This is a genomic window from Amycolatopsis sp. FBCC-B4732, assembly GCF_023008405.1.
Taxonomy (GTDB): Bacteria; Actinomycetota; Actinomycetes; order Mycobacteriales; family Pseudonocardiaceae; genus Amycolatopsis; species Amycolatopsis pretoriensis_A.
Window position 1 is genome coordinate 520,001 of sequence record NZ_CP095376.1, and the last position, 461,373, is coordinate 981,373.

At 71.7% G+C, this 461,373-nt stretch carries 317 protein-coding genes, 3 tRNA genes, 2 rRNA genes, 5 pseudogenes and 1 riboswitch (2 of these 328 only partly in view); of the genes and pseudogenes, 203 read left to right on the top strand and 124 right to left on the bottom strand.

The features are described from left to right. Positions 1-3,050: ribosomal RNA gene (locus MUY14_RS02035) — 23S ribosomal RNA — on the top strand (it extends 70 nt beyond the left edge of the window). A gap of 70 nt (positions 3,051-3,120) precedes the next feature. Continuing rightward, positions 3,121-3,237 (top strand): 5S ribosomal RNA (gene rrf, locus MUY14_RS02040). A 55-nt stretch (positions 3,238-3,292) separates the two neighbouring features. On the opposite strand, the gene cobF is transcribed toward rrf, so the two are convergent. Beyond that, positions 3,293-4,060, bottom strand: a complete 768-nt coding sequence (cobF, locus tag MUY14_RS02045) for a precorrin-6A synthase (deacetylating) (protein WP_247020199.1) — start codon at positions 4,058-4,060, stop codon at positions 3,293-3,295. 78 nt (positions 4,061-4,138) lie between these two features. On the opposite strand from cobF, the gene MUY14_RS02050 reads away from it, so the two are divergent. From MUY14_RS02050 to MUY14_RS02060, 3 genes are read left to right on the top strand one after another with little or no spacing between them, the layout of a single operon-like run. Continuing rightward, a complete protein-coding gene (locus MUY14_RS02050; RefSeq protein ID WP_247020201.1) occupies positions 4,139-4,345 on the top strand; it encodes a heavy-metal-associated domain-containing protein in 207 nt (68 codons plus the stop codon). After that, the gene (locus MUY14_RS02055; RefSeq protein WP_247020204.1) at positions 4,345-6,465 is read left to right on the top strand and encodes a cation-translocating P-type ATPase; all 2,121 of its coding nucleotides are present in this window, start codon (positions 4,345-4,347) and stop codon (positions 6,463-6,465) included. Before MUY14_RS02050 ends, MUY14_RS02055 begins: the two co-directional genes overlap by 1 nt. 55 nt (positions 6,466-6,520) lie before the next feature. Next, positions 6,521-6,802: a metal-sensitive transcriptional regulator gene (locus MUY14_RS02060; RefSeq protein ID WP_125314973.1), complete on the top strand. Its 282-nt coding sequence runs from the start codon at positions 6,521-6,523 to the stop codon at positions 6,800-6,802. Between the two features lies 1 nt (position 6,803). Here MUY14_RS02060 and MUY14_RS02065 read toward each other — a convergent pair whose 3' ends face one another. From MUY14_RS02065 to MUY14_RS02075, 3 genes are all read right to left on the bottom strand, one after another. Beyond that, entirely contained in the window at positions 6,804-7,511 is a 708-nt protein-coding gene (locus MUY14_RS02065) for a CPBP family intramembrane glutamic endopeptidase (protein ID WP_247020206.1), read from the bottom strand. Positions 7,512-8,100: 589 nt separating this feature from the next. Beyond that, positions 8,101-8,943: a M protein gene (locus MUY14_RS02070; RefSeq protein WP_396126691.1), complete on the bottom strand. Its 843-nt coding sequence runs from the start codon at positions 8,941-8,943 to the stop codon at positions 8,101-8,103. 120 nt (positions 8,944-9,063) lie between these two features. Then, positions 9,064-9,783 carry an MgtC/SapB family protein gene (locus MUY14_RS02075; RefSeq protein WP_247025032.1) on the bottom strand — a complete coding sequence of 240 codons (720 nt, stop codon included), beginning with the start codon at positions 9,781-9,783 and terminating at the stop codon, positions 9,064-9,066. Positions 9,784-9,892: 109 nt separating this feature from the next. Between MUY14_RS02075 and MUY14_RS02080 the strand changes: the two genes are divergently transcribed. Beyond that, the gene (locus MUY14_RS02080; RefSeq protein ID WP_247020210.1) at positions 9,893-10,564 is read left to right on the top strand and encodes a maleylpyruvate isomerase family mycothiol-dependent enzyme; all 672 of its coding nucleotides are present in this window, start codon (positions 9,893-9,895) and stop codon (positions 10,562-10,564) included. 62 nt (positions 10,565-10,626) lie between these two features. Here MUY14_RS02080 and MUY14_RS02085 read toward each other — a convergent pair whose 3' ends face one another. From MUY14_RS02085 to MUY14_RS02095, 3 genes are all read right to left on the bottom strand, one after another. After that, positions 10,627-11,949 (bottom strand): copper resistance CopC/CopD family protein, encoded by a 1,323-nt coding sequence (locus MUY14_RS02085; RefSeq protein ID WP_247020212.1) that lies wholly within the window; start codon positions 11,947-11,949, stop codon positions 10,627-10,629. Continuing rightward, positions 11,946-12,521 carry a hypothetical protein gene (locus MUY14_RS02090; protein WP_247020214.1) on the bottom strand — a complete coding sequence of 192 codons (576 nt, stop codon included), beginning with the start codon at positions 12,519-12,521 and terminating at the stop codon, positions 11,946-11,948. The genes MUY14_RS02085 and MUY14_RS02090 overlap by 4 nt, the downstream gene beginning before the upstream one ends. Before the next feature lie 151 nt (positions 12,522-12,672). Further along, complete coding sequence (locus tag MUY14_RS02095) at positions 12,673-13,365, bottom strand: winged helix-turn-helix transcriptional regulator (RefSeq protein WP_247020216.1); 693 nt, start codon at positions 13,363-13,365, stop codon at positions 12,673-12,675. A 302-nt stretch (positions 13,366-13,667) separates the two neighbouring features. Between MUY14_RS02095 and MUY14_RS02100 the strand changes: the two genes are divergently transcribed. The 3 genes from MUY14_RS02100 to MUY14_RS02110 all read left to right on the top strand — a co-directional run bounded on the left by MUY14_RS02100 (position 13,668) and on the right by MUY14_RS02110 (position 18,731). Beyond that, complete coding sequence (locus MUY14_RS02100; protein ID WP_247020218.1) at positions 13,668-15,974, top strand: TOMM precursor leader peptide-binding protein; 2,307 nt, start codon at positions 13,668-13,670, stop codon at positions 15,972-15,974. A gap of 49 nt (positions 15,975-16,023) precedes the next feature. Then, positions 16,024-17,469 carry a SagB/ThcOx family dehydrogenase gene (locus MUY14_RS02105; RefSeq protein WP_247020220.1) on the top strand — a complete coding sequence of 482 codons (1,446 nt, stop codon included), beginning with the start codon at positions 16,024-16,026 and terminating at the stop codon, positions 17,467-17,469. Positions 17,470-17,537: 68 nt separating this feature from the next. Then, positions 17,538-18,731, top strand: a complete 1,194-nt coding sequence (locus MUY14_RS02110; RefSeq protein ID WP_247020222.1) for a sensor histidine kinase — start codon at positions 17,538-17,540, stop codon at positions 18,729-18,731. A 232-nt stretch (positions 18,732-18,963) separates the two neighbouring features. On the opposite strand, the gene MUY14_RS02115 is transcribed toward MUY14_RS02110, so the two are convergent. Both MUY14_RS02115 and MUY14_RS02120 read right to left on the bottom strand, forming a co-directional pair. Then, positions 18,964-19,569, bottom strand: coding sequence for a DNA-binding response regulator (locus MUY14_RS02115; protein WP_086860973.1), 606 nt, complete (start codon positions 19,567-19,569; stop codon positions 18,964-18,966). Positions 19,570-19,842: 273 nt separating this feature from the next. Further along, positions 19,843-20,595: a helix-turn-helix domain-containing protein gene (locus MUY14_RS02120; protein WP_247020224.1), complete on the bottom strand. Its 753-nt coding sequence runs from the start codon at positions 20,593-20,595 to the stop codon at positions 19,843-19,845. A gap of 453 nt (positions 20,596-21,048) precedes the next feature. Between MUY14_RS02120 and MUY14_RS02125 the strand changes: the two genes are divergently transcribed. Then, a complete protein-coding gene (locus MUY14_RS02125) occupies positions 21,049-21,225 on the top strand; it encodes a hypothetical protein (protein ID WP_247020226.1) in 177 nt (58 codons plus the stop codon). Positions 21,226-21,540: 315 nt separating this feature from the next. Continuing rightward, positions 21,541-22,146 (top strand): DNA-binding response regulator, encoded by a 606-nt coding sequence (locus tag MUY14_RS02130; protein WP_247020228.1) that lies wholly within the window; start codon positions 21,541-21,543, stop codon positions 22,144-22,146. A 52-nt stretch (positions 22,147-22,198) separates the two neighbouring features. Here MUY14_RS02130 and MUY14_RS02135 read toward each other — a convergent pair whose 3' ends face one another. Both MUY14_RS02135 and MUY14_RS02140 read right to left on the bottom strand, forming a co-directional pair. Next, positions 22,199-24,604 (bottom strand): sensor histidine kinase, encoded by a 2,406-nt coding sequence (locus MUY14_RS02135; protein WP_247020230.1) that lies wholly within the window; start codon positions 24,602-24,604, stop codon positions 22,199-22,201. A gap of 181 nt (positions 24,605-24,785) precedes the next feature. Next, positions 24,786-25,301 carry a DUF899 family protein gene (locus MUY14_RS02140; RefSeq protein WP_247020232.1) on the bottom strand — a complete coding sequence of 172 codons (516 nt, stop codon included), beginning with the start codon at positions 25,299-25,301 and terminating at the stop codon, positions 24,786-24,788. 162 nt (positions 25,302-25,463) lie between these two features. Between MUY14_RS02140 and MUY14_RS02145 the strand changes: the two genes are divergently transcribed. Beyond that, on the top strand, positions 25,464-26,084 hold the full coding sequence (locus MUY14_RS02145; RefSeq protein WP_247020234.1) for an L-threonylcarbamoyladenylate synthase: 621 nt from the start codon (positions 25,464-25,466) through the stop codon (positions 26,082-26,084). Between the two features lie 37 nt (positions 26,085-26,121). On the opposite strand, the gene MUY14_RS02150 is transcribed toward MUY14_RS02145, so the two are convergent. After that, the gene (locus MUY14_RS02150; RefSeq protein WP_247020236.1) at positions 26,122-26,787 is read right to left on the bottom strand and encodes a maleylpyruvate isomerase family mycothiol-dependent enzyme; all 666 of its coding nucleotides are present in this window, start codon (positions 26,785-26,787) and stop codon (positions 26,122-26,124) included. 127 nt (positions 26,788-26,914) lie between these two features. On the opposite strand from MUY14_RS02150, the gene MUY14_RS02155 reads away from it, so the two are divergent. Together MUY14_RS02155 and MUY14_RS02160 are read left to right on the top strand one after the other, a co-directional pair. Then, positions 26,915-27,298: a YciI family protein gene (locus MUY14_RS02155; protein ID WP_247020238.1), complete on the top strand. Its 384-nt coding sequence runs from the start codon at positions 26,915-26,917 to the stop codon at positions 27,296-27,298. Continuing rightward, positions 27,295-28,521 (top strand): RNA polymerase sigma factor, encoded by a 1,227-nt coding sequence (locus MUY14_RS02160; protein ID WP_247020240.1) that lies wholly within the window; start codon positions 27,295-27,297, stop codon positions 28,519-28,521. The genes MUY14_RS02155 and MUY14_RS02160 overlap by 4 nt, the downstream gene beginning before the upstream one ends. Positions 28,522-28,587: 66 nt before the next feature. Here MUY14_RS02160 and MUY14_RS02165 read toward each other — a convergent pair whose 3' ends face one another. Continuing rightward, complete coding sequence (locus tag MUY14_RS02165; RefSeq protein WP_247020242.1) at positions 28,588-29,286, bottom strand: winged helix-turn-helix transcriptional regulator; 699 nt, start codon at positions 29,284-29,286, stop codon at positions 28,588-28,590. A 67-nt stretch (positions 29,287-29,353) separates the two neighbouring features. Then, positions 29,354-30,160, bottom strand: a complete 807-nt coding sequence (locus MUY14_RS02170) for an AfsR/SARP family transcriptional regulator (protein ID WP_247020244.1) — start codon at positions 30,158-30,160, stop codon at positions 29,354-29,356. Positions 30,161-30,658: 498 nt separating this feature from the next. Here MUY14_RS02170 and MUY14_RS02175 point away from each other — a divergent pair, with 498 nt between their 5' ends. The 17 genes from MUY14_RS02175 (at position 30,659) to MUY14_RS02255 (ending at position 52,694) form a co-directional block, all read left to right on the top strand. After that, on the top strand, positions 30,659-31,564 hold the full coding sequence (locus tag MUY14_RS02175) for a helix-turn-helix transcriptional regulator (RefSeq protein WP_247020246.1): 906 nt from the start codon (positions 30,659-30,661) through the stop codon (positions 31,562-31,564). A 31-nt stretch (positions 31,565-31,595) separates the two neighbouring features. Next, on the top strand, positions 31,596-32,591 hold the full coding sequence (locus MUY14_RS02180; protein ID WP_247020249.1) for a DUF1702 family protein: 996 nt from the start codon (positions 31,596-31,598) through the stop codon (positions 32,589-32,591). Between the two features lie 133 nt (positions 32,592-32,724). Beyond that, a complete protein-coding gene (locus tag MUY14_RS02185) occupies positions 32,725-33,708 on the top strand; it encodes a DUF1702 family protein (RefSeq protein ID WP_281506242.1) in 984 nt (327 codons plus the stop codon). Continuing rightward, positions 33,705-35,678, top strand: coding sequence for a CRTAC1 family protein (locus MUY14_RS02190; RefSeq protein ID WP_247020250.1), 1,974 nt, complete (start codon positions 33,705-33,707; stop codon positions 35,676-35,678). Before MUY14_RS02185 ends, MUY14_RS02190 begins: the two co-directional genes overlap by 4 nt. Position 35,679: 1 nt before the next feature. Next, positions 35,680-36,684, top strand: a complete 1,005-nt coding sequence (locus MUY14_RS02195; RefSeq protein ID WP_247020252.1) for an enediyne biosynthesis protein — start codon at positions 35,680-35,682, stop codon at positions 36,682-36,684. Continuing rightward, complete coding sequence (locus tag MUY14_RS02200; protein ID WP_247020254.1) at positions 36,681-38,057, top strand: cytochrome P450; 1,377 nt, start codon at positions 36,681-36,683, stop codon at positions 38,055-38,057. Before MUY14_RS02195 ends, MUY14_RS02200 begins: the two co-directional genes overlap by 4 nt. A 74-nt stretch (positions 38,058-38,131) precedes the next feature. Next, the gene (locus MUY14_RS02205) at positions 38,132-38,662 is read left to right on the top strand and encodes a DUF5987 family protein (protein WP_247025034.1); all 531 of its coding nucleotides are present in this window, start codon (positions 38,132-38,134) and stop codon (positions 38,660-38,662) included. Next, a complete protein-coding gene (locus tag MUY14_RS02210; protein WP_247020256.1) occupies positions 38,659-40,311 on the top strand; it encodes a GMC family oxidoreductase in 1,653 nt (550 codons plus the stop codon). The genes MUY14_RS02205 and MUY14_RS02210 overlap by 4 nt, the downstream gene beginning before the upstream one ends. A gap of 76 nt (positions 40,312-40,387) precedes the next feature. Then, positions 40,388-41,449 carry a carboxymuconolactone decarboxylase family protein gene (locus tag MUY14_RS02215; RefSeq protein ID WP_247020257.1) on the top strand — a complete coding sequence of 354 codons (1,062 nt, stop codon included), beginning with the start codon at positions 40,388-40,390 and terminating at the stop codon, positions 41,447-41,449. Positions 41,450-41,643: 194 nt separating this feature from the next. Continuing rightward, positions 41,644-42,438: a TIGR03084 family metal-binding protein gene (locus MUY14_RS02220; protein ID WP_247020260.1), complete on the top strand. Its 795-nt coding sequence runs from the start codon at positions 41,644-41,646 to the stop codon at positions 42,436-42,438. A gap of 251 nt (positions 42,439-42,689) precedes the next feature. Then, positions 42,690-48,515: a type I polyketide synthase gene (locus MUY14_RS02225; RefSeq protein WP_247020262.1), complete on the top strand. Its 5,826-nt coding sequence runs from the start codon at positions 42,690-42,692 to the stop codon at positions 48,513-48,515. 2 nt (positions 48,516-48,517) lie between these two features. After that, positions 48,518-48,970, top strand: coding sequence for a thioesterase family protein (locus tag MUY14_RS02230; protein WP_247020264.1), 453 nt, complete (start codon positions 48,518-48,520; stop codon positions 48,968-48,970). Position 48,971: 1 nt separating this feature from the next. Beyond that, the gene (locus tag MUY14_RS02235; RefSeq protein ID WP_247020267.1) at positions 48,972-49,547 is read left to right on the top strand and encodes a flavin reductase family protein; all 576 of its coding nucleotides are present in this window, start codon (positions 48,972-48,974) and stop codon (positions 49,545-49,547) included. Positions 49,548-49,561: 14 nt separating this feature from the next. Next, positions 49,562-50,605 (top strand): NAD-dependent epimerase/dehydratase family protein, encoded by a 1,044-nt coding sequence (locus tag MUY14_RS02240; RefSeq protein ID WP_247020269.1) that lies wholly within the window; start codon positions 49,562-49,564, stop codon positions 50,603-50,605. Continuing rightward, positions 50,602-50,781: a DUF6222 family protein gene (locus tag MUY14_RS02245; protein ID WP_247020271.1), complete on the top strand. Its 180-nt coding sequence runs from the start codon at positions 50,602-50,604 to the stop codon at positions 50,779-50,781. Before MUY14_RS02240 ends, MUY14_RS02245 begins: the two co-directional genes overlap by 4 nt. Continuing rightward, a complete protein-coding gene (locus MUY14_RS02250; protein ID WP_247020273.1) occupies positions 50,778-52,493 on the top strand; it encodes an acyl-CoA carboxylase subunit beta in 1,716 nt (571 codons plus the stop codon). Before MUY14_RS02245 ends, MUY14_RS02250 begins: the two co-directional genes overlap by 4 nt. Before the next feature lie 9 nt (positions 52,494-52,502). Then, positions 52,503-52,694, top strand: coding sequence for an acyl-CoA carboxylase epsilon subunit (locus MUY14_RS02255; RefSeq protein WP_247020275.1), 192 nt, complete (start codon positions 52,503-52,505; stop codon positions 52,692-52,694). Between the two features lie 982 nt (positions 52,695-53,676). On the opposite strand, the gene MUY14_RS02260 is transcribed toward MUY14_RS02255, so the two are convergent. Then, complete coding sequence (locus MUY14_RS02260) at positions 53,677-53,925, bottom strand: hypothetical protein (RefSeq protein WP_247020277.1); 249 nt, start codon at positions 53,923-53,925, stop codon at positions 53,677-53,679. Positions 53,926-54,094: 169 nt separating this feature from the next. Here MUY14_RS02260 and MUY14_RS02265 point away from each other — a divergent pair, with 169 nt between their 5' ends. The 7 genes from MUY14_RS02265 (at position 54,095) to MUY14_RS02295 (ending at position 58,776) form a co-directional block, all read left to right on the top strand. Continuing rightward, a complete protein-coding gene (locus MUY14_RS02265) occupies positions 54,095-54,235 on the top strand; it encodes a hypothetical protein (protein WP_247020279.1) in 141 nt (46 codons plus the stop codon). A gap of 154 nt (positions 54,236-54,389) precedes the next feature. Then, the gene (locus MUY14_RS02270) at positions 54,390-54,701 is read left to right on the top strand and encodes a DUF6235 family protein (protein ID WP_247020281.1); all 312 of its coding nucleotides are present in this window, start codon (positions 54,390-54,392) and stop codon (positions 54,699-54,701) included. 255 nt (positions 54,702-54,956) lie between these two features. Beyond that, positions 54,957-55,433: a DUF6423 family protein gene (locus tag MUY14_RS02275; RefSeq protein WP_315863277.1), complete on the top strand. Its 477-nt coding sequence runs from the start codon at positions 54,957-54,959 to the stop codon at positions 55,431-55,433. A gap of 34 nt (positions 55,434-55,467) precedes the next feature. Further along, entirely contained in the window at positions 55,468-56,796 is a 1,329-nt protein-coding gene (locus MUY14_RS02280; RefSeq protein WP_247020285.1) for an FAD-dependent oxidoreductase, read from the top strand. Between the two features lie 11 nt (positions 56,797-56,807). Further along, the gene (locus MUY14_RS02285) at positions 56,808-57,260 is read left to right on the top strand and encodes a DUF6187 family protein (protein ID WP_247020287.1); all 453 of its coding nucleotides are present in this window, start codon (positions 56,808-56,810) and stop codon (positions 57,258-57,260) included. Then, positions 57,232-57,780, top strand: coding sequence for a carboxymuconolactone decarboxylase family protein (locus MUY14_RS02290; RefSeq protein WP_247020289.1), 549 nt, complete (start codon positions 57,232-57,234; stop codon positions 57,778-57,780). The genes MUY14_RS02285 and MUY14_RS02290 overlap by 29 nt, the downstream gene beginning before the upstream one ends. A 66-nt stretch (positions 57,781-57,846) precedes the next feature. Beyond that, on the top strand, positions 57,847-58,776 hold the full coding sequence (locus tag MUY14_RS02295; protein ID WP_247020292.1) for a hypothetical protein: 930 nt from the start codon (positions 57,847-57,849) through the stop codon (positions 58,774-58,776). Between the two features lie 51 nt (positions 58,777-58,827). Here MUY14_RS02295 and MUY14_RS02300 read toward each other — a convergent pair whose 3' ends face one another. From MUY14_RS02300 to MUY14_RS02310, 3 genes are all read right to left on the bottom strand, one after another. After that, the gene (locus tag MUY14_RS02300; protein WP_247020294.1) at positions 58,828-59,940 is read right to left on the bottom strand and encodes an epoxide hydrolase family protein; all 1,113 of its coding nucleotides are present in this window, start codon (positions 59,938-59,940) and stop codon (positions 58,828-58,830) included. A gap of 58 nt (positions 59,941-59,998) precedes the next feature. Beyond that, the gene (locus tag MUY14_RS02305; protein WP_247020296.1) at positions 59,999-60,793 is read right to left on the bottom strand and encodes an SAM-dependent methyltransferase; all 795 of its coding nucleotides are present in this window, start codon (positions 60,791-60,793) and stop codon (positions 59,999-60,001) included. Between the two features lie 79 nt (positions 60,794-60,872). Then, entirely contained in the window at positions 60,873-61,535 is a 663-nt protein-coding gene (locus tag MUY14_RS02310) for a DUF899 domain-containing protein (RefSeq protein ID WP_247020298.1), read from the bottom strand. A gap of 465 nt (positions 61,536-62,000) precedes the next feature. Between MUY14_RS02310 and tpx the strand changes: the two genes are divergently transcribed. From tpx to MUY14_RS02330, 4 genes are all read left to right on the top strand, one after another. Then, on the top strand, positions 62,001-62,540 hold the full coding sequence (tpx, locus tag MUY14_RS02315; RefSeq protein ID WP_247020300.1) for a thiol peroxidase: 540 nt from the start codon (positions 62,001-62,003) through the stop codon (positions 62,538-62,540). 108 nt (positions 62,541-62,648) lie between these two features. Continuing rightward, complete coding sequence (locus MUY14_RS02320) at positions 62,649-63,107, top strand: SgcJ/EcaC family oxidoreductase (RefSeq protein ID WP_160697723.1); 459 nt, start codon at positions 62,649-62,651, stop codon at positions 63,105-63,107. A 23-nt stretch (positions 63,108-63,130) separates the two neighbouring features. Further along, positions 63,131-63,586: an SgcJ/EcaC family oxidoreductase gene (locus tag MUY14_RS02325; RefSeq protein ID WP_247020302.1), complete on the top strand. Its 456-nt coding sequence runs from the start codon at positions 63,131-63,133 to the stop codon at positions 63,584-63,586. A gap of 145 nt (positions 63,587-63,731) precedes the next feature. Then, positions 63,732-64,757, top strand: a complete 1,026-nt coding sequence (locus MUY14_RS02330) for a methyltransferase (protein WP_247020304.1) — start codon at positions 63,732-63,734, stop codon at positions 64,755-64,757. Between the two features lie 372 nt (positions 64,758-65,129). Here the strand turns inward: MUY14_RS02330 and MUY14_RS02335 are convergent, their stop codons facing one another. Beyond that, positions 65,130-66,656, bottom strand: a complete 1,527-nt coding sequence (locus tag MUY14_RS02335; RefSeq protein WP_247020305.1) for a hypothetical protein — start codon at positions 66,654-66,656, stop codon at positions 65,130-65,132. Positions 66,657-66,828: 172 nt separating this feature from the next. Here MUY14_RS02335 and MUY14_RS02340 point away from each other — a divergent pair, with 172 nt between their 5' ends. The 9 genes from MUY14_RS02340 (at position 66,829) to MUY14_RS02380 (ending at position 77,503) form a co-directional block, all read left to right on the top strand. After that, entirely contained in the window at positions 66,829-67,302 is a 474-nt protein-coding gene (locus tag MUY14_RS02340; RefSeq protein WP_247020308.1) for a hypothetical protein, read from the top strand. 87 nt (positions 67,303-67,389) lie between these two features. Next, entirely contained in the window at positions 67,390-67,857 is a 468-nt protein-coding gene (locus MUY14_RS02345) for an SgcJ/EcaC family oxidoreductase (RefSeq protein ID WP_247020310.1), read from the top strand. A 29-nt stretch (positions 67,858-67,886) separates the two neighbouring features. Continuing rightward, complete coding sequence (locus MUY14_RS02350; protein ID WP_247020312.1) at positions 67,887-68,348, top strand: SgcJ/EcaC family oxidoreductase; 462 nt, start codon at positions 67,887-67,889, stop codon at positions 68,346-68,348. Positions 68,349-68,454: 106 nt separating this feature from the next. Further along, positions 68,455-69,642, top strand: a complete 1,188-nt coding sequence (locus MUY14_RS02355) for an acyl-CoA dehydrogenase family protein (RefSeq protein WP_247020314.1) — start codon at positions 68,455-68,457, stop codon at positions 69,640-69,642. 129 nt (positions 69,643-69,771) lie between these two features. Further along, on the top strand, positions 69,772-71,151 hold the full coding sequence (locus MUY14_RS02360) for an aspartate aminotransferase family protein (protein ID WP_247020316.1): 1,380 nt from the start codon (positions 69,772-69,774) through the stop codon (positions 71,149-71,151). 94 nt (positions 71,152-71,245) lie between these two features. After that, positions 71,246-72,793, top strand: a complete 1,548-nt coding sequence (locus MUY14_RS02365; protein WP_247020318.1) for a GMC family oxidoreductase — start codon at positions 71,246-71,248, stop codon at positions 72,791-72,793. Continuing rightward, the gene (locus MUY14_RS02370; protein ID WP_247020320.1) at positions 72,793-74,361 is read left to right on the top strand and encodes a GMC family oxidoreductase; all 1,569 of its coding nucleotides are present in this window, start codon (positions 72,793-72,795) and stop codon (positions 74,359-74,361) included. The genes MUY14_RS02365 and MUY14_RS02370 overlap by 1 nt, the downstream gene beginning before the upstream one ends. 176 nt (positions 74,362-74,537) lie before the next feature. Then, entirely contained in the window at positions 74,538-76,046 is a 1,509-nt protein-coding gene (locus MUY14_RS02375) for an APC family permease (RefSeq protein ID WP_247020322.1), read from the top strand. A gap of 101 nt (positions 76,047-76,147) precedes the next feature. Further along, entirely contained in the window at positions 76,148-77,503 is a 1,356-nt protein-coding gene (locus tag MUY14_RS02380; RefSeq protein WP_247020324.1) for a nucleotide disphospho-sugar-binding domain-containing protein, read from the top strand. Positions 77,504-77,576: 73 nt separating this feature from the next. Here MUY14_RS02380 and MUY14_RS02385 read toward each other — a convergent pair whose 3' ends face one another. Continuing rightward, complete coding sequence (locus MUY14_RS02385; RefSeq protein ID WP_247020325.1) at positions 77,577-78,713, bottom strand: nucleotide disphospho-sugar-binding domain-containing protein; 1,137 nt, start codon at positions 78,711-78,713, stop codon at positions 77,577-77,579. A 226-nt stretch (positions 78,714-78,939) separates the two neighbouring features. On the opposite strand from MUY14_RS02385, the gene MUY14_RS02390 reads away from it, so the two are divergent. Beyond that, positions 78,940-80,526 (top strand): MFS transporter, encoded by a 1,587-nt coding sequence (locus MUY14_RS02390; protein WP_247020327.1) that lies wholly within the window; start codon positions 78,940-78,942, stop codon positions 80,524-80,526. A gap of 4 nt (positions 80,527-80,530) precedes the next feature. Here MUY14_RS02390 and MUY14_RS02395 read toward each other — a convergent pair whose 3' ends face one another. The 3 genes and pseudogenes from MUY14_RS02395 to MUY14_RS02400 form a co-directional block, all read right to left on the bottom strand. Continuing rightward, positions 80,531-81,553, bottom strand: coding sequence for a class I SAM-dependent methyltransferase (locus MUY14_RS02395; RefSeq protein WP_315863278.1), 1,023 nt, complete (start codon positions 81,551-81,553; stop codon positions 80,531-80,533). Further along, a pseudogene (locus MUY14_RS46740) lies at positions 81,536-81,685 on the bottom strand (hypothetical protein); the annotation flags it as partial. The pseudogene MUY14_RS46740 and the gene MUY14_RS02395, both read right to left, overlap by 18 nt. Before the next feature lie 23 nt (positions 81,686-81,708). Beyond that, positions 81,709-82,962 (bottom strand): cytochrome P450, encoded by a 1,254-nt coding sequence (locus tag MUY14_RS02400; RefSeq protein WP_247020331.1) that lies wholly within the window; start codon positions 82,960-82,962, stop codon positions 81,709-81,711. A 188-nt stretch (positions 82,963-83,150) separates the two neighbouring features. Between MUY14_RS02400 and MUY14_RS02405 the strand changes: the two genes are divergently transcribed. Continuing rightward, complete coding sequence (locus MUY14_RS02405) at positions 83,151-84,326, top strand: acyltransferase (protein ID WP_247020333.1); 1,176 nt, start codon at positions 83,151-83,153, stop codon at positions 84,324-84,326. A gap of 152 nt (positions 84,327-84,478) precedes the next feature. Here the strand turns inward: MUY14_RS02405 and MUY14_RS02410 are convergent, their stop codons facing one another. The 3 genes from MUY14_RS02410 to MUY14_RS02420 form a co-directional block, all read right to left on the bottom strand. Then, positions 84,479-85,699 (bottom strand): class I SAM-dependent methyltransferase, encoded by a 1,221-nt coding sequence (locus MUY14_RS02410; protein WP_247020335.1) that lies wholly within the window; start codon positions 85,697-85,699, stop codon positions 84,479-84,481. Positions 85,700-85,786: 87 nt separating this feature from the next. Continuing rightward, positions 85,787-86,782 carry a dTDP-glucose 4,6-dehydratase gene (gene rfbB / locus MUY14_RS02415; RefSeq protein WP_247020337.1) on the bottom strand — a complete coding sequence of 332 codons (996 nt, stop codon included), beginning with the start codon at positions 86,780-86,782 and terminating at the stop codon, positions 85,787-85,789. A gap of 51 nt (positions 86,783-86,833) precedes the next feature. Next, positions 86,834-87,481, bottom strand: coding sequence for a sigma-70 family RNA polymerase sigma factor (locus MUY14_RS02420; RefSeq protein ID WP_247020339.1), 648 nt, complete (start codon positions 87,479-87,481; stop codon positions 86,834-86,836). Positions 87,482-87,957: 476 nt separating this feature from the next. Between MUY14_RS02420 and MUY14_RS02425 the strand changes: the two genes are divergently transcribed. From MUY14_RS02425 to MUY14_RS02445, 5 genes are all read left to right on the top strand, one after another. Further along, positions 87,958-89,259, top strand: a complete 1,302-nt coding sequence (locus MUY14_RS02425) for an MFS transporter (RefSeq protein WP_247020342.1) — start codon at positions 87,958-87,960, stop codon at positions 89,257-89,259. A gap of 21 nt (positions 89,260-89,280) precedes the next feature. Further along, positions 89,281-90,633, top strand: a complete 1,353-nt coding sequence (locus MUY14_RS02430) for an FAD-binding oxidoreductase (protein WP_247020344.1) — start codon at positions 89,281-89,283, stop codon at positions 90,631-90,633. A gap of 26 nt (positions 90,634-90,659) precedes the next feature. Then, positions 90,660-91,109 carry an NUDIX domain-containing protein gene (locus tag MUY14_RS02435; RefSeq protein WP_247020345.1) on the top strand — a complete coding sequence of 150 codons (450 nt, stop codon included), beginning with the start codon at positions 90,660-90,662 and terminating at the stop codon, positions 91,107-91,109. A 173-nt stretch (positions 91,110-91,282) separates the two neighbouring features. Next, a complete protein-coding gene (locus MUY14_RS02440) occupies positions 91,283-92,503 on the top strand; it encodes a MalY/PatB family protein (protein WP_247020347.1) in 1,221 nt (406 codons plus the stop codon). Further along, positions 92,500-93,693, top strand: a complete 1,194-nt coding sequence (locus MUY14_RS02445) for an amidohydrolase family protein (RefSeq protein ID WP_247020350.1) — start codon at positions 92,500-92,502, stop codon at positions 93,691-93,693. Before MUY14_RS02440 ends, MUY14_RS02445 begins: the two co-directional genes overlap by 4 nt. A 60-nt stretch (positions 93,694-93,753) precedes the next feature. On the opposite strand, the gene MUY14_RS02450 is transcribed toward MUY14_RS02445, so the two are convergent. The 9 genes from MUY14_RS02450 to aroB are packed head-to-tail and all read right to left on the bottom strand — an operon-like array spanning position 93,754 to position 101,876. Continuing rightward, on the bottom strand, positions 93,754-94,374 hold the full coding sequence (locus MUY14_RS02450; protein ID WP_247020352.1) for a DsbA family protein: 621 nt from the start codon (positions 94,372-94,374) through the stop codon (positions 93,754-93,756). Positions 94,375-94,376: 2 nt separating this feature from the next. Continuing rightward, positions 94,377-95,210, bottom strand: a complete 834-nt coding sequence (mca, locus tag MUY14_RS02455; protein ID WP_247020353.1) for a mycothiol conjugate amidase Mca — start codon at positions 95,208-95,210, stop codon at positions 94,377-94,379. Further along, complete coding sequence (locus MUY14_RS02460) at positions 95,207-95,932, bottom strand: SDR family NAD(P)-dependent oxidoreductase (RefSeq protein ID WP_247020355.1); 726 nt, start codon at positions 95,930-95,932, stop codon at positions 95,207-95,209. Before MUY14_RS02460 ends, mca begins: the two co-directional genes overlap by 4 nt. Next, positions 95,929-97,203, bottom strand: a complete 1,275-nt coding sequence (locus MUY14_RS02465) for a glycosyltransferase (RefSeq protein WP_247020357.1) — start codon at positions 97,201-97,203, stop codon at positions 95,929-95,931. Before MUY14_RS02465 ends, MUY14_RS02460 begins: the two co-directional genes overlap by 4 nt. Next, complete coding sequence (locus MUY14_RS02470; RefSeq protein ID WP_247020358.1) at positions 97,197-98,153, bottom strand: sugar phosphate isomerase/epimerase; 957 nt, start codon at positions 98,151-98,153, stop codon at positions 97,197-97,199. Before MUY14_RS02470 ends, MUY14_RS02465 begins: the two co-directional genes overlap by 7 nt. After that, positions 98,119-99,126: a BadF/BadG/BcrA/BcrD ATPase family protein gene (locus tag MUY14_RS02475; protein WP_247020360.1), complete on the bottom strand. Its 1,008-nt coding sequence runs from the start codon at positions 99,124-99,126 to the stop codon at positions 98,119-98,121. Before MUY14_RS02475 ends, MUY14_RS02470 begins: the two co-directional genes overlap by 35 nt. Continuing rightward, positions 99,126-100,025, bottom strand: a complete 900-nt coding sequence (locus MUY14_RS02480; RefSeq protein WP_247020362.1) for a sugar nucleotide-binding protein — start codon at positions 100,023-100,025, stop codon at positions 99,126-99,128. The genes MUY14_RS02475 and MUY14_RS02480 overlap by 1 nt, the downstream gene beginning before the upstream one ends. Beyond that, a complete protein-coding gene (locus MUY14_RS02485) occupies positions 100,018-100,689 on the bottom strand; it encodes an HAD-IA family hydrolase (protein WP_247020364.1) in 672 nt (223 codons plus the stop codon). Before MUY14_RS02485 ends, MUY14_RS02480 begins: the two co-directional genes overlap by 8 nt. Further along, entirely contained in the window at positions 100,686-101,876 is a 1,191-nt protein-coding gene (gene aroB / locus MUY14_RS02490) for a 3-dehydroquinate synthase (protein ID WP_247020366.1), read from the bottom strand. Before aroB ends, MUY14_RS02485 begins: the two co-directional genes overlap by 4 nt. A 241-nt stretch (positions 101,877-102,117) precedes the next feature. Here aroB and MUY14_RS02495 point away from each other — a divergent pair, with 241 nt between their 5' ends. Further along, on the top strand, positions 102,118-103,050 hold the full coding sequence (locus MUY14_RS02495; RefSeq protein ID WP_247020368.1) for an LLM class F420-dependent oxidoreductase: 933 nt from the start codon (positions 102,118-102,120) through the stop codon (positions 103,048-103,050). Between the two features lie 298 nt (positions 103,051-103,348). Beyond that, positions 103,349-104,887, top strand: a complete 1,539-nt coding sequence (locus MUY14_RS02500) for an FAD-binding oxidoreductase (protein ID WP_247020370.1) — start codon at positions 103,349-103,351, stop codon at positions 104,885-104,887. A 54-nt stretch (positions 104,888-104,941) separates the two neighbouring features. Here MUY14_RS02500 and MUY14_RS02505 read toward each other — a convergent pair whose 3' ends face one another. Next, positions 104,942-105,544: a sugar O-acetyltransferase gene (locus MUY14_RS02505; RefSeq protein WP_247020372.1), complete on the bottom strand. Its 603-nt coding sequence runs from the start codon at positions 105,542-105,544 to the stop codon at positions 104,942-104,944. A 178-nt stretch (positions 105,545-105,722) separates the two neighbouring features. Here MUY14_RS02505 and MUY14_RS02510 point away from each other — a divergent pair, with 178 nt between their 5' ends. Beyond that, positions 105,723-106,676: an NAD(P)-dependent oxidoreductase gene (locus MUY14_RS02510; protein WP_247020374.1), complete on the top strand. Its 954-nt coding sequence runs from the start codon at positions 105,723-105,725 to the stop codon at positions 106,674-106,676. Positions 106,677-107,675: 999 nt separating this feature from the next. Here MUY14_RS02510 and MUY14_RS02515 read toward each other — a convergent pair. The 7 genes from MUY14_RS02515 to MUY14_RS02545 form a co-directional block, all read right to left on the bottom strand. Next, positions 107,676-109,214 (bottom strand): alpha-amylase family glycosyl hydrolase, encoded by a 1,539-nt coding sequence (locus tag MUY14_RS02515; RefSeq protein WP_247020376.1) that lies wholly within the window; start codon positions 109,212-109,214, stop codon positions 107,676-107,678. Positions 109,215-109,387: 173 nt separating this feature from the next. Further along, positions 109,388-109,981, bottom strand: coding sequence for a dihydrofolate reductase family protein (locus tag MUY14_RS02520; RefSeq protein WP_247020378.1), 594 nt, complete (start codon positions 109,979-109,981; stop codon positions 109,388-109,390). Positions 109,982-110,068: 87 nt separating this feature from the next. After that, positions 110,069-110,536, bottom strand: coding sequence for a VOC family protein (locus tag MUY14_RS02525; RefSeq protein ID WP_247020380.1), 468 nt, complete (start codon positions 110,534-110,536; stop codon positions 110,069-110,071). A gap of 46 nt (positions 110,537-110,582) precedes the next feature. Next, a complete protein-coding gene (locus MUY14_RS02530) occupies positions 110,583-111,200 on the bottom strand; it encodes a TIGR03086 family metal-binding protein (RefSeq protein ID WP_247020382.1) in 618 nt (205 codons plus the stop codon). Positions 111,201-111,354: 154 nt separating this feature from the next. Beyond that, on the bottom strand, positions 111,355-111,936 hold the full coding sequence (locus MUY14_RS02535; protein ID WP_247020384.1) for a hypothetical protein: 582 nt from the start codon (positions 111,934-111,936) through the stop codon (positions 111,355-111,357). A 46-nt stretch (positions 111,937-111,982) separates the two neighbouring features. Beyond that, a tRNA-Arg gene (locus MUY14_RS02540) sits at positions 111,983-112,059 on the bottom strand. Positions 112,060-112,427: 368 nt separating this feature from the next. Continuing rightward, positions 112,428-112,811 (bottom strand): peptidase inhibitor family I36 protein, encoded by a 384-nt coding sequence (locus MUY14_RS02545; protein ID WP_247020386.1) that lies wholly within the window; start codon positions 112,809-112,811, stop codon positions 112,428-112,430. A gap of 216 nt (positions 112,812-113,027) precedes the next feature. Here MUY14_RS02545 and MUY14_RS02550 point away from each other — a divergent pair, with 216 nt between their 5' ends. Further along, a complete protein-coding gene (locus MUY14_RS02550; protein ID WP_247020388.1) occupies positions 113,028-114,230 on the top strand; it encodes an MFS transporter in 1,203 nt (400 codons plus the stop codon). Here the strand turns inward: MUY14_RS02550 and MUY14_RS02555 are convergent. Genes MUY14_RS02555 through MUY14_RS02565 form a run of 3 tightly spaced genes read right to left on the bottom strand, consistent with a single transcriptional unit; the run spans position 114,202 to position 116,926 of the window. Then, on the bottom strand, positions 114,202-115,563 hold the full coding sequence (locus MUY14_RS02555; RefSeq protein WP_247020390.1) for a YcaO-like family protein: 1,362 nt from the start codon (positions 115,561-115,563) through the stop codon (positions 114,202-114,204). The two genes, MUY14_RS02550 and MUY14_RS02555, sit on opposite strands and share 29 nt — an antisense overlap. Then, positions 115,563-115,709 carry a hypothetical protein gene (locus tag MUY14_RS02560; RefSeq protein WP_158104371.1) on the bottom strand — a complete coding sequence of 49 codons (147 nt, stop codon included), beginning with the start codon at positions 115,707-115,709 and terminating at the stop codon, positions 115,563-115,565. The genes MUY14_RS02555 and MUY14_RS02560 overlap by 1 nt, the downstream gene beginning before the upstream one ends. Next, positions 115,706-116,926, bottom strand: coding sequence for an MFS transporter (locus MUY14_RS02565; RefSeq protein ID WP_247020392.1), 1,221 nt, complete (start codon positions 116,924-116,926; stop codon positions 115,706-115,708). The genes MUY14_RS02560 and MUY14_RS02565 overlap by 4 nt, the downstream gene beginning before the upstream one ends. A gap of 425 nt (positions 116,927-117,351) precedes the next feature. Here MUY14_RS02565 and MUY14_RS02570 point away from each other — a divergent pair, with 425 nt between their 5' ends. Then, positions 117,352-118,515, top strand: a complete 1,164-nt coding sequence (locus MUY14_RS02570) for a sensor histidine kinase (RefSeq protein WP_396126833.1) — start codon at positions 117,352-117,354, stop codon at positions 118,513-118,515. On the opposite strand, the gene MUY14_RS02575 is transcribed toward MUY14_RS02570, so the two are convergent. Beyond that, positions 118,489-119,127 (bottom strand): phosphoglycerate mutase family protein, encoded by a 639-nt coding sequence (locus MUY14_RS02575; protein ID WP_247020396.1) that lies wholly within the window; start codon positions 119,125-119,127, stop codon positions 118,489-118,491. The genes MUY14_RS02570 and MUY14_RS02575 overlap by 27 nt on opposite strands. Positions 119,128-119,184: 57 nt before the next feature. Between MUY14_RS02575 and MUY14_RS02580 the strand changes: the two genes are divergently transcribed. The 7 genes from MUY14_RS02580 (at position 119,185) to MUY14_RS02610 (ending at position 132,546) form a co-directional block, all read left to right on the top strand. Continuing rightward, on the top strand, positions 119,185-121,212 hold the full coding sequence (locus tag MUY14_RS02580; RefSeq protein WP_247020398.1) for a cytochrome c oxidase assembly protein: 2,028 nt from the start codon (positions 119,185-119,187) through the stop codon (positions 121,210-121,212). Positions 121,213-121,330: 118 nt separating this feature from the next. Continuing rightward, the gene (gene ettA, locus MUY14_RS02585; protein WP_247020400.1) at positions 121,331-123,007 is read left to right on the top strand and encodes an energy-dependent translational throttle protein EttA; all 1,677 of its coding nucleotides are present in this window, start codon (positions 121,331-121,333) and stop codon (positions 123,005-123,007) included. Positions 123,008-123,023: 16 nt separating this feature from the next. Then, positions 123,024-125,687 carry a hypothetical protein gene (locus tag MUY14_RS02590; protein ID WP_247020402.1) on the top strand — a complete coding sequence of 888 codons (2,664 nt, stop codon included), beginning with the start codon at positions 123,024-123,026 and terminating at the stop codon, positions 125,685-125,687. 527 nt (positions 125,688-126,214) lie between these two features. Further along, positions 126,215-131,200 carry an NAD-glutamate dehydrogenase gene (locus tag MUY14_RS02595; RefSeq protein WP_247020404.1) on the top strand — a complete coding sequence of 1,662 codons (4,986 nt, stop codon included), beginning with the start codon at positions 126,215-126,217 and terminating at the stop codon, positions 131,198-131,200. Next, positions 131,197-131,616 (top strand): thioesterase family protein, encoded by a 420-nt coding sequence (locus MUY14_RS02600; RefSeq protein WP_247020406.1) that lies wholly within the window; start codon positions 131,197-131,199, stop codon positions 131,614-131,616. Before MUY14_RS02595 ends, MUY14_RS02600 begins: the two co-directional genes overlap by 4 nt. Next, positions 131,609-132,244, top strand: coding sequence for a hypothetical protein (locus MUY14_RS02605; RefSeq protein WP_247020408.1), 636 nt, complete (start codon positions 131,609-131,611; stop codon positions 132,242-132,244). The genes MUY14_RS02600 and MUY14_RS02605 overlap by 8 nt, the downstream gene beginning before the upstream one ends. A gap of 53 nt (positions 132,245-132,297) precedes the next feature. Then, positions 132,298-132,546, top strand: coding sequence for a hypothetical protein (locus tag MUY14_RS02610; protein ID WP_247020410.1), 249 nt, complete (start codon positions 132,298-132,300; stop codon positions 132,544-132,546). Between the two features lie 6 nt (positions 132,547-132,552). Here MUY14_RS02610 and MUY14_RS02615 read toward each other — a convergent pair whose 3' ends face one another. The 4 genes from MUY14_RS02615 to MUY14_RS02630 all read right to left on the bottom strand — a co-directional run bounded on the left by MUY14_RS02615 (position 132,553) and on the right by MUY14_RS02630 (position 136,110). Beyond that, complete coding sequence (locus tag MUY14_RS02615) at positions 132,553-133,116, bottom strand: dihydrofolate reductase family protein (protein ID WP_247020412.1); 564 nt, start codon at positions 133,114-133,116, stop codon at positions 132,553-132,555. A 10-nt stretch (positions 133,117-133,126) separates the two neighbouring features. Then, positions 133,127-134,680, bottom strand: a complete 1,554-nt coding sequence (locus MUY14_RS02620; RefSeq protein WP_247020414.1) for a glycoside hydrolase family 13 protein — start codon at positions 134,678-134,680, stop codon at positions 133,127-133,129. Beyond that, entirely contained in the window at positions 134,677-135,060 is a 384-nt protein-coding gene (locus tag MUY14_RS02625; protein ID WP_247025035.1) for a globin, read from the bottom strand. Before MUY14_RS02625 ends, MUY14_RS02620 begins: the two co-directional genes overlap by 4 nt. 99 nt (positions 135,061-135,159) lie before the next feature. Beyond that, complete coding sequence (locus MUY14_RS02630) at positions 135,160-136,110, bottom strand: mechanosensitive ion channel family protein (protein ID WP_247020416.1); 951 nt, start codon at positions 136,108-136,110, stop codon at positions 135,160-135,162. Between the two features lie 394 nt (positions 136,111-136,504). On the opposite strand from MUY14_RS02630, the gene MUY14_RS02635 reads away from it, so the two are divergent. Continuing rightward, positions 136,505-137,002 (top strand): HNH endonuclease, encoded by a 498-nt coding sequence (locus tag MUY14_RS02635; RefSeq protein WP_315863255.1) that lies wholly within the window; start codon positions 136,505-136,507, stop codon positions 137,000-137,002. Between the two features lie 100 nt (positions 137,003-137,102). Here MUY14_RS02635 and MUY14_RS47200 read toward each other — a convergent pair whose 3' ends face one another. Continuing rightward, positions 137,103-137,240: a hypothetical protein gene (locus MUY14_RS47200; RefSeq protein ID WP_247020420.1), complete on the bottom strand. Its 138-nt coding sequence runs from the start codon at positions 137,238-137,240 to the stop codon at positions 137,103-137,105. A 566-nt stretch (positions 137,241-137,806) separates the two neighbouring features. Between MUY14_RS47200 and MUY14_RS02645 the strand changes: the two genes are divergently transcribed. Further along, on the top strand, positions 137,807-138,061 hold the full coding sequence (locus tag MUY14_RS02645; RefSeq protein ID WP_247020422.1) for a hypothetical protein: 255 nt from the start codon (positions 137,807-137,809) through the stop codon (positions 138,059-138,061). Then, the gene (locus tag MUY14_RS02650) at positions 138,048-138,536 is read left to right on the top strand and encodes a DUF5130 family protein (RefSeq protein WP_247020423.1); all 489 of its coding nucleotides are present in this window, start codon (positions 138,048-138,050) and stop codon (positions 138,534-138,536) included. The genes MUY14_RS02645 and MUY14_RS02650 overlap by 14 nt, the downstream gene beginning before the upstream one ends. A 114-nt stretch (positions 138,537-138,650) precedes the next feature. Here MUY14_RS02650 and pepN read toward each other — a convergent pair whose 3' ends face one another. Beyond that, positions 138,651-141,218: an aminopeptidase N gene (gene pepN, locus MUY14_RS02655; protein ID WP_247025036.1), complete on the bottom strand. Its 2,568-nt coding sequence runs from the start codon at positions 141,216-141,218 to the stop codon at positions 138,651-138,653. 153 nt (positions 141,219-141,371) lie between these two features. On the opposite strand from pepN, the gene MUY14_RS02660 reads away from it, so the two are divergent. Then, a complete protein-coding gene (locus MUY14_RS02660; protein WP_247020425.1) occupies positions 141,372-141,992 on the top strand; it encodes a DsbA family protein in 621 nt (206 codons plus the stop codon). 59 nt (positions 141,993-142,051) lie between these two features. Here MUY14_RS02660 and MUY14_RS02665 read toward each other — a convergent pair whose 3' ends face one another. Both MUY14_RS02665 and MUY14_RS02670 read right to left on the bottom strand, forming a co-directional pair. Then, positions 142,052-142,861: an MBL fold metallo-hydrolase gene (locus tag MUY14_RS02665; protein ID WP_247020427.1), complete on the bottom strand. Its 810-nt coding sequence runs from the start codon at positions 142,859-142,861 to the stop codon at positions 142,052-142,054. Then, entirely contained in the window at positions 142,858-143,580 is a 723-nt protein-coding gene (locus MUY14_RS02670; protein ID WP_247020429.1) for a 2-phosphosulfolactate phosphatase, read from the bottom strand. The genes MUY14_RS02665 and MUY14_RS02670 overlap by 4 nt, the downstream gene beginning before the upstream one ends. Before the next feature lie 45 nt (positions 143,581-143,625). On the opposite strand from MUY14_RS02670, the gene MUY14_RS02675 reads away from it, so the two are divergent. Both MUY14_RS02675 and MUY14_RS02680 read left to right on the top strand, forming a co-directional pair. Next, positions 143,626-144,099, top strand: a complete 474-nt coding sequence (locus MUY14_RS02675) for a ribose-5-phosphate isomerase (protein ID WP_247020431.1) — start codon at positions 143,626-143,628, stop codon at positions 144,097-144,099. Continuing rightward, a complete protein-coding gene (locus tag MUY14_RS02680) occupies positions 144,099-144,908 on the top strand; it encodes an Fpg/Nei family DNA glycosylase (protein WP_247020433.1) in 810 nt (269 codons plus the stop codon). Before MUY14_RS02675 ends, MUY14_RS02680 begins: the two co-directional genes overlap by 1 nt. 55 nt (positions 144,909-144,963) lie before the next feature. Here the strand turns inward: MUY14_RS02680 and MUY14_RS02685 are convergent, their stop codons facing one another. Then, a complete protein-coding gene (locus tag MUY14_RS02685) occupies positions 144,964-145,773 on the bottom strand; it encodes a hypothetical protein (RefSeq protein ID WP_247020435.1) in 810 nt (269 codons plus the stop codon). 147 nt (positions 145,774-145,920) lie between these two features. On the opposite strand from MUY14_RS02685, the gene MUY14_RS02690 reads away from it, so the two are divergent. From MUY14_RS02690 to MUY14_RS02725, 8 genes are all read left to right on the top strand, one after another. After that, on the top strand, positions 145,921-146,796 hold the full coding sequence (locus MUY14_RS02690) for a TIGR03619 family F420-dependent LLM class oxidoreductase (protein WP_247020437.1): 876 nt from the start codon (positions 145,921-145,923) through the stop codon (positions 146,794-146,796). A 5-nt stretch (positions 146,797-146,801) separates the two neighbouring features. Continuing rightward, on the top strand, positions 146,802-147,248 hold the full coding sequence (locus MUY14_RS02695) for a nuclear transport factor 2 family protein (RefSeq protein WP_247020439.1): 447 nt from the start codon (positions 146,802-146,804) through the stop codon (positions 147,246-147,248). 180 nt (positions 147,249-147,428) lie between these two features. Further along, positions 147,429-148,031 (top strand): TetR/AcrR family transcriptional regulator, encoded by a 603-nt coding sequence (locus MUY14_RS02700; RefSeq protein ID WP_247020442.1) that lies wholly within the window; start codon positions 147,429-147,431, stop codon positions 148,029-148,031. A 12-nt stretch (positions 148,032-148,043) separates the two neighbouring features. After that, positions 148,044-148,532, top strand: a complete 489-nt coding sequence (locus MUY14_RS02705) for a hypothetical protein (protein WP_247020444.1) — start codon at positions 148,044-148,046, stop codon at positions 148,530-148,532. Between the two features lie 723 nt (positions 148,533-149,255). Continuing rightward, the gene (locus tag MUY14_RS02710) at positions 149,256-152,105 is read left to right on the top strand and encodes a LuxR family transcriptional regulator (RefSeq protein WP_247020446.1); all 2,850 of its coding nucleotides are present in this window, start codon (positions 149,256-149,258) and stop codon (positions 152,103-152,105) included. Between the two features lie 321 nt (positions 152,106-152,426). Further along, positions 152,427-153,458 carry a GDP-mannose 4,6-dehydratase gene (locus MUY14_RS02715; protein ID WP_086863349.1) on the top strand — a complete coding sequence of 344 codons (1,032 nt, stop codon included), beginning with the start codon at positions 152,427-152,429 and terminating at the stop codon, positions 153,456-153,458. 4 nt (positions 153,459-153,462) lie between these two features. Then, positions 153,463-154,815 (top strand): glycosyltransferase, encoded by a 1,353-nt coding sequence (locus MUY14_RS02720; RefSeq protein WP_247020448.1) that lies wholly within the window; start codon positions 153,463-153,465, stop codon positions 154,813-154,815. A 29-nt stretch (positions 154,816-154,844) separates the two neighbouring features. Beyond that, positions 154,845-155,900 carry a DegT/DnrJ/EryC1/StrS aminotransferase family protein gene (locus MUY14_RS02725; protein WP_247020450.1) on the top strand — a complete coding sequence of 352 codons (1,056 nt, stop codon included), beginning with the start codon at positions 154,845-154,847 and terminating at the stop codon, positions 155,898-155,900. Between the two features lie 54 nt (positions 155,901-155,954). Here MUY14_RS02725 and MUY14_RS02730 read toward each other — a convergent pair whose 3' ends face one another. From MUY14_RS02730 to MUY14_RS02750, 5 genes are all read right to left on the bottom strand, one after another. After that, positions 155,955-156,614: a response regulator transcription factor gene (locus MUY14_RS02730; protein WP_281506243.1), complete on the bottom strand. Its 660-nt coding sequence runs from the start codon at positions 156,612-156,614 to the stop codon at positions 155,955-155,957. An 86-nt stretch (positions 156,615-156,700) separates the two neighbouring features. Beyond that, positions 156,701-157,537, bottom strand: a complete 837-nt coding sequence (locus tag MUY14_RS02735) for an ABC transporter permease (RefSeq protein ID WP_247020452.1) — start codon at positions 157,535-157,537, stop codon at positions 156,701-156,703. Then, the gene (locus MUY14_RS02740; protein WP_247020454.1) at positions 157,534-158,520 is read right to left on the bottom strand and encodes an ABC transporter ATP-binding protein; all 987 of its coding nucleotides are present in this window, start codon (positions 158,518-158,520) and stop codon (positions 157,534-157,536) included. Before MUY14_RS02740 ends, MUY14_RS02735 begins: the two co-directional genes overlap by 4 nt. Positions 158,521-158,701: 181 nt before the next feature. Further along, positions 158,702-159,895, bottom strand: a complete 1,194-nt coding sequence (locus tag MUY14_RS02745; RefSeq protein WP_247020456.1) for a macrolide family glycosyltransferase — start codon at positions 159,893-159,895, stop codon at positions 158,702-158,704. Between the two features lie 39 nt (positions 159,896-159,934). Next, positions 159,935-160,606, bottom strand: a complete 672-nt coding sequence (locus tag MUY14_RS02750) for a VC0807 family protein (protein WP_086863354.1) — start codon at positions 160,604-160,606, stop codon at positions 159,935-159,937. Positions 160,607-160,907: 301 nt separating this feature from the next. Between MUY14_RS02750 and MUY14_RS02755 the strand changes: the two genes are divergently transcribed. The 4 genes from MUY14_RS02755 (at position 160,908) to MUY14_RS02770 (ending at position 166,546) form a co-directional block, all read left to right on the top strand. After that, positions 160,908-162,236 carry a histidine kinase gene (locus MUY14_RS02755; RefSeq protein ID WP_247020458.1) on the top strand — a complete coding sequence of 443 codons (1,329 nt, stop codon included), beginning with the start codon at positions 160,908-160,910 and terminating at the stop codon, positions 162,234-162,236. A 20-nt stretch (positions 162,237-162,256) separates the two neighbouring features. Continuing rightward, positions 162,257-162,565 carry a hypothetical protein gene (locus MUY14_RS02760; RefSeq protein ID WP_247020460.1) on the top strand — a complete coding sequence of 103 codons (309 nt, stop codon included), beginning with the start codon at positions 162,257-162,259 and terminating at the stop codon, positions 162,563-162,565. A gap of 179 nt (positions 162,566-162,744) precedes the next feature. Continuing rightward, positions 162,745-165,129, top strand: a complete 2,385-nt coding sequence (locus tag MUY14_RS02765) for a beta-glucosidase (protein WP_247020462.1) — start codon at positions 162,745-162,747, stop codon at positions 165,127-165,129. A gap of 193 nt (positions 165,130-165,322) precedes the next feature. Continuing rightward, entirely contained in the window at positions 165,323-166,546 is a 1,224-nt protein-coding gene (locus MUY14_RS02770; protein ID WP_247020464.1) for an HNH endonuclease signature motif containing protein, read from the top strand. 531 nt (positions 166,547-167,077) lie between these two features. On the opposite strand, the gene MUY14_RS02775 is transcribed toward MUY14_RS02770, so the two are convergent. From MUY14_RS02775 to MUY14_RS02795, 5 genes are read right to left on the bottom strand one after another with little or no spacing between them, the layout of a single operon-like run. Next, complete coding sequence (locus tag MUY14_RS02775; protein ID WP_247020466.1) at positions 167,078-168,307, bottom strand: cytochrome P450; 1,230 nt, start codon at positions 168,305-168,307, stop codon at positions 167,078-167,080. Positions 168,308-168,317: 10 nt separating this feature from the next. Further along, positions 168,318-170,093 (bottom strand): non-ribosomal peptide synthetase, encoded by a 1,776-nt coding sequence (locus MUY14_RS02780; protein WP_247020469.1) that lies wholly within the window; start codon positions 170,091-170,093, stop codon positions 168,318-168,320. Next, the gene (locus MUY14_RS02785; RefSeq protein ID WP_247020471.1) at positions 170,090-172,960 is read right to left on the bottom strand and encodes a condensation domain-containing protein; all 2,871 of its coding nucleotides are present in this window, start codon (positions 172,958-172,960) and stop codon (positions 170,090-170,092) included. The genes MUY14_RS02780 and MUY14_RS02785 overlap by 4 nt, the downstream gene beginning before the upstream one ends. After that, a complete protein-coding gene (locus tag MUY14_RS02790) occupies positions 172,947-174,374 on the bottom strand; it encodes a class I SAM-dependent methyltransferase (RefSeq protein ID WP_247020473.1) in 1,428 nt (475 codons plus the stop codon). The genes MUY14_RS02785 and MUY14_RS02790 overlap by 14 nt, the downstream gene beginning before the upstream one ends. A gap of 36 nt (positions 174,375-174,410) precedes the next feature. After that, positions 174,411-175,202, bottom strand: a complete 792-nt coding sequence (locus tag MUY14_RS02795; RefSeq protein ID WP_247020474.1) for a hypothetical protein — start codon at positions 175,200-175,202, stop codon at positions 174,411-174,413. Positions 175,203-175,415: 213 nt separating this feature from the next. Here MUY14_RS02795 and MUY14_RS02800 point away from each other — a divergent pair, with 213 nt between their 5' ends. The 13 genes and pseudogenes from MUY14_RS02800 (at position 175,416) to MUY14_RS02860 (ending at position 287,912) form a co-directional block, all read left to right on the top strand. Next, positions 175,416-176,906 (top strand): FAD-binding protein, encoded by a 1,491-nt coding sequence (locus MUY14_RS02800; protein WP_247020476.1) that lies wholly within the window; start codon positions 175,416-175,418, stop codon positions 176,904-176,906. A gap of 31 nt (positions 176,907-176,937) precedes the next feature. Then, positions 176,938-179,703 (top strand): acyltransferase domain-containing protein, encoded by a 2,766-nt coding sequence (locus MUY14_RS02805; protein ID WP_247020478.1) that lies wholly within the window; start codon positions 176,938-176,940, stop codon positions 179,701-179,703. 58 nt (positions 179,704-179,761) lie between these two features. Then, positions 179,762-199,195, top strand: coding sequence for a type I polyketide synthase (locus MUY14_RS02810; protein ID WP_247020480.1), 19,434 nt, complete (start codon positions 179,762-179,764; stop codon positions 199,193-199,195). Between the two features lie 21 nt (positions 199,196-199,216). Continuing rightward, positions 199,217-214,258: a type I polyketide synthase gene (locus MUY14_RS02815; RefSeq protein ID WP_247020482.1), complete on the top strand. Its 15,042-nt coding sequence runs from the start codon at positions 199,217-199,219 to the stop codon at positions 214,256-214,258. A gap of 17 nt (positions 214,259-214,275) precedes the next feature. After that, positions 214,276-223,119: a type I polyketide synthase gene (locus MUY14_RS02820; RefSeq protein WP_247020484.1), complete on the top strand. Its 8,844-nt coding sequence runs from the start codon at positions 214,276-214,278 to the stop codon at positions 223,117-223,119. Positions 223,120-223,333: 214 nt separating this feature from the next. Continuing rightward, positions 223,334-237,730, top strand: coding sequence for a type I polyketide synthase (locus tag MUY14_RS02825; protein ID WP_247020486.1), 14,397 nt, complete (start codon positions 223,334-223,336; stop codon positions 237,728-237,730). Further along, positions 237,731-242,107: pseudogene (locus MUY14_RS47205) on the top strand (type I polyketide synthase); the annotation flags it as partial. 129 nt (positions 242,108-242,236) lie between these two features. Continuing rightward, complete coding sequence (locus tag MUY14_RS02830) at positions 242,237-252,844, top strand: SDR family NAD(P)-dependent oxidoreductase (protein WP_396126834.1); 10,608 nt, start codon at positions 242,237-242,239, stop codon at positions 252,842-252,844. A gap of 71 nt (positions 252,845-252,915) precedes the next feature. Beyond that, on the top strand, positions 252,916-262,095 hold the full coding sequence (locus MUY14_RS02840; protein ID WP_396126835.1) for a type I polyketide synthase: 9,180 nt from the start codon (positions 252,916-252,918) through the stop codon (positions 262,093-262,095). Positions 262,096-262,121: 26 nt separating this feature from the next. Further along, complete coding sequence (locus tag MUY14_RS02845) at positions 262,122-277,055, top strand: type I polyketide synthase (protein WP_396126836.1); 14,934 nt, start codon at positions 262,122-262,124, stop codon at positions 277,053-277,055. Between the two features lie 33 nt (positions 277,056-277,088). After that, complete coding sequence (locus MUY14_RS02850) at positions 277,089-285,635, top strand: type I polyketide synthase (protein WP_247020492.1); 8,547 nt, start codon at positions 277,089-277,091, stop codon at positions 285,633-285,635. A 110-nt stretch (positions 285,636-285,745) separates the two neighbouring features. Further along, a complete protein-coding gene (locus tag MUY14_RS02855) occupies positions 285,746-287,308 on the top strand; it encodes a carbohydrate-binding protein (RefSeq protein ID WP_247020494.1) in 1,563 nt (520 codons plus the stop codon). 25 nt (positions 287,309-287,333) lie between these two features. Next, positions 287,334-287,912 (top strand): hypothetical protein, encoded by a 579-nt coding sequence (locus MUY14_RS02860; protein ID WP_247020496.1) that lies wholly within the window; start codon positions 287,334-287,336, stop codon positions 287,910-287,912. On the opposite strand, the gene MUY14_RS02865 is transcribed toward MUY14_RS02860, so the two are convergent. Beyond that, entirely contained in the window at positions 287,885-288,250 is a 366-nt protein-coding gene (locus MUY14_RS02865) for a helix-turn-helix domain-containing protein (RefSeq protein WP_247020498.1), read from the bottom strand. The genes MUY14_RS02860 and MUY14_RS02865 overlap by 28 nt on opposite strands. Positions 288,251-288,317: 67 nt before the next feature. Between MUY14_RS02865 and MUY14_RS02870 the strand changes: the two genes are divergently transcribed. Continuing rightward, positions 288,318-289,109: an NAD(P)H-binding protein gene (locus MUY14_RS02870; protein ID WP_247020500.1), complete on the top strand. Its 792-nt coding sequence runs from the start codon at positions 288,318-288,320 to the stop codon at positions 289,107-289,109. Next, positions 289,106-289,876: an alpha/beta fold hydrolase gene (locus MUY14_RS02875; RefSeq protein WP_247020502.1), complete on the top strand. Its 771-nt coding sequence runs from the start codon at positions 289,106-289,108 to the stop codon at positions 289,874-289,876. The genes MUY14_RS02870 and MUY14_RS02875 overlap by 4 nt, the downstream gene beginning before the upstream one ends. A gap of 193 nt (positions 289,877-290,069) precedes the next feature. On the opposite strand, the gene MUY14_RS02880 is transcribed toward MUY14_RS02875, so the two are convergent. After that, positions 290,070-290,143, bottom strand: a tRNA-Pro gene (locus MUY14_RS02880). Positions 290,144-290,221: 78 nt separating this feature from the next. Between MUY14_RS02880 and MUY14_RS02885 the strand changes: the two genes are divergently transcribed. Beyond that, a tRNA-Gly gene (locus MUY14_RS02885) sits at positions 290,222-290,295 on the top strand. Here the strand turns inward: MUY14_RS02885 and MUY14_RS02890 are convergent. Further along, a complete protein-coding gene (locus tag MUY14_RS02890) occupies positions 290,247-294,932 on the bottom strand; it encodes a HAMP domain-containing protein (RefSeq protein WP_247025039.1) in 4,686 nt (1,561 codons plus the stop codon). The genes MUY14_RS02885 and MUY14_RS02890 overlap by 49 nt on opposite strands. A 138-nt stretch (positions 294,933-295,070) precedes the next feature. On the opposite strand from MUY14_RS02890, the gene MUY14_RS02895 reads away from it, so the two are divergent. The 3 genes from MUY14_RS02895 (at position 295,071) to MUY14_RS02905 (ending at position 297,537) form a co-directional block, all read left to right on the top strand. Then, the gene (locus tag MUY14_RS02895) at positions 295,071-296,624 is read left to right on the top strand and encodes a SpoIIE family protein phosphatase (protein ID WP_247020504.1); all 1,554 of its coding nucleotides are present in this window, start codon (positions 295,071-295,073) and stop codon (positions 296,622-296,624) included. An 81-nt stretch (positions 296,625-296,705) separates the two neighbouring features. Then, positions 296,706-297,248, top strand: a complete 543-nt coding sequence (locus tag MUY14_RS02900; protein WP_247020506.1) for a type 1 glutamine amidotransferase domain-containing protein — start codon at positions 296,706-296,708, stop codon at positions 297,246-297,248. An 88-nt stretch (positions 297,249-297,336) separates the two neighbouring features. Then, entirely contained in the window at positions 297,337-297,537 is a 201-nt protein-coding gene (locus MUY14_RS02905; RefSeq protein ID WP_247020508.1) for a hypothetical protein, read from the top strand. A 58-nt stretch (positions 297,538-297,595) separates the two neighbouring features. Here MUY14_RS02905 and MUY14_RS02910 read toward each other — a convergent pair whose 3' ends face one another. After that, positions 297,596-298,006 carry a hypothetical protein gene (locus MUY14_RS02910; RefSeq protein ID WP_247020510.1) on the bottom strand — a complete coding sequence of 137 codons (411 nt, stop codon included), beginning with the start codon at positions 298,004-298,006 and terminating at the stop codon, positions 297,596-297,598. Between the two features lie 152 nt (positions 298,007-298,158). Here MUY14_RS02910 and MUY14_RS02915 point away from each other — a divergent pair, with 152 nt between their 5' ends. The 3 genes from MUY14_RS02915 to MUY14_RS02925 all read left to right on the top strand — a co-directional run bounded on the left by MUY14_RS02915 (position 298,159) and on the right by MUY14_RS02925 (position 300,744). Continuing rightward, entirely contained in the window at positions 298,159-298,587 is a 429-nt protein-coding gene (locus tag MUY14_RS02915) for a helix-turn-helix domain-containing protein (protein WP_247020512.1), read from the top strand. Between the two features lie 79 nt (positions 298,588-298,666). Continuing rightward, a complete protein-coding gene (locus MUY14_RS02920; RefSeq protein ID WP_247020514.1) occupies positions 298,667-299,764 on the top strand; it encodes a hypothetical protein in 1,098 nt (365 codons plus the stop codon). A gap of 140 nt (positions 299,765-299,904) precedes the next feature. After that, complete coding sequence (locus tag MUY14_RS02925) at positions 299,905-300,744, top strand: SAM-dependent methyltransferase (RefSeq protein WP_247020516.1); 840 nt, start codon at positions 299,905-299,907, stop codon at positions 300,742-300,744. Between the two features lie 69 nt (positions 300,745-300,813). Here MUY14_RS02925 and MUY14_RS02930 read toward each other — a convergent pair whose 3' ends face one another. Both MUY14_RS02930 and MUY14_RS02935 read right to left on the bottom strand, forming a co-directional pair. After that, entirely contained in the window at positions 300,814-301,647 is an 834-nt protein-coding gene (locus MUY14_RS02930) for an aldo/keto reductase (protein WP_281506246.1), read from the bottom strand. Between the two features lie 23 nt (positions 301,648-301,670). Next, positions 301,671-302,855 carry an MFS transporter gene (locus tag MUY14_RS02935; protein WP_247020520.1) on the bottom strand — a complete coding sequence of 395 codons (1,185 nt, stop codon included), beginning with the start codon at positions 302,853-302,855 and terminating at the stop codon, positions 301,671-301,673. Positions 302,856-302,994: 139 nt separating this feature from the next. Between MUY14_RS02935 and MUY14_RS02940 the strand changes: the two genes are divergently transcribed. From MUY14_RS02940 to MUY14_RS02985, 11 genes are all read left to right on the top strand, one after another. Continuing rightward, the gene (locus MUY14_RS02940) at positions 302,995-303,456 is read left to right on the top strand and encodes a MarR family winged helix-turn-helix transcriptional regulator (protein WP_247020522.1); all 462 of its coding nucleotides are present in this window, start codon (positions 302,995-302,997) and stop codon (positions 303,454-303,456) included. 244 nt (positions 303,457-303,700) lie between these two features. Continuing rightward, positions 303,701-304,972, top strand: a complete 1,272-nt coding sequence (locus MUY14_RS02945; RefSeq protein WP_247020525.1) for an ROK family transcriptional regulator — start codon at positions 303,701-303,703, stop codon at positions 304,970-304,972. 126 nt (positions 304,973-305,098) lie between these two features. Further along, a complete protein-coding gene (locus tag MUY14_RS02950) occupies positions 305,099-306,208 on the top strand; it encodes an inositol-3-phosphate synthase (protein ID WP_247020527.1) in 1,110 nt (369 codons plus the stop codon). Next, complete coding sequence (locus MUY14_RS02955; protein ID WP_247020529.1) at positions 306,205-307,032, top strand: SCO3242 family prenyltransferase; 828 nt, start codon at positions 306,205-306,207, stop codon at positions 307,030-307,032. Before MUY14_RS02950 ends, MUY14_RS02955 begins: the two co-directional genes overlap by 4 nt. Then, on the top strand, positions 307,029-307,850 hold the full coding sequence (locus MUY14_RS47075) for a sugar phosphate isomerase/epimerase family protein (RefSeq protein ID WP_315863257.1): 822 nt from the start codon (positions 307,029-307,031) through the stop codon (positions 307,848-307,850). Before MUY14_RS02955 ends, MUY14_RS47075 begins: the two co-directional genes overlap by 4 nt. Next, positions 307,847-308,392: an EboA domain-containing protein gene (locus MUY14_RS47080; protein WP_315863258.1), complete on the top strand. Its 546-nt coding sequence runs from the start codon at positions 307,847-307,849 to the stop codon at positions 308,390-308,392. Before MUY14_RS47075 ends, MUY14_RS47080 begins: the two co-directional genes overlap by 4 nt. After that, complete coding sequence (locus tag MUY14_RS02965; protein WP_247020531.1) at positions 308,392-309,243, top strand: TatD family hydrolase; 852 nt, start codon at positions 308,392-308,394, stop codon at positions 309,241-309,243. The genes MUY14_RS47080 and MUY14_RS02965 overlap by 1 nt, the downstream gene beginning before the upstream one ends. Further along, positions 309,240-310,367: a metabolite traffic protein EboE gene (gene eboE / locus MUY14_RS02970; RefSeq protein WP_247020533.1), complete on the top strand. Its 1,128-nt coding sequence runs from the start codon at positions 309,240-309,242 to the stop codon at positions 310,365-310,367. The genes MUY14_RS02965 and eboE overlap by 4 nt, the downstream gene beginning before the upstream one ends. Next, the gene (locus tag MUY14_RS02975) at positions 310,364-311,731 is read left to right on the top strand and encodes an alkaline phosphatase family protein (protein WP_247020535.1); all 1,368 of its coding nucleotides are present in this window, start codon (positions 310,364-310,366) and stop codon (positions 311,729-311,731) included. Before eboE ends, MUY14_RS02975 begins: the two co-directional genes overlap by 4 nt. Positions 311,732-311,751: 20 nt before the next feature. Continuing rightward, positions 311,752-312,753, top strand: a complete 1,002-nt coding sequence (locus tag MUY14_RS02980) for a sugar phosphate isomerase/epimerase (protein WP_247020537.1) — start codon at positions 311,752-311,754, stop codon at positions 312,751-312,753. Positions 312,754-312,856: 103 nt separating this feature from the next. Then, a complete protein-coding gene (locus MUY14_RS02985) occupies positions 312,857-316,729 on the top strand; it encodes a carbohydrate-binding protein (protein ID WP_315863259.1) in 3,873 nt (1,290 codons plus the stop codon). A 49-nt stretch (positions 316,730-316,778) separates the two neighbouring features. Here the strand turns inward: MUY14_RS02985 and MUY14_RS03000 are convergent, their stop codons facing one another. Together MUY14_RS03000 and xylA are read right to left on the bottom strand one after the other, a co-directional pair. Continuing rightward, a complete protein-coding gene (locus tag MUY14_RS03000) occupies positions 316,779-317,150 on the bottom strand; it encodes a hypothetical protein (RefSeq protein WP_247020539.1) in 372 nt (123 codons plus the stop codon). Positions 317,151-317,218: 68 nt separating this feature from the next. Continuing rightward, a complete protein-coding gene (gene xylA / locus MUY14_RS03005; protein WP_247020541.1) occupies positions 317,219-318,367 on the bottom strand; it encodes a xylose isomerase in 1,149 nt (382 codons plus the stop codon). A gap of 99 nt (positions 318,368-318,466) precedes the next feature. Here xylA and MUY14_RS03010 point away from each other — a divergent pair, with 99 nt between their 5' ends. Further along, positions 318,467-319,627, top strand: a complete 1,161-nt coding sequence (locus MUY14_RS03010) for an ROK family transcriptional regulator (RefSeq protein WP_247020543.1) — start codon at positions 318,467-318,469, stop codon at positions 319,625-319,627. Here the strand turns inward: MUY14_RS03010 and MUY14_RS03015 are convergent. Next, positions 319,615-321,006 (bottom strand): discoidin domain-containing protein, encoded by a 1,392-nt coding sequence (locus MUY14_RS03015; RefSeq protein WP_247020545.1) that lies wholly within the window; start codon positions 321,004-321,006, stop codon positions 319,615-319,617. The two genes, MUY14_RS03010 and MUY14_RS03015, sit on opposite strands and share 13 nt — an antisense overlap. Before the next feature lie 157 nt (positions 321,007-321,163). Next, positions 321,164-324,397, bottom strand: coding sequence for a S8 family serine peptidase (locus MUY14_RS03020; RefSeq protein WP_247020547.1), 3,234 nt, complete (start codon positions 324,395-324,397; stop codon positions 321,164-321,166). Between the two features lie 236 nt (positions 324,398-324,633). Here MUY14_RS03020 and MUY14_RS03025 point away from each other — a divergent pair, with 236 nt between their 5' ends. The 7 genes from MUY14_RS03025 to MUY14_RS03055 all read left to right on the top strand — a co-directional run bounded on the left by MUY14_RS03025 (position 324,634) and on the right by MUY14_RS03055 (position 333,270). Further along, entirely contained in the window at positions 324,634-325,248 is a 615-nt protein-coding gene (locus tag MUY14_RS03025; protein ID WP_247020549.1) for a TetR/AcrR family transcriptional regulator, read from the top strand. A 2-nt stretch (positions 325,249-325,250) separates the two neighbouring features. Beyond that, the gene (locus tag MUY14_RS03030; RefSeq protein WP_247020551.1) at positions 325,251-326,150 is read left to right on the top strand and encodes an ABC transporter ATP-binding protein; all 900 of its coding nucleotides are present in this window, start codon (positions 325,251-325,253) and stop codon (positions 326,148-326,150) included. Then, the gene (locus MUY14_RS03035; RefSeq protein ID WP_247020553.1) at positions 326,147-327,709 is read left to right on the top strand and encodes an ABC transporter permease; all 1,563 of its coding nucleotides are present in this window, start codon (positions 326,147-326,149) and stop codon (positions 327,707-327,709) included. Before MUY14_RS03030 ends, MUY14_RS03035 begins: the two co-directional genes overlap by 4 nt. A gap of 204 nt (positions 327,710-327,913) precedes the next feature. Then, positions 327,914-329,362 carry an amidohydrolase gene (locus tag MUY14_RS03040; protein ID WP_247020555.1) on the top strand — a complete coding sequence of 483 codons (1,449 nt, stop codon included), beginning with the start codon at positions 327,914-327,916 and terminating at the stop codon, positions 329,360-329,362. A gap of 209 nt (positions 329,363-329,571) precedes the next feature. Then, on the top strand, positions 329,572-330,330 hold the full coding sequence (locus tag MUY14_RS03045; RefSeq protein WP_247020556.1) for a hypothetical protein: 759 nt from the start codon (positions 329,572-329,574) through the stop codon (positions 330,328-330,330). A gap of 64 nt (positions 330,331-330,394) precedes the next feature. Next, positions 330,395-332,743 (top strand): GH92 family glycosyl hydrolase, encoded by a 2,349-nt coding sequence (locus MUY14_RS03050; RefSeq protein ID WP_247020558.1) that lies wholly within the window; start codon positions 330,395-330,397, stop codon positions 332,741-332,743. 47 nt (positions 332,744-332,790) lie between these two features. Then, entirely contained in the window at positions 332,791-333,270 is a 480-nt protein-coding gene (locus MUY14_RS03055) for a DUF2127 domain-containing protein (RefSeq protein ID WP_247020560.1), read from the top strand. Positions 333,271-333,272: 2 nt separating this feature from the next. On the opposite strand, the gene MUY14_RS03060 is transcribed toward MUY14_RS03055, so the two are convergent. Further along, positions 333,273-333,983: a PP2C family serine/threonine-protein phosphatase gene (locus MUY14_RS03060; protein ID WP_247020562.1), complete on the bottom strand. Its 711-nt coding sequence runs from the start codon at positions 333,981-333,983 to the stop codon at positions 333,273-333,275. 114 nt (positions 333,984-334,097) lie between these two features. Here MUY14_RS03060 and MUY14_RS46745 point away from each other — a divergent pair. Together MUY14_RS46745 and MUY14_RS46750 are read left to right on the top strand one after the other, a co-directional pair. After that, positions 334,098-334,451 (top strand): annotated as a pseudogene (locus tag MUY14_RS46745) (winged helix-turn-helix domain-containing protein); the annotation flags it as partial. A 131-nt stretch (positions 334,452-334,582) separates the two neighbouring features. Further along, positions 334,583-334,894, top strand: a complete 312-nt coding sequence (locus tag MUY14_RS46750) for an AfsR/SARP family transcriptional regulator (RefSeq protein WP_281506248.1) — start codon at positions 334,583-334,585, stop codon at positions 334,892-334,894. On the opposite strand, the gene MUY14_RS03070 is transcribed toward MUY14_RS46750, so the two are convergent. Further along, on the bottom strand, positions 334,882-335,616 hold the full coding sequence (locus tag MUY14_RS03070) for a hypothetical protein (RefSeq protein WP_247020564.1): 735 nt from the start codon (positions 335,614-335,616) through the stop codon (positions 334,882-334,884). The genes MUY14_RS46750 and MUY14_RS03070 overlap by 13 nt on opposite strands. Before the next feature lie 89 nt (positions 335,617-335,705). Between MUY14_RS03070 and MUY14_RS03075 the strand changes: the two genes are divergently transcribed. Then, positions 335,706-336,131 carry a nuclear transport factor 2 family protein gene (locus MUY14_RS03075; RefSeq protein ID WP_247020566.1) on the top strand — a complete coding sequence of 142 codons (426 nt, stop codon included), beginning with the start codon at positions 335,706-335,708 and terminating at the stop codon, positions 336,129-336,131. Positions 336,132-336,282: 151 nt separating this feature from the next. Next, positions 336,283-337,062 carry a hypothetical protein gene (locus MUY14_RS03080; protein WP_247020568.1) on the top strand — a complete coding sequence of 260 codons (780 nt, stop codon included), beginning with the start codon at positions 336,283-336,285 and terminating at the stop codon, positions 337,060-337,062. Between the two features lie 49 nt (positions 337,063-337,111). On the opposite strand, the gene MUY14_RS03085 is transcribed toward MUY14_RS03080, so the two are convergent. From MUY14_RS03085 to MUY14_RS03100, 4 genes are all read right to left on the bottom strand, one after another. Next, positions 337,112-338,941, bottom strand: a complete 1,830-nt coding sequence (locus MUY14_RS03085; protein WP_247020570.1) for a glycosyltransferase family 39 protein — start codon at positions 338,939-338,941, stop codon at positions 337,112-337,114. Continuing rightward, positions 338,941-340,197 (bottom strand): bifunctional glycosyltransferase family 2/GtrA family protein, encoded by a 1,257-nt coding sequence (locus MUY14_RS03090; protein ID WP_247020572.1) that lies wholly within the window; start codon positions 340,195-340,197, stop codon positions 338,941-338,943. Before MUY14_RS03090 ends, MUY14_RS03085 begins: the two co-directional genes overlap by 1 nt. A 103-nt stretch (positions 340,198-340,300) precedes the next feature. Next, a complete protein-coding gene (locus MUY14_RS03095) occupies positions 340,301-340,921 on the bottom strand; it encodes a hypothetical protein (RefSeq protein WP_247020573.1) in 621 nt (206 codons plus the stop codon). Next, positions 340,918-341,187 (bottom strand): hypothetical protein, encoded by a 270-nt coding sequence (locus MUY14_RS03100; RefSeq protein ID WP_247020574.1) that lies wholly within the window; start codon positions 341,185-341,187, stop codon positions 340,918-340,920. The genes MUY14_RS03095 and MUY14_RS03100 overlap by 4 nt, the downstream gene beginning before the upstream one ends. 490 nt (positions 341,188-341,677) lie before the next feature. Between MUY14_RS03100 and MUY14_RS03105 the strand changes: the two genes are divergently transcribed. The 6 genes from MUY14_RS03105 (at position 341,678) to MUY14_RS03130 (ending at position 347,353) form a co-directional block, all read left to right on the top strand. Beyond that, on the top strand, positions 341,678-342,892 hold the full coding sequence (locus MUY14_RS03105; RefSeq protein ID WP_247025041.1) for a helix-turn-helix transcriptional regulator: 1,215 nt from the start codon (positions 341,678-341,680) through the stop codon (positions 342,890-342,892). Positions 342,893-342,906: 14 nt separating this feature from the next. Next, positions 342,907-343,668, top strand: a complete 762-nt coding sequence (locus MUY14_RS03110; protein WP_247020576.1) for a hypothetical protein — start codon at positions 342,907-342,909, stop codon at positions 343,666-343,668. After that, on the top strand, positions 343,665-344,294 hold the full coding sequence (gene dcd / locus MUY14_RS03115) for a dCTP deaminase (RefSeq protein WP_247020578.1): 630 nt from the start codon (positions 343,665-343,667) through the stop codon (positions 344,292-344,294). The genes MUY14_RS03110 and dcd overlap by 4 nt, the downstream gene beginning before the upstream one ends. Beyond that, positions 344,278-345,324, top strand: a complete 1,047-nt coding sequence (locus MUY14_RS03120) for a thiamine-monophosphate kinase (protein WP_247020580.1) — start codon at positions 344,278-344,280, stop codon at positions 345,322-345,324. Before dcd ends, MUY14_RS03120 begins: the two co-directional genes overlap by 17 nt. A 152-nt stretch (positions 345,325-345,476) precedes the next feature. Continuing rightward, on the top strand, positions 345,477-346,190 hold the full coding sequence (locus MUY14_RS03125) for a hypothetical protein (protein WP_247020582.1): 714 nt from the start codon (positions 345,477-345,479) through the stop codon (positions 346,188-346,190). Next, positions 346,187-347,353, top strand: coding sequence for a hypothetical protein (locus MUY14_RS03130; RefSeq protein ID WP_247020584.1), 1,167 nt, complete (start codon positions 346,187-346,189; stop codon positions 347,351-347,353). The genes MUY14_RS03125 and MUY14_RS03130 overlap by 4 nt, the downstream gene beginning before the upstream one ends. Here MUY14_RS03130 and MUY14_RS03135 read toward each other — a convergent pair. Genes MUY14_RS03135 through MUY14_RS03145 form a run of 3 tightly spaced genes read right to left on the bottom strand, consistent with a single transcriptional unit; the run spans position 347,307 to position 351,359 of the window. Next, a complete protein-coding gene (locus MUY14_RS03135; protein ID WP_247020586.1) occupies positions 347,307-347,855 on the bottom strand; it encodes a GNAT family N-acetyltransferase in 549 nt (182 codons plus the stop codon). The two genes, MUY14_RS03130 and MUY14_RS03135, sit on opposite strands and share 47 nt — an antisense overlap. Before the next feature lie 44 nt (positions 347,856-347,899). Continuing rightward, on the bottom strand, positions 347,900-349,819 hold the full coding sequence (locus tag MUY14_RS03140) for an ArnT family glycosyltransferase (protein ID WP_396126700.1): 1,920 nt from the start codon (positions 349,817-349,819) through the stop codon (positions 347,900-347,902). Between the two features lie 4 nt (positions 349,820-349,823). Then, entirely contained in the window at positions 349,824-351,359 is a 1,536-nt protein-coding gene (locus MUY14_RS03145) for a cell wall metabolism sensor histidine kinase WalK (RefSeq protein ID WP_247020590.1), read from the bottom strand. Positions 351,360-351,536: 177 nt separating this feature from the next. Here MUY14_RS03145 and MUY14_RS03150 point away from each other — a divergent pair, with 177 nt between their 5' ends. After that, the gene (locus MUY14_RS03150) at positions 351,537-352,079 is read left to right on the top strand and encodes a hypothetical protein (RefSeq protein ID WP_247020592.1); all 543 of its coding nucleotides are present in this window, start codon (positions 351,537-351,539) and stop codon (positions 352,077-352,079) included. Between the two features lie 21 nt (positions 352,080-352,100). On the opposite strand, the gene MUY14_RS03155 is transcribed toward MUY14_RS03150, so the two are convergent. Beyond that, a complete protein-coding gene (locus MUY14_RS03155) occupies positions 352,101-354,197 on the bottom strand; it encodes a fatty acid desaturase (RefSeq protein WP_247020594.1) in 2,097 nt (698 codons plus the stop codon). Positions 354,198-354,335: 138 nt separating this feature from the next. Here MUY14_RS03155 and MUY14_RS03160 point away from each other — a divergent pair, with 138 nt between their 5' ends. The 7 genes from MUY14_RS03160 (at position 354,336) to MUY14_RS03190 (ending at position 360,835) form a co-directional block, all read left to right on the top strand. After that, positions 354,336-354,926, top strand: a complete 591-nt coding sequence (locus MUY14_RS03160) for a TetR family transcriptional regulator (protein ID WP_247020596.1) — start codon at positions 354,336-354,338, stop codon at positions 354,924-354,926. Between the two features lie 128 nt (positions 354,927-355,054). Then, entirely contained in the window at positions 355,055-356,446 is a 1,392-nt protein-coding gene (tig, locus tag MUY14_RS03165) for a trigger factor (RefSeq protein WP_247020598.1), read from the top strand. A 138-nt stretch (positions 356,447-356,584) separates the two neighbouring features. Beyond that, positions 356,585-357,190, top strand: coding sequence for a ClpP family protease (locus MUY14_RS03170; protein WP_247020600.1), 606 nt, complete (start codon positions 356,585-356,587; stop codon positions 357,188-357,190). A 28-nt stretch (positions 357,191-357,218) separates the two neighbouring features. Then, positions 357,219-357,872, top strand: a complete 654-nt coding sequence (locus tag MUY14_RS03175; protein WP_247020602.1) for an ATP-dependent Clp protease proteolytic subunit — start codon at positions 357,219-357,221, stop codon at positions 357,870-357,872. Between the two features lie 227 nt (positions 357,873-358,099). After that, positions 358,100-359,395 carry an ATP-dependent Clp protease ATP-binding subunit ClpX gene (gene clpX / locus MUY14_RS03180; protein ID WP_004562779.1) on the top strand — a complete coding sequence of 432 codons (1,296 nt, stop codon included), beginning with the start codon at positions 358,100-358,102 and terminating at the stop codon, positions 359,393-359,395. Positions 359,396-359,447: 52 nt separating this feature from the next. Beyond that, the gene (locus MUY14_RS03185) at positions 359,448-359,858 is read left to right on the top strand and encodes a hypothetical protein (RefSeq protein WP_247020604.1); all 411 of its coding nucleotides are present in this window, start codon (positions 359,448-359,450) and stop codon (positions 359,856-359,858) included. A gap of 53 nt (positions 359,859-359,911) precedes the next feature. Beyond that, a complete protein-coding gene (locus tag MUY14_RS03190) occupies positions 359,912-360,835 on the top strand; it encodes a sensor histidine kinase (protein ID WP_247020606.1) in 924 nt (307 codons plus the stop codon). Between the two features lie 27 nt (positions 360,836-360,862). Here MUY14_RS03190 and MUY14_RS03195 read toward each other — a convergent pair whose 3' ends face one another. Both MUY14_RS03195 and MUY14_RS03200 read right to left on the bottom strand, forming a co-directional pair. Next, on the bottom strand, positions 360,863-361,744 hold the full coding sequence (locus tag MUY14_RS03195; RefSeq protein WP_247025042.1) for an alpha/beta hydrolase family protein: 882 nt from the start codon (positions 361,742-361,744) through the stop codon (positions 360,863-360,865). A gap of 179 nt (positions 361,745-361,923) precedes the next feature. After that, positions 361,924-362,631: a TetR/AcrR family transcriptional regulator gene (locus MUY14_RS03200; protein WP_247020608.1), complete on the bottom strand. Its 708-nt coding sequence runs from the start codon at positions 362,629-362,631 to the stop codon at positions 361,924-361,926. 74 nt (positions 362,632-362,705) lie between these two features. Here MUY14_RS03200 and MUY14_RS03205 point away from each other — a divergent pair, with 74 nt between their 5' ends. Then, the gene (locus MUY14_RS03205) at positions 362,706-364,142 is read left to right on the top strand and encodes a carotenoid oxygenase family protein (RefSeq protein ID WP_247020610.1); all 1,437 of its coding nucleotides are present in this window, start codon (positions 362,706-362,708) and stop codon (positions 364,140-364,142) included. 191 nt (positions 364,143-364,333) lie between these two features. On the opposite strand, the gene fdhD is transcribed toward MUY14_RS03205, so the two are convergent. Next, complete coding sequence (gene fdhD, locus MUY14_RS03210) at positions 364,334-365,158, bottom strand: formate dehydrogenase accessory sulfurtransferase FdhD (protein WP_247020612.1); 825 nt, start codon at positions 365,156-365,158, stop codon at positions 364,334-364,336. Positions 365,159-365,262: 104 nt separating this feature from the next. On the opposite strand from fdhD, the gene MUY14_RS03215 reads away from it, so the two are divergent. The 6 genes from MUY14_RS03215 (at position 365,263) to MUY14_RS03235 (ending at position 371,143) form a co-directional block, all read left to right on the top strand. Beyond that, a complete protein-coding gene (locus MUY14_RS03215; RefSeq protein ID WP_247020614.1) occupies positions 365,263-366,612 on the top strand; it encodes an OFA family MFS transporter in 1,350 nt (449 codons plus the stop codon). Further along, positions 366,612-366,740, top strand: a complete 129-nt coding sequence (locus MUY14_RS46755) for a hypothetical protein (RefSeq protein WP_264086341.1) — start codon at positions 366,612-366,614, stop codon at positions 366,738-366,740. The genes MUY14_RS03215 and MUY14_RS46755 overlap by 1 nt, the downstream gene beginning before the upstream one ends. After that, positions 366,737-367,489 (top strand): SDR family NAD(P)-dependent oxidoreductase, encoded by a 753-nt coding sequence (locus tag MUY14_RS03220; RefSeq protein ID WP_247020616.1) that lies wholly within the window; start codon positions 366,737-366,739, stop codon positions 367,487-367,489. Before MUY14_RS46755 ends, MUY14_RS03220 begins: the two co-directional genes overlap by 4 nt. A 49-nt stretch (positions 367,490-367,538) precedes the next feature. Further along, complete coding sequence (locus MUY14_RS03225; RefSeq protein ID WP_247020618.1) at positions 367,539-368,951, top strand: LCP family protein; 1,413 nt, start codon at positions 367,539-367,541, stop codon at positions 368,949-368,951. Between the two features lie 296 nt (positions 368,952-369,247). After that, positions 369,248-369,805, top strand: a complete 558-nt coding sequence (locus MUY14_RS03230) for a hypothetical protein (protein ID WP_247020620.1) — start codon at positions 369,248-369,250, stop codon at positions 369,803-369,805. A 78-nt stretch (positions 369,806-369,883) separates the two neighbouring features. Continuing rightward, positions 369,884-371,143 carry an MFS transporter gene (locus MUY14_RS03235; RefSeq protein WP_247020622.1) on the top strand — a complete coding sequence of 420 codons (1,260 nt, stop codon included), beginning with the start codon at positions 369,884-369,886 and terminating at the stop codon, positions 371,141-371,143. On the opposite strand, the gene MUY14_RS03240 is transcribed toward MUY14_RS03235, so the two are convergent. The 3 genes from MUY14_RS03240 to MUY14_RS03250 all read right to left on the bottom strand — a co-directional run bounded on the left by MUY14_RS03240 (position 371,134) and on the right by MUY14_RS03250 (position 375,300). After that, on the bottom strand, positions 371,134-373,440 hold the full coding sequence (locus MUY14_RS03240; RefSeq protein ID WP_247020624.1) for an FdhF/YdeP family oxidoreductase: 2,307 nt from the start codon (positions 373,438-373,440) through the stop codon (positions 371,134-371,136). The genes MUY14_RS03235 and MUY14_RS03240 overlap by 10 nt on opposite strands. Positions 373,441-373,472: 32 nt before the next feature. Beyond that, positions 373,473-374,774: an MFS transporter gene (locus MUY14_RS03245; RefSeq protein WP_247020626.1), complete on the bottom strand. Its 1,302-nt coding sequence runs from the start codon at positions 374,772-374,774 to the stop codon at positions 373,473-373,475. Between the two features lie 88 nt (positions 374,775-374,862). Beyond that, the gene (locus MUY14_RS03250) at positions 374,863-375,300 is read right to left on the bottom strand and encodes a MarR family winged helix-turn-helix transcriptional regulator (RefSeq protein ID WP_247020628.1); all 438 of its coding nucleotides are present in this window, start codon (positions 375,298-375,300) and stop codon (positions 374,863-374,865) included. 355 nt (positions 375,301-375,655) lie between these two features. Here MUY14_RS03250 and MUY14_RS47210 point away from each other — a divergent pair, with 355 nt between their 5' ends. Further along, complete coding sequence (locus MUY14_RS47210) at positions 375,656-375,880, top strand: transposase (RefSeq protein WP_396126837.1); 225 nt, start codon at positions 375,656-375,658, stop codon at positions 375,878-375,880. Here MUY14_RS47210 and MUY14_RS03255 read toward each other — a convergent pair. Continuing rightward, the gene (locus MUY14_RS03255; protein WP_247020630.1) at positions 375,877-376,185 is read right to left on the bottom strand and encodes a hypothetical protein; all 309 of its coding nucleotides are present in this window, start codon (positions 376,183-376,185) and stop codon (positions 375,877-375,879) included. The two genes, MUY14_RS47210 and MUY14_RS03255, sit on opposite strands and share 4 nt — an antisense overlap. Positions 376,186-376,241: 56 nt before the next feature. Between MUY14_RS03255 and MUY14_RS03260 the strand changes: the two genes are divergently transcribed. Continuing rightward, positions 376,242-378,863 (top strand): valine--tRNA ligase, encoded by a 2,622-nt coding sequence (locus MUY14_RS03260; RefSeq protein ID WP_247020633.1) that lies wholly within the window; start codon positions 376,242-376,244, stop codon positions 378,861-378,863. Between the two features lie 82 nt (positions 378,864-378,945). On the opposite strand, the gene MUY14_RS03265 is transcribed toward MUY14_RS03260, so the two are convergent. Then, positions 378,946-379,839, bottom strand: coding sequence for a LysR family transcriptional regulator (locus MUY14_RS03265; RefSeq protein WP_247020635.1), 894 nt, complete (start codon positions 379,837-379,839; stop codon positions 378,946-378,948). A 74-nt stretch (positions 379,840-379,913) separates the two neighbouring features. Between MUY14_RS03265 and MUY14_RS03270 the strand changes: the two genes are divergently transcribed. Continuing rightward, positions 379,914-380,669, top strand: coding sequence for an alpha/beta fold hydrolase (locus MUY14_RS03270; RefSeq protein ID WP_247020637.1), 756 nt, complete (start codon positions 379,914-379,916; stop codon positions 380,667-380,669). A 13-nt stretch (positions 380,670-380,682) separates the two neighbouring features. After that, positions 380,683-381,522 (top strand): alpha/beta fold hydrolase, encoded by an 840-nt coding sequence (locus MUY14_RS03275; RefSeq protein ID WP_247020639.1) that lies wholly within the window; start codon positions 380,683-380,685, stop codon positions 381,520-381,522. Here MUY14_RS03275 and MUY14_RS03280 read toward each other — a convergent pair. Then, positions 381,506-382,363, bottom strand: coding sequence for an SGNH/GDSL hydrolase family protein (locus tag MUY14_RS03280; RefSeq protein ID WP_247020641.1), 858 nt, complete (start codon positions 382,361-382,363; stop codon positions 381,506-381,508). The genes MUY14_RS03275 and MUY14_RS03280 overlap by 17 nt on opposite strands. 72 nt (positions 382,364-382,435) lie before the next feature. Next, positions 382,436-383,071 (bottom strand): bifunctional 2-polyprenyl-6-hydroxyphenol methylase/3-demethylubiquinol 3-O-methyltransferase UbiG, encoded by a 636-nt coding sequence (locus MUY14_RS03285; protein ID WP_247020643.1) that lies wholly within the window; start codon positions 383,069-383,071, stop codon positions 382,436-382,438. A 74-nt stretch (positions 383,072-383,145) separates the two neighbouring features. On the opposite strand from MUY14_RS03285, the gene MUY14_RS03290 reads away from it, so the two are divergent. After that, the gene (locus MUY14_RS03290; protein WP_247020645.1) at positions 383,146-384,801 is read left to right on the top strand and encodes a folylpolyglutamate synthase/dihydrofolate synthase family protein; all 1,656 of its coding nucleotides are present in this window, start codon (positions 383,146-383,148) and stop codon (positions 384,799-384,801) included. 35 nt (positions 384,802-384,836) lie between these two features. Beyond that, positions 384,837-385,196, top strand: a complete 360-nt coding sequence (locus MUY14_RS03295) for a DUF4233 domain-containing protein (RefSeq protein WP_396126838.1) — start codon at positions 384,837-384,839, stop codon at positions 385,194-385,196. Positions 385,197-385,200: 4 nt separating this feature from the next. Here MUY14_RS03295 and MUY14_RS03300 read toward each other — a convergent pair whose 3' ends face one another. Beyond that, positions 385,201-386,094, bottom strand: coding sequence for an SDR family oxidoreductase (locus tag MUY14_RS03300; protein ID WP_247020648.1), 894 nt, complete (start codon positions 386,092-386,094; stop codon positions 385,201-385,203). 89 nt (positions 386,095-386,183) lie between these two features. Here MUY14_RS03300 and MUY14_RS03305 point away from each other — a divergent pair, with 89 nt between their 5' ends. Next, positions 386,184-386,753, top strand: a complete 570-nt coding sequence (locus tag MUY14_RS03305) for a TetR family transcriptional regulator (RefSeq protein ID WP_247020650.1) — start codon at positions 386,184-386,186, stop codon at positions 386,751-386,753. Positions 386,754-386,774: 21 nt separating this feature from the next. Here the strand turns inward: MUY14_RS03305 and MUY14_RS03310 are convergent, their stop codons facing one another. Continuing rightward, on the bottom strand, positions 386,775-389,138 hold the full coding sequence (locus MUY14_RS03310) for a penicillin acylase family protein (RefSeq protein ID WP_247020652.1): 2,364 nt from the start codon (positions 389,136-389,138) through the stop codon (positions 386,775-386,777). A 123-nt stretch (positions 389,139-389,261) separates the two neighbouring features. Between MUY14_RS03310 and MUY14_RS03315 the strand changes: the two are divergent. Together MUY14_RS03315 and MUY14_RS03320 are read left to right on the top strand one after the other, a co-directional pair. Beyond that, positions 389,262-390,023, top strand: a pseudogene (locus MUY14_RS03315) (alkaline phosphatase D family protein); the annotation flags it as partial. A 97-nt stretch (positions 390,024-390,120) separates the two neighbouring features. Next, the gene (locus MUY14_RS03320) at positions 390,121-390,633 is read left to right on the top strand and encodes a hypothetical protein (protein WP_247020654.1); all 513 of its coding nucleotides are present in this window, start codon (positions 390,121-390,123) and stop codon (positions 390,631-390,633) included. Positions 390,634-392,068: 1,435 nt separating this feature from the next. On the opposite strand, the pseudogene MUY14_RS03325 reads toward MUY14_RS03320, so the two are convergent. Then, positions 392,069-392,566, bottom strand: a pseudogene (locus MUY14_RS03325) (Scr1 family TA system antitoxin-like transcriptional regulator); the annotation flags it as partial. 1,229 nt (positions 392,567-393,795) lie between these two features. Next, positions 393,796-394,206 carry an Imm1 family immunity protein gene (locus MUY14_RS03330; protein WP_247020658.1) on the bottom strand — a complete coding sequence of 137 codons (411 nt, stop codon included), beginning with the start codon at positions 394,204-394,206 and terminating at the stop codon, positions 393,796-393,798. A gap of 279 nt (positions 394,207-394,485) precedes the next feature. Here MUY14_RS03330 and MUY14_RS03335 point away from each other — a divergent pair, with 279 nt between their 5' ends. From MUY14_RS03335 to MUY14_RS03375, 9 genes are all read left to right on the top strand, one after another. Continuing rightward, on the top strand, positions 394,486-395,982 hold the full coding sequence (locus MUY14_RS03335; protein ID WP_247020660.1) for a helix-turn-helix transcriptional regulator: 1,497 nt from the start codon (positions 394,486-394,488) through the stop codon (positions 395,980-395,982). Between the two features lie 398 nt (positions 395,983-396,380). After that, positions 396,381-396,713 (top strand): WhiB family transcriptional regulator, encoded by a 333-nt coding sequence (locus MUY14_RS03340; protein ID WP_247020661.1) that lies wholly within the window; start codon positions 396,381-396,383, stop codon positions 396,711-396,713. Next, a complete protein-coding gene (locus MUY14_RS03345; RefSeq protein ID WP_247020663.1) occupies positions 396,710-397,045 on the top strand; it encodes a hypothetical protein in 336 nt (111 codons plus the stop codon). The genes MUY14_RS03340 and MUY14_RS03345 overlap by 4 nt, the downstream gene beginning before the upstream one ends. Continuing rightward, positions 397,042-397,932, top strand: a complete 891-nt coding sequence (locus tag MUY14_RS03350; protein ID WP_247020665.1) for a hypothetical protein — start codon at positions 397,042-397,044, stop codon at positions 397,930-397,932. The genes MUY14_RS03345 and MUY14_RS03350 overlap by 4 nt, the downstream gene beginning before the upstream one ends. Beyond that, entirely contained in the window at positions 397,922-399,724 is a 1,803-nt protein-coding gene (locus MUY14_RS03355) for an FtsK/SpoIIIE domain-containing protein (RefSeq protein ID WP_247020667.1), read from the top strand. The genes MUY14_RS03350 and MUY14_RS03355 overlap by 11 nt, the downstream gene beginning before the upstream one ends. Before the next feature lie 576 nt (positions 399,725-400,300). Continuing rightward, a complete protein-coding gene (locus MUY14_RS03360) occupies positions 400,301-400,702 on the top strand; it encodes a hypothetical protein (protein ID WP_247020669.1) in 402 nt (133 codons plus the stop codon). Between the two features lie 372 nt (positions 400,703-401,074). Beyond that, on the top strand, positions 401,075-401,704 hold the full coding sequence (locus MUY14_RS03365; RefSeq protein WP_281506249.1) for a DUF5343 domain-containing protein: 630 nt from the start codon (positions 401,075-401,077) through the stop codon (positions 401,702-401,704). Then, a complete protein-coding gene (locus MUY14_RS03370) occupies positions 401,701-402,273 on the top strand; it encodes a Swt1 family HEPN domain-containing protein (protein WP_247020673.1) in 573 nt (190 codons plus the stop codon). The genes MUY14_RS03365 and MUY14_RS03370 overlap by 4 nt, the downstream gene beginning before the upstream one ends. 248 nt (positions 402,274-402,521) lie before the next feature. Further along, a complete protein-coding gene (locus MUY14_RS03375; RefSeq protein ID WP_247020675.1) occupies positions 402,522-402,866 on the top strand; it encodes a hypothetical protein in 345 nt (114 codons plus the stop codon). 795 nt (positions 402,867-403,661) lie between these two features. Here MUY14_RS03375 and MUY14_RS03380 read toward each other — a convergent pair. Then, positions 403,662-405,275: a recombinase family protein gene (locus MUY14_RS03380; RefSeq protein WP_247020677.1), complete on the bottom strand. Its 1,614-nt coding sequence runs from the start codon at positions 405,273-405,275 to the stop codon at positions 403,662-403,664. Between the two features lie 42 nt (positions 405,276-405,317). On the opposite strand from MUY14_RS03380, the gene MUY14_RS03385 reads away from it, so the two are divergent. From MUY14_RS03385 to MUY14_RS03415, 7 genes are all read left to right on the top strand, one after another. Then, positions 405,318-406,130 carry an alkaline phosphatase gene (locus MUY14_RS03385; protein ID WP_281506250.1) on the top strand — a complete coding sequence of 271 codons (813 nt, stop codon included), beginning with the start codon at positions 405,318-405,320 and terminating at the stop codon, positions 406,128-406,130. Positions 406,131-406,324: 194 nt separating this feature from the next. Next, on the top strand, positions 406,325-406,735 hold the full coding sequence (ndk, locus tag MUY14_RS03390; protein ID WP_247020679.1) for a nucleoside-diphosphate kinase: 411 nt from the start codon (positions 406,325-406,327) through the stop codon (positions 406,733-406,735). Between the two features lie 52 nt (positions 406,736-406,787). Then, on the top strand, positions 406,788-407,492 hold the full coding sequence (locus MUY14_RS03395; RefSeq protein ID WP_247020681.1) for a maleylpyruvate isomerase family mycothiol-dependent enzyme: 705 nt from the start codon (positions 406,788-406,790) through the stop codon (positions 407,490-407,492). A gap of 186 nt (positions 407,493-407,678) precedes the next feature. Next, positions 407,679-410,960, top strand: coding sequence for a phosphodiester glycosidase family protein (locus MUY14_RS03400; protein ID WP_247020683.1), 3,282 nt, complete (start codon positions 407,679-407,681; stop codon positions 410,958-410,960). Between the two features lie 41 nt (positions 410,961-411,001). Beyond that, positions 411,002-411,946, top strand: a complete 945-nt coding sequence (locus tag MUY14_RS03405; RefSeq protein ID WP_247020685.1) for an ABC transporter ATP-binding protein — start codon at positions 411,002-411,004, stop codon at positions 411,944-411,946. Positions 411,947-412,196: 250 nt separating this feature from the next. Continuing rightward, positions 412,197-413,003: an ABC transporter permease gene (locus MUY14_RS03410; RefSeq protein ID WP_247020687.1), complete on the top strand. Its 807-nt coding sequence runs from the start codon at positions 412,197-412,199 to the stop codon at positions 413,001-413,003. Continuing rightward, positions 413,003-413,833, top strand: a complete 831-nt coding sequence (locus MUY14_RS03415; RefSeq protein ID WP_247020689.1) for an ABC transporter permease — start codon at positions 413,003-413,005, stop codon at positions 413,831-413,833. The genes MUY14_RS03410 and MUY14_RS03415 overlap by 1 nt, the downstream gene beginning before the upstream one ends. Positions 413,834-413,853: 20 nt before the next feature. Here MUY14_RS03415 and MUY14_RS03420 read toward each other — a convergent pair whose 3' ends face one another. Continuing rightward, positions 413,854-415,281 carry a S8 family serine peptidase gene (locus MUY14_RS03420; protein ID WP_247020691.1) on the bottom strand — a complete coding sequence of 476 codons (1,428 nt, stop codon included), beginning with the start codon at positions 415,279-415,281 and terminating at the stop codon, positions 413,854-413,856. 537 nt (positions 415,282-415,818) lie between these two features. On the opposite strand from MUY14_RS03420, the gene MUY14_RS03425 reads away from it, so the two are divergent. From MUY14_RS03425 to proB, 5 genes are all read left to right on the top strand, one after another. After that, a complete protein-coding gene (locus MUY14_RS03425) occupies positions 415,819-419,004 on the top strand; it encodes an Rne/Rng family ribonuclease (protein ID WP_247020693.1) in 3,186 nt (1,061 codons plus the stop codon). A 163-nt stretch (positions 419,005-419,167) separates the two neighbouring features. Beyond that, the gene (gene rplU / locus MUY14_RS03430; protein WP_003067132.1) at positions 419,168-419,482 is read left to right on the top strand and encodes a 50S ribosomal protein L21; all 315 of its coding nucleotides are present in this window, start codon (positions 419,168-419,170) and stop codon (positions 419,480-419,482) included. Positions 419,483-419,523: 41 nt separating this feature from the next. After that, positions 419,524-419,784 carry a 50S ribosomal protein L27 gene (rpmA, locus tag MUY14_RS03435; protein WP_247020695.1) on the top strand — a complete coding sequence of 87 codons (261 nt, stop codon included), beginning with the start codon at positions 419,524-419,526 and terminating at the stop codon, positions 419,782-419,784. A gap of 106 nt (positions 419,785-419,890) precedes the next feature. Beyond that, complete coding sequence (gene obgE / locus MUY14_RS03440) at positions 419,891-421,345, top strand: GTPase ObgE (protein WP_247020697.1); 1,455 nt, start codon at positions 419,891-419,893, stop codon at positions 421,343-421,345. Beyond that, positions 421,342-422,451, top strand: a complete 1,110-nt coding sequence (gene proB, locus MUY14_RS03445; protein WP_247020699.1) for a glutamate 5-kinase — start codon at positions 421,342-421,344, stop codon at positions 422,449-422,451. Before obgE ends, proB begins: the two co-directional genes overlap by 4 nt. A 423-nt stretch (positions 422,452-422,874) precedes the next feature. Here the strand turns inward: proB and MUY14_RS03450 are convergent, their stop codons facing one another. From MUY14_RS03450 to MUY14_RS03470, 5 genes are all read right to left on the bottom strand, one after another. After that, positions 422,875-423,159, bottom strand: coding sequence for a putative quinol monooxygenase (locus tag MUY14_RS03450; protein WP_247020701.1), 285 nt, complete (start codon positions 423,157-423,159; stop codon positions 422,875-422,877). Further along, complete coding sequence (locus MUY14_RS03455) at positions 423,156-423,545, bottom strand: PPOX class F420-dependent oxidoreductase (protein WP_247020703.1); 390 nt, start codon at positions 423,543-423,545, stop codon at positions 423,156-423,158. Before MUY14_RS03455 ends, MUY14_RS03450 begins: the two co-directional genes overlap by 4 nt. Before the next feature lie 11 nt (positions 423,546-423,556). After that, positions 423,557-425,278 (bottom strand): arginine--tRNA ligase, encoded by a 1,722-nt coding sequence (gene argS, locus MUY14_RS03460; RefSeq protein WP_247020705.1) that lies wholly within the window; start codon positions 425,276-425,278, stop codon positions 423,557-423,559. 70 nt (positions 425,279-425,348) lie between these two features. Further along, entirely contained in the window at positions 425,349-426,632 is a 1,284-nt protein-coding gene (locus MUY14_RS03465; RefSeq protein WP_247020707.1) for an MFS transporter, read from the bottom strand. Between the two features lie 97 nt (positions 426,633-426,729). Next, on the bottom strand, positions 426,730-428,841 hold the full coding sequence (locus MUY14_RS03470; protein ID WP_247020709.1) for a RecQ family ATP-dependent DNA helicase: 2,112 nt from the start codon (positions 428,839-428,841) through the stop codon (positions 426,730-426,732). Between the two features lie 197 nt (positions 428,842-429,038). Between MUY14_RS03470 and nadD the strand changes: the two genes are divergently transcribed. From nadD to MUY14_RS03505, 7 genes are all read left to right on the top strand, one after another. Then, positions 429,039-429,608, top strand: a complete 570-nt coding sequence (gene nadD / locus MUY14_RS03475) for a nicotinate-nucleotide adenylyltransferase (RefSeq protein ID WP_247025043.1) — start codon at positions 429,039-429,041, stop codon at positions 429,606-429,608. 59 nt (positions 429,609-429,667) lie between these two features. Next, a complete protein-coding gene (rsfS, locus tag MUY14_RS03480) occupies positions 429,668-430,063 on the top strand; it encodes a ribosome silencing factor (protein WP_247020711.1) in 396 nt (131 codons plus the stop codon). Next, positions 430,060-430,674 carry a histidine phosphatase family protein gene (locus MUY14_RS03485; protein ID WP_247020713.1) on the top strand — a complete coding sequence of 205 codons (615 nt, stop codon included), beginning with the start codon at positions 430,060-430,062 and terminating at the stop codon, positions 430,672-430,674. Before rsfS ends, MUY14_RS03485 begins: the two co-directional genes overlap by 4 nt. Before the next feature lie 3 nt (positions 430,675-430,677). Continuing rightward, positions 430,678-431,406, top strand: coding sequence for a diglucosylglycerate octanoyltransferase (octT, locus tag MUY14_RS03490; RefSeq protein WP_247020715.1), 729 nt, complete (start codon positions 430,678-430,680; stop codon positions 431,404-431,406). Positions 431,407-431,410: 4 nt separating this feature from the next. Further along, positions 431,411-432,268, top strand: coding sequence for a DegV family protein (locus MUY14_RS03495; protein WP_247020717.1), 858 nt, complete (start codon positions 431,411-431,413; stop codon positions 432,266-432,268). 147 nt (positions 432,269-432,415) lie between these two features. Then, positions 432,416-433,129 (top strand): ComEA family DNA-binding protein, encoded by a 714-nt coding sequence (locus MUY14_RS03500; protein WP_247020719.1) that lies wholly within the window; start codon positions 432,416-432,418, stop codon positions 433,127-433,129. Next, positions 433,126-435,504 (top strand): DNA internalization-related competence protein ComEC/Rec2, encoded by a 2,379-nt coding sequence (locus tag MUY14_RS03505; RefSeq protein WP_247020721.1) that lies wholly within the window; start codon positions 433,126-433,128, stop codon positions 435,502-435,504. The genes MUY14_RS03500 and MUY14_RS03505 overlap by 4 nt, the downstream gene beginning before the upstream one ends. A 42-nt stretch (positions 435,505-435,546) precedes the next feature. Here MUY14_RS03505 and thrC read toward each other — a convergent pair whose 3' ends face one another. Beyond that, positions 435,547-436,812 carry a threonine synthase gene (thrC, locus tag MUY14_RS03510; protein WP_247020723.1) on the bottom strand — a complete coding sequence of 422 codons (1,266 nt, stop codon included), beginning with the start codon at positions 436,810-436,812 and terminating at the stop codon, positions 435,547-435,549. 12 nt (positions 436,813-436,824) lie between these two features. Then, a riboswitch (SAM riboswitch) is annotated at positions 436,825-436,958 on the bottom strand. Between the two features lie 148 nt (positions 436,959-437,106). On the opposite strand from thrC, the gene holA reads away from it, so the two are divergent. Next, the gene (gene holA, locus MUY14_RS03515; RefSeq protein ID WP_247020725.1) at positions 437,107-438,087 is read left to right on the top strand and encodes a DNA polymerase III subunit delta; all 981 of its coding nucleotides are present in this window, start codon (positions 437,107-437,109) and stop codon (positions 438,085-438,087) included. A 57-nt stretch (positions 438,088-438,144) separates the two neighbouring features. Here the strand turns inward: holA and rpsT are convergent, their stop codons facing one another. Next, entirely contained in the window at positions 438,145-438,405 is a 261-nt protein-coding gene (gene rpsT, locus MUY14_RS03520; RefSeq protein WP_247020727.1) for a 30S ribosomal protein S20, read from the bottom strand. Between the two features lie 344 nt (positions 438,406-438,749). Between rpsT and MUY14_RS03525 the strand changes: the two genes are divergently transcribed. Then, complete coding sequence (locus MUY14_RS03525) at positions 438,750-439,613, top strand: DMT family transporter (protein WP_247020729.1); 864 nt, start codon at positions 438,750-438,752, stop codon at positions 439,611-439,613. A 23-nt stretch (positions 439,614-439,636) separates the two neighbouring features. After that, the gene (locus MUY14_RS03530; RefSeq protein WP_247020732.1) at positions 439,637-440,011 is read left to right on the top strand and encodes a VOC family protein; all 375 of its coding nucleotides are present in this window, start codon (positions 439,637-439,639) and stop codon (positions 440,009-440,011) included. Here the strand turns inward: MUY14_RS03530 and MUY14_RS03535 are convergent. After that, positions 440,008-440,628, bottom strand: coding sequence for a class I SAM-dependent methyltransferase (locus MUY14_RS03535; protein ID WP_247020734.1), 621 nt, complete (start codon positions 440,626-440,628; stop codon positions 440,008-440,010). The two genes, MUY14_RS03530 and MUY14_RS03535, sit on opposite strands and share 4 nt — an antisense overlap. A gap of 115 nt (positions 440,629-440,743) precedes the next feature. On the opposite strand from MUY14_RS03535, the gene lepA reads away from it, so the two are divergent. Both lepA and MUY14_RS03545 read left to right on the top strand, forming a co-directional pair. Further along, the gene (gene lepA / locus MUY14_RS03540; RefSeq protein ID WP_247020736.1) at positions 440,744-442,585 is read left to right on the top strand and encodes a translation elongation factor 4; all 1,842 of its coding nucleotides are present in this window, start codon (positions 440,744-440,746) and stop codon (positions 442,583-442,585) included. Positions 442,586-442,715: 130 nt separating this feature from the next. Continuing rightward, positions 442,716-443,285, top strand: coding sequence for a Uma2 family endonuclease (locus MUY14_RS03545; RefSeq protein ID WP_247020738.1), 570 nt, complete (start codon positions 442,716-442,718; stop codon positions 443,283-443,285). Positions 443,286-443,297: 12 nt separating this feature from the next. On the opposite strand, the gene MUY14_RS03550 is transcribed toward MUY14_RS03545, so the two are convergent. Next, positions 443,298-443,879 carry a hypothetical protein gene (locus MUY14_RS03550; protein WP_247020740.1) on the bottom strand — a complete coding sequence of 194 codons (582 nt, stop codon included), beginning with the start codon at positions 443,877-443,879 and terminating at the stop codon, positions 443,298-443,300. A gap of 25 nt (positions 443,880-443,904) precedes the next feature. Next, entirely contained in the window at positions 443,905-444,351 is a 447-nt protein-coding gene (locus MUY14_RS03555) for a pyridoxamine 5'-phosphate oxidase family protein (protein WP_247020743.1), read from the bottom strand. A 653-nt stretch (positions 444,352-445,004) separates the two neighbouring features. Here MUY14_RS03555 and MUY14_RS03560 point away from each other — a divergent pair. Next, a complete protein-coding gene (locus MUY14_RS03560; protein WP_247020746.1) occupies positions 445,005-446,237 on the top strand; it encodes a CHAP domain-containing protein in 1,233 nt (410 codons plus the stop codon). A 52-nt stretch (positions 446,238-446,289) separates the two neighbouring features. Here the strand turns inward: MUY14_RS03560 and MUY14_RS03565 are convergent, their stop codons facing one another. Beyond that, positions 446,290-448,062 carry a family 20 glycosylhydrolase gene (locus MUY14_RS03565; RefSeq protein ID WP_247020748.1) on the bottom strand — a complete coding sequence of 591 codons (1,773 nt, stop codon included), beginning with the start codon at positions 448,060-448,062 and terminating at the stop codon, positions 446,290-446,292. A gap of 108 nt (positions 448,063-448,170) precedes the next feature. Between MUY14_RS03565 and MUY14_RS03570 the strand changes: the two genes are divergently transcribed. From MUY14_RS03570 to MUY14_RS03580, 3 genes are read left to right on the top strand one after another with little or no spacing between them, the layout of a single operon-like run. Further along, entirely contained in the window at positions 448,171-448,680 is a 510-nt protein-coding gene (locus tag MUY14_RS03570) for a MarR family winged helix-turn-helix transcriptional regulator (RefSeq protein WP_247020750.1), read from the top strand. A gap of 48 nt (positions 448,681-448,728) precedes the next feature. Further along, a complete protein-coding gene (locus tag MUY14_RS03575; RefSeq protein ID WP_247020752.1) occupies positions 448,729-449,085 on the top strand; it encodes a nuclear transport factor 2 family protein in 357 nt (118 codons plus the stop codon). Between the two features lie 17 nt (positions 449,086-449,102). Beyond that, positions 449,103-450,152, top strand: coding sequence for a nitronate monooxygenase family protein (locus MUY14_RS03580; RefSeq protein WP_247020755.1), 1,050 nt, complete (start codon positions 449,103-449,105; stop codon positions 450,150-450,152). Here MUY14_RS03580 and MUY14_RS03585 read toward each other — a convergent pair. The 3 genes from MUY14_RS03585 to MUY14_RS03595 form a co-directional block, all read right to left on the bottom strand. Beyond that, positions 450,149-451,612: an APC family permease gene (locus tag MUY14_RS03585; RefSeq protein ID WP_247020757.1), complete on the bottom strand. Its 1,464-nt coding sequence runs from the start codon at positions 451,610-451,612 to the stop codon at positions 450,149-450,151. The two genes, MUY14_RS03580 and MUY14_RS03585, sit on opposite strands and share 4 nt — an antisense overlap. A gap of 91 nt (positions 451,613-451,703) precedes the next feature. Then, positions 451,704-452,747, bottom strand: coding sequence for an alpha/beta fold hydrolase (locus tag MUY14_RS03590; protein ID WP_247020759.1), 1,044 nt, complete (start codon positions 452,745-452,747; stop codon positions 451,704-451,706). A gap of 149 nt (positions 452,748-452,896) precedes the next feature. Beyond that, positions 452,897-453,862 (bottom strand): zinc-binding dehydrogenase, encoded by a 966-nt coding sequence (locus tag MUY14_RS03595; protein WP_247020761.1) that lies wholly within the window; start codon positions 453,860-453,862, stop codon positions 452,897-452,899. Between the two features lie 59 nt (positions 453,863-453,921). On the opposite strand from MUY14_RS03595, the gene MUY14_RS03600 reads away from it, so the two are divergent. From MUY14_RS03600 to MUY14_RS03610, 3 genes are read left to right on the top strand one after another with little or no spacing between them, the layout of a single operon-like run. Beyond that, entirely contained in the window at positions 453,922-454,125 is a 204-nt protein-coding gene (locus MUY14_RS03600; protein WP_247020762.1) for a hypothetical protein, read from the top strand. 11 nt (positions 454,126-454,136) lie between these two features. Further along, the gene (locus tag MUY14_RS03605; RefSeq protein ID WP_247020764.1) at positions 454,137-454,604 is read left to right on the top strand and encodes a ribonuclease domain-containing protein; all 468 of its coding nucleotides are present in this window, start codon (positions 454,137-454,139) and stop codon (positions 454,602-454,604) included. After that, positions 454,601-454,969 carry a barstar family protein gene (locus tag MUY14_RS03610; protein ID WP_247020766.1) on the top strand — a complete coding sequence of 123 codons (369 nt, stop codon included), beginning with the start codon at positions 454,601-454,603 and terminating at the stop codon, positions 454,967-454,969. Before MUY14_RS03605 ends, MUY14_RS03610 begins: the two co-directional genes overlap by 4 nt. On the opposite strand, the gene MUY14_RS03615 is transcribed toward MUY14_RS03610, so the two are convergent. From MUY14_RS03615 to MUY14_RS03650, 8 genes are all read right to left on the bottom strand, one after another. Beyond that, positions 454,944-455,213 carry an Lrp/AsnC ligand binding domain-containing protein gene (locus MUY14_RS03615; protein ID WP_247020768.1) on the bottom strand — a complete coding sequence of 90 codons (270 nt, stop codon included), beginning with the start codon at positions 455,211-455,213 and terminating at the stop codon, positions 454,944-454,946. The two genes, MUY14_RS03610 and MUY14_RS03615, sit on opposite strands and share 26 nt — an antisense overlap. Before the next feature lie 522 nt (positions 455,214-455,735). Beyond that, positions 455,736-456,503 (bottom strand): enoyl-CoA hydratase family protein, encoded by a 768-nt coding sequence (locus MUY14_RS03620; RefSeq protein ID WP_247020770.1) that lies wholly within the window; start codon positions 456,501-456,503, stop codon positions 455,736-455,738. A gap of 38 nt (positions 456,504-456,541) precedes the next feature. Beyond that, positions 456,542-457,045, bottom strand: a complete 504-nt coding sequence (locus tag MUY14_RS03625) for a DUF3291 domain-containing protein (protein WP_247020772.1) — start codon at positions 457,043-457,045, stop codon at positions 456,542-456,544. 42 nt (positions 457,046-457,087) lie between these two features. After that, positions 457,088-457,717: a cyclase gene (locus MUY14_RS03630; protein ID WP_247020774.1), complete on the bottom strand. Its 630-nt coding sequence runs from the start codon at positions 457,715-457,717 to the stop codon at positions 457,088-457,090. Between the two features lie 163 nt (positions 457,718-457,880). Continuing rightward, the gene (locus MUY14_RS03635) at positions 457,881-458,618 is read right to left on the bottom strand and encodes a sirohydrochlorin chelatase (RefSeq protein ID WP_247020776.1); all 738 of its coding nucleotides are present in this window, start codon (positions 458,616-458,618) and stop codon (positions 457,881-457,883) included. Beyond that, a complete protein-coding gene (locus tag MUY14_RS03640) occupies positions 458,615-459,877 on the bottom strand; it encodes a sulfate adenylyltransferase subunit 1 (protein WP_247020778.1) in 1,263 nt (420 codons plus the stop codon). Before MUY14_RS03640 ends, MUY14_RS03635 begins: the two co-directional genes overlap by 4 nt. Beyond that, on the bottom strand, positions 459,877-460,797 hold the full coding sequence (cysD, locus tag MUY14_RS03645) for a sulfate adenylyltransferase subunit CysD (protein ID WP_247020780.1): 921 nt from the start codon (positions 460,795-460,797) through the stop codon (positions 459,877-459,879). Before cysD ends, MUY14_RS03640 begins: the two co-directional genes overlap by 1 nt. Before the next feature lie 11 nt (positions 460,798-460,808). Beyond that, positions 460,809-461,373, bottom strand: the 3' portion of a protein-coding gene (locus MUY14_RS03650; RefSeq protein WP_247020782.1) for a phosphoadenylyl-sulfate reductase. Its footprint extends 131 nt past the window's final position; only the last 565 of its 696 coding nucleotides appear in the window; the start codon falls outside the window, past its right edge; its stop codon occupies positions 460,809-460,811.

The following is a 461,373-nucleotide window of genomic DNA, read 5'->3' on the forward strand; positions in this document are numbered from 1 at the left end:
ATAAGCCTCGGGGAGCTGTCAACCGAGCTGTGATCCGAGGATTTCCGAATGGGGAAACCCAGCACCAGTGATGTGGTGTTACCCGCACCTGAATATATAGGGTGTGTGGAGGGAACGCGGGGAAGTGAAACATCTCAGTACCCGTAGGAAGAGAAAACAACCGTGATTCCGTGAGTAGTGGCGAGCGAAAGCGGAAGAGGCTAAACCGTGCATATGTCAAGCTGTCAGGCGTTGTATGTGCGGTGTTGTGGGACCCAGCGTCGAGGATCTGACAGTCCTCGGAATGATCGCGCGTGTTAGTGGAACGCCTTGGGATGGGCGGCCGGAGTGGGTGAGAGCCCCGTACGCGAAAACATGTCGTTGATTGTTTGTTTGGTGTTCCCGAGTAGCAGCGAGCTCGTGGAATTTGCTGTGAATCTGCCGGGACCACCCGGTAAGCCTAAATACTTCCTGAAGACCGATAGCGGACGAGTACCGTGAGGGAAAGATGAAAAGTACCCCGGGAGGGGAGTGAAAGAGTACCTGAAACCGTGTGCCTACAAGCCGTCAGAGCCTTTGGGTGATGGCGTGCCTTTTGAAGAATGAGCCTGCGAGTTAGTGCTGCGTGGCGAGGTTAACCCGTGTGGGGTAGCCGTAGCGAAAGCGAGTCTGAATAGGGCGATTGAGTCGCGTGGTCTAGACCCGAAGCGGAGTGATCTACCCATGGCCAGGGTGAAGCGACGGTAAGACGTCGTGGAGGCCCGAACCCACTTAGGTTGAAAACTGAGGGGATGAGCTGTGGGTAGGGGTGAAAGGCCAATCAAACTCCGTGATAGCTGGTTCTCCCCGAAATGCATTTAGGTGCAGCGTCACGTGTTTCTCTGCGGGGGTAGAGCTACTGGATGGTCTAGGGGCCTTACCGGGTTACCGAAATCAACCAAACTCCGAATACCGTAGTGTGAGAGCGTGGCAGTGAGACGGCGGGGGATAAGCTTCGTCGTCGAGAGGGAAACAGCCCAGAACACCAGCTAAGGCCCCTAAGTGTGTGCTCAGTGGGAAAGGATGTGGGATTGCCCAGACAACCAGGAGGTTGGCTTAGAAGCAGCCACCCTTGAAAGAGTGCGTAATAGCTCACTGGTCAAGTGGTCCTGCGCCGACAATGTAGCGGGGCTTAAGCACACCGCCGAAGCTGTGTCATTCATGCAATACATCGGCTTCACTCCTTGAGGGTGTTGTCTAGTGGTGTGGATGGGTAGGGGAGCGTCCTGCATCCAGGGAAGCGGCGGCGGAAGCCAGTCGTGGAGGGTGTGGGAGTGAGAATGCAGGCATGAGTAGCGAATGCAGAGTGAGAAACTCTGCCGCCGGATGACCAAGGGTTCCTGGGCCAGGCTAATCCGCCCAGGGTAAGTCGGGACCTAAGGCGAGGCCGACAGGCGTAGTCGATGGACAACGGGTTGATATTCCCGTACCCGAGCATGTGCGCCCATGACGAGGCGTTTGATACTAACCACCCAAAGCCATTGCTTGAAGCCTTCGGGTGGATGGTGGTGTGTGGAGCGTGGGACCTGATTTCGTAGTAGTCAAGCGATGGGGTGACGCAGGAAGGTAGCTCCGCCAGGCGATGGTTGTCCTGGTGTAAGCGTGTAGGAGAAAGCATAGGCAAATCCGTGCTTTATATACTCTGAGACGTGATGCGTAGCCGTTTGAGGCGAAGTAGAGTGATCCTATGCTGCCGAGAAAAGCCTCTAGTGAGTGCATGCACGGCCCGTACCCCAAACCAACACAGGTGGTCAGGTAGAGAATACCAAGGCGATCGGGTGAACTGTGGTTAAGGAACTCGGCAAAATGCCCCCGTAACTTCGGGAGAAGGGGGGCCAAACATCCTGAAGCTTCTTGCAGGCTAGGGGTGGGTGGCCGCAGAGACCAGCGGAAAGCGACTGTTTACTAAAAACACAGGTCCATGCGAAGTCGCAAGACGATGTATATGGACTGACGCCTGCCCGGTGCTGGAACGTTAAGAGGACCGGTTAGCCAGTAATGGCGAAGCTGAGAATTTAAGCGCCAGTAAACGGCGGTGGTAACTATAACCATCCTAAGGTAGCGAAATTCCTTGTCGGGTAAGTTCCGACCTGCACGAATGGCGTAACGACTTTCCGGCTGTCTCAACCACAGGCCCGGCGAAATTGCACTACGAGTAAAGATGCTCGTTACGCGCGGCAGGACGGAAAGACCCCGGGACCTTTACTATAGTTTGGTATTGGTTTTCGGTTCGGCTTGTGTAGGATAGGTGGGAGACTGTGAAGCGGTGACGCTAGTTACTGTGGAGTCGTTGTTGAAATACCACTCTGGTCGAATTGGGAATCTGAACCTCGGGCCATGATCTGGTTCAGGGACAGTGCCTGATGGGTAGTTTAACTGGGGCGGTTGCCTCCTAAAGAGTAACGGAGGCGCCCAAAGGTTCCCTCAGCCTGGTTGGCAATCAGGTGTTGAGTGCAAGTGCACAAGGGAGCTTGACTGTGAGACAGACATGTCGAGCAGGGACGAAAGTCGGGACTAGTGATCCGGCACCTCCTGGTGGAAGGGGTGTCGCTCAACGGATAAAAGGTACCCCGGGGATAACAGGCTGATCTTGCCCAAGAGTCCATATCGACGGCATGGTTTGGCACCTCGATGTCGGCTCGTCGCATCCTGGGGCCGGAGTAGGTCCCAAGGGTTGGGCTGTTCGCCCATTAAAGCGGCACGCGAGCTGGGTTTAGAACGTCGTGAGACAGTTCGGTCCCTATCCGCCGCGCGCGTAGGATACTTGAGGAAGGCTGTCCCTAGTACGAGAGGACCGGGACGGACGAACCTCTGGTGTGCCAGTTGTTCTGCCAAGGGCATGGCTGGTTGGCCACGTTCGGAAGGGATAACCGCTGAAGGCATCTAAGCGGGAAGCCTGTTCCAAGATGAGGTATCCCACCCCTTTTGTGGGTTAAGGCTCCCAAGAGACCATTGGGTTGATAGGCCAGAAATGGAAGCACAGTAATGTGTTGTCGAGTTGACTGGTACTAATAGGCCGAGGACTTGTCTACGAAGATGTTGCGCATCCACTCTACGGTTCTGAAACACCACGCCAGTATGGTGTGTGTTGTTTCGGAGTGTTTCGGTGGTTTTAGCGTCAGGGAAACGCCCGGTCCCATTCCGAACCCGGAAGCTAAGCTTGACAGCGCCGATGGTACTGCAACCGAAGGGTTGTGGGAGAGTAGGACACCGCCGAACATAACCAAATGAAAGGCCCCGGTCGAGAACCTCACGGTTCTCCCGGGGCCTTTCGCTATTTCCGGACCGGCCGGCGCAGCAGGTAGGTGTCCATGATCCAGCCGTGCCGCTCCCGAGCCTCGGCCCGTACGCGCCGGATCTCCGCCGCCAGGCCGTCCGTGAGCGGGCCCGAAAGCAGGATCTCGTCCGGAGTCCCGACGTAGGCGCCCCAGAAGATCTGCAAATCCTCGTCGGTGAAGCGGTCGAAGGTCGTGTGGGCGTCCAGGAGCACGAAGACGTCGTCGACCCCGTCCGGCCAGCCTTCGGCCAGCCGCCGGCCGGTCGTGAGCTGGACCGCGCGGCCGATCTGGTTCATCGTCGTCCGGTGCCGGGCCACCAGCGCCGAGATGCTGCTGACCCCCGGCACGACCTCGTAGTCGAACGAGACGTTCCCTCGCGCGAGCACCGCCTCGATCAGGGCGATCGTGCTGTCGTACAGCGACGGGTCGCCCCAGACCAGGAACGCCCCCGTGCCGTCGGGGCCCAGCTCCGAGCGGATCAGCCGCTCGTAGACCTCCGCGCGCGCCGCGTGCCAGTCGGCGACCGCGGCCCGGTAGTCCGCCGGCGTCCGGTCGCGGGGCGGGTCCTCCGCCAGCACGACGCGGTAGCCCGGCCGCGTGACGAACCGGTCGAGGATCTCCTGCCGCAGCCGCACCAGGTCGGCCTTCTCCGAGCCCTTGTCGAGCACGAAGAAGACGTCGACGCGGTTGAGGCGGTCGATCGCCTGCACCGTGAGGTGCTCCGGGTCGCCGGCACCGATGCCGATCGCGTAGAGCTTGCGCATGGGTCGAGTCTGTCGGGCCCGATGGTGAACCCCTACCCCCGATGGGTATAAATGAGGGGAGAGCGAAAGGACCCTCAGATGACCGAAGCGAGCTACACCGTCGAGGGCATGACCTGCGGACACTGCGCCACGTCGGTCCGCGAAGAGGTCTCCGAACTCACCGGGGTCCGGCAGGTGGACGTCGACGTCGAGAGCGGGCGCGTGATCGTGACCAGTGACACCCCGCTGGCCGCCGAAGCCGTCGCCGCCGCCGTCACCGAGGCCGGTTACCGCCTGGTGGCGTGATGGCGGCCGAAGCGACCGCCGCGGAACGCGTCGAACTCGCCATCGGCGGGATGACGTGCGCGTCCTGCGCGGCCCGCGTCGAGCGCAAGCTCAACAAGGTCGACGGCGTCACCGCGACGGTGAACTACGCCACCGAGAAAGCCCAGGTCAGCTACCCGAGCGCGCTGTCGGTCGAAGACCTGACGGCCGTGGTCGAAGCCGCGGGCTACTCCGCGCGGCTCCCCGAGCCGGACGCCCCGGACGAACTGGCGGCCCTGCGCAAGCGCTTGCTCCTCGCGGTCGTCCTGACCGTCCCGCTGATGGCCCTCGCGATGGTCCCGGACTGGCAGATGGGCCTGTGGCAGTGGCGCTCGCTCGCCCTCGCCGTGCCGGTCGTCACCTGGTGCGCGTGGCCGTTCCACCGGGCCGCCGCGGTCAACCTCCGCCACGGCACCGCGACGATGGACACGCTCATCTCGCTCGGCGTCATCGCCGCGACGGCGTGGTCGCTCTACGCGCTGCTGTTCGGCACCGCGGGCGAACCCGGCATGCGCCACGAGTTCGAGTTCACCAGCTCCGGCCGGACCGGCGGCACGCTGTACTTCGAGGTGGCCGCCGCCGTCACGACGTTCGTCCTGGCCGGGCGCTACTTCGAGACGCGGTCGAAGCGCCGCGCCGGCGCCGCCCTGCGCGCGCTCATGGACCTCGGCGCGAAGGACGTCACCGTCCTGCGCGAGGGCGAAGAACACCTGGTCCCGGTCACCGAGCTGCACCCCGGCGACGTCTTCGTGGCGCGGCCCGGCGAGAAGATCGCCACCGACGGCGTCGTCACCGAAGGCGGTTCCGCGGTCGACACCAGCATGCTGACCGGGGAGTCCGTGCCGGTCGAGGTCGGGCCGGGCGACGCGGTCACCGGCGCCACCGTGAACGTCGGCGGGCGGCTGCTCGTGCGCGCCACCCGCGTCGGCGCCGACACCCGGCTGGCGCAGATGGCGCGGCTCGTCGAAGCGGCGCAGAACGGCAAGGCCGACGTCCAGCGGCTGGCCGACCGCGTCTCGGCGGTGTTCGTGCCGGCGGTCGTCTTAGCGGCGCTGGCGACGCTGGTCGTCTGGCTGGCGACCGGCGGCGCGACGGAGGCGGCGTTCACCGCGGCCGTCGCCGTGCTGATCATCGCCTGCCCGTGCGCGCTGGGCCTCGCGACGCCGACCGCCCTGCTGGTCGGCACCGGCCGCGGCGCGCAGCTGGGCATCCTCATCAAGGGGCCGGAGGTGCTCGAGTCCACCCGGCGCGTCGACACCGTGGTCCTGGACAAGACCGGCACCGTCACCACCGGGCGGATGACGCTCGTCGAGGGCGACGGCGAGGTGCTGCGGCTGGCGGGCGCCGTCGAGGCCGCGTCCGAGCACCCGATCGGCCGCGCGATCGCCGAGGCCGCCCGCGAGCGGTTCGGCGCGCTGCCCGCGGTCACGGAGTTCCGCAGCACGCCGGGCGTGGGCGTGACCGGGGTGGTCGAAGGACGCACGGTCAGCGTCGGGCGTGCGAAGGGTGCCGCCGCGACCACGGTGGGCGTGACCTGGGACGGCGAGGTCCGCGGCACCCTGGTCGTCGCCGACACGATCAAGCCGACGTCCGCCCGGGCCGTCGCCGAGCTGCGGGAACTCGGCCTGACGCCGGTGCTGCTGACCGGCGACGACGAGGGCGTGGCCCGGGCGATCGCGGCCGAAGCGGGCATCGACGAGGTCGTCGCCGAGGTGCTGCCCGAGGGCAAGGTCGACGTCGTCAAGCGGCTGCAGGCCGAGGGGCGCGTGGTGGCGATGGCCGGTGACGGCGTCAACGACGCGGCCGCGCTCGCCCAGGCCGACCTGGGCCTGGCGATGGGCACGGGCACCGACGCGGCGATCGAGGCGAGCGACCTGACCCTGGTCCGCGGCGACCTGCGCGTGGCGGCCGACGCGATCCGGCTGGCCCGGCGCACGCTCGCGACGATCAAGGGGAACCTGTTCTGGGCGTTCGCGTACAACGTGGCGGCCCTGCCGCTGGCGGCGCTCGGCCTGCTGAACCCGATGATCGCAGGCGCGGCGATGGCGTGCTCGTCGGCGTTCGTGGTGAGCAACAGCCTTCGCTTGCGCCGCTTCCGCTGAACCCCCGGAGGGTATAGTCGGTGGTCAGGGACGCGGACGAGGGGACAGGTGGGCGATGACGGGTTACGGCACCGAACGAGAGGCCTATCTCAAGCGCTTGCGCCGGATCGAGGGGCAGATCCGCGGGCTGCAGCGCATGGTCGAGCAGGACAAGTACTGCATCGACATCCTGACCCAGGTCTCGGCGGCGACGAAGGCACTGCAGTCGTTCTCGCTGGAACTGCTCGACGAGCACTTGGCGACGTGCGTCGTCCAGGCGGCGGCGTCGGGTGGCGAGGAAGCGGACCTGAAGGTGCGGGAAGCGTCGGACGCGATCGCCCGGCTGGTCCGTTCGTAAGTTATCTGACCAGTACGGCGATGATGAGGCCGCCGGCGTTGGTGGCGAAGTGCACGATGACGGAGGCGAGCACGCCCCGGCCGGCGTGCCGCCACCAGTGCAGGAAGATCCCGGCGACACCGGCCGCGGCCATGGCGAGGATCTGCAGGACGACCACGGGAGTCGACCCGAACACGGCGTGCACGGCGGCGTTGCGGCCGATGGCCAGTGCGGGGAGGACGTGCCAGAGCCCGAAGAGCGCGGCCGAGCAGAGGATGGGCGGCCAGCGCCAGCGGTCGTCGGTCGCGCCGAAGAGGCCGGGGAGGACTCCGCGGAAAGCGATTTCTTCGACGAGGACGGTCCCGAAGAGGATGCGTCCGCAGGTCAGCCAGAGGAGCTGGGTGAGGTCGGGGTCGCCTACGCGGCCGTCTTGGTAGACGGTGCGGAGGCTGGGGATCGCCAGCGCGATCCCGAAGATGACGGCGATGAGTGCGGCACCGGCCAGGCCGACGAGCGCCGGGCGGCGGAGGGCGCTGAGGCCGAGGTCGGCCCAGCTGCAGCCGGCGGCTCTTCCGAGGGTGATGAGGATGAGGGCGGCGATCAGGCCGCAGAGGGGGTAGGCCCAGCCGGGCAGGACGCGGTTGGCGAGGGTGGTGGCCGCCGCGAGGACGAGGACGGCGGTGACCAGGGCGAACACGCGGCGAGGCGTGAAGGGGACGGCCTCGCTCAAGGTCGGATGCCCACGGTTGCGACGGGCCTGACTGGGGTCGGCGGGTTCGCCGCTGGAGTGCCGCGCGGGCTGGTGGTGCCGGGGCGGCGAGGTCGCGAATGACCCATTGGGGGCGCCGCAGTCGGCTGGTGGCCGCTGGGTCCGGTGACCTGGGCTGGTCGGGGTGGCAGTGGTCGGGAGTGGGGCATTGGCGGCATCGCCGCAGCTGGCTGGTGGCCGCTGGGTCCGGTGACCTGGGCTGGTCGGGGTGGCAGTGGTCGGGAGTGGGGGATTGGCGGCATCGCCGCAGCTGGCTGGTGGCCGCTGGGTCCGGTGACCTGGGCTGGTCGGGGTGGCAGTGGTCGGGAGTGGGGGATTGGCGGCATCGCCGCACTCGGTGGGCAGCCTCGGCCGCCGAGGGCTCCGGCCAGCCGGGCCGATAGAGGTCGCGAATCGGTCATTGGCGGCGGCAGCGGTCCCGAATGGGGCATTCGCGGCACCCTCGGCCGGCTGCCGCAGGGCCGGGCGTCGGCCAGCCGAGACGGCAAAGGTCCCGAATGAGTCATTCGCGACACCACCGCCGGCCGCCCGCCACCTGCACCCACCAAGGTCAGCTGACCGGGTCGGCCAGGTTGTCCGCTGGTGAGCGGCGCTGGACCGGCACTCTCTTCGACATCGGCATCGGCAACGTCGCTTCCGGGTCGAACGGCGCCGGGCGGTCGTCCAGGGCCACCGCTGCCTCGCTCAGCAATGTCCGGCAGCCCGTCAAGCTCGCGTGCAGCTTGTCGCGGACCTCGTTCAACGCCGTGACCTCGCGCTCGGCCGCGCCGACCAGGGCCTCGCCGCGGGTGGTGGCCTCCGCTACCAGCCGGTCCGCCTTCGTCCTGGCGGCCGCTTCCTGCTCTGCCAGCTCGCGCATCGCCTCCGCGCGGCGGACCGTCATCGCGCGCTTGTGGTCCTCTTCCAGCTCCGCTCGGCGGTGGGCCGCCGCTTCGTCGAGTTCGCGGCGGCGCTGCTCGGAGGCGCGCATCAGCTCTTCGTGCTCGGTGCGGTGGCGGTCGCGCTCCGCTTCCGCCTCGGCCACCAGGCGGCGCTCCTCCGCGGTCAGGCGGACGGCCTCCGCCTTCGCTTCTTCGCGGATGCGGGCCGCGGTTTCCGTTGCGCGGCCGGTGATTTCGGCCGCCTCTTCGCGGGTGAGCTCGATCATCCGGCGCGAGCGCTCCTGGAGGGCGTCCGGGGCGATCGGGGTGCGGCTGATCCGGTCGATCTTCACGCGGAGCTCACCGTTCCGCTCCGCGAGCTCGGCTCCGCGGCGGCGCGCCGCGTCGCGTTCGGTCGTGAGCCTGCGGATCTCGGACTCGGCCCACTCGACGTATTCCTTGACCTGGACGCGATTGAAGCCGCGCCACGCCAGGTCGAATCGGGTCACGTCCTCGCCACCGCCGGGGGCCATGCCTCACCTCCGAATTGGATGGTTTTTCCTCGGCCGCACCTTTTCCTTGCGGTACCGGGGAATCCGGTGTGCACCCCAGTGTGCCGCAAACCCGCCGCCGCGCGCTGCCCGGGCGGGTGATCATTCGTCGAGCGGTTCCCCGGCGCCGGTGGACGTGCTCCGCACGCCGGGCAGTTCGGCGAGTTCGGCGGCGAGGTCGTAGAGATCACCGCGGCCGTCGAGGCGCAGCGTGACGACCGCGATCCGTTGCCCCTCCTCGGAAAGGGACTCGTGGTCGACGTCGACGTGCTGCACCGACCAGCCCCGTCCGGTGCACGTGGCCAGTGCCGCGCGCAGCACGCCGTGGCCGTCGAGGTAGCTCAGCTGCAGGAGCGGCGGTTCCCGGCGGTGCCGCGCGACGAACCGCTGCAGCGGCGGGAACCCGCGGGTCACCACGAAGTGCGCGATCGTCGCGCCGACGGCGAGCACCGGGAGGCCCGCACCGCACGCCGTGCCGATCGCGGCGGTGACCCAGATCGTCGCCGCCGTGGTCAGGCCGCGGACCGCGTCGCGGCGGACGAAGATCAGGCCGCCGCCGATGAAGCCGATGCCGGACACGATCTGCGCCGCGATCCGCGACGGGTCGAGCGACACGTGGTCGAGGCCGAGCAGGTCGGCGAAACCGTACTTCGACACCAGCATGAACACGGCCGACCCGACCCCGACCAGGCTGTGCGTCCGCAGCCCGGCGGCCTTCATGCCGGCTTCGCGTTCGAGCCCGATGGCGACGCTCAGCACGAGCGCGAGCAGCACCGGCGGCAGCAGTTCCCACTGCGCCGACGTGGACCACAGAGTGGGCAAGGTCACGACCTCCTGTCGCTTCGTCCGACGGCACGCGAAGAGAACCGCGAGCCCGTCACCAGGGGATACTGGGTCAAGACCCCCGATCGTGCCAGGGTGAGGTGAGCTCGTGACAGCGACCCGGCCGGTCCCGGCCCCGGACTTCGTCGGCTACCCGGAAGTGCGGCGCCACGTCCGCGCGCTGCTCGACGGGCGGCCCGGCACGCACCGGCGCCCGGTCCCGGCGTGTCCGAAGTGGACCGTCACGGACCTGCTCGACCACGTCCTCGAGAAGGCCGAGGGCGTCCTCGAGCGCCACGGCGGCACGCTGCCGCCCGCGGTGCCGCGCGAGGTCCCCGAGCTGCTCGACCGCTGGGACGAGATCGGCGACGAACTCGACCGGCGCTTCGCGGACGCGGGCGGGCGCAGCGGCGAAGTGCTGGTGATGGACGCCTACACCCACGAACTCGACCTGCGCGCGGCCCTCGGCGTCCCGCCGCCGGTGGAGCACCTGGCCTGGGCGCCGAGCTTCGACGTGCTGGTCCGCGGCTTTTCGGGCTCGATCGCCGGCCGCGGCCTGCCGTCGGTCGGGATCCGCACGACGGGCGGCTCGGCCTGGACGGCGGGCGCGGGACGGCCCGGCGTGACGGTGACCGCCCCGGCCCACGAGCTCTACCGGGCGCTGGCCGGACGCCGGTCGTTGACCCAGCTCACGGCACTGGACTGGAGCGCGCCGCCGGCGCGGTGGCTCCCCGCGTTCACCTGGGGACCGTTCCAGCCCCCGCCCCGACCCGGGATCTGAGCGCGCCGGACGTCGTGAACGACTCTTTCATGCCATCAGATGAAATGAAAGAGTCGTTCATGTCAGCCGCCGGGGGGTGTGACTGTCAGGAGCGCTGCCAGCGCCAGCACCACCACGCTGAGCAGGACCTCCACCGCGACCGCTCCGCGCAGGCGGCGGAGCGTGACCGTTTTCGTGGTGCCTTCGGCCGGTTCGGCCACGCTCCGCCGGACCGCCGCGCGCGAGCGGCTCGCCACCGCCAGCAGCGCCGCCAGGCCGGCGATCTTCAGCAGCACCAGCAGGCCGAACTCGGTCGTCCACAGCGTGGACAGCGCCGGCATGATCCGCAGCGCCAGGATCGCGCCGCTGATCGCGACCGCCGTCACCGAGCCCGCCGCGATGCGGGAAAACCGCGTCGCGACTCCGACCAGGTCTTCGTCCGGGGCCGGGCGGTACAGGCACAGGGCCAGCTGGACCAGGCCGCCCGCCCAGACCGCGATCGCACCGAAGTGGACCAGGTCCGCCGTCACCGAGACGAACATGACCGGGTCCGTCACCGGGTGGCCGGTGGCCGAGAACGTCAGCAGGACGACGAAGCCCGTCACCATGGTCAGGTTCTCGTAGCGGGCCCGCAGCCGGTCCGGCTGCCCGGGCCGCAGCAGCCTGGGCAGCAGCACGAGCAGCACGGCCACCGCGACCAGCCGGAGCAGCAGCAGCTTCCCGTAGGCGACGCGCAGCGTGTCCGCCAGCAGCCCGAAGTCGGACACCGCGCCGATGCCCCGCCCGGCCGCGTAGGGGCCTTGCAGCACGAACGCCGCCACGGTGGCCGCCGCGACCAGGCCCGCGCCGGTGTTCAAGAGCCGGCGGGCCCGGCGGTCGGTACGGCCCGCCGGGCGGCACAGGACCAGGAACGCCGCGCCGCCGAGGAGGACGACGCCGAGGTAGGCCAGCCAGCGCACCGACGTCGAGGCCGCGTCGACGACGCCGTCGGTGCCGGTGGCCGCGGACACCGCGCCCGCCGACGTCACCAGCGGGCCGGTGCCGACGACGAACGCGAACGTGCCGCGCACCGGGTGGGAGTCGGCCGAGACGAACGCGTACTCGACCAGGTAGCTGCCGTCGGAGATGCCCGGCTGCAGCTTCACGGCGAGCTGTTCGGCGTCCTCGCCGGGCTGGAACACCGGACCGGAGTCCACCTGCTTGCCCGTCAGGTCGACGACCTTGATCGACCCGGGCTGGATCCCGACGTTCTCCGACAGCGTGACCGACACCAGGGACGGCGCCGCGCTCAGGCGGGCGCCGTCCCCGGGGGTCGACGAGACGACTTCGACGTGCGCCGAAGCGGGTGTGGCGCCGAGCAGCAACCAGCCGGCCAGGAAGGCCAGCAGGGCCAGCGCACGTTTCACGACGCGGAGAGCGCGGGCTGCCTCGGCACACCGCACGAGCAGCCGGTGATCTCGCGCTCGGCGGCCGAAGCACGCCGGTGCAGCACGACCGCGACGATCATCGGGATGGTGACGATCGTGTTGTAGAACAGGTGCAGTTCCACCCGGGGAACCAGCAGCTGGATGATGCTGGTGGGCACCTTCTGCCCGGCCAGCCGCCAGCCGCTCTGCGCCTGGATGAACAGCAGCAGGTGCTCGATGTGGTGCCAGAACTGGATGCCCAGCGCGAGGTTCCACCACTGCCGCGAGCGGCCCGCGAACCCGTGCCGCAGCACCCACAGGAACACCAGCATCACCAGTGCGTAGCCGTAGTGCAGCCACTCCTGCGAGATCAGCCACGGGAAGGGCATGCCGAGCACGCCGCGGGCTCGCGAAGTCGGCCAGCCCAGCGCGTAGATCTGCACGGCCTGCACGATGTGCTCGCCCCAGTGGGCGAGGACGATCAGCATGAACACCGCGAGCGCGCGGTTGTGGTACCGGCTGTTGAGACTGCCCAGGAACCCGGCAGGGCGAGTGATTTCGGACGTCGACATGCGAACCCCAGGTCTCCCGAAGTCGAAAGGTGTGCGTAGACGATAGCCGTCCGCGAGCGGTGATCCGTTACTCCGGATTGCGCATTCCACCAGGGAAACTGCGGTACTCGGCCGATTGCGCGCCGCGGGGTGGCCCCGCGGCGCGGATCGGTCAGTGCGCGACGAGACCGGTCGGGCGGTCCGGGGCCGGCGGGACGCGGAACAGGCGGGTGAACAGGTCCAGGTGCGCCGGGTCGCCCTCGACGCGGACCTTGCCGCTGGCGATCGCGTCCGGCGCGGACAGGTTGCCGTTGAGCAGGTCCAGCAGCGCCGGTCCCTGCGGCTCGATCACCAGGTCGGCGGCGGGCAGCGCGCCCGCGGACGCCTTGAGCGCGCCGTCGTCGACCATGGCGTGCACGACCATGTCGCCGGGGTGGTGCAGCTCGTAGTTGACGTGCACGCCCGTGGCGGCCTCCTCCTGGAAGGTCGTGTAGAGCGAGATGATCGCGGTGTCGAGGGTGAAGACCTCGTCCGGCTTCGGGTAGGTCAGCGACCGCGAGCCCCACAGGCCCAGGTCGAGGACGATGTGGTCGAGCTCGGTGCCGTACTCGGTCAGCTCGTAGACGATGCCGCCGTCCAGCTGCGACAGCACGCGCCGCCGGACCACGCCCGACTCTTCGAGCTCGTTGAGCCGGGAGGTCAGGATGCTCACCGGGATGCGTGGCAGGGTGCGCTGCAGGTCGGTGAACCGCTTCGGGCCGAGCATGAGGTCCCGGACGACGAGCAGCGACCAGCGCTCGCCGACGATCTCGAGCGCCCGGGCCAGGCCGCAGAACTGTCCGTAGGTGCGAGCAGAGGTAGGCATACTCGGGTCCTCACTATGTCTCGGGGTGCCAGACCGGGCACCACCCCCCGAATCGCGCAGGGCCGCGAGGTCGGTTACGGTGCCCCGTGACGCACCAATCCGGCGCGGGCGTCGCTGTCTACGGTGACGGTTCAGCGCGGTGCACGGCCAGTGAGTCCCGCATCGCCGTGCCATGTGTTTCACACCCCAAACCATGCGTTTTGCATGACTTCTCCGTGTTTGCCGCACTGGTTGAGTAGACCTCGTGTGGAGCAGGATTCAGATTCTCGTCCCGCCCCACCCGGCTACCGGCAGGAGAGCCCATGCGCACGACGGCTGTCAACGCACGGGTCCCGGAAGACGGCGGCGCGGTGCCGACGCGGGCCCCCGCCTTCCGCCGGCACCTCCGCGCCGAGGTCAGGGCGGGCAAAGGGGCGTACCTGTTCTCCGAGCAGGGCGTGATCGCGATGCGCGGGGCGAAGATCGAGTCGCTCGCGGCGCTGCTGGACGGGACCCACGACCTCGACGGGCTGCTGCGCGACCGGCCCGGCGGGATGGCCCCGGAAGAGGTTGCCGCGCTGCTGGCGCAGCTGGTCGACGCCGGTCTGGTGACGTTGCGCAGCCAGGGAGAAGACGACCGGGCCGGCGACGAACGCGCGCTGGCCTACTGGGACGCGTGCGGCGTGGACGCCGACCTCGTCGCCGCACGGCAGGGCACCGTGCGGCTGACGGCGGTCGGGGACAGCGCCGACGGCGTCGACCCCGGCGCGGTCGAGCGGGCGCTCGCCGGTGCCGGGCTCGGGGTGGTGCGCGCCGACGCCGGGGCCGCCGACCTGTCGGTCGTGCTGTGCGCCGACTACCTCGACCCGCGGCTGGCCGAAGTCGACGCCGAACACCGGCGGGCCGGGCGGCCGTGGCTGCTGGCGCGCCCGTTCGGCGCCCAGGTGTGGATCGGCCCGGTGCTGCAGCCGGAAGGCGCCTGCTGGCACTGCCTGACCCACCGGCTGTGGGGTCACCGGCACGCCGAAGCGTGCGTGCAGGAGGAGCTGGGCCACGCCGGCCCGGCGCGCCGCCCGATGCCGGCGTTGCCGCCGCTCACCTCGGCCGCGGCGCACCTCGTGGCGCTGGAAGCGGCCAAGTGGGTGGCCGGCTACCGCTACCACGGCCAGCAGTGCGTGTGGACGCTCGACACCCTCGACCTGCAGGGCCGCCTGCACGAGCTGCGCCGCCGCCCGCAGTGCCCGGGTTGCGGCGACCCGTGGCAGGTGGCGTGGCGCTCGGTCCGGCCGGTGACGCTGCAGCCGGCGAAGAAGGCGACCACCGGCGGCGGCGGGCACCGCACGGCGACGCCGTCACAGATGCTCGAGCGGCACCGGCACCTGATCAGCCCGATCACCGGGATCATCAAGGAGATCCAGCCGGACCCGGCCGCGCCGCCGTTCGCCAACGCCTACCGCTCCGGGCCCAACGTCGCCCGCGGCATCACCGGGATGGCCGCGCTGCGCGCCGGGCTGCGCTGCGAAAACGGCGGCAAGGGCGTCAGCCCGCTCGACGCGGAGGTCAGCGCGCTCTGCGAGGCGGCGGAACGCTTCTCCGGCAACTTCCAGGGCGACGAGCTGCGCATTCGCGGCTCCTACGACGAGCTGGAGGACGAAGCCGTCCACCCCAACGCCTGCATGCTCTTCGCCGGGCGGCAGTACGCCGACCGCGAGGCGTGGAACCGCGCGCACGCCGACTTCCAGCACGTCCCCGAGCCGTTCGACACGTCGGCCCGCACCGACTGGACGCCGGTGTGGTCGCCGTCCGGGCGCCGCCGCCTGCTGCCGACGTCCTACCTCTACTACGGGACCCCGCGGGTGAGCGCGGCGCGCGGGGTGCGCGCCGATTCGAACGGCGCGGCGGCGGGCAGCAGCCTGGAGGACGCGATCCTGCAGGGCGCGCTCGAGCTCGTCGAACGCGACGCCGTGGCGCTGTGGTGGTACAACCGCACGCCGGTGCCGGGCGTAGACCTCGCCTCGTTCGCCGACGCGTGGCTCGAGGAGATGGCGGGCAACTACGTGGCGATCGGCCGCGAGCTGTGGGTCCTCGACGTGACCTCCGACCTGGGGATCCCGGTGGCCGTCGCGCTTTCGCGGCGGACCGACGGGCCGCACGAGGACATCATGATGGGCTTCGGCGCGCACCTCGACCCGCGGATCGCGGTGCGCCGCGCGGTGACCGAGCTGAACCAGATGCTGCCGGTCGTGCGGGAAGGCGGCCGCGGCCTCGACGACCCGGACGCGCGGCGCTGGCTCGCCTACGCGACCGTCGCGAACCAGCCGTACCTGCGACCGGCGGCCGGGCAGCGGATGCGGACCGCGGCGGACTTCCCGTTCGTCAACCGGCCCGACGTCCGCGACGACGTCGAGGCGCTGGGCAAGGTGTTCGACCGCGCGGGCCTGGAGCTGCTGGTGCTCGACCAGACCCGCCCGGACGTCGGGATCCCCGTGGTCAAGGTGCTCGTGCCCGGCCTGCGCCCGTTCTGGGCCCGGTTCGCGCCCGGCCGCCTCTTCGACGTCCCGGTCGCGCTGGGCAGGCTCGAGGCGCCGACTCCGTACGAGCGGCTCAACCCGTTCCCGATGTTCCTCTGAGCGTCCCGTGGGAAGCTCGGTTTTCGCAGTTCGCTTGAGGAGTTCCGCCTTGCCTGCACACCGCCAGGAGGGGATCCCGGAGACCGTCCGGCTCTGGTCCCTCACCGAAGACACCCTGCTGGAGGCGGGGGACGACGACACGATCGTCGCCATCACCTGGTGGGGTGAGTACGAGCTGGCGGACATCCCCGGTCCGGTCCGTGAGTCGCTCGGCCGGATGGTGCTCGGCCCGGTCTCGATGGGCAACCTCGCCTCGTCGGCCAGCGGTGGCACCGAAGCCTGGGCGGGGGCGCTGCGCAAGGCGCTGAACCGGTTGTCCGGCTCGGTCGTGCACTCGCTGGCGCTCAACGACGGCCGCGGGCCCCTGCTTTCGGCGATCCCGGTGACGCAGTTCCCGGTCTTCCCGAGCGATCCGGTGCAACCGGGCCGGCTCATCAAGCTTTCGCGGTTCTCGGCCATGCGCCCGGACGGTGGCGGGCTGCTGCTCGAATCGCCCCGCGCCCGGTACCGCGTCGCGCTGCTGCGCCCGGCGGCGGTGACCGTCGCGTCGTCGCTCGCCCGGCCGGTCACCGTCGCCCAGGTCGCCGAGACGACCGGGCTGACCGAAGCGGTGGTGGCCGACATCGCGGCGTTCCTGGTGTCCGCCGGCGTGGTGCTCGCGGCCGACGACTGGGCGGAGTTCGCCGAGGACGGCGACGACGACCTCGCCGCCTGGTCGCCCGACGACCTGATGTTCCACGCGCGCAGCCGGACGTGGCAGAAGGGCGGGTCCTCGGAACCGGGGCCGCGCCGCACCGGCGCCGAGCCGCCGGTGGTCAAGCCGATCACGGCGGGCCCGACCTTCCCGTTGCACCGCCCCGACCCGGCGGTGCTCAAGGCGGCCGACCCGACGCTGAGCTCGCTGCTCGAAGAAGACCACCTGTGCCCCGAGGTCACCGAGCGCGCGTTGTCGGCCGAGCAGATCGGCGAGTTCCTCTTCCGCGCCGCGCGGGTGCGCTCGATCGGGCCGACGTACCTGCCCGGCGGGCCCGGCCACGAGGCGTCCCAGCGGCCGTACTTCAGCGTCGCCTGCCTGTACGAGCTCGAAATCTACGTCGCCGTCAACCGGTGCGCGGGCCTCGGGCGCGGGATCTACCACTACGACCCGCTGTGGCACACGCTGACGCTCATCAACGACGACGCGGTGGCGCTGGACGGCATGCTGGACCTGGCGATGATCGGCGCCGGCAGCCACCGCAGGCCGTCGGTGCTGCTGACGATGACCGCGCGGATGTCGCGGATCGCGTGGGTGCTCGGCAGCGCCGCATACGCGACGACCCTGCTGCACGTCGGCGCGCTCCAGCAAGTCCTGTACCTCACGGCGAAGGCGATGGGCCTCGCCGCGCACGCCGTGCCGGTCGACGCCGGCGACCGCGTCGACCGCTCGCTGAAGCTGGAGTGGCCCGCCGAAGTGAGCGTCGGCGAGTGCGTCCTCGACTTCCCCGGGGTCGGTTGACCCCTGAATCCGGCGGGCCGCCCTGTTACCTTGGAGTCACTGGGGTGCGGGGTGACGCGGGAGGGGCCGTGGTTTATCCGGTGCGGGTGCGCGGTGCACGGCTTCGGAGGCGGACCGCGCCGCTCGCGGGCGAGCGGCAGGAATCCCGCGCGCTCGTGCTCGGCGCGCAGGCCGTGGCCGCCGTCGGGGTGGCCGTGCTGGCCGCACTGCCGGTGCTGACCGGTGCCCAGCCCTGGTTCCTCAAGCCGATCGCGCTGGTGTGCGCCGCGGGGCTGGTGGCCGGGCACCTCGCCTGGTTCGCCCGTGGCCGCGTCCGGCGTCCGTGGCTGGCCCTGACCGTGCAGGCCGTGCTGGGATTCGGGCCGTTGCTGGCGCTCGGGGAGCCGTGGAGCACGGCGGGCGGCTTCTTCGCCGGCGGGCTGCTGCTGGTGTCCCCGCCGGCCAGAGCGGTGCCGTGGGCGCTGCTCGCGTGCGTCGTGGCCGGGGTCGTTTCGGCGCTGCCGGGCTGGCCGGCCGGGTTGCTCGACGCGGGGGTGGGGAGCGCGGTGTCGGCCGGGGTGGCGGCGCTGTCCCTATTCGGGCTCGCGACGGCCGCGCGGGTGGTCGCCGGGCGGGCGGAGGAGGTGTGCGAGCTGAAGCGCCGGACCATCGCCGAGGAACGCATGCGCTTCTCCCGAGACCTCCACGACCTGCTGGGATTGAGCCTTTCGGCCATCACCCTCAAGGGTGAACTCGTCGACCGCATGGTGCCCGGCAAGCCGGAGCTGGCCAAGGCGGAACTGGCGGAGCTGCTGGTGATGTCCCGGCGCGCGCTGGCCGACGTCCGCACGATCGCGGCGGGCTACCGCGAACTGTCCCTGGAAGAGGAGTGCCGCGCGGCGGCGGACGTGCTGAGCGCGGCGGGCACCCGCGTGACGGTCGCCCGCTCCGGCATCGGCGAGCTGCCGCCGCCGGTGGCCACGACGCTGGGGACGGTGCTGCGCGAAGGGGTGACGAACGTGGTGCGCCACAGCACGGCGAGCTGGTGCGCGTTCTCGGTGAGCACCGAGGACGGCACGGCCTGGCTGGAGATCGTCAACGACGGCGCGGGCGGCGCCGGCGGCGGTGGTGCGGGTTCGGGCGCGGGACTGCGGAACCTGGGCGACCGCGTGGCGGCGATGAACGGGACGTTGACGACGGAAGTGGGCCAGGACGGCACCCACCGCCTGCTGGTGGCGATCCCGGTCGGGTCGGTGCGCAGGGAACGCCCGAAGGCGAGCTGAGGCCGGCGGCCCGGCCTGCGCGGTGCCGGGCGGCTCGGTGGTCGCCGGGCTCGCTCACGCGCCCCCGATGTGGCGTTCGGTGCGTTGGACGCAACCAACGCCACATTGGGGCGCTCGCGGCTGGGCGCGGAGCGGGTGCGGGCGGGTGCGGGCGCAGCGGAGCGGGCGGGTGCGGGCGCAGCTGGGCCAGGCGGAGCGGGGTGGGCGAAAGCGCTTTCCGGGACCGGTGCGGTCAGAGCCACTCGGCTTCGGTGGCGATGCGGATCGCGTGGACCCGGTTGCGGGCGTTCAGCTTCGTCACCACCGCGGCCAGGTAGTTGCGGACCGTGCCCGCCGACAGGAACAGCTCGGACGCGATGTCGGCCACCGTCCGGCCGCGCGCTGCCAGTGACAGGATCTCGATCTCGCGCGGGGTCAGCGGGCAGTCGTCGGTTTCCCAAGCGGCCAGTGCCAGTTCGCTGTCGATGACCCGGCGTCCGATCGCGACCGAGCGGACCGCGTTCGCCAGCTTGTCCGACGGCGCGTCCTTGAGCAGGAAGCCGTTCACCTTGGCGTCCAGCGCGCGGCGCACCGTGCCCGGGCGGCCGAGGCTGGTCAGGATCAGCGTGTGGACGTCGGGCAGGCTCTCGTGGATCTCGATGGCGGCGGACAGGCCGTCCTTGCCCGGCAGGTCGATGTCGATGATCGCGACGTCGGGCTGTGCCGCCTTCGCGGCGGGCAGGATCTGGTCCCCCGTGGACACCTCGGCCACGACCTCGATGTCGGATTCGAGGTTCAGCAAGGCGACGAGCGCGCCGCGGACCATGTGCATGTCCTCGGCCAGCAACACCTTGATCACGACGGTACCTCGCACCCCAGTCCGACGACTCCGAACAGTAATTGTACGCCATTGCCCCGCACCGCCGGAGTTTCGCGGAAGTGAAACCCCGATCGCGCACCGGAGGAGAATGCCCCCTCAATTCCCGCGCGCTTACCCGAGATAGGCACTTACCCGCAATCCCGCGGCCGATGACGGCACGTTGGGCCGAACGGCCGCGGGTGCTCCCCAGTACCCCACGCCGCCCGCACCCCGGCGGGCGGCGGCTTCCCCAGTGACTCCCCAGTGCGTGCTTCAGCTCGCCAGCGAACGCGAAACGGCGGCCTGGCGCAGGTCCGGGAGGGCCAGCAGGACCGGCGGGTCGAAGCCGTGGCGCGGGCGCAGCCGGACGTCGGCCAGGCTCGCCGTGACGCCGCGCTGGATGGTCACCGGGCCGGTGAGGCCGGTGAACGGCCGCAGCCCCTGGTTGCCGTCCAGCGGGCAGCTGCCGAACGCGTGGGTCAGCACGTACCACGACCCCAGCGGAACGTCTGCCAGCGCGTACGGCCCGGGACCGGGCACGACGACGTGCCGGGCGGGGGTACCCTCGGCGATCCGGGCGCTGAAGAGCCCGATGAACACCGGCCCGACGTCGGCCGGCGAGGAAAGGCGCAGCTGCCCGCGCACCGTGGCACCCGAGCCCGGCTCGGCCTGCCGGTCGGCGATCCGCGGCGCCATGCCGTGCAGCTGGCGGTAACCGGACGGCGAGACGCCGACGCTGCCGCTGAACCGCGCGCTGAAGGTGCCGACGCTGTTGTACCCGACCTGGTGGCTGATGTCGGCCACCGAGATGACGGTGGTCGCGAGCAGGCGTTTCGCCTCCGCCAGCCGCAGCGCCGAGAGGAACCGGCCGGGCGAGAGCCCGGTGACCCGCAGGAACACGCGGGTGAAGTGGAACTTGCTGAACATGGCCGCGCGGGCGAGGTCGTCGATCGTGAGCCGCTCGCCCAGGTTGTCTCGCATGGTCACGATCGCTCGCGCCACAGCTTGCCGGACGATCTCATCCATGGTGGGCCGTCCTTCCGGTCGAGGATGCCGCCCGATCGCCCGCCGAAGCAGGCACCCGGTGCGGGAATTGATTTCGACTAAAACTGTAGATCCGCCGCCGTCTACTTCTTAAGTGCTCTGTGCACCGGTCGACGTGGATTTCACCGGTGGTCGACATGCGTTTTGCACATGCCCTGTTTGTGGGGGTTCGGGGCGGGTAGCCGACGTGCACCGGACGTGTGTCACCCGTGACGGTGATAGCAAAGCGCAGCCGGATGACCGCGCTTCGTCACGAAATCGGTGTGCTCAGCTCCCGATTCGACTTCTTGTTAGGCCGTTCGGAGTCCGCTCCGGAACCGCACGGACCATGTGTAAGCCACAGCGCCCCGATGATGCGGGCACTGGCTGTCGTTGCGTCCGTCGGCGACGATTTATGGCACGTGAAGCATTCATCTTCGCCACTGGGAGCAAAAAATGTCCGCACAGGTTTCTGCTGACGTCCGCGCACTTTTCGCCGATATGGGTATCGAGTTCGAGAAGGCCGCGACCGATCTGGCCATCGACCGCTTCGAGCAGTGGAGCAACCGCGGCGCCGACCTCCGTCCCGTCATGGGCACCATCTGCAACATGGACCTCCTCGAAGCCGCCTGAGGTCTGTTTGCGCAGTTCCTGACGGTGCCGAGCCGGTCTCGACGGATGCCTCCCGTGTCCGCTGCGACCGGCTCGTCGCATGTGGAGGGCCCGAGTGTCCACACTCGCCGGCCGGTGACTTTCCCACCGGACCGCCGGTACGCTCGTCACGGCCGGTAGCCGTCCGGTCGCGAGCTGGTATTTTTAACCTGGTACTTACCTGGTGCGGAGTATTCCCGCCGCGGTGACGGCAAAGTGGTGCCCGAATGGTGCAACCGATTCGTCAAGCAGAATGTTTAACTGAGCTTCTGGGGAATCGTGAGTGCGGAGGCACCCGTGATCAGAGTGCTGGTTGCCGAGGACATGCACATCGTGCGGGGCGCACTGGTCGCCCTGCTGCGGCTGGAGCCCGACATCGAGGTCGTCGCGGAGGTCGCGTCCGGGCTGGAGATCCTGCCCACCGCCAGGGCCAAGCAGGCGCAGGTGGCGGTCATCGACATCGACCTGCCGGGCAAGGACGGGCTCACGGCGGCCGGTGAGCTGCACGAACAGCTGCCGGAGTGCCGGACGCTCATCCTGACCAGCCTGGGCAGACCGGGGACGCTCCGGCGCGCGCTGGACGCCAAGGTGGGCGGGTTCCTGCTGAAGGACGCACCGCCCGACAAGCTGGCCAACGCCGTCCGCGGGGTCCTCGCGGGCCGCCGCATGGTCGACGGGGACCTGGCGCTGGCGGCCTGGGACACGGTGGACTGCCCGCTCACCGGCCGCGAGCTGGACGTGCTGCGGATGACCGCGCAGGGCTACGGGACCGTCGAAGTCGCCGCGCGCCTGTACCTGTCCGCCGGCACGGTCCGCAACTACCTGACGACCGTCGTCGCGAAGCTCAACGCCCGCAACCGGGTCGACGCCATCCGCATCGCCGAGGAGTCCGGCTGGCTCTGAGCCGCGGCATACTGGTCTGGACCATAAAGGTACAGACCAGTATGCCCGTGGTTCAGACCGGTACGACCGCGCGCAACCGGAAGCGGCCGTCCGGCTCGACCCCGGCGGTGAGTTCGCCGCCGAGATCGGCCACCCGGTGCGACAGGTTGCCGATCCCGCTGCCCGGCGAGGTGTCCCGCGACGCGACGACGACGTCCGGGCGCCGCGGTGCGGGCACCACCGGCTCTTCCCCGGCCGCGTCCGGCGCTTGAGGACGGTCGGGGCGGGTGCCGTTCCCGGTGCGCTCGACGCCGTCGTTGACGATGTCGAGGCAGATCCCGTTGTCCGTGCGGCGCATGGCGATCTCGCAGCTCTCGACCCGGCTGTGCCGCAGCACGTTCGTGACGCCTTCGCGCAGTACGACGGCGAGCACCGTCCGCACCGGCATCGGCAGGTCGTCCTCGAGCATCTCCATCCGCACCCGGACGTCGGCGGCCGCCAGCACGGACTTCGCGGTGCGTGACTCGCTGTCGAGGGACAGCTCGCGGTAGCCGCTGGCGACCGACCGGACGTCGGAAAGGGCTTGCCGCGTCAGGCCGAGCACTTCGGTCAGCTCCTCGGCGGCGCGGTCGCGGTCCAGCGGCAGCACCCGCGCGGTCAGCTCGCTCTTCAGCGCGATCGCCGACAGGCTCATGCCGAGCAGGTCGTGCAGGTCGCGGGCGAACCGGAGCCGTTCCTCGGCCAGCGCCATCTCGGCCAGCCGGCGCCGGGTGCTGTCGAGCTCGGCGACCAGCCGCACCAGCCACAGCAGCCCGAACACGGCCAGCCCGGTCATCACGGTCGCGGCGGTGTAGTAGACCGTCGAGATGACGTCCGCGCCGGAGAACCGCTGGATCTCGGCGTAGACGGCGATGTTCACCGCGAAGAACGCCCAGCCCGCCACCGGCGGCAGGACCAGCAGCCCGCTGCCGATCAGCAGCCCGGGCACGCTGACCCAGTTCGCGCCCAGCGGCAGCAGCGGCAGGTAGGTCAGGCAGATCTGGACGAAGAGCATGCCGTAGCTCTGCCCCGACCGCAGTTGCGTCGACGGCCGGTTGAAGTACGAGAACTGCAGGGCCAGCAGCGCCAGCACGCAGCCGACCACCAGCGTCACCTGCCACGCCTGGGTGGTCAGCTGGAGCACGTGCACGGTCGCGCCGCACCCCATGATGGCCATGCACGCCGGCAGCAGCCAGCGGATCCGCTTCGACTCGCTCGTGCCCTGCCGCTCGGTCTCGCGATCGGCGGAGCCCATCGTCCGGTCGGCCACCGGGAGGTCGACGCGCAGCCGGAAGCGGCCGTCCGCGCCGGCCTTCACGGTCGCGGTGCCGCCGAGCGCGGCGACCTCGTCGGGCAGGGCGGTCAGCTTGCTGTCCGGGGCGAGCGCGGCGTCGTCCGCCGTCACCCCGTCGTTGACGATCTCGAGGGTGACCTTGCCGTCGTGGTGCCGGACGTCGATCTCGCAGTGCTCGACTTCGCTGTAGCGCAGGACGTTCGTGACGCCTTCGCGCAGCACCCGCGCGAGCAGCGTGCGGGCCTGCACGGGCAGGTCGCCCTGGTCCAGGTGGATCTGCACGGCGATGTCGGAGGCCGACAGCAGCGTCTCGGCCGTCCGGGACTCCTTCTCCAGCGACAGCTCCCGGTAACCGTGGGAGACGGCCCGGACGTCGGAGAGGGTGCGCTGCGCGGTGGCGGTGATCTCGGCGAGCTCGGCCTTGGCGCGCTCGGTGGACTTGCGCATCAGCCGGTGCACCAGCTCGCCCCGGAGCGCGATCGCGGACAGGCTCAGCCCGAGCAGGTCGTGCAGGTCGCGGGCGAAGGCCAGCCGCTGCTCGGCGACCGCGCGCTGGGCCAGTTCGGTGCGGGCCTGGTGCAGTTCGTTGACCAGCCGGACGAGCCGGGCAAGCAGGTAGAACAGGAAGCAGTAGAAGGCGGCCGCGAGCCCGTTGTAGATGGCGGACAGCGGCTCGGCGTCGAAGATCCAGTAGACGAAGACGACGCTGAGGCAGACCGTCACGAGCGTGGGCCACGCCCACCGGGGCGGCAGCACGAGCAGCGCCGCGCCGCCGACGAAGTCCGGCATGTCCGCCCAGTAGACGCCGAAGGTCAGGATGGGGAGGTAGGCCAGGACGACGACGACGGCGAGCAGGACCCGGCTGGTCGCCGAGTCGAGCTGGGCGCTCGGCCGGCTGAACCACAGCAGCTGGATCGCGAGCAGCCCGGCGACGGCGGCGATCGCGTACACGGCGTGCAAGCCGTCGACCGACGTCGGCAGCAGGTTCACCACGCCGACCACACCAAACCCGGCGACCACGACGACGACGATCGCCGCCGCCAGGTAGGTGGCCAGCCGTGGCCGCCGGTCCGCCGCGGTCGTGCCGCGGGGCTCGGCGGTCGCTGAGCGCCCGGTGGGCGGCTCGAGTGCGGCGACCGGAGACATCAGTGCGGACCCCCCGGAGTCTGCGCGGCGGCCGGTCCGCTCGGGAGGCCGGAACCTGGACGCGGTGTGCATGGCGTGCGGTAGATCCTAACTCACGGGAGCGCGCCGAAAACGGTGCGAAAGCGCGCGGAACGGGCCCGGTGGCCCCTTCGGACACCGGGAATCGGAGGTGGCGGCCTGGTCAGCGGCCGTCCGGTGCGGGCGGGAACCCGAACGCGTGGGCGAGCAGGCCGAGGAAGTCGAGGCGGGGCACGGCGACCGACCCGGTGTGCAGCACCGAACCCTGCGCCAGCCGGAAGAAGCTCAGCCCGGACTCGTCGTCGTCCCACGAGTCGCTGCCCGCCGCACCGGGGATGTGGCGGGTCGCCGGGAAGTCGTCGGTGAACCGGGTGCCCGCGGCCGAGAACGCGGCGACGTCCCAGCCGAGGTGCCGCCGGTACTGCTCGACCTTGGCGTAGGGCGCGCGGGAGACCAGCACCAGCCGCAGGCCCGGGTCGTCCAGCGCCGCCGCGACGTCGGCGGCGGGCAGCAGGTCGGCGGGTCCGCTGTGGTCGGCCATCGGGTGGTGCACGGCCAGGCGCTGGTGACCGCCGAACAGCCCGGCCAGCGAAACGCGGCCCCGCGAACCTTCGAACAGGTACTCGGCCCCGGCGACTACGCGGGGGCGGTCCAGCTCCGGCACGGTCAGCTCCGTCATGACTCGTCCTCCCTGGCTTGGTCCCACAGCGGATTGTGAGCCGGTGCCGGGGCACGAGCCCAGCGTTCGGCCCGTGAACCGCAACCTAGGAGACGCGGGCGGCGTGTCGCTGCCGGTGGGGCCCGACGTGCCGGTCCGGGCGGGCGACCCTAGGCTCGGCCCATGGCACGCTATTTCGACCTGCACCCGGAGAACCCGCAGAAGCGGTCGCTGGGCCAGGTCGTCGAGATCCTCCGCGGCGACGGGCTGATCGCCTACCCGACCGACTCGTGCTTCGCGCTCGGCTGCCGGCCGGGCAACCGGGACGGGCTCGACCGGATCCGCAGCATCCGCAAGCTGGACCACCGGCACCACTTCACGCTGGTCTGCCAGGACTTCGCCCAGCTGGGCCAGTTCGTCATCGTCGACAACGCGGTGTTCCGCGCGATCAAGGCGGCGACGCCGGGCAGCTACACGTTCATCCTGCCCGCCACCAAGGAGGTGCCGCGGCGGCTGATGCACGAGAAGAAGAAGACGGTCGGCGTGCGCATCCCCGACCACCGCGTTACCCAGGCGCTGCTGGCCGAGCTCGGCGAACCGCTGCTGTCGAGCACGCTGCTGCTGCCCGGCGAGGGCGAGCCGATGACGCAGGGCTGGGAGATCAAGGAAGAGCTGGACAACGTCCTGGAAGCGGTCCTGGACTCGGGCGACTGCGGCGTGGAGCCGACGACGGTCGTGGACTTCTCCTCGGGGGAGGCGGAGATCCTGCGCGTCGGCGCGGGCGACCCGGCCCCCTTCGAGTGACGCCCGGTTGAGCACTCCGCGGCCGGCGGCGGTGGCGTCAGCTCTCCAGCAGCTCCAGCCATTCGGCCGTGTGCCGTCCGGTGAACGCCAGGTCCAGGTCCTCGGCGAAGCGGCGGCCGGTCACCAGCAGGCAGAAGTCCTCCGCCGGGCCGCTCACGCGGTCGGTCGCGTTCTCCGGGCCGAAGTCCCAGCGCGCTCCCGACGGGGCCACCAGCTCGAAGCGGAACGGCTTCGCCGGTGGCGTCTCCTGGTGGCGCCGGTAGGCGCGGTCCCTGGTCCGGACGCCGTAGTAGGCGACGTGGCCGATGGAGTCGTCGCGCTGGGGCTGGACGCCGAACAGGTCGGCGATGTCCTGGCCGCCGGCGAAGACCTCGGTCAGCACGGCCGCGGCGAGGACCGACGGGCGCAGCGGGCCGTCGCTCCACGGCAGCTCCGGCTCCGGTGGTGCCGAAGCCAGCAGGGCGTTGGCCTTCCGCTGCTCGATCAGCCAGACCAGGATCGCCTCGTCGAGCGAGTCGTAGGAGATCTGCGGCGTGACGCCGAACGCGCCGGGGTTCTCCACGCTGAGCCGGACCAGCCGGGCGGTCGACGTCAGCCGGGCGAAGTGCCCGGTGATGTTCGGCCCGGGACCGTACCCGTGGCGTTCGGCCAGTTCGGCCAGCGCCTCCGTCTCGGTCTGCAGGTCCGTGAACACGTCGGCCATCGGTGCCACCCTCCTGGGTCCGGGACTGCCCGGGTCCAGGCTGGCAGCCGGGCGCGCGGGGGCTCCACTCCGCGGTTGCGACGTCGGCCTCGGCTATGTTCGAGGCGCACGGACGAAGGGAGCGGGCGTGAAGTACCTGCTGGCGATGTACCTGAACCCCGACGTGATGGCGGGCCTGTCCGAGGCCGAGATGGACACCATCATGACCGGGCACCAGGATTTCATCCGCACGATCAGGGAATCCGGCGAGATGATCAGCACGCAGGCGCTCGGCGCGGTCGCCGACAGCTCCGTCGTGCGGGTGCGCTCGGGCCTGCCGGCGGTCACGGACGGGCCGTTCGTGGAGTCCAAGGAGTTCCTGGCCGGGTACTACCTCGTGGAGTGCGCGAGCAAAGACCGCGCGGTCGAGCTCGCGGCGATGATCCCGGACGCCGCGATCGAGGGCCTCGGCATCGAGGTGCGCGAAGTCGTCTTCTTCGCCGACGCCGAAACCGAAGTCCCCATGGCGTGACCGGCGTCGCCGAGGTCCTGCGGCCGCTGGTGCCGCAGGTGCTGGGCGTGCTCGTCCGCCGCTACGGCCAGTTCGACGCCTGCGAGGACGCCGTCCAGGAGGCCCTGCTCGCGGCGAGCGAGCAGTGGCCGGCCGAGGGGGTGCCGGACAACCCGCGCAGCTGGCTCGTCACGGTCGCGACCCGGCGGCTCACCGATCTCTGGCGCAGCGAAAGCGCCCGGCGGCGCCGGGAAGAGACGGTCGCCGTGCGCGAGCCCGCCGCGGTCGTCGCCGGCCCCGGCGAAGAGCGGCCCGCCGACTCCGACGACACGCTGACGCTGCTGTTCCTCTGCTGCCACCCCGCGGTTTCGGCGCCTTCGCAAGTGGCCCTGACGCTGCGTGCGGTCGGTGGCTTGACGACGGCGCAGATCGCGAGCGCGTTCCTGGTGCCCGACGCGACCATGACGCGCCGCATCACCCGCGCGAAGGAGAGCATCGCGGCGGCCGGCTCGACGTTCGGCGAACCTTCGCCCGCCGACTTCCCGGAGCGGCTTCGCGTGGTGCTCCAGGTGCTGTACCTGATCTTCAACGAGGGCTACACGGCGACGTCGGGGGAGAACCTGCTGCGCGTCGAGCTGGCGGCGGAGGCGATCCGGCTGACGCGCGCGGTGCGCGAGCTGGTCCCGGGCGAGGGCGAAGTGGCCGGGCTGCTGGCGCTGATGCTGCTGACGGACGCGCGGCGAGCGGCGCGCACCGGCCCGGACGGCGAGCTGGTCCCGCTGCCGGAGCAGGACCGCACCCGCTGGGACGCGGCGATGATCGCCGAAGGCGTCGAGCTGGTGCGTGCCGTGCTCGGCCGCGGCCCGATCGGGCCGTACCAGGTGCAGGCGGCGATCGCGGCGCTGCACGACGAAGCGCCGAGCACCGGAACGACGGACTGGCCGCAGATCGTCGAGCTGTACGGCGTGCTGGGCGAGCTCATGCCGGGCCCGGTGGTGGCGGTGAACCGGGCGGTCGCCGTCGCGCAGGTTTCGGGCCCGGAGGCGGGCTTGGCGCTGCTGGACGGGGTCGACGTCGCCCACCGGTCCGACGCGGTGCGCGCGCACCTGCTGGAAGAAGCGGGCCGCGCGGCGGAAGCGCGGGAGTGCTACCTCAGGGCGGCGAACCGGACCGGGAGCGGCCCGGAACGCCGTTATCTGCAAGCGAAAGCGGACCGGCTCGGCGGGGGCTCGCCGACGTCATGAAAGAGTCGTTCATGTCGTCTGGTGACATGAACGACTCTTTCATGACGTTCCCGGGTGGGGCGGACCTCAGCGGACCACGATGCCGGACGCCGGCTCCGGGGCCGCCGGGACGTGGAACAGCTGGGCGAACAGCTCGAGGTCCGACAGCTCGCCCTCGATCGCGATCTTGCCCGAGCGCAGCGCGGTGGGCGCGGTGAGCTGGCCGCTCATCAGGTCCAGCAGCGCCGCGCCGTGCACGGCCTTGATGACCAGGTCGGCACCGGCGAACCGGCCCTCGCCGACCTTGACCGCGCCGTCCTCGACGAGGGCGTGCACGATCATGCGGTCGTCGTAGCGGATCTCGAAGTTGATCTGGACGCCCTCCGCGCACTCGGCGCGGAACGTGGTGTACAGCGACAGGATCGCCGCGTCCAAGGTGAACACGTCGTCGGCGCCGGGGGCGTGCAGCGAGCGGGCGCCCCACAGGCCGAGGTCGAGCAGGATGTGGTCGAGCTCGCTGCCGTACTGGGTCAGCTCGTAGACCAGGCCCGCCTCCAGCTCGGCGCGGACGCGGCGGCGGATCACGCCGGTCGCCTCCAGCTCGTTCAGCCGGGCCGACAGGATGGACGGCGGGATCTTCGGCAGGCCGGCCTGCAGCTCGTCGTAGCGCTTCGCGCCGAGCACCAGATCGCGGATGATCAGCAGCGACCAGCGCTCGCCGATGAGTTCGAGCGCGCGGGCGACGCCGCAGAACTGGCCGTAGGCACGGGTGGGTGCAGTGGGCATCGAACGTTCCTCACTTCTTTCTCGGGCGATCCGACGGTTCGGCGGGTGCCGGGGAAGTCTGGGCGGATCAGCGGTGGTCGCCTTCGGAGATCAGCTCCCGGTGCAGCGTCTGCAGGTCGTCGCACGGTTCGACGCCCAGCTCCCCGGCCAGCCGGGACCGGAGTCTGCGGTAGACGGACATCGCGTCGGACCGCCGTCCGCTGCGCCCGAGCGCGCGCATCAGCTGCCCGTGCAGGGCTTCGTCGAGCGGGCTGCCCGTGGTCAGCGAACGCAGTTCGCCGATCAGCTCGCGGTGCCGCCCGCCGATGATCTCGGCTTCGATCCTCAGGTGCAGCACGCTGCGTCGCTGCTCCAGCAGTTCGGTCCGGTACGCGGACAACACCGGTCCACAGTGGACGTTCGCGAACGGCGTGCCGGACCACAGGTCCAGCGCCGCGCGGTAGGCGTCCGCGGCGGCCGAGTGATCGCCGGCGTCCTGGTGCTCGTGACCGATCTGCTGCAGCCGGGTGAAGTCGTACGTGTCCACCTGGGCCGGGTCGATGTGGAACGTGTAACCGGATTGTTTGGTGGTCAACATCTTTTCGCCGTCCCCCGCGAGCTTGTTCTGGTCGATGCACCGGCGGAGGTGGTAGACGTAGGTGTGCAGGGTGGTCCGGACCGTCCGCGGCGGGTTGTCCGACCAAAGCTCCCGGATCAGGGTGTCGATGTGTACCATCTTCCCCGGTCGCATCACGAGCACGGCCAGCAGCGCCAGCACCTTCGGCGTCGTCGGGGCGTAGTCGGTTCCCTCACGCAGCACTTCCAGCGGCCCCAGCACGGTGAAGCGGACGCCACCGGGGTCCGGCTCGTCGGTTCGCCGCTGTTCGGAGTACATGGCAGGCCTCCAGCATCATCAAAGCGTCCTCGTGCTCCCCAGGTCGTGCCGCGCGGCTCGGTGGACGGCCGAATTCCGGGCTTCTATCCGAATGTGACAGAGCCGGGCCGCCGCGGCCAGTGAGCCGCCCACCAGACTCCTCGTGCGTTAACCCCGCCCCCGCATGCGTTTCGCACGGTCCGGGTGTGCGTTGCGCATCCTCGGCCATCTGGCCGAACCAGGGGCCCGGCCCGTCCAGGGGGTCCCCGGAACGGACCAGACGGGACTCCCGCCGGACCGCGGACGATCAAGACGGCGGGTGTTGCGCACGCCCGGCCCGGGTGTTGCGCACGCCACACCCGGGTGGAATCCCCGCACCCGGGTGGGTGTCACGCGTCCGGGTTGGACGGACATCGGGATTCCTCAATCGCTCGTCGATCGATCTGCGAGATGTGGCGTCTTCCCTGGCTACAAGAGAACCAGGAGAACTGCCATCAGGGGAATTCGAGGTTTGGACTGATGATGTTGCGCTCTATAGCTGCTGTCGGGAACGACGGCGAGTTCGGTGAACCGCGCCGCGAGCCGGCGCTCGAGCGAGTGGAAAAGTCGGTCCGGCCCGCCGTCCTGCAAGCCATCTCTTCGATCCAGGAACGGTACTTCGAGCCGATCACGCTCGCGGAGCTGGCGTCGGAGGTGTTCGTCAGCCGGTTCCACTTCTCGCGGATGTTCGCCGAGGCCACCGGCGTCACACCCGGCCGGTTCCTCACCGCCGTGCGCCTGTTCGAGGCGAAGCGGCTGCTGCTGACGACGTCGCTGAACGTCTCGGACATCGTGTGCAGCGTCGGCTACAGCAGCGTCGGCACGTTCACCAGCCGGTTCTCGCGGGCGGTCGGGATGACCCCGACGCAGTACCGCGAGCCGCAGGTGGCCGAGCTGCTCGTCGCGATCTCGTCGACGTTCCAGCGGCTCCCGCCGCTGCGGACGCTGCGCGCGGCCGGCCGCAGCTGCGCCTCGCTGCAGACCGGCTCCGGCGTGCTGTCGCTGCAGCTGGACATGCCGCGCGGCTCGGCGCCGGCGGACACGCTGGTCGGGCTGTTCGCCGACCCGGTGCCCCAGTGCGGCCCGGTCGCCTTCGGCGGCATGGCCAACATGACCTCCGGCGACCTGACCATCCACGGCGTCCCGGCCGGGCGGTGGACGGCGATCGCGGTCGCCCAGCACCAGCCGGGCAACGCCGGGCCGCGGTTCTCGATCGGCTACTCGCCGGTGCAGGTGGCCCCGCACGGCCAGTCGACCGGCCGGGTCGGGCTGCGCGCTCCCGCGTCGACCGACGCGCCGATCGCGATCACGCTGGCGTCGAAGCAGTCGCCGTTCACCCAGCGGATGCTCGCCGCCCAGCGGCCGCACCTGCGCGCTGTCGCCTGATCCCCTTCGAACCGTAAGGACGACTACGACGATGTCCACTGTCATCGGAGTGCTCCGCAAGCGGGTGCTCGCTCCTTCGCTCGCCTCGGTCGGGTTCGCCGACCGCGGCTTCCCGGTCACCCACACCGACGCGACGGCCCGGCTGGAGGCGGTGCCGCAGGCGGTGGTGTGCGGGTTCGAGTGGGCCATCGAAGGGGCTTCGCTGTGGGAGATCGAGCGGCGCCTCGCGCTGATCGAGCCCGAGCAGCGCGGCTTCGCCTACGAAGGCGCCACGATGGGCTACACGATCCTCGACGCGATGCCCGGCGGCGGCCGCAACCGCACGCGCGAGCTGCTCGAAGGACCGGGCCGCCCGCACATCTTCCTGACCTACATCGGGATCGGCTTCGCGATGGCGCGGCTGCCGCGTCCACTGTGGAAGAACATCCTGCCCGAGCTGAGCGGGGTGGCCTACCACCCGGTGATGAGCTGGCTCGCCGTCGACGGCTTCGGCTTCGACCGCGCCTACTTCGACACCGAAAAGTGGGTCGGCGAGCAGGCCGAGCCACAGCCCTACCCGTGGGCGGGGCGCCCGGAGTACTTCGCGCGCGCCTTCGACCAGGGCGTCGGCCGGGCGCTGTGGTTCATCAACGGCGGCAACCCCGAAGCCGCGGCCGCCGCGGTCGGGCGGTTCGCCGAGGGGCGGCGGGCGGACCTGTGGAGCGGGGTCGGGCTCGCCGCGACCTTCGCCGGCGGGGCCGACCAGGCCGGGCTCGGCAAGCTGCGGCGGCTGGCCGGGGAGCACTACGACGAGCTCGCGCTCGGCGTGGTGTTCGCCGTCAAGGCCCGCACGTACTCCGGCTACGTCCCGGCCCACACGCACCTCGCGGCCGGCGTGCTCACCGACCTGTCGGTGCAGGGCGCGCAGAACCTCGCGGACCGCACCGAGCGGGCCGACGGCGAGGACGGGCCGGAACCCGCGTACGAGCTGTGGCGGCAGCGGATCCGCGACGAATTCGACGTCGCCGCGAAGCGTCGCGCGAGCTGAGGCGGATTCCGCACTCGCGGAGAGGCCAGGCCCGCCCACGCAAATGTGGAGTAGAGCGCTGACCAGCGAATCTGTGACCGTAGAAGGCGAAGAAGCGACACCTTCCTATTCGACCCGTAAGGGGGAGAGTGCGTTGGGCAATGGTTGGCGCGCGCTCAGACGGCGCATCCTGACACCGAATGTCTCGGAGACCTCGCTGGAGAAGCGGGGTTTCCACCGGAAGAGCCCAGCCGCTCAAGAACGGCTCGAGACGGTCGGGGAGAAGTTCCTCCTCGGTTACGCACACGCGGTCGAAGCCCGGTCGGTCGAGCAGGCCGAAGAATGGCTCGAGCAGATCCCGACGCAGTTCCGCGGGTTCGCCTACGAGGGCGCGGGAATGGGGTACGGCGTTCTCGACGGGCTGCCCTTCGGCAAGAGCACCAACATCGCCGAGTTCCTGGCCGGCCCGGGTGAGAAGCACGACTACATCATCTACGTCGGGGTCGGCTGGGCGATGTGCCGGCTCCCGCGGTTCGCGTGGCCGAAGGCGTCGGCCTTCGACCCGCTGCTGCGGTGGCTGGTGCTCGACGGCTACGGCTTCCACCAGGCGTACTTCAAGACCGAGAAGTACATCCGGCAGCAGCACCAGGACCAGGGCTTCTCCTGGCCGGACCGGCGCTACGACGGCTACGCGCTGCGGGCCATCGACCAAGGCATCGGCCGGGCGCTGTGGTTCATCTGCGGCACCGACGTCGAGCTGGTGACCAAGACGATCGAGGAGTTCCCCGAGTCGCGCCACGGCGACCTCTACGCCGGGGTCGGGCTGGCCTCGACCTACGCGTGCGGCGTCACCGCCGACGAGCTGGCGGAACTGGTCGACCGGGCCGGGATCCACCACGGGCCGCTCGCCCAGGGCAGCGCGTTCGCCGCCGAGTGCCGGGTGCGCGCGGGCCTGATGATCCCGGAGACCGAAATGGCGGCCCAGGCCATCTGCGGGATGTCCGCCGAACGCGCCGCGGCCATCACGCAAGAGGTCCGGCCGGCCGTGGTCGTCGACGGCGACGACGTCCCGGCGTTCGAAACCTGGCGGCAGCGGATCGCCGAAGAAGTGCTGACCCACGGAGGGAAGAACAAATGACCGCGACCTTCGGCTGGCTGCGCAAGCAGCTGGCGGGCATCGTGGCGCTGGTGCTGGTCCTCGGCCTGTTCCTGGTCGCACGGCTGCCCAGCGTTTCCGCCGCCGAACAGGACAAGCTGGCGGACCAGTTCCACTTCACGCCGATGACGATCGCGCTGCCCGCGGCCACGAAGTCGCAGTCGATCCGCACGGTGAACAAGGAGTACGAGCACATCGCCGCGTGGATCTCCTCGGTCGGCGCCGCGATCGCCATCAACGACATCAGCGGCAGCGGCAAGGCGAACGACCTCTGCCTGGTCGACCCGCGCAGCGACCAGGTCGTCATCACGCCGGCGCCGGACTCCGGCCCGCGGTACGCGCCGTTCGCGCTCGACCCCGCCCCGGCGCTGCCGACGTGGGACTACATGGCGCCGATGGGCTGCGTGCCCGGTGACTACAACGAGGACGGCCGCACCGACATCCTGGCCTACTACTGGGGCCGGACCCCGGTGCTGTTCCTGCAGAAGGCGAACGCGACCAAGTTCGACGCGTCCGCGTTCCAGCCGACCGAACTGGTGCCGGGCAACCACCGCGGAGCCGACGGCAAGTACAACGGTCCACTGTGGAACACCGACTCCGTCACCATCGGCGACTTCGACGGCGACGGCCACGTCGACATCTTCGTCGGGAACTACTTCCCGGACAGCAAGGTGCTCGACCCGAACGCCGACGGCGGCATCACGCTGAACCAGTCGATGTCGCACGCCACGAACTCCGGCGGCAAGTTCATCTACCGGTGGACGGGCGCCAAGTCCGGGGCGAACCCGTCGGCGAGCTTCGTCGACGCGTCCCAGGGGATCCCGGAGAGCGCGCGCCTCGGCTGGACGCTGGCTTCCAGCGCCACCGACGTCGACGGGGACAACCTGCCCGAGCTCTACATCGCCAACGACTTCGGGCACGACCACTTCCTGTACAACAAGTCCACGCCGGGCCACGTCGAGTTCGGCGAGGTCAACGGGGTCCGCGGGATCGCCGACCCGAAGTCGAAGGTGCTGGGCCACGACTCCTTCAAGGGGATGGGCGTCGACTTCGGCGACCTGAACCACGACGGCCTCTACGACCTGTTCGTCAGCAACATCACGACGTCGTGGGGCATCGAAGAGTCGAACTTCCAGTTCATGAACCGGGCCAAGGACAACGCGGACCTCACCGCGCAGCTGAAGGACGGGGTCGCGCCCTTCCACGACGACAGCGGCTCGGCGGGCACGGCGTGGTCCGGCTGGGGCTGGGACGTCAAGATCCAGGACTTCAACAACAGCGGCGAGAACCAGATCGCCCAGGCGACCGGGTTCGTCAAGGGCCAGGTCAACCGCTGGCCGAACCTGCAGGAGATCGCGACCGCGCACGACGGCCTGCTGTCCAACCCCTTCTGGTGGCCGAACGCCCGCGCCGGTGACGACATCGGTGGCGACCAGACCCTGCACTTCTTCGTGAAGAGCGCCGACGGCCGGTACGTCGACCTCGCGCCGAAGCTGGGCCTGGCGGTGCCGGTCCCGACCCGCGGCATCGCCGTCGGCGACACCGACGGGGACGGCCTGCCCGAGTTCGCGGTGGCGCGGCAGTGGGAGCAGCCGATCTTCTACCACAACGACAGCCCGAACCCCGGCAAGTTCCTGCAGCTGAAGCTGACCACCGACGCCCCGGTGGCGCCCGGCCCGCTGCCCGCGGCCGGCCCGCCCGCGATCGGCGCCCAGGTCACCGTGACGACCTCGGACGGCAAGAAGTACCTCGGCCGGGTCGACGGCAGCAGCGGTGAAGCCGGCCGGCGCAGCTTCGACATCCAGATCGGTCTCGGCCAGAACGTCAGCGGCCCGCTCGACGTGCACCTGCAGTGGCGGGACCGGACCGGGCAGCTGCGGACGCAGGACCTGAAGCTCGAACCCGGTTGCCACATGTACCAGCTGGGCTCCACGGCGAAGGAAGCGATGTGACATGGCCACCCCGACTCTGACCAAGGTGGAGAGCGCGCCACCGAAGCGGACCAACAAGGTCATCACCGCACTGCGGCGCTTCGCGATCTCGATCACGATCTTCAACATCGTCGGCTACACGTTCCTCGGCTTCGAGCAGCCGTACCTGTACCCGTTCGTCGCGCTGGCGACCGCGTACACCACGGAGATCGTGCTCGAGATCATCAACTCCCGCGTGACCAAGCGCGACGTCCGGTTCCGCGGCAACGGGTTCAAGGGGCTCGTCGAGTTCCTCCTCCCGGCGCACATCACCGGTCTCGCGCTGAACATGCTGACCTACGTCAACGACCGGATCTTCGTGATGATCTTCGGGGTCGTCGTCGCCGTCGGTGCGAAGTGGGTGCTGCAGGCTCCGGTGTACGGCCGGATGCGGCACTACATGAACCCGTCGAACTTCGGCATCACGATCATCCTGCTGGTGTTCCCGTGGGCGAGCATCGCGCCGCCGTACCACTTCACCGAGCAGATCCCCACCTGGGGCGGCTGGCTGATCGTCGGCATCATCCTGGTGTCGGGCACGGTGCTCAACGCGTTGCTGACCAACCGCATGTGGCTGATCCTGGGCTGGCTGAGCTTCTTCGTGGTCCAGGCCTTCGTCCGCGGCTGGATCTTCGGCACGTCGATCCCCGGCGCGCTGGCGATGGGGACCGGCGTCGCGTTCGTGCTCTACACCAACTACATGGTGACCGACCCGGGCACGTCGCCGTCGAAGCCGTTCTCGCAGTTCGCCTTCGGTTCCGGCGTGGCGCTGGCGTACGGCTTCTTCACCGCCGTGCACGTGGCCTACGGCCTGTTCCTGGCCACCGCGACCGTCTGCCTGATCCGCGGGATGTTCCTGTGGGGCCTGCACTTCTCGAACAAGGCCCGCATCAAGTTCGAAGCCGACCAGGCCGCGCAGAAGGCGAAGCTCGAACTCGCCGCGGCCCCGCCGGCCGAGGACGAGAAGCCGGGAGCCGTCGCGGCATGACGGGTCCCACGGACGACACCCGGGCGGCGCGCACCGCGCCGCCCGGGCCGCCGCGCCGAGCGACGCTCCGGTTGCTGAAGCAGCTCTTCACCGACCGGCTCGCGCTCATGGGCGACAACGCCGAGGCCTACGGCGACGTCGTCCGCATCGCCATCGGACCGAAGGCGATGTACCTGGTGAACCACCCGGACCTGGCGAAGCACGTGCTCGCGGACAACGCGGCGAACTACCACAAGGGCATCGGCCTGCAGGAGGCCCGCCGGGCCCTCGGCGACGGCCTGCTCACCAGCGACGGGGAGACCTGGCGCAAGCAGCGCCGGACGATCCAGCCGGTGTTCCAGCCCAAGCGGATCTCGCGGCAGGCGGGCATCGTCGCCACGCAGGTCGAGGCGCTGATCGAGCGGCTCGCCGCGCACGACGGGCCGGTCGAGATCCTGCACGAGATGACCGGGCTGACCCTCGGCGTGCTCGGCAGGACGCTGCTCGACGCCGAGCTGGGCGGGTACGAAACGCTCGGCCACTCGTTCGAGGCCGTGCAGGACCAGGCCATGTTCGAGGCGGTCACGCTGAGCATGGTCCCGCAGTGGGTGCCGCTCAAGAAGCAGCTGCACTTCCGGACCGCGCGGGAGGACCTGCGCCGAATCGCGGACGAGCTGGTCGACGAACGACTCGCGAACCCGGTCGAGAACGGCGAGGACGTGCTGTCCCGGCTCATCGCGTCGGGTTCGGGCGACGGCGCGTCGCGCGAACGCATGCGCGACGAGCTGATCACCCTGCTGCTCGCCGGCCACGAGACCACCGCGAGCACGCTGGGCTGGGCGTTCCACCTGATCGACGAGCACCCGGAGGTCGGCGAGCGGCTGCACGCCGAAGCCGTCGAGGTGCTCGGCGACCGGCTGCCCGAGCACGAAGACCTGCGGCGGCTCACGTTCACCGTCGCGGTGGTCGAAGAGGTCATGCGGCTCTACCCGCCGGTGTGGCTGCTGCCGCGGATCGCCCAGGCCGACGACGAGATCGGCGGGTACCACGTGCCGGCCGGCTCCGACGTCGTCGTGGTGCCCTACACGCTGCACCGGCACCCCGAGTTCTGGACCGACGCCGAACGCTTCGACCCGGACCGGTTCACCGGCGCGGAGCGGCCGCCGCGGTACGCCTACCTGCCCTTCGGGGCCGGGCCGAGGTTCTGCATCGGCAACAGCCTCGGCGTGATGGAGGCGGTGTTCGTGCTGGCGATGGCGGCGCGGGACCTGCAGCTGCGGAAGGTGCCGGGCAAGGTCGTCGACCCCGAAGCGATGCTCTCGCTGCGGGTGCGCGGCGGGCTGCCGATGACCGTGCACCGCCGGGAGCGGACGCGGCGCGCCGAAGCCGCCTGAACTCTACTGTGGACATTCGATGAGGAGGTAGGCCGGTGCAACCCGAGGCCACCGAAGAAGAACGCGTCATGAACATGACTCTCGAGGCCTACGCGGACACGATCGTGCCCGGGGAGAAGCGGTACCCCGAAGACCGCGCGATCGCCGGGGCCGCGCCCGGGCCCGGTTCGGTCGCCGCGGGCGCGCTCGAGCTGCTGAACTTCGACGCGACCGGCGTCACGGCCGGCCTGCCCTACCTCGCGCAGTCGCTCAACGACCACGCGAAGGCGTACGCGGGGGAGGTGGAGCTGGAGCTCGACCACGACGTCGCGCCGTTCGTCGCGCTGCCCTACGAGCACCGCCGCGAGCTGGTGCACCGGCTGACCACGCCGGGGCACCCGGAGAAGGACGGCTGGGTCAGCCTCGCGCTGTTCTGCAACATGGCCTTCGACAGCGCCGCGCACAAGCACACCGCCGAGGCCATCCGCGAGGGCCACCCCGGCCTGCTGGCGCTGGGCTACACCGCGCCGGACGCGGACGGGTTCTGGCGGTTCCCGAAGTACGGCTACGGCCGCAAGCTGGCCGAGCTCCACCCCGACACCACGCCCTCCGGGAGCCCCGCATGAGCGCCATCGAGAAGACCGACGTCGTCATCGTCGGCAGCGGTTTCGGCGGTTCGATCCCGGCCTACCACCTCGCCGCCGGCGGGGCTAAGGTGACCGTGCTGGAGCGCGGGCCGTGGCTGGCCGCGGCCGACTTCGAGCACGACTACCTGCTCGGCTCGTCCTACACCCGCGCGTTCGACTTCGTCGTCGGCGACGGGATGAGCGTGCTGGGCGGCAACTGCGTCGGCGGCGGCAGCGTGGTGTACTTCGCCGCGATGCCGCGCGCGCCGCGGTTCGTCTTCGAGCGCCACGGCAGCATCGGGCGCCGGATGTGGCCGTCGGTCATCTCCCGCGACAGCCTGGAGCCGTGGTACGACCGCGTCGACGAGTCGATCCCGGTGTCCAAACAGGACTGGAGCGACGTCTCCTACGCCGGTGGCCTGTGGGCGGCGGCCTGCAACCACTCGGGCCGCACGGCCAACCCGGCGCCGGTCGCGGTGGACAACGACACCTGCGTCAACTGCAACTTCATGATGGCGGGCTGCAAGTTCGACGCCAAGCGGTCGATGCTGACGAACTACCTGCCCGCGGCCCTGTCCCACGGCGCCGAGATCCGGCCGCTGCACGAGGTCGAACGGCTCGAGCGCACCGAGGACGGCAGCTACCGCGTCCACTTCGACATCGTGGACGAAGAGGACTACCGGGTGCACACCGGCACCGGCGTGATCGAGGCGAAGGTCGTCATCATCGCCGCCGGTGCCGGCGCGACCCCGGTCATCCTGCAGCGGTCGGAGGCGGCGCTGGGCGAGATGCCGCACGGCGTCGGCCGCTACTTCTCCGGCAACGGCGAGCGGCTCAACACCGCGATCATCGACGAGGACCGCGTCCGCGAGGTGCTCGGACTGTCCCGTGAGGACGGTCCGGTCTACTCGGCCAACCACATCGGCAAGGGCCCGACGGTCGCGAACTGGGACAAGCTCGACGGATCGCTGCCGGAGTACGAGCGGTACTCGCTGGAGCAGCTGTACTTCCCGCCGGGCCTGGGCACCATCCTCGCGCAGGTGCCCGGCGGCGAGGAGCCGCGCTGGTACGGGGCGGAGAAGAAGGAAATCCTGAAGCAGTGGGCCAACTGGCTCACGATCTTCTTGATGACCGAGGACGACAACGAAGGCGTCTTCGGCACGCCGCCGCCGACCGGCAACGCGTACCGGATCTCCCAGCAGATGCTCGGCCGCGGCCCGCTGCGCTACGACCCGACGGAGAACACCCGCCGGGGCTGGGCACTGGCCGACGCCGACTGCAAGGCGATCATCGAGAAGGACGGCCTGGCCAAGGTTTCGCCGTGGACCAACGACGTCGTCGGGGCGTACACGGTGCACCCGCTGGCGTCCTGCCGGATCGGCGACGACGCGGCGACGTCCGCGCTGCACCCGAACCACGAGCTGCGCAACCACCCGGGCATCTTCGTGACCGACAGCGCGTCGGTGCCGGGTGCGCTGACGGTCAACCCGGCGATGACCATCGCGGCACTGGCCGAGCGCTCGATCCCGGGCATCGTGCGGGAGCTGCAGTCGCGCGGGGTCGACGTGAAGTACGGCGCGCCGTCCCCGGACGGCTCGATCACCGGGCGGCGCGCGGTGTCCAAACTGGACCTGGTCGCGGGCAACTGAGGCACGGCACCACCGTTCGCGGACTCGCGCACTCGACCTGGGGTGCGCGAGTTCGCCGTTTTCAGGAGGAGGGGTCATGGCTCCGGGTTTGGTCAGGATCGCGCTGCGGCGGACGCTGCGGGACGTGAAGTACGTCGAGGTCGTGCGCCCGGGGCGGGCGCGGGGGCTCGTCAAGGACGTGTACCGGCAGGTCGAGCGGGACTTCGGGATGCTCGCGCCGCCGATGGCGCTGCACTCGCCTTCGCCGGAGGTGCTCGCCGCGGCCTGGGTCGTGCTGCGGGAGTCGCTCGTGGCCGGCGGGACCGCGAGCCGCGCCGGCAAGGAAGTCGTCGCGGCCGCCGTTTCCGCGGCCAACGACTGCCCCTACTGCGTCGAGGTGCACGGGATGGCGCTCGGGTCGCTGGGGGATCCCGCGGCCGCGGCGGCCATCGAGGCCGGGGACGTCGGGGCCATCCCGGACCGCGACACGCGGGCGCTGGCGGCCTGGGCGCGGGGCGAGGGTCCGCTGCCCGCGGACGTCCCCGACGGCGCCGCCGCCGAGTTCACCGCGGTCGCCGTCGCCTTCCACTACCTCAACCGGGTGGTGAGCGTGTTCCTCGGCCCTTCGCCGCTGCCGGAGAGCGTTCCGCCGCAGGCGCGCGCGAAAGCCAAGGCGGTACTGGGCTTCCTGCTCAAGCCGGGTGCGCCGCCGCCGGCCGGGCGGGCGCTGGAACTGCTGCCCGCCGCGGCCGGGGACGGGCCGGGCTGGGCACTTCCGGGGGACACGCTGCCGGACGCCTTCGCGCGCGCCGAGGCGGCCGTGGCGGCCGCCGGTGAGCGCTCGGTGCCGTTCCGGGTGCGGGAGCTCGTCCGGCGGGAAGTCAAGGCGTGGGACGGGAAACCGCCGGGGCTGAGCCGGGCCTGGGGCGAGCCGGTGCTCGCCGAGCTGCCTGCCGGAGAACGGGCTGCCGGACGGCTGGCGCTGCTCACCGCCAAGGCCGCGTACCAGGTCGGGGCCGACGACGTCGCCGCCGTCGGCGCGTCCGATCGCGGCCTGGTGGAGCTGGTGTCGTGGGCCGCTTTCACCGCGGCCGTGGCGGCCGGCGAGCGCCTGCCGGTCCGCCCGCCAAGAGAAGACCCTGCAGGTCGGCGCGGGTGATGATCGGAAGGTCGGATCGCCCGCCGGGGCGCGCAGCACCGGGACACACAGAAACTCCGGGACCGCGTCGCCGCCCCGAGCGGCAGCCGATCTGCTCAGGCCGGCGGTCGCCGCACGGTGGCGCCCTTACCCCCGCCCCGCGCGGCGGCCGCCGGCTCACGAGAAAGACGTCGCATCGGTGAAAGGACTGACAGGTGACTGACACCACGGGCGTGATCGCCGACCTGACCGCCGAGGCCGCCGAGGTGGACGCGCTCGTCGCCGGCCTTTCCGAAGCGGAGTGGGACACCCCCACGCCCGCGCCCGGCTGGCCGGTCCGGCACCAGATCGGGCACCTCGCCTTCATCTTCCGCATCGCCGGCCTCTCGGCCGCGCAGCCGGAAGCCTTCGTCGCCATGACGAAGTCGCTCAAGGGCGGCTTCGAGGCCGCGGTGAACGCCGCGCTGGAGGACTACGTCCACGACCCGGCCGAGGTCCTGCTGACCCGCTGGCGCGCCGAGCGGGACGCCGGCATCAAGGCCCTCGCGGCCGTGCCCGGTGACCAGCTGGTGCCGTGGCTGGTCAACCCGCTGCCGCCGTACGTGCTGGCGTGCGCCGGGATGATGGAGGCCTTCGGCCACGGCCAGGACATCGCCGACGCGCTCGGCGTGCGCCGCGAGCGGACCGACCGGATCAAGCACCTGGTCGGGTTCGCCGTGCGCGTGCGGGACTTCGGTTACGAGGCGCGGAACCTGAAGCCGCCGGCCGAGGAGTTCCGGTTCGAGCTCACCGCGCCCTCGGGCGCGCTCTGGACGTTCGGGCCCGAGGACGCGACCCAGCGGGTCAGCGGCAGCGCGGCGGACTTCTGCCTGCTGGTGACCCGGCGGCGGCACCGCTACGACCTCGACGTGCGGGCGCAGGGCACGCTGGCGGACCAGTGGCTCGACATCGCCCAGGCTTACCGCGGGCCGGCCGGCCAGGGCCGCAAGCCCGGCCAGTTCGACGCCTGAAAATCCATTGTAGACGGTGCGGGTCCCTTGTCCCAGCGTGCTGACGTGCGCGCCGCGGGCAGGGAGAGAGAAGACCGCCCGCACCGGCCGGGAGATGCTGGACTTCAACGGCCCGGCGGACGGGCACTCCGGGCGGCGCGGCCGCCCGAGGAGACAGACCGGCGGTGGGGCTCGAGCCCCGCACCGGAGGACAGCGGGGACCTGATGGTCCCGGTGATACGGGGCTCGAGAGCCAGTGGGAGTGCGGTGGCATGAGCGTAGAGCGGATTTCGATCGTCGGTATCGGTCTCCGGTACCCCGACGCGAGTTCTCCGGAGGAGCTCTGGGAAAACGTGCTGGCCGGGCGCCGGGCGTTCCGCAGGCTGCCGGACGAGCGGATGAACCGGGCGGACTACTACTCACCGGACCCGAAGGCGCCGGACCGCTTTTACGCGCAGAAAGCGGCGGTGCTGCGGGACTACGAATTCGACCGGGTGGCGCACAAGGTCGCCGGCAGTACCTTCCGGGCGACGGACACGACGCACTGGCTCGCCCTCGAGGTCGCCGCGCAGGCGCTCGCGGACGCCGGGTTCACCGAAGGTGACGGCGCCCCGCGGCAGAGCACCGGCGTCGTCATCGGCAACAGCCTGACCGGGGAGTTCTCCCGCGCCAACATCATGCGGCTGCGCTGGCCGTACGTGCGGCGCACGGTCGCGGCGGCGCTGAGCTCCCGCGGCTGGGAGGACGAGGAGACCGCGAGCTTCCTCCGGGAACTGGAAGTCCAGTACAAGGAGCCGTTCCCCGAGATCAACGAGGACACCCTCGCCGGTGGCCTGGCGAACACCATCGCCGGCCGCGTCTGCAACCACTTCGACTTCGCCGGCGGCGGCTACACCGTCGACGGCGCCTGCTCGTCTTCGCTGCTTTCGGTGGTCACCGCGGCCAACGCGCTCGTCCAGGGCGACCTGGACCTCGCCGTCGCCGGCGGTGTCGACCTGTCGATCGACCCGTTCGAGGTCATCGGCTTCGCCAAGACCGGCGCGCTGGCCAAGCGCGAGATGAAGGTCTACGACGCCGACTCCAACGGCTTCTGGCCGGGCGAGGGCTCGGGCATGCTCGTCCTGATGCGCGAAAGCGACGCGCTGGAGCAGGGCAAGCGGATCTACGCGTCGATCGGCGGCTGGGGCGTCTCCTCCGACGGCAAGGGCGGCATCACCCGGCCCGAGGCCGCCGGGCACCGGCTGGCCATCAAGCGGGCCTACGACCGCGCGGGCTACGGCGTCGAGACCGTTTCCTACTTCGAGGGCCACGGCACCGGCACCGCGCTGGGCGACGCCACCGAGATCGAGGCGCTGTCCACCGCCCGCCGCGACGCCGACCCGCTGGCCAAGCAGGCCGCGCTGTCGACCATCAAGGGCAACATCGGCCACACCAAGGCCGCGGCGGGGGTCGCCGGCCTGATCAAGGCGACGCTGGCGGTGTACCACCAGGTCATCCCGCCGGCCACCGGGCACCACGACCCGCACGAGTCGCTCACCGGCTCCTCGGCGCGGATGTACGTCCCGCGCGAGGCGTCGCTGTGGCCGGAGGACCAGCCGGTCCGCGCGGGTGTCTCCGCGATGGGCTTCGGCGGGATCAACTCCCACATCACCGTCACCGAGGCGCCGACCGCGCCGCGGCGCCGCGAGCTCGACGAGCGGGCCCGCGCGCTGGTCGCCGGCCGCCAGGACGCCGAACTGCTGCTCTTCGACGCCGACGACCTCGCGACCCTGCGCGGGAACGTGGCCGCGGTGCTGGAAACCGTGCCGAAGCTGTCGTTCGCCGAGCTGACCGACCTCGCCGCTTCGCTGGCGAAGGACCTTTCGGGCAAGGCGGTGCGCGCGGCGGTCGTCGCGGCCAACCCGGAGCACGCCGAGCGGAAGCTGACCAAGCTCCTGGAGCAGCTCGACTCGGGTGACGCGGTCTTCGACAGCGCCGACGGCATCTTCGCGAGCAGCCGCGGCAGCGCGCCGAAGATCGGCTACCTGTTCCCCGGCCAGGGCTCCGGCCGCGGCGGCGAAAGCGCGCTGCGCCGCCGGTTCACCGCGGCCGAGGAGATCTACCGCGCCGCCGGGCTGCCGGCCACCGGCGACCAGGTCGCCACCGAGGTGGCGCAGCCCCGGATCGTCACCGGTTCGCTGGCCGCGCTGCGGGTGCTGCGGTCGTTCGGCATCGAGGCTTCCACGGCCACCGGGCACAGCCTCGGCGAGCTGACCGCCCTGCACTGGGGCGGTGCGCTCGACGAGCGCGGGCTGCTGGCGCTGGCGAAAGTCCGCGGCAAGGTCATGGCCTCGACGACCGGCGACGGCACCGGCGCCATGGCCGGCATCGCCGCTTCGCCGAGCCGCGTCGAGGAACTGGGTCTCGGCTCGGACGTCGTCATCGCGGGCTACAACGCGCCGGAGCAGACCGTGATCTCCGGGCCCGCCCCGGCGATCGACAAGATCGTCGCCCGGGCCAAGGCCCAGGGCGTCGGCGCGACCCGGATCAAGGTCTCGCACGCCTTCCACTCGCCGGCGGTCGAACCCGCCGCGAACGCGATGACCGAGAAGCTGGGCGAATTCTCCTTCTCCCGCCTCGAGCGGCCGGTCGTCTCCACCGTGAGCGGCGACGTCCTGCACGCCGCGGAGAACCTGTCGGAGCTGCTGCGCGACCAGATCGTGCTGCCGGTCCGCTTCCGCGAAGCCGCCGCCAAGGTGGCCGAGCGCAGCGACCTGGTGGTCGAGGTCGGGCCGGGCCGGGTGCTGACCGGGCTGTTCGAGGAGATCGCGCCGGAGACCCCGGTGCTCGCGATCGACACGGACAACGCGTCGCTGCAGGCGCTGCTGCGGGTCGTCGGCGCGGCGTTCGCGCTCGGCGCCGACCTGGCGGTGGACGCGCTGTTCGAGGGCCGCGTCGTGCGCGCCCTGCCCGCGGACGGCGTCTTCAACTTCCTGGCCAGCCCGTGCGAGGCGGCGCCGTCGATCGACAGCGAGCTGGCCGCCGAGCTGGCCGCGGAGAAGGCGCAGGCCGCCGACGCCGACGCCGGCAACGCCGACAGCGAGTCCGGCTCGACGCTGGACCTGCTGCGCAAGCTCGCCGCCGAGCGCGTCGAGCTGCCGCTGGAAGCCGTCACCGCCGACACCCACCCGCTCGACGACCTGCACCTTTCGTCGATCACGGTCGGGCAGCTGGTCAACGACGTCACCCGGGCGCTGGGGCGCCCCGCGCTGGAAGGCATGCCGAACTTCGCGACGGTGTGCCTCGGTGAGCTCGCCGAGATGATCGACGAGCTGGCGCAGACGGCGAAGCCGACCGACCAAGGCGCCGGCGAGGCTCCCGGTGTCGGCCCGTGGGTCCGGCCGTTCGCGGTCGAGTACGTGCCCGCGCCGCGGCCCACCGCGGACCTCACGCCGGGCGCCGGGCACGCCGAGTGGCAGGTCTTCGCGACCCCGCGCCACCCGCTGGCCGAACCGGTGAAGGCGGCGCTGGCGAAGGCGGGCGTCGGCGACGGCGTCCTGCTCGTCCTGCCGGCGGACTGCGACTCGAGCCACGTCGGCCTGTTCCTCGACGCCGGCCGCGCGGTCATGGCGGCTCCCAACGGCACGCGCTTCGTGGTCGTGCACCACGGCTACGGTGCCGCCGGCCTGGCCCGCACCCTGCGGCTCGAGGACCCCTCGGCGAAGACGACGATCATCGACTTCGCGGACCCGGCACCGTCGGGCGAGGACGCGATCGCGTCGGCCGTGACCACCGTGGTGGCCGAGGTCGCCGCGACCACGGACTTCACCGAAGCGCGCTACGGCGCCGACGGCGGGCGCACCGTGCCGCGGCTGTCCGCGCTGGCCGCGCCGAAGCCCGGCCCGATCCAGGACTCGCTGGACGCCACCGACGTCCTGCTCGTCACCGGTGGCGGCAAGGGCATCACGGCGGAGAGCGCGCTCGCGCTGGCCAAGGACTCCGGAGCGCGGCTGGCCCTGCTCGGGCGCAGCGACCCCGAGTCCGACACCGAGCTGGCGGAGAACCTCGACCGCATGGAAGCGGCGGGCATCCGCTACCGCTACGAGCGCGCCGACGTCACCAGCGCCCCGCAGGTCGCCGAGGTGGTCGCGCGGATCCAGGCCGACCTCGGCCCGGTCACCGCGGTGCTGCACGGCGCGGGCCGCAACGAGCCGGCCGCGCTGTTCTCCCTCACGGAGGACAGCTTCCGCAAGACGCTCGCCCCGAAGATCGGCGGCCTCAACGCGGTGCTGAACGCGGTCGACCAGGACAAGATCAAGCTCCTGGTCACCTTCGGCAGCATCATCGGCCGGGCGGGCCTGCGCGGGGAAGCGCACTACGCCACGGCGAACGACTGGATGACCGAGCTGACCCTGCGCTTCGGCCAGGAACACCCGCAGGCGCGGGCGATCGCGCTGGAGTGGTCGGTCTGGTCGGGCACCGGCATGGGCGAGAAGCTCGGCGTGGTCAGCGCCCTGATGCGCGACGGCATCACGCCGATCCCCACGGAGGAGGGCATCACCATCCTCCGCCAGGTGCTGGCCGACCCGGCCGCGCCGCCGGTGCTGGTGGTCTGCGGCCGCACGTCGGGCCTGGCCACGCTGCCGATCCAGAAGCGGGAGCTGCCGCTGACCCGGTTCGTCGACCGCGCGGTCGTGCACTACCCCGGCGTCGAGCTGATCACCGAGGCGGACCTGTCCGACGGGTCGGACCCGTACCTGACCGACCACCTGCTCGACGGGCAGCTGCTGTTCCCGGCGGTGCTCGGCATGGAGGCCATGACGCAGGCCGCGGCGGCGACGCTCGACCGCACCGGCACCCCGGTGCTCTCGGACGTCGAGTTCCTCCGGCCGATCATCGTCTCGCCGGGCGGGTCGACCACGGTCCGGCTGGCCACGCTGGCCCGCGACGCCGACACCGTCGACGTCGTGATCCGCAGTGACGAGACGGGCTTCAGCGCCGACCACTTCCGGGCGCGGCTGAGCTTCGCGCGGCCGGCGGAACTGGGCGAGCAGGTGCCCCGCGACGTCGCGCTGCCGCCGGTTCCGGTGGAGCCGATCAGCGAGCTCTACGGCTCGGTCCTGTTCCAGGGCAAGCGGTTCCAGCGGGTGCTGGGCTACCAGCGGGCGAGCGCCCGGCACGCGGTCGCCGAGATCGCGACCAGCGCGGACCACTACTGGTTCGCCCCGTTCCTCCCGCAGGAGCGGCTGCTGGCCGACCCCGGCACGCGGGACGCGATGATGCACGCGATCCAGTGCTGCGTCCCGGACGCGACGCTGCTGCCGCAGGGCATCGAGAAGCTGTACCTGGCCGAGCCGGGTGCCCAGCACGACGAGTACGTGCTGCTCGACGCCAGGGAACGGTCCCAGGACGGCGACAGCTACGTCTACGACCTCGACGTCCGGAACCCGGACGGCACCCTGGTCGAGCGCTGGGAAGGGCTGAAGCTGCGCGCGGTCCGCAAGCGCGACGGCGCCGGCCCCTGGGTCCCGTCGATGCTCGGGTCCTACGTGGAGCGTGCCTGTGAACGGCTGCTCGGCGGGACGCGGTCGGTGGTGCTCGAGCCGGACCCGGCCGGGCGCCCGGCGGAGGGCATCGCCGAGCGGAGGGCGCAGACCGCGCTCGCCGCGGGCCGCGCGCTCGACCGGCCGGTCGAGGTCCGCTACCGCCCCGACGGCAAGCCCGAGTTCGACGCGGGCAACGTCGGCGCTTCGCACACCTCTCAGCTGACCCTCGTGGTCGCCGGCGCCGACCAGGTCGCCTGCGACATCGAGACGGCGATCGAACGCACCGAAGAGGACTGGGCCGGCCTGCTCGGCGAGGAGCTGCTCGGTCTCGGCCGGCTGCTGGCCGCCGACACCGGCGAGGCGATCAGCGTGGCGAACACCCGGGTCTGGAGCGCGCTGGAGTGCGTGCGCAAGACCGGGCTGATGACCCAGGCGCTGACCGTCCGCCAGGTCGACGCCGACGGGTGGGCGCTGCTCGCCTCCGGCAACGCCCGGATCGCCACCTGGTCGACCACCGTCAACGACCGGACCGACCCGATCGTGTTCGCCGTGCTCCACGCAGAGGGGAACTGAAGATGACCGACTACTACGAGATCCGCCACACGGTCGGCTTCGAAGAGACCAACCTGGTGGGCAACGTCTACTACGTGAACTACGTGCGCTGGCAGGGCCGGTGCCGCGAGATGTTCCTGAAGGAGAAGGCGCCGGCGGTGCTCGAAGAGGTCCGCCACGACCTCAAGCTGTTCACCCTCAAGGTGGAGTGCGAGTTCTTCGCCGAGATCACCGCGTTCGACGAGCTGTCCATCCGGCTGCGCCTGGAGGAGCTCACCTCCACGCAGATCCAGTTCGCGTTCGACTACGTGCACCTCACCGAGGACGGCGAGGAGCGCCTGGTGGCCCGGGGACGGCAGCGCATCGCCTGCATGCGCGGCCCCAACACGGCCACCGTGCCGTCGCGGGTCCCCGAGCAGCTGCGCGAGGCGCTGGTTCCCTACTCGACGGCCGCGGTCAACGGCAAGGGAGTCTGACGTGGGCTACGAAACCGAGCCTTCCGAGAGGACTCACGTCCTCAAGCGGCTACGGACCTCGCCGGCCCGCCGCGGGCTGTCGGCCCAGCCGGGGCTGCGCCAGGTGATGGCGCAGTTCGCGACCGGGGTGACGGTGCTGACGGCGGGCGGGGAGGACGCGCACGGCATGACCGCCAACGCGTTCTCGTCGGTGTCGCTCGAACCGCCGATGGTGCTGTGCTGCGTTTCGAAGGCGGCCCGGATGCACGCCGCGATCGTCACCGCCGGCTCGTTCGGCGTGAACATCCTTTCGGCCGACCAGCAGGAGCTGTCGAAGTACTTCGCCGACTGGCGCCGTCCCGACGGCATCGCCCAGTTCGAAGCGGTCGGCTACACCGCGGGCGGCAAGACCGGCTCGCCGCTGCTCAAGGGCGCGCTGGCGTGGCTGGAGTGCGAGCTGGCCCAGGTGATCGAGGGCGGTGACCACTCGATCTTCCTCGGCCGGGTGGTCGAGACCAGCCGCGGCGAGGGCGAGCACGCGCTCGTCTTCTACGGCGGCGGCTACCACCAGATCGACGGGCGGGCCCGCGCGGCCTGAAGGGGGCGGAAAGCATGTTGATCGCGGTCACGGGCGGGACGGGGTTCCTCGGCGGGCACACGGTCGCGGCGCTGCTGCGGCGGGGCCACCGGGTGCGGCTGCTCGCCCGTGACGCCGGTCGCGCTCCGTCCACTGTGGACGTCGTGGACGGCGACGTCACGGATCCCGGTGCGGCGGCCCGGCTCGTCGACGGGGCGGACGCGCTGCTGCACGCGGCGGGTGTCTACACCTTCGACAGCAGGCGCCGGGCCGAGGTGCGGCGGGTCAACGTCGGCGGCACGGCGAACGTGCTCGACGCCGCCCGCCGAGCGGGTACCGGGCGGATCGTGCACGTCTCCACCGTCGGGGCGCTGTACCCGGCCCGGGAGCCGTCGATCGGCCCGGCCAGCCCGGTCGGCCGGCCGCGGGAGACCTACCTCGCGGCCAAGGCCGAGGCCGAGCTGATCGCCCGCGCGCACCGGGACGCCGGCGCGCCGGTCACCATCACCTACCCGCCCGCGCTGCTCGGTCCGGCCGACCCGCACCTGGGCGACCAGAACGCGCGGCTGCGGGACCTGCTGCGCGGGCTGATGCCGATGTGGCCCTCCGGCGGGCTGCCGATCGGCGACGTCCGCGATTCGGCGGAGCTGCACGCGCGGCTGTTCGAGCCGGCGGCGCCGGGCCCCGCGTACTTCGGGCCCGGGCACTTCCTGCGCACCCGCGACTACCTCGCCGCCGTCCGGGCCGCGACCGGACGGCGGCTGCCCGCGGTGTTCCTGCCCGCCCGCGCGATGTTCCCGGTCGGCCACGCCGCCGGCCTGCTGCAGCGCGCCTGGCCGTGGCACATCCCGGCGGAGTACGGCGCGCTCTACGTGTGCGCCACCGCCGTCCCCGTCGACGCGGCCGCGCCGCACGCCGGCGTCCCCGCGCGGCCGGTGGCCCAGACCGTGCGCGACACGGTGGCGTGGCTGCACGCCAGCGGGCGGCTGACCCGCCGTCAGGCGGGGACCGTTCTTCTGCCCAGAGTGTCCACTGTGGACGCCGGAGTCGGCGCCCCGACCGAGGAGGTCCTGCCATGACCGCCAGCGATGCCACCGAACCCGCCCGGTCGGCCGCGGCCCCGCCCGCCGTGCCGGACGTGCCCGCCGAGTGGCCGGTCCGCCCGATGCCCCGGCTCGGCCGCGGCATCGTGTGGTCCGACATCGTCGCCGAGATCGAGCACGACCAGCAGCTACGGATGAGGGATGCCGCGTGAGCGGAGGCCACGAGTCCGGGGCCCAGCGAGCCGACGACGCGGAGGTGGTGCCGGTCCCGGAGGGGACCCGGCCCGCCCGTCGCCGGCTCGCGCGGGCGGGGGAGACCGGCGACGCCCAGGTCATCGAGCTGGCCAGGGCGACCGACCAGGTGCGCGCGGAGCCCGCGGACATGCCGCTGCTGCGGCGCCGCCGCGACGAGCTCCGCGCGCACATCCACGAGGGCAAGCTCGACGCCGTGCGGCGCCAGCACTCGCTGGGCAAGCTCACCGCGCGCGAGCGGCTGGCCCTGCTGCTCGACGAGGACTCGTTCACCGAGATCGAGCCCTACCGGCGCCACCAGGCGAGCGGGCCGGGGCTGGCGGGCAACCGCCCGTACACCGACGGCGTCGTCGCGGGGTCCGGCACCATCGACGGGCGCCGCGTCTTCGTGTACGCCCAGGACTTCACGCTGTTCGGCGGTTCGCTCGGCGAGGCGCACGCGGCCAAGATCCACAAGGTCCTCGACCTCGCGGTGGCCAACGGCGCCCCGGTGATCGGCCTCAACGACAGCGGCGGCGCCCGCATCCAGGAGGGCGTGCTCGCGCTCAACGGCTACGGCGGCATCTTCCGCCGCCAGGTCGAGGCGTCCGGGGTGATCCCGCAGATCAGCGTGATCCTCGGCCCGTGCGCGGGCGGCGCGGCGTACTCGCCGGCGCTGGCGGACTTCACGTTCATGGTGCGCGACACGGCCCGGATGTACCTGACCGGCCCGGACGTCGTGGAGGCGGTCACCGGCCGGCGGGTGACCCACGAGGAACTCGGCGGCGCCGACGTCCACGGCACCCATTCGGGCGTGGCGACGGTCGTGCACGACGACGAGGAGAGCTGCCTCGCCGACGTCCGCTACCTGGTTTCCCTGCTGCCGGCGAACTACCTGGAGCCGCTGCCGGACGCGAGCTCGTCCAGCGCGAAGGACGACTACCGCCCGCGCCTGGCGGAGCTGGTCCCGGTGGAGCCCAACCAGCCGTACGACATGCACGACGTCTTTTCGGAGATCGCCGACGACGGCGAGTTCTTCGAGCTGCACGAAGGCTGGGCCCGCAACGTGCTGTGCGCGCTGGCCCGCATCGACGGCCGCGTGGTCGGCCTGGTCGGCAACCAGCCGGTGGTCTTCGCCGGCGTCCTGGACGGCCCGGCCTCCCAGAAGGCGGCGCGGTTCGTGCGGTTCTGCGACGCGTTCGGCATCCCGCTGGTGAGCCTGGTCGACGTCCCGGGGTTCCTGCCCGGCGTGGAGCAGGAGCGCAGCGGCATCATCCGCCAGGGCGCGCAGCTGCTGCACGCGTACTGCGAGGCGACGGTGCCGCGGATCCAGGTGATCCTGCGCAAGGCGTACGGCGGCGCGTACATCGTGATGGACTCGCGGTCCATCGGGTGCGACCTGTCACTGGCGTGGCCGACGAACCAGATCGCGGTGATGGGCGCGGAGGGCGCGGTGAACGTGTTGCACCGCCGCGAACTCGCGGCGGCTCCCGATCCGGCCGCGTTGCGGGCGAAGCTCGTCGCGGAGTACACGGAGGAGTACCTGAACCCCCAGTACGCGGCCGAGCGGGGTCTGGTGGACGACATCATCGACCCGGCCGAGACCCGCGCGGCCCTGGCCCGCGGGCTGGCGATGTTGCGCGACAAGCGGAAGCCGGGCCCGGCGCGCAAGCACGGCAACCTTCCGATCTAGGGGGCGGAGATGGTGTTGCGGGTGGTCCGGGGCGCTCCGGACGACGTCGAGCTGGCTGCTTTGGTGACGGCGCTGGCTTTGCTGGGGACGGAGTCCCCGGCGGAGCCGGTCGCCGAAGCGGTGGGGTGGCGGGCTCGGGGTGAAATGGCGGGTTCGTTCCGGCGGCCGGGAGCTTGGCGGTTGTCGGGGTTGCCGCGCTGAGGTTTTGCCGGTGGGGGCGGTCCTTTGTGGGGGCCGTCCCCTTTGGCGTGCCCCGGGGATTGCCGGGCCTCGGAACCGCCACCGGCCGTCATTGCCTGGGCCGACGCTCACGTGCTGGCTGGGCTGTGCCGGCCCGGGGTTCCCTCGCGGGCCCGCGCGCTGCGCCGGCCCGCCTCCGCGGCTCGGCTGGGCTTTCCGCGGCCCGGAACCGCAGCCGGCCTTCGCTGCCCGGGCAGGGATGCGCCGCCGGTTCGCCTCACGGGCCGTCTGGGTTGTGCCGGCCCGGGGCTGCTTCCGCCGCATGGGTTGGGTGGTCCCGCCCGGAACTGCAACCGGCCTTCGCGGGTCGGGCAGGGTTGTGCAGATCCGGGCAGGCATCACTGGGCCGGCTGGGTTGAGTCGCTTCCGCTGCCTGGGTGGCCGGTCCGGAAGTGCAGCCGGCCTTCGCTGCCTGGGCACGGTTGTGCCGGGGGTCGGCCTCGCGGGCCGGCTGGGCTGTCGGCTTCCGCGGCCTGGGGTGGCCGGCCCGGAAGTGCGACCGGCCTTCGCTGCCCGGGCAGGGTTGTGCAGATCCGGGCAGGCTTCACGGGGCTGGCTGGGCTGAGTCGGCCTCCGCGGCCTGGGGTGGCCGGTCCGGCACTGCCGCTGACCTTCGGCGCTTGGGCAGGGTTGTGCCGGTGGGGTCGGCCTCGCGGGCCGGCTGACCTGGGGCGGGTTCCGCGGCCTGGGGTGGCCGGTTCGGCACTGCCGCCGATCTTCGCCGCTTGGGCAGGGTTGTGCCGCGGATTGCTTCCGCGGCCCGGGGTGGGATGGCCAGTCCAGCACTGCAGCCGCCCTTCGCCGCCTGGGCAGGGATGCGCCGGCCGGGTCGGCCTCACGGGCCGGCTGGCCCGGGGCCGCTTCCGCCGCCCGAGTAGCCAGGCCAGAACCCCCAGCCACCCGCCGCAGGCCCGGGCCGGGGTTCGACCCGGGCCCCGCCCGATCAAGCAGCCTGGTCGCCGAGCTCCTCGCCCTCCTGGCGGCCGCTCGCGAACTCCCTCAGCCGGGCCGCCACCTCGCCCTCGCGGGCCGGGGAGTACGTGCTGTGCCCAGGGTGGACCGCCACATAGCGGACCATCCCGTCGAGGAGGACCTCGACCTCCGTGTGCTCGCCCGGGACGAACGCGCCGCCGCAGGCTGCGCAGGTGCGCTGGCGCTCCGCGGCGCCCCGGTGGGTCTCGTGATCGGTCATGAGGCACCTCGCTCGACGGTCCAGGAAAATCTCTGTTCCTCCAGTGCACTCCGGTGCGATCCCCGGCCGCCACTCGTGCGGTGCGCATCCACCCGGACCTGATTCGCGCACATCCGATCCGCGACCGGGGCGGCGCATCGTGGAGATCACCTACCGGAAGGAGAAAGCCATGACAGCAGCAGCGGTTCCGGCCGAACCCCAGCCGCCCGCCGAGCCGGTCGAGCGGACCTGGGAACGGCACCTGATCGCCGTGCCCGATCCCGAGCCGGAGGCGGACGAGCGCGGGCACATCGTGCTCGGCTACAACTGACTCGCACTTTCGGAGATGACCACGTCCCGGCCGCCACGGGAAACTGGAGGTCGGCCGGGGCGTCACGGGGTTCCCGGCGGGGCGAGCCTGTGGTCGGTCCGCGACGCACGCCCGCGTCGGCCACCGGCGGACGTTCGGTTGGGAGGCCGGCGAAATGGCAGTGCGCCTCCAGCTCACCGCTGGCTTCGAGATCCTCGAGGAGTGGGCTGAATCCGCGACCCAGGCCCAGCGCAACGCGCTTTACGAAGCGCTGTTCGCGGTCGGCGACGGTTCCGCATTCCTTGTTTACGACATTTTCGGCGACGCGGAAAACCCGCGCAATTTCGTCATCGTCGTGAAAGCGAATCTCGTCCTCAAAATCATGGTCCAACGCGCGGAATCGTCATTCGAAATCCGCTTCGTCGGCGCGCTCGAAGACGACGTCGACGTCGCCCCGGCCCAGTCGAGCCAGGTCAACCCGGAGTAACCGGCGGAGTTCCTGGGCCGAACGGCGCAATGCGTCCTCGCGAGCGGCGGTACGAGGACACGTGATCGGCCCACTATCGCCTGCCCCTGTCATGTGTTTCACACCTTGACTATGGCCCTCCCGGTATGAAACTCTTCATATGTTCGCTGGTCAGAACGTTATTTTTGGGGCGAATAACGAGGAGGCAGCACAATGTCGTCACCTGAACTGCCGGGTCTTGACGTTTCCAGCCGGGTCCGGGCGCGGGACATCCAGATGACCGGGACTGCCGATCTCGGCCGCCGGGTCCTGATGATCACCGGTGCGGTGGACACCACCGACCACGACGTCTCGGTCAGCGTCAACCTGCCCGAGCCGGGCCGGTGGCACGTGATCAAGGCGGAAACCAACCTCACCGACCAGACCTGGGTCGCCATGCAGGCGGTGATGGACGAGGACTCGACGTTCGTCGACGACGACCTGCTCATGTCGCCGCAGTTCTCGAAGAGCTTCATGACCCCGGACCAGCGCCGCCTGACGTTCTACGACGGCGAGGTGCGCCCGGGCGAAACCGTGCTCAAGGCCTATTCGATGGAGACGGGCGGGCGCAAGCCGGCGTACTTCTACTCCCGGTACAGCCCCATCCCCACCGACAGCGCCGAGCAGTCGCAGCAGACGCTGGACGAGCTGGTCGCGCACGGCATGAACCAGCGACCCGTGATCGAGCTGATCGTCCCGGTGACCGTCATCTGACGACCCACCGGGTCCCGATCGAGCTGGGGAGCACATGATCACGTTCGTGCCCGAGCCGCACCTGCTGGACTCGCCCCGTGGACGTGACTGGCCCCGGCCCCCGGTGCCGGCCCCGGTCCGCGGCACGGCGCCCGCCGCTTCGGCGGACGTCGTGGTCGTCGGCGCCGGCCCGGCCGGCGTCGCGGTGGCCTCCGCGCTGTGGCACCACGGCGTCCGCGACGTCGTCATCGCCGACCGGACCGGCCGCCCGTGCGGCCGGTTCTTCGGCCGGATCGACCGGCTGGGCCAGCGCGTCCTCCGGTCGCCGTACGAGCACCACCCCGGGGTCGAGGGCTACCGCGACTGCGAGCTGCTCGACTTCGCGCGCCTGCACTGGGGACGCCTGACCCCCACCGAGCGGCGCGAGATCCGGATGGCGCAGTCGGGCCACCGCTCGGTGGTGCCGGTGGACGTCTTCGACGCCTACTGCGACCACCTGATCGCCAGCCACCACATCGGCCGCAAGACCTGGCAGGCGCGCGTCCGCGAGATCGTGCCCGAGGGTGACGCGGTCACCGTGCGGGCCGACCGGTTCTCGGTCACCGCCCGGCACGTCGTGCTGTGCCTCGGCGAAGAACGCCGTGACGCGCCGGATTCCTGGTGGGGCGGCGGGGCCGCGCCGGCCGGGGTGTCCTATTGGGACGAATCGGTGCCGGTCGGCGGCCGCTGCCTGGCGGTGGTGGGCGCCGGGCTCACCGCGGCCCACCTGATCGCCGGCGCGCTCGCGGAAGACCGCGAGGTGCACTGGGTGGTGCGCGAAACCGGCGAGCGCTACCAGTGCGCCGACGTGAACTCCTCGTTCTTCCGCCCCGAAGGCCGGTTGCGCTTCAACCGCGTCGGCTGGCCGGAGCGCCTCGAGCTGATGGACCGGTTCCGGCGGGCGTCGATCATGTTCGAGTTCCGCCCGCTGCTCGAACGCGCGCAAGCCGAGGGCAGGCTGGTCGTCCACCGCGGCGCGGCGGTCAAGAGCATCGGCCCCGGCGTCGGCGGGACGACCGTCGTGCGCCTGTCCGGCGGCGGGCGGATCGCCGCCGACCACGTCCAGCTCGCGCTGGGCACGACCCCGTCGATCGGCGAAGGCCTGCTGCCCGATGAAGCGCTTTCCGTCCGCGACGGCTGGCCGGAGCTGGACGAACGGACCCTGGCCCACGTCCGCGCCCCGCGGGTGTCGGTGGTCGGCGCCGCGGCCGCGATGGTCCTCGGCCCGGCCGCCCGCAACATCGACGGCCACCGGGTGGCGACCACCCGCGCGGCGGCGGCGATCGCCCAGGTCCTGCAGGGTGGCGAGCTCCCGGCGCCGGCGAAGACCGCGGTCGGGGTCTGAGGAGGAACGTGATGGACGCCGGCGAAGACACCCGGTTCGCGCTGCCCGAGGTCGACGCGCCCGCGGCCACCGAGGTCGGGGTGATCCTGCTCGGCCTCGAGGCCGACCGGCTGCTCGCCGGGCTCGGCCTCGCGCGGCTCGCGGATGACCCGGCGCTGGTCACGCAGGTCGTCGACCAGGCGCGGCACGGCGTCCCGGACGCCGGCCTGCCCGGTCTCCTGGAGACGGGCAAACAGCAGTGGCGGGGCCTGCGTGCGGCGCTCGGCGAACCGCCGTCGACGTCGACGCCGGGGTCGCTGCGGCGGGAGTGGGACCGGGCGTCCGCCCGGGTCGCCGCGGCCGTTCCCGGGGCGGGCGCCGCGTCACTGGCCTACCTGACGGCGTGCGTGCTCCGCCGCGCCGACGTCGACCGGATCGCGGATCGAAAGGACACCGATGTCGTACTTGAAGTCCCTGCCGGCTGAGACCACGCTGCTGCAGGTCTTCCAAGCCAACCCCGAACCCGCCCGGCACCTGCTGGCCTTCCACGAGGTGCTGCTGCGCGGCGATTCGCCGTTCACGCCGGGGGAGCGGGAGCTGATCGCCGCCTACGTCTCCGGCATCAACGAATGCGGGTACTGCCACGGCATCCACACCGTGACGGCCGAAGCCTTCGGCGTCGCTCCGGGCGTCCTGATCGCGGCGCTCGCCGACCTGGACACCGCGCCGGTCGAGGACCGCATGAAGCCGGTGCTCGCCTACGTCGGGAAGCTGACGCGGTCGCCGTCCCGGATGACCGACGCCGACGCCGAAGCGGTGTTCGCCGCGGGCTGGGACGAGCGCGCGCTGCACGACGCCGTGCTGGTCTGCGCGCTGTTCAACTTCATGAACCGCATGGTCGACGGCCTCGGCATCCACGCCGACGACGAGTACAAGTCGCTTTCGGGCGAGCGCCTCAAGCACAGCGGCTACGCGGGCCTGGCGAAGTTCCTGCCCGAAACCTGATCCCGGCCGGGCCGCCCGGAATTGTGCTTAGCTGTACTGGACAGCACTTTTCCCGGGGGGTTTCCGATGAGAGTTCGTCATGGCTTCACCGCGCTCGTGGCCGTCGGGGTGGTGGTGTTCGGCGCGGTACCGGCCCAGGCGAGTACCGCGCTCGCCGAGCCGACCGTGACTTCGGCCGAGTACCCCGACGACGGCGCCTGGCACCCCGGCGCCGGCCTGCCGGGCTCGTTCACCTTCGACGCCGGCGGCGACGCCGCGGTCGTCGGGTTCTCCTACGGGACCGCCGATCCGGCGGGCACCTTCGTGCCGGCGGACCACCCCGGCGGGACGGCGACGGTCTCCTACACGCCGCAGGCGTCCGGCCCCGACGCCCTCTACGTCGCGAGCGTCGACAGCGCGGGCAACCGGTCGCCTCAGCACGTCCACCACTTCTACGTGGCGTCGACCGAACCCGGGGTCGCCCTGCCCCGGGAAACCGGTGTCGGCATCCCCGCGGAGGTCCGCTTCTCACCCGGCATCGCCGATGTCGTCTCCTACACCTACCTGATCGACAACGGGCCCGAGACCACCGTCGCGGCCTCGGCCGACGGAACGGCGACCACGAACATCGTCACGGCGAATCCGGGCTCGCACCGGCTCAAGGTGTGGAGCACCACCGGCACGGGCCTGACGTCCGGCACCGCGAGCAGGCCCTACACGGCCAGTGAAGCGCCCCTGGTGGCGAGCGCCGACTACCCGGACTTCGTGGGCAGCGGCGGCCCCGGCGTCGCCGGCGTCTTCACCTTGACGCCCCGGACGCCGGGCGTCGTCGAGTACGTCTACTACTTCTACGAGGATTGGGACAACCCGACCGTGGTCCCGGCGGGTCCCGACGGCCGGGCGAGCTTCACCTTCACCCCGGCCGCTTCCGGGTTCTACCCCATGCAGGTCTACAGCCGGACGGCCGACGGCAAGCAGTCGAACGTCGGTCGCGACTACTCCATCGTCGTGAACTGAACCGGGGACGCCTTCGGCGCGCAGCGAGCGCGCCGAAGGCGTCCTCCCGGCTCAAGCCAGTTCGGCGAAGAACTCCGTGATGTCGCGTCCCAGTGACTCCGGCGCCTCGATGGCCGGGTAGTGCCCGCCGCGCTCCATCACCGTGTAGCGGCGCAGGTCGAACCGGCTCTCCACCCACTTCCGCGGCACCGCCGCGGGTTCGCGCGGGTAGGCCGCGACGGCGGTCGGCACGTTGAACAGCGGCTGCGCGTCGCTCTTCGGCGTCCACGGCTTCTGGAAGCTCTCCGCGTACAGCCGCGCGGTGCTGCCCATCGAATTCGTGAACCAGAACAGCGAAAGCGTCGTGAGCACGCGCTCGCGCGGGTACCCGGTTTCGAAGTCGCCGTCGTGGTCGGTCCAGTCGTGCAGCTTCTCGACCAGCCACGCCGCGGTCGCCGCCGGCGAGTCGCCGATGTAGGCGATGCTCTGCGGCCGGGTCGTGTGCAGCACGAAGTAGCCGTTGCTGTAGCGCGCCCACGCCGTGTTCGCCGCGCGCCGCGCCTTCTCGTCGGCCGCCCAGAGCTCCTCGGGGATCGGGCCCTCGAGGCTGAACGGCATCGTCGTGTGCAGCCCGACGACCGACTCCGGGTGGTGGTGGGCCAGGTGCTGGCCGATGATCGCGCCCCAGTCGGAGCCGTAGATGCCGTAGCGCTCGTGACCCAGCACCTCGGTCATCAGCCGGTGGTACATGGCGGCGGTTTCGGCGTACCCGATGCCCGGCCGGGCCAGCGGCGTCGAAAAGCCGTAGCCCGGCAGGTCCGCCACCACGACCTCGTGGCCGGCCAGGTGCGGCAGCACGTCCTTGAAGTCCCAGAACGTCCACGGCCAGCCGCCGATCAGCAGCAGCGGCACCTTCCCGTCGCCGGGGACGTGCAGGTAGTGCACCGGCTGACCGTCCAGCTCGACGCGGTAGTGCGCGTGGGCGTTCATCTCCGCCTCGTGCGCGCGCCAGTCGTAGGTGTCCCGCCAGTCGGTCAGCAGCCCGGCCAGGTAGTCCTGGTTGGTCCCGTACTCCCAGCCGTCGTTGGCCAGGTCGCCGGGCAGGCGCGTGCGCGCGAGGCGCTCGCGCAGGTCCTGGATGTCCTCGTCGGGCACGGCGATGCGGAACGGTTCCGGTTTCGGCAAGGGATTCGTCCTTCGTTCGTGGTGACCACGGCCGCGGACCCGGCCGCGGGGGCGGTGGTCAGCCCAGCCGGCCGAGGCCGCCGTACATCCGGCGGGTGGTGTCGCCTTCGCGGCGCCAGTGCCCGGTCGGCACCAGGCCGGGCGCCTGCAGCGTGAAGCCGCTGAACAGCGCTTCGATTTCGGCGCGGGTCCGGAACACCATCGGCGACGTCGCGTTGCGGTAGATCGCGCGCATGGTGTCCTGCTCGTCGTCCGGCGACTCGTCGGCGTTGAGGTGCGAGAGCGCGAGGAACGACCCCGGCGCCAGCCGCTCCCGGAACGTGCGGACGATGCCGTGCGGGTCGTCTTCGTCGGTGATGAAGTGGAAGACGGCGACGCACAGCAGCGCGACCGGCTGCGTGAAGTCGATGAGGTCCGCCAGCTCCGGGTTGTCCACAATGGACAACGGGTCGCGCAGGTCCGCGGTCAGCAGCCGGGTGATCTTCTGCTCCTCTTCGGTGAGCAGGGTCTTCCCGTGGGTGGCGACCACCGGGTCCAGGTCCACGTAGGCGACCCGGGCGTCCGGGATGGACCGGCGGGCGATCTGGTGGGTGTTCTCCATGCTGGGCAGCCCGGCCCCGACGTCGATGAACTGGCGCACGCCGTGCTCGGCGGCGAGGTGGTGCACCACCCGGCCGAGGAAGCGGCGGTTCTCCCAGACGACGTCCTTGGTGAGCACCTCACCGACCTGGTCGATGACGGCGTCCCCGGCTTCCCGGTCGACCGGGAAGTTGTTGTCCCCGTGGAGGAAGTAGTCGTACATCCGCGCCGGCGACGGCTTCTCCGCCGCCACGGCGTCTTCTGCTCCCGGCATCACTGGCCTCCCGCACGTCGGTCCCGGCCGCGAGCCTAAGCCGCGCCGGGACCGCGGTCGCCTTCGTGCGTGCGCTGGTTCAGCGCTGCGGGTACTCGTCGCGCAGCCGGAGCCAGCCCATGGTGGAGGTCTGTGGCCAGCCCTCCGGCGAGTCCTCCCAGACCTCCTGGCGCCCGTACGGGGTGAGGTCGAGCAGGTTGAAGTCGAGGCGGAGGCGGTCGGTGCCGCGCCCGTTGGTGAACCAGGTCCGGAAGACCTCGTCGCCGTCGCGCAGCAGCACGCTCACGCCGAAGCTGCCGCCGGTGCCCATGTCTTCGTTGAACGTGCTGCCGTAGCTCGAGTACCACGGGATCTGCCAGCCGAACCGCTGCCGCAGCGGCTCGAGTTCTTCCTGCGGCGCCACGGACTCGAGGATCAGCCGCACCCCGCGGGGAGCCAGGTGCGCCCACGGCGAGAGGTTGTCGGTCAGCGACGCGCAGCCGACGCAGAGGTGGTCGCTGCCCGGCTGCTTCATGTAGTGGTAGATGATCAGCTGGTTGTGGCCGTCAAACAGCGAAACGAGATCACCGGTTTCGCCGTCGGGGCCGGTGAAGACGTAGCCGTCCTTCAGGCGGACCATCGGCAGCCGCCGCCGCTGCGCGGCGAGGTCGTCCAGCGCGTGGGTGAGCTCCTTTTCCTTGACGAGGAGCTTGTCGCGCTCGGCCTGCCATTCCTCCGCCGAGACGACGGGCGGGCGATTCATGGGGTGGTCCTTTCCTTCGGCGGTGGGGAAACCGACCGTAGCAGCGGTTTCGGACGGGGGACATCGGTTGCCGGTGGGAGCGCACGGGAGAAGACGCCGGTCGCTCTTGTGGGTGACAAACTGGAGTTTTTCCTTTCGGAGGCGGGTGTCCGAGCGTCGCGAATGACTCATTCGGGACGCTGGAGGTCGCGAATGAGTCATTCGCGACCTTCGTGCGGACCCGCCGGTCAGGCCGGCCGTAGTCGGCGGCGGAGTGTCGTGGTCGTTCGCGTGGCGTGGTGCGGGTGGACAGCGATGCTGTGAACGACTCTTTCATGTCGCCGGACGACGTGAACGACTCTTTCATGACGTCCGGGGCCGGCGCGCGAAGCCCGAGCGGAATCCGGCAGCCGAGGAGAGGCGCGCGGGCCGGCGGAGCCGGAAACTGGGGCCTCGACCCGTACCCAGCCGAAAGTGGTCATGTCCATGAACGCGATTCCCGAACGCACCGGCGTCACGACCTTCCGCGGCCGTCCGGTCACCCTGCTCGGGCCGGCCGTCGGCGTCGGCGACCAGGCTCCGGACTTCACCCTCGCGGCGCCGGACATGTCGCCGCTCGCGTCCGCCTCCCTCGCCGGGCGGGTGCGGATCGTCTCGGTCGTGCCGTCGCTCGAGACGCCCGTCTGCGACCTGCAGACCCGCCGGTTCACCGAAGAGGTCACCGGGCTCGGCGACGTCTCCGTGCTCACCGTTTCCGTCGACCTGCCCTTCGCGCAGGCGCGCTGGTGCGGGGCCGCCGGGATCGAGGGCGCGCTGGTCGGCTCCGACCACCGCGACCTCTCCTTCGGCACCGCCTACGGCGTCGTGATCAAGGAATTCCGGCTGCTCGCGCGCGCCGTTTTCGTGATCGACGCGAACGACACCGTCGTGCACGCCGAATACGTGCCGGAAATCGGGGAGCACCCCGACTACGACGCCGTCATCGCCGCCGCCAAGGCCGCCGAATCCGCGCGGCTCGCCGCGTAGGGACGACAAGCACGAATGAAGGCGCCCGCGCGGAACCGGGTGCCCACCATGGTAACCGGGGTTTGCTGTGCCGAACCCGGCAGAGATCCGTGACGACAAGGGGCCGGAATGACGACCACCGAACAATCCCGTTTGGACGCGTACTACGGAGAGTTCACCAGCGACAAGGAGAAGGAGGTGCTCCAGGTTCCGCTGCGGCTGGTGGCGGCGTGGGCGAAGAACGACGCCGACGGTGTCGCCGACGTCTTCCTGGAGGACGGCCTCCTGCTGCTGCCCGGTGACGTGTACAAGGAAGGCCGCGAAGAGATCCGCATCTTCATGAAGGCCGCCTACGCCGGGCCGTTCAAGAACAGCGGGGTCACCGGGCAGCCGGTCGACCTGCGCTTCGTGACCGACGACGTCGCGCTGATCCGCACGCACGGCGGCATCCTGGCCGAGGGCGAGACCGAGATCGCGCCCGAGCTGGCCGTCCGCTCGACCTGGATCACCGTCAAGCGCGACGGGACCTGGTACCTCGCCGGCTACCAGAACAGCCCGCGCGGCGAAGGCGCCACCCTCCGCTGGTAACCCCCATCTTCGAGGAGACACCGATGACTTCCAAGGCTTCCGACCTGGTCGCCAAGGCCAAGCAGTGGGCCGGCTACTACGGCGACTTCCCGAACGGCGAGGAGGGCGCGATCTTCACCGTTCCGCTGCGCCTGCGCGCCGCCTGGGACGCCGGTGACGCCGACGCGCTCGCCGACCTGTTCACCGTCGACGGCAGCATGCTGATCGGTGACGAGCAGCTGCGCGGCCGCGAGGCGATCCGCGCCTACCTGACCGAGCAGTTCGCGGGCGCGTACCGCGGCAGCCGCGTCGCCGACGAGCCGGTGCAGGTCAAGTTCCTGGCCGACGGCGTCGCGCTCGCCATCACCAAGGGCGGCTTCATCAACCAGGGCGAGACCGAGATCGCGCCGGAGAACGAGAACCGGGCCACCTGGGTCGTGCGCAAGGAGGGTGGCGACTACAAGCTCGTCTCCCACCAGACCAGCCCGATCCGCGGCTGAGCCCGTCGCGGTGCGAAGGCCACCCCCGCGCGGGGTGGCCTTCGCGCGTGCACCGTCCACAGTGGTCGGGCACGGGAGAAGTCGACGCCGGGCGCGGGACGCCGCCACGATGGGTGGCCACAGGCGACGAGCGGAAGGTGATCCCGTGGACAGCAAACCCGCAAGACTCTCCGATCAGGAACAGGCCGGTATCCGCCTGTTCGAGGAGACGCTGGGCTACGTCTATTCCGCGGCGTTGCGCGCCGCGGCCGCCGTGGGCGTCGCCGACCACCTGGCCGACGGCCCGAAGTCGGTCGTCGAGCTGGCGCAGGCCACCGGGGCCCACGCGGACAACCTGAACCGCGTCCTGCGGGCGCTCGCCATGCGCGGGGTTTTCCACGAGGACGAGCAGGGGCGCTTCGAGCTGACCCCCGAGGCCGAGCTGCTGCGCTCGGACGTGCCGGGCTCGCTGCGGTCCGCGGTGCTGACGTTCACCGACAAGACGTTCTGGAACTCGCACGGCGAGCTGGCCCACAGCGTCGAGCACGGCGACGCGTCCTTCGACAAGGTGTTCGGCACGACGTTCTTCGACTACTTCCGGGACGTCGAGTCGCCGGAGACGTTCTACTCGGGCATGCAGTCGAAGTCCGACTCGGAAAACGCTTCCATCATCCGCAACCTGAAGTTCCCGGCCGGCGCGACCGTCGTCGACGTCGGCGGCGGGTACGGCGGGCTGCTGCTCGAAGCGCTGCGCGCGGACGACAGCCTCTACGGCCTCCTGATGGACCTGGGCGACCACGTCGTGTCCGGCCACCGCCTCGGCGAGCTGGGCGACGACGAACGCTGGGAGCTCGTCACCGGCGACTTCTTCGAGGAGTGCCCGCCGGCCGACGTGTACCTGCTCAAGCACATCATCCACGACTGGAACGACGAGCAGTGCGTCCGCATCCTGCGCAACTGCCGCCGCGCGATGCGCCCGGGCGGCCGCATCGTGGTGCTGGACACGGTGATCCCGCCGCGCAACGAACCGCACCTGGGCAAGCTGTTCGACATCATGGTCATGTCGATCCTGCCGGGTCGCGAGCGGACCGAGGAGGAGTTCCGGGCGCTGTTCGCGAAGGCTGAGCTGGAGTTGACCCGGGTGCTGGACACGGGGTTCGCGGTGTCGGTGGTGGAGGCTGTCGCTCGTTGAGTGCTTGGGGTGGAGGGCCTCGCTCGCGGTTGGCGGGCGGGGCCTTTTCTTTGTGCGGCCTGGTCTTCGGAGAGACTTAGCAGCTGCTCGGGCGCGGCCTTGAGGCGCAGGGGTTCCGGGCACCCTTCGCGAAGGCTGGGCTGGAGCTGACCCGCGTCCTGGACACCGGGTTCGCGGTGTCGGTGGTGGAGGCCGTGGCTCGTTGAGTGCTTGGGGTGGAGGGCCTCGCTCGCGGTTGGCGGGCGGGGCCTTTTCTTTATGCGGGCTGGTCTTCGAGGAGCTAGCAGCTGCTTGAGCGCGGGGTGGCGGGGGTCGTTTGCGAAGGCTGAGTTGAAGAGGGCCCCACCCGCGCTAGGCGACCGGGGCCCTTTTTTATGCAGCCCGCTCTTCCGAAATCTCCAGCAGCTGCCCGAGCGCGGCACCCTCCCGGTGCAGCCGGCGGCAGATCTCGTTGATCCGCTCCGGCAGCCCGAGCACCTGCCCGGCCGTGAGCAGCCCGTGGGCCAGGAACCAGCCCGCCTGCGCCTCGACCTCCTCGAGGCAGTGCAGCTCGTACAGGTCCGACGGCAGCTCGCCGGAGAGGACTTCCGCCGTCACGCGGGCGGAGTGGGCCGCGGTGAAGCGCAGGGCCAGTTCGGACCGCGCGTTCCAGCCGGCGAACGTCCCGTCCAGCCCGGTCGTCAGTTCCTCGTGCAGCAGCCGCTCCCGGTGCCCGAAGAGCGTCACCCACTTGTCGGCGCCCGGGGCGGCCGCGGGCGGGGTGTAGTCCTGGCCCGCCGCCATCGTCCAGGCCGCGTCCAGCCGGATCAGCCGGTTGTCGCCGCCGGCGGACTGGAATGCCAGCGTCAGGCCCTGGTAGCCGATGAGGCGGTGCTCGGAGAAGAAGCCGGCCGTGCCGCTCGCCGAACGGGCGCGGTTGACGGCGTCGTCGGCCAGCGACGTGACCGCGACCTTCGTCAGCCCCAGCTCGCGGTGCACGCCGGGTGGTGCGCCGAAGGACCAGTAGCGGCCGGTTTCGCGCCGGGCGAGCGTCGTCGCCGCCAGTGCCGACGCCAGCGCGCCGAACAGCAGGCGCTGCTGGTTGAGGTGCTCGATCGCCGGGATCTCGCCGGCCAGCCGGTCGAGCGTGCCGCGGTGGCTCGCGCGTTCGAGGGCGAGGGACACGCTCGCGCGCGCGACCGCGGCCAGGCCGACGGTGATCGCGCCCCAGCCGAAGCGGCCCATGCTCATCGTGCGCCGGCCGCGGGCACCGGTGTCGGCCAGCGGGTCGTGGAACTCGCCCGCGGAGGTGATCGACGCGCCGTCCCGCAGCCAGCGCCGGTAGGGCACCCGGACGCCGTCGAAGCGGACCGTCGCGTAGTCCAGGGGCAGCAACGCGGTCGGCGGGCACGGCTCGATCGTGACGCCCGGGCACGGCCCACGCTCGTCGCGCACCGGCACCAGGAACAGCGCGGTGCCGTGCTCCGTGCCACCGGTGATCAGCCGGGCGCTGACGACGGCGAGCGTCGCGAACCCGGCCGGGCCGAAGGTGGCGGGGTACTTCGCCGCGCCGGGTACCGGGCTCGACAGCACGAACTCCCGCGTCGCCGGGTCGAAGACGGCCTCGGTGTGCGTGCGGGAGTTGCTGTTGGCGTGGCCCAGTTCGGCGAGCAGCGCGGCGCCGGTCCAGCGTCCGGAGACGAGGCCGGCCACGTCCTCTTCGGCCGCACCCTGGTCGAGCGCGGCGCCGGTGGCCATGCAGTGGTGCAGGAACAGCAGGAAGAACCGGCCCGGGTCGGCCACCGCGGCCGACTCCAGCAGCGACCGCAGGCGCGGGTGGTCGTGCAGCAGGGGCCGGTCGGCGGCGAGCGCGGCCCGCAGGCGCGCGTCCGGCGGCTCCTCGGTTCGCAGGGGAATCATGTCCGCCCTTTCCGCGGGCCGGGTCCACTCCACTGTCGCACGGTAGTCAGGGCTCGCACAGCGCTCTACTCCGAGGGTGCCCTCTGGGTTTCGGGCTTCGCCGGAAAGTGGCAACGCCTGCCGGGCGGTGCCATTCTCGGTCGTTCCACACCTACTCTCCACAGGAGTGACCGTGAATTCGGAAACCACGCTGACCAGAGAACTGTACGACGGGTTGCAACTCGTCGAGTTCGACCGCTGGGACGCCATCATCGCCGACGACGTGCTGATCAACAGCCCGGCCCAGTTCGGGCAGATCGGCCTGGGGGCGCTGAAGGAATGGGCGAAGTGGTTCGTGCGCCTCGGCAAGCGCATAGACCTCGTCGACGAGCACCTCGCACTGGACGACCAGGGGAACGGGCGGGGATTCATCGTCTTCAACCTGCACTGGAAACACGACGAGCCGTTCTTCCACATCGGGCCGACCGGCCGGGAGGGAACGTCCGTGGAAACAATTGTGCTGAAGATCGAGAATCACCGCATTTCGCAGATCGACGTCGCGAGCAACACCGTCGACCTCGTCCTCTACCTGACGCAGCGCGGCTGGCCCTACCCGCACAACGTGCGCCCGGAGCCGCTCGTCGCCGGGCTCGACCGGAGCGCGTGACTTAGCGGCAATGCAGAAGGCGCCGGGTCACGGGGTGGCCGCCGATGATGGACGGGACCCGTCCGCTGAGGCTAAGAGGAGGACCCGGTGTCCGCTGAAGTCGACGCGTCGTCCGCGTTGGACGACTACTACGGCCCGTTCACGAGCGAGCGGGAAAAGGAAGTGCTGGGCGTCCCGCTGCGGCTCGTCGAAGCCTGGGCGCGCAACGACGTCGACGCGGTCGTCGACGTCTTCACCAAGGACGGCACCCTGATCCTGCCGGGTGACGTCTACAAGGTCGGCCGCGACGAGATCCGCCCGTTCCTGGCGGCCGCGTTCGCCGGCCCGTTCAAGGACTCGCGCATCACCGGCAAGCCGGTGGACCTGCGGCTGGTCAACGACTCCGTCGCGCTGATCCGCACCCACGGCGGCATCCTGGCGCCGGGGGAGACCGAGATCTCGCCGGAGCTGGCCGTCCGCTCGACCTGGACGGTCAAGAAGGAAGAAGACGGCGTGTGGTACCTCGCCGGCTACCAGAACAGCCCGCGCGGCACCGGCGCGACCCTCCGCTGGTGACCACCCCGAACACCGACGAAGGAGCCGCAATGCCCGCCACCGCAACGGAGATCCTCGCCTCGTACGGGGTCGAGGAGGACACGGACTTCTACCGGGAGTTCACCGACCCCCGGGACCGCGCCGCGCTGACCGTGCCGCTGCGCATCACGCACGCGTGGAAGACCAACGACGCCGACGAGTTCGCCGGGGTCTTCACCGAGAACGGCAGCCTGCTCATGCAGGACCAGCAGCTGACGAGCCGGGAGCAGATCCGCGCCTACATGCAGGCGGGCTTCGACGGCCCGCTGGCCGGCGCGCACGTCAAGGGCTGGCCGCTGCAGGTGACGTTCCTGGCCGAGGACACCGCCATGGTGATCACCCAGGGCGGCATCATCCTCGACGGCGAGACCGAAACCGCGCCGGAGCGCCAGATCCGCGCCACCTGGATCGTGGTGGAGCGGGACGGCGAGTGGTCGCTCCTGTCGCACCAGAGCAGCCCGGTCCGGGGCTGAGCACCGTCGCCCGGCGGCGTGCTCCGCAATCGCGGAGGTGCGCCGCCGGAGCGGGTAAGCGGATTCTCGATCCGAAGCCGCACGTGGAAACCCGGAAGGACCACCGATGACGACGAACGTCCCCGTCCCTTCGCGCGAGGAACTGGTCCGCCGGGCCCAGGGCCTGGTGCCCCTCCTGCAGAAGAACGCCGTGTGGCACGAGGAGAACCGCCGCCTGCACGACGACACCCTCGAGGCGCTGGGCGACGCCGGGTTCTTCAAGCTGCGCGTGCCGAAGCGGTACGGCGGGTTCGAGGTCGACACCTCGACCCTGAACGCCGTGCTCGTCGAACTGGCCCGCGGTGACGGCGCCGTCGGCTGGACGACGTCGGTGTGGAACATCCCCGGCTGGATGGTCGGCATGTTCCCGGACGCCGTCCAGGACGAGGTCTACTCGACGCCGGACGTCCGCGTCTGCGGGACGCTCAGCCCGGGCGGGCAGGCCGTGCCCACCGACGGCGGCTACGTCGTCAACGGCCGCTGGGGCTTCATCAGCGGCGCGCTGCACAGCCACTGGCAGGAGATCATCGCGATCGCCCCGACGCCGGACGGCCAGGGCATGTGGCCGGTCGCCGCGCTGGTGCCGCTGAGCGACCTGCAGGTCATCGACGACTGGTACACGATGGGCATGGCCGGCTCCGGCAGTGTCACGACCGTCGCCAACGACCTGTTCGTGCCCGCCGAGCGCGTCATCCCGCTGGTCTCGATCCTGCAGGGGCAGAGCCACTCGCCCGCGAGCGCCGAGCTGCCGATCTACCGGAACCCGTTGCTGGGCGTGGCGAACGCGTCGTCGGCGGGCACGCCGATCGGGCTGGCCGAGGCCGCGATGGAGAACTTCCTCGAGCGCGTCGGCACCCGCAAGATCACCTACACCGACTACGCGCACCAGGCCGAAGCACCCGTCACGCACCTCAAGGTCGCCGAGGCCCGGCTGCAGATCGACCAGGCCGCCTTCCACGCGGACCGGATCACCCGGACCGCGGACGAGAAGGCCGCGACCGGCGCGGAGTGGTCGCTCCTCGAGCGCGCCCGCACCCGCGCGGACATCGGCGCGATCTGCAAGCTCACCAAGTCCGCGGTGGACGCGCTGAGCCTCGCCAGCGGCGGTTCGTCGGCCTACACCAGCGTGCCGATCCAGCGGATCGCGCGCGACATCCACGTGGTGAACCTGCACGCGCTGATGGCGCCGGACACGAACAACGAGCTCTACGGCCGGGTCCTGCTCGGCCTGGAACCGAACACGCAGTACATCTGAGGCGCCCCGCACCGGCGGAGAAGTCGACGACCGACCGCCGGGTACGGTGAATTCGGTTTCGGAAAGTGTTGTGTGCCAACGTTCCTGGGGCGAATTACGTCGTCTCCTCTCATGATTGGACTGAAAGCCGTGACCACACCTGGGATCCCGCCGTTGTCCGCCCCGGCCGCGGAGCTCGAAGACCTCGACCGCAAGCACCTGGTCCGCTCGATGCACCGCGGTGACATCACCGACCGCCTGGTCATCGTCAAGGGGCAGGGCAGCACGGTCTGGGACGCGCGCGGCAACGAACTCCTCGACGCCGCCGGCGGCGGCGTCTGGCACTCGCCGGTCGGTCACGGCCGCGCCGACCTCGCCGAGGTCGCCGCGAAGCAGATCAAGGAGATCGAGTTCTTCACGAGCCTCCTCGAGTTCACCAACGAGAAGGCGATCCGGCTGGCCGAGCGGCTCGCGCAGCTCGCGCCGGCCGGCATCAACCGGGTCGCCTTCTCCAGCGGTGGCTCGGAAGCGGTGGAGACGGCGATCAAGGCCGCCCGGCTCTACCACACCCGCAAGGGATCGCCGGACCGGACGTGGATCCTCGCCCGGCACTACTCGTTCCACGGCGCGACCTACGGCAGCGGCACCGCGACCGGCTTCCCGCCCATGCAGGCGGGGGTCGGCCCGAACCTGCCGCACGTCGAGAAGCTGTCCCCGCCCTACCCGTACCGGGCGAAGCAGCTCTACGGCGACGTCGACCCGACCGACTTCCTGGTCAAGGAGCTCGAGGACACCATCGAGCGGATCGGCGCGGGCAACATCGCGGCCATGATCGGCGAGCCGATCATGGCGGGCGGCGGCGTGCTTGCCCCGCCGCCGGGGTACTGGAAGCGCGTGCGCGAGGTCCTCAGCAAAAACGGGATCCTGCTCATCGCGGACGAGGTCGTCACGGCGTTCGGCCGGATCGGCTCGTGGTTCGAGTCGGCGAACCAGGGCATGGACGCGGACATCATCACCGCGGCCAAGGGCATCGCCGGTGGCTACGCGCCGCTCGGTGCCACGCTGATGACCGACGACATCGCCGACACCCTCATCGGCGACGGCGGCTTCTTCCACGGCTACACGTTCCAGGGGCACCCGGTCGCCTGCGCGCTCGGCCTGGCCACGCTCGACATCATCGAGCGCGAAGGCCTGCTGGAGAACGCGCGGCGCATCCAGGGCTGGTTCGAGGAGGGGCTGGCGCCGGCGCGCGAGCTGCCGAACGTCGGGGACGTCCGCATCGAGGGCACGCTCGCCGCCCTCGAACTGGTCGCCGACAAGGAAACGACGATCCCGCTGGACTGGTCGCAGGTCGAGGCGGTCGCGTTCGAGACGCGCAAGGCCCACGGCGTGATCGCCCGGCCGTACGGGCACAACTTCGTGCTCGCGCCGCCGCTGGTGTTCACCGAGGCGGAGGCGCGCCGGGCCACCGCGGCGGTCGTCGAGGTCGTGTCCCGGCTGCGTCCGGACGGCACGCTCGCGCCGCGCTGACCCCGTGGGACGGCGGGTGCGAGCCCGCCGTCCCGCCCGCCGAGCTCCGGCAGCGAGCTCGACCCCGATCCACCTTCTGGAGCTTGGAGAACAGATGTACGACTACGTGATCGTCGGCGCGGGTTCGACGGGGTGCGTGCTGGCGGCCCGGCTGTCGGAGGATCCCGACGTCAAGGTGTGCCTGCTGGAGGCGGGGCCGCCGGACGACGCCGAGGAGATCCACATCCCGGCGGCGTTCAGCCAGCTGTTCCGCACCCGCTACGACTGGGACTACGACACCGCGGAGGAGCCGCACCTCGGCGGGCGCCGGCTCTACCTCCCGCGCGGCAAGGTGCTGGGCGGCACCAGCTCCACCAACGCGATGCTGTACGTCCGCGGCACGAAGCTCGACTACGACGGCTGGAACCAGCCGGGCTGGTCGTTCGACGAGGTGCTCCCGTACTTCAAGAAGTCCGAGGACAACGAGCGCGGCGCTTCGCCCTACCACGGCGAAGGCGGCCCCCTGTCCGTTTCGGACAACCGCTCGCACAACCCGAGCTCGGTCGCGCTCGTCGAGGCCGCCGTGCAGGCCGGGTACAAGGCCACCGACGACTTCAACGGCGCCGAGCTGGACGGCTTCGGCGAGTTCCAGCTGACCCAGCGCGACGGCAAGCGGTGGAGCACCGCGGCGGCGTTCCTGCGCCCGGCGCTCGGCCGGCCGAACCTCACCGTGCTGACGGAGTTCCGCGCGCACAAGGTGATCATCGAGAACGGCCGCGCGGTCGGCGTCACCGGCCAGCAGCGCGAGGACGCCCCGGTCGACATCCGCGCCGAGCGCGAGGTCATCCTCTCCGCCGGTGCGTACAACTCGCCGCAGCTGCTGCAGCTGTCCGGCATCGGCCCGTCGTGCCTGCTTTCGGCGTTCGGCATCCCGGTCGTCGCCGACAGCCCGCAGGTCGGCCAGAACCTCTCCGACCACGCGCTCGTGCCGCTGGTTTCGGTGCACTCGCAGCCGATCAGCATGACCGCCGCGGCCACCCCGGAGAACTTCCGGCTGTTCATGGAAGAGCAGCGCGGCCCGCTGACCGGCAACGGCCCGGAGGCCGGCGGCTACTTCCGCACCCTGCCGGACCTGCCCGCCCCGGACGCGGCGATCTTCGCGGCGCCGGTGATGTTCGTGGAGAGCGGGCTCGCGTTCCCCTACGAGCACGCGATCTCCCTCGGCCCGGTGCTCATCACGCCGGAGAGCCGCGGCAACATCACCCTGCAGTCGACCAACCCGACGGCGAAGCCGCGCATCCTCAACAACTTCTTCGCCGAGGAGTCCGACCTGGAGACGGGTGTGCGGGCGCTGCGGGTCTCGATGGACATCGCCAAGCAGGAAGCCCTGCGGCCGTTCCACGAGTCGTTCTACCAGCTGCCGGCGTCGGACTCGGACGAGGACCTCAAGGCCTACCTCCGCCGCTACACCCACTCGATCTTCCACCCGGCGGGCACCTGCGCGATCGGCGAGGTCGTCGACGCGGAGCTGCGCGTCCAGGGCGTCGACGGCCTGCGCGTCGCCGACTGCTCGGTGATGCCGGTCGTCGGCCGGGGCAACCCGAACGCGTCCGCCATCATGATCGGCGAGAAGGCCGCCGACCTCATCAAGGAGGCCAGCTGATGTACGACTACATCGTGGTCGGCGCCGGCTCCGCGGGCTGCGTGCTCGCGGCCCGGCTGTCCGAAGACCCCGACGTCAAGGTCGCCCTGGTCGAGGCGGGCGGCAACGACGACGTCGAGAACATCCACATCCCGGCCGTCTTCGGCGACCTGTTCCGCACCCGGGTCGACTGGGACTACGACTCCCACGAAGAAGAGCAGCTGAACCGGCGGCGGATCTTCCACCCCCGCGGCAAGGTGCTCGGCGGCACCAGCTCGATCAACGCGATGCTGTACCTGCGCAACAACCGCATCGACTACGACGGCTGGAACCAGCCCGGCTGGAGCTACGACGACCTGCTCCCGCTGTTCAAGCGCTCGGAGGACAACGAGCGCGGCGCGTCGGAGTACCACGGTGCCGGCGGCCCGCTGTCCGTTTCGGACGGTCGCTCGCTGAACCCGGCGACGACGGCGCTCGTCGAGGCGGCGCTGCAGGCCGGGCACCCGGCCAACGACGACTTCAACGGCCCCACCCAGGACGGCTTCGGCCGCTTCCAGGTGACCCAGCGCAACGGGCGCCGGTGGAGCACCGCGCAGGCGTTCCTGCACCCGGCGCTCGAGCGGCCGAACCTGACGCTGATCAAGAACTACCAGGTCTACCGCGTGCTGATCGAGAACGGCCGCGCGATCGGCGTCACCGGCCGTCAGGTCGACGAGGAGCTCACCCTGCACGCCGAGCGCGAGGTCATCCTCTCGGCGGGGGCGTACAACTCGCCGCAGCTGCTGCTGCTCTCCGGCGTCGGCCCGGCCGACCAGCTGCGCGGGCTGGGCATGGAGGTCGTGCTCGACCACGCCGAGGTCGGCAAGAACCTGCAGGACCACCCGCTGGTCCCGCTGATCTACGAACACTCGCAGCCGAACAGCCTGCTGAGCGCGTTCGAGCCGGAGAGCATCCGGGCGTTCCAGGAAGAGGGCCGCGGCCCGCTGACGTCGAACGGCCCCGAGGCCGGCGGTTACGTGCGCACCCAGCCGGGGCTGCCCGGGCCGGACGTCGTGTACTTCGCCGGGCCGATGGAGTTCGTCGACAGCGGCCTGACGGTGCCGACCCGGCACGCGATCACCTTCGGCCCGGTGCTGCTGACGCAGCGCAGCCGCGGGCAGATCACGCTGGTGGCGGAGGACCCGACGGCCAAGCCGAAGATCGAGCACCGGTACTTCACCGCGGAGGGCGACATCGACGTCGCGGTGGCCGGCGTCCGGATCGCCATGGACATCGCGCGCCAGCCGGCGTTCGCGAAGTTCAACGAGCGCCTGCTCAACGCCCCGGCGACGGACTCCGACGACGACCTGCGCGAGTACGTTCGGCGCTACACGAACTCGATCTTCCACGGCAGCGGCGCCTGCGGGATGGGCCGGGTCGTCGACCACGAGCTCAAGGTGTACGGCGTCGAAGGCCTCCGGGTCGCCGACGTCTCGGTGATGCCGACCGTCGGGCGCGGCGCGCCGAACGCGACGGCGATCGTCATCGGGGAGAAGGCGGCGGACCTGGTCCGCGGCGCGCAGTCGACGCACTTGGCCAAGGCGTCCTGACGCGGCTCCCCGCGCGGAGAAAGGGACGGCCGGCACCCGCCGGCCGTCCCTTTCGCGTCCCCGGCTCCACTCCGCTCCGCCCGGTCGAAGTGCGCAGCGGGGGAGACGAGGGCGGGCCGCTCGCAAGCGAAAACTTGGTCGCGAACCCCATCGCGAGCGAGTGAGAGGAAGAACCCGTGAGCGCAGCATCCGACCGCGGCTCCGGGGACGCGCGACCGGCGTCCCTCCGCCGCACCCTCGGCACTCCCAAGATCGTCTTCCTGGTCGTGGCCGCCGCGGCTCCGCTCGCCGCCATGGTCGGGACCGTTCCGCTGGCCTTCGCCATCGGCAACGGGGCCGCCGTGCCCGCGATGTTCGTCTTCGCCGGGCTCACGCTCCTCTGCTTCTCCGTCGGGTACGCCGCGATGAGCCGCCGGATCGTCACCTCCGGCGGGTTCTACGGCTACCTGTCCGCCGGGCTCGGCCGGCCGGCCGCGGTCGGGGGTGGCTGGGCCGCCGTGCTCGCCTACAACACCGCCACCGTCGGCATGACCGGCGCCTTCGCCTACTTCGCGCAGCTCGTCGCCTCCTCCTACGGCCTCGACTGGCCGTGGCCGGTGTGGGCGGCGATCGGCCTCGCGCTGATGGGCGTGCTGGGCTACCGCAAGATCGACTTCAGCGCCCGCGTGCTGGCCGTCCTGATGATCGCCGAGGTCGCCATCCTGGTCCTGCTCGACGTCGCGGTGCTAATCCGGCACGGCGGCGGCGCGCTCCCCGCGGCCTCGTTCGACCCGGCGACCATCGTCGGCGCCGGGCTCGGCGTCTCCCTGATGTTCGCGCTCATCTCCTTCATCGGTTTCGAATCCGCCGCGCTGTACGGCGAAGAGTCGCGCAACCCGCGCCGCAGCGTGCCGCTCGCCACCTACTGGTCGGTGATCCTCATCGCGGTCTTCTACGCGCTGACGAGCTGGGTCGCGGTCGGCGCCGTCGGGCCGGGGCAGCTGCGGGACGTCGCCGGGCAGCAGCTCGGCAACCTCTTCGGCAGCCTCACCGACGACTACCTGGGCTCCGCGGTCACCACCGGGATGCAGATCCTGTTGTGCACCAGCCTGTTCGCCGGGATGCTGGCCATGCACGGCGCCTCGAACCGGTACCTGTACGCCCTCGGCCGCGACCGCGTGCTGCCCGCCGGGCTCGGCGCGGTGCACCGCAAGCACGGCTCGCCGCACCGCGCGAGCCTGACGCAGACCGTCTTCACCGTCGCCGTGACCGCGATCTTCGCCATCGCCGGCGCGGACCCGTACGTCAACCTCGCCACGACCATGACCGGGCTGGGCACGCTCGGCATCGTCGGGCTGCAGGCGGCAGCGTCCCTTTCGGTCATCGCGTTCTTCCGCCGCCGGCCGGACCGGCACTGGTGGCGCACCGGGGTCGCGCCCGTCCTCGGCCTGCTCGGGCTGGTGGCGTCCGCGGTGCTGGTGATCCAGAACTTCGACCTGCTGACCGGCACCACCAGCACGCTGGTGAACTCGCTGCCGTGGGCGTTCGTGGTCGTCGTGGCGGCCGGCGCGGGCTTCGCGCTGTGGCTGCGTGCCCGCCGTCCCGAGCGTTATGCGGCGCTTTCCCGAATTGCGTCGGAACGCGGCGGGCTGGCGGCGGTCCCGGACCCGGAAGAGCCCGGTGACCGGCGGGCCGAGGCAGCCTGAGCGGCACTCGGGGAGATGTCCGCCCCGCTTCGCGCCCATACGATTTTTCCTTGGCGGCTGAAGAAAGTCTCCCGCCGACACGTCCTGGAGGAGCCGAAACAATGCGTGTGCAATTCGCCATCTGGCCGGCCCCGGCGCACACCTACCCGCTGGCGCCGCTGGCCTGGGCGCTGAAGTCCGCGGGGCACGAAGTCGTGATCGCCACGCACCCGGGCGGGGTGGAGACGATCGCGTCGATGGGCATCACCCCGGTCCCGGTCTGCGACATCGACAGCATGCCGATCCCGATGGGCCCCGGCCGCGCCTACGAGAAGGAGCGGGCGGACCTGGCCGAGATCACCGAGGCCCTCGAAGCGCTGGGCTTCGACGCCGACGACCCGGACCGCGAGCACTGGGACGTCTACAGCCAGTACTACCTGCCCGCGCAGTGGGACTTCGCGCCGTGGAAGGGTGACCCGAACGAGCCGCTGCCGTTCCTCGACGGCCTCGTCGAGTTCACCAAGGCCTGGAAGCCGGACTTGGTGATCTGGGACGCCTGCCTGCCCGCCGCCGCGGTCGCGGCCAAGGTCGCCGGCGCGGCGCACGCCCGCTGGTGGACCGCGCCCGACGTCTTCTGCCGCAGCATCGACAAGTTCAAGGAGCTCACCGGCAAGCCCGGTGCGCCGGAGCTGCCGAACCCGGCGGTCGAGACGGTCCGCGCGGCGGCCGAGCGCTACGGCGTCGAGATCGACGACGAGCTGCTGTGGGGCCAGTGGACGATCAACTCGCAGCCGCAGGAAATCGGCCCCGAGGTGTCCGCGAACGTCGTCCCGATGCGGTGGGTGTCGTACTCGAGCCAGCAGCCGATGCCCGACTGGCTGTACCCGGTGCCGGAGCGCCCCCGCGTCGCGGTGTCGCTGGGCCTGTCCGAGCGCGCGTTCATGGAGGGCGGCTGGGACCACATCCCGGTGCTGCTCGAAGCACTGTCCGAATTGGACGTCGAGGTCGTCGCGACGCTCGACGACCAGCAGCTGGCCAAGGTCGAGCAGATCCCGGAGAACGTCCGCGTCCTCCCGTTCGTCCCGCTGGACCAGCTGGTCCCGACGTGCTCGCTGCTCATCCACCACGGCGGCGTCGGCACGGTCATGCCGGCGATCCTGAACAGCGTCCCGCAGCTGCTGGTCGACTTCGTCGGCCACAGCATCCGGGCGAACCCGTCCGGCGCGGCCCGCCTGGCCCGCTCGCGCTACAGCCTCGGCCCGGCGCTGGCCCGCTTCACCCTGGCGAAGGGCGCGGGCCTGGTGCTGAACGTGGCCGAGCCGGACGCCTCGGTGATGCGCGAGCAGATCCGCCGGGTCCTGGAGGAGAAGTCCTTCAAGGAGAACGCCCAGCGGCTGCAGAAGGAGATCAACTCGGTCCCCGGCCCGGCCGAGTACGTGAAGATCCTGGAGCAGCTCACGCTCGACCACCAGGGCTGAGCCGGGGGCTGGGAGCAAAGGCCGCGGGCCGGGGGAGCGATCACCCGGCCCGCGGCCTTTTCGTACGAGCGGTTCAGCCGGCGCGGCGGAGTTTCGGCTGCAGCGCCAAGGGCATCAGCGTCCGCACGACTTCGGCGGGTGACGGCTGGGCGGCGTTCTCCGCGGCGACCCCGGCCGCCACTTCGGCGAACCGCGAGTCGTCCAGCAGCTCCCGGCACGCCGCCGCGACAGCTTCGGGGGTGATCTCCCCGGGCGCCAGCCGCAGCCCGGCGCCCGAACGGACCACGGCTTCCGCGTTCCCGATCTGGTCGTCGAAGTGCGGCAGCACCAGCTGCGGGACGCCCGCTTCGATCGCCGCCAGCGACGTCCCGTTGCCGCCGTGGTGGACCACCGCGTCGCACGTCCGCAGCACCTGCGCCAGCGGGAGCCGTCCCGCGTGGAGCACCGCGGACGGCAGCGTGCCCCACTCCGCCGCCGTCTCGTCGGCCACCGCCACCACCAGCTCGATGTCCAATGTGGACAACTCCTCGAGCAGGGCCAGGAACAGCCCGGCCGTGCCCAGCCCGGGGAGCACGGTGCCGAGCGTCAGGCACACCCGCGGCCGGCGCGGCGGGACCGCCAGCCAGCCCGGCAGCCGGGCGTCGCCGTTGTAGGGCACGTGCCGCATGCTCGCGTGCTCGGCCGCGTGCAGGTGGCGCAGGCTCGGTGGCCAGGTGCCGACGACGTGGTCCGCGCGCGGCAGTTCCGGCAGCCCCAGCGCGGACAGCTCGCCGGCGAGCACCTCGTTCGCCGCGGCCCGGTACTCGCGCAGCGCCGGCACGCCCCACTGCAGCTCGACGCCGGGGACGCCGTGCACCGCCGCCGTGATCGCGCCGGCCGCGGCCGCGCGTTCGAACACCACCAGGTCCGGCTGCCAGCTCTCGGCGAGCCGGAGCGTGCCGACCAGGTTGGCGGCGGAGATGCGGGCGAACACCCGGCCGTGGGCGAGCAGGTGCTCGCCGGCGTCGTCGAAGCCGTCCCCGGCGAGGCCGGTGAAGTCCGCCGCGGGCCCGGCCGGGGTCGCCGGGAGGCCCGCGCGCAGCACCGTCGGCAGGTAGTCCGCCGACGTGGTCACCACGACCTCGGCGCCGGCGGCCCGGTAGGCCCACGCGAGCGGCACGAGGGGGAAGAAGTGTCCCGAGAGGGGCACCGTGGCGAAGAGGATCCGCATGATCGTGTGCTCCCAGCGTCGGCGAACGCCCAGGTGGGCGACGGTCCTTGCCTTCGAGGTTCCCAGCCGCCCGGCGCCACCTGCGTCTCGTCGATTGCTTGCGGAGTTCGTGACGCAGAGCAATCAGAAAGATGCGGTCGTCATCGAGAGTGACCGACGATCAGTGTTGGACGAGTCACGCCCGGTGACTCTTGAAACGATTCAGACAAATCATCCAAAGGGGATCATGACCACCAACAGCTCGACGCCCCCAGGCGAGCGGGCGGGCAAGAAGGAGTGGATCGGCCTCGCCGTCCTCATCCTCCCGACCCTCCTGCTGTCGCTCGACCTGAGCGTCCTCATCCTGGCGATCCCGCACGTCACCGCGGACCTGCACCCCAGCAGCGCGCAGATGCTGTGGATCGTCGACATCTACGGCTTCACCATCGCCGGACTCCTCGTCACCATGGGCAACCTCGGTGACCGCATCGGGCACCGCAAACTGCTGATGATCGGCGCCGCGCTGTTCAGCGTCGCCTCGGCGGTGGCGGCCTGGTCGTCCAGCGCGGAGATGCTGATCGCCGCCCGCGCGGGGCTCGGCATCGCCGGCTCCACGCTGATGCCCACGATGCTGGGCCTGATCTCCACGATGTTCCGCAACGCGAAGCAGCGGGCGGTCGCGATCAGCGTCCAGACGAGCTTCTTCATGGTCGGCATGGCGATCGGCCCGCTGGTCGGCGGCGTCATGCTGTCGGCGTTCTGGTGGGGTTCGGTGTTCCTGCTCGGCCTGCCGGTGATGGGGCTGCTGCTGGTCGTCGCCCCGATCCTGCTGCCCGAGCACCGGGCCGCCGGCGCCGGCGGCTTCAAGCTCGACCTGGTCAGCATCGTGCTGTCGATGGCCACCATCCTGCCGGTCGTCTACGGCCTCAAGGAACTGGCGCGCGGCAGCTCGGTCGTGGTGTCGCTGGTGGTCCTCGCGGCGGGCCTGCTCTTCGGGGTGGCGTTCGTCCGGCGGCAGCGCCGGCTCGCCGACCCGCTCCTGGACGTGCGGCTGCTCGGCCGCCCGGCCTTCAGTGGCGCGCTGGGCATGATGCTGCTCGGCGGCTCCACGATCAGCGGCATCATCCTGCTGTTCAACCAGTACCTGCAGCTGGTGCTCGGCCTGTCGCCGCTGAACTCCGGCCTGTGGCTGATCCCGTACACCGTCGGCATGGTGGCGGGGTACATGGTCTCGCCGGGCCTGGCCCAGCGGTTCCGCCCCGCCGTCGTCATCGCCGGCGGGATGCTGGTGTCCCTGGTCGGGTTCGTGCTCCTCACGCAGGTGCCGGCGAGCGGCGGGCTGGTCATCACGGTGCTCGGCACGGTCCTCGCGACCGCCGGCCTCTCGCCGATGCTCGTGCTGGGCATCGGCCTGGTGATGGGTTCTGCGCCGCCGGAGAAGGCCGGGGCGGCGGGCGCGATTTCGCAGACGAGCAACGAGCTCGGGGTCGCCCTCGGGATCGCCGTGTTCGGGTCCATCGCCACGGCCGTCTACCGCGGCGTGGCCGAGGTCCCGGCCGGGGTGCCGTCGGACGTCGCCGCGGCCGCCCGCGAGGGCATCGCCGAAGGCACAGCCGCGGCCGGCACGCTGCCCGGTGACCTCGCCGGGCAGCTGCTGACCGCCATCCGCGAGGCCTTCACCAGCGGGTTCGCCGGGGCGGCCGTGGCGTGCGCGGTGCTCATGGTGGTGCTCGCGACGGTGGCCCTGCTGCTGTTCCGGCACGTGCCGAAGAGCGGCCAGGAACCCGCCCCGGCTCCCGAGGAGGAGAAGGTCCCGGCCGCCGAAACCGTGTAGTCCTTCAGCCGTCGACGACGCGAGGTTCCGGGAGCGGGACGATGAACCGCCCCCGGAACCCGTCGGCGCGCAGCAGGGAAATCAGCTCGTCGGCGATGTGCCACGACAGCAGCAGCGCGTACTCCGGCTGATCGGGGCCGCACAAGCGATCCTGCGCCACCACGGGGAGGTGCGCACCGGGGGAGAACCGGCCGATCTTGCGCGGGTTGACCTCTGAAACGAACTCGAGGTCGGCCGGGCCGAGCCCGCAGTAGGTCAGCAACGTCGTCGCCCGCGCCGGAGACGTCGCGGCCGCGACGCGCGAACCGTCCCGCGTCACCTCGGCCAGCAGGCCGCGCAGGCGTTCACGGTGGTCGGCCACGCGCGCGGCGAACTTCCGGTAGACCGCTTCTTCTTGCAGCCGCAGGGGTTTCTCGAACTCCCGCAACGCGGCCACCGAGCTGTCCACTGCGTACTTGCCCGCTAAGCCGGCGTGGACGCGGAGCGATCCGCCGCGCGTGGGAACCCGCTCGACGCGGAAGACCTCGAGCCCGTGCGGGGCGAACGCCGCTTCGAGCGCCGTCAGCGAGTAGTACCGCGGGTGCTCGTGGTAGAAGAAGTCGTACTGCAGCGTCTCGAGGAGATCCGGCAGGTAGTGCGACTCCGAGACGAACAGTCCGTCCTCGCGCAGGATCGCGCGCACCCCGCTCAGGAAGTCGGCCGGGTCCCCGACGTAGGCCAGCGTGTTCACCGCGGCGACGATGTCCACAGGGGGCAGTCGCCGGGCGGTCTCGGCGCCGAAGAACTCCCGGATGACCGGAGCCGTGCCGAAGCCGTTCGGGTCGACGCCGAGCACGTCGAGCCCGCGGGCGGCCAGTTCGGCGAGCAGCACCCCGTGGTTGCTGCCGATCTCGACGACCGAAGCGCGCGGGTACGCGGTGGCGAGGTCCGCCGCCAGGTCGCGCAGGTGCCGCCGGTAGCTGCCGGTCACCCCGTCGAGGTGGTGGTAGTCGCCGGAGAACAGCACGCGTTCGCTCACCGGCGTCACGATCTGGACCAGGCCGCAGCGCGGGCAGAACGCGAGGTCGAGCGGCCACGACGGCTCGGCTGCCGCGTCGGCGGGGAACAAGCAGGCCGGCTGCGGCCCGAGCGAGAGGAACTCACGGACCGCCACGCCCGGGCACGTCCGGCAGGTGCCGACGGCTACCGCGCACCGCCGGGGGTGAAGGCCACCGGCAGGCGCTTGATGCCGTTGATCATCGGCGACGTCAGCCGGGCCGGCTCGCCCGTCGAGTGCAGGTCCGGGAGCCGGGTCAGCAGCTCGCGGAACATCACGCCGATCTCCAGCCGGGCCAGGTGCGCGCCGAGGCAGAAGTGCGGGCCCGGGCCGCCGTAGCCGATCTGCGGGTTCGGGTCGCGGCGCACGTCGAAGCCCGCGGGGTCGGTGAAGTACTTCGGGTCCCGGTTGGCGGCCCAGTAGTACATCATCACCTTGTCGCCGGGGACGAGCAGCTGACCGGAGAGCTCGACCGGCTCGGCGTCCTCGGCGATCGTGCGCCGCTGCGCGATGACCGGCGTCGTCCAGCGGACGATCTCCTCCACCGCGGTCGGCGTCACGCCGTCGAGGTCGGCCAGCCAGGCTTCGCGCTGCTCGGGGTGCTGCGTCAGCAGGTGGATGCCCCAGGTGATCGCGTTGCGGGTGGTCTCGGTGCCGGCGCCGGTGAGCAGGATGAAGAACTGGGCCAGCTCGTTCGGCGTCAGTGACTCGCCGTTGACCTCGGCGGTCATCAGCTGCGAAATCATGTCGTCGGTGGGGTTTTCGGCGCGCTTGGCGGCCAGCTCGTGCAGCAGGTTGGTCAGCTCCTGCACGGCCTTGAACAGCGCCTCGAACGCGTCTTCGCCCTCGGGGACGTACTCCGGGTCCTGGACGCCCATCATCTTGTTCGTCTGGTCGAAGACGAACTGCTGGTTGGCCTCCGGCACGCCCATCATGTCGCAGATGATGCGCAGCGGGAGCTTCGCGGCGATGTCCTCGACCGCGTCGCACTCGCCGCGGTCGATCACCTCGTCGACGATCTGCTTGGCCACCTGGGCCACGTTGTCGTGCAGCGACTTGATCTTCTTGTTGGTGAAGCCGCGCGAAACGATGCGGCGCAACCGGGCGTGCCGGGGGTCGTCCATCGAGATCATCGACTGGTCGAGGAACTCCGCCGGCATGTCGACCGGGGTGGCGTTGCCCTTGCCGGAGATGAACGTGCCCGGGTTGCGGCTGGCGAAGAGGATGTCGTCCATCTTGGTCACCGCGTAGTAGCCGCGGCCGCGCGCCAGCGAGCCGAACTCCGGCTCTTCGAAGAACGGCAGCCCCGGCCGGGCCCGCAGCTCGTCGAACGCGGCGTGCCGGAAATCGAGGGGCTTGGCCCAGAAGCCTTCGAAATCGGAAAGGTCGATCGTGGTCATGTTTCCGGCCTCCACGCCCAAAGTACGGTGTAGGACCGACTATCGCAGAGACCGGTGCTCGAGCGCGCCTTCGAGGTTGCGCGCGAGGGCGGCACGCCGGGAGACGCCGCCACCGCACGGCGAGTTGAAGAGTGAGACCGGAATATCAGCTTCGGCTGCCTCGAGCGATCCCAAGAGCAGGAGCCGGCATGGCGCAAACTGTGGAAGTACCCCTCGAGCCCCACCACCTGGGGGCGCCGAGGAAACTCGATTCGTTGACCGGCTTGCGGTTCTACGCCGCGTTCGTCGTGTTCCTCTTCCACACGGGGATCATGATGAACCCGGCGCTGCCGACCGGGCCGATCAACCCGTTCGCCGACGTGGACGTCGCGAAGTGGTACGGCGCGATCTTCGGGACCGGCGGCTTCGTCGGCGTGTCCTTCTTCTTCGTGCTCAGCGGGTTCGTGCTGTCCTGGTCGGTGAAGCCCGGCGAGCGCGCGCGGGCGTTCATCCGCCGCCGTCTGGTGAAGGTGTTCCCGAACCACCTGGCGATGTGGGTCGCGGCGATGGTGCTGTTCGCGGCCGCGTACACGAGCTGGAAGGCGTGGCTGCCCAACCTGTTCCTGGTGCACCCGTGGTTCCCGGACTTCAGCATTGCGATGAGCGTCGACACCCCGTCGTGGTCGCTCGGCGGCGAGCTGCTGTTCTACATGCTGTTCCCGCTGATCATCCGCCCGATCCTGCGGATGGGCACCCGCCGCCTGTGGCTGTGGGCGGGGATCATGGTCGCCGGGCTGTTCGCCTACCAGCTGATCGCGACCTTCGTCGTGCCGAGCGACGGCGCCAACCCGAACATCCCGATTTCGCCGCTGCAGTACTGGTTCGGCTACTTCCTGCCGGTCGGCAGGCTGTTCGAGTTCGTGCTGGGCGCCGTGCTGGCCCGGATCGTGCTCGCCGGCAAGTGGATCGGCATCAAGCCGGCCGTGTCGGTCGTGTTCATGGTCGTCGGGTACGTCGCTTCGATGTTCGTGCCGTTCCAGTTCTCGCTGAACTTCGCGACGCTGATCCCGATCGCGGTGATGGTGGCGTCGTTCGCCAACGCGGACCTGCACGGCACGCGCACGCGGCTGCGCGGCCCGATCGCCGTCTGGCTCGGCAACGTGTCCTTCGGGTTCTACCTGTCCCAGGGCGTGACGATCTTCTACCTGCGGTCCTTGATGGGCAACGCCGTGCTGAGCACGCCGCTCGCGATCCTCACGCTGATCGGCCTGTTCGTCGTGACGCTGTTCGTCGGCTGGCTGCTCTACCGGTTCGTGGAGACGCCGATGATGCGCCGGTTCAGCCGGGCCCGTCCGGCGCGGATCCCCGCACCCCGCGCGAGCTAGCGCTTTCCCGAGCGGCCCCGTCACCCCCGTGGTGGCGGGGCCGCTTTCGTGCCGCCGTCCCCGCCGCTGTCCGTGCGGACGCGGGAAAGCCACCGGCCCCGCCCCTCCGGAGAGGGACGGGGCCGGTGGCTGCCCGTACGGCGGGTGCGGCCTCAGCGCTCGAGGATCCGCGGCTCCGGCAGCGGCTCGATGAGCGTGCCCCGGAAGCCTTCGTTGCGCAGGTTGGTGATGACCTCGTCGGCGATGTGCCACGACATCAGCAGCGCGTACTCCGGCTGGTTGTCCCCGGCCAGCTCCTGCTGGCTGATGATGGGGATGTGCGTGCCGGGGAACAGCTTGCCGATCTTGCGCGGGCTGATCTCGGAGACGACGTCGATGTCGTCCGGGCCGAGGCCGCAGTAGTTCAGCATCGTGACCGCGCGGCCTGGCGCGGACGCCGCCGCGACGCGCGCGCCGGTGTTCTTCAGGAACCGGACCAGCTCGTTGAGCTTCTCGCGGTGCTGTTCGACGCGCTCGGCGAACTGCGTGTAGATCATCGAGTCGCGCAGCTTGAGGGAGTCCTCGAGCTCGCGCAGTTCGACGACCGACTGGTCGACCTCGTGCTCGCCGACGAAGCCGGCGTAGACCCGGATCGACCCGCCGTGGGTCGGGATCCGCTCGATCTTGACCGTCTCCAGGCCGTGCCGGCGGAACGCCTCGTCCAGCGCGGTCACCGAGTAGTACCGGGAGTGCTCGTGGTAGGCGAAGTCGTACTGGAGGGTCTCCAGCAGGTCCACGAGGTAGTGCGACTCGGTGACGAACAGACCGTCGTCCTTGAGGAGCGCGGTCACGCCGTCCAGCACGTCGTGCAGGTTGGTGACGTGCGCGAACACGTTGAGCGCGACGACGAGGTCGGTCTTGCCGCGGGTGGCGGCGAGGTCGGCCCCGACGGTCGAGCTGAAGTAGTCCTTGACCACCTGGGAACCGGCGGCGGTCACCTGGCCGACCGGGTCGACGCCGAGGACGTCGAACGAGCGCGCGGCCAGCTTGTCCAGCAGGCTGCCGTCGTTGCTGCCGAACTCGACGACGGACCGGCCGTCGGTCGAGTCGAACAGGCCCGCGAGCGTGTCGGCGAGCCCCTGCAGGTGCTCGTGGTAGCCGGCGGTGAGGCCGGCGAGGTGGTGGTAGTCGCCCGAGAACAGGATGCGCTCGCTGACCGACTCCAAGACCTGCACCAGGCTGCACTGTTCGCAGAAACCCAGTTCGAGTGGCCAGAGGCGTTCGTTCTCCGCTTCTTCCCGGTTCGCCGGGAAATGGAACGAAGGCTGCTGGCCGAGTGAGAGGAACTTGCGGACCTCCACGTCCCCACACGTCTGGCAGAGCGTTTTACTCACGACCTACTCCTTCGGGCTAGCCGTACGGTGCTCCGGTGGACAAACGTACGGCGGCCGCTTCCGCGCAGGCGTCTCCGCGATTGCGCGCTAGCGCCCGAGAATGCCGTACCGCGCCTCGGTGTCCGTTTTCTGCGGTTTCCACCACCATTCGTTTTCGCGGTACCAATCGAGGGTCGCGGCCAGTCCGGCGCGGAAATCCGCGTACCGCGGCCGCCACCCGAGTTCGGTGCGCACCTTGGTGGAATCGTTGGAATAGCGCAGGTCGTGGCCGGGCCGGTCCTCGACGTGGTCGTAGGCGTCCGTGGGCAGCCCGGAAAGCTCGAGGATCAGTTCCACGATTTCCTTGTTGCTGCGCTCGTCCCCGGAACCGATGAGGTAGGTGTGGCCGGTGCGGCCGCCGTCGATGATCCGGTGCACGGCGTCGTTGTGGTCGGCGACGTGCGTCCATTCCCGGACGTTGGCACCGGCGCCGTACAGCTTCGGGCGGGCGCCGGTGAGCAAGTTGGTCACCTGGCGCGGGATCAGCTTCTCGACGTGCTGGTACGGGCCGTAGTTGTTGGCGCAGTTGGAAAGCGTCGCCTCGACGCCGTAGGAGCGGACCCACGCGCGGACGAGCATGTCCGAGCTGGCCTTGCTCGCCGAGTACGGGCTCGACGGGTCGTAGGCGGTTTCCTCGGTGAACTGCTCGACCGCGTCGAGCGCCAGGTCGCCGAACACCTCGTCGGTGGAGATGTGGTGCAGCCGCCGCCCGTGCTTGCGGACCGCTTCCAGAATGGTGAACGTGCCCATGATGTTCGTCCGGACGAACGGCGACGGATCGTGCAGGGAATTGTCCACATGGGATTCGGCGGCGAAGTGGACGACGGTGTCGGACCCGGCGACCAGCCGGTCGACGAGCCCCGCGTCGCAGATGTCGCCGTGCACGAACCGGATCCGGTCGGCGACCGGCCCGAGGCTGTCGCGGTTGCCCGCGTAGGTGAGCGCGTCCAGCACGGTCACTTCCGCGTCCGGCCGCCGTTCGATCGTGTCCTGCACGAAGTTCGCGCCGATGAACCCCGCTCCGCCCGTGACCAGCATCCGCATGCGGGCACGGTGCCACGGCGCGGACCGCCGGCGCGTCTCTTCCCTTGCGCGTCAGGCCGCCGGCCGGTCGCGGTCGAGCAGTTCCATCACGACGTCCACTTCGGACCGGTCGAGCGCGCTCATGTACCGGCGGAGCAGCACCCGCTCCTCGCCGGACGCTCCTTCGCCGCCCGCGTCGGGCAGGTGCCGTTTCATCGTCGACCGCGCCCGCTGCAGCGCGCTGTTGGCCGATGGGACGCTGATCGCGAGCACGTCCGCGCACTCCTTGGCCGACCACCCGAGCACGTCGCGAAGCACGAGCACCGCGCGCTGCTTGGGCGGCAGGTGCTGCAGGGCGGTGAGGAACGCCAGCTCGAGCACTTCCCTGGCGAGCACGGCGGCGTCCGCACCCGGCGTGCTCGGCTCGGGGCCGCCGGCGTCGAGCTCGCCGGCGGCCGGCTGCCGGGCGAGGTGGTCGAGGCAGCAGTTGGTGGCGATCCGGTACAGCCAGGCCCGGAAGGTCGAGCGGCCGGCGTACTGCTCGCGCTTGTGCCACGCGCGGAGGAAGGTCTCCTGCACCATGTCCTCGGCCTCGTCGTAGGACCCGAGCAACCGGTGGCAGTGGACGCGCAGCTCGTGCCGGTGCCGTTCGAGCAGCCTCCCGAACGCCCGCTCGTCGCTCACGGCGACGGCGCTGGTCCGGCCCGGTCTGTCGTCCACTCGTCGTACTCCCCTCACATCCCCGGTCCAGGCTCGCAGCGCGGCGGACGCCGCCCTACTCCTCGGTTGCGGTCCGCGATCGGGTGACCCGGGCGGCCCGCGCTCGCGCACGGGCGGTGACAAGGGGCGTGTGCCCGGTGTCCGGCGTGCGGAGGGGGCTTTTCCGAGCGCCGGCCGAGCGGAGGGCAGGCGCTCCTTCTCCCGCGGTGCGGTCCCGCCCAGCCGGCGCCCCGGGCGGCCCGCGCTCGCGCACGCGTTTCTCCCAGGTTGCGGTCCCCGGCCCCGGTGGTCGCGGTCAGTCCGCGACCGGACACGTCTGGTGAACGTCCTTCCGGCCCGTTGATCAGTGGCGGGTGCCCCTCGGCCCGCCGGCACGTCTCCCGTAGTGCCCTTCGCCGCTCGGCAACGCGGGAGATGTGCCGGTCGATCAGCTCCCGCACGATGAGGTGGTTGACGCCGATGGCCGGGAGGAAGTCGTGTCACCAGGATTGGGAGCCGCCGCCGGGACGCCGCCGGCCGACACGGCGAGCCGGGCCGAGCTGTCCGCGCGGCGGCGTGGGATGTTGGCGTTGTTCACCACCGCCACCCTGATGAACGCCGCCATGGCCGCCGTCGCGCCGACGAGCACCATCTGGGCCGAACCGTACGTCGGTGTCATGTGGAGCGCGTTCCCGCAGACGCTGACCATCCTCGGCACCGGTCTCGGGGCACTGCTGCTCGTGCGGGCCACGTCGTGGCTGGGCTGGCGGGCGAGCCTGATGGTCGCCTTCGCCGTCGGGACGCTCGGGGGCCTGATCTGCTTCACCGCGACGCTGATCGAGAGCATTCCCCTGCTGGACGCGGGGATGTTCGTGCTCGGCCTCGGCGTCGGCGGTTCGATCGTCTCGCGGTACGCGGCCGCTGAGCTCTACCCGAAGCACCGCAGCGGGTACGCGCTCGGGCTGGTCGTCGCCGCCGGTGCGGTGGGCTCGGTCGGCGGCCCGCTGCTGCTGGCCCCGATGAGCTCGCTGATGGGGAAGTTCGGCCTGCCGGAGCTGTCCGGACCGTTCCTGCTCGCCGCGGTGGTCAGCGCGGTGGCCGGGCTCGGCGGCATCACGCTGCCGCGGCACAAGGCCCCGCGCGGGGAAGGCTCGCAGCTGGCCGTGCTCGGCTCGGTGTTCCGCTCGAGCTCGGCGCGGATGCTGCTGCTGGTCATGATCGTCAGCCAGCTCATCATGGTCGGGATCATGACCGCGGCCCCGATGGACATCATCCTGAAGGACGGCACGCTGGTCGTCGTGGGCGCCGCGCTCGCCGCGCACGCCGGCGGCATGTTCGTCTTCGCCCCGCTCACCGGCTGGATGATCGACCGGGTCGGCGCGCGCAAGGTGATGTTCGCCGGCCTGGCGGTGCTCGTGCTCGCCGCCGCGATCGGCGCGGGCTCCACGATGTCGCACACGGTGCTCGGCTCGATCTCGCTGTTCCTGCTCGGCTACGGCTGGAACCTCGGGTTCATGGCGGGCAGCCGCACGCTCGCGACGACGCTGTCCTCGAACGGCCAGGGCCAGGTCGTCGGCGCGGTCGACGCCGTCGTCTGGTGCGTCTCGGCGACCGGCACCATCGGCGGCACCGCCTTGCTCGGCGCCGGCGGGTACTCGATCATGGCCGAGATCATGGGGATCCTGCCGATCGTCGCCTTCCTGCTGCTGCTCCGCAGCCGCCCGGTCGCGGCGGTCTCGCCGGCCGCCGCCCCCACGGGCGAGGCCGGGACCCCCGAACGCGCCGACGAAGCTGCCTGACCGCGAGGAAGGACGACCCTGGTGCGCTGGAACGCGCTGGAGCGGCGGCTGGCGGGTGAGCTCCTCACCCCGGCTTCGGCCGGTTACGACGAGGCCCGCCGCTCCGAAATGGCCCGGTACGACAGCGTCCGCCCGGCCGTGGTGGTCCGCTGCACCACCGACGCCGACGTGGCGGTGGTACTGGCCGCGGCCCGCGAAACCGGGCTGCCGCTGGCCATCCGCGGCGGCGGCCACGACTTCGCCGGGCATTCGTCCACCGCGGGGATCCTGCTGGACACCCGCCCGATGGCGACGGCGTCGGTCGAAGACGGCCGGCTCGTCGTCGGTGCGGGCGCCCGGCTCGCCGACGCCTACGACGCCCTGGCGCCGCACGGCCGGACGATCCCGGCCGGCTGCGGCCCGACGGTCGGCCTCGCCGGGCACGCGCTCGCCGGCGGCATGGGCATCCTCGGCCGCCGGCACGGGTTCGCGGCCGACCGCCTGCGCGCGGCCACCGTGGTCCTCGCGGACGGCCGGGTCGTGGCCTGTTCCGAGCAGCGGGAGCCGGACCTGTTCTGGGCGCTGCGCGGGGCGGGCACCGGCAACTTCGGCGTCGTGACGCGGCTGGTCTTCGACCCCGTGCCCGCGCCGGAGGCCACCAGCTTCCACCTCACGTGGGGCCGCGAGCACGCCCCGGCGCTGGTGCTCGCCTGGCAGGAGTGGCTCGCCGGCGCGCCGCGCGAAGTGGCCCCGAGCCTGATGGTGACGGCGTCGGCGAACCCGGCCGACGAGCCCGTCACGCACCTGTTCGGCACGCTGACCGGCGGTGCGGAATCGGTGGCGGAGTTCGTGCGCTCACTGCCCCCGCCGGTCACCGACACCCGCGTCACGCTGCCCTACCGCGAAACCAAGGCCTACCTCGCGGAGAACGGCCCGGGCGACGACCACCCGGGCGCGCACCTCTACAGCCGGGCGGAGTTCATCGGCACGCCGCTGCCCGCCGACGTCGTCGAAGCGCTGCTGGCCGAGTTCGACGACGGGCGCAAGGCGGGGGAGGGCCGCTCCCTGGAGCTGCTGCCTTCGGGCGGCGCGTACAACGACGTCGACCCCGCCGCGACGGCCTTCCCGCACCGGGACGCGCAGTACCTGCTCAAGCACGCCGCCGACATCGACGCCGACCTCGAGCCGGCCGACACGCGCAAGTGGCTGAACCGCTCGTGGGACCTGACGCGCCCGTGGGGCACCGGCGGCGCCTACCCGGGCTTCCCGGACCCCGACCTCGAGGACGCCCCCTCGGCCTACTACGGCGCCAACCTCGCCCGGCTGCGGGCGGTCAAGGCGCACTACGACCCGGACGGACTGTTCCGGTTCGCCCAGTCCGTGCCGCTCGCGTAGCGGGACGGCCAGGAAGGAGAGGAACCATGACCGAGCCCACGCCCGCGCCGCACGTCTGCGCGGGGACGCTGTTCACCCGCGGCGACACGGTGCTGCTGCTCCACCGCTCGATCTACGAGAATGGCTGGGACATCCCGGGCGCGCTGGTGGGGCACGGCGAATCGCCGGCCGCGGCCGCGCGGCGCCAGCTGGGCGAGGACCTCGGCCTGGACCGGGAGCCGCGGGGCCTGGTCGTCGTCGACTGGGTGCCCGGCGACGACGGCGACGAGTTCCTCTACGTCTTCGACGGCGGCGAACTCGCCGACGACGACATCCGGCTCACGCTCGGCCGCAACGGCCTGGACCGCTCGGAGTGGGTCCCGGTGGACCGGCTCGCCGAGTACCTGCCGCCGGAGCTGGCGGCGCGGTTCACCGTCGCGCACGGCACGACGAAAACGCTCTCCCTGGAGCGCGGGAAGCCGGCCGGCAACGGCTGAAAGTCCGCTCACCAGAAGAAGAGCCCGGCCGCGGCCGGGCTCTTCCCATGCCCTGACCAGGAAAGTCGCGATCGGCAGGGGATTTTTCGCCTGGCACCGATGAGTTCTGCACCCGCCGGCCGTCACATAGGCAGGCAACAACCACTGGGTGGAGACGAAAACGAGGTGCGGTCATGACGATCGAGCAGGCGAGCGCGACGCTGGTGCCGGCGGCGCGATCGCGGCTGCATCAGGCGTTCTCGGCGCTGTCGGAGCCTGAACTGCGGTCGCGGCCAGGGGCCAAGTGGCAGGTCGTGCGCCCGGACGTGGTGCCGGCGTGGGTGGCGGACATGGACTTCCCGGTCGCGGAGCCGATCCGGGAGTCCCTCCACGACCTGATTTCGGCGGGCGACTTCGGCTACCCGGACTGGCCGACGGGCGCGCGGACCGTGCGCGAAGCCTTCGTCGACCGGATGGCCGACCGCTACGGCTGGTTCGTGAACCCGGGTGACGTGCGCGAGTTCACGAACGTCGCGCAGGCCGTGCGCGTGGTGCTCGAAGCGTCGACGCGGCCCGGTGACGGGATTGCCATCCACACCCCGGCCTTCGGCCCGCTCACGAAGATGATCACCAGCCTGGGCCGCCGGGTCGTGCCGATCCCGATGGAGGACACCGAAGCCGGCTGGCGGTTCGACGCCGGGCAGCTGGACGCGGTGCTGGCCGGGGCCAAGCTGCTCCTGCTGGTGAGCCCGCACAACCCGACCGGGCGCGTGTTCACCCGCGCGGAACTGACCGCGCTCGCCGCCGCCGTCGAGCGGAACGACCTGCTGGTCCTCTCCGACGAGCTGCACGCCGACCTGACGTTCGCACCGCACCGGCACATCCCGTTCGCTTCGCTGAGCACGGAAATGGGCGCGCGCACGGTGACCGTGTACGGCGCGAGCAAGGCGTTCAACCTGGCCGGACTGCGCTGCGCGGTGGCACACCTCGGGCCCAAGTGGATGCACGCGGTGGTGGACGTCCAGCAGGGCCTGCTCGGCTCGGTCAACATCTTCGGCGCGGCCGCGACGGTGGCCGCGTGGACCCGGGGCGACGAGTGGCTCGACGCGACCGTCTCCTACCTCGACCGCAGCCGCTACATGGTCGCCGAGACGATGCGGACCGAGCTGCCGATGGTCCGCTACCACCTGCCGGAGGCGACTTACCTGGCGTGGCTCGACTTCCGGGCGTTCGGCTGGTCGGACCCGACGTCGGTGGTGCGCGAGACCGCCGGCATCGAGCTGAGCCCCGGCGAGTCGTTCGGCCGCGGCGGGCAGGGGTTCGCACGGCTGAACTTCGCGACTTCTTGGCCGTTGCTCTGCGACCTGAAAGGCCGGGTGGCGGCCAGCGTTCCGTTGCTATCGTCCGTGGCATGAGTGCTCCGGAGCCGCTGCTGATCGAGGTGAGCAGGCTCCTGCGCGGCCCGCTCGGCGAATGCGTCCCGGACGCCGCCGTCCTGGTGGTGGCCGGGAAGATCGCCGCGGCGGGCCCGCGCGGGTCCGTGGTGGCGCCGGACTCCGCGCGGCGCCTGGCGTTCCCGGGCGCCACGCTGGTGCCCGGCCTGATCGACGGGCACGTGCACCTGGCGATGGACGGGGGTAGCGACCCGGTGGCGGCGCTGCTCGCCGCGGGCCCCGGCGAAGTCGAAGCCGGGATGGCGGAGCGGGCGGCGCGGCTCGTCGCGTCCGGCGTCACGACGGTCCGCGACCTCGGCGACCGGCCGCCGCGGATCACCGGGCTCCGGCGGGAGATCGACGCCGGCACCCGGCCGGGCCCCCGCATCCTGGCCGCGCTGGCGCCGCTGACCCCGCCGGGCGGGCACTGCTGGTTCTTCGGCGGCGAGGTCACCGGTGAGGCGGCGATGCGGGACCTGGTCCGCGCCAACGCCGAAGCGGGCGCGGACGTCATCAAGGTGATGGCCAGCGGCGGCAGCCTCACGCCCGGCGGCGCGGCGATGTGGGAGTCCCAGTTCACCCCGGCCGAGATGAAGGCGGTCGTCGCGGAGGCGCACGCACTCGGCCTGCCGGTGGCGGCGCACGCGCACGGCACCGAGTCCATCGAGTTCGCGGTCGACGCGGGCGCGGACACGATCGAACACTGCTACTGGCTGGCCGGCGACGCGCAGTGGCACCGCCGCGAGGACATCGCGCGCCGGATGGCTTCCGCCGGCATCGCGGCGTGCTGCACGGCCGGCCCGCGAGACTGGCTGGTGCAGCGGGAAAAGCTCGGCGAGGCGGCGGCCCGGCCGCTGTTCGACCGGATCGCGTGGCTCGACGCGCTGGGCGTGCCGATCCTGCCCGGCTCCGACGGCGGCGTGCGGAACGCGGTGTTCGGCGAGTACGCCGGGCTGCTGGGGATGTACGAGTGGCTGGGGTTCAGCCCGGAGCGGGTCCTGGAGCTGGCCACGTCCGGCGCGGCGGACATCCTCGGGCTGAGTTCGGTGACCGGCCGGGTTTCGCCGGGGTTGAGCGCGGATCTCCTGGTGGTCGCCGGTGATCCCCGCACCTCGACGTCGGTGCTGGCCGATGTGCGCTTGGTGGTCGCCCGCGGCCGCGTGATGTCCTGAACGACTCGTTCATGTCGTCGGACGACATGAACGAGTCGTTCAGGACATTCGGACCGGCGCTCAGGAGAAGTCGGGCTCCGAAATCCGGGCCCGCTTGATCTCCGAAACGTGCTCGAAGCCCGCCAGCGTCGCCAGCGCGTCGAACAGCCGTCCCGCGTCTTCGCCGCGCGCGATCTTCGAGACCACCGGGCCGAAGAACGCCGCCCCGTCGATCCGGATGATCGGCGTGCCGATCTCGATGCCGACCGCGTCCATCGCCTCGCGCGTGCTCGCGCGGACCTGGTCGTCGGCGGCATCCGTCGTGGCGACCTCGTTCAGCTCCGCCGGCAGGCCCAGCTCGTCCAGCGCCGCCGAGATCACCGCCGGGAAGTCCTTGTTGCCCTCTTCGTGGATCCGCTTGCCCAGCGCGGTGTAGAGGTCGCGCAGGACCTTCGGGCCGAGCTGGTCGGCGGCCGCCGTCGCCACGCGGACCGGGCCCCAGGCCGCCTGCATCCGCTTGAGGTACGCCTGCGGGTCGTCGAGGTACTGCTCCGGGATCTCGCGGTCGGCGTTGACCACCGAAACGCTCATCACCCGGAACCGCAGGTCGATCTCCCGGACCTGCTCGACCTCCAGCAGCCACCGCGACACGACCCAGGACCACGGGTCCATCGGGTCGAACCACTGTTCCACGGTGTTCATCCTTACCCCTTCCGCACTTCGATGCCGGCGAACAGGTCGTCCTCCGGCCCAGAGCCGCCCACCCGGGAACGGGCGAGCTCGAAATCTTCGGTCGGCCACAGCTGCCGCTGGAGCTCCAGCGGGACGGCGAACCAGTGGCTGTCCGGGTCGATCTGGGTGGCGTGCGCGAGCAGCGCCGCGTCCCGCCGCGGGAAGTGGTCCGCGCACGGCACCCTGGTCGTGATCCGGGCGTAGACGTCCGGCTTGGTGTCCCACTCCTTCAGCCACTCGTGGTACGGCGACTCCAGGCCCGCTTCGAGCAGCGCCTCGTGGAACATCGCCATCTTCTTGCCGCACCACTCGTGGACGTAGTAGAGCTTCAGCGGCTGCCAGTCCGGGTCGTCGCCGGCCGCCTCGAACGCCGCGACCGCGACCTCGTGCGCCCGGATGTGGTCCGGGTGCGGGTAGCCGCCGTTCTCGTCGTAGGTGATCACGACGTGCGGCCGGAACTCCCGCATCTCGACGAGCAGCCGTTCGGCGCACGTTTCCAGCGGCAGGCTGGCGAACCGGCCCGGCGGGACCGGGGTGCCGTCCGGCCAGCCGGAGTCGGCGAAGCCGAGCCACCGCTGCTCGACGCCGAGCACCTCGATCGCGCGGGCGATCTCGCCGCGGCGGACCGCGGTCAGGTCGGCGCGCACTTCCGGGGTGTCCATGGCCGGGTTGAGGATGCTGCCCTCTTCGCCGCCGGTGCAGGTGACGACCAGGACTTCGTGGCCCTCGTCGACGTACCGCGCGAGCGTCGCCGCGGCCTTGCTCGATTCGTCGTCCGGGTGCGCGTGCACCGCCATCAGCCTCATCGTGCCCTCCGCACCAGGGTCGCCCCGCCGTCGACGTCCAGGCCCTGCCCCGTGATGTGCTTCGCGGCGGGCGAGCAGAGGAACGCCACGACGTCGGCGACGTCCTCGGCGGTCTGTTCCCGGCCGAGCGGGACGCGGTCGGCGACGACCTCGTCGAACTCGGCGCGGCTGACGTCCTGCCACTGCTTGCTCCAGACGAACCCGGGCCGGACGGTGTTCACCCGCACCCCGGCCGGCGCCAGCGCGACGGCGAGCGAGGTGCTCCAGTGTTCGAGCGCGGCCTTCGCCGCGCCGTACGCGGGCGAGACGACCCACGGCATGTTCGCCGCGATCGAGCTGACGTTGCAGATCGCCGAGCCGCGGCCGAAGCGCTCGCGCAGGGCGCGCGTCACGCGGTAGGCCGTGGTGAGGTTGAGCGAGAAGATGTCGTCGAACACCGCTTCCGGCGGCCACGTCGGGTCGTCGACGGGTTCCAGGTGCGGCCGCCGTTCGCCGCCGAGGACGTTGACGAGCACGGTGAGCTCGCCGGGCAGCGCCGCCGCCAGTCTGTCCACTTCGGACGCTTCACGCAGGTCGCAGACGAAGCCCTTGGCACCGGCGGGAACCACCGGTTCGACCACGTCGACCGCCACGACTTCGTCGACCACGCCGGCGTCGAGCAACCGCTCGGCCACGGCCGACCCGATCCGCCCGCCCGCCGCGGTGACCACTCCGGTCCTCATCGAGACGCCCCTTCCGGGATTCGTGCCGCCACCGCGCGGTAGTCCGCGACCAGGCGGTCCATCGGGTAGGTGGCGGCTGCCGCGGCCGCCGCGGCAGCGCCCATGCGCTCGCGGTCCCGCAGGCAGGAAAGCAGCCCGCACACGGCAGCCGCGACGGCCGCGGTGTCCACCGGATCGACCAGCAGCCCGGTCCGGCCGTGCTCGATCTGCGCGCACAGCCCGCCGACGCGCCCCGCGACGACCGGCCGTCCCTTGGCCATCGCCTCGGTGACGGTGAGCCCGAACCCTTCCGCGAGGCTCTTCTGCACGACGACGTCCGCCCGCCGTTGCAGGGCATTGATCAGCAGCGCGGCCCGCTCGGCGTCCCGCTGCGAAGTGCGTACGAGGTGCACCCGGCGCCGCAGCGACGCGGGCAGCTCGGCCCGCAGCCGCCGCACCTCGGCGAGCACGGCGAGGCCTTCGGGATCGTCGGGGATCTCTTCGGGGTCGTTGCCCGCCAGCACGAGGTGGACGTCGCCGGGCAGGCCGGGCAGCAACCGCAGCACCCCGGGCATGTCCTTGAGCGGGTCCCAGCGCGAAACCTGCAGCACCATCCGGGCGCCGACCGGCATGGGTGCATCCTGCTCGACGGCGGCGAGTTCGCTCGCGGTCCCGGCCGTCAGCCCGGCCTCCGCCAGCAGTTCGCCCGTCTCCACCCCGCACATCGGCCGGTTCTTCGCCGCCTTCGGGTCGAAAGCGGGCGCGCACACCGCGACCGGCCGTCCCGGCGGCGCGTACTCCGCCAGCGCCGTCACCACGACGTCCACAGAGGACAGTTCAGCCGAGAAAGCCCGCCACACCACTTCGGGTCCGGCCGCACCCGCGGCGTCGGTCCCGATGTGGCAGTGCCACACCACCCGCGCGCCCGCGCCCGCCAGCGCCGGGGCCAGGCCCAGCACCTGCGGGTCGTGCAGCACCACGGTGTCGCCCGGCCCCACCCGCGCGGCCAGCCACTGCGCCTGCGGTGCCAGCACCTCGCGGTAGTGGTCCAGGTCGGCGGTCGAGATGCGCGGCGCACCGCGGTCGTGCAGCAGGTGGTGCAGGGACTTGGTGAACGCGAAGAACCCGTCGTCCCCGGCGATCACCGCCCACCCCGCATCGATGCCGGCCGCGAGCTGCGCCGGCACCAGCCCGTGCAGCAGCTCGGCGACGCCGCCGCCGGTCGCGGTCGCGTTGACGTGCACCAGCCGCGGCCCCGGGCCCGGCTCCCGCACCCACGCGGGCTTCACCACGTCCGCCCTTCGGCCACCGCGTCCGGCACCATCGACCGGAGCACGCCGAGGCCGCGTTCGATGCTGCGTTCGCGGGGGAGCAGCGTGTCCTCGTGCTCGAGGTACAGCACGCCGTCGAAGCCTTCGTCCTGCAGCGTCGCCACGATCTCCGCCCACGGCAGCTCGCCGAGGCCGAGCGCGCGGAACCGGATCGGCGGCTGCGGGCCGTAGCGGCCCCAGCCGGGGCCGGCCGGCAGGCCACGCCCGGACCAGCGCTGCAGGTCCTTCGCGTGCACCGAGCCCATCCGCGTTTCCCAGCCGCGCACCGCGTCGACCGGGTCGTGGCCGGTCGCGGCGAGGTTCGCCGGGTCGACGCACAGGCCGAGCACGTCGGCCCAGTCCTCGGTCATCGAGAACAGCAGGTCCGCGCTCGCGCGGTCGTAGACGACCTGCTTCGGGTGCGGCTCCACCAGCAGCCGGACGCCGGCCTCGCGCGCCGCCCGGACCAGCGGCTCGGCGGCGGTGCGGAACGCGGCGATGTTGTCCGCCCAGCTCACGTCGCTGTGCCACCACGACAGCCAGCGCCCGAAGTCGGGGCAGCCGGGCAGCAGCCGGACGTCCGGCGCGCCGAGCCGTTCGGCCAGCCGGATCGCGCCGAGGGCGCAGGTGAGCGCGTGGGCGCGCTTGGCCGCCGCGTCGCCGCGGTGCACCGGGTCGGTGTGCCGGTCGTGCGGGCCGAGCAGCAGCTGCGCGTCACGGCTGTTGCTGACGCAGCCGATCTGCTGCCCGCGCAGCACCTCCGCCACCTCGTCGCGGTAGGTCGCGTCGTCCGCGCACCGGACCGCGTCGATCAGCCCGAACGTCGTGTCCGTCGGCACGTCCAGCCACAGCGGGCCGAACTTCTCCGCGTGCCGCAGCGCGGTGGCCAGGTCGAGGTCACCGAACGCCGCCAAGCACAGTCCCAGCTTCATGTCGCCTCCTCGGGGGGAGCGCCGCGGCGTAGGCGTCGAGCCCGCCGGGCAGCGCGGGTTCGCCGGAGCCGGCGAACCGGTCGAGCGCGGTCAGGACGACCGAGGCCGTGTCGGTCACGAGGTCGGCGCTGCCGGCGCCGACCGGTCCGGTCAGGTGGTGGGCGAACTGCTCGTACAGCTCGGGGCAGCCGGTGAACACCCCGCCCGCCGCGGCGACGGCGAACCCGTCCGGCAGACCGAGCGCGTCGCGGACCGCGTACACGCCTTCCGCCAGATCGCCGACGGCCTGGTCGATCACGCCGAGCGCGACGTCGTCGCCGGCCAGCCAGGTCTCGCAGATCACCGGCGCGAGCGCGGCCAGGCCCTGCTTCGGGAACGGCTGCGCGGCCAGCCGGCGCGCGAGGCCGGCGACGGTCGTCCCGGCGTACTCGCTCAGCGCGTCGACGAGCTTCGTCTCCGGGCCGCGGCCGTCGGTGGCGCGGACGGCCGCCCGCAGCCCGCGCAGGCCGATGTCGACGGCGCCGCCCTCGTCGCTGCCGAGGTATTCGCAGCCGCCCGCGTTGGCCACGCGCTTCCCGTCGGTGCCGAAGAAGCCGGAGCCGGTGCCGCACACGGCGACCACGCCGACGCCGGAGAGCGCCGGGACGCCCCACAGTAGGGGCAGCACGTCGTTGGAGACGACCAGCCCGGCGTCCAGTCCCACCGCGTCGGCGGCGGCCCGGGCCCGCTCGAGCTCCGGGCCGATCCCGCCGGGCCCGGCCGCGGCGCTGGCCAGCCAGCCGACCGACGGCCCGGTCCCGAGCACGGCGCCGATCTCGGCGAACGCCTCGCGCAGGGTGCGGCCGGCGGCGTCGCCGGTGGCGTGCGGGTTGATCGACGGCAGCTCGAACGTCCGCCGCGGGCCGCCGTCCCCGGGCACCACCAGAGCCCGGGTCCGGCTGCCGCCGGCGTCGATCGCGAACCGGCCGACCATCAGACCGCGACCACGGGGCCGGTCCGCAGCATCTGCCGCAGCCCGTCCGCCGGCGTCATCGGCGTCCAGCCGGCCAGCCCGGGCAGGTGCCCGAAGTCGTCGCAGGCCAGCGAGGAGTGCCGCGGGCGCGAGGCCCACAGGGTGTCGCGGCGCAGGACCGGCCGCACCAGCGCCGGGTCGGTCCCGGTGAGGCGGTAGGCCTCCGTCGCGAAGTCGAACCGGCTCAGCTCGGCCGGCCCGGCCAGGTGCGCGATGCCGGCCGGCAGCTCCGGCACGTGGCAGAGCGCGGCCAGCACCGCCGAGACGTCGTCGATGTGCACCGGCGTGAACGACTGGTCGGTCGGCGCCTCCAGCTCCTCGCCGGCCGCGGCGGCCTGCAGGCAGCGCTGGCCGTAGGTGGCGCGGTGCGCCGGGCCGGTCCAGCCGTAGACGAGGCTGACGCGCAGCGCGAGGTTCGGGCCGGTCAGCAGTTCCTGCTCCGCCAGCGCCTTCACCCGCCCGTAGACGTTGTGCGGGCTGATCGGGTCGGCCGGGCGGTGGCCGCCGCGCGAACCGTCGAAGACGTTGTCGGTGGAGACCAGCACGGTCGGCACCCCGGACCCGGCGAGCAGCTTGGCCACGCCGTGGTGGACGGCCTCCGCGCGCTGCTCGTTCGCTTCGATCCACGTGACGTCGCTGGGCCCGTGGGTCAGGATGACCCGCGCCGGGCGCAGGGTGTCGACGTGGGTGCGCAGGCGTTCGCGGCCCGCCGGGTCGTCGAGATCGACGGACAGGTGCCCGGCGTGGGCGAGCGGCGTGGTCGACACGGTCGCCACGTCGTGGCCGTCCGCGCGCAGCCGGTCGGCCACCGAAGCGCCGATCAGCCCGCGGCCGACGACCAGAACCGTGTGGTCAGACATGGGTTTCGCTCCTCCTCGTCAGCGCGATCGAGCCGGTGCCCACCGTGGCCGCCAGTGCGGCGAGGTCCGGCACCAGGATGTCCACATCGGACGGATCACCGAGCAGGGGCCCGTCGATGCCGATGACGCGGCAGCCGGCGGCCCGCGCGGCGAGCACGCCGGGCCGGGCGTCCTCGACGACGACGCACGACTCCGGCGCGAAGCCGAGCCGCGCGGCGGCGGCGAGGTAGCCGTCGGGGGCCGGCTTGCCGCGCGGGACCTCGCCCGCGGCGATCAAGACGGCCGGGACCGGCAGCAGCACGCTGGTGAGCCGGGCGGTCGCGAGCGGCCGCGTCCCGGACGTCACCACGGCGTGCCGGGTGCCGGGCAGCGCGGCGAGGATCTCCGCGGCCCCGGGGCACGCCACGAGCTCGCTGGTGTCCGCCGCCTGGAGCAGTTCCAGCGCGGCGGCTTCACCGGCGGCGTCGAGGTGCGGCGCGACGGCCGCGATCGTCTCGGCCGACGGGCGTCCGTGGCAGGCGGCGACCACGGCGTCCGGGTCCAGCCCGTGGTCCACCGCCCAGGCGCGCCACGACCGCTCCACGGTGCTGCCGGATTCCACCAGCACGCCGTCGAGGTCGAACAGCACCGCCGCGCACGACAGCGCATCGGCCGGGGTGCTCATGCCGCCCTCGCCCCCTCGCGGGTTTCGGCCAGCGCGGTGGCGCGGGTCGCGGCCATCGCCATGGCGACCTCGTCGTCGGTGACGTCGTCGGCGATGACCGTGCAGCCGTACTCGATGGGCAGCACGAACCGGATCTTCGAGTCGCGGATCTTCCGGATCTGGCCGAGCGCCGCCGTGACGGCACCCGCCTGGACCGAGCTCGGAAGGTCCAAAGTGGACGTCGGCAGCCCGCAGCGGTTCAGCAGGCCGACCAGCCGCGCGCGGTCCTTCTCGGCGAGCATCCCGCGCCGCACCGCGATTTCGGCGGCGATCGTCATGCCGTAGGCAACGGCCTCGCCGTGCAGCACCGGGCCGTAGCCGGTCACCGTCTCGACCGCGTGGCCGACGGTGTGGCCGAAGTTCAGCGGGCGCCGCAAGTCCACTTCGTACGGGTCCAGCTGGATCAGCTCGGACTTCACGACGCTCGCCGCGCGCACGATCTGCTCCAGCGCGGGCAGGTCGCGGTTCAGCGCCAGATCGGCGTTGTCCTCGATGAGGTCGAACAGCGGCGGCGAGCCGATCATGCCCTTCTTGATGGCCTCGGCCAGCCCGGCCGCGATCTGCCTGCGGTCCAAAGTGGACAGGTAGGCGACGTTCGAGACGACCGCCTTCGGCTGGTAGAACGCGCCGATGAGGTTCTTCGCGCTCGGGTGGTCGACGGCGACCTTGCCGCCGAGCGCCGCGTCCACCTGGCCCAGCAGCGTGGTGGGGACGTTGATGTACGGGATGCCGCGCATGTAGGCGCTGGCGACCCAGCCGATGGTGTCGATGACCACGCCGCCGCCGACCGACAGGATGATGTCGCGCCGGGCGATGGACGTGCCGGCCAGCCAGTCGAGCATGCGGACCGCGGTGTCGATCGACTTGTTGGCCTCCCCGGGTGCGAACGACGTCATCGAGACGTCGATTCCCTTGTCCCGCAACGAGGTCGCGAGGCGCTCGGCGTGCAGCGCGGAAACCGTGTCGTCGGTGATGAGCGCGACCCGGCGCCCGTCGATCTGGTTGAGGAGGAATTTCTCCGCGCAGGGTTCGGCCTTGCAGACGAACACCGAATAGGTGTCGTCCCGGCTGGCGGAGGCGGTGAACGGCTCGGTATCGTCCGCGGCGGGAATCGGTACCAGATGCGGACAACGCACGTGCTCGAGCATGGTTTGACTCCCCTTGAAGTCCTCTTGATCGCGCAACCGCACCTTGCGGACCCGCTCGGTGTCCAAATCGTGGAACCCCGTGCTCCGGCTGGTACTTTGGTAGTCACCGGGAATGGCCGGGTGGCGAGCACCGCGGGCTGCGCCGTCGCTTATCGAACTCTCGCACCGGTCCTTGTCGTGCTCATCTCCGAGCGTGCCGCCTCGCTTAGCGCGTCCGCCTTGCCGGGATAGGCTTTTCGCCATGGAGCTGAGGATCTTCACCGAACCGCAGGAAGGTGCCGCCCACGGCGATCTGCTGCGCGTGGCCCGGCACGCCGAAGCGACGGGGTTCCCCGCGTTCTTCCGGTCCGACCACTACATGCGCACCGGAACCGCGGCGGCGCACCCGGGCCCGTCGGACGCGTGGGTCACGCTCGGCGCGCTGGCGCGGGAGACCAGCCGCATCCGGCTGGGGGTGCTGCTGAGCCCGGTGACGTTCCGGTACCCCGGCGCGCTGGCCGTCACGATCGCCCAGGTCGACGAAATGTCGGGTGGGCGCGTCGAATTCGGCATCGGCTCGGGCTGGTTCGCCGGCGAGCACGAGGCGATCGGCGCGCCGTTCCCGACCAAGGGCGAGCGCGTGGACCGGCTGGGGGAGCAGCTCGAGATCCTCACCGGACTCTGGGGGACCCCGGTCGGCGACACGTATTCCTTCGAGGGCAAGCACTACCGCATCGTCGACTCGCCGGCCCTGCCGAAGCCGGTGCAGCAGCCCCACCCGCCGATCATCATGGGCGGCAAGGGGCCCCGGCGCCTGCCCCGGCTGGTGGCGCGCTACGCGAACGAGTTCAACAACTCCCTGTGGGACGAGGAGAACACGGCCGCGCAGTTCGACCGCGTCCGCGCGGCGTGCGCGGAGATCGGCCGCGACCCGGCGGAGATCACGTTCTCGGTGGCCCAGACCATCTGCGTCGGCGCGGACGAAGCCGCGCTCGCCGCACGTGCGGAGAAGATCGGCCGCACGGTGGAAGACCTGCGGGAGAAAGCGCTCGCCGGCTCGCCCGCGGAGGTCGTCGACAAGCTCGGCCGGTGGCGTGAGCGCACCGGGCTCTCCCGCGTGTACCTCCAGGTCCTCGACCTGGCCGACCTGGACCACCTGGACCTGATCGCCGCGGAGGTCGTCCCGCAGGTCTAGGGGTCCGCCGCGGTGTCGAAGGGGGTTTCCTCAGCAGGGGGAAGTCCCCTTCCTTTGTGTGGTCACGGGGAGTGTCAAAGTGAATCTTTTTTGTTAAAGGCACGACGCAAGATGCTGGTCAATCACCTGATCGGTTAATTTTTTCCTCTCAATTCTTGACTCGGCACTCAGTCGCGATCGCAGAGGAACGGCAGAAATGCTCAATGAGCGGCAGGTCACTGGTCGGAGAAAATTCCTCACTGGCGCAGTTCTCGGAGTCGGCGGGACGGCGCTCCTCGACAACGGGCTCCTCACCGGCGTGGCGGGAGCCGCCGAATCCACCGCGGCGGGCGCCGATTGCCCCGCCTCGATCGTCAACCCCGCGGACCAGCAGTACCCGGACCTGGTGCGTGCCCTCAACGCCCGGTTCGTGGCGCACCCCGAGCGGGTCGCCGTCATCGACTCGCCGTCGCAGGTCGCGCCGCTGGTGACCGCGGCCGTCAGCGCGGGCAAGCGGATCAGCGTCCGCAGCGGTGGCCACTGCTACGAAGACTTCGTCTACAGCGACGAAACCCAGGTCATCCTCGACCTGAGCAGCATGAACCGCATCTACTACGACCAGCAGCGCAACGCGATCGCGGTCGAGTCCGGGGCGATCCTGCTGGACGTCTACGAGAAGCTGTACAAGACCTGGGGCGTCGTCATCCCCGGCGGCGTCTGCTATTCCGTCGGCGTCGGCGGGCACGTCGCCGGCGGCGGCTGGGGCTGGCTGGTGCGCCGCAACGGCCTGGTCGTGGACCACCTGTACGCCGTCGAGGTCGTCACCGTGAACGCCGCGGGCCGGGCCCAGACGGTCGTGGCCACCCGCGAGCCCGGCGACCCCCACCGCGAGCTCTGGTGGGCGCACACCGGCGGTGGCGGCGGCAACTTCGGCATCGTGACGCGGTACTTCTTCCGCTCGCCGGGCGCGACCGGCACCGACCCGCGCAAGCTGCTGCCGAAGCCGCCCGCGCGGACGAACTTCACCGTCGCCGGCTGGAACCTGAACAACCTGACGGAGGCGCAGTTCTCCCGCCTGGTGCGGAACTACTCGCAGTGGCACATCGACAACAAGTCGCCGAACAGCCCGGCCCGCGACCTCACCGCTGCGCTGTCGGTGAACCACAAGTCGAGCGGGGCGGTCACCGCGCTGGCGCAGCTGGACGTGTCGGTGCCGAACGCGCAGGCCATCATGGACGGCTACGTCGCCTACCTCGCCGACGGCGTGGCGCCCCCCGACTTCGTCGCCCCGCAGACGCTGCCGTGGCTGCAGTTCGTCGAGCTGACCGGGACGACCAACTCGGTCGCGAACGACCCGACGTCGCGCGCGAAGTACAAGGCCGCCTTCATGAAGGGCTTGTTCACCCGGGCGCAGACCGCGGCGATGTACAAGCACCTCACCCGCGACGACATCAGCAACCCGAACATCAACATCATCTTCCAGCCCTACGGCGGCCAGGTTTCCGCGGTGCCGCAGGCGAACACGGCCATCCAGCACCGCGACGCCGCCTACCAGGTGCAGTGGTCGTCGGTGTGGAGCGGCGCCGCCGGCGACGCCGCCAACATCGCCTGGGCGCGCGAGGTCTACTCCGAGGTCTACGCGGCCACCGGCGGCGTCCCGGTGCCCAACGACGTCTCGGACGGCTCGTACGTCAACCACTGCGACGCCGACCTGAGCGACCCGGCGTTCAACAAATCGTCTTCGCCGTGGTCCGCGTTGTACTACAAGGGTGCGTACCCGCGCCTGCAGGCCGTGAAGAAGAAGTACGACCCGCGCAACGTGTTCCGGCACCGCCAGTCGGTCGAACTCCCGTCCTGACCCGCGTACGAAAGGCCCCGGACCGCTCAGCGATCCGGGGCCTTTTCGTTTCGGTCAGCTCGCGATGTCGATGGGCCGGTCTTCGCCCGGCTCGATGGTCCGGATGACGCGGGCCGGCGCACCGACGGCGACGACGTTCGCCGGGATGTCCTTCATCACCACGGAATTCGCGCCGATCACGGCGTTTTCGCCAATCGTGACACCCGGGCCGACGATGCTGCCGGCACCCAGCCAGACGTTGTCCCCGATGGTGATGGGCTTGCCGTAGCCCCACTTCGCGCGGCGCGACTCGGGCTCGATCGTGTGCCCGGCGGCCAGCAGCTGCGAGTACGACCCGAGCAGGACGTCCTCGCCGATGGTGATCTGCCCGACGTCGAGGAAGATGACGCCGAAGTTCGCGAAGCTGCGGGCCCCGATCTTGGTCTGGTACCCGTAGTTGCAGTAGAACGGCGGGCGCAGGTAGGCACCCTCGCCGAATTCGCCGAAGAGCTCTTCGCAGATCTCGCGGCGCCGTTCGCCTTCCAGCACGGAACTGCGGTTGTACTCCTCCAGCAGTACCTGCGCGCGCCGGACCTCCTCGCTCAGGAGTTCCCCGTTCGCGAGGTGGTACTCGCCGGCCAGCATCAATTCCTTCATCGCGTGGTCATCAAGCTGCATGGCGACGCTCCCTGGGGTCCTGGTTCACCGTTTCACGGTGCCCGCGCGCCCCGGACCAGGACATCTCCCAGCGTGCCGATCCCCTTCCACCCCGGCGAAAAATGCGCTGAGGTAGGGCAGGATGACTGTCGGCAAAGACGAGCGCGATCATTCGTCGGCGAAGCGCGAAAGGATGAAAATGATACTCGTTACCGGCGGCCTGGGTTCCATCGGGTCGCACACCGCACGGGGTTTGCTCGACCAGGGCGAGTCCGTCGTGCTCACCGCGCACCGGTCGACCGAACTGCCGGAATACCTCGCGAACGAGGCCGAGGGCCGGGTCGTCGTCGAGCCGCTGGACACCACGGACGAGCAGGCGTTCCTCGACCTGGGCAAGCGCCACGAGATCACCGGCATCGTCCACCTCGCGGCGAGCTACTTCGCCACCCCCGACCCGGTCGAGTACCTCCGCGTCGAAACCCTCGGCCTCCTGAACGCCCTCAAGGCGGCGTCGGTCTGGGGCGTCCGCCGCTTCTCGGTCGCCAGCTCGATCGGCGTGTACGTCGGCGTCGACGACTCCGCCCCGTGGCGCGAGGACGCGGCCCTCCCGGTGCTGCCCCTGCCCCAGATCCTCCAGTTCAAGAAGACGGCAGAGCTGTTCTCGATCGCAGCCGCGGCCGCCGGCGGCTTCGAGCTGGTCAACCTGCGCATCGGCACGATCTGGGGTCCGCTGAGCCTGCCGGACTCGCCGTTCTTCGCCCTGCCCCGACTCCTCAGCTCGGCGGTACTGGGCGAGGACGCGGACCTGACCCCGCCCCGCCCGGACGCCTACGCCGAGGACGCAACGGACCTCTGCTACGTCAAGGACTGCGGCCGCGCGATCGCCCTGTTGATGACGGCGAAGCACCTGAACCACAACACGTACAACGTCTCGAGCGGCCGCCTGGTGCCTTACGCCGAGATCGTCGACGAGATCAACAAGGCGGTCCCGGGCGCGAACATCACCCTCCCCCCGGGCCGCAGCCCGGAGCGCCCCTCGCCGAACTACCTGGACATCACCCGCCTGCGCGAGGACACGGGCTTCGAGCCCGAGTACGACTCGGCGCGGACGGTGCAGGACTACGTCGCTTGGCTGAAGACGCACGAGCGGTAGGTCGGATTCGGGAGGGCCCCAGGCAGCGCCAAGCGCCGCCTGGGGCCCTTTCGCGTGGCGGGGGACTCGCGCGGGGGCCGGGCCTCCGCGCGAGTCCTCCGCTCGGGGCAGTGCGGATCGTCGGCTGGGGTGTTTTCGTGCTTCGGGTAGTGCGGATCGCTGGCTGGGGTGTTTTCGTGCTTCGGGTAGTGCGGATCGCTGGCTGGGGTGTTTTCGTGCTTCGGGTAGTGCGGATCGCTGGCTGGGGTGTTTTCGTGCTTCGGGTAGTGCGGATCGCTGGCTGGGGTGTTTTCGTGCTTCGGGTAGTGCGGATCGCTGGCTGGGGTGTTTTCGTGCTTCGGGTAGTGCGGATCGCTGGCTGGGGTGTTTTCGTGCTTCGGGTAGTGCGGATCGCTGGCTGGGGTGTTTTCGTGCTTCGGGTAGCGCGGATCGCTGGCTGGGGTGTTTTCGTGCTTCGGGTAGTGCGGATCGCTGGCTGGGGTGTTTTCGTGCTTCGGGTAGTGCGGATCGCTGGCTGGGGTGTTTTCGTGCTTCGGGTAGTGCGGATCGCTGGCTGGGGTGTTTTCGTGCTTCGGGTAGTGCGGATCGCTGGCTGGGGTGTTTTCGTGCTTCGGGTAGCGCGGATCGTCGGCTGGGGTCTTTTCGTGCTTCAGCAGCGTGGATCGCCGCCTGGGGGTTCTTCACGCGGCGCGGACTTGCGCGGGGCGAGGCTTTCCGCGCCCGGCGGTGCGAGCCGCCGCCCGGCGGCCTTTTCGCGGGGTTGCGGACTCGCGCGGGCTTTCGCGCGTTGCGGACCCGCGCCTTCCTCGCGTTGGGACCCGCGTGGGCCGGGCTCGCCGCGTGGGGCCCGTCCTGCGCCCGGCGCGGTGCGCAAGTTCGCCCCGTCTGCACCCGGTCGTGCGCCCCGCCCCGGTGGCGGCGGTGCTGCCTGCCGCCGACGAAAGATCCCGGCCGGGTTGTGGTGACCGGGCCGGGATCCGTTCGTTGCGTCGAAGCGCGTCAGTCTGCGGCGGCCCGGTAAATGCCGTAGCCGTAGCCCGAGACGTGCAGGCCCGCCGCGTCGTAGCTCGTGCCCTGGCCGAGGATCAGCTCGCCGGGGTCCGGGACGGTCAGCGTCGCCGGGCGCAGGGCCGGGTTGACCACCACGGTGAATTCGCCGCGGCGGTAGACGAACGGGTAGCCGGCCCGCACGATCGAAACCTCGCCCCGGGCGCCGAGCGCCGGGTTCGCCTTGCGCAGGGCGATCAGCTCGCGGACGAGGTTCAGGTTCGAGTCCGGGTCGGCCTGCTGGGAGGCCACGTCCGGCCGGGTCGGGGACGGGTTCGGCGGCAGGTACGTGACCTCCGGATCCGCCGCGTCCCACTGCATCGGCGTGCGCGAACCCGCGCGGTTGAAGCCGTCTTCGAAGACCTGCAGCAGGCTGCCCTCGTGGTCGGGCAGGCCGGGCTGGTACTGCGTGCCGATCTCGTCGCCGTAGTAGATCGCCGGCAGCGTCGGCCACGTCAGCAGGAACACCAGCGCGCTGCGCGCGTGCCGGGCCGAGCGGGAACCCGCCACCAGGCGCGGCCAGTCGTGGTTCGCCGTGGGCAGGATGACGTGGCCGCGGTCGCCGATCGACGCCGTCGTCGTCGCCCATTCGGCGAGGAACACGTCGATCGAGCCCTGGCCCGCCGCGTCGAAGTAGGCCGGTCGCGGGTCTTCCCACGTCATGTCGTAGACGGCGCGGTTGTGGAACAGCGAACGGAACGCGCGGCTTTCCCCGTAGTGCATGAAGAAGTCCGCGTCGAACCCGGCCGGGACAGCGACCTTCGGGTCGTTCCACTCCGACAGCAGCACCGTGCCGGGGTGCGCGCGGTCGATCCACTCGCGCACGTCGCGCCACAGCTTCGACGTCTCGACGAGGCCGGGGTCGTCCTTGATCAGGAACGGCGCCATGTCGACGCGGAACCCGGCGATGCCGTAGCCCATCCAGAAGTCCATGATGTCGCGCAGGGCCTGCCGGTTTTCCCGCGGCCCTTCGGCGTCCACCGGCTGGCGCCACGGCTCGGCCTCGTTCGGCCGCCCGTAGCCGAAGTTCAGCGCGGGCTGCACGGGGAAGTAGTTCGGCAGGTAGAAACCCTCGCGGCTGCCGGGCGACGGCTGGAAGTTCGGGCCCCGCTCCGCCGCCCAGATGTACCGGTGGTCGTCCGGGTCGTTCGCCGAGTGCACGAACCACGGGTGCTCGTTGGAGGTGTGCCCCGGCACGAGGTCGAGCAGTACGCGGATCCCGTGCCTGCCCGCCGAATCGACCAGCTTGAGCAGGTCGTCGTTGCTGCCGTACCGCGGGTCGACGCGGTAGTAGTCCGCGACGTCGTACCCCGCGTCGAACATGGGGGAGGCGAAGCACGGGTTCAGCCAGACCGTGTTGACACCCAGCCACGCCAGGTAGTCCAATTTGGACTCGACGCCCCCGAGATCGCCGATCCCGTCCCCGTTCGAGTCCGCGAAGCTCTGCGGATAGATCTGGTATAGGACCGCATCCGCCAACCAGTCAGCCATGCTTGCCAAGCTACAAGAACCGCCGGTCGGCGGGCGTATCCGAACGTGCGGGAAGGCCCGCGCGCGCGACTGCGCCGAGGCACGCAGATCGCCGAGAGCGGCCGTGCTCCCGGCGATCTGGTAAACGTTTTCCCTGACGGCCGGACGCGTTCACCGGCCGGGCGCCGGACCGGTCAGCGCTTGACGTTGTAGTGCAGGTGCAGCACGCGGTCGCCCTGGATGACGACGTCCGGGTCTTCGAGCTGGACGGTGCCGGCGTGGCTGCCGAAGTACCGCTTGCCCTCGCCGAAGACGACCGGCGCGACGTCCAGCGCGACCTCGTCGACGAGCCCGGCCGAGAACGCCTGCCCGGCGACGTCACCGGCGGCCACGCAGACCAGCCCGTCACCGGCGAGCTTCTTGGCCAGGTTGATGCCGTTCTCGATCGAGTCGGCCGTGTGGAAGGGCGCGTCCGGGAACCGGGCCAGCCACTCGTCCGGCAGCGGCCGGTGGGTGACGACGACGAGCTCGTCGGCGGACGCGGGCTTTCCGCCCCAGCCGTCGAACGTGTCGAACAGGTGCCGGCCGATCACCGTGACCTTGATGGCGTCCCAGAAGGGCTGCACGTAGTCCGCGGACGCCTGGCTGACGTTGAACGACCACTCGTCGTTGGCGCGGATCGTGACGTCGCCGTTCGAGTACCAGTCGAACAGCGGCCCGACCGAGTCGTCCGGGTAGGCGATGTAGCCGTCCAGCGAGACCACGGCGTGTACGACAACTCGGGCCATTGCATCCGCTCCTTGATTTCATCGGCGGCGCAGGACATTCCTGCGCCCGTTGGCGATGCTATCGGCGAGGCCGCGGCGCGCATCTCCCTAATTGCTCTCCTCGGCGAGTTCGACGATGAGACCTTCGGGACCGCGGACGTAGCACATCCGGAAGATGTTTTCGTAATTGACGATCTCGCCGATGGTGTCCAGTCCTTTTGCCCGAATTCGCTCGATCGTGCTGTCCAGATTCTCGACGATGTACGCGATGTGCCGGAACCCCAACCGGTTCACCGCCGGTGCCTGCGCGTCCGCTGAATCCGTCGCCGGGTCGACCGGGTGGTGGAACTTGGTCAGCTCCAGTTTTCCGCTCCCGTCCGGCGCGTTGACCATCACCATTTCCAGCCGCACGCCCTCGAGTCCGAGGATCCGCTCGACCCACTCGTCTTCGATCCGCATCGGCGCGGCGACTTCGAAGCCGAGGTCGGCGAAGAAAGCCGTCACCGCTTCGAGGTCGTCGACGATCACACCGACGTGCTCGAACCGCCGCACGCCACCCCCGGCCGCACCGCTCATGGTGAATTCCCCTCGCTCGTCGGACGATTCAGGTTCGTCGCGAAACCTACGCGGCCGCCTGCGCCCCCGGCCACGGCGACCGGCGCCCCACGTGACCCAGGTGCGCGGTCAGCAGGTCGGCGTCCGCCCCGACTTCCACGGGCGGCCCGAACATCCCGAGCGCCCGCGCTTCGGGCCCGACGAGCACGGCAGCGAACTTCTGTGCCGCGGCGACGACCTCGGCGTCGGGCGCGTAGGCGATCCCGCCGCCGCTCGCCAGGTCCCAGCCGTGGGTGAGCACCTCGTTGAGGCACATCAAGGCGTGCACCGAACCGGGCGTGTCCGCGCCGCCCTTGCCCGGGGTGACCCGGTCGAGGATCCCCGGCTCGGAAAAGGCGGTGACGCATCGGTCCCCGAGCGCGCGAACGGTGGCCGCGGGGTCCGCGCCGAGCCGTTCGGTGTGCGCCAGGTGCTCCAGCCGGTCCGGCTGCGAGTCCGCGGGGTCCAGCGCCGGCCCGGTCGCCGCCTGCGTCGCCAACCCGACCATGCCGAGCATGTGGTTGCCGACCTGGCGGACCGACCACCGTTGGCACGGGCTCGGCCCGTTCCAGGCCGCCGGTTCGATGGCGGCCACCACGTCCGCCGTCGTCCGGAAAGCGCGCTCGAGCAGTGTGGGCAGGTCCATGTCCGTCCTCTCGTCGCCGGCTTTCCTCCAATCTGGAACATGATCAAGCAAACGATCATCTCGCTGCGTGCGAGGTTCGCCTTTGCGGTGGTCAGCGGCTCGGAGGCAAGTGCTTGGCGTACCGGGGAACGGGCCGGGTGCCCACAAGTGACGGTCAGGCAGCCCGGTTGGCAGCGGCCTGGTCCGGCACCGGATCGTTCGCCGTCCGAAGGGTGTCTCCGCACGGTGCCGCGAGCCCGCCCGTCGTCGGATCCGAACTGGACAGTGCGGTGCCGCCCGCGACCGGTGGTGCGGTGCCGGAATGCTCCGCGGCCGCCCGGAAGGTCAAGTGGTGCAGCTTCCTCAGGTGCCGCTGCACCAGACCGGCCCGCCGCGCTTCGGCGAAGATGGCCCGTGCGGCGCCGTTCTCGCGGCGACGGCGGTGGCGCGGGGTGGATCCGTGGTCCGCCACGATCGTGTCCTCCAGTGGGTGTGCCGGATCGGTCCGGCGTGTCGGGTTGACGGGTTTCATTGCTCGGTGTGACCGTTCGGTCGCGCGCGAGACACGACGGCCGGGTTCGCCGCCTGGGTAACAAGGTTGTCTCGACTGGAACTCGGCCCGGTCAGGTTGGGCCACCTGGCCGCTCGCACGGTGGGTCGTCCGGACCTTCGCGCGCTGCGGGGGAATGCGGGCCGCCACCGTCCACTGTGGGAGCACACCGAGCAGGAGAAGCTGTTCCGGTGTGGGGCCGATCACGTGGCCAGGGCACGTCGTGCGCAGCCGCGCACGACGTCTTCCCTGGTGGCGCCCCCGGCAGGACTCGAACCTGCGACCTAGAGATTAGAAGGCTCTTGCTCTATCCAGCTGAGCTACGAGGGCCCGCGCCGACGGCTGCAGCCGATCGGTACCGGTCGCCCGGCACCGGCAGCTTAGTCGTCGCCATCCTCTCGATCGTTCGACACCGGCGAATCGTTTCAGGTCTCGTTCGACGTAATTCGGGAGTCCGGTGGCGACACCGTCACGGCCCGCGATCCGACCCGGTCGGGGGAGGTGCGCGGTCCGGCGGTGATCGGAAGGCGCTGTCCGCCGGGTGAGCTGCCGCCGGGGCCCGTGGGCGCGCCACGCCGCAGAGGCGCGCCCACGGGGTGGGGCCGCTGTCGGGGGAGCGGCCCCGGTCGGGCCCGGCCGCCGCCGCGAGCCGGCTCCCCACCCTGGGAGCGGCGGCGGGCACGGACCCGGGTCGGGGGTCATTCCCAGATCTGGACCGCGCGGACGAGGAACGGCGCGTTCGGCACGAACGTGCCGCCACCCGGGTAGGTGATGAAATCGCCCTCGGTCGAGCATTCCTCGTCCTGGTACACCGTGACGTCACGGCTCATCAGATTCGCGAACGAGGATCCCGCGAATCCTTCGGGCAGCGGAATGCATTCCCCGGGATTCGCGGTGCGCAGGTCGAACCGCTGGGACTCGCCGCCGTAGGCGTCTGCCGACCAGAGGCAGAATTCGCCCTTCTGACAGGCGGGATCCGGCGGCGGCGAAGCGGCCTGGGCCACTCCGGTGCTGGTCAGCAACCCCAGCACGGCCAGGACCAGCAACTGCGGCAGCCGGGAACGGAGACGGCTCGAAGACATGTGGATTCCCCTCTGGAGTTCGCGGCCCGGTGGCCGCGGTGAACGTGTGATTCCAGATTGGCGCGCCGGGGAAGGGTTGTCAGCCCGCGATTTCCATTCTGTGGACAACTCGGGGAACCGGCCGCGGTTGTCCACAAGGCCGCGAACGGGGCTTGCGAACGGGCCGTTCCGGTGTTACGCGCGCCGTGTCAAGCTGAGGCCGCGGAAGGGGGAGCCATGCGGGATCGGGTCGCGGTGTTCACCGTGTTCGCCCTCAACGGCCTGGCGATCGGCTCGTGGGCGACGCGCACGCCCGCGCTGGCCGCCCAGGTGCACGCCTCGCCCGGCGTGTTCGGGCTCGCGCTGCTCGGCGCCAGCGTCGGCCTGCTCTCGGCCGCCTCGGTGGCCGGAAGGGTCGTCGAACGCCTCGGGGCCAGGGCGGTCGTGGCCGGGACCACGGTCCTGGCGGCCGTCGCCCTGGTGCTGATCGGCTACGCGCCGGGCGTCCCGCTGCTGGCCGGCGCGCTGTTCGTGGTCGGGGCGAGCGTCGGGATGCTCGACGTCGCGATGAACGTCGCCGCGGTGGCCGTCGAACGCCGGGCCCGGCGGCCGGTCATGCCGGTCTTCCACGCCGGGTTCAGCGTGGGCGCGCTCGCCGGTTCGCTGGCCGCGGGGCTCGCCGCGGGACACGGCTGGTCACCGGCGCGCCACCTGACCACCGCGGCCGTCGTCGCGGTCGTGGTGCTGCTGGTGGTGGTCCGCGCGGTCCCGGGCAGCCGTCCGGAGCACGCCGCCGCGGTCACCGGCCGCCGGGCGCCGATCCGCCGTCCGGTGCTGTGGCTGCTCGCCGCGGTGGCGCTGTGCTCGGCGGTCGCCGAGGGCGCGGCGGCGGACTGGTCGGCGCTGCTGATGACCGCCGAACGCGGCGTGGGCCAGGGGGCGGCGGCGCTGGCGTTCGCCGGGTTCCAGCTGGTCATGGCACTGGCACGGCTGGCGGGACCGTGGGCGCAACGGCGGTTCGGGCCGACCCGCTGCCTGGTCGCGGGCGCGGCGCTGGCGACGGCCGGCTTCCTCGCGACGGCCACGGTGCCGGCCGCTGTCGTCGCCTACGCCGGCTTCGCGCTGGCCGGTGCGGGGCTCGCGGCTTCGTTCCCCCTCGCGCTGAGCCTCGCCGGTGACGCGGGGAAACGCGGTGACGGGGCCGGTGGGGAGCGCGAGATCGGGTTCGTGTCGGCCGTCGCCTACGCCGGGTTCCTCGCCGGGCCGCCGATCATCGGGGGGATCGCGCAGGCGGTCGGGTTCGGGGCCGCGTTCGGGTTCGTCGCGCTGGTCGCGGCGCTGATCCTGCCCGCGGCGGTGGCGGCCCGGCGGTCGCGGCGCCGGGAGGCAGCCGGGCAGCCCGCGCCGGAGGTCACCCGTGGGGCATCGGATCCCGGTTGAGCTGCTCCTCGTCCAGCGGCTCCGGGTGCCACCCCAGCCGCACCCCCAGGTCCTGGACGCGCCGCAGGCCCAGTGGCGGGTAGGCGGCCGGCGCCGTTCCCACCGTGCCCGGCACCAGGACGCGCACCACCCGCACGCCGTCCGCCGCCGCTTCCGGCGTTGTCAGGTCGACGTACAGGACCTCGTGCCCCGCCGCCGCGACGCACGCCAGCAGGGCGTCGAGCGAGTCGTCCGCCGGCCGTGGGATCGCCGCCCAGTCGAGGGGCGGCCCGCCCGTCGCCCAGGCCAGTGCCGCCGCGCCGGCTCGCGGGTCGAGGTGGAACTGCTGGTGGCACAGCAGCTCCACGAGGTCCGCCGGGCCGTAGTGGTCGGCGTAGTCCCGCTCCGCCCGCCACGGGCGCAACGGGCCCGGGCGGCCGCCGTAGCCCGCGATGATCGCCGAGAGCGCGTCGCGGTCGTCGAGCGTGCGGCACGTGATCTGCAGTGTGTACGCCTCCGCCAGCGCCTTCAGGGCCGCCTGCTCGGGGTCGGGCCGCGTCGCCGTGCCGACCGTCAGCCAGCCCTCGGGCGACCGGACCGCCGCGGCGAGCACCGGCACGCCGAACGCGTTCGCGATCGACCAGAACCGGACCTCGTCGGCACCGGCCAGTGAGGCCAGGCGCGGGGTCGGGGCCAGGGTGGGCTGGGGCGCGCCGTTGAGCCACCAGACCGCCGAGGCGTCGTGTTCGACGATTTCCTGCAAGCCGGACCGGATCGCGGCTTCGAGGGTCTCGCCCGCCGCCGTGCCGCCGATCGCCGGGAACGCGTGGAGGGGCTCCTCGGACGCCTTCGGGACGTGGGGCCAGCCGGTGTGGACCAGGAAGGCGGGCACGTGGACGTCGCCGCCGCCGAGCGAGGTGGCGCGGACCCAGTGCACGGGCGAAGAGGGGAGGAACGGCGTGAACGGGAACCCGGGGGTGGCGTACTGGCGCGGCGAATACAGCGCGAGCCGGCCGGGGGACAGCGCGGTCAGCCCGCGCGCGACCAGGTCGTCGTGGCTGCCGTGGACGACGTCGCGGGGCGGCCGGGTCGCGCAGTACCGCTCCACCGCCTCGCCCCGGGCGGACACGCGTGCGTGCGCCGGGTCGTCCCACGATGTGCCGAAGCCCTGCAGGTCGCCCTGCCACGGCAGTTCGGCCCGGACGTCGCGGATGTCGGCCACCGCGAGGTGCAGGGCCGCCGGAGTGCCTGCCAGGCCGGCGAAGGACCGCAACCGGGTGACGATCGGGCCGGAGCCCGGCGCGGAACGGCGTTCACCGCTCCGGCCGGGCAGCCCTTCGTGCAGAGCGGTCATCAGCGCTCCGGGAGGTACGCCGCGACGCACGTGTTGACCGTGAGGCTCGCCGCCACGCACGTGTTCACGACGAGGCTCGCCGCGACGCAGGTGTTGACGACCAGGGCTTCCGGGGCGGTCTCGACGGAGAACTGCTCCTGCTTCATGGCGCTACCCTTTCCATCGACGGCCCACCACCGGTTCCGGTGGCGGGATCCGGGGAGTGCTCCCCGTTCCGCGCGTCCGAGGCGGCCACCTCGCGCGGAAGCTTGGTACCGACCGCGAACCCCGCGGCGGCCAGCGCGCCGAGCGCGGCGCAGGCCAGCCACACGGCCGCGGGGCCACCGCGGTCCAGCAGCCAGCCGCCGCCGGCCGGCCCGAGCAGGGCCGCGGCCGACCACGCGCCGGTGTAGAGGGCCGCGTACCGGCCGCGCTGCGTGCTGGGTGCCCGGTCGGCCGCCACGGAGCTGCCGACGGGCATCTGCAGCATTTCCCCGACCGTCCAGACCAGGGCGATGACGGCGTAGCCGAGCAGCCCCTCGGCGAAGAAGTTGAGCCCGAAGCCCCAGCCGATCAGCAGCGCGCTCGCCACCAGCAGCGGTCGTCGCCGGTGCCGGCGCGCCCACCGGGTCAGCGGGAGCTGCAGGAACGCGATGAGCAGCCCGTTCAAGGCCTGTACGAGGCCGAACGCGCCCGCGGTGAGCCCGGCGCCGACCATGACGACCGGCAGCGTCGTCGCGCTCTGTTCGTAGACGGAGCCGATCGCGAGGGTGGCGAGCAGGAAGACGGCGAACCGCAGGTCGAACCGCAAGGGCGGCCGGGCGACGCGGGCCCGTGGGGTGAACGGCGGCCGGGTTTCGGGCACCTTCAGCAGCACGACGAGCGCGCACAACGCGGTCGCGGCGGCGTCGGCGATGAACACGACGGGGTAGCCGAAGCCCACCATCACGCCGGTGAGCGCGGCGGAGACGGCGACGCCGACGTTGACCGCCCAGTAGTTGAGCGAGAAGGCGCGCGGCCGGTCGGCGGGCGGCACGACGTCGGCGAGCGCGGCGTTCATCGCCGGCCGGGCCGCCACGGAACCGACGCCGACGGCGAAGGCCGCCGCTTCGAGCTGCCAGCGCCCGCTCGCCGCGCCGAGCGCGACCATCGCCACCGCGGTGACGACGTGCGCCAGCACGAGGGTCGGCCGCCGGCCCAGCCGGTCGGCGAGGACGCCGCCGGCCACGGTGCCGAGCACGCCACCCAGCCCGATCAGGGCGATGACGAACCCGGCGTAGGACACCGGGTACCCGTGCCCGGCCGTCAGCGACAGCGCGAGCACGGGCCGGGTGAAGGCGCCGGCCCAGTTGACCAGGAGGCTGATCCAGATCCACCAGAACACCGGCGGGAGGGTCCGGGGGCTCCGACGGGACGTCATCGTGTGCGTCACCCGTCGGCCCCCTTCCCCGTTCCACTGGTTTCTCGTCCCGAGCCGGGTGCCGTGGCCGTCTGGATCACAGCGACGCGGGCGTTCCCGGGGCTCCTCGCAGGAGAGCCAGTTGTGCGGTTCTCCCATCGAGCCGGGTGCCTTCCGCTGGGTCTCAGCTGGGAGGCGCACCCCCGGACTCATGGGTAAATCATGGCTCCCGGCATGGAGATCGCTCGTCTCCTCGATTGCCCGCCGTCTGGGCCGAACCCGTTGACAGTGCCGAACCGGTGGGGGCAAGCTGACCCTGTCGGTAAACTGAGATGAATGCGGCGACGCTTCCATTTCAGGTCGGCTGATCAGGGTAGGGGCCTTGATCCGGGGAGGACGTCGTGAGGGTTGTGCTGCTCGGCGGAGCGGGGGCGCTCGCCGGCGGGAGCGGTCGGTGGGGTGCGCTTTCGCTGGTGCAGGGCGCCGTACCGAGGCTCGTGCTGGTGCCGGTCGTGTTCCGGCTGGTGCTGTTCCTCCAGGCGCTGTGGGCCGCGGGCGGGCGCACGGCGCCGGTGCTCTGGCTCGCCGTGGCGTTCTTCCTCGTGCCGAACCTCCTCGAGGTCGCCTGGGTCTTCCGCCGCGCCACCGGCATCCGCCCGGTGCTGGTCGCCGACACCGCGTACACGCTCGTCACCAGCCTGGCCGCGGCGGCGTTCGCGCCCGGCCTGCTGGGGCTGACCTGGCCGAACATCATGGGCACGGTCATGGTCTGGACCCTGCTGCGCGGCGCGCCCGCCGGCGCGGCGGCCATCGCCGGAGCCGTGCTCCTGCGCTACGGCACGGCCGCGGTCTCGGGCACGTCCGCGCCGGCGACGTGGATCCTGCCGGCCCTGCTCGCGGCCGCGGCGACGGCGCTGGCGATCGTGCTGCTGGTCGCCGGCTCGATGCGGTTCGCGCACCGGCTGGGCGAGCAGCGCGGCCGAGCCGCCGAACGCGAGCGGCACCGCCGGGACGTCCACGACACCGTGCTGCAGGTGATGGAGTCCCTCGCCCTGCCCGCCCCCGACGACGCGCTCGACCCCGTCGGCAGGCTCGACCAGGTCCGGCGCACCGCCCGGGCGCACGCGCTGCGCCTGCGGCTGAGCCTCGACGGCGACGCGCCCGCCGAGCCGGGTGGGCTCGAACACCGCCTCGGCGCGTTGGCGGTCGAGATGACAGCGGACGGCCTGCGCGTCGACCTCGTCGTGCTCGCGAAGCCTTCGGACGTACCCGAAGCCGTCGTCAACGCATTGCACGACGCGGCCCGCGAAGCGCTGCGAAACACCCTTAAGCACGCGAAGACCGCCAGAGCGGTGGTCTGCCTCGAAGAGCGCGAAGGCGTCATCACGGTGTCCGTGCGCGACCACGGGACCGGCTTCGACCCCGGCGCCCGCCGCGCCGGGTTCGGCATCGACAACTCCATCCACGCGCGGCTGGCCGAGGTCGGCGGTGCCGCGCGCATCGATTCGGCGCCGGGGCAGGGCACCCGCGTCGTGCTGACGGCCCCGCTAGAGCTGCGTTTCCCCGTCGGGTGAGTCCCGCCACTGGGCGAACGGGCGGTCCAGTGTCCACTTGCCGTCCTGCTCCTCGAGGACGCGGTACTCGCAGGTCCCCGGGTTGGACAGCGACTCGAACAGCTCGATGCTCCAGCCGAAGAGGCGGCGGCACAGCAACCGCAGCGTGAGTCCGTGGGAGACGATCAGGACCGTCTCCGGGTGACGTTCGTCGCGCAGGCGCAGGTCCGAAAGGAACGCCGCGACGCGGTCGTCGACGTCCGCGCCCGACTCGCCGAACGGGAGCCGGTAGAAGAAGTGCCCGAACTCGTTGCGCCGCGCCTTCTGGACCTCCTGGTCGGCCGGGTCCTGCAGGTTGCCCCAGTCCTGCTCGCGCAGCCGCGGCTCCTGCAGCAGCCGATCGCACGACGCCTCGATGTCCAGCAGCCGCAACGTTTCCCGCGTCCGCAGGTACGGGCTCACGTAGACGGCGGGCCGCTCGCCGTCGAGCAGCCGGGCGATCTCCGGGCCGGCCGCGAGCGCTTCCCGCTCGCCCTTCTCCGTCAGCGGCAGCGCGTGGTCGGGGATCCGCGTGTAGGCGAGCTCGTCGACGTTGCCGAGCGACTCGGCGTGCCGCAGCAGGATCATCTTCACGGCTCCCATCCTGCCCGTCACACGGGCCTGACCGGGGCTGGGCATACCCTCAGGGGCGTGTCCGAGCAGTCCGTCACGAAATCCGACGTCCCCACGCAGCGGCGGGCCAGCGTGCTGCCCCTGCTCTCGGTCGGCGTGCTGCTGGCCGCCGTCGTCGCGGTCGGGCTGATCGCCCTCACCGGCGGGGCGGGCTACGTCATCGCCGGCCTCCCCGATCCGGGCCTGGTCACGCAGTACGGCGTCACCGTCGTGCGCGTGCTGTCCGAAGCCGCGTCGGTGATCTGCGTCGGGTCGCTGTTGCTGGCCGCGTTCCTGGTGCCGCCGCAGAAGTCGGGCACGCTCGGCCCCGAGGGCTACGGCGCACTGCGCGCCGCCGGGATCGCCGCCTGGGTGTGGTTCGCCGCCGCCCTGCTGTCGGTCGCCTTCACCGCCGCGGACACCGCCGGGAAGCCGTTCGGCGACATCCTCGACCCGCAGACGCTGCTCGACCTCGTCGGCGCCATCGAGCAGCCGAAGGCCTGGCTGTGGACGGCGCTGATCGCGGTGCTCGTCGCGCTCGGCTGCCGGCTCGCGCTCACCTGGGGCTGGACGGCGGTGCTGTTCGGGTTCGCCGTCGTCGGCCTGGTCCCGGTCGCGGTCACCGGCCACTCCGCCAGCGGCGGCTCGCACGACGTCGCCACCAACAGCCTGCTGTTCCACCTGGTCGCCGCGGCGCTGTGGGTCGGCGGGCTGATCGCGGTGCTGGCGCTGGGTTACCGGCGCGGGAGCCACCTGAGCCTGGCCGCGCAGCGGTTCTCGCGGCTGGCGCTGGTGTGCTGGGTCGTGATGCTGCTCTCCGGCGTGGTCAACGCGCTGGTCCGGATCGGCCTGAACGACCTCTTCACCACCGACTACGGCCTGCTGGTCGTGGCCAAGACGGTCGCGCTGCTGCTGCTCGGGGTGTTCGGCCACCAGCAGCGCCAGAAGGGCGTCGCCGACCTCGTGGACGGCAAGGGCGGCGGGCAGCTGCTGCGGCTGGCCGCGGTCGAGATCGTGATCATGTTCGTCACGATCGGGATCGCGTCGGGGCTCGCGCGGACGCCGCCACCGGCGGACGCGGTCACCCAGCCGTCCACCACCGAACTGCTGATCGGCTACAACCTCGACGGCCCGCCGACGCTGTGGCGGCTGCTCTTCGACACCCGCTTCGACCTCGTCTACGGCGTCCTCGCGCTCGTCATGGGCGGGCTGTACCTGGCGGGGGTCCGGCGGTTGCTGCGCCGCGGCGACCCGTGGCCGGTCGGCCGCACGGTCGCCTGGATCAGCGGCTGCGTGGTACTGCTGATCGCGACGTCGTCCGGCATCGGCCGGTACGCGCCCGCGATGTTCAGCGTCCACATGGGCAACCACATGCTGCTGTCGATGGTGGCGCCGGTGCTGTTCGTGCTCGGCGGGCCGGTGACGCTCGCCCTGCGCGCGCTGCCCGCGGCGGGCAAGGAGAACCCGCCGGGGCCGCGCGAGTGGCTCGTCGCCTTCGTGCACTCCCCGGTGTCGCGGTTCCTGACCCACCCGGTGGTCGCGCTGCTGCTGTTCGTCGGGTCGTTCTACGCGCTGTACTTCTCCGGCCTGTTCGACAACGCGCTGAACTACCACTGGGCGCACCTGATCATGAACGGGCACTTCCTGCTCGCCGGGTACGTCTTCTACTGGCCGGTGATCGGCGTCGACCCGGCGCCGCGGCGGATCCCGTACCTCGGCCGGCTCGGGATGATGTTCGCCGCGATGCCGTTCCACGCGTTCTTCGGCGTGATCCTGATGAGCAAGCAGGCCGTCATCGGGCAGGCGTTCTACGGCCAGCTGCACCTGCCGTGGGTGACCGACCTGCTCGCCGACCAGCGGCTCGGCGGCGGCATCGCCTGGGCGGCCGGCGAGATCCCGGTGCTGCTGGTGCTGATCGCGCTGCTGGTGCAGTGGTCGCGTCAGGACGAGCGCGAGGCGAAGCGGCGTGACCGGCGCGAAGCGGTCACCGGCGACGAAGAATTGAACGCCTACAACGCGATGCTCAAGAACCTCGCCGAGGGCAAGCGACCCTCGGGTTCCAGTTGAGGTTGAGGGCTCGTCCGGGCGCCCGAAAACCACGCTCGCGGTGACCCCGGCCTGACAATCGGTAGTCCGGTGGTGACCGGCGTCGAGACGCGATCAGGCGCGCTCTACGATCGTGGGTATGGCCGAGTTCATCTACACCATGAAGAAGGTGCGCAAGACCGTCGGGGACAAGGTCATCCTCGACGACGTCAGCACCGCGTTCTACCCCGGCGCCAAGATCGGCGTGGTCGGGCCGAACGGTGCCGGTAAGTCCACCGTTCTCAAGATCATGGCGGGGATCGAGCAGGCCAGCAACGGCGAAGCGTTCCTCCAGCCCGGCGCGAGCGTCGGCATCCTCATGCAGGAGCCGGAGCTCAACGAGGAGAAGACGGTCCGGGAGAACGTCGAAGAGGGCCTGGGCGAGATCAAGGTCAAGCTCGACCGGTACAACGAGGTCCTCAAGCTCATGGAGACCGAGTACACCGAAGAGCTGATGGAAGAGATGGGACAGCTCCAGGAGGAGCTGGACCACGCCGACGCCTGGGAGATCGACTCGACGGTCGAGCAGGCCATGGACGCGCTGCGCTGCCCGCCGCCGGACGAAGGCGTCTCCCACCTCTCCGGTGGTGAGCGCCGCCGCGTCGCGCTGTGCAAGCTGCTGCTGTCGGCGCCGGACCTGCTGCTGCTCGACGAGCCCACCAACCACCTGGACGCCGAAAGTGTCCTGTGGCTGGAGCAGTTCCTCTCCCGCTACGCCGGCGCCGTCCTCGCCGTCACCCACGACCGGTACTTCCTGGACAACGTGGCCCAGTGGATCATGGAGATCGACCGCGGCCGCGTCGTCGGCTACGAGGGCAACTACTCGACGTACCTGGAGAAGAAGCGCGAGCGCCTCGAGGTCCAGGGCAAGAAGGACCAGAAGCTCGCGAAGCGCCTGAAGACCGAGCTCGAGTGGGTGCGGTCGAACGCCAAGGCGCGCCAGACCAAGTCCCGCTCGCGCCTCGACCGCTACGAGGAGATGGCGGCCGAGGCGGACAAGCACCGCAAGCTCGACTTCGAAGAGATCCAGATCCCGCCGGGCCCGCGGCTGGGCAACGTCGTGGTCGAGGTCGAGAAGCTCAAGAAGGGCTTCGACGAGCGCGTCCTCATCGACGGCCTGTCGTTCGACCTGCCGCGCAACGGCATCGTCGGCGTGATCGGCCCGAACGGTGTCGGCAAGACGACGCTGTTCAAGACGATCGTCGGGCTCGAGGAGCCGGACAACGGCGTCGTCAAGATCGGCGAGACGGTCAAGCTGTCCTATGTGGACCAGAACCGCGGCGGCATCGACCCGAAGAAGACCGTGTGGCAGGTCGTTTCCGACGAGCTGGACTACATCCACGTCGGCCAGACCGAAATGCCGTCGCGCGCGTACGTCAGCGCGTTCGGCTTCAAGGGCCCGGACCAGCAGAAGCCGGCGGGCGTGCTCTCCGGTGGTGAGCGCAACCGGCTCAACCTGGCGCTGACGCTCAAGCAGGGCGGGAACCTGATCCTGCTCGACGAGCCGACGAACGACCTGGACGTCGAGACGCTGGGCTCGCTGGAGAACGCGCTGGAGCAGTTCCCCGGCTGCGCCGTCGTGATTTCGCACGACCGGTGGTTCCTCGACCGGGTCGCGACGCACATCCTGGCCTGGGAAGGTACGGACGAAGACCCGGCCAAGTGGTTCTGGTTCGAGGGCAACTTCGAAGGGTACGAGAAGAACAAGGTGGAGCGGATGGGCGCCGAGGCCGCCCGCCCGCACCGTGTCACCCACCGCAAGCTGACCCGCGACTGAGGGGGCGGGTTTCCCCGTGGAAGCCAGCAAAGCGCACCGGACGGGCCCGCTCTCCCGCGTGGAGAGCGGGCGCTCCGCCAATGCCGGGGGAACCCTCTCCGCAGTCGGCAGGCTGATCGAACGCGCGGACGCGCTGCACCTGCGCGCGCCCGAGCTCGCACTGGTCCTCGGCGAACGCGCGGCGGCGCTGTCGGAGGCCGCCGGCGCCGACGAGCAGTGGATCCGGGCCGAGAGCCTGGTCGTGTCCTCGCGCGTCCGGCTCGGGATGCGCCCGGCCACGGTCGGCCGGGCCGTCGCGGCCCTGCGCGCGGCCGAGCACGCCGGTTACGGCGACATCGCCGCGCGGCTGCGCATCGACCTCGCCGTGTGCGCCCGGAGCCTGGGCGTGCCGTTGACCGGTCTCGCCGCGTTGCGGCCGGTGCTGACCGACCCCGTGGTCTCGCCGGTGCACCGCGCCGCCGCGTTGTGCCACCTGGCCGGCTGCCTGGGTCTGCTGGGGCGCAAGGCGGAGCTGGACCGGGTGCTCGTCGAGGCGGACAAGCTCGTCCTCGGCGACGAGTCGCTGGGCGCGGACACCCAGTTGCTGGTCCGCGCGCTGCTGCGCGTCGGCACGGCTTCGCACCGGCGTCGCCACGGCGACCTGACGGCGGCGGCCGACGCGGCCCGCACCGGGCTCGGTTTCCTGGAGAAGCTCGACAACCCGGCCGACGACGGCGGCCTCGTCCGCATCCGGCTGGTGTTGCTGCTGGTGAGCACCCTGCTCGACCGCGGCGACGCGGAAATGGCGTACGAGATCGCGGAGCCCGTGCTGGCGGAGCCGGTCCGTGCGGCCGGGGTCGCCCCGATGGGCTGGCTGCGGCTGGCCGTGGCGACCCGCATCCACCTGCCCGCGGGTTCGGGCGAGGCGGCGATCGAGCTGGTCCACGAGGCCGTGGCGAGCACTGATCGGCACGGGCTTCCGGCGGTCACGGCCCGGCTGTGGCTGGAGCTGGCGCAGCTGGAGGAGCGGTTCGGGCGGGCCGAGGAGGCCATCGCTTGCCTGTACCGCTCACGGGCGGCGGAGCAGCTGCACGCGCGGGCCCGGCGGCAGGCGTGCAGTGTGCTGGCCGGCGAGTTCGGGACCGGCGAGCCGGCTTCGGTGGATCTGGACGAGGTGTTGAAGGCGGTGCCGTCGCGGCCGGTTCCGGTGGTTGCCGAGCCGTCGCCTCCGTCGCCCGCTTGGTCGTTCGGCCGTGAGCCGGCGCCGGGCTGGTCGTTCGAGCGGCCGCGGGCGACCGCTGACGCGGCCGAGACGACGGTGATGCCGGCGATCCGTGACGAGCCGGCGCCCCGGCGCGCGGAGCCGGTCGTGGTGGAGCGGCGGCCGGTGGGTCGTCCTGAGCCTCGGGTGGTGCCGAAGGCGGAGCCCGTGCGGGCTGAAGTTGAGCGCGGGCGGCAACCGGAGTTCCGGGCTGAGCCGCGGCTCGATCCCATCGAGGTGCACTCGGCGGGGGAGCGCGGACGTCAGGCGGCGCCTGGCGAGGTGCCGTCTGAACGTCGGAGCGGCGCGGAGCCCGTTGGGGCTGGGCGCGGGCGCGACGCTGAGCCCGTCGAAGTGCGGTCTGGGCGTGAGGCGAGGCCCGACGAGATGCGGTCGGAGCGCGGCCGCGACGGCGGGCCCGTTGAGGTGCGGTCTGGGCGTGACGCGGGGCCCGTGGACGTGCCGTCGGAGCGCGGGCGGGAGGCGGGCCACCGGTCCGAGCCCGTTCGTGAGCGGCAGCCGGGGCAGCGAGCCGAGGCCGAGCGTGGCCGTGAAGCCGAGCCGGTCGAAGTCCGGTCCGGGGGGAAGCGCAGGCGGGATCCGGAGCCGGTGGAGGCGCCGTCCGAGCCGGACTTCCGGTCCGAGCCCGTCGAGGTGCGGGCCGAACGGCAGCCGGACTTCCGGTCCGAGCCGGTGGAGGCCCGGTCCGCCCGTGCGCCGGGACCGGAGCCTGCTGAGGCCGAACCGGCGAGCGGGAAGACGAAGTTCTCGTGGGCCGCGCTGGCCGAAGCCCGGCTGAAGGAAACCGCGGCCGAACGGGAATCGGCGCCCACGCGCATCACTCCCGCCTTGCCGCTCGCTCCCGAGCCCGCGGCCGAGCGTGAACCCGAGCCGCGGCCGCGACAGGAGCCGCAGCCCTCGACCCGGCACGACGCTGAGCACGGGTCCGTCGCCGCGCGGTCGGTGCTGGATCGCCTCGGTATTTCGTCTTCCTCCGGGGGTGCCGGGGGCCGTCGACGGGCGGAGGACGCCGAGACCCCCCGCGCCGAGGAACGGCCCGAGCCGGAACTCGCGCCGCCGCCGCGGCCGGAGGACCAGCCGCCGTCCGCGCCGGACTACCGCGACGAGGCCGAGCCCTGGCTGCCGCGGCTGCGGATGCCGCCGACGCTCGAGCCGATGGAGGACTTCGGGCACTGGACGCCGGCTACGGCACCGTTCCCGGAGAGCTACGCCCGTGCGATCGCGGAGGACGAGCCACCCCCGGACGCCGGCCTCGCCGACCTCCTCGCCCGCGCACTGGCGGAGCACCAGGCAGGCACGGCCAGCGCGGCCGCCCTGGTGAAACAGCTGGGCTCCCAGGACACGGGCCACCGCAACGGCCACGCCCGCAACGGCCACGGAGCCGACGTCGACTCCCGCCGCCACGGCTACGGCGACTGACCCCCTGGGGACCGCACCGCCGCGGGAGCGGCCGGCCGGGAGCCCCGGACCCGTCACGGCCGCGGCGGTGCAGTGAACGACCCTTTCATGTCGTCGGACGACATGAACGACCCTTTCATGTCGTTTTCAGGGCCGGGAGCGTTCGCCCGGCCGGCCTCCCGTCGGTGAGACACCCCGTTTCGTCGCCGACCTGCCCGTGCCTCCGCCGCCCCCGGGTCCCGGGCACCACGGGGTCGCCGACCGGCCGACAACGTTCGCCGAGCGGTGTCAGGAGACGAAAGCTGAACCGATCACGTTGGACACGTGGCGTCCCGCGTGGCTGGTCAGCGCCGCGCGACCAGCGCCAACACAACCGGCCGGTAGCTTTACCGATCCGGCAAATTCCCTGGCCCAAAAGGGTTTTTCGGCCCCGACCAACGTCTGGGTCTTCGTGTGGACCCGCGGCCCGGCGCATTAGTGTGGGGTGAGTCCGGCTCAACGACGAGCCGGCGCGGTGCCACCTCACGCAAACTGGAGAGTTGTCTCAAATGAGCTCGACCGGAGTCTCGTCCCCATCCGGAACCGGCGCGGAAACCGAACCCGAGTTCGGCCAGCGCGCCCCGGCCAGCCCGGAGCAGATCAGGGACGACCTGATCGACGCGGCCGCGGGGCTGGCGCCGGAGATCGGTGAGCTCATCCGGCTGTACTACCGGCACATCCCGGCCGAAGAGATCGTCGGCGACGAGGCCGTGAACCTCGTCGGGGCGGTGCGGTCGCACCTGCAGCTGGCCAAGCACCGGATGCCCGGCCGCCCGGCGGTGCGGCTGCTGAACCCGACCGTCGCCGAAGACGGGTGGGCTCGCGAGGCCACCGTCGTGCAGGTCGTCACCGACGACATGCCCTACCTCGTCGACTCGATCGCCGCGGAGTTCGCGCGCGACGGGGTGCAGGTGCAGCGGATCGTCCACCCGATCGTCGTCGTCACCCGCGACCTGACCGGTGAGCTGCAGGAAGTCCACCCCGACGCCGACCCGGGCGAGCCGCCCGTGAACTCGGCGGCCGAGTCGTGGATGTACATCGAGATCGACTTCGTCACCGACCGCAACCGCGCCCGCGAGCTCGACAACCGGCTCTCCAGCGTGCTCGGGGACGTCCGCGAGGTCGTCGAGGACGCCGAGAAGATGGCCCAGACGGCCTGCCAGCTGGCGAGCGAGCTCGAGACCGACCCGCCGAAGCTGCCCCAAGCCGAGGTCGCCGAGGGCGCGCGGCTGCTGCGCTGGCTGGCCGACGGCCACTTCACCTTCCTCGGCTACCGCCGCTACGAGCTGATCGACAACCCGCACCCGGACTCCGACGACCCGGCCCTGCGCGCGGTCCTGGCTTCCGGCCTCGGCGTGCTGCGCCAGGACAGCCTCGCCGCGCGCGGCCTCACCGCCGGGCCGGACACCGCCGCCACCGCGCTCGCGCCGTCGCTGCTGGTGCTGACCCAGGCGAGCGCGCCCTCGACCGTGCACCGGCCGGTCTACCCGTACTACGTCGGCGTGAAGACGTTCGACGCCGACGGCACCGTCACCGGCGAGCACCGCTTCCTCGGCATGTTCACCACCACCGCGCTGCACGAGAATGTCCTCGACATCCCGGTGGTGTGCAAGCGGGTCCGCGAGGTCATCCACCGCGCCGGCTTCCCGATGGAGTCCTTCTCCGGCCAGCGGATGCTCGAAGTCCTGCAGAACTGGCCGCGCGCCGACCTGTTCTCCGCCGACACCGACTCGCTGTACGCGACGACGACCGGCGCGATCACGCTGTCCGACCGGCGGCGGCTGCGGCTGTTCCTGCGGCGCGACCCGTACGGCCGCTTCTACTCCTGCCTCGTCTACCTCCCGCAGGACCGCTACACGACGCGGTCGCGGCTGGCGATGCAGGAAGTCCTGCTCGAAGAGCTCGAAGGCACCCAGCTCGAGTACAGCGCCCGGATCGGGGAAACCGTGCTGGCGCAGGTGCACTTCATGGTGCACACCGACCCGGCGCGCCGCCTGGAGCCGGACACGCAGCGGATCCAGGAGCGGCTCAACACCGCGGTCCGCAGCTGGGACGACCGGATGGTCGAGGCGGTGCTCGACGAGCGCCGCGAGCGCTCGGACGGCGGCGTCGCGGTCGGGATCGTCGGCGAGGAGTCGGCGACCGAGCAGGGCCAGCGCTACGCGGGCGTGTTCCCCGAGGGCTACAAGGAGGACTTCACCGCCGAAGAGGCGCTGGGCGACCTCCGCGCCCTCGATTCGCTGACCGACGAGGGCGACCTCGCGCTGTCGTTCTACCTGCCGGCCGACGCCGAGCCCGGTGAGCGGCGCTTCAAGCTCTACCTGCGCGGCGAGGGCGTGACGCTGTCCAAGGTGCTGCCGGTGCTGCAGGCCATGGGCGTCGAGGTCGTCGACGAGCGGCCGTACGAGCTGCACCGCGAGGACGGCGGCGCGTGCTGGATCTACGACTTCGGCCTGCGCATCGACCAGCAGGTCATCGCCAAGACCGGCGCCGAGGCGATCACCGAGCTGCGCGACCGCTTCCAGGACGCCTTCGAGGCCGCCTGGCGCGGCGACGCCGAGGTCGACGGCCTCAACGGGCTCGTCCTGCGGGCGGGCCTCACCTGGCGCCAGGTCGCCGTGCTGCGCGCGTACTCGCGGTACCTGCGCCAGGCCGGCAGCGCGTTCTCCCAGGACTACATCCAGAACACGCTGCTGAACCACACGCAGGTCGCGACGAAGCTGCTGCGGCTGTTCGAGGCCCGCTTCGACCCGAAGCTGAACGACACCGACCGCGAAGCCGCCACCGAAGCGCTGGCGAGCGAGCTCGGCTCGATGATCGACGAGGTCACCAGCCTCGACGAGGACCGGATCCTGCGCCGCCTGATGGCCGTCATCCAGGCCACCCTGCGGACGAACTACCACGTCACCGACGCCGCCGGGGCCAACCGCACGTACCTGGCGATCAAGCTCGACCCGGCCGGCGTGCCCGAGCTGCCCGAGCCGCGGCCGAAGTTCGAGATCTTCGTGTACTCGCCGCGCGTCGAGGGCGTGCACCTGCGCTTCGGCGAGGTCGCGCGCGGCGGCCTGCGCTGGTCGGACCGGCGCGAGGACTTCCGCACCGAGATCCTCGGCCTGGTCAAGGCGCAGGCGGTGAAGAACGCGGTGATCGTGCCGGTCGGCGCGAAGGGCGGCTTCGTCGTGAAGCGCCCGCCGGCCGCGACCGGTGACGCGAGCATCGACCGCGACGCCCAGCTCACCGAGGGCATCGCCTGCTACCGCATGTTCATCTCCGGCCTGCTCGACCTGACCGACAACCGGATCGAGGGCAAGACCGTGCCCGCGCCGGGCGTCGTCCGGCACGACGCCGACGACTCCTACCTGGTCGTCGCGGCGGACAAGGGCACCGCGAAGTTCTCCGACATCGCCAACGAGGTCTCCGGCCAGTACGGCTTCTGGCTGGGCGACGCGTTCGCCTCCGGCGGCTCGGTCGGCTACGACCACAAGGCCATGGGCATCACGGCGAAGGGTGCCTGGGAGAGCGTCAAGCGGCACTTCCGCGAGCTGGGCAAGGACACCCAGACCGAGGACTTCACCGTCGTCGGCATCGGCGACATGATGGGCGACGTCTTCGGCAACGGCATGCTGCTGTCCGAGCACATCCGGCTGGTCGCGGCGTTCAACCACATGCACGTCTTCCTCGACCCGAACCCGGAGGCGGCCGTAACATTTGCCGAGCGGCGCCGGCTGTTCGACCTCCCGCGCAGCTCGTGGGACGACTACGACCGCTCGCTGATCAGCGAGGGCGGCGGGATCTACCCGCGCACGGCGAAGTCGATCCCGATCAGCCCGCAGGTGCGCGAGGCCCTCGGCCTCGAGGAGGGCGTCACCGCGCTGGCTCCGATGGACCTCATCCAGGCGATCCTGCTGGCGCCCGTCGAACTCCTGTGGAACGGCGGCATCGGCACCTACGTCAAGGCGGAGACCGAGACCCACGCCGCCGCCGGCGACAAGGCCAACGACGCCATCCGCGTCGACGGCAAGCAGCTGCGCGTGAAGGTGTTCGGCGAGGGCGGCAACCTCGGCCTCACGCAGCTGGGCCGGATCGAGTTCGCCCGCAACGGCGGCAAGATCAACACCGACGCGCTCGACAACTCGGCCGGCGTCGACTGCTCCGACCACGAGGTCAACATCAAGATCCTGCTCGACCACCTGGTGCAGACCGGGAAGCTCGAGGAGGCCCAGCGCAACGAGCTCCTGGCCGAGATGACCGACGAGGTCGGCGCGCTGGTGCTGGCGGACAACTACCGGCAGAACGCCGTCCTCGGCGTCAGCCGGGCGCACGCCGCGCCGATGCTTTCGGTGCACCAGCGGCAGGTCCAGGCGCTGGTCTCCGCGGGCGCGTTCGACCGCAAGCTCGAAGCGCTGCCGAGCAACTCGGAGTTCCGTGAGCTGGAGAAGGCGGGCAAGGGCCTCACGTCGCCGGAGCTGGCGACGCTGCTCGCCCACGTCAAGCTGGAGCTGAAGGACGAGCTGCTGGCCAGCGACCTGCCCGACTCGCAGGTGTTCGCCGGCCGGCTGCCCGAGTACTTCCCGGTGCCGCTGCGCGAGCGGTTCGCCTCCGCGATCGGCGAGCACCCGCTGCGCCGCCAGATCATCACCACGCTCATCGCCAACGAAGTGGTCGACGGCGGCGGCATCTCCTTCGTCTACCGGCTGATGGAGGAGATGAACGCGACCGCGACCGACGCGGTGCGCGCGTACGCGGTGGTGACGCGGGTGTTCGACCTGCCCGCGCTGTGGGCGGAGATCGACGCGCTCGACAACGTCGTGTCCACCGACGTCGCGGACAGCATGGTGCTGGAGACGCGGCGGCTGCTCGACCGGGCCGCGCGCTGGTTCCTCACCAACCGGCCGCAGCCGCTGGCCCCGCTGGCGGAGATCAACCGGTTCAGCCGGGTGCTCGGCAAGCTCGTCCCGAAGATCGGCGACCTCCTGCGCGGCCGCGAGGCGGAGTCGGTGCAGAAGCACGTGGACGAGCTGATCGAAGCGAAGGTGCCCGAGGGCCTGGCCCGCCGGGTGTCGCTGCTGCTGCACACCTTCGGCCTGCTCGACGTCACCGACGTGGCCGAGCTCGCCGAACAGCAGATCGGCGTGGACGCGACGCACAGCCCGGCCGAGACGGCGGAGCTGTACTACGCGCTCTCGGACCACCTGGACGTCGACAAGATGCTCACCGAGATCAGCGCGCTGGAACGCGGCAACCGCTGGCACGCCCTCGCACGGCTTTCGCTGCGCGACGACGTCTACGGCTCGCTGCGGGCGATCACGCTGGACGCGTTGCGGCACAGCGATCCCGGCTCGTCCGCGGACGCCAAGATCGCGCAGTGGGAGAAGACGAATTCCTCGCGGCTGCAGCGGGCTCGCGTCGCGCTGGACGAGATCCACAAGTCCGGCCGGCTCGACCTCGCGACGCTTTCGGTGGCGGCCCGGCAGATCCGGAGCACGGTGCGGTGACCTACGTTGCGCACGTCCGTCCGCGCTGGACGGACATGGACGTCTACGGCCACATCAACCACGCGAAGATGGTGACGCTGCTCGAAGAGGCGCGCATCCCGCTGCTGTTCAAGGGCGCCGTCGAGGCGGGGCTCGACCAGCTGCCGAAAGGCATCGTCGTGGTCAAGCTGGAGGTGGCCTACAAGGCGCCGATAGTGGTGTCCGGGCAGGAACTGCGGGTCGGCATCGACCTGACGGAGCTGCGCGCGGCGAGCTTCACGCTCGCCTACCGCGTCCACACCGGGCCCGCCGGAACCGACCCGGTCGCGGTCACCGCGGAGACGGTGCTGGCGCCGTACGACACGGTCGCGTTGCGGCCGCGTAGGCTCAGCCCGCCCGAGTCGGATTTTCTGAAGCAGGGGTTCGCGGATGCCTGAGTTGTTCGTGCCGGACGCGGCGGACCGGGAGACCCTCGGTGCGTTCGTCGCCCGCGCGGTCCGGCTGGACGGCCAGACGGCCGTCCGGCTGCGCCAGCGTGGCGACGGCGTGGTGGAAGCCTGGACGGCGACGCCGTTCGAGTGCTTCGCGACGCGCGCGGTGGCCGGGGACGTCACGCCCGGCGACGTCACGGTGTCCGGCAACGAGCTGCTCGCCGCGCTGACCGTGGCGGGCGGGCCGAAGATGGACCCGGGCCCGGCCCGCGACCTGCTGTGGCACGGCGAGCTGCCGCCGTCCGGCCGCTGGCCGCTGATCGACGAGCTGCCGGCGCGGGTCGTCGCGGAGCTGGCCGACCGCGGCGTGACGCTGGCCAGGGACAACGCCGGCCCGCACGGCAACCCGCCGTCGTCGCTGATGGACCAGGCGGTGCTGACCGTGTCCGGTGAAGCGACCGAGGTCAAGGTCCAGATGCGCTGCCTGTTCGCGATGTCGGGCATGGGTTTCGTGGACTCGGACCTGGCGGAGGACGTCGTCCGCGTGTCGGCGACGGACTCGTGGCTGCGCCTGGACGCGCGCTACGGCGCGATCGTGCGGCGCCGCCACGCGCTGCTGCCGCTGTTGTTCTGACGGATTCCTTACGGGGTGCCACCGGTGCGCGCCACCGGTGGCACCCTGGAGCCATGAAGCCGGACGACGACCCGACCGCGGACTTCCTCGACGCCGTACGCGCCGAGGACACGCCGTGGCGGCGGGACCGTCCGGTGGGTGAGCCGGCGCCGGAGCGCGCCGAAAGACCTGAGAGGTGGGGCCGCACGCGTGCGGCGGGCCGGGCGGCTGCCCAGGCGGCGCCCTACCTCCAGGCCGCGGCGCTGGTGGCGTGGCTGGCGAGCGGCGCCTTCGACGACGGCTCGGGCGACCAGAGCGGGTAGGGGCGGTCAGCGCCGCTCGTACCGGGTCAGGACGACCCCACCGGGGAACGTCCGCGTCTCCACCAGGTTCAGGGGCACCCGGCTGTCGAGCGCGGTGAAGAACGGCGTGCCGCCGCCCACCAGGACCGGGTGGGTGACGATCTCGTACTCGTCGACCAGCCCGGCCCGCAGGGCCGCCGCGGCCAGCTTCGGCCCGCCGACCCGCATCCGCCCGCCGTCCCCGGCCTTGAGCCGGGTGATCTCGGCGAGCGGGTCGCCGGTCACCACGCGGGTGTTCCAGCCGGGCTCGTCCATCTCCGCCGAGGTGAACAGCACCTTGGGCGTGTCCCGCCAGTTCCGCGCGAACGCGATCTCCGCCGGGGTGGCGCCCGGCAGCTCGTCGGCGGTCGGCCAGTGGGAGCCCATCGTCTCCCACAGCTTGCGCCCGTACAGGAACAGATCGACCGCCTGCTCCTGCTCGAGCCACCACTCGAACAGCTCGTCACTCGGCTCGCTCCAGCCGAGGTCGCCACCGGGCGCGGTGGTGTAGCCGTCCAGGCTCAGGTTCATCCCGTAGACCAGTTTCCGCACGCCAACCCCCTCAAACCAGCCAGGCGGCCGAATCCGCCGGCAGCTTCCCGTCGACCAGCGGGCTGCTGGAGAGCAGCACTTCACCGGGCGGCAGCGCGATCGGGCTCGCCGACGTGTTCAGCGCGCACACCAGCCCGCCGCCGCGGCGCCGGAACGCGAAGCAGCCCGCGGGCGCGCCGTACCACTCCAGTTCCTCGCCGCCGAACGCCGGATGCGTCTTCCGCAGCTCGATCGCCTGGCGGTACAGGGAGAGCGTCGAGTCCGCGTCCTCGATCTGCTTCTCCACCGTCAGCCCGGCCCAGCCGGCCGGCATCGGCAGCCACGTGCGCGGGTTGCGCGAGAACCCGAACGGCGGGAGGTCGCCCTCCCACGGCAGCGGGACGCGGGAGACGTCGCGGCCGAACTCGGCGCCGCTCGTCTTCGCGCGCGGGTCGGCCATCTCCGCGGCCGGGATGTCGACGTTGGCCAGGCCGAGCTCTTCGCCGTTGTAGAGGTAGACGGTGCCGGGCAGGGCCAGCTCCACCAGCGCCATCGCCCGGGCGCGCCGGACGCCGGCCGCGCCGCCGCCGTAGCGGCTGACCTGGCGCCAGACGTCGTGGTTGCCCAGCGTCCAGGTCGCGGGCGCGCCGACCTTCGCCGGGACGGTCAGGGAGCGCTCGATGGCCGTGCGCATCGCGTCGGCGTCGAAGTGGGTCAGCACCAGCCGGAAGTTGAACGCCAGGTGCAGCTCGTCGGGCCGCAGGTAGCGCGAGAGGCGCTCTTCGTCGGTCACCCAGATCTCGCCGACCGCCATGGCCTCCGGGAACTCGTCGAGCACCTTGCGGATCATCTGGTGGATCTCGTGGACGCCGTCGTGGTCCCAGCGCGGGTCGTAGTAGTGGCTCGGCCCGAGCGCGTCCGCGCGCGGGTCCATGTCCGGCAGACCGGGCGGCTTCGCCATGCCGTGCGCGACGTCGATGCGGAAGCCGTCGACGCCGCGTTCGAGCCAGAAGCGCAGGGTGCGTTCGAGGTCGGCGGCGACCTCGGGGTTGGTCCAGTTCAGGTCCGGCTGCTGCGGGGCGAACAGGTGCAGGTACCACTGGCCGTCCGGCACCCGGGTCCAGGCCGGGCCGCCGAACGCGCTCACCCAGTTGTTGGGCGGGTCCTCGCCCTTCGGCCCGACGCCGTCGCGGAAGATGTACCGGTCGCGCTCCGGGCTGCCCGGCTTCGCCGCCATCGCGGACTTGAACCAGGCGTGCTGGTTGCTGGTGTGGTTCGGCACCACGTCCACGGTGACCTTGATGTTCCGCTTGTGCGCCTCGGTCAGCAGGACGTCGAAGTCGCCGAGGGTGCCGAACATCGGGTCGACGTCCCGCGGGTCCGCGATGTCGTAGCCGTGGTCGGCCATCGGGGAGCGGTAGAACGGCGTCAGCCACAGCGCGTCGACGCCCAGCAGCTCCAGGTAACCGAGCCGGGAGTGGATGCCTTCCAGGTCTCCGACGCCGTCACCGTCCGAATCGGCGAACGAGCGCACGTAGACCTGGTAGAAGACGGCATCCCGCCACCAGTCCGGCCCGGGTCTCATACGAAGCTGTTCATCATGCTGTGCGCGGCCATCTCCAGGTACGCCCAGAGCTGACCGCGGTACGGCTCTTCCAGGTTCTCCTCGTCGACGGCGATCCGGATGCAGCGCAGCCACGCGTCCCGCTCGATCGGCCCGATCTTGAACGGCGCGTGCCGCATCCGCAGCCGCGGGTGCCCGCGCTGGTCGGAGTAGGTGTGCGGGCCGCCCCAGTACTGCATGAGGAACAGCCGGAAGCGCTCCTCGGCCGGGCCGAGGTCCTCCTCGGGGTAGAGCGGGCGGAGGATCTCGTCACGCGCGACCTCTTCGTAGAACCGCCCGACGATGCGGCGGAACGTCGGTTCGCCGCCGACCGCTTCGTAGAGGTTCGCCGGTTCGCTCACTGCAGACACGCCTTCCATTTTGCCCTCCTGGGTGCGGGTTCCCGACGCCGGTCCCGCTCCTTCCGGATGGTCGCGAACCCGCTTCCCAGCGTAACGGCGCTACTTTTCGACGGCCGGGACCACGCCCGGGAACAGCCGGCCGAGCGGCGGTTCGAACCCGGCCTCCTCCAGGGCCGCGAGCAGCTGCGCTCGCAAGGCGCGCTGCACGGCCCACTGCTTGCCCGGGCGGACCTTCACCGTCAGGCGCAGCTGGAGGCCTTCCGGTGTGACGCTTTCCACACCCAGCATCTCCGGCGGCTCGAGGACGTTGTCCTTCAGCGCCTCGCTCTCGGTGGCCTTGGCCGCGGCGCCCAGGAGCACGGTGGTCGCGCGCTCGACGTCGGCCGTGTAGCCGAGCGGGACGTCGACGACCGCGACCGCGAAGCCCTGGCTGGAGTTGCCGACGCGCAGCACCTCGCCGTTGCGGACGTACCAGACGGTGCCCTTGAGGTCGCGCAGCGTGGTGATCCGCAGGCCGACGGCCTCGACGGTGCCGGTCGCCTCTCCGATGTCGACGACGTCGCCGACGCCGTACTGGTCTTCGACCATCATGAAGATGCCGGACAGGAAGTCCTTCACGAGGTTCTGCGCGCCGAACCCGATCGCGACGCCGATGATGCCGGCCGAGGCGATGATCGGCCCGAGGTCCAGGCCGAGCTCGCCCAGCACGAGGATGAACGCGAGGCCGTAGACGAGGAACGTGGCCATCGACTTCAGCACGGAGCCGATGGTCTGGGCGCGCTGGCGCCGCCGTTCGATCACGGCGGAGCCGAGCACTTCGGGGGCGCGCTCGCGCAGGGGGCGCAGCAGGGCCGGGAGCTTGCCGCCGGAGCGCGGGAACGTCGTGACCCGGTTGATCATGCGTCTGATCAGCAGGCGGATCACGAACGCGAGCACGAGGATCATCAGGATCTTCAGCGGCTTCGTGAGCAGCCAGTTCGCCGAGCCGGCCAGCCACTCGTTGTTCGTGGCTTTCCACACCTGGTAGCAGAAGGTGCTGGGGTCCTTCACGCAAGGAGGCGGGTCGGCGGTGAGCAAGGGGGACACGGGAGTTCGATCATCCTTCCGATCAGGTCGGTCTGCCCAACTTCAAGTGGATGTCGGGTCGCGCGGATGTGACACGTCTTGTAACACACGTGCGCTGGGGGCCTGTTTTGTGGTCGACTATGCCTACGCCCCTGGAGGTGGTCGAGTGCCAGACCGACAACCCAGCCCCCGCGGCGCCTCCGGCCAAGCCACGGCCGACGAGACGCCAGAGGTGGTCCTGCGCGCCTACCCGGGGGGATCCGCATCCGGCGGAACCGTCCCGGCCGGGCCGGGGAACCGCCCAGGGGGAGTTACCCGCCCGCCCGGACAGCGTAGTAGAGGCCGGGATCCGGCTGCCCCGGCCTGGGGCCGGCGCCGGGTGCTCCTGCTCAACGCCACTTTCGAGCCGCTGACCGCGCTCCCGCTGCGGCGGGCCGTGGTGCTGGTGATGTGCGGCAAGGCCGAAGTGGTGCACGGCGACCCCGGCGGCATCGAGCTGCATTCGGCGAAGGTGTCGCTGCCGGTGCCCTCGGTGATCCGGCTCAGCACGTACGTGCGGGTGCCCTACCGGGCGCAGGTGCCGCTCACCCGTGCCGGGCTGATGCACCGCGACCGGTACCGCTGCGCGTACTGCGGGGGGCGGGCCGAAACGATCGACCACGTCCAGCCGCGCAGCCGCGGCGGGCCCCACAGCTGGACGAACTGCGTCGCCTGCTGCGCCAAGTGCAACCACCGCAAAGCGGACCGGCTGCTCTCGGAGATCGGCTGGCGGCTGCGCGTCGTCCCGCGGGCGCCCCACGGCCCGCACTGGCGGCTGCTGGCCCATTCCCGGGAGGCCGACCCGCTCTGGCAGCCCTACCTCGGCTCGGCCGCTTAGCTGCTCCAGACGCGCCGGCGCCCCGGCTGCCTTGCGGCGGCCGGGGCGAGCCGGGTGCTTGCGCGTGTTCAGGTAGTGCGTGCGTCCCTGGAGTACGGGGTCAGGCAGCGAGCGCGTAGTCGCTCTGGCAGGTGACGCGAGTGCCCATGGTGACGCGCGTGCCGCGGGTGACCCGCGTGCCGCGCGTGACGCGGGTGCCGCAGGTGACTCGCGTGCCGGCCGTCACACGAGTGCCCATCGTGACGCGAGTGCCCCGGGTGACTCGCGTGCCGGCCGTCACACGAGTGCCCATCGTGACGCGAGTGCCCCGGGTGACTCGCGTACCCCGCGTGACGCGCGTGCCCGCCGTCACCCGGGTGCCCATGGTGACGCGGGTTCCGGCCGTCACGCGTGTACCGCGCGTGACACGTGTACCCCGGGTAACCCTTGTGCCCGCCGTCACACGTGTTCCGGGCACGAATTCGATGTCGCTGGGTGACGAGAAGGTCTCGGTGATCGCCTGTGCGGGGGTGTGGGCGCTGTTCATGGCAAGGCCTCCTGGGACCGGTGCGTTACCTGCTGGGGCTGGAGAGCGGGGCGCAAGGCCCGTACAGGTGAAAAAGCTACGAGGATTTCAAGGCCGCGACAAGACGACAGCGGCGGGTGCGGCCGCCTGTACGTTGAGTTGCAACCTTTCGGCCCGACGGTCTTCGCCCCAACGTTCCAGTGGCCGCGAGCCAAGCGGCGGACGGCAGTCGGCTTACGACGAACGGTCGAGTGCGGCGCGCGCGGTGGCCGCGGAGGTCATCCGATACGCTCAGCGCCGTGAACGTTGTCGAGACGATCGTGGTCTTCGCCGTGATCCCGCTGGCCATCTACGGTCTCGCCGGGCTCCTGACGCTCCGGCGCAGGTCCGGCGGCGCCCCGCGGTACCGGTCCGGCCAGGCCTGGGAATACCCGGCCATGTGGTGGAGCGCCAACCCCGACGGGGTCGGCGAAGGGCACCGGCACGCCGGCGCCGAAGCAAAGGCGCCTTCGGGCGCCGCGACCGCGGCGGGAGGCGCTCGTGGCAACTGGTGAGCTGACGAAGCGCGTCGACGAGTCCGAGCTGGCCTACGGCGAGGGACTGACGTCGAGCGGCCGCGTGTCGGCGGCGAAGATGTACGAGCCGGCCGCGCCGTCGGGCCCGTTCGACACCCGCCAGCTGGCCCGCCTGGACGAGGCGCTGACGTTCGCGAGCCGGGAGACCGGCCTCGACTTCAGCCTGTACCTCGGCGAACTGGGCGAGGACAGCCGCGCGGCGGCGGAGAAGCTGCACGCGACGACGACGGACCCGGCGAACGCGGTCCTGATCGCGGTCTCGCCGGGCGAGCGCAAGATCGAGATCGTCACGGGCAAGACGGCGTACACCCGCCTCCCGGACCGCGGCGCCAAGCTGGCGGTGGCGAGCATGGTGGCCTCCTTCAAGGAGGGCGACCTCGTCCGCGGGCTGGTGAGCGGACTGGTGAACGCGCTGCGCATGCTGTCCGACCAGGCGGGCCCCGCACCCCGCTGACCTCGGAACGCAAGAGCCCCGCACCTCGGTCGAGGTGCGGGGCTCTTTTACGTCTGCTGCAGCTGGTCGTGAGTGGTTAGGGCGGTTCTAACCGCCCCAACCACTCACGACGGGTCAGGCCTGCGCGTCGAAGTCCCGGGCCGCCAGTGCGCGGACGATGCCCGCGCGGCCCTCCGACACCAGGCGGCGCAGGGCCTGCGAGTGGTCGCCCGCCAGCCACTCGTCCGAGGCCGTCACCGTCTCCGGGGCCACCGCCCACGACGGGTACAGCCCGATCGCGATCGGCTGCGCGCGCTCGCTGGACCGGCGCTGCCACACCTCGTCGATCACCTCGAAGTAGCGGGGCACGTAGGAGCCCAGCAGCGCCTTCTGGCCCGGGTGCGAGAAACCCGAGATGAGCGAGTCGCTGACTGCGTTCGGCAGCTCGTCGTCGTACACCGCGCGCTGCCACGCGTCCGACTTGGCCTCCTCCGTCGGGCGCAACGCGCGGGCGCGCTCCGCCTGGCGGCGGCCGGTGGCCGTGTTGTCGCGGGCCAGCTCGGCGTCGATCTCCGTCGCGTCGGCCTTGCCGTGCGCGACCAGCGCGTGCAGCAGGCGCCAGCGCAGGTCCGTGTCCACGGTCAGGCCTTCGAGCGGGGCCGACTCGTCGAGCCAGCCGGCCACCACCGCCAGCGTCGCGTCGTCCAGCACCGAGCCCGCCAGCGAGTTCACGAACGCCAGCTGGTGGTCCGAACCCGGCTCCGCGGCGCGGACGAGCTCCAGCAGCCGCCCGGTGAACGCCGGCCAGCCGGTCGAGGCCGCCCAGCCCTGCTCCGCGTAGGAGTTCAGCGCGGTCTGGGCCTGCAGCAGCAGGCGCTGGACGACGCCGACCTCGGTCTCGGTGTGGATGCCGCGCTGGACCAGCGTGACGAAGTCGCGGGCCTTCAGCTCGGCCTCGCGGGTCATCTCCCACGCCGCCGACCAGCACAGCGTGCGCGGCAGCGACTCGGTGATGTCGGCGACGCGGTCGATCAGCGTCGTGAGCGACGTCGGGTCGAGGCGCATCGTGCAGTAGGTCAGGTCGTCGTCGTTGACCAGGACCAGCTTGCCCGCGGGCAGGCCGACCAGGTCCGGCACCTCGGTGCGCTCGCCGTCGACGTCCAGCTCCACGCGGTGCTTCCGGACGATCTTGCCGGACGCGTCCTCGTCGTACACGCCCACGGCGACGCGGTGCGTGCGCAGCTCACCGGCGCCCGGCTTCGCGCCGGACTGCACGACGGCGAACGCCGTGAACCTGCCGTCCGCGCCGATCTCGTAGCGCGGGCTCAGCGAGTTCAGCCCGGTGGTCTCCAGCCACTGCGCGCTCCACCACGACAGGTCGCGCCCGGACGCCTCTTCCAGCGCGCCCAGCAGGTCGGCCAGGGTCGCGTTGCCCCAGGCGTGCTTGCCGAAGTACACCTTGAGGCCGTCGAGGAAGTGGTCGAGCCCGACGTAGGCGACGAGCTGCTTGAGCACGCTCGCGCCCTTGGCGTAGGTGATGCCGTCGAAGTTGACCTCGACCGCGTGCAGGTCGACGATGTCGGCCGCGATCGGGTGCGTCGAGGGCAGCTGGTCCTGCCGGTAGGCCCACGACTTCTCGATGTTCGCGAAGCTGGTCCACGCGTTCTTGTACTCGGTCGCCTCGGCCTGGGCCAGGACGCTCGCGAAGGTCGCGAACGACTCGTTCAGCCACAGGTCGTCCCACCAGCGCATGGTGACCAGGTCGCCGAACCACATGTGGGCCATCTCGTGCAGCAGCGTCTCGGCACGCCGCTCGTAGGCGTAGCGGGTGACGCGGCTGCGGAAGACGTAGTCCTCCAGGAACGTCACCGCGCCGGCGTTCTCCATCGCGCCCGCGTTGAACTCCGGCACGAACAGCTGGTCGTACTTGGAGAACGGGTAGGGCGTGCCGAACTTCTCGTGGTAGAAGCCGAAGCCCTGCTTGGTCTCGGTGAAGAGGCGGTCGGCGTCCATGTGCTCGGCCAGCGACGCGCGGCAGTAGATCCCGAGCGGGATGGTCTTGTGGGCGTCGGTGTACTCGTCGCGCCACTCGGCGTACGGGCCGGCGATCAGCGCGACCAGGTACGTCGAGAGCCGCTCGGACTCCTTGAACACCGTCCGGACGGCGCCTTCCGGCGTCTCCTCGGTGGACTCGGGCATCGTGTTCGAGACGACCTTCCAGTCCCGCGGCGCGATGACCGTGAGCCGGTAGACGGACTTCAGGTCCGGCTGGTCGAAGCAGGCGAACATCCGCTTGGCGTCGGCCGTCTCGAACTGCGTGTACAGGTAGACGCCGTCGTCGACCGGGTCGACGAACCGGTGCAGGCCTTCGCCGGTGTTCATGTACCGGCAGTCGGCGGTCACCGTCAGCTCGTTCGCCTCGGCCAGTCCGGCCAGCGCGATGCCCTTGTCCTCGACGTACGCGCTGACGTCGACGTCCGAGCCGTTCAGGGTGGCCGAGTGCACGCGGTCGGCGACGATGTCGACCCACGTGTTCTCGCCGGCCCGGGCGCTGGAGAACCGGACGGTCGTCGTCGACGCGAAGGTCTTCTCCCCGGGACCGCCGTGGCCGTCGGTCAGATCCAGCTCGATGTCGTACGCGGTGACGTCGAGCAGATCCGCGCGCAGCTTGGCTTGGTCGCGGGTCAGGTTGGGGGCGGGCACAGGCACCTCTGGTCGTTGGTATCGGTTTTCAACTCCCCGCATCCAATCATGGCGACGGGGTGCCCGGCGATAAGGGAACAACCTCGGGTGCGCCGGTGTTGGCCCGTCGTGTGGGGGTCCGCCCACATCGAGACGTAACCCAGGAGTACCCCGATGACCGCTGCCGAGCAGCCCACGAAGGTCGATTTCTACTTCGACCCGATCTGCCCGTTCGCGTGGATCACCTCCCGCTGGATCCTGGAGGTGGAGAAGCACCGCAACCTGGACCTGCGCTTCCGGATCATGAGCCTGTCGGTGCTCAACGAGGGCCGGGACGAGCTGCCCGAGCAGTACAAGGAACTGCTGTCGAAGGGCTGGGGCCCGGTGCGCGTCGCCGTCGCGCTCTCGCAGCTCAAGGGCGAAGAGATGCTGCGCGAGTACTACACCGAGTTCGGCACGCGCTACCACAACCAGGGCAACAAGGACCGCGACCAGGTCATCAAGGAGGCGCTGGCCGCGATCGGCGCGCCCGCCGAGCTCTTCGACGCCGCGGACTCCACGGAGTACGACGAGGCGCTGAAGAAGAGCCACCACGAGGGCATGGACCCGGTCGGCCAGGACGTCGGCACCCCGACGATCCACATCGACGGCGTGGCGTTCTTCGGTCCGGTCCTGAGCTCGATCCCGCGTGGCGAAGCCGCGCTGAAGGTGTTCGACGGCGCGGTCGCGCTGGCGAGCTACCCGGACTTCTTCGAGCTCAAGCGCACCCGCACCGGCGACCTGAACTTCGACTGAGCCGCACTTTCACGTGAAAGTGCGGCCCCCAGGCGCGCACTTTCACGTGAAAGTGCGCGTCAGGGGGTGGCGAGGGCGGCCAGGGTGACGTCGCCGGGGTAGCGCGAGGCTGCCACGGCGGCGGCCTCGGTCGTTTCGCCGCGGCCCATCGCCGCCTTCAGCGCGAGCAGCTCGTGCAGGCCGTGGCGGTGGTAGCGGACGAAGTCGGCGTCGACCGGGTCGCCGTGGCCGGCCACGATCACCCGCGGCTCCAGGCCGAGGATCGCGTCCAGGGTGTCCGGCCAGGCGGTCAGGTCCGACTCCGCGCTGAAGGAAAACGCGCTGAAGCCGTGTTCGGCGTTCTCCACGATGTCGCCCGCGAAGACGACGTCGGCGTCCGGGACGTGCACGACCGCGTCGTGGTCGGTGTGGGCGCGGCCGGGGTGCAGCAGCACGGCGGTGCGGCCACCGAGGTCGAGCACGGCCCGGTCGGTGAACAGGTGGTCGGGCACCACGAACGTCGTGCGCGCGATGGCGTCGGCGATCTCGGCCTTGCCCGCTTCGCGGTAGTAGTCGATCCACTTCGCGCGGGCGTTTTCGGCGTATTCGGCCAGCTCGGCGCGGCAGCCTTCGTGCGCCCAGACGGTGCAGGGCGTGAACGCCTCGGTGCCCCAGGTGTGGTCGAAGTGCGCGTGCGTGAACGCCACCGACCAGGGCAGCGGCGTGATCTCCCGCACCGCCGCGGCCAGTTCGGCGCCCTGCTCGAGGTCGCCGCGCGTGTCGACGACCAGGCAGCGCTCGGCGCCCACCACCAGCCCGACGGTCAGGTCCAGTTCCTCGTAGCGGCGCGCGTGCACGCCGTCGGCGACGTCGATCCAGCGGCCGGTCATGCCAGTACTCCTTCGTTCAGGACAGGGGCAGCCTGGCTCACGTCGAGCTGCGTGGCCAGTGCGACGTCCCCGCCGTGACCCGATTCGGTCAGTTCGCGCCCCGACACGCAACCCGCGACGGCTTCGACGTCGACGCCGCGCGCGGCGAGGGCGGCTTCGGGGGACAGTGAAGCGCCCAGCCGGGCCAGCGCGGCGGCGATCGCGCCCGCGCCCACCTGGTCTTCGACGCACGGCCGCAGCGGCCCGAAGGTCTCGCCGGCCCCGAAGATGTTCACGCCCCAACGTTCCCCGGCGGCGATGAGCCCAACCGGCCCGCCGAGCTCGAGTGACTTCGCGGCGACGGCGGAGGCGTTGCGCAGGCACCCCGCGAGGACCGCGGCCCCGGTCTCGGCGGCGGCTTCGCACAGGGTCGCGCCGTTGGGCGAGGGGAGCGCGAGCAGCGTCCCCGGCGGGATCTCCGTCACAGAAGAGGGCCGCAGGGTGAATCCGGCCTCACCCGCGATGACCGCGCCCGCCGCCTTCGCCCGTGCGACGCCGCGTTCGTCACGCCACCGCACCGGCAGCACGCGGCCGCCGCGCCCGACCACGAGATCCGTGGTGGTGCCGAAGGAAAGCACGTCGACGACCACCAGGACCGCGCATTCGCGGCCGAGCGCGGCGACGCCTTCGCCGCCCCAGTCGAGCCGCACGTCGTGCCCCGATTGCTCCCAGCTGCCCACCCCCGGAGCATGCCCGAAACCGGGCGTGGTGGCAGACTCCCAGCCGTGCGTGTCTACTTGGGATCCGACCATGCCGGTTTCGAGCTGAAGAACCACCTGGTGGCTCACCTGGAGAAGCAGGGCCACGAGGTGACCGACATCGGTCCGCACGTCTACGACGCGGCCGACGACTACCCGGCGTTCTGCGTCGAGACGGCGTTGCGCGTCGTGGCCGACGAGGGCAGCCGCGGCATCGTCGTCGGCGGCTCCGGCAACGGCGAGCAGATCGCCGCGAACAAGGTGCCCGGCGCGCGGGCCGGCCTCGCGTGGAGCGTCGAGACCGCGAAGCTGTGCCGCGAGCACAACCACGCCCAGCTGATCGGCGTCGGCGCCCGGATGCACACCGCCGACGAGGCCACCGAGATCGTCGAGGCGTTCCTCGCGACCGAGGTCTCGCCGGAAGAGCGGCACGCCCGCCGCGTGCAGCAGCTGCTCGACTACGAGCGCACCGGGACCCCGCCGGCGTTGCCGGAGGCCTGATGCCCGAGGGGCACACGCTCCACCGGCTCGCTCGGCTGCACAAGCGCCGGTACGCCGGCGCCCCCGTCGAGGTGAGCAGCCCGCAGGGCCGGTTCGCCGCCGAAGCGTCCCGTTTGGACGGTCAAGTGTTCGTCGGCGCGCAGGCGCACGGCAAGCACCTGTTCCACGACTACGGGCCGCACGGGATCGTGCACATCCACCTCGGTTTGTACGGCACGTTCGGCGAGGCCGCGCTGCCCGCGCCGGACCCGGTCGGCCAGGTCCGGCTGCGGCTGGCCGGCCGGACACATTGGACGGACCTGCGCGGGCCCACCCGCTGCGAACTGCTTTCCCCGGACCAGGCCGACGCGATCAAGGCCCGGCTGGGCCCCGACCCGCTGCGCCGCGACGCGAAACCCGAGCGGGCGTGGGAGCGCGTCTCGCGGTCGAAGACGTCGATCGCGGCGCTGCTGATGGACCAGGCGGTGCTCGCGGGGGTCGGGAACGTCTACCGCGCCGAAGTGCTGTTCCGCCACGGCGTCGCGCCGCTGACCCCGGGCCGCGCGCTCGATCGCGCGCTGTGGGACGACATGTGGGCCGACCTGGTGGCGTTGATGCGCGACGGCGTCCGCGTCGGCCGGATCGACACGGTCCGCCCGGAGCACCTGCCGGAGGCGATGGGCCGCGCCGCGCGGGTCGACCGCCACGGCGGCGAGGTCTACGTCTACCGCCGGGCGGGCGAGCCGTGCCTGGTGTGCGGGACACCGGTGGCGAGCTCGGAGCTGGTGGGCCGCAACCTCTACTGGTGCCCCACCTGCCAGCCCGCCTGACCCGGTCGTGAGCGGGAAGCAGGGTGAGAACCCTGTTTCCCCCTCACGAGGGGCGTCAGAAGTCGAAGCCGCCGCCGTCGAAGCCACCACCGTCGAACCCGCCGCCGTCGAAGCCGCCGCCCCAATCGCCGCCGCTGTCGCCGCCGCCGAAGTCGCCTCCGCCGTCGCCGCCCATGTCGCCGCCGCCCGCGTCGCCGGACTCGAGCGCGTCCTGCTGGCCCGCGTCGTAGCCCGACTCCCACGCCGAGGCGCTGGCGATGCCGCCCATGCCGGAGAACATCGCGCTGAACAGGAACATCGACCCGAGGCCCCAGGCACCGGCGACGAGCGCGGGCTTCCACCACGGCTCGCTGTACCAGCCCTGCGGGACCGGCCGCCCGGCGACGCGGCCGCCGGGGTAGTAGTACGGCGTGTCCTGGCCGGCGTCGGGCGAGGCCGCGTAGTGCTGGCCCTCGACGTCGACGTCACGGCGCTCGGTGACCTTGCCGGCGCGCTCGCGCTCGGCCTCCTCCGGCAGCTGCGGGCCGGGGTCCATGCCCATGGCGACGCGCGCGGCGCGGACGTAGTAGAGGCCTTCGACGGCGGTGTCCTTGACCAGCCGGGCCTGCTCGATGGTGCGGGCCTGCTCCAGCTGCGAGCCGGCCGCGTTGTAGCGCTCGCTCGCGTCGGCCATCGCCTGCATCGACGCGGTGTCGTTGCCGTTGAGGTTGAGTACCTGACCGCCGAGCCGCTCGACCAGGCGCCGGGCGTCGGCCTTGGCGTCGTCGAGCTCCCGCTGCCGGGCCGCGGCGCGCTGCCGCGAGAAATAGAGGCCGCCACCGACGATCACGACGACGAGCACGATCAGGAAGATCGCGGTGCCCATGGACCACTCCCAGAAGTTCGGGGCTCGGTGACCGGTAGTCACCTTTGATTCGGACAACGCGGACGCTACGCGGAGGGTTCCCGCACCGTGATCCGGCACACCTCGAGACCTGGCCGAGCAAACTAGAACACGTTATAGTTCGACACCATGAAGTTCACCCTGTCGATCGCGATGAACCCCCTCGATCAGCTGGGCGAGCTCGCCCGGGCCGCGGAAGAGGCCGGCTTCGCCTCCATCGCCCTGCCGGACTCGCTCTTCTACGCCGAAACGGTGGACACGGACTACCCGTACACCCCCGACGGCAGCCGGTTCTGGACCGGGGAAACCCCGTGGGTCGACCCGCTCGTCGCCACCGCGTCGATGGGGGCGGTCACCAGCCGGATCCACTTCTACACGTCGGTGCTCAAGCTCGGCTCGCGCAACCCGGTGCTGCTGGCGCGCCAGGTGGGTTCGGCGAGCGTGCTCACCGGCGGCCGCTTCGGGCTCGGGCTCGGCGTCGGCTGGCTGCCGCAGGAGTTCGAGTACTGCGGCGTCCCGTTCGAAAAGCGCGGCAAGCGCGTCGACGAGGCCATCGACGTGCTGCGCCTGCTCCTCGACGGCGGCATGGCCGAGTACCACGGCGACTTCTACGACTTCGACAAGATCCAGATGAGCCCGGCGCCGCCGTCGCGGGTGCCGTTCTACATCGGCGGCCACACCGAGGTGGCGCTGAAGCGCGCCGCGCGGGTCGCCGACGGCTGGTCGTCGGCGATGATGAAGCTCGAGGAGCTGCGCGAGACCATCGCCCGGCTCAAGGAGCTGCTGGCCGAGCGCGGCCGCGCCGACGACCCGTTCGAGTACCAGGCGGTCTGCATCGACCGCTTCGGCCTCGACGGCTACCGCGAGCAGGCCGAAGCCGGTGTCACCGACGTCATCACGATGCCGTGGGTGTTCGACGGCGTCGGGTTCGACGCGCCGGTCGAGCCGAAGCTGGAAGCGATCCACAAGTTCGGGGCCGAGATCATCGCGAAGTTCGAGGAGTGACTGCCGTGGGTGTGCAGGTCAGCTGGGACACAGCGGCGGAGCAGCCGCCCGCGCGGCGCGCGGCGGTCGCGTCGATGACCGCGGTGACGGCGGGGGACAAGGAGGCGTGGCTGGACCTGTTCGCCGCCGACGCCGTGGTGGAGGACCCGGTCGGCCCCTCGTTCTTCGACGAGGAGGGCAAGGGCCACCACGGCCGCGACGGCATCAGCGCGTTCTGGGACAAGACGATCGCCACCGTGGAGCGCTTCGAGTTCACGATCCGCGACTCCCACGCGGCGGGCGACGAGGTGGCCAACGTCGGCACGATCACGACGTACCTGCCGGGCGGCTACCGCGTGGACACCGACGGGGTGTTCGTCTACCGGGTGGGCGAAGACGGGCTGATCCGGTCGATGCGGGCGTTCTGGGAGACCGAGCGCGCGATGGCGACCGCCCGCAAGGTGACCGAGTAGCGCCCGGCCGAGCCGCTACCCCTCGCCGGCCGGCGGATCAGGCCCACCGAAGGCCGCTCCGGAGTTCTCCGGGGCGGCCTTTCCCATGCCCCGGGAAAAGATCGATACGTACCGCAACCGATCGATTGCGGAAAGACGGCATTCTGGCGATTGTTTGCTCGACCATGCTACCTTTTGCTCATGCAAGCAAAAACGTTCACCGAGAACGCCCGGCGGGCGCAGATCGTCCGCGCGGCGATCGAAACCATCGGTGAACTCGGGTACGCGAAGGCTTCGTTCGGGCAGATCGCGAAGCGTGCCGGGCTGAGCAGCACCGGCATGATCTCCTACCACTTCGACGGCAAAGCGGACCTGATCGCCGAAGTCGTGCGGGACGTGCTGACCACGAGCCTCGCGTACATGCGGGACCGGATCGACGCGGTGGACGGGCCGGCGGCGGAGCTGCGGGTCTACATCGAGTCGAACCTGGCGTTCATCGCCGAGCACCCCGTCGAACTCACCGCGCTGCTCGAAAGCCTGCGGCACGGCGGGGCTCCCGGCGGCGAGGCCGACGGTGGCACCGGGGAGTGGTACCACGGCGCCATCGACGTCCTGGAGACCTGCTTGCGCGAGGGTCAGCGGACCGGCGACTTCGGCCGGTTCGACCCGCGCGTCATGGCGATCACCATCCGCCAGGCCATAGACGGCTTCCACACCGAATCGATCCGCCGTCCGGGGATCGACGTCGCCGCCTACGCGGCCGAACTAGTCCGCATCGTCGAACGTGCCACCGCGCACGACTGAACTGGGGAAACCATGGCCACCTCGTCCTCGACCGGCCGCGCGCTGCGGCCGGTCATCTTCCTGCTCTACCTGAACCTGCTGCTCAGCATCGCGTTCGCGGTGCTGACGTTCCTGAACAAGGACGGCATCCTCGACTACCAGGTGCTGCACTGGGAATCGACCGGCCAGGCCAACCCGGCCGACCACGCGGAAACGCGCACGTCGCTCGAAAGCGTCCTGTGGATCCGCCCGGTGTCGGTGCTGGTCATCGCCATCGTCTACGTCCGGCTGGCCGCGCGGCTCAAGCTCGGCCGCCGGCGCACCTACGTCCGCGTGATGCTGGTGACCGTCCTCGGGCTGGCGGGTCTCGTGTACCTCGTCGTCTCGGCCGAATTCCCGAACTGGATGCGGGCCGGCCAGGTCGTGCAGGCAGTGGTGCTGCTGGTGTTGTTCCTGCTGCTCTGCAGCAAGGGAGTCCGCGGGTACTTCTCGAAGGAGGGCCGCGTTCCCGCGAAGGTCTGACGGACGGGCGCCGCGTCCCGATCCGTGGACGCGGCGCCCGCTAAAAAATGTTCACAATCTGTTTCCTTCCGGCCTTTCGGTTACGCCCGAAAAAAAGGCCTGCCCGCCGCTCACTCGAATGCCGGAACCCCCGGGCCGGGGCTTCGACTGGGAGTGGAACAAGTGGTGTGGCTCATAGCGCCCACCGACTTTCGGCCCCTTGCCCGTCGACCGGCGTTTCCCCACGGTAAACGCTGGTCGGGACGGGTATGCGGAATGTCCTGCCGAACAGGACCAAACGGACATCGTGGTCCGGGTGAAGCCCCTTCGCGGCTCGTTGCGGCACGTAGGGGCAGGTGGTAGCTTCTGGTTCGTTATCTCCTCGCGGGAGACCGGGTGATCGGGGCAGTAATCACCCAACCGGGAAACTGCGGGGATCTGGGGTCTGGGGAAAGGTTCGTCTGATGAACGGGTACCGCTGTCCTTCGTGAGGGACGCTGAATAGACACTGACGCCGGCTCATGCGCGAGCCGGTCGAGTTCGCAATCGCCGGTCGACGCCGTTGGGGAGCGGTGGGCCGTGTGATTGCTGTGAAGCAATGCGTGCGGAGGCATTCGCCTGCCCGCACACGTGCCTGTGCTGGTGATTCGCGGAAAAAACCGGAGCCGGCGGCCTGGGGGTCGTCGTGCCGGCCGTGGATCGAAGGAATCCAACACACAGAGAATTTCTGGGGGAAGTTCCGTCATGCTCATCGAACGTGACTTCGAAACGGCGACGCTGAGTCAGATGCTCGCCGACTGCCATTCCGGGGCCGGCGGTGTCGGCCTCGTCCTCGGACCGGTCGCCAGCGGGAAAACGGCCCTGCTGGAAGAGTTCGGCAGACAGGCCGCCGGTACCGGCGCGGTCGTGCTGTCCGCCTCCGGCGCCCGGTCGGAAACCGCCGTGGGGCTGGGTGTCGTTTCCCAGCTGGTGCACACCCCGGGTGTCCGCGCGGACATCGTCGACCAGGTTTCGGCGTACGTGGAGGACGCCGAAGCCGACGCGACGCTGCTCGACAGCCGGTTTCTGCACCGCCTGTCCAGCGCGGTGATCAGCTGGTCGGCCGAGACCCCGCTGGTGATCTGCGTCGACGACGCCCACTACGCCGATCCCGCGTCGCTGCAGTTCCTGCAGCACATGGCGCGGCGCATCCGGCCCGCCCGGGTGCTCGTGCTGCTCGCCGAACGCGCGGACCCCGGCGAACGGCGCCCGGTCCGCCACGTCGACCTGATGCGGCGCCCGCACTGCCGCCAGCTGCGGCTGGCCCCGCTGTCCCGCAACGGCGTCGGCGTCCTGCTGGCGGGCAAGCTGGACGAGGGCAAGGCGCACGCGCTGGCCGCGGAGTGCTTCGCGATCAGCGGCGGCAACCCGCTGCTGGCCACCGCGCTGGTGCAGGACACCAGGGCGGCGGGCGCGGGCGGGGTCGTCGCCGGGCCCGCCTACCGGCATGCGGTGCTCAGCTGCCTGCACTCCAGCGAGCCGCGGGCGCTCGAACTCGCCCGGGCGCTCGCCGTCCTCGGCGACGGCGAGCAGTCGCCGATCGCGCTGGCGGGCGGCATGGTCTCCTTCGCGCCGGCCACCGCCGAGCCGGTGCGCCGGGCGCTGGAGTCGGCCGGCGTCCTCGACGGGCACCGGTTCCGCCACGCCGAGGGCCGCGTGGCGGTGCTCGACGAGCTCGACCCCGCCGTCCGGTCCGCCCTCCACGGCCAGGCCGCGCGCCTGCTGTTCGACCAGGGCGCCCGGCCGACCGCGATCGCCGCCCACGTCGTGGCGGGGAACCTGGACGAGCCGTGGACCGAGCACCTGCTGTCCGAGGCGTCGGAGGCGGCGCTGCTCGAGGACGACGTCGAACTGGCCCGCGCCTGCATCGCGCTGGCCAGCCGCTGCTGCACCGACGACCGCGACCGCGCGATCGCCAAGGCGTCGCTGGCCGACATCGAGTGGCGGACGACCCCGGCGAAGGCGATGCGGCGGCTGCCGGAGCTGGTGCACGCGACCCGCGCCGGGCACCTGCCGGGCATCCGGGTCGTCGGCATCTTCGAGTTCCTGCTGTGGTTCGGCCGGGTCGACGAGGCCGTGGAGATCGCGAACGCCTTCGGCGACCTCGTCGACTCCACCGACCGCCGCACCCGCGGCGAGCTGCTCACGCTCGACTCGTGGCTGGCCAGCTCGGTGCCGGGGATGCGGCACCTCGTCGAGCCGATGCTCGCGACCTGCACCGGGGACGCGGCCGCGCCGCGGCTCGGGCTGGTGGTGAACTCGCAGCAGAAGGCGGTCGACGCGCTCACCAGCGCCGTCCGCGAAGGCCCGACCGAGGCGGCCGTGCTCGACGCCGAGCAGGTGCTGGAAGGCACCCGGATGACCGACACCAGCCTGCGGCACCTGGTGTTCGCCGCCACGGTGCTGATCTACGCCGAGCGCCTCGACAAGGCCGCGACCTGGGCCGAGCACCTGATGGCGCAGGCCGCCGGGCGCCCGGCCCCGACGTGGCAGGCGTCGCTGGCGGAACTGCGTGCGGAGGTCGCCCTCCGCCAGGGCGACCTGCCGCTCGCGGCCCGCAACGCGAAGATCGCGCTGACGAAGATGACGCCGGAGGCCTGGGGCATCGGGGTCGGCGCCCCGCTGGCCACGCTGCTGGCGGCGCTGACCGAGATGGGCCGGTTCGACGAGGCGGCGGAGCTGCTCAACCAGCCGGTGCCCGACGCGCTCGGCGAGACCCGGTTCGGCCTGCACTACCTGCACGCGCGGGGGCACTACTACCTCGCGACGGGCCGGCTGCCGACCGCGCTGAACGACTTCCTCGCCTGCGGGGAGCAGATGGCGCGCTGGGACCTGGACCAGCCGTCGCTGGTGCCGTGGCGTTCCAGCGCCGCGGAGGTCTACCTGAAGCTGGGTGACCGCGAGAAGGCCCGGGAACTCGCCGAGGAGCAGGCGGCGAAGCTCGGCCCGGACTGCGGGGACCGGACGCGGGGCATCACGCTGCGGACACTCGCGCTCGTGGCCGACCCGGCCCGGCGGCCGAAGCTGATGCAGGAAGCGGCCGACGCGCTCGAGAAGTCCGGTGCCAAGCTGGAACTGGCCCGGACGCTGGCCGAGCTGAGCCGGGCCGGCGGCGACCCCGCCATCGCGCGCACGGCGAGCCGGGACGCGCGGGCGCTGGCCAAGGAGTGCGGGGCGGAGCTGCTGCGGCGGTCCTTCCTCGAGGGCGGCTCCGACGACGTCGTGGTCTCCCTCCGCGGTGCGGTGGCGCCGACCGACGTCAAGCTGCTCACCGACGCCGAACAGCGGGTCGGCTGGCTGGCCGCGCGGGGCCACACCAACCGGGAGATCGCGAGCCGGCTCTACATCACCGTCAGCACCGTGGAGCAGCACCTGACGCGCGTCTACCGCAAGCTGAGCGTCACCCGGCGCCGCGACCTGGCGTCGGAACCGCAGCTGCGGGTGCCGGAGCAGCAGGAGCGGGTGCCGGGTGCGGCCCGTCAGCCCGTCGCGGTCAACCACCAGGCGGTGCCCCCGGTGCGCCGTCCGCTGCGGCCGGTACCGCCCGTGCGCTGACACCTCGGCGGTGCGAAGGAGCCGGGACCCGCCTCGCGCGGGTCCCGGCTCCTTCGCGTGTTCCTGGCCCACCCCTAGGTTTTCCGCCCCGCCCCTAGGCCACTTCGGACGGGGTAGGGGCGGCCCATTGACTTGGTGCCGATCTCCTTGACTTCGCGGCGGCCTGGCGCGAGCGTGGACGTCGTTGCCGACCACCGGACGCGGATTCGGCGGTACAGCGCGATTTTCGCGGCGGCAGGGTTCACCGAAGCTGCTCGCAAGGCGGCCGGACGACGCCACGGCGGGAGCTGCACTCGTTACGTGGCAAGGGAAGGCACATTCATGGCGAAGCGTGCGTTGATCACGGGTATCACCGGGCAGGACGGGTCGTACCTGGCCGAACACCTCCTGGCCGAGGGCTACCAGGTCTGGGGCCTGGTCCGCGGCCAGGCGAACCCGCGCAAGTCGCGGATCAGCAGGCTGGTCTCCGATCTCCACTTCGTGGAGGGCGACCTGATGGACCAGGTCAGCCTCGTGGCCGCGGTGGACCTGGTGCAGCCGGACGAGGTCTACAACCTCGCGGCCATCTCGTTCGTGCCGATGTCCTGGCAGCAGCCGGAACTCACCACCGAGGTGAACGGCATGGGCGTGCTGCGGGTGCTCGAAGCGGTCCGGATGGTGTGCGGGCTGGACAAGTCGCGGCCCACCGGCGGCGGCGGGATCCGGTTCTACCAGGCGTCGTCGTCGGAGATGTACGGCAAGGTCGCCGAGACCCCGCAGAACGAGCAGACCATCTTCCACCCGCGCAGCCCCTACGGCGTCGCGAAGACCTACGGGCACTTCATCACCAAGAACTACCGCGAATCCTTCGGCATGTTCGGGGTTTCCGGGATCCTGTTCAACCACGAGTCGCCGCGCCGCGGGGCCGAGTTCGTCACCCGCAAGATCACCATGGCGGTGGCGGAGATCAAGCTGGGCCTGCGCGACAAGCTCTACCTCGGCAACCTGGACGCGGTGCGCGACTGGGGCTTCGCCGGCGACTACGTCCGCGCGATGCACCTGATGCTGCAGCAGGACACGGCGACCGACTACGTCGTCGGCACCGGCGAGATGCACTCGGTCCGCGACGCCGTCCAGATCGCCTTCGACGCGGTCGGCCTGAACTGGCACGACTACGTCGTCATCGACCCGGCCCTGGTGCGGCCCGCGGAGGTCGAAACCCTCTGCGCCAACCCGGACAAGGCACGCGTCGAGCTCGGCTGGAAGCAGTCGGTCGACTTCGAAGAGCTGATGCGCATGATGGTCGAGGCCGACCTGCGCAAGGCGTCGAACGAGCACAAGTACAGCGAACTGATGCTCGCCGGGAGCTGGTGAAACGATGGCTCCCGTCCTGTTCGCGTCGATCGCCGACGCCGGCATGATCAACCCGCTGCTCGTCATCGCGGGCGAGCTCGCCCGCCGCGGCGTGCCGGACCTGTACTTCGCGTCCACTGAGGACCGTCGCGCCGCCGTCGAGGCGATCTCCGCCGACAACCCGGTGAAGTTCGTGTCGTTCGGGGAGCGTCTCGAGCGCCCGCCGGGCGAGTGGGACCCGGACCTCTACGCCGCCGCGACGCAGCCCGCGAAGCCCGGCAGCCTGACGGCGCGGCCGCAGAACGTGATCGCCTACCTCAGCGGTGTCACGGACGCGAGCATCATGGTGACGATGTACGAGCGCGCGCTGGCCGTCGTCGACGAGGTCAAGCCGGGGCTGATGGTCATCGACTCCTCCAGCGTCTACCCGACCGACGCGGCGATCGCGCGGGACATCCCGTACGTCTACAGCGTGCCGATCTCGGTCAGCGAGGTCTTCGCCGACCGCCTCCCGCTGAGCTACCCGAGCCCGAACACCGGGCTGCCGCGCGACCTCTCCGGGCGCCAGAAGCTCGCGAACCTCGGCTTCCGGCTGCGGCTGCTGCTCGGCATGCTGACGAAGGTGCCGGCGGTCCAGTTCACCAAGGCCCGCAAGGAAGCCGGCATCCTGAACGCGACCGCGGGCCAGTCCACCTACGCCGACCGCGCGCAGGCGATCCTGGCCTACTCGGTGTTCGGCATGGAGTACCCGTTCGAGGCGGCGCCGTCGCACCTGAAGATGGTCGGCCCGGTCGTCCCGCCGCTGCCCGAGGCGGTGGAGCCGGACCCGGCGCTGTCGGCCTGGCTCGACGAGCACGAGTCGGTCGTCTACCTGGCGTTCGGCACCCACATGCGGCTGACCGCGCCCCAGGTGACGGCGATCGCCGAAGGGGCGCGCAAGCTCGGGCCGGAGCACCACGTGCTGTGGAAGCTGCCCAAGGCCCAGCGCGCGCTGCTGCCGGCGGACCTGCCGTCGAACGTGCGGCTGGAGAACTGGGTGCCGTCGCAGTTCGACGTCCTGGCCCACCCGCACGTGCGCGTGTACTACAACCACGGCGGCGGCAACAGCGCGTACGAAGGCGTCTACTTCGGCAAGCCGGGTCTCGTGCAGCCGTTCTGGATGGACTGCCACGACCACGCGGCCCGCGTCCTCGACAGCGGCTGCGGCCTGGTCCTTTCGCACGAGGAGACGGTGTCCGCGGACGCGATCGTCGCGAAGCTGCGGAGGTTGCTGGAGGAGAAGGAGTTCACGGCGACCGCCGAGGACTGGGCGGACCGCTTCCGGTCGGCGGGCGGCGCGTCGGCCGCGGCCGACGCCGTGCAGGCCGCGGTCCGGTGATCGATTCCGTGGTCGGGGAAGGGAAGGACATGTCCGTCAAGTACCCGGTGTCGCAGCCGTACTTGGACGAAACCGAGCTGGCCAACGTGACCGAGGCCGTCACGAGCGGCTGGATCTCCTCGCAGGGCCCGTACGTGGCCCGGTTCGAGGAGGCGTTCGCGGCGTACAACGGGGTGGCGCACGGAGTGGCGTGCTCCTCCGGCACGACGGCGCTGACGCTGGCGTTGCGGGCCCTCGGAATCGGCCCCGGCGACGAGGTGATCGTCCCGGAGTTCACGATGATCGCCTCCGCGTGGGCGGTGACGTACACGGGCGCGACGCCGGTGTTCGTCGACTGCGGCGACGACCTCAACATCGACGTGTCGCTGATCGAAGCGAAGATCACCCCGCGCACCAAGGCGATCATGCCGGTGCACGTCTACGGCCGCCGGTGCGACATGACCGCGATCATGGAGCTGGCGTACGAGTACAACCTGCGCGTGGTGGAGGATTCCGCGGAGGCGCACGGCGTGCGCCCGGTCGGGGACATCGCCTGCTTTTCGCTGTTCGCCAACAAGATCATCGCTTCGGGCGAGGGCGGCATCTGCCTCACGTCGGACCCGCGGCTGGCCGAGCAGATGAAGCACCTGCGGGGCATGGCGTTCAACCGCGACCACACGTTCCTGCACAAGAAGATCGGCTACAACTTCCGGATGACCAACCTCCAGGCGGCGGTGGCCGTCGCCCAGGTGGGGAAGCTGGATTCGATCCTGGCGCTGCGGGCGTCGATCGAGGAGCGGTACGACGCCCGGCTGCGGGACGTCCCCGGCGTGACGCTGATGCCGCGCCGCGACGTGCTGTGGATGTACGACCTGCTGTGCGAGCGCCGGGAAGAGCTGCGGGAGTTCCTCGCTTCCGAGGGGGTCGAGACCCGGGTGTTCTTCAAGCCGATGAGCCGGCAGCCGATGTACCTCGACCCGGTGTGGCCATCGCTGCGCGCGAACCGGTTCGCCGAAGAGGGGCTGTACCTGCCGACGTACACGTCGTTGACGGAGGCCGATCAAGAGTACATCACCGACCGGGTGCGGAAGTTCTACGGTTGCTGATCGCGCGCTGAACGAGGAAAGGCCCGCAGCCACCCCGGCTGCGGGCCTTCTTCGTCAGGGCTTGGGCACCTTGCTGCTCAAGTACGTCAGCACCGCCAGCACCCGCCGGTTGTCGTCTTCGTGCTGGGTCAGGTCCAGCTTCGTGAAGATGCTCGCCGTGTGCTTGCCCACGGCGGCTTCGCTGATCACCATCCGCTGGGCGATCGCCGCGTTCGAGCGGCCCTCCGCCATCAGCTCCAGCACCTGGCGCTCCCGCGGCGTCAACGCGTCCAGCGGGTCCCGGCGCGAGCGGCTCGCCAGCAGCTTCGAGATGACCTCGGGGTCCATCGCCGTCCCGCCGGCCGCGACCATGCGCAGGGCGTCCACGAACTGGTCGGCGTTGAGCACCCGGTCCTTCAGCAGGTACCCGATCGCCCCCGTGCCGTCCGCCAGCAGCTCGCGGGCGTACGTCTGCTCGACGTGCTGGGAGAGCACCAGCACGGGCATCCCTGGGCGCCGCTTGCGCGCCTCCAGGGCCGCGCGGATGCCCTCGTCGCTGAACTTGGGGGGCAGCCGGACGTCCACCACCGCGATGTCCGGGGTGTGGTCCTCGATGGCCTTCAGCAGCTCTGTCGCGTTGCCGACCGCGGCCACGACGGTGAACCCCTTCGCCTCGAGCAGCCGGGTCATGCCGTCTCGAAGCAGGTAGAGATCCTCCGCGAGGACAACGCGCACGAACCGCTCCTGGGTTTCCGGGCCGGGCGGGGCCGGGGCTGGGTGGTCCAACCGTACCGTCGCCGCACCCGCCCGGTTACCCCGCGTCAGTCCAGCGCGCGCTTCAGGAACCCGCGGATCCCGAAGACCCCGAAGATCATCGTCGCCGCCACCATGACCACCAGGGAGATCCACAGCGGGATCGACTGGACCTGGGTCGGCATCACCAGCCGGCGCAGGGCCTCCGACACGTACGTCAGGGGATTCGCCGCGCAGATCACCTGGAACCACCGCAAACCGGACAGGCTGAGCCACGGGAACTGGCCGGACCCGGTGAAGATCAGCGGGACCAGCAGGATCGTGAACACCAGGTTGATGTGCCGCGGCGGGACGATCGTGCCGAGCACCATGCCCACCGCCGCGCCGGCCAGTGAACCCAGTGCCACGACCCCGGCCACGCCGGGCAGGGCCGCGACGTCCCAGCGGACGCCGTCGAGGATGAGCAGGCCGATCGGGATCATCACCAGGCCGGCGATGATGCCGCGGATCGCGCCGAACAACATCTTCTCCACCGCCACCAGGCGGATCGACAGCGGCGCCAGCAGCCTGTCCTCGATCTCCCTGGTCACCGAGAAGTCCAGCACCAGCGGGAGCGCGGTGTTCTGCAGCGCGCCGGTGAACGCGTTCATCGCGACCATGCCGGGCAGCAGGATCTGCGCGTACCCGGCGCCCGCGTACCCGATCTGCGAGAGCACCTTGCCGAAGATGAACAGCAGGAACAGCGGCTGGATCAGCATCTGCGCCAGGAAGGGCAGCAGCTCGCGCCCGGTGACGAAGAAGTCGCGGCCGAGCACGGCGAAGAACGCGCGGGCCTGGCCGGGGTTGCCGGCCTGGCCGGTCCCGGTGCCGATCCCGGGCTGCGGGGTGAGCGTCGTGGCGGTCATCGGAGGTCCCGTCCGGTGATGGAGATGAACACGTCTTCGAGGGTGGGCTTGCCGAACGAAATCCCGGTGACCTCGCACCGCTCGCGGCCCAGCACGGCCAGCACGCCGGGCAGCAGCGACGCCGGTTCCGCTTCGGTGTAGAGGCGGAACTGGACGGCGCTCTCGTCGGCCGCGGCCCGGCCGGTCGCGGCGAGCCGCTCGACCCGGACGACGGCGGGCACCAGCTCCAGCTCCTTGCCGACGGCTTCGGCGGGCGCGTCGGCCAGCGTGACGCCCACGGTGAGCGTCGTGTTGCCCGGCAGCGACCGGGTCAGCGCCTCGGTCGTGTCGAGGGCCAGCAGCTTGCCGTGGTCGACGATGCCGACCCGGTCGCACAGCTTGGCCGCCTCGTCCATGTCGTGCGTGGTGACGACGACGGTGACGCCCTCGGCCGTCAGCTCGGCGACGCGCTCGTGCACGAACAGCCGCGACTGCGGGTCCAGCCCGGTCGCCGGCTCGTCGAGGAACATCACCTTCGGCTTGTGCATCAGGGCCCGGGCGATCATCACGCGCTGGGCCTGGCCGCCGGACATCTCGTCCACCCTGGCCTTCGCCCGCGGGCCGAGGCCCATCCACTCGATCAGCTCGTCGGCCCGGCGGTGCCGCTGCGCCCGCCCCATGCCGTGGTAAGCGGCGTGGAACAGCAGGTTCTGCCGCACCGTCAGCGACTGGTCGAGGTTGTTGCGCTGGGGCACCACGGCCAGCACCTGGCGGGCCGCGGTCGCGTCCTTGACGACGTCGATCCCGGCCACCTCGGCCCGCCCGGACGTCGGCAGCGCGCGCGTGGTCAGCATGCTGACCGTCGTCGTCTTGCCCGCGCCGTTGGGACCCAGCAGGCCGAAGACCTCGCCCGCGGCGATCGTGAAGCCGAGGCCGTCGACCGCAGGCCGTTCTGCTTTCGGGTACCTCTTCACGAGGTCCCGCACCACCACAGCGTCCTGCACGCTGGTCCTCCAGGAAATCACCGGGCGCGCGGCCCGGGAGGGATCGGAAAGTGCGCATACGGGGGTGAGGAAGGGCCGTGGTGCTGGGGGACAACCTCGGCCCTTCCCCACAGGCGGCTGGTTCGAGGAACCAGCGAGCCGGAAAGCGCGCCCGGGCCGCGGGGGCCCGGGCGCGAAGTCGTCAGGAGACGCGCTTGAGGTGCCGCTCGAGCTCGTCGGCCGCGCGGACGGCGCCGCCGGCCGCGCGCACCTTCGCGCCCATCGCCGCGACCGCGGACCGGATCCGCTCGTCGCCCGCGGTGGTCTGCACCGCTTCGCGCAGCAGCTCCGGAGTGGGCTCCTGGCCGGCCAGGCTGGTGCCCAGGCCGAGCTCGGCGACGCGCTGGGCCACCGCGGCCTGCTCGACGCTCTGCGGCAGCGACACCATCGGCGTGTCGAAGTACAGCGCCTCCATCGTCCCGCCCATGCCGGAGTGGGTGATGAAGGCCGAAGCGTGCTTCAGCACCGCCAGCTGCGGCACCGCGGCGTGCGCCTCGACGTTCGGCGGCAGCTCCCCGAGCTCCGCCTGGTCGAGCGTGCCGACCGACAGCACCACGTGCCAGTCCTCGCCCGTGAACGCCGCCACGACGGCCCGGAAGAAGTCCGGGCGGTCGTTGAACGCCGTGCCGAGCGAAACCAGCAGCACGGGCTTGCCGTCCGACGGCGGCTGCCAGTCGCCCTGGAACGTCCGGTCGCCCAGGCACGGGCCGATGAACGCGAAGTGGTCGTCGAACGTTTCGCCGTGGTACTGGAACTCCTTCGCCACGAACGCGAGCGCGAACTCCTCGCGGCCGATGGCGAAGTCGGCGGGGGTGATCTCCGGGACGCCGTGCGCCGCGGTCAGTTCCGCGATCTTCTCGCGGAAGGCCACGCGGGCCGGGTGCTCCTCGCTGAAACCGTTTTCTTCCCCGAGGAACTTCGCCAGCGACCACTCGTCGTTGTAGGCGAAGGACGGGAACAGCTCCACCGCGGGCACGCCCCACTTCGCGGCGAGCACCCGCCCGGTCGCGTAGACCGTGCGGTCGTACAGGATCAGGTCCGGCACGTCGTCGGCGAAGGCCGCTTCGAACACCGGGATGGTCGCGGTGCTCTCCATGACCAGCACCAGCGGCAGCCAGGCGGCGAAGTCGGCGGGCGGGTCCTCGGTGCGCGGCTTCGGCGTCAGGGACGACTCGTAGCGCAGGACCCGTGCTCCCGTCGGTGCCACGAGGTCGGCGAACTGGTCCGTGGTGGCGAAGGTGACGCGGTGACCGCGGCGGACCAGCTCGGCGGCCACGTCCAGCGTCGGCATGACGTGCCCGTACGCGGGGATGTTCAGCAGCGCGATGTGTGCCATGGGAAAGCTCCTCGGAGTGCGGTGGTCGGCCGGGGGCCCTCAGGCACGCAGGTCGTGCTTGCGGGTGTAGTAGGCCATGAAGCCGATGAGCCCGCCGAGGACCACGATCCACTGCACGGTCGTCACCAGGTTGATGTCGTCGAGCGGCAGGGAGTAGGCGAGCACGACGCGGACGACCGCGTCGACGATCATGCCGACACCGAAGACCACCGTCAGCAGGCGCAGGCCGTGGCGCATCTTGGGCTCGGTGTCCCAGCGGCGCTCCCAGACCTCGGCGCCGGCGCCGCCCCGCTTGGTGCGGGCGATGCTGACCCCGGCGTGCAGGAAGAACGGCTTTTCGAAGAACAGCGTGATCAGCATCCAGATGCCGAACATGGCCGTGAGCCAGCCGTCCTTGGCGAAGAAGAACCGTGCGTCGCCGGAAATCAGGGAAACCGCGGTGCCGATGACCATCATCGTCACCATGAAGAGGCCGAGCCCGTCGATCTTGCGGTACCGGGCGAACACGTACACGGTGCGGACGACCGGGACGATGCCACCGATGATCGCGGCGGTCAACAGCGGAACGCCGTTCTGGCGCAGGATGTAGTAGACGGCGAGGGGGACGATCAGGTCGAATGCGGCGGAAGCGAACAGCGCCAGCCGCGGGTTCCGGGGTTCCGCGTGGGACTGCGTGCCCGCTTGGGTGCGCTGGATGCCGGCTTCGTTCATTGCTGCTCCTGGGTCATCGCGAGTTCGGTCGCGTTTCCGGTGCCATTCGCTTGCGTCGTGGCGCCGCTTGCGTTGACAACGGTAGTGTCGCGGTGCTGGTCGGCGTGAGCCTGTTAGACCGAACATAGGGGTATGGCTGGCTATACCCCTATGTGTGGCCTAAGCCGATTGTCTCCCCCCTCGGGGCGCCGCAGACTGGGACGACCTCGAGTGCGAGCGGACCCGATCGGGCCGCCCGGAGGGGATGGGGGACGCGATGAGCCGACCAGGAACACTCTCCCGTGGAGAGTATGATCTGCCGATGTCGTCGATTCCCCAGCGGAGCGTATCGGCCGTCCGGCGCGGCTTCGCCGGAATGGCACGACTGGTCGTTCTCGTGCTGTTCGCGGCCGCGCAGGTGTGCGTTCTCACGCTGCCCGCGGCGATCTGGCTGCCGGAATACGTCGCGGCCGCGGGGCTGACCGTGCTGGTCGCCATTCCCGCGTGCCGGGTGCTGCCCGTCCTTTCCCGGAAAAGCGCGCCGTCGCTCTACGGCCGCGCGATCGAATCGCCTTACCTCCCGTTGCCGGTGCTGGAACGCACCGAAAACGGGTGGTACTGGAACGGGTACGACTTCCACCGGTCCCGCTGGGTCTCCCTGGCCCAGCGCCGCGGCCGCTGGTTCTTCACCGACCCGGCCACCTGGCGCGACCTGTGCTGGCTGGTGGTCAACCCGCTGACCGGCGGGGTGGTGGCGGCCCTGCCGGTCGCGCTCGCCGCGTTCGGGGCGTTCCTGCTGGTCTCGCCGCTGACCGCGCCGCACCTGGCGACCGGCGAGTGGTACTTCCCGCTGCCCATGGACACGCCGGCCGGGGTCGCCGGGACCGCCGTCGCGGGGCTCGCGCTGCTGGTGCTGGGCCTGGTGGCCGCGCCCGGCGCGGTCAGCCTGCACGAGGCCTGGACGCGGTGGCTGCTGGCGCCCGACGAGCGCACGCTGCTGGCGCGGCGGGTGGAGCGGCTCTTCGCGACGCGGGCCGCGGCCATCGACGCGCAGGCCGCGGAGCTGCGGCGGATCGAGCGCGACCTGCACGACGGCGCCCAGGCGCGGCTGATCGCGATCGGCATGTCGCTCAGCACCGCCGAGATGCTGCTCGACACCGACCTCGACGAGGTCCGGCGGCAGCTGGCGGGCGCGCGTGACCTGTCCGCGGCCGCGCTGCGGGAGCTGCGGGGGCTGGTGCACGGCATCCAGCCGCCGATGCTCGCCGACCGCGGCCTCGGCGCCGCCCTCGAGGACCTCACGATGGACGCGCCGGTGCCCACCGACGTCGAGGTCGGCCTGATCGGCAGGCCGGACGCGGCACTGGAGTCGGCGGTCTACTTCTCCGTGGCCGAACTGCTGGCCAACGCGGCCAAGCACGCGGCCGCGAAGCGGGTGCGGGTCAGCGTCACCCACCGGCCGGGCGTCCTGCGGGTCGTCGTCGCCGACGACGGCAAGGGTGGCGCCGACTTCAGCCGCGGCAGCGGGCTCGCCGGGGTCCAGCGGCGGGTCGCGGCGTTCGACGGCGTCGTGGAAATCGACAGCCCGGCGGGCGGCCCGACCGAAATCACCATCCTCATTCCGTGCGTCCTGCCATCAGCCGAACAGTAAACTGATATCGGGGGATCGAAATGCGTCGTGGGATCGTGGTGTGCCTGTTCGCTCTCGTCACTTCTTTTTCGGTGGCCGGGTGCGACCATTTGATCGATCTGGGCTGTGCGGATCGGTCGTGCCATTTCAACCTCGTCAGCGGTGGCAAGGTCGACCTCGGCGGGCAGGAACTGGAAGTGCAGAAGGTCGACAACAATTCCGTGACCTTCCTGTCGAACGGGATCAGCGTCTCGCTGTTCCAGGGGGTCGACATCAATTTCCTCGGGTACCACCTGCACCTCGGGGAGATCCGCGGCGGCGAAGCCAGCTTGGACGTCACCCGGAATTAGCCGGGAGTTCGTCTCGCGGCCGCTCTGAACCGGTGAAGGCCCTGGTCAAGACAGGGGTTACGGTCCGTGCTGTAGTCACCTAGGTTGGTCGTCAATTGGACCAACATGCGGTGGGGGCGACCCTTTCGCGGGTTTCTGGGGTGACTATGCGTAATGATCTTCTTCGTGCGCGACCACGGTTGCGCACGGCGGCGGTCGTCCTGGCCGGCGTACTCCTGACGTCCGGTCTGGCGGCGGCCGGCGCCGCGGCCGATCCGGCCGCGAAGTTCTCGCCGAGGGTGCGGAGCCTCGTCGGCGAGCTGACGCTCGACGAGAAGCTTTCCCTGGTGCACGGCGGCACGGACCCGAACAGCGTCGGCGAAGCGGGGTACGTGCCCGGTGTGCCGCGCCTCGGCATCCCGTCGCTGCGGCTGGCGGACGGCTCCGCCGGGGTGCGCGTCGACAAGCCGTCGGTCGTCATGCCGGCGCCGGTTTCGCTCGCGTCCAGCTTCGACGAGTCGCTCGCCACCCGCTACGGCGCCGGCGTCGGCCGCGAAGCCCGGGCGCTGGGCACCGACGTGCTGCTGTCGCCGATGGTGAACACCATCCGGATCCCGTACGGCGGGCGCAACTTCGAGACTTTCAGCGAGGACCCGCTGGTGACGTCGCGGATCGCCGCGGCGGAGGTCAAGGGCATCGCGGGCCAGGGCACCATCCCGGTGGTCAAGCACCTCGCCGGCAACAACCAGGAGAACGACCGGCAGACGATCAACGTCCAGATGGACGACCAGACGCTGCACGAGGTCGAGCTGCCCGGGTTCGAGGCGGCGGTGAAGGCCGGCGCCGGCGCGGTGATGTGCTCGTACAACAACCTCAACGGGCCGTCCGCGTGCGCGAACGGCGACCTGCTGACCGGGATCCTGCGGGAGCAGCTGGCGTTCAAGGGCTGGGTGATGTCGGACTGGCGGATGTCGCTGACGCCCGACAGCCTGCCCAAGGGCCTCGACCAGGAGATGCCGGACGGCACGTACTTCGGCGACCAGCTCAAGACCGCGATCAGCGAGGGCAAGATCCCGCAGTCCGCTTTGGACACCGCGGTCGCGCGCATCCTCGGCCAGCTGGACCGGTTCCACCTGCTCGACAACCCGGCGCGCCCGGCGCGTGACCTGTCCGGCCTGACGGCGACCGCGCAGGACGTCGCCCAGGCCGGCGCGGTCCTGCTGCGCAACGAAAAGGCGGCGCTGCCGCTGAGCACCGCGAAGTCGGGCAAGGTCGCGGTGATCGGCTACAACGCGAAGACGCCGAAGCTCAACGGCGGCGGCAGCTCCCACGTGCTCCCGTCGGCCACGCCGGCCACCCCGCTGGACGTCATCAAGAAGCGCGCGGGCAGCACCACGACTTACACCACGGGCTACGACCCGGCGGGCGAGGTCGTCCCGGCGAACGCGCTGTCCCCGGCCTACACCCAGGGCGGCGGGCTGCCCGCCGGCGCGGAGGGCGTGTTCTACAACGGCACGATCACCGCGCCGGTCGAGGGCGACTACAGCATCCAGCTGCAGGCCACCGGCGGTGGCGGCTTCCTCCAGGTGGACGGCGCCGCGAGCGGCCTGTTCGGCGACTCCATCGCGACCGGCTACACCGGCATCACCGTGCACCTGACCGCGGGCCAGCACTCGCTGCTGCTCTACGGCTTCGCGGACTTCGTCAAGCCGCTGCAGGTGAACCTGCACTGGCTCACCCCCGTCGCGGCCACGGCCAAGATCGCCGAGGCGGTGGCGGCGGCCAAGCTGGCCACGACGCCGATCGTGTTCGCCTACGACGACAGCTCCGAGGGCCTCGACCGCCCGGACCTGTCGCTGCCGGGCTACCAGGACGAGCTGATCGACGCGGTCGCCACGGCCAACCCGCGCACGGTGGTCGTCCTGAACACGGCGTCCGCGGTGAAGATGCCGTGGCTGGCGAAGACGGCCGCGGTGCTGGAGATGTGGTACCCGGGCCAGAAGGGCGCGGAAGCGACGACGGCGCTGCTGTACGGCGACGCCAACCCGCAGGGCAAGCTGACCCAGACGTTCCCGGTGGACGAGGCCCACACGCTCGTCAGCGGCGAAGCCGGCCTGTACCCGGGCCAGGACGGCCAGGTGAAGTACACGGAGGGCGTCGACGTCGGCTACCGCTGGTACGCGGACAAGAAGGTGACCCCGCTCTTCCCGTTCGGCTACGGCCTTTCGTACACGTCGTTCGCCTACAGCGGCCTGACGGCCACGAACGCGTCGGACGGTGGTCTGGACGTGAAGGTGACGGTGCGGAACACGGGGACCCGGACGGGAACCGAGGTGGCCCAGGTGTTCCTCGGCCCGAGCCCGCAGGTGACGGCCCCGCAGGCCCCGACGGCGCTGGGTGGGTACGCGAAGGTGACGTTGACGGCGGGCGCGTACCGGACGTTGACCATCCACGTGGACCCGCGCCAGCTGAGCTACTGGGACTCGGCGGCGAAGGCGTGGAAGCGGGGAGGCGGGACGCGGTCGGTGAAGGCGGGTTCGTCTTCGGCGTCGCTGCCGCTGGGCACACAGGTCGCGGTGAACTGACGCTGACCGGACGGCCGGTGCTCCTTCGCGGGGCACCGGCCGGCTTCAAAGATGCGGCTTCGCCGGGGCGTGGGAAATCGGCGCCCCGGTGGTTGGCTTTTTGTGGTGATCGGCAGCGCCGATTCCCCACGCAACGATCATCGTCACCTTATCGAGTGATGAACATCTGGTCGATGGTCGGTAATCTTGTTGTGTGGAAAGAGAAGCGGTGTGGCAAGCGGACGCGGAGGCCTTGGCCGACCGCATCGTTTCGCTGCTCACCGTCGTGCGGTCTGCCGAGGCGGAAATTGGTGCGCTGCTGGTGGAAATCGAATCCCGTGGTGTCATGGAGTTGTTCGGGTATCGTTCTACTGCGCGGTTGTACGAGCACCTTGCCGATGTTCCCAAGTCTGCTGCCGAGCGTACCTTCGCCCGAGCCCAGGCTCTCCACCCCGGCCACAGTCTCGATGGCGCCGCCGCTCTGGCTCCCGCCACCGGTGTCGCCGCCCGTGACGGTTTGCTGAGCGCGCCGATGATCGACACCATCGTCGAGGCCGTGGCCCGGATTCCCGCCGAGCACCGCGATGCCGCCGAACGTGATCTGCTGGCCTTCGCCGCCGACGCCGGGCACAAGCAGGTCGCTGCCCTGGGCGCGCGGATCCTGGCCCACCTCGATCCCGATGGTGCCGAGCCCGAGGACACCGAGCCTGCCACCCCTGCCCGGGAACTCTCGTTGCGCCGTAAACGAACTGGTGTCTGGGAACTGTCCGGTCGGTTCGACGACGAGACCGGTACCCGCGCCAGTGCCCTGCTCGATGCGTTGGCCGAACGCCGGCACGCTGACGACGGCCCGGACTGGCGGTCCCCGCAGGAACGCTACGGCAACGCCTTTTCCGACGCGGTGGATCTGGCTCTCGATTCCCGGGATCTGCCGATGCAGGCGGGGGAACGTGCCCATGTCCTGGTCGCGGTGTCCCTGGCGGACCTGAAATCCGGTCTCGGGCAGGCGACCCTGGGCGACACCGGTTCGATGTCGGCGGCCGAGGCGCGGATTCATGCCTGCGACTGCAAGCTGATCCCCGCCGTGCTCGGCGCCCACAATGAACCCCTGGATCTGGGCCGGGCCCGTCGCCTGATCTCCCCGGGCCTGCGCCGGGCCCTGTTCCTGCGCGACCGTGGCTGCGCCTTCCCCGGGTGTCACCGCCCGCCCCGGCACTGCCAGGGCCACCATGTCCGTCATTGGGCCGAGGGTGGCCTGACCGACTTGGCCAACCTGGTGTTGTTGTGTGCTCACCACCATAGGTTGTTGCATCGGTCCGGTTGGCAGGTCCGCATCGCCACAGACGGGCTGCCGGAGTTCCTGCCGCCGGGGTTCCTGGACAAACGCCGAAAACCCAGGCGCAACAACCTGCATCAGCCCTTACCGTTCGCAGCCTGAACGAACTGAACACGGGAAAGGCCCGCAGCCAACCGGCTACGGGCCTACACCCACGCCCCCGCACGGCCTACTCTGGTCTGGCTCGTCACCGGTGTCCTGCGTGCGTTGACCCCTACTGGCAAGCGGTCCGCCCGAGCCTCGGACCTGCACCACGTCCTCGCCGACGGCAGGCCACGGGGACACCCACGTCATCCTGGACGGCAGCCTGCTCGCCTGTGACCGGGTCGCGGCGACCGCGGCGCCACACTGCATCTGTGGTACTCGGGCAACACCGCACATTCGGCGCGAACTCGTGGCCACCCCGGACGGCCTCCCGATGTGGGCCTCGGCGGTGCTGCCCCGCTCCCGCAACGACCTTTCCGCCGCCCGCGACCTCGACATCGCCGGCGCGCTGACCGCCGCCGACGAGGCCTATCACCCAGCCGGCCACATCCTTACCCCGATCAAGACTCACGACCCAGCCGCGGACCGAGCACGCACGGCGAACGGCCGGCACCCTGGTTCGGGTGCCGGCCGTCCGGAAAAGGATCGTCAGCCGTTCGCCACCGGTAGGTGGCGGAGGCCTCGGATGATCGCCGAGCGCCGGCGGTCGGCCGGGCCCGTCTGGCGCAGGTTCGGCAAGCGCGTTGCCAGGACCCGGAACGCCACGTCCGCCTCCAGCCGCGCCAGCGGCGCACCCAGGCAGTAGTGGGAGCCGCCCGAGAAGGACAGGTTGTCCGGGGTGGTCGGGCGGGTGATGTCGAAAACGTCGGGACGGGACCACACGGCGGGGTCGCGGTTGCAGCCCGCCGTCAGGATCACCACCGCCGTGTCGGCGGGGATCACCGTGTCCCCGACCTCGACGTCCACTGTGGACACGCGGCTGGACTGCTGGACCGGGGCCTCGAACCGCAGGGACTCCTGCGCTGCCTGCGGGGCCAGGTCCGGGTCGGCCACCAGCTTGTCCCACTGGTCCCGCTGTTCCAGCATCGTCTTGACGCCGATGCCGATCAGGTTCACCGTCGACTCCGCGCCCGCCAGCGTCAGCAGCTGGCACATCGACACCAGCTCGTGCGTCGTGAGCCGGTCCTCGGCGCGGGCCGTGAGGAGCTTGCTGACGGCGTCGTCGCCCGGGTGGGCCAGGCGCATCTCCATCAGCTCGGTGAACAGCGCGTCCAGCTCGTCCAGCGACCGCTGCACGCCCGCGATGTGCTCCGCCGACGTGATCTCGTCGAAGATCGTGCCGAACTTCGGGCCGTGCTCCAGGTAGCGGCTCAGGAACGGCTCGGGGATGTCGAAGATGGTCGCCACGACCGTGACCGGGATGAGGTCGGCGAACGTCGCCATCAGGTCGAACTCCCGGCTCGTGTCGACCCGGTCGAGCAGCTCGTGGCAGATCGCCGTCAGCTTGTCGCGGAACCCGAGGATCGCCTTGGGGCTCAGGAACGGCGTGGCCAGCTTGCGCAGCCGCGCGTGGTCGGCGCCGTCGGCCCCGAGCATCGAGTTGTCGAACGACGTGATGACCGGGCTGATCGGCTTGCCGTCGGACTTGAGCACGCCGAACCGCCGGTCGCGCAGCACCTTCGTGGCCGTCGCGTGGTCGACCGTCGTCCACGCGCCGAGCTCGCTGCGGTGCAGCGGACCCTTCGCGCGGATCTTTTCGTAGAGCGGGTAGGGATCCTCCGGGCCGCGCAGCAGCAGCGCCAGGGGATCGCCGAGTTCGCCGAGGGTCCACAGCACCCGCATCTGGGTGGTCATGTCCTCGGCCGTCCGGACGGGCATGGCTTTCCTCCTACGGCTTTCCGGCGGTGATCAGCCCGGCGACACCGCGCACGGTCGGCGCCTCGAACACCTGGGAGATCCGCAGCTTGACGCCGAGGTCCCGGCTGATCCGCGAGCACAGCTGGGCGGCGGACAGCGAGTTGCCGCCCTGCCGGAAGAACGAGACGTCGCTGGCGATCGAGGGCACGCCGATGATCTCGCGCAGGAACCCCGCCACCGCGGCTTCGGTGTCCGAAAGGGACTCGGCCACCGGGGCGGCCGAGGCGATCCGGCGGCTCGCCGCCAGCTCGGCCAGCGCCCGCCGGTCCAGCTTCCGGTCCTCCAGCACGGGCAGCCGCTCCAGGCGCTGCACCAGAGCCGGCACGAGGTAGCCGGGCAGCCGCTCGGCCAGCCGGGTGCGCAGTTCTTCCTCGCCCGGCGCATCGCCGGAACCGGCGTAGAACAGGCACAGGTCCTCGTACGCGCCGTCGGCCCCGGTCACCGGCACGACCGCGCACGCGCCGACACCCGGTACGCGCCCGGCGTTGTGCTCGACGTCGTCGAGTTCGATGCGGTGGCCGCGGATCTTGACCTGGCGGTCCGCGCGGCCTTCGAAGTGCAGCAGCCCGCCGGCGGTCCAGCGCCCGAGGTCACCGGTGCGGTAGACGCGTTCCGGGCCGGACGGCAGGGCGAGCTCGACGAACTTGCGCGCGGTCAGCGAAGAGTCCTCGAAGTACCCGAGCGCCAGCCCCTTGCCACCCAGGCAGATCTCGCCGCTCTCGCCGACGTCGCACAGCCGGTCGCCGTCGAGGATGTACGCCTGGGTGTTGGGGAACGGCAGGCCGAGCGGGACCGAATCCGGCGGGGTGCAGTCCTCGGGCCGGACGCGGTGGCAGGTGGCCGCCACGCTCGACTCGACCGGGCCGTACATGTTGTAGAGCGGGATGTCCGGGTACGCCTCGAGGAACCGGGCCGCGTGCCGGGCCGAGAGCTTCTCGCCGCCGGTGCCGACGGCCCGCAGGCCGGCGAACGCGTCGAGGTCGCTGTCGACCATGCTGTGGAACACCGCGGTGGGCGGGAAGATCGTGGTGACGCCGTGGATGGCGACCAGGTCACGCAGTTTCGTCGCCAGCTCCAGGGTGTCCTCCAGCAGCACCAGGGTGCCGCCGTTGAACAGCACGCCCCACGAATCGAGGCCGAAGGCGTCCCACGTCGCCGCGAGCGCCTGCGGCATCACCGCACCGGAGTCCAGCGGCGTGAACAGCCAGTCGTCGAAGAGCCGCACGTTGCCGCGGTGCGCGGTCACCACGCCCTTCGGCGTCCCGGTGGTCCCGGAGGTGAAGAACACGGCGCACGCGTCGTCCGCGCCGACGTCGACCGCGGCCGGGCGGGCGCCGAGGATCGGTTGGGCAGGCGGTGACCACATCGACGACCACCCGGCCCCGCGCTCGGCGGCCACCACCGGGCCGCCGAGGTGCTCGATCAGCTCCGCGAGCCGGGTCCGCGGCCAGCGCAGGTCCAGGGCCGCGTAGGCGGCACCGCACTTGAGCACGGCCAGCAGCGTCGCGAACAGCTCGGGGGAGCGGGGCAGCAGCACCGGCACGATCGAGCCGCGCCCGACCCCGCGCGCCTGCAGCTCGGCCGCGTACGCGTCGGCGGTCTCCGCCAGCTCCCGGTAGGTGATGTCGCGGCCCCGGTGGTGCAGCGCGGTGCGGGCCGGCCAGCGGTCCGCGCACCACTCGAACAGGCCGTGCATGGTCTCGGCCCGCTCGAACGGGCGGGGCGCCGGGTTGAAGGACGTCGTCATCGGGTGCTCCCGCGTTCGGTGATCAGCTCCGCCAGCGCGGCCGGCGTCGGGTGGGAGAAGGCGGCGGACAGCTTCAGCCGGACCCCGGTCTTCTTCTGGATCGACTGGACGAGCTGGGCGGCCAGCAGCGAGTGCCCGCCACTGGCGAAGAAGTTCGTGTCCTCGGTGACGTCGTTGCGCTTGAGCAGCGTCGCGAACATCGCCATGACGGCGGCCGTCGTGGCGTCCGGGACGACCTCGGCGGGCAGTTCGGCCGGCGGCCCGGCGGTGGCGGCCAGTTCGGCGACCGCCGCCCGGTCGACTTCGTGCCCGGCGGTCTCGGGCAACGCGTCGACCCGCAGGTACCAGGCCGGGCGCGCCCGCGGCGGCAGCGCCGTCTCGGCGTGCCGCGCCAGGTCGGCGGCCAGCTGCGGCTTGTCCGGCGCGTGCACCACGGCGACCAGCTCGGTCCCCTCGTCGGTGACCCGGGCGGTGACGGCCGCCGCGACGACGTCGGTGTACGCGGTCAGCGCGTCCTCCACGGTCGCCAGGTCGACGCGGGTGCCGCCGAGGAACAGCTGGCGCTCGCGCGGGCCGTGGACGTGCAGGGACCCGTCGGTGCGCCAGTGCGCGAGCACGCCGGTGGCGGTCCCGGCCAGCCGGAGCTCCCCGCGCACGCCCAGCGGCAGCCGCCGCCCGTCCGGGGCGACGACGTCGGCTTCGAGGCCCGCGACCGGCATGCCGTCGCCGAGCACCCAGCGTCCGGCGCCGGAGAACACGGTGTGGACGTCGGCTTCCAGCGCGCGCAGCGTGCGGACGAGCGGGGCGGGCGCGGGTTCGGCGCCGATCAGCGCGGTCCGGCCGCCGGCGGCTTCGCCGAGGTGCTCGACCACGCGGGACCAGACGGCCGGGGTGGCGTGCACGACGCCGGCGTCGTGGCGGGTGAGCAGATCGGCGAGCAGCCGGCCGTCGGTGCGGGCGGCGTCGGGCGCCACGACCAGCGGGGCGCCGGTGGTCAGGGCCAGCAGCAGCTCGGCGACGGCGGCACCGGTGGCCGGGGAGGTCAGCCACAGCACCGGTCGCCCTGGCGGCACGAGCGCGGCGCTGTGCCGGGCGGCCGCGGCGAGTTCGCGGTGGGTCACGCCGATCAGTGCCGCGCTGTCCGGGGACACGGCCCCGGCGTCCGGCTCGACGGCGACGGTGACCGCGTACGAGATCGGCCGCCACGGGATCGAGGCGTGCGGCGCGGTTTCCGCCGCGCCCAGCACCAGCTTCGCGCCCGACACGACCTCGAGGACGTCGGCCTGGCCCGGGTCGGCCGTGGTCACGGTGGCGCCGGCCAGCCAGCCGCCGAGCACCGCGGCCGCGAGTTCGCGCCCGCGCGGGGCGACCACGGCGACCAGGTCGCCCGGCCCGGTCCCGGCGTCGGCCAGCAGGGTCGTGACGGCCGAAGCGGCCCGCCAGAGTTCGCGGTAGGACGTGGTGCCCTCGTCGGTGACGAGAGCGGGCGCGCCGGGGGTTTCCCGCACGCCGCGGGCGATCGCGGTGAGCACGGTGTCCGGCGACGCCGGTTTCGCGGGCGCGTCCAGCACCCGGCGGTCGGTGGCGCCCCACGAGTCCAGCTCGCCCAGCGGCCGGTCCGGCGCACCCGCGGCCGCGACGAGCAGGGCGTCGTAGCGCTCCAGCAGCAGGCCGACGTCGTCGCCACCGAGCACTTCGGCGCCGTACACCGCCTTGACGCGGCTCTCGCCGGCCGAGGGCAGGATGACGAACTCGAGGTCGAACTTGCTGTGCCCCGGGTCGATTTCGGCGACTTCGGCGGGTGCGCCGCCGATGCTGGTGGCCGCCCGCCCGCCGAAGGGCAGGTAGTTGAACACGTGCCGGAACATCGTGGTGCGCCAGGAGGAGTCGGCGCGCTCGACCTCGGGCAGCAGGACGTCCATCGGCACGTCCGCGTGCGCGATCGCCTCGAAGAACAGGTCGCGCACGCGGCGGCTGAACGTCCGGAACGTCTCGGCCGGGTCGATGCGGACGCGCAGCGGGACGATGTTGACGTGGTAGCCGATCGCGCGCTGGGCCTGCTGGCTGCGGACGTTCACCGGGAACCCGACGGCGAGGTCGGGGCCGGCGCCGTGGGCGTGCAGCAGCAGGTAGTAGGCGGCCAGCAGGAGGACGACGTCGGGGGCCTTGAGGTCCTTCTGCAGCGCGGTGACGACGTCCTTCGCTTCGGGCGAGAACGCGCGGACCAGCTGCTCGCCGCGCAGGGTCGGCTGGGCGCTTTCCTGGCCGCCGCACCACAGTTCGAGGCCGCTCGCGTCGAAGTCGCGCAGGTGCTCGCGCCAGAAGGCGAGGCTCGCCGGCTTCGGCTCGGACTCCGGCCACAGCGGGACGGGCTCGCTCGCGTCGGGGAGGTCCCCGGCGAGCACGGCGTCGTACGCGGCCGCCAGCTCCTCCAGGAAGATCGACATCGAGGTGCCGTCGAAGATCAGGTGGTGCACGGCCACGCCGACGGAGTCGTGCTCGGGGCCGTGGTAGAGGCCGACGCGCAGCAGCGGCGTGCCGTCGAGCGCGAACGGCCGCGTGATCAGCTCGCGCAGCCCGGCGTCGACGTCGGTGCTGTCCTCGCCCTCCAGGCGGACCGGGAAGGACGGCAGCACCTCCTTCGTCAGCCGGGTGTCGTCGGCGTGGAAGACGGTCCGCAGCGCGTCGTACCGGCGCACCAGCCGCGTGACGGCTTCCTGCAGCACGGCCCGGTCGAGCCGGCCCGCCACCCGCAGCGCGACGCCCGGGACGTTGTTCACGCCTTCGCCGGGGACCAGCCGCTCCAGCAGCCAGAGGCCTTCTTCCTTGCGGGTCGCGGGGATCCGCGCGCCCTCAGTGGTCGGCATGTCCGGTCCCTTCGGGGAGGTCTTCGACGGTGGTGAAGGCGTGCGGGATCGCTTCGGCGGGCAGCCGCGCGGCGAGGTACGCGCGCAGCTCGGCGACGAACGAGCTCGTCTTCGCCGCGCGCGAGGGCGCGTTCGCGTAGGTGGTGAAGGGCAGTCCGGGGGTGGCGGCCGAGGCGGGCACGGTCACCGGCTCGCCGTCGCGCGTGTACACGACGTCGACCAGGCCGGGGCCTTCGGCGGACCAGGTCACCGCGGCCTGGTAGCCGCGGCGCTTGCCGATCTCGTGGAGGTCTTCGGGGTCCGGCGCGGTGACCGCGGCGGGGGTGCGGCCGGTGTCGAGCTTCGCCAGCTCGGCCAGCTCGCGCGCGACCCGGCCGTTCGGCACGCCGGTGATCCGCGCGGACGGCGGCCGGACGTCGCTGAGCAGCGTTTCCAGCGCGCCCGGGTCCCAGGCCGCGGTCAGCGCCGGCTCGACCGTCTCGGCGGGTTCCTTGCGCAGCACGGCGTCGTAGCGGTGCCGGCTGAGCTCGTTGTGGTGGTGGGCCCGCTTGAGCCGGACGTCCGCCGCCGCGATCCCGGGCAGCGTCGCGGCCAGCGCCGGGAAGAAGTCCGGGTCGACGAGCAGTTCCTTCTCCTCCAGGACGCTGTTCTCGACGATCTCGCGGGCCGACCCGGGCGCGGCGGCGAGCTCGTCGGCCAGCACCGCGGTCCGGAAGGCGCGCAGCAGCCGCAGGTTCCGCACGTCGCCGACGAACACCGCGCCGCCGGGCGCGAGCAGCGCGGCCGCCTGCCGCAGCACGTCCGCGAGGTAGCCGATGTCCGGGAAGTACTGGATGACCGAGTTGATCACGACGGTGTCGAAGTGCTGGTCCGGCAGCCCGGAGAAGTCGTTGGCTTCGCGGTTGTGCAGCGTCACGTGGGCCAGCGCGGGGTCCCCGGCGACCTGGCCGGTGAGCGTCTCGACCACGGTGGGGGAGAAGTCCGTCGCCACGTACTCCTCGCACGAAGGCGCGAGCTTGGCCATCAGCAGGCCGGTGCCGACGCCGATCTCCAGCACCCGGCGCGGCCGCAGCGACGTGATCCGCTCGACGGTCGCGTCCCGCCACTCCCGCATCTGCGCGAGCTCGATCGGCAGCCCGGTGTAGGTGCTGTGCCAGCCCACGAAGTTCTCCCCGAGCCCACCGGACTCGGGCAGTTCGCCGTAGACCCATTCGTAGATCAGCTGCCACTCGTCGACGCGCTTGCGGTCGTCGCCGTCCTCGGCGACCGGGTCCCGCGGCACGACGTGGGCGACGAGCCGCCCGGTGCCGGGTTCGCGGGTCACGCGGGCCCGCGCGATCCCGGGGTGCCCGGCGAGCGCGGCTTCGGCTTGGCTTTCCGTGCCGGTGCCCAGACCGGTCGGTGACGTCGGCATCAGCTCTCCTGCTGGATTCTCCGAAGGAAGGGGCGGTCAGACGAGCAGGCCGCGGACGGCCTGCGCGACCTCCGGCTGGCTGAGCAGGCCGGAGTGGTCGATGTCGAAGCGGACTTCGCGCGCGCCGATCTCCAGCGCGCCGGGCAGTTCGGCCGAGCGGATCACGTCGACGCCGGCCAGGTCGGCGGGGACGGTCAGCTGCGAGGCCGCCACGAGGTAGGTCATGTAGCTGCTGAACCACGAGACCAGCTCCTCGGCGCGGTCGGCTTCCAGGCCGACGCGCTCGAAGGCGGTGCCGCCGACCTCGCGGTAGATGCGCACGAACTCCTTCGTGAGCGTCTCGAGGTCGTCGTGGGTCTGCTGCGCGGCTTGGCCGGCGGCGTGCGCGTCGCTGACCTCGTCGTCGGTGAGCACGGCCGCGAGGGCGTCCACCACGCGGAAGAAGCCGTAGTGGAGCACGGTGAACCCGGTCGCGGCGGTCGGATCGAACAGCACGACCCGCGGCTTGTCCTGCCAGGTCGCGATCCGGTCGGCGATGGCCAGCGCGAACACGCTGGACGCGCAGTAGCCGAACACCGCCTTGACCTCGACGCCGCTGGCCCGCAGCTCGGTGGTCCACCGGTCGAGGTAGTCGTCGCCGTTCATGCCGGTTTCGTCGCCGACGGCAGGCGGCAGGCTCTCCCACACGCCGTAGGGCGTCTCGAGGTGGGTCGCGAGCTCGGCGAACCCCGCCTCCGGTCGCCCGGTGACCGTGAAATCAACCGTGATGATTACTTCCTTGTCGTCCGACTGCTCGTCGATCGGGTGCCATGAATGGAGTTCGGCCACGATTTCCCGCCCTGTCTTTAACTAGCGCAGTCCGGCAGAATAAAGATTTCCGCACGTTGAAGTTAGCAGCGGCCGATCGGGCCGGTAACCCCTAGCGCGCCCCTAAGCAAGAGGCTGGTGAGCAGCGGTTTCGGGGGGTTAGGGGTTGGAGCGGTCAGCGGCGTCACCGTAGTGTTCGGCGAGGTTGGATAAACTCGGGAATGAGGGCGATCGATGGGTGCGGTAACGGTTCTGCCGGACGACGCCCGGTATGCCGATCTCGTGCGCGGGGTGAACCAGCGCTGGGTCGGCAAACCCGATTACGTCTGCGTGGCGACTTCCACCGAAGAGGTCGTGGCCGCGGTCGGCACCGCCGTCCGCGAGGGCAGGCGGATCGCGGTCCGCAGCGGTGGCCACTGCGTCGAGGCGATGGTCGGCGCCCCGGACGTCCAGGTGGTCATCGACCTTTCCGAGCTCAACCGCATCGACTTCGACCCCGGGCGCGACGCCTTCGCCGTCGAGCCGGGCGCGACCGTGGGCCAGGCCTACCGGACGCTGTACAAGCGCTGGGGCGTCACCATCCCGGCCGGCTCCTGCCCGAGCGTCGGCCTCGGCGGGCACATCGCGGGCGGTGGGTACGGCCCGCTGTCGCGGAAGTTCGGCTACGTCTCCGACCACCTGTACGCGGTCGAGGTCGTCGTGGTGGACGCCGACGGCACCGCCCGCGCGGTGGTCGCGACCCGCGACCCCGACGACGAGAACCACGACCTCTGGTGGGCCCACACCGGCGGCGGTGGCGGCAACTTCGGCGTGGTCACGCGCTACTGGCTGCGGATCCCCGGCGTGACCGGCGCCCCGTCCGCGCTGCTGCCCACCCCGCCCGCGCGGCTGCTGGTGCAGCAGGACGTCTGGGTCTGGGACATGCTCGACGAAGCCGCGTTCACCCGCCTGCTGCGCAACCACGGCGACTGGTACGAGCGCAACAGCGCGCCCGGTTCGCCCTACGACGACCTCTACAGCGGCCTCTGGTGCGGCACGCGCGCTTCGCAGTTCGTCGCCATGTCGACCCAGATCGACAGCTCGCTCCCGAACGCGGCCGGCCTGCTCGACGACTACGTGGCCGCGATCCGCCGCGACCTCGGCGTCGCCCCGGCGCTGAGCAGCCGCCAGGAGCTGCCGTGGCTGCACTCGACGTCGTGGGGCGGCATCGCCGACAGCGGCGACCACACGCTGAGCTTCAAGATCAAGGCGGCCGACCTGCGCAAGCGCTGCACCGACGAGCAGGCCGGCAAGATCTACCGGCACCTGCTGCGCAAGGACTACGGCAACCACCGCGCCGGCGTGATGTTCGTCGGCTGCGGCGGGCAGATGAACGCCCTTTCGCCGGCCGACACCGCGATCGCGCAGCGCGACTCGATCCTCAAGCTCGTCTACTCGACGCACTGGGACGCCTCCGAGCAGCCCGGGGCGCACCTGGCGTGGCTGCGCGAGTTCTACGCGGACGTCTACGCGGGGACCGGCGGGGTGCCGGTGCCGGACGAGCGCACCAACGGCTCCTACGTGAACAACCCGGACTTCGACGTGCAGGACGAGCGGTGGAACCGCTCCGGGCTGGCCTGGCACGAGCTCTACCACCAGCACAACTACCCGCGGCTGCAGCGGGTCAAGGCGCGCTGGGACCCGGGCGACGTGTTCCGGAACCCGTTTTCCGTGCGTCTTCCTTGAGAGCCGGACGCCCGACCCCGGAGGTACACCAGTGGCCACCCCGACCCTGACGACCGAGCACGAGCACACCGGCAGCGGTCACGACGTCGTGCCCCTGATCGTCTCCGCCGACAGCAAGGCGGGCCTGCGGTCGAAGGCCCACCGCCTCGCGCGCTACCTCGCCGAGCACCCCGACACGCCGTTCGAGTCGTTCGCGCGCTCGGTCGCCGCCGAGGACACCGGCCGGGCGCACCGGGCCGTGCTGCTCTCCGGCGGCCGCGACGGCGGCCTGCGCGGGCTGGAGGCCCTCGCGGCCGGGCAGAACCCGCCGGACGTCGTGCGCGGCAGCGCCCGGCGCGCCGAGCGGGTCGTGTTCGTCTTCCCCGGCCAGGGTTCGCAGTGGCCGGGCATGGCGCTGGACCTGCTGGAGTGGTCGCCGGTGTTCGCCGGGGAGATCGCGCGCTGCGACGCCGCGCTCGCCGCGTTCGCCGACTGGTCCATTGTGGACGTTCTGCACGGGCGTCCCGGCGCGCCCACGCTGGACGACGGCGCCGACGTCGTGCAGCCGGTGCTGTTCGCGGTGATGGTGGCGCTGGCCGCCCTCTGGCGTTCGCACGGCGTGGAACCCGCCGCCGTCGTCGGGCACAGCCTCGGCGAGGTCGCCGCGGCCTGCGCGACCGGCGCGCTGTCCCACCAGGACGGCATGCGGGTGGCCGCGCGGTGGAGCCAGGCGCAGGCCACGCTGTCCGGCCGCGGCGACATGATCTCCGTCCCCCTGCCGGTCGCCGACGTCCGGTCGCGGCTGGCGGGCCGGGACGGGCTCGACATCGGTGCCGTGAACGCGCCGTCGTGGGTGGTCGTCTCCGGTGATTCCGGTGCGGTGGAGGAGCTCCTGGCCGACCTGACCGCCGAGGGCGTGCGGGCCCGGCGCATCCCGGTCGGGCTGGCCGCGCACTCGCGGCACATCGACGGCATCCGCGACCGGCTGCTGGCCGACCTCGCCCCGCTCGCGCCGTCGTCGACCGCCGTCCCGTTCCACTCGACGGTGACCGAAGGCCCGCTCGACACCGCCGTCCTCGACGCCCGCTACTGGTTCCGGAACCTGCGCAACCCGGTCCGCTTCGACGAGGCCACCCGCGGGCTCGTCGCGCAGGGCCTCGGCGTCTTCGCCGAGATCAGCCCGCACCCGGTGCTCACGGTCGCGGTGCAGGACACGATCGACACGCTGGACGGCCGCGCGGTGGTGCTCGGCTCGATCCGCCGTCGTGAAGACGGCCCGCGCTCGTTCCTCGGCTCGCTCGCCGCGGCCTACGTGTCCGGCGTCGGCGTCGACTGGACGGCGGCCTTCCCCGGCGGCGCGGAGCCGGTGACGCTGCCGGAGTCCGGTTCGGACGCCACGGTCGCCGCCGCCGGCCTGCTGGCCGCCGGGCACCCGCTGCTCGGCGCGGCCGTCGAACTCGCCGAGGACGGCGGCTGGCTGTTCACCGGACGGCTGTCGGCCGCGCAGCAGCCGTGGCTGGCCGGCCACACCGTGTTCGGCCGGACCGTGCTGCCCTCGGCCGTGCTCGTCGAGCTGACCTTGCACGCCGCGTCCGAGCTGGGCTGCGCCCGGATCGAAGAGCTCACCCAGCACCTGCCGGTCGTCTTCGCCGAAGAGGCGCTGTGCCTGCAGGTGCGGATCGGCCCGGTCGACGACGCCGGGGCGCGCCGGATCGGCGTGTTCGCCCGGCCCGACTCGGTCGGCGCCGCCCAGGGCGGGCCGTGGACCCGGCACGCGACCGGGATCATGGCCGAGACCGCGGGCGCGGCGGGCGCGGCCGCACCGCCGGTCGAATGGCCGCCGCCGGGCGCGGTCGCCGAAGACGCCTCGATCGCGCGGGATCGCTTGCGGGCGCACGGGATCGAACTCGGCCCCGAGTTCGGCGGGCTCACCGGCGCCTGGTCGCTGGACGGCGAGCTGTTCGCCGAAGTGGCGTTGCCGGTGCAGGCCGGGAGCGGTGCCGGGTACGGCATCCACCCCGCGCTGCTGGACTCCGCGCTGCAGTCGGTCGCGTTGTTCCCCGCCGCGGCGGAGTCCGAGGGCTGGCTCGCGTCGTCGTGGAGCGGGCTGGCCCTGCACACGGCGGGCGCGCCGGCACTGCGCGTACGGCTGCGGGCCACCGGCCCGGACTCGGTGTCGGTGGCGGCCACCGACAGCGTGGGGCGCCCGGTCTTCTCCGCCGAAAACGTCGTGCTCGGGGCGCTGCCGGGGGAGTACGTCCGAGCTCCGCACGCCGAGCCGGTCACCCGCACCGCGCCCGAGGGCGGGCTCGCCGCGCGGCTGACCGCGCTGCCGGAGCCCGCGCGGGCCGAACTGGTGCTGGACCTGGTCCGCGAGCACACCGCGGAGGTCCTCGGCCGGGACACCGCGGCCGGGATCGACGGCGACAGCGCGTTCAGCGAGCTCGGGTTCGAGTCGCTGACGGCGGTGGCGCTGCGCAACCGGCTCGCCGAGGCGACCGGGCTGAAGCTGCGCACCACCCTGGTCTTCGACTACCCGACCCCGGACGCCCTGGCGGGGCACCTGCTCGGCGCGCTCCGGCCGTCCACCGAGGGCTCCGACGTGCTCGCCGGGCTCGACCGGCTGGAGCAGGCGCTGTTCGCGGACGCGGGCGGGCCGCCGCTGCACGGCCGGGTCAAGGTCCGGTTGCGCGACCTGCTGTTCCGGCTGGACGGCACGGACGAGGCGGGCGGCCCCGAAGCCGGGGACGCCCCGCTCGACGCCGCGTCGGACGACGAGATCTTCGCACTGCTCGACCGAGAGCTCGACCTGTCCTGAGACGGGGTCGGGCCACCGCCGCCACCAAGGCGCGTACAAGGCACGGAGTTGACGGCACATGTCGAACGAGGACAAGCTTCGCGACTACCTGAAGCTGGCCACCGCGGACCTGCGCCAGGCCAAGCAGCGGTTGCGGGACTTCGAGGCGCGGGAAACCGAGCCGATCGCGATCGTCGGCATGGGCTGCCGCTTCCCGGGCGGGATCGAGACGCCGGAAGCGTTGTGGCGGCTGGTGACCGACGGCGAGGACGTCATCGGCGAGCTGCCCGACGGCCGGGACTGGGACCTCGCGTCGCTGTACGACCCGGACCCCTCGCGGCCGGGCACGTTCTCCATGCGCGGCGGCGCTTTCCTGCACGACGCCGACCGGTTCGACGCGGGTTTCTTCGGCATCTCCCCGCGTGAGGCCCTCGCGATGGACCCGCAGCAGCGGCTGCTGCTGGAGACGTCGTGGGAAGCCCTCGAGCGCGGCGGCATCGACCCGCGGACGCTGAAGTCGAGCCGCACCGGCGTGTTCGTCGGGGCCATGCAGCAGAACTACGTGCCGAGCTCGCACAAGGTGCCCGAATCGGTCGAGGGGCACCTGCTGACCGGCACGATCACCAGTGTCGCGTCCGGCCGGATCGCCTACGTCCTCGGCCTGGAGGGCCCCGCGGTCACCGTCGACACCGCGTGCTCGTCCTCGCTGGTCGCCCTGCACTGGGCGGTGCAGGCGCTGCGCCGCGACGAGTGCTCGCTGGCGCTGGCCGGCGGCGTGACCGTGATGGCGACCCCGGGCATCCTCATCGAGCTCAGCCGGCAGCGGGCGCTCTCCCCGGACGGCCGGTGCAAGCCCTTCTCCGCCGACGCCGACGGGTTCGGCGCCGCCGAGGGCGCCGGGATGCTGGTGCTCGAACGGCTTTCCGACGCCCAGCGCAACGGGCACCCGGTGCTCGCGGTCGTGCGCGGCTCGGCGGTCAACTCCGACGGCGCGTCGAACGGGCTCAGCGCGCCGAACGGGCCGTCGCAGGAACGCGTCATCCTCGACGCGCTCGCGAACGCCCGCGTGGCGGCGAGCCAGGTCGACCTGATGGAGGCGCACGGCACCGGCACGCCGCTCGGCGACCCGATCGAGGCGCAGGCGCTGCTGGAGACCTACGGCCGCGGCCGGTCGCCGGAACAGCCGCTGTGGCTCGGTTCGGTGAAGTCGAACATCGGGCACACCCAGGCCGCGGCGGGTGTCGCCGGGGTGATGAAGGCCGTCTTGGCGTTGCAGCACTCGACGTTGCCGAAGTCGCGGCACGCCGGGCGGCCGACGTCCGAAGTGGACTGGTCCGGCGGTACGCTCCGGCTGCTCGCCGACGACGTCGAGTGGCCCGAGCGCGACCACCCGCGCCGGGCGGCGGTGTCGTCGTTCGGCATCAGCGGGACGAACGCCCACGCGATCCTCGAAGCCGCGCCGCCCGCTGAAGTCCCCGAACCGGCGCCGGTGCCGGCGGTCGTCCCGTGGGTGCTGTCGGGACGCACCGCGGAAGCCCTGCGCGCGCAGGCGACTCGTCTGTCCGATGTGGACGATCTGGAGCTACCCGAGGTCGGCCACTCCCTGGCCGTGACGCGGGCGCGGTTCGAGCACCGGGCCGTCGTCGTCGGGCACGACCGGGACGAACTCCTCCGCGGGCTCGCCGCAGTTGCCGCCGGTGCTCCGGACGACGCCGTGGTCTCCGGAGTGGCCGGGAAGCCGGGCAAGGTCGCGCTGGTCTTCCCCGGCCAGGGTTCCCAGTGGGCCGGGATGGCGCTGGAGCTGGCTTCTTCGGCGCCGGTGTTCGCGGCCCGGCTCGACGAATGCGCGGTGGCACTGGCGTCCTTTGTGGACTGGTCGCTGCGGGACGTTCTGGCCGACGCGGACGCGCTCGCGCGGGTCGACGTCGTACAGCCCGCGTTGTGGGCCGTCATGGTTTCGCTGGCGGAGCTGTGGCGGTCGTACGGCGTCGTGCCGGACGCGGTCGTGGGGCACTCGCAGGGTGAGATCGCGGCCGCCGTGGTGTCGGGTGCGCTCTCCCTCGAGGACGGTGCCCGCGTGGTCGCGTTGCGCAGCAAGGCGATCCTGGCGCTGGCCGGGCGCGGCGGCATGGTTTCGGTGGCCGCCCCGCGGGCGGACGTCGAGGCACTGCTGACCGACGGGCTGTCGATCGCGGCGGTGAACGGTCCGGCCGCGGTGGTGGTTTCGGGTGAACCCCGGGCCCTGGACGCGCTGATCGCGGCGTGCGAGGCCGACGGCGTCCGCGCCAAGCGGATCCCGGTGGACTACGCGTCGCACTCCGCGCAGGTCGAAGAGATCCGCGACGAACTCCTGGACGTGCTCGCCCCGATCACCCCGCGGACCGCCGGGACCGGCTTCTTCTCCACCGTGACCGGCGACTGGGCCGACGGCGCCGAGCTGGACGCCGGGTACTGGTACACCAACCTCCGCGGCACCGTGCTGCTCGACGACGCCGTCCGCGCGCTGACCGAGCGCGGGTTCGGGACGTTCGTCGAGGCGTCGCCGCACCCGGTGCTGACGATGGCCATCGGCGAGACCGCGACCGCGCTGGGCACCCTGCGCCGCGGTGACGGCGGGCTCGCCCGGTTCCAGCTGGCGCTCGGCGAAGCGCACTGCGCCGGCGTCGAGGTCGACTGGACCCCGGCGTTCCCCGGCGCGGGCCGCGTCGACCTGCCCACCTACCCGTTCCAGCGCGAAAGCTTCTGGCTGCACACCGAAGACGGCCACGGCGGCCGGGTCGCCCCGGCCGACGCGCGGTTCTGGGACGTCGTCGACCGCGACGACCCGGCGGACCTCGCGGGCACCCTCGGCGTCTCCGTCGACACCCCGCTGGACGAGGTCCTCCCCGCGCTGGCCCAGTGGCGGCGGCGCCGGACCATCGAGTCCACTGTGGACGCCTGGCGGTACGGGATCACCTGGAAGCCCGCCGATCTCCCCGCCGCGACGCCGTCCGGACGCTGGCTCGTCGTGCGCGGCGAAGACGGCTCCGGGCAGGACGTCGTCGACGCGCTCGCGCGCACCGCCGACGTCGAGACCCTCGTGCTCACCGACACCGGCCGCGGCGCGCTGGCCGAGCGCCTCACCGGGCCGTTCGACGGGATCGTCTCGCTGCTCGCCGCCGACGAACGGCCGCACCCGGAGTTCCCGGCGAGCCCGGCGGGGCTGATCCTGACGCTCGTTCTCGCCCAGGCACTGGGTGACGCCGGGATCGCCGCGCCGCTGTGGGTGCTGACCCGCGGCGCGGTCCGCACCGGCCCCGCCGACGAGCTGCCCGGTGTCGAGCAGTCGCTGCTCTGGGGCCTCGGCCGGGTCCTCGCGCTGGAGCACGCCGACCGCTGGGGCGGTCTCGTGGACCTGACCGCGGAGCCGACCGCCGCCGAACTGGACCAGCTCGGCCGGATCCTCGCCGCGCGCGGCGACGAAGACCAGCTGGCCGTGCGGCCCGGCGGCGTCCGGGTCCGGCGGCTGCACACCGCGGGCAAGGGCGAGCAGGCCCGGCCGGCGCGGTGGCGGCCCGAAGGCACGATCCTCGTCACCGGCGGCACGGGCGCGCTCGGCACGCACGTCGCCCGCTGGCTCGCCGGGGAAGGCGCGTCGCACCTGGTGCTGACCGGCCGCCGCGGCCCGGACGCGCCCGGCGCCACCGAGCTGGCCGCCGAGCTGGAAGCCCTCGGCGCCCGCGTCACGCTCGCCCGCTGCGACGTCGCCGACCGCGACGCCCTCGCCGGCCTGCTGGTGGACCTCGACGAGCCGGTCCGCGCGGTCTTCCACGCCGCGGGCACGGTCGAGCTGCTGCCGGTGACCGAGACGACCCTGCCCGGGTTCGCCGAGGTCGTCCGCGCCAAGGTGGCCGGCGCCCGGCACCTCGACGAGCTGCTCGGCGACGACCTCGACGCGTTCGTCCTGTTCTCCTCGATCGCCGGGGTCTGGGGCAGCGGCGACCACGCCGGCTACTCGGCCGCCAACAACTTCCTCGACACCCTCGCCGAGCGGCGCCGGGCCCGGGGCGCGACCGCGACGTCGATCGCCTGGGGCGTCTGGGCCCCGACGGAGATCGAAGGCCAGGGCGGGATGTCCGAAGGCGTCGACACCGGGCAGCTCGCCCGGCGCGGCCTGCCGCTGATGGACCCGGCCACCGCGATCGCGGCCCTGCACGAAACCCTCGGCCACGACGAGACCTTCGCCGTGCTCGCCGACGTCGACTGGGCCCGGTTCCTGCCGGTGTTCACCGCCGGCCGCGCCCGGCCGCTGTTCGACGACCTGCCGCAGGTCAAGCGGCTGAAGGAAACCGCGAAGGCGCCCGCGGCGGAAGCACCGGCGCTGGCCGGGCAGCTCGCCGGGCTCTCCGGCGACGAGGCCGACCGGCTGCTGCTCGAGCTGGTCCGCGCCCAGGCCGCCGCGGTGCTCGGGCACGCGAACGGCGCCGCCGTCGAGCCGGACCGGCCGTTCACCGACCTCGGCTTCGACTCGCTGACCGCGCTGGACGTCCGCAACCGGATCGCCGCCGCGACCGGGCTGCGGCTGCCCGCGACGCTCGTCTTCGACCACCCGACGCCGCGGCGGCTCGCCGCGCACCTGCGGGACCAGGTGCTCGGCACACGCACCGAGGCCGTCACCGCGACCCGCGTCGCGAACGCCGACGACCCGATCGCGATCATCGGCATGGGCTGCCGGTACCCCGGCGGCGTGCGGTCCGCCGACGACCTGTGGACCCTCGTCGCCGAAGGCCGCGACGCCATCTCCGGCTTCCCGGCCGACCGCGGCTGGGACCTGGCGAAGCTGTTCGGCGGCGACGCCGACGAGCAGGGTACGTCGAGCGTCCGCCACGGCGGCTTCCTGCACGACGTGGCCGACTTCGACGCCGGTTTCTTCGGCATCTCGCCGCGGGAAGCGCTCGCCATGGACCCGCAGCAGCGGCTGCTGCTGGAGATCTCGTGGGAGGCGATCGAGCACGCCGGGATCGACCCGGCCACGCTGCGCGGCGAGTCCGCGGGTGTCTTCGTCGGCGCCAACTACCAGGACTACCACGCGCGGATGCGCGACATCCCGGACGGCCTCGAAGGGCACCTGCTCACCGGCAGCGTGTCGAGCGTGCTGTCCGGCCGGATCGCCTACACCCTCGGCCTGGAAGGGCCCGCGCTCACCATCGACGCGGCTTGCTCGTCGTCGCTGGTGGCCTTGCACCTGGCCGCGCAGGCCCTGCGTCGCGGCGAGTGCTCGCTCGCCCTCGCCGGCGGGGTCGCGGTGATGGTGACGCCGGCGTCGCTGACCGCGTTCAGCCGCCAGCGCGGCCTGGCCGCGGACGGGCGCTGCAAGGCGTTCGGCGCCTCCGCCGACGGCATGGGCATGGCCGAGGGCGCGGGCATCCTGCTGGTCGAGCGGCTCTCCGACGCGCGACGCCTCGGGCACCCGGTGCTCGCCGTGCTGAAGGGCAGCGCGCTGAACCAGGACGGCGCGTCGAACGGGCTCAGCGCCCCGAGCGGACCGGCGCAGCAGCGCGTGATCCGCGCGGCGCTGGCCGACGCCGGTCTGTCCACTTCGGACGTCGACCTCGTCGAGGCGCACGGCACCGGAACGGCGCTGGGCGACCCGATCGAGGCGCAGGCACTGCTGGCCACCTACGGTCAGGACCGCGAAGAGCCGCTGTGGCTGGGCTCGCTCAAGTCGAACATCGGCCACGCCCAGGCCGCCGCCGGTGTCGCCGGGGTGATCAAGACCGTGCAGGCGCTGCGGCACGGCCTGATGCCGCGGACGCTGCACGCGGAAACGCCGTCGTCCCACGTGGACTGGGAGAGCGGCGCGGTGCGCCTGCTCGACGAGCCGCGGCACTGGGACCCGGCCCGGCCGCGCCGGGCCGCGATCTCGTCGTTCGGCATTTCCGGCACCAACGCCCACGTGATCCTCGAGCAGGGCGACACCGTCGACGTCGAGCTGACGCCCGAGCCGGCGGTCGTGCCGTGGGTGCTGTCCGCGAAGACGCCGGAGGCGCTGCAGGCGCAAGCGATTGCGCTGCAGGGGTGTGCGGCCGAGCACAACCTGGCCGACCTCGCGTTCTCGCTGGCCACCTCCCGGACCGCCTTCCCGCACCGTGCGGTCGTCACCGGTGACCGGGACGCGCTGCTGGCCGGGCTTTCCGCGCTGGCGGAGGGGATTCCCGCCCCGAACGTGGTCACCGGGACCGCCGGTACCGGCCGGACGGCGCTCGTCTTCCCCGGCCAGGGCTCGCAGTGGGCGGGCATGGCCCTCGACCTGGCTTCGTCGTCACCGGTGTTCGCGGCCCGGCTCGACGAATGCGGTGCCGCGCTTGCATCCTTTGTGGACTGCTCACTTCGCGACGTGCTGGCCGACGCTTCGGCCCTGGCGCGGGTCGACGTCGTCCAGCCCGCGTTGTGGGCCGTGATGGTCTCGCTGGCCGAGCTGTGGCGCTCGTTCGGCGTGGTGCCGGACGCGGTCGTCGGGCACTCGCAGGGCGAGATCGCCGCGGCGGTCGTCTCGGGCGCGTTGTCCCTCGAGGACGGTGCTCGCGTGGTCGCGTTGCGCAGCAGGGCGATCCTGGCGCTGGCCGGGGGCGGCGGCATGGTTTCCGTCGCGGCGCCCCTGGCCGCGATCGAAGCGCGGCTGAGCGACGGGGTGTCGATCGCCGCGGTCAACGGCCCGGCCGCCGTCGTCGTCTCCGGTGAGCCCGCCGCCCTGGACGCGCTGATCGCCGCCTGCGAGGCGGACGGCGTGCGTGCCAAGCGGATCCCCGTCGACTACGCGTCCCACTCGGCGCAGGTCGAGCAGCTGCGGGGCGAACTCCTCGACGTGCTGGCCCCGATCCGGCCGCGCACCGGCGACATCGCGTTCTTCTCGACCGTCACCGGTGCCTGGATCGACGGCGCCGAGCTGAACGCCGAGTACTGGTACACGAACCTCCGCGAGACCGTCCGGCTCGACGTCGCCGTCAGCACGCTCGCCGCGGAAGGGTTCGGCACGTTCGTCGAATCCTCGCCGCACCCGGTGCTGACGATGGCGATCGGCGAGGCCGACGGCGTCGAGGCGCTCGGTTCGCTGCGCCGCGACGACGGCGGGTACGAGCGGTTCCTGCGGTCGCTCGGCGAGGCCCACGTGCGCGGGGTCGTCGTGGACTGGACGCCCGCGTTCCCCGGCGCCCACCGCGTCGACCTGCCCACCTACGCCTTCCAGCGCCGCCGCTACTGGCTCGACGCGGGTGTCGCCCCGCAGCCGGCCGCCGACCCGGTGGACGCCGCGTTCTGGGCCGCCGTCGACGGCCTCGACCTCGACGCGGTCGCCGGCACGCTCGACGTGGGCCCGGCCAGCACCCTCGCCGAAGTCCTGCCCGCGCTGACCCGCTGGCGTGAACGCGCCCGCGCCGCGTCCGAAGTGGACTCATGGCGCTACCGCGTCGAGTGGAAGCCCGTCGCCACGCCGTCCGCGCCGGAACTGTCCGGACGCTGGCTGGTCGTCGTCCCGGAGGGCCACGACGACGCCGGTGTCCCGGCCGCCCTCGCCGCGCACGGTGCCGAGCCCGTCGTGGTCTCGGAGTTCACCGGCGCGGAGGGCTACGCCGGGGTCGTGTCGCTGCTCGCGCTCGATGAAACCCCGTCGCCGGAGGCGGACTTCCTGCCCGCCGGCGCCACCGCGAACCTCGCGCTGGCTCAGGCCATGGCCGACGGCGAGACGCCGTTGTGGCTGCTGACCCGCGGTGGGCTCGACCGCCGTCCGGCGCAGGCCATGACGTGGGGCCTGGGCCGCGTGATCGGCCTGGAACTGCCCGCGATCTGGGGCGGCCTGCTCGACCTGCCCGCGGAACCGGACGCCGCGACCGCGGGCCTGCTCGCCGCCGCACTGTCCGGTGTGGACGATGAGGACCAGGTCGCGGTCCGCGAGTCCGGGCTGCTGGCCCGGCGCCTGGTCCGCGCTCCCTTCACCCCGCCGGCCGAGCGCTGGAAGCCGCGCGGCACGGTCCTGATCACCGGCGGCACCGGCGCGCTGGGCGCGCACGTGGCCCGCCGCCTCGCCACCGACGGCGCCGAGCACCTGGTGCTCACGAGCCGCCGTGGTCCGGCTGCACCGGGCGCGGCCGACCTCGAAGCCGAACTGTCCGCGCTCGGGACGCGGGTGACGATCGCCGCGTGCGACGTCGCCGACCGCGAGTCGCTCGCCGCGTTGCTGGCGGACCTCGGCGAGCCGGTGCGCGCGGTCGTGCACGCCGCCGGGCTGCCGCAGGCCACGCCGGTGCGCGAGACCACCGCGGCCGAGTTCGCCGACGTCGTCGGCGGCAAGGTCGCGGGCGCCCGGAACCTGGACGAGCTGCTCGGCGACGACGTCGACGCCTTCGTGCTCTTCTCCTCGAACGCCGGTGTCTGGGGCTCCGGCGGCCAGGGGGCGTACGGCGCGGGCAACGCCTACCTCGACGCCCTCGCCGAGCAGCGCCGCGCCCGCGGGGCCGCCGCGACCTCGGTCGCCTGGGGGTTCTGGGGCGGCGGGGGCATGGCGGGCGACGTCGAGCTGGAAGAGCAGCTGCGCCGCCGCGGGCTCCGCGAGATGGCGCCGGAAGCCGCGGTGGAGGCGCTCTGCCAGGCCCTCGACGCGCGTGAGGTCTTCCTGGCCGTGGCCGATGTCGACTGGGCGCGGTTCGCGCCCGGCTTCACGCTTTCGCGGCGGCGTCCGCTGATCGAGGACATCCCCGAGGTCCGGGCGCTGCTCGAAGCGTCCGGCGAGCCGGAGACCGAGCGCCCGGCGCTGGCCCGCCGGGTCGCCGGACTCGGCGAAGCCGAAGCCCGCCGGCTGCTGCTGGACCTCGTCCGCGCCCAGGCCGCGTCGGTCCTCGGGCACGACTCGGCGACCGCGGTCCCGGCCGGGCGCGCGTTCCGCGAGCTCGGCTTCGACTCGCTGACCGCGGTCGAGGTCCGCAACCGGATCAACGCGGCGACCGGGCTGACGCTGCCCGCGACGCTGGTGTTCGACCACCCCACGCCGGCCGCGCTAGCCGACGAGCTGCGGCGGCTTCTGTTGGGCCGCACCGAAACCGCGGTGGTCACGTCGGCCGCCGCGACCGACGAGCCGATCGCGATCGTCGCGATGGGCTGCCGCTTCCCCGGCGGCGTCCGCTCGCCGGAAGACCTGTGGCGCCTGGTCACCGACGGCGTCGACGCCCTGACGGCGTTCCCGGCCGACCGCGGCTGGGACCTGAATTCCTTCGGTGACGAGGAATTCGCCGAGGTCGGCGGGTTCGTGGCCGGCGCGGCGGAGTTCGACGCGGGCTTCTTCGGCATCTCGCCGCGCGAGGCGCTGGCGATGGACCCGCAGCAGCGCGTGCTGCTGGAAACGGCGTGGGAGGTGTTCGAGCGCGCGGGCGTCGACCCGGCTTCGCTGCGCGGCAGCGCGACCGGCGTGTTCGTCGGCGCCAGCAGCTCCGGCTACGGCTCGAACCTCGAACAGGGACCGTCCGGTTCGGAGGGTTACCTGCTCACCGGCGAAGCCCCCAGCGTGATGTCCGGACGGCTGTCGTACACGTTCGGGCTGGAAGGCCCGGCCGTCACGGTGGACACGGCGTGCTCGTCCGCGCTGGTCGCGATGCACCTGGCGAGCCAGGCGCTGCGGCAGGGCGAGTGCTCGCTCGCGCTGGCCGGCGGCGTGGCGATCATGGCCAAGCCGATGGCGTTCCTGGAGTTCGCCCGCCAGCGCGGCCTGGCCGCGGACGGCCGCTGCAAGCCCTTCGCCGACGCGGCCGACGGCACCGGCTGGGGTGAGGGAGTCGGCCTGATCCTGCTGGAGCGCCTTTCGGACGCCGAGCGCAACGGCCACCAGATCCTCGCGGTCGTCCGCGGTTCGGCGGTCAACCAGGACGGCGCGTCCAACGGCCTGAGCGCCCCGAACGGCCCCTCCCAGCAGCGGGTCATCCGCGCCGCGCTCGCCAACGCCGGACTGTCCACTTCGGACGTCGACGCGGTCGAGGCCCACGGCACGGGCACCCGCCTCGGCGACCCGATCGAGGCCCAGGCCCTCCTGGCCACTTACGGCCAAGACCGCACGGAACCCCTCTGGCTCGGTTCGGTCAAGTCCAACCTCGGCCACACCCAGGCGGCGGCCGGTATGGCGGGCGTCATCAAGACGGTCGAGGCCCTGCGCCACGGCGTCCTGCCGCGAACCCTGCACGTGGAAACCCCTTCGTCCCAGGTGGACTGGACGACCGGGTCCGTCGAGCTCCTCACCGAACCCCGCGAGTGGCCGGAGCGCGATCGTCCCCGCCGGGCGGCGGTCTCGGCGTTCGGCGTGAGCGGCACGAACGTCCACACCATCCTCGAACAGGCCCCCGCCGGTCAGCCGCAGCCCGAGCCGGAACCCACGGACGCGTTGCTGCCCCAGGTGTTCTCCGCCCACGACGCGGCCGCCCTGGACACCCTGATCAGCCACCTCCCGGACGCGAACCCGGTCGACCTGGGCTTCTCCCTGGCCACCACCCGAGCCCGCCTCGAGCACCGCGCCGTGCGCTTGGGCGAGGACATCATCACCGGCACGGCCGACCCGGACGCCCTGCTGGCGGTGCTGTTCACCGGCCAGGGCGCCCAGCGAGCCGGCATGGGCCAGGGCCTCTACGCCCGCTTCCCGGCCTACGCCGCCGCCTTCGACGCGGTCCTCGCCCACTTCGACCCGTCCCTTCCCGCCGCCTTCGCCGACCCCGCGCTCCTCGACCGCACCGAGTTCACCCAGCCGGCCCTGTTCGCCGTCGAAGTCGCCCTCTACCGCCTGGTCGAGTCCCTCGGCATCCGCCCGGACTTCGTAGCGGGTCACTCGATCGGCGAAATCTCGGCAGCGCACGTTGCCGGTGTCCTGTCCCTCGAGGACGCCTGCCGCCTGGTCTCGGCGCGCGCCTCGCTGATGCAGGCTCTCCCGCCGGGCGGGGCGATGGTCTCGATCGCGGCCCCCGAGTCCGAGATCACTCTGACCGAGGGCGTCTCCATCGCCGCGGTCAACACCCCCGAGTCGGTGGTCATCTCCGGCGAGGAAGCCGCGGTCCTGGACATCGCCGCGGAATTCGCCGCGCGGGGCGTCAAGACCAAGCGCCTCACGGTGAGTCACGCGTTCCACTCGCCGTTGATGGACCCGATGCTGGAGGAGTTCCGCGCGGTCGCCGAGTCCCTCACGTACCACCCGGCGGCGATACCGGTGATCTCGAATGTGAGCGGTGCTCTCGCCGAGCCGTTCACGGCCGACTACTGGGTCCGTCATGTCCGCGAGGCGGTCCGTTTCGCCGATGGCGTCGCCACCCTCAAGTCCGAAGGTGCCCGAATCTTCCTGGAGCTGGGGCCCGACGGGGTGCTCAGCGCGATGGTCGACGGAACCGCGATCAGTGCTCTGCGACGAGAGCGGGATGACGAGAGAGCACTGCTCACAGCGTTGAGCACTGTTCACGTCCACGGTGTCGACGTCGACTGGGCCGCGTTCTTCCCCGGCGGCCGCCGCATCGACCTCCCGACCTACCCGTTCCAGCGCGAGCGCTACTGGCCGCGCGCCGGAGCGGCCCGGGGCGACCTCGGCGCCGTCGGCGTGGGCGCGCTCGAACACCCGCTGCTCGGCGCCGCCGTCGACCTCGCCGGCGACGAAGGCACCGTCCTCAGTGGACGCCTCTCGCTGGAAACCCACCCGTGGCTGGCCGGGCACGCGCTGTCCGGGACCGTCCTGGTTCCCGGCACCGCCCTGCTCGAACTCGTGGTCCAGGCCGGCGACCAGGTCGGCTGCGACGTCGTCGACGAGCTGACCTTCGCCGCGCCCCTGGTGCTGCCCGCCCGCGGCGCGGTCACCGTCCAGGTCTCGGCCGGTCCAGCGGACTCCGCCGGGCGCCGCCCGATCGCCGTCCACTCCCGCCACGCCGACGCCGACTGGACCCAGCACGCCACCGGCAGCGTCAGCCAAGCTGCACTTTCACGTGAAAGTGCCGTTGAATGGCCGCCTGCGGGGGCCGAGCCGGTCGACACCACCGGGCTGTACGCGCGGCTCGCCGCGATGGGCTTCGTCTACGGCGAGGCCTTCGGCGGCCTCACCCGCGTCTGGCGCGAAGGCACCGACGTATACGCCGAAGTCGCGCTGCCGGAACCGTTCGACGCCACCGGGTTCGCGATCCACCCGGCCCTCCTCGACGCCGCCCTGCACCCGCTCGGCCTCGGCATCGTCACCCCCGACGACGGCGCGGCCCGGATCCCGTTCTCCTTCACCCGCGTCGCGGTGCACGCCACCGGCGCCACCGAGCTGCGGGTCCGGCTGAGCCCGGCGGGGGAGAACGCCGTCGCGCTCACCGCGTGGGACACCACCGGCGCCCCCGTGGTGACCGTCGGATCGCTCTTGCTGCGCCCGGTCGCGCAGGCCGCGGCCACCGCTCCCGACACGCTCTTCGAGCAGGCCTGGACCGAGGTCACCGCCGACCCCGGCGCCGCCCGCGAGGAACTCGTGTTCGCCCGGGTGACCGGCGACGACGTGCACGAAGCCACCGCCTGGGTCCTGGGGAAGCTGCAGACCTGGCTCGCCGAAGAGCCGGCGGGCAAACTCGTCGTCGTCACCCGCGGCGCGGCCGACGGCGCCCTCGCCGCGGCGGCCGCCGCCGGGCTGGTGCGGTCCGCGCAGTCGGAGCACCCCGGCCGGTTCCTCCTCGTCGACGTCGACGACGACCCGCGCTCCGAAGCACTCCTGTCCACTGTGGACGCCTTCGGCGAACCGCAGCTGACGCTCAGGGAAGGCGTCGCGACCGCGCCGCGGCTGGTCCGCGCGACCGGGATGCCGCTGACACCGGCCGGCGACTCGTGGCAGCTCGTCACCACCGGCGGCGGCACCACCGACAGCCTGACCCTGGCCGAAGCGACCGAAGCGCCGCTCGACCCGCGTGACGTCCGGATCGAGGTCCGCGCGGGCGGCCTCAACTTCCGTGACGTGCTCATCTCCCTCGGCATGTACCCGGACCCCGCGGCCCGCCTCGGCTCCGAAGCGGCGGGTGTGGTCGTCGAGATCGGTACCGACGTCCACGACCTCGCCGTCGGCGACCGCGTCTTCGGCCTCGTCGACGACGCCTTCGCGCCGCGGGCCACCGCCGACGCCCGCCGCCTGGCCCCGATCCCGGCCGGGTGGACGTTCGCCGAGGCGGCCACCGTCCCGGTCGCGTTCGTCACCGCCTACTACGGCCTGTTCGACCTCGGTGGCCTCGAAGCGGGCCAGTCGGTGCTCGTGCACGCGGCCGCCGGCGGCGTCGGGATGGCCGCGGTGCAGCTCGCGCGCTGGAAGGGCGCCGAGGTGTTCGCGACGGCGAGCGAGGGCAAGCACGCCGCGCTGCGCGAACTCGGCCTCGACGACGCCCACCTGGCCAGCTCCCGCACCCTGGACTTCCGCGAGAAGTTCGGCCGTGTCGACGTCGTCCTGAACTCGCTGACCGGCGCGTTCACCGACGCTTCGCTGGAGCTGCTCAAGCCCGGCGGGCAGTTCGTCGAGCTGGGCAAGACCGACGTCCGCGAAGGCCCGGGCTACCACACCTTCGACCTCGGCGACCCCGGCGCGGACCGGATCGCCGCCATCTTCGCCGACCTGCTGGCCGCGTTCGGCCGCGGCGACTTGACACCGTTGCCGGTGCGCGCCTGGGACCTCGGCCGCGCCGCCGACGCGTTCCGGTTCGTCAGCCAGGCCAAGCACATCGGCAAGAACGTCCTCACCCTGCCTCCTCGCGAACCCGCCGGCACCGTCCTCGTCACCGGCGGCACCGGCACGCTCGGCGCGGCGGTGGCCCGGCACCTCGCCCGCCGCCCCGGCGTGCGGCGGCTGGTGCTCGTCGGCAGGCGGGGCTTGGACGCACCCGGCGCCGCCGGGCTCGTCGACGAACTGACCGCGCTCGGCGTCGAGGCGGTCGTGGCCGCCGGCGACGTGGCCGAGCCCGGTTTCGTGGCGGACGTGCTGCGGGCGATCCCCGCCGGGCAGCCGCTGATCGGGGTGGTGCACGCGGCCGGCGTACTGGACGACGGCGTGCTCGAAGCGCAGACACCGGCACGGGTTTCCGCCGTGCTCCGCGCCAAAGTGGACGGTGCGGAGGCGCTCGACAGGCTTACCCGGGACCACGACCTGGCCTGGTTCGTCCTGTTCTCCTCGGTCGCCGGGATCGTCGGCGCGGCCGGGCAAAGCGGCTACGCGGCGGCGAACAGCGCCCTCGACGCGCTGGCCGCGCGACGGCGTTCCCGTGGCCTGCCCGCGGTTTCGCTCGCGTGGGGCCAATGGGACCTGTCCAGCGCGATGACCGGCAAGCTGGGCGAGCGCGACCGCGGCCGCATCGAACGCGCCGGCATCCGGCCGCTGTCCACAGAGGACGCACTCGCCGCGATGGACGCCGCCATCGGGCTCGGCCGCCCGGTCGCCGTGCCGATGCGCGTCGACCTCGCCGCCCTGCGCGCCGCCGAAGACCTCGCCCCGCTGTGGCGCGGGCTCGTGCGCACGCCGGTCCGCCGCAGCGCGCGGACCGCCGTCACCGACGACGGCTGGGCCGCGCAGCTCGCCGGCCTCGGTGCCGGGGAGGCGCGCGAAAAACTGCTGGACCTCGTCCGCAAGCACGTCGCCGCGGTGCTGGGGCACGCGAGCCCCGAGGCGATCGACGCCGCGAAAGCGTTCAAGGACAGCGGGTTCGACTCGCTGACCGCGGTCGAGCTGCGCAACCGGCTCGCCACGGCGACCGGCCGCACGCTGCCCGCGACGCTCGTCTTCGACTACCCGAACCCCGAGGTGCTGGCCGGCTTCCTGCACGGCGAACTGGCCGGCGCGGCCCCCGCGGCGGCCCCGGTCGTCCCGACCCGGAACCGCACGGACGACCCGATCGCCATCGTGGCGATGAGCTGCCGCTTCCCCGGCGACGTCGATTCGGCCGACGCCCTGTGGCGCCTGGTCGCCGAGGGCCGCGACGCGATCGGCGGCTTCCCGGCCGACCGCGGCTGGCCCGTCGACGAGCTGTACCACCCGGACCCGGCGCACCCCGGCACGTTCTACGCCTCCGGCGGCGGCTTCCTGCCCGGCGCCGCGCAATTCGACGCGGGCTTCTTCGGAATCTCGCCGCGTGAAGCCCTCGCCATGGACCCGCAGCAGCGGTTGCTCCTGGAAGTCTCGTGGGAGGCGTTCGAACGAGCGGGAATCGAGCCGGGCACGTTGCGCGGCAGCAACACCGGCGTGTTCGTCGGCGCGGCCCACTCGGGCTACGCCGCCGGTTCGACGTCCGCCGCGGAAGGCGTCGAAGGGCACCTGATGACCGGCAACGCGGGCAGCGTGCTGTCCGGCCGGGTCGCCTACCACCTGGGCCTGGAGGGCTCGGCGGTCACGGTGGACACCGCGTGCTCGTCGTCGCTGGTGGCGCTGCACCTGGCCGGCCAGGCCCTCCGCCAGGGTGAATGTGACCTCGCGCTGGCCGGCGGCGTCGCGATCCTCGGCACGCCGGACATCTTCGTGGAGTTCAGCCGCCAGCGCGGCCTCTCCCCGGACGGCCGCTGCAAGGCCTTCTCGGACGACGCCGACGGCACGGGCTGGAGCGAAGGCGCGGGCATGGTCGTGCTGGAGCGCCTGTCCGACGCCCGCCGCAACGGCCACGAGGTCCTCGCCCTCCTGCGCGGTTCGGCGGTCAACTCCGACGGCGCTTCGAACGGCCTGACCGCACCGAACGGTCCCTCGCAGCAACGCGTGATCCGAGCGGCACTGGCGAGCGCGGGTCTGTCCACTTCGGACGTCGACGCGGTCGAAGCCCACGGCACCGGGACGACCCTCGGCGACCCGATCGAGGCGCAGGCGGTACTGGCGACCTACGGCCAGGACCGCGGCGAACCGCTGTGGCTGGGCTCCCTGAAGTCCAACCTGGGCCACACCCAGTCGGCGGCGGGCGTGGCCGGCGTGATCAAGATGGTCATGGCCATGCGCCACGGCGTGCTCCCGAAGACGCTGCACGTGGCTGCGCCTTCGTCCCGGGTGGACTGGGAGGCCGGAGCGGTCGAGCTGCTCACGGAGCAGCGTGCATGGCCCGCGACCGGACGCCCGCGCCGGGCCGGGATCTCGGCGTTCGGCATCTCGGGCACCAACGCCCACGCGATCCTGGAACTGCCCACCGAAACTGCCCCGCCGCCGGCCGCGGTACCGGAGCCGCCGGTGGTGGCGTGGGCACTGTCGGCCAAGAGCGAACCGGCGTTGCGCGCCCAGGCCGGCAAGCTGGCGGCCGCCGTCGCGGATGCTTCCCCGGCGGCGGGTGCGCTGCCCGGCCGCGAGCCGGCGGACCCTTCCCCCGCGGCGATCGCGGGCGCCCTGCTCGCCCGCACCCGCTTCGAGGACCGCGCGGTCGTGCTCGGCGGCAGCCGCGACGAACTGGTCTCCGGCCTGCACGCGCTGGCCGCCGGGGAACCCGCACCCGGCCTGGTCCGCGGCACGGCGTCGGCCGGCAAGCTCGCGGTGCTGTTCACCGGACAGGGTGCGCAGCGAGCCGGCATGGGCCGCGAGCTGTACGACCGCTACCCGGTCTACGCGGCGGCGTTCGACACGATCTGCGCCGAGTTCACCGTGCCGGTCCGCGACGTCGTCTTCGGCGACGCCCCGGGCCTGGACGAGACCGGCTTCACCCAGCCCGCGCTGTTCGCCGTCGAGGTCGCGCTCTACCGGCTCTTCGAGTCGTGGGGCGTCCGGCCGGCGTTCGTCGCCGGGCACTCGATCGGCGAGCTGGCCGCGGCGCACGTCGCCGGCGTGTTCTCCCTCGAAGACGCGTGCTTGCTCGTCTCGGCGCGCGCCGCGCTGATGCAGGCCCTGCCGAAGGGCGGTGCGATGGTGTCGATCGCCGCACCGGAAGCCGACGTGCTGCCGCTGCTGAGCGACCGGGTTTCGATCGCGGCGATCAACGGCCCGGCGTCCGTCGTCATCTCCGGCGACGAGCCCGAAGTCCTCGCTGTGGCCGCGCAATTCGCGGACCGCGGTGTCCGGACCAAGCGCCTCAGCGTCAGCCACGCTTTCCACTCACCGCACCTCGACCCGATGCTCGACGAGTTCCGCGCGGCCGCCGACAAGGTCACCTACCACCCGGCGGAGATACCGGTGATCTCGAATGTGAGCGGTGCTCTCGCGGAGCCGTTCACCGCGGACTACTGGGTGGACCACGTGCGGCAGGCCGTCCGGTTCGCGGACGGCGTCGCGACGCTCGAAGCCCGGGGCGCCCGCTTCTTCCTGGAACTGGGCCCGGACGGCGTGCTCAGCTCGATGGCCCGCGACAACGTGTCCGAGAACGTCGTGGTGGTCCCGTCGCTGCGGCGCGACCGCCCGGACGGAACGGCGGCGCTGACCGCGCTGTCGACGCTGTTCGCGAACGGCGCGCCCGCGGACCTCTCGGCGGTCTTCGGCCCCGCCGGGCGCGTGGCCTTGCCGACCTACGCCTTCCAGCACGAGCACTACTGGCTCGAGCCGGCCACCCCGTCCCCCGCGGTGGACACGGCGTTCTGGTCGGCGGTCGAACGCGAGGACGTCGGCGAACTGGCCGGCGCACTGGCGATCGACGAGGCCCAGCGCGAATCCCTGACCGCGCTGCTGCCGGCGTTGTCGACTTGGCGACGTCAGCGTGACGAAGAGTCCGTTGTGGACTCCTGGCGCTACCGGGTCACCTGGGAACCGGCCCGCGAGACCGGCGCGCGGCCGGCGGGCACCTGGCTGCTGGCCGTTCCGGCGACGGAAACCACGCTCGGCGACCGGATCGCGGCAGTACTCACCGCGAACGGCGTCGCGCTGACCCGGCTCGACGACCCGGCTCCCGAGGCCCTGGCGGAAGCCGCCGCGACGGCGGACGCCGTTCTGTCGCTGCTCGCGTTGACCCCGGGAGCCGGCACCGTCCCGGCCGGAGTGGCGGCAACACTCGCCCTCCTCCGCGCCGTCCCCGGCACTCCCGTGTGGACAGTCACCCGTGGTGCCGTCACGACCGGCGCCACCGACGACGCCCCCGACGCCGTCCAAGCCCAGGTCTGGGGCCTCGGCCGCACCGCCGCCCTCGACCGCCCAGCCGGCTGGGGCGGCCTCGTCGACCTGCCCGCGAACTTCACCCCCCGAACCGGAGAACTGCTCGCCCAAGCACTGGCCGACCCGGCCGAAGACCAGGTCGCGGTAAGGGAAACCGGCCGGCTCGCCCGGCGACTCACCCCGGTCACCGGCGCGCCCACCGCACGCCCGTGGCAGCCCCGCGGCACCGTGCTGGTCACCGGCGGCACCGGCGCGCTGGGCGCCCACGTCGCCCGCTGGCTGGCCACCGCCGGAGCGGAACGGATCGTCCTCACCAGCCGCCGCGGCCGCCAGGCGCCCGGCGCGGAAGACCTCCTGGCCGAGCTGACCGCCCTGGGCGCCAAGGTGACGATCGCAGCCTGCGACGTAGCCGACCGAGCCGCGCTGGCCGAGGTCCTCGACGACATCCGCGAAGACCTCACGGCAGTCGTCCACGCGGCCGGCACCGGAGGAGCGACCCCGCTCGACGACGCGGACCTCGCGCCGTTCGCGGACATCCTGACCGCGAAGGTGGCCGGCGCCGAAAACCTCGACGCCCTGCTCGGCGACACCGAGCTGGACGCCTTCGTCCTGTTCTCGTCGATCGCCGGGATCTGGGGCAGTGGCGGCCAGTCCGCCTACGCCGCCGCCAACGCCCACCTCGACGCCCTCGCGCGCCGCCGCCGGGCCGGGGGCCGGACCGCGACCGCGCTCGCCTGGGGCCCGTGGGCCGATGGCGGCATGGCGGCCGACCACGACGCCGAGGACTACCTGCGCCGCCGCGGCCTGCGGACCCTGCGCCCCGCCCTCGCCGTCCGCGCGCTCGCCGGTGCGGTCGGGCGCGACGAAACGACGCTGACCCTGGCCGACGTCGACTGGGAGCGGTTCGTCCCCGCGTTCACCTCGGCGCGGTCCAGCGCGTTGCTGCTCGGCGTGCCGGAAGCACGGCGCGCAGCGGAAACCGAGCCGGTGGCCGACGGCGACCTGCGAGACGAGCTGGCCGAGCTGGACCCGGCGGAGGCCGAGCGGACGCTGCTGGGCTTGGTCCGCACCGAGGCGGCGGTCGCGCTGGGGCACCGCGGTGCCGACGCCGTCCCCGCCGCCCGGCCGTTCACCGAGCTGGGCTTCGACTCCCTGACCTCGGTCGAGTTCCGCAACCGCCTGGCGGCCGCGGCCGGCGTGGCCCTGCCCGCGACGGTCGTCTTCGACCACCCGACCCCGGCGGCACTCGCCGCGCACCTCCTCGATGTCCTGCGGCCCGGCGCCGCGGCCGACCCCGGGGAAGCCCGGATCCGGGCGGCGCTGGCCACCGTGCCGCTGGCGAAGTTCCGCGACGCCGGCCTGATGTCGGCGCTGCTGGAGCTGGCCGGCCTCGAAGACGCCACCGACGCCGGCGACGACCTGGACGAACTGGACGCCGAAGCGCTGGTGCGGCTGGCGCTCGACGGTACCGATTCCCGATGACCCACCCCTGGAGCTGAAACCATGGCCACGCCTGAGAAGGTGCTCGACGCGCTGCGCGCCTCCGTCAAGGAGGCCGAGCGGCTGCGGCGGCAGAACCGGCAGCTCGTCGAGGCCGCGACCGAGCCGGTCGCCATCGTCGCGATGGCCTGCCGGTTCCCCGGTGGCGTGCGCTCGCCCGAGGGGCTGTGGGACCTGGTGGCCCGCGGTGGTGACGCCGTCACGGCGTTCCCCGCCAACCGCGGCTGGGACACCGCGACGCTGTTCGACGAAGGCCGCCCGGGCACGACGTACGCGCGAGAAGGCGCTTTCCTGCACGACGCCGACCTCTTCGACGCCGGCTTCTTCGGGATCTCGCCGCGCGAAGCCCTCGCCATGGACCCCCAGCAGCGGCTCCTGCTCGAGACGTCCTGGGAGGCCTTCGAACGCGCCGGCATCGACCCGGCTTCAGTGCGGGGCAGCCGGACCGGCGTCTTCGTCGGCTCCAACGGCCAGGACTACCTCACCCTGCTGCGCTCGTCGGCCGAGGACGTCGAGGGCTACCTCGGCACCGGCAACGCGGCGAGCGTCGTTTCCGGGCGGCTGTCGTACCTGTTCGGGTTCGAAGGCACGTCGCTGACCGTCGACACGGCGTGTTCGTCGTCGCTGGTCGCCCTGCACCTCGCCGTGCAGGCGCTGCGGCAGGGCGAGTGCGACCTGGCCCTCGCCGGCGGCGCGACGGTGATGGCCACCCCCGGCACGTTCGTCGAGTTCAGCAAGCAGCGCGGGCTCGCCCCGGACGGCCGCGTCAAGGCGTTCGCCGAGGCCGCCGACGGCACCGGCTGGGGCGAAGGCGTCGGAATGCTCCTGGTGGAGCGCCTTTCCGACGCACAGCGCCACGGCCACGAAGTCCTGGCCCTGGTCCGGGGATCGGCGGTCAACTCCGACGGCGCGTCCAACGGCCTGACCGCGCCGAACGGCCCGTCCCAGCAACGCGTGATCCGCGCGGCCCTCGACAGCGCCCGCTTGTCCACTTCGGACATCGACGTCGTCGAGGCGCACGGTACGGGAACCACCCTCGGCGACCCGATCGAAGCGCAGGCACTCCTGGCCACCTACGGCCAGGACCGTTCGACGCCGCTGTGGCTCGGTTCGGTGAAGTCGAACATCGGGCACACCCAGGCGGCGGCGGGTGTCGCCGGGATCATCAAGATGGTCATGGCGATGCGGCACGGTGTCCTGCCGCGGACGTTGCACGTCGACGCGCCATCGTCGCATGTGGACTGGTCGGCGGGCGCGGTCGAGCTCCTGACCGAGTCCCGCGAATGGCCTTCGGACGACCGGCCTCGGCGAGCCGCGGTGTCGTCGTTCGGGGTCAGCGGCACCAACGCGCACACGATCCTGGAAGCCGTTCCGCCCGCCGAGCCGGTGCCCGCCGGGACACCGATGGGCACCCTCACGCCGTTCGTGCTGTCGGCGAAGACCCCGGAAGCCCTTCAGGCGCAGATTTCCCAGCTCGACGCGGTGACGGCCGACCCCGTTGACATCGCCCGCACCCTGGCCACCACCCGGACGGCGTTCGAGCACCGCGCCGTCGTCCTCGAACCGAACCTGATCACCGGCGAGGTCCGCGAGGATTCCCGGCTGGCAGTGCTGTTCACCGGCCAAGGCGCGCAACGGGCCGGCATGGGCCAAGACCTCTACGCCCGCTTCCCGGTCTACGCCGAAGCTTTCGACGCCGTCCTCGCCCACTTCGACCCCGCCCTCCGCGCCGCCCTCACCGACGCCGAACTCCTCAACCGCACCGAGTTCACCCAGCCCGCGCTGTTCGCCATCGAGGTCGCGCTCTTCCGCTTGGTCGAGTCGTTCGGCGTCCGCCCGGACTTCGTGGCGGGGCACTCGATCGGCGAGATTTCCGCCGCGCACGTTGCCGGTGTCCTGTCCCTCGAGGACGCGTGCCGCCTGGTCGCCGCGCGGGCGTCGCTGATGCAGGCCCTGCCCACTGGTGGCGCGATGGTCTCGATCGCCGCCCCCGAGTCCGAGATCGTGCTGACCGAGGGCGTCTCGATCGCCGCGGTGAACGGTCCCGAGTCGGTCGTCATCTCCGGCGACGAGGCCGCCGTGCTGGCGATCGCCGCGCAGTTCCCCAAGACCAAGCGCCTCACCGTCAGTCACGCGTTCCACTCGCCGCTGATGGACCCGATGCTCGAGGACTTCCGCGCGGTCGCCGAGACGTTGAACTACCGCTCTGCGACGATCCCGGTGATCTCGAATGTGAGCGGTGCTCTCGCCGACCCGTTCACGGCCGACTACTGGGTCCGCCACGTCCGCGAGGCCGTCCGGTTCGCCGATGGAATCGCGACCCTCGAAGCCGAAGGCGTCCACACGTTCCTGGAGCTGGGACCGGACGGAGTCCTCAGCGCGATGGTGCCGGGCACGGCCTTCCCGGCCCTGCGACGTGACCGCGACGAGGAACGGACCCTGCTCGCCGCCCTCGCGGGGGTGTGGGTCAACGGCGGCGCCGTCGACTGGGCCGCCTACCTGCCCACCGGCCCGCGGATCGACCTGCCCACCTACCCCTTCCAGCGGGAACGCTTCTGGCCCACGCCCGCACCGCAGGCCGATGTCGACGTCCCCGCGCTCGCCGCCGAACTCGGCCTGCCCGAACACACCCTGCGCCCCGCCATCGCGGCCGTGCGGCGACGCCGTGAAGAGGCCACGGCCGCGGACGCGTGGCGCTACCGGGTCACCTGGACACCGCTGACCGCCACCGACGTCCCGGCACCGCAGGGCGACTGCCTCGTCATCGACCCGTCCCCGCAGCTGGAAGCCGTCCTCGAGAACTGGAACGGCCGGGTCATCCGCCTCGACGGCCCTATCGGTGACATCGATCCGGTCGCCGTGTTCAGCGGTGCCGGGCTCGAGCGAACCGTCGACCTCCTGCGCGAACTCGGTGCCACCGGGATCGACGCCCCGCTGTGGTGCGTCACCACCGGAGCCGTCCGCGCCACCGGAACCGACCCCGCGCCGGACCCCGATCAGGCCGCGATCTGGGGTCTCGGCCGCGCGGCCGCACTCGAACTGCCGGAGCGCTGGGGCGGCCTGATCGATCTTCCATCCACTGTGGACGAAGACGTCGCGGCACGGTTCCTGGCACTGCTCAGCGGCGACGAGGACCAGGTCGCCGTGCGCGCGGAGGGCAGCTTCGGGCGGCGGCTGGAGCCCGCCGAGCCGGTCGCCGCTCCCGCGTGGACCCCGCGTGGCACGGTCCTCGTCACCGGCGGGACCGGCGCGCTGGGCGCCCAGGTCGCCCGCCGTCTCGCCCGGGACGGTGCCGACCACCTGGTGCTGGTCTCCCGCCGCGGCGCCGACGCACCCGGCGCGGCCGAGCTGGCCGACGAGCTGGGCGTGCGGGTGACGTTCGCCGCCGGCGACGTCGCCGACCGGGAGTTCCTGGCCGAGCTGATCGAGCGCGTCAGTCCCGGGCTCACCGCCGTCGTGCACACCGCGGGCGTCGTGCGGTCCGCGCTGCTGTCCGAAGTGGACAGCGCCGCGGTCGCCGAGCAGTGGGCGGCCAAAGTGACCGGCGCCCGCCACCTCGACGAACTCCTCGCCGACGCCGACCTCGACGCGTTCGTCCTGTTCTCCTCGATCGCCGGGGTGTGGGGCAGCGGGCAGCAGGGGCTCTACGGCGCCGCAAACGCTTTCCTCGACGCGCTCGCCGAAGGCCGCCGCGCCCGCGGGCTGGCCGCCACGGCCGTCGCGTGGGGTCCGTGGGCCGACGGCGGGATGGCCGCCGACAACGACGCCGAGGACTACCTCCTCCGCCGTGGTCTGCGCGCACTGGAGCCGGGCGTGGCCGTGACGGCGCTCCTGCGGGCCGCGGGCGGCGATACGAACGTCACGTTCGCCGACGTCGACTGGCCCCGGTTCGCCGCCGCGTTCACCTCCCGGCGGCCGAGCCCGCTGCTGGCCGGGATCCCGGACGCCGTCCCGGCGCCGGAAACCCCCGCGACCGGTGGTCTCGTCGGCCGGCTGCGCGGCCTGACCCCGGCGGTCGCCGACGAGGTGCTGCTGCAGCTCGTCCGTGACCAGGCCGCCGCGGTGCTCGGGCACGCGAGCGCGGCCGCCGTCGCGCCGGACCGCGCGTTCCAGGAGATCGGCTTCGACTCGCTGACCGCGATCGAGCTGCGGGACGCCCTGCACGCGGAGACCGGGCTCGCCCTGCCCGCGACGCTCGTCTACGACTGGCCGACGCCGGCCGCGCTCGCCGGTCACCTGCGGGCCGGTGTCCTCGGCGACGCCGTCACCGAAACCACCACGAAAACGGCCGCGGCGGCCGACGAGCCGATCGCCATCGTCGCGATGAGCTGCCGGTACGCGGGCGGGATCGCGTCGCCGGAAGACCTGTGGCGCCTGGTGTCCGGCGGCGCGGACGCGGTCTCCGGTTTCCCCGCCGACCGCGGCTGGGACCTCGAAAACCTCTACGACGCCGACCCCTCGCGACTCGGCTCGGTCAGCGTCACCGAAGGCGCTTTCCTCGACGCGGCAGGCGGTTTCGACGCCGGGTTCTTCGGCATCTCGCCGCGCGAGGCACTCGCGATGGACCCGCAGCAGCGGCTCCTGCTGGAGCTGACGTGGGAGGCGTTCGAGCGCGCGGGCATCGACCCGGCTTCGGTCCGGGGGAGCCGGACCGGCGTGTTCGCCGGCACCAACAGCCACGACTACACGACGCTGCTCCTCGGCTCGGCCGACACCCTCGAAGGCCACATCGCGACCGGCAACGCGGCGAGCGTCGCATCGGGCCGGCTCTCTTACACCTTCGGCTTGGAGGGCCCGGCCGTCTCGGTCGACACGGCGTGCTCGTCTTCGCTGGTCGCGCTGCACCTGGCCGTCCAGTCGCTGCGGCTCGGCGAATGCTCGATGGCGCTGGCGGGCGGCGTCACGGTGATGGCGACGCCGGGCACGTTCGTGGAGTTCAGCCGCCAGCGCGGCCTCGCCACCGACGGTCGTTGCAAGGCGTTCGCCGAGGCCGCGGACGGCACGGCGTGGGGCGAAGGCGCGGGCCTGGTCCTGCTCGAACGGCTCTCGGACGCCGAGCGCAACGGACACCGCGTGCTGGCCGTGGTCCGCGGCTCGGCGGTCAACCAGGACGGCGCGTCCAACGGCCTCACCGCGCCGAACGGCCCGGCCCAGCAGCGCGTCATCCGCGCGGCACTGGCCGACGCCGGTCTGTCCACTTCGGACGTCGACGTGGTCGAAGCCCACGGCACCGGAACCACTTTGGGCGACCCGATCGAAGCCCAGGCGCTCCTGGCCACCTACGGCCAAGACCGTGAGACGCCGTTGTGGCTCGGCTCGGTGAAGTCCAACATCGGCCACACCCAGGCCGCCGCGGGCGTCGCCGGCGTGATCAAGATGGTGATGGCGATGCGGCACGGCGTGCTGCCGCGGACGCTGCACGTCGACGCGCCCTCTTCGCACGTGGACTGGACGGCGGGTGCCGTCGAGCTGCTGACCGAGTCGCGCGAGTGGACGGCCGACCGGCCGCTGCGGGCCGCGGTCTCGTCGTTCGGCATGAGCGGCACCAACGCGCACACCGTACTGGAAGCCGTTTCCCAGCAGGAGCTTTCGCCTGCCGCTGAGTCAGGCCCGGTTCCGTGGGTGCTCTCGGCTCGTTCGGCCGATGCCCTGCGCGGCCAGGCGCAGGCTCTGCTCGGGGTGGCCGGTACTCCGGCGGACATCGGCTTCTCCCTGGTCGCCACCCGGGCTTCCCTGCCGCACCGCGCGGTCGTGACCGGCGACTTCGCCGAGGGCCTGACTGCGCTGGCCGAGGGTACCCCGGCGGCGAACGTCGTCACCGGCGTGGCCGGGGCGCCGGGCAAGGTCGCCCTGGTCTTCCCCGGTCAGGGCTCCCAGTGGGCCGGAATGGCACTCGAACTCGCGGAGTCTTCGCCGGTCTTCGCCGCCCGCCTCGACGAGTGCGCGGCTGCGCTGGACTCCTTTGTGGACTGGCAGCTCCGTGACGTGCTCGCCGACGCGGAGGCGCTGAGCCGGGTCGACGTCGTGCAGCCCGCGTTGTTCGCGGTGATGGTTTCGCTGGCGGAGTTGTGGCGCTCGTTCGGCGTGGTCCCGGACGCCGTCGTCGGCCACTCCCAGGGTGAGATCGCCGCCGCGGTGGTGTCGGGTGCGCTGTCCCTTGAGGACGGTGCCCGCGTGGTTGCTCTGCGGAGCAAGGCGATCCTCGCGCTGGCCGGCCGTGGCGGGATGGTCTCGGTGGCCGCCTCCCGCGAAGCCGTCGAAGAACGGCTGACCGACGGTCTCTCGATCGCCGCCGTCAACGGCCCGGCCGCGGTCGTGGTCTCCGGCGAGCCGCGGTCGCTCGACGAGCTGATCGCCTCCTGCGAAGCCGACGGCATCCGCGCCAAGCGGGTCCCAGTGGACTACGCGTCGCACTCGGCGCAGGTCGAGCAGCTGCGTGACGAACTCCTCGACGTGCTGGCCCCGATCGCTCCTCGCGTGGGCGAGATCGCCTTCATCTCAACGGTGACGGGGGAGTGGAACGAAAGCGTCGACGCCGAGTACTGGTACACCAACCTGCGCAGCACCGTCCGCCTGGACACCGCGGTCGAGCGGTTGAAGAGCGAGGGCTTCGGCACGTTCATCGAGGCCTCGCCGCACCCGGTCCTGACGATGGCGCTGGGCGAAGACGTTGTGGCACTGGGAAGTCTGCGCCGCGACGACGGGGAATTGACCCGCTTCCACACCGCGCTGGCCGAGGCGCACGTCCACGGGGTCACCGTCGACTGGACCCCGGCCTTCCGGAACGCCCGGGTCGTCGACCTCCCGACGTACGCCTTCCAGCGCAAGCAGTACTGGCCCCGCCCGGCCACCCGCACCGGCGACGCCGCCGGGCTCGGCCTCGGCCCCGTCGAGCACCCCCTGCTCGGCGCCGCGGTCACCCTCGCCGAGGAGGATCGGCTCGTCCTCACCGGACGGCTCTCCCGGCAGACGCACCCCTGGCTCGCCGACCACGAGGTCCTCGGCACCGCGCTGCTGCCCGGCACGGCGTTCGCCGAACTCGCCATCCACGCGGGCGACCACACCGGCTGCGGCACCGTCGAAGAACTCACCCTCGGGGCGCCGCTGGCCGTGCCCACCACCGGCGGCGTCCAGCTCCAGCTCGTCGTCGAGGCACCGGCCGAGGACGGCCGCCGCGCCCTGACCATCAGCTCCCGCCCGGACCGACCCGGCGCCCGCTGGACGCGGCACGCCCAAGGCGTCCTGGCCCTCGGCGCCCCGGAAGCCGAGCCCCTGCCCGACTGGCCGCCCGCCGGCGCGGAGGCGCTCGACGTCGAGGCCCATTACACCGCACTCGCCAACGCCGGTTACCACTACGGACCCGCCTTCCGCGGCCTGCGCGCCGCGTGGCGCCGCGACGGAGACGTCTTCGCCGAGGTGGAGCTGCCGGGAACCGACGCGTTCGCGGTGCACCCGGCTCTGCTCGACGCCGCCCTGCACGCACTCGGCCTCGGCGGGTTCTTCCCCGACGACGGCCAGGCCCGCCTCCCGTTCGCGTTCACCGACGTGAGCCTGTTCGCCACCGGGGCGAGCGCCCTGCGCGTGCGGCTGAGCCAGGCGGGTCCGAACGCGGTGTCGGTCGTGGCCAGCGACCCGGCCGGCCACCCGGTGGCAAGCATCGGCTCGCTGGCGTTCCAGACCGCGTCCACAGTGGACGACGTGCCGGACGCCCTCTTCCGCACCGAGTGGACACCGGTCACCACGACCGGCGAAGCGCCCGGATTCACGTGGCTGACCGGATCCTTGACGGACCTCGCCGAGGTGCCGGCCGCGGTGGTCCTGCCGGTCACCGGCACCGACCCGCACGCGGTCGCGGCGCACGTCCTCGCGACCGCGCAGGAGTGGCTGGCCGACGACCGGTTCGCGGCGGCCCGGCTGGTGGTGCTCACCACCGGCGCGCTCGCTGCCCTGCCCGGCGACCCGGTGCCCGCGTTGGCGCAGTCCCCGGCGTGGGGCCTGATCCGTTCGGCTCAGTCGGAAAACCCCGACCGCTTCGTGCTCCTCGACCTCGACGACCGTTCCGACGCGGCCGCCGCCATCGGCACCGCGCTGGCGTCCGGCGAACCGCAGTCGGCCGCCCGCGCGGGGACAGTGCTCGTCCCGCGCCTGGCTCGCCCGGCCACGGAATTGACCCTGCCCGGCGCTGGGCAGGCATGCCCGGAACTGGCCTTGCCCGGCGCCTGGCGCGTCGGCACGACCGGCACCGGCACCCTCGACGGCCTCACCACCCTCCCGGCGCCGGAAGCCGAAGCCGCACTCGGGCCCGACGAGATCCGCGTCGAGGTCCGCGCGGCCGGCCTGAACTTCCGCGACGTCCTGATCACCCTCGGCATGTATCCGGGCCAGGCCCTGATGGGCGGCGAGGCCGCCGGCACCGTCCTCGAAACGGGCGAACAGGTCCGCGGCCTGACCGCCGGCGACCGCGTGACCGGCCTGTTCACCGGCGCACTCGGTCCCGTCGCGGTCACCGACCACCGCCTGGTCACCCCGATGCCGGACGGCTGGAGCTTCGCCGAAGCCGCATCGATCCCGGTCGCGTTCGCCACCGCCTACTACGGCCTGTTCGACCTCGGCGGCCTCGAAGCGGGCCAGTCCGTACTCGTGCACGCGGCCGCCGGCGGCGTCGGCATGGCGGCCGTCCAGCTCGCCCGCCACCACGGCGCCGAGGTCTTCGCGACCGCGAGCACCGGAAAGCACGACGTGCTGACGCAAATGGGTCTCGACACCATCCACATCGGAGACTCCCGGTCACTGTCCTTTGAGGATCACTTCCGCAAGGCGACCAACGGGCACGGCGTCGACGTCGTGCTCGACGCCCTCGCCGGCGAGTTCGTCGACGCCTCCCTCCGGCTGCTGCCCCGCGGCGGCCGCTTCGTCGAGATGGGCAAGGCCGACCTCCGCGACGCCGCCGAAGTCGCGCGGGTCCACGAAGGCGTCCTCTACCGCGCGTTCGACCTGATCGAAGCCGGACCCGAACGCCTGCAGGAGATCCTGCGTGAACTGGCCGGGCTGTTCGAAGCCGGCGGACTCACCCCGCTGCCGCGGCGCACCTGGGACCTGCGGCAGGTGCCGGAGGCGTTCCGGTTCATCAGCCAGGCCCGGCACGTCGGCAAGAACGTCGTCACGCTGCCGCGCCCGCTCGACCCGGCCGGCACCGTGCTCGTCACCGGCGGCACCGGCACGCTCGGCGCCCGCGTCGCGCGCCACCTCGTGACCGCGCACGGCGTCCGGCGGCTGCTGCTGGTCAGCCGCCGCGGCCCGGACGCGCCGGGCGCGACTGAACTCGCGAACGACCTGACCGCGCTGGGCGCCGAGGTGACGATCGCCGCGTGCGACGCCGCCGATCGCGACGCACTGGCCGAGCTGCTGGCCGGCCGCACACTGACCGGCGTCGTGCACACGGCGGGCGTCCTCGCCGACGGCCTGCTCACCGGCCTCGACCCGGCCCGCCTCGACGAGGTGCTGCGGCCCAAGGTCGACGCCGCCGTCAACCTGCACGAGCTCACGCGGAACATGGACCTGGCGCTGTTCGTGCTCTTCTCGGCTGCGGCCGGCGTGTTCGGCACGGCCGGGCAGGGCAACTACGCGGCCGCCAACACCGCGCTCGACGCACTGGCCGCGCACCGGCGTGCGCTCGGCCTGCCGGGAGTCTCCCTGGCCTGGGGCCTGTGGGCGGAGGCCAGCGGCATGACCGGCCACCTCGGCGCCACCGACCTGGCGCGGATGTCGAGGGGCGGCATGACCGGGCTGTCCGACGCCGACGGGCTGGCCCTGTTCGCCGCGGCCATCGCCCGCGGCGAGACCTTGGCGATCCCGGCCCGGCTCGACCTCTCGGCGTCGAACGGTCCGGTGCCGCCGCTGCTGCGCGGGCTCGTCCGCGCCACCCGCCGCGCCGCCACCACGACCGCGTCGAGCGACGGCGGACTGACCTCCCGGCTGCAGACGCTGCCCGCCGCCGAGCGTGACCGGCGGCTGCTGGAGCTGGTCCGCGACCACGTCGCCGCGGTGCTCGGCCACGACACCGCCGACGAGATCGAGCCCGGCCGCTCCTTCGCCGAACTCGGCTTCGACTCGCTGACCGCCGTCGAGCTGCGCAACCGGCTCGGCGCCGCGACCGGCCTGCGCCTGCCGGCGACGCTGGTGTTCGACCACCCGGCCCCGGCGGCGCTCGTGGCCCTGCTGCGGACCGAGCTCTTCGGTGCCGCCGCGGAACAGCCGACGCAGGTCGTGACCGCGGCATCCGGCGACGACCCGGTCGTCATCGTGGCGATGAGCTGCCGCTACCCGGGTTCGGTCGCGTCGCCGGAGGACCTGTGGTCCCTTGTGGACGGTGGCGTCGACGCGATCACGCCGTTCCCCGCCGACCGCGGCTGGGACCTCGATGGTCTGTACCACCCGGAACCCGGCACGCCCGGCCGCATCTACACGCGCAACGGCGGTTTCGTCCGCGACGCCGACCGCTTCGACCCGGAGCTGTTCGAGATCGCGCCGCGCGAGGCCCTGACCATGGACCCGCAGCAGCGCCTGCTGCTCGAAGCGACGTGGGAGGCCTTCGAGCGCGCCGGCATCGACCCGACGTCGGCCCGGGGCAGCCGGACCGGCGTGTTCGTCGGCGCGGCGACGTCCGGCTACGGCACGGGCGCGGCGACCGACGGCCTCGAAGGGCACCTGATGACCGGCGGGACGTCGTCGGTGGCGTCGGGCCGACTGTCCTATGTGTTCGGTTTGGAAGGTCCCTCGCTGACGGTGGACACGGCGTGTTCGTCGTCGCTGGTGGCGTTGCACCTGGCAGTGCAGGCCCTGCGGCGCGGCGAATGCGACCTGGCGCTCGCCGGCGGCGTGACGGTGATGCCGACCCCCGGCGTCCTGCTCGCGTTCAGCCAGCAGCGCGGTCTCGCCGAAGACGGCCGGATCAAGGCGTTCGCCGAGGGCGCGGACGGCACCAGCATGGCCGAAGGCATCGGCATGCTGCTGGTGGAGCGCCTCTCGGACGCGCGGCGCAACGGTCACGAGGTGTTGGCCGTGGTGCGCGGTTCGGCGGTGAATTCGGACGGCGCGTCGAACGGCTTGACGGCGCCGAACGGCCCGTCGCAGCAACGGGTCATCCGCGCCGCGCTGGCCGACGCAGGCTTGGCTCCGTCCGAAGTGGACGCGGTGGAGGCGCACGGCACCGGCACCAAACTCGGTGACCCGATCGAAGCGCAGGCGCTGCTGGCGACCTACGGTCAGGACCGGTCGACGCCGCTGCTGCTGGGTTCGGTGAAGTCGAACCTGGGACACACCCAGGCCGCCGCCGGGGTCGCGGGCGTCATCAAAATGGTGATGGCGATGCGCCATGGTTTGCTGCCCCGGACATTGCACGTCGACACGCCGTCGTCGCATGTGGACTGGGCTTCGGGTGCGGTGGAGCTGCTGACCGAGCCGCGCGAGTGGCCGTCGGACCGTCCCCGGCGGGCGGGTGTTTCGTCGTTCGGCATCTCCGGCACCAACGCGCACACGATCCTGGAGCAGGCACCGGACGCCGTCACCGAGGATCGCGCGCCGGTTTCCGGCCCGGTGCCGTGGGTGTTGTCGGCGAAGAGCCCGGCGGCACTGCGGGCACAGGCCGCCCGCCTGCACGGATTCCTCGGCGACGAGGTCCCCGCCGACGTCGCACTGAGCCTGGCGACCACCCGCGCCGACCTCGGCCACCGCGCGGCGGTCATCGGCGAGACCGGCCCCGAACTCCTGGCTGGACTGGCCGCGATCGCCGACGCCGACCCGGGCGCCCTGACCGGCACCGGCGCCCCCGGCCGCCTGGCGGTGCTGTTCACCGGCCAGGGCGCACAGCGGGCCGGAATGGGCCGCGAGCTGTACGCCCGGTTCCCGGTGTTCGCGGCGGCGTTCGACGAGGCCTGCGCCCTGCTCGACACCGACGTGCCGCTGGCCGAGGTGATCGAGACGGATCTGCTCGACCGGACCGGCTACGCGCAGCCCGCGATCTTCGCCCTCGAGGTCGCGTTGTTCCGGCTCGTCGAGTCGTGGGGAGTCCGGCCCGACTTCGTGGCGGGACACTCGATCGGCGAGCTGGCCGCCGCGCATGTCGCTGGGGTGCTCTCACTGCCCGACGCGTGCAAGCTGGTCACCGCCCGCGCAACCCTGATGCAGTCCCTCCCCGAGGGCGGCGCGATGGTGGCAATCGCCGCTCCGGAGGCCGAGGTCCGGGCCGCACTGGCCGATGACCGGGCCACGCTGGTCGGCGAGCGGGCCGAGCTGGCAGACGAGGCCACGCTGACCGGCGGCCGGGCTGAGCTGGCTGGGGATCGCGCCGAGCTGACCAGTGGCTGGGCTGAGCCGGCTGCCGACCGGGCTGAGCCTGCCGGTGACCGGGCCGAGAAGGTCGGCGCCGGGGCCGCACTGCCCGGCGATCGAGCTGAGCAGGTCGGCAACCGGGCCGCGCTGGTCGGCGACCGTGTCGGCATCGCCGCGGTCAACGGTCCTCGCAGCACCGTCATCTCCGGCGACGAAACCGCCGTGCTCGCCATTGCCGCCGAGTTCGCCGCCCGCGGGGTCAAGACCAAGCGGCTCCGCGTCAGCCACGCCTTCCACTCGCCGCTCATGGACCCCATGCTCGCCGACTTCCGCGCGGTCGCCGAAACCCTCACGTACCACCCGGCGCAGATACCGGTGATCTCGAATGTGAGCGGTGCTCTCGCCGAGCCGTACACCGCGGAGTACTGGGTGCGCCACGTGCGCGAAGCCGTCCGGTTCGCCGACGCCGTGCACACGCTCACCGAGCAAAGCGCGAGCACGTTCCTCGAACTCGGCCCCGACGGCGTGCTGTCCGCGATGGCTGCCGAGAGCACTGATCTCCCTTCGGTCCCGACGCTCCGCGACGGCGAGAACGAGCCCCGCGCGCTGGTCACGGCCTTCGCCCGCCTCCGCGTCGCCGGCTTCCCGCTCGACACCGCCGCCCTGCTCGAAGGGGCCCGAAGGACCGCGCTGCCGACCTACGCCTTCCAACGGTCGCGGTTCTGGCTCGAACCCGCGGCAAAGACCGAAAGCGACAGCGGCTTCTGGGCCGCAGTCGACGCGGGCGACCTCGGACTCGACGACCAGGCCATGGCAGCCCTCGACCGCTGGCGCTCATCGTCCACAGTGGACGCCTGGCGCTACCGCGTCACCTGGCGACCGCTCGCCGAGACCACGGGACGCCTGACCGGTCGCTGGCTCATCCTCGGCACGAACGAGCTCGCCGAGCAGGTCGCCCAGGCACTGAAAGCGCACGGCGCCGAGCCGATCGTCGAGTCCGGCCGCCGCGAAAGGGCCGCGTTGACGACCCTGCTCCGCGACCACGCCGACGTCGAAGGAGTCGTGTCCCTGCTGGCGATCGGAGAAGACGCGGAGACCGGGCTCGCCGCCAACCTGGCGCTCACGCAGGCCTTCGCCGACTCCGGCATCCCCGCCCGCCTGTGGTGCCTCACCCAGGGCGCGGCCAAGGACGTCACCCAGCCCGGCCAGGCCACGACCTGGGGCTTCGGCCGGATCGCGGCCCTCGAGCTGCCGTCCGGCTGGGGCGGCCTCGCCGACCTGCCCGAGACGTTCGACGCGGCGGCCGGAGCCCGGCTCGCGGCCGTGCTCGCCGACGGCACCGAGGACGAGGTTGCCCTCCGACCGGACGGTGTCTTCGCCCGCCGGCTCGCGCCCGCCCCGCCCGGGGAGACGCGGGATTGGCGCCCGCGCGGCACGGTGCTGATCACCGGCGGTACCGGTGCGCTCGGCGCCGCGGTCGCCCGTGAACTCGCCGCCACCGGAGCCGAACACCTCGTGCTCACCGGCCGTCGCGGCGCCCAGGCACCGGGCGCCGCCGAGCTGGCCTCGGAGCTGTCCGCCCTCGGCGTCCGCGTCACCCTCGCCACCTGCGACGCGGCCGACCGGGACGCCCTCGAGAAGGTCATCGCGGCCATCCCGGCCGACCTGCCGCTGACCGCGGTCGTGCACGCCGCCGGCACCGGCCAGAACGGCCCGCTCACCGCGATCACGCCCGGGGAGGTGACCGCGGTGCTGGCCGGCAAGGTGGCCGGCGCCCGGCACCTCGACGAGCTGACCCGCGACCGCGACCTCGACGCGTTCGTCCTGTTCTCCTCGATCTCCGGCGTGTGGGGCAGCGGTGAGCAGGCGGTTTACGGTGCGGCGAACGCGTTCCTCGACGCGCTCGCCGAAGAACGCCGCGGCCGCGGGCTCACCGCGACCGCGATCGCGTGGGGCCCGTGGGCCGAATCCGGGATGGCGGCCGACGACGGCGCGGTGCGGATGCTGCGCGGACGCGGCCTGCCGCCGATGGAACCCGCGCTCGGCGTCACGGCCTTCCGCCGGGCGCTCGCGACGGACGACACCGCCGTCGTGGTCGCCGACGTCGACTGGGCCAAGTTCGCGCCGGTCTTCACCGCGGCCCGGCCCCGGCCGGTCCTGGCCGACCTCCCGGCGGTGCGGGCCGTGCTCACCGAGGCCGAGCCCGAGGAGACCGGGTTCGCTTCGATGTCCATTCAGGACCGGCCGAAGGCGCTGCTCACCCTGGTCCTCGACCAGGTCGCGGGCGTCCTCGGGCACTCGGCGCAGGCGATCGGGCCGGAACGCGCTTTCAAGGAGCTCGGTTTCGACTCGCTGATGGCGGTCGAGCTGCGCAACCGGCTCGCCACCGGAACCGGGCTGAGCCTGCCGGCGTCGCTGGCCTTCGACCACCCGACGGCGGCCGACCTGGCCGAGGAGCTGGACCGGCGGCTGGGCGGCGGCGAGGCGGGCGGCGTCCGGCTCCTCGACGAGCTCGACCGGCTGGAAGCCGCTTTCGAAACCGTCACCGAGTCCGAATTGGACGGCATTTCCGCGCGCGGCGAGGTCACCGCGCGCCTGAAGGGTTTCCTCGCGCGCTGGAGCGACCTGTCCGGCGAGACCGGCGGCACCGACCTCGGCGGCGCCAGCGACGACGAGCTCTTCGACTTCATCGACAACACCTTCCGGACCTCGTGAAAGACAGTGGGGCGGCCATGGCCAACGAGCAGAAACTCCGTGACTACCTCAAGTTCGTCACGGCCGATCTGAAGGACACCCGCGACCGGCTCGCCGACGTCGAGGCCCGGGACCGGGAGCCCGTCGCGATCGTGGCCATGAGCTGCCGCTACCCCGGCGGCGTCGGCTCGCCCGAAGACCTGTGGCAGCTGGTCGAATCCGGCACCGACGCGATCGGGGGCTTCCCGGCCGACCGCGGCTGGCCCGCTGGTTCGTTCCAGGGCGGTTTCCTTTACGGGGCAGGCGAATTCGACGCCGGTTTCTTCGGCATCTCGCCCCGCGAGGCCCTCGCGATGGACCCCCAGCAGCGGCTGCTGCTGGAGACGTCGTGGGAGCTGCTGGAGCGGGCCGGGATCGCGCCGAAGTCGTTGAAGCGCAGCAGTACCGGTGTGTTCGTCGGCGGCGCGGCTTCCGGTTACGGCACGTCCGCGGGTGACAACGAAGAGGTCGCGGGCTACCTGCTCACCGGGACCGCGGGCAGCGTGCTGTCCGGGCGGCTGTCCTACCACCTCGGGCTGGAGGGGCCGTCGGTCACGATCGACTCGGCGTGCTCGTCGTCGCTGGTCGCCCTCCACCTGGCCGCGCAGGCGTTGCGGCGCGGTGAATGCACCCTGGCGATCGCCGGTGGGGTGACCGTGATGGCCACCCCGGGCACGTTCGCCGAGTTCGACCGGCAGGGCGGCCTGGCGGCGGACGGTCGCTGCAAGGCGTTCGCCGACGCCGCCGACGGCACCGGCTGGGCCGAGGGCGTCGGCATGCTGCTGGTCGAACGGCTGTCGGACGCGCGGCGCCTCGGCCACCCGGTCCTGGCGGTCCTGCGCGGTTCGGCGGTCAACTCCGACGGCGCGTCCAACGGCCTCACCGCCCCCAACGGCCCCTCCCAGCGCCGCGTCATCACCGCCGCCCTCGCCGCGGCGCGACTGTCCACATCGGACGTGGACGTCGTCGAGGCGCACGGCACGGGTACTTCGCTCGGCGACCCGATCGAAGCGCAGGCGCTGCTCGAAACCTACGGCCAGGACCGCTCGACCCCGTTGTGGCTGGGGTCGGTGAAGTCGAACATCGGGCACACGCAGTCGGCGTCCGGGGTGGCGGGCGTGATCAAGATGGTCATGGCGATGCGCCACGGCCTGCTGCCGCGCACTTTGCACGCCGAGGAGCCGTCGTCGCAAGTGGACTGGACGGCCGGCGCGGTGGAGCTCCTCACTTCGGCGCGTGAGTGGACTGCTGACCGGCCGCGCCGCGCGGCGGTTTCGTCGTTCGGGATCTCCGGGACGAACGCGCACGTGATCCTCGAAGAGGTGGAGTCCGCGGCGCCTTCGCCGACCGAGGTGACGGGTCCGGTGCCGTGGCTGATCTCGGCCCGTGGCGCGGACGCTTTGCGTGCGCAGGCGGCGGCACTCGTTCCGTTTGCCGACGCCGGCCTTCCGGACGTGGGCGCGGCGCTGCTCAACGGCCGCACGGCGTTCGAGGACCGCGCCGTCGTGGTCGGTGCCTCGGCGGACGAGATGCGGGCCGGGCTGGCGGCCCTCGCTTCCGGGGGCAGTTCCCCGACTTCGGTGCACGGCAGTGTGACGCCGGGTGCGCTGGCGGTGCTCTTCACGGGCCAAGGCGCGCAACGGGTCGGAATGGGTCGCGGTCTCTACGCGCGCTTTCCCGTCTACGCCGCCGCTTTCGACGCCGTCCTCGCCCACTTCGAGCCCTCGCTCCGCGAGGCCCTCGACGACGCCGAGTTGCTCAACCGCACGGAATTCACCCAGCCGGCGTTGTTCGCCGTCGAGGTGGCCCTGTTCCGTCTCGTGGAGTCCTTCGGCATCCGCCCGGACTTCGTGGCGGGTCACTCGATCGGCGAGATCTCCGCCGCCCATGTGGCCGGGGTCCTGTCCCTCGAGGACGCATGCCGCCTGGTCGCCGCTCGCGCCTCGCTCATGCAGGCCCTCCCCGCCGGTGGCGCGATGGTGTCGATCGCCGCTCCCGAGTCCGAGATCGTCTTGACCGGGGGCGTGTCCATCGCCGCGGTAAACACGCCCGAGTCAGTGGTCATCTCCGGCGACGAGTCCGCGGTCCTGGCGATCGCCGCGCAGTTCCCGAAGACCAGGCGTCTCAAGGTCAGTCACGCGTTCCACTCGCCGCTGATGGACCCGATGCTCGAGGACTTCCGCGCGGTCGCCGAGGGTTTGGAGCATCGCTCTGCGACGATCCCGGTGATCTCGAATGTGAGCGGTGCTCTCGCCGAGCCGTTCACCGCCGACTACTGGGTCCGCCACGTCCGCGAAGCGGTCCGCTTCGCCGACGGCATCGCCACCCTCAAAGCCGAAGGCGCGCAGATCTTCCTCGAGCTGGGTCCGGACGGGGTGCTCAGCGCGATGGTCGACGGAACCGCGATCAGTGCTCTGCGACGAGATCGGGATGATGAGAGAGCACTGCTCTCGGCGTTGAGCACCGTTCACGTCCACGGCGTCGACGTCGACTGGACCGCCTTCTTGCCCGCCGAAACGCATGCCGACCTGCCGACCTATGCCTTCCAGCGGCAGCACTACTGGCTCACCGGCACTGCCGAGGTGTCCACTGAGGACAAGGCGTTCTGGACGGCGGTCGAGAGCGCGGACACGGGCGACCTCGCCATCGCACTCGGCCTCGAGCAGGACCTCGCGGAAGCGGTGCGCCCGGCGCTGTCGGCGTGGCGGCACCGCAGCCGTCGGGACCGGACGGTCGCCGGCTGGCGGTACCGCGCCGAGTGGACCCCGCTCACCCCCGCCGCCGGCAACCCCGGGCGGTGGCTACTGGTTGCCCCGGCGGGCGACGAAACCGCCGCTCGCCTGGGTGAGCTCCTCACCGGTGTCGTGTCCCTGACCACCGCTGGCGAGTCCCGCGCCGAGCTGGCGGACCGCTTGCGCGAGGTTGCCTCGGCGGGGACCGGCGCCGCGTCCCCGAGCACGGCGGGAAAACTCGTCACCGCGCTGACCGATCAGCTGAACGATGCCGATCAGGCATGGACCGGTGTCCTGTCCGTCGGCGGCGACGTCGCCACGACCACCGCCCTCGTCCAAGCGCTCGGTGACGCGGGAATCGCCGCGCCGCTCTGGTGCCTGACCAGCGACACCCCCGCCCAAGCCGGGATCTGGGGGCTCGGCCGCAGCGCCGCGCTGGAAGTTCCCGAACGCTGGGGCGGACTCGTCGAGCTTCCCGCCGAACCGGACGAACACACCACCCGACAGCTCCTCGCCGTGCTGGGTGGGCGCGAGGACCAGGTGGCCATCCGCACGTCCGGCGTCTTCGGGCGCCGGCTCGTGCCCGCCCCGGCCGACACCGCGCGCGATTGGCGGTGGCGCGGCACCGTCCTGATCACCGGCGGCACCGGCGCGCTCGGCGCCCGCGCCGCGCGGTGGGCGGCGGCGAACGGTGCCGAACGGCTCGTCCTCACCTCCCGAAGCGGTCCGGACGCCCCAGGCGCGCCCGAACTGGCCGCCGAGCTGACCGCGGCCGGGACCCCGACGGTCATCGAGGCCTGCGACGTCGCCGATCGGGACGCCGTCGAAGCCCTCCTCAACCGGATCCCCGACCTGCGGGCCGTGGTGCACACCGCGGGCGTGCTCGACGACGGCGTCCTCGACACGCTGACCCCCGAGCGCCTCGCGCGGGTCGAGGCGGCCAAGGTCACCGGCGCCCTGCACCTCGACGAACTGACCCACGACCTCGACGCCTTCGTGCTGTTCTCCGGGCTCGCCGGCACCCTCGGCGCGGCCGGGCAGGCCGGGTACGCCGCCGCCAACGCCCAGCTCGACGCCTTGGCCGAGGCGCGCCGTGCCGCCGGGCAGCCCGCGCTGGCCGTGGCGTGGGGGCCATGGGCCGGCGGCGGGATGGCGGACGACGGCGTCACTGCCCGCCTCGGTGCGGCGGGGCTCCGGCCGCTCGATCCGGACCTCGCGCTCGCCGCGCTCGGTAGGGCGCTCGCCGCGGGGGACACGACCGTGGCGATCGCCGACGTCGACTGGCCGGTGTTCGGCCGGGCGTTCGCCGCGGCCCGGCCGAGTCCGCTGCTCGCCGAGCTGGCGCCGGCCGCCGAGGCGCCCGTCGTCGTCGAACGCACCGCCGCCGGGGTGCTGGACCTCGTCCGCGAGCACGTCGCCGCGGTGCTCGGGCACGCTTCGGCCGCGGCGGTCGACCGCGACCGGGCGTTCAGCGACCTCGGGTTCACGTCCTTGTCGGCGGTCGAGCTCCGTAACCGGCTGCGCACCGCGACCGGGCTCGACCTGCCCGCCACCCTCACCTACGACCACCCCGACCCGGCGACCCTCGCCCGGCACCTGCACGGCCTGCTCGCCGGTTCGGCGCCGGACGTGAGCACGCCGGCCGCGGTCGCCGCGAGCGACGACGAGCCGATCGCGATCGTGGCCATGGCGTGCCGGTTCCCCGGCGAAGTCCGGTCGCCGGAAGACCTGTGGGACCTCGTCGCGCGCGGCGCCGACGCGCTGTCCGCCCCGCCCGCCGACCGCGGCTGGCCGTCCGGCCTCGCCGCCGTCCGGCCGGGCGGATTCCTGAGCGGGGCCGCGGACTTCGACGCCGGCCTCTTCGGCATCTCGCCCCGCGAGGCGCTCGCCATGGACCCGCAGCAGCGGCTGCTGCTGGAAACGACGTGGGAGCTGTTCGAGCGCGCGGGCCTCGACCCGCGTTCGCTGCGCGGCGAGCGCATCGGCGTCTTCGCCGGCACCAACGGCCAGGACTACCCGGCGCTGCTCACCGACGCGGGCGACGACGTCGCCGGCTACGTCGGCACGGGCAACGCGGCGGCGGTCGTCTCCGGCCGGATCGCGTACTCGTTCGGGCTGGAAGGCCCGGCGGTCACCGTGGACACGGCGTGTTCGTCGTCGCTGGTGGCGGTGCACTGGGCGCGGCAGGCGCTGCGGGCGGGCGAGTGCTCGATGGCCATCGCGGGCGGTGTCACGGTGATGTCGACCCCGGGCGCGTTCGTGGAGTTCGACCGGCAGGGCGGCCTCGCCCCGGACGGCCGCATCAAGGCGTTCGCCGACGGCGCGGACGGCACCGGCTGGGGCGAAGGCGTCGGCTTGCTGCTGGTGGAGCGGTTGTCGGACGCGCGGCGCAACGGTCACGAGGTGTTGGCCGTGGTGCGGGGTTCGGCGGTGAATTCGGACGGTGCGTCGAACGGCTTGACGGCGCCGAACGGTCCGTCGCAGCAGCGGGTGATCCGCGCTGCTTTGGCGGATGCGGGTCTTGCTCCGTCCGAAGTGGACGCAGTGGAAGCACACGGCACCGGGACCAAACTCGGTGACCCGATCGAAGCGCAGGCGCTGCTGGCGACCTACGGTCAGGATCGCTCGACGCCGCTGCTGCTGGGTTCGGTGAAGTCGAACCTGGGGCACACGCAGGCCGCCGCCGGGGTCGCCGGGATCATCAAGATGGTCATGGCGATGCGCAACGGTGTGCTGCCGCAGACGCTGCACGTGGACCGTCCTTCGTCCCATGTGGACTGGACGTCGGGTGCGGTGGAGGTGCTGACCGAGCCGCGGAAGTGGCTGTCGGACCGTCCCCGGCGAGCGGGTGTTTCGTCGTTCGGGATCTCGGGGACCAACGCGCACACGATCCTGGAGCAGGCGCCCGAGGAGGCCGTCGTCCACGACACGGCGCCGGTCGGGGTGCTGCCGGTGCCGGTTTCGGCGCAGACCGAGGAAGGTGTGCGTGCGTTGGCTCGGCGGCTGCTCGCCGGTGAACGCGGTGCGCTGCCGGACGTGGCTTTCTCGCTGGCGACGGGCCGTGCGGCCTTGCCGCGGCGGGCGGTCGTGGTCGCTTCGGACGACGCTGAGCTGGTTCGCGGGTTGACGGCGTTGGCGGAGGGTGCGTCGGATCCGTCCGTGGTGCGCGGGGACGCCGCGCCTGGCCCGCTCGCGGTGCTGTTCACCGGTCAGGGCGCGCAACGGGCCGGGATGGGGCGGGGGCTGTCCGAGCGGTTCCCGGTGTTCGCCTCGGCTTTCGACGATGTGTGCGCCCGGTTCCCGGACCTGCGGACGGCTTTCGACGACGCCGAGCTGCTCAGCCGCACGGAGTTCACGCAGCCCGCGTTGTTCGCGATCGAGGTGGCGCTGTTCCGGTTGGCCGAGTCCTTCGGTGTCCGCCCGGACTTCGTGGCCGGCCACTCGATCGGCGAAATTTCGGCTGCTCACGTGGCCGGGGTGCTGTCCCTTGAGGACGCCTGCCGGCTGGTCTCGGCCCGCGCCTCGCTCATGCAGGCCCTGCCCGCCGGTGGGGCGATGGTCTCGATCGCCGCCCCCGAGTCCGCGATCGTCTTGACCGAGGGCGTCTCGATCGCGGCCGTGAACGGTCCCGAGTCCGTGGTCATCTCCGGTGACGAGGCCGCGGTGCTGAAGATCGCGGCGGAGTTCCCCAAGACCAAGCGTCTCACGGTGAGCCACGCGTTCCACTCGCCGTTGATGGATCCGATGCTGGACGAGTTCCGCGCGGTCGCCGAGACGCTCACCTACCACCCGGCGGCAATACCGGTGATCTCGAATGTGAGCGGTGCTCTCGCGGAGCCGTTCACGGCTGACTACTGGGTGCGGCACGTGCGGGAAGCGGTCCGATTCGCCGACGGCGTCTCGACGTTGGAGGCTGCCGGCGTAGGGGTGTTCCTGGAGCTGGGTCCGGACGGGGTGCTGAGTTCGATGGTCCCCGGCACGGCGATTCCCGCGCTGCGGCGGGACCGCGACGAAGAACGAACGTTCTTCACCGCACTGGCCGGGCTCCACGCCGCCGGGGTCCCGGTCGACTGGGCGGAGCTGCCCGGCCACCGGATTCCCTTGCCCACGTATGCTTTCCAGCGCGAGCGGTTCTGGCCCACCCCGGCTTCGCGCCCGGTCGGCGGCGAGGTCGACGCCCAGTTCTGGGCGGCCGTGGACCGCGCGGACGCGGCCGGTCTGTCGGCTGGGACCGGGGTGCCGGAATCGGACGTGGCGAAGGTGCTGCCGGCGCTGGCTTCGTGGCGTCGCGACCGTGCCGAGACCGCGGTGGCGGACTCCTGGCGCTACCGGGTGACCTGGCTCCCGATCGCGGAGCCCACCCCGGCGACCGCCGGGAGTCACGTGGCCGTGGCTGCCTCCGGAGCGGCTCGGCGCTGGGCCGATGCGCTGGGAGTCCCGGTCGTCGAGCCGCACGAGCTCGGTGCGGCCGACGGGGTCGTCCTGATCGCGGCACCGGGCGACGACGCGCTCGTCACCGCCATGGAGCTGGCCAGGGCCGGCGTGACCGCGCCCCTGTGGTGCGTGACGCTCGGCGCGGTCGAAGTCCCCGGCGACGACAGCCCCGGCGACCCCGGCCTGGCCGCGCTCTGGGGCTTCGGTCGGGCGCTCGCGTTGGAGACCCCGGACCACTGGGGTGGCCTGGTGGACGTGCCGGCGGTCCCCGACGAGCACCAGGTCGGCCGCCTCCGGGCAATCATCGCCGGCCAGGCCGGCGCCGGCGAAGACCAGCTCGCGCTCCGCCCCGTCGGCGTCTTCGCCCGTCGTCTCGTCCGCGCCCCGCTGACCGCGCCGGCCTGGAGCCCGCGGGGAACCGTCCTCATCACCGGAGGAACCGGTGCACTGGGCGCGACCGTCGCTCGCTGGGCCGCCGGGGCGGGCGCCGAACACCTCGTCCTCCTGAGCCGAAGCGGCCCGGCGGCACCCGGGGCCGGAGAACTGGCCGACGAGCTGCGCGCCGCCGGAGCCAAGGCGACCGTCCTGGCCTGCGACGTCGGCAACCGCGCCGACCTCGCCCGGACCCTCGAACGGCTCCCGGAGATCACCGCCGTCGTCCACGCCGCCGGGGTGAGCCAGGCCACCGCGTTCGCCGACCTCGACGACGCCGGCTTCCACCGGATCCGGGAAGCCAAGGTCGCCGGGGCCCGGCACCTCGACGAACTCCTCGGCGACGACCTCGAAGCCTTCGTCCTCTTCTCGTCCATCGCGGGAGTCTGGGGCAGCGGCGGCCAGACCGCCTACGCCGCGGCCAACGCCGAACTCGACGCACTCGCGAACCAGCGTCGGGCACGCGACCGGGTCGCCACCTCCGTGGCCTGGGGCCCCTGGGCCGAAGGCGGGATGGCCGCCGATCCGGCCGCCCAGGAGCACCTCCGGCGGCGTGGGCTCGCCACCCTCGCGCCCGAGAAAGCCCTCGCCGCGCTGCGGCGGGCCGGGGACGAGAACGTCGTCGTCGCCGATGTCGACTGGGCCAGGTTCGTCCCGGCCTTCACCGCCACACGCCCGAGCCGCCTGCTCGCCGAGCTGCCCGAGGCGCGGGTCGAGGAGCCGCAAAAGGCCGTCGACCAGGGGGACGGCTTCCGGACGAAGCTCGCCGGGCTCTCGCCGGCCGATCAGCTCGCCGAGCTCGTCACCCTCATCCGGACCGAGGCCGCGCACGTCCTGGGGCACGCCACGACCGCCGCCGTGGATCCCAAGCGGGCCTTCACCGAGCTCGGGTTCGACTCGCTCACCGCCGTCGAGCTGCGGGGCCGGCTCGCCGCCGAGACCGGGCTCGAACTGCCCGCCACCCTCGTGTTCAACCACCCCAACACGACCGCGCTCGCCGAGCACCTGCGGGCGCAGCTGGGGGACAGCACCCCCAGCGTGCTGGCCGAACTCGAGCGGCTGGAGACGGCGCTGGCCGGCGGCGAACCCGACCGGCTGACGCGCGGGGAGCTGACCGTCCGGCTGCAGGCTCTCTTGAGCCGGTACGCCGAACCGGCGGCGGTCCCGGCGCCGGCCGGCGGCCTCGAATTCGCCGACGACGACGCGCTTCTCGAATTCATCAACAATGACCTCGGGAAATTGTAGAAGCAATTCTTGAAAGGAAAACCCGCCCTCGGCAAGGGGGCGGGTTTTCCCTGTGTAGGGGCCCCTTTAAGGGGGATCATTAGGGGTTGTAGGGCCAAAAAAGGTCCCATAGCCTGCAGATTGATGCCACTTCGGCGCGGGTCCGGTGCCGCTTTCGGCGGTGCGGCCGGCCGGGGTTCCGCAGTTCGCTGGAGAAAAGGCTGGTGGCACTGACATGGCCGACGAGGAGACGCTGCGCGAGCACCTCAGGTGGGTCACGACCAACCTGCACCAGACGCGCCAGCGGCTGCAGGCGGTCGAGGACGCCGAGCAGGAGCCGATCGCGATCGTCGGCATGGGGTGCCGGCTGCCCGGGGGCGTCCGGTCGCCGCAGGACCTGTGGGACCTCGTCGCCGCGGGCACCGACGCCGTCACCGGGTTCCCCGAGAACCGCGGCTGGGACCTCGACGCGCTGCGCGACCCCGACCCGGACCGGCCCGGCACCTCGCACACCGCGTCCGGCGGGTTCCTGCACGACGTCGCCGAATTCGACGCCGAGTTCTTCGGCATCTCCCCGCGCGAGGCCCTCGCCATGGACGCCCAGCAGCGCCTGCTGCTGGAGACGACCTGGGAGGCCATCGAACGGGCCCGCATCGACCCGGCGTCGCTGGCCGGCTCCGAGACCGGCGTCTTCGTCGGCAACACCGGTCAGGACTACGCGAACCTCATGCGCGGCGCCGGGGACGCCGTCGAAGGGCACCTGCTGACCGGCACCGCCACCGCCGTCGTCTCCGGGCGGCTCGCCTACTTCCTCGGCCTCACCGGTGCCGCCGTCACGGTCGACACCGCGTGCTCGTCTTCGCTGGTCGCGCTGCACTGGGCGTGCCACGCGCTTCGCCGCCGCGAGTGCTCGCTCGCCCTCGCCGGCGGCGTGACCGTTCTGTCCACGCCGGCGGCGTTCGTCGCCTTCAGCCGCCAGCGCGGCCTGGCCGCCGACGGCCGCTGCAAGTCCTTCGCCGAGGCCGCCGACGGCACCGGCTGGGGCGAAGGCGCCGGCATGCTGGTGCTGGAACGCCTGTCCGACGCCCAGCGCAACGGCCACCCCGTCCTCGCCGTCGTCCGCGGCTCCGCGGTCAACCAGGACGGCGCTTCCAACGGCCTCACCGCGCCCAACGGCCCCGCGCAAGAGCGCGTGATCACCGAGGCCCTGGCCGGCGCGCGGTTGTCGGCGAAGCAGGTCGACGCGGTCGAGGCGCACGGCACCGGCACCGTCCTCGGCGACCCGATCGAGGCGCAGGCCCTGCTGGCCACCTACGGTCGCGCCCGCACCGGCGACGACCCGCTGTTCCTCGGCTCACTGAAGTCGAACGTCGGCCACACGCAGGGCGCCGCGGGTGTCGCCGGCGTGATCAAGATGGTCATGGCGATGCGCCACGGCGTCCTCCCGCGGACCCTGCACGTCGACGCCCCGACCTCGCACGTCGATTGGGCGTCCGGCGGCGTCCGGCTGCTCGACGAGGCCCGCCCGTGGCCCGAGACCGGCGAGCCGCGCCGCGCGGGGGTGTCCGCCTTCGGCATGAGCGGCACCAACGCGCACGCGATCCTCGAAGCCGCTCCGGAAGCCGAAGAGCCCGAAGCGGTCGCCGCCGGGCCGGTGCCGTGGGTCCTCTCCGCGCGGACCGCCGACGCGCTGCGAGCCCAGGCCGCCGCGCTGGCGGCGCACGACATCGAAGACACCGCCGGCATCGGGTTTTCCCTGGTCACGACCCGTACGACGTTCCCGCACCGCGCGGTCGTGGTCGGCGATCTGCCCGCCGGCCTGACCGCGCTGGCCGAGGGCACGCCCACGGCGAACGTCGTCACCGGGGAAGCGGGTGCGCCGGGCAAGGTCGCGCTGGTCTTCCCCGGCCAAGGTTCGCAGTGGGCGGGGATGGCCCTGGACCTCGCGGAGTCGTCGCCGGTGTTCGCGGCCCGGCTCGACGAGTGCGCGACGGCCGTCGAGTCCTTTGTGGACTGGCAGCTCCGTGCGGTGCTGGCGGACGCGGAAGCGCTGACCCGGGTGGATGTCGTGCAGCCGGCGTTGTTCGCCGTGATGGTCTCCCTCGCGGAGCTGTGGCGCTCGTTCGGCGTGGTGCCGGACGCGGTCGTGGGTCACTCGCAGGGTGAGATCGCGGCCGCCGTGGTCGCGGGAGCGCTTTCTCTCGAGGACGGCGCACGCGTGGTCGCGTTGCGCAGCAAGGCGATCCTCGCGCTGGCCGGTGGTGGCGGCATGGTGTCCGTCGCCGCCTCCCTCGAAACCGTCGAGGAGCGGCTGATCGGCGGAGTGTCGGTCGCGGCGGTGAACGGCCCGGCCGCGGTGGTGGTGTCCGGTGCGCCGGAGGCCCTGGACGAGTTCATGGCGACCTGCCGCACCGACGACATCCGCGTGAAACGGGTCCCGGTGGACTACGCCTCGCACTCGGCGCAGGTCGAGCAGCTGCGCGATGAGCTGCGAGAGGTGCTGGCCCCGATCAAGCCACGTGAAGGCGAGATCGCCTTCATCTCGACGGTGACCGGCGAGTGGAACGAAAGCGTCGACGCCGAGTACTGGTACACCAACCTCCGCAGCACCGTCCGCCTCGACACCGCGGTCGAGCGGTTGAAGAGCGAAGGCTTCGGGACGTTCATCGAAGCCTCGCCGCACCCGGTGCTGACCATGGCGCTCGGCGAAGACGTCGTCGCGCTGGGCTCGCTCAGGCGTGACGACGGGGGACTGACCCGCTTCCACACCGCGCTCGCCGAAGCGCACGTCCACGGCGTCGACGTCGACTGGACCCCGGCCTTCGCCGGCGCACGCACCACCGACCTCCCCACCTACGCCTTCCAGCGCGAACGCTTCTGGCCCGACGTCGTCGCGGACCCGGGCGACGCGGGTGCGCTCGGCCTCAGCGCCACCGGGCACCCGCTGCTCGGCGCCGCCGTCGCGCTGGCCGCCGGGGACGGGCTCGTCCTCACCGGCCGCGTTTCCCCGCAGACCCAGCCGTGGCTCGCCGACCACGCCGTGCACGGCACGATCCTCCTGCCCGGCACGGCTTTCGTCGAACTCGCCGTCCAGGCCGGCGACCGCGCCGGCTGCGGCACGGTCGAGGAGCTCACCCTCGAAACCCCGCTCACTCTCGGCGCGCGCGACACCCGCGCGCTGCAGGTCTGGGTCGGCGCGGCCGACGAGACCGGCCGCCGCGCCGTCGAGGTGCACTCGCGCCGCGACGAGGACGACCCCTGGATCCGCCACGCCGCCGGTGTCCTCGCCCCCGGCACCCCCGAAGCCGGGTTCACCCTGGACTCCTGGCCGCCCGAGGGCGCGGCCAGGATCGACCTCGACGGGTTCTACGACGGCCTCCGCGCGGCGGCCGGCTACGAGTACGGACCCGTCTTCCAGGGCCTGCGCGCGGCCTGGCGCCGCGGCGACGAGATCTTCGCCGAGGTCGAACTCCCCGAGACACCGGACGCGGCCCGCTTCGGCCTCCACCCGGCGCTGCTGGACACCGCCCTGCACCCGCTCGCGCTCGTGTCCACAGGGGACGGACAGGCCCGGCTCCCGTTCGCCTGGACGCGGTTCGCCCTGCACGCCACCGGCGCCTCCGCGCTCCGCGTCCGGCTGACCCGCCGTGGCACCGACGAAATCACGGTCGAGGTCGCCGACCCGGCCGGTGCCCCGGTTGCGTCGGCCGAATCCCTGGCCTTCCGGCCGCTGCCCGCCGGTGGTCTGGACCGGGCCGCCGACGACCTGTACGTCGTCGGCTGGACCGAGGTCCCGGAAGCCGGCGGCACCGGCGCCGTCTTCGAAACCCTGACCGGCGCGCCGATCCACCACGTGCTGGGGCTGGTCCAGGACTGGCTCGCCACCGAGCGCGCCGAGGTGCTCGTCTTCGTCACCAGCGGCGCGGTCGCGGTCCACGACGGCGAAGCGCCCGACCCGGACCTCGCCGCCGCGTGGGGCCTGGTGCGCTCGGCGCAGTCGGAGCACCCCGGCCGGTTCGCGCTGCTGGACACCGACGACCCGGACCACCCGGTCGTCCCGCCCGAGCCGCAGGCGGCCGTCCGCGACGGCCGCGTGTTCGCGCCCCGGCTCGCCCGCGCCACCGCCACCGGCGAGACGCCGGACTGGGGCGACGGCGACGTGCTGGTGACCGGCGCTTCGGGCGTGCTCGGCGGGTTCGTCGCCCGCCACCTCGCCCGGGAGCACGGCGTCCGGCGGCTGGTGCTGCTCAGCCGCCGCGGCGCGGAGGCGCCCGGCGCGGCCGGACTCGCCGCGGACCTCGCCGCCGCGGGCACCGAAGCCGTCTTCGCCGCGTGTGACGCGGCGGATCGTGACCGGCTCGCGGAAGTGCTTGCCGCGCACCGGGTTTCCGCCGTCGTGCACGCCGCCGGTGTCCTCGACGACGGCGTCGTCGAGGCCCTGACCCCCGAGCGGCTGGACGCGGTCCTGCGCCCGAAGGCCGACGCCGCCCGCAACCTCGACGAGCTGACCGGCGACCTCACGGCGTTCGTGCTGTTCTCCGCCGCCGCGGGCACCACCGGCGGCAGCGGGCAGGGCAACTACGCCGCCGCCAACGCCTACCTCGACGCCCTCGCCCAGCGGCGCCGCGCGGCCGGGCAGCCCGCCGTGTCGCTGGCCTGGGGGCTGTGGGCCGAGGCCAGCGGCATGACCGGGCACCTCGACGACCGCGCGCGGGACCGGCTCGGCCGCTCCGGCGTCCGTCCACTCGAGACCGCGCACGGCCTCGAGCTGTTCGACCGGGCCGTCGTCGCGGGCCCGGCCGCGCTCGTCCCGATCGCGCTCGACGGCGCCGCGTTGCGCCGTCAAGCCGCCGATGGCACGGTTTCGCCGTTGTTCCGCGGGCTCTTCCCGCCGGTGCGGCGGACCGCCGCGGCCGGGGGCCACGCGCTGGAAGAACTCACCGAAGAAGGCCTGGTCGAGCTGGTCCGCACGCAGGTGGCGGCCGTGCTCGGGCACGCGTCGGCGCAGGCGGTCGACCCGGGCCGCGCGTTCAAGGACCTCGGGTTCGACTCGCTGACCGCGGTCGACCTCCGCAACCGCCTCGCCGCGGCCACCGGCCTGCGGCTCCCCGCGACCCTCGTGTTCGACCACCCGACCCCGGCGGTGCTCGCCGCCCACCTGGCCGGACGGACGAACCGGACCGCCGTCACGCGCACGACCGGGGCCGACGAGCCCATCGCGATCGTCGCGATGAGCTGCCGGTACCCGGGCGGGGTCGCCTCACCGGACGACCTCTGGCAGCTCGTCGCCGAGGGCCGCGACGCCGTTTCGGTGTTCCCCGCGGACCGCGGCTGGCCGGTCGGCGACCTCTTCGACGACGACCCCGCACACGGCGGCACCTCGTACGCCCGCGAAGGCGGGTTCCTCTACGACGCCGCCGACTTCGACGCGGAGTTCTTCGGCATGTCCCCGCGCGAGGCGACCGCCACCGACCCGCAGCAGCGGCTGCTGCTGGAGATCGCGTGGGAGGCGTTCGAGCGCGCCGGTATCGTGCCGGATTCGGTGCGCGGCAGCCGGACCGGCGTGTTCGCCGGCGTGATGTACCAGGACTACGCGACGCGGCTGTCGAACGTCCGAAGTGGACTGGAAGGCTACGAGGGCTACCTCGGCAACGGCAGCGCGGGCAGCGTCGCCTCGGGCCGGATCGCGTACGCGTTCGGCCTCGAAGGCCCGGCGATCACGGTGGACACGGCGTGCTCGTCTTCGCTGGTGGCCCTGCACCTGGCGTGCCAGTCGCTGCGGCAGGGCGAGTGCGATCTGGCGCTGGCGGGCGGTGTCGCCGTCCTGTCGACGCCCGCGTTGTTCGTCGAGTTCAGCCGTCAGCGCGGGCTCGCGGCGGACGGCCGCTGCAAGTCGTTCGCCGACGCCGCCGACGGCACGGGCTGGGGCGAAGGCGCGGGTCTGCTGCTGGTGGAACGGCTTTCCGACGCCCGCCGCAACGGCCACCCGGTGCTCGCGGTCGTCCGCGGGTCGGCGGTCAACCAGGACGGTGCGTCCAACGGCCTCACCGCGCCGAACGGCCCGGCCCAGCAGCGGGTCATCCGCCAGGCACTGGCGAACGCGGGCCTGACGACGTCCGATGTGGACGCGGTCGAGGCGCACGGGACCGGCACCACCCTCGGCGACCCGATCGAGGCACAGGCACTCCTGGAGACCTACGGCCAGGACCGCCCGGAGCCGCTGTGGCTGGGCTCGCTCAAGTCGAACATCGGCCACACCCAGGCGGCGGCCGGCGTCGGCGGTGTGATCAAGATGGTGATGGCGATGCGCCACGGCGTGCTGCCGCGGACGCTGCACGTCGACGCGCCGTCGTCCCATGTGGACTGGACGGCCGGGTCGGTGGAACTGCTCACGGAGCCCCGCGAGTGGACGGCCGACCGGCCGCGGCGGGCGGCGGTGTCGTCGTTCGGGGTGAGTGGCACGAACGCCCACGCGATCCTGGAACACGTTCCCGAAGCCGTGGCCGAGTCCGTCGTGGACGGTCCGGTTCCCTGGGTCCTCTCCGGCCGGACGCCGGAGGCGCTGCGGGCGCAGGCTGCCGCACTGCTCGACCGGGCGGACCTTCCGGCGGCCTCGGTCGGCGCGGCGCTGGTGACGGCGCGGTCGCTGTTCCGGCACCGCGCGGTCGTGGTCGGCGATCTCGCCGGCGGTCTCGTCGCGCTCGCGGAGGGCGCTCCCGCGGCGAACGTGATCACCGGCGAGGCGAATGCGCCGGGCAAGGTGGCGCTGGTCTTCCCGGGGCAGGGTTCGCAGTGGGCCGGGATGGCGCTCGAGCTGGCGGAGTCGTCGGCGGCGTTCGCGGCCCGGCTGGACGAGTGCGGTGCCGCCTTGGAATCCTTTGTGGACTGGCAGCTCCGTGACGTGCTGGCCGACGCGGCCGCACTGAACCGTGTCGACGTGGTCCAGCCCGCGTTGTTCGCCGTGATGGTCTCCCTCGCCGAGCTGTGGCGCTCGTTCGGTGTCGTCCCGGACGCGGTCGTCGGCCACTCGCAGGGCGAGATCGCGGCCGCCGTGGTCTCCGGCGCGCTCTCGCTGGAAGACGGCGCCCGGGTCGTGGCGCTGCGGAGCAAGGCGATCCTGGCGCTGGCCGGCGGTGGCGGGATGGTGTCGGTCGGTGCCTCCGTCGAAACCGTGGAAGAACGGCTGATCGGCGGTGTGTCGGTCGCGGCGGTGAACGGCCCGGCCGCGGTGGTGGTGTCCGGTGCGCCGGAGGCCCTGGACGAGTTCATGGCCGCCTGCCGCGCGGACGGTATCCGGGTCAAGCGGGTGCCGGTGGACTACGCGTCGCACTCGCCGCAGGTCGAGCAGCTGCGCGATGAGCTGCGAGAGGTGCTGGCCCCGATCACCCCGCGTGAAGGCGAGGTCGCCTTCATCTCGACGGTGACCGGCGAGTGGAACGAAGAAGTCGACGCCGAGTACTGGTACACCAACCTGCGCAGCACCGTCCGCCTGGATACCGCGATCGAGCGGTTGAAGAGCGAAGGCTTCGGCACGTTCATCGAAGCCTCGCCGCACCCGGTGCTGACCATGACGCTCGGCGAAGACGTCGTCGCGCTGGGAAGCCTCCGCCGTGACGACGGTGGCCTCACCCGCTTCCACGCCGCGCTCGCCGAAGCGCACGTCAACGGCGTCCGCGTCGACTGGACGCCCGCGTTCCCCGACGTCGTTCCCGCCGAGCTGCCCACCTATGCCTTCCAGCGCGAGCGGTACTGGCTCGACGTCCCCGAAGCCGGGCCCGGCCACGCCGATCCCGCGGAGCGGCGGTTCTGGGAGGTCGTCGGCGACCAGGACGTCCCGGCCTTCGCGGGCGTCCTCGACGTCGCCGAAGACGCCCCGCTCGACGCTGTCCTGCCCGCGCTGGCGAAGTGGCGCAGCCGTCGCCACGACGAGTCCACAACGGACTCCTGGCGCTACCGCATCGCCTGGCGCCCCGTCACGACGACGCCGGCCCGCCTCACCGGCCGCTGGCGCGTCGTCGGAGACGGCGACGACGTCCGCGAGCTCCTCGCCGACCACGGCGCCGAGATCGTCGAGGACGACGAGAACCTGACCGGCGTGGTGGCCGTCCGCCCCGACGCCGCGGCCGCCCTCGAACTGACCCGCGTCGACGCCCCGCTGTGGCTCCTCACCGAAGGAGCCGTGGCCGCCGGGCCGGACGACGGGCCCGACCCCGCGCAGGCGCAGGTCTGGGGCCTCGGCCGGATCGCCGGGCTCGAACACCCGGCCCGCTGGGGCGGCCTGGTCGACCTGCCGTCGTCCCTCGACGAAACCACCGGGGCCCGGCTGGTCGCGGTGCTGGCCGGGACCACCGGCGAAGACCAGGTGGCCCTGCGCGCGTCCGGCGTCTTCGCCCGGCGGCTCGTCCACGCCGAGAGCGGCGAGCCCGCGCGGCGCTGGCGACCCGAGGGCACGGTGCTCGTCACCGACGCCGACGGCCACGCGGCCGTCCGGCTCGCTCGCTGGCTCATCGACCGGGGCGCCACGCGGATCGTGCTCGCCGCGGCCGCACTGCCCGGCGTGGAAACCTTGCGAGACGCCGAAGTGATCGAGGCGTACTGCGACGTCGCCGACCGCGAGCAGCTGGCCGCGGTGCTCGAAGCCCACGGCCCGGTCCGGTCGGTGTTCCACACCGCCGCCGTCACCGACCTGGCGCCGCTCGACGAAACCGGACCGGACCTGCTGGAACGCGCGTGCCGCGTGAAGGCAGGCGCGGCCGACCACCTCGACGCGCTGCTGCCCGACGGCCTCGACGCGTTCGTGCTGTTTTCGTCCATCGCCGCGGTCGTCGGCAGCGGCGCCCACGGTGCCTACGCGGCGGCCAACGCCCACCTCGACGCGCTCGCCGAGCGGCGCCGGGCTCGCGGGGCGACGGCGACCTCGATCGCCTGGGGCGTCTGGGATGCCGACGAAGGCGTCGCCCGCGACCGCCTGGTCGCCGAGGGCGTCCCGCCGCTCGACCCCGAGCTGGCGCTGACCGCGCTCGGCCGGGCCCTCGACCACGACGACCCGACCGTGGTCGTCGCCGACGTCGACTGGGCGCGGTTCGCCCCGGCCTTCGCCGCCGCCCGGCCGCGCCCGCTGCTCGCCGAGATCCCCGAGGCCGTCGAGGAAACCCCGGTCCAGACCTCCGGGTTCGCCGCGCGGCTCGCCGGGGTGAGCGCGGCCGAAGCCCACCGCGTGCTGACCGACCTGGTCCGCGCGCAGGCCGCGGCCGTGCTCGGGCACGCGTCCCCGGCCGGGGTCGACGTCGAACGCGCTTTCTCGGAATTGGGCTTCGACTCGCTGACGGCGGTCGAACTGCGCACCCGGCTCGCCACCGCGACCGGCCTGCGGCTGCCCGCGACCCTCGTGTTCGACCACCCGACGGTCACCGTCCTCGCCGGGTACCTCGGCGAGCTCCTCGGCACCGGCGGAAAGTCCACTCAGGACACCGCGGCCGGGATCGCCGCCGACGAGCCGATCGCCATCGTCGGCATCGGCTGCCGGTTCCCCGGCGGTGTCCGCTCGCCCGAAGACCTCTGGCGGCTGGTCGCGGCGGGCGGCGACGGCATCACGCCGTTCCCGGACGACCGCGGCTGGGACCTCGAGGAGATCTACGACCCCGAACCCGGCACCGGCGGCAAGAGCTACGCCCGCGAGGGCGGGTTCCTCGCCGACACCACGCGGTTCGACCCCGCCTTCTTCGGCATCTCGCCGCGCGAAGCTCTCGCGATGGACCCGCAGCAGCGGCTGCTGCTGCAGACGTCGTGGGAGGCGTTCGAACGCGCCGGGCTCGACCCGCTTTCCGTTCGGGGCGACCGGATCGGCGTGTTCGCCGGCACGAACGGCCAGGACTACCCGGCGCTGCTGGAGCGCTCGACCGAGCAGCTGGAAGGGCACGCGGGGGTCGGCAACGCGGCCAGCGTCGTGTCCGGGCGGCTGTCCTATGTGTTCGGTCTGGAAGGCCCCTCGCTGACGGTGGACACGGCGTGTTCGTCGTCGCTGGTGGCGTTGCACCTCGCGGTGCAGGCGCTGCGGCGCGGCGAGTGCACGATGGCACTGGCCGGCGGGGCGACGGTGATGGCCACCCCGGGCATGTTCGTCGACTTCAGCCTGCAGCGCGGCCTCGCCGCGGACGGCCGGAGCAAGGCGTTCGCCGAGGCCGCCGACGGCGCCGGGTTCTCCGAGGGCGCGGGCATGCTGCTGGTGCAGCGCCTGTCGGACGCTCTACGTGACGGCCGCCGGGTGCTGGCCGTGGTGCGCGGTTCGGCGGTGAACTCCGACGGCGCGTCGAACGGCCTGACCGCGCCGAACGGCCCCTCGCAGCAGCGGGTGATCCGCGCGGCCCTCGCGGACGCGGGACTGACCCCGTCCGAAGTGGACGCCGTGGAAGCGCACGGGACCGGGACGACCCTCGGCGACCCGATCGAAGCCCAGGCCCTGCTCGCGACTTACGGCCAGGAGCGCGACGAACCGCTGTGGCTCGGATCGGTCAAGTCGAACCTCGGGCACACGCAGGCCGCCGCCGGTGTCGCCGGGATCATCAAGGTGGTCATGGCGATGCGCAACGGCGTCCTGCCGAAGACGCTGCACGTCGACGCACCTTCGTCCCATGTGGACTGGACGGCCGGTGCGGTCGAGCTGCTGACGGAGTCCCGCGAGTGGACCTCCGAGCGGCCCCGCCGGGCGGGCGTCTCGTCGTTCGGCATCTCCGGCACCAACGCGCACACGATCCTCGAACAGGCGCCGGACGTCGTCGCCGAGGAGCGCGAGCCGGTCGCCGGCCCGGTGCCGTGGGTGCTGGCCGGCCGGACCGAAGCCGCGCTGCGCGATCAGGCCGCCGCCCTCGCCGCCCTCGACGCGGATCCAGCCGACGTCGGGTTCTCCCTGGCGACCGCTCGCTCGCGGTTCCCGTACCGCGCGGTGGTGCTCGGCGCCGACGCGCTGACCGCCGTGGCCGAGGGAACTCCCGCGGCGAACGCGGTCACCGGGCTCGCCGGAACATCTGGCAAGGTGGCCTTGGTCTTCCCGGGCCAGGGTTCGCAGTGGGCCGGGATGGCGCTGGACCTCGCGGAGTCGTCGCCGGTGTTCGCGGCCCGGCTGAACGAATGCGCGGCCGCCATCAGCTCCTTTGTGGACTGGCACCTGCGGGACGTCCTCGCCGACGCGGAGGCGCTGACCCGGGTCGACGTGGTCCAGCCCGCGCTGTTCGCGGTGATGGTCTCGCTCGCCGAGCTGTGGCGCTCGTTCGGCGTGGTCCCGGACGCGGTCGTCGGCCACTCGCAGGGGGAGATCGCCGCTGCCGTCGTCTCCGGTGCGCTGTCCCTCGAGGACGGTGCTCGGGTGGTGACGTTGCGCAGCAGAGCGATCCTCGCGCTGGCCGGCCGTGGCGGGATGGTCTCGGTGGCCGCTTCCCGTGAAGCCGTCGAGGAGCGGCTGACCGACGGAATCGCCATCGCGGCGGTGAACGGTCCGGCCGCGGTGGTGGTCTCCGGAGCACCCGAAGCCCTCGACGAGCTGATCGCGTCCTGCGAGGCCGAGGGCATCCGCGCCAAGCGGGTCCCGGTGGACTACGCCTCGCATTCGGCGCAGGTCGAGCAGCTCCGCGACGAGCTGCTCGACGTCTTGGCTCCGATCAAGCCACGTGAAGGCGAGATCGCCTTCATCTCGACGGTGACCGGCGAGTGGAACGAAAGCGTCGACGCCGAGTACTGGTACACCAACCTGCGCAGCACCGTCCGTCTCGACACCGCGGTCGAGCGGTTGAAGAGCGAGGGTTTCGGGACGTTCGTGGAGGCGTCCCCGCACCCTGTCCTGACGATGGCGCTCGGGGACGACGTCCTCGCGCTGGGTTCGCTGAGGAGGGACGACGGCGGCCTGCCCCGCTTCTACACCGCCCTCGCCGAAGCGCACGTCAACGGCGTGCGCGTGGACTGGACCCCGGCGTTCCCCGGCGCCCGGCTCACCGACCTGCCCACCTACCCCTTCCAGCAGGAGCGGTACTGGCCACAGTGGACGGCCGTGACCGCGGGCGACGCCGGCGGGCTCGGCCTCACCGACGCCGGGCACCCGCTGCTCGGGGCCGCCGTGACCGTCGCGGGCACCGGTGCCACCCTGCTCACCGGCCGGCTTTCGCTGAGCACCCACCCGTGGCTCGCCGACCACGCGGTCGGCGACACCGTGCTGCTGCCGGGCACCGCGTTCGTCGAGCTCGCGGTGCGGGCCGGCGACCAGGTCGGCTGCGCCACCGTCGAAGAGCTGACCCTGCAGGCGCCGCTGGTCCTGCCCCGCCGCGGCGGCGTCGCCGTCCAGGCCCGGGTCGAAGCCGCCGACGAGCACGGCCGCCGCACGGTGACCGTCCACTCGCGACCGAACGAAGACGTCGACTGGACCCAGCACGCCGAAGGCATCCTGGCGGTCGGCGCGGAGCCGGGCACGACCCTGACGACGTGGCCGCCCGCCGGTGCGGAACCGTTGCCGGTCGAGGGGCACTACGACACCCTCGCCGGGCACGGCTACCGCTACGGCCCGGCGTTCCAGGGCCTGCGCGCGGCCTGGCGGCACGGCGACGACCTCTACGCCGAGGTCGTCCTGCCCGAAGACCAGCGCGCCGACGCGGCCCGGTACGGCCTGCACCCGGCCCTGCTCGACGCGGCCCTGCACCCGATCGGCCTGACCAGCGCCCAGGCCGGCGCCCGGCTGCCGTTCGCGTGGACCGGCGTCCGGCTCTACGCGACCGGCGCGACCACCCTGCGCGTCCGGCTCGGGGCGCTCGGCGCGGACGGCGTCTCGGTCGCCGTCGCCGACGAGAGCGGTGCTCCGGTCGCCGAGGCGGAATCGCTGGTCATGCGGCCGATCTCGGCCGGGCAGCTGGCCGCCGCCGCGGACAACGGCACCGACTCGCTCTTCACATTGACCTGGCAGCAGGTGGACACCGAGCCCGCCGCTCCGGCCGTGCCGCTCGGCGAGCCCGGTCCGGTGGCGTACAAGGAGTTCCGCGGCGACGTGACGGCGGAGGCTTTGCAGACCCTGCAGGACTTCCTGGCCGGCGAGCACGACGGAAAGCTGGTGCTGGTCACCGGATCGGCCGTGGGCGAGGCACCCGCCGACCCCGAAGCGGCCGCCGTCTGGGGCCTGGTCCGCTCCGCGCAGTCGGAACACCCGGGCCGGTTCGTGCTCCTGGACGTCGAGTCCACCGAGAACCTCGCCACCTGGGCCGGCGTGGCCGCCGCGTCCGGCGAACCGCAGCTGGCGTTGCGCGGCGGCGAATTCCACGTCCCGCGGCTGGCGCGGGCGACCCCGCCGCGGGAGGAGCACACCTGGAACCCGGACGGGACGGTGCTCGTCACCGGCGCGAGCGGCGTCCTCGGCGGCCTGCTCGCCCGGCACCTGGTGACCGTCCACGGCGTCCGCCACCTGCTGCTGCTCAGCCGCAGCGCACCGGCCGCCACCGAAGAGCTGTCCGGCGCGTCGGTGACGGTCCTCGCCTGCGACGTCGCCGACCGCGCCGCCCTCGAATGCGCGCTGGCGACCATTCCCGCCGAGCACCCGCTGACCGCGGTGGTGCACGCCGCCGGCGCGCTCGACGACGGCGTCCTCGAAGCGCTGACGCCGGAGCGGCTCGAGACCGTGCTCCGGCCCAAGGCCGTGGCGGCGCGGCACCTGCACGAGCTGACCGCGCACCTGGACCTCGACGCGTTCGTGCTGTTCTCCTCCTTCGCCACGACGATGGGCGGCGCGGGCCAGGCCGGCTACTCCGCGGCCAACGCCTACCTCGACGCCCTCGCCCAGCACCGCCGCGGCCGGGGGCTGCCCGCGACCTCGCTCGCGTGGGGGCTGTGGGAGACCCGCAGCGGCCTGACCGCGCATCTCGGCGACGACGACGTGTCGCGGCTGGGCCGGTCCGGCGTCCGCGCGCTGCCGACCGGCCGCGCGCTGCGGCTGTTCGACCTCGCGGTGAGCACGGGCGAGCCGCTGCTGATGCCGGTCGCGCTGGACCTCGCCGCCTGGCGGGCCCGGGCCGAGGTCCCGGCGCTGCTGCGCGGGCTGGTCCGGACCTCTTCGCGGCGGGCCGTGCGTGACGGCGTCCCAGCCGGGCCCGGCCTGTCCGAGCGGCTCGCGGGCCTACCGGAAGCCGAGCAGCTCCGCGTGGTCGACGACGTGGTGCGGGCCCAGGTCGCGGCGGTGCTCGGCTACGCGTCGGGCAACGCCGTCGAGGCCGGGCGCGGCTTCCTCGACCTCGGCTTCGACTCGCTGACCGCGCTGGAGCTGCGCAACCGGCTCAACGCGGTGACCGGGCTGCGGCTGCCCGCCACGCTGATCTTCGACTACCCGAACCCGGACGCGCTCACCAAGCACCTCTGCGCCGAACTGCCCGCGGGCGGGGCGAAAGCGGCGTTGCCCGTCCACGCGGAACTGGACCGGCTGGCCGCGGTGCTCGCCGCGACCGAACCCGGCGCGGGCGAGCGCGACCTGATCACCGAGCGCCTGCGCGGGCTGCTGGCCCGCTGGACCGCGACCGACGACAGCCGGGACGAACCCGGCACGGAACTGGCCGACGCCACCGCCGAGGAGATCTTCGACCTCCTCGACGACGAACTGGGGATGTCCTGAATGTCGAACGAACAGAAGCTCCTGGACTACCTCAAGCGGGCCACGGCCGATCTGCGCGAGGCGCGGCGGCGCCTGAAGGAGAACGAGGACCGCGCGCAGGAGCCGGTCGCCATCGTCGGCATGAGCTGCCGGTTCCCCGGCGGCGTCCGCACCCCCGAACAGCTGTGGGACCTGCTCGCCGCGGGTGAGGACGCGGTCGGGGCGTTCCCCGCCGACCGCGGCTGGGACCTCGAGGCGCTCTACGACGAGGACCCGGGCAGCGCGGGCACCAGCTACACCCGGGAAGGCGCTTTCCTGGCCGACGCGGCCGACTTCGACGCCGGGTTCTTCGGTATCTCGCCGCGCGAAGCCCTCGCGATGGACCCGCAGCAGCGGCTGCTGCTGGAGGTGTCGTGGGAGGTGCTGGAGCGGGCGGGCATCGACCCGACGTCCGTGCGCGGCGAGAAGGTCGGCGTCTACGCGGGCGTGATGTACCAGGACTACGCGGCCCGGCTGCTGCTGGCGCCCGAGGTGTTCGCGGAGTTCGAGGCGCACCTGGGCAACGGCAGCGCGGGCAGCGTCGCCTCCGGCCGGATCGCCTACACCCTCGGCCTGGAAGGGCCCGCGGTCACCATCGACACGGCGTGCTCGTCGTCACTCGTCGCGCTGCACCTGGCCTGCCAGGCGGTCCGGCTCGGCGACTGCTCCCTGGCGCTGGCCGGCGGCGTCACGGTGATGGCCACGCCGGGCACGTTCACGGCGTTCAGCCGCCAGCGCGGGCTCGCCGCGAACGGCCGTTGCAAGCCCTTCGCCGACGCCGCCGACGGCACCGGCTGGGGCGAAGGCGCCGGCATGCTGCTCGTCGAGCGGCTGTCCGACGCGCGCCGCAACGGGCACCCGGTGCTCGCCGTCGTCCGCGGCTCCGCGGTCAACCAGGACGGCGCCAGCAGCGGCCTGACCGCGCCGAACGGGCCGTCGCAGCAGCGGGTCATCCGGGCCGCGCTCGACCGCGCCCAGCTGTCCGCCGAGCAGGTCGACGCCGTCGAGGCGCACGGCACCGGCACCACGCTGGGCGACCCGATCGAGGCGCAGGCACTGCTGGCCACCTACGGCCGCGGCCGCGCCGCCGACCGGCCGTTGCTGCTCGGCTCGGTCAAGTCCAACCTCGGGCACACCCAGGCCGCCGCCGGTGTCGCCGGGATCATCAAGTCCGTCCAGGCCATGCGGCAGGGCCTGCTGCCGAAGTCGCTGCACATCGACGCGCCGTCGTCCCAAGTGGACTGGAGCGCGGGCGAGGTCCGGCTGCTCACCGAGGCGACGCCGTGGCCGGAGACCGGGCAGCCGCGCCGGATCGGCGTTTCGTCGTTCGGTGTCAGCGGGACCAACGCGCACGTGATCCTGGAGCAGTCGCCGGAGGAACCCTCGCAGCCGGAGCGGGTCTCGTCGGGGCCGGTGCCGTGGGTGCTGTCGGCGGGTTCGCCGGAAGCGTTGCGGGCGCAGGCGTCCGCGTTGCTGGAGCACGACGGCGACCCGGCCGACGTCGGGTATTCGCTGGTCAAGTCGCGGGCGCTGCTGAGCCACCGCGCGGTCGTGACCGGGGAGGGCGGGCTCGCCGCGCTCGCCGCCGGTGAGCCGAGTCCCGCCGTGGTGACCGGGGAAGCGACCGCCCGCGGCAAGGTCGCGCTCGTGTTCCCGGGGCAGGGTTCGCAGTGGGCGGGGATGGCGCTGGAACTGGCCGCGTCGGCGCCGGTGTTCGCGGCCCGGCTCGACGAGTGCGCGGTGGCCTTGGAGTCCTTTGTGGACTGGTCGCTGCGCGACGTGCTCGACGACGCGGACGCGCTGGGCCGGGTCGACGTGGTCCAGCCCGCCCTGTGGGCCGTGATGGTGTCGCTGGCGGCGCTGTGGCGTTCGTACGGCGTCGTCCCGGACGCGGTGGTGGGGCACTCGCAGGGTGAGATCGCCGCCGCCGTCGTCTCCGGTGCGCTGTCCCTTGAGGACGGTGCTCGCGTGGTCGCGCTGCGCAGCAAGGCGATCCTCGCGCTGGCCGGCCGGGGCGGGATGGTCTCGGTCGCGGCTCCCCTCGCCGAGGTCGAGGCGCGGTTGACCGAGGGGCTGTCGATCGCGGCGGTGAACGGTCCGGCCGCGGTGGTGGTCTCGGGCGAACCGGGTGCCCTCGATGCGCTGATCGTGTCCTGCGAGGCCGACGGTGTCCGCGCGAAGCGGGTGCCGGTGGACTACGCGTCGCACTCGGTGCAGGTCGAGCAGCTGCACGACGAACTCCACGAGGTCCTGGCCCCGATCACTCCTCGCGCGGGCGAGATCGCCTTCATCTCGACCGTGACCGGCGAGTGGAACGAAAGCGTCGACGCCGGGTACTGGTATCGGAACCTGCGCGGCACCGTGCGGCTGGACTCGGCCGTCGAGCGGCTGAAGAGCGAGGGGTTCACCTCGTTCATCGAGGCGTCGCCGCACCCGGTGCTGACCATGGCGCTGGGCGAAGACGTCGTCGCGCTGGGCAGTCTGCGCCGCGACGACGGCGGGCTCACCCGGTTCCACACCGCGCTGGCCGAAGCGCACGTCAACGGCGTCGTCGTCGACTGGACCCCCGCGTTCCCCGAAGCCCGGATCGTCGATCTCCCGACGTATGCCTTCCAGCGCAAGCGGTACTGGCTCGACGCGCCGGTCAAGCCCGTTGCCGGTGACCCCGCGGACGCCCGGTTCTGGACCGCCGTCGAGGGTGAGGACGTCGGTGCGCTGGCCGAGCTGATCGGCGTCGGCTCCGAGACGTCGTTCGCCGAGCTGCTGCCCGCCCTCGCCCGCTGGCGCCGGCTCCGCCAGGAGAAGTCCACTGTGGACTCCTGGCGCTACCGCGTCGAGTGGAAGCCGCTCGCCGAGCCGGCCGCCGCGACGCTGTCCGGCCGCTGGCTCGTCGTCGTCACGCCCGGCACCGACGCCGCCAACGTGACGAGTGCCCTCGCGGCCGCCGGTGCCGAGCCCGAAGTGGTCGAGTCGGCCGGCGACCTCACCGACGTCGCCGGCGTGGTGTCCCTGCTGCCCGACGCGCCCAGCACCCTTCTGCTGGTGCAGGCGCTGGCCGGGAGCACCGCACCGCTGTGGCTGCTGACGCGCAACGCCGTCGCCGCGCTGCCCGGCGACGACGCACCCGCCGCGGACCCCGCGCAGGTCTGGGCGCTGGGCCGGGTCGCCGGCCTCGAACACCCCGAACGCTGGGGCGGGCTCGTCGACCTGCCCGCCACGCTCGACCGCCGGGCCGCCCGCCGGCTGAGCGCCGTCCTCGCCGGGCTCGACCACGAGGACCAGGTCGCCGTGCGTGCGTCCGGCGTCTTCGCGCGCCGGCTCGCGCACGCCCCGAGCGGCGAACCGGCCCGGAAGTGGCGTCCCGAAGGCACCGTGCTCGTCACCGGCGGGACCGGTGCGCTCGGCGGGCACGTCGCCCGCTGGCTGGCCGGTGCCGGCGCGGAGCACCTCGTGCTGGTCAGCCGCCGCGGCGCGGACGCTCCTGGCGCCGAAGCGCTCGAAGCGGACCTGACCGCTCTCGGCGCCGAAGTCACCTTCGCGGCCTGCGACCTCGCCGACCGCGACGCCGTGGCCGCCCTGGTCGACGGGCTCGAAGTGCGTGCCGTCGTGCACACCGCGGGCCTGCCGCAGGCGGGCACCATCGCCGACACCGGCGTGGAAGACTTCGCCGAGGTGCTCGCGGCCAAGGCCGCCGGGGCCGACCACCTCGACGCACTGCTCGGCGACGACCTCGACGCGTTCGTCCTCTTCTCCTCCAACGCGGGCGTCTGGGGGAGCGCGGGCCAGGGCGCCTACGCCGCCGCGAACGCCCACCTCGACGCGCTCGCCGCCCGCCGCCGCGCGGCCGGCCGGACCGCCACCGCGGTGGCCTGGGGTTCCTGGGCCGGCGACGGCATGGCGGGCAGCGCCGAGGCGAAGGAGCACCTGCGCCGCCGCGGCCTGCGGGAGATGGACCCGAAGCTCGCGATCGCCGCGCTGCAGCACGCCCTCGACGTCGACGACACCTTCGTCGCCGTCGCCGACATGGACTGGCCGCGGTTCGCCGACGGGTTCACCGCCGCCCGCCGCCGTCCGCTCATCGAAGACCTCCCGGAAGTCCGTGACCACCTCGCCGCCGAGGAGGTCGTCACCGAGGTCGGGTCCGGACTCGCCGAAGCGGTGCGGGGGCTCGGCCCGCGCGAGGCCGCCCACCACGTCCTGGACCTCGTGCGCGCCCAGGCCGCCGCCGTGCTCGGGCACGACTCGGGTGCCGCCGTCGCCGCCGACCGCGCCTTCCGCGAACTCGGCTTCGACTCCCTGACCGCAGTGGAACTCCGCAACCGGCTGACGACGGTGACCGGTGTCCGCCTCCCGGCCACCGTCGTTTTCGACCACCCGCACCCGCGCGCGCTGGCCGAGCACCTCCTCGGCGAGGTGTCCGGGACCGAGACCGCCGCCGCGGGCCAGGCCACGGCCGCCGCGTCGGACGAGCCGATCGCGATCGTGGCCATGGGCTGCCGCTACCCGGGGGACGTCCAGTCGCCCGAGGACCTGTGGCGCCTGATCGCCGAGGGCGCGGACGGCGTCGGCCCGTTCCCGGCCGACCGCGGGTGGGACCTGGCCGCGCTGTACGACCCGGACCCGGCGAACCTCGGCACCAGCTACACCCGCGAAGGCGGGTTCATGACCACGGCGGCCGCGTTCGACGCCGGGTTCTTCGGCATCTCGCCGCGCGAGGCCCTCGCCATGGACCCGCAGCAGCGCGTCCTGCTCGAGACGTCGTGGGAGGTGTTCGAGCGGGCGGGCATCGACCCGGATTCGCTGCGCGGCAGCGGAACCGGCGTGTTCGTCGGCGCGACGTCGTCCGGCTACGGCGTCGGCGCGCGCGACGAGTCCGGCGGCTCCGAGGGCTACCTGCTGACCGGCAGCGCCCCGGCCGTCGTGTCGGGCCGGCTGTCCTACACGTTCGGCCTGGAGGGGCCGGCGGTCACCGTCGACACGGCGTGCTCGTCGTCGCTGGTGGCTCTGCACCTGGCGTGCCAGGCGCTGCGGCAGGGCGAGTGCTCGATGGCGCTCGCGGGCGGGGTCACGGTGATGGCGCACCCGGCGGCGTTCGTCGAGTTCAGCCGTCAGCGCGGGCTCGCCGAAGACGGCCGCTGCAAGTCCTTCGCGGACGCGGCCGACGGCACCGGCTGGGGCGAAGGCGTCGGCCTGGTCCTGCTGGAGCGGCTGTCGGACGCGCGGCGCAACGGGCACACGGTCCTCGCGGTGGTGCGCGGGTCGGCGGTGAACCAGGACGGTGCGTCCAACGGCTTGAGCGCCCCGAACGGTCCCTCGCAGCAGCGGGTGATCCGGGCGGCACTGGCGAACGCCGGACTGTCCACTTCGGACGTCGACGCGGTCGAGGCGCACGGCACGGGCACCCGGCTCGGCGACCCGATCGAGGCGCAGGCCCTGCTGGCGACGTACGGCCGCGACCGGGACCGGCCGCTGTGGCTGGGATCCCTGAAGTCCAACATCGGGCACACGCAGTCGGCGTCCGGCGTGGCGGGCGTGATCAAGATGGTCCTCGCCATGCGGCACGGAGTTCTGCCCCGGACGCTGCACGTCGACACGCCTTCGTCCCAAGTGGACTGGACGGCCGGGTCGGTGGAGCTGCTCACCGAGGAGCGTCCGTGGGAATCCGACGGCCCGCGCCGGGCCGCGGTCTCGGCGTTCGGGGTGAGCGGGACCAACGCGCACGTGGTCCTCGAACAGGCCGACGCCGCGGTGGTCCCGCCCGCCGGGCCCGACGCGACGCCGCCGCTCGTGCCGCTGTCGGCCCGGAGCGGCACCGCGTTGCGCGCGCAGGCCGCCCGGCTCCGGGGCACGGACCTGGCGCCGCAGGATCTCGCGTACTCCCTGGCTTTCACGCGTGCCACGCACGACCACCGCGCGGTGCTCGTCGCGTCCGGTGACGAGATCGACCGCGCGCTGGGCGTCCTCGCCGAGGGGGGCACCGACGCCGCCGTGGTCACCGGCACGGCCGACCGCGACGGCTTGCTGGCGGTGCTGTTCACCGGCCAAGGCGCCCAGCGCGTCGGCATGGGCCAGGCTCTTCACGCGCGCTTCCCGGTCTACGCCGAAGCTTTCGACGCCGTGCTCGCCCACTTCGATCCGGCCCTGCGCGAAGCCCTCACCGACCCCGGGCTGCTGAACCGCACGGAGTTCACGCAGCCCGCCCTGTTCGCCGTCGAAGTCGCGCTCTACCGCCTGGCCGAGTCCTTCGGTGTCCGCCCGGACTTCGTGGCCGGCCATTCGATCGGCGAGATCTCGGCCGCGCACGTCGCCGGTGTGCTGTCTCTGGAAGACGCGTGCCGCCTGGTCGCCGCGCGGTCCTCGCTCATGCAGGCCCTCCCGGCGGGCGGCGCGATGGTCTCGATCGCCGCCGCGGAGTCCGAGATCGTCCTGACCGAGGGGGTGTCGATCGCCGCGGTGAACGGCCCGGAGTCGGTCGTCATCTCGGGCGACGAGGCTGCGGTGCTGGCGATCGCCGCGCAGTTCCCGAAGACCAAGCGGCTCACGGTGAGTCACGCGTTCCACTCGCCGCTCATGGATCCGATGCTGGACGAGTTCCGCGCGGTGGCCGAGTCTTTGACGTACCGCTCTGCAACGATACCGGTGATCTCGAATGTGAGCGGTGCTCTCGCGGAGCCGTTCACCGCCGACTACTGGGTGCGGCACGTGCGGGAAGCGGTCCGGTTCGCCGACGGCGTCTCGACGTTGGAGGCCGCCGGGGTCAGGGTGTTCCTGGAGCTGGGTCCGGACGGCGTGCTCAGCGCGATGGTGCCGGGCACGGCCATAGCGGCGATGCGCCGCGACCGCGACGAAGAACGCACCCTGTTCACGGCGCTGGCCCGGCTGCACGTCAGCGGCGTCGACCTGGACTGGGAGAGCCTCTACGCCGGCTCCGCGGGCCGGGCCGTCGCGCTGCCGACGTACCCCTTCGAGCACCAGCGGTACTGGCTCGAGCCCGCCCGGCCGCAGGCCGTCGCCGACACCGCCGACGCCGAGTTCTGGGCCGTCGTCGAGAACGGCGACCTGGCCCGCGACCTCGCCGTGGACGAAGACCTCGCCGTCGCGATCCAGCCCGCGCTCCAGGCCTGGCGCACCCGGCACCGCGAGGCGAGCACCCTCGAATCGTGGCGCTACCGCGTCGCCTGGCGGCCGCACCCGATCGGGGCCGACCGGCTGTCCGGCACCTGGCTGATCATCGGCACCGCGCCCGCCGAGATCGCCGAGGGCCTGGCCGAGCGGGGCGCGGACGTCGTCACCGCGCCCGTCGATCGGCTGCACGAAGTGGACGGCATCGCCGGCGCCCTCGCCTTCCCGGCGAACCTCGGCGAAGCACTCACTGTGCTGCAGGCCGACCTGTCCGGCCCGCTCTGGTGCGTCACCACCGAAGCCGTGCGCACCGCCCGCTCCGACGCCGCGCCCGACCCCGCGCTCGCGCAGGTCTGGGGCCTCGGCCGGGTCGCCGCACTGGAACTCACGGGCCGCGACGTCGGCCTCCTCGACCTCCCGGCCACCCTCGACGACCGCGGTCACGACCGTCTCGCGGGCCTGCTCGCCGCGGGCACCGCCGAGGACCAGGTGGCGCTCCGGGCGTCCGGCGCCTTCGTGCCCCGGCTCGTCCGCGCCCCGGCCGGCACCGAACCCGGTGGCTGGGCCCCGTCGGGCACCACCCTGATCACCGGCGGCACCGGGGCACTGGGCAGCGCTCTCGCGCGGAAGCTCGCCGCGCGGGGTGCCCGGCACCTCCTGCTGCTCAGCCGCCGCGGACCGGACGCACCCGGTGCGGCCGAACTCGCGACACAACTGCGTGACCTCGGCGCGGACGCCGAGATCGTCGCGTGCGACGTCGCCGACCGCGCGGCCCTGGCCGCAGTCCTGGATGGACGGTCGGTGAGCGCGGTCTTCCACGCCGCCGGCTACGGCCGGTTCACGCCGATCGCCGAATCGTCCATCGAGGACTTCGCCGACGTCGTCAGCGCGAAGGTCGACGGCGCCGTCCACCTCGACGAGCTGCTCGGCGACGACCTCGAAGCCTTCGTGCTGTTCTCCTCGATCGCCGGCGTCTGGGGCAGTGGCCATCAGGGCGCTTACGCGGCCGCGAACGCGCACCTCGACGCCCTCGCCGAACGCCGCCGCGCCGCCGGGCTCGCCGGGACGTCGATCGCCTGGGGCCCGTGGGCGGGCGCCGGCATGGGCGCGTCCGAGGAGGGCGACGAATTGCTCCGCCGCCGAGGTCTCCTCCCCTTGGACCCAGAGCTGGGCTTGCGCGCGCTGCTGCAGGCCGTCGAGCTGAACGAGACCACCGTCGTCGTCGCCGACGTCGACTGGGCCCGCTTCGCGCCTTCGTACGCGGCCGCCCGGCAGCGGCCGCTCATGGCCGAGCTGCCCGAGTTCGCCGTGACCGAAGGCGAAACCGCTCGCGGCACGGCCGAGCTGGCCACCCGGCTGGCCGGGCTGCCCGCGCCCGAACGGCGTCGCGTGCTCCTCGACGTCGTGCGCGCCCGCGCCGCGGCGGTCCTCGGGCACGACGGCGCCGAGGCGATCGACCCGGTCCGGCCGTTCAAGGACCTGGGCTTCGACTCGCTCACCGCGGTGGAGCTGCGCAACGGCCTGGCCGCCGACACCGGCCTCGCCCTGCCCTCGACGCTGGTGTTCGACCACCCGACCCCGGCCGACCTGACCGACCGCCTGCTCGGCGAGATCTTCGGCGCCGGCGCCCCGGAACCGGGCGCGCCCGCGACCGTGGCCGAGGTCGCCGACGACCCGATCGCGATCGTCGCGATGAGCTGCCGCTACCCGGGCGGGGTCCGTTCGCCCGAGGACCTCTGGCGGCTGGTCGGCGAAGGCGGGGACGGCATTTCCGGCTTCCCCGACGACCGCGGCTGGGACCTCGGCGCGCTCTACGACCCGGACCCCGGCAAGAGCGGCCGCAGCTACGCCCGCGACGGCGGCTTCCTCCAGGGCGTCGGCCAGTTCGACGCCGCGTTCTTCGGGATCTCGCCGCGCGAGGCGCTCGCCATGGACCCGCAGCAGCGGCTGCTGCTCGAGACGGCGTGGGAGCTGTTCGAGCGCGCGGGCATCGACCCGCATTCGTTGCGCGGCAGCAAGACCGGCGTGTTCGCCGGCACCAACGGCCAGGACTACGTCACCATGCTCGGCTCGGCCGCCGGCGTCGAAGGGCACCTGCTGACCGGCAACACCACGAGCGTCATCGCCGGGCGCGTCTCCTACACCTTCGGTCTGGAGGGGCCGTCGGTCGCGGTCGACACGGCGTGCTCGTCGTCGCTGGTCGCACTGCACCTGGCCTGCCAGTCGCTGCGCCAGGGCGAGTCCACGATGGCCGTCGCCGGCGGCGTCACGGTCATGTCGACCCCGGGCGCGTTCGTCGAGTTCAGCCGCCAGCGCGGGCTGGCCCCGGACGGCCGGTGCAAGCCGTTCGCCGAGGCCGCCGACGGCACCGGCTGGGCCGAAGGCGCGGGTTTGCTGCTCCTGGAACGGCTTTCCGACGCCCGTCGCAACGGCCACGAAGTCCTCGCGCTCGTCCGCGGTTCGGCGGTCAACTCCGACGGTGCGTCGAACGGCCTGACCGCGCCGAACGGGCCGTCGCAGCAACGCGTGATCCGTGCGGCGCTGGCGAACGCGGGCCTGACGCCGTCCGATGTGGACGTCGTCGAGGCGCACGGCACCGGCACCACGCTGGGTGACCCGATCGAGGCGCAGGCGGTCCTCGCGACCTACGGCCAGAACCGGGAAACACCGCTGTGGCTGGGCTCGATCAAGTCGAACATCGGGCACACGCAGGCCGCCGCCGGTGCGGCGGGCATCATCAAGATGGTCATGGCGATGCGGCACGAGCTGCTGCCGAAGTCGTTGCACGTCGACACGCCATCGTCCCACGTGGACTGGTCGGCGGGCGCGGTCGAGCTGCTCACCGAAGCCCGCGAGTGGACCGCCGACCGGCCGCGCCGGGCCGGGATCTCGTCGTTCGGCATCTCCGGGACCAACGCGCACACCATCATCGAGGAAGCCGAGCCCGTTCTCGCCGACCGGACCGAGGTGCCCGATCGGCTGGTGCCGTGGCCGGTCTCCGGCCGTTCGGTGGCCGCGCTTCGGGCACAGGCGCACCGGCTGTCCGAAGTGGACGGAACGCCCGCCGACATCGGGTTCTCCCTGGCCACCGGCCGCGCCGCGCTGGACCACCGGGCCGTCGTGCTCGGCACCACGGCTGCGGACTTCCGGGCGGGACTGACCGCGCTGGCCGAGGGCACGCCCGCGCCCGAGGTGATCTCGGGCGAGGCGGCCACCGGGCCGCTGGCGGTGCTGTTCACCGGGCAAGGCGCGCAGCGCGCCGGCATGGGCCGCGAGCTGTACGCGCGGTTCAGCGTCTACGCCGACGCGTTCGACGAGGCCTGCGCGCACCTCGACCCGCACCTGGAGCACTCGATCCGGGACCTCGTCTTCGCCGAGCCGGGCACCGAAAAGGCCGCGCTGCTCGACCGGACCGCCTACACCCAGACCGCGTTGTTCGCCGTGGAGCTGGCGCTGCACCGGCTGGCCGAAAGCTGGGGCGTGCACGCGGACTACCTCGCCGGCCACTCGATCGGCGAGCTGGTCGCGGCGCACGTCGCCGGGGTCCTGTCGCTGGCCGGCGCCGCCGAACTGGTCGCCGCCCGCGGCCGCCTGATGGACGCACTGCCGGACGGCGGGGCGATGGTTTCCCTGCGGGCGGGCGAAGAAGCCGTGGCCGCGGAGGTCGCCAAGACCGGCGGCCGGGCGGACATCGCCGCGGTCAACGGACCCGGCTCGGTCGTCGTCTCCGGCGACGAAGACGTCGTCCTGGAACTGGCCGCCGGGTTCGCCGCCGCGGGCGTGCGGACCAAGCGGCTCAAGGTGAGCCACGCGTTCCACTCCCCGCGGATGGACGCGATGCTCGACGACTTCGCCGCGGTCGCGAACCGGCTGACCTACCACCCGGCCGAACGGACCGTGGTGTCCACGGTGACCGGCGAGCTCGCCGGTCCCGAACTGTCCACTCCGGACTACTGGGTGCGCCAGGTGCGGGCGTCGGTGCGGTTCGCCGACGCCGTCGCCACCCTGGCCGGCCAGGGTGTCCGGACGTTCCTCGAAGCGGGCCCGGACGCCGTGCTCAGCGCCATGGCCGCGGACTGCCTCGGCGAGGACGTCGTGGCCGTGCCGCTGCTGCGCCGCGACCGGCCGGAGGAACGCACGTTCGCCACCGCGCTCGCCGGGCTCTGGGTCCGCGGGGTCCCGGCCGACCTCTCGGCCGCGTTCACCGGCGCCCGCCGCGTCCCGCTGCCGACGTACGCCTTCCAGCACCGGCGCTTCTGGCCCGAGGTCTCCGCCGCGGCGGCCGGGGACGTCGGCGCGGCCGGGCTCACCGACGCGGCCCACCCGCTGCTGGCCGCGACCCTGCCGCTGGCCGGCGGCGACGGCGTCGTCCTCACCGGGCGGCTGTCCCTCGCGACGCAGCCGTGGCTGGCCGATCACGCCGTGCTGGGCACGGTCCTGTTGCCCGGCACGGCTTTCGTCGAACTCGCGGTGCGCGCCGGTGACCAGGCCGGCTGCCCGGCGCTCGAAGAGCTGACCCTCGCCGCCCCGCTCGTGCTGCGCGAACAGGACGCCGTCGCGATCCAGGTCGCGGTCGGCGGGCCGGACGCCGACGGCCGCCGTGAGCTGACGATCCACTCGCGACCGGAGGGCCGGGACGAGTGGACCGCGCACGCGGCAGGCGTGCTCGCCCCGGCGGCCGCGGCGGAACCCGCCGCGCTCGCCGAGTGGCCGCCCGCCGGCGCCGAACCTGTTGACGTGACGGGCTTCTACGACACCCTCGCCGCGTCCGGCTTCGGCTACGGCCCGGCGTTCCGCGGCCTGCGCGCGGCCTGGCGCGCCGGTGCGGAGATCTACGCCGAGGTCGCGCTGCCGGAACAGCAGCAGGCGGGCGCGTTCGGCCTGCACCCGGCGCTGCTCGACGCCGCCCTGCACGCGTTGGGCTTGCGGGACGGCGAAACCGGGCCACGGCTGCCGTTCGCCTGGACCGGCGTCACCCTGCACGCCACCGGCGCCGCCGCGCTGCGGGTCCGGCTGCGCCCGGGTGCCGGGGACGCGGTCGCCGTCGACGTCGCCGACGCCACCGGGGCGCCGGTCGCGTCGGTGGCCGCGCTGGTGCTGCGCCCGGTTTCGGCCGAGCAGCTGCGCGGCCCGGACGGCGGCGACTCGTTGTTCAGCGTCGAGTGGACGCCGATCCCGGTGCCCGAGCCGACCGCCGGCCGGTACGCGGTCATCGGCCCGGACCCGCTCGGCCTGGTCGCCGGGCTCGGCTCCGCCGGTACCGTGGAGTCCTATGTGGACCTCGCGGACCTCGGCCGCAGCACGGCGGAGACCGGCGAGGAACCGCAGTTCGTGTTCTCCGCGATCCGGCACTCGCCCCAGCCGAAGGACCGGGCCGGCTTCGCGCTGGACCTGGTCCGCGCCTGGCTGGCCGACGAGCGGTTCAGCACCGCCCGGCTGGTGCTGGTCACCCGTGGCGCGGTCGGCGCGGTCGACGGCGACCGCGTGCCCGACCTCACCGCCGCACCCGTGTGGGGCCTGCTGCGGTCGGCGCAGTTCGAGAACCCCGGCCGGCTCGTGCTGGTCGACCTCGACGACGAAGACCCGCGCTCGGCGGCGTTGCTGGGCGCGGTCGCCTCGGGCGAACCGCAGCTCGCGCTGCGGGACGGCCGCGCACTGGCCGCACGGCTGGTGCGCGCCGGCTCCGGTGAGCTGCTGCGCGTGCCCGCCGAGGGCAACTGGCGGCTCGACACCACCGGCCCGGGCACGCTCGAAAACCTCGCGCTGATCCCGAATCCGCTGCCGGAGACGCTCGAAGCGGGTCACGTCCGGGTCGCCATCCGCGCGGCCGGGATGAACTTCCGGGACGTCCTCATCGGCCTCGGCATGTACCCGGGCGAGCCGATCATGGGCATCGAAGGCGCCGGCGTCGTGCTGGAGTGCGGCGAAGGCGTCACCGGCCTCAAGCCCGGCGACAAGGTGATGGGCTTCTTCCCCGGCTCGTTCGGCCCGCGCTCGGTCGCGGACCAGCGGATGCTGGCGAAGATGCCCGAAGGCTGGTCGTTCAGCGAAGCGGCTTCGGTGCCCATCGTGTTCCTCACCGCCTACTACGGCCTGGTCGACCTGGCCGGGCTGCGGGCGGGGGAGTCCGTGCTGATCCACGCCGGTGCCGGTGGCGTCGGCATGGCCGCCATCCAGCTGGCCCGCCACCTCGGCGCCGAGGTCTACGCGACCGCGAGCCCCGGCAAGTGGGACGTCCTGCGCGCGTCCGGGCTCGACGACGCGCACCTGGCGTCGTCGCGCACGACCGGGTTCGCCGAGCTGTTCCGCGAGGCCGGTGGCGGCCGGGGTGTCGACGTCGTGCTCAACGCGCTGACCCGGGAGTTCGTCGACGCGTCCTTCGCGCTGATGCCGCGCGGCGGGCGGTTCCTGGAGATGGGCAAGGCCGACGTCCGCGACGCGGGCGAGGTCGCCGCGGCCCACCCGGGCGTGGCCTACCAGGCGTTCGACCTCGTCGAAGCCGGGCCGGACCGGATCCGCGAGCTGTTCACCGAGGTCATCGCGCTGTTCGAAGCGGGCGCGCTGACCCCGCTGCCGGTGCGGACCTGGGACGTGCGGCACGCGCCCGAGGCGTTCCGGTTCGTCAGCCAGGCCAAGCACGTCGGCAAGGTCGTGCTCACCATGCCGTCGTGCTTCGGCCCCGGCACGGTGCTGATCACCGGCGGCACCGGCGCGCTGGGCGGCCTGCTCGCCCGGCGGCTGGTCACCGGGCACGGCGTCCGCGACCTGGTCCTGCTGAGCCGGCGCGGGCCGGACGCGCCGGGCGCCACCGAACTTGCCGCCGACCTGCGGGAACTCGGTGCGAACGTGCGGATCGTCGCCGGAGACGCCGCCGACCGCCGGGAGCTGGCCGCGGTGCTCGCCGCGATCCCGGCGGAGCGGCCGCTGACCGGCGTGGTGCACGCGGCCGGCGTGCTCGACGACGGCGTCGTCGCGTCGCTGACCCCCGAGCGGCTGAACGCGGTGCTGCGGCCCAAGGTGGACGCCGCGCTGAACCTGCACGAGTTCACCCGGGACCTCGGCCTGTCGGCGTTCGTGCTGTTCTCCTCGGCCGCGGCCACGCTGGGCAGCCCGGGCCAGGGCAACTACGCCGCGGCCAACGCGTTCCTCGACGCGCTCGCGCAGTACCGCTCGGCGCGCGGCCTGCCCGCCGGCTCGCTGGCGTGGGGTCCCTGGGCCACCGACGGGATGCTCGGCGGGCTCGGCGACGCCGACCGCGCGAAGCTGGAGCGGTCCGCGTTCGTCCCGTTCACCGCCGAAAGCGGCCTCGACCTGTTCGACGTCGCCGCCGCGCGGCCCGAGCCGGTGCTGCTGCCGCTGCAGCTCGACACGGCCGCGCTGGGGGCACAAGCGGGCTTGCCGCCGCTGTTCGCCTCGCTCGTGCGGGCCCCGGCTCGCCGGACCGCCGAAGCGGCCGCCGATGAGCCGTCCGGCCCGCCGTTCGCGCAGCGCCTGGGTGCGGTGCCCGCGGCCGAGCGCGGCGAGTTCCTGTTCGACGTCGTGCGCGGGCACGTCGCCACGGTGCTGGGCCACGGCTCGGCCGCCGACGTCGAAGGCGGCCGCGGATTCCTGGACCTCGGCTTCGACTCGCTGACCGCGGTGGAGCTGCGCAACCGCCTCACCGCCGAAACCGGGCTGCGGCTGCCGGCCACGCTGATCTTCGACCACCCGTCGCCCGCAGATCTGGCGGCGCACCTGCTGGCCGGGCTCGCGCCCGGGGAAGCGGACGCGGACGCGGCGGTCCTGGCCGAGCTGGACCGGCTCGAGCGCGTGCTCGAAGGCGCCGGCGACAGCAGGCGGATCACCGCGCGCCTGGAGACGCTGCTGGCCCGGCGGCGCGGCGCGCAGGCGGACGAGGAGTCCGGCGACGGGCTCGACGCCGCCACCGACGACGAAATCTTCGACCTGATCGACAACGAGCTCGGGCTGTCCTGAATGGACGCCACGCACCGACGGGATGGGGCCTGATGGACAACGACGCGAAGCTCCGGGAATACCTGAAGAAGGTGACCGCGGACCTCCGGCGCGCCCGCAAGCGCATCCAGGAGGTGGAGGACGCCGGGTTCGAGCCGATCGCGATCGTCGGGATGGCCTGCCGGTTCCCGGGCGGCGTCCGCTCGCCGGAAGACCTGTGGCGGCTGGTGGACGGCGGTCGCGACGCGATGTCCGGGTTCCCCGCCGACCGCGGCTGGCCGGACGCGCACGACGCGGGCTTCGCGGCCGAAGGCGGCTTCGTGCACGACGCGGGCCTGTTCGACGCCGGGTTCTTCGGCATCTCGCCGCGCGAAGCGCTCGCGATGGACCCGCAGCAGCGCCTGTTGCTGGAGACGTCGTGGGAGGCGCTGGAACGCGCAGGGATCGTGCCGGAGTCGTTGCGCGGCAGCCGGTCCGCGGTGTTCGTCGGCGCCGCGCACCAGGGGTACGCCACCGGGGCGGGCGAGGACGCCGAAGCGGTCGCCGGCCACCTGATGACCGGTACCGCGACCAGTGTCCTGTCCGGCCGGATCTCCTACACCCTCGGCCTCGAAGGCCCGTCGGTCACCGTCGACACGGCGTGCTCGTCGTCGCTGGTCGCGCTGCACCTGGCCGTGCAGTCGCTGCGGCGCGGGGAGTCCGACTTCGCGCTCGCCGGCGGTGCGGCGGTGATGGTCAACCCCGGCATGTTCACCGAGATGCAGCGCCAGGGCGGCTTGTCCGGCAACGGGCGGTGCAAGGCGTTCGCCGAGGGCGCCGACGGCACGGGCTGGGGCGAAGGCGTCGGCATGCTGCTCGTGGAGCGGCTGTCCGACGCGCACCGGCGCGGGCACCCGGTGCTCGCCGTCGTCCGCGGCTCGGCGGTGAACCAGGACGGCGCGAGCAGTGGCCTGTCCGCGCCGAACGGCCCGTCCCAGCAGCGCGTGATCCGGGACGCGCTCGCCGACGCCCGCTTGTCCACTGTGGACGTCGACCTGGTGGAGGCGCACGGCACGGGCACGGCGCTGGGCGACCCGATCGAGGCGCAGGCCCTGCTGGCCACCTACGGTCAGGACCGCCCGGAGCCGCTGTGGCTCGGTTCGGTGAAGTCGAACATCGGCCACACCCAGGCCGCGGCCGGCGTCAGCGGCATCATCAAGCTCGTCATGGCGCTGCGGAACCACCGGATGCCGCCGACCCTGCACGCCGGGACGCCGTCGACGAAGATCGACTGGACCGAGGGCGCGGTCGAGCTGCTGCAGGAAGGCCGGGAGTGGACCGCCGACCGGCCGCGCCGGGGCGCGGTGTCGTCGTTCGGGATCTCCGGCACCAACGCGCACATCATCCTGGAGGAGCCCGCCGAGGAGCCTTCGGCTTCGGAGCCCGTTGCCGGCGTGCTGCCGTGGGTGTTGTCGGCCAAGTCGGCGGAGGCGTTGCGCGAGCAGGCTGCCCGGCTGACCACTGTGGACGCCGACCCGGCCGGAGTCGCGCTTTCCCTGGCGACGAACCGGTCCGCGTTCGCGCACCGCGCGGTCGTGGTCGGTGAGGACCGGGAGCGCCTGCTCGCCGGCGTGCGTGCGCTGGCCGACGGCGTCCCGGCGCCGAACGTCGTCACGGGCACCACCGGGGGCGCCGGCAAGGTCGCCATGGTCTTCCCGGGCCAGGGTGCCCAGTGGGCCGGGATGGCGACGGAACTCCTGGCCACGTCCGAGGTCTTCGCCGCTCGCTTCACCGAGTGCGCGCACGCCCTCGAACCGCACACCGGATTCTCGCTGCTGGACGGCGAAATCGACCTGGACCGCGTCGATGTCGTGCAGCCCGCGCTGTTCGCGATGATGGTGTCCCTCGCCGCGTTGTGGGCGGCCCACGGCGTGCGCCCGGACGCCGTGATCGGCCACTCGCAGGGGGAGATCGCTGCCGCCGTCGTGTCCGGTGCGCTTTCCCTCGAGGACGGCGCCCGGGTGGTCGCGCTGCGCAGCAAGGCGATCCTCGCGCTGGCGGGCGCGGGCGGGATGGTCTCCGTGGCCGCTTCGCGTGAGCGGACCGAGGAACTCGCCCGGCCTTGGGGCGAGCGCATCTCGATCGCCGCGGTGAACGGCCCCGCCGCGACCGTCGTCTCCGGTGAACCGGAAGCCCTCGAAGAGTTCATGGCCGCCTGCGAAGACGTGCGCACCCGCCGCATCCCGGTGGACTACGCGTCCCACTCGGTCCAGGTGGAACAGCTGCGCGGCGAACTCCTGGACGTCCTGGCCCCGATCGCCCCGCGGCCGGGGGAGACGGCGTTCTTCTCCACGGTGACCGGCGAGTGGATCGACGGCACCGCGCTCGACGCCGAGTACTGGTACACGAACCTGCGCGGCACCGTCCGCCTGGACATCGCGGTCGAGCAGCTCAAGCGCGAGGGGTTCGGGACGTTCGTGGAGGCGTCGCCGCACCCGGTGCTGACGATGGCGATCGGGGACGACGTCGTCGCGCTCGGCTCCCTGCGTCGCGGCGAAGGCGGCCTGGCCCGCTTCGCGCTTTCGGTCGCCGAAGCGCACGTACGCGGCGTCAAGGTCGACTGGACGTCGTACTACGCCGGAGCGGCCCGAGTCGACCTGCCCACCTACGCCTTCCAGCACCGGCACTACTGGCTGAAGCCCGGCACGCCCGTCGTGGCAGCCACGGAAGACTCCGGGTTCTGGGAGGTCGTCGACAGCCGCGACCTCCAGGCCCTCGCCGAGACGCTGGGCGTCGACACCGAAATCCCGCTGAGCGAACTGCTGCCCGCGCTGAGCGAGTGGCGCCGGACGGCGCACGACAAGTCCACGGTGGACTCTTGGCGCTACGACGTCCGCTGGCGCCCGGCCCCCGCACTTTCACGTGAAAGTGATCCGGAGGTGGGTTCTCCACATCACTTTCACGTGAAAGTGCCGGCTGGGCGCTGGCTCGCCGTGGTCGCGCCCGGTCAGGACTCGTCCATGGTGGACGCGCTCGGCGTCGAGATCGTGCCGGTCGAGGTGACCGGCGACCGCGAGAGCCTGGCCGCAAGACTGCGTGACGCCGAACCGAACCCGGCGGGCGTGGTTTCCCTGCTGGGCTTCGACGAACGGCCGCACCCGGACTTCCCCGAACTGCCCTCCGGGGTCGCGGGCACGCTGCTGCTCGCCCAGGCCCTCGGCGACGCGGAGATCAGCGCACCGCTGTGGCTGCTGACGTCCGGCGCCGTCGCCACCGAGACGCCGTCGCCCGCGCAGGCCCAGATCTGGGGCCTCGGCCGCGTGATCGGCCTCGAACACCCCGGCCGCTGGGGTGGCCTGGTGGACCTGCCTGCCGACTTCGACGACCGGGCCGCCGCCCGCCTCGCCGCCATCCTCGCCACCAGCGGCGACGAAGACCAGTTCGCCATCCACCCGTCCGGCGTCCTCGTCCGCCGCCTGGTCCGAGCCGCCGCACCGAAAACCGCGCCCAGCACGTGGTCGTTCCGCGGCACGGTGCTCGTCACCGGCGGCACCGGCGCGCTCGGCCCGCGGATCGCCCGCTGGCTGGAGCGCACCGGCGCCGAACACGTCGTCCTGGCCAGCCGCCGCGGCGACCAGGCCCCCGGCGCCGCGGAACTCGCCGCCGCGCTGGACATCCCGGTCACCTTCGCCGCCTGCGACGTCGCCGACCGGGCCGACGTCCAGGCCCTCGCCGACCGCTACGACATCAGCGCCGTGATCCACGCCGCCGCGCTCATCGAGCTGGCCTCGATCGACGCGACCGACGTCGCCGAGTTCGCCGCCGTCGCCAAGGCCAAGGTGCTCGGCGCCGAAAACCTCGACGCCGTGTTCGACCGCGACCTCGACGCGTTCGTCCTGTTCTCCTCGATCGCGGGCGTGTGGGGCAGCGGCGACCACGCGGCCTACGCCGCGGCCAACGCCCACCTCGACGCCCTCGCCCGGCGCCGACGGGCCCGCGGCCTCCGCGCGACCTCGCTGGCCTGGGGCGTCTGGAATGCCGTCAACCCCTGGGACGACGCCAAGGAGAACCAGGACTTCGACGCGAGCCGCCTGCTCCGCCAGGGCCTGCCGTTCCTCGACCCCGACCTCGCGTTCGCCGGCCTGCGCCAGGTCCTGTCCGACGACGAGACGTTCCTCGCGCTCGCCGACGTCGACTGGACGCGGTTCGCCCCGGTCTTCACCGCGCTGCGGCCCCGCCCCCTGCTGGACGAGCTGCCCGAGGTCCGCAAAGCGCTGACCGTGGAAGCGGCCCCGGTCCCCACGGGCGGCCTGCGCGAGCGCCTGACCGGGCAGTCCGCCGCCGACCGCACCCGGACCGTGCTCGAGCTGGTCCGCGCCACCGCGGCGGCGGTCCTCGGCCACGACGGCCCGGACGCCGTCGCACCCGGCGTCGCCCTGCGGGAACTCGGCTTCGACTCGCTCACCGCCGTCGAGCTGCGCAACCGCCTCGCCGCCGAAACCGGCCAGAGCCTCCCCGCCACCCTCGCCTTCGACCACCCGACCGCCGAGCGGATCACGGCGTTCCTGCTCGACGGCCTCTTCGGTGCCACGACCGCGGTCACCGAGACCGTCGTCGCGGTCGCCGACGACCAGCCGATCGCGATCGTCGCGATGAGCTGCCGCTACCCCGGCGGCATCAGCAGCCCCGAGGACCTCTGGGAGCTGATCACCGCGGGCGGCGACGCCATCACCGGGTTCCCGGCCAACCGCGGCTGGGACACCGGCGCGCTGTTCGACCCCGACCCCGACCACGAGGGCACCAGCTACACCCGCCACGGCGGCTTCCTGCACGACGCGGGCGACTTCGACCCGGGCTTCTTCGGCATCTCGCCGCGCGAAGCGCTCACCATGGACCCGCAGCAGCGGCTCCTGCTGGAGACGACGTGGGAGGCGATGGAACGCGCCGGCGTCGACCCGGAGAGCCTGCGGGGGAGCGCTACCGGCGTGTTCGTCGGCACCAACTACGCCGACTACGGCATCGGGCTCGCCCAGCCGGACAGCTCGGCCGGGCACCTGCTCACCGGCGGCGCGGCCAGCGTCGTCTCGGGCCGGATCTCCTACACCTTCGGGCTCACCGGACCGGCGGTCACCGTCGACACCGCGTGCTCGTCTTCGCTGGTCGCGCTGCACCTGGCCTGCCAGTCGCTGCGCAACGGCGAGTGCACGATGGCCCTGGCCGGCGGGGTGGCGCTGATGTCGACCCCGGCGTCGTTCGTCGCCTTCAGCCGTCAGCGCGCGCTCGCGTCCGACGGCCGCTGTAAGGCCTTCTCCGACGACGCGGACGGCATGGGCATGGCCGAGGGCGTCGGCGTCGTGATGGTCGAGCGGCTCGCCGACGCCCAGCGCAACGGCCACGAGGTCCTCGCCGTGATCCGCGGCTCGGCGGTCAACCAGGACGGCGCCTCCAACGGCCTCACCGCCCCCAACGGCCCCGCTCAGCAGCAGGTCATCCGCCAGGCTGTGGCCAACGCCCGGCTGACCTTCGACGACGTCGACGCCGTCGAGGCCCACGGCACCGGCACCACCCTCGGCGACCCCATCGAGGCCCAGGCCCTCCTGGCCACCTACGGCCGCGACCGCGAGCACCCCCTGTGGCTCGGCTCGGTCAAGTCGAACATCGGCCACAGCCAGGCCGCCTCCGGCGTCGCCGGCATCATCAAGATGGTCCTGTCCCTGCGCCACGGCGTGCTGCCGGCCACGCTGCACGCCGGTACGCCGTCGTCCCATGTGGACTGGACGACCGGCAACGTCCGGCTGCTGGCCGAAAGCCGGCCCTGGCCCGAAACCGGCCGGCCGCGCCGGGCCGCCGTGTCGTCGTTCGGGATGAGCGGCACCAACGCCCACGCGGTCCTCGAAGCCGCACCGGAGCCGGTCGCGGCGGAGCTGTCCGGGCCCGCCGCGACCGGCCCGGTGCCCTGGGTCCTGTCCGCGAAGACCCCCGGTTCCCTGGCTTCGCAGGCCCGTCGCCTGCAGGCCCGCGTAGGGGCCGCACAGGGGGTCCGGACCGCAGATGTGGGGTACTCCCTCGCGAATTCCCGGTCTACGTTCGAACAACGGGCGGTGCTTGTGGCCGCCGGTGAGCACAGCGGCCACGACGCCCTGGGCGCGCTCGCCCACGGCCGGGCCGTTCCCGGCCTGGTGCGGGGCAGCGCCCGCCACGGGGGCAAGGTCGCCTTCGTCTTTCCCGGGCAGGGCTCGCAGTGGGTGGGGATGGCTTTGGACCTGATGGACACGTCGCCGGCGTTCGCGGCCCGCATGCGGGACTGCGAACGCGCGCTGGCGCCGTTCGTCGACTGGTCACTGCCGGCCGTCCTCGGTGACGACGCCATGCTCCAGCGGGTCGACGTCGTCCAGCCCGCGCTCTTCGCCGTGATGGTCTCGCTGGCCGAAGCCTGGCGCGCCCACGGCGTCCAGCCCGACGCCGTCATCGGCCACTCCCAGGGCGAGATCGCCGCGGCCGCGGTCGCCGGTGCGCTCTCCCTGGAGGACGCCGCCCGCGTGGTCGCGTTGCGCAGCAAGGCGATCCTGGCGCTGGCCGGGCGCGGGGGCATGGTGTCCGTGGCCGCCTCCATCGAGACCGTCGAGGCTCGCCTGACCGAGGAGCTTTCGGTCGCGGCGGTGAACGGCCCGGCCGCGGTGGTGGTCTCCGGCGCGCCGGACGCACTGGACGAGCTGATCCGGTCCTGCGAAGCCGACGGCGTGCGCGCCAAGCGGATCCCGGTCGACTACGCCTCCCACTCGGCCCAGGTCGAAGAGATCGAAGCCGAGCTGCGCGAGCTGCTCGCGCCGGTTTCGCCGCGCTCGTCCGACATCGCCTTCTACTCCACGGTGACCGCCGAACCCCTCGACACCGCAGGGCTCGACGGCGGCTACTGGTACACCAACCTGCGCAACCCGGTGCTGTTCGACGCGACCACCCGGCTGCTGGCCGGGGACGGCTACGGCACCTTCATCGAATGCAGCTCGCACCCGGTGCTCACGATGAGCGTCCAGGACACTGTGGACGAAGCCGTCGTGACGGGTACGCTGCGCCGCGGTGAAGGCGGCCTCGACCGGCTGTACACGTCGTTCGCGGAAGCGTGGGTGCACGGCGTCGACGTCGACTGGACGCCGGCGTTCGGCGAGGGGGCCCGGCTGGTCCCGCTGCCGACGTACGCCTTCGACCACCAGCGGTACTGGCTCGACCCGGCCCCGGCGGCCCCGGCCGACGACGGGCTGTGGACGGCGCTCGAGGAAACCGACGACCTCGCCGGCGTCCTCGGTGTCGACAGCGCGGCTTTGGACGCCGTGCTGCCCGCGCTGTCCCGCTGGCGCACCCGCCGCACCGAGGAATCCACTGTGGACTCCTGGTGCCTGAAGGTGGGCTGGACGCCGGTCGCCGAACCGGTTCTGCCGCTGCTTTCCGGGCGCTGGCTGGCACTCGTGCCCGCCGGTCGCGGTTCTTTCGCGGACTCGGTGCTCGACGCGCTCGCCGTCCGCGGCGCCGAGGTCGTCACCACCACGGTGGAGGACCTGCCGCCGGGGGAGTACGCCGGTGTGGTTTCCCTGCTGGGTCTCGACGAAACGCCGGTGCCCGGTCACCCGCTGATCGCTTCCGGGGTCGCGGCGTCAGCCGCTTTGGCCCCGGCGCTGGCCGAAGCCGGGATCGACGCTCCACTGTGGATCCTCACCCGCGGTGCGGTCGCGACCGGCGCGGGCGACGGCCCGGCGTCGAGCGTGCCCGCACAGCTGTGGGGCCTCGGCCGCGTGATCGGCCTGGAATACCCGGGAATTTGGGGCGGCTTGATCGACCTGCCCGCCACTGTGGACGAACGCACCGCCGACCGGCTGGCCGGCGTGCTGGCCGAGCCGGGCGGCGAAGACCAGCTCGCGATCCGCGCCCAGGGCGTCCTCGCCCGCCGGTTGCGCCCGGCGCGTCCGGCGCCGGCGGGGGAGCCGTGGCGGCCGCGCGGCACCGTGCTCGTCACCGGCGGCACCGGTTCGCTGGGCGCGCACGTCGCCCGCTGGCTGGGCCGCGCCGGCGCCGAGCACCTCGTACTCACCAGCCGTCGTGGCGAAGCCGCCCCGGGGGCCACCGAGCTGGCGGACGAACTGCGGGAACTCGGCTGCGACGTGACCATCGCCGCCTGCGACGTCGCCGAGCGCAAGGCCGTCGAAGAGCTGCTGGCCGGGCTGGAGCACCCGCCCACCGCCGTCGTGCACGCCGCCGGGCTGCCGCAGTCCAGCACGCTGGCCGAGACCGGGCTGCACGAGTTCGAAGACGTCCTCGCGGCGAAGGTCGCGGGCGCCGCGCACCTCGACGAGCTGCTGGGCGACGACCTCGAAGCGTTCGTGCTGTTCTCCTCCAACTCCGGCGTCTGGGGCAGCGCGGGCCAGGGTGCCTACGCCGCCGCGAACGCCTACCTCGACGCGCTCGCCGAACAGCGCCGCGCTCGCGGCGTCAAGGCGACTTCGGTGGCCTGGGGCCTCTGGGCCGGCGGCGGGATGGCGCAGGACGAAGGCGAGCAGCAGCTGCGGCGCCGCGGCCTGCGGCCGATGGCGCCCGAGCGTGCGGTGGCGGCCATGCAGGGCGCCCTCGACCGCGACGAGACGTTCCTCGCCGTGGCCGACGTCGACTGGGAGCGGTTCGTGCCGGCCTTCACGGCGTCGCGGCGCCGCCCGCTGATCGAGGACCTGCCCGCGGTCCGGCAGGTGCTGGACCGGCTGGAAGCCGAGCAGACCCGCTACGACGAAGGTGCCGCGGCCGGCTGGCGCGAGCGGCTGGCCGCGCTGACGGCGGCCGAGCGTGACCGGGCCGTGCTCGACCTGGTCCGCACCGAAGCCGCGGTCGTCCTCGGTCACCGCGGCGCCGACGCGATCGGCAGCACGCGGCCGTTCCGCGACCTCGGCTTCGACTCGGTGACCGCGGTCGAGGTCCGCAACCGGCTGCGGGAGGTCACCGGCCTGCGGCTGGCGGCCACCGCCGTCTTCGACCACCCGACACCGGTGGCGCTGGCCCGGTTCCTGGCCGCCGAAATCACCCCGGGCACCGCGCCCGGCGAGTCGGCGTTCGGGGCGCTGGACCAGCTGGAGGCGTCGCTGGGGGACCTCGAAACCGACGAGAACCTCCGGCTGCGCGTCGAAATGCGGCTGAAGTCCCTGCTGAACCGGTGGAGCGCGGAACCCGCGCCGCAGAAGGCGCAGCTGGCCGACGCGTCGGCCGACGAGGTCTTCGCCTTCATCGACAAGATTTCCCCGCCGCCGGCGCAGTGACGCCCTGACTGGACGAACGGATGAGGTTGGCGATGTCAGAGCAGGACAAGCTCCTCGAGTACCTCAAGCGCGTGACGGCCGACCTGCACCAGACCAGGCAGCGGCTGCAGGCGGCGGAGGCGGCCGAGCAGGAGCCGATCGCCATCATCTCCCTGGCCTGCCGGTACCCGGGCGGGGTCGCCTCGCCCGAGGACCTGTGGGACCTCGTCGCGACCGGAACCGACGCGATGTCGGGCTTCCCGGACGACCGCGGCTGGGACGTCGAGCGCATGTACGGCGAGGAAGGCACCCGCGCGGTCGAGGGCGGCTTCGTCCCCGACGCGGCCCGGTTCGACCCCGGCCTGTTCGGCATCTCCCCGCGTGAGGCGCTGGCCATGGACCCCCAGCAGCGCCTCCTGCTGGAGACGTCCTGGGAACTCCTGGAGCGCGGCCGCCTCGACCCGTTTTCGTTGCGGGGCAGCCGAACGGGCGTGTTCATCGGCGCCAACGCGTCCGGGTACAGCAGCACGCTGCAGTCGGCCGCGGGCTCGGAGGGCTACCTGCTGACCGGCGAGGCGCCGAGCGTCATGTCGGGGCGGTTGTCCTACACCTTCGGGCTGGAAGGCCCGTCGGTCACCGTGGACACTGCGTGTTCGTCGTCGCTGGTCGCGCTGCACTGGGCGTGCCAGGCGCTGCGGCAGGACGAATGCGGCCTCGCGCTCGCCGGTGGTGTCACGGTGATGGTGAGCCCGCTGGCGTTCGCGGAGTTCAGCCGCCAGCGCGGTCTCGCGTCGGACGGCCGTTGCAAGTCCTTCGCCGACGCCGCCGACGGCACGGGCTGGGGCGAAGGCGTCGGCATGATCCTGCTCGAGAAGCTGTCCGACGCCCGCCGCAACGGGCACCGGATCCTCGGCGTCATCCGCGGTTCCGCGGTGAACTCCGACGGCGCTTCCAACGGCCTCACGGCACCCAATGGCCCGTCACAGCAACGAGTCATCCGCCAAGCGCTGGCCAACGCCGGTCTGTCCACATCGGACGTCGACGCCGTCGAGGCCCACGGGACCGGAACCGCGCTGGGCGACCCGATCGAGGCGCAGGCCCTGCTGGCCACGTACGGCCAGGACCGTCCGGCCGACCGTCCGTTGTGGCTCGGTGCGCTGAAGTCCAACATCGGGCACACGCAGTCGGCGTCGGGTATCGCCGGTGTCATCAAGATGGTCATGGCGTTGCGGCACGAGATACTGCCCCGGACGCTGCACGTCGACGCGCCTTCGTCCGAAGTGGACTGGTCCGCGGGCGCGGTGGAACTGCTCACCGAGCCCCGCCCGTGGCCGGCCGGGGACGGTCCCCGTCGAGCCGGCGTGTCGGCGTTCGGTGTGAGCGGCACGAACGTCCACGTCATCGTCGAGGAAGCCCCTGCGGCCGAGGCTCCCGAGCCGGCCGCCCCGTCAGCCGGGCTGCTGCCGTGGGTGCTCTCCGGCGCGAGCGACGCGGCTTTGCGGGAGCAGGCCCAGCGCTTGCTCGCGGCGGATCCCGACCCGGTCGACGGCGGCTACTCCCTCGCGGTCACGCGCGCCGCCCTCGCCCGCCGCGCGGTGGTGCTCGGCGCCGATCGCGAGGAACTGCGGTCCGGTCTGGAGCGCATCGAGGACGCCATCACCGGCACCGCCGACCCGGATGCTCTGCTGGCGGTGCTGTTCACCGGCCAAGGCGCCCAGCGGGTCGGCATGGGCCAGGGCCTCTACGCCCGCTTCCCGGTCTACGCCGAGGCTTTCGACGCTGTCCTCGCCCACTTCGATCCCGCACTCCGCGCCGCCTTCGACGACGCCGCGCTCCTCGATCGCACGGAGTTCACCCAGCCGGCGTTGTTCGCCGTCGAGGTGGCCTTGTTCCGGCTCGTGGAATCGTTCGGCGTCCGACCGGACTTCGTAGCGGGCCACTCGATCGGCGAAATCTCGGCGGCACACGTCGCCGGCGTCCTGACCCTCGCCGACGCCTGCCGCCTGGTCTCGGCCCGCGCCTCCCTGATGCAGGCCCTCCCCGCCGGTGGCGCGATGGTGTCGATCGCCGCCCCCGAGTCGGAGATCACTCTGACCGAGGGCGTCTCGATCGCCGCGGTCAACACCCCGGATTCGGTCGTCATCTCCGGCGAGGAGTCCGCGGTCCTGGCGATCGCCGCGCAGTTCCCGAAGACCAAGCGCCTCACGGTGAGTCACGCGTTCCACTCACCGCTCATGGACCCGATGCTGGAGGAGTTTCGCGCGGTCGCCGAGTCCCTCACGTACCACCCGGCGGCGATACCGGTGATCTCGAATGTGAGCGGTGCTCTCGCCGAGCCGTTCACGGCCGACTACTGGGTCCGTCACGTCCGCGAGGCGGTCCGTTTCGCCGACGGGGTCGCCACCCTCAAGTCCGAGGGCGCCCGAATCTTCCTGGAGCTGGGGCCCGACGGGGTGCTCAGCGCGATGGTCGACGGAACCGCGATCAGCGCTCTGCGACGAGAGCGGGACGACGAGAGAGCACTGCTCACAGCGTTGAGCACAGTTCACGTTCACGGCGTGGACGTGGATTGGGCCGAGTTCTACCCGGGCGGCCGCCGGGTCGACCTGCCGTGCTACGCCTTCCAGCGCGAACGCTTCTGGCCCCGCGGCGGCGTGGCCCACGGTGACGCGGGATCGCTCGGCCTGGGCGGACTGGACCACCCGCTGCTCGGCGCCGCGGTGAGCCTGGCGGGTCACGACGGCGTCGTCTTCACCGGACGGCTGTCGCTGGAAACCCAGCCGTGGCTCGCCGGGCACGCCCTCGGCGGCGCGGTGCTCGTCCCGGGGACCGCGCTGCTGGAGCTGGCCGTCCGGGCCGGCGACCAGGTCGGCTGCGACCTCGTCGACGAGCTGACCCTCGAAGCCCCGCTCGTCCTGCCCGAGCGCGGCGGCGTCGCGATCCAGGTGTTCGTCGGCCCGGCCGACGGCGCCGGCCGCCGCGAACTCACCCTGCACTCGCGTCCGGACGACGGCGCCACCCCCGGCCAGGACACCGACACCTGGACCCGGCACGCCGGCGGCCTCCTGGCCACCGGCGCCCCGCCGGCCGCGGAGCTGGCGGAGTGGCCGCCGCCGGGAGCTGAGCGCGTCCCGACCGACGGCCTCTACGACGGTCTCGCCGGCCTCGGCTTCACCTACGGCCCGGCGTTCCACGGCCTGCGGACGGTCTGGCGCCGCGGCGAAGACACGTTCGCCGAGGTCACCCTGCCCGAGGAGTACCAGCCCGACGCGGCCGCCTTCGGCCTGCACCCGGCATTGCTGGACGCGGCCCTGCACCCGCTCGGCCTCGCCGCCCCGTCGGACACCGCCGCGGCGCAATCAGGCGCAACCGGCGGCATGCCGTTCTCGTGGAGCGGCGTCGCCCTGCACGCATCGGGCGCCACGGCGTTGCGCGTCCGCCTGTCCCCGGCCGGCGACAACGCGGTCGCGGTCACGGTCCACGACCAGTCCGGCGGCCCCGTCGCGACGGTCGATTCCCTGGTCCTGCGCCCGATCTCCGGCGCAGCTGCCGCCCCGGCCCAGAGCGGCTCCCTGTTCCGTCTCGATCGGACCGTCGTCGCCGCGGGCCCCGCGCTCGACGCGGTCGCGCTGGGTCCCGACACCTTCGGCCTCGGTCTCCCGCTCACAGCGAACCTGGACACCGACGCCGCGCTGGTCTTCGCCACTCTCGCCGCCGCCGCGACCTCCGTCCAAGCCGCCACCCACCGCGCGCTGGCGCTGGTCCAGGACTGGCTCGCCGCCGACCGGCCCGGGCGCCTCGTCGTCGTCACCCGCGATGCCGACACCGACCCCGCCGCGGCCGCCGTCCAGGGGCTCGTGCGGTCCGCCCAGTCCGAGCACCCGGGCCGCTTCCAGCTCCTCGACCTCGACGGCTCACCCCGGCCCGACCTCACCACGCTGCCCGCCACCGAACCGCAGCTCGCCGTCCGCGAAGGCAAGTTCACCGCACCTCGCCTGGTCCGCGCCCACAGCGGCGCCCTCGCCATCCCCGGGGAGTCGTGGCGGCTCACCACCGCCGGCGGCACCCTCGACGGCCTCACCCTCACCCCGGAACCCGGGCGGGAACTCGGCCGAGGCGAGGTCCGGGTCGCCGTCCGCGCCGCCGGGATCAACTTCCGCGACGTCCTGATCGCGCTCGGCATGTACCCCGACCCGGCCGCCGTCCTCGGCTCCGAAGCCGCCGGCGTGGTCACCGAAGTCGCCCCCGGCGTCACCGGGCTCGCTCCCGGCGACCGCGTCATGGGCCTGTTCACCGGCGCCTTCGGCCCCACCGCGGTCACCGACGCGCGGCTGCTCGTCCCCGTCCCGGCCGGCTGGACCTTCGCCGAAGCCGCCTCCGTGCCGGTCGCGTTCGTCACCGCCTACTACGCCCTGTTCGACCTCGGCGGGCTCGAAGCGGGCCAGTCCGTGCTCGTCCACGCCGCGGCCGGCGGCGTCGGCATGGCCGCGGTCCAGCTCGCCCGCACGAAGAACGCCGAGGTGTTCGCCACCGCGAGCCCGGCCAAGCACGACGCCGTCCGCGCGCTCGGTGTCACGAACATCGCGTCCTCACGTGATCTCGAGTTCTCGCACCGGTTCCTGGCCGCCACCGAAGGCCGCGGCGTCGACGTCGTCCTCAACTCGCTCACCGGGTCCTTTGTGGACGCCTCCTTCGACCTGCTCCCGCGCGGCGGCCGGTTCCTCGAGATGGGCAAGACCGACCTGCGCGACCCGGCCGCCCGCGACGGCGTCGCCTACCTCCCGTTCGACCTCGGCGACCCGGGCCCGGACCGCATCCAGGAAATCCTCCGGGATCTGCTGGCACTGTTCGGAAACCGGCGGCTGACGCCGTTGCCGGTCAAGGCGTGGGACGTCGTCCGCGCGCCGGACGCGTTCCGGTTCATCAGCCAGGCCAAGCACGTCGGCAAGAACGTCCTGACCGTCCCCGCCGCCCCGGACCCGGACAGCACCGTGCTCGTCACCGGCGGTACCGGCACCCTCGGCGGCCTGCTGGCCCGCCACCTCGTGACCACCCACGGCGTCCGGCACCTGCTGCTGACCAGCCGCCGCGGCGCCGCCGCCCCGGGCGCGGCCGAACTGGTCGCCGAGCTCACCGCACTCGGCGCCGACGTGCGCGTCGAGAGCTGCGACGTCACCGACCGCGCCGCCCTCGCCGCACTGCTCGACTCGGTTCCCCTGACCGGGATCGTGCACACCGCAGGCGTTCTCGACGACGGCGTCGTCGGATCCCTCACCCCCGGACGGCTCGACGCGGTCGTCGGGCCCAAGGTCGACGCCGCGCTCAACCTGCACGAGCTGACCCGCGACCGCGACCTCGCGTGGTTCGCCCTGTACTCCTCGCTGGCCGGCGTCGCCGGTGCGGCGGGCCAGGGCAACTACGCCGCCGCCAACGCCGCCCTCGACGCGCTCGCCGCCCAGCGCCGCGAGCAGGGCCTGCCCGGCGTCTCGCTCGCCTGGGGCCAGTGGGCCGAAGCCAGCGGGATGACCGGCACCCTCGACGACGAAGACCTCTCCCGGATCGCCCGGTCGGGCATCGGTGCCCTCGGCACCGAGGAGGCTCTCGCCCTGTTCGACGCGGCCCAGGTCGCCGGCGCCGGCAGCGTCGTCCCCGTCCGCGTCGACCTCGCCGCGCTGCGGGCCCAGGCCGAGCACCTGCCGACGTTGTGGCACAGCCTGGTCCGCGTCCGCACGCGCCGCGCGGCCGGGCCCGTGCCGGGTGTCGAAGGGCTGGCCGCGAAGCTCGCGGGGCTCAGCGCGGACGACGTCCGCCGGTTCCTGCTCGACCTCGTCCGGACGCACGTCGCCGCCGTGCTCGGGCACGACGGTGCCGAGGCCGTCGAGCCGGCGAAGGCGTTCAAGGACCTCGGGTTCGACTCGCTGACCGCCGTCGAGCTGCGCAACCGGCTCACCGCGGTGACCGGCCTCCGGCTCCCGGCCACGATCACCTTCGACCACCCGAACCCTCAGGCACTCGCCGCGCTGCTGCAGGCCGAACTCGCCGGCGACGCGGCACCGGGCACCCCGGCGGTCGTCACGACGGTCGTCGACGACGACCCGATCGCGATCGTCGCGATGAGCTGCCGCTACCCGGGCGAAGTGACGTCCCCGGAGGAGCTGTGGCAGCTGGTCGAGACCGGGCGCGACGCGCTCACGGCCCTGCCCGCCGACCGCGGCTGGGACCTCGCCGCGCTGGACGCCGCCGAGGGCGGGTTCGTCCACGACGCGGGCGGGTTCGACGCGGAGTTCTTCGGCATCTCGCCGCACGAGGCGCTGGCCATGGACCCGCAACAGCGGCTCCTGCTCGAAATCTCGTGGGAAGCCCTGGAGCGGGCCGGAATCGACCCGCGGTCGCTGCGCGGCAGCAGCACCGGCGTGTTCGTCGGCGCGGCGCACCAGGCCTACGGCAGCGGCGTGGCCGAGGTGGCCGCCGGCGTCGAAGGCCACCTGCTGACCGGCAACGCGACCAGCGTGATCTCCGGCCGCGTCTCCTACACCTTCGGCTTCGAAGGCCCCGCCGTCTCGGTCGACACCGCGTGCTCGTCGTCGCTGGTCGCCCTGCACTGGGCGGTCCAGGCGCTGCGCCGCGGCGAGTGCGACCTCGCGCTCGCGGGCGGCGTCGCCGTGATGGCACAGCCGGGCATGTTCGTCGAGTTCGACCGCCAGGGCGGGCTGTCCTCGGACAGCCGCTGCAAGGCGTTCGCCGAGTCCGCCGACGGCACCGGCTGGGGCGAAGGCGCGGGCCTGGTGCTGCTGGAGCGCCTGTCCGATGCCCGCCGCAACGGCCACGAAATCCTCGCCGTGGTACGGGGTTCCGCGGTGAACTCCGACGGCGCGTCCAACGGCCTGACCGCCCCGAACGGCCCCTCGCAGCAACGGGTCATCCGTGCAGCGCTGGCCGGAGCCGGGCTGGCACCGTCCGAAGTGGACATGGTGGAAGCGCACGGCACCGGCACCACCCTCGGCGACCCGATCGAGGCGCAGGCCCTGCTGGCCACCTACGGGCAGGACCGCGAAGAGCCGCTGTGGCTGGGCTCCCTCAAGTCGAACATCGGGCACACGCAGGCCGCTGCGGGTGTGGCGGGCGTGATCAAGGTCGTCATGGCGCTGCGGAACGGCGTCCTGCCGCAGACCCTGCACGTCGACGCGCCGTCATCGCGCATCGACTGGGAGTCCGGCGCGGTCGAGCTGCTCACCGAAGGACGGCGCTGGCCCGAGAACGGTCACCCGCGCCGCGCCGGGATCTCGTCGTTCGGCATCTCGGGCACCAACGCCCACACGATCATCGAGCAGGCGCCGGAGGTCGTCGTCGCCGAGCCGGAACGCCCGGAGCCCGGAGTGGTCCCGTGGCTGCTCTCCGCCCGTGACGCGGACGCGCTCGCCGCGCAGGCCGAGCGCCTCCGCACGCACGTCGAGGCGCGGCCGTCGCTGTCCCCGGTCGACGTCGGTCACTCGCTGGCCCACTCCCGCGCCGCCTTGGACCACCGGATGGTCGTCCTCGGTCAGGACCGCGCGGAACTCCTGGCTGCCCTGGACACCCCCGTGGCCACGGGTATCGCCCGGCCGGACCGCCGGCTGGCGGTGCTGTTCACCGGCCAAGGCGCGCAACGGGCCGGCATGGGCCAAGACCTCTACGCCCGCTTCCCGGTTTACGCCGAAGCTTTCGACGCCGTCCTCGCCCACTTCGACCCCGCCCTCCGCGCCGCCCTCGCGGACGCCGAGCTGCTCAACCGCACCGAGTTCACCCAGCCGGCGCTGTTCGCCGTCGAGGTCGCGCTCTTCCGCCTGGTGGAATCGTTCGGCGTCCGCCCGGATTTCGTGGCGGGGCACTCGATCGGTGAGATCTCCGCCGCGCACGTGGCCGGTGTCCTGTCCCTCGACGACGCGTGTCGCCTGGTCGCCGCGCGGGCGTCGCTGATGCAGGCCTTGCCCGCCGGTGGCGCGATGGTCTCCATCGCGGCCCCGGAGTCCGACATCGTCTTGACCGAAGGCGTGTCCATCGCCGCGGTGAACGGTCCCGAGTCGGTGGTGGTCTCCGGCGACGAGTCCGCGGTCCTGGACATCGCCGCGGAGTTCGCGGCGCGGGGCGTCAAGACCAAGCGCCTCTCGGTGAGCCACGCGTTCCACTCGCCGCTGATGGACCCGATGCTCGAGGACTTCCGCGCGGTCGCGGAGACCTTGAACCACCGCTCTGCGACGATACCGGTGATCTCGAATGTGAGCGGTGCTCTCGCCGAGCCGTTCACCGCCGACTACTGGGTCCGTCACGTCCGCGAGGCGGTCCGGTTCGCCGATGGCATCTCGACGCTGCAGGCGGCCGGTGCCGACGTGTTCCTGGAGCTGGGCCCGGACGGCGTGCTCAGCGCTATGGTCCCCGGCATCGCCATCCCCACGCTCCGACGTGACCGTGATGAAGAGAGAGCGCTGCTCACGGCGTTGAGCACTGCTCACGTCCATGGCGTCGACGTCGACTGGGCGCCGTTCTTCCCCGGCGGCCGCCGGGTCGACCTGCCCACCTACGCGTTCCGGCACCGGCGTTACTGGCTCGCGAGCGAGCAGCAGTCCGGCGTGACGCCCGGCGGCGACTCCGGCTTCTGGGACGTCGTCGCGAGCGGCAAGCTGGCCACCGAACTCGAGCTGGACGACGACGTCGCGGCGGCGGTGACCCCGGCCCTGTCGGCCTGGTACCGGCGGCGGCACCAGGAGTCCACTGTGGACTCGTGGCGGTACGGGGTCGCCTGGCGCCCGGTGACCCAGGACGTGCCGGCGTCGGCCGGGCACTGGTTGCTGGTCGTGCCCGAGTCGAGGGAAACCGGCGTCGTGGGCGGCGTCGCGCAGACGATCATCGAACGCGGCGGCCGCGTCACCCCGGTGCGGATCGACCCGCTGACGCCCCGAGAGGAGTTCGGCGAACGAGTGGCGGAAGCCCTCGACGGCTCCGAAGTGGACGGAGTGCTTTCGCTGCTGGCACTGGCCGACGGCGGCCGCGGTGTCGCGGCGGGCACGGCCACGCTGCTGCAGCTCGGCCTCGGCGGCCGGCTGTGGTGCCTCACCCGGGGCGCGGTCGCGGCCGTGCGGGCCGACCGCGTCGAAGCGCCGGTCCAGGCCCAGGTCTGGGGCCTCGGCCGGACGGCGGCGATGGAGTACGCCCAGCGCTGGGGCGGCCTGATCGACCTGCCGGCCGAGCTGGACGACCGCGGTCGCGAGCGGCTCGCCGCCGTGCTCGCCGGCGCCGAGGACGAGGTCGCGCTGCGCGCGTCCGGGGTCTTCGCGCGGCGGCTGGAGCGCCGTGCCGCGACGTCGGGCGAGATCTGGCAGCCGCGCGGAACCGTGCTGGTCACCGGCGGCACGGGCGCGCTCGGCGCCCAGGTCGCCCGGCGGCTGGCGACCGGCGGTGCCGAGCGGCTGGTGCTGCTCAGCCGTCGCGGACCGGCCGCGCCCGGCGCCGCGGAACTGGAAAGCGAGCTGACCGCGCTCGGCTGCGAGGTCGAGATCGTGGCCTGCGACGCCGCCGACCGCGCCGCACTGGCCGCCGTGCTCCCCGACGACCTCCGCGCGGTGGTGCACACCGCGGGCGTCCTCGACGACGGCGTCATCGAATCCCTTACGCCGGAACGGTTCGACGCGGTCCTGCGCGCCAAGGCGACCGCCGCGGAGAACCTGGCCGCGCTCACCGGAAACCTCGACGCCTTCGTCCTCTTCTCCTCCATGGCCGGCGCGTTCGGCGCGGCGGGCCAGGGCAGCTACGCCGCGGCCAACGCGCACCTCGACGCGCTCGCGCAGCAACGGCGTGCGGCGGGCCGGCCCGCGGTCTCGATCGCGTGGGGCCCGTGGGCCGGGGACGGGATGGCCGCCGGGGACGCCGAAGCGCGCCGCCGGCTGCGTGCCGCGGGCGTCGGCGCCCTGGAACCCGGCCTCGCCCTCGACGCCCTCGCCGTCGAAGCCGCCGGTGACGCGCCGGTGGCGGTCGTGGCCGATCTCGACTGGGACGTCTACCTGCCGGGGCTGCGGTCCGTCCGGCCCCGGCCGCTGTTCACCGGGTTCGCCGAGACCACCCCGACCGTCGAACCGGCGGCCGCGGAACCGGAGGGCCTCCTCGCCGGACTGTCCGAAGAGGACGGCAGCCGGAAGGTCCTCGACCTGACCCGCACGCACGTCGCGGCCGTTCTGGGCTACCCCGACGCCGCCGCGGTCGACGCCGAACGCGCGTTCTCCGAAAGCGGCTTCACCTCGCTGACCGCCGTCGAACTGCGCAACCGCCTCGACGCGGCGACCGGGCTGAGCCTGCCCGCGACCCTCGTCTTCGACCACCCGACGCCGGTCGCGCTCGCCCGGCACCTGCACCGCGAGCTGCTCGGCCGGCTGCCGGAACCGGTCGAGGCCGGCCCGGCGCGCGCCGGCACCGACGAGCCGATCGCGCTCGTCGCCATGGGCTGCCGCTTCCCCGGCTCGGTCGCGACGCCGGAAGACCTCTGGCGGCTCGTCGCCGGCGGCGTCGACGCGATGACCGGACTGCCCGAAGACCGCGGCTGGGACCTCGGCGCGCTCTACGACCCGGAACACGGCAAGAGCGGCCACAGCTACGTCCGCGACGGCGGTTTCCTCGACGCGGCGGGGGAGTTCGACGCGGCCTTCTTCGGGATCTCGCCGCGCGAAGCCCTCGCCATGGACCCGCAGCAGCGCCTGCTGCTCGAGATCACGTGGGAGGTCTTCGAACGCGCCGGCATCGACCCGCATTCGGTGCGGGGCAGCCGGACCGGCGTGTTCGCCGGCACCAACGGCCAGGACTACGCCGGCTTGCTCGGCGCGGCGGGCGAGGAGGTCGGCGGGTTCATCGGCACCGGCAACGCGGCCGCGGTCGTGTCCGGCCGGCTGGCCTACGCGTTCGGCCTGGAGGGCCCGGCCCTCACGGTCGACACCGCGTGCTCGTCCTCGCTGGTCGCCATCCACCTCGCCGCCCAGGCGCTGCGCCGCGGCGAATGCGACCTGGCGCTGGCGGGCGGCGCGACGGTGATGTCGACCCCGGCCACCTTCGTCGAGTTCAGCCGGCAGCGCGGCCTCGCTTCGGACGGCCGCTGCAAGGCGTTCGCCGAGGCGGCCGACGGTACGGGCTGGGGCGAAGGCGCCGGGCTGGTGCTGCTCGAGCGGCTGTCCGACGCCCGCCGGAACGGCCACCAGGTCCTGGCGATCGTCCGCGGCTCGGCGGTCAACTCCGACGGCGCCTCCAACGGTCTCACCGCACCCAACGGCCCGTCGCAGCAACGCGTCATCCGCGCCGCGCTCGCCGACGCCGGTCTGTCCACTTCGGACGTCGACGCCGTCGAGGCGCACGGCACCGGCACCACCCTCGGTGACCCGATCGAAGCCCAGGCGTTGCTCGCGACCTACGGTCAGGAGCGCGAGACGCCGCTGTGGCTGGGTTCGGTGAAGTCCAACATCGGTCACACCCAGGCCGCCGCCGGCATCGCCGGGATCATCAAGATGGTGCTGGCCATGCGCCACGGCGTGCTCCCGCAGACGCTCCACGTCGACGCGCCGTCGTCGCACGTGGACTGGACGGCCGGCGCCGTCGAGCTGCTCACCGAGCCGACGCCGTGGCCCGAGACCGGCCGCGCCCGCCGCTCCGCGGTGTCGGCGTTCGGCGTCAGCGGGACGAACGCCCACGTGGTCCTCGAAGCCGGGGAACCCGAGCCCGCCACCACCGTCGAGAGTGGACTCACGCTCTGGCCGCTGTCCGCGCGGGACGAGCACGCCCTCCAGGACCAGGCCCGCCGTCTTCGCGCGGCGGTCGCCGACGACGTTCCCGCGGCCGGGGTCGGCCGCACCCTGGCGACCGGTCGCGCCGCTCTCGAACACCGGGCCGTAGTGCTCGGTGACGGCACCGGCGAACTCCTCGCCGGGCTGGCGGACCTCGACAACGGCGTCCGCGGCACCGCCGGCCCCGGCCGGCTCGCCGTGCTGTTCACCGGCCAGGGTGCGCAGCGCGCCGGGATGGGCCGCGAGCTGTACGACCGGTTCCCGGTGTACGCCGACGCGTTCGACGCCGTGTGCGCGGAGTTCGACGGCCTGCTCGACGCGTCCCTGCGCGAGATCGTCTTCGACGGCGGCGACCGCCTCGACCGGACCGGCTACACGCAGCCCGCGCTGTTCGCCGTCGAGGTCGCGCTCCACCGGCTCGTGACGGCGTGGGGCGTGCGCCCGGACTTCGTCGCCGGGCACTCGATCGGTGAACTGGTCGCGGCGCACGTCGCCGGAGTGCTTTCGCTCGAAGACGCCTGCCGGCTGGTGGCCGCGCGAGCGTCGCTGATGCAGGCGCTGCCGTCCGGCGGGGCGATGGTCTCCATCGCCGCACCGGAGCCGGCCATCACCCTGACCGACGGGGTCTCGATCGCGGCGGTCAACGGCCCCGAGTCGGTGGTGATCTCCGGCGAGGAGGCCGCGGTCCTGGACATCGCCGCGGAGTTCGCCGCGCGGGGCGTCAAGACCAAGCGGCTCAACACGAGCCACGCCTTCCACTCCCCGCTGATGGACCCGATGCTGGAGGACTTCCGCGCCGTCGCCGAACGGCTCACCTACCACCCCGCGGTGATACCGGTGATCTCGAATGTGAGCGGTGCTCTCGCCGAGCCGTTCACGGCGGACTACTGGGTGCGGCACGTCCGCGAGGCGGTCCGGTTCGCCGATGGCATCTCGACGCTGCGGGCTGCCGGTGCCGACGTGTTCCTGGAGCTGGGCCCGGACGCCGTGCTCAGCGCCATGGTCGGCAGCCCGGCGGCGGTCCCGGCGCTGCGGCGTGACCGCGGCGAAGAGAGAGCACTGCTCACGGCGTTGAGCACTATTCATGTCCATGGCGTGGACGTCGACTGGGCCGCGTTCTACCCGCCGGCCCGCACGGCGGACCTGCCCACCTACCCCTTCCAGCGGCAGCGCTTCTGGCCCGAACCCGCCCCCGCGGCGCCCGTGTCCGGAGCGGACGCCGAGTTCTGGCGGGCCGTCGAAGGCGAAGACCTGGAGTCGCTCGGCGAGCTGCTCGGCCTCGACGGCGACCAGCGCGAGGCCATCGGCTCCGCGCTCCCGGCGTTGTCCGGCTGGCGGCGGGAGTCCCGGGTGGACTCCCCGGCCGACGGGTGGCGCTACCGCGTCGTCTGGCGCAAACTGCGCGAAACCGGGGCCGCGGTCTCCGGCGACTGGCTGTTCGTCCTCCCGGAAACCCTCGACGACGCCGGCGCCGTGACCGCGGTGGCGGGTGCCTTCGCGACGTCGGGGGCGCGGCCCCTGGTCGTCCGGGTCCCCGAAGACGCCGATCGCATCACCGTCGCCAAGCTGGTCGAGGCCAAGCTGGCGGAAGAGGGCGCCACCCCGGCCGGCGCGCTGTCGCTGCTGGCCTTCGCGGCCGGCACCCCGGGCTCGGCCGTGGCGGGCGGGCTCCCGCAGACCCTCGCGCTGGTGCAGGGCCTCGGCGACGCGGGTGTCACCGCGCCGCTGTGGTGCGCCACCCGCGGCGCGATCGCCACCCAGGACAGCGAACCCGTCGCGGACCCGGCCCAGGCCCAGTTCTGGGGCTTCGGCCGGACGGTCGCGATGGAGCACCCGAACCGCTGGGGCGGCCTGGTCGACCTGCCGGACACCCTCGGCCCCGAGGACGGCGAGCGGCTGTGCGCCGTGCTCGCGGCTGGCGGCGAGGACGAAGTCGCCGTGCGGTCCGCCGGGGTCTTCGCCCGGCGGCTCGTCCGCGACACCAGCAGCGGTCCACAGTGGACACCGAGGGGCACCGTGCTCGTCACCGGCGGGACCGGGGCGCTCGGCGGGCACGTGGCCGGCTGGCTCCTCGGTCACGGCGCCGAGCACGTCGTCCTCGCCAGCCGCCGCGGCGGTGCGGCGCCGGACGAGCGCACGACGGTCGTCGCCTGCGACATCGCCGACCGGGACGCGGTCGCGGCCCTGCTGGCCGAACACCCGGTGTCCGCGGTGGTCCACGCGGCCGGCGTCCTCGACGACGGCGTCGTCGACACCCTCACCGGCGACCGGTTCGCCGAAGTGTTGCACGCCAAGGTGACCGGCGCTCGCGTCCTCGACGAGCTGACCGGCGACCTCGACGCCTTCGTGCTGTTCTCCTCGCTCGCCGGCGCGGCCGGCGCCGCCGGGCAGGCGAACTACGCGGCCGCCAACGCCGAACTGGACGCGCTCGCCCACCGCCGTCGCGCGATGGGCCGCCCGGCCGCCTCGATCGCGTGGGGCCCGTGGGCGGGCGACGGCATGGCCGCCGAAAACGCCGACCGCATGCGGCGCGCCGGGGTCACCCCGCTGCCGCCGGCGGAAGCCGCGGCCGCGCTCGGCCGGGTCACGCGTTCCCAGGTCGTCGCCGACATCGACTGGGACACCTACCTGCCCGGCCAGGCACGCCCGCTGTACGCGGAACTGGCGCCGGCGGCCCCGGTCGCCGAAGTCCACACCGGACTGGCCGATCGCCTGACCGGGCTGTCCCCGGCCGACGCCGGCGAACTCGTCCTCGACGTCGTCCGCGAGCACGTGGCGGCGGTGCTCGGCCACGGCCGGGCGGCGGACGTCGCGCCGGACCGGGCGTTCAGCGAAACCGGCTTCACGTCGCTGACCGCCGTGGAACTGCGCAACCGCCTCGACCGCGTCACCGGGCTGAGCCTGCCGGCGACGCTCATCTTCGACTACCCGTCGCCGTCTTCACTGGCCCGGCACCTCGCCGCGGAACTGGCGGGCGACCAGCCCGCACCGCGCGGGGTCGACGGGCTGCTCGACGAGCTCGGCCGGCTCGGCGCGAGCCTGGGCGAAGCCGACCGGGCCCGGGTCGCCGAGCAGCTGCGGCTGCTCACGGCCGGCTGGGCGGGCGAACCCGCCGCCCCGAGCCTCGACACCGCCAGCGACGAGGAGATGTTCGACCTCCTCGGCAAAGAGTTCGGCATCTCCTGATCCGGCGCCCGCTACTGCATGGAGTGAACGACGATGGACAACGAGGAAAAGCTCCGCTACTTCCTCAAGCGGGTCACGGCCGATCTTCAGGACACCCGCCGGCGGCTCCAGGAAGCCCAGTCGCACGAACCGATCGCGATCGTCGGCCTCGGCTGCCGGTTCCCCGGCGGTGTCCGGACCCCGGCGCAGCTGTGGGATCTGGTCGACGGCGGGCACGACGCGATCTCCGGGTTCCCGGAGGACCGCGGCTGGGAGCTGGGTTCGCTCTACGACCCGGACCCCGAGGCGCCCGGGACGTCGTACGTGCGCGAGGGCGGTTTCCTCGACGGCGTCGCGGACTTCGACGCGGGCTTCTTCGGCATCTCCCCGCGGGAGGCGCTGGCCATGGACCCGCAGCAGCGGCTCCTGCTGGAAACGTCGTGGGAGGCCTTCGAACACGCGGGGATCCGGCCGCCGTCCTTGAAGGGCAGCCGCACGGGTGTCTTCGTCGGCTCCAACGGCCAGGACTACGGCACCCTCATGCTCAGCGCCGCCGAGGCCCTCGAAGGGCACCTGGCCACGAGCAACGCGGCGAGTGTCCTTTCCGGACGCGTCGCGTACGCGTTCGGGCTGGAGGGACCGACGCTGACCGTCGACACGGCGTGCTCGTCGTCGCTGGTCGCACTGCACTTGGCGGTGCAGGCGCTGCGGCAGGGGGAGTGCGACCTCGCGCTCGCCGGCGGCGTGACCGTGCTGCCGACGCCGGGTTCGTTCATCGCGTTCAGCCGGCTGCGCGGCCTGGCCGCCGACGGCCGGTGCAAGGCGTTCGCCGAAGCCGCCGACGGCACCTCGTGGGGCGAGGGTAGCGGCATGGTCGTGGTGGAACGGCTTTCCGACGCGCGCCGGCACGGCCACCCGGTGCTGGCGATCGTCCGGGGTTCGGCGGTGAACTCCGACGGCGCGTCGAACGGCCTGACCGCGCCGAACGGCCCGTCGCAGCAGCGGGTCATCCGGGCCGCGCTGGCCGACGCCGGCTTGTCCACTTCGGACGTCGACGCGGTCGAGGCGCACGGCACCGGAACGACGTTGGGCGACCCGATCGAGGCCCAGGCGCTGCTCGCGACCTACGGTCAGGACCGGGAAGCGCCGCTGTGGCTGGGTTCGGTGAAGTCCAACATCGGCCACACACAAGCCGCCGCCGGGGTCGCCGGGGTCATCAAGATGGTCATGGCCCTGCGCCACGGCGTCCTCCCGCGGACCCTGCACGTCGACGAGCTGTCGTCCCGGGTGGACTGGTCGGCCGGTGCGGTGGAGGTGCTCACCGAACGCCGTGAGTGGCCGTCGGACCGGCCGCGCCGGGCCGCGGTGTCGGCGTTCGGCATGAGCGGCACCAACGTGCACACGATCTTGGAGGAAGCGCCGGCCGAGGACCGTCCGGCCGCCGGGGCCGACGAGCCCGGGCGAGTCGTGCCCTGGGTGCTCTCGGCCCGGTCGGCCGAGGCACTGCGCGCCCAGGCCGCCGCGCTCGCCGGCGTCGACGGGCCGGTCGGCGACATCGGGCTCTCGCTGGCGACGACGCGGTCCGCGTTCGACCACCGCGCGGTGGTCGTCGGTGACCGGGACGGCCTGGCCGCCGGACTCGCCGCGCTGGCCGAAGATCTTCCCGCTCCGGCCGTCGTCAAGGGGACGGCCGCCGCGGGCAAGGTCGCGATGGTGTTCCCCGGCCAGGGTTCCCAGTGGGCCGGGATGGCCGTGGAGCTCCTGGCCGAGTCGCCGGTGTTCGCCGCCCGGATGGCCGAGTGCGCGACGGCGCTGTCGTCCTTTGTGGACTGGTCGCTGACCGGCGCCATCCGTGACTCCGCGATGCTGGAGCGGGTCGACGTCGTGCAGCCCGCGTTGTTCGCCGTGATGGTTTCGCTGGCGGAACTCTGGCGTTCCCACGGTGTCGAACCGGCCGCGGTCGTCGGGCACTCGCAGGGCGAGATCGCGGCCGCGGTCGTGTCGGGCGCCTTGTCCCTCGAGGACGGTGCTCGCGTGGTCGCGTTGCGCAGCCAGGCGATCCTGGAGCTGGCCGGGCAGGGCGGCATGGTCTCGGTCGCCGAATCCGCCGACGCGGTGACGGCCCGGATCGCGCCGTGGGGCGAGCGGCTGTCGGTCGCCGCGATCAACGGGCCCGCCGCGGTCGTCGTCTCCGGGGAACCGGCCGCGCTCGACGAACTGATGACCGCCTGCGCCGCCGACGACGTCCGCACGAAGCGGATCCCGGTGGATTACGCCTCGCATTCGCCGCAGGTGGAGCGGATCCGTGAGCGTCTCCTCGAAGTCTTGGCCCCGGTCCGGCCGGTGCGGGCCACGACCGGCTTCTTCTCGACGGTCACCGGCGACTGGCTCGACGGCACCGAACTGGACGCCGAATACTGGTACACCAACCTCCGCCGTCCGGTCCGGCTCGACACCGCCGTGACCGCCTTGACGGGCCAGGGATTCCGGACCTTCGTCGAGGCCTCGCCGCACCCCGTGCTGACCATGGCGATCGGCGACGGCGCCCTCGGCACTCTGCGTCGCGGGGAAGGCGGGCTCGCCCGGTTCCACACGTCGCTGGCCGAAGCCTGGGTGCACGGCGTCGACGTCCGCTGGGACGACGCCTTCCCCGGCGCCATGCGCACCGAACTGCCCACGTACGCGTTCCAGCACGAACGGTACTGGCCGCGGCTGGTCGCGGTCGGCGACGCGGGCGGCCTCGGGCTGACCGCGGCGGAGCACCCGCTGCTCGGCGCCGTGGTCGGGCTCGCGGACTCGGGCGGCGCGGTGCTCACCGGCAAGCTTTCGCTGCACAGCCTGCCGTGGCTGGCCGACCACCGCGTCGGCGGCGAAGTCCTGTTGCCGGGCACGGCGTTCGTCGAACTCGCGATCCGCGCCGGCGACCAGGTCGGCCGCCGCACGCTGGACGAACTCACCCTCGAAACCCCCTTGGTGCTGCCCGCCCAGGGTGGGATGCACCTCCAGGTTTCGGTGCGGGACGACGGCGAACTCGCGATCTTCTCCCGCCCGGACGAGTTCACGCCGTGGAGCCGCCACGCCACCGGCCTCCTCACCGAAGCGCCGCTTTCCCGTGAAAGCTCCGCTTCGGAGTGGCCGCCGGCGGGGGCCGAGCGCGCCGAATTGGCGGACTTCTACCCGGCCATGGCGGCGACCGGCGTCGACTACGGCCCGGCGTTCCGCGGGTTGCGTGCCGTGTGGACGCGGGGGAGCGAAGTCTTCGCCGAGGTCGAGCTGCCCGAGGCACTGCGCGCCGAGGCGGCCCGGTTCGGCCTGCACCCGGCGCTGCTCGACGCCGCCCTGCACGCCGCCGGCTTCGGCGCGTTGTCCGCGACGGGGGACGGGCCGAAGCTGCCGTTCGCCTGGAGCGGCGTCTCGCTGGCCGCGTCCGGCGCGACGGTCCTGCGCGTGACGTTGACGCCGGGGTCCGGCGACGCCGTCGCGCTGGAGCTGGCCGACGAAACCGGCGCCCCGGTCGGGACGGTCCGGTCGCTGACCCTGCGCACGCCCGCCAAGGCCGAGCCCACCCGCGACGCGCTCTTCGAAGTCAGCTGGCCCGAGCTGCCGGTCACCGAGCTGACCAGCGAGTTCACCGTGTTCCGCGTCCCGGACGGCTCGGTGCGGGAGACGACCACGGTGGTCCTCGCGCGGCTCCAGGAATCCCTCGCGTCCGAAGAACTGCTGGTCATCGCGACCTCGGGCGCGGTCTCGGTCGACGGCGAAGACGTGCCGAACCTCGCCGCCGCGGCCGTCACCGGCCTGGTGCGCTCGGCCCAGGCCGAGAACCCCGGCCGGTTCGTGCTGCTCGACGCCAGTGAGATCCCGGCGGAACTGCCCGTCGGGGAACCCCAGCTCGCCTTGCGCGCGGGGAAGTGGCACGTCCCGCGGCTGGCCCGCGCGTCCACTTCGGACACCACGCCCGAGTGGGGCGACGGCGCCGTGCTGATCACCGGCGCGTCCGGCCTGCTCGGCGGCTTGGTCGCCCGGCACCTCGTCACCGAGCACGGCGTCCGGGAGCTGCTTCTGTTGTCCCGCCGCGGTTCCCTCCCGGAACTCGTTGCCGAGCTGGCCGGACAGGGGGCCACCGCGACCGCGATCGCCTGCGACGTCGCCGATCGTGCGCAGCTGGCGGCGGTCCTCGCCGAGCACCGTGTTTCGGCGGTCGTGCACGCGGCCGGCGTCCTCGACGACGGCGTCGTCGAATCCCTTACGCCGGAACGCCTGGACGCGGTGCTGCGGCCCAAGGCCGACGCGGCCCTCAACCTCCACGAACTCACGTCGGGGCTGTCCGCCTTCGTCTTGTTCTCCTCCTTCGCCGCCACCATGGGCGGCGCGGGGCAGGCCAACTACGCGGCCGCGAACGCCTACCTCGACGCGCTCGCCCAGCACCGCCGGGCCCACGGCCTGCCCGCGGTCGCACTGGCGTGGGGACTCTGGGCCGAGGCCAGTTCGATGACCGGGCACCTCGCCGAGGGCGACCTGCAGCGCATGGCGGTCGCGGGCATGACCCCGCTGGACAGCGCTTTCGGACTGGCGCTGTTCGACCGGGCGGTCGCCGCGGACCGCGCCGTGCTCGCGCCGGTCCGGCTGGAACTCGCCGCTTTGCGCCGCCGGCCGGTGACGCCCGCGCTGCTCCACGGCCTGTTGCCGCCCCTGCGCCGTCAAGCCGCGGCGGCGGTCGCGAAGTCGTCGTTCGCCGACCGGCTCGCCGGGCTCGGCGCGGACGACCGGACCCGCCAGGTCCTCGAACTCGTCCGCGGCCTGGTCGCGGGCGTGCTCGGGTACGCCTCGGCCGCCGCCGTCGAGCCCGCGCGGGCGTTCAAGGAACTCGGGTTCGACTCGCTGACCGCGCTGGAACTGCGCAACCGGCTCGCCGCCGAAACCGGCCTGCGGTTGCCGGCCACGCTCGTCTTCGACCACCCGAACCCGCAGGCGCTCACCAAGTACGTCGTCGAGCGGGTGTCCGGGGAGACGGCGCAGGTCGTGGTGCGGGAGCGCCGGGTGGACGGCGACCCGATCGTCGTCGTCGGCATCGGCTGCCGTTACCCGGGCGGTGTCCGGGGCCCCGACGACCTGTGGGACCTGGTCGCCGCGGGCCGCGACGCGGTCGCCGGCCTGCCGGACGACCGCGGCTGGGACCTCGACGCGCTCTACGACCCGGATCCCGACCACCCCGGCACGAGTTACGCCAAGGAAGGCGCTTTCCTCTACGACGCCGCCGACTTCGACGCGGGCTTCTTCGGCATCTCGCCGCGGGAGGCGCTGGCCATGGACCCGCAGCAGCGGCTCCTGCTGGAGACGTCGTGGGAGGCGCTCGAACGCGCGGGGATCGACCCGGATACGCTGCGCGGCAGCCGGACCGGCGTGTTCACCGGCGTGATGTACTCCGATTACGCGTCCCGCCCGCTCGCCGTTCCCGAGGGCGTCGACGGGTTCCTCGGCACCGGCAGCTCGGCGAGCGTGGTGTCCGGTCGCATCGCCTACGCGCTCGGCCTGGAGGGCCCGGCGCTCACCGTGGACACTGCCTGCTCGTCGTCACTGGTGGCGCTGCACCTGGCGTGCCAGTCGCTGCGGCAGGGGGAGTGCGACCTCGCGCTGGCCGGCGGCGTCACGGTGCTTTCGACGCCGGGGGTGTTCATCGACTTCAGCCGCCAGCGCGGCCTCGCCGCGGACGGCCGGTGCAAGTCCTTCGCCGACGCCGCCGACGGCACCGGCTGGGGTGAAGGTGCCGGAATCCTCGCTGTGGAACGGCTTTCCGACGCCCGGCGCAACGGTCACCCGGTGCTCGCGGTGGTCCGCGGTACGGCGGTGAACTCCGACGGCGCGTCGAACGGCCTGACCGCCCCGAACGGCCCGTCGCAGCAGCGGGTGATCCGCGCCGCACTGGCCGGAGCCGGACTGCGACCGTCCGAAGTGGACGTCGTGGAAGGGCACGGCACCGGCACGACCCTCGGCGACCCGATCGAGGCGCAGGCGATCCTGGCGACCTACGGCCAGGACCGTTCGACGCCGTTGTGGCTGGGCTCCCTGAAGTCCAACATCGGCCACACCCAGGCGGCGGCCGGCGTCGGCGGGGTCATCAAGATGATCATGGCGATGCGTCACGGTGTCCTCCCGCCGACGCTGCACGTGGACACGCCGTCGTCCCATGTGGACTGGACGTCGGGCGCGGTGGAGCTGCTGACCGAAGCCCGCGAGTGGACGTCCGATCGGCCGCGGCGGGCCGGGGTGTCCTCGTTCGGCGTCAGCGGGACCAACGCGCACGCGATCCTCGAGCAGGCTCCTTCCTCGCCGCCGGTGGTTTCCGAGCGCGGCGAGACGGGGTTGCTGCCGTGGGTGTTGTCCGGGCGGAGCGAAGCCGCGCTGCGGGCGCAGGCCGCTCAACTGCTGGACGTCGCCGGGCACCCGGCCGATGTCGGGTCGTCCCTGGTTTCCTCGCGGAGCCGGTTCGCGCACCGGGCGGTGGTTCACGGCATCAGTCGTGAGGAGCTTTCGGCCGGGCTGACCGCACTGGCGGACGGCCGATCGGCCCCGAACGTCGTCACCGGCCGCGAACGCCCTGGCCGCCTGGCCGCGCTGTTCACCGGCCAAGGCGCCCAGCGAGTCGGCATGGGCAGCGGTCTCTACGCCCGCTTCCCCGCTTACGCCGAAGCTTTCGATGCCGTCCTCGCGTACCTTCCTGACGTGCGCGAAGCCTTCGACGACGCCGAGTTGCTCAACCGCACGGAGTTCACCCAGCCGGCGTTGTTCGCGGTGGAGGTGGCGCTGTTCCGCTTGGTCGAGTCCTTCGGCGTCCACCCGGATTTCGTGGCCGGTCACTCGATCGGCGAGATCTCGGCGGCCCACGTGGCCGGGGTGCTGTCCCTCGAAGACGCCTGCCGCCTGGTCACGGCCCGTGCGTCCCTGATGCAGGCCCTGCCCGCCGGCGGCGCCATGGTCTCGATCGCGGCCCCGGAGTCCGACATCGTCCTGACCGAAGGTGTGTCCATCGCCGCGGTGAACGGTCCCGAGTCGGTGGTCATTTCCGGCGACGAAGCCGCCGTCCTCGCGATCGCCGCGCAGTTCCCCAAGACCAAGCGCCTCACGGTGAGCCACGCATTCCACTCGCCGCTGATGGACCCCATGCTGGACGAGTTCCGCGCGGTCGCCGAGACGCTCACGTACCACCCGGCGGCGATACCGGTGATCTCGAATGTGAGCGGTGCTCTCGCCGAGCCGTTCACCGCCGACTACTGGGTCCGCCATGTCCGTGAGGCAGTCCGCTTCGCCGATGCCGTCCGCACCCTCGAAACCGAAGGCGTGACGACGTTCCTGGAGCTGGGTCCCGACGGCGTACTCAGCACGATGACCAGGGAAACGCTCGGCGGGGGCTGCGTCGCGATCCCGGCGTTGCGGCGTGACCGAGACGAGGAGAGAGCACTGCTCACAGCGTTGAGCACTGCTCACGTCCACGGTGTCGACGTCGGCTGGGCGCCGTTCTTCGCCGGTGCCGCCCGGGTCGACCTGCCCACCTATGCGTTCCAGCGCAGCCGGTACTGGCTCGACATGGTGCTGCCGGAGACAGCGGCGTCGGGGACAGCGGTGCCGGGAACGATGGCACCCGACGCGAGCGATGCGCCGGAGATCGAGCCGATCACCGGGCGCCTGGCGGACCTCCCGGCCGCCGACCGGCCCGGGTGGCTGCTCGACTGGGTCCGGGCGGAGGTCGCGGCGACGCTCGGGCACCCGTCCGTCGACGCCGTCGAACCGGAATCCGCGTTCGCCGAGCTGGGGTTCACCTCGCTCGGCGTCGTCGAGCTGCGCAACCGGATCAGCGCGGCCACCGGGCTCGAACTGCCCGCCGCGCTCGTCTGGGACTACCCGACCGTCGCCGAGCTGACCGACCACCTGCTGGCCAACGTCGCCCTGACCACGTCGGACGCCGGTGGCTCACTGGGCACCCTGCTCCGGACGGCCCGGGAAACCGGCCGCACCGCGGAGTTCCGGACGTTCCTCGCCACGGCCTCGCAGTTCCTGCCGGCGTCACCGTGGACCCCGCGGCTCCGGCGCGTGACGACGGGCGGGTCCCGGCCGCTGCTGTTCGCGGTCGGCACGCTCACCGGCTCGACGAGCTGGTGCGAAGAGGTCACCATGCGGTTCGACGGCGTCCGCGAGGCGTGGCTGCTGCCCGCGCCCGGGTTCGACGGCGAGACCCCCGCACCGGCCGACCTGGGCGCCCTGGTCGCGAAGGCGGCCGAGGTGATCCGCGAGCAGGCGGCCGGCGAGCCGTTCGTCGTGCTCGGGTCCGGCTCGGGTGCGCTGCTCGCCGCCGCGGTGGCGGACGCGGCCGGCGCGACCGGCGTCGTGCTCGCCGACCCGGCGGAGGTCGAGTTCGACGAGCTGCCGGCGACCGTCACGGACACCGAGCTCACGACCGCCGGCGCCTACCTGCGGCTGTTCGACGTGGCGGTCGCCGAGCCGCGGGTGCCGGCGCTGACGCTGAAGACGGGTGAGGACGTCGCCGACGCGGCCCGGCAGCTGCACGCCTGGCTGGTGGAGGAGCTGCCCGCGTCGTGCCGGTGACCGGGAAAATGGAGCGTCATATCTGATGTTTCATGCGCCACGTCTTGACGAGCAGATTGGAAGGATCCTTAACTAACCGGAGGTCGCCCTACTCACCTCCGGGAGCACGCATGTCCTCACTTCGGCGCATCGCGAGCGCGGCCGCCGCGCTGGCGATCGCGGCAAGCGGTCTCGTCCTGGGCTCACCCCCGGCGTCGGCGCTCGAAAACGGGCTGCTGCGGACACCGCCGATGGGCTTCAACAACTGGAACTCGACGCAGTGCCGCCCCGAGTTCGGCGAGGCGATGATCAAGGGCATCGCCGACATCTTCGTCAGCAAGGGCCTCAAGGACGCCGGCTACACCTACGTCAACATCGACGACTGCTGGGCGCTGCCGTCGCGGAACGCGGCGGGTGACCTCGTCCCCGACCCCGCGCGCTTTCCCCACGGCATCAAGGCACTCGCCGACTACGTGCACGGCAAGGGGCTGAAGTTCGGCATCTACACCAGCGCCGGGACGAAGACGTGCAACACCGCCGGCTTCCCCGGTGCGCTGGGTCACGAGCAGCAGGACGCGAACCTCTTCGCCTCCTGGGGCGTCGACTACCTGAAGTACGACAACTGCAACAACCAGGGTGCCGACGCGCAGCAGCGGTACAAGGCGATGCGGGACGCGCTCGCGAAGTCCGGGCGCCCGATCGCCTATTCGATCTGCGAGTGGGGTCAGAACAAGCCGTGGACGTGGGCGGCGCCGGTCGGGAACCTGTGGCGCACCACCGGTGACATCTCCGACAAGTGGTCGAGCATGATCGGCAAGGCGCAGACCAACCGCGGGCTCGCGCAGTACGCCGGCCCCGGGCACTGGAACGACCCCGACATGCTGGAGGTCGGCAACGGCGGCATGACCGCGGCCGAGTACCGCACGCACTTCAGCCTGTGGGCCATGATGGCGGCGCCGCTGCTCATCGGCAGCGACCTGCGGAAGGCGTCGGCCGACAGTTTCGCGATCCTCGAGAACACCGACGTGATCGCGCTCGACCAGGACCCGCTGGGCAAGCAGGCGACCGTGCTGAGCGCGAACGGCGGGCTCGTCGTCTACAGCAAGGTGCTCGCCGACGGCGACCGGGCGGTGGCGCTGTCCAACGAGACGGCGGCGACGGCGACGATCGGCACGACCGCGTCCGCGACCGGCATCGGCGGCGCGTCTTCGTACACGCTGAAAGACCTGTGGAGCAAGGCGGTCCGGACCACCACGGGCACGATCAGCGCGTCGGTGCCCTCGCACGCGACGGTGCTGTACCGCGTGTCGTCCCGGAGTTCCCGTTATGAAGCCGAATCCGCGACCCTTTCGCCCGGCGGCACGGTGGACGCGAACCACGCGGGCTTCTCGGGAACGGGCTTCGCGAACGGCGCCAACGCGGTGGGCAGCTACGTCGAGTGGCAGGTGAGCGGGCCGGCGTCGACGCTCACGTTCGGCTACGCGAACGGCACGACGGCGGCGCGCCCGGTCGACATCGCGGTGGACGGCGCGGTGGTGGCCACCGGCGTCCCGTTCCCGCCGACCGGCGCCTGGACGACGTGGAGCACGGTCGCCCGTCCGGTGCCCCTCACAGCGGGCACGCACACCGTACGGCTCACCGCGACCACCGCCGACGGCCCGGCGAACCTGGATTATCTGGACATTTCGCAGTAGCCTTTTCGTATGGGGTACGAGATCAATGGCCGGTGAGGTGACGACGCCCCTGCTGCCGTGTGGGGACGTCGACGAGATCGCGGAGTTCTACGCGATGCTGGGGTTCGAGCGGACGTACCGGCAGCTCCGCCCGAACCCGTACGTCGCGGTGCGGCGCGAGGACCTGCACCTGCACTTCTTCGGGATGCCGGGCTTCGATCCGGAGCAGTCCTACGGCACCTGTCTGGTGCAGGTCCCCGACATCGGCGCGCTGTTCGAGGCGTTCGCCGCCGGGATGCGTGCGGCGCACGGGAAACTGCTGGTCAAGGGGATCCCGCGGATGACGCGGCCGCGCGTGCGCAAGAACATGGGGGGCCTGACCGGCTTCAGCGTGGTCGACCCCGGCGGCAACTGGATCCGGATCGTCTCGCGCGAGCAGGCGTCGCTCGCGACCACGAAGCTCGGCCGGGCGCTGGAGAACGCCGTCGTCCAGGGCGACTCGCGCGGCGACGTCGCCCAAGCCGCGAAGATCCTTTCGGCCGCCCTCGAACGCGAGCGGGCGAGCGCCCCGGCCGCCGACGTCGCCGCGGCCGAGGCCTACTTGGCCGAGCTGCGGGAGTCGTAAGCCGCCCGGGCCTGTTCGACCTCGTCGAGGTGGGGCGACCACTCGGCGAGGCTGGCGAACAGCGGGCCCAGGCTGCGGCCCAGCTCGCTGATTTCGTACTCCACCCGCGGCGGGACTTCGGCGTGGTAGGTGCGCACGACGAGGCCGTCGCGCTCCAGCTGTCGCAGCCGTTGGGTGAGCACCTTCGGCGTGATGGTGGCGATCCGGCGCTCGAGTTCGACGAACCGCTGCCGGCCGAATTCGTTGAGGGCCCACAGGATCGGCGTGGTCCACCGGCTGAACACGATGTCCACGACCGGCGCGATCGGGCAGGCCAGCTCGGGTGTGGTCCTGGTCACTTTTCGGGCCTCCAGCCATTACTTTCCTCTAGGTACCTACTATACCGGCGAATGTAGCGTCGTTCCCATGATCGTGGTCATGGGAGCAACGGGAAATGTCGGAGCCCCGCTGGTGCGCCAGCTGGCGGAGGCCGGGGAAGAAGTGACGACGGTGTCCCGCCGGATCGCCGACGCGCCGCCGGGAGTGGTTGTCCGGCAAGGAGATCTGGCTTCGCCACCGGAATTCGAGGACGTGTCGGCGGTGTTCCTGATGGTGCCGCCGGGGTTCCAGGGCTCGCTGGAGCCGGTGCTGGCGCGGACCGGGTCCGCCCGCGTGGTGCTGCTGTCGTCGCAGGGCGTCGGAACCGGACGGCACCCGGCGGTGTTCGAGGACGCCGTACGGGCGTCGAGTCCGGAGTGGACGATCCTGCGTCCGGCCGGGTTCGCGTCGAACGCGTTCCAGTGGGCGGAAAGCGTGCGCACTTCACGTGCGATCGCGGCACCGTTCGGCGACGTCGCCCTGCCGGTGATCGACCCGGAGGACATCGCGGCGGTCGCGGCGGCGGCGCTGGTTTCCCCGTCGCACGCAGGAAAGACGTATGTCCTGACCGGCCCGTCCCCGGTGTCGCCGCGCGAGCAGGCGGCGGTCATCGGCGAGGCGGTGGGGGAGCCGGTCCGGTTCGTTCCGCAGACGCGCGACGAGGCCCTCGCGGCGATGCTGAACTTCATGCCGGCGGAGGTGGCGGAGTCCACACTGGACATCCTGGGCGCACCGACGCCGTCGGAGCAACAGGTGAGCCGCGACGTGGAACGGATCCTGGGCCGCGCGCCGCGTCCGTTCGCGGCGTGGGCCGCGCGCTTCGCGGGGGCGTTCAAGTGACCGCACTGTCCTATCAGGAGCAAGGCAGCGGAGCACCGCTGGTGTTCCTGCACGGCAACCCGACGTCGTCCCGCTTGTGGCGCACCGTGATGCCGTCCCTGCCAGGGCGCCGCCTGGCACCGGACCTGATCGGCATGGGTGACTCACCGAGGCCGGACATCGAGTACACGTTCGACGACCACGCGAGCCACCTCGACGACTGGTTCGACGCCCTGGCGCTGGACGACGTGGTCCTGATCGGCCACGACTGGGGTGGCGCGCTGGCGGCGGACTGGGCGTCCCGCCACCCTTCGCGGGTCCGGGCGCTGGCGTTCACGGAAGCGGTGCTGAAGCCGATGTCGTGGGCGGAGTTCCCGCCCGCGGGGGCCGAGGTGTTCCGCGCTCTCAAGACGCCGGGGGTGGGCGAGTCGATGATCGGCGACTTCCTGCCCCCGGAGTACGCGTCCCAGGACCTTCGCCCGGTGCTGCAGTGGACCCGGTCGATGCCACTGGGCGGCGAGCCGGCGTCGGTGGTGTCCTGGATCGAGGCGTTCGACCGCTGGCTGTCGTCGTCCGCCGTACCGAAGTTGCTGGTGACGTTCGAGCCGGGCTTCGGCACGATGCTGACGTCGTCGATGGTCGAGTGGTTTTCCGCGAACTTCGCGTCGCTGGAGGTGGTGCACCGCCCGGAGAAGGCAGGGCACCACACCCCGGAGGACCAACCGGAAGCCCTGGCGGCGGTGCTGGCGGAGTGGCTGGAGAGGATCAGCGGAGCCGCAGCCCGCTGACGTACGGCTGCGGCGCGACGGCGACACTGCCACCGGAGAGTTCCCACCCACCCCAGGCCCGGCCGAGCCGGGGCACACCTGTCAACGGGAACCGAAGGCACCGTGGGGGTCCGGGGGCTCGGCCCCCGGGCAACACCCGGATTCCGGGGGAAGTCCGCGCGTTCCGCGGACACACCCCACCCACGGAATCCGGTCGGGATGACAGGATTTGAACCTGCGACCCTTCGCTCCCAAAGCGAATGCGCTACCAAGCTGCGCCACATCCCGGCACACCCCCAGGGGGGTGTGCGGTCAGCCTAGCGCGTCACGCTAAGCTGGCCTCGCACCCGGGTACCTCGGGGGCACGCGGGTGTAGCTCAATGGTAGAGCCCTAGTCTTCCAAACTAGCTACGCGGGTTCGATTCCCGTCACCCGCTCCACTCTCGTAGGAGGCGGCGTCGCGGGCTGAAGCGGCGTCGGCCTCCAGGGATGCGGCGATCACGTCCAGCAGCTTGTCGGTGTCCACCGGCTTCGTGATGTAGTCGTCCGCTCCGCTGGCCAGCGTCCTGGCCCGGTCCTCCGCGGTGGCCTTGGCCGTCACGGCGATCACCGGGAGGTCGGCGTTGGCCGCTTCCGCTCGGATCGCCGCGATCGTCGCGTTGCCGTCGAGCTCCGGCATCATCACGTCCATCAGGACCAGGGCCGTGTCCTCGTTGCGCTCCAGGGCCCGGATGCCGTCCACGCCCGTCTCCGCGTAGATGACCTCCAGGCCGGCCTGTTCCAGGACCGCGGCCAGGGCGAACACGTTGCGCAGGTCGTCGTCGACGATCAGGACCTTCTCGCCGTGGAAGCGCTTGGGCGTGACGTCGGGGGCCGCCACCAGGACCGTGCTCGGGACCGGGGGGAGGCGGGGGGAGGACAGGGCCGTGACCGCCGGGTCGACCAGGTTGGCCGCCGCCACCGGGAGGTAGAGGGTGAACGTCGAGCCGACGCCCGGTTCGCTCACCACGCGCAGCTCGCCGCCCAGGAGCTCGGTCAGCTGCTGGCTGATGTTCAGGCCCAGGCCCGTGCCGCCGTACTTGCGGCTCGTCGTGCCGTCCGCCTGGCGGAACGCCTCGAAGATGACCGCCAGCTTCTCCTCCGGGATCCCTATCCCGGTGTCCTCGACCGCGAACGCGATGATGCCCGGCGCGTTGCGCAACGCCTCCTGCTCGACCTCCGCCGGGTCGGCCGCGCGGATGCGCAGGCGGACGCCGCCCTCGTCGGTGAACTTCGCCGCGTTCGAGAGCAGGTTGCGGAGGATCTGCTGGAGGCGGTGCTCGTCGGTGTGGACGCTGCCCGGCACCGGCGGGTCGATGTGGACCGCGAACTCCAGGCCCTTGTCCGCGGTCAGCGGCCGGCACAGGGACTCGACGTAGTCCACCAGCTCCGGCAGCGTGATGTCGGACATCTGCATGTCCAGCCGGCCCGCCTCGACCTTGGCCAGGTCGAGGATGTCGTTGATCAGCTGCTGCAGGTCGGACCCGGCCGCGTAGATCGTCTTCGCGAACTGGATCTGCTTCTCCGTCAGGTTCCCTTCCGGGTTCTCCGAGAGCAGCTTCGCCAGGATCAACGCGCTGTTCAGCGGCGTCCGCAGCTCGTGCGACATGTTCGCCATGAACTCGGTCTTGTACTGCGACGCCACCGTCAGCTGCCCGGCGCGCTCCTCCAGCTCCTGGCGTGCCTGCTCGATCTCGCTGTTCTTGACCTCGATGTCGCGGTTCTGCTGGGCCAGCAGCGCGGCCTTCTCGGCCAGCTCCGTGTTGGACCGCCGCAGCTCGCCCTGCTGGGCCTGCAGCTGCTCCGACCGCGCCCGCAGCTCCTGCGCCAGCCGCTGCGACTCGGTCAGCAGCGCTTCCGTGCGCGAGTTCGACAGGATCGTGTTCACGTTGACGCCGATGGTGTGCCGCAGCTGCTCCAGCAGGTCCTGGTGGACCGTGCTGAACTCGTTGACCGAGGCCAGCTCCAGCACGCCGAGGACCTCGCCCTGGAACAGCACCGGCAGCACGATCAGGTTCACCGGCGCGGCCGAGCCGAGGCCGGACGAGATCAGCGCGTACTCCGGCGGGGCGTTGTGGACCAGGATCGTGCGCTGGTCGACCGCGGCCTGGCCGATCAGCGACTCGCCGATCCCGAAGCGCAGGCCGGCGCGGGACTGCGCGAGCCCGTAGGCCGCGATGCACTCCAGCACCGTGCCGTCGCGGTCGTCGTCGCGGGCCAGGAAGAACGCGCCCTGCTGGGCGCGGACCAGCGGGGCCAGCTCGGACAGGATCAGCGCGGCGACCGAAGCCAGGTCGCGGTGGCCCTGCATCCGCCCCGACAGCTGCGCGAGGTTCGTCTTCAGCCAGTCCTGCTCGCGGTTGGTCCTCGTCGTCTCCTTGAGGTTCGCGATCATCTGGTTGATGTTGTCCTTGAGGTCCGCGACCTCGCCGGACGCGTCGACCGTGATGTGCCGGGTCAGGTCGCCCGCCGTCACCGCGGTCGCCACCTGCGCGATCGCGCGGACCTGCGTGGTCAGGTTCCCGGCCAGCTGGTTCACGCTCTCGGTGAGCCGCTGCCAGGTGCCCGACACGCCGCCGACCTCGGCCTGGCCGCCGAGCTTGCCCTCGGTGCCGACCTCGCGCGCCACGCGCGTGACCTCGGAGGCGAACGCCGAGAGCTGGTCGACCATCGTGTTCATCGTGGTCTTGAGCTCGAGGATCTCGCCGCGGGCGTCGACGTCGATCTTCTTCGTCAGGTCGCCCTTCGCGACCGCGGTGGTCACCTGCGAGATGTTGCGCACCTGGCTGGTCAGGTTGTGCGCCATGAAGTTGACGTTCTCGGTCAGGTCCTTCCAGGTCCCGGCCACGCCGGGGACCCGCGCCTGACCGCCGAGGATGCCTTCGGTGCCGACCTCGCGCGAGACGCGGGTGACCTCGTCGGCGAACGCGCGCAGCGTCTCCACCATGCCGTTCAGCGTCTCGGCCAGCGCCGCGACCTCGCCCTGGGCGACGATCGAGATCTTCTTCGACAGGTCGCCGTTGGCCACGCCGGTCGCGACCGTGGCGATGCTGCGCACCTGGTCGGTCAGGTTGGTGGCCATGACGTTGACGTTGTCGGTGAGGTCCTTCCACGTCCCGGCGACACCGCGCACGGTGGCCTGGCCGCCGAGGATGCCTTCGGTGCCGACTTCGCGGGCGACGCGGGTGACTTCGTCGGCGAAGGCGGAGAGCTGGTCGACCATGGTGTTGAGCGTGGTCTTGAGTTCGAGGATCTCGCCGCGCGCGTCGACGGTGATCTTCTGGGTCAGGTCGCCCTTCGCGACCGCCGACGTCACCGTGGCGATGTTCCGGACCTGGTCGGTCAGGTTGTTCGCCATGAAGTTGACGTTGTCGGTGAGGTCCTTCCAGGTACCCGCGACCCCGGGCACGGTGGCCTGGCCGCCGAGCTTGCCCTCGGTGCCGACTTCGCGGGCGACGCGGGTGACTTCGTCGGCGAAGGCGGAGAGCTGGTCGACCATGGTGTTGAGCGTGGTCTTGAGCTCGAGGATCTCGCCCCGGGCGTCGACCGCGATCTTCTGCGTCAGGTCGCCCCGCGCGACGGCGGTCGCGACCTGGGCGATGTTGCGCACCTGGGTGGTCAGGTTGTTCGCCATGAAGTTCACCGACCCGGTCAGGTCGCGCCAGGTGCCGGCGACCCCCGGGACCTGCGCCTGCCCGCCCAGCTGGCCCTCGGTGCCCACTTCGCGCGCGACGCGGGTGACCTCGTCGGCGAAGGCGGAGAGCTGGTCGACCATCGTGTTCATGGTCGTCTTGAGCTCGAGGATCTCCCCGCGTGCGTCGACGGTGATCTTCTGCGTCAGGTCGCCCCGCGCCACGGCCGTGGTCACGTGCGAGATGTTGCGGACCTGGTCGGTCAGGTTGTCGGCCATGCCGTTGACCGAGTCGGTGAGGCTGCGCCACGTCCCGGCCGCGCCCGCCACCTCCGCCTGGCCGCCCAGCTTGCCCTCGGAGCCCACCTCGCGCGCGACCCGGGTGACTTCGCCGGCGAACGCCGAAAGCTGGTCGACCATCGTGTTCAGCGTGTTCTTCAGCTGCAGGATCTCGCCGCGGGCGTCGACGTCGATCTTCTTCGTCAGGTCGCCGTTGGCCACCGCGGTCGCCACCTGCGAGATCCCGCGGACCTGGTCGGTCAGGTTGTCGGCCATCTGGTTGACCGAGTCGGTGAGGTCGCGCCACGTCCCGGCGACGCCCGCGACCTGGGCCTGGCCGCCGAGCTTGCCGTCCGAGCCGACCTCGCGGGAGACGCGGGTGACCTCGTCGGCGAACGACGAGAGCTGGTCGACCATGGTGTTGATGGTGTTCTTGAGCTCGAGGATCTCGCCGCGGGCGTCGACGTTGATCTTCTGGGTCAGGTCGCCGCGCGCGACGGCGGTGGTGACCTGGGCGATGTTGCGGACCTGCTCGGTGAGGTTGTCGGCCATGAAGTTGACCGAATCGGTCAGGTCGCGCCAGGTGCCGGACACGCCCGGGACGACCGCCTGGCCACCGAGACGTCCCTCACCCGCGATTTCGCGGGAGAGCCTCGTCACTTCGACGGCGAAGCGCGACAGCTGCGCGATGAGGCCGTTGACGGTCTTCGCGAGGGTCGCGTACGCGCCCTGCAGCGGCCGGCCGTCCAGCGTGAGGGTCATCGGCTGGGACAGGTCGCCGTCCGCGACGCCGCCGAGCACGCGCTCCAGCTCGATCGCCGGCCGCGTGAGGTCCTCGACCAGGCCGTTGACGGCTTCGACGGCGGTGTTCCAGCCGCCGGGGCCGACCTGGCCCTCCAGCCGTTCGAGCAGCCTGCCTTCCTGGCCGACCGCCGTCCGCACCCGCAGCAGTTCGCTGACCAGCCGCTGGTTGCGCTCGGCGATGTCGTTGAACGCCACCGCGAGCTGCGCCGAGATGCCGTCGCCGTGCGGCACGAGCCGCCGCCGGAAGTTGCCGTCCCCGAGATCCCGGACCGCCACGAGCAGCCGTTCCAGCGCGGCCGCTTCGCTCTGGGATTCCGTTGTCATGTGTGCCGACCCTCTCCACCACGCATGCGCCAGCCATGGTCGTCGACCCAGCGTGCCATGATTCGCCCTACACTTCGAGCCAGTCCGCCCACCACGCGGTAGCCGTGCGACAGCAGTCCGGAGGCAGGAGGTCCGTGCATGGTGTCACGTCCGGCCCCGGCGTCGGCGGCCCTGCCGTCGATCGCCGGTGAGGACGGGCCGCCGGGCTTCGACGCCTTCGGGCGGGCCGTCCTCGAAGACGTGCGCGACGCGGTGTTCGTCCAGGACGCCGACGGGGAGCTGCGCTGGGCGAACCCGGCGGCGCGCACCCTGACCGGCGGCGCCGAGCCGCGGCTGCACCCGATCGCCGAGACCTCGGGCCACGTAGAGGTGGCCGGCCACCGGCGTCCGGCCCGCATCCGGGCCCTCCCGGGCGGCTGGCACGCCTGGACCGTGCAAGCGGAGGACGTCCCGCAGCGGCACGTCGGCGACTTCCTGGCCGAGGCCGGGCCCCGGCTGGCCGGGGCGCGCGGGCGCCACGGCACCGCCCGGGTGATCGCCGAGCTGGCCGCGTCCGCGCTGGCCGAAACCGTCTTCGTACTGCTCCCGACCACCCGCGGCCGGTGGGAGTGGTGGAGCTGTGAGGGCCCGGCCGCGCAGGGCCACGGCCGGATCCGGCGGGTCCCCGCCCAGGTCGCGCCGGTGCTGGCGGCCACCTTCGGCGCCCTCGGCCGCCCCCAGCTCGCGCCCGTGCCCGCGCCGGAGGTGGCGACGCTCCCGTCGGTCGTCGCCGACCGGTTCGCCGGCCACGCCGACGTCTCGGTCGTCTCGCTCGGGCCGAGCGCGGGCGCCGGCGTCACCGGTGCCCTGCTGCTGGGCCGGCGCGCCGACCCCGAGTTCGGCACCGACCAGACCCGCGCGGTGGTCGAGTTCGCCAAGGCGGCCGGGACGGCGCTGGCCAACGCCCAGCGCTACGCCCGCCAGGAAGAGGCCACCCGCGGCCTGGAGACGACGCTGCGCCCGATCGACCCGCCGGAGCTCGAGGGCACCCGGTTCGAGACGTGGTACGAGCCGGCGGGCGGGGTGCTCGCGGTCGGCGGCGACTTCTATGACGTCCTCCCGCACGACGACGGCAGCGCGTTCCTGGTGCTCGGCGACGTCTGCGGCAAGGGCCCGGAGGCCGCGGCGCTGACCGGCCGGGTCCGGCACGCGCTGACCGCGCTGGCCATGGTCGAACGCGACGGCCGCACGCTGCTGCGGCTGCTCAACGAGCTGCTCATCGCCGGCGGCAGCAGCCGCTTCGCCACCCTCGTGCTCGGCACCGCGCGCCCGGCGGACGGCGGCGTCGAGCTGACGCTGGCCTCCGGCGGGCACCCGGCGCCGCTGATCATCCGCCGCTCGGGCGTGGTCGAGGAGGTCACCGTCCCCGGCACGCTGGTCGGCATCTCGCCGCAGGCCCGGTTCGCCGAGGCGGGCGTGCGGCTGGAGCGCGGCGAGATGTGCCTGCTCTACACCGACGGCATCACCGAGGCCCGCAACCGCCACGACCCGACGGAGCTCTTCGGCGACGACCGGCTGCGCGCGGTGCTCACGGCCGCGGCGGGGGAGCCGGCCCGCGAGGTCGTGCGGCGGCTGCGGCAGGCCGTCCGGGACTGGCTCGGCAGCTCGGCCCACGACGACATCGCCGTGCTGGCCATCGAGTGCCCCGAGTGAACTCCTGTCCTTTGTGGACCGGGTTTGGCCGCACGCGGAGGGGGTAATTCCCCGTGCATCGATCCCGATGACAGGAGTCTCATGGCGAACGCATTGAACGGACGCCGCGTCGCGATCCTGGCGGCGGACGGCGTCGAGCAGGTCGAACTCGAAAAGCCGCGCCAGGCCGTCCTCGACGAGGGCGCGACGGTCGAGCTGGTGTCCCTCGACACCGGCGAGATCCAGGCGATGAACGGCGACATCGACAAGGGCGACCGCTTCCCCGTCGACCGGAAGGTCGCCGACGTCCGCGTCGACGACTTCGACGCGCTGCTGCTGCCCGGCGGCACGATGAACCCGGACAACCTCCGCATCGACCCGGACGCGGTCCGCTTCGCCGGCGATTTCGTCCGGGCCGGTAAGCCGGTCGGGGTGATCTGCCACGGTCCGTGGACGCTCGTCGAAGCGGATGTCGTACGAGGGCGCCGGCTGACGTCGTACCCGAGTATCCGCACCGACCTGCGTAACGCCGGCGCCACCGTCGTCGACGAAGAAGTGGTGGTCGACAACGGCCTGGTGTCCAGCCGGAACCCGGACGACCTGCCGGCGTTCTGCCGCGAGGTCGTGCGCTCGTTCGCGGGCTGAGTCCTTTGTAGACGTTCACCCGGACGCGCGTGTTAAGTCCCGCTTAAATTTGTTGGCATTCGGTGCCCCGGCGGAGGACGCTGAGGGTGTGACGAGGATCGCCCGGCGAGAGGAGGTGGACGCGATGACGGTGCAGGCAAGGCGCTACGGCCGCTGGTGCCGCGAGCACTTCGACGCGATCGCCCCCGTGGGCGTTCCGGTACCCCGCCCCGCCGACCCCGCCGACCAGGCTCGGCCGGTCAGCGAGCCGGAGCCGGCGCAACCGGTGGCCGAACAGCCGCAGGGCTGACGACGGACGTGAAGAAGGCCTCCCCGGTCGAGCCGGGGAGGCCTTCTTCACGTCCGGGTCAGCGGTAGCTGCGCCGGTACCAGACCCGGCGCGGCCCCGGTGCGCCGATGCGCGTGATGACGTCGGTCAGGATCGCCCCGATGACCAGCCAGATCACCGCCGCGAGACCGTCGTTGAGGAACGTCGCCAGCTTCTCCGAATCCGGCGTGAACAGGTTGCGCAGGCCCAGCGAGACGCCGGCCGACCACTCGCTGATCAGGTGCGCGAAGCCGTTCGCCGAGTTGGCCTCGCCCAGCACCAGCACGATGTGCACGGCCAGGACCAGCGCGAACACCGCGCACACGAGGTGGATCAGGGCGTTGACCGTGCGGACGACCCGGATCCGCGGGTGGGTCCGCTCGACGACTTCTTCCGTCGTGGCCGGTTCATAGCGCGGTTCGTACGGCTCCTGGGGCGGGGGATACGGCATCGTCGCCGTCCTTTCGACTGTCCGATGTGGACGCATCTGGGCGTACGGTGGCCCCGGGGGAATACCCGTCACCCGGACGGGTAAACCGCGCGTTCCTCAAATTTCCGAAAAATGCGTCATGTTAGGGTTGTTTGGGGAACTCAAGGAGGGTCATGGCGCAGGACGTCTTCTCCGTCGAGCAGGTCGCCGCGAAGCTCGGCCTGCACGTCCGGACGGTGCGGAACTACGTGCGGGACGGGCGGCTGAAGGCGGTCCGGATCGGCAAGCAGTACCGGATCGCCGCCGACGACCTCGAGGCGTTCACCGGGCTGCCGGTCGCCGAGCGGGCCGGGGCGGCGCGGACGGCCGAGCTGTCGGGCGTCGTCGAGCTGGGCGGCATCGACCGGGCCGGCGCGGACCGGCTCTCGACCATGGTCGTGGCCTCGGTCAACGGCCCGCGGGACGGCGGTGAGCGGCCCCTGCGCGTGGAGACCATCCACGACGAGGACCGCGCCACGATGAAGATCATCGTGCTCGGCGACCTCGCCGCGGGCGCCGACCTGCTGCGGTGGGTGGCGTCGATCGCCGAAAACCTGACCTGATCTCCCGGCCGCCGCGCGCTGAGCCGCGCGTGGGAATCCCGGGCGGGGCGGGCAACCCGGCCCCGTGCGGGACGTCCACGTGATCATGAGAATCCCGGCGCTGCTGGCGTCCGTCCTCGCTCTCCTGGTTCTTCCCGTCCTCCCCGCGTCGGCGGAAACCGCGGTACCGGCGGGGTTCCGGCCCGCGTCGACGAGCTGGACCGGCCCGGACACCGGGTACGTCCTCGGGTATTCGCCGTGCGCGAAGAGCTGGTGCCCGGCGCTGGTGGGCACGACCGACGGCGGCACGCACTGGCGGCGGCTGGGTGCGCCGCCGATGCCGTTGCCGGACAACCACAACCACGTCGCGCTCACGTTCGTCTCCGCCCGCGTCGCGTACGTCAGCGACGGCGTCCACGTCCGCACCACCCGGGACGGCGGCGCGACCTGGCACCCGGTCGGCCTCATCGGCGCGCGCGAGCCGTACTACCTCTCGAAGATCACCGAAACCGGCGGGCGGGTGTTCGCCGTGCTCACGGCCTACGGCGAGGGCCGCGGCTCGACGCGGCTGTACTCCGCCGTCGCCGGCTCGCCGGTGCTGGCCGGAGTGCCCGGGTTCGCGGCCACCGGCGCGCTGACCTACGGCGACCTCTCCGCCGGCGGCGGGCTCCAGGTCGCGCTCGGCGCGGACTACGGCACGGAGGAGTACTGGACCTCGCGCGACGGCGTCCGCTTCACCCGGGCCGAGCCGCCCTGCCCGGCGGGGTCGGTCGCGTCGCTCGCCGGGGTCCGGGACCGGCAGGTCGTGGCGCTGTGCAGCAGCAGTCCCGGGTCGCCGCAGCCCGGCTCGACCGAGCGGCGGTTGCGGCACGCCCCGCAGCTCGGCGGGGCGTTCAGCGGGAGCGACGAGGCGCCGTACACCGGGATCACGCAGGGGTTCGCCGCCGCTTCGCCGGCCACCGCGACGGTCGCGGCGGTGGGCGGGGGCGTCGGGTTCCTGCACCGCACGGCCGACGGCGGCCGCACCTGGACGACGACGGCGTTGTCCGAACGCGGGCTCGGGCTGGCCGATCTCGACTTCCCCGGCCGCGGCACGGGAGTCGTCGTGGACGGTCAGCCGGATGCCGCGGGCGGTTCGGCCGTGTACCGCACCACGGACGGTGGAATCTCCTGGCGCGAACTGCGTTGGGGGTCATAGTCCCTGGCAGGTAAGGCCCTTTGCCCTGGTTCACACTGTGAACGGCATGTCGTAGGCTGAGCACTGTCCGTTGCCGGACACGGTGAGCGAAGCCCGGGCAGGGGCGCCGTCCACCGCGGTGCAGAGTGGGAGATCAGCCGATGACGCCTGGCGACCTGCGGTCCGGAACCGGGGGCGGCGCCGCCGCGCTCGATTTCAGCAAGGCGAGCCTGGCCCGGTTGTCCGACGCGTTGCTCGGCGGTCACGACCACTACGAGGTCGACCGCGAAGCGATGCGGCGCCTGCTGGCGATCGCGCCCGGCGCCCGCACGATGGCGAAGGAACACCGCGACTGGCTGGTGCGCGCGGTGCGGTTCCTGGCCGGCAAGCGCGGCATCGACCAGTTCCTCGACCTGGGCTCCGGCATGCCGACCGCGGAAAACACCCACCAGGTGGCGCAGCGGTACAACCCGGACGCGCAGGTGGTGTACGTCGACAACGACCCGGTGGTGCAGGTGCACGGGCGGGCGCTACTCGAGGAGAACTACCTGACCCACGTGACGGGCGCCGACCTGACCCGCCCGGCCGACACCCTCGCCGACGACGTCGTCAAGGAGTACCTCGACTTCTCCCGGCCGGTGGCGCTGATGCTGACGTCGATCATCCACCACATCGACGACTACGAACGCGCGAAGAAGATCGTCGCGGAGTACGTGGAGGCGCTGGCGCCGGGGTCGTACCTGCTGCTCACGCACCACTTCGACCCGGAAGAGGACTCGCCGCGGCAAGAACTCGCGCGGCTGCTGGAGACGAGCTTCCAGGGCACCGGGCTGGGCAGCGTGTACCGCACGCGGGAGCAGATCACGGCGTTCTTCGACGGCACCGAACTGCTCCGCCCGGGGCTGGTCTACCTGCACGAATGGTGGCCCGACGGCCCGCGCCTGCACCCGCTCAGCGAGCTGAACTTCCTGACCTTGGGCGGCGTCGCCCGCAAGCAGTGACGCCCCCGGTCGTGAGTGTTCAGGCGGGGTTCTGACCCGCCTGAACACTCACGACCTGCGGCGAGCGGGTCAGGCGGCGTTGAACGTGTCCGGGTCGGGGCCGGTGCGCTCCCCGCGGTCCAGCGGGTTCAGCGACTCGACCTCCTCCTCCGTGAGGGTGAACCCGAACAGGTCGAAGTTCTCCTCGATCCGCGACGGTGTCACCGACTTCGGGATCACGACGTTGCCCAGCTGCAGGTGCCAGCGCAGCACGATCTGCGCGGGCGTCCGGCTGTGCTTGACCGCCAGCTCCGCCACGACCGGGTCACCCAGCAGGCTGCCGCCCTTGGCGAGCGGGCTCCACGCCTCCGTCGCGATGCCGTGCTTCGCGTCGAACTCGCGGACCTCCTGCTGCTGCAGGTACGGGTGCAGTTCGATCTGGTTGACCGCCGGCACGACGTCGGAAGCGTCCATCAGCCGCTCGAGGTGCGCGGGCTGGAAGTTGGACACGCCGATCGCGCGGACGCGGCCGTCGGCGTAGAGCTTCTCGAACGCCTTCCACGTGTCCAGGTACTTGTCCCGCTGCGGGGTCGGCCAGTGGATCAGGTACAGGTCGAGCTGCTCCAGGCCGAGCTTGGCCATGCTCTCGTCGAACGCCTTGAGCGTCGAGTCGTAGCCCTGGGCGGAGTTCCACAGCTTGGTGGTGACGAAGAGCTCGTCGCGGGGCACGTCCGACTCGGCGAGGGCCTGGCCGACGCCCTTTTCGTTGCCGTAGACGGTGGCGGTGTCGATGCTGCGGTAGCCCGCGTCGAGAGCGGCCTTCACGGCGGTGGTGGTTTCGTCGTCCGGGATCTGGAAGACGCCGTAGCCGAGCTGCGGCATCCGCACGCCGTTGTTGAGTTCGAGCACGGGCACGCTGGTCACGAGGGTTCCTTTCGGTGGGTGGTTCATCGGGCGAGTACCCGTTCCCCGGCTGCGAAACTAGCCGGGGAACGGCGGTCGAGCAGGCCGGAGACGAGCGCCACGGCGAGGCCCGCTGCGGCGAGCGCCGCGCCGATCCAGTTGGGGGCGGTGTAGCCGAGGCCGGACTCGATGGCCCGGCCGCCGAGCCACGCGCCGCCCGCGTTGCCGAGGTTGAACGCGGCGATGTTCGCCGCCGAGGCCAGCGCCGGGGCGCCCTCGGCCTTGGCCATCACGCGGGCCTGCAGTGGCGGCACGGTCGCGAAGCCGGCCGCGCCGAACAATGCGATGGTGATCGCCGCGGGCACCTTGGCGTGCGCGGTGAAGACGAACGCGACCAGCACGATCGCCAGTGCCGCGAGGATCACGTAGAGGCTCGGCATGAGCTTGCGGTCCGCCGCCCGGCCGCCCAGCAGGTTGCCGGCGAAGAGGCCGCCGCCGAACAGCACGAGCAGCCAGGTCACGGCCCCGCTGGAAAAGCCGGCGACCTCGGTCATCATCGGCGCGATGTAGGTGAAGGACGCGAACACCCCGGCGAAGCCGAGCGCGGTCATCACCAGCGCGAGCCACACCTGCGGGCGGCGGAACACGGCGAGCTCGCCGCGCAGGCCCGCGCCCGGGTCCGGCTTCTGGTGCGGCACCAGCGCGAGGATGCCGATGGCACCGAGCACACCCAGGACGCTGACCACCCAGAACGTCGAGCGCCAGCCGAAGGCCTGGCCGAGCGCGGTGCCGGCGGGCACGCCGAGGACGTTGGCCACGGTCAGCCCGGTGAACATCAGCGCGATCGCGCTGGCCTGCTTCGCCGGGGCGACCAGTGAAGCGGCGACGACCGAGCCGACGCCGAAGAACGCGCCGTGCGAGAGGGCCGCGACGACCCGGCCGGTCATCAGCAGGCCGTAGCTCGGGGCGAGCGCCGAGAGCACGTTGCCCGCGATGAACAGCCCCATCAGGGCGACCAGCACGGTCTTGCGCGGCACCCGCGAGGCCAGCGCGGTGAGCACGGGCGCGCCGACGACGACGCCGAGCGCGTAGCCCGAGATGAGCAGGCCTGCGGACGGGATCGAGACGCCGAAGTCGCCCGCGACCTCGGGCAGCAGGCCCATGATCACGAACTCGGTGGTGCCGATCCCGAAAGCGCTGATCGCCAGTGCGAGCAGAGCGGCGGGCATGGACTTCCTTCTTCCCGGGGTAGACTGTTGTGGGCGTTGGCAACTACGAGCGTCCGAGATAGTTGCAGACGCCGTATATTGCACGAGCTCGATAGTGCAGCGTGCAAACGTGTGCGCGCAAGCCGGGGAGAGGTGAACCGTGTCACTGGACGACGACGCCGTGGCGGCACGCGCGCAGGGGTGGCGCACGCTCGCCGCGCTCCACGCGCGGATCGAGGACAAGCTGCAGCGCGCGCTCGAGCGCGACCACGAGCTGTCGGTGAGCGAGTACACGGTGCTCGACGTGCTGGCCCGCCAGGACGGCTTCCACCTGCGGATGAACCAGCTCGCCAACGCCGTGGTGCTCAGCCAGTCGGCGACGACGCGGCTGGTGACCCGGCTGGAGGGCCGCGGTCTGCTGGCCCGCTACCTCTGCGCGGACGACCGCCGCGGCATCTACACGGAGGTGACGCCGGCGGGGCAGGCCCTGCTGACGGCGGCCCGCCCGACCCACGACACGGCCCTGGCGGAAGCGCTCGCCGAGGCCGAAACCTTGCCGGAACTTTCACCGCTGGTCGGGGCGCTGGGCACGCTTTCCTTCCCTGCTGTGCCTTCGGCCTGACGCAAGCTTGCGAAAGTCTTCCGAAACTCCCGCTGAGCGGCACATTCCCGATCGGCCGTGTGATTGCGGCGGCCGCCCGCCCGAACCCCTGCTCCATCCGTGGGACACTTTCGCTCGCCGCGTTCGATAGTTTCGCTGGTCAGCACGGTTTGTCCGGCTTCCGGCCGTTCCCGTCAGCCGTTGACCGGACCGTTTGCGCCGCCCTAATTTGTTGTCCCACCAGACGAACTGGGGTGGTGTCGGCGTGGACTCCTCCTTCTCGCTCAAACCGGTGCGCCCGGCCGACCAGGCCGCCGTCCGGCGGAGCAACCTTTCGCTGGTGCTGCGGCACCTGCGGGACGCGGGTCCCCGGTCGCGGGCGGGGATCGCCGCGGACACCGGGCTGAACAAGGGAACCGTGTCCAGCCTCGTCGCCGAACTCGCCGAACGCGGGCTGGTCCGGGAAGGCGACCGCGAGCGCGCCGGCGCGGTGGGGCGCCCGGGCACGATCGTCGAACTCGACGGCCGCGGCGTCGGCGGGATCGGCGTGGAGATCAACGTCGACTACCTGACCGCGCTCGCCCTCGACCTCACCGGCGCTGTCTTGTTCGAGCAGCGCGTCGCGCTCGACGTACCCGCGTTCCCCGTCGAGAAGGTCCTCGACGCCGGTGCGGAGCTGACCGCGCGGGCGCTGCGGGAGTTCCGGCGGCTAGGGGTCATGCCCGCCGGCGTCACCGTCGGCATCCCGGCGCTGGTCGACGTCGCGAGCGGCACCGTCGCCTTCGCGCCCAACCTGCACTGGACCGACGTCCGGGTGGTCCGCGGCATCACCGAGCGGCTGACCCGGCGGCTCGGCCCGCCGTCGTACCCGATCCGCACGGCCAACGACGCGAACCTCGGCGCGCTCGGCGAATACGCCATGGGCAGCGTCGCCGGCACCGCCGACCTGGTCTACCTGACCGGTGAGATCGGCGTCGGCGGCGGGGTGATCGCCGGGGGACGGCTGCTCGGCGGCGCCGAAGGGTTCTCCGGCGAGATCGGTCACATCCAGCTCGACCCGGCCGGCCGGATCTGCGGCTGCGGGCGCCGCGGCTGCTGGGAAACGCTCGTCGGGCTCGCCGGGATGCTGCGGCTCGCCGCGTCGCCGGGCGACCCGGTGCACGACCCGTCGCTGGACCTCGAACAGCGGCTCGACCTGATCCGCCGCCGCGCCGAGCTGAAGGACAAGCGGACGCTCGACGCGCTCGCGCAGGTCGGCACCGGGCTCGGCGTCGGCGCCGCGGTGCTGGTCAACGTGTTCAACCCGCGCGTGGTGCTGCTGGGTGGCTACTTCGCGCAGCTGGGCCCGTACCTGCTCGGCCCGATGCTGGCCGAGCTCGAAACCCGCGTGATCGCCCCGGGCATCGGGGGCTGCCGCGTCGAGCTGTCCTGGCTCGGGTTCTCCGCGGCTTCGCGAGGCGGCGCGCACGTGGCGCTGCAGGCGGTGTTCGACGACCCGGCGCTGGTGCCGGTCCGCGCGGAACGGGAGAGCGGATGAGCGTGCTGCCCCCGACCGGGTGGAAACACTTGATCGAGTCCGGCGATGTAGATCGGGTGGGCGCCCGCGCGCCGGGCGGCGAATCGCCGGGGCGCGGGCTGATGTGCCGAACAGGTGGAGGAACTTATGGGGAAGATCGGTGTCTGGCTGATCGGTGCCCGCGGCTCGGTGGCCACGACCGCCGTCGCCGGGGCCGCCGCCATGCGCGCGGGACTGGCCGCGCGCACGGGCTGCGTGACCGAGCTGCCGGACTTCGCCGGGGCTGAACTGCCCGGCTTGGGGGACCTGGTCTTCGGGGGCCACGACGTCGTCGACACGCCCTTGGTCAAGCGGGCCGAGCACCTGGCCGCGGCGGGCGTGCTGCCGTCGGCGCTGCCCGGCGCGGTGAGCGCGGAACTGGAGGCGGCGGAGGCCCGGCTGCGCCCGGCGCCGTCCGAAGGCGGGCAGGCCGCGGCCGACCGGATCGTCGCGGATCTGACCGAGTTCCGGGAGGGTCTGGACCACGTCGTCGTGGTCAACGTCTCCTCCACCGAGCCGCCGTGCGCGCCGCACCCGGCGCACGCGTCCCTCGCCGCGCTGGAGGGTGCGCTGGACACCCTGCCGCCGAGCGCGCTGTACGCCTACGCGGCTTTCCGCGCCGGCTGTGGCTTTGTCGACTTCACCCCGTCCACCGGTGCGCGCCTGCCCGCGCTCGACGAGCTGGCCCGTTCGACGGGGCAGCCGTACGCCGGCCGCGACGGCAAGACCGGCGAGACGCTGCTGCGGTCGGTGCTCGCGCCGATGTTCGCCCAGCGCGCGCTGAACGTCCTGTCCTGGTCGGGCACGAACCTGCTGGGCGGCGGGGACGGCGCCACGCTGGCCGACCCCGGTGCGGCGGCGAGCAAGAACGCGTCCAAGCAGCAGGTGCTTTCGCAGAACCTCGGGCGCGAGGTCGACGGCGAGGTGCACATCGACTACGTCCCGGCGCTCGGCGACTGGAAGACGGCGTGGGACCACGTGCTGTTCGAAGGCTTCCTCGGTGCGCGCATGACGTTGCAGCTCACCTGGCAGGGCTGCGACTCGGCGCTCGCCGCGCCGCTGGTGCTCGACCTCGCCCGGCTGACCGGCAAGGCCTGTCGCGACGGCGTCGCCGGCCCGGTGGCCGAGTTCGGATTCTTCTTCAAGGATCCCGCCGGGGACGGCCCGCACGACCTGGCGTCGCAGTACGCGGCCCTGCGTGAGTGGGCGCACCGGTGAAGGCCTTCGTCGAACTCGTCCGCGCGCCCGCGGCGCTGACCGTGCCCGGGGACGCCGTCGCCGGGGCCGCCGCGGCCGGCTGGCCCTTCGGCCGCCGCACGCCGGCGCTGACCGGCGCGTCCGTCTGCATCTACTGGGCGGGCATGGCGCTCAACGACTACGCCGACCGGCACCTGGACGCCATGGAACGGCCCGAGCGGCCGATCCCGTCCGGCCGGATCAGGCCCGGCACCGCGCTCGGCGTGGCCACCGGCCTGACCGCGGGCGGGCTGGGCATCGCGGCCGCCGCCGGCGGGAAGCGGGCGCTGCGCGTGGCGCTGCCACTGGCCGCGACCGTGTGGGCGTACGACTTCGTGCTCAAGGAGACCGCGCTCGGCCCGGCCGCGATGGCCGCCGCCCGCGCGCTCGACGTCCTGCTCGGGGCGGGCGGGGCGAAGCCCGCGCTGTCGGCGGCGTTGACGGTGGGGGCGCACACCTACGCCGTGACAACGCTGTCGAGGTCGGAGGTCCACGGCGCGAAGCCCGCGCTGCCCGCGGCCACCCTGGCCGCCACCGCGGGGGTCCGCGTCGCCGCCGGCCGCGTCGGGCCGCTGGCTTCGGCGCTGCTGGGGACGTACGCGCTGACCACCGGGCGGGCGCAGTACGACGCCGTGCGCGACCCGGCCGCGCCCAAGATCCGCCGCGCGGTCGGGGCCGGGATCCACGGCATGATCCCGTTGCAGGCCGGGCTGATCGCGCGCACCGGCGCGTGGCGCTCGGCGCTGGCCGTCGCCGCCGCGTTCCCGATCGCGCGGGCGCTGAGCCGGAAGGTGTCGCCGACATGAGGTTCGGGTACGGCACCAACGGCTTCGCCAACCACCGCCTCGGCGACGCCCTGCGCGTCCTGGCCGACCTCGGCTACGACGGGGTCGCGCTCACCCTCGACCACCAGCACCTCGACCCGTTCGGCCCGGACCTCGCCCGGCGGGTCGCGTCGGTGGCGGCCGAGCTGGACCGGCTCGGGCTGGCCGTGGTGATCGAGACGGGCGCCCGGTTCCTGCTGGACCCGTGGCGCAAGCACTCGCCGACGTTCCTCGACCCCGACCGCGCGCGCCGCGTCGAGTTCCTGACGAGGGCCGTGGAGATCGCCGCGGACCTCGGGGCGGAGGCGGTTTCGTTCTGGAGCGGGAACAAGCCCGCCGATCTGTCCACAGAGGACGCCTGGGCACATCTGGTGGACGGGTGCGCCGACGTGCTGAAGGCGGCCGACGAACACGACGTCAAGCTGGGTTTCGAACCGGAGCCGGGGATGCTCGTCGAGGACCTCGACGGGTACTTCGCACTCTCCCGGCGCCTCGGCGACCCCGGGCGGTTCGGGCTGACGCTGGACATCGGGCACTGCCGGTGCAACGAGTCCGCGGCCGTGCCCGACTGCGTCCGCCGGGCGCTGCCGCGGCTGGTCAACGTGCAGATCGACGACATGCGCCGCGGCACGCACGAGCACCTGGAGTTCGGCGCGGGCGAGATCGACTTCCCGCCCGTGCTGGAAGCGCTGTCGCCGTACGCCGGGCTGGTGGCGGTGGAGCTGCCGCGCGACAGCCACGCGGCGCCGCGGATCGCCCGCGAGTCCCTCGAATTCCTGCGGAAGGCGGTGGCGGCGTGAACGCCTGGCTGGACAAGGCACTGCACGACGTCGCCGCCGACGCGGCGGTGCTGCGCACGGTGTTCCCCGGCGTCGGCCGCCGGGTCGGCCGGGGCCCGTCGGACACTCCCGGGTGGACGGTCGACGACGTGGCCCGGGTCCGGTTGCTGGAAGCCGCACCCGGAGCCGCCGCGGAGATGCCGGACCTCTACCGCTACGGCGACGCCGCCGAGAAGCGGGCCGTCCTGCGTGGACTGTCCGTCGTGGACACCGGCGACGCCGGGCTCGAACTGGTCGCGGACGCCCTGCGCACCAACGACACGCGCCTGGTGACCGCCGCGATGGGGGAGTACGCCGCCACGCACCTCGACGCCGCCGCGTACCGCCACGGCGTCCTCAAGTGCGTGTTCATGGGCATTCCGCTGGCCGGCATCGCCGGGCTCGACCGCCGGACCGACGAGGAACTGCTGCGCATGATGCGGTCCTTCGCCGCCGAGCGCACCGCCGCGGGCCGCGACGTCCCCGCCGACCTCCTCCCGCTGCTGACCGAACAGGACGCCTGATGCGCATCTTCGACCCGCACATCCACATGAGCTCCCGGACCACCGACGACTACGCGGCCATGCACGCCGCCGGCGTCCGCGCGCTCGTCGAGCCGGCGTTCTGGCTGGGCCAGCCGCGCACGAACGTCGGCAGCTTCACCGACTACTTCGACGCCCTCGTCGGCTGGGAGCCGTTCCGCGCGAGCCAGTACGGCATCGCACACCACTGCACGATCGCCTTGAACCCCAAGGAGGCCAACGACCCGCGCTGCGCGCCGGTGCTCGACGTCCTGCCGCGCTACCTGGAGAAGGACGGCGTGGTCGCGGTCGGCGAGATCGGCTACGACTCGATGACCGCGGAGGAGGACAAGGCGTTCGCCGCGCAGCTCGCGCTGGCGATCGACCACGACCTCCCGGCGATGGTGCACACCCCGCACCGCGACAAGGCGACCGGCACCGAGCGCAGCATCGCCGTCGTCCGCGAGTCCGGCATCGCGCCGGAACGCGTGGTGCTCGACCACCTCAACGAGGTGACCGTCCGGCAGGTCAAGGAGTCCGGTTCCTGGATGGGGTTCTCGATCTACCCGGACACCAAGATGGACGAAGAGCGGATGGTCGCGATCCTGAAGGAGTACGGGACCGAGCGCGTCCTCGTGAACTCCGCGGCCGACTGGGGCAAGAGCGACCCGCTCAAGACCCGCAAGACCGGCGACGCGATGCTGGCCGCCGGGTTCACCGAGGACGACGTCGACCAGGTGCTGTGGCGCAACCCCGTCGAGTTCTACGGCCAGAGCGGGCGGCTTTCGCTGGAGAGCGTGGCACCGGACGCCGAGTTCGCGGGCAACTCGATCCTGCGGGGGGCGCGCAAGTGAGGTTCCGGCACCGCGACGGCACGCTCGTCCACCTCGCCTACTGCACCAACGTGCACCAGGCCGAGGATCTCGACGGCGTGCTCACCCAGCTGGCCCGCTTCGGCGAGCCGGTCCGCGAACGCCTCGGCGTGGCCCGGCTCGGGCTCGGCCTGTGGCTGGCTCGTCCGGTGGCGGCCGAACTGGTGGCGGACCCGGCGGCGGTGGCCCGGCTGCGTGGCGAACTGGCCGCGCGCGGGCTGGAGGTCGTCACCTTCAACGGGTTCCCGTACCAGGGGTTCCACGACCCGGTCGTCAAGCACAAGGTGTACCGGCCGGACTGGGCGACGCCCGAACGCACGCGGTACACCCTCGACCTCGCGCGGCTGCTCGCCGAGCTGCTGCCGGAGGACGCCGTGCGCGGCAGTGTCTCGACGTTGCCGCTCGGCTGGCGCACGGAATGGCGGGACGACCGCGGCCAGCTCGAGCTGCTGGCCAAGGGGCTGGCCGAGCAGGAGCGGCCGGTGCGGGTGGCGTTCGAACCCGAACCCGGTTGCGTCATCGAGACGACCGCGCAGGCCGCGGCCCTGCTGTCCGATGTGGACACGGACTGGCTCGGCATCTGCCTCGACACCTGCCACCTCGCGGTGGGCTTCGAGGACCCGGCGGCCGCACTCGGCCGCCTCGAAGCCGCCGGGTTGGCCGTCGTCAAGCTGCAGGCGTCGGCCGCGCTGGAAGCGGCCTCGCCGAAGGATCCCGCGACCCGCCGGGCGCTGGAATCCTTTGTGGAAACGCGCTTCCTGCATCAGAGCAACGAAGGCGCCCCGCCGGGCGCCGACGACCTCGACCTCGCGCTGGCGGGCGGGCTCCCCGGCGAGGCACCGTGGCGCGTGCACTTCCACGTGCCGCTGCACGCCGACCCGGCGCCGCCGCTGACGTCGACCCGGCCGGTGCTGGCCGCGACGCTGGCCGAGCTGTTCGGCGGCGCCACCGCGCGCACCGACCACGTCGAGGTCGAGACCTACACCTGGCAGGTGCTCCCGGACGCACCCGCCGACGACGCCGGGCTGGTCGCGGGCATCGCGGCCGAGCTGGAGTGGACCCGGCGCTCCCTGAACGAACTAGGCTTGGAAGAGGTTTCGGAATGAGTTTGCTCGTCCTCGACGTCGTCGGGCTGACCCCGCGGCTGCTGCCGCACATGCCCAACCTGCGCAAGATGGCCGAGCCCGGCTTCACCGCGCAGCTGGACACCGTCTTCCCGGCGGTGACGTGCTCGGTGCAGTCGACGTTCCTCACCGGCCTGCAGCCCGCCGAACACGGGATCGTCGGCAACGGCTGGTACTTCCGCGACCTCGGCGAGATCTTCCTCTGGCGCCAGCACAACAAACTGGTCCGGGGCGACAAGTTCTGGGACGCCGCCCGCCGCGCGCAGGCCGGACATCGCGTGGCGAACGTGTGCTGGTGGTACGCGATGGGCATGGACGTCGACCTGACGGTGACCCCGCGGCCGATCTACCACGCCGACGGCAAGAAGTCCCCAGACGCCTACACCCACCCGCCGCAGCTGCACGACCGCCTGGTCGGCGCGCTCGGTGAGTTCCCGCTGTTCACCTACTGGGGCCCGACGGCCGCGATCACGTCGTCGAAGTGGATCATCGCCGCCGCGCGGAAGATCATGGCGGAGGACAAGCCCGACACCACGCTCGTCTACCTCCCGCACCTGGACTACGACCTCCAGCGCTTCGGCCCGGACGCGCCCCAGGCCGCGGCGGCCGCGCGAGAGATCGACGACGCCTTGAAGCCGCTGCTGGACCAGGCGGCCGCGGGCGGCCACACCGTCGTCGCGCTCTCGGAGTACGGCATCACGAACGCGAGCCGGCCGGTCGACATCAACCGGGCGCTGCGTCGTGAGGGCCTGCTCAACGTGTACGTCCAGGCCGGGATGGAGTACCTCGACCCGTGGACGTCCCGCGCGTTCGCGGTGGCCGACCACCAGGTCGCGCACGTCTACGTCGCCGACCCCGCCGACATCCCGCGGGTGCGGGACATCGTGGCCGGACTGTCCGGTGTGGACGTCGTGCTGGATCGCGCGGGACAGGCGGGGATCGGGATCGACCATGAACGGGCCGGCGAGCTGGTCGCGATCGCCGAGCCGGACGCGTGGTTCACGTACTACTACTGGCTGAGCGACGACCGCGCGCCGGACTTCGCGAAGACGGTCGAGATCCACCGCAAGCCCGGGTACGACCCGGCCGAGCTGTTCTTCGACCCGAACGACCCGGCGGTGAAGCTGAAGGCGGCGTCGGCGCTGGCCCGCAAGAAGCTCGGCCTGCGGTACTCGATGCAGGTCGTCCCGCTCGACCCGGCGCCGGTGAAGGGCAGCCACGGGCGGCTGCCCGACGCCCCCGAGGACGGGCCCGTGCTGCTGTGCTCGGATCCCTCGCTCGCCCGCGAAAAGATCCACGCCACCGAAGTCAAGGATCTGCTGCTCACGGCTATCCGCACCGAATAGACGCACCCTGGAGGTCAGACATGGCACGACCGTTGACCCTGTTCACCGGGCAGTGGGCCGACCTGCCGTTCGAGGAGGTGTGCGAGCTGGCGAGCGGCTGGGGCTACGAAGGACTCGAGATCGCCTGCTGGGGCGACCACTTCGAAGTGGACAAGGCGCTCGCCGACGACGGCTACGTCCCGGCGAAGCTCGAGACGCTGGCCAAGTACGACCTCAAGGTGTGGGCGATTTCGAACCACCTGGTGGGCCAGGCCGTCTGCGACCACCCGATCGACGAGCGGCACGAGGCCATCCTGCCCGCGCGGATCTGGGGCGACGGCGAACCCGAAGGCGTCCGGCAGCGGGCGGCGGCCGAGATGCAGGCCACCGCCCGCGCCGCGGCGAAGCTCGGGGTGTCCACCGTGGTCGGGTTCACCGGCTCGTCGATCTGGCACACGGTGGCGATGTTCCCGCCGGTGCCGCCGTCGATGATCGAGCGCGGATACGCCGACTTCGCCACCCGCTGGAACCCGATCCTGGACGTCTTCGACGAGGTCGGCGTCCGGTTCGCCCACGAGGTGCACCCGAGCGAAATCGCCTACGACTACTGGAGCACCGTCCGGACGCTGGAGGCGATCGGCCACCGCGAGGCGTTCGGGCTCAACTTCGACCCGTCGCACTTCGTCTGGCAGGACCTCGACCCGGCCGGGTTCCTGTGGGACTTCAAGGACCGCATCTACCACGTCGACTGCAAGGAGGCCCGCAAACAGCTCAACGGCCGCAACGGGCGGATGGGATCGCACCTGCCGTGGGCCGATCCCCGCCGCGGCTGGGACTTCGTCTCGACGGGCCACGGCGACGTCCCCTGGGAAGACGTCTTCCGCATGCTCAACGCCATCGGCTACGACGGCCCGATCTCCATCGAGTGGGAGGACGCGGGCATGGACCGGCTCATCGGCGCGCCCGAAGCGCTCGAGTTCGTCCGCAAGCTCAACTTCACCCCACCCACGGCGGCCTTCGACGCCGCGTTCTCCTCGAAGTAGCGCTTCTGTTCAACGGGTGACCGCCAGCCCCGTCGGAAGGTGATCGAAACCGGCTTCGCGCCGCACCGGGGCGAAGCACGCTCAAAATCAGGAAGGATCCCGCATGTCTCCGTCCCCACCGAAGTGGGCGAGGCTGTTCGGCACCGCGCTCCTGGGCGCCGGCCTCCTGCTCACCCTCGACACCCCGGCCCGCGCGGACATCCCACCCGCGGACTACCAGCAGGTCGCGCTCGCCACCGGCGCGGCCGAACTCGGCGGTGAGGCGATGTCGCTCGCCGTGCTCCCGGACCGCTCGGTCGTGCACACCTCCCGCGACGGCACCGTCCGCGTCACCACCGCGGCGGGGGCCACCTCCGTCGCGGCCAAGCTGAACGTCTACACCCACGACGAGGAAGGGCTCCAAGGCGTCGCCGCCGATCCCGGCTTCGCCACGAACCGGTTCATCTGGCTGTACTTCTCGCCGCGGCTGTCCACACCGGACGGTGACGCGCCGACCGACGGCACCGAGGCGGACTTCGCGCCGTTCAAGGGCGAGCTGCACCTGTCCCGGTTCGTGCTGAAGACCGACAACACGCTCGACCTGGCCAGCGAGAAGGTCGTTCTCAAGGTGGCCAACGACCGCGGCCAGTGCTGCCACGTCGGCGGCGACATCGACTTCGACGCCGCCGGGAACCTGTACCTGACCACCGGCGACGACACCAACCCGTTCTCCTCCGACAGCTACTCGCCGATCGACGAGCGGACCACGCGCAACCCGCAGTTCGACGCCCAGCGCTCGTCCGGCAACACGAACGACCTGCGCGGCAAGCTGCTGCGGATCCACCCGCAGGCCGACGGGACGTACACCGTGCCGTCCGGCAACCTCTTCGCACCGGGGACCGCGAACACCCGCGCGGAGATCTACGCGATGGGCTTCCGGAACCCGTTCCGGATGAGTGTCGACAAGCCGACCGGCGTCGTCTACCTCGGCGACTACGGCCCGGACGCGGGCGTCACCAACCCCGACCGCGGACCGCAGGGGCAGGTCGAGTTCGACCGGATCACCGGGCCGGGCAACTTCGGCTGGCCGTACTGCACGGGATCGAACACCACGACCGAGACGTACAACCACTACACGTTCCCGAGCGGCCCGTCCGGTGCGAAGTACGACTGCGCGGGCGGCCCGACGAACTCCTCGTTCCGCAACACCGGGCTCGCCAAGCTGCCGGTGCCGAAGCCCGCGTGGATCAAGTACGCGGGTGACGAAGGCTCGCCGCCGGAGTTCGGCAGCGGCTCGGAGTCGCCGATGGGCGGGCCGGTCTACCGGTACGACGCCACCTCGACGTCCACGGTCAAGTTCCCGCAATCCCTGGACGGCAAGTACTTCGCGGGGGAGTACGGTCGCAAGTGGATCAAGGCGGTCACCGTCAACGGCGACGGCACGCGCGGCCCGATCGAGAACTTCCCGTGGACCGGAACGCAGGTCATGGACATGGCGTTCGGCCCGGACGGCGCGCTGTACGTCCTCGACTACGGCACCGGCAGCGACAACCAGGCGCTGTACCGGATCGAGTACCTCGCGGGCACGAACCGCAACCCGGTCGCGAAGGCCGCGGCCGACAAGACGTCCGGGCCGAACCCGTTGACGGTGAACTTCTCGTCCGCGGGCAGCGCGGACCCCGAGGGTGGCGCGCTGAGCTACCGCTGGGACTTCGGCGACGGCTCGTCGTCGACCTCGGCGAACCCGGCGCACACCTACACGACGAACGGCACGTACTCGCCGACGCTCACCGTTTCCGATCCGGCGGGGCTGACCGGCACGGCGAGCCTGGTGGTGACGGTGGGGAACACCGCGCCCGCGGTTTCGTTGGGTACGCCGGTGGACGGGCAGCTGTTCTCGTTCGGTGACACCGTGCCGTTCCAGGTGGCCGGCAGCGATCCGGAGGACGGGCCGCTGGACTGCTCGAAGGTCAAGGTGACGTACTTGCTCGGCCACGACAGCCACGAGCACCAGATCACCCAGCAGACCGGGTGTTCGGGCTCGATCGCGGTCCCGGTCGACGGTGAGCACGACGCCGCGGCGAACATCTACGGCGTCTTCGACGCGCAGTACACCGACAAGGGCGGGCTGACGTCGCACAGCGTCCGAAAGCTGCAGCCGCGGCACCGGCAGGGGGAGCACTTCTCGGCGCAGTCGGGGATCCAGCTCGCCGACCACGGCGCGGCGGAGGGCGGCCGGACGGTCGGGTACACCGACGACGGCGACTGGATCTCGTTCACGCCGTACGCGCTGGGCAACGCCACCTCGATCAGCGCTCGCGTGTCGTCCGGCGGCCCGGGCGGCACCTTGGAGGTTCGCGCGGGTTCGCCGACCGGGACGCTGCTCGGATCGGCGGCCGTCGCCAACACCGGTGACTGGGACACGTTCGCCGACGTCACGGCGAACCTCGCCGACCGGCCGGCCGGGACGACGTCGCTGTACCTGGTGTTCAAGGGCGTGACCGGCCAGGGCAACCTGTTCGACCTCGACGCGTTCACGTTCACGACGGCTTCGCCGGCGGTCGAGGGCGAGTCGTTCACGTCCGGGTCCGGCGTGCAGATCGCCCCGCACGCGGCGGCGAGCGGCGGCAACACCCTGGGCTACATCGAAAACGGCGACTGGGCCGGCTACGCATCGGTGAGCACGGCGGGCGCGCGGTCCTTCACGGCGCGGATTTCATCGGCCGGCGCGGGCGGGACGATCGAAATCCGCTCCGGTTCGGCGACGGGGACGCTGCTGGGTTCGGTGGCCGTGCCGTCGACGGGCGGCTGGGAGACGTTCCAGAACGTGACGACGTCGGTGTCGGGTGGCTCGGGATCGCTGTTCCTGGTGTTCCGCGGCGGTTCCGGTTCCCTGTTCGACGTGGATTCCTTTACGCTGAGCGGTATGCCGACCCAGGTGGATCCCTCGTACGAGGTACTGGTGTTCTCCAAGACAGCGGGCTTCCGCCACGACGCGATCCCGGCGGGCATCCAGGCCATTCGTGAACTGGGCGCGGCCAACGGTTTCGGCGTGACGGCGACCGAGGATGCTTCGGTGTTCACCTCGGCTTCGCTGTCGTCCTATGCGGCGGTGGTCTTCCTCTCGACGACCGGCGACGTGCTGGACGCCGCGCAGCAGACGGCGTTCCAGTCCTATGTGGAAGGTGGCGGCGGCTACCTCGGCGTCCACGCCGCGGCGGACACGGAGTACGACTGGCCGTGGTACGGGCAGCTGGTCGGGGCGTGGTTCAAGAGCCACCCGGCCATCCAGCAGGCCCGGTTCGTGACGGAGGACGGCACCCATCCGGCGACGGCCGGCCTGCCGGCGGTGTGGACCCGGACCGATGAGCTGTACAACTACCGGACGAACCCGCGGGGCAGCGTGCACGTGCTGCAGACCCTGGACGAGTCCAGCTACACGGGCGGCGAGATGGGTGCCGACCACCCGATCACGTGGTGCCACCCGCAGGGCGCCGGCCGCGCGTTCTACACGGGACTCGGCCACACGATCGAGTCCTATTCGGACCCGGTGTTCCGGTCTTCCCTGCTGGGCGCGGTTCGTTATGCGGCCGGGGTCGCCCCTGCTGCTTGCGGGTCTTCGTCGTCCACTGTGGAGGGTGAGTCGTTCACGTCGGGCTCGGGGGTGCAGATCGCATCCCACGCCCCGGCCAGCGGCGGCCAGACCCTGGGCTACATCGAGAACGGCGACTGGGCCGGGTACGCGTCGGTGAGCACCGCGGGCATCACGCGCTTCAGCGCGGTGGTGTCCTCGGCGGGCGCGGGCGGCACGATCGAGATCCGCGCGGGTTCGGCGACGGGAACGCTGCTGGGCACGGTGCCGGTCCCGAACACGGGCAGCTGGGAGACGTTCCAGACGGTGTCGACCACGGTAACGCCCGGAACGGGCCCCCTCCACCTGGTCTTCCGGGGTGGCGCGGGTTCGCTGTTCGACATCGACACGTTGACGGTGTCTTAGAAGTTCGTGGAGGCCACCTTGAGGAGCGTTGCGTTCCTCGAGGTGGCCTTCACGGCTGTTCAGGGAAGGTGACCCGCGGTTCGGCGGGCGAGTGGACCCGGACGTGGCCCCAGTCACCGGCGATCTCGTAGCGGCCGTCGTGGTACTGGAAGCTGTCGATGTTGCCGAGGTCTTCCTCGCCGGTGGCGTCCCGGTAGGTCTGCGTGGACCGACTGAGCCACTCGATCTTCCGGACACCCGCGATGGTCAGCACGGCGGCGGCGTAGCGGTGTTGTTCACCCACACGTGGCTCGTGGTAGCGGGGGTGCGCGCCGGTGAAGACGAGGTCCAGCGTGAAGGACAGGGAGTCCGGAGTCTCTTCGATGCCGAGGACGAAGCTGTCCTCCAGGTAGACGTGCGCCAAGTCGGTGAAGTGCTCCACCCGCGCAAGCATGCCGGTGAGGGCCACCGCCGAGGCAGGGGATGCCCCGATGGTGGCCCTCAGCAACGTCAGCGGACGCCGAGCAGGTGCTCCAGCGCCAGCTGGTTCAACCGCGTGAAGTGGTACCCGCGCGCGGCCGCCGCGTCCAGGTCGAAGTCGTCCTTCAGCACGTCGTCGAACGTCTCGCCCGGGGCGAGCGTCGGCGTCGCCAGGTCCGGCACGCGCGACGCGGCCAGGGCCTCCACGACCTCCGGGTCCGAACGGAACTTCGCCGCCTTCTCCTTCAGGATCAGGTAGGTCCGCATGTTCGCCGCCGCGGACACCCACACGTCCGAAGCGTCCTCCGTGCGCAACGGCTTGTAGTCGAAGTGCCGCGGACCCTCGTAGCCGCCGTTCTCCAGCAGGTCCACCAGGAAGAACGCGCTCTTCACGTCGCCGTGGCCGAAGACCAGGTCCTGGTCGTACTTCGGGCCGTGCTGGCCGTTCAGGTCGATGTGGAACAGCTTGCCCTGCCACAGCGCCTGCGAAATCCCGTGCACGAAGTTGAGCCCGGCCATCTGCTCGTGGCCGACCTCGGGGTTGAGGCCGAACATCTCGGACCGTTCCAGCTGCGAGATGAAGCCCAGCGCGTGGCCGATCGTCGGGAGCAGGATGTCGCCGCGGGGCTCGTTCGGCTTCGGCTCCAGGGCGAAGCGCAGTGAGTAGCCCTTCTCCACGACGTAGTCCGCGAGGAGGTCGAGGCCCTCCTTGTAGCGGGCCAGCGCCGCGCGGACGTCCTTCGCGCCGTCGGACTCCGCGCCCTCGCGGCCGCCCCACACCACGTACGTCTCCGCGCCCAGCTCGGCCGCCAGGTCGATGTTGCGGCGGACCTTGCGCAGCGCGTACCGCCGGACGTCGCGGTCGTTGCTGGTCAGGCCGCCGTCCTTGAACACCGGGTGGGTGAACAGGTTGGTCGTCGCCATGGGGACCCGGAGGCCCGTCTCGGCGAGGGCCTTCTTGAACGCCTCGATCGCCTTGTCGCGGTCGGGCTCGGTGGCCAGCAGGTCGTCGTCGTGGAAGGTCACGCCGTAGGCGCCCAGCTCCGCCAGCCGGTGGACGCTCTCCACCGGGTCCAGCGGCGCCCGCGTCGCGACCCCGAACGGGTCGTTCGCGGGCCAGCCCACGGTCCAGAGGCCGAAGGTGAACTTGTCGGCCGGCCGGGGGGCGTAGTCGCTCATGACTGTCCCTTCAATTAGTTCACGTTGTAGACTAAATATGCGCCGCGGGGTCCCGGGCGTCAAGGGGCCCGGTTAAAGTGCACAGCAGGAGGGGACGAGATGACCCAGGCCGTGCGGCACGAGGAGATGCGCGCCCGCAACCTCGAGGTCGTGCTGGGCGCGGTCCACCGCGGCGGCGCGCTCACCCGCGCCGCGCTCGCCGAGGTCACCGGCCTGACCAAGTCCACCGTGAGCAAGCTCGTCGGTGACCTGGTCGACGCGGGCCTGCTCGCCGAGACCGGGCCCGCCCGCGCGGGCGAACGCGGCCGGCCGGGCGTGGACGTCGTGCTCAGCGGGGCCCGCGTGGCGTCGCTCGGGCTCGAAATCAACGTCGACTACCTCGCCGTGCGCGTGCTCGACCTCACCGGCGGCGTCCGGTTCGCCGCCCGCCGCGAGCGCGACAACCGCGGTTCGCGCCCGAAGAAGGTCCTGGGGGAGCTGCAGGCGCTAGCCACCGAGGCGCTCACCGAAACCCACCGGCTCGGCCTGGAGGTGGCGGGCGCGGTGCTCGCGGTGTCCGGCCCGGTCGGCGACGGCGTCCTCTTCAGCGCCCCCAACCTCGGCTGGCAGGACGTCCGCCCGGCCGACCTGCACCTGCCGGTCCCGGTCGAACTGGACAACGAAGCGAACCTCGCGGCGCTGGGCGAGCTCTGGTACGGCGACGGCGAGCGCGACTTCCTCTACGTCTCCGGCGAAGTCGGCATCGGCGCCGGCCTGGTCGTGAACGGCGCGCTGTTCGCCGGCGCCCGCGGCCTGGCCGGCGAGCTCGGTCACGTCGTGGTCGCGCCCCAGGGCCCGCTATGCCGGTGCGGCGGAAGCGGCTGCCTGGAGACCTTCGCGGGCCAAGAAGCGTTGCTGGCGGCGGGAAACGCGCCGACGCTGCCCGCGTTCCTGGCCGCGCTGGCGGACGGCGACCGCGCGGCGCGGGCAGCGTGTGCGGCCGCCGGGGAAGCCCTCGGTGTCGCCCTGACGTCGGCGGTGAACCTCCTGGACCTCGACCGCATCGTGCTGGGCGGGGTGTTCACGCAGCTGTACCCGTGGCTGTCCGGCCCGGTGACGGACGTCCTGACCACCCGCTTGGGCGGCCTCCGCGGCGCACCCCCGGTGCTGACGGCCTCACGCCTGGGTGGCGACGCGGCGACGCTGGGGGCCGCGGGCCGGGTGGTGCACCGGGTGCTGGCGGATCCGGCGCCGTTCGTGAGCCGGGCTCAGGAGGCGTAAGCCTCCACTTCGGACACCTGACCCGCCGGCCACCCGGTGTTCCCCGTGAAAGTCAGCCGCAGGTACCGATCCGCCGCGGACACCGGGATCGTCACCGCGTTCCCGGTCGCCGGGTCGAACGCGTACCCGGTCGGACTCCCGCCGTTCACGGCTATCGTCTGCGTCCGGCGACCCCACGACGCCGGCAGTTTCAGCACCACCCGGCCGACCGCGGCCGGCGCGCCCAAGTCCACCGTCAACGTCTGCGGGAACGCGTTGTTCGCGCTCTCCCAATAACTCGAAGCATTCCCGTCCACGGCGTTCCCCGCCGGATACCCGCCCTGCGCCCCGCTGGCGGTCACCGGCCGCCCCTGAGCCAGGTTGACCGACGCAGGTTGCCCGCCGAGCTGAGCGGCCCAGTACCGAGTCCGGTCCAGGTAAGCGGTTTCCGAAGCCGCGCCGGAAGTCCCATAGGCCCCTGAGAAAGTCTCGTAAGCCCCCGAAGGTGGCGAGGACGAAGCCGGTTCGATGACCGACCCCTCGTGCCACTCGTTGAACGACGTCACCGAAACCCAGTCCGCCTGCGAAGAAAGCGCGTTCTGCCACTCGCGGTCGTAGGTCGCGCCGTTGTCCCGCGCCAACGTCGGAGTCGTGTTGCCCGGCACCGCCCGATCGTCGACGTACCCCGGACCCACCGAAGGTGCCCACACGAGCCCGTTCGCTTCGCAGTAAGCCCCCGCCTCACGCCAGCCCGGCGCGGTGGCCCCGGCGATCGCGTCGTAGGTGTACATCCCGCCGAAGTGCGCGACCTTGCTCGTGTCCGTCGTCTGCGCCAGCACGATCGCCGACGACCGCACCTGGTCCAGCGCCGTCCAGTCGCCGATCCGCAGGCTCTCGAAGACGTAGAACGCGCCACGGCCGCCTTCGCGGTAGAACGCGGGACTCGAACCGTACCGGCCCAGGATGTAGTTCACGTCGGCCACGGTGGACGCCGCCGTCCGTCCGCTGTAGGGCTCGAGGTGCCATGCGACCCGGATCCCGTGCCGGGCCGCGGCTTCGAGCACGCCGGCCGCCAGACCGTCCTCGTAGGACCCCTGACCCCACCAGCTGTACACGAGCACCCCGGCGCCGGACTGCTCGATCCAGCGCATGTGCTGCTCGACGGCCCCCGCGAAATCACCGGAGTCGTACGGGCCCAGCACCGGGTAGAAGTTGGCGCCGACGTCGGCCGGCGGTGTGTGGCCGCCCTGCTGCCAGTGCCGGTAACCGGTCGAACTGCCACCGTACCAGGGGTAGTAGAACAAGTGGGTCCGGCTCGAGAGCGCCGCCGCGTGGGCGACACCCGGCAAAGTGGCCGCCAGCAAGAGAAGTGCGGCGAGGAACGTCGAAATCCGGCGCATGGGGACCCCTCGGTGGATGCGGAGTGTTCCAGACCATACGGACACGCGCCGAACCAGGGCAACACTTCACCGGACATACGCAAACTTGCGTCGGAAACCCACCAGGAAAAGCGAAAACCGCCCCGGGCGAACCCGGGGCGGTTTCCGTTGAGCGGGACTAGCTCACGGCGTTGATCAGCACCAGCGAGGAGCCGACCGTGACACCGGTGTCGGTCTGCACGGTCAGCTGACCGCGCAGGGTGCGGCCCGCGGCCGGGGCGGTCGTGACCGTCACCGTCGCCGGCACCGTCCACGAGCTGCCCGACGCGTGCGCCGCGACGGTGTCGTTCACCGCGACCGACCCGAAGGCCGGGTTGGTGAAGACGTCGAGGTAGTCGTACTCGGTGGTGCCGGAAGGCACCGCGTACCCGTCGACCAGCGCGACCCAGACACCCGCGGCCGGGTTGGGCACGGTCACCGACTCCTCGGAGTCACCGTCCGCGCTGACCCCCGCCTGCACGCAGGTGCCGGTCGTGCAGTTGTACAGCACCAGGTCCAGGTCGGCGCCCGTGTCGGACGTCTTGCCGATCGTGGCCGTCAGCGACGTCGAACCCGGCGTCACCGCGATCTGGTACTGCTGCTGCGCACCTTCGGCGATCGAGGGCCGCGCCACCTTTGCGCTGCCCAGCGTGGCGCCATTCAGCTTGCCGGTGAACGCGCCCAGCGTGTTCGTCACGGTGTAGGACCGCGCGATCGGCGTGCCCAGCGTGGCCGAGGCGATGGTGTCCGGGTTCGGCGAGATCGCCGTGCCCAGCACCGAAGCCGTCAGCTTGTACGCCGCGTCGGCCACATCGGACGTCCGGCGCGCCTCGACGACGATCTCCCACACGCCCGGGAGCGGGTTGGCGATCGTGCGGCTGGTCGGCGTGCCACCGGGGCAGCCGGCACCCGCGTCGGGGAGGTAGCAGTACGTCGTCGACGTGCTGGCCTCGGCCGGGACGCCGGTCGGGTCGTAGCGCAGGAACCGCACCTGGCCCTTGCCCGGGGCACCGGCACCCGCGTCCAGGTCCACCTTCAGCGCGCTGGCACCCTGGGGCACCCGCACGAAGTAGCTGGTCGCCTGGTTGCGGGCGATCTTGCCGGAGACGTCGACCTGGTAACCCTTGGCGGCGGTGAACTCCTGCGGCGCGAAGACCGTGTTGAGGGTCTGCACGTCGACGCCGATGGTCAGCGGGTTGTCCAGGTTCAGCACCGCCGAGTGGGCGCCCGCCTTCTTCGGGTCGACCTTGACGTCGAACTTCACCGGCGTGTTCAGCGGCAGGACCACCGTGGACTTCGACGAGAACGTCCCGTCGTTGCCCGTCCACCGCGCGAAGTACGGCACCGGCTGCGCCGAACCCGTGGTGCGGGTGATCGTGTACGTCCGGGTGTAGGCCGTGCCCGTGGTCACGCCTTCGCGGTCGTGGATGCCCACGCCCGTGTTCGGCGTCGCCAGCTGCTGCGACAGCGCCGTGTGCACCTCGACCGACGTCGAAACGGCGTCCGGCTTCGGGTTCAGCGACAGCGCGACGAACGCGGCCGGGACGTTGAACAGGCCCGCACCCTGGGCGTAGGCGTCGATGCCCGGCACGAACCGCGCGGTCGACTTGATGGCCGAGCGCAGCTGCGCGACCGGCGGCCGCTGGCCCTTGTGCGTCGCCTTGTACGCGCTCACCAGCAGTGCCGCCGCGCCGGTCGCCTGCGGCGACGCCATCGACGTGCCCTGCAGCATCGCGTAGCCCGCGGGCAGGCCGTACGTGCCGGCCACCGGGCCTCCCGCTTCCCAGCGCGGGATGGTCGCGATCGCCGCGCCGGGCGCGATGATGTCCGGCTTGAAGCCGCCGTCTTCACGCGGGCCGCGCGAGGAGAACGGGTGCAGCGACTCGGCGTTCTTGGTGACCGAGCCGTAGTTCGACAGCCAGGTCTCCTTGGTGATGTACGAGCCGACCGAGATCGCGTCCGTGGCCACCGACGGGTCGCCGACGGTGTTCGCCCCGGCGCCGCTGTTGCCGGCCGAGATGAAGATCTGGACGTTGTACTCGGCGATCGTGCGGTTGTAGAGCTCCGCACGGGCGTTGTTGCCGTCGTTGAGCGCGGGCAGGCCGCCGATCGAGATGTTGATGACGTCGGCGCCGTGGCTGGCCGCGTAGACGACACCGTCGATCAGGCCCGACGACGTGCAGGCGGTGCCGGTGAGGCAGACCTTGACCGCCAGGAGCTTCGCGCCCGGGGCCGCGCCGTCCATCTTGCCGCCGAAGAGGTCGTTGCCGGCGGCGATGCCCGCGACGTGCGAGCCGTGCTCGGCCCCGGCGATGCCGATGCCGACGTAGCCCGGCTTGTCGGTCTGGACCACGAATGCCATCCGCTCGGCGACGTCGGTCGCCGGGTTGTCCGTGCCGAAGAAGCCGTAGTCGTACTTCTTGGCGTAGTCGGTCATCGGCTTCTCGTCGGTGAAGTCGCCGTTGCCGTTGAGGTCGACCCGGACCTCCTTGGTCGCCGGGTCGAGCAGCACGCCCCACGAGTCGGCGCGGTCGCCGTCGCGGTTGACGTCACCGCCGGTCTCGCTGTCCGCGCCGCCCAGGTCGCCGGCGGTCTCGCTGAAGACGCCGAAGGTGTACGGGCCGCCGGTGGCGGGCGCCGTCCAGGTCTTGGCGTTCGCGGTGAACGTGCCGGTGTAGGTCTGGGTCGACTGCTTGACCCAGGTGCCGTCGCCCGAGTTGGTGGCGTTGGCGTTGTACCAGTCGACGATCTTGCGTTCGCCGTGGCTGGTGGTGGCCAGCGCGGGGGAGTCGAGGTCGACGCCGGAGTCGAGCACCGCGACCGTGGTGTCCTTGCCGTCCCAGTTGGGCAGGACCTGGCCGAACTGCGCCGCGTAGGTGTCCCCGGTCGGCAGGTACGGGTTGACGCGCGGGGTGTTCTTGCCCGGGGCCGGCTGCGGCAGCGGGGTGGTCGCGCCGTCGGGCTTGGGGTCGTCGCGCTGGATGAGGCCGTCGACGTCGACGGCGTTGACGGACTTGAGCTTGGCGGCCTTCTCGGCCTTGTCCGTCGGGATGCTGACCTTGACGTAGTCGAGCTTGGTGTCGGTGGACTGGACGACGCCGCCGAGCGCCTTGAGCTCGTTCACGGCGGTGCCGGTCTGGCCCTTTTCCGCCGCGATCAGCAGCGTGACGTCCGGTTTCCCGGCCTTTTCGGCTTCGGCGACGAGCGCGCGGTCGTGCTCGTCGAGGGTCTTGCCGTCGGTCGCGCCGGTCGAGGGCGGGGCCTGCTGGGCGGACGCCACGGGAACGGCGACGCCGAGGACGGAGGCGCCGAGAGCGGTGGCGAGGACGGTGATCCCGGCCCGCCGTCTCCAGCGCGATCTGTGCTGTGTCACTGAAACGACCCTTCGTGAAGATGTGCGTCCGTGCAGTACACAGCGTGGGATCTTCGTCAGCAATAAGACAGTTAGCCCAAAGACCGCAATTGGTTGCGAGCCGAATGGCCTAATGGGCTGACCGGTTAGGCGGCAACCCGAAGCTGTGCTTTCCGGTGAAAGGAACGCTCTTGCTATATGCGCGTATAGGCGGCTACGTTGACGTGTAGTCGACTACACGTACGTATAGGACGAGCATGAGCACCGAAGACCTCACCGCGCGGGCCCGGATCCGCGACGCCGCCATCCGGCTGTTCACCGAACGCGGCATGGAGAAGACGTCGATCCTGGACATCGCCGAGGAAGCCGGGGTGTCGGGCGGGCTCATCCGCCACCACTTCGGCTCGAAGGACGGGCTGCGCGAGGCGTGCGACGCGCACGTCTTCGACGAGCTGGTGAAGTTCAAGGAGGAAGTGCTGGCGAAGGGGGCCGCGAACCCGGGGTTCCTCCCGACGTTCGACGCCCGCCAGCTGCTGTTCCGGCGGTACATGGGCCGCGCGATGATCGACGGCTCCGAAGCCGCGGCCGCGCAGTTCGTCGAGATCGTCGACGGCACCGAGAGCTACTTCCGCGAGCAGGGCATGGACATGCCCGACCCGCGGGGTGTCGCCGCCGCCCTCGCCGCGATGACCGGCGGGCTGATGATCCTGCAGGACCACGTCGCCCGCGCGCTCGGCGAGGAACCGGGCACGAACGAGGCGATGCTGCGGATGTCGGCCGCCGCCGGCCACCTGTTCCTGAACCCGCTCGCCACCACCGAAGTCCTCGAAAAGGCCCGCGAAGCGCTGGCCGCGTACCGGAGGAAGGAATGACGATGGCCGAAGCGATCACCGCCGATGGCCTCACCAAGGCGTTCGGCACGGCGAAAGCCCTCGACGGGCTCGACCTGACCGTGCACACCGGCGAGGTGCACGGCTTCCTCGGACCCAACGGCGCGGGCAAGACCACCACGATCCGCGTCCTGCTGGGGCTGATGCGGGCCGACGGCGGCCGCGCCACCCTGCTCGGCGGCGACCCCTGGACGGACGCGACGCGGCTGCACCGGCGGCTCGCGTACGTCCCCGGTGACGTCACGCTGTGGCCCAACCTCACCGGCGGCGAGGTCATCGACCTGCTCGGCCGGCTGCGCGGCGGGCTCGACGTCAAGCGGCGCGCGGAACTCGTCGAGCGGTTCGACCTCGACCCGCGCAAGAAGGGCCGGACGTACTCGAAGGGCAACCGGCAGAAGGTCGCGCTCGTCGCGGCGCTGGCGTCCGATGTGGAGCTGCTGGTGTTCGACGAGCCGACGTCCGGGCTCGACCCGCTGATGGAAGAGGTCTTCCGGCAGGTCGTCGAGGAGGAGCGCGGACGCGGCGACCGGACGGTGCTGCTCTCGTCGCACATCCTGTCCGAGGTCGAGGCGCTGTGCGACCGCGTCACGATCATCCGCGCCGGCCGCACCGTCGAGTCGGGGACCCTGGACGAGCTGCGGCACCTGGGCCGGATCACGATCGACGCGTCGCTCGTGCGCGTGCCGGCGGACCTCGGGTCGCTGCCGGGGGTGCACGACCTGAGCTCGTACGGCTCGCACGTCCACCTCTCGGTCGACCAGGCGGCGCTGGACGACGTCATGCGGCACCTGGCCGGGGCCGGGCTGCGGAACCTCGTCAGCCGCCCGCCGACGCTCGAGGAGCTGTTCCTGCGCCACTACGAGCCGGTCGGAGCGGCGCGATGACCGGGACCTGGGCGCTGCTGCGGGTGGTGCTGCGCCGCGACCGGCTGCTCATGCCGTTGTGGATCGTCTGCCTCGCGGCCGCGCCGATGGGCTACCTGTCCTCGATCGAGGCGGCGTACCCGGACGCGGCGTCGCGGCAGCACTTCTACGACCTCAACGCGTCCAGCGCGACGTTCGTGGTCCGCAACGGCCCGCTCTACGGCTCGTCGGCCGGGAACCTGCTGGCCTGGCAGTGCGGGTTCGTCCCGGTCGTGGTCGGGCTGGTCGCGCTGCTCACCGTCGTCCGGCACACCCGGGCCGAAGAGGAGGCCGGGCGCCGCGAGCTGACCGGCGCGACCGCCGTCGGGAGGCACGCCGGGCTGGCGGCGGCGGTGCTCGCGGCCTGCGGCGCGTGCCTGGTGTACGGCCTGGTCGTGGGGGCCGGTCTGGCCGCGCAGGGGGTTCCCGTCGCCGGCGCGCTGGCGCTGGGACTCGGGTTCACCTTGTCCGGCTGGGTGTTCGCCGGCGTCGGGGCGGTCGCGGCGCAGCTCACCTGGGGTGCGAGCGGCGCGCGGGGTATCGGGATCGGCGGGCTCGTCCTGGCGTTCCTGCTGCGCGCGGCGGGCGACAGCAGCGGCTCGGCGTCCTGGCTCGCGTGGCTGTCGCCGATCGGCTGGGCGCATCGGCTGCGGCCGTTCGCGGGGGAACAGTGGTGGGTGCTCGCGGTGGGCGTCCTCGCGACCGCCGTGTTCTTCGGGACCGCGGTCCTGCTGTCGGCTCGCCGTGATCTCGGCGCGGCACTGCTTCCGGCGCGGCCCGGGCGGGCGACGGCGAAGGCGTCGCTGCGCTCGCCGTGGGCGCTGGCCTGGCGGCTGCAGCGGGGGACGCTCGTGGTCTGGACCGGCTGCCTCGCGCTGATCGGGCTGCTGATGGGCGGGGTCGCGCAGAACGTCGCGGACATGATGCGCGACAACCGGGCCGTCGCGGACGTGCTCTCCCGCATGGGCGGCGGGGGCGCGGTGACCGACGCGTACCTGGCGGGCACGATGACGCTGTTCGGCCTCGCGGCGGCGGGTTACGCGGTGCAGGCGACGCTGAAGCCGCGTGCCGAGGAGGCGGCGGGCCGCGCGGAACCGGTGCTGGCGACGGCGGTCGGACGGCTCGGCTGGGCGTCGGCGCACTGGCTGATCGCCCTGGCCGGCTCGGCGGTCCTGCTGGCGGTCACGGGACTGGCTACCGGGTTGGCGTACGGAACGGGCGCGTCACTGGTTCCGGCGGCGCTGGCGCAGCTGCCGGCGGTGTGGGTGCTCGCGGGTCTGGCCGCGGCGTTGATCGGCTTCGTCCCGCGCTTCGCGGCGGCGGCGTGGGGGCTGCTGGGCGCGTTCCTGCTGCTGTCGCTGGTGGGGACGGCGTTGCGGTGGAACGACGTCGTGCTGGGGATTTCGCCGTTCCAGCACCTGGCCCGGTTGCCGGGTGGGACGTTCTCCGCGGCCCCGGTCCTATGGCTGGTCCTGATCACGGCGGCGGCCGGCGCGCTCGGGCTGATCGCGTTGCGGCGCCGGGACATCCCGGTGGGCTGAGGAGCACACGCGAACCCCCGGTAGAACCGAGCGGCAACCGAGGGAGTCGAACCCTGCGCGGCTTGTGAAGGCGGCGCCCATGGACCGGCCCTGACCCTTCGGCGGGCGACGGCTGCCATCTGTGTCAACGGTAGCTGGTACCCGGATATTTCCCATCTCAAGCCGTGCTTCACCCGGACGGGTCCGGCTGGCAAGGTAAGCGGCATGGATGATCTCCTGCTGCGCCGCGTGCGCCCCGGACTCGGCGGCGAGCTCGCGGACGTCCGGGTGAACGACGGCCGCGTCACGGCGATCACCGAGCCGGGGGCGCCCGGGTTCGCCGCGCGGGTGGTCGACGGCCACGGCGGCACGCTGCTGCCGGGTCTGGTGGACGCGCACGTCCACGTCGTGCAGTGGGCGACGTCCCGCCGTCGCATCCCCTTGGGCGCGGCCCGATCGGCGGCGGAGGCGATCGAGCTGCTGCTGGCGCACCTGCTGGCGACGCCGGCCGCGCAGTCGGAGCTGGTGGTGGGCGCGGGCTTCCGCGACGGGCTGTGGCCGGACCTGCCGCACAAGGACATGCTGCAGCGCGCACTGCCCGGCCGCGCGGTCGCGTTGTTCAGCGCGGACCTCCACACGCTGTGGCTGAGCCCGGCGGCGCTGAAGCTGATCGGCCGCGACCACCCGACGGGCGTCCTGCTGGAAGCCGACTGCATGAGCGCGACGGCCCAGCTCCCGACGGCGGCGATCGACACCCAGGACGAGTGGGTGGCGGAAGCCCTCGCCGCGGCGGCCGCCCGCGGGGTGACGCAGATCGTCGACTACGAGTTCGCGGACACGGTGGCGGACTGGACCCGCCGGGCCACGCCGTCGACCCGGATCTCGTGCGTGATCGCGAAGCACCTGCTGGACCAGACCATCGAGCGCGGCCACCGCACGGGCGACGTCCTCCCGGACTCCGGCGGGCTCCTCACGGTCGGCCCGTTCAAGCTCTTCGTGGACGGTTCCCTCAACACGCGCACGGCCTACTGCCACGAACCGTACCCGGGCAGCGATTCCCCGGGCTCGCTGGAACTGCCGCCGGATTCGCTGGTCCCGTTGATGCAGCGCGCTTTCGACCACGGTTTGCTGCCGGCGGTCCACGCGATCGGCGACCACGCGAACACGATCGCGCTCGACGCGTTCGAGGAGGTCGGCTGCCCGGGCCGCATCGAGCACGCCCAGCTGCTCTCGCCGGCCGACGTCCCCCGGTTCGCGGCTTTGGGCCTGGTGGCGTCGATCCAGCCCGCCCACCAGCCGGACGACCGGGACGTGGCGGACCGCCATTGGCACGGCCGGACTTCGCGCGCGTACCCGTACCGTTCCCTGCTGGAATCGGGCGCCCGCTTGGAGTTCGGCTCGGACGCCCCGGTGGCGCCCCTCGACCCGTGGGACGGAATAGCTTCGGCGGTCGCCCGCACGGACGACGACAGGCCACCGTGGCACCCGGAACAGTCGATCCCGTTCGCCGAGGCCCTGGCTTCCTCGTCCGGCGGCCGGCGCGGCGTGGCGGTGGGCGACCTCGCGGACCTGATGGTGACGGCGACGGACCCGTCGACGCTGTCGCCGTCCGACTTGAGAAACCTCCCGGTGACGGCCACCATCCTCGGCGGCCACGTGACGCACCAGATCTGAGCGAGGAACGAATAGGAGGCACGGCGGGAATTTCCCGGACCGGCGTAGTGCGGCGTAGGCAAATCCCGGCCGAAATTCCGGTCGGGTGAAGAAATCGATCCGATTCGGCAGTCCGTCCGCGCGCAGCCCCTTTTCGGTCGCACCATTTGTGTCTCGTTTCGAGAACAGGTGGTGGGATGATGGCGCATTTCAGGGAGAGTCTGCACCTCGTGCCGGCGCAGACCACGCCGCCGGCTTCCGTTTCGAAGCCGGCCACCGGCTTGATCTCCGTCTCGGGTACGACCGCGGTGTGGCTGGTGGGGGTACTCGTCGTCATCATCCTCGTCGCGGCTTTCGTTCCCCTGTGCTACGACCTCGTCAAGGCCGTCAAATGGCGGAAGGAGCTCACCGACTGGCTGAAGAGCGGCAAAATCCGCCGCGAAGACCTGATCGCCGTCCTGCGGTTGATCGCCCGCCCGCGGGGCACCGTGAACTCCGCCCGTACGACGATCGCCTACCTCATAGTCGCGCTGGTCGCCGCCGCGCTCGGCGTCACCGTCTTCTCGGCCGCCGATGACGCGCCGGACCTGCGCAAGACGATCGTCGCCTCGGTGCTGACCGTGCTGAGCCTGGTCATCGGGTTCTACTTCGGGTCCCGCACCGCGCAGACCGCGATCGATGCGCAGAACCTGCCGGGCACCGGGCCGGATGGTGGTCCCGGCGCCCCGGCGGCACCGGTCGTCAGCGGCATCGACCCCGGTACCTCGGCGAGTGGCGCGGTGACGGTGACCGGAACCGGGCTCATGGACGCGACCATCCTCTTCGGGACCTTGCCCGCGACGCGGATCGGGCCGCCGAGCACGACGCAGGCCGTCGTGGCCGTGCCGACCCGGCCGGCCGGGTACCCCGGGCTCGTCGACGTCGTGGCCGAAACCGCCGCGGGGACCTCTGAACGGACGGACAAGACGAAGTTCACCTTCGGGGGTTGATTTGTCCACCGGACAACGGAAAAGATCACACGGTGTATGTGACAACGTTGTCAGGAGGAAACGGATGAGACGTGGCATCCCAAAGCGGGGGACGCGCGTCCTCGCCACCCTGCTCGCCGGCGCCACCACGGTGGCCCTCGCGACCCCCGCCGGCGCCCAAGGCGGGCCCCGGTTCGCCGACGATCCCACCACGCTCGTCGACACCTCGATCGGCAACAACGGGGACGGCACCACCTTCCCGGGCGCCACCACCCCCTTCGGGATGGTGCAGCTCAGCCCGGACACCCAGCTCAAGAAGTACGCGTCCTACGACTACGCCCAGGACACCACCCTCGGCTTCAGCCACACCCACCTCTCCGGCGTCGGCTGCCAGACGATGGGCAACTTCCGCTTCATGCCCACCACCGGGGCCGTGACCAGCAGCGATCCCGCGCAGTACGGCGCCAAGTTCAGCCACGCGGACGAAACCCGCAGCCCCGGGTACTACGGCGTCAAGCTCGGCAACGGCGTCGAAGCCGAGCTGACCGCCACCCAGCGCACCGGTCAGCACCGCTACACCTTCCCTTCCGGCGCGAGCCAGAACGTCCTCATCGAGGTCGGCGAGAGCAACGGCTACACCTACGCCGGTGACGTCCACGTCGTCGGCGACGACACCGTCGAGGGCTGGCTGCAGGGCGGCAACTTCTGCTGGGAGACCCAGAAAGAGCGCTACAAGGTCTTCTTCAGCGCCAAGTTCGACCGCGGGTTCACGAGCTTCGGCACCTGGACCGACGGCAAGCTGACGCCGAACCGGCGCGACGCGAAGCTGGGCAGCCAGCGCACCGGCGCCTGGCTCACCTTCGGCACCGAAAAGAACCAGGTCGGCGCCTCCGTCGGGCTCTCGTACACCTCGATCGACGGCGCCCGGCTGAACCGCAAGACCGAGCAGCCCAAGTCGTTCGACAAGGCCGAAAAGCAAGCTCACGACACCTGGGCCGGCGAGCTGAACCGGATGCGCGTCGCCGGTGGGACGACCGCCGACCAGCGCACCTACTACAGCGCGCTGTACCGGTCGCTGCTGCACCCGTCCGTCGGGTCCGATGTGGACGGTTTCTACCGCGGCTTCGACGACCAGGTGCACCGCAGCCGCGACACGTACTACCAGATGTTCTCGCTCTGGGACACCTACCGCTCGCAGAACCAGCTCGTCGCGCTCCTGCACCCGGACAAGGCCGCGGACATGACCAAGTCCGTCCTCAAGGTCTACCAGGACGGCGGCTGGGTCCCGCGCTGGGCGCTGGGCGGCGGCGAGACGAACGTGATGAGCGGTGACCCCGTCACGCCGTGGGTGGTCGACAACTACCGCCGCGGCATCCTCGACGACAAGACCGCGCGGCAGCTCTTCGACGCTTTGTGGCGCAACGCCAACGAAGTGCCGGAGGACCAGTCGATCTTCCGTGGTCGCGACGGTAATCCGTCCTACGTGAAGAACGGCTGGATCGGTTACCAGGACCTCCCGGGCTACACCTACGGCGACACCCGCCAGGCCGGTTCGGCGACCCTCGAATACGCCCTCGCCGACTGCGCACTGTCCACAATGGCGCAAGGACTCGGGTACGGGGACAAGGCCGAGACGCTCAAGAACCGCTGCGGCAACTTCGCCAAGCTCTGGGACGCCGGCGTCGAATCCCGCGGCTTCACCGGCTTCCCCCGCACCAAGGCCGCGGACGGCACCGGCGTCGGCAACCCCGACCCGGCGCAGTCGACCGGCTTCCACGAGGGCACGCCGTGGCAGTACCAGTGGCTCGCGCAGCAGGACCCGGCGAAGCTGTTCGGCCTGATGGGCGGCCCGGCGCAGGCGGAGAAGCGGCTCGACACCTTCTTCGACATCCCGCTGCTGCTGGCCGACCCGGCGAAGGCCGCCAAGGACTCCTGGGTCCACGGTGCGTACGACTACCACAACAACTTCGCCTTCAACCCGAACAACGAGCCCGACCTGCACGCCCCCTGGATGTACAGCTGGACGGGCGCGCCGTGGAAGACGTCGGCCGTGCTGCGCGCGGCGCGAACGCTCTTCACCGACACGCCGTACGGCATGCCCGGCAACGACGACCTCGGCACCATCTCGTCGTGGCTCGTCTTCGGCATGACCGGCGTCTTCGAAGCCCAGCCCGGCTCCGGGACGTACCTGCTCAGCACGCCGATGTTCGAGAAGGTCGAGATCCGCCCGGCCGGCGGCCGCAAGATCGAGATCGAGGCGCCCGGCGCGAGTGCGGCGAAGCTGCAGTACACAAAGGACGTCCGGATCGGGGCGCGCGGTTACGACCGCGCCTGGATCTCCCACGCTGACCTGCTCCGCGCGGGCAAGATCCGGTTCTCGCTGAGCGACACCCCGGCCACCTGGGGCACGGCGTCCGTTCCGCCCGCCTTGTGAGGCTCGTCCCAGGTGCGGTGACCTGCGGTTTGTGCTGAGCTGGGAGCATGACGGAAGCGAAGACCACGGCGACCGAGAAGTTCTTCCGGGTCGCCATCGCGATCAAGGGCCTCGACGGCGCTCTGCAGGTCGTCGGGGCCCTGGTCCTCGCCTTCATCCCGGCGTCGGCCGTCAGCGGGTTCACCCACGCCGTGATCACGCGGGACCTGCTCGGCGACCCGTCGGGCACGCTCGCGCGGCACCTCGAGTCGGCGACGGAGAACTTCCTCAACGGCGACACCAAGACGTTCGCCGTCGCCTACCTGCTCGCCCACGGCCTCATCAAGCTCGGCCTCGTGTGGGCGCTGGCCCGGAAGATCGTCCGCGCGTACCCGGTGGCCGCGGTCATCCTCGCCGCCTTCGTGGTCTACGAGATCTTCCGGGCCGTGCACACCCACTCGATCGCGCTCCCGTTCTTCGCCGCGCTCGACGTCGTGATCATCGTCCTGGTGCTGCGCGAGTACCGGCAGTTGAAGCGGGCTGAGTAGCGTCACGCGGCGACGGGAAATCGCACCGTCGTGCTGTCGGCCTCCAGTGGCTCGACGTAGATGGCGGTGGCGTTGTCCGAGCCGCCGTGGGCCAGCGCCGCCTCGACGAGTTCGGTGGCGCCCGTGCCCGGCCGGGCCAGCACGGCGCGGATGCCGGCGCCGGCGAGCGGCTTGTGGATGCCGTCGCTGGTCAGCAGCAGGCCCGCGCTCGTGGTCTCGGCCGTGCCGATTTCGTGCGGTTCGGCGGTGCGGACGCTGGTCGTGACCACGTGCTCCATCCGCGGGGTCACCGGCTGGTGGCGGGCGCGGAAGTACTCGGCGAGCGTGTGGTCGGTGGTCAGCCGCGAGAGCGTGGTGCCGTCCCAGGCGTACGCGCGGGTGTCGCCGACCCAGGCGATGCGGTAGCCGCCGTGCGCGGCGGGCATCGCGACGACGAGCACGGCGTCCCCGCCGGTCTGCTCGCGCACGGCGCGCTGCGCGGCGAGCACGGCCTCGACGGGTCCTTTGTGGACGGGAGTCCGCGCGGCGGCCGCGGCGGCGGCGCGGGCCGCGCGTGCGGCGGCGGGATCGTCACCGACCCCGTCGGCGAGCGCGAAGACGACGCCGGGCCCGCCGGCGGCGGCGTACGCCCCGATGGCGTCGGCGTTGAGCGAGCGGGGGCCTTGCGCGCTCGCGGTGTGCCAGCGCGGGTACCCCGGACGTGTGGTGATCATCGCGGCCTCCTCATCCCCTCTGACCACCATGATCCGCGCCGAACCTGTGGGCCGTCTGAGACTTTCCTGTGCTCGCGGTGTAGGTCCGCGTACCGTGGGGAACGGGCTGGGGGCATGGAGTTCCGGATACTCGGGCCGCTGGCGCTGTCGCGCGCCGACGGCCGCCCGGCGGTGCTCGGCGGGCGCAAGCCGCGGACGCTGCCGGCGGCGTTGCTGCTGGCGCGCGGCCGGGTGGTGCCCGACGAACGGCTGATTTCGCTGCTGTGGGAAGCCGAGCGGCCCTCGACGGTGGACGCGCAGGTGTGCACGTACGTCTCCCGGCTGCGGAACGCGCTCGGCCGGCCCGCCGGGCTCGTCCGCACGGGCGGCGGCTACCTGCTCACCCCGGGCGGCACGCTCGACGCCGAGGAGTTCGCACGGCTGGCCGACGCCGGCCACGGCGACCTGCGCGCGGGCCGGCCGGTCCGCGCGGCGAAGGCGTTTCGCACCGCGCTGGAGCTCTGGCGCGGCCCGGTGCTCGCCGCGCCATCCGGGGCTTCGCCCCGGGCCGGGGGCTCCGCCACCCGGAACCCCCGCAAGCATGTGGCGTCGCCGCACCGTTGCGCGCGGGGGAGTCGGCGCGTTTCGAAGAGCTGCGCCTGGCGGTCCTGGAGGGCCGGATCGACGCGGAAGTGGCGTCGGGCGACCACCTGCGGGCGGTCCCCGACGCCACCGCGCTCGTCGTCGAGCACCCGCTGCGCGAACGCGCCAGTGCCCTGCTCATGGCCGGGCTCTGCGCGAGCGGCCGCCAGGCGGACGCGATCGAGGTCTACCACCGCGGCCGCCGGCTGCTGGCCGAGCGCCTCGGCATCGAGCCGGGCCCGGCGCTGCGGGCGGCCTACCAGCGGGTGCTCGACGTTCAGGCGGGGTAGGGCGCCGACCGGAAGTCCAGGTCGAGCTGCCGCGGCGAGCGCGGCAGCCAGTAGCGCGCCAGTGCGCGGACCTGGTCACGGGGCAGCCCGGGGTTGACGTGCCGGTGGTCGGGTTTCGCGATCGACTGCAGCGCCCAGGCGAACCCGAGCAGCGGATCGAGCGCGGCCCACCGCCGCCGGTCGATGTCGAGGACCATCTGCGCCCGCTGCACGGCGTGCCAGAAGTGGTACCCGTTCGGCGGATCGCCGTCCATGGTGTGCACCTCCGACTCGACGGGCGTCCGCCGCGGGTCGAAGAGCACCCCCTGCCCGAAGGCGGCGAAGGCGCGGGTGAGGCCCTCACCGTCGCCGCGGTAGAAGCGGTCGAAGTTGCCGAGCTGGAGTTTCGAGAGCGTCCGCAGCGGCTGTTCGACGGGCTTGACTGATTCGGCGTAGTTGCCGGGGTAGCCGGGTTCCAAGCTCAGCGTCCGCCACTTTTCGTACAGGCCTTCGGGCGCGTTCTGCTGGATGAACGGGAAGAGGACGGCGTAGGCGTCCTGGACGTCCTGTGCCGGGTGGTACAGCGCGATTTCGTCGAGCTGGTACCAGAGTTCGTTGGCCCGCCGGTCCCCGAGCATGCCCGGCACCGGCGGAAGCCCGGTGTCCGCGGCCGCGGTTCCGTGCAGCAGCGTGGCCCCGGCAACGGTGGCAACGCCGATCTTGAGCAGCCTTCGTCGGTCCATGTGGTGCACCCCCTGCCCGGCGGCCCCCTGTCGCCGTTCACCGGCCAAGCTACGGAAGGTTTCCATACTTTCTCTGTAAGATCGTTCCCGTGGACGACTACCGGGCGCTTGCGAACTTGATCTTTTCGTACGCGGCCCTGGTCGACGCAGGCGATTTCACCGCGGTGGGCGAGCTGTTCTCCTCAGGGGAGTTCACGGGCAGCGGCGGCGCGTTGCGAGGCGCGGCGGCGGTGGAGCGCATGCTGCGCGAGACGGTGATCGTGTACGACGACGGGACGCCGCGGACCAAGCACGTGACCACGAACGTGGCTTTGGAAGTGACCGGCTCGACAGCTTCGTCGAGCGCGTACTTCACGGTGCTGCAGGCGGTTCCGGGGTTACCGCTGCAGACGATCGCGGCCGGGCGTTATACGGACCGGTTCACGAGGAGCGACACCGGCTGGCGATTCACCGAGCGCCGCGCGGCGGTGGACCTGGTCGGCGACATCAGCCACCACCTGCGGCCGATTCTTTGATCGCGGATTCGTCAATCCGCCGTTCGTGGCGGGATTCGACCGGGCGCGGGTAACGGATCGTCGACCGGGCGCGAGCCGCCGGATAAGTCCCGCACCGCCGGGTAGGGTGGTCGCTCACGGCGTCGACGGCCGGGTGAGGGGTGGTCGCGGAATGGTGCTGACGCCAGCGAGTTTCGGCGGCGTGGTCCTCGGCGCCTTCCCCGACGTCTCGCTCAACCTGATCGCCGCGGCGATCGGTGGCACGGCGGTGTGGCTGGCCACGAAAGCGGGCCGGCGGCTCAGGTTGCTGCGGGCCCGCCGGTTCTGGAAAGCGATGGGCAGCCGGAAGCCGCTCCTCGTCCTCGGCGCGCCCGATTTCGAGCCGATCACCCGCTACGAGCCGACCGGAATGGTGGGCAAGGGGGACATCCTCGCCCTCGTCGAAATCGAATCCCAGCTGCGCGAACTGGGTTTCAAGGGGCGGATCGTCGAATCCAAGGAGCTGAATTCCCAGGACATGCGCTCCGACCTCGTCCTGATCGGCGGGCCTGACGGGAATTCCGTGACCGCCACGATGATGGGGAACCTCGGCGGAGCGATCTCCTACGAGTTCAAGTGGGAACCGGGGATCGGCCCGGCTGTGCACGACCGGCTGTCCGGGACCGCCGCAGCGGTCCCACGGTACGACAAGGCCGGCGATCCGGCCAGCGACTTCGGCCTGATCATCCGGACGGTGAACCCGCTCGCGCCGGAGACGGCGGAAATCGTCATCCTCGCCGGGTGCTGGGGTTACGGCACGGCGGCCGCGGCGGAGAAGCTGCGCGATCGGAAGTTCCTCCGCAAGCAGCGCAAGTCGAGGCACTTCGAGGCGCTGGTGGAGACGACCGTGGTGCGCCGTGCGCACTACAACGCCAAGGTCCGCGACACCCGGGAAATCACCCCGGCGGACTGAGGCCCGGACCCCCTGAAAGGGAACCCGGGCCTCGCACCCGTCAGCTCGGTCAGCTCTGCAGGTCGTACACCGCCTGGCCGTCGACCGTGGTGGCGGTGAAGTTCGCCGTCACCCAGTTCGTGATCTCCGACGAACCCCCACCGGGTCCGCCGCCCCGACCACCCTCGATGTAGTACTTGATCTCGCCCGCCGCCACGTACGCCTTGAACTCGGCTAGCGTCGGGGCCGGGTCCGAGCCGCTCCAGCCGCCGATGCCGATCACCGCCTTGCCGCTGGCCAGTTCCAACGACGCCGCGCTCTGCGAACCGGTCGTCGCCGCCGCCCACTTGGTCATCGTCTGGGAGAGCAGAGAACCGATCGTGCTCGACGAAGAGTCCTCGCCGCCGCCGAAGCCGCTCGACGTCGGGCCGGACGTCGGGATCGAACCGGTGTGGGCCACCGACGCCGTTTCGACGCCGTACGCCGCCGACGACACCCCGATGGTCAGGACCAGCGCCGCGGCCACGACGGTGACCAGCCGGCGCGACGCGGGCGCGCCCATCACCAGCACCGTGCCGACCACCACGCCCAGCACCGCGACGACCCACTTCAGCGCCGGGAACCAGTCCGGCGTCCGGTCGAGCAGGATGAACGACCACACCGCCGTCGCGACGACCATGCCGGCGAGCGTCGCCCGCGGGCCCAGGTTGGCCCGGCCCTGCCACAGCGCGCGGCCCGAGATCGCGACCAGTCCGGCGATCGCCGGCGCGAGCGCCACCGAGTAGTACGGGTGGACCGTGCCGCTCATGAAGCTGAACACCAGCGCCGTCACGACCAGCCAGCCGCCCCACAAGACCAGCGCCAGCCGCGTCCGGTCGGTGCGCGGCGCGCGCCGGGTGAACCACAGCCCCGCAACCAGGCCGATCAGCGCCGCGGGCAGCAGCCACGAGATTTCCGTGCCGAAGCTGGCGCCGAACATCCGGAACAGGCCCGTCGACCCGCCGAACCCGGTGTTGCCGCCCATCCCGCCGCCGCCCATGCCACCGTTGCCCTCGCCGCCGAAGATGCGGCCCAACCCGTTGTAGCCCAACGCGAGTTCGAGGAGACTGTCCCCTTCGGACCCGCCGATGTACGGCCGTGACGACGCCGGCCACAGCTCGACCAGCGCGACGAACCAGCCCGCCGAGACGACCAGCGCGACGACCGCGCCGCCCAGGTGCAGCAGCCGCTTGCCGAGCGACGTCGGCGCCGCGAGCAGGTACGCCAGCCCGAACGCCGGCAGCACCAGGAACGCCTGCATCATCTTCGTCAGGAAGCCGCACCCGATCGCGGTACCGGCCAGCGCGAGCCACACCGGGCTCGCCTTTTCCGTGGCGCGCACGACGAAGTAGGCGCCCGCGACCATGAGCAGGACGAGCAGCGCGTCCGGGTTGTTGAACCGGAACATCAGCGCCGCCACCGGCGTCACCGCGAGCACCGCGCCCGCCAGCAGCCCGGCGACCGGGCCCGCGGTCCGCTTCACCGCGAGGTACAGGATCCCGACGGACGCGACGCCCATCAGGGCCTGCGGCGCCAGCACGGTGAAGCTCGAGAACCCGAAGATCCGCGCGAACGCCGTGCCGACCCACAACGCGGCCGGCGGCTTGTCGACGGTCAGCACGTTGCCCGAGTCGAGCGACCCGAACAGCCACGCCTTCCAGCTCTGCGTCCCGGACTGCACGGCCGCCGCGTAGAAGGAGTTGCCGTAGCCGGACGCGGTCAGGTTCCAGAAGTACAGCACCGCGGTCGCGGCCAGCAGCCCGAACACCGCCGGGCGGACCCAGCGCGGTGGCGCCTGCGCCGCGGAGTCCTTGCGGTGGCGCGGTTCCCGCGTCACGGGGTCGGACAGGACGGCGGTCATCAGAACTCCTTCTGGGCGGCGGCCTGGCGGCGCGGGTTGAAGACCCAGCCGCGCAGGAGCAGGAAGCGGAGCACCGTGGCGGCGAGGTTCGCCAGCACGAGCACGGTGATCTCCAGGACGAGGCCGGGTGTGGTGGAGCCGTTGAGCAGGGCCAGCGCCCCGCTCGTCAGCGCCAGGCCCAAGCCGAACACGATCAGCCCTTCGAACTGGTGGCGCCCGGCGCCGGTGCGGCCGCGGATGCCGAACGTGAGGCGCCGGTTCAGCGCGGTGTTGCCGATCGCCGTCACCAGCAGCGAGGCGAAGTTCGCGGCCTGCGCGCCGACGACGGTCCGCAGCACCAGGAACAGCACGAGGTAGGCGAGCGTGCTGCTGACGCCGATCGCGGCGAACCGCACGAGCTGCGTCACCAGCCGTGGCGGCACGCCGGGCGCGTCGACGCCGATCGGCTGGCGGCCGAGTTGCTCGCGCAGCTTGCTGATCGGGATCTCGCCGGTGAAGGTGGCCTTCGTGACGCGGGCGATGCCCTTGAGGTCCTCGGTGGCGGTCTTGACGATGTTGACCGACGAGTCCGGGTCGTCGACCCAGTCGACCGGCACCTCGTGGATCCGCAGCCCGGCGCGCTGCGCCAGGACGAGCAGCTCGGTGTCGAAGAACCAGCCGGTGTCGACGACGTGCGGCAGCAGCTCGTGGGCGACGTCGGCGCGGATCGCCTTGAACCCGCACTGCGCGTCGCTGAACTTCGCGGCCAGCGTCGAGCGGAGGATCAGGTTGTAGCAGCGGGAAATGAACTCGCGCTTCGGCCCGCGCACCACTCGCGCCCCCCGGGCGAGCCTGCTGCCGATGGCGAGGTCCGAGTGCCCGGAGAGCAGGGGCGCGACGAGCGGCCCGAGCGCGGCGAGATCGGTGGAGAGGTCGACGTCCATGTAGGCGAGGACAGCGGCGTCGGAAGCCCGCCAGACGGCGTTGAGCGCGCGGCCGCGGCCCTTCTCGTCGAGGTGGTGGACGGCCACCTCGGGGAACTCGCGGGCCAGTCGTTCGGCCACCTGCAGCGTCGCGTCGGTGCTCGCGTTGTCGGCGACGGTGATCCGGTACGGGTAGGAGACGTGTTCGGCCAGGTGCGCGTGCAACCGTCGGATGCACGGTTCGAGGTCGGCCTCTTCGTTGTAGACCGGGATGACGACGTCGAGAACGGGCTGCGGACCGGCCAGATCGACCGGCACGGTCCCGGGCCGCGGTGCGGGGGCGGTGGCTGTCATGCCCCTACGGTCGCGGCCGCCGCTTTGGTGACCGTGTGATCTCTCTGTGCGGTTGCTGTGCGCCGCGCCCGGTGTCCGAAGGGCGGACACCGGGCCGTGAGGGTCAGCTGTGGACGCGCAGCGGCACCACGTTGCTCGGCAGGGACGCCCGGCCGGGCTCGTGCTTCGGTGCCGTGAAGCTGATCGTCAGCGTCACCAGGCTCGCGTAGCGCGGGTGGCGGTCGACGTACACCTCCGGCACCGCGCACGCCGCCGCCAGTACCGAACGGTGGCGGTGCAGGTGGTCGAAGGCTTCGCGCCCGTACAGCGACACGACGACGTCACCGCCGCGCGGGCGGCTCCACAGGATCGTCGGCCGGCCGCCGGGGAGGCGCAGCTGCGGGAACGCCGCCCGCAAGCGGTGTTGCAGCGCGACCGCGCGGATCCGGGCGCGGACCTGGTGACGGCGCAGCACCGCCCAGCCGAGCGCGGCGGCGAGGATGACCGAGGCCCACAGCGGGCCCGCCCACAGCGCGAACGTCACGACGGCGTAGGGGAGCAGCGTCAGGCCCAGGATCTCCCACCGCCAGTGGTAGATCCGCAGCGGGAAGGACGGCTGCCTGGTGGTCATGTCCGTGCTCCTTTCGGTCGGGTGGCGGCGGAAGAAGCCGCCGAGGTGGCGCAGCAGGCGTCCGGCTCCGGTGGCGGCCACGATGGCCGCGACGATCGCCGGCGCGGAGGTCATGTCGGGATCCGGGTCTTGGGGGCGGGCTGGAGGTCCTTGTCCTTGCCGAGCCGCCAGGTCCACCGCCACCCGGCCCAGACCGCGGCGACGGATCCCAGCAGGACGAGCACGACGGCCTGCCCCACGAGGCCCTCGAGCGGCGCGAGCCGGAGCAGCACCAGCAGCGCCCACAGCTGGGACGCGGTGAAGGGGATGACGAGCCCGGCGGCGTAGACGCCACGACGCCAGCGGCTGCCGCGCGGTGCGGCGGTGGTGTAGGGGTCCATGAGTTGCCCTCCTCCTCGGTGGATCCAGAAAACCTCCGGAACGCCGCGCCTTGTGTGTCAGGTGACTCAGAAGGCGGGATTCAGCTCGCGATTCGTCGAAGTTCGGCCAGGCGGGTGGTGCGACGTTGGCCGGATGTAGGAGGGGGGCGACTCGGCTTTTGATACCCCCGTGGCCGCGTCCGGCTGCGGACGGGCAGTCCGATCAGGCGCCTCGGCGGCGTCTCCGGGCACTCTCCGTGAAGGCCTGGGAGCGGCCGGTCGTCGAGGTGTACGGCGAAAAGGTGGCGTTTGAGCTGCGCGCACAACCCTTTCGGCGGAGTCCGATCGAGTCGGCGGCGTCATTGGCCCGTGGATGGGATAAGGTGCGCTCTGTGTCCACGAACTGTCACCTCCCTACGTTCGCCTACCTGGGTAGGTAAGCCCAGTGGCCGGTGCCTACCTACATTCTATGTCGGCGGCGGGGCCGCCGATAGGTACTGATGTGGTAACGCTGACCGTCGAAGCGGTGGGCACGGAGTTGCGCCGCTTGCGCAAGGCAGCCGGCCTGACCCAGGCCGACGTCGCCAGGATCATCGGCGTGAGCCGGGCGAACCTGACGCAGTGGGAAACCGGCCGCTACCTCCCTTCGGTGGAGAACGCCAGGTTGCTCGACGATCACTTCCGGGCGGCGAACGCACTGGTCCAGATGGTCGAAGCGGCTCGGTCGCCCGCTCCTGCGGCCGCCGCGCTCCTGTCGACGCGCGGCTCGCTGCTCGAGGTCTTCAGGCGGGCGGGACAGAGCCTTGTCGGGCACTTGATCCGCGACGAGAACGGCCGTGCGGTCGGCTGGCGGCACAACCTCCAGCAGGACAACGAGCAGACCACGCTCGCCACCGCGTACGGGATCAGTGCGTTGGCCGTGTTGAGCTCCGCCTACATCGACCTACGTCCGGTCGTCGAGCGTCTCTACGCCAAGCGGTCCGACTTCGGCTGGCAAGGTCGGTCCGCCGGACGGCGCCCCGAGGTCACCGCCGCGGTGGTGGACGCGCTGTGCCGGGCCAGCACCGTCCTGTCCGCCGAAGAGGGTCTGCAGCACCTCGAGAACTCGCTCGACGACTACAGCCGCACCCGGCCCTTCCTGCTCGCCACCGCGTTGCGCACGTCGGCCCGGATCGGCCCCGGCGCTCCGCTGACCCGCCGGCTGACGGACGACCTCCTCACCGCCCGGCTGGACTTCGACGGCGTCCTCCTGTGGGGCGAGAAGAAAGAACCCGGGCTGGTGGCCCCGGAACCGTCCACAGCGCACACCGCGCGCGCCGTCGTGGCGTTGCGTGACCTGCTGCGCACGGGGGAAGACCGCGCCGACGTCCGGGACGCGGTCGAAGTGGCGACGCAGTGGCTCGTCGACCGGACGCACCCGGACGACGGCATCATGGAAGACCTGGCGTTGCCGCAACCCGGCCGGGAAGCCGTCCGGGTCAACATCAAGCACTTCACGTCCGCGTGGGTCGTGCAAGCGCTGGCCGAGGCGCCCCGGGTCCCGGCCGTCCGGCTGAACCAAGCGCTCGATTCGCTCTGGGAACGCTACGAACCCGGTATCGGCCTCTGGGCCTGGGGCAGCGGCGATCTCCCGATCTGGATGACCCTCGACGCCGTCACCGCCCTGCGGGCGGCCGCGCTGGCGTTCACCGCACCACCTTTTCTTCCACCCGCAGCCGTAGAATAGAGAACCCCCGCACCATGAGCACGACTCCTTTCGTCGTTGCCGCCGACCCCTTGGCCGGCCACGCTTTCCCGCGCCGCATCGCGGACGCGCTGGGCAACGACGATCCCCCCACCGGCCTGGCCCAGCTCGAAACAGCGGCCAAGCAGATCCGCGCCGACCGGCTCGGTTTCGCCGCCTGGCTACGGGATCTGGTCGCCGACGAAGCGGCGGTCGCCGATGTGGCGAAGCGTTCGTACTGGCACCCCAACGGTTTCGCGAAGATCGTCCTCCACACGGGACTCGAACCGGAGTTCCGCGTGCGCCTGCACGTCTGGCCCCGCGGCGAGACGCCGTCGCGCGGCGAATCCAACCCGCACAGCCACCGGTGGGAGTTCGCCTCTTACGTGCTCACCGGAACCGGCATGCACATGGTGGACTTCGCGGAGACCACCGAGGGCGGGAAGCTCTACCGGCGGTACCGCTACGGAACCGATCCGGCGAACCCGGCGGCGCTCGTCGCCGACGGCGAGGTCCGGCTGAAACGCCGCGGGGCACTGCACGTCCACGGCGGTGACGTCTACACGTGCGACACCTCGGTGGTGCACACGGTGCGCCCGATCGACGCCGGGCTCACGGCGACCGTCGTGGTCCAGGGGCCGCGCCGGACGCCGACGACGGTCGTCTACTGCGAACCCGGCGAAAGCGACGACCAGCCCAATGCCGAACTTTCAGGTGAGGACTTCGTCCGGCTCGTGAGCGAAGTCCTTTCGACCCTCGAGAACGAGGTCGCACCATGACACTCGTGGAGTGGAAAGCCCAGGTCAAAAAGCGCCGGATGCCGGTGCGGCGCCGGCGCGGGGTGCTGACCGACCGGGCCATCCGGCGGGCCCAGGCGGCGGGCGAACTGCGGGTCGAGCCGTTCGACGCCGCCCTCGTGCGCCCGGCTGCGCTCAGCCTGCGGCTCGGGCGGGAGGCGTTCACGCTGGTGACGACCGGTCCGGTCGACGTCGCGGACCGCTCGACCCACCCGCAACTGGTCCCCAAGGAGCTCGACGACCGCGGACGGCTGGCCGTGGACCCCGGCGAAGTGGTGCTCGCGCCGACCTTGGAGAAGATCGGCCTCCCGGAACACCTGGTCGGCCTCGTCGACGGGACCAGCGACTACGCGCGGCTGGGGATCGGTGTCGTGCTGTGCGGTCAGGTCAGCCCCGGCTTCGGCCGGGGGACGGGCGCCGTGCTGACGCTGGAGATCGTCAACCACCTGCGGCACCCGGTCCTGTTGTATCCAGGGGCGCGGATCTGCAACTTGATGCTGTTCGCTTCGACCGGGAGCGAGCTGCCCTACGGCGAAATGCCGCACAACTACTCGAGCGACCACGCGGTCGTCGCGTCCCGATTGGCGGACCATGTCCGGCAGCTCTGAGCTCCTCCTCGGCGATCTGGGCGAGCGGGGCATCCAGGAACACGTGTTGCGGCCGCGCTACGGCCGCACGGAAGGCTTCGGCGACGACAGCGCTCTGCTCGGCGAGGTGGCCGCGCGGAGCGAGCTCGTCGCGACGACCGACAGCTGCCCGACGCCGGTGGTGAACATCCTGGCCGAGCCGGACCTGTTCCACGCGGGCTGGCTGCTGGCCACGATCAACCTGTCGGACCTGGCCGCGGCCGGCGCCACGCCGTTGGGGCTCGTCGTGAACTACACGCTCCCCAAGACGACCACGGTCGCGCAGTTCGAGCGGCTACTCGACGGCGTAGACGCCTGTTGTCGCGAGCACCGCACGAAGGTCGCCGGCGGCGACATCCAAGACGGCGCGACGATGCAGCTGACGGCTACCGCGATCGGCCGGTGCGTGCCGGGCAGCAGGCTCCGGCGCTCCGGCGCGAAGGAAGGCGACCGCCTGCTGCTGGTCGGCTCGCCGGGGTACCTCTGGGCAGCGGCTCTGGTGAAGACGGGCCGGGCTTCGGTGCCGCGGCGGGTGGAAAACGAACTCTGGGACCGCGCCTGCCGCCCGAAGGCCCAGCTCAAGGCCGGCCAGGTCCTGGCGGCCCGCAGCTTCGCCAGAGCGGCGATGGACGTCTCCGACGGCCTGTTCGCGACCGTCCGCACGCTGTGCGAGGCGAACGCCCTCGGCGCGGAGATCAGCGAGGAGTTCGACTTGGCCGACGGCGTGGCCCAGGTCGCGGCTCAGTGCGACCTCCGGCCCTTCGAGCTCGCCCAGACGTGGGGCGACTGGGGACTCGTCGTCGTCACCAGGGCGGAAGACGTCGAGCTGGCCATCAAGACACTGGATGAAGAGGGCGTGCCGGCACAGGAAATCGGGACGTTGACGGCGGGGCCGGAGCTGACGCTGGGAGCCGCGCGGTGGGAGGGCATTGCACAGGAGCGGTTCTCACCGAGCTCCTGGCACGGCGGTGAGCCCGCGACGCTCGTGGAGGCCGTGCTGGGCAGGCGATAAGCCGTTGAACGGTGTCGCGGTGGGTACAATCGAGCTTCTTGCTCGCGCCACTGCGGACCACTGGAGGACGGCGGAGTGATGCCACCACGAACGCCTCGGCCCGCGCTCGCCCGGGCTTTCGGCAGGGGCCCGTCGATCGAGCGGCTCGAGGCATGACGCCGGCCAGGGATTTCTGGACCTTCGAGCAGGACCAGGACATCACCATCGTGTGCCCACCGCTGCCGGAGGAATACCGGCGGTATCTCGCCTACGCCGATCCGGAGAGCGCCGACTTCGTTTCGTTGTACACCTATGCCGACCCTGATGCGCTGATCGAGCTGTTCGGCCACATCCGGGCCCGCAATCCCGAAGCCTTGGTCACTTTCCACACGGCCGACGAGTTGAGCTCCCACCACTACACCGCCCACCTCATCGTGCTAGGCGGCGTCGATTGGAACTCGGTGACCCGGGACGTGCTCGAACGGGTCGATCTCCCCGTAGAGCAAGTCAGCAGAGACGACGACGCCGAACAAGGCGGCTTCCGGGTGCGGCAGAACGGCCGGTCGATCCTGGTGGAACCGCAGTTCGACGGTGGCCGCCTGGTGGAGGACGTTGCCCAGTTCTACCGCGGGATCAGCCCCTTCAACCGGAAACGGACCGTGACCGTGTGCAACGGCATGTACGGCCGCGGCACGCTCGGAGCGGTTCGCGCGCTGACGGACGTGCGGTTCCGCGACCGGAACGAGGCGTACGTGCGCGAGCGCTTCGGCGAAGCGGAGTCGTTCAGCATCATCAGCCGGGTGCCGGTCGTCGGCGGGCAGGGTCTGACGCCCGACTGGACGATCGAGGAGAACCGGCTGCACGAGTGGCCCGAGGCCGCCGGATGACCGCCCGGCAATACCGGTCTCACCGGGGTCTGCTGGCCGCTTTCGACACCTTCGACGCGCCCCGTGCGGAGTTCGACGCGATCATCGTGCCCACCGGCCGCCCGGCCCCCTACCTGCGTCAGGCGATCGCCGCGGCCAGGGAACACGACGTCTTCCTGCTCCTGTTGTGCAGCAGGCGGTCCACCATCGCCAGCGCTGCGCTGGAGGCGAAGGGGGCGGGCGTCCGCGCGCTCGCCATCGACATCGACGAGGTGGACCCCGGGCTCGTGCCGCCGTTCGCCACGGATCAGCTCCTGCGGGAGACCCGGTTCCAGAGGCCGACCGACACCAGCTTCAAGCGGAACCTCGGCCTGCTCATCGCGGCGCTGGCCGGCTGGCAGCGGATCCTCTTCCTCGACGACGACATCGACCTGCCGGACACCGCGGATCTCGGCGTCGCGGCCGGCCTGCTCGGCGAGTTCCCGGTCGTCGGGCTCGCCAACGCGGGAATGCCGGACAACTCCGTCGTGTGCCACGCGATCCGCGACGTCGGGCAAGCGCAAGACACCTTCATCGGTGGGGGCGCGCTCGCGGTCGGGGAAGCCGCGTTCGGCTCGTTCTTCCCCAACATCTACAACGAAGACTGGTTCTTCCTGCTCGACGGCAGGGATCTGCGGCCGTCGGCGGTCACGGGGCTGGCGGTCCAGAAGCGCTACGATCCCTACCGGGACGCCCGTCGCGCCCGTGGTGAAGAGCTGGGGGACACCCTGGCCGAGGGCGTGTTCGGGCTGTTCGACAGCCACCTCGGCCTCATGCACGCCGACGAGCGGTACTGGCGGGAGTTCTTCGCCGACCGCCGCCGGATCATCCGCGAAACGATCGCACTGGTCCAGCGGTCGAAGATCGAAGCGGGCCTGCGCGCGCGGATGGTCGACTCGCTCAGAGCGGCGATCGGGCGCAGCGAGTTGATCACGCCGGAACTGTGCACGCGGTACCTCCGTGCCTGGCAAGCCGACTGCGTGCGCTGGCGGCGGCGGATCACCGAGCTTCGTCGGTACCACGGGGGTTCGGGCGTCGAGCAGGCCGTCGGGGTGCTCGACCTTCCTTCGTTCGCCCAGGCCGGTGTCGATGTCCGGGTCAGTACCGGGCGGCGCCGATCGGCGGCACCGGTGGCGCGGGTGTGACCGGCACGAGGTCCTTGACCAGCACGTGACACCGTTCCGGCTCGTCCCGGAAACTGCCGTCCGGCAACACCGTGAGCGCGTAACAGGTCACTTCGTCGTGGCCCCAATCCCGGTAATCCAAGCGGCGGTAGAGGTGGGCCGCGGCCGTGTTGTCGGTGCGGACCGCCAGGGCCACCCGGTGGTGGCCGCTGCCGAAGAGGTACTCCTCCGCCGCGGCGACCAGGGCCCGGCCGATGCCGCGGTTGCGCAGCTCCGGCCGGACCTCGAGGTGGGTGAGCAGGGCGACCTCGGAGAGGTGCTGGCGGATCGGCGGTTCTTCGGCGGTTTCCAGCCACACGTACACGTGGCCTGCCGGGTGGCTGTCCAGCCACGCGAGGAGAAGCACACCGCGCCTTTGCCGCTGGCGCCTCAGCCGATCGGCGAAGTACCAGCCGGTGCCGAAGGCCGCGACGAACGATTCCAAGTTCGCGGAACGCGCCGGTCGGACCTGGGGTTCGGTCATGGCTCCTCCCGTCCGCCCGGGCGCAAACCCGCTACCCGGGAACTCTACGCGGTCGCGGTCAGGTCGTAGACCGTTACACCGTCCACAGTGGACGCCTCATAGTGGTCGGCCACCCACTCCGCGATCTGCTGGGCCGCGTCCGAACCCGTGCTGCCCTGCATCGTCATGCCCTCACCCAGGAAGTAGTGGATCCGGCCGGCAGCCACGTACTGCTGGAACTGCGCCAGCGTCGGATAAGGGTCGGTCCCGTTGAACCCACCCACCGCCATCACCGGCGCTCCGCTCGCCAGCTGGTAACCCGCCGCCGCGTTCGACAACACCGTTGCCGCTGTCCACGTGTACTGGGAGGCGTCCTTCTGCAGCAACGCCGTCAGGGAAGCGCCCGGCATCGTCGTGCTCAGCAGTGAGCCCGGGCCGCCGCCGCGGAAGCCGCCCGGGCCGCGGCCGCCGAAGCCCGATGAGGGGCCTGCCGACGGGATTGCGCCGCTGTGTGTCACCGATGCCGTGGCCAGGGTGTACGCGCCCGTTCCGGTCAATGTCGCGACGAGGGCCAGGACGGCGACCGCGGACGCCGCCCAGCGGGTCAGGTGGGCTGCGAAGAACAGGGCCACCGCCGCCAGCAGGCCGCCCACCAGGATCGTCGGGGCCAGCCATGGCTGCCACGTCGAGCTCGACAGAACCAGGTACGCCGTGAGCGCTGTCAGGGCCATGCCGCCGCTGAGCAGGCCCGATGCCGTCGGGCGGGAACGCAGGCGCCACAGCTGGACCGCCGCCGTGCCGACCAGCGCCGCGATCGGCGGGGCCAGTGCGACCGTGTAGTACGGGTGGATGATGCCGCCCATGTAGCTGAACACCAGCGCCGTCACCAGGAGCCAGCCGCCCCAGAGGACCAGGGCCGTGCGGGAGCGGTCCGTGCGCGGGGCGTGGCGGGTGAACCACAGGCCCGCGCCCAGCGCCAGCACGGCCGCCGGCAGCAGCCACGCGATGCCGCCCGCCATTTCGCTGCCGAACAGCCTGGTCAGGCCGGTCGAGCCCCAGCCGCGGCCGGCGCCGCCGCCGACGCTGCCCACCTCGTCGCCCGTGATGCGGCCGAAGCCGTTGTAGCCGAAGACCAGTTCCCACAGGGAGTTCGTCTGGGAGCCGCCGATGAACGGGCGCTCGGCGGCCGGCCAGAGCGCGACCACCACCAGGTACCAGCCGGCCGCCGCGACCGTGGCAAGCAACGCGCCCAGCAGGTGCAGCAGCCGCTTGCCCAGCGACACCGGCGCCGCGATCAGGTAGGCGAGCGCGAACGCCGGGAGCACCAGGAACGCCTGCAGCATCTTCGCCAGGAAGCCGAACCCCACCGCGACGCCGGCCAGCGCGAGCCAGCGCGGGCTCGCCTTCTCGGCGGCGCGGACCACACAGTACGCGGCGGCGACCAGGAGCAGCACCAGCAGCGCGTCGGGGTTGTCGAAGCGGAACATCAGCGCGGCGGCCGGGGTCAGCGCCAGCACGAGCCCGGCGAGCAGGCCCGCGGCCGGGCCGGACGTGCGGCGGACCGCCGCGTGCAGCAGCCAGACCGAGCCCACGCCCATCAGCGCCTGCGGTACCAGGATGCTCCACGCGTTGACGCCGAACACCCGCGCCGAGAGCCCCATGACCCACAGCGCCGCCGGGGTCTTGTCGACCGTGATCGCGTTCGCCGCGTCGCTGGAGCCGAAGAACAGCGCCTTCCAGCTCTCCGAACCCGCCTGGGCGGCCGCCGAGTAGAAGGCGTTCGCCCAGCCGGACGCGCCGAGGCCCCAGAGGTACAGCACCGCTGTGCCGAGCAGGAGGACGGCCAGCGCGGGCCGGTGCCAGGTCGAGCGGGCGGGCACAAGAGGGGCCACTGCGGTTTCGCGTGACGCTACACCGGCTTTTCGGGGGTTCCGGGTGGCGGAGCCCCCGGCCCGGGGCGAAGCCCCGGATGTCACAGCGGTCATGAGGTCAGCTTCCGGTGCCGAGCTGGGGCCGGGTTGTGCCGATGCTGTGCACTCGCTGTGCGGGCACGGCCACGGGGAGGCGCACCGCGAACTCCGTCCGCCCGGGACGGCTGTGCACCTCGATGCTGCCGTGGTGGGCGAGCACGACCGCGGACGCGATCGCCATGCCGAGCCCCGTGCTGCCGGCGTTGCGGGAGCGCGACGAATCGCCGCGTGCGAACCGTTCGAAGACTTCGGGGAGCAGGTCCGGGTCGATGCCGGGGCCGTTGTCGGTCACCGTGAGCACCGCGCTGCCGTCGACCGAGCGGGCCAGGGCCGTCACCACCGTGGTGCCGGGCGGCGTGTGCGTGCGGGCGTTGGCCAGCAGGTTCGCCAGGACCTGGTGCAGGCGCTGGACGTCGCCGTGCACGAGGACCGGGTCCGGGGGCAGCTCCAGGAGCCAGCGGTGGCCGCGGCCGGCGACCTGGGCGTCGCCGACCGCGTCGGCGACCAGCCGGGTGAGGTCGACTTCGCGGACGTCGAGCGGGCGGCCCGCGTCGAGCCGTGCGAGCAGGAGGAGGTCCTCGACGAGCGCCGACATCCGGACGGCCTCGGACTGGATCCGGCCCATCGAGTGCGCGACATCGGGCGGCACCAGCGCGCTGCCGCGGGCGGCCAGCTCGGCGTACCCGCGGATGGCGGCCAGCGGCGTCCGCAGCTCGTGGCTGGCGTCGGCGACGAACTGGCGGACGCGGATCTCGCTGTCCTGGCGGGCTTCGAGGGCCTGGGCGACGTGGCCCAGCATCAGGTTGAGCGCCGAGCCGACCTGCCCGACCTCGGTGCGCGGGTCGGTGTCGGCCTCCGGGACGCGGATGGACAGCGCGACCTGGCCGCGGTCGAGCGGCAGCTCGGTCACGCGCCCCGCGGTGGCCGCGACGCGGTCGAGGGGGCGCAGCGTGCGGCGGACCGCGAACGCGCCGAGGAAGGCCGCGCCGAGGACGCCCGCGGCGGCGACGCCGAAGAGGATCAGCCCGACGGTGACGAGCGTGGCGGTGACCGGCGCCATCGGCAGGCCGGTGACCACGACTTCGCCGGTCCCGGTGACCGGCAGCGCCATCAGCCGGTACTCGCCGAGGTCGTCGAACGACACCGTGTGCGGCCTGCCGTCGGCGGGCACCGAGAGCATGACGGCCTGCTGGGCCGCCGAAAGCCGCAGGCGGTCGCCGTGCTCGGAGATGCTGTCGTCGTGGACGAGCCGCCGCTGCGCGTCGAAGGTGCCGCTGACCGTGCCCACGTTCTGCCCGAGCGGGTGCTGGCCCTGGTCCTCGGGTGGCCCGGCGTCCTGCGGGCGGGCGTTGCTCGCGAAGACGAGGGAGCGGGTCGCGGCGGCGGACAGCTGCTGGTCGACTTGGCGGGTGAGGAAGACGTCGAGCGCGAATTCGCTGACGACGCCGACGATCAGGCACACCACGGTGAGCAGCACGACCATCGACCCGGTCAGCTTCGCGCGCAGCGAAAGCCGCCCCCGGCGGGGGCGTGACGAGACGGTTCGCGCGGCCATGGGTCCAGCGTCCGGCCGGGCCGTGTGTGCGGCTTGTGTGCTGCCTGTGAGGCGGCTGTGCGGTGGCGGCCGCGGCGATTCCGCCGGTCACAGGAACGGCTGACGGCGGGCACAGTCCGCGCACAGCGTGGGGCCGCACCGTGGATCGCACCGAAGGATCTCGTTAGGAGCACCACGATGACCACACCGCAGGCACCGTCCACACCGGACCGGACGTGGGGCGCCGCGCCCGCACCGGGCACGCCGCCGCGGGCGGGCTGGTCCCCGGGCAAGAAGATCGCGGCGGGCGCCGTCGCGGCCGTGATCGTGGCCGGCGGGGGAGCGGCGGTCTGGGCCGCTTCGTCGTCCTCGGCGGCCACCGGCACGGCCGCGGGGCCGGGCGGCATGAACGGCGGTCCGGGCGGCAGCGGCGGCCTGGGTTCGGCCCTGCACGGCGAGTACGTGTCCTCGGACGGGAACGGCGGCTACGTCACGAAGCTCATGCAGACGGGCGAGGTGACGGAGCTGAGCGCGACGTCGCTGACGGCGAAGAGCGACGACGGCTTCTCGAAGACGTACACGATCACGTCGGCGCAGGCGACGGGACTGGCGACGGGCGACACGATCACGGTGGTGGCCACGGAGTCGGGCACCACGGCGACGGCGACGTCGGTGACCGAAGGCCAGACGGGCGCCCAGCCCGGCGGTGGTCAGGGAACCCCGCCCACCCGGACCGGCTGACGGCGTGGCGGCGCCGGGGGGTCAGCGGCGGTCGTAGTCGACCGCGACCTCCGGGGTCGTCGCCCTCGACCGGCACGTCAGGATCCGGTTCGCCGCCGCGTCGTCCTCCGTCAGGGCGTAGCGGACGTCCATCTCGACCTGGCCGTGCAGCAGCGTCGCCTGGCACGTCCCGCACGCGCCGCCCGTGCACGAGTACGGGACCTCGAAGCCCGCGCGCAGGGCCGCGTCCAGGACCGTTTCCCCGGCGGCCGCCGGAATGGACGTCGTCCGGCCGCCCAGGGTCACCGCCACCGCGGCCGGGGCGCCCGCCGGGTCGCGCAGCGGGGCCGCGCCGCGGAACAGTTCGAAGTGGACGTTCTCCTCCGGGACGTCCGCGTCCGCCAGCGTGCGGCGGGCCAGATCCGTGAGGCCCCGCGGGCCGCACAGGAACCACTCGTCGACCTTCGCCGGGTGCAGGCGGTTCTGCAGGAGCGCGCGCAGCCGCGTGCCGTCGAGGCGGCCGCGCTGGTAGCGCTCGTGGGAAATGGCCAGTGCTTCGCCGACGACGTCGAACTGGCGGGGCCGGTGCGCGTGCAGGTCCGGGTCGCGCTCGTCGGTGCGGTAGTGCACGACGTGCAGGCGGCCGCCGAAGCCCTCGGCCAGTGCGCTCAGCTCCCGCGCGAACATCGTGGTCGCGCCGGAGGTGTTGACGTACAGCAGCGTCGCCTTGCTGTGCGGCTCCGCCGACAGCGTGCTGACCAGGATGGACAGCACCGGCGTGATGCCGCTGCCCGCGGCCAGCGCCACGTAGTGCGCGGTCCGCGCAGGGTCCGGGGTGTGCGTGAACCCGCCCGACGGCGGCAGGACGTCGAGGAAGTCGCCCTCGGCCAGCGCCGTGGTCGCGTGGCTCGAGAACGCGCCGCCGGGACGCCGCTTCACCGCGATCCGCAGCTCACCGGACGTCGCGGGCGCGCAGATCGAGTACGTCCGCCGCACCGGCAGCCCGTCGAGCACCGCGCGGACCGCCACGTGCTGGCCGGGTGTGAACCGGAACTCGTCCTTGAGCTGCGGCGGGACGTAGAACGTGAGCGCGACGGCGTCCGCGGTCAGCTGCCGGACTTCGCGCACCCGCAGCCGGTGGAAGCGGCTCGGGCCGAGCGGCGGCGAGGCCGGAGCGGGCACCACGACCTCGGGTTCGGTTTCGAGCCCGGCCGCCGCCAGGTACTCCGCCGCGGTCAGCTCGCGGCCCCACGCGGTGCTCAGCGGGACGTCCCTGGTCAAGTAGGCCTCGCGGTTCTCCAGCCAGACCCGCCGGTACCGGTGGAACGGGACGGCGGGGTGCAGGTGGTGCACCAGGTGCAGGTTCTGGGCGAGCAGCACCGGGGTCAGCAGCCGGTCGAGCCCGACGCGCACCCGGGTGGTGCCGAAGCGGCCCTCCGGTCCCGCGGCGGGCAGGCCGTGGTGCGGCAGCCAGCCGAACGACCACGCGAGCAGGCCCAGCCCGAGCCGCTGCGGCAGCAGGTACACCAGCACCAGTTCGACGCCGTGGCCGCTCGTGACCAGTGCCGCCGCGGCCGTCAGCGCCGTGGCCAGCACCACCAGCGTCTCGGCCAGCTCGTGCGGTGGCCGCGACCGCAGCCGGGCGAAGTAGCAGCGCGCGTAGGAGATGTCGAGGGTCAGCCAGCGCAGCGGCAGCTGCCAGCGCGGGCCCCGCGAGGTCCACGCGTCCGGGTCGGCGTGCGCCGAAGCGTTGGTGTGGCGGTGGTGCAGCCCGTGGACGAACCGCAGCGAGGGGAAGGAGGCGTAGGCCGCGACGAACGGGACCGCCAGCCGCCCGAGCACCTCGTTGACCCAGGTCAGCTTCCCCGCCGAGTGGTGGGCCGATTCGTGGACCACGGTGTACATCGCGAAGGTGACCACGGTGTTCAGCAGCACGGTCACCACCGCCGGCACGAGTCCCGCCAGCAGCAGCCACGTCGCGGTGGCCCACACCGCCGCGCCGCCGGCGAACAGCAGCAGCGCCGGCACCGAGACGGCGGGCAGGCAGACGCGGGGCGCGGGCACGACGGCGCGGGCCGTCCACTCCCCGGTCGGCGCCACGGCGACCCGGCCGTGCTGCTGGGTGAGGGCGACGGGCATCGAGTGGTCTCCTCGGTCGAGAAGCTCCTGGCGAGGCGGGAGTCACCGTAGACAACCCTGACCGGTTTGTAAACGTTCTGGCAGGCTCCGAAAAAAGGGGCCCGCCAGCGGAACGTTAGCGGTGGGTAAGCTCGCCCTGTGAAGGCCGTCACCCCCGTCGCCCCGGCGCGCACCCGCGAGCGGCTGCTGGCCGCGGCCGCGGCCGTCATCGCCGCGGACGGCTGGGCCGCCGTGACGATGGGGAAACTGGCCGCGCGGGTCGGGGTGAGCAGGCAGACCGTCTACAACGAACTAGGCTCGAAGGCCGAGCTCGCCGAGGCGCTGATGCTCGACGAGACCGACCGCTTCGTCGAGCGCGTGCACGCCGACGTCGCCGCGCACCCGGACGACCCGATCGACGGCGTCACCGAGGCCTTCCGGCACACCCTCGAAGCCGCCCGCGCCAACCCGCTGATCGAGATCGCGCTCGGCGGCGCGCAGGGCGGCCGCGACGACTTCCTCCCGCTGCTCACGTCCCAGCCCGAGGCGGTGCTGGGCCGGGCCGTCGACGCCGTCGCCGCGGTGTTCGCGGGCGCCTACCCCCAGGTGCGGCTGACCCCGTCGGAGTGGGCGGTCGCGGTCGAAGCCTTCGTCCGGCTGCTGCTCTCCCACCTGGTGCAGCCCAGCGGCTCGGCCGAGCACGCGAGCGGCCAGATGCGCTGGGTGATCGGCCGGATGCTCGGGTCGTGACGCCGCAGGTGGCCCCCGCCCCGGCGGCGCGGGCCACTGGCCTAGACTCGGACCTCCCGGTCTGCAGGTGACCGGGGCCATTTCCGCAGGATTGTCCTACACAATCGTTACCGCTCGAGGAGAAGACCTTGAAGAGCACCGTCGAGCAGCTGAGCCCGACGCGAGTCAAGATCAATGTCGAGGTGCCGTTCGACGAGCTGAAGCCGAACTTCGACCGCGCCTACCGCAAGATCGCCCAGCAGGTGCGCATCCCGGGCTTCCGGCCCGGCAAGGCGCCCGCTCGCGTCCTGGAAAGCCGGATCGGGCGCGGCCCGGTGCTCGACGAGGTCGTCAACGAGGCCATCCCGGCCAAGTACATCGAGGCCGTTCGCGAGAACGAGGTCCGCACGCTCGGGAACCCCGAGTTCGACGTGACCAAGCTCGAAGACCGCGACGTCCTCGAGTTCACCGCCGAGGTCGACGTGCGCCCGGAGATCGAGCTCCCCGACCTCGAAGGCTTCGCGGTCACCGTCGACGACGTCGAGCTGACCGACGCCGAGGTCGACGAGCAGCTCGACGAGCTGCGCGCCCGCTTCGGCACGCTGACCGGCGTCGAGCGCCCGGCCGAGACCGGCGACTTCGTTTCGATCGATCTGGCCGCGACCGTCGACGGCGAGGCCGTCGAGGAGGCGAGCACCACCGGGCTGTCCTACGAAATCGGCTCCGGCCAGCTCGTCGACGGCATCGACGAGGCCATCGTGGGCGCGAACGCCGGCGAGACCAAGACGTTCACCACCCAGCTCGTCGCCGGTGAGCACGCCGGCAAGGACGCCGAGGTGACCGTGACGGTCCAGTCGGTCAAGCAGCGCGAGCTGCCCGAGGCCGACGACGAGTTCGCCCAGATGGCGAGCGAGTTCGACACCATCGAGGAGCTCAAGGGCGACCTCCGCGAGCGCCTCGGCCGCGTCAAGAAGATGCAGCAGGGTGTCCAGGCCCGCGACAAGGTGCTCGACGAGCTCCTGGAGCGCACCGAGGTGCCGATCCCGGAGAAGGTCCTCGACGCCGAGATCGAGAACCGCAAGCACGACGCGATCCACCCGTTCGATCACGACGAGGCCCAGTTCGCCCAGGCCCTCGAGGCCGAAGGCCGCACCCTCGAAGAGTTCGACGCGGAGACCCGCACCGAGTCGGAGAAGGCCGTCCGCACGCAGCTGCTGCTGGACACCATCGCCGACAAGGAAGAGGTCTCGGTCAACGACGGCGAGCTCACCGAGCGGATCATCTACCAGGCCCAGCGCTTCGGGATCAGCCCGGACGAGTACGTCCAGCGCGCCCAGCAGTCGGGCCAGCTGACCGCGATCTACGCCGACGTCCGGCGCGGCAAGGCCCTCGCCTCGGTGGTCCGCAAGGCCGCCGTGACCGACGGCTCCGGCGCCGAGGTCGACCTCACCGAGCTGTTCGGCTCGGACGAGCCGGCCGCCGACGAGGCAACCCAGGAGACGCAGGTCACCGACGAAACGGCGAAGACTCCGGCGGAGTGAAGCTGTGAGCGAACTTGGGCGGTGTCAGGCATTCTGCACCGCCCAAGTTCGTTAGGGTCGGATACAAGATCTCAAGCATCTGAAACGACAGCGGTGGCCGTCAGCACCGGGCCGCCGCCGGCGAAAAGGCAGGCAGACGTGACGCAGCACACGCCCGAGGCGCGGTCCGGCACCGCAGGGCTCACCCTCACCGACTCGGTGTTCGAGCGGTTGCTCCAGGAGCGCATCGTCGTCCTCGGTTCCGAGGTGAACGACGAAGTCGCCAACCGGATCACCGCGCAGCTGTTGCTGCTCGACGCCGACGACGCCGAATCCGACATCCGCTTCTACATCAACTCGCCGGGTGGCTCGGTCACGGCAGGGTTCGCCATCTACGACACCATGCAGCTGATCCGCCCGGACGTCGCGACGTACGCGATGGGCATGGCGGCCTCGATGGGGCAGTTCCTGCTGTCCTCGGGCACACCCGGCAAGCGCTACTCGCTGCCGCACGCGCGGATCCTGATGCACCAGCCCTCGGCCGGTGTCGGCGGTACCGCCTCGGACATCGCGATCCAGGCGGACCTGTTCAACAAGTGGAAGCGCGAGCTGGCCCAGATCACCGCGGACCAGACCGGGCAGACGGTCGAGCAGATCATCGCGGACGGCGACCGCGACCGCTGGTTCACCGCGCAGGAGGCGAAGGACTACGGGTTCGTCGATCACGTCCTCACCCGCGACATCGCCCGTCCGGCCTCGAACTGAGCGCGAAGTACACACAGGAGAGTCGATCATGAGCAACTTCAGGCTCCCGGGTGACTTCCGGGCACCGGCCGTCCCCCAGTCGCGGTACATCCTCCCGTCGTACGTCGAGCGCACCAGCTACGGCGTCAAGGAGTCGAACCCGTACAACAAGCTGTACGAAGAGCGCGTCATCTTCCTCGGCGTGCAGGTGGACGACGCGTCGGCCAACGACGTGATGGCCCAGCTGCTGCACCTCGAGCACGAGGACCCGGACCGCGACATCCTGATCTACATCAACTCGCCGGGTGGCTCGTTCACCTCGCTGATGGCGATCTACGACACCATGCAGTTCGTCCGCCCGGACATCCAGACGTACTGCCTCGGCCAGGCCGCCTCCGCGGCCGCCGTGCTGCTGGCGGCCGGCACCCCGGGCAAGCGCTACGCGCTGCCCAACTCGCGGGTGCTGATCCACCAGCCGGCCACCGAGGGCACCTACGGCCAGGTCTCCGACCTGGAGATCCAGGCGAACGAGATCCAGCGGGTGCGGCGCCAGATGGAGGTCATCCTGGCCAAGCACACCGGCAAGGACGCGGACCAGATCCGCAAGGACATCGAGCGCGACAAGATCCTGACGGCCGACGAGGCCAAGTCCTACGGCATCATCGACGAGGTCTTGCCGTACCGGAAGGCGTCGGCGCTGTAGATCCGCCAGGCCGGTGTGTGTCGAGAAGACGACACACACCGGCATCCTGGTTTAGGGTCGTCCTCTGACGTGCTCCCGGAGCTCGTGGGTGTTCCCGCTCGCGGCATCGGACGGGTACCGTCAGTGGCAATGCGTGCGGCTCCGCTCGTTCACGGGTGGCCGGGGCCGCACCGTCGCAACACAGTCAGGCGCGGAAACCCGCGCCGGAGGGGACGAGGTCACAGGCCATGGCACGGATCGGTGACGGCGGAGACCTGCTGAAGTGTTCTTTCTGCGGGAAGAGCCAGAAGCAGGTGAAGAAGCTCATTGCCGGCCCCGGGGTCTACATCTGCGATGAGTGCATCGACCTCTGCAATGAGATCATCGAGGAGGAGCTGGCCGAGGCCGGCGACGTCAAGCTCGACGAGCTGCCCAAGCCCGCCGACATCCACGAGTTCCTCGAGCAGTACATCATCGGTCAGGAAGACGCCAAGCGGACGCTCGCGGTAGCGGTCTACAACCACTACAAGCGGATCCAGGCGGACGACAAGGCCGGCCCGAAGGACTCCAAGGAGGAGTCGGTCGAGCTCGCGAAGTCGAACATCCTGATGCTCGGCCCCACCGGGTGCGGCAAGACCTACCTCGCGCAGACACTGGCGAAGCTGCTGAACGTCCCGTTCGCGATCGCGGACGCCACGGCGCTGACCGAGGCCGGGTACGTCGGCGAAGACGTCGAAAACATCCTGCTCAAGCTCATCCAGGCGGCGGACTACGACGTCAAGCGGGCCGAGACCGGGATCATCTACATCGACGAGGTCGACAAGATCGCCCGCAAGAGCGAGAACCCGTCGATCACCCGTGACGTGTCCGGCGAGGGTGTCCAGCAGGCGCTGCTGAAGATCCTCGAGGGCACCACCGCGTCGGTCCCGCCGCAGGGCGGCCGCAAGCACCCGCACCAGGAGTTCATCCAGATCGACACGACGAACGTGCTGTTCATCGTGGCCGGCGCGTTCGCCGGGCTGGAAAAGATCATCAACGAGCGGGTCGGCAAGCGTGGCCTCGGCTTCGGCGCGGAGATCCGCACGAAGTCCGAGATCGAGGAGAGCGACGTCTTCTCCGACACCATGCCCGAGGACCTGATCAAGTTCGGGCTGATCCCGGAGTTCATCGGCCGGCTCCCGGTCGTGGCGACGGTGAACCACCTGGACAAGGACTCGCTGGTCAACATCCTGACCCAGCCGCGCAACGCCCTGGTGAAGCAGTACAAGAAGCTCTTCGAGATGGACAACGTCGAGCTCGAGTTCACCAAGACCGCGCTCGAGGCCATCGCCGACCAGGCGGTCCTCCGGGGTACGGGTGCCCGAGGGCTGCGCGCCATCATGGAAGAGGTGCTGCAGCCGGTCATGTACGACATCCCGAGCCGCGACGACGTGGCGAAGGTCGTCATCACCGAGCAGACCGTCCGGGAGAACGTGAACCCGACGATCGTCGCCCGGCAGCCGACTCGGCGCGCGCGCAGCGAGCGCGGCGAAAAGTCGGCCTGACGCCGGCCGTCTCCGGGCCCGCACGGGCCCGGAGACCGACAGGAAAAGCTGAATGACTGCTGATTCTTTCCCGGGTACCGGGGGCACTGCCCCGGGCGGTGGCGTGCAAGCGCCGCCGCCACCGGCCCCGGCCACCGAACCGGTGGCCGCCGGGCCGGTCCTCGGGTTCCGCGAGCTGAGCGAGCGCGTGATCGCGTCCGTGTTCGAGCGGTACCCGTGGCTCAACCGCGTGCTGATGGGCGTGCTGGCCGTGTGCACCGGCACCTGCGTCGTGGCCGTGGTGTCCCGGCTGTCGCCGTTGCCGCTCCTCCCGGTGCCGTTGTTCCTCGTGGGCGGTTACGGGCTGTGGCAGGCCCGCGGCGCGACCGAACGACGTCAGCTGGTCAACTGGGTGGTTCTGTTCGCGCTCGCGACCATGGTCGGCTTCTGGCTGATTTCGGTCGTCGGCCGCTGGGTGGAGTGAAAACCCGCCGACCGGATCGTTTGACGCCGTGAGCGCGTGGGTATGCAGCCCCCGTGGTAGATGCCCTCAGACCGTTCCGGCATCCGGCACTTCTCTACCGTGGTGACGCTGAGTACCTCGATGGTGTCATTCCGTTCCTGCTCGAAGGTATCGACCGCGGCGAGCCCGTGGTCGTCGCGGTTCCCTCGCGCAACCTCCTGCTGGTCGAGAAGGCTTTGGATCGCCGGGCGGGCGAAGTCCGGCTGATCGACTTGAGCCGCGCGGGCCGCAACCCCGGCGCCATCCTGCCTTCCATGCTGCGCGCCCTCGCCGCCGAGCACGAGGGCCCGGTGCGGATCGTCGGCGAGCCGGTCTGGGCCGGCCGCACGGACGCCGAATACCCGGCGTGCGTGGAGCACGAGGCCCTGATGAACCACGCTTTCGCCGGCCGTGACACGGCGGTGCTGTGCCCGTACGACGTCGAGGCGCTGACCCCGTCGATGCTGGCCGACGCCGAGCGCACCCACTCCGAGCTGTGGGGCCTGGCCGGCCCGTTCGTGAGCCCGCGCTTCGACCCCGACGCCGTCCGGGCGGAGCTGAGCCGCCCGCTGGAGCCGCCACCCGGCGCGGCGGAGCGCACGTTCGACATCGCCCAGCTGGCCGCACTGCGGGGCTACGCGGAGCTCTGGGCGGCCCGCCACGGCCTGCGCCGCCCGCGCCGCGACGACTTCACGCTGGCGATCGCGGAGCTGACGACGAACAGCGTCCTCTACGGCGGTGGCACCGGCGTCCTGCGGCTCTGGGCGGCGGGGGACGAGGTGGTCGGCGAGGTGACCGACGCGGGCACGATCACCGACCCGCTGGCCGGCCGCATCCCACCCCCGGCGTCGACCCTGGGCGGCCGCGGGCTGCTGCTGGTGAACCGGCTGGCCGACCTGGTCCGCACGTACTGGATCCCGGGCCGCACGACGACCCGGGTCCACTTCCGTTGCGGCTGACACCGGACCCTGCCGGGGCGGCCTGTGTCAGTCCGCGCGGGGGACGTGCTTGCCGAGGAAGCTGATCAGGCTCGGGACCACCGTCCGGTTGAACGGGTCGCCGTGCTTGCCGTGCGCGGTGTGGGCGACCGCCGGGCGGGCCGCGTCGATGTAGCGGCGGACGCCGGTGATGAACGAGTCCTCCGTGCCGCACCAGATGCCGTTGGCGACGCCCTTGGTCTCGTCGATGTGGCGCAGCGGGTCCAGCGCCGTCCAGTCCTGTACGTCGGGGAAGATGTGGCGCTTGGCCATCTCCGGCCACGACGTGATCAGCGCCGGGGCCAGCGTCGCCACCGCGGCCGGCGGCTGGCGCCGTTCGACGCGGCGACGGGTGTAGACCAGGGCGCCGAAGCCGCCCATCGAGACGCCCGTGCACGCGAACGGCAGGCCGGCCGGGCCGGCGAAGCCGCGGGCCCGCAGCCACTGCGGGACCTCCTCCAGCAGCATCGCCATCGGGTCGTCGCCCGGGTGGACCTGGTGCCAGTAGTTGTCGCCGCCGTCGACGGCCACGAAGCCGAACGACGGGACCGCCTTGCGGGCGACGTCGCTGGCGAGCTGCTTGAGCGTGCCGGTCGGGGCCGCGCTGCGGGCGTTGCCGTGCAGGCCGTGCAGCACGAGCGACATCGGCAGCCCCTTCGGCGGGGTCTTCGACGGCAGGATGAACACCAGGTCGACCATCCGGCCGCGCGCGGCGGAGTAGACGCGCTCCACGCGGGTGCTGCCCAGTTGGGTCGTCGGGTTCGACGACGTCACGCCCAGCGTGCGCTGCAGGGCCTGGCTGAACGGCAGCTTGCCGGTCGCCGTGCCCACGGCCAGCCCGGTCACGGCCAGCCCCGACGCACCCGCGATCAGCACCGAGCGGCGGCTCAGCCAGCGCCGCGCGCCCTGGACCGCCGCCTCCGCGACCGCCTTCGCGGGCTGCGGCTGGTCCCCACCTGCCGCGCGCTCCGCGTCCCCGTTTTCCTCGTTCACCTGTCTCCGTCCCCCGCCTGCTGCTCATAGGACGCCGCGCACCCGCTCCGCGTTCCCCTCGCGTCCCGCTCGCCGGGTTAGTCGTTCCCACCCTGCCCGGCGTTTCCGGTCCGCGCACGCCAAGCCGCCTTCGCGGCATCGGTCGAGTGCTCGGCCCGGTCCACAGTGTCCCCGAGACCCACCGCGAGGGTGATGCCGAGGGGTATCAAAATGTGGTCTATGCCCTGTTCGCCGGGCCCGAAGTGCCCGGACGCCTCCAGGGTGACGAAGCCGTGCAGCGCGCTCCACAGCTGGGCGGCCGCCTGGTACTTGTCCGCGGGCCGGAAGCGGCCGGCCTCGATGGCCCGTTCGGTGGCCCGGACGATGTGCTCGAAGGCCTCCAGGCCCTCCGGAGCGGCTTCCCGGCCTTCTTCGGTGGTGAGGTCGGACAGCGTCGCCCGCTTGCCGCCCGGGGCGGACTGGCCGAACGTGACCGCGAACAGCTGGGGCTGCTCGGCGACCGCCTGCCGGTAGGTGCGGGCGAGGCTGAAGATGTCCGCCACCGGGTCGTCGGTCTCGCCGACCCCGGCCAGCCACTCCGAAAGCCGCAGGAAGCCGGCGCGCGCGACCTCGTCGACCAGCGCGGCCATGCCGCCGAAGTGCGTGTACACCGCCATCGTCGAGACGCCGACCTCCGCCGCCAGCTTGCGGGCCTGCAGGGTCTCCGGGCCGCCGTCGTCGAGCAGCCGGATGGCGGCCTCGACGAGCTTGGCCTTGACGTCGGACGCACGCGGTTTGGGGCTCATGCTTGCCAGTATCCCATAACCCTGTTATACCTGTATCCATAACCGAGTTATGGAAGTCGCGGAGGGGTCACGCAATGGGCAACAAGTTCCTCGAGGGAAACTTCGCCCCGGTCAGCCGGGAGCACACGATCACCGAGCTCGCCGTCACCGGGCACATCCCCGAGTTCCTCGACGGCCGCTACCTGCGCAACGGCCCCAACCCGCTGTCCGAAGTGGACCCGGCGGCCTACCACTGGTTCATGGGCGACGGCATGGTCCACGGCGTGCGCCTGCGCGACGGCAAGGCCGAGTGGTACCGCAACCGCTGGGTCCGCAACGAGTCGGTCAAGGCGACGCTGAACGGCGAGGACGCGAGCCGGTTCTGCGGCCTGGACGCGCTCGGGGCCAACACCAACGTGATCGGCCACGCCGGCAAGACGCTCGCGCTGGTCGAGGCGGGCGCGCCGATCTACGAGCTGACCGACGAGCTCGACACCGTCGGCCGCTGCGACTTCGACGGCACGCTCCCCGGCGGCTACACCGCCCACCCCAAGCGCGACCCGGGCACCGGCGAGCTGCACGCCGTCTCGTACTTCTTCGGCATGGGCAACAAGGTCCAGTACTCGGTGATCGACGCGGCCGGGCGCACCCGCCGCACGGTCGACGTCGAGGTGACCGGGTCACCGATGATGCACGACTTCTCGCTGACCGAGAAGTACGTCGTCTTCTACGACCTGCCGGTGACGTTCAACGCCGGGATGGCGGTGGCGACCGGCGTGCCCGGTGCCCTGCGCACCCCGGCGAAGCTGGTGCTTTCGGCGATGGTCGGCAAGGTCCGCGTGCCGGACCCGGTGTCGGCGATGATGGCGAACAAGATCGGGGCGAACGGCGGCCTGCCCTACCGCTGGAACGAGAAGTACCCCGCGCGGATCGGCGTCATGCCGCGAGACGGCCAGAGCCGCGACGTCCGCTGGTTCGACGTCGAGCCGTGCTACGTCTTCCACCCGCTCAACGCCTACGACGACGGCGACAGCGTCGTGCTGGACGTCGTGCGCCACCCGAAGATGTTCGACCAGGAGCTGCACGGCCCGGGCGAAGGCGGCCCGACGCTCGACCGCTGGACCGTCGACCTCAACGCGGGCAAGGTCCTGGAGGAGCGGCTCGACGACCGGGGCCAGGAGTTCCCGCGCGTCGACGAGCGGCTCGTCGGCAGGCACCACCGCTACGGCTACGCGATCTCGACCGACGGCGAGGCGAACCCGGGCAATTCCCTGTTCAAGCACGACTTCCGCACGGGCTCCCGCCAGGAGCGCGCGTTCGGCGGCGGACGGCAGCCCGGCGAGTTCGTGTTCGTCCCGTGCCACGAGGACGCGGCCGAGGACGACGGCGTGCTGATGGGGTTCGTGTACGACCCGGCGTCCCAGCGCAGCGACCTGACGGTGCTCGACGCGGGAACCCTGGAGACGGTGGCGGCGATCCACCTGCCCGACCGCGTGCCCCACGGTTTCCACGGCAACTGGGTCGCCTCCTAGATGTGATGTCCAGGGACCGCTTCGCCCACCGAAGACCGCCGCGAAGTGGGCCGACCGTTACCGCGCCGAAGGCTGCGCGGGCCGCACCGGCCGGGCCCGGCCTGGACCGCCGGCCGGCTCGGCGGCAAGCCGCCGGTCACCCGGCTGACCGACCGCGTGCCCCACGGTTTCCACGGCAACTGGGTCGCGTCCTAGACCAGCACCCGGTGGTCGCCGGTGTAGAGGTTCATCGAGTCGCCGCGCAGGAAGCCGATGAGCGTCATGCCGTTCTCCTCGGCCAGCTCGACCGCCAGTGACGACGGCGCGGACACCGCGGCCAGCAGTCCGATGCCCGCCATCGCGGCCTTCTGCACCAGCTCGAACGACGCGCGCCCGGACACCAGGAGGCCGTGGCCCGGCGCGGGGATGCGGTCCTCGAGGACGGCCCAGCCGAGCACCTTGTCGACCGCGTTGTGCCGGCCGACGTCTTCGCGGACGACCGCGAGCTCGCCGTCCGGGGTGAACAGCGCCGCCGCGTGCAGGCCGCCGGTGCTGGCGAACACCTTCTGCCGGGCGCGCAGCGCGTCCGGCAGGGCGGCCAGCGTCCCGGTCTTCACGGCGAAGGCCGCTTCGGCGGGGGAGAAGCGGGTCTTGAGCTTGACCGCGTCGAGCGCGGCCTTGCCGCAGACGCCACACGAAGAGGTGGTGTAGAAGTTGCGCTCGACGCCGGTGTCCGGCGGGGCCACCCCGGCGGCCAGCGCGATGTCGAGGACGTTGTAGGTGTTGCGGCCCTGGTCGTCGACGCCGTCGCAGTAGCGCGCCACCGCGATGTCTTCACGGCCACCGATCACGCCTTCCGACAGCAGGAAGCCGTGGGCCAGCTCGACGTCGTTGCCCGGGGTGCGCATGGTGACGGCCAGCGCCTTGCCGCCGACCCGCAGCTCGAGGGGCTCTTCGGCGGCGAGCGAGTCGGGACGGCGCCGGTCCCCGGTCGCGGAAATCCGCCGCACCGGCCTGCGCACGGTCACCCTGCCCATCCGTTCACCCTTCTCCGCCCGGAAGTTTGACACTCCACTGGTGCAACGCCGGGTATTTAGTAATACATTCCCTCCATCATCCCCCAGAGTACGGAGGGAACAGGATGGCTCTCGGCTTCCTGGACCGTTCCCGGATCGTGGCACCCCCGGGCTGGACCCGCTGGCTGGTGCCGCCGGCGGCCCTTTCGGTGCACCTGTCGATCGGGCAGGCCTACGCGTGGAGCGTGTTCAAGACCCCGCTCGAGAAGACGATGCACCTCAACGGTACGCAGAGCTCGCTGCCGTTCCAGCTCGGCATCGTCATGCTCGGCCTGTCGGCGGCCTTCGGCGGCACGCTCGTCGAGAAGAACGGCCCGCGCTGGGCGATGTTCGTGTCCATGTGCTGCTTCGCCAGCGGATTTCTCATCTCTGCGCTGGGCGTGGCCACCGGCCAGTTCTGGCTGGTCGTCCTCGGCTACGGCGGGATCGGCGGCGTCGGGCTCGGCATCGGCTACATCTCGCCGGTGTCGACGCTGATCAAGTGGTTCCCGGACCGCCCGGGCATGGCCACCGGCATCGCGATCATGGGCTTCGGCGGCGGCGCGCTGATCGCCTCACCGTGGTCGTCGTCGATGCTCGGCAGCACGCCGACCACCGGCACCATCGCGACGGCGTTCCTGGTGCACGGCATCGTCTACGCGCTGTTCATGTCGATGGGCTGGCTGCTCGTGCGGGTGCCCGCCGACGACTGGAAGCCGGCCGGCTGGGAGCCGAAGACCGACCACGGCAAGGCGATGATCAGCACGGCGAACGTCTCGGCCGCCAACGCGATCAAGACGCCGCAGTTCTGGTGCCTGTGGGTCGTGCTGTGCTTCAACGTCACCGCGGGCATCGGGATCCTGGAGAAGGCGTCGCCGATGATCGTCGACTTCTTCAAGAACACCTCGACCCCGGTCGGCACGGCCGCGGCGGCGGGCTTCGTCGCGCTGCTGTCACTGTTCAACATGCTCGGCCGGTTCGTCTGGTCGTCCACTTCGGACCTGGTCGGGCGCAAGAACATCTACCGCACCTACCTCGGCGTCGGCGCGGTGCTGTACCTGGTGATCGCGCTCACGGAGAACTCGTCGAAGCTCGTGTTCATCCTGTGCGCGATGGTGATCCTGTCCTTCTACGGCGGCGGGTTCGCGACGGTCCCGGCGTACCTGAAGGACCTCTTCGGCACCTACCAGGTCGGCGCGATCCACGGCAGGCTGCTCACCGCGTGGTCGGTGGCCGGCGTGCTCGGCCCGCTGATCGTCAACCGGATCGCCGACAGCCAGAAGGCGGCGGGCAAGTCCGGCCCGGCGCTGTACGAGCTGTCCTTCTACATCATGATCGGCCTGCTGGTGGTCGGCTTCGTGGCCAACGAGCTGGTCCGGCCGGTCAAGGAGAAGTACCACGAGCCGGTCGCCGCGGCCGCGAGGAGTGAGGCGTGATGAGCGAGCCTTCGACGTCGAAGCCCAACCGGACCCCGCTGATCGTGCTGACCTGGGCGTGGGTCGTGCTGCCGTTCGGGTACGGCGTGTACCAGCTGTTCCTGAAGCTGGTACAGCTCTTCGGATGAGCAACGGAGTTCTCGTCACCGGCGCTTCCCGCGGCATCGGGCGCGCGGTGGCCACGGCGTTCGCGGCGCGGGGTGACCGGGTGGCCGTCCACTACGGACACCGCGCCGCGGATGCCGAAGAAACGCTTTCGCACCTGCCCGGCTCGGGGCACCTGCTGATCAGCGGCGACCTCGCCGACCCGGAGGCGGCGCGGCGGATCGCCGACGCCGCCGAGGCCGGGCTCGGCGGGGTCGACGTGCTGGTCAACAACGCCGCCGTCGCGACGTCGGCGGAAACCGCGCACCCGGTCGGCGAAGTGTCCTACGTGGACTGGCAGCGGATCTGGCGGCGCACCCTCGACGTCAACCTCGTGGGCGCCGCCAACCTGAGCTACTGCGTCGCCCGGCACCTCATCGGGCGCGGCGCGCCCGGCCGGATCGTCAACATCGGGTCGCGCGGGGCGTTCAAGGGCGAGCCCGACCACCCGGCGTACGGCGCGAGCAAGGCCGCGCTGCACTCGCTGGGCCAGTCGCTCGCCGTCTCCCTCGCGCCGCACGGCATCTCCGTGACCTCGGTCGCGCCCGGCTTCACCGCCACCGAGCGGGTGGCGGACCGGATCGACGACGCCCTGCGCGCGCAGAGCCCGTTCGGCCGGGTCGGCACGCCCGAGGAGATCGCCGCGGCCGTCGTCTACCTGGCCTCCGCCGAGGCGACCTGGGCGTCCGGCGCGATCCTCGACCTCAACGGCGCCTCCCACCTGCGCATGTGACCTGCCTCACGCGTGCAGCAGCCGGCGCGCGGGACACGTCGGTAGGGGCGTGCACCCACTGGGCAAGATCGTCGTCTCCGGGCTGGCGCTGGTCGTCTTCTGCGGCACCGCGTACGGCTACGTGAACCTCCAGGCCCTCGACGAGGTCACGCGCGACAGCGTGATCGACGCCGACGGCGGGACCGCCCCCGGGGAGCAGCCCGCCGACGGCTCGCTCGACGTCCTGCTCGTCGGCCGGGACGCCCGCACCGACCCGCAGGGCAAGCCGCTCTCGCCGGACGTGCTGCGGGAACTGCGGGTCGGCCCCAACGGCGACGACCTCACCGACACCCTGATCGTGCTGCGGATCCCGAACGGGACGAAGCAGGTGAAAGCGTTTTCCATCCCGCGCGACAGCTTCGTGTCGATGCCCGGCGGCAAGGGCAAGATCAACGCCGCCTTCGGGCGCGCGAAGGCCGCCGAGGCGCGGCGGCTGCGTACGGCGGGCGAGACCGACAAGGCGAAGATCGACCAGGGCGCCCTCACGGCCGCGCGCCGCGCGACGCGGCAGGCCGTCGAGGACCTCACCGGCGTCAAGATCGACCACTTCGCCGAAGTCAACCTGCTCAGCTTCTCCGAGATCAGCAAGGCGATCGGCGGTGTCGACGTCTGCCTCAACGCGGCCACCCAGGACCGGAACTCGGGCGCGGACTTCCCGGCCGGGCGGCAGCGGATCTCGGGCGCGGACGCGCTCGCCTTCGTCCGGCAGCGCGACAACCTGCGCGGCGGGGACTTCGACCGCGTCCGGCGCCAGCAGGTCTTCCTCGCCGGGCTGGCGCGGCAGGTGCTCTCGGCGGGCACGCTGGGCGACCCGGGGAAGCTCTCGGGCCTCATCGACGCGGTGAAGCGTTCGGTGGTGCTCGACTCGTCGTGGAACCTGCTCGACTTCGTGTCCCAGATGCGCGGGGTCAGCGGCGGCGGCATCCAGTTCGAGACGATCCCCGTCGTCAACCCGGACTACCGCTACGACCCGGCCGACCGCCGGCTGACGGCGGTGCAGGTCGACCCGGCCGCGGTCAAGGCGTTCGCGGCGAGCCTGATCGGGCCGGTCGCGCCGCCGCCGTCCCGGGGCCAGGGGCCGGGCCCCACCGTCGACGTCACCAACGCGGGCCCGCGGGAAGGGCTCGCGGCGCGCGTGTCCGGTGTGCTGCGCGACAACGGGTTCACCCCCGGCGCGACCGGCAACACGGCCACGCGGCGGACGTCGCTGGTGCGGTTCGGCGCCGACCTGAAGGACCGCGGCGACGAGGTGGCGAAGGTGCTGGGTGGGCTGACGACGCAGGTGTCGACGGACGTGCCCGCCGGGCACATCGAGGTGGTGCTCGGCACGGTGTACGCGGGTCCGGGCGCGGCGGGCGGCGGGGGTGCCCCGGCGGCCGGCGACGACCCGATCACGTCGAGCGGGGTCGTCTGCGTGAATTGACGGCACCCGGCGCCGGATTTCGTGAAATTGCGTGAAGATTTTCCGTAACGCCCGAAAGGTTGTTTCCCGCCGACCGGACCACGGCGGACCACGGGGGTGACTGGTCTTGACGCACCCTGCCTGGTGAGGCAGGGTGCGGTGACCATCAGCGGCAACGCCGCGAGACGGACCGGAAAAGATCACCGGACCGGTGGTGAACCGGAAAGTCGATTTCGAGAAATACGGAAAGTCCGGAACTTATGCGCTTCAGCGTTGCCCGCGGAGGGTGGCTCCTTCCGGTTATCGCTTCTGCCGTTTTGTGTGCCGGGTGCCAGTCGGCGTCCGCCGCGGCGCACTACCCCGAGTCGATCGACGCCTGCAAGCTGCCCGGCGCGGACACCCGCGACCGGCTGGCCCCGGGCACCGTCGAAGTCCCGCCGGACTCGGTCAAGACGGCCGACGCCAAGGTCGTGCCGCAGGACCGCTCGACCGAGGGCAACGAACTCACCGGCTGCAAGCGCCTGTTCGCCCGCGACCTCGGCGGCGGGAAGCCCAACATGCAGGACTACCGGGTCGTCACGATCGCCGTCGTGCGGTTCACCGACGCCGACACGGCCAACGCCGCGTCCCAGGCCACCCAGCTGATGACCGACGCGCTGGGCGACCACTCGGGCGTCCGGCTCGCGACCGGCGTCGGCGACGAGGCCGGCTTCTCCGAGCAGTGGGCCGCCGTCCGCTCCGGCAACGTCGTACTGGGCATCGCCATCGCCGACGGCGGCACGGAGGCGGCGCTGATCCGCCCGGCGGCCCTCGACGACGTCCAGGCCGTGGTCACCGAGATGACCGGCACCCTGCAGCGCGACTACCGCGGCTGAGGCGTTGCGCCCGCGGCGAAACCCGCTGACGGCGGCGCGCGCCTCCGGCATCCTCCCGAAGGACCGGGAGGGGAGCGAGTGGCCGGAACGCGGGGCGGGTTGTGGCGGCACCGGGACTTCCGGCTGCTGTGGGCGGGCGAGACGACCAGCAAGCTGGGCAGCAACGTCACGACCGTGGCCCTGCCGCTGGTGGCGGTGCTCGTGCTGCACGCCGGCCCGTTCACGGTGGGCCTGCTCGCGGCCGCGGCCTGGGTGCCGTGGCTGGTGCTCGGCCTGCCGGCCGGCGCGTGGATCGACCGGCTCCCGCACCGGCCGGTGATGCTGTGCTGCGACGTCGTTTCGGCCGCGGCGTCGGCCAGCGTCCCGGTCGCGGCCTGGCTCGGCGTGCTGAGCGTGGGGCAGCTCGGGGTCGTCGCGCTGCTGACCGGGTCGTGCGGCGTCCTGTTCGGCACCGCTTACCGGGTCTACCTGCCGGTCCTCGTCGCCCCGGCGGACCTGCCGGAGGGCAACGCGAAGCTGCAGGGCAGCGAGTCCGTCGCACAGATCGCGGGGCGCGGCCTGGCGGGGGTGCTCGCCCAGTGGGCGGGCGCGGTGGCCGGCCTGCTCGTCGACGCCGTGACGTTCCTGGTCTCCGCGGGGTGCCTGGCGGCGATCTCGGTGCGGGAACCACCCCGGCCGGCGGGGCGGCCGCGGACCACCCTGCGCCGGGAGATCGCCGACGGGCTGCGGTGGGTGGCCCGTGACCGGTACCTGCGTTCGCTGGCCGTGTTCAGCGCGGTCGCCAACACCGCGCTGACCGGGTACCAGGCGATCAACGTCGTGTTCTTCGTGCAGGTGGCCGGGGTCCCGCCGGGCGCCGTGGGCATCCTGGTGGCGGCACCGGGAGCGGGCGGCGTGCTGGGCGCGGCCGTCGCGGTCCGCCTCGCGCGGCGCTGGGGGAGTGCGCGGAGCCTGCTCGCGGTGGTGGTCGTGTTGACGCCGTTCGGCCTGCTCATCCCGCTGGCCGGCCCGGGACCCGGCCTGGCCCTGCCGGTGGTGGGCGGCGTTGCGATCGGCGCGGCGGTGGTGGCGGCGAACGTCCTCGCGGCGGGCTTCCGGCAGACGTACCCGCCGCCGTCGGTCCGCGGCCGGGTCATCGCTTCCGGCAGCCTGCTGGCCAACGGCGCGAGCGCGGTGGGCGCGCTACTGGCCGGCGGTCTCGGTGCGCTGGCCGGACCGCGGACGGCGGTGTGGGCGATGCTGGGCGTGCTCGCGGTGGCGGTGGTGCTCGTCGTCGCCGGTCCATTCCGGACCCGCCGCGACTTCCCCGCCGCTCCACCGCGAGTGCGTCAGGGCTGAGGTTCGAGGCGCACCACGATCGCCTTCGAGACCGGGGTGTTCGACTTGTCCGCCACCGAGTCCAGCGGGACCAGCGCGTTCGCCTCGGGGAAGTACGCCGCCGCGCAGCCGCGGGCCGTCGGGTACGCCACGGTGCGGAACGCCGGGGCGCGGCGGTCGCCGTCGCGCCACTCGGAGACCAGGTCGACCATGGCGCCGTCGGCCAGGCCCAGCTCGGCCAGGTCGTCGGGGTTGACCAGCACCACCCGGCGGGCGTTCTCGATGCCGCGGTAGCGGTCCGAGAGGCCGTAGATCGTGGTGTTGTACTGGTCGTGGCTGCGCATCGTCTGCAGCAGCAGCCGGCCCTCGGGCACCTGCGGGTACTCCAGCTCCGACACCGTGAAGTTGCCCTTGCCGTTGGCCGTGCCGGTGAACTCGCGGGAGTCGCGCGGCGCGTGCGGGAGGACGAACCCGTCCGGCTCGCGGACGCGGCGGTTGTAGTCGTGGCAGCCGGGCACGACCCGCGAGATGCGGTCGCGGATCAGGTCGTAGTCGGTCTCGAAGGTCCGCCACGGCACCGCGTGGCCGGCGCCGAACAGCCGCTCGGCCAGGCGGGCGACGATGGCGACCTCGGACAGGAGGTGCTCGCTCGCCGGCTTGAGGCGCCCGCGCGAGGTGTGCACCTGCGACATCGAGTCCTCGACCGTGACGAACTGCTCGCCGCTCGCCTGGACGTCGCGCTCGGTGCGTCCGAGCGTCGGCAGGACCAGCGCCGTGCGGCCGTGGACGACGTGCGACCGGTTCAGCTTCGTCGAGACGTGCACGGTCAGCGAGCACGACTCGAGCGCCTTCTCGGTGGCGTCCGTGTCCGGCGTCGCCGACGCGAAGTTGCCGCCGACGGCGAAGAAGACCTTGCCGCGGCCGTCGCGCATCGCGCGGATCGCGTCGACGGTGTCCAGGCCGTGCTCGCGCGGGACGTCGATGCCGAACTCCGCGGCGAGGGCGTCCATGAAGGACTGCGGCATCTTCTCCCAGATGCCCATGGTCCGGTCGCCCTGGACGTTCGAGTGCCCGCGCACCGGGCACAGGCCCGCGCCGGGCTTGCCGATCATCCCGCGCATCAGCGCCAGGTTCGCGATCTCGGAGATCGTCGGCACGGCGTGCTTGTGCTGCGTCAGGCCCATCGCCCAGCAGTAGATCGTGCGCTCGGAGGAGGCGATCATCCGCGCGACGCGCTCGATCTGCTCGCGCGGCAGCCCGGTGGCGCGCTCGACCTCCGGCCAGTCGATCTCCCGCAGGTGCTTCGCGTAGTCGTCGAACCCTTCGGTGACGCGCGCGACGAACTCGCGGTCGACGATCGCGCCGGGCGCTTCCTCGTCCCACTTGAGCAGCAGGTGCCCGACGGCCTGGAACAGCGCCAGGTCGCCGCCGAGGCGGATCTGGGCGAACTCGTCGGCCAGCGGCGTGCCCTTGCCGACGACGCCGCGGACGTTCTGCGGGTTCTTGAACCGCATCAGCCCGGCTTCGGGCAGCGGGTTCACGGCGATGATCCGCGCGCCGTTGCCCTTGGCCTCTTCGAGCGCCGAGAGCATCCGCGGGTGGTTGGTGCCCGGGTTCTGCCCGACGACGACGATCAGGTCCGCCTTGTGGATGTCGGCCAGGCTCACCGAGCCCTTGCCGACGCCGGTGGTGGCCGACAGCGCCGCGCCCGAGGACTCGTGGCACATGTTGGAGCAGTCCGGCAGGTTGTTGGTGCCGAAGGAGCGCACCATCAGCTGGTAGAGGAACGCGGCCTCGTTGCTGGTGCGGCCCGAGGTGTAGAAGAACGCCTCGTTCGGGTCGGTCAGCGCTTTCAGCTCACCGGCGACGAGCTCGAACGCGTCGTCCCAGGAGATCGGTTCGTAGTGCGTGGCGCCTTCGCGCAGCACGAACGGCTCGGTGATCCGGCCCTGCTGGCCGAGCCAGTAGTCGGTCTTGCCCCGCAGGTCTTCGATCGGGTGCGCCGCGAAGAAGTCGCGGTCCACCCGCCGTTTCGTGGCTTCCTCGGCGACGGCCTTGGCGCCGTTTTCGCAGAACTCGGCGAGCTTGCGCTTCTCACCGTCGACCTCACGCGGTTCCGGCCACGCGCAGCCGGGGCAGTCGAAGCCCTCGCGCTGGTTCAGCAGCCGCAGCGCCTTGATCGTCCGGCCGGTGCCCATCTGCTCGACGCTGCGCGCGAGCGAAACGGCGACCCCGGGTATCCCGGCCGCCCAGCCCTTCGGCTTGCCCACCTCGAGGCGGGTCTCGTCCACGTCCTGCGCCGGCGCTTCACGGGTCATGTGTTCATCGTGCGCTTCGATGACCGTGCGCGCTAACGGGGGTCGCGCTGGAGTCCCTTGTCGGCGACGGTGACGGCGAGCAGCAGCACGCTGATCACGACGAGGGCGATCGCGAGCCGGTGCAGTCCGGCCGAGTCCGCGTGCGGGCCGTAGCAGAGCGCGATGAGCGTCGAAGCGACGATCGCGCCCAGGTACTGGGCCGTGCGGAACAGGCCGCTCGCGGTGCCCATCTGCTCGGCGGGGGCCTCGCGGTAGAGCGTCGTCTGGTTCGCGACGCTGGTCAGGCCCTGCGCCAGGCCGAACAACGCGGCCAGCGCGAGCAGCGCACCGATCCACGTGCCGTCGTGGACGAACAGCAGCAGCGCCGAGCCGCCGGCCAGGGCGACCGCGACGGTGACCAGCCGTGTCTTGAGCCCGGACGCGCGCCCCGAGAACGCCGCCGCGCACACCGCCGTGCCCGACATCGGCAGCAGCATCAGCCCGGCGGCCTCCTCGGACAGGTGCCGCGCGGTCTCGAGCCATTGGACGTAGCCGAACATGATCGCGTAGATCGCCATGAAGCTCAGTGCCTGCCGCAGGTAGGTGCGCAGGATCGCGGTGTTCGCGGCGAGCATCCGGAGGTCGAGGAAGGGCGTGTCGCGCCGCAGTTCGACGAGGGTGAACGCGATCCCGAACGCGGCGACGACGGCGAGCAGCCAGGCGTCGGCACCCGGGTCCATCAGGAAGAACAGCAGCGCCAGCAGCGTCGCGGAGAACAGCGCGATGCCGAGGACGTCGATGCGGGTGGCGGTGCGCGCGCCGCGGTCGTCCTTCGGCACCCACGCCCATGCCAGCACCAGCGACAGCCCGGCGAGCGGGATGTTGACGGCGAAGATCGCGGGCCAGCCGAAGAGGCCGATCAGCACGCCGCCGAGCGTCGGGCCGATCACCATCACCGTCTGCGCGGACATCGAGAGCACCGAAAGGACGCGGGCGGGCACCCCCTGGCCGCTCGCTTCGGCGTGGTGGCGCAGCACGGCCATCGCGGCCGGGAACCCGGCGCACGTGCCCAGGCCGAGCACGACCCGCACGCCCGTCAGCCAGCCCACCGACAGCGGGACCATGCCCGCGATCCCGGCGATGATCACCAGCGTCGCGCCGCCCAGCAGGACGCGGCGGGCGCCGTAGCGGTCCACCAGCAGCCCGACCACCGGCTGCCCGACCGCGGTGGCGAGGTAGAGCGCCGAGATCAGCCAGGCGGTCTGGCCGGGACCGGCGCCGAAGCTCTGCCCGATCGGCACGAGCGCGACGGCGATGAGGGTGGAGTTGATCGGGTTGAGCACCGCGCCGGCCACCAGCGGGGTGACCAGGCGGGCGCCGAACTTGGCGGGTGCGGTGACGGTGGTCGTGAGGAACTCCTTGGTTTTCGCAGGCCGACCGGATTCAGTGCTGGGCGACGCGCTGGAGCAGCGGCAGCGCGCGCGTGACGGCGTCGAGCTCGGCGGGGGACAGCTCGTCCAGCAGCGCCTGGGCCAGCCACTCTTCGCGGTGCTGGAGGATGCCGCGCACGGTGTCGCTGCCGGCCGCGGAGAGGCTGATCACCACGCGCCGCCGGTCGGCGGGATCGGGCGTGCGGGCGAGGTAGCCGAGCTCGTCGAGCACGCCGAGGGTGGCGGCCATGGACTGCTGCCGCACGTGCTCGGCCGCGGCCAGCTCACCCTGCGTCGCAGGTCCTTCGCGGTGCAGCCGGTTGAGCACGGCGGACTGCGACGGCGTGAGGATCCCGGCGTTGTCGACCTGGCGCAGCCGCCGGTGCAACTGCCCGACGACCCCGCGGATCCAGCCGGCGCTCTCGGCCACGTGCGGAGGTACTTCGCCCATGCACACAGTTTAACTGTTCAGTCCAGACTGTGTATCCGGGTGTGACGCACCCCGCTTCCGGGGTGGCGCAGCAGCGCGCCACGAACATCACGCGCCTCACCGGGGGCTGGGTCGAACTACACGGATCTGCGCACCGAGCCGCCTGACCAGGCGATCGGCCGCTCCCGCGGCGGCCAGGCAGGGGACGCACCGATGTTCCCGCATCTCATGCGGTATCTGCGCGTCGCTCGGTTTGGACGCGGGCGAGCCCGCACCCAGCCCGACCCTGTTCGCGGCGACAAGGCCTATTCACCGCGGGCGATCCGCGGGCATCTGCGTGACCGCGGCATCACCGTGGTGATCCCTGAACCTGCCGATCAGGCCGGGTACCGCAAACGCCGGGGTTCCCGGCGGCGGACACCCGCCCGCCTTCGACCCGGTCGACCACCGCGGCCGCAACGTGGTCGAACGACGCTTCAACCTGCTCAAACAGTGGCGTGGCTTGGCAACTCGCTACGACAAGTTGGCCATCGTTTACGGATCGGCGGTCGTCCTGCCTGCCGTGAGCACCTGGGCCAGGGCTTTGTCGGACACGAGCTAGGCGCTGACGCCGAAGAAGACGAACGGGTCTTCGTTGACGCCGATGCCCTGGATCTGGTGCACGATGATCGCCGCGGCGACCAGGCCGACCACGATGAGCAGGGCCAGCACGCCCGGCCAGCGGCTCTCACCCGGCCGCTGGTGCCCGCCCGCGCGCTGCTCGCGCTTGCGGCGTTTCCTGAGGTCCTTCTTGGCGCCCAGCCAGGCGTCGCGCTCGGCGAACTTCTGCCAATCCGGGTTCATCAGGTCCGGGTGCGTCTCGAGGCGCCGGTCGTCCGGATCCTGCGGCTGGTGAGGCTGTGCCATCCCGAGTGCCTTCCCCCTGGGTGACCCGCCGTGACGGGTTCGTAGACTTGTCCATTGTGACCGAGAACGCTCCGCAGCAGACCACCGACCTTCCGGGTGCCTGGGACCCGGCCGCCGAGGAAGCACCGATGTACGACCGCTGGGTAGCGGCCGGGTACTTCACGGCCGACGCCTCGTCGGAGAAGCCGCCGTTCTCGATCGTACTGCCGCCGCCGAACGTGACCGGTTCGCTGCACATGGGCCACGCGCTCAACCACACCCTGATGGACGCGATGAGCCGTCGCCGTCGCATGCAGGGCTACGAGGTGCTGTGGCTGCCGGGTATGGACCACGCGGGCATCGCGACGCAGAACGTCGTCGAGCGCCAGCTGGCCGGCGAGGGCCTTTCCCGCCACGACCTGGGCCGCGAGAAGTTCGTCGAGCGCGTCTGGGAGTGGAAGGCCGAGTACGGCGGCAAGATCCTGGGCCAGATGAAGCGCCTCGGCGACGGCGTCGACTGGTCGCGTGAGCGCTTCACCATGGACGAGAACCTCTCCAAGGCCGTCCAGACGGTGTTCAAGAACTTCTTCGACGAGGGCCTGATCTACCGCGCCGAGCGGATCATCAACTGGTGCCCGCGCTGCCAGACGGCGCTGTCGGACATCGAGGTCGACCACAACGACGACGACGGCGAACTCGTGTCGATCCGCTACGGCGACGGTGACGACGCCATCGTCGTGGCCACGACCCGCGCGGAGACGATGCTGGGCGACACCGCGGTCGCCGTCCACCCGGACGACGAGCGGTACGCGCACCTGGTCGGCACCGAGGTCGAGCTCCCGCTGACCGGGCGCCGCATCCCGATCGTGGCCGACAAGCACGTCGACCCGGAGTTCGGCACGGGCGCGGTCAAGGTGACCCCGGCGCACGACCCGAACGACTTCGAGATCGGCCGCCGCCACGACCTGCCGATGCTCACGGTGATGAACGAGCGCGCCGAGATCACGGTTGCCGGCCCGTTCCAGGGCCTCGACCGGTTCGAGGCGCGGCCCGCGGTGGTCGCGGCGCTGCGCGAGCTCGGCCGGATCGTCGCCGAGAAGCGCCCGTACGTGCACGCGGTCGGCCACTGCTCCCGCTGCGACACGGTCGTCGAGCCGCGGCTGTCGCTCCAGTGGTGGGTCAAGGTCGAGGAGCTGGCCAAGCTGGCCGGCGACGCGGTCCGTGACGGCCGCACGAAGATCCACCCGCCGGAGCTGGGCAAGCGGTACTTCGACTGGGTCGACAACATGCACGACTGGACGATTTCGCGCCAGCTGTGGTGGGGCCACCGCATCCCGGTGTACTACGGCCCGGACGGCGAAGTCGTGTGCGTCGGCCCGGACGAGCAGCCCCCGACGGGTGACGGCTGGACGCAGGACCCGGACGTGCTGGACACGTGGTTCTCGTCGGGCCTGTGGCCGATGTCGACGCTGGGCTGGCCGTCTTCTGCCGAGGACTTGGCGAAGTTCTACCCGACCAGTGTGTTGTCGACGGGCTACGACATCCTGTTCTTCTGGGTCGTCCGGATGATGATGTTCGGCGTGCACCAGATGCAGGGCTCGCAGCCCTTCGACCACGTCTACCTGCACGGGCTCATCCGTGACGCGCAGGGCAAGAAGATGTCGAAGTCGCGCGGCAACGTGATCGACCCGCTGGAGTGGATGGACGCGTACGGCGCGGACGCCACGAGGTTCACCTTGGCCCGCGGCGCGAACCCGGGCGCGGACATGGCACTGGCCGACGAGTGGGCGGCGGGCTCCCGCAACTTCTGCACGAAGCTGTGGAACGCCACGAAGTTCGCGATGATGAACGGCGCTTCGGTCGCTTCGCCGTTGCCTGCGGCGTCTTCGCTGACCGAAGCCGACCGCTGGATCCTGGGCCGGCTCGGTGCTTTGGTGTCCGAAGTGGACGGCCTGTTCGAGGACTTCCAGTTCGCGAAGGTGGCGGGCGCGCTCTACCAGTTCACGTGGAACGAGCTGTGCGACTGGTACCTGGAGCTGGCGAAGGTCCAGCTGTACCAAGGGGATCCCTCGCGGGTGTCCGCGACGCGGTCGGTGCTGGGCCACGTGCTGGACACGGTGCTGCGGCTGCTGCACCCGTTCATCCCGTTCATCACGGAGAAGCTCTGGACGGCCCTGACCGGCGGCGAGTCGCTGGTGGTCGCCGCCTGGCCTTCCGCGCCCGCGGGTTACACGGACTCCGTGGCCGACGCCCGGATCGCGGACGTCCAGAAGCTGGTGACGGAGATCCGCCGCTTCCGAGCGGACCAGGGCCTGAAGCCCGGCCAGAAGGTGGCGTCGCGTTTGGCGGGTTACACGGGCGGCCACGAGGAGGCGGTCCGATCGCTGGTCCGCCTGACGGCGCCGACGGAGGAGTTCGCGGCCAGCGCGTCCCTGGAGGTCGCCCTGTCCGACGGCGTGGTGACGGTGGAGCTGGATTTGTCGGGCACGGTCGACGTCGCGGCTGAGCGCAAGCGCTTGGAGAAGGACCTGGCGGCGGCCCGGAAGGAGCTGACGCAGACGGAAGCGAAGCTGGGCAACGAGGCTTTCATCGCGAAGGCCCCGGAGCAGGTGGTGGACAAGATCAAGCTCCGCAAGCAGACGGCGGTGGCGGACATCGACCGCATCACCGCCCGCCTGGCGGCTCTGCCCGCTTCCTGATTCCCGAGGTCTGAGGCGGCACTTTCCCTATGAAAGTGCCGCCTCAGACCTCACTTTCATAGGGAAAGTGCCGCCTCGGCCGTCACTCGGTCGTCCGCGCTGCCTCGATCAACGCCACCACCTCCGGTGTCACCCGGCGGTCCGACGGGGTCGCCAGGTACGTCGGCATCCGCGGCGAAGGGTCGCGCAGCGGCCGGAACACCACCCCCGGCACCGGCAGCAAGTTGGCGTGCGCCCGGTAGAACACCGTCCACTGCGGACGCCCGAAACCCAACGCTCCCAGCGTGTCCTGGGCCGTCGTGAAATCGGCACCCAGCACCGGCTCGAACCCGGCCTCCCGGCAGCACGAAACGACCAGATCGTGCAACGGCGGGTTCCGGGCACGGGAACTCAACCGCACCGGAAGCGAAGCCAGCGAAGCGAAAGCGACTTCGGATTCAGCCGCCAGCGGGTGCGAAGCAGGCAGCGCCACCAAGACCTCATCCGTCCACAAGGGAGTGAAGTCGAGCCCGGAAGAAGGCCACGAGCCGCGGACGATGGTCGCGGACAGGGACCCGTCCCGGACACGCTGAAGCCGCTGGGCGGTCGGGGCGTGGACCAGCTCCAGGGAAACCGCGGGAGCGAGCCGCGCGAAGGCGCCCAACAGCGCGTCCAGCCGATCCCCGAGGCCTTCGCTCGTGCCCAGGCGCAGCAGCGCGGACGACGTCCGGAACTCCGTCACCGAGTCCGCCGCCCGGTCGGCCGCCGCCAGGACCGCTCGTGCGTGCGGCAGGAACCGCTGGCCCGCTTCCGTCAACGCCACCGCCCGTGTCGTTCGTGAGAACAACGACACCCCCAAACCGCGCTCCAGCCGCCGGATCTGCTGGCTCACCGCCGGCTGGACGATGTGCAGGCGCTCCGCCGCGCGGCCGAAGTGCAGTTCCTCCGCGACCGTCACGAAGTACCTCAGCTGGCGAAGCTCCACGTCAGACCCCATTCATCAGCTTTCGTGATGAGTGTAAGAGCGGACTGCCCATCGAAAAGCGCCGGCCGGGCAACCAGGCTCGAGCCATGCCTCACATCACCGTCGACCACACCCGGCTCCACTACGAAGACGCCGGCAGCGGCCCGGCCCTGCTGTTCCTGCACGGCTGGGGGACCAGCGGCCGCGTCTGGCAGTCGTGCCTGCCCGATCTCGTGCGCGACCACCGCGTCTTCACCCTCGACTGGCGCGGGTGCGGCCGCTCGGACCACCCCGCCGAGGGCAACACCATCGACGGGATCGCCGCGGACCTCGCCGCCGTGATCGAGACGCTCGGGATCAAGCCCACCGTCGTCGGGTCCAGCATCGGCGGGGTCTTCGCCACCGAACTCGCGCTGGGCCGCCCCGAGCTCGTCGAGCAGGTCGTCGCCGTCGACAGCCCGGGCTACTGGCCCAGCACCGGCATGCTCGACAAGGTGCACGACCTGCGGAAACGTCTCGTCGACGACCGGGTCGGCACCCTTGAGGACTGGGTGCCCAACTGGGTCGCGTTCCCGGCGCCGGGGCTCGTCGCGTGGACGATCCGCCAGCTGCTCGACTCCGGCGTCTACATCGACGCGCTGTTCACCGAGGTCACCACCTACGACCCGCGGCCGCGCCTGAAGGACCTGAAGGTCCCGATCACCTACCTGCACGGCGAGCTGGACGCCGAGATCCCCCTGGAGGTCCCGCGCGCTTGCGCCGCCGAAACCGGCGCCAGGGTGCACGTCCTCGCCGGCTGCGGCCACCTCCCGCACCAGGAGAACCCGCGCGCGTTCACCGCCGCCCTCCGCGAAATCATCTGAAGGAGCACGACCAATGCCGAAAGTGATGCTCGGGACCACCGTTGTCCACTACGACCGGACGGGTGAGGGCCCCGCGCTGCTCCTGCTGCACGGCACCGCCGCCTCCCGCGAGCAGTGGGGACCGCTGACGGCGCGGGCGACCGGCTTCACCGTCCTCGCCCCCGACTTCCCCGGCTCGGGGCTGACCACCGACGACGGCGGAGCGATCACCGTCGAAGCTCTCGCCGCCCAGGCCGAAGCCGTGCTGGACCACGCGGGTGCCGAGCGGGCCCACGTCGTCGGGCACTCCCTCGGCGCGGTCGTGGCGGCCCACCTGGCCGGCACCCGCCCGGAGCGCGTCCGGACAGCGGTGCTGCACGCCGCCTGGCCCGCGACGGACACCTGGCAGGACGCCGAGTTCCGGCTCTGGCTGGACCTGCTCGAAACCGGGTCCTTCGCCCGCCTGCTGCCGCTGATGGCCTTCGGCCCGCGCTACTGGGACCAGGCCACCACCGAGAGCAACGAACAGCTCGTCAAGACGCTCGACACGGTGATCCAGCCCGGCGCGGACCGGCAGATCGAGACCGACCGCACCGTCGACCTCCGCCCGGTGCTCGGGAAGATCACCGCGCCGGTGCTGGTGCTCGGCAGCGCGCACGACCGGCTGATCACGGCGGACCAGCAGCGGGAGCTGGTCGCCGCGATCCCGGACGCGCGCGCCGCCGAGATCGACGCGGGGCACGGTGCCCCGGCCGAGCTGCCGGACGAGTTCGCCCGGGTCGTGCTGGAGTACGTGACATCCGGGGGTTCGCCCCGGGGCCGGGGACTCCGCGACCCGGAGCCCCCGAAAGAGTTCGTCAGCGCAGCGTCTTGAGCACCACCGCGGCCACGCCCGCCATCCCGGCCTTGAGCGGGTGGTAGGCGGCGGCCTCGAAGATGTTCTGGTCCTTGCCGTTGATCCACGCCGAACCGCCGCGCGCGCAGGCGTCGTGGCCGCGCGACGGGCCGAAGGTGTCGACGAACTCCGCTCCCTCCGAGTCCGCGGCCTCGGCCAGGGTCCGGTTCAGCGCCTCCTCGACGCTGCTCAGCCACGCGTAGTCGCCGTCCGCGAACGGCAGCACGTCCGGGCAGTAGCCCTTCTCCGGCGCGATCCGCGGGTAGCCGACCACCAGGATCCGCGCGCGCGGCGACCGCTCGTGGATCGCCGCGAGCACCGCCGCCACCCGCGGCCCGGTGTTGTCGATCGCCGAGGTCACGGAGCCGTCGAAGTGCTTCTCGCAGGGGTTGCCGGTCGGGTCGCTCGCCCGCAGGCCGGGGCACGTTCCGATCAGGCTGCCGAACACGCCTTGGTCGTTGCCGCCGATGCCGAGCGTGACCAGGTCGGTGTCGATCCGCAGCGCGCCCAGCTGCGGCGGGTTGGTGCCGTTGAACGGCACGCCCTGCGGCCGGGTCATGTTCGTGGTGTCCGCGCCGGCGCAGCTGACGTCGGTGAACCGCCCGGCGTGCAGGGCCGCGGCCAGCACCGACGGGTAGTTCGCGGTGGACCGCCCGCAGCCGAGCGGGTCGAACCGCTGGACCGGGATGAACGGCCCGGACGTGTAGGAGTCGCCGAGGGCGACGTAGCTGCCGACGGTCGCCGCGGACGCGGCGGTGGCCGACGCCGTCAGCAGGACGGCTGCCGAAAGGACGGCTGTGAGCAGCCGGGGGATGCGCATGAAGACCTCGTTCTCGCTGGCGGAAACGCTCCTTCCACATCTAGCGAGCGCCGGGCGGCCGAGGTGGGGACTTCACCCGCCAGTCGGGTCACCGTCGCCGTGCTCACGGTAAGTGATCAAGGTGCGCCAGAAGAACAGCGACCGGACGGTGCTGCCCGGCAGCAGCCGGGCCGCTTCGCGACGGACCTCGGCCATCGTCGGGAAGTCGTCGGCGACGGGGGCCCGCGGGCCGTCCTCGGGGCCGCCGTTCAGCCGCTCACCGGCGTAGACGACCAGCCGGGCGAGGGCGTTGACCGGCACCGCCGCGACCGCGCGTGCCCAGTCCACCGGCGTGCTGGGCCGCGCCAGGCCGAGCACCACGAGCACCCCGCCGGGCACCAGCGCGCGGCGCAGCTTGGCCAGCGTCTCGAACGGCATGTGGTGCAGCGACGCCAGGCAGGAGATGAAGTCGTAGTGGGCCTCGGGCAGGGCGTCGGTCGTGACGTCGGCCTGCCGGTAGACGATCTCGCCCGGCCCCGGCGAACCCAGCCCGGCCGCCGCTTCGACCATCGCCGCCGACACGTCGACCGCCTCCACCGCCATGCCGGTCGCGGCCAGCCGCCGCGCGAACCGCCCGGTGCCGCACCCGACGTCCAGCGCGATCCCCGGGCCCGGTGGCAGCTGGTCGAGCAGCAGCGGGTGGTAGTGGTCGTTGTGGTTGAACGGCATGCGTCGAGAGTGCCACCGATCGCGCACGTAGACTCGGAAGGCAAGTGCGAAAACCCCAGGCCGGAGGAGATTCAGTGCCGCAGGATGAGACAGGTCGCAAGCCGGACCTGTCGGATCTCGACAGCTTCGCGGGCGTCGACGAGCTGGGTGCCGAAGGGTACGAGGACTCCGACGACCACGACCCGGAGCTGGACGCGCGCGACACCGCGTTCGACGTCGGCGGCGGCTCGCGCGGCGGCATCGGCGGCGTCGGCCAGCTGGGCGACAACCTCGCCACCGGCCCGGTGCCCGACCTCACCGTGCCCGAGGACACCGAGCTGCACGAGCTCGACGACCAGGGCGAGCCCGAGGTCCACGGCAGCCCGGACGGCCCCGAGGCCCGCCGCGAGCTGATGGCCGTCGAGGCCGAGCTGAACCAGCGCTGGCCGGAGACGAAGATCGAGCCGTCGCTGACCCGGATCTCCGCGCTGACGCAGCTGCTGGGCGAGCCGAACCGCGGCTACCCGGTGCTGCACATCGCCGGCACGAACGGCAAGGGCTCCACGGCCCGGATGATCGACGCGCTGCTGACCCGGATGGGCCTGCGCGTCGGCCGCTACACGAGCCCGCACCTGCAGCTGGTCACCGAGCGGATCGCGCTCGACGGCCACCCGATCTCCGCCGCCCGCTACGCCGAGCTGTGGCACGACATCGCGCCCTACGTGTCCATGGTGGACGGCGCGAGCGCGGACGGCGTCGCGATGAGCAAGTTCGAGATCCTCACCGGGATGGCGTTCGCCGCGTTCGCCGACGCGCCGGTCGAGGCCGCCGTGCTCGAAGCGGGCATGGGCGGGGCCTGGGACGCCACGAACGTCGCCGACGCCGAAGTCGCCGTGATCACCCCGATCGGCCTCGACCACGTCGAGTACCTGGGGCCCGACGCGGTGAGCGCGGCGCGCGAAAAGGCGGGCATCATCAAGGCCGGCTCGGTCGCGGTCATCGCCGAGCAGGACCCCGAGGTGCAGAAGGTGCTGCTCGACCGCGCCGTCGAGGTCGACGCCGCGGTCGCGCGCGCCGGCAGTGAGTTCGGCGTGCTGGAGCGCGAGGTCGCCGTCGGCGGGCAGCTGCTGAAGCTGCAGGGCCTCGGCGGGGTCTACGACGACGTCTTCCTGCCGCTGCACGGCGCCCACCAGGCCGCGAACGCCGCACTGGCGCTGGCCGCGGTCGAGGCGTTCTTCGGCGCGGGCAAGGACCGGCAGCTGGTCGTCGAGGCCGTGCGCGAGGCGTTCGCCGAGGTCGAGACGCCGGGACGGCTGGAGCGGGTCCGCGCGGCCCCCGCCGTGATGATCGACGCCGCCCACAACCCGCACGGCGCCCGCGCGCTCGCGACGACCGTGGCCGAGGAGTTCGCCTTCCGCCGCCTGGTCGCGGTGGTCGGCGTGATGGCCGAAAAGGACGCCCGCGGCATCCTCGACGCGCTCGAGCCGGTGGTGTCGGACGTCGTCGTCACGCGCAACTCGTCGCCGCGCTCGATGCCGCTGGAGGAGCTCAACGAGCTCGCGATCTCGGTGTTCGGCGAGGACCGGGTGGTCGCCGAGACCGACCTGGAAACGGCGATCGAGACGGCGATCGCGCTGGTGGAGACCAGCGACGACCCCGAGGAGCCGCTCGCGGGCGGCGGCGTGCTGGTCACCGGCTCGGTGGTCACCGCCGGCGAAACGCGCACCCTGTTCGGGAAGGAGCCGGCGTGAGCGAGCCGACCGAAGCCCCCAAGCCGAAGGACCCGATGAAGGGCTTCCGCGGCGTGATGTCGGGGACCCTGATCATGGAGGGCATCACGGTCGCCCTCGCGCTCCCGGTGGTGAACAAGCTCGGCGGCGGGATCAGCACCGGCGTCGGCTGGACGGTCATCGCGGTGGCCGTGCTGCTGGTCGTGACCTGCGGGTTCGTCAAGCGCCCGTGGGCGGTGCCGCTGATCCTCGCGCTGCAGGTGGTGCTGATCGCGCTGGTGTTCTGGCTGCCCGCGATCACCGTGCTCGGCGTGATCTTCCTGGCGATCTGGCTGTGGCTGCTGTGGCTGCGCAAGGACGTCGCCCGCCGGATGGCGGCCGGCACCCTGGCGAGCCAGCAGCAGCCCCAGGCCTGATCGCCTACAGGTAGTCGCCGTTCGCGACGTCGTCGAGCAGCGACGCGTGGCGGGGTGACCAGCCGAGCAGCTCCCGCGTGAGCGTGCTGGAGACGGGCGCGTCGAGCCCGTAGGCCCGGGCGATGAACGGGCTGACGAAGTGCCCGGCGGCCTCGTCCGGGCTCAGCGAGACCACGGGCACGTCCAGCCCGCGCCCGACCGTCTCCGCGATGCTCCGGAACGGCACGTTCTCGGCGGTCGCGTGCAGCACGCTGCCCGCCGGAGCGCCTTCCAGGGCCAGCCGGAAGACGACCGCCGCGTCGAGCCGGTGCACCGCGGGCCACCGGTTGGTGCCGTCGCCGACGTAGGCCGACTGCCCGCTCTTGCGCGCGGTGTCCACGAGCCAGGCGATGAACCCGTGGTCACCGGGACCGTGGACGGTCGGCGCGAGCCGGACCACGCTCGCCCGCACGCCCTGCGCGGCGAAGTCCAGGCAGGCCCGCTCGCCCGCGATCCGGAAGGCGGCGAGCCCGGCCGCGTCGGGCTCGTCCCGCTCGGTGCTCTCCCGCCCGGCGGGCATGACCAGCGTGCCGGACGTGCTCACGAACGGCTTGCCCGAACCCACCAGGACCGCACCGAGCGCCTCGATCGCGGTCCGGTCGCGGCGGGTCATGTCGGCCAGATCGCTGAAGTCGCCGCCGAAGGCCATGTGCAGCACGGCGTCGGCGGCTTCGGCGCCGGCGCGCAGGCTGTCGAGGTCCTCCAGCGAGCCCTGGTGCGGGGTGGCGCCCAGCGACTCGAGCCGGGCGGCGGCAGCGTCCGAGCGCGCGAGGCCGGTGACGGTGTGGCCGGCGGCGATCAGCTCGGTGACGACGGCGGGTCCGGTGAGGCCGGAACCGCCGGTGACGAAGACGTGCATGGGGACAACTCCCGGGGTAGCGACAGTGACTGACACTACGAACTGTACCGCGTAGTGTCAGTCGCTGTCGCTACCGGTAGGCTGACGTCGTGCCACGCAGCGGAGAAGAAGCGCGCCGCCGCCTTCAGCAGGCGGCGCTGGAGCTGTACCGGGAACGCGGGTTCGACCAGACCACGACGGCCGAGATCGCGGCCCGGGCCGGCGTCACCGAGCGCACGTTCTTCCGGCACTTCCCGGACAAGCGCGAAGTGCTCTTCGACGGCGAAGCCACGCTGCGGGCCGAACTCGTCGCGTCGGTCGCCGAGGCGCCCGACGGGCTGCCGCCCCTCGAAGTCCTGATCCGCGCCTTCCGGAAGTCCGGGCGGATCCTGGAGAGCAACCGGCCGTTCGCCGAACCGCGGCTCGCGGTCATCGCGGCGACCCCGGCGTTGCGGGAGCGCGACCTGGCCAAGGCCGCGGCGATGAGCGACGCACTGGCGGCGGCGCTGCGGGCCCGGGGAGTCGCCGACCGGCCGGCCGCGCTCGCCGCGTACATCGGCTGGATCACCTTCCACCACGCGGCCGCAGCGTGGATCGGGGAATCCGCGCGCGGTCTCGACGAGCACCTCGACGAGGCCTTCGCCGATCTGCGCGCGTTGGCGGCGGAGGCGGACGGCTGAGCGCCCGCCTCCGCCGGCAGCTCAGCGCAGCACGACGATCCGCAGCGCGGGGGAGCGCAGGATGTCGGCTTCGCAGAAGCGTCCCTTCACCCACTCGCCGCGGCTGTAGAGCTTCGTCTGGTCGCTGAAGTACGGCGACTTCGGGTTCGCCGACTGCGAGTACGTCAGCAGCGTCGACGAGTCCGGGCACGCGTGCCCGCCGAACCCGACCACCTGGATGTAGCTCGAGCCGTGCGCCACCTCGACGTTGCCGCGCGCCGGGTCCCACACCGGCGTCATCACGTTCAGCACGCCGAGGAAGCCTTGCCCGCCGTGGATCGGGATGCGCTCGCCGTTGCGGGTGACGGCCTGGCCGTCCCGCAGCTTCGCGTCCGGCGGGAGACCGGCCTTGCGCAGGTCCACCAGCGCGTCGCCGAACGCCTTCTGCACAGCGGCGTTCGCCGTGTTGAGTGTGTTCGGCGTGGTCAGCGGTGCCTTCGGGTCGAACGGCACCGAGAACCGGTCCACGCCGCCGAGCCGGGCGGCGAACCGCTGGAACAGCAGCGAGCCGCGGGTGTCCAGGGTGAACGTGTGGTCCCAGTTCGCCAGCGCGGTGCACGCCGGACCGACCGGCACCGGACCGGACGACGACGGCGCCTGCCCGCCCGGGAAGGACGCGCACAGCTTCACCAGGTCCGCCGCCGTCAGGTCGGCGAACAGGCTGTGGTCGGCGAAGAGCATCTTCTTCGTCGAGTCGGTCGTGAAGCCGCCCTTTTCGGCCGTGAGCAACGCTTCCCGCGTGCGCGGCGAGCGCTCGGTGCCGATGTCTCCGACGATGTGCGGGTACCCCGTGATCGGCGCTTTCGCGTTCGCGAGCCAGGCGCTGTCGTTGGCGTTCAGCTCGTAGTCACGGCTCTGCTGCCGCGGCAGCCGCGACGGCGCGAAGATGCCCGGTTCGAGCGCGCCGGGGTCGGAACCCCATTGGCACGACGACTTCGAACCGTCCAAAATGGCCAGTCCGACCTGCTCGAACGTCCCCTGCCCCAACGGGGTGCCGCACGCCTTCGCCTGCTCGTCGGTGACGTGCGGGACCACCTGGATGTCGGCGTAGAGCGCGTTGCCGGCCCGGTCGGTGGCGATGGTGTTGACCCACGGGACGCCCTGGGTGCGGCTCAGCGCGCGGACGACGTCGGCCGTGCTGCGGGACTGGTCGAGCTCGAACCACGTGTTCAGCCCGCGCAGGTTCGTCGCGTTGGCGTCGCGCACCGCGTACGCCGACTTCGCCGTCCACGGCAGCGGGATGCCCTGGAAGTCGGCCATCACCGGCCCGTAGCGCGTCGACCAGAACGTCTGCCGGACCGGCTTCACCGAGCCGTCGGCCTGGCGCACCTGGACCGTGACGTCGGCCGACGTCATCTTCTCCGGCTTGCCGTCGACGAGGTACGTCGTCGGGTCGCCCGCCTGCAGCGGCACCTCGAAGAGACCGAACGTCACCGGCGTCGACACCGTGTGCGTCCAGGCCGCGTCCGCGGTGTGCCCGATCTGGACGAACGGCATGCCGAGCAGGCTCGCGCCGGCGACGTCGAACCGGCCCGGGATGGTCAGCTGGCTCTGCCAGAACCGCCGCCCGGCCTGCCACGGGTAGTGCGGGTTGCCGAGCAGCACGCTGCCCCGGCCCGACGCGGTCGAGTCCGCGCCGATCGCGAGGCCGTTGCTGCCCAGCCCGCTCCCGCCGAGCGCCTTCCGCACCTGGTCGGAGAGCTGCCCGGCGGTGCCAGGGGCCGGCGCCGGTGTGGTGCCGGACGGCGGTGCGGTGAACAGGCTTTCGGTGACCACGCCCTGCCCGCCGGTGATCGCGATGGCGTAGAAGTGCCGGTAGAAGTCCTGCTCGGTGATGGGCCGGACCCAGTCCGCGCCGCGGCACGCCGGGTCCGAGATCCCGGATTTGCCGGTGCGCGCCAGGAAGGCGTTGAAGCCCTTCACATAGCCGGAAACGATCTGCCGGACCTCGGGCCGCGGCCCCTGCGGCGCGGGCTGCGCGGCCAGCCTGTCGACGATCCCCGAGTCGTTGATCCGCTGGAAGAACAGGTCGCTGTGCAGGTTGTTCGCCGCCTCGGACAACGACGGGTAGCCGTCGCCGCCCGGGCCCAGGTACTTCGACCGCTGCGCGCTCACCGTCAGGTAGATGTTCGCGAGCTCGCAGACGTTGTCGGTCGCCGCCGCGAAGCCGTACCCGTAGCCCAGGCCGGCGAAGTCCTTCGCGACGATGTGCGGGATGCCGTGTTCGGTGTAGCGGAGGACGGCCTTGCCGCCGCTTTCCTGGCCCGCTTCCGCGATGCCGGTCCCCAGTGTGGTGATGGTGAGTGCCGCTGTCAGAACCGCCAGGGTTTTCCTGAATGGTCTCATCTGACCCCCTTGTCGTGATCGCCACGCTACCGACGGCGAGCACCGCCGGGGATGGGGGAAACCCCTGATATCCGTTCACCCGCGCGCAAACCCGCGTTGGCCGGGGCGGGATAGAAACCGCGCATGACCGAACCGACCCACCACTCCCGCCGCACCCTGCTCAAGGCCGGTCTCACCGGCGCCGCCGCCACGCTCGTGCTGCCGTCGACGGCCTTCGCCGCGGTCCCGCTCGTCCGCCGCGACCGGCCCGTGCTGACCCACGGCGTCTCCTCCGGCGACGTCACCCCCGGCTCGGCGATCGTCTGGTCGCGCGCGGACCGCCCGTCGCGGCTCGCCGTCGAGATCGCGCGCGACCCGTCCTTCCGGCACGCCCGGCGGGTGCCCGGCCCCCTCGCCGGCCCGGCCACCGGGGGCACCGGGCAGGTCCGCGTCGCCGCCCTGCGGCCCGGCACGGAGTACCACTACCGCGTGACGGCGGAGTCCCTCGACGGGCGCGCCACGAGCGAGCCGCTGACCGGCCGGTTCGCCACGGCGCCGGTGGGCCGCCGCGACACCCGCATCGTCTGGTCCGGCGACGTCGTCGGCCAGAACTGGGGCATCAACCCGGACCTGGGCGGGATGACGATCTTCTCGGCGATGGCCGCGCGGAACCCGGACCTCTTCCTGCACAGCGGCGACACGGTGTACGCGGACGGCCCGCTGACCGAAACCGTGGCCCTGCCCGGCGGCCGGACGTGGCGCAACGTCGTCACGGCGGAGAAGTCGAAGGTCGCCGAGACGCTCGACGAGTTCCGCGGCCAGCACGCGTACAACCGGCTCGACGAGAACTTCCGCCGCTTCGCCGCGCAGGTGCCCGCCTACGTCCAGTGGGACGACCGCCAAGTATGTCAACCAACAACAGTCTAACAGGGGCTCTACCTGCGCGAACTCTTTTGAGTGCCGCGAACCTAACTCGCTTCGAGGCCGTATCTACCATCTCGACATGAGCCTTTGGACCCCGGACGGAGCAGACCTCGGCGATGGTGCGCCCCCCAAACCTGATCCGCGAATGATCAACTTCGCAGGTTTGAACGGGCCCGCGCACGCTGGGTTCCACGAGCTGCGTCGACAGGCCTCCGCGTGGCCTACCACTGACTCAACCCCCCAAGGTGCTGCCGAACTGCTCGCAGCAAGCCGTGACCTCTTCGTCCAGGGCTACTACGCGTATGCCTTATTTGCCGTCGGCGGCACGTGGTCTATCTTCGCAGTAGAAGTAGCCTTACGCGCGAAGCTCGGTGCAGACGAGAAGAAGTCCTTTGCTGAACTCGTGAAGACAGCAGAAAAGCAGAACCTTCTCCCAAACGCGGGATGGGAGAACGAGCGTCTCGACGCAGGTCGAAAGCTGCGAAACAACACAGTCCACGGGACCGGCCAAGAGCTATGGACGCCCGCCATGTCACGCACGGTGATTGGAGCCTCGCACGAGGCCGTTGCCGCGCTGTTTTCCGAGAAATAGATCACTGCGCAGCGCGTTTCATGTTCCGCCAGTGAGTGTGTTCAGAGTTTCTTTTCCCTGTGTAAGGCTGCCCTGCGGGTCCGCGCCGCTATCGGCTGGCACGCGCGGGGCCCGCCTTTGGCAACCGTAGGTCATTGGGCAAGCTATCCGTCATGGGTTTCCTTTCACTTGAGAGTGCCCGGTTGTCTGCACTGAGCACCAGGCGCATTGGTTAGAGTACCCAACGAAAGTTTGACTAGAATCTCCTCGGCTGTCGTTTGCGCGAAAAGTTCGACGAACTGAGGGGCATTATTGTCAAATGACTCGTATCGGGCATCTCTGGCCAGTTCAACGGCGGGTGGTGTGCAAAGTTGATGTGAAGAGTGCCCTCGCAATCAAGATCGCAGCATCCATCTCCGTATATCGATGGCAGTTGGTTTCCTAGATTGGAGCTAATCTCTGAATTAGTTATGAAGTAGGCCATTGGGAAAAACTTGATAAGGTCACCGAGGACAGCTCCGTCCCTTTCGGTCTCTACCGAAGCAACTCCGCTGATTATGACCATATCTTCGCTCGGATATGGCCAATAGTATAGTCTTAACGATTCGGGAAGTGGTCGACTCTCGTCGAGAAAGTAATTTCGAAGATCATCGTACCAGCCGCCGTGCTGTGGCACGGGCTTGCTGCGATCGCGCGAGTCGTCTGACGCAAGCAAGTGGCCGATGAGGCTTCGCATCAGGAAATGAGTTCGGACGGTGATCCGCAGTTTGCCCGGCACGTGTAGACCGAGACCGAAGTGAGCCCTCGCAAGCTGGTTCACTTGTCGTGAGACTCTGTTCAATTCAAGGTCGTAGCGCGCTCCTAGGCGCTCATTGTTGCAATCTGCACATATCGTTTGGAACTTAACTCCATTTGGAGATCTTCGGGGGTATTTTGGATGCGAATTCTCCTTGGAGCCAAAAAAATCAACTGAGCTGCCTCTTGATTTAAGATAATCCATCTGTTGGGCGAAATTTCTAATCTCAACGGCGGTGATGCGAGTGCTGCCTTTGGGTGGTACATGGTCCCATGTAAGGGGCCCATGCTCGTTGCAAATATTACAATAGCCAACTCTTTGGCTATTGTGACCGTGTCGCTTAGCTTTGTTGCCCATACCTACACCTTCATAATCGAAGCGCGCTTCGTGTGCCGTGTTGCACTTTAGGTGCATCACGTGAGCGACGCAATGTCAATTTTAAGGATCTCGGAGGGTATCGCGCACATCAACAAACACAAGATAACACGCTCTACCTGCGAGAACGTCGGGGCATCTGTCCAGGCGTCACCGGGCGGGCAGGCGCATACACGAGAGCCGCCCGGCAACCGTCAAAGCAGTGGCCGGGCGGCTCGACTGTACAAGGGTTCCGCTTGGTCGCCGCAGGTGCAGCGGCGTCGCGCGGGTGTACTCGACTGTTGGCTAGCGGAGCGGCAATTGGTCAATGGCAGCGGCAATCATCAGCATGGAATCGGAATCGCTGGCCGCTTTTGCTCGTATCGCTTCTGTTGTCGCCAGGTAACGCCGGGCATTCTGTGTCTCCGCGTCGTAAACGACCCCATGAAGGTTCTGGTGAACAATCGTCGTCACGCCTGTCCTGGCCGACTCGTAAACCGAGAACGGCGGTACGACGTTGGCAGAGGCGTCGCCGCGAACAACGCGTACCTTTATATGATGGAGTTTGTCGACTTTTTGTAGGTAATGCAATTGGTCGAGCATTACATGTGGCGAACTGGCAGCACTTCGCAAGGCGGATTCGCTCAGGAAGAAGGTAAAAACTCCCGGGACATTACCGTCGACAATGTTCGGCCGCGCCGCACAGGCGAGGGAGTGACGACTCACCTCATCTTCGCCAAGGATGCCGTTTTCCAAGATTGCCTGAGTGTAACCGGCAGTTTGGAGCCGATTCGCGATGAGGGTGGGTGACCATTCGAAATTCTCGTCGCGGTCATCTCATAGTGCCAAAGCAACGGACTGGCAATGTCCGAGACGGGTTCGATGAGTGTTGGTCCGTCAGTCTGGCGAAAAATCGCAATTATCTCGTCGTATTCCGCCTTCTTGACCTGAAGGCAGCCGAGCAGGCGTGCGACGTCTTCAAGCTTAGGGGCGCGCACCCCGAGTTCCTATGCGGACAGTACGCCAGGGTGAATCCCTGCTCTGTAGGCGAGGACTCGCAATGAAATTCTCCTCGCCATCCGTGTGCGGCGAAGCGCGATGCCAAGTGCGAATACGCCTGGCCAGCCAGGCTTTGTGAAGTTCTGTCCTGAATTCAATCCAGTCAAAGTTGCTCCCATTACTGCCACCGCTCAGGCAGTGGCCGTGAAGGTCGAAATCGTGGCCAAAAGGCGTTCACTATGAGCTGGGCGGCCGCAAAGTCCACTTCCGTCATCGGTTCGCCGGGCTTGCGTTCTTGTGAAATTCTCAGGAATGCGTCATCGAGTGGCGACTTTCGTTCGGTCTCTTCCACCTCACTCGCCGCCCGAGCTGGCTGGGAGCGCAAGGCGTGTTTCGCTTGGCAGCTCGGGTGTAGGGTTGGGCGTCCGCCGTAAGCACGACTCGCAGGGCAAGCCCTTCGGGTGGTCGATCAATTCCAATTGGCCGGGACTGAAAGACGCCGTGCACAGTGCGACCAGGTGATCAGGAGGAAGGCCCTGCTCCGGCAGTTCGAATACGTGGACTAGGCGCCGAGTCTCGCCCACGACACCCGACAGTGGACGCGCTAGGAAAAATCGTATCATCGCTCGGCTCCGTGATCATCGCGTCCGGCGGGGACGGCTGCGGTCGAGGGGCAGACCGTCCCCGCCGGACTTTCAGATCCGCCGTCACGTGGAGGGCACGCGGCGGCGGATGACCATCGGTGGTGCCGGAAAAGCCTTTTGCGAAGCCCTTTCCTGTGGTGGATCGGTTTTCTGGGCTCCTCAGTCACATTTCTGGGGATCGTGCGTGCAGTGAGATAGGCGCGGCAACGCGGGCAGGCTGGAGCTGGTGGTATGAGGCTTGAAGCGATCAACAATTCATGTCCGCATAGGGCGACAAACCATCCCTCTTGGCGCTGTACTCCGCGCGCAAACTCCTCATCTGTGATCGCGTGATCGTGACTGTCGACAAGGCATCGACTCCACGTCACGTATAGGCGCTGGCCGAGGTCGTTAGTATGAGTCATAGGGGCGCCACTCGATGCAGGTTGGTCGCTTTCGGGTGTTCAGCCACTCAATCAATGCGGCGCGCGCATTCGGGATCGGAATCGCCGCCGTGCGCGGGAACACCGCGCCCGTTGTGCCGTTGAATATCAGATTGACTTCGGGAAGGGGACGTTTCGGGTTGAAAGAGTTCGCAATCGGCATTTCTCGATCATGGTTATCCATGTAATTCATCGCGGCAAAACCGGACGACGGCCGGACGCTGATCCGAAGCTGATGATCGGGAAAGGGGCCCTCTTTGCTGCGATGAAATTCGACGTCCCCAACTATGAGCGTGGTCTCCCAGTCGACATGATCCGTTCTTAAAATCTCGTCGACAAGTCGAGTCGATTCCAGCATTCCGCTCGTGACGCGGGCCACGCCAGTGGTAAGCGAAGCTGTTAGGAGCATGTGTTCACGTCGCCGTTCGGTCGGGAGTGGTTCGGGCCGGGCGCGCGGGTGCGCGCTCAGACTTGGCCCAACCGTCACGCTGTGCGACAGGCCCGTCTATATCGCTCTCGGCATGTGACATGCCGAGAGCGGCATAACGCCAGGTGGAGGTGCGATTACGCTGAGGTCCGGCTCACTCGCTGGTGAGACCATGTCGCCCTATGTACGCTGGTCAGAGGGAGGCAGGCACCAGCAAGGCGAGGGGATCCGATGAGTGCACCCGGTGGTCCGCAGCATCGCGCGGCCGGCACTTCCGGCGGCCGTCGCTGCCAGGGGTGCGGGTCGGCACTTGCCGCAGACAACACGGCACGCCTGTGCAGCAAGTGCCACCGGGAACAGCGTGACCAGCTCCGGACGCCTCCCGCCCAATTGAGGAACGAGTTCTTCGAGACGGACGAGTTCCGTGCGGCCTTCGAAAGCCAGCACATCGGCAAGGTGTTCAAGGCGTATCGGAACCACCCGCGTCACCTTCAGCTCTTCGGCAAGGCGTTGAATCAGGAGCTGTTGGGGCGGTGGCTCGGGCTCACTCAAGCTCAGGTCAGCAAGCTGGAGAACGGCAAGCCTGAGCAGAACCTTGAGACGCTTCGGAATTACGCCAAAATTCTTCACCTGCCTCAGCATCTACTCTGGTTCGACTTCCCCGGTCAAAGCCGTTTGAGGTTTCAGCACCTCTCTGTGGGGCAACGCCTGAACTCCGGCGACTCGCGGGCAAGCGGCTTGATCACTCCTGAGGCGCGCGATGAACTCCTAGTCGTGAATACGGGCATGGACACGCTCGAACTACTTCGGCGGGTTCGTGCGTCGGCAATCGATTCGTCCACAATCGACGCCCTGAACATCACCGTTGAGCAACTGTGCTGCGACTACCCGCACGCGGATGCCCGTCAGCTCATGACGACGGGTAAGGAGTGGCTCGGCAAGATGACCGAACTGCTCGAAAACCGCCTGACCCTTGGTCAGCACCGCGAGGTGCTCACCAAGGCCGGGATGTTGGCCCTGCTGGTGGGATGCCTTGAGTACGACGTGGGCGACGCGCGCGCAGCCGAGGCCACCCGACGAATGGCAATGGAACTCGGGAAGGAAGCCGGAGATCCCGGCATTGTCGGCTGGGCGCATGAAATGCTGGCATGGTTCCACCTGACGGCCGGAAACTACCGCGCCGTGATCCCAGCAGCCGAGTCCGGAGCTCTGGCTGCGCCCTCGCGTTCCGTTGCGGTCCAGCTTTACGGTCAGCAAGCCAAAGCCTACGCCCGCATGGGAAAGGTCGAGGAAGTTCACAAGGCCCTCGACGCTGGCAGCGAGCTGCTGGGACGTCTGCCGTTCCCGGACAAGCCGGACAATCACTTTGTGGTCGACCCGGACAAGTGGGACTTCTACGCGATGGACACCTACCGACTGGTCGGCGAAGACCAACTTGCCCAGCGCAACGCTGAGGAAGTCATGCGCCGGAGCGTCAACCCCGAAGGCGTTCCGATGGCACCCATGCGCATAGCGGAAGCTCAGCTCACGCTCGCCGTGATCGCCGCCAGGCGCGGTGACGTCGACGAGGCCGCCGCGTTGGGCATCCAGGCGCTTCAGAACGGCCGCCAGAGCCGTCCGACCCTGCTCATGGTGTCTGCCGAGCTAGAGCACGAGCTGGACACCTACGGCGCCAACGCAGGCGCGGACTTCCGAGAGATGTTCGCCGACGTCAAACGCGCCCAGTAACACAATATTCTCATAGGGAATATTCTCGACGCTCAATATTCTTTTCTGGAATATTGCGAGATCTGAACATGGCGCTGACCTGCGCATATTCCATCATAGAATCCTTTATTCAGGTGCTGGCATAGTCGCTATCTCGCGTTGACGGCTTACTTGATGGCACGGCCCCGCAACCGCAGGGCTGAAGCCAATAGTAAGGGTCAAAAACTGATGAAAACCATAAAACATGACGCCGCTTCTTCGGCGTTTCTTTCCATCCGTCAGGCCGCATGGAGTCTCGGTGTCACCGAGTCCTGCGTGAGCTCCGCAATCCGTAGTGGCGTGCTACGTGCGGTGCGTCGGCGCTCCCATCTGGTAGTTCCGGCGACGGAGCTGCGGCGCGTGCTGAGTGGCGGTGCGCGATGACCGATAACGACTACGAGGAGATGGCCGCCCAGCTCGACCGGTATGCCGACGTGCCGGACGACGTGCTGAACGAAGTGGTGACCAGGGACGGTCTGTGCTTCTGGGCGTTCGACCGGGCCGACATGCCCAAGCTGTCTGGCAACAGCTCGCCGGACCGGGACTTGGCTGCCGGGATGTGCGCCGGGTGTCCGGTGATCGACGAATGTCGGGAGCTGGACTTGCGGACGGCCGGGCCGGACACGGTTGGGGTGTGGGGTGCGCTGCCGGACACCGACCGGCGGGCCCTGTATCCGGTGTGGCTGCGTCGCCGGGGTGGTGAGGCGCGATGACGGTCAATCTCACGCCAACACAGATCCTCGCCGGAGTCGGGGTGCTGCTGGCGCTGTTCATGGTCTGGCGGTGGAGCGCCCGTAAGGCTCGCCGGGCCGCCGACGCGGCGCGGGCAAGTTCCCGAGTGGCGTCACTGGCCGGACGCGTGCTGTTCACGGGCGCGGCGTTCACGGACGTTCAGTGGCTGGTGATCACTCACGTGCACAACCCGACCCTGGTGCTAGTGGTCCTCGGGGTGCCGGACCTGATCGCGGCCCATGTCCTGACGCGCGCCCTGACGGTCACGTCCATGGACACCACGATGCACCGCCGGGGTGGTGGTCGCCGATGACCACCAACCAGAGCGAGACGGCGGTTCAGGGACGGGCGCGGCGGCTGGCCGAGGATGCCGCCGAAGCGGCCGACGTCCGGCGCTGGCAGACCCACCCCGATGTGGTGGCGCTACGGGTCGAGCGGGTGCGGGCTCAGGTCGACCGGCTGTGCTGGTCCGGGATCGTGCTCGGGTTGGCCTTCACTGCCGCCAATGTGCAGTGGTTCGCGGCCGCAGGTTCCGCCGTGGGGTCGCTGCCGTGGCTGACGGCGTGGCTGCTCGATCCGACCGTGTGCCTGGTCTTGCTGGCGATCTTGCGGGCCGAGCAGGTGACCGCGCGGTACCAGGTCCACACGGGAGCTTGGGTGCGGACGGCGAAGTGGCTCACGCTGGCCGCCACCTACATCATGAACACCTGGTCGTCGTGGGCGGCCGGGTCGCCGGCCGGGGTGGTCCTGCATTCGGTTCCGCCGCTGGTCGTGTTCGTGGCGGCTGAGGCGGTGACGGATCTGCGGGACAAACTCACCGACGCGGTGGCCGTGGCGTTCATGAACGCCACCGTTCACGGGGACGCTCGTGAACCGGTCCGATTCGAGGAACCGGCTGCGCTGGTCCACGAACCGAACACGCCTGTTCACGAACCAACCAACCCGGCCGGTGAGCGGACCGTGTCAGCTTCTGAACCGGTGACACCGGAACCCGTGACACCGGAACCGCCTCGGGAGAGCCCCGCTCGGCGGAAGCTGTTCGCCGACTACCTCGCCGATGCCCGGGAAGCCTGGACGTCTGGTGTGGAGATCACCCCGGCGTGGGTCCGGGAGGCCACGGGGTGTTCACGTGGGCTGTCTTCCCGGCTCGCTGCCGCGCTCCGCGTGGAGATCGGCAAGGGGGTGCGCGGTGGCGACTGAACCGAACCGGGAGGACCACGAACACGCCGCGCTGGCTCGCAGCGGCGGCCGGGACGTCGAACACGTCGGCCCGGTACTCGACGGCGAATTGATCGACGACACGTTGCCCCAGCCCCGTCCCCGGAAGCCCCAGCGACCGGGGAGCCCCTGGCAGCGATGCACTGCGTGGGCGGGGCGGATGTGGCGGTCCGGGCCGGTGGTGCGGGCGCGGTCGGTGGTCGCCTACCGAGCGCGGAAAGCTCCGCTGGATCTGCTGAGGCTGGTGTGGTTCGTTCTGCGCGGGAACTGGCGGTGGCTGGTCAAGTTCTGGAACTGGGCCACCTACGCCGATCTTCGCGCCGACGCGCGCCGGGCGCGGCTGTCCGGGGACGCCGAAGCGCGCCGCGCTGCGCAGGAGCTGATCCGGTCCGATGCCACCGCGCGATGGGCACGGCTCGGCATCGTGCTGCGCCGGGTGGTGATCACGTTGCGGTTCGCGGGACCCGTCGCCGGGGTGCTGTGGCTGGTGAATTCGGTGATGGACCGGGCGGATATGTGGCCGTGGCTGGCGGACGTCTACGCGGGAGTGGACGGCGTGTGGTCGGCGCTCACGGTCGCGGTGCCGCTGCTGCTGATCGTGGCTCCGGTGGTGTGGGCGGTGGCAGCGGCGTTCGAAGGACGCGACCGCGCGCCCGGTGCCGGGTGGCTGGTCCGTCCGGACCGTGAGGATGCCGACTCCTGGATTGATGAACGGATGATTTCCAAGGCGCTGGCGCATCTGGGCATCGCGCCGCTTGACCGGTTCTACCGTGACGGCGGGGAACTGGTCTACACGGTGGCCGCGCGCAAGGACGGTGACGGCACGTTCGCTCAGCTCCGGTTGCCACTCGGGGTGACCGCCGACATGGTCGCCGCACGCCGATCGAAGCTGGCCGCGAACCTTGGTCGTGCCTCACTGGAAACCTGGCCTACCAAGGGAGATGAGGATGGCGTACTTGACCTGTGGATCGCCGACAAGGGCGTCTTGCGGGGTGGGGCCGGCCAATGGCCGATGGTCCATGATGGACAAGTCGACGTGTTCGACGGTGTCCCGTTCGGACTCTCCCAACGCGGGGTGGTCATCAACGCGCCGTTGATCGGGGTCAACTGGCTGATCGGCGGTCGTCCGGGGCAAGGTAAGTCGGCGGCGTTGCGGACGCTGATGCTCGGCGCGGCCCTCGACCCCACAGCGGAACTGTGGATGTTTGTCATGGGCGAGTCTCCCGACTTCGAGCCGTTCCGGCCTCGCCTGTCCCGTTACGGGATGGGGATGGATGACAGCGTGGCTGAGGCGGCAACTCAGGCGCTGGCGGACTTGCTGACCGAAATGGAGCGACGCGGCAAGATCCTCGGAGAGCAGCCGGGCCGCCCGCCGAAGGTCTCGCGCAAGCTCGCCGATAAGGCTGGGCTCGGCCTGCACCCTTTGGTGTGCGGTATCGACGAGTGCCACGAGCTGTTCCAGCACCCCAAGTACGGGAAGAAGGCCGCCGAACTGGCTGTGCGGCTGATCAAGCGGGGGCGCAAGTACGGGATTGTGTTGCTGCTAGCCACCCAGTCTCCGATGAAAGACAGTATTCCCCGGGAGGTCACTCGCAACGTCTCGTGCGGTGTCGCGTTCTCGGTGGCCGATCAGGTCGCCAATGACGGCCTGTTGGGCTCTGGCAAGTACGCGGCCGGTATCCGCGCGACCGAACTGCGGATCAATACCGACCGGGGGACCTGCGTTGCGGTCGGCATCACGGACGAGACGTTCGAATTGGTCCGCACGTTCTAAGTCCCGTTCGAAGACGGAGCCGACGACGTTACCCCGGTCGTTAGCCGTGCCGTGGCTCTGATCGCCGAGATGGGCCGGGCTGTCGAGTCCAGCGCACGGACGCAACTCGAGCCGGGTGGACCGGTTGAGGTGGACGAGCTGTCCGACCTTGCCGATGTGATCGGTGGGGATGACCGGGTGCGGACTCAGCAGGTGCTGACGCGGCTGGTGGAGCTCAACCAAAAGCACTACGGCGGGTGGAGCTTTGCCGCACTGTCCGCGCTGCTGGCTGAGCACGGCATAGCCGCCCGCAAGTCCCACGGCGTGATGACTGTGCGCGCCACCGACGTCACGGCTGCTCTCGCTCGCCGGGAAGCGGGGATGGTCGCAGGGGAGGAGCCGGGGACGTGGGGAGTTCTCCCCGCCGACTCCCAAAGGCAGGTTCCCCACGCTGACCAGCGCAAACATGGCACGGGGGGCCCGGGGAGCCGCCGCCGGCCAAACCCAGGGGCGGGTCGAAACCCGGGTGATCCTGGGACCGGACCGGCTCTCTCCCCAGCTCCCCGCCTGCCGGACGAGGGGAGGTGACAGGTGCATTTGCCCGACCAGATCACCCACGCACCGCAAACGACCGCACAGCAGCAACTGAAGGGCAGCGACTATGACCACCACCGCAACGCGAAAGCCAGCCGTCCGACCTACGGCGAAGCGAGCACAGCAGACGGCGATCGCGCCGACGGGCCGGACGATGGAGATCGGGCCGACAACGATCGGCACCGGCGTGCGGGTAAGGGTTCCGCCGTAGGAAGGCGTGAACGGATCGCAGATGGCCTGGAGCCGGCCGCCACGACCAGACCAGGCGTGGCGGGATCCGGCTTGTCGGTCGCATTAATAGCGGGTCCGAACGGCGCGCTGTGGGTCACCGTCGACGGCATGGATATCCAGGAGGTGGCAGACCGGATCACTGCGGCGTGCGACGTGCTGTATCGATGGCAGTGAGCCGGTAGTGTCCCGTTCCTGTGAGTGCCCCTCCGCCCATGGCCCATGCGGCGGAGGGGCACCCTGTCGTTGAGGACATCACGAGAACGCTAGTGCAAGCGTCTGCACACCGTCGCTCGCTACAACGCCAACGCATCGAACATATGGGCGGATGCGCGTTCACTCTGGCGCGTGACGACTGTTTGCTAGCGCCGGATTTATCTGCAACTTTGCATATCATCTCTTGGCGGCGCGCATCGGAGTAGAGATTGAGGTGACAGTGCACAGAGTCCAGACGTTGCGATGTGCGGGTCACCCCGCCTTAGGGCGGCGGTTGCTTGAGAGCGCTCGGATGGCCGATATTTTCCACCTAGTTGCACATGAAAGGATAAAATGTCTTTACCTACGTCGTATCTGACCAGCGTCAAAAACCTGCCTGCAATCATCGATTCCTTGCAGAAGGCCCAGGCGCCGGAACGATTCACGCAAAAGTTCCTGGAGGACCTAGGGTTCCCCAGTAGTGCGGATCGCTTAGTAATTACTATGCTTAAAGCGTTGGGATTGTTGACTGATACGGGTCAGCCAACACAGCGGTATCATGAATTCTTGGATCGGTCCGAAGCGAAGAAAGTGCTTGCGCAGGCGATTCGAAGTGCATATGCGGATCTGTTTCAATTAAACAAAAATGCGCATCAGATGCAGAAGGCTGATGTGCAGGGCAAGATGAAAACAATATCTCAAGGACAACACAGTGATGAAGTGCTGGGAAAGATGGCCGCCACCTTCAGGGCCTTCTCTGCGTTAGCGGATTTTTCCGATGAGGTTGACGTGAGTCGTCAGCTGGAGGAGGGAAAAAAGCTTTCGCCTGCAAATTCGGATGCGCGTCCCGTTGATGATGTTAGCGGCAGTGGCCCTTTGAGGATGAGTGGCTTAGTTTACAATATAAATATTCATCTACCGGAGTCGAGGGATCCGGCCGTATATGACGCCCTCTTTCGTAGTCTGCGGGAGCATCTTCGATGAATCCTGAGATATACGAGTTTATATATCGAGGGCAACTTGCGGAGCAGGCTCTTGATGCTGCTGGAAGAAAGAATTCTTTGGTGCATGGCGATGATGAACTTCTGCGTATTGCTCTTAACTTCGATTTGCTTGATAGCTCTGACCTTGCGGCAGGACTTCGCATGGCGAATGTCTATGCTGCGATAACGGCCTTCGAGCGGGCAGCGCGAACCTTTGTTGCCAAGGTTTTGCAGGGTGAGTACGGCGAGAATTGGTGGCGGACGCAGGTTTCCGAGAAAATCCGCTCATTTGCTGAAAGTAGGCGCGATGACGAGGATCGAGTGAAATGGCATGGCACTAGGGGTGACGATCCTCTAACTTATACCGAAATGGATCACCTTGCCAAGATTATGCAACAAAATTGGTCGGATTTCGAACCGTTCGTTCGTAGGATAGACTGGATGAACGCAATCTTCTCGAATATTGAACGCTCCAGAAATGTAATCATGCATAGTGGCTTCTTGGATAAGTCGGATGTGGAGCGCGTTGGAATGAATATTCGAGACTGGATTCGTCAGGTCGGCGGTTGACCTCGGGCGAGGGTAATCTAGTGTCTAGGGTAAGAGGTGAGGGCGTGGATCGCAAAAGACTATTTATTCAAGCGCTTGAAGAGTTGGATAGACTAGTCTCAAAGGGGCAGTCACGCGTTACTGACTATGAGCTTCTCAGGGTATCTGCGCTACTGCGACAGCTGATTCTCGATGCTCAGCCATTGTACGTGCAAATAAATCGGGAGTATCGAGTTTCGGTCACATTTCGTTCATCGTACCCTGCAAGTATGACCGAACAGGATCTTCCGGAGCCGCCCTTTGAGGGGGTTGATACTCCCTTTCCGGTTGGGACAAAAACATCATCGAGAGAAGAATTTCTTCGACGATTCGCTGGCTATACTCGACCAAACTCCTTCACGGTCAAAGATCTAATACTGTACGGGGCGAATGTGGCTGGCGGGGTGCACGCTGGTAGTCCCAAAAGTCCTGAAGAGATCACAATGCATGAGAACGCTGACGTCTTACAGATACTCGGAAAAGAGCCAGCTTTGCTGGAACTTCTGGGCATCGGTCAAGTTGTAGTGCGAAGTCTTGCTCCGCTCTATCGCCTCGTCAAAGCTGATATTGTCTAAGGTCCTTCTTGAGCTGGCTCCCTCGACGTGGCCGGGGCTAACCTGTGGCGCTGTCATCTGCCTGCTCGCGGCTTCGGGTATTGTCTTGCGTGACGCTCGCGGCGGCGAACGTTTTGAATGAAAGTAGAATCGAGATGGCTAGTGGTTGAAGTGACGACGATAGCGGCGGTAGCGGCAACGGTAAGTGCACTTGCTGGGACGGCATCCGCAGTCGCTTCATGGAAGTCGGCGCTCGCGAGTGGTAAAGCCGCCCGGGAGAGTCGTGAAGCCTTGGCATACGCAACGCGCCCTTATCTGGCGCTTCATGCAGTCCGGGATAATACTCCTGACTCGACTACGACCGAGATAGTCGAGATTCGGAATACTGCGGGATTCGCTGCGGACGACGTCCGAGTGGTTGTGCACGACTCGGACGGGCGTCGGGTAGGTTCTGGAGAATTGCCGTCCATGGCGGGCCAGGTGCCAAACTCGTGGGCGGGCGAAGCTCCTCTTCGTATTGAGCTTACGGCGCTGTCTCCTTTGCAGAACGTGGGTGATACTCGGTCAATAACGGCAACAATTCGGTCATCTGACCGTCAGCATATTTTGCAATGGGAACAGAAAGCCACTTTGGTTCGTAAGGTTGTTCCGCCGGGTGATGGCGACCATCGCGCGCTGATTAAATTGGAGTTGTACGAGGTTGGTGAGCCGCGCGCTATGGGGAAGTTGGCGTAGATTAACGACGGAAGTCCATTGATCAAACGTAGGTTGAGTTCATCTTCCTTCCAGATTTTCGGATCGCCTTCTGTAATCTCGTCACGAAGATTCCAAGTTTCCTGGTTTGAGGAGATCTGTGATCTCTAGCGTTCCGCTTGTGATGGCGGACCGGTTGTACCGGTCGGCGACTTCTGGCATGGCTTCTCGCCATCCGTCCGGCAGGCGCCACCCGGCCCGCCACGTGCCGTCTGACCGTTTCTGCACTGCGAACGAAAAGCCTAGTTCCAGCCACCTGAGACGGCGGTCTTCTGGTGACATCCCTGCTAGCTCTTGCTGCCAGGTCCGGTCAGTGGGAACCCATTGCACGCCTCCGGGGTCGGCTGGAAGCGCCCGTAGTGTGTCGATGTCGGAGAGAACCTTCTCCCCGTCTTCCATGATTCGGCTTCGATCCTCTGCTGAATTGGCACGCGCGACTCCGGACATCAGCTTGCCGTACTCCCGCTCCAGCTTCGCTATCTGGTTGGCGTGGTTGGTCGGTGGCAGAACGATGCGCTCGCGAACGGGAACCATTGCGAAGATCTTGTAGAATGCTTGAGTGGCCAACGGCTCTACTTCTTCCGCGTTCATGGCCGGGCCGTGCTTGCGTGATGGGCATTGCCAGAACCTGTACTGGTACTCGACCGCTGGTTTTCCGTTCTTGCCGCCTCGCTTCACAACGGTCAGTCGATGCCACAGATTTTCCGAGCACTCTGGGCATACGAGGATGCCGGAGAATTCATATGGCCGGTTGCTTCCTCGCGTCTTTCGCTTGGACTTTTCTTCCAGTCGGGCAACTATCTCGGCTTGCTCAGCGGGTTCGAAGATCCCGAACTCCACCAATGCTGGATCTGTGAGCAGGCGACCCAACGTATTGCCCTGCCATTCGTACCTTCGCAGTTCGAGTGTGACGGGATCTTCGCCCCGTCGCTCCGCTCCCAGTTGCAATTGCCTGTCTCGCGGTGTTACGACTTCATTCTCGTTCAGCCAGCGGGCCATGTCGATAAGGCGCGTTCCTGATCGCGCCATCTTTGATAGTTTGTGAAGGATTTTGACCGCAAGGGGATCGAGTCCGAGAATCCAGCCACCGCCGGGTAGTTCGACGGGCATGGTTCCATAAATATGTCCTTCGCCGCCCCAGCGACCGGCTTCCTTGAGTCGGGCCTTGGCTGCACGGAAGCGCTCCCTCATGCGCTCTCGTTCCATGCGGGCGAACGCTGCAATCAGAGTAATCATGAACTCGGACATGGAGTTGCTGGAATCGATGCCCTCGGCAATGCAGATCAACCGCTTTCCGCGCGCCCGGAGCCATTCCAGCAAGGTCAGCGCGTCCATCACATTGCGCACCAAGCGATCCAACTTGGACACGACCAGTGTCTTCCACGGCTTCGGTGGCGCATCAGAAAGCCAGAGCCTCAACCCGTCTCGCTTCTCGGGTTCCAAGTCGCCGGAGACGTGAAGGTCCTGGACGGTTTCAGCAATCGGAATGCCGTAGGCATTCGTCCACCGGTGCGTGTCGCCTACCTGTGACTCGCTGGACGTGCTCTCGTCGGAGAAGTGCGACTGACGGACGTAGCACAACGCTGCGTCGCCCTGGGGGTCGAACGGGACGACCGCCGGCCGCTCGCTGAGTTGCTTCTTGAACCGCCGCCGCTTCCGGGGTGCTGGTGCGCTCATAGTCGGTATCCTCGCTGGTAGACGCGTTGCCAGTGTAGTTGGTTGACGCGCTTGGTGGACCACGAAGTCTCCAACAACTGGTACCCGGGCGAAGTCCTCGACAACCCGGCCTACACCGAGAAGCGCACCGACGTCCTCGCGCCGCGGGCGTACCAGGCGTTTCACGAGTGGCACCCGATCGACGCCCGCCAGGCGGTCGACGGCCGCGTCTACCGCAGCTTCCGCTACGGCTCGCGCGTGGAGATCTTCGTGCTGGACATGCGGACCTACCGCAATGCCAACACCGCGGACCAGACCAAGCCCGGTTACATCCTCGGCGACCGCCAGGCCCGCTGGCTGGCCGACGCGCTCGGGCGCAGCACGGCGACGTGGAAGATCGTCCAGGCGGACATGCCGCTCGGCCTGGTCGTCCCCGACGGCAAGGACATCGAAGCGGTGGCGAACAACCTGCCGGGCGCGCCGGGCGGCCGCGAGACCGAGCTGGCCTGGGTGCTGCGGGAGATCCAGCGCCGCCGGGTCCGCAACGTCGTCTGGCTGACCGCCGACGTCCACTACACCGCGGCGCACCACTATTCGCCCGACCGCGCGGCCTTCCCGGACTTCGACCCCTTCTGGGAGTTCGTGTCCGGACCGCTGAACGCGGGCGCGTTCGGCCCGAACCAGCTCGACCCGACGTTCGGCCCGGAAGCGGTCTTCGTGCACGCCCCGCCGGTCGCGAACACCGCCCCGATCGACGGCTTCCAGCACTTCGGCGAGCTGAACGTCGACGGCGCGAGCGGCGACCTCACCGTGGACCTCCGCGACGCCACGGGGGCTTCGCTGTGGTCGAAGACGCTGCACCCGCAGGGCCGCTGACCGGGCGTCGCGGCTCGGCCGGTCCGGCGGCCCGCAACGTCATGAACGAGTCGTTCACCTCGCTGGACGCGATGAAAGGGTCGTTCATGACCTCCGGGGCGCGGCGTCATTCGCGACCTCCACCGAGACCGCGCACCGGGTCCGGCTACGCTCACGCGCACCGATACGCAACCGCAACAAGGAGAAACACCGTCGTGACTGAACGCACGCTGGTCCTGGTCAAGCCCGATGGCGTCGCGCGCGGCCTCGTCGGCGAGGTCATCTCGCGGATCGAGCGCAAGGGCCTCAACCTCGTCGCCGTCGAACTGCGGACCGTGCCGCAGGCGCTGGCCGAGGAGCACTACGCTGAGCACAAGGAGCGTTCGTTCTTCGGCGAGCTGCTGGAGTTCATCACGTCGGGCCCGCTGGTCGCGCTCGCCGTCGAGGGCCCGCGCGCGATCGCCGCGTTCCGCCAGCTGGCCGGCGGCACCGACCCGGTCGAGAAGGCCACCCCGGGCACCATCCGCGGCGACTTCGCGCTGGAGACCCAGTACAACCTGGTGCACGGCTCGGACTCGCCGGAGTCGGCCGAGCGCGAGCTGAAGCTCTGGTTCCCCGACCTGTGATCGACACCGGGGCCGCGCGCGAGCGTGGCCCCGGTTCCCTCCCGGAGCGCCGATGACCACGATGCCCTTCCCCGCCCGCGACTACCTGCCCGTGCTGCGGGAGCTGACGGGCGCGTTCGCCGACGCCCTGCGCACCGGCGACCCGGCCGCGAAGGTGCCCGATTGCGGCGACTGGACCCTCGCCGACCTCGGCGCGCACCTCGGGAGTGTGCACCGCTGGGTCGCCGAGGTCCTCCGGACGGGTGAGCCGCAGCCCGACGACTTCGAAGCCGGGCCCGATCTCGTGTCGTGGTACGCCGAAAGCGCGCGGCTCCTGCTCGACGAACTTTCCGCCGCCGAGCCGGGCGATCGCTGCTGGCACTTCGGCGGCACCGAAAAGACGAAGGCGTTCTGGTTTCGCCGCCAGGTGCACGAAACCGCCGTCCACCTGGTCGACGCCGGGAGTGCGTACGTCCTCGACCCGGCCGTGGCCGCGGACGGCGTCGACGAAGTCCTCGGCGCGATGCTACCCCGCGTGACGCGCTGGCACGCCGTGCCCGAGCTGCCGGGCCCGGTTTCCCTGCGCGCCACCGACACCGGTGACGTCTGGACCGTGCACCCCGGCGAGCCGCCCGCGCTGGGCCCGGCCACCGACGGCGCGTCCGTCGAAGCGCCCGCCCGCGATCTCCTGCTGCGGCTGTGGAAGCGCACCGGCCCGGACCCGCGCGTCGAAGGCGACGCCGCGGCCGCGCTGCTCGCCGCGCCGCTCACGCCCTGATGGTGTTCTAGACCATTCAGGCGGCGTTCACCGGGAAGCCTTCCCCCGGCCGTGCCACTGCGCTGTGCTGGTTCGGCTCACGCTCACTCGATACTGGGGTTCCTGGTGAAGAAGACACGCCTTCCTTTGGGGGGTCCGGGTGGCGAAGCCCCCGGCTCGAGGCGCAGCCTCGGATATCACAGCACTTTGCTGTCGTTCGTCGCCCTGGTCGCGACGGCGTTCGCCGCTCCCGCCCACGCCGACCCGCTCCGGGCGCCGCTCGGCACGCCACCGGTCGAGGCCGCGCCCGCCGCGTCGTCGGACCGCCAGGGCCCGGCCGCCTTCGCCGCCGCGAATCCCGACGACGGGCTCGTCACCGGCAGCGCGACCACCGAGGTCGCGCCCGGGCTGAACCTCACCCAGTTCGACCGGTTCGACCCGGCGGGCTGGATCCGCGGCGACACCCTCGCCGTCGACCTGGGCACCAAGGTCGTGCGGCCCACGTACCTCAGCCCCGGCACGGTTTCCGCGCGCACGCCGCTCTCCCAGCAGGTCGCGCGCGCGGGCGCGGTCGCCGGCGTCAACGGGGACTTCTTCGACATCAACGCCACCGGCGCGCCGATCGGCGTCGGCATCGACCGCGGGCAGCTGCAGACCGCGCCCGCCACCGGTCACAACCTCACCGCGTCGATCACCGGCGAAGGCAAGGCGCGGCTGGCTTCGGTCTTCCTCGAAGCCACCGTGACGCTGCCGGGTGGCGCGGCGAAGGCCACGAACTTCAACAGCCCGGTCCTCGGCACCGACGCGATCGGCGTCTACACGCCGCTGTGGGGCGCTTCCGGGCGTGCGACCTCGGTGGCCGGGGCCTCGCGCGTGCGCGAGGTCGAGCTGCGCGACGGCGTCGTCACCGCCGTGCGCGAACAACCCGCGAGCGGCCCGATCGCGGCGGGCACGACGCTGCTGCTGGCCCGCGAAGCCGGGGCGGACGCGCTCGCCGCGCTCAAGCCGGGTGACCCGGTCGGCGTCACGTATGCACCCAGGTCGGACGCCGGGAAGATCGCGGTCGCCGTGGGCGGCAACGAAGTCCTGCTCCGCGACGGCGTCGTGCAGCCGGTCGACGACGTGGCCATGCACCCGCGGACCGCGGTCGGGTTCTCCGCCGACGGCAGGCGGCTGTGGCTGGCCACTGTGGACGGACGGCAGGCCGACAGCCGCGGCCTCACCGAGCTGGAACTGGCCCGGCACATGAAGAGCCTCGGCGCCGACGACGCGATCAACCTCGACGGCGGCGGCTCGTCGACGCTCCTGGCGCGCAACGAGGGCGAAGCCGCGCCGACTGTCCGGAACTCGCCGTCCGACGGCGGCGAACGCCTGGTGCCCAACGGGATCGGCTTCACGACCGTGCCGGGCAGCGGCCGGCTCACCGGCTTCGCGCCCGCTCCCGCCGTGACGGCGGACGGCGCGGACCGCGTGCTGTCCGGCCTGAGCCGGCACCTGGTCGCCGACGGCCACGACGAGACCGGCGCCGCGGTGGCCGCCGAGCCACGCTGGAGCACGTCGGACTTGCGGCGGGCGACCGTGACGCACGGGGTCGTCACCGGCCACGGCCCGGGCGCGGTCGACATCGTCGCGAAGTCCGGCCGCGCGTCCGGGAAGACGACGCTTTCCGTGCTGGGCAAGGCGGTCCGGCTGGGCACGAGCACCGAGCAGGTCGCGCTGACGGGCGCCGGCGCCCGGAGCACGTTCAAGGTCTACGGCTACGACGCCGACGGCTACAGCACCTGGCTGGAACCCGACGACCTCAAGCTCGACTACGACCACTCGGTCGTGCGGGTCGAGCCCTCGGGCGACGGGTACGCGGTGACCGCGCTGACCGCGTCCGGGGCGACCTCGATCACCGCGTCGGCCGCGGGTTTCACCACGCACCTGGCCGCTTCGGTGGGCACCGTGCCCCGGATCGCCGCCCCGCTGGACGGCCCGGCGGGCTGGACGGCGACGGTGTTCCCGGCGGTCGTCGGCGCGGCGCTGTCGGCGGCGCCCGGGCGTGACGGCGGCGCCGGTCTCGCCCTGGACTACCGGCTGACCGGCACGAACGCCACGCGCGCGGCCTACGTGACGCCGTCCGCAGCTTTGGCCGTCCCGGCGGGCACCCAGAAGATCGGGCTGTGGGTGAACGGCGACGGCAAGGGCGCGTGGCTGCGGGCCGAGCTGCGCGACGCGGCGAACGTGGCGTCCGTCGTCGACCTTTCGCTGAGCGTGGACTGGACGGGCTGGCGGTACGTCACCGCCGCGGTCCCGGCCGGGCTGCCCGCCGGCCAGCGCCTCGCGCGCTTCTACGCCGTCGAAAACGTGCCGGACCAGCAGTACGAGGGCCGGCTGGTGTTCGACGACCTGACCTTCGAGGTGGCCCCGACGACGTCGGTGCCCGCCGACCCGGCCCCGCGCGACCCCGCGCTGGTCACCGACGGCGTGCTGACCGGCGGCCTGCGCGTCGCGGTGGTCAGCGACGCCCAGTTCACCGCGGACGACCCGGCGGGCCCGCTCGTCGCCCAGGCCCGGCGCGCGCTGCGCGAAGCCGTCGCCGCGAAGCCGGACCTGGTGCTGATCAACGGCGACTTCGTGGACCGGGGCACACCGCCCGACTTCGCGCTGGCCCGCCAGGTGCTCACCGACGAGCTGGACGGCAAGGTGCCCTGGTACTACGTGCCGGGCAACCACGAAGCCGAGGCGGGCAACGGGCTCGCGAACTTCCAGGCGGTCTTCGGCGAGACCCACCGCGTCGTCGACGTGCACGGCATCCGGCTGGTGCTGCTGGATTCGTCGCGGGGTTCGTTGCGCGCCGGCGGGTTCGACCAGGTCAGGATGCTGCGCTCGGCACTCGATTCGGCGGCCGCGGACCGGTCCGTGCGCGGCGTCGTCGTCGCCATGCACCACCCGGTCGAGGACCCCAGCCCGACCGGGAACTCGCAGCTCGGCGACCGGAAGGAAGCCACGCTGCTGACCCGGTGGCTGACCGGGTTCGAGCAGGCGTCCGGCAAGCCCGCCGCTTCGGTGGCTTCGCACGCCGGCGTGTTCTCGCTGTCCCGGGTGGACGGCGTGCCGTACCTGGTCAACGGCAACTCGGGCAAGGCACCCGCGGCGGCACCGGGCGACGGCGGGTTCGTCGGCTGGACGCTGCTGCGCGTCGACCCGGCCGACCGCGCCCAGCCGGTGCGCTTCGAGACGCGGCCGAACGTCGACTCGCTGACGCTGTCCGGGCCCTCCTCGCTGGCACGCGGTGAGCGAGCGGTCGTGCGCGCTTCGGTTCGGCAGGGCACGCGGGACGTGCCGGTGTCGTACCCGGTGAGCGCGGACTGGGCGGTGAGCTGGGGCGTCGTCGCGTTCGACCCGGCTTCGGGCGTGCTGACGGCGTTGCGGCCGGGCGTCGCGCGGCTGTCGGTGACGGTCAACGGGGTGACCGAATCCCTGGTCGTGACCGTGCGCGGCTAATCCGTTCGGTTTTTGTCGGTGCCCGCTCGTATGGTCGGGGGGTGGACGAATCGGAGGACCGGGAACCGGCACTGGTGCAGGCCAAAGCGCTCGTGAAGCGCTTCGGCGGGTTCGAGGCCGTGCGCGGGATCGACGTCGAGGTGCGGCGCGGGGAGGCGTTCGGCTTCCTCGGGCCCAACGGCGCCGGGAAGTCGTCGACCATGCGGATGATCGCGTGCGTGTCCCCGCGCACCGACGGCGATCTGCGGGTGCTGGGCGCCGACCCGGAGGTGGCCGGTCCGCGGATCCGCGCGCGCCTGGGCGTGGTGCCGCAGCAGGACAACCTGGACGTGGAGCTGACGGTCCGGGAGAACCTGCTGATCTACGGCCGCTACTTCGGCCTGTCCCGGGCGGCGGCCCGGCGCAAGGCCGACGAACTGCTGGAGTTCGCGCAACTGACGGACCGCGCCGACGACAAGGTCGACCCCCTCTCCGGCGGCATGAAGCGGCGGCTCACGATCGCGCGCTCGCTGGTCAACGACCCGGAGCTGCTGCTGCTCGACGAGCCGACGACGGGCCTCGACCCGCAGGCCAGGCACCTGCTGTGGGACAGGCTGTTCCGCCTCAAGGCGCAAGGCACGACGCTGATCGTGACGACCCACTACATGGACGAAGCCGAGCAGCTCTGTGACAGGCTGGTGGTGATGGACCACGGCCGGATCGCGGCGGAGGGCTCACCGGCGGACCTGATCAAGCGCTACTCGACGCGCGAGGTCGTCGAGCTGCGGTTCGCGTCGGGGGAGCAGGCGTCGGCGGCCCAGCAGGTCGACGGGCTGGCGGAGCGCGTGGAGATCCTGCCGGACCGGGTGCTGCTGTACAGCGACGACGGCGAGGCGGCGCTGGAACACGCGCACGCCCGCGGGGTGCGCCCGCTGTCGAGCCTGGTGCGCCGGAGTTCGCTGGAGGACGTGTTCCTGAGGCTGACCGGCCGGACGCTGGTGGACTGATGGGAACCCCTTCGCCGACTCACCCGGCCGCGAGCCGTGCTGGTGTGCGCCGCTCGGAGCGGCTGGCGCCTGTCCCGGTCGCTCCTGGTTCGCCGGCCCGCTCGGCCCAAGCCGTGAGCCGTGCCGGTGTGCGACGCTCGGCCGCCGGCCTCGTCTTCTCCGGTGCGCCGACCCGTGCCGCGAGCCGCACCGGTGTGCGACGCTCGGCGGTTCACCCGGCTCCCCGCCCCGCAGCTCCTGGGTGGCGCCCGTGACCACCATCGAATCCACCGGCCGCGTCGTCGGCAAGTGGCACGGCGCCTGGCTGCAGGTCGAAGGGCGCTGGACCTGGTACCGCCGCCACTGGGTGTCCACTTTGTACTCCACCGGACTGCAACCGGTGCTGTTCCTCGCCGCCATGGGCCTCGGCTTCGGCTCGCAGGTGCGGCCGGGCACGGTCACCGGCGGCCTGTCCTACCTCCAGTACACCGCGCCGGCCCTGCTCGCCGCGGGTGCCGCTCAGCAGGCCGTCGGCGAATCGAGCTACCCCGTGCTGTCGGGGTTCAAGTGGCAGAAGGAATACCTGGCCGTCACGGCCACCCCGGTGTCCCCGGGCCAGGTGTTCGGCGGCCACCTGATCTGGTCGGCCCTGCGGCTGACGCTGGCGGGCGCGATCTACGCGTTCGTCGCGCTGTTCTTCGGCGCCTGGACCGGCCCGGGGGTGCTGCTGGTGGTCCTGGCGGGCACCGTCACCGGGCTCGCCTGCACCACGCCGATGGCCGCGCTGGCGGCCCGGACGTTCGACGAGGGCCAGCGGTTCGGCCTGATCTTCCGCTTCGTCGTGATGCCGATGACCCTGTTCAGCGGCACGTTCTTCCCGATCACCCAGCTGCCGGCCGCGATCCGCTGGCTGGCTTGGCTTTCCCCGCTGTGGCACGGCACGCAGCTGGCCCGCGGCCTGAGCATCGGCGGGGTCGGCGGCTGGGCGATGCTCGGCCACTTCGCCGTGCTGGCGGCCTTGTTCGCGGCCGGGTGGGCGCTCGCGCACCGGGCCTTCTACCGGAGGCTGGTGGTCTGATGGTGAGCGTCCAGGCCCCACCGCGCCGCGCCGGGCTGCTGCTGCGGGTGCTGCCACCCGGGCTGTACGCCGGCCGCGCGCGCATGCTCGTCGAGCGCTCGGTCATGGTGTACCGCGGCAGCTGGTTGATCTTCTTGTCCGGCGCGGCCGAGCCGTTCCTGTACCTGCTGGCGTTCCAGCTCGGCTTCGGCAGGCTGGTCACCGAGGTGCCCGGCCCGGACGGGCACCCGATGAGCTACGTCGCGTTCGTCGCCCCGGCGCTGCTGGCGACGTCGGCGATGAACGGCGCCGTCTTCGAATCGACGTACAACCTGTTCTTCAAGCTGCGCTACGCGAAGCTGTACGACGCGTTGCTGGCCACCCCGATCGGCCCCCTGGACGTGGCACTGGGCGAAATCGGCTGGGCGATCACCCGCGGCGGCCTCTACGCGGTGGCCTTCCTGGCGATCGCGGCGGCGATGGGCCTGCTCGCGTCGTGGTGGGCCCTGCTGATGATCCCGGCGGCCCTGCTGGTCGGCCTGGCGTTCTCGGCGATCGGCATGGCACTGGTGACGTTCCTGCGCTCGACGGCCCAGTTCGACTACATCCAGCTCGGCCTGACCCCGATGTTCCTGTTCGCGACGACGTTCTTCCCGCTCTCGGTGTACCCGGAGCCGCTGCAGTGGGTGGTCCGCTGCCTCCCGCTCTACCACGCGATCGAGCTGATGCGCGGCCTGGCGACGGGCCTGCTGTCGGGCTCGATGCTGATCAACCTGGCGTACCTGCTGGTCCTGGGGGGAGTAGGCCTCTGGGCGTCGACGCGCCGCATCGCGAAGCTGCTCCTGACCTGAGGGCCGCAAGCCGGCGGCGCTCAGCGAGCCGGGTCCGGCCGTCCCCGCGGTGCGGCGGCCGCCAGCGCGTCCACCATCCCGTGCCCGTAGAACCCGTTGAACCCCTCGTACCCGGCGCAGTACGCGTCTTGCGTGCCATCTCCGGTCAGGTCGTAGTCGGCCGGGCACGCCATCGGCGTCGCCTGCGCGTCGAGCGTCCGCCGCAGCTGCCGCGGCCGGGCACCGGGGTCGCGCGACGCCAGCAGCGCCAGCACCCCGGTGACGTGCGGCGCGGCCATCGACGTCCCGCACAGCGGCGCATACCCGCCCGGCACGGTCGAAAGGACGCACTCGCCCGTCTCGCCACCCGGCGCCGTGACATCGATCACGCCGAGCCCGTACGAGCTGTAGCCCGCCTTCACCCGGTCCGAACCCACGGCCGACACCGCGACGACGTCCCGGAGCCCGGCCGGCAGGGCCTCGCAGCCGCTGCCCGCGCCGGGCGAGCCGGACCGGGCCGACGGCGTGAGGTCGACGGCTTCGTTCGTCGCCGCAGCGACGTTCAACGTGCCCGCCGAAGTGCTGTACTCCACCGCGCGCGCCAGGGCCTCGTGCACCACGCCGCGGTCGTTGCCGCGGATGCACGAGAGCGTCCACGGGTTCACGAAGAAGCTGCTGTTGGTCAGGCGCATGTGGCGTGAGGCTGCCCACATCAGCCCGCACACGGCGGCTTCGGGATCGGCGTACCCGCGGTCGTCGATCACCTTCACCGATGCCACTCGCACCCCGGGCGCCACACCCGTCACACCTCTGCCGTCATCGGCCGCGGCGATGATGCCCGCCACGTGCGTCCCGTGCACCGACGTCGTCGGCGCCCACGCCGCGGGCGAGCGGTCGGGGGCGCCGGTCAGGCAGCCGGCCGAGTCGGCCGGGTCGAGCGCGTCGGCGAGGTCCGGGTGGTCCGGGTCGACGCCCGAGTCGAGCACGCCGACGACGACGTCGCGGCTGCCGTCGGAGAAGCCGCGCGCCCGGCCCGCGTTGATCATCCGCATGTCCCACTGCCGGTCGCTCAGGTCCGCCGTGGGCACCTTCGCGGGGTCGGTCCGGGGGAGCGCCGCCCGCGCCGGCTGGGGTTTCACCGGGTCCGTGGCGCGCTGCGCGGCCAGCCGCTCGGCCTGGGCGCTGAACGCCCGGTCGAGCCCGATCCGCTCGCCGAAGCCCGGGTCGCCGGAGGTGGCGATCGCCACCGCGATCTGCGGGTAGTAGACGGTGGTGGCGCCGCACGCGCCGGTGATCTGCCCGCGGGCCGAGGACTCCGCGGTGCCGCGGTCGAAGGCGACGACGTAGCGCAGGGACCGTCCGTGGGCGCAGCCGGGCTCGTCGGCCACCGCCGGACCGGCGGTGACGCATCCCGAAAGCACCAGGACGGTGCACACGGCCGCCCGCAGCGGCCGCGCCAGCAGGGACACCGGACCTCCCACCGGATGCAGGTACCGCGGGTGCCGGTGCGCGATCGATCCGGCCACCCCGAGCCGCACGGTAGCCACCCCGTGCCCGGCGGACAAGCGCTGCGGCCAAGTTCGCCCGCCCGGTGGCCCCCGCGGCGCGCCCGGACGCCTGCGGGAGGTACCGAGTACACCGGAGTGGTCACCCGGTGTGGGATACTCGGGGAGGCCGCTGGGCCGCGGGGCGCACGTGAGAGGTGCTGCCTGCGGTGTTGTGGCCCGGTGATGCGCATGAACTCCCGCGACGCGTCGCCGCCCGTGAACCGGGCGGCTGGACGACGTAGCGGGGCGGCCCGGGGGCCGCGAGTGCGTCACGCACGTCGCCGAGCAGACCTTTGACCGGGTTGCGCCCCACCGGAAGCGGTGGTGCGGCACCCGGTCGTCGGGCCAGGATTCCCGCCGCTGGTGACCACCACGGCGGAACGAACAGAAAGGGGCCCCTGCGCGGCCGCGTCCCTGCCGGTGCGAATCGGCAGACGCGCCCGGGGGCGGAGGAGACACATGTCGAACGCGGAAACACCCGCCGAGCACACCGGCGGGAATCCCGCCACACCCACGACCGGGCCACTGGCCGACCTGCCGCCCCGCATCCGGGTGCACGCGCTGGCCAAGCTGCTCGAGTCGCACAGCCGGGACATCCTCGTCAAGCTCACCGAGCTGGGCGAAAGCGTGCGCAGCGCGCAGTCGAGCGTGACGAGGGAAGTCGCGCTCAAGGTGGCCGGAGCCTTCACCTCGGCCGAAGGTGAGCAGGCAGCCGCCGCGCCCGTGGAAGCCGCGGCCGCCGAAGAGCAACCCGCCCGGGACAACGCCGACCAGGCCCCGCCCGCCGACCAGGGCTCCGCCCGCGACGGCGCCGACCGGGGCCAGGGCGACGCCGACCAGGCCCAGCCCGCCACCCAGGGCACCGCCGCCCGAGGCCGCCGCGTGAGCCGTGGCCGCGGCGAGGCCGCCCAGGCCGCGACCAGCCAGGCTCAGCCCGCCGACCAGGCCACCGGCAGCACCCGCGAGGCCGCCCCCGCGGTCCCGCCGGCCCCCGAGGTCCCGGCGGCCGAGGCCGAGAAGCCGCGCCCGCGCCAGAAGACCCGCGCCCACCTGCCGGTCTTCGCCGCGCCGTCGCCGGTGTTCCTGCCGCCGGAGCCGGCCGAGCGCGCGGTCAAGCCCGCGCGCAAGCCGGCCGACCCGTTCGCGGAGCCCGAGCCCCGCCCGGAGCCGCGTCGCGAGGCTCGCCACGAGGCCGAGGCCGTCGAGGAAGAGGCCGAAGACACCACCCCCGCCACCGACGCGAACGCCGATGACGACGAGGACGCCGGCAGCCGCCGTCGCCGTCGCCGCGGCCGTCGTGGCCGGGGCCGCGGCAAGGGCGCCGACGGCAGCGACGAGGGCGCCGAAAACGACGACGACCAGGCCGACGAGCAGCCGCGCCGCCGGAACCGCAACGCGGACGAAAAGCCCGAAGCGGACGCCGAAGAGGCCGAGGAAGCCGCCGGTCCGGCCGCGGAGTCCGACAGCGACGACGATGGCGAGGGCGGCAGCAAGCGCCGTCGCCGCCGCCGTCGCCGCAAGGGCTCGGACGGCGACGACGCCGAGACCACCGACGACCCGCCCAACACGGTCACCCACGTCCGCCAGGCCAAGGCCGAGCAGGCCGAGCGCGAGCGCCCGGCGCGCGACGAGGTGCGCAGCGTCCGCGGGTCGACCCGCCTGGAGGCCAAGCGCCAGCGCCGCCGCGACGGCCGCGAGGCGGGCCGCCGCCGCGCCCCGATCCTGTCCGAGGCCGAGTTCCTCGCCCGCCGCGAGGCCGTCGAGCGCACGATGGTCGTCGCCGAGAAGGGCGACTCGACGCAGATCGGCGTGCTCGAAGACGGCGTGCTGGTCGAGCACTTCGTGACGCAGTCGGGCTCCGGCTCGATCGTCGGCAACGTCTACCTCGGCCGCGTCCAGAACGTGCTGCCGAGCATGGAAGCCGCGTTCATCGACATCGGCCGCGGCCGCAACGCCGTGCTCTACGCCGGCGAGGTCGACTGGGACGCCGCCGGCCTGGAGGGCAAGGCCCGCAAGATCGAGCAGGCGCTGTCCACCGGCGACTCCGTGCTGGTCCAGGTCACCAAGGACCCGGTCGGGCACAAGGGCGCCCGGCTGACCACGCAGATCTCGCTGCCCGGCCGCTTCCTCGTCTACGTGCCCGCGGGCGGCGCCACCGGCATCTCCCGCAAGCTGCCGGAGAACGAGCGCCGCCGGCTCAAGGACATCCTCAAGCGGATCGTCCCGGAGGACGCGGGCGTCATCATCCGCACCGCCTCCGAGGGCATCGGCGAGGAGGAGCTGGGCCGCGACGTCGACCGCCTGAAGGCGCAGTGGGACGTCATCAAGGAGAAGGCCGCCGCCGGTTCCGGCAAGAAGGGCGGCGCGCCGACCATGCTCTACGAAGAGCCCGACCTGCTGGTCAAGGTCGTGCGTGACCTCTTCACGGAGGACTTCGCCAAGCTGGAGATCCAGGGCAACCGGTCGTGGGAGACCATCAACGACTACGTCCGGCACGTCGCGCCGGAGCTGACCGAGCGGGTCAAGCGCTACACCGGCACCGGTGACGTGTTCGCCGACCACCGGATCGACGAGCAGATCACCAAGGCGCTCGACCGCAAGGTCTGGCTGCCGAGTGGCGGTTACCTGGTCATCGACCGCACCGAGGCGATGACGGTCATCGACGTCAACACCGGCAAGTTCACCGGATCGGGTGGAAACCTCGAGGAGACGGTGACCCGCAACAACCTGGAGTCGGCGGAGGAGATCGTCCGCCAGCTCCGGCTCCGGGACATCGGCGGCATCATCGTCATCGACTTCATCGACATGGTGCTCGAGTCGAACCGCGAGCTGGTGCTGCGCCGCCTCACCGAGTGCCTCGGCCGCGACCGCACGCGCCACCAGGTCGCCGAGGTCACTTCGCTCGGCCTGGTCCAGATGACCCGCAAGAAGATCGGCACCGGCCTGCTGGAGGCGTTCTCCACGCCGTGCGAGCACTGCAAGGGCCGGGGTGTGCTCGTCTCGACCGAGGTGCAGCGCACCGGCGGCGGGGCCGGCCACTCCCACGGTGGCAACGGCAACGGCGGGAACGGTGGCAACGGCGGCGGTGGCGGCGGGGAGAAGAGCTCCCGCCGGTCGCGTGGCCGCGGCAAGGGCGAGGAGGCCGCCAAGGAGCAGGCCGAAGCCGCCAAGGCCGAGGTCCACGCCGTCCCGTCGCCGGAGCAGCGCGAGTCGATCGCGTCCGCGGTGGCGGCGATGGCGAACGCCTCGAAGGTCGTCAAGGAGCACGACCACGGCGCCGAGAACGGGCACGTCCCGGAGCCCGCCAAGGAGGTCGCGGACGTCCCGGCCACCACGGAGGCGGACGAGGCGCCGGTGGCGGCCGAGCGGCCGGTCGAGCCCGCCCAGGAGGTCGCCGGCACCCCGGTGACCACCGAGGCGGACGAGGTCCCGGTGCCGCAGGACGAGGAGCCGGTGGTCGAGCGCTCTTCGGCCCCGGAACCGGCCGAAGAGCCGGTCAACGAGTCTTCGGAGGCCGCCGAGCCGGTCGCCGAACCCGAGGTCAGCGTGCCCGAGCCGGCCGTGCGCTCCACCCGGCGCCGTCCGCGCCGGGCGGCGTCGCGGCCCGCGGGCCCGCCGGTGCACGCCTCGGACCAGAGCAGTTGAACAACTAGGGGACCCCGGTGGTAACGCACCGGGGCACCCCACGTAACCTGTAGTACGGCCTGCCACCAGAGCAGGTCGCTGCGCGAGTGCCGGACCGCCTTCAGTTTCGGGTGGGCCGATCGCGCGGGCCCCCACCCATTGTCGAGTAATGCAGGAGACTTCCGTGTCGGCGTACGCGATCGTCAAGACCGGCGGCAAGCAGTACAAGGTGGCCGTCGGCGACGTCGTCGAGGTCGAGAAGCTCGAGGGCGAGCCGGGCACCGAGCACATCCTCCCCGCCGTTTTGTACGTCGACGGTGGCGATGTCACCACGGACGCCGACGCGCTGGCGAAGGTCTCGGTCACCGGCAAGGTCGTCGAGCAGACCAAGGGTCCGAAGATCCGGATCCACAAGTTCAAGAACAAGACGGGCTACCACAAGCGCCAGGGTCACCGGCAGAAGCTGACCCGCGTCGAGGTCACCGCCATCTCCCTGTAAGAACTTTCCGGATCTGCTTTTTTCAGAAAGAGGGCTGAGCCATGGCTCACAAGAAGGGTGCGTCCAGCTCCCGCAACGGTCGTGACTCGAACGCGCAGCGCCTCGGCGTCAAGCGCTTCGGCGGCCAGGAAGTCAACGCGGGCGAGATCCTCATCCGTCAGCGCGGCACCAAGTTCCACCCCGGCGTGAACGTCGGCCGTGGCGGCGACGACACGCTGTTCGCCCTGGCCGCCGGTGCGGTCCAGTTCGGCGAGAAGCGTGGCCGCAAGACGGTCAACATCGTGGTGCCGGCCGAGGCCTGAGCCTTCGGTCGTCGTTGGACCTCTGACGAGGGGTGGGACCGGAATATCCGGTGCCACCCCTCGTTTGTTTTGTATATCCCCTTCTCGCGAGTGAAAGAGGCAAGTCATGGCGTCCCGGTTCGTGGACCGCGCGGTGATCCACCTGACCGCCGGCGACGGTGGGAACGGCTGCGCCTCGGTGCACCGCGAGAAGTTCAAGCCCCTCGGCGGCCCGGACGGCGGCAACGGCGGCAACGGCGGCGACGTCCTGCTGGTCGTCGACCCGAACGTGCACACGCTGCTCGACTTCCACTTCCGCCCGCACGCCAAGGCGGGCAGCGGCAAGATGGGCCAGGGCGGCAACCGCGCGGGCGCGGCGGGGGAGTCGCTGGTGATGAAGGTGCCGTCGGGCACCGTCGTGTTCACCGACGACGGCGAGCTGGTCGCCGACCTGATCGGTCCGGGCACCACGTTCGTCGCCGCCCAGGGCGGCCGCGGCGGCCTCGGCAACGCGTCGCTGTCGTCGAAGGCCCGCAAGGCACCCGGGTTCGCGCTGCTCGGCGAGCCGGGCGAGAGCCGTGACCTCACGCTGGAGCTGCGCTCGGTCGCCGACGTCGGTCTGCTCGGCTTCCCGTCCGCCGGCAAGTCGTCGCTGATCTCGGTGCTGTCCGCGGCCAAGCCGAAGATCGCCGACTACCCGTTCACCACGCTGGTGCCGAACCTCGGTGTCATCACCGGCGGCGACACGGTCTTCACGATGGCCGACGTGCCCGGCCTGATCCCCGGCGCGTCCGAGGGCAAGGGCCTCGGCCTCGACTTCCTCCGCCACATCGAGCGCTGCGCGGTGCTGGTGCACGTCGTCGACTGCGCCACGCTCGAACCCGGCCGCGACCCGCTGTCCGATGTGGACGCGCTGGAGGCGGAGCTCGCGAAGTACACGCCGAGCCTGGGCGGGAAGCTCGAGGAGCGCCCGCGCGTCGTCGTCCTCAACAAGATCGACGTCCCCGAGGCTGCCGAGCTGGCCGAGTTCGTCCGGCCGGAGCTGGAAGCCCGCGGGCTGCGGGTGTTCGAGGTCTCGACGGCGTCCCGCAAGGGCCTGCGGGAGCTGACCTTCGCGCTCGCGGCGGTCGTCGAGGAGTACCGCGAGGCGCAACCGGTGCTGGAGCCGGAGAAGATCGTCCTGCGGCCGCTCGCCGTCGACGACTCCGGGTTCACCGTCGAGGTCGACCCGGAGGAAGAGGGTGCGTTCATCGTGCGCGGCTCCCGGCCGGAGCGCTGGATCCGCCAGACCGACTTCGCCAACGACGAGGCCGTCGGCTACCTCGCCGACCGGCTGGACCGCCTCGGCGTCGAGGACCAGCTGGCGAAGCTCGGCGCGAAGCCCGGCAGCCCGGTCACGATCGGCGACGTCCAGTTCGAGTGGGAGCCGTCGACGCCGAGCGTCGCGGTCCACCTGTCCGGGCGCGGCACCGACGTCCGGCTGGAGCGCACCGACCGCATCGGCGCTTCCGAGCGCAAGGAAGCCCGCCGCATCCGGCGCGAGGGCACGGGCGAGTTCGACGACCTGGACGCCGACGAGTGAGTGGCACACGGCAGGCCATCGCGGCGGCACGCCGCCTGGTGGTCAAGGTCGGTTCGTCGGCGCTGACCACCGCGGGCAGCGGCCTCGACGTCGTCCGCCTGGACGCGCTGGTCGACGCGATCGCCGAGCGCGTCGCCCGCGACACCCAGATCGTCCTGGTCTCCTCGGGCGCGATCGGCGCCGGCCTGGCCCCGCTCTCGCTCGGCAAGCGCCCCCGCGACCTGGCGACCCAGCAAGCGGCGGCGAGCGTCGGCCAGCTGGCGCTGGCGCACGCGTACGCCGAATCGTTCGGGCGGTATTCGCTGACGGTCGGCCAGGTGCTGCTGACGTCCGACGACGTCGTCCGCCGCTCCCACTACCGCAACGCGCAGCGCACGTTCTCCCGGCTGCTGGCCCTGGGCGCGGTCCCGGTGGTCAACGAGAACGACACGGTGGCCACCGAGGAAATCCGCTTCGGCGACAACGACCGCCTGGCCGCACTGGTGGCCCACCTGATCGGCGCGGACGCGCTCCTCCTCCTGTCCGATGTGGACGGCCTCTACGACGGCGACCCCCGCGACGGCGCGACCCGCAAGCTGACCGAGGTCCTGTCGGAGTCCGATGTGGACGGAATCTCGGTCGGCATGTCCAGCTCCGGCCTCGGAACGGGCGGCATGGTCTCCAAACTCGCCGCGGCCCGCACCGCGGCGGGCGCGGGCATCCCCGTCCTCTTGGCGGCAGCCGCGGAAGCTTCCGCAGCCCTGACAACGGCTTCCCCCGGCACGGCCTTCGCCCCGGCGGACACCCGCTTGTCGGCCCGCCGCTTTTGGCTGGGCTACGCAGCGGACACAACGGGCAAACTCCGCCTCGACGACGGCGCGGTGACAGCGGTGGTCCGCCGCCGCCGCTCCCTGCTGGCAGCAGGCATAACAGGAGTGGAAGGCGACTTCCAGGCCGGCGACGTGGTGGACCTGGTGGACGCAAAGGACCGAGCCATCGCCCGCGGCGTGGTGGCGTTCGACGCAACGGAACTCCCGGACCTGATCGGCCGCTCCACCCCGGAACTGCCGGAGGAACAACGCCGCGAGGTAGTCCACGCGGACGACCTGGTCCCGCTGCGCCGCTAGCCAGCTCGCTCGCGCCGCGGTCGGCGGGTCTCGCCGCTGGGTGCTCCAGCGCCTGCCCCGCCCGCCTGCGCTGCCGACCGAGCTTGCCTCGCCTGCCCGCCCATCGACCCTGCCGCCCGAGCTTGCCTGGCCTGCCCGCCCGTCGGGGCGGGGCCGCCGCCCGATCAAGTCGCCTGGCCGCTGAGCTGCTTCAACGCAGCTGGCCCATGCGGCAGGTCTCGCTGTCATGCCCCAGCGCCGCCCACCGGATCCCCGCCGCGCTGCCGCCCGCCGGGCCGTCGAGCCACCTGCCCACCGAGCCACCTGCCCACCGAGTCGTCGGGCCGCCGGGCCGTCGGGCCGTCGGGCCGCCGGGCCGCCGGGCCAGTTGCCTGGCCGTCGACCGAGCCTGCCGAGCCGGCGAGCCAGCCCCACGCTAGCCGATCAAGGCGCCTCGACCGCCGAAATGCGGTAGCGGGCCACCGAGGCGTCGAGGATCTGGGCCGACTGCTCGTCCGATGGCCCGGACCCGCGGAAGCGCTCAAGGTCCGCGTCGGACTCCCAGCGCTCGTACACGGTGATCCGCCCGGAGTCGAGCAGGTCCGCGCCCAGCGCGTACTCGAGGCAGCCGGGCGCTTCCCGCGCCAGCCGCACCGCTTCGGCGCAGTCCCTCAGGTAGGCGTCCCGCGCTTCGGGCGCGACCGCGAGCCAGCCGGCGATGATGATCATGTCGGGTTGATCCGATCCGCCTTGATGGTCAGCAGCAACCGCGTCTGGTCCCGGCCGCCCCACCACGGGTACGGGCCGCCGAGGTAGCGCTGCGAGAGCTCGTCGATGTGCTCGACGGCGCCTTCCTCGGTCATGTCGACGACCTGCCCGCGGATCGCGTAGTACCGCGACGGCCGGTCGCGGTCGGCCACATTGAGCGCCACCCGCGGGTCGCGCTCGATGTTGCGCTGCTTCTGGTGCCCCAGCACCGTGTTGACCAGGATGTGCGTCCCGTCGGTGTCCACCCAGGTCTGGGTGAGCTGCGGCGAGCCGTCCGGCATCGACGTCGCCAGGAAGCAGAGGCTGGGTTCGCGCAGCAACGCGAGGAGGTCGGCGGGCAGTTCCAAGGTGGTCTCCGCTAAAGCCGGTCGGGCGCTTCGATGCCGAGCAAGGAGAGCCCGAGCGCGAGCGTGTGCGACGTCAGCGTAGTCAACCTCACCCGCGACGCGCGCAGCGACGGTGAAGACGCTTTCAGGACCGGACATTCCTCGAAGAACCGGGAGAACATGACGGCCGTCTCGTACAGGTACGTGCACAGCTTGTGCGGCGCGTAGCCGTTCGTCGCCGCCTTCAGCGCTTCGCCGAACCGAAGCAGCTTCACCGCCAACGCGCGTTCCGCCGGCGCCTCCAGCGTGATTTCCATGCTCTCGGGCTGCTCGCCCGCCTTCCGGAGAATCGACCGCGTCCGCGCGTGCGCGTACTGCAGGTACACCGAGGTGTTGCCCTCCTTGGCGAGCATCCGGTCCCAGGCGAAGACGTAGTCGCGCTCGCGGTCGCCGGACAGGTCGGCGTACTTGACCGCGCCGATGCCCACCGCCCGGGCGACCCCGGCCTGGCCCGCCGCGTCGAGCTCGCTGCGTTCGGCGACGACCGCGGCGGCCTGCGTCACGGCTTCGGTGAGCAGGTCGGCCAGCTTGACGGTATCGCCGGACCGGGTCCGCATCGTCTTGCCGTCCGCGCCGAGCACCGTGCCGAACCCGATGTGCTCGGCGTGCCCGGTCAGCCAGCCCGCCGCGCGGCAGACGGCGAACACCATCGCGAAGTGCTGGGCCTGCGGCGCCCCGACGACGTAGAGCAGATCGGTCGCGCCGCGGTCGGCCGTCCAGTACCGGACGGTGGCCAGGTCCGTGGCGGCGTACCCGTAACCGCCGTCGCGCTTGCGGACGATCAGCGGCAGCCGGTCGCCTTCGCGGTTGCGGAAACCTTCGGGGAACACGCAGACGGCGCCGTCGCTGATCTCGGTCAGCCCGGCCCGTTCGAGGTCGTCGACCACCGCGGCGAGGAACGGGTTGTAGAAGCTCTCGCCGTAGATGTCGTTGTCCGTCAGCGAAATCCCGAGCAGCGCGTAGACCTCGTCGAAATGCCGGGTCGACTCCGCGATCAGCTCCCGCCAGACGGCAAGCGTCGCTTCGTCACCGCTTTGCAGCTGCACGACCCGCTCGCGCGCCCGGGTCGCGAACGCCGCGTCGTCGTCGAACTTCCGGCGCGCTTCACGGTAGAAGGCGTCGAGGTCGGCAATGCCGCTCCGGCCGGCCGAGACGTCGAGCAGGTGCTCGATGAGCATCCCGAACGGCGTTCCCCAGTCGCCGAGGTGGTTGTGCGGCAGCACTTCGTGGCCGGCGAACCGCAGCAAGCGCGCGAGGGCGTCGCCGATCACCGACGTCCGCAGGTGCCCGACGTGCATCTCCTTCGCCACGTTCGGACTGCTGTAGTCGAGCGCGATCCGCCGTGGCGCGGCGGTTTCCGGCACACCCAGCCGGGGATCGCCGAGCACCGCGCCGACACGCGTCTCGAGCCATTCCGTGCGCAACGCGAAGTTGAGGAAACCGGGCCCGGCGATTTCGGGCGCGTCCGCGATGCCGTCGAGCTCCAGCGCCCCGGCGATCAGCCCCGCGACCTCACGTGGCGCGCGGCCGAGCCGCTTGCCCAGGCTCATCGCGAGGTTCGCCTGGTAATCGACGCCTTCGCGTGGCGACGCCTGGATCAGCGCCTGCTCCGGTGTCAGTTCGACGTCCAGCGCCCGGCCGGCGGCGGCCACCACTCGGCGCGCCAGTTCCTCGGTAACGTCGGCGGTCTGCACGGTGTCCCTCCTTCGGCTCGGTCACGGAGGCCCGCAGCGTAGCGAGCGTGACCGGCCGGCGACGAAGGGTTTAGTCCAGCTCGCGGCCCTTCGTCTCCGGGAGCGTGAGGATCACCGCGAACGCGATCGCGGCACCGGCGGCGACGTACCAGAAGTAGAGCGTCTGCGACACCGTGCCGAACAGGGTGATGAGCAGCGGAGCGGTACCCCCGAAGACCGCGACGGTCAGGTTGTACCAGGCGCCGATCCCCAGCGCGCGCAGCTCGGTGGGGAACAGTTCACTCATGATCGCCGGCGCGATCGACGTCATCGCGGTGTACAGCCCGAGCCCGACGCAGAACACCACGAGCAGGCCGCCGACGCCCGGGCCGATCAGCGTGGACAGCGGGACGACGACGATCGCGGTCGCGCCGGACCACACGAGCAGCTGCGGCTTCCGCCCGAACCGGTCCGACAACGCGCCGAGCGGGTACTGCAAAGCGATGAACAACGCCGTGCCGACCGAAAGGGCGAGGAAGACGGCGTCGGCACTCGCGTGCCGGGTCTTCACCGCGAACGACGTCAGCGCGCTGAAGAACGTGTAGTAGCAAAGGGTCGAGAGCATCGTGAAGCCGACGAGCCGGACGACGGCCTTCGGGTGGTGCGTCAACGTCGTCAGCAGCGGCCGTTCGATCTTCCGGGCCTTGGCCTTCGTCTGCTCGAACAGCTCGGTTTCGGCGAGGCTGCGCCGCAGCCACAACCCGACCAGGCCGAAGACACCGCCCAGCAGGAACGGCAGCCGCCAGCCCCACGACGTCAGCTGCGCCTTGTCCAAGGTCCGCGCGAGCACGAACCCGAGGACGGTCGCGACGAGCACGGCCGAGCCGGTCGAGATGTAGAAGAACGCCGAGTACCGGCCACGGCGTTCCGCCGGCGCGATCTCGCCCAGGTACGCCGACGCGTTGGACGCCTCACCGCCCAGCGACAGGCCCTGCGCGATGCGCGCGAGCAGCAGCAGGATCGGCGCGAGCCAGCCCACCTGCGAGAACGTCGGCAGCAGGCCGATCGCCACCGAGCCGCCCGCCATGAGCAGGATGGTGAGGATCATGGCGGGTTTCCGCCCCCGGGTGTCGGCGAAGCGTCCGAGCAGGACGCCGCCGAGCGGCCGGAAGAAGAACGCCAGCGCGTAGGTGGCGAAGGTGTTGATCAGGGCCAGGGTGTCGTTCCCGGAGGGGAAGAACGCGCCGGCGAAGTAGATACTGAACGTCGCGTAGATCGTCCAGTCGAACCACTCCAGTGCGTTCCCGGCGCTCGCCGCGAACAGCTTGCGCACCGGCAGCCGGTGGCGCTGCACCCGCACGGTGGACTCGGTCATGGCGGCCTCCCGTCACCCGAAGGTGGAACGGGACTTTGCCACATTCGTTCGCGGTGCGAAAGATCCTGACTGCCCGGTTTCTCGGTTCTCCTCTCGCTCAGGCCGTGCTCGCCAGCGCGAACGGCAACACGGCGGGTGCTCCGGCTCGCCGCAGCAGCCGCGCGGCCAGCGTCATCGTCCAGCCGGTGTCGATGACGTCGTCCACCAGCAGCACCGGCCCGGCCGGCAGCGTGGCGGCGAGGTCGGCCGGCATGCTCATCCGCCGCCACAGGTCGGCCAGCCGCTGCGCGCTGTTGGCCTGCCTCGGCGGTGGCCCTTCCGCGTCGAGCGCGCCGAGGAAGTCCAGCTTGCCGATCTCGGCCAGCCGCGTCGCGAGGCTGTACACGAGCTGCGGCCGCGTCTCCGACGGCACGGCGACCACCGCCACCGGCCGTTCCGTCCACTGCCACCCGGCGAGCACCTGGACGCAGGCCTTGAACACCGAATCGGGCACTTCGGTGTCCTGCGCTCCGGGGCCGACGAGCTCCCGCAGCCGGTTGCCCCAGCCGACGTCGGTGAGCCGCCCGAGGACCTGGCCCGGCTCGGCCTGGTCGTCGGCCGAGATCCGGCCGGACACCGGGACGTCCAAAGAGGACATCCCGGTGGGCCACTGCTTCCGCGGCGCCACCTCGACGCCCGGTCGCTGCAACCGTTCCCGGGTCGCTTCGGCGACGTCGTCCGCCACCGTCGTGTCCCAGTGGTTCCCAGTGCAGTTGTCGCACCGCCCGCACGGCACCGCCTCGGGGTCGTCGAGCTGGCGCCGCAGGTACTCCATCCGGCAGCCGTCGGTCGCCAGGTAGCCGAGCATCGCGTTCTGCTCGCGGTCACGCGCCTCCGCGACCCGCTTGTAGCGCTCGCGGTCGTACTGCCAGTCCTCGCCCGTGCTCGTCCAGCCGCCCTTGACGCGCCGCACCGCGCCGTCGACGTCCAGCACCTTGAGCACCATTTCCAGCCGCGACCGGGAGAGTTCGACCGAAGGCTCGAGCGCCGCAGTCGAAAGTGGACGGTCGGCGTACGCGAGCGTGTTCAGCACCTGCGTCACCCGCAGCTCGTCGGGGAAGGCGAGCGACCCGAAGTACGCCCAGATCGCCTTGTCCTCCTCGCCGGGCAGCAGCACGACTTCGGCGCGCTCCACGCCACGCCCGGCGCGGCCGACCTGCTGGTAGTAGGCGATCGGCGACGACGGTGCGCCGAGGTGCACGACGAACCCGAGGTCCGGCTTGTCGAACCCCATGCCCAGCGCGGAAGTCGCGACGAGCGCCTTGACGCGGTTGCCGAGCAGGTCGTCCTCGGCCGCCTGCCGGTCGGCCGGGTCCGTCTTGCCGGTGTAGGCCGCCACCGGGTAACCGCGGTCTTTCAGCAGCGACGCGACGTCGTGCGCCGCCGCGACGGTGAGCGTGTAGATGATCCCGGACCCGGGCAGCTCGGCCAGGTGCTCGGCGAGCCACGCCAGCCGTGCCTGCGACGTCGGCAGCCGGCACACCGACAACCGCAGGCTTTCCCGGTCGAGGCTGCCGCGCAGCACCAGCGTGTCCGCGCCGGTGCCGAGGCCCAGCTGCTCTGCGACGTCGGTGACCACGCGGTCGTTCGCGGTCGCCGTCGTCGCCAGCACCGGCACGCCGTCGGGCAGGTCGCCCAGCAGGGTGCGCAGGCGCCGGTAGTCCGGCCGGAAGTCGTGGCCCCAGTCCGAAATGCAGTGTGCCTCGTCGACCACCAGCAGGCCGGTGCTCGCGGTCAGCTTCGGCAGCACGTTGTCGCGGAAGTCCGGGTTGTTCAGCCGTTCGGGGCTGACCAGCAGGACGTCCACCTCGCCCGCCGCGACCGCCGCCTGGACCTGGTCCCACTCCTGGGCGTTCGCGGAGTTCATCGTCGCCGCGTGGATCCCGGCGCGCGCCGCCGCCGAGATCTGGTTGCGCATCAGGGCGAGCAGCGGCGAGACGATGACCGTCGGCCCGCTTCCCTGTTCCCGCAGCAACGCCGTGGCCAGGAAGTAGACCGCCGACTTGCCCCACCCGGTGCGCTGCACGACCAGCGCCCGGCGCCGGTGCGCGACGAGGGCCTCGATGGCCGTCCATTGGTCTTCGCGCAGCTTCGCCGAGTCGCCGGCCAACGCCCGGAGGAGGGTCTCGGCGCGGTCGCGGAGTGCTGAGGTGGTGCCGGTGGTGTCCACGTCCCCACGTCTACCCCATGGCACCGACGAACCGGGAATCGGCGGCGTCGCGAACGGACCGTTCGTGACGAATACGGGTGGTTATGTGACCTGAATCACATCCACTGCCCGGTCGAGGGGGGTGGCGGACAGCACCCGGCGTCCCGCGCGCGCGATGTATAGGCTCCCGAGTCATGTCACCACGGCGGATCGGGGTCATGGGCGGCACCTTCGACCCCGTGCACCACGGCCACCTCGTCGCGGCCAGCGAGGTCCAGTCCCGGTTCGGGCTCGACGAAGTGATCTTCGTCCCCACCGGCCAGCCGTGGCAGAAGACCAGCCGCCGGGTGACCAAGGCCGAGGACCGCTACCTGATGACGGTCATCGCGACCGCGTCGAACCCGGTGTTCTCGGTCAGCCGCGTCGACATCGACCGCAGCGGCCAGACCTACACCGTCGACACCCTCCGCGACCTGCACGCCGAGTACCCCGACGACGAGCTCTTCTTCATCACCGGCGCGGACGCGCTCGAGCAGATCCTGACCTGGCACAAGGCCGACGAGCTGTTCGACTTCGCGCACTTCATCGGCGTCACCCGGCCCGGCTACCGGCTCAACTCGCACCACCTGCCCAGCGGGAAGGTGAGCCTCGTCGAGGTCACCGCGATGGCGATCTCGTCCACCGGCTGCCGCGACCGGGTCGAACGCGGGGAGCCGGTCTGGTACCTCGTGCCCGACGGCGTCGTCCGCTACATCGCCAAGAAGGACCTTTACCGGAAGAGCGACTGAAGGCCCGCTGGTCCCGGCGGGTACCCTTCTCGGGCGAACCCGATCTGTGAAGGAGCACTGTGACAGCCACGTCCGAGGCACGAGAGCTGGCCGTAGCGGCCGCACACGCGGCGGCGGACAAGAAGGCCAGCGACGTAGTCGTGCTGGACGTGTCCGAGCAGCTCGTCATCACCGACGCCTTCGTCATCGCCTCCGCGTCCAACGAGCGGCTGGTCGGCGCGATCGTCGACAACGTCGAAGAGAAGCTGCGGGAGAGCGGCCACAAGCCGGTCCGCCGCGAAGGCGCCCGCGAAGGCCGCTGGGTCCTGCTCGACTACGTCGACGTCGTCGTGCACGTCCAGCACGTCGAAGAGCGCACGTTCTACGGCCTCGAGCGGCTGTGGAAGGACTGCCCGCGCATCGAGGTGGCCGGTCTCGAGGAGCCACCCGCCGACGAGGACCCGGACGTCCCGTGAGCCCGCGGCGGCTCGTGCTCTGGCGCCACGGCGAGACGGACTACAACGCCGCCGGGCGGATGCAGGGTCACCTGGATTCGGCGCTGACCCCGCGCGGCTGGAACCAGGCCCGCTTCGCGGTGCCCGCGCTGGCCCGGTTCTCGCCCGACCTCGTCATCGCGTCCGACCTGCGCCGCGCCACCGACACGGCCACCGTGCTCACCGACGCCATCGGCGTCCCGCTGCGCATCGACAAGCGCCTGCGCGAGACGCACCTCGGCGAGTGGCAGGGGCTCACCGGCGCGGAGGTCGACGCGGCCTACCCCGGTGAACGCGACCGCTGGCGCACCGACGCGACCTGGGCCCCGCCGGGCGGGGAAAACCGCGTCGACGTCGCCGACCGCGCCGGTGAAGTGGTCGCCGACCTGCAGCAGGCCAACTCCGACGTCGGCGACACCGTGCTGCTGGCCGCGCACGGCGGGCTGATCATCGCGCTCACCGCCCGGCTGCTGAACCTGCCGGTCACGATCTGGCCGTCGCTGGGCGGGATCTCGAACTGCCACTGGGTCGAGCTGGGCCTGCGCGACGGCAAGTGGCGGCTGCACGCCTTCAACGCGGGGATGCACGGCTAGCCGATGGGGCCACGCCTGCTGGTGTTCGGCGATTCGCTGAGCTTTCACGGTCCGGAAGGTCCCTGCGCCGCGGACGAACCGCGGCTGTGGCCCAACATCGCGGCCGCCGCGCTCGGCGGCACCGCCGACCTGGTCGCCGGGATCGGCTGGAACGCCCGCGACGCCTGGTGGTCGCTGACCGGCGACCCGCGCGTGTGGGCCGACCTGCACCACGTCGACGCCGTCGTGTTCGCGGTCGGCAGCATGGACACGCTGCCGTCGCCGCTCCCCACTTATCTGCGCACCGGGCTGCGCTACCTGCGTCCCGACCCCGTCCGGCGGGTCGTGCGCAAGGCCTACCTCGCCGCGCAGCCCCGGCTTTCGATCGCGTTCCGCGGCCGGCCTACGGTGCTGCCGGCCAGGCTCACCGTCCAGTACCTCGACACCGCCGTGGGTGCGCTGCGCGCCCTGCGGCCCGAGCTGCCGGTCTTCGGGATGCTGCCGTCGGTGCACCGCGCGGCGGCCTACGGCGGCGTGCACACCGCGCGTCCCGCCGCGGCGGCCGCGATGGCGGCGTGGAGCGCGCGGGCGAACGTCCCGCTGCTCGACCTCGAAGCCGTTGTCGGAGAGCACGTCCTGAGCGGTGAGGGCAACCCGGACGGCATGCACTGGGGCTGGCAGGGACACGCCTCGGTGGGCGATGCGATGTCCGTGTTGATGGCGCCGGTGCTGGCCCCCGGCCACGTAGGCTGACGGCGTGTCGGTCGCCGTAGTCACGGATTCCACCGCCCACCTGCCGGAGGGCTTCGCCGAACGGCACGCGGTCCGGGTGGTGCCGCTGCACGTCCTCGTCGACGGCGTTGTATCGCTCGACGGCGTCGAGACCGGCCCGGCGGCGGTCGCCGAAGCGATGAAGCAGCGCAAGATCGTCACGACTTCCCGCCCGACCCCGACCGAATTCGCCGCGGTGTACCGCGCGGCGTTCGCCGAGGGCGCGGACTCGATCGTCTCGGTCCACCTGTCGCGCGAGCTCTCGGGCACGTGGGAAGCGGCGGTGCTGGCGGCCCAGGAAGTGGGGCCCGACCGGGTCCGCGTGGTCGATTCGCGGACCACGGCGATGGGGCTCGGGTTCGCCGCGCTGCACGCCGCCGGCGCCGCGGCCACGGGCGCCGAGCCCGCCGCCGTCGAGGCCGCCGCAATGACGGCGGCCGCGTGCTCGTCGACGTTGTTCGTCGTGGAAACCCTCGACCACCTGCGCCGCGGCGGCCGGATCGGGCCGGCGGCGGCGCTGCTCGGCACCGCGCTCGCGGTGAAACCGGTGCTGCACATGGCCGACGGCCGGATCCTGCCGCTGGAAAAGGTCCGCACCATGAACCGGGCGATCGCGCGGCTGGTCGAACTCGCCGCCGAAGCCGCGGCCGGCGACGACGTCGAGCTCGCCGTCCACCACCTCGCGTCGCCGGAACGGGCGGTCGAATTGGCGAACCGGCTCGAGGAAGCCGTCCCGCGCTCGGCGGGCTGCGTGGTCTCCGAGCTGGGCGCGGTGATCGGGGCGCACACCGGGCCGGGGGTGCTGGGCGTGGTCGTCCAGCGCACGGTCTCGTCCCGGAGCTAGCCGAACCCGCCAGCATGCCACCCGGGTACGACGGAAACGGCCGTTCCCGGGCCGGGCCGGGGGAATCCGTCCACAACACCCCGGTTGTCCACAGGAAGCACCACCACCCCTGTCGGCCCCCTCCCCGCGCGCCCTAACGTCGATCGTGTGTTCGAGCAGCCCGCCCGGGATCCGGGCCTCCCCGTCAACGACCGGCTCTCCTGGCTGGCCGACCAGCTCTCGCCCGATGCGAGCACGGTCGGGCCGGGTGGCCGGCTGGTCCGGCGCTGGCTGCCGGGTGGATCGGCCGGTCCCGGCCGCCGCCGGTGGGCGCTCGCCGGCGTCTTCGCCGCGGTCGTGGTGATCGTCCTCGGCGCGGTCGCGCTCTTCGGCGGCCGTCCGGCACCCGAGCCCCTGCCCGCGCTGCCCGGTGCGAAACCGGCGGCGGAGGCGCGGGCCGCGCCCCCGACCGGCCTGGTCGTCAGCGTGATCGGCCGCGTCCGGTCGCCGGGGCTGGTCACCGTGCCTGCCGGCGCCCGCGTCGCGGACGTGCTGCGCGCGGTGGGCGGGGCCGATCCCGGCGCGGACGTCTCCGGGCTGAACCTCGCCCGCAAGGTGACCGACGGCGAGCAGCTCGCGGTCGGCGTCCCGGCGCCCGCCGCCGTCCCCGGTGCGCCGGCGGAGGGCGGGAAGGTCGACCTCAACGCGTCGACCGCGGACCAGCTGGACACGCTGCCGGGCATCGGCGAGGTGATGGCGAAGCGGATCGTCCAGTGGCGGACCGACCACGGCGGCTTCACCAAGATCGAGCAACTGCGCGATGTCGACGGGCTCGGCGAAAGCAAATTCGAGAAGCTCCGGGAGAAGGTGACGGTCGGATGAGTACCTTCCCCGCGACCGACACCCGGCAGGACATGCGGCTGGTGCCGGCGGCGCTGGCGTGCTGGCTGGCCGCGCTCGGCGGTCTGCTCCTCGGCTGGTGGACGGCCGTGGCCGCCGGGCTCGCCTCGGCGGTGCTCGCCGGGCTCGTGCTCTGGCGGGCGCGCGACCGTCCTCGCGCGCTCAGTGCGGCGGCGGCGCTGCTGGTGCTGGGGCTCGTCGCCGCCGGGCCGGTCGCCTGGCGGATCCGCGACGCGCAGCAGGACGCCCTGCGCGCCGAAGCGGCCCAAGGACTGCCCGCGGTGCTGCGGGTCGTCGTCGCCGAACGCCCGAAACCCGTGCGCGGCGCGGGTTACGCCGATCGCCAGGCCGGTGCCCGGTCGGTGGTGCTGGCGGCCGACGTGCGCACGGCGTCGGTCGACGGGCGGCCGGTGTCGTCGTCCGGACGCGTCCTGCTGCTGGCTCCGGTCGCCCAGTGGGCTTCGCTGCTCCCGGGCCAGGAAGTGACCGTGCCCGGCTTGCTGATGCCGCCGCGCGGCTCGGACCTGACCGTGGCGGTGCTTTCGGTACGCGGCCCGCCGGGGGAGCCCGGCCCGGCGCCGTGGTGGCAGCGGGTGGCGGCCAGTCTGCGCGCCGGCCTCCACGACCTGTGCCAGGCGCTGCCGGACGAACCCGCCGGCCTGCTGCCGGGGCTGGTCCTGGGCGACACGAGCGCGTTGTCGCCGCGCGTCGAGCAGGAGTTCGTCACCGCCGGCCTCGCCCACCTCACCGCGGTCAGCGGCGGAAACCTCGCCGTCGCCTGTGGTGCGGTCCTGCTGCTGCTTCGGTTGCTGCGGCTCGGGCCGCGGCTGTCGGCGGTGGCGGCGGGAGCCTGCCTGGCGGGGTTCCTCGTCCTGGTCGGGCCGGAGCCGAGCGTGCTGCGGGCCGGAGTCATGGCGGCGGTGGCGTTGCTGGCGCTGGCGCTGGGCCGGCGGGGTTCGGCGTTGCCCGCGCTGGCGTTCGCGGTGTGCCTGCTCGTGGTGGTGGATCCGGCGATGGCCACGGACTTCGGGTTCGCGCTGTCGGTCTGCGCCACCGCCGGGCTGGTGCTGCTCGCGCCGCGCTGGGCCGGCGGGCTGGTCCGCCGCGGGGTTCCGCCGGGCGTCGCCGAAGGACTGGCGATCCCGCTGGCCGCGTTCCTGGTGACGTCGCCGGTGCTCGCGGGCATGGCGGGCTCGGTGAGCCTGGTCTCGGTGCTGACCAACGTCCTCGCCGCGCCGGTGGTGGCCCCGGCGACGGTGCTCGGCGTGCTGGCGACGGTCACCGGCCCGTGGTGGCCAGGTGCCGGGGAGTTCCTAATGCACCTCGCCGATCCCGAAGCCCGGTGGCTGATCACGGTGGCCCGGCACGGCGCGCGTGCGCCGGGCGCGGTCATCGCCTGGCCGGGAGGCTGGTGGGGCGGGCTCCTCGCCGCCGCCGTCCTCGCGGTACTGGTGCTGGCCGCCCGGCGACGGCGGGTGCGGTTGCTCATGGCGGTGCTGGCCGCCGGCGCGTTGCTGGTGCTCGTGCCGGTCCGGGTGCTGGCGCCGGCGTGGCCGCCGCGGAACTGGGCGGTGGTCGAGTGCGACGTCGGCCAGGGCGACGCGGTGGTGCTGGCGACCGCCGAGCCCGGGCGGGCCGTCGTCGTGGACACCGGGCCCGAACCGGGGCCGGTCGACGAATGCCTGCACCGGCTGGCCGTCGACCGGATCCCGCTGCTGGTGCTGAGCCACCTGCACGCCGACCACATCGGCGGGCTGGCGTCGGTCTTCGACGGCCGGGCGGTCGGCGGGATCGCCGTCGGGGCGGGGCGGGCGCCGGAGTGGGCGTGGCGGCAGGTGGCCGCGGAAGCGGCCCGGCAGGCGGTGCCGCTGGTGGAGCTGAACCCTGGGGAGCGGCTGGCCTGGCCGGGGTTGTCGCTCGACGTCCTGGGGCCGCGGTACGTCCCGGCGCGCGCGGCGGGGCAGGACGGAACGACCATCAACAACAGCTCGGTCGTGCTGCGGGCGGAAACGGCGGCGGGCCGGGTGCTGCTGACCGGCGACGTCGAGCTGGCCGCGCAGGCCGACCTGCTCGCCGACATTGGTGATCTGAAAGCGGAGGTGCTGAAAGTCCCCCACCACGGTTCGCGCTACTCGCTGCCGTCTTTCCTCGCGGCGGTGGCGCCGCGGGTGGCCTTGGTCAGCGTGGGCGCCGGCAACACCTACGGCCACCCGAACAAGTCCACAATGGACACCTTGACGGCGCTCGGCGCGCTCGTCACGCGGACCGACGTCGACGGCGACACGGCGGTCGTGACGGACACGGCGGGGCCGGCGGTCGCGCGCCGGGGCGAGCCTCGTGGCCCGCCGCGCCGCTGAAACCCGGGGCACGCCTCGCGGCGCACCCCGGGCCGGCGGGCGTCAGTAGCCGAGTGCCTCGTTCACGGCGGCGGCCGACGGGGGCACGATCGCCTTGGGGCCCACGTGGTTCTCGATCGCGTCGAGGGTCTTGAGGCCGTCGCCGGTGATCAGCAGGACGGTCTCCGCGTCCGGGTCCAGCTTGCCCGTCTCGATCAGCTTCTTCGCCGTGGCGACGGTGACGCCGCCGGCCGTCTCGGTGAAGATGCCTTCGGTGCGGGCCAGCAGGCGGATGCCTTCGACGACCTCTTCGTCGGTGACGTCCTCGATCGCGCCACCGGTGCGGTTGACGACGTCGAGCACGTAGGGGCCGTCGGCCGGGTTGCCGATCGCCAGCGAGCGGGCGATGGTGTCCGGCTTCACCGGCTGGACGACGTCGTGGCCGGCGCGGAACGCGGCCGACACCGGCGAGCAGCCGGTGGCCTGGGCGCCGAACACCTTGTACGGGCTGGCGTCCACGAGGCCGAGCTGGCCCAGCTCACGGAAACCCTTGTCCACCTTGGTCAACTGCGAACCGGAGGCGATCGGCACGACGATCTGCGAGGGGATGCGCCAGCCGAGCTGCTCGGCGACCTCGAAGGCCAGCGTCTTCGAGCCTTCCGAGTAGTACGGCCGGACGTTCACGTTCACGAACGCCCACTTCGGGTGCTCGCCGGCCAGCTCGGTGGCGAGGCGGTTGACGTCGTCGTAGTTGCCGTCGACCGCGACGAGGTCGCCGTCGTACACGGCGGTGGTGAGGATCTTGGCACGCTCGAGGGACTTCGGGATCAGCACGACCGACCGCCAGCCGGCGCGGGCCGCGGCGGCGGCCGTCGCGTTGGCCAGGTTGCCGGTCGACGGACACGCGAGCACCTCGAAGCCGAACTCGCGGGCCGCGGCCAGCGCGACGGCGACGACGCGGTCCTTGAACGAGTGCGTCGGGTTGCCGGTGTCGTCCTTGACCCACAGGCGCTTGAGGCCGAGTTCCTTGGCGAGGCGGTCGGCGCGGACCAGGCGGGTCGCGCCCGGCTCGGTGTTGGGGATCTCTTCGACGTTGGACGGAACCGGAAGGAGTTTCTTGTAGCGCCAGATGTTCTCGGGGCCGGCCTCGATGTCTTCGCGGCGGACGCGGCCGAAGTCGTAGGCGACCTCGAGCGGCGAGAAGTCTTCGGCGGAGACGAATTCGGGGGCGAGCGGCTGCCGGTGGCCCTCTTCCTTCGACACCAGTTCGACGGCGGGACCGAGGTCCGGGGTCTTGGTGGTGGAGGTCGTGCCGAGGGTTGCGGTCATCGCGAGGTTCCTTCCTCATCTGCCCCGCCGAAGCGGGCCGGAATTGGCACCGTGGTCGTCAGCTACCCCGCGATCGCGGGATGACGGGCTGTACGCCGGTTGCCGGGGCTTCGTCGGGCCGTTCCCTCTGCCCCTCTGGATGAGCGGTATTCAGTTGTCGGTACGCGCACGCCGGGTTTCCCCGGGGCGGGCTGCCTCGCCTACACCGTACGACATGGTGCTCGAGCCGTGCCATGGTGTCCGCTCGACATCACCGGAGCGGGCGCACCGCGGCGCGGGTGAGAGGATTCGGGGGTGACCGCGCAAGCCACCGCCCCGGCCCCGCTGCACCTGGTGCTGGGTGACGAAGAACTGCTGATCGAGCGGGCCGTCCGCGAGACGCTGGCCGCCGCCCGCGCGATGGACGCCACGGCCGAGCTGACCCGGGTCCGGGTGTCCGATCTCACAGCCCCCGAGCTGGCCGAACTGGTGAGCCCGTCGCTGTTCAGCGAGGGCCGCGTGATCGTCCTCGAATCGGCGCAGGACATCTCGCAGGAGCTGGCCGACGCCGTCGCGTCCTACCTGAAGGACCCCGCGGAGGGGGTCGTGCTCGTCGTCGTCCACACCGGTGGCGGCCGCAGCAAGGCGGGCAAGACGCTCCCGGCGTCGCTGAAGAAGGCCGGGGCCGAGATCACGGAGTGCCCGAAGCTGACGAAGCCGGCCGAGCGCGAGCAGTTCGTGCGGCACGAGGTGCGCCGGGCGGGCGGCAAGATCGACCCGGCCGGGGTCGCCGCGCTGATCGACGCCGTGGGCTCCGACCTGCGCGAACTGTCCTCGGCGGCCAACCAGCTGGTGGCCGACACGGGCGGGACGATCGACACCGACGCGGTCCACCGGTACCACCGCGGCCGCGCCGACGTGACCGGGTTCGCGGTCGCGGAGAAGGCCGTCAGCGGCGACCGCTCGGCGGCGCTGGAGTCGTTGCGCTGGGCGATGCAGCTGGGGGTCCCGCACGTCCTGGTGGCGGACGCGCTGGCCGACGCGGTCCGCACGATCGCGCGCGTCTCGGGGGCCGGGCGCGGCAACCCGAACCAGCTGGCGGGTGAGCTGGGCATGCCGCCGTGGAAGATCCGCAAGGCGCAGGGCCAGTCCCGCGGGTGGAACCAGGACGGCCTGGCCACGGCCATGCGGGTGGTCGCACGGCTGAACGCCGAGGTCAAGGGCGTGGCGGCGGACCCGGGCTACGCGCTGGAGCGCGCTGTCCTCGAGGTCGCGGCGGCCAAGGGCGACCGCTGACCCCGGACACGGAAAAGGCCCCGGCTCCAGCCGGGGCCTTCCCAGAAATCAACCAGCTCAGAGCGCGTTGACGCGCTTGGCCAGCGCCGACTTCTTGTTGGCGGCCTGGTTGGCGTGGATGACGCCCTTCGAGACGGCCTTGTCCAGCTTCTGGGCGGCGTCGCGCTGCAGCTCCGTGGCCTTGGCCTTGTCGCCGGCGTCGGCCGCTTCGCGGACCTTGCGGATCGCGGTCTTCACCGAGGACCGGATCGCCTGGTTGCGCTGACGCGCCTTCTCGTTCGTGGTGATGCGCTTGATCTGCGACTTGATGTTGGCCATGAGGCAACTCCTGCTTTCACTCGGTGAGATCCGCCGCCGCGCTCGTTCGGCCCCGCTGAAAAGCGGGTTTCCTCCATGACGGAATGCCGCACGGCAACGAGCGTCCACTTTAACAGCCCAGCTCGCGGCGGCTTCCGGCGGCACCTGATCACCGGGGGTACGGTGGACGGCGGTCAGTGCCTAGGGTTCCGTCGCCGGTCCGCACGTCGCACCACACAACCAGGGCCGGGCGGGTCTGGTCCGAGCGGCACCATCGGCGGGTCCGGACGGCCGGTCGTTCATCTGACGGGGCAAAAGCCTGGAGGACCCGGTTTTCGCGCCCGCGAAAACCCGTGAGGGGTCCCGTGAACGCCACCGCCCTGTCCCTCGTCCTCGTCGCCGCCGTGGTGCACGCCGCGTGGAACCTCGCCGCCAAGCGGATCTCCTCCGGGGGCACGCAGTTCGTCTGGCTCTACTACACCGTCGGCGCGGTCGTGCTGCTGCCGATCACGGTGGTGCAGCTCGTCGTCGAAGCGGACCGTCCACAGTGGAGCTGGCTGCTCGCCGGGTTCGTCACCTCGGTGCTGCACATCGCCTACGGGATCGTGCTGCAACGCGGCTACCGCGTCGGTGACCTGTCCGTCGTGTACCCGGTCGCCCGGGGCACCGGACCGCTGCTGTCGGTGCTGGCCGCCGTCCTGGTGCTGGGTGAACGCCCCGGGTGGCTCGGTCTCGTCGGTGCGTTCCTGGTCATCGCCGGGGTACTGGTGATCAGCACCGGCCGTGGCGGCGGTGACCCGCGGGCCCGCCGGGCCGGGATCGGCTACGGGCTGCTGACCGGGGCCGTCATCGCCGGGTACACGCTCTGGGACGCGCACTCGGTGACCGGTCTCGGCGTGCCGCCGGTCGTCTACTTCGGCCTCGGCTCGATCCTGCAGAGCGTGCTGCTCGTGCCCGGTGCGCTGGCCGGCCGCGCCGAAGTGACGCGGATCTGGCGCGAGCAGCGCCGCGAGGTGCTCGTGGTCGGGCTGCTCTCGCCGGTCGCCTACATCCTCGTCCTGTTCGCCCTCACGATGGCGCCGGTCAGCCTGGTCGCACCCGCCCGCGAGCTGAGCATCGTGCTCGGCGGCCTCGCCGCGTGGCTGGTGCTGGGCGAACGCGACGCCGTGCGGCGGCTCGCCGGCTCGGTGCTCGTGCTGTCCGGCATCGCCGCGATTGCGGCCGCCTGAGCCCGTCCGGTAGGGATGGTGCGATGGAAGTCCTGAAGAGCAGGCTGATCATCCGCCCGCGCGACGCCGCCGCGACCACCGCGTTCTACCGCGACACCCTGGGCCTGGCCGTCGAGCGCGAATTCCCCGGCGGCACCGTGTTCTTCCTCGGGCACGGCTCCCTGGAGGTCTCCGGCGAGGGCGAGACGGGCTCGTCGCCCGATCTGGTGCTCTGGCTGCAGGTCCGCGACCTGGCCGGCGCCCTCGCCGACCTCGAGGCCAAGGGCCTGGAACCGGTCCGGGACGCCCAGCGCGAGCCCTGGGGCCTGGACGAGGCCTGGATCGCCGACCCGGACGGCACGCGGATCGTCCTGGTCGAGGTCCCCGAAGGCCACCCGATCCGGACGGACACCCGCTAAGCAGGCTTGACGGCGCGCAGCTGGGCGGCGAGCGCGGCGAAACCGGGCGGCTCCCAGGTCCACGTCTGCAGGTCGGCGAAGCCCGCCGCCGCGGCCTCGTCGGCCAGCACGTGCCTGCTCACGGGCAGCCACTTCTCGTGCGCGGACAGCAGCAGCCGTCCGCCGGGGCGCAGGACCCGGAACAGCTCGGCGAAGCCCGCCGCGCGGTCGTCCCAGAGCATGACGTTGTTCACGGTCAGGACCACGTCCACCGACTCGCCGGGCTCGCCGGTGCGCGCGGCCGAACCCTCTCGCAGCTCGGCGCGGTCGCCGCAGCGGTCGTGGCACAGCGCGAGCATCTCGGGGGAGGGGTCGACGCCGATGGTGCGGCCGGCCAGGCGCGCGGCGGCGTCCAGGCCGACGCCGGGGCCGGGGCCGATGACCAAGGCGGTTTCGTCCGGTTCGATCTTCGCGAGGTCGACGACGCGGTGTTCGGTCGCGGCGTTGCCCCGCGCCATCACCCAGCCGCCGAGGCGGCCGAGCGGTCCGGAAGGGTGACCGAACGCACGGTCGAGAACGCGGGAAAACCCGCTGGTCTCCGGCTGGGGAGGGGGTGCCGGCTGGTGCGGAGTGCTCATACTTCGAGGGCACCACGGATCGCGAAACCCCGCATCGGGGATGACCCCCACCCGCACCCGGAGGGCCATGGGACCATAGAGGTGGCCATCCCCGACTTTCCGAGGACTCATTCGAGTGACGACGTTCGCCGACACCACCTTCACGCCGCCGGAGCTCATCCGGAACTTCTGCATCATCGCGCACATCGACCACGGCAAGTCCACCCTGGCCGACCGCATGCTGCAGCTCACCGGCGTCGTGGAAGAGCGGGCCATGCGCGCTCAGTACCTCGACCGGATGGACATCGAACGCGAGCGCGGGATCACGATCAAGGCGCAGAACGTCCGGCTGCCCTGGCAGGTCGACGGGCAGGACCACGTCCTGCACATGATCGACACGCCCGGCCACGTCGACTTCACCTACGAGGTCTCCCGGGCCCTGGAGGCGTGCGAAGGCGCCGTCCTGCTGGTCGACGCCGCGCAGGGGATCGAGGCCCAGACGCTGGCCAACCTCTACCTCGCGCTGGAGAACAACCTCCAGATCATCCCGGTGCTCAACAAGATCGACCTGCCCTCGGCCGACCCCGACAAGTACGCGGGTGAGCTGGCCCACATCATCGGCTGCGAGCCCGACGACGTCCTGCGGGTGTCGGCCAAGACCGGCATGGGCGTCGGCGCGCTGCTCGACGAGGTCGTGAAGTCGGTCCCGGCGCCGCAGGGCGACGCGGACGCGCCGGCGCGGGCGATGATCTTCGACTCGGTCTACGACACCTACCGCGGCGTCGTCACCTACATCCGGGTGGTCGACGGCAAGATCACCCCGCGCGAGCGCATCAAGATGATGTCCACCGGCGCCACCCACGAGCTCCTGGAAGTCGGCATCATCTCGCCGGAGCCCAAGGCCAGCAAGGGACTCGGCGTCGGCGAGGTCGGCTACCTGATCACCGGTGTGAAGGACGTCCGGCAGTCGAAGGTCGGCGACACCGTGACGTCCGAGCGCCACGGCGCCAAGGACGCGCTGGCGGGCTACCGCGAGCCGAAGCCGATGGTCTACTCCGGGCTTTACCCGGTGGACGGCTCGGACTACCCGGAGCTGCGCGAGGCGCTGGACAAGCTCCAGCTCAACGACGCCGCGCTCGACTACGAGCCGGAGACGTCGGTGGCGCTGGGCTTCGGCTTCCGCTGCGGGTTCCTCGGCCTGCTGCACCTGGAGATCACGCGCGACCGCCTCGAGCGCGAGTTCGGCCTCGACCTGATCTCGACGGCGCCCAACGTGGTCTACGACGTCGTACTGGACGACGGCAAGGAAATCCACGTCACCAACCCCTCGGACTGGCCGACCGGCAACAAGATCGACAAGGTGCTGGAGCCGGTCAGCAAGGTCAGCATCCTGGCGCCGTCGGAGTTCATCGGCACGATCATGGAGCTGTGCCAGAACAAGCGCGGTCAGCTGCTCGGCATGGACTACCTGTCCGAGGACCGGGTCGAGCTGCGCTACAACCTGCCGCTGGGCGAAATCATCTTCGACTTCTTCGACACGCTGAAGTCGCGGACGCGCGGCTACGCGTCGCTGGACTACGAAGAGGCCGGCACGCAGTCGGCGGACCTCGTCAAGGTGGACATCCTGCTGCAGGGCGAGGGTGTCGACGCTTTCTCCGCGATCGTGCACAAGGACGACGCCTACAACTACGGCAACCGCATGGTGAACCGGCTCCGCGAGCTGATTCCGCGGCAGAACTTCGAAGTGCCCATCCAGGCCGCCATCGGCGCGCGGATCATCGCGCGCGAAACGATCCGCGCGATCCGCAAAGACGTTCTCGCCAAGTGCTACGGCGGTGACATCTCGCGGAAGCGGAAGCTGCTGGAAAAGCAGAAGGAGGGCAAGAAGCGGATGAAGACCGTCGGCCGCGTCGAGGTCCCGCAGGAAGCCTTCGTCGCCGCACTGTCCACTGAGGACTCGGGCAAGAACAAGAAGTGAGTGTCGCCTCGAAGTGACACCGGCGCCGTTGTTCACTCTTACGCGTGAATAACGGCGCCGAACCCGTGTTCGATGCGGTTTCTGTCGGTGCTCTCTGGTGCTCTGGTGCGAAGAGCGAAAGGAGGGCACGATGACTCTCATGATGGACTTCCAGTATCCGACCGGGTCGGGCCCCATGACGGTGCGCGACCTGGAGGGGATGCCGGATGACGGCCGAAGATACGAGCTCATCGACGGGGCGCTGCTCGTGACCCCGGCGCCCGGGCTGCGGCACCAGAAGATCGCCTACCGCCTCTACGGCGTGCTGGAAGCGGTGTGCCCGGCCGAGTTCGACGTGCTCGGCGCGCCGTTCGCGGTGCACCACGGCGACCGGATCGAACTGCAGCCGGACGTCCTGGTCGGCCGCGCGGAGGACTTCACCGAGAAGGACCTCCCGGCGCCGCCCGTGCTCGCCGTCGAAGTGCTGTCGCCGAGCACGGCGATCTACGACTTGAACCTCAAGAAGGCGGTCTACGAGCGGCTCGGCACGGGCAGCTACTGGGTGATCGACCCGGCCGACCCCGCGTTGACGGTGTTCGAGCTGGACGAGGAGGGGCACTACCAGCAGGTGGACAAGGCGGCGGGCGACGAGGTCCTGGAGGTCGAGCTGCCCTTCCGGGTGCGGATCGTGCCGCGGGAGCTGCTGGGCCGCCGCGGCTAGCGGCCGGGCCGGTCAGTGGTGGCGGATGCGGGGTGAGCCGCGCAGCTGAGCGTGCAGCTGCCGGTGCCGCAGTTCCTTGCGGAGGCGCTCGACGACGGCGTCGAACAGGGCCGGGTCGAGGATCGCCGTCTGCTCGAACTGCCGCCGGCCCGGTGGCGCCGGAGCGAGCCGGCCGCGGGGCGCGTAGCGCTGCACCGAGCTCTCGACACCACCGCCGGTGACCAGGTCGACCCACAGGGCGTCGCGGACGAAGCCGTCGCCGAAGCGGGCTGAGCGGCGCGGCGTGATGTCGGCGATCTGCGTCCACGGGATCACGCGGGTGCTGAGGGTGCCCGCGGGCAGGCGGAGGCCTTCGTCGCCGACGGTGAGGTCCTGCAGGCCCGCGAAGCCGCGTTTGAGCTCGCGGGCGCGGGACGCGCGGTAGACCAGCACGGCGAGGAGCACGGTCGCCGCGTAGGCACCGCCGATCAGCCACGGCGACTGGCCGCGCACCAGCCCGAGGGCGAGCACCACGCCGAACCCGGCGTCGGCGACGAAGAGCACGCCGAGCAGAACCTTGACCGGCGTGGTGACGCGAGGCGGTGACTCGGACAACGAACGACTCCCGGAGGCGGAAGGATCAGGGATTGCCGATTATCCGGTCCGCCCGGATGAACACCGCGACCCGCCGCTCTTCGGCCATCACGCGGTCGTACTCGTCCCAGTCGTCATGCGTCCCGGTCGCGGCGATGAAGACGTCGCGCAGCAGCCGAGGCAGCCCGGCGGGATCGAACGCGGGATCGGGATCATCCGGCCCGACGAGGTGGGTGGCCCCGGTGACGGAGAGCCAGTTCCACCCCCGCCGAAAGGTGACGGTGGCATGCCCGGCCCGCCGCAGCAGCGCGAGCTTGTGCGCCTTCCCGACAGCGACATAAGCGATCCCGGGCGTCCCGGTCACCGGATCATCGAAGACCCCGGCGTTGACAACGGAGGAGTGCACAGTCCCATCGGCCCGCGTGGTGGCCACGGTGGCAAGGCCGTGCTCCTGCAGCGACAGCGTCCGAACCTGCTCCAGATCAGCGCTCATGCCCCAACCTAACCCGCGGAGCAGGCCGGGTGTTCCGCTTTCACCGCCCGCAGCGCGCCGCTGACGGTCCGCGCAGGGATAGGCGCGGCTCAGGGGGCGAGCACGCCGTTCGTGACGAGTTGCAGCGGGACCCAGGTCGACCCAGGGGGACGGCTGCCAGGTGTTGTAGAGCTGCCCGTCAGTGCCTCTTGCGAACAAAACCAGTCTGCCGGTCGACGCGACGTCCACCGCGGGTCTGCCCGACAAGGGGGTACCGCCCGCGATGACGGTCCAGGGGCGCCAGGCGCTCCCCGGCGCCGTCTGCCAGGAGCTGACCAGGACACCGTTGGAGTTGATCGCGTAGGCGGACGGCCTCCCGTCCGGTTCATGGTGGATCGCCGGCAGCCCGGTGAGGTTGCCGCCGGGGCGCTTTCAATGGCTCGAGTCCCGACGTACCCGGTGCGAAACCGGGACTTGTGCGACCGGAGTCGCGTGGCGATCCCGCGGACGCACGGAAACCGCGGGACTTCCGCCATTCGGCTCAGCACCATCGGACCCACGGGCGGGGCGACGGAAACGAAGGTTCGGCCGAACGACTGATTTCGCCCTCGGCTGTGTCATCCGGCCGGTGCTGAGGCGATATCAGCCCGGTCGAATCGACCGCAAGGAGTCTGATGAGAGACAAGGAAACCGGCCGGGGCAGCGCACTCCGGCGTCGGCTCGTGGTGGTGCTCGTCGCCGTCACCACGGCACTGGGCTTTCCGGCCATCGCGGCCGCGGGGACGGACGACTACCCCGCTCAGTGGCGCGCCGCCGGACAGGATTCGCTGCTGGATTCCTGGGGCTACTACAACCGGGAATGCACGAGCTTCGTGGCGTGGCGCCTGCACTCGCGGAACGGCTACGAAATGCCACGGGCCATCGGGAACGCCGGTGCCTGGGGTACGTGGTTCGCGCAGCGGGGCTACGCGGTGAACAACTCCCCGGCGGCCGGTGCGATCGCCGAGTCGGCCGGTCACGTCGCCTGGGTGGAAGCGGTGAACGGTGACGGGACCATCACCGTCGAGGAGTACAACCAGAACTTCCAGGGCGCCTACGGCGAGCGGACGGTCTCGGCCTCCGCCTTCCACTACATCCACGCCAAGGACATCACCGCGTCGGCGGGTGGTGGCAGCGTCGGCACCAGCGAGTACCAGGGTCGCGACTCCCTCGCGCCCGATCAGCGGCTGTACCCGAACCAGTACCTCACCTCGACCGACGGCCGCCACGTCCTGATCCTGCAGGGGGACGGCAACCTGGTGTTGTACGGACCGGGTTACCGCGCCCTCTGGTCCAGCGCCACGGCGGGCCGGTCGGTGCACTCGCTGCTCATGCAGGGCGACGGAAACCTGGTGCTGTACGGCACCGGCAGCCAGGGTGCGCTGTGGGCGAGCAACACCGCCGGCCGGGGCAGCTCGACCCTGCGGCTCCAAGACGACGGCAACACCGTCCTCTACGCCGGGAACGGTGCGAGCTGGAGCACGGGAACCGCGAGCGGATCCGCGGGGCTGGTGACGGCGTCCACGGACCGGCTCGCGGCCGACGAGAGGCTGTACCCCGGGCAGTTCCTGCGTTCCTCCGACGGCCGCTACCGCCTCGCGCTGCAGAGCGACGGGAACCTGGTGCTCTACTCGCCGGGCTACCGCGTGTTGTGGGCCTCCGGGACGGCCGGGAGATCCGCGCATTCACTGCTGATGCAGGCCGACGCGAACCTCGTGCTGTACGGCACCGGCGGCCAAGGTGCGCTCTGGTCGTCCAACCGCACCGGGGCCGGCACTTTCGCGTTCACCTTGCAGAGCGACGGCAACGGCGTCGTGTACGGGGCCGCGGGTGCTCTCTGGACCACGGGAACGGGAGGGCTCATCTAGCCCCAGCGTGAGCCGGGCGGGCCGCACCAGCCGGCCCGCCCGGTCTCTCACCTCAGCAGGTGCCGTTGTCCGTCCACACTCCCCACTGGCCCGTCGTTCCCGGCTCCTCGCCCTGCGTCCACCACTTCGCCGTCCACTTGTGGCCGTTGTGGGACACCACGTTCCCGCCCGTGTACACCTGCGAAGCAGCCCAAGCCGGGTCCGCGCACGTGCCCGGGTTCGTCGTGCCGCCGGTGTCCCACGCGACCTGCGAAGACCGGTAGAAGTTGATCCCCTGCGCCACCCAGCGGGGGGCCTGGGCGCCGAGGCGGGTGCGGAACGTCGTCCAGTCGTGGGTGGACCACGGGGACCACCCCAGTTCCGCGTGCGCGGCAAGGCGGGGGAACGCCAGGTAGTCGATGTCCGCCGGCTTGGTCACCGTTTCCGTCCACAAGGGGGACTCCACGCCGCGGACCGCGGACTCCGACACGCCCGAGAGGTACGCGCCCGGGTTCCAGCCGTACGCGTCCTGGACCTCGATGTAGCCCGCCCACGACAGGCCGATGGGGCTCGAGCTGTTGTACTTCATGTCCAGGTACGCCTTGTTCGCCGGTGACAGGATCACCTTGCTGCCGCGCGACGCCGCCGCCGACACGCCCGCGTCCGACGTCGTCGTGCCCCAGAACTGCGGGGTGGCCGAGGCCGGCAGGGACGCCTTCGCGATGTCGTGCCAGCCCACCACCTGCTTGCCCGTCGCCGCGACCAGGGGGAGGACCTTGTTCACGAACGTCAGGTAGTCGGCCGCCGAGGTCGACGAAGCTTCGTCGCCGCCGATGTGGAGGTACGGGCCCGGGGTCAGGGCCGCCAGTTCGCGCAGGACGTCCGCGATGAACGTGTACGTGATGTCCTTCGAAATGCACAGCGAGCTGTAGCCGACCGCCGTGTCCGTGCGCAACGCCGGCGCCACCCCGTTGCAGTTCAGTTCCGCGTACGACGCCAGCGCCGCGTTCACGTGGCCCGGCATGTCGATCTCCGGGATGACCGTGATGTGGCGGGAGGCCGCGTAGTTCACGATCTCCGTGTACTGCGCCTTCGTGTAGTAGCCGCCCGCGCCGCCGCCGACCTGGGTGCTGCCGCCGTACGTGGCCAGCTTCGGCCAGCTGTCGATCTGGATGCGCCAGCCCTGGTCGTCGGCCAGGTGCAGGTGCAGGTTGTTGATCTTGTACTGGGCGAGCTGGTCGAGGTAGCGCTTGACCGTCGACACCGGGTGGAAGTGCCTGGCGACGTCGAGCATCGCGCCGCGGTAGCCGAACCGGGGGTAGTCCAGGACCGTCGCGCCCGGGACGCTCCACGGGCCGGGTTGCGCCGAAGCGCTTTCGACGCTGCCGGGCAGCATCTGCCGCAGCGTCTGGACGCCGGCGAAGAGCCCGTCGGCCGTCTGGGCGCGCACCGTGACCGAGGACGCCGTCGACACGAGCTGGTAGCCCTGCGCGCCGACGGTGGCGGGCGCGCCGCTCAGCAGCAGCGCGATGCTGTCGGACGGCACGGACGCCGGCGCGTCGGACACCGGCAGCGCGAAGCCGGTCGAGGGGCGCAGCACGCCGGCCAGGTAGTCGCCCACCTGCTTGGCCGGGGCGGAGCCCGCCTCGGTGACGATCTTCGTCGTCGAGACCAGCGGGAAGGTGACCCCGGCGGCCGCGGTCACCGAGACCGGCACGGGCACGATCGACTGCAGCGCCGGCGTGGCCGCCGCGGCCGGGCTGAGCTGGGCGGCGGTCGTGCCGGCACCGAGCAGTGCCAGCACGGCGAGTGCGCGGCCGAGGCGCCGCGTTCTGGACGTCTTCACCGGGGGACCTCCTGGCGGGATGGGCGCGACATCGCCGTCGCACCTGCCCGGATCGTCGCACCTTCGGCGGTCGTGGTCTAGACCAGTCTGGGTGGTTAAGCTCGCGCGGTGACGCGGGACTTTGCGCCGGGGTCGCCGTTCGCGCTGCTTTCGGAAGCCGAGACGGCCGCCTGGTACGCCTACATGAAGGTGCACCTCCGCCTGGACTACGAGCTGAACCGGCAGCTGCGGGCCGACAGCGGCCTCTCGCTCGCCGACTACCACGTCCTGGTCGCCCTGACGAGCGCGTCCGGCGGCCGGATGGGGGTCACCGACCTCGCGATCCGCATCGGCTGGGAGCGCAGCAGGCTCTCGCACCACCTGAAGCGGATGCGCGAACGCGGGCTGGTCGGGACCGGGACAGCCGCCGAGGACCGCCGGGTCACGGAGGTGGTGCTGTCCGAGGCCAGCTGGGAGGCGTTGCGCCAGGCCGCGCCGGACCACGTCGGGTTCGTGCGGCAGGCGTTCCTGGACGCTCTCGAACCCGGCGAGCAGGCGCAGCTGACGACGTTGCTCGAGCGGGTCTACGACCGGCTCGTCGAACGGGGCACGCTGCCGCGGCCGGAGGACCACCCCTGACAGTTGCGTGACATGTCACGTAATATGGCCGCGAACCCAGGAGGTGCGATGGCGACGGTGGCCGAGCTGATGCGGGCGAACCTGCTCGACGTCTTCAACGAGCGCGACGACGAGCGGCGGGCGAAGGCGATCGCCGCGACCTACGCGGCCGACGTCGAGTTCGCCGATCCGGAAGGGGTCGCGAGCGGCCACGAGGAGCTGAACGCCAAGGCGAAGGGGCTGCTGGAGCAGTCCCCGGGCTTCGTGTTCACGGCCGCGGGTCCGGTGCTGGTCAACCACGACCTCGGTCACCTGGCCTGGGCGCTCGGCCCGGCGGGCGGACCGCCGGTCGTGCGCGGGATCGACGTCGCCCTCGTGGCGGACGGGGTGATCAAGAAGCTCTACACGATGCTGCTGCCCGCCTGAGTACTACGCTCGGGAGCATGTTCGACGAGCTGGCGTTCCCGGTCATCGCCGCCCCGATGGCGGGCGGGCCCACCACCCCGGAGCTGGTCGCCGCGGTGACCGAGGCCGGCGGTTTCGGCTTCCTCTCGGCCGGCATGCTCACCCCCGCGGCGCTGGCGGCGCAGATCGACCGGACGCGGGAGCTGACCGGCGGCGGGTTCGGCGTCAACCTCTTCGTCCCGCAGCCGGACACGGGCGCCGACATCGGCGCGCACCGCGAACGCCTCGAGGCCTTCGCCCGCGAGTACGACGTCGAGCTCGGCGAACCGAAGTGGGACGACGACAACTACCCGGCGAAGCTCGAGGTCGTGCTCGAAAAGCGGGTGCCGGTCGTGTCGTTCACCTTCGGCCCGCCGTCGCCGTCGGAGATCCAGCGGCTCAAGGACGCCGGCGCGAAGGTCGTCATCACCGTGACCACGCCCGAGGCCGCGCAGCGCGCCGCCGACCTCGGCGCCGACGCGCTCGTCCTGCAGGGCTTCGAAGCGGGCGGGCACCGCAGTCTCTTCACCGACGACGCCCGGCTGCCCGGCGGTGGCGCGGAATACGGCGTGCTCGCGCTGCTGCGGCTCGTCGCCGCGCGGGTCGACCTGCCGCTGATCGCGGGCGGCGGCCTGGTGCACGGCGCGGACGTCGCCGCCGTGCTCGCCGCCGGGGCGGTGGCCGCCCAGCTCGGCACGGTCTTCCTGCGCGCGGACGAGGCCGGGACTTCGGAGGCCCACCGGAAGGCGCTGGCGCTCGCCGAACGCGAGACGGCGTTCACCCGCGCCTTCAGCGGCCGCCCGGCGCGCGGGCTGGTCAACAAGTTCACGGACGCGCTGTCCGACGGCGCCCCCGCGGCCTACCCGCAGCTCAACCACCTGGCGGGGCCGGTGCGCAAGGCGTCGGCCAAGGCGGGTGACCCGGAAGCGATCTCGCTGTGGGCCGGCCAGACCTACCCGCTCGCCTACGACGCCTCGGCCGCCGTCATCCTCGAGCGGCTGAAGGTCGAGGCGCGCGACGCCGCCGCCCGCCTCGACCGCATCCGCTAGTCCGTCTTCCCGGCCTCGGGAGCGCCGCCGGTGCGGTTCAGCACCGAATTCCGCCGGCTGTAGAGGAAGTAGACGATCATCCCGAGCACGAACCAGACGGCGAACCGGATCCAGGTTTCCGGCTGCAGGAACGTGATCAGCCAGAGCGAGAACACGATGCCGATCGCGGGCACCACCGGCATGCCCGGCGTCTTGAACGTCCGGGGCAGGCCGGGCTGCTTGTAGCGCAGCACGATCACCGCGACGCAGACCACGACGAACGCGAGCAGGATGCCGATGTTCGTCAGCTCCGCGGCCTCGCCGATCGGCAGCACCCCGGCGATGACCGCCGACGCACCGCCGAGGATCCACGTCATCCGGCTCGGCACCTGCCGCTTCTCGTTGGTCTTGCCGAGCCACGCCGGCAGCAGGCCGTCGCGGCTCATCGAGTAGCCGACGCGGGTGGCGCCCATCAGGAACGTGAACAGCACGGTCAGGATGCCGATGATGGCGCCGATCGCGATCACCGTGGCCAGCCCGTCGAGACCGACCGACTTGAACGCCGTCGAGAAGCCGCTCTTCGGGTCGATTTCGGTGTACTTCTGCATGCCGGTCAGCACCAGGCAGGCCAGCACGTAGAGCACCATCGAAATGCCCAGCGAGTAGAGGATCGCCTTCGGCATGTGCCGTTGCGCGTCCTTGGACTCCTCCGCGGCGGTGCTCATGGCGTCGTACCCGAAGACGGCGAAGAACACCGTCGCCGCGCCGGTCACCGCGCCGCCGAAGCCGGCCGGGGCGAACGGCGTGTAGTTGCCGGTCTTGACGTAGAAGAAGCCGACGAGCACGACCACCAGCACGATCAGCACCTTGATGCCGACCATCGCCGTCTCGAACCGGGCGGCGCTGCGGATGCCGCGGTTGAGCAGGTACGCGATGAGCAGGCAGAGCAGCGCGGCGAAGAGGTCGACCTTGTGGCCCGGCCCGGTGCCGGGCGCGCCGAGCATCCAGGCGGGCAGGTCGAGGCCGAGCTGGCCCAGCAGGAAGCTGAAGTAGCCGGAGATGCCGATGGCCACCACCGCCACGATCGCGGTGTACTCCAGCAGCAGGTCCCAGCCGATGAACCAGCCGACGATCTCGCCGAGCACGGCGTAGCCGTAGGTGTAGGCCGACCCCGCTTTCGGGATCAGGCCGGCGAATTCGGCGTAGGAGAACGCCGCCGCGGCGCTCGCGACGCCCGCGATGAGGAACGAGATCAGCACGGCGGGGCCGACGCCGGGGATGCCGGCCGAGTCGTCGCCGTGCGCGACACTGCCGGCGAGGGCGAAGATCCCCGCGCCGATGATGCCGCCGATGCCGATGGCGGTCAGTTGCCACAGCCCCAGGGTGCGTTTGAGGCCGCCGGCTTCGCTGGTGTCCTGGATCTGGTCGATCGGCTTGCGCCGGAAGATGCCGGAGCTGGAGCCCAGGCTTGGAGCGGACATCTTCGTCTCCCGAACGTCGGTGTACGAGCCCGGATCACGGACCCAACGGGGGAACCTACCGCCAACTCCGCGTGAAGACAGCGTGAGCGGATCAGCCCGCCGCGGTGTCCTCGCTCACCGCTTCCGACGCCGTCGCGGCCGCGCGCTTGGCCTGGGTGGTGCGGACCGCGCTCGCGGCGAAGTAGGTGAGCAGCTCCGCGATCTCGACCGGGTCGTCCAGCTGCGGGCAGTGCCCCCAGTCCTCGCGCACCAGCAGCCTGCTGTGCGGCACCAGCGTGTGCAGCTGGCGCCCGGACGCGGCGGTGACGAGCTTGTCCTTGCCGCACGCGACGACCAGCAGCGGGACCTGGACCGAGTCGAGGCGGTAGGCGTCGGCGAGCTCCGCGACGAGCTGCCGCGCCTGCTCGAGGCGGCTCTTGGTCGCGCGGTAGTCCGGGAACAGCGCGGTGAAGCGCTGCACCTGCGCCGCGTCCGCCGCCGTCGAGTCGGCGTAGAGCAGCCGCGGGACGAGCTGCTCGGCGACCTTGCGCACCAGGAACCCCGGCACCGGGACCGGCAGGGACGAGTACAGCCGCAGGGGCAGCGGGTAGCGCGCCATCGTCCGGATCAGCCACGAGTCGACGAACCCCGGCGCGGCGATCGAGACGACGCCGGAGAGCGCCAGCCTGCTGTTCTGCGCCGCGCGCAGGCTCATCGTGCCGCCGAGGGAGTTGCCCGCCAGCACGACCGACCCGAGCACGGCCTGTTCGCGGACGACGGCGGTGGTGAAGGCGTCGAGCTGCGGCAGCATCGGGCCGGGCCGCAGCGGCTGCGCGTCGCCGAAACCGGGCAGGTCGACCGCGATCGCCGGGATGCCGGCGGCGGCGAGCTGCTCCAGGGCGGGGCGCCAGGTGTCGGCGCTGTCGCAGTAACCGTGCAGCAGCACCAGGCGCGGCGCGGTGGGCCGCAGGTGCGGGACGGCGGATCTGCGCCGCAGCGAGCGGCGGGGGAGCTCCGGTTCGGGGCCGGTGTCGCCGACCTCGAGGACGCGGGTGCGGACGCCGGCGTAGCGCCGGAAGGAGACCCGGATGGGATCCGGATCACTGCTGGGCCGGCCGCCCGGTCCAGCCGGAGCGGGCCGCTTCGTCGCGGTCATGTTTACAGATTAGCTTGCCGCCCTTGGGTTTTGGTCGAATATGGGTGCTAACGACCAGATCTCGATCCGAGTACGTTGACAATTCACCAAGTGGACGGTACAAGCGGTGACCTGGGCGGGCCGGGAGCCGATCCGCCCAGGTCAGCGCGTCAGCGGGTGAAGACGATCTTGCCGGCGGTGTCGCCGTCGAGCATCGCCTGGAATCCCTTGGCTGCCTCTTCGAACGGCAGTTCCTGCCCGATCTGCGGCCGCACGCCGGTGATGTCGAGGTAGGCGAGCAGGTCCGCGAGCTCGTCGCGGGTGCCCATGGTCGAGCCGGAGACGCGCAGCTGCAGGAAGAAGACGCGCTGCAGTTCGGCGCCCGCGTCCGGGCCGCTGGTCGAGCCGGAGACGACGATGATGCCGCCCGGCTTCAGCGACTTGACCGAGTGCGACCAGGTCGCCTTCCCGACGGTCTCGAACACGGCGTCGACGCGCTCGGGCAGCCGCGCGCCCGACTCGAACGTCTGGTGCGCGCCGAGACTCGTGGCCAGCGCGCGCTTCTCCTCGGTGCGGCCGGTCACCCAGACCCGGAACCCGGCCGCGCGGCCGAGCTGCACCAGCGCCGTCGAGACACCGCCGGAGGCGCCCTGCACGAGCATCGTCTGGCCCGGCCGCAGCCCGGACTTCACGAAGAGCATCCGGTAGGCGGTCAGCCACGCCGTGCCCATCGTGGCGGCCTCGGCGAAGCTCAGCGCGGTGGGCTTCGGCACGACGTTGCGGGCCGGGACGATCACCTGGTCGGCGAACGTGCCCTGGTGCTTCTCGGTGAGCAGGGTGCGCTTCGGGTCGAGGGTGTCGTCGCCCTGCCAGCCCGGCGCGTTGATCACCGAGTGGAGGACGACCTCGGAGCCGTCGTCGAGGGTGCCGGCGCCGTCGCAGCCGAGGATCATCGGGAACTGCTCCGGCTTGATGCCGACCCCGCGCAGTGTCCAGAGGTCGTGCATGTTGAGGCTGGCCGCCTTGACGTGCACGCGGACCCAGCCGTCCGGCACGTCGGGTTCGGGTCGCTCGCCGACGACGAGCGAGTCCAGCGGGCTGTCGGCGTTGGGTTCCTGCGCGTACACGGCGAACATGTCCAGCAACGTACCGCCCCAGGCACGCGGGGGCAGCGGAGCGCGCGTAGGCTCACACTGTGTTCAACGGGCTTGCCGACTGGTGGGACGGGGTCGAGCTGTGGCTCGCCCAGGCGTGGTTCCCGGTCCAGTTCGTGCTGGTCATGGTGGTCGTCGTGCCGCTGTGCCTGGCCGCCGCGTGGGTGCTCGACAAGCTCGTCGGGCTGTTCGCCAGCCGCCTGACTCCGGGGCGTGACGACGACCGCTCCGACGGGTCGGCATAGGCTCGCGCACCATGTTCAACCGAAGGCGGATCACCGCCGCGCTGATCGGGCTCCTCGTGCTGGTGCTGGGGGGCTGGCTGGTCAAGGACGCCGTCGGCGGCGGCTCGTCGTCGCCCGCTTCGAGCAGCGCTCCCAGCTCGTCTTCGAGCACGCCCGCCAAGGGCGGCGCCACCGTTCCCGGGTCCGACTCCGGGCTCCCGCTGAAGGCGCTTTCCGCGTTGCCCGCCCAGGCCGCGGACACGTGGAAGCTGATCGAAAAGGGCGGGCCGTACCCGTACCCGCGCAACGACGACGTCGTGTTCGAAAACCGCGAGAAGCGCTTGCCCGGCAAGAAGTCCGGCTACTACCACGAGTACACCGTGAAGACGCCGGGCAGCTCCGACCGCGGCGCGCGGCGGCTGATCACCGGGCAGGCGCACGAGCTGTACTACACCGGCGACCACTACTCGTCGTTCGTCGTCGTGGACCCGGCCCGATGAGCGCGCCGGAGCAGGCGAAGGCCGCCGCGGAGGCGGCGTTCGCCCGAGGTGCGTACCCGCACGTCGTGAACTCGCGGCCCACTGTGGACAAGGTGAGCACGCTGAGCGCGTTCGCCGATGCACTGTCCTTTCCGGACCACTTCGGGCAGAACCTCGACGCGCTCTACGACTGCCTGACCGACCTGTCGTGGCTGCCGCCGGGGGAGCACGTGCTGATCTGGCCGGGCTCGGACGCGCTGCGCAAGGCCGAACCGAAGACCTACCTGGCGATCCGCAGCGTGCTCTCGGACGCCCAGCGCGCGCTCGGCCCGAGCGGGCGCAGCGCCGGTTCGTGGCGGCTCACGGTCGTCCTGCCGGACGCCTGAGCGGCGTCCCCGCGCGCTTGACCGTGCGGATCACCGGCGCGCTCTCGAGGGTCTGCACCCCGCGGATCCCCGCGACGCGGCCGGTGAGGTAGCGGTAGAGGTCGCCGCCGTCCCGGCAGTTCACCATCGCGGTGAGGTTCGTGGTGCCGGTGGTGGCGACGGCGAACGACGTCTCCGGGTGGCTCGCCAGCGGGCAGGCGGGTCGTCCGTTCGACGAGGAGGAAGCCGCAACTGGTGATCTCACGCTCGTCAGGGACGAGGATGTGCACTTCGGCAGGTTCCGGGAACTCCTGGAGTCCCTGTCTTCGCAGTGCCCAAAGCCCGGTGAGCATCGCGTCGCCGCCACCGCGGATGAGAGCTGCCCGGAGGCGCTGTTCGTCGGTTGGTTCCGCCGGGTGCAGCAAAGATGATCCCCGGTGGCAACCGCCGCCAAGGGCCGCCGGGCAAGCAGCGGCGGTAGACGCTGCTGCGTTGCATACCGATCTCTTCGGGTTCGGCGGTGCGCACGACTTCCGGAGCGTTCTTCTGGCCGGCAACGATCGGGTGCCGCGTCCAGGTTCCTCTCTTCACGCTTCGAAGATCAGCGCATTTCTTGGTGAAAGGCCAGCTCAGGGCGTTGTGAAAGGTCCGCTGGTGTCGCGACCAGCCGAAAATCAGCCGCTCGTGATCCCCCGGCTCATGCGCCCCAATGTGGCGTTGGGTGCGTTGGACGCACCGAACGCCACATTGGGTGCGCTGGACGCAACCAACGCCACATTGGGGTGCTTCAGTCCTGCGGGACCCAGTTCGGCTTGCGCTTCTGGGCGAAGGCCAGGATGCCCTCCTGGCCTTCCTCGCTCGCGAAGAACTTCGCCGACAAGCCGAGCATCTCGGCGAAGCCGTCGGACGGCGTCGCGAAGCGGGGGCGGCTCAGCAGGGCCTTCGTCTCCGCCAGCGCCTTCGGGCCGCCGGCGGCCAGTGCCTTGACGAAGCGGGCGACCTCGGCGTCGAGGTCGTCGGTCGCCGAGTTCAGGAGGCCGATCTCGACCGCGCGGCGGGCGTCGAACGTGTCGCCCGTCAGGAACAGCTCGTGGGCCGCGCGCGGGTTGAGGCGGGGGAGGACCGTCAGGGAGATGATCGCCGGGACCACGCCGATGCGGACCTCGGAGAAGGCGAACGTCGCTTCCGGCACCGCCACCGCGATGTCGCACGCCGCCACCATGCCGATGCCGCCGGCGCGGGCGGGGCCGGCCAGGCGGGCGACGACCGGCTTCGGGCTGGTCCACAGCTGCTCGAGGATCTTCGGGAACTCGTTGACGCCCTGGTCGCCCGCGCTGCCGCCGCGGGCTTCCTTGAGGTCCATCCCCGCGCAGAACACCGGACCGGTGTGGGTCAGCACGACCACGCGCACGGCGTCGTCTTCGGCCGCCTTCGTCAGCGAGTCCGAGAGCTCGCGGCGCAGCTGCGCCGACAGCGCGTTGCGGTTGTGCGGGGAGTCCAGGGTGATCGTGGCGGTGCCGCCCACCACGTCGTAGTGCACCAGTTCGTCAGCCATGCCCGTCACCCTTGCACATTCGCCGCGGGTGGCCGGTGTTACGCGGGGCACAGCCAGCCGGGGTCACCCTCGTGGGCGGCCGCTTCCGGCGAGAAGTGCTGCTTCAGCGTGAAAGCGTCCGGCGTCGGGCCGTGGACGCGCAGGTGCCGGATCTTCGCCTCGGCCTCCGCGGTCGTCGGCCGGTGCCCGGCGGGGACCCACCAGAGCACGGTCATCGCCTCGCGGACGTGGTGGAACCACTCGCGGCGGCGCTTCATGATCGCGACGTGGTCGGCGGAGAACGCGAAGGCCGCGAGCGCCTCGACCGACGTCCACACGGACATGTTGACCAGCACCCCGGACGTGCCGCGGACGTCCCATTCGAAGGCGCGGACGGAGGTGGCGTCGCCGTCCTCGGTCTGCAGGCGCCAGACGAAACCCGGTGCGCGGTCGGCGATCGCGTTCAGCGGCTCGAGCGCGTCGACGAAGTCCCGGAAGGACTCGTCGTCGAGCGGCGCCTTCATGCGGCTGATGTTGACCTGAGCGAGTTCGAAGTTCCCCATGCGGCCACCCTACGGGCGCGACCCGCAGGGTGGCCGGGAATTTCAGCCGATGGTCGTCGTGGTGAAAACGGGGCTGGGGTTGGGGAAGCACGCCGTCGGCGCGGTGACGTCGCCGATGATGCTGCTCGCCACGGCCTTGAACGTCAGGCCCGGGTCGCTGTAGCCGGTCCCGGACAGCTTGGTCTCGATGGTGCCCGACTGGCCGGCCGTCAGGTGCGCGGTGATCGTGGGCAGCTCGAAGGTCGCACCGCCCGCGATCGGGCCGGGGAAGCTCAGCGTCGCGACGCCGTTCGCGACCGCGATGGCCGGAGCGGTGCTGCCCAGGCCGGAGCCGCCGGCGAGGTCTGCGCCGACGTAGGCCGAGTTGGCCGGGATGGGGAACTTGAGCGCGAAGGTGTTGATGTTCTTGACCTTGTTCCCGCTCACATCACCGGGCACGGTGTTCGGCGCCGGATCGATGACGACGTCGAAAGCACCGCCCGGAGCGACCGTGGCGGGCGCGGTGACGTCCGCGTCCTGGTTGAGCGACACCTTCTGCGGACCGACGATCGGGGCATCGGCCTGGCAGTCGAAGGTGACGGCGGTGGCCGCCTGCGCCGGCGCGGCGAGGGCGATCGGAAGGGCGGCGGCCGCGGTCAGAGCGGCGAGCCGGGAAAGGTGAAGAGCTTTCATCTGTATCCACCTACCTGCGGTTTCAAGAGGGGAGGGAGAAAGCTGCGCAGCGCTTAGATAGTTACCGGCAAGTTAAGTAGCACGTCAAGGATTTACCGTTCCCATGTGCGCAGGGTGACAGCAAATGTGAATAAGACTCGCCTTTTGGTGGTGTCGCCCGGGACTAGGCGTACTGGCGGAGCAGTCCGCTCACCGCGGACGCGTACCGGCTGACCACCACGTCCGCGACGCGCGGGTCGTCCGCCAGCGGGTCCGCGATGAACGCCTTCGGGTCCGCCTCGCGAGCCAGTCGCGCGATCCGGTCCGGCAGCAGTCCCGGCGCGAGGAACCACGACCCGACGATCAGGTGCCGCGCGCCCCGCTCCCGCAACCGGGCCGTCGCCGTCGGGATGTCCGGCTGGGTGGCCGATGCGAACGCCTCGCTCACCGGGATGCCCAGCCGCTCCTCCCAGCGCGAAGCCAGCGAAGCGACCACGGCGTTGGCGGACGCGTTGGACGACCCCACCGCGCTCAGCAACACCCCCGTGTCGTGGCGGCGGGGCGCCGAAGCCAGCCGGTCCAGGGCGACGGCCTCCAGGGCCGGGTCCGCGCCCAGCACGTCCGACACCCGGATGCGGAAGCCCGGGCACTCCGCGACGACCGCGGCGATCAACGCGGGCAGGTCCACCCGGGCGTGGAACGCGCTGCCCAGCAACAGCGGCACCACGACCGCCGTGCGGTGACCGGCCGAATACAACCCCCGCAAAACGTCCGAGACGAGCGGCTCCGAAAGGTCCAAAAAGGACTCGTGCACCGGCAGCCCCGGTGCCTGCGCGCGCACGACGTCCACGAGCGCCCGCACGGTCGACGCCGAGCGGGGGTCGCGGCTGCCGTGCGCCACGGCGACCAGGGGTGGCGTCACGAGAAGCGCTCGCCCACCAGGCCGGCGGCCAGGGTGTCGCCGTCCTTCGGGTCGATCACCAGGAACGCGCCCGTGCGGGGGCTGACGCCGTAGTCGTCGACGCCCAGCTCTTCGGCCAGGCGCAGCGTGACCAGGCCGATGTCGTTGAGCTCCAGTGCCGCCGGGGCGTCCACACTGGACAGCGTCTGCTCGTCGAACCGCGCGTGCAGCTCGCCGACCAGTGCCTGGACCGTGCGGGCGCCGTGCTTGACCAGCACCCGCGCGCCCGCCTTCAGGGGCTTCGACGACAGCCAGCACAGGGTGCCGGTGATCTCGTCGGTGACCTGGGGCGGGGCGTCCGCGGCCGCGATCAGGTCGCCGCGGGAGATGTCGATGTCGTCGGCCAGCAGGAGCGTCACCGACATCCCGGAGCCGGCTTCGGCCAGCGGGCCGTCGGCGGTGTCGATGCGCTCGACGCGGCTGCGGATGCCTTGGGGCAGCACGACGATCTCGTCGCCCGGGCGCACGGTGCCCCCGGCGATCTGGCCCGCGTAGCCGCGGTAGTCCGGGTACTCCGCCGTGCGGGGGCGGATCACGTACTGCACCGGGAACCGCAGCGCGGAGTCGTGCGGGTCCGGGGCGACCGGGACGTCCTCCAGGTGCTCCAGCAGGCTCGGGCCGCGGTACCACGGCGTGCGCTCCGAGCGGGTCGCGACGTTGTCGCCTTCGAGCGCCGACACCGGGATCGTGAGCACCGACCCGCGGGCGTAGCCCAGCGTCTCGGCGTGCGAGGCGAACTCCTCGGCGATCACGGTGAAGGTCGCCTCGTCGTAGTCGACCAGGTCGATCTTGTTCACCGCCAGCACCAGCTGCGGCACGCCCAGCAGGGCCAGCACGGCCGCGTGCCGCCGGGTCTGCTCGATGACGCCCTTGCGCGCGTCGACCAGCAGCACCGCCAGCTGCGCGGTGGACGCGCCGGTCACCGTGTTGCGGGTGTACTGCACGTGCCCGGGCGTGTCGGCCAGCACGAACGACCGCTTCGGCGTGGCGAAGTACCGGTAGGCGACGTCGATGGTGATGCCCTGCTCGCGCTCCGAGCGCAGGCCGTCGACGAGCAGAGACAGGTCCGGTGTGGACAGTCCCTTGTCGACGGACGCGCGCGTGACGGCGTCGAGCTGGTCGGCGAGCACCGACTTCGTGTCGTACAGCAGCCGCCCGACCAGGGTGGACTTGCCGTCGTCGACGCTCCCGGCCGTGGCCAGGCGCAACAGCGAGCTCATCAGAAGTACCCCTCACGCTTGCGGTCTTCCATGGCCGCTTCGGACATCCGGTCGTCGGCGCGGGTGGCGCCGCGTTCGGTGAGCCGTGACGCGGACACCTCGGCGATGACGTCTTCGACGGTGGTCGCGGCGGACTCGATCGCGCCGGTGCACGAGCCGTCGCCGACGGTCCGGTACCGCACGGTTAGCTCGCGGACCTCTTCGCCGGGCCGCGGGCCGCCCCACGGGCCTTCGGTCAGCAGCATCCCGTCGCGCAGGTACACCTCGCGCTGGTGCGCGTAGTAGATCGGCGGCAGCTCGACCTTCTCGCGGGCGATGTAGTTCCAGACGTCGGCCTCGGTCCAGTTGGACAGCGGGAAGACGCGCACCTGCTCGCCCGGGCGGTGCCGGCCGTTGTACAGGTTCCACAGCTCGGGGCGCTGCCGCCGCGGCTCCCACTGGCCGAAGGCGTTGCGGAGGCTGAAGATCCGCTCCTTCGCCCGGGCGCGCTCCTCGTCGCGGCGCCCACCGCCGAAGACGGCGTCGAACTTGTTCTCGGAGATCGTGTCGAGCAGCGGCGTGGTCTGCAGCGGGTTGCGCATCCCGTCGGCGCGCTCTTCGAGGCGCCCGTCGTCGATCCAGTCCTGGACCTTCGCCACGACCAGGCGCAGCCCGTGCCGCTCGACGACCCGGTCGCGGAACTCGATGACCTCGTCGAAGTTGTGCCCGGTGTCCACGTGCAGCAGCGGGAACGGCACCGGCGCCGGCCAGAACGCCTTGATCGCCAGGTGCAGCAGCAGCGTCGAATCCTTGCCACCGGAGAAGAGGATCACCGGCCGGTCGAACTCGCCTGCCACCTCCCGGAAGATGTGAATGGCTTCGGATTCCAAAGCCGCCAGGTTGTCCTGTGCCGCGTCGGTGGCGGGCTCCAAGGTCGTCATGCGTCCCTTCCTCAGCCGTGCAATCCGCACTCGGTCTTCGACTGACCCGCCCACCGGCCGCTGCGCGGGTCCTGGCCCGGCTCGACGCGAGCCGTGCAGGGGGCGCAGCCGATCGACAGGTAGCCGATCGAAACCAGCGGGTTTTCGAGGATCCCGTGCTCGCGGATGTAGCCGTTGAACTCGTCGTCGGTCCACGCCGCGATCGGGTTGACCTTCACCAGGCCGTTGCGGTCGTCCCAGGTGACGATCGGGGTGTTCGCGCGGGTCGGCGCGTCGACCCGGCGCACGCCGGTGATCCACGCCGAGTAGTTCGAGAGGGTCTTGCGCAGCGGCACGACCTTCCGCAGGTTGCAGCACAGCGTCGCGTCGCGCTCGTGCAGCTTTTCGCCGTACTCCGCGTCCTGCTCGGCGACGCTCTGCTCGGCCTGGGCGTTGACGATCTTCACGCCCGGGTAGACCGTCTGCACGGCGTCGCGCGTGCCGAGCGTCTCGGGGAAGTGGTACCCGGTCTCGAGGAAGAGCACGTCCACCTCGGGCTTCACCTTCGTCGCGAGGTCGATGAGCACGGCGTCCTGC

Bases quoted from the DNA above. Each gene is read 5' to 3' on its own strand.
- MUY14_RS02310 (WP_247020298.1), bottom strand. From the start codon at position 61,535: ATGAATCGCCCGCCCGTCGTCTCGGCGGAGGAATGGCAGGCCGAGCGC.
- MUY14_RS02070 (WP_396126691.1), bottom strand. From the start codon at position 8,943: ATGGCCCCCGGCGGTGGCGAGGACGTGACCCGATTCGACCTGGCGTGG.
- MUY14_RS02200 (WP_247020254.1), top strand. From the start codon at position 36,681: ATGACGGGTCCCACGGACGACACCCGGGCGGCGCGCACCGCGCCGCCC.
- MUY14_RS02145 (WP_247020234.1), top strand. From the start codon at position 25,464: ATGGCACGCTATTTCGACCTGCACCCGGAGAACCCGCAGAAGCGGTCG.
- MUY14_RS03590 (WP_247020759.1), bottom strand. From the start codon at position 452,747: ATGACCGCGACGAAGCGGCCCGCTCCGGCTGGACCGGGCGGCCGGCCC.
- MUY14_RS02460 (WP_247020355.1), bottom strand. From the start codon at position 95,932: ATGAGGACCGGAGTGGTCACCGCGGCGGGCGGGCGGATCGGGTCGGCC.
- MUY14_RS02495 (WP_247020368.1), top strand. From the start codon at position 102,118: ATGGAGCTGAGGATCTTCACCGAACCGCAGGAAGGTGCCGCCCACGGC.
- MUY14_RS02290 (WP_247020289.1), top strand. From the start codon at position 57,232: ATGTCGTACTTGAAGTCCCTGCCGGCTGAGACCACGCTGCTGCAGGTC.
- MUY14_RS03215 (WP_247020614.1), top strand. From the start codon at position 365,263: ATGGCTCTCGGCTTCCTGGACCGTTCCCGGATCGTGGCACCCCCGGGC.
- MUY14_RS02860 (WP_247020496.1), top strand. From the start codon at position 287,334: ATGGCCGGTGAGGTGACGACGCCCCTGCTGCCGTGTGGGGACGTCGAC.
- MUY14_RS02260 (WP_247020277.1), bottom strand. From the start codon at position 53,925: ATGACCGATCACGAGACCCACCGGGGCGCCGCGGAGCGCCAGCGCACC.
- MUY14_RS02205 (WP_247025034.1), top strand. From the start codon at position 38,132: ATGACTCTCGAGGCCTACGCGGACACGATCGTGCCCGGGGAGAAGCGG.
- MUY14_RS47075 (WP_315863257.1), top strand. From the start codon at position 307,029: ATGAGGTTCGGGTACGGCACCAACGGCTTCGCCAACCACCGCCTCGGC.
- MUY14_RS03280 (WP_247020641.1), bottom strand. From the start codon at position 382,363: ATGCGCATCCCCCGGCTGCTCACAGCCGTCCTTTCGGCAGCCGTCCTG.
- MUY14_RS02320 (WP_160697723.1), top strand. From the start codon at position 62,649: ATGACGACCACCGAACAATCCCGTTTGGACGCGTACTACGGAGAGTTC.
- MUY14_RS03140 (WP_396126700.1), bottom strand. From the start codon at position 349,819: ATGACCGCTGTGACATCCGGGGCTTCGCCCCGGGCCGGGGGCTCCGCC.
- MUY14_RS03145 (WP_247020590.1), bottom strand. From the start codon at position 351,359: ATGGCCGCGCGAACCGTCTCGTCACGCCCCCGCCGGGGGCGGCTTTCG.
- MUY14_RS02390 (WP_247020327.1), top strand. From the start codon at position 78,940: ATGACCACCAACAGCTCGACGCCCCCAGGCGAGCGGGCGGGCAAGAAG.
- MUY14_RS02060 (WP_125314973.1), top strand. From the start codon at position 6,521: ATGACGGGTTACGGCACCGAACGAGAGGCCTATCTCAAGCGCTTGCGC.
- MUY14_RS02975 (WP_247020535.1), top strand. From the start codon at position 310,364: ATGAGTTTGCTCGTCCTCGACGTCGTCGGGCTGACCCCGCGGCTGCTG.
- MUY14_RS03220 (WP_247020616.1), top strand. From the start codon at position 366,737: ATGAGCAACGGAGTTCTCGTCACCGGCGCTTCCCGCGGCATCGGGCGC.
- MUY14_RS03375 (WP_247020675.1), top strand. From the start codon at position 402,522: ATGACCGAACAGGATCTTCCGGAGCCGCCCTTTGAGGGGGTTGATACT.
- MUY14_RS03415 (WP_247020689.1), top strand. From the start codon at position 413,003: ATGGTGAGCGTCCAGGCCCCACCGCGCCGCGCCGGGCTGCTGCTGCGG.
- MUY14_RS03120 (WP_247020580.1), top strand. From the start codon at position 344,278: ATGTCCGGCAGCTCTGAGCTCCTCCTCGGCGATCTGGGCGAGCGGGGC.
- MUY14_RS03250 (WP_247020628.1), bottom strand. From the start codon at position 375,300: ATGGGCGAAGTACCTCCGCACGTGGCCGAGAGCGCCGGCTGGATCCGC.
- MUY14_RS02665 (WP_247020427.1), bottom strand. From the start codon at position 142,861: ATGACCGGCCGCTGGATCGACGTCGCCGACGGCGTGCACGCGCGCCGC.
- MUY14_RS02120 (WP_247020224.1), bottom strand. From the start codon at position 20,595: ATGGATGAGATCGTCCGGCAAGCTGTGGCGCGAGCGATCGTGACCATG.
- MUY14_RS02910 (WP_247020510.1), bottom strand. From the start codon at position 298,006: ATGCCGTATCCCCCGCCCCAGGAGCCGTACGAACCGCGCTATGAACCG.
- octT (WP_247020715.1), top strand. From the start codon at position 430,678: ATGGGGCCACGCCTGCTGGTGTTCGGCGATTCGCTGAGCTTTCACGGT.
- MUY14_RS02915 (WP_247020512.1), top strand. From the start codon at position 298,159: ATGGCGCAGGACGTCTTCTCCGTCGAGCAGGTCGCCGCGAAGCTCGGC.
- MUY14_RS02435 (WP_247020345.1), top strand. From the start codon at position 90,660: ATGACCGAGCCCACGCCCGCGCCGCACGTCTGCGCGGGGACGCTGTTC.
- MUY14_RS02270 (WP_247020281.1), top strand. From the start codon at position 54,390: ATGGCAGTGCGCCTCCAGCTCACCGCTGGCTTCGAGATCCTCGAGGAG.
- MUY14_RS02890 (WP_247025039.1), bottom strand. From the start codon at position 294,932: ATGACAACGGAATCCCAGAGCGAAGCGGCCGCGCTGGAACGGCTGCTC.
- MUY14_RS02505 (WP_247020372.1), bottom strand. From the start codon at position 105,544: ATGCAGCTTGATGACCACGCGATGAAGGAATTGATGCTGGCCGGCGAG.
- MUY14_RS02550 (WP_247020388.1), top strand. From the start codon at position 113,028: ATGCGGGATCGGGTCGCGGTGTTCACCGTGTTCGCCCTCAACGGCCTG.
- MUY14_RS03380 (WP_247020677.1), bottom strand. From the start codon at position 405,275: ATGAGCGCACCAGCACCCCGGAAGCGGCGGCGGTTCAAGAAGCAACTC.
- MUY14_RS03035 (WP_247020553.1), top strand. From the start codon at position 326,147: ATGACCGGGACCTGGGCGCTGCTGCGGGTGGTGCTGCGCCGCGACCGG.
- MUY14_RS02380 (WP_247020324.1), top strand. From the start codon at position 76,148: ATGCGTGTGCAATTCGCCATCTGGCCGGCCCCGGCGCACACCTACCCG.
- MUY14_RS02365 (WP_247020318.1), top strand. From the start codon at position 71,246: ATGTACGACTACGTGATCGTCGGCGCGGGTTCGACGGGGTGCGTGCTG.
- MUY14_RS02175 (WP_247020246.1), top strand. From the start codon at position 30,659: ATGATGTTGCGCTCTATAGCTGCTGTCGGGAACGACGGCGAGTTCGGT.
- MUY14_RS03060 (WP_247020562.1), bottom strand. From the start codon at position 333,983: ATGATCACCACACGTCCGGGGTACCCGCGCTGGCACACCGCGAGCGCG.
- MUY14_RS03050 (WP_247020558.1), top strand. From the start codon at position 330,395: ATGAGACGTGGCATCCCAAAGCGGGGGACGCGCGTCCTCGCCACCCTG.
- MUY14_RS02900 (WP_247020506.1), top strand. From the start codon at position 296,706: ATGGCGAACGCATTGAACGGACGCCGCGTCGCGATCCTGGCGGCGGAC.
- MUY14_RS03310 (WP_247020652.1), bottom strand. From the start codon at position 389,138: ATGAGACCATTCAGGAAAACCCTGGCGGTTCTGACAGCGGCACTCACC.
- MUY14_RS02820 (WP_247020484.1), top strand. From the start codon at position 214,276: ATGGCCAACGAGCAGAAACTCCGTGACTACCTCAAGTTCGTCACGGCC.
- mca (WP_247020353.1), bottom strand. From the start codon at position 95,210: ATGAGGCTGATGGCGGTGCACGCGCACCCGGACGACGAATCGAGCAAG.
- MUY14_RS03425 (WP_247020693.1), top strand. From the start codon at position 415,819: ATGTCGAACGCGGAAACACCCGCCGAGCACACCGGCGGGAATCCCGCC.
- xylA (WP_247020541.1), bottom strand. From the start codon at position 318,367: ATGAGCGACTACGCCCCCCGGCCGGCCGACAAGTTCACCTTCGGCCTC.
- MUY14_RS02090 (WP_247020214.1), bottom strand. From the start codon at position 12,521: ATGTCGACGTCCGAAATCACTCGCCCTGCCGGGTTCCTGGGCAGTCTC.
- MUY14_RS03505 (WP_247020721.1), top strand. From the start codon at position 433,126: ATGAGTACCTTCCCCGCGACCGACACCCGGCAGGACATGCGGCTGGTG.
- MUY14_RS02215 (WP_247020257.1), top strand. From the start codon at position 40,388: ATGGCTCCGGGTTTGGTCAGGATCGCGCTGCGGCGGACGCTGCGGGAC.
- MUY14_RS03285 (WP_247020643.1), bottom strand. From the start codon at position 383,071: ATGCCGTTCAACCACAACGACCACTACCACCCGCTGCTGCTCGACCAG.
- MUY14_RS02210 (WP_247020256.1), top strand. From the start codon at position 38,659: ATGAGCGCCATCGAGAAGACCGACGTCGTCATCGTCGGCAGCGGTTTC.
- MUY14_RS02170 (WP_247020244.1), bottom strand. From the start codon at position 30,160: ATGTACTCCGAACAGCGGCGAACCGACGAGCCGGACCCCGGTGGCGTC.
- MUY14_RS02815 (WP_247020482.1), top strand. From the start codon at position 199,217: ATGGCCACGCCTGAGAAGGTGCTCGACGCGCTGCGCGCCTCCGTCAAG.
- MUY14_RS02335 (WP_247020305.1), bottom strand. From the start codon at position 66,656: ATGATTCCCCTGCGAACCGAGGAGCCGCCGGACGCGCGCCTGCGGGCC.
- MUY14_RS03150 (WP_247020592.1), top strand. From the start codon at position 351,537: ATGACCACACCGCAGGCACCGTCCACACCGGACCGGACGTGGGGCGCC.
- MUY14_RS03320 (WP_247020654.1), top strand. From the start codon at position 390,121: ATGAGCCTTTGGACCCCGGACGGAGCAGACCTCGGCGATGGTGCGCCC.
- MUY14_RS02240 (WP_247020269.1), top strand. From the start codon at position 49,562: ATGTTGATCGCGGTCACGGGCGGGACGGGGTTCCTCGGCGGGCACACG.
- MUY14_RS02685 (WP_247020435.1), bottom strand. From the start codon at position 145,773: ATGGGCACCGCGATCTTCCTGATCGTGCTCGTCGTCGTGATCGTCGGT.
- MUY14_RS03135 (WP_247020586.1), bottom strand. From the start codon at position 347,855: ATGACCGAACCCCAGGTCCGACCGGCGCGTTCCGCGAACTTGGAATCG.
- MUY14_RS02980 (WP_247020537.1), top strand. From the start codon at position 311,752: ATGGCACGACCGTTGACCCTGTTCACCGGGCAGTGGGCCGACCTGCCG.
- MUY14_RS02245 (WP_247020271.1), top strand. From the start codon at position 50,602: ATGACCGCCAGCGATGCCACCGAACCCGCCCGGTCGGCCGCGGCCCCG.
- MUY14_RS02790 (WP_247020473.1), bottom strand. From the start codon at position 174,374: ATGCCGACGTCACCGACCGGTCTGGGCACCGGCACGGAAAGCCAAGCC.
- MUY14_RS03070 (WP_247020564.1), bottom strand. From the start codon at position 335,616: ATGGACCGACGAAGGCTGCTCAAGATCGGCGTTGCCACCGTTGCCGGG.
- MUY14_RS03585 (WP_247020757.1), bottom strand. From the start codon at position 451,612: ATGTCCGCTCCAAGCCTGGGCTCCAGCTCCGGCATCTTCCGGCGCAAG.
- MUY14_RS02440 (WP_247020347.1), top strand. From the start codon at position 91,283: ATGACGATCGAGCAGGCGAGCGCGACGCTGGTGCCGGCGGCGCGATCG.
- MUY14_RS02660 (WP_247020425.1), top strand. From the start codon at position 141,372: ATGACCGCTGCCGAGCAGCCCACGAAGGTCGATTTCTACTTCGACCCG.
- MUY14_RS02560 (WP_158104371.1), bottom strand. From the start codon at position 115,709: ATGAAGCAGGAGCAGTTCTCCGTCGAGACCGCCCCGGAAGCCCTGGTC.
- MUY14_RS02530 (WP_247020382.1), bottom strand. From the start codon at position 111,200: ATGGACCTGCCCACACTGCTCGAGCGCGCTTTCCGGACGACGGCGGAC.
- MUY14_RS02965 (WP_247020531.1), top strand. From the start codon at position 308,392: ATGCGCATCTTCGACCCGCACATCCACATGAGCTCCCGGACCACCGAC.
- obgE (WP_247020697.1), top strand. From the start codon at position 419,891: ATGGCGTCCCGGTTCGTGGACCGCGCGGTGATCCACCTGACCGCCGGC.
- MUY14_RS03335 (WP_247020660.1), top strand. From the start codon at position 394,486: ATGAGTGCACCCGGTGGTCCGCAGCATCGCGCGGCCGGCACTTCCGGC.
- MUY14_RS03110 (WP_247020576.1), top strand. From the start codon at position 342,907: ATGAGCACGACTCCTTTCGTCGTTGCCGCCGACCCCTTGGCCGGCCAC.
- MUY14_RS03295 (WP_396126838.1), top strand. From the start codon at position 384,837: ATGAAGGGCTTCCGCGGCGTGATGTCGGGGACCCTGATCATGGAGGGC.
- MUY14_RS02230 (WP_247020264.1), top strand. From the start codon at position 48,518: ATGACCGACTACTACGAGATCCGCCACACGGTCGGCTTCGAAGAGACC.
- MUY14_RS02475 (WP_247020360.1), bottom strand. From the start codon at position 99,126: ATGGTCGGCCGGTTCGCGATCGACGCCGGCGGCAGCCGGACCCGGGCT.
- MUY14_RS02470 (WP_247020358.1), bottom strand. From the start codon at position 98,153: ATGAAGCTGGGACTGTGCTTGGCGGCGTTCGGTGACCTCGACCTGGCC.
- MUY14_RS02150 (WP_247020236.1), bottom strand. From the start codon at position 26,787: ATGGCCGACGTGTTCACGGACCTGCAGACCGAGACGGAGGCGCTGGCC.
- MUY14_RS03605 (WP_247020764.1), top strand. From the start codon at position 454,137: ATGTTCAACCGAAGGCGGATCACCGCCGCGCTGATCGGGCTCCTCGTG.
- MUY14_RS02280 (WP_247020285.1), top strand. From the start codon at position 55,468: ATGATCACGTTCGTGCCCGAGCCGCACCTGCTGGACTCGCCCCGTGGA.
- clpX (WP_004562779.1), top strand. From the start codon at position 358,100: ATGGCACGGATCGGTGACGGCGGAGACCTGCTGAAGTGTTCTTTCTGC.
- MUY14_RS02855 (WP_247020494.1), top strand. From the start codon at position 285,746: ATGTCCTCACTTCGGCGCATCGCGAGCGCGGCCGCCGCGCTGGCGATC.
- MUY14_RS02620 (WP_247020414.1), bottom strand. From the start codon at position 134,680: ATGAGACCCGGGCCGGACTGGTGGCGGGATGCCGTCTTCTACCAGGTC.
- MUY14_RS03100 (WP_247020574.1), bottom strand. From the start codon at position 341,187: ATGGACCCCTACACCACCGCCGCACCGCGCGGCAGCCGCTGGCGTCGT.
- MUY14_RS03205 (WP_247020610.1), top strand. From the start codon at position 362,706: ATGGGCAACAAGTTCCTCGAGGGAAACTTCGCCCCGGTCAGCCGGGAG.
- MUY14_RS02195 (WP_247020252.1), top strand. From the start codon at position 35,680: ATGGCCACCCCGACTCTGACCAAGGTGGAGAGCGCGCCACCGAAGCGG.
- MUY14_RS02605 (WP_247020408.1), top strand. From the start codon at position 131,609: ATGCCTGAGTTGTTCGTGCCGGACGCGGCGGACCGGGAGACCCTCGGT.
- MUY14_RS02255 (WP_247020275.1), top strand. From the start codon at position 52,503: ATGGTGTTGCGGGTGGTCCGGGGCGCTCCGGACGACGTCGAGCTGGCT.
- MUY14_RS02775 (WP_247020466.1), bottom strand. From the start codon at position 168,307: ATGCCCGTCCGGACGGCCGAGGACATGACCACCCAGATGCGGGTGCTG.
- nadD (WP_247025043.1), top strand. From the start codon at position 429,039: ATGGGCGGCACCTTCGACCCCGTGCACCACGGCCACCTCGTCGCGGCC.
- MUY14_RS03340 (WP_247020661.1), top strand. From the start codon at position 396,381: ATGACCGATAACGACTACGAGGAGATGGCCGCCCAGCTCGACCGGTAT.
- MUY14_RS03595 (WP_247020761.1), bottom strand. From the start codon at position 453,862: ATGTTCGCCGTGTACGCGCAGGAACCCAACGCCGACAGCCCGCTGGAC.
- MUY14_RS02225 (WP_247020262.1), top strand. From the start codon at position 42,690: ATGAGCGTAGAGCGGATTTCGATCGTCGGTATCGGTCTCCGGTACCCC.
- MUY14_RS02350 (WP_247020312.1), top strand. From the start codon at position 67,887: ATGCCCGCCACCGCAACGGAGATCCTCGCCTCGTACGGGGTCGAGGAG.
- fdhD (WP_247020612.1), bottom strand. From the start codon at position 365,158: ATGGGCAGGGTGACCGTGCGCAGGCCGGTGCGGCGGATTTCCGCGACC.
- MUY14_RS03175 (WP_247020602.1), top strand. From the start codon at position 357,219: ATGAGCAACTTCAGGCTCCCGGGTGACTTCCGGGCACCGGCCGTCCCC.
- cysD (WP_247020780.1), bottom strand. From the start codon at position 460,797: ATGACGACCTTGGAGCCCGCCACCGACGCGGCACAGGACAACCTGGCG.
- MUY14_RS02510 (WP_247020374.1), top strand. From the start codon at position 105,723: ATGATACTCGTTACCGGCGGCCTGGGTTCCATCGGGTCGCACACCGCA.
- MUY14_RS02125 (WP_247020226.1), top strand. From the start codon at position 21,049: ATGTCCGCACAGGTTTCTGCTGACGTCCGCGCACTTTTCGCCGATATG.
- MUY14_RS02450 (WP_247020352.1), bottom strand. From the start codon at position 94,374: ATGAACACCGTGGAACAGTGGTTCGACCCGATGGACCCGTGGTCCTGG.
- MUY14_RS02140 (WP_247020232.1), bottom strand. From the start codon at position 25,301: ATGACGGAGCTGACCGTGCCGGAGCTGGACCGCCCCCGCGTAGTCGCC.
- MUY14_RS02700 (WP_247020442.1), top strand. From the start codon at position 147,429: ATGCAAGCAAAAACGTTCACCGAGAACGCCCGGCGGGCGCAGATCGTC.
- MUY14_RS02555 (WP_247020390.1), bottom strand. From the start codon at position 115,563: ATGACCGCTCTGCACGAAGGGCTGCCCGGCCGGAGCGGTGAACGCCGT.
- MUY14_RS02355 (WP_247020314.1), top strand. From the start codon at position 68,455: ATGACGACGAACGTCCCCGTCCCTTCGCGCGAGGAACTGGTCCGCCGG.
- MUY14_RS02680 (WP_247020433.1), top strand. From the start codon at position 144,099: ATGCCCGAGGGGCACACGCTCCACCGGCTCGCTCGGCTGCACAAGCGC.
- MUY14_RS02745 (WP_247020456.1), bottom strand. From the start codon at position 159,895: ATGGCACACATCGCGCTGCTGAACATCCCCGCGTACGGGCACGTCATG.
- MUY14_RS03025 (WP_247020549.1), top strand. From the start codon at position 324,634: ATGAGCACCGAAGACCTCACCGCGCGGGCCCGGATCCGCGACGCCGCC.
- MUY14_RS02485 (WP_247020364.1), bottom strand. From the start codon at position 100,689: ATGAGCACCCCGGCCGATGCGCTGTCGTGCGCGGCGGTGCTGTTCGAC.
- MUY14_RS02830 (WP_396126834.1), top strand. From the start codon at position 242,237: ATGGGCTGCCGCTACCCGGGGGACGTCCAGTCGCCCGAGGACCTGTGG.
- MUY14_RS03125 (WP_247020582.1), top strand. From the start codon at position 345,477: ATGACGCCGGCCAGGGATTTCTGGACCTTCGAGCAGGACCAGGACATC.
- MUY14_RS03350 (WP_247020665.1), top strand. From the start codon at position 397,042: ATGACCACCAACCAGAGCGAGACGGCGGTTCAGGGACGGGCGCGGCGG.
- MUY14_RS03055 (WP_247020560.1), top strand. From the start codon at position 332,791: ATGACGGAAGCGAAGACCACGGCGACCGAGAAGTTCTTCCGGGTCGCC.
- MUY14_RS03560 (WP_247020746.1), top strand. From the start codon at position 445,005: ATGAGAGACAAGGAAACCGGCCGGGGCAGCGCACTCCGGCGTCGGCTC.
- MUY14_RS02950 (WP_247020527.1), top strand. From the start codon at position 305,099: ATGGGGAAGATCGGTGTCTGGCTGATCGGTGCCCGCGGCTCGGTGGCC.
- MUY14_RS02180 (WP_247020249.1), top strand. From the start codon at position 31,596: ATGTCCACTGTCATCGGAGTGCTCCGCAAGCGGGTGCTCGCTCCTTCG.
- MUY14_RS03465 (WP_247020707.1), bottom strand. From the start codon at position 426,632: ATGACCGAGTCCACCGTGCGGGTGCAGCGCCACCGGCTGCCGGTGCGC.
- MUY14_RS02305 (WP_247020296.1), bottom strand. From the start codon at position 60,793: ATGCCGGGAGCAGAAGACGCCGTGGCGGCGGAGAAGCCGTCGCCGGCG.
- MUY14_RS02265 (WP_247020279.1), top strand. From the start codon at position 54,095: ATGACAGCAGCAGCGGTTCCGGCCGAACCCCAGCCGCCCGCCGAGCCG.
- MUY14_RS03620 (WP_247020770.1), bottom strand. From the start codon at position 456,503: ATGGCTGACGAACTGGTGCACTACGACGTGGTGGGCGGCACCGCCACG.
- ettA (WP_247020400.1), top strand. From the start codon at position 121,331: ATGGCCGAGTTCATCTACACCATGAAGAAGGTGCGCAAGACCGTCGGG.
- MUY14_RS03255 (WP_247020630.1), bottom strand. From the start codon at position 376,185: ATGGCACAGCCTCACCAGCCGCAGGATCCGGACGACCGGCGCCTCGAG.
- MUY14_RS02750 (WP_086863354.1), bottom strand. From the start codon at position 160,606: ATGAACGAAGCCGGCATCCAGCGCACCCAAGCGGGCACGCAGTCCCAC.
- MUY14_RS02385 (WP_247020325.1), bottom strand. From the start codon at position 78,713: ATGCGGATCCTCTTCGCCACGGTGCCCCTCTCGGGACACTTCTTCCCC.
- MUY14_RS03270 (WP_247020637.1), top strand. From the start codon at position 379,914: ATGCCTCACATCACCGTCGACCACACCCGGCTCCACTACGAAGACGCC.
- MUY14_RS02480 (WP_247020362.1), bottom strand. From the start codon at position 100,025: ATGTCTGACCACACGGTTCTGGTCGTCGGCCGCGGGCTGATCGGCGCT.
- MUY14_RS02595 (WP_247020404.1), top strand. From the start codon at position 126,215: ATGAGCTCGACCGGAGTCTCGTCCCCATCCGGAACCGGCGCGGAAACC.
- MUY14_RS02405 (WP_247020333.1), top strand. From the start codon at position 83,151: ATGGCGCAAACTGTGGAAGTACCCCTCGAGCCCCACCACCTGGGGGCG.
- MUY14_RS03265 (WP_247020635.1), bottom strand. From the start codon at position 379,839: ATGGGGTCTGACGTGGAGCTTCGCCAGCTGAGGTACTTCGTGACGGTC.
- MUY14_RS03030 (WP_247020551.1), top strand. From the start codon at position 325,251: ATGGCCGAAGCGATCACCGCCGATGGCCTCACCAAGGCGTTCGGCACG.
- MUY14_RS02705 (WP_247020444.1), top strand. From the start codon at position 148,044: ATGGCCACCTCGTCCTCGACCGGCCGCGCGCTGCGGCCGGTCATCTTC.
- MUY14_RS03365 (WP_281506249.1), top strand. From the start codon at position 401,075: ATGTCTTTACCTACGTCGTATCTGACCAGCGTCAAAAACCTGCCTGCA.
- MUY14_RS03345 (WP_247020663.1), top strand. From the start codon at position 396,710: ATGACGGTCAATCTCACGCCAACACAGATCCTCGCCGGAGTCGGGGTG.
- MUY14_RS03240 (WP_247020624.1), bottom strand. From the start codon at position 373,440: ATGACCCGTGAAGCGCCGGCGCAGGACGTGGACGAGACCCGCCTCGAG.
- MUY14_RS03185 (WP_247020604.1), top strand. From the start codon at position 359,448: ATGACTGCTGATTCTTTCCCGGGTACCGGGGGCACTGCCCCGGGCGGT.
- MUY14_RS02720 (WP_247020448.1), top strand. From the start codon at position 153,463: ATGGCTCCCGTCCTGTTCGCGTCGATCGCCGACGCCGGCATGATCAAC.
- MUY14_RS03080 (WP_247020568.1), top strand. From the start codon at position 336,283: ATGGTGCTGACGCCAGCGAGTTTCGGCGGCGTGGTCCTCGGCGCCTTC.
- MUY14_RS03010 (WP_247020543.1), top strand. From the start codon at position 318,467: ATGACCCAGGCCGTGCGGCACGAGGAGATGCGCGCCCGCAACCTCGAG.
- MUY14_RS02055 (WP_247020204.1), top strand. From the start codon at position 4,345: ATGGCGGCCGAAGCGACCGCCGCGGAACGCGTCGAACTCGCCATCGGC.
- MUY14_RS02925 (WP_247020516.1), top strand. From the start codon at position 299,905: ATGACGCCTGGCGACCTGCGGTCCGGAACCGGGGGCGGCGCCGCCGCG.
- MUY14_RS02370 (WP_247020320.1), top strand. From the start codon at position 72,793: ATGTACGACTACATCGTGGTCGGCGCCGGCTCCGCGGGCTGCGTGCTC.
- MUY14_RS02690 (WP_247020437.1), top strand. From the start codon at position 145,921: ATGAAGTTCACCCTGTCGATCGCGATGAACCCCCTCGATCAGCTGGGC.
- MUY14_RS03555 (WP_247020743.1), bottom strand. From the start codon at position 444,351: ATGAGCGCTGATCTGGAGCAGGTTCGGACGCTGTCGCTGCAGGAGCAC.
- MUY14_RS03155 (WP_247020594.1), bottom strand. From the start codon at position 354,197: ATGCCCGTCGCCCTCACCCAGCAGCACGGCCGGGTCGCCGTGGCGCCG.
- MUY14_RS46755 (WP_264086341.1), top strand. From the start codon at position 366,612: ATGAGCGAGCCTTCGACGTCGAAGCCCAACCGGACCCCGCTGATCGTG.
- MUY14_RS03090 (WP_247020572.1), bottom strand. From the start codon at position 340,197: ATGACAGCCACCGCCCCCGCACCGCGGCCCGGGACCGTGCCGGTCGAT.
- MUY14_RS02800 (WP_247020476.1), top strand. From the start codon at position 175,416: ATGGGTGCGGTAACGGTTCTGCCGGACGACGCCCGGTATGCCGATCTC.
- MUY14_RS03640 (WP_247020778.1), bottom strand. From the start codon at position 459,877: ATGAGCTCGCTGTTGCGCCTGGCCACGGCCGGGAGCGTCGACGACGGC.
- MUY14_RS02295 (WP_247020292.1), top strand. From the start codon at position 57,847: ATGAGAGTTCGTCATGGCTTCACCGCGCTCGTGGCCGTCGGGGTGGTG.
- MUY14_RS03580 (WP_247020755.1), top strand. From the start codon at position 449,103: ATGTTCGACGAGCTGGCGTTCCCGGTCATCGCCGCCCCGATGGCGGGC.
- MUY14_RS03130 (WP_247020584.1), top strand. From the start codon at position 346,187: ATGACCGCCCGGCAATACCGGTCTCACCGGGGTCTGCTGGCCGCTTTC.
- MUY14_RS03300 (WP_247020648.1), bottom strand. From the start codon at position 386,094: ATGCACGTCTTCGTCACCGGCGGTTCCGGCCTCACCGGACCCGCCGTC.
- MUY14_RS03625 (WP_247020772.1), bottom strand. From the start codon at position 457,045: ATGGGGAACTTCGAACTCGCTCAGGTCAACATCAGCCGCATGAAGGCG.
- rpsT (WP_247020727.1), bottom strand. From the start codon at position 438,405: ATGGCCAACATCAAGTCGCAGATCAAGCGCATCACCACGAACGAGAAG.
- MUY14_RS03630 (WP_247020774.1), bottom strand. From the start codon at position 457,717: ATGAAAGCTCTTCACCTTTCCCGGCTCGCCGCTCTGACCGCGGCCGCC.
- MUY14_RS03395 (WP_247020681.1), top strand. From the start codon at position 406,788: ATGACCACGATGCCCTTCCCCGCCCGCGACTACCTGCCCGTGCTGCGG.
- MUY14_RS02735 (WP_247020452.1), bottom strand. From the start codon at position 157,537: ATGACCGCCACGACGCTCACCCCGCAGCCCGGGATCGGCACCGGGACC.
- MUY14_RS02725 (WP_247020450.1), top strand. From the start codon at position 154,845: ATGTCCGTCAAGTACCCGGTGTCGCAGCCGTACTTGGACGAAACCGAG.
- MUY14_RS02285 (WP_247020287.1), top strand. From the start codon at position 56,808: ATGGACGCCGGCGAAGACACCCGGTTCGCGCTGCCCGAGGTCGACGCG.
- aroB (WP_247020366.1), bottom strand. From the start codon at position 101,876: ATGCTCGAGCACGTGCGTTGTCCGCATCTGGTACCGATTCCCGCCGCG.
- MUY14_RS02135 (WP_247020230.1), bottom strand. From the start codon at position 24,604: ATGTCTCCGGTCGCCGCACTCGAGCCGCCCACCGGGCGCTCAGCGACC.
- MUY14_RS02985 (WP_315863259.1), top strand. From the start codon at position 312,857: ATGTCTCCGTCCCCACCGAAGTGGGCGAGGCTGTTCGGCACCGCGCTC.
- MUY14_RS02445 (WP_247020350.1), top strand. From the start codon at position 92,500: ATGAGTGCTCCGGAGCCGCTGCTGATCGAGGTGAGCAGGCTCCTGCGC.
- MUY14_RS02325 (WP_247020302.1), top strand. From the start codon at position 63,131: ATGACTTCCAAGGCTTCCGACCTGGTCGCCAAGGCCAAGCAGTGGGCC.
- MUY14_RS02810 (WP_247020480.1), top strand. From the start codon at position 179,762: ATGTCGAACGAGGACAAGCTTCGCGACTACCTGAAGCTGGCCACCGCG.
- MUY14_RS03370 (WP_247020673.1), top strand. From the start codon at position 401,701: ATGAATCCTGAGATATACGAGTTTATATATCGAGGGCAACTTGCGGAG.
- MUY14_RS03535 (WP_247020734.1), bottom strand. From the start codon at position 440,628: ATGAGCACTCCGCACCAGCCGGCACCCCCTCCCCAGCCGGAGACCAGC.
- MUY14_RS03530 (WP_247020732.1), top strand. From the start codon at position 439,637: ATGGAAGTCCTGAAGAGCAGGCTGATCATCCGCCCGCGCGACGCCGCC.
- rpmA (WP_247020695.1), top strand. From the start codon at position 419,524: ATGGCTCACAAGAAGGGTGCGTCCAGCTCCCGCAACGGTCGTGACTCG.
- MUY14_RS02165 (WP_247020242.1), bottom strand. From the start codon at position 29,286: ATGCCCACTGCACCCACCCGTGCCTACGGCCAGTTCTGCGGCGTCGCC.
- dcd (WP_247020578.1), top strand. From the start codon at position 343,665: ATGACACTCGTGGAGTGGAAAGCCCAGGTCAAAAAGCGCCGGATGCCG.
- MUY14_RS02780 (WP_247020469.1), bottom strand. From the start codon at position 170,093: ATGACGACGTCCTTCAACCCGGCGCCCCGCCCGTTCGAGCGGGCCGAG.
- MUY14_RS02520 (WP_247020378.1), bottom strand. From the start codon at position 109,981: ATGGCCCGAGTTGTCGTACACGCCGTGGTCTCGCTGGACGGCTACATC.
- MUY14_RS02785 (WP_247020471.1), bottom strand. From the start codon at position 172,960: ATGCCGACCACTGAGGGCGCGCGGATCCCCGCGACCCGCAAGGAAGAA.
- MUY14_RS02400 (WP_247020331.1), bottom strand. From the start codon at position 82,962: ATGACCACGATCGACCTTTCCGATTTCGAAGGCTTCTGGGCCAAGCCC.
- MUY14_RS02050 (WP_247020201.1), top strand. From the start codon at position 4,139: ATGACCGAAGCGAGCTACACCGTCGAGGGCATGACCTGCGGACACTGC.
- MUY14_RS02895 (WP_247020504.1), top strand. From the start codon at position 295,071: ATGGTGTCACGTCCGGCCCCGGCGTCGGCGGCCCTGCCGTCGATCGCC.
- tpx (WP_247020300.1), top strand. From the start codon at position 62,001: ATGAACGCGATTCCCGAACGCACCGGCGTCACGACCTTCCGCGGCCGT.
- MUY14_RS02095 (WP_247020216.1), bottom strand. From the start codon at position 13,365: ATGCCTACCTCTGCTCGCACCTACGGACAGTTCTGCGGCCTGGCCCGG.
- MUY14_RS02610 (WP_247020410.1), top strand. From the start codon at position 132,298: ATGAAGCCGGACGACGACCCGACCGCGGACTTCCTCGACGCCGTACGC.
- MUY14_RS03085 (WP_247020570.1), bottom strand. From the start codon at position 338,941: ATGACCGCCGTCCTGTCCGACCCCGTGACGCGGGAACCGCGCCACCGC.
- MUY14_RS03040 (WP_247020555.1), top strand. From the start codon at position 327,914: ATGGATGATCTCCTGCTGCGCCGCGTGCGCCCCGGACTCGGCGGCGAG.
- MUY14_RS03015 (WP_247020545.1), bottom strand. From the start codon at position 321,006: ATGCGCCGGATTTCGACGTTCCTCGCCGCACTTCTCTTGCTGGCGGCC.
- MUY14_RS02525 (WP_247020380.1), bottom strand. From the start codon at position 110,536: ATGAGCGGTGCGGCCGGGGGTGGCGTGCGGCGGTTCGAGCACGTCGGT.
- MUY14_RS03450 (WP_247020701.1), bottom strand. From the start codon at position 423,159: ATGATCATCATCGCCGGCTGGCTCGCGGTCGCGCCCGAAGCGCGGGAC.
- rfbB (WP_247020337.1), bottom strand. From the start codon at position 86,782: ATGCGGATGCTGGTCACGGGCGGAGCGGGGTTCATCGGCGCGAACTTC.
- MUY14_RS02870 (WP_247020500.1), top strand. From the start codon at position 288,318: ATGATCGTGGTCATGGGAGCAACGGGAAATGTCGGAGCCCCGCTGGTG.
- MUY14_RS02710 (WP_247020446.1), top strand. From the start codon at position 149,256: ATGCTCATCGAACGTGACTTCGAAACGGCGACGCTGAGTCAGATGCTC.
- MUY14_RS02935 (WP_247020520.1), bottom strand. From the start codon at position 302,855: ATGCCCGCCGCTCTGCTCGCACTGGCGATCAGCGCTTTCGGGATCGGC.
- MUY14_RS02755 (WP_247020458.1), top strand. From the start codon at position 160,908: ATGTCGTCGATTCCCCAGCGGAGCGTATCGGCCGTCCGGCGCGGCTTC.
- MUY14_RS47200 (WP_247020420.1), bottom strand. From the start codon at position 137,240: ATGGGCACTCGTGTGACGGCCGGCACGCGAGTCACCTGCGGCACCCGC.
- MUY14_RS02850 (WP_247020492.1), top strand. From the start codon at position 277,089: ATGGACAACGAGGAAAAGCTCCGCTACTTCCTCAAGCGGGTCACGGCC.
- MUY14_RS03545 (WP_247020738.1), top strand. From the start codon at position 442,716: ATGACTCTCATGATGGACTTCCAGTATCCGACCGGGTCGGGCCCCATG.
- MUY14_RS02100 (WP_247020218.1), top strand. From the start codon at position 13,668: ATGCGCACGACGGCTGTCAACGCACGGGTCCCGGAAGACGGCGGCGCG.
- cobF (WP_247020199.1), bottom strand. From the start codon at position 4,060: ATGCGCAAGCTCTACGCGATCGGCATCGGTGCCGGCGACCCGGAGCAC.
- MUY14_RS02715 (WP_086863349.1), top strand. From the start codon at position 152,427: ATGGCGAAGCGTGCGTTGATCACGGGTATCACCGGGCAGGACGGGTCG.
- MUY14_RS02515 (WP_247020376.1), bottom strand. From the start codon at position 109,214: ATGGCTGACTGGTTGGCGGATGCGGTCCTATACCAGATCTATCCGCAG.
- MUY14_RS02760 (WP_247020460.1), top strand. From the start codon at position 162,257: ATGCGTCGTGGGATCGTGGTGTGCCTGTTCGCTCTCGTCACTTCTTTT.
- MUY14_RS02825 (WP_247020486.1), top strand. From the start codon at position 223,334: ATGGCCGACGAGGAGACGCTGCGCGAGCACCTCAGGTGGGTCACGACC.
- MUY14_RS02190 (WP_247020250.1), top strand. From the start codon at position 33,705: ATGACCGCGACCTTCGGCTGGCTGCGCAAGCAGCTGGCGGGCATCGTG.
- MUY14_RS03200 (WP_247020608.1), bottom strand. From the start codon at position 362,631: ATGAGCCCCAAACCGCGTGCGTCCGACGTCAAGGCCAAGCTCGTCGAG.
- thrC (WP_247020723.1), bottom strand. From the start codon at position 436,812: ATGACCGCAACCCTCGGCACGACCTCCACCACCAAGACCCCGGACCTC.
- MUY14_RS03575 (WP_247020752.1), top strand. From the start codon at position 448,729: ATGGCGACGGTGGCCGAGCTGATGCGGGCGAACCTGCTCGACGTCTTC.
- MUY14_RS03095 (WP_247020573.1), bottom strand. From the start codon at position 340,921: ATGACCTCCGCGCCGGCGATCGTCGCGGCCATCGTGGCCGCCACCGGA.
- MUY14_RS03610 (WP_247020766.1), top strand. From the start codon at position 454,601: ATGAGCGCGCCGGAGCAGGCGAAGGCCGCCGCGGAGGCGGCGTTCGCC.
- MUY14_RS02545 (WP_247020386.1), bottom strand. From the start codon at position 112,811: ATGTCTTCGAGCCGTCTCCGTTCCCGGCTGCCGCAGTTGCTGGTCCTG.
- MUY14_RS02275 (WP_315863277.1), top strand. From the start codon at position 54,957: ATGACCGGGACTGCCGATCTCGGCCGCCGGGTCCTGATGATCACCGGT.
- MUY14_RS03275 (WP_247020639.1), top strand. From the start codon at position 380,683: ATGCCGAAAGTGATGCTCGGGACCACCGTTGTCCACTACGACCGGACG.